The following is a 440,293-nucleotide window of genomic DNA, read 5'->3' as shown; positions in this document are numbered from 1 at the left end:
GACGCTCACCACTCCGGCGTCGTCGGTGAGCGCGACGCAGGGCGCGGCCCGGCGGACGAGCGGGGCGCAGTCGCCGAACGCGGACTCGGCGGTCGAAGGGAGCGAGCGGTCGTCGGTGACCGCGGCGGTGAGCGCGCCCTCCGCGTCGGTCGAAAGCGAGTCCAGCCGGGACAGCACCTCGCGGAGGCGGTCGCCGCGGAGGTCCTCGGTCCCGTGGAAGTCCAGCGAGTCGTCGTCGCCCGAGAGGCGCTCGACGCGGTCTTCGAGTTCGGTGATGCGGTCTTCGAGGCGGTTGACCTCCGCCTCGGCTTCCTGTCGCGCGCGGGCCGCCTCCGCTCGCCGCTCGGACTCGCCCTCCAGACGCCCGGCTAACGCGTCGCGTTCGTCTTCCAACTCGGCGATGCGCGCTTTGAGTTCGGCTCGACCCAACAACTCGTCCAGCATACACGGACGCGTGCGGGCCGACCACTTGAGCGTTCGGACGCGGGGACGAGGCGCGCGGCGGGCGTTCCGCCAGCGCGACGACGGCGGCGGGGCGACTCAGGCCAGCCTGTCGTCGGGTCGGTCGGGGCCGGAGCCGCCGGGGCCGCCGGGTGCGAGGTCGTCGGGGTCGTAGCCGGCGTACCGGAGCAACTCGGCGGCTCGCGGGGCGTCGGCGAGAAGCACCGGTCGGTCGTCCGGGAGCGCGTCGGAGTCCACGGCGTCTCGGGGGAGCGCGAGCGTCCCCGAGGGAACGCCGTCGTCGCCGACGACCGGGAAGTGGGCCGTGTCGAGTTTCATCACGAGCGGGTAGTCGACTCGCTCGACGCCGCGGCCGTCCGTGTAGACGCACTCGTTGAGTCGCTCGTGTTCCGTTCGGTGAATCGCCGCCTCGGCCCCGTCGTACGGTTCGACGTACAACCGGCCGAGGAAGTAACTGCTGGAGAAGCGTTCGAACATCTGTGCGTGTGAATGTCAACCACAAGCAGTGATAAGCCTTGTCGGAACCATTTATATCGACACGCAATTCCACCGTCGAGAATCGGAGACAGAAGCCGGCACCGGCAGACGAGAACGCGGCGCTAGTGGGGGAGAATCGGTCGTGAAAACGGGCCGGTTACGGACGGTTCAGTCGTCGCCGCGAGTCGCCGCGGTCATCGACCAGACGGCGACGAGGCCGAGCGCGAGCGCCGGGAGCATCGGCAGGGCCAGCATGGCCGCGAGGTACGGCAGGCCGGCCATCGCCGGCAGCGACGGTACGAGGTACACCGCGCCGGGGATGACGAGGAAACAGAGCGCGACGACGCCGACGAGCACCCAGCCGCGACTGCCGAAGCCGGTCGCCTCCGGTTCCGAGTCAGAACCGGAGCCGCCGACCGCGACGCCGTCGGGTCGGTGGACGTAGGTGTCGGACTCGGCGGTCGCGTCCTCCCGAGCCGTGGTGTCAGAGCTCACTATCGGGGATTACGACCACCTTGCCAAAGCCCTGTCGCTCCTCGATGAGCTCGTGCGCGCGGTCGATTTCGCTCATGGGGAGCGTCTCGCGGATGCGGGGTTCGAAGGTGCCGTCCCAGACGAGGTCGAGCACCTCGTCGGCCTCGCCGGGCGTCGCCATCGTCGAGCCGATGACCGAAAGCTGGTTCCAGAAGATGTAGTTGAGGCCCGCACCAGGGTCGGGGCCGGTGGTCGCTCCGCAGGTGACGACCCGGCCGCCCTTGACGAGGCTCTTGAGCGACTGCTTGTAGGTCGCCTCGCCGATGTGGTCGACGACCATGTCGACGCCGCGGCCGTCCGTGAGCTTCTGAATCTCCTTCGAGAAGTCGTCTTCCTCGTAGTTGATGACGTGGTCCGCGCCGCACTCCTCGGCGTACTCCAGTTTCTCGTCGGTGGAGGCGGTCGCGTACACCTCAGCGCCCGCGTAGTCGGCGATTTGGACGGCAGCGTGGCCGACGCCGCCGGACGCGCCGAGGACGAGCACTTTCTCGCCGGGGCGGAGTTCGCCGCGGTCGACGAGCATCCGCCACGCGGTCTGGAAGACGAGCGACGCGGAGCCGGCGACCTCCCACGGCACGCCCTCGGGGACGGGCACGAGGTTCTCCTCGGGAATCGCCGCGAACTCGGCGTGGACGCCGCGGACGTGTTCACCGATGATGTGGAAGTCCGGCGCGAGCGTCGGGTCGCCCTTCCGGGAGAACTCGTCGCCGCCGCCGGCGACCCCCGCGATGAGCGCGACGCGGTCGCCCGCCTCGAACCGAGTCACGCGCTCGCCGACCTCGGTGACGACGCCGGCCATGTCGCTGCCGGGGATGTGCGGCATCTCCAACTCGACGCCCGGAAGGCCGCGCCGCGTCCAGATGTCGAGGTGGTTGAGCGACGCCGCCTTCACGTCGACGAGGACCTCGTCGGGACCGACTTCCGGGTCCGGGAAGTCGCCGTATTCGAGGACGTCTCGGTCGCCGTGTTCCGTGAATTGGACCGCTTTCATCTCGGCCCGACCGACGATGGGCAGGAACTAAAGTGTGTTTTTACGCCGATTGTCTTTCCTATTTTTCGACAGCCAACGAATATCGTGGATTCAAATCATATCGGTGCGAAGATATATACGACGCAGCGTTCCCAACACAGTCGGGTTTGGAAGCCGCACCCGCCGACGGGTCTCGGCGGGCCGAACAGCGGAATCGGCAGGCGTCCGGGGCCGTTCGAAGGAGTACCAGGTACGTGAACGGAGACGAGACTTCAGCACAGCTTTCGCACCTCCTTGTGAGGCGGTCGTCGTTCATCCGGGCGCTCGCGGAGCGACCGCGAGACAAGCGCGGCCTCGCGGACGACCTCGACACCTCGCGGTCGACGGTCGACCGCGTCGTCCGCGAACTGCTCGACGCCGGCCTCGCCGAGCGCGCCGAGGGTCGGTATCGGCTGACCTGCGTCGGCCGGTGCGCGCTCGGCGCGTACGACGAGTGTCTCGACTCGCTCCGCGGCGTCCGCGCGGCTCGGGACCTCCTGTCGATGCTGCCGGCCGACGCGCCGCTCGACCCCGCGTTTCTGACGGGCGCGACGGTCCACACGTCGACGCCGGACATCCCGGACAGCGCGATTCAGGAGCTGTTTTCGAGCGTCGAGGACGCGGAGCGAGTCTACGGCGTCGCCCCGGTCGCGCTCGTCGGCCAGCTTCGCCCGTTCTACGAGACCGCCACCGAGGGCGGGACGGTCGTCGAGATGGTTATCGCCGACGAGCTGTTCGACCGACTCGCCGCCGCCCCGGACTCGCACGCGGTCATCGCCGACCAGCTCCGACACGACTCGGTGACGCTCTACCGCGGGGAAGTCCCGTTCCGGTTCGGTCTCTGGGTGACCGAAGCGGAGGCGGGACTCGTCGTCTACACCGACACGGGCGTCGGCGGGGTCGCCCGCAACGACACCGAAGCCGCCGTCCAGTGGGCCACAGCGCAGTTCGAAGCGCTCCGCGAGAACGCGGACCGCCTGACGCTCGACTCGCTCGACGAAGTCACAGACGACGGGTGAGCCGCGCCCTCCGAAGCGGAGTGTCCGTGAACCGGCAGCCGCAGACCGACGAGCGCCCGGCGACGCGGGAATTTTATCGCCAGACGACGAAGCTGCGGCCGTGAGCGACCACGACCAGCACCACGGGGCCGACGACCACGGCCGCGACCAGCACCACGGCGAGGGGGACGGCGACGACGACCACGACCATCACCACCACGACGACGACCACAGCCACAGCCGCGACCATCACCACCACGACGTCGACGACCTCGAAGCGGCGGTGCTGACGATTTCCTCGACCCGCGACGTCGACGACGACCCCGCGGGCGACGCGATAGCGGAACTGCTCCACGAGGCGGGCCACTCGGTGTCGGTCCGTCGGGTCGTCGACGACGACTACGACGAGATACAGACCGCGGTCGCGCGGATGGCCGACCGCGGCGACGTCGACGTGACGGTCACAACCGGCGGAACGGGCGTCACGCCCGACGACCGAACCGTCGAGGCGGCGACGCAGTTGTTCGAGAAGACGCTTCCCGGCTTCGGTGAACTGTTCCGGCGGCTCTCGTACGACGACATCGGCACCAAGGTCGTCGGCACCCGAGCCACCGCGGGCGTCGTCGACGGGATGCCGACGTTCTGTCTGCCGGGGAGCGAGAACGCCGCCCGACTCGGGACCGCGGAGATAATCGTCCCGGAAGCGCCGCATCTCACCGGACTGGCGCGGCGCGACGCGGAGTAGGAAAACGCCCACAGAATCGGGGGTCGTCGGGCGAATCCGACTGCAACGTCTGCCCAGTCGCGGCCATTTAAGTTCGCGCACGCGCTCCGAAGAGGTATGAGCCAGCAGTCCCCACGCGAGGAGGACCCGGACGACGTGTTCTCCAGCGGTAAGGACCCGAACCTCCGCAGCACGGAGGTCACTGAGGGTCCCGACAAGGCCCCGCACCGTGCGATGTTCCGCGCCATGGGCTTCGACGACGAGGACTTCTCGTCGCCGATGGTCGGCGTGCCGAACCCCGCCGCCGACATCACCCCGTGTAACGTCCACCTCGACGACGTTGCCGACGCGGCAATCGAGGGCATCGACGCCGCGGGCGGGATGCCCATCGAGTTCGGGACCGTCACCATCTCCGACGCCATCTCCATGGGGACGGAAGGCATGAAGGCCTCGCTCATCTCCCGCGAGGTCATCGCCGACTCCGTCGAACTCGTCTCCTTCGGCGAGCGCATGGACGCGCTCGTCACCGTCGCCGGCTGCGACAAGAACCTCCCCGGGATGATGATGGCCGCCATCCGAACGGACCTTCCCTCCGTCTTCCTTTACGGCGGCTCCATCATGCCCGGCCAGCACGAGGGCCGCGAAGTGACCGTCCAGAACGTCTTCGAGGGCGTCGGCACCTACGCCGAAGGCGACATGAGCGCCGACGAACTCGACGACCTCGAACGCCACGCCTGCCCCGGCGCGGGCTCCTGCGGCGGGATGTTCACCGCCAACACGATGGCCTCCATCTCCGAGGCGCTCGGGATGGCCCCCCTCGGGTCGGCCTCCGCGCCCGCCGAGTCCGACGAGCGCTACGAGAACGCCCGCCGCGCCGGCGAGGTCGTCCTCGACTGCGTGGAGAACGACCGCCGCCCCTCCGACATCCTCTCGAAGAAGTCCTTCGAGAACGCCATCACCCTGCAGGTCGCCACCGGCGGGTCAACCAACGCCGTGCTCCACCTGCTCGCGCTGGCCGCCGAGGCCGGCGTCGACCTCGATATCGAGGAGTTCAACGAGATTTCCCGGCGCACGCCGAAAATCGCCAACCTCCAGCCCGGCGGCACGCGCGTCATGAACGACCTCCACGAAATCGGCGGCATCCCGGTCGTCATCCGCCGCCTCGTCGAGGCCGGCCTGTTCCACGGCGACGCGATGACCGTCACCGGCCGCACCATCGCCGAGGAGCTCGACCACCTCGACCTCCCGGACGTCGACGACCTCGAAGCGGACTTCCTCTACACGGTCGACGAGCCGTATCAGGACGAGGGCGCAATCAAGATTCTCACCGGCAACCTCGCGCCCGACGGCGCGGTGCTGAAGGTGACCGGCGACGACGCCTTTCACCACACCGGTCCCGCCCGCGTCTTCGAGAACGAGGAGGACGCGATGCGCTACGTGCAGGAGGGTCACATCGAGGAAGGCGACGTCATCGCCATCCGAAACGAGGGACCGCGCGGCGGCCCCGGCATGCGCGAGATGCTCGGCGTCACCGCCGCCGTGGTCGGACAGGGCCACGAGGACGACGTGGCGCTTCTCACCGACGGCCGGTTCTCCGGCGCGACGCGCGGCCCGATGGTGGGCCACGTCGCCCCCGAGGCGGCCGAGGGCGGCCCCATCGGCCTCCTCGAAGACGGCGACGAGGTGACCGTCGACATCCCGAACCGCGAACTCTCCGTGGACCTCACAGACGAGGAACTCGAAGCGCGGAAAGAAGACTGGGAACCCAAGCCGCCGGCGTACACCTCCGGCGTGCTGGCGAAGTACGCCCGCGACTTCGGTTCCGCCGCGAACGGCGCGGTGACGAACCCGGCGCTCACGCGCGACGAATAACGGCGAGTCGCCGCGGCGACTCCCGCGACGCGGACGCCGCCGTCCGGCGTCAGAACAGGTGCACGCCGGACGCCCGGAACAAGGCGAGGAGTCCGATTCCGAGCGCGGTTCCGACCGGAACCATCGCAATCACTTTTCGCGGCTGTTCGGTGAACCCGTAGACGCACAGGCCGAACGGGACGGACCGAAGCACGTCTATCGTCCACGCCGGGAGGGCGGGCGAAAGCGCCGGCCACGGGGCGAACACGAGGAGTCCGAGACCGCCGAAGAAGGCGAGAATTCGGTTCCACCGCCACGAGGAGAACTGCACGGCGCAGTCGACAGCAGCTATCGAGTTGACAGTTTCGGTGCGGAATCCGGTCGCGGCGTCACCGACTCCGCATCTGCGATGTCACCGACTCCGCGCCCGCGGGGTCGCCGGCGTAGTTCTGCTCGACTTAGGCCACGCGGTTCCGCAGGTCGTCGTCGCCGGCGTCCAGTTTGTCGAGGTTCTCGGCGATGATGTCGGCCATGCGCTCCCAGTACTTCGGGGTGTGGCCGGCGTTGTGGGGCGTGATGAGGACGTTTTCGAACTCCCAAAGCGGGTGGTCCGCGGGGAGCGGTTCGGGGTCGGTCACGTCGAGGGCGGCCCCGCGGATGCCGTTGCTCCGGAGTTGGGAGACGAGTGCGTCGGTATCGACGACCGGGCCGCGGCCGACGTTGACGAGGACCGTGTCGGGAGCCATCGACGCGAACGCGTCGGTGTCGACGAGGCCGCGAGTGGCGTCGGTCAGCGGGCACGCGATGACGACGTAGTCGGCGCGGGCGAAGGCGTCGTGGAGGCCCTGTTCGTCGTCGAAGCCGACGACCTCGTCGGTCGGGCCGCCCTTCTCCGGCGAGTAGCGCACGCCGACGGTCTCGACGCCGAACGGGTCGAGCCGGTCGACGACGGCCTCACCGAGCGCGCCGAGGCCGACGACGGCGACCGTCGAGCCTTGCAGTTCGACCGTCGGGTACGACTGCCAGACGTTCGCCTCCTTCTGTCGCTCCGCGACGTGGAAGCGGCGGGCGAAGTAGAGGAGGCTGCCGAGAACCTGCTCGGCGATGTTCGGGCCGTGGACGCCGGAGGCGTTGGTGACGGCCACGTCGCGGGCCTCGAACGCCTCGATGGGGAGGTGACCCGTGCCGGCGAACACGCAGGCGAACAGGTCGAGGTTCTCGGCGGCGTCGAGGTCGGCTTCGCCCACGTCGAACCCGGTCGCGACTTGGACGCGAGAGAGGAGGTCACGCTCCTCGGCGGGCGTCGTTGCGAGGGCGACCTCGCGGTCGGGGAGGCGCTCGCGGAGCGTTTCGGCGTACGCCTCGGCAGATAGGCCGTGAATCTTCTGCCGAAGCACCGCGATATCTGGATCGGACATGCTCGATGATTCTCGAAGGCGGTGATGAATCTGTCCGATTCGGGCGGGGCAAAGCGGGGCGGGGGGCCGCTCACTCGATGGGCTCGCGCCGCCGCGGGCGACGTTTCGAAATCGTTCGGGTGACCGCGACCGCATCGACCGTCGGGTCGACGACGAACCGAGAACCGTCTTCACCGAGTTTCCACGCAACGGGCGCATACCCCTGTGGGGCGGGGCCGCCGTCGACGAAGACGAGGTCGCCCGTCTCGTCGCGGAACACGACGGGCTCTCGCGGTTCGTCCGGCTCGTCTGCGGTCATTGACTCGGAGCTACCGCGGTCTCCGCTATAAACCTCCGTCTCTAGTTATCAGACGCGGTATTTAGTTGGTATTCTCCGACAAAACCGATAGCAACTACTGAGATGTTTGTTTTCTCGAAATTATCTCTGCTCGTATCATCGGGCGCGATGCGGAGGCCGTCGGGGCGTCGTCCTCGGAGCGTGGCTGAGCGGCGGCGCGTCGGTGTCGCGGTCGCGCCACGCGCCGGAAAACGGGGCGAACGGCTCTCAGGCGCGCGGTCTCGAAATCGTTGGACGCCGCGTCGGTTCAGGGGGTTTAATACCCGAGCAAAGTGCTGTAACGGTATGGAACGCGTAGATGTCGCCATCATCGGCGGCGGTCCGGCCGGCACGTCGGCGGCACACGCCGCGGCCTCGGCCGGGGCCTCCGCCGTGGTCCTCGAAAAGGGTGTCCCCCGAGCAGACCGACCGGGCCTCGGGCCCGATTCGACGGACGCGGCCGGTATCCTCGACTACTGGGTGGACATCATGGGCATCCACCCCGACGAGTTCCCCGACGACATCGTGCTCGATATCCTCGACCGCGCGGAGTTCATCGGGCCGAACGAGTCGCTGACGCTTCGAAGCACCGGTATCGACTCCTCGTACGACGAGTTCGGCTACACCTTCCACCGCGCGAAGTTCGACGACTGGCTCCGCAGTCGCGCCGAAGACGCCGGCGCGGAGTACCGCGTGAAAGCCTCCGTGCGCGACGTGGAGACCGACCTCGACGCCGGCGACGACCCCCGCCACGTCGTCCGCCTCGCCAACGGCGAGGACGTGGGCGCGGAGTTCGTCGTCCTCGCCGACGGCCCCCAGCGGACGGTCACGAACAAGGTGCTCGACGACCTGCTTCCGTTCCCCATCACGGACCGGCTGTCGTCCACCGAGGCGAACCACATCGCCTATCAGGAGCACCGCGAGTTCCCGCCGGAACTGTTCGACGAGGTCGACGGCGCGATCAAGTTCTGGTGGGGCTACATGCCCGGCCACACGGCGTACCCGTGGGTGTTCCCGAACGACAACAACGTCTGCCGGGTCGGTCTCACGATGCCCATCGGCCTCGATATCGACGAGGTCGACGACCGCGATGCGTACGCGCTCCTCCGCGAGGACGACGAGCGCATCCCGCAGGGCCGGGAGTACGTCCGCCGCCTCCTCGAACAGGAGTACGGCGACGAGTACGACATCGACGAGGACTTCCCGCTTGTCGAGGACCGCGGGAAGACGAAGGGAACCGAGACGTACGCCATCTCCTCGACGCGACCCATCGACTCGCCCGCGAAAGCCGGCATCGCCGTCACGGGCGGCGCGATGGGCGCGACCTCCGCCTTCCACGAGGGCGGCGACCACGTCGCCGTCCGGACGGGGGCCATCGCCGGCGAACTCGCCGCCGAGGGCGACCTGAGCGACTACAACGAGCGCTGGAAGGACGCCATCGGCGACGAGATTCTCCGCAACGTCGCCATGGCCGAAATCGTCCACGACTACGGCCCCGCCCAGTGGGACAAGACGTTCAAGGCGGCCCGGAAACTCCTCGAAAAGGACGAGGGCTACAAGGCGTTCGGGGCCTCGAAGCTCAGCGCCGGGTTCAGCGCCGCCAAACTCGCCACGCAGTACAAGCGAACGAAGATGAAGTACCGCAAGGGCAAGTACGTCCAACTGCGCGAAGACGAGTACGCGTTGTAGCCGACCGAAGAGTTATCGGTTTCTCCGAATCTCTGTTAGTCGATGGCCGGTCGACCCTCTCGGCGTCAGCTGCTCCGCCGCGGAGCCGTCGCCGTCGGCGTCGGACTGACCGGCGCGCTCGCGGGCTGTTCGTCGCTTCGAGGCTGTTCGTCGGCCGAAATCTTCCTCCGGGCGGAACTGGTCGGAACGGCACCCGAGGAGGCGACCGTCGTCGACGCCGCCGACCCGCGGGTCGCAAACAGCCCGTGGGTGCTGAAGGTGGTCGAGGCGGCCGCCGAGGGCCACCCGCGCGAGTCCAGCGTCACGGACTGTCTGAGCGACTACGACGCCCTCCGCGCGGACCTCGACGCGCTCCCGTCGGTCGACAAGTCGGAGGACCGCCGCTACTACGTCCGCGTCGACGGGCAGGTCGTCCGACTTCGAGCCGTCTTCTTCGCCGGCGACGACGCCCGCCGGTCGGAACTCGTTTTACCCCCGGCGCGCTAGGGTCGGGTGCGTACCTCAAGTCCCCGGCCGAGTGTTCCCGCTTCGGGAGCGATGACAGCACGGCGAACCCGGGTGCGCAACAGCTACTGGCCGGCTGACGCCGGCGTACTTCGGAACGTCCGCGCCCGAAAGACGGACCGCCCGGCACGAGGGTTTCCCGGTCGACGCGGCACGCCGCCTCGGGATGAGACCGGCCGTTAGTGTTCTGGGCGACACCTTCTCTCGGCCAGCGACTGCTTCGACGCTCGCCAGTCGCCAGTCGTCGGTTCGACCCGCGAGTGTGACGAATCAGAACCCCCGCGAGCGACCGCTATCGGTCCCCGAACGTACCGGACCGTCCACCGAGAGCCACGAGTATCGCCCGGCGGTAGCGGGCGGCCAACGCCGTCACCACGAGTCGGTCACGGTCGTTGACGCCGAGGGCGACGAGCGCGCCCACGTACGTCACCAGGCCCAGCGCCGCGCCGGCGACGACGACGAGTCCGCCGGTCCCGGCTCCGACCAGCGTCTCGCGGACGAGGAGCATGACGCCGGCCGCGGCGACGCCCGCGCCGAGGGGTTTGAGAAACGTCGCGTCGAAGGGCCACAGCCCCTCGAAGCGCCGCAGGAGAACGACCTGAACCGAGTTCTGGACGGCGATGGCGACGGCCGTGCCCAGCGCCGCGCCGGCGAGGCCGAACGCCCGGACGAACGCGAACGTGAGGAGCGTATTGAGGACGGCCAGAAGCCAGTCGAGCGCCATCCGGGCGTACTGGTGGTCGGTCATCATGAGCAGCCACCCCGTCGCGCCGACGGCGCTGCCGACCAGCACGCCGCCGAGGTAGACCACGAGCGGAACGTAGCCCGCGGTGAAGTTCGGGCCGAACACGGAGAGAATCGACCGCCCGTACACCGCGAGCACGGCGAGAATCGGAACGACGCAGGTGACGATAAGCCGCGTCACCGCCGAGTACACCGCGTTGAGCGTCTCCATCTCGTCGTCGGCGTAGAGCCCCGACGCGACCGGCGGCAGGAGCATATTGAACGAGAGCAGCGGAATCCACGCCAGCGTCACCAACACGAGCACGACGTTGTAGACGCCCGCCGCCGTCGCGGTCAGGAGGAAGCCGACGAGCATCACGTCGACGCGGTTCTGGAACACCTTGCCGAGGCTGCTCAGCGCGATGGGCGCGGAGTGGTTGTAGAACCGCCGGGCCTCGGAGCGCAGGCCGCCGACGGACGGTCGGATGCCGCTCGCCGAGACGACCATCGGAAAGCCGAGTACCGCGAGTCCGGCCATGCCGACGACGAACGCGGCGGCGACGCCGACCAGCGAGTACCCGAGCGCCATCGCACCCGCGGCACCGACCAGTTTGACCGCCGGGCGGAGGACGCGATTGAAAAGCGCCTCGCCGCGGGCCGACTGCACGGCTCTGAGGACGCCGGCGTGAATCCGCACCACGCCGACGAGGACGACCAGCGCCGCGAACAGGTGTATCGTCGACGGGAAGTCGGGGTGCGAGACCGTCGCGTCGTTGAGCCGCCCGCTCGTGAGCACCAATCCGCCGGCGAGTCCGAGCCCGACCGCGAGAGTCGTGAGATACGCCAGTGCCACCACTCGCCCCCGTCGCTCGGGGTCGTCGTCGTCCGCGGAGAGATACCGCTGGAGCGTTCCGACCGACCCGAAGTTCACGAGGCGAAACAGGAGTTGCGAGATGCGCCACGCGAACGCGTAGACGCCGTAGGTGACCGGGCCGAGGCCCTGCGCGAGCGCGTACTCGGTCGCCGTCGTCAGCGCCCGCTGGAGCGATTGCCCGCCGGAGGCGACGACCGCGCCGTGACCGATGGTCAACAGCGCCTCGCGCTCGTCGTTGGGGATGTCGGTGTCGGGGGCGGCGTCGGGGATGTCGGTGTCGGAGGCGGTGTCGGGGATGTCAGCGTCGGGGGCGGCGTCGGGACTCCGGTCGTCGGAACCGTCGGCGTCGGGTGTATCGGAGGGCACGGTCGCGTCTCTGTCGCTTGTCGAGGTCGAAAATAAGTCGCCTGATTCGCCCGCGAGTCACCACCGCGCGGGACCGCGGTCAGTCCCGACGCGAGGCGAGCGCGAGCCAGCCACCGCCGGCGACGATGCCGAGGATGCCGACCAGTCCGAGCGGCCCGGAGGCCCCGAACAGCGTCGCCGCGAGGCGGTACGAGCCGGCGGCCCGGAGGGCGACGCCGGCGGCCGCGACGCCGAACGCCGAGAGCCAGAGCGCGCCGCCCAGCCGAGCCAGCCGACTGCGCCACAGGCGCTTTGCGAGGCTCGTGAGCGGCCGTCGGGGGAGGTCGTCGGTGGGGTCGGCTGCCGGGGCAGAGTCGTCTCCGCGGTCGTCGTCGGGTGGGGCCTCGCGGGGGGAGAGGAACGCGGTCCCGACGCCGACGACGAAGCCCGCGAGGCCGACGGCGAGCGAGTGCGGGGCCGCGGTCCCGTTGAGCGCAGCGGCTATCGCCACGAGGCCGACGAGCTTCGAGCCGGCGTCGACGAGGCGGAACGCGCGGGGCGAGAGTGGAACGTTCATAATCGAAGTCGGGGTCGGCGGGTCGCGAGCCTGTGCGTCAGCCGGCGGTGCCGAGTCGGCGCTTGCGGCGTTTGAGGAGCCAGTAGACGACGGCGAAGTCGAAAAGCGGCATCCCCACGGTCAGCGCGACGAGCCACGGGTAGAGGACGGCGTCGGAGACGCCCAACACGGCGGCGACGGTGGCCCGCATCCCGTCGATAGAGAGGACGATGATGAGCATGACGGCCGCGACGCCGAGGGCCGTCTGGAGCGGTCGGTCGAGCGGGTCGGCGGTGAAGTGGACCGGGTGTTCGGGGTTATCGAGGAGCGGCCAAATCATCATCACGCCGATGATGAGCGAGGGAACGACGACGCCGCCGGCGAACCGGCCCCACTCGCCGAGCCACGAGGGCATCATCTTCAGCGAGCCGAACACCCACATGAAGAACCAGTCCGGGCCGACGTGCGAGGGCGTCGATGTGGGCGTCGCCGGGCCGATGGCGGCGATGCGCTGAACCGGGAAGAAGCCCGCGAGGAAGGCGACGGTCGCGGCCGTCAGGAGGAAGACGATAGTCGAAACGAGGAACTGCTGGGGGAAAAGCGGCATGCCGACGACGACGCTGTCGTCATCGTCGTCGGGGCGGCCCTCGCCGCGGGAGCTCGGCGCGTGTTCGGTGTGTTTCTGCCGCATCAACACGGCCATGTGGAGGACGATAGCGCCGACCAGCGCGGCCGGGATGAGAAAGACGTGGAGGAAGAACATCCGCGGGATGACCTGGTCGGCTCCCGCCGGGAACGCCCCGCCGAAGACGAGCGACTGCAGGAACGACCCGACGACCGGAATCGTGCCGGTCATCTGGAAGCCGATGGTCGTCGCGGTCTTGCTGAAGTTGTCGTAGGGGAGCGCGTAGCCGAAAAAGCCCTCCACGAGGGCGAACAGGAGGAGGGTGCTCCCGATGAACCAGTTCGGCTCGTGGGGGTTGCGGTACGCGCCCGTGAAGAAGACGCGGAACATGTGCAGGGCGATTGCGGCGATAAAGAGGTACGCCGCCCAGTGGTGCATCATGCGCGCGAACATCCCGAAGGTGGTGTCGTAGGTGATGTGCAGGACGCTCGCGAACGCCGCGGGGACCTCCGTGCCGGCGTACTGGAGCGCGTTGCCCTCGTAGGTGACGCTGTTGACCGCCGGATTGTACAGGAGGCCGAGGAACGTCCCCGTCAGGCCGAGGATGACGAAGGTGAAAAGCGCGATTTCGCCGAGGAGGAACGAGCCGTAGTTGTCCTCCGGGAACGCCTTGCCGAGGAGCGTGTGGTCCAGTTCGAGCCGCTGGTCCAGCCAGTCGAACAGGGCGTTTCTGGGGTACGCCTCGTGGGTCCGGACCGTCAGGTCGGTCTGCGGGAGGTCGCCGCCCGCCTCGCCGCCGTCCGGCCGCGCGTCGGGTCGGTCGTCGCCGGAGCCGTCGTTCGGTGCTGTCCCCGTCATCTCATTCCTCCGTCCCGATCGGTCCCTCGAACGGCCCCGTTGCGAGCAGGAGCGTCCCGTCCTCGTCGTCGGCGATGCCGAGGGGAAGCTGCGGGAGCGACCGCGAGGCCGGGCCGCCGGTCACGGACGCGCCCTTCGTTGGGTCGTAGAGGCTCCCGTGACAGGGACACCGAAGCTCGGACCCCTGGTCGCCAGCGACGAGACAGCCCTCGTGGGTACAGACCTTCGAGTAGGCCACGTAGCCCTTGGCCGTCCCCTCGATGTTCGTGGGCGCTTCGTACTCGTCTTCGGGGAAGCGAAGCAGGAGCGTGGTCGCGCGCTTGGTGACGAGCGCGCCGCCGCCTTCCTTCTCCGGGAAGACGTCCATCTTGTCGAACTCGTCGGTCGAGAGCGCGTCGGCGGCGGTCAGGGGGTTGCCGTCCCTGTCGACGAGGCGGGTTCCCTCGACGTAGAGCGTCTCGCTCCCGGTGTCGAGGCTACCGGGAAGCCCGGCCGCGTAGTCGACGCCGAAGCTTCCGATGGCGGCCGCGCCGCCGATGCCGGCGAGGAGCTTCGCCATGTTTCGCCGCGTCAGTTCGTCGTCTGTCTGCGGGATGTCCGGGGCGTCTGTGTCGGTGTCGGTCTCAGTGTCGGTGTCGGTGTCGGTGGTGCGTTTGCTCATGTCCGTGCGGATGGTCAGTGGTCTCTGGTCTCTGCGACGGTGATGGTCGGGACGAAGTACGCCGTGTACGCGAGGACGGTCAGCGCGAGCGAGAGGAACAGCATCCCGGCGTAGGTTCCGAGGAACTGCGTCCGCGCCGGGCCGAGCCCCTCCAGCGCGAGGAGGGCGGCGAACGACACGTCCACCCAGGAGAGGAGCGCCACGACGAGCAGCCCCGTCCGCGACGATACGGCCGGGACGTAGTCGAGGATGCGTCTGGACTCGGTCTCCATGTACGGCGGGACGGAGACGGTCGCGCGGCCGCCGTCGGCGACGACGGAGTCGCCGAGGTGGCTGATGCGGTCGAGGAAGCGCTTCGTCCCGACCATCACGCCGACCATCCCGAGGAGCGCGACCCACGCGACGACGCCGGCCTGATTGACGCCGACTTCGACCGGGCCGGGGAGGTAGCCGCTCGCGGGCTGGAGGTCGGACGAGGTGTTGACGGCGACCGGTTCCGCGCCGGTGCCGACGCCGATACCGCCGCCTTCGGTCCCGCTCGTCAGCGCGACGTACCACATCGGGAGCAGTACGACCGCGATGAGGAGCAGGATGACTGCGGTCTCACGCCGCATCGGTTCTCACCGCCGAACGTCGGGTCGGGTTCACCACGAATTTCATGAATGTACCAATAGTTTTACCTAATCGTTACTGCCGGATTAGCGCTCCCACGACTGTGGGTCGACCGCGGATTCGCGGGAGCGACGATGCCACGTAAGCGTTCAGACGAGCGGTTATCTGTTTTTCTGTTTCGGAATGTTCGAGAACCAACAGAACTACAAGATAGTAGACGAACGGTCAGGTAGTAGGCAGTATCAGCGGTAATACGAACTCGAACACCATTATGAACAGACGAACGTTCATGAAAAATATCGCGGGTGGAGTCGCCGTCCTCGGGGCGTCGACGGGCGTCACCGGGGCGTCGAACGAGAACTCGACCGCCGAGTCCGGCGGCAGTACAGACGCCGGCGGCGGTTCGGGCGGCGGCGGTTCGACCACCCATACTATCCAGATGGTGACAGAAGACGGGGAGTACTATTTCGACCCCGTCGGACTGCACGTCGACCCCGGCGACACCGTCGAGTGGGTCCTCGAAAGCGGGGACCACTCCGCGACGGCCTACGCCGAGTCGAATCAGGCCGAACAGCGCATCCCGGCGGACGCGTCCGGCTTCGACAGCGGCCTCTTGGAAGAGACCGGTGCGAGCTTCTCGTACACGTTCGAAGTCGAGGGCACCTACGACTACTTTTGTAGCCCGCACAAGCAGCTCGGGATGGTCGGTCGGGTCGTCTGCGGCGACCCCGGCGGGCCGGCCGAGGAGGGCGCGATTCCGAACGAGCCGGGGTCCGGTCTCATGCCCGGGTCGGGAGACATCGTCGAGGCGGGGTCGCTGTCGTACCCCTACGTCCCGAGCGGCGGGTCCTCGGGGTCGCTCCCGTGGCAGTTCTGGGCCGCGACGGGCGGGCTCGGGACCGCCGTCGTCGCGATGGCCTCCAAGTACGACCGGGCGTCGGGCCGTTACAGCGAGTGAGCCGGGTCGCCCGCGGTTCGGGTCAGGCCGCGGTCGGTCGCCCGACCGTCTCGCGGACGAACTTCCCGAGCAGGCCGAGCGTCGCCGCCCCCATCGCCGCGGCGAAGACGACGACGAAGACGGAAAGCGGGTCGCCGAGGTCGGAAAGCGCCCGCGAGCGGACGAAGTTCGCGGCGAGAACCGTCGTGACCGCGAACAGGACGACGCCGCCGAGGTTCGCCAGCGTCGAGTTCGGCTCCGAGACCGCGTCGCCGTTGAGTAAGACGAGCACGACGGCGATGGCGAACGGCGTGCCGACGAGGCCGAACGCCAGCACCAACACGAGAAGCGGGAAGAAGGCCCCGCCGAGGAACGCGCCGACGCCGGAGAACAGCGCCACGCCGGCGAGGAGCGCGCGGTAGCGGCCGTCCGAGAGGTCCGTCCCCCAGCCGAGTTTGTCGGCGACGAGGAACGGCGGGACGACGGTGTTGCCGCCGAGCGTGGAGACGGCCGCGCCCAAGAGGCCGAGCAGGAACAGCCACTTGGCGTTCGCGCCCGCAATCGGGCCGAGCGCCTGCGCGGCCGCCACCGCCGTGAGGTCGCCCGCGGCCACCTCGGGGCTGTGGAGGACGCTCGCGGCGACGAGGAAGATGGCGAGGCTGTAAACGCCGAAGGCGACGAGCATCGACGCGCCCACGTCGAACGTCGCCAGCCCGTAGTCGCGGGTCGTCCAGCCGCGGGCGCGCATCGTGTACGAGTGCATCGTGATGAGCGTGATGTGGACCGCGCCGCCGAGGATGCCGGCGGCGACGAGCGCGCCGTCGACGCCGGACGGGATGCGAGGGACGAGCCCGCCGGCCGCGGCCGCCGGGTCGATGGGAACCAACACCAGCGACGCGAGAAACGCGACGACGACGGCCGCCACGAGTCCCTTCGCGAGGAGTTCGACGAAGCGGTAGCCGCGCCCGGCGAGGCCGGCGGCGAGGACGACCGCCCACACGACGCCCCAGACGCGGGCGTCGACGCCGGTTATCGTCGCGCTCACGTTCGCGAGGCCCTGCATGATGACCAACTGAGCCAGCCCCGCGGCCAGCACCGCGTCGGCGACGAGCACCCACGCCCAGCCGTCGCCCAACTCGCGTTCCACGACCGAGACGATGCCGTCCTCCGTGAGCAGGCCGAGCCGCATCGAGAGATACTGTGCCGACGCCCCGAGCACCGCCGAGAGCACGACGACCCACAGCATCGCGTAGCCGAACGTCGCGCCGGCCGTGAGCACGGTCGCCATCGTCGCCGGCCCCGCCGCCACGGCACCGGCGACCCACGACGGCCCCATCTCCGAGAGATATCCCCGCCAGTCGCCGCCCGTCACCGCCGATACGTCGAGTCTGGGTTCGTTCATGCCGTCGTGGTCTCGGCGGTCGTCACAAAAGTGTTGCTACTGGGTGTTACAACCGAGTAATTCCCCGCGTCGCGGGGGGTGGCACGCGATGTTTTATCCGATGTTCGCGACAAACATAGATAATGAACGATGGTGTCGGCACAATGAGACTCCTCATCGCCGCTGACTCGGGCGTCGCGGCGGCGGTCACCGAGGCCGTCCGTCGGCGGCTACCACGGGTCGACATCGAGGAGGTTCGAACCGCGGCTGCGGGGCTGACACTGCTCGACGACGCCGATGCCGACGCCGGTTTCGACTGCGTCGTCTCGGCGGACGACGTGGGATCGACCGACGCGCTCGACTTCCTCGCCGCGGTTCGGAAGCGAGACGCCGCGCTGCCGTTTCTCGTCGTCGCCGGCGGGGACTGCGAGGTGACGGCGAGCGACGCCCTCGACGCCGGCGTCACCGACTACGTCCGGGTCCGAGGGCCGGAGGGGTACGACGAGGTGGCCGCCCGAGTCGAGCGGGCGGTCGCGGCGTCCGGCCGGCGACCGGTCGATCCGTCGGTCGTCTACGAACGCGTCTTCGAACAGATACTCGAGGGGGCGTGCCTGTACGACCGCGATGGGCGGTTCATACTCGTGAGCGACTTCTTCGCCGGACTCTACGGGGCGACGCCCGCCGAACTCGAAGGCGAGCGGAGCCGCCTCGTCGAGACGATTCGCGAGGAACGCCCGGGCGACCCGTATCAGCGGCTCTTGGACGGCGAGATAGACTCCCTCGAAGGCGAGACCGAACTCGTCACGCCGGACGGCGAATCGCGGATACTGAGCTATCGCTTCGCGCCGCTTCAGATGGCCGGTGAGGTCGTCGGCGTCATCGGCGTATCGAGGGACGTCACCGAACGACAGGAGCGAGAGCAGAAACTGAAGCGCGCCCGCGAGGAGTACCAAGAGCTCATCGACGGGATGAACGACACCGTCTGGGTCATCGACATCGACAGCCACATCCTCGCGGTGAACGAGACCGCGGTGGAGCTGCTGGGCTACTCGCGGGACGAACTCCTCTCGATGACGGTCCACGACATCGACGCGGGGCTCAGCGACGACGAGGCGTCGGCGCTCGTCACCCAGATGCCGACCGACGGGACGCAGGTGTTCGAAACGGTCCACCGGGCGAAAGACGGTCGAGAGATACCCGTCGAAATCAGTTCGAGCCTCGTGACCTACCGGGGGGAGACGGTCGTGTTGAGCGTCGCCCGCGACATCACGACGCGGAAGCGCTACGAAGCGGAGCTCCGCGAACAGAATCGCCTCCTCGAAACGCAGCGCGACGAGCTCGGGGTCCTGAATCAGGTCGTCCGCCACGACGTTCGCAACGACCTGCAGTTAGTGACCGCCTACGCGGAACTGCTCGCCGAGTACGTCGACGACGACGCGCGGGAGTACGTCGAAATCGTCCGGAAGCGTGCGAACCACGCGGTCGAACTGACGAAGACGGCCCGCGACATGGCCGAGATGATGAGCACCCGAGGGGTCGAGACCAAGCCGGTTCCCCTCCGGGGGGTGCTGGACGCGGAGCTCGCGTCGGTCCGCGACATGGCACCGGACGCGAACGTGGCGGTCGACGGCGAGGTGCCCCCGGTCACGGTGCTCGCCGACGACATGCTCGGCTCCGTCTTCCGAAATCTCCTGATGAACGCCATCCAGCACACCGACGAAGACGAGCCGACTGTCGACGTGTCCGTCACGCACGACGAGCGCGAAGACCGCGTCGTCGTCCGCGTCGCCGACGACGGCCGCGGCGTCCCGGACGAGCGGAAAGACGCCATCTTCGCCAAGGACGAAAAGGGGCTGGAGAGTCGGGGGACCGGGCTCGGACTGTACCTCGTGCAGTCGCTCGTCGAGAAGTACGGCGGCGACGTGTGGGTCGAGGACAACGACCCCAGCGGGTCCGTCTTCGCGGTCGAACTCCGACTCGTCGACGGCGGTCAGTCCGACTCGGACCAGTCGTCCCCGACGCGGTCGTAACCCATCATCTGGCTCCCCTCGTGTTCGGTGAAGACGACCTTCTGGTTCGACTCCGGCACGCCGAACCGCTCGGTGACGGCCTCGATGACCGCGAGGGCGAGGTCGCGCTTCCGGGTCGCCGTCCGGCCCGCCCGGATGTCGGCCTGCAAGACGACGGTCTTGTCTCCGGTCGCCCGGCCGAGATGAATCGCCCGGGCTTCGCGGACGCTGACGGCGGCGTAGTCGGTGTCGGCGTCCATCCATTCGGCGTACAACTCGGCCATCTCGGTCGCGAACTGGTCCGCCTCGCGCGCCGTGACCTCGAAGTCGAGGTCGAACTGGAGATGCGGCATCTGCGGCGGGGCTCCCCTACAGGTCCGCCACGTCTTCGATGGCGTCGGTCAGCGCCTTGATGGACTCCACGTCGTGTTCGCCCATGTGGCCGATGCGGAACGTCTTCTCCCCGAGCGCGGAGCCGTAGCCGTTCGAGAACGCCATGTCGTACTTCTCGTTGACCTCCTCGATGGTGGCGGCGACGTCGATACCCTGCGTGTTCTCGATGCAGGCGACGGTCTGGGACTCGTAGCCCTCCTCGGGGAACATATCGAAGTGCTCGTAGGCCCACTCGCGGGTGTACTCGGCCATCTCGCGGTGGCGCTTGTCGCGGCCCTCGTGGCCCTCGTCGAGCATGTGCTTCATCTGCTTGCGGTACGCGAGCATGATGGGAATCGCGGGCGTCGAGTGGGTCTGGCCCTTGCGGTCGTAGTAGTCGAGGGCGCGCTGGAAACCGCCGTACCACGACGCGGAGTCCTTCGACAGTTCGCGCTCGTAAGCCTCGTCGCTGACGGTGCAGATGGCCAGCCCCGGGGGCATGGCGAACGCCTTCTGCGACGAGGCGAAGATGACGTCGATGTTGTGCTCGTCGATGTCGACGTAGTCGCCGCCGAGGGCGGACACCGCGTCGACGACGAAGTAGGTGTCGGGGTACTCGGCGACCACGTCGCCGATCTCCTCGATGGGGTTGCGGACGCCGGTCGAACTCTCGTTCATCACGGTGGCGACCACGTCGTACTGCTTGTCGCTGGACTCCAGCGCCTCGCGGATGTCCTCGGGCTTGATGGCCTGGCCCCACTCGTACTCGATGCGGTCGACGTTCTTGCCGAGTCGCTCCGCGACGTTCGCGTGGCGCTCGCTGAAGCTCCCGCAGGTCGGCACGAGGATGTTCTCGTCGACGAGGTTGAGCGTCGAGGACTCCCAGATTTCGGTGCCCGACCCCGTGAGAATCATCACGTCGTTGTCCGTGCCGAGGAACTCCTTCGTGTCCTCGACGATGGTCGTATAGAGGTCGGTCATGCGGTCCATGCGGTGGCCGAACATCGGCTGGCACATCTCCGCGATGACGTCCTCGCGCACCTCGGTCGGACCGGGGATGTACAGCGTCTTGTCCTGATAGTCGTCCGTGTATTCGCGTTTTTCCGTCACGTCATCCACCTGAATACGGGTCACTGCGTCGTGGGCGATCATGGTACTTGTGATTGCGACACTCGTCGCAGTTGCTCAGGTGGTGTTAACACGGGACAAAACGGGGCGTCCACCGGGCGGGAACGGTGCCGGACCGGTTCGGGGTCGGGAGTCAGTCGTCGGCCTCGGCGGCCTCGGCCCGCGGCACCGTCACGTCGGTCAGGCCGGCCTCTATCTGCTCGCGCCGACCTTCGAACTCGCCGGGGAGGACGAGGCGGCCGCCGAGGTCGTCGAGGGGTTCGTCGGCGGTGTAGCCCGGGTCGCTCGTGGCGAGTTCGAACAGCACGCCGCCGAACTCGCGGAAGTAGACCGACCGGAACCAGTGGCGGTTGATTTGGGCCGTCGGGCGCAGGCCCTTCGACTGGACGGCCTTGCGCATCGCCTCTTGGTCCTCGTCGGTCGGCGTCTGGAAGGCGACGTGATGGACCGTGCCGAGGCCCTGTCGGCTGCTCTCGATGGTCGGCAGCACGTCAACGTACGTCCCGACGCTCCCGGTCGCGGCGAACCGCGTCCGCTCGTCGCCGGGGGTGTCGCCCTGCGCTTCCTCGGTGCCGACGCGCTCGAAGCCCATCGTTTCGAGGAGGTCTTCGGTGGGTTGGGGGTCGGCCAGCCAGAGCGTTACGGAGTGGAAGCCGCGAATCGCAACGTCTTCTGGGACGAACTCGGTCCACGGGACGGTCGGGTCGTCGTCGGGAATCTCGACTTCGACCAGTTCGACCGGGAGACCGTCGGGGTCGCTGAAGGGGAGGACCGTTTCACCGAATCGCTCGACTCGCTCGTCGTAGTCGACGCCGTACTCGTCGAATCGGTCCTCCCAGTAGTCGAGGCTCCCCTCGGGCACGCGGAACGCGGTCCGCGAGACCTGTCCGGTGCCGACCTTCCCCCGCGAGAGGTTCTCCCACGGGAAGAACGTCATGCTCGTGCCGGGGGTCCCCTCCGCGTCCGTGAAGAAGAAGTGGTACGTGCTGGGGTCGTCCTGATTGATGGAGCGCTTGGCGAGGCGGAGTCCGAGCGTCTCGACCCAGAAGTCGAGGTTCTCCTGCGGGTCGCCCGCGATGCAGGTGACGTGGTGGATGCCGGGTGTGGGCGTGATGTCTACCATGGCCGGTCCTACGGGCCGCAAGGACTTGAGTATCCGCTGACGCGAGTGTTACCGGGTCGCGGCGGCGTCATCGCCGCTCGCACGGACCCGGCAGTCGAATCGGTGAGACACACGTTTTTGCCCATCGACGATGACAGTCGAGATATGCAAACCCGCGCACTCGGCGACACCGGCCACGAGAGTAGCATCGCGACGTTCGGCGCTATCGCGCTCAACTGGCTCGAACAGGAGGGCGCGAACCAGATGGTCGAACACGTCCTCTCGAAGGGCGTCAACCACTTCGACGTGGCCCCGACCTACGGCGACGCGGAGCTCAAACTGGGGCCGAAGCTCCGCCAGCACCGCGAGGACATCTTCCTCGGCTGTAAGACCCAAGAGCGAGGGTACGAGGGCGCGAAACGGAAGCTCGACCGCTCGTTCGACCGCCTCGGCGTCGATTACATCGACCTCTATCAGGTCCACGGCCTCGAATACGAGTCCGAACTGGACGAAATCACGGCCGACGACGGCGCGCTCGCGGCCTTCCGCGAGGCGAAAAACGAGGGAAAAATCGGCCACATCGGCCTGACGAGCCACGGGAATCCGGGACTCATCCGCGACGCCATCGACCGCATCGACGATCTCGAAACGCTGATGTTTCCGCTGAACCCCGTCGTCGTCGGCAAGGGCGACGAGGAACACGACTACGAGGGCGTGTTCGAGGCGGCCGAAGAGGCCGGTATCGGCACGCTCGGCATCAAGGCGTTCGCCCGCGGCCCGTGGCCCGACACCGACGAACTGCCCGAGGCCGACCGACCGTTCCCCAACTGGTACGAGCCGGTCGACACCCCGAACGAAATCGCGGAGCGGTTCGACTTCGCGGCCGCGCAGGGCCTCACGAGCGTCGTCACGCCGGGCGACCCGAAGCTCGTCGCGATGGTTCTCGACGCCGCGACGCGGTACAACGGCATGGACGAGACGGCCCAGCGGTCGCTCGTCGAGCGCCTCCGCCACGACGAGAGCCCGGTGCCGGAGCAACTGCACCACTAGCGAGGCGAGACGACCCCCGCCTCGGGTTCCATCCGCCGCCAATGGACGTTCCAACGACCGTCACGGCCGCCCTCGACGACCGACCGGTCCGGGGCGCGGTCTGTCTGGAGGCCGGCGCGGGGACCGGAAACGCCACCGCCGGACTCCTCGACGCGGGCGCAAAACAGGTCTACGCCGTCACCAATGACCCCGAGCACGCGACAATCGTCCGCGACCGCGTGGCCCCGTCGCCGACGGAGCGAGCGAGGACCGCGGTGCTGGAGGCGGATGTTCGAAGCCTCCCGCTGGCGGACGACTCGGTCGATATCGTCACCGCCCACGGGCTGTTCAACCTCGTCGGTCCAGAGTCGGTCGCCGCCGTCGCGCGCGAGCTGACGCGGGTCGCCGCGCCCGGCTGTCACCTCGTCGTCGACGACTACGAACCGCTCCCCGACGACGCCGCGGTTCGGGAGCTGTTCGCGCTCGAAAACGCGGCGAGCCAGGTGGCCCGCGGGCGGCCCGCGCTGACGTTCTACCCGGCCGACGCGCTCGAGGCGCTGTTTTCGGGATACGGCTGGCGCGTCGACCGCGAGCTGACCCTGCTCGACCCGGTGCCGTGGTCCGAAAGCCACGTCGAGGCACACGCGTCGGTGGCGACATCGTTCGCGGCCGACGTTCCCGACCCGATGGGCGGGACGCTCGCCGCCGAGGCCGAGCGCGTCGCCGACGCGGTTGAATCGGAGTCCGCGGGCGAGATGTACAGCGTGGCGATGCGGCTGTCCGACTCGGCGGCGGCGGACGCTCCCGAATAGGCGGCCGCTACTCCCCGCGGTCGACTGCTGCGTCGTCGAGCCAGCCGTCGACGACGCCCTTGAGCACGCCGGTAGTACTGCCGAGATTGATGAGTTGATAGCCGTTTTCCGCCTTCTCGTTCACGTCGTCCATGCCGAACCCGAGACCGCCGACGGAGACGCCCGCATCGACCGCGGCCGAGCGGATGCGCTCGACCACCTCCTGCACGTCCGGGTGGTCTATCTCGCCGGGGTGGCCGAGCGCCACCGAGAGGTCGAACGGCCCGATGAAGACGAAGCCCAGTTCGGGCACGTCGAGAATCGCGTCGAGGTCCGCGAGCGACTCGGCGGTCTCGATAGTCACGCCGACGAGCGTCTCGCGGTCCTCGGCGGCCACGTAGTCGTCGGCGAGGCCCCACCGGCGAGCGCGGGGCGACGCGAGGCCGCGGTCGCCGGGGCCGTCGCCGTAGGTGAAGCGGGCCGACCGAACCGCCTCGCGGACCTCGTCGGCCGACTCCACGCGCGGGAGGAAGACGTTCCTGACGCCGAGGTCGAGGGCCTTGCGGACGAACTCGGGGTCGGTCGTCGGGAGTCGAACCAGCGGCTCGATGCCGGTTCGTTCCGCCGCGCGGAGGAGGTCTTCCATCGCGCCCGAGTCGAGCGGGCTGGGTCCGCCGTGTTCGAGGTCGAGCCACACGAAGTCGAGACCGAGTTCGCCGTAGAACTCCACGAGCGTCGGGCTGTAGGTGTTGTCGAGGACGCCGAGCGCGACGCCGCCGCTCTCGATTCGGGCGCGGAGCGCGTTCGATGATGGTGTCGCTACCATGTTCGTGATACGACACGTAGCCGGAAAAGGGGCGTGACGAGCGTCGGAGAGCCGCGTCGCCGGGTCGTTGGTCGTCCCTTACGACTCGTCGGGCGTCCAGCCGTCGCCGACGCCGACGAGATGGTTCACGCTCCCCGCGCCCTCGCCCACGTCGGCGGGTTCAGCGAGGGTCGCACGCGTGAACTCGATGCCGTGCCGAACCGCGTCTGTGAGGTCGTCGCCGCGGGCGAGACGGGCGGCGACGGCGCTCGAAAGCGTACACCCGGAGCCGTGGGTCGCAGCCGAGTCGATGCGCGGGTTGACGAACGTCGTCGTCTCCGTCGGCGTGACGAGCGTGTCGACCACGGTGTCGCCGTCGGTGGCGACGTGGCCGCCCTTCAGGAGCACGGCGTCGGCACCCCGGTCGAAGAACCAGTTGGCGGCCTCGGAGACGGCCGCCGGGGAGTCGGGGAACACGCCCGTCAGCGCCTCGGCCTCGTCGGCGTTCGGCGTGACGAGCGTCGCGCGCGCGAACAGGGCGTCGTAGGCGTCGACGGCGTCCTCGGCCAGCAGTCGGTCGCCGGAGGTGGCGACCATCACGGGGTCGAGAACGACCGGGCCGTCGTAGTCAGCGAGGCAGCCGGCGACCGTCTCGACGGCCTCGGCCGTCGCCAGCATCCCGAGTTTCACGGCGGCGATGTCGAAGTCGCCGGCGACGGCCTCGTACTGGGCGCGAATCGACTCGGTCGGGAAGACGTGCGACCCCTCGACACCGCGGGTGTTCTGGGCGGTCGCGGCCACGATAACCGACCCGCCGTAGACGCCGAGTCGGGTCATCGACTTCAGGTCGGCCTGGATACCCGCGCCGCCGCCGGAGTCGCTGGAGGCGATGGTGAGGGCGTACGGCGGCGTCTGCGGGTCGGGCGCGGTTCCCGGCATCTACCGCACCTCGATTCGGTCGATTCGGTCGGCGATGTCTGGCGTCGAGGCGTCCGCGAGTCCCGCGACCGCGTCGAGGAAGGCGATTTTGTAGCTCGCCGGGCCGCGGTAGTCCCCGAACGCGCCCTCGGCGGCGAGTTCGCCCGCGAGTCCGTACGCCGCGGTCCCGGAGAGCACCGCCGCAAGCGGGTCGTCGAGGGCGGCCCCGAACACGGCGAGCGTCGCGCCGAGCATACAGCCGGTGCCGACGACCGCGCCCATCATCGAGTGGCCGGTGTCGACCTCGAAAGCTGCCTCCTCGGTGGCGACGATGTCGGTCTCGCCGGAGGCGACGACGACCGCGCCGGTCTTCCGGGCGCACTCGACGGCCGCGGCGGCGATTTCGGCGTACTCCCCGACCGACTCGACGCCGCGGACCTCGGCGTCGTCGCCGGCGAGCGCGGATATCTCCCCGTAGTTGCCGTTGAGCACGTCCACGTCGAGGTCGGTGACGAGGCGGTCCGCGACCCGGTCGCGCGTCGGGGTCGCGCCGACGCCCACGGGGTCGACCACGAGGGGGACGCCGCGCTCGTTGGCGGCGCGACCGGCGGTCAGCATCGTCTCCTCGCCGGACTCGCTCACGGTCCCCATGTTGAGCAGACAGCCGTCCGCAATTCCGACCATGTCGCCGACCTCGCGCTCGTCGTCGGACATGACCGGCAGGCCGCCCCAGTAGAGCGTGACGTTCGCCACGTCGTTGACCGTCACGTCGTTCGTGACCGAGTTGATGAGCGGTTGCTCGCCCGCGACCGCGGCGAGCGCCTCGTCCAGCGCCACGTCGGGGACGCCGCCCGCACCGGTCGCGTCGTCCGAGCCGCCCGACCCACCCGCGCCGTCCGAGCCGTCGCGTCCGCTCATCGGCGGTTCCTCCCGGCGGCGACCGAATCAGCGAGGTAGCGGGTCGCGTCGGCGGGGTCGTCAGCGGCGGTGATGGCTGACACGACCGCGACGCCGTCGGCTCCGGCGGCGACCACGTCGGCGGCGTTGTCGGGCGTGACGCCGCCGATACCGACGAACGGAATCGAGACGGCGTCCGCGATGGCGGAGACGCGCTCGGTCCCGATTTCGGACTGCTCCGGGTTCGTCTCCTTCGTATCGGTGGCGAACACCGCGCCGACGCCGAGGTAGTCCGCACCGGCCTCCTCGGCGGCTCTCGCGCCCGCGACGGTCGAGACCGACCGGCCGACGATTGCGCCCTCGCCGAGCTGTTCGCGCGCGACCGAGACGGGCACGTCGTCGTCGCCGAGGTGGACGCCGTCGGCGTCGATGGCGGCCGCGATATCGACCCGGTCGTTGACGACGAGCGGGACGCCCGCGTCGGCCGTCACGGCGCGAACCTCGCGGCCGACCTCGTAGCGGTCGCGGGCGCTCGCGTGCTTCTCGCGGAGTTGAACGACGTCGACGCCGCCGTCGACCGCGGCCCGCACCACGTCCGGCGTCGACCGCCCGCCGGAGCGGTTCGACTGCGTGACCAGATAGGTTCCCATCGAGGTATTCATGAGTTGTATTTTGGAGTGATGCGGCGACGGGGAAAACAGTTCCTCCTCCGGGCGTCGTCCGGCCGGATTCCCGGCGGCTGAGAGCTGCCGGCTGCCGTTATGGTGTGAGAGAGCTAACAGGAACGCGGTGAGCTGTATGGGGACGATACTCGTCGCGTACGGGAGCAAGGAGGGACAGACCGAGAAGATAGCCGGGCGCATCGCGGTGGCGCTGGCGGCCCACGGACACGACGTGCGGACCGAATCGGTCGACGACGCCGCCGCCGCCGAGGCGCTCGCCGCCGCCGACGCGGTGCTCGTCGGGTCGTCGATTCATCTCGGCGCGCACTCGAAGTCGGTGTACGGGTTCGTCCGCGAGCACCGCGACGACATCGAGGCGCGGCCCAACGGCTTCTTCCAAGTGTCGCTGTCGTCGGCGCTCGACGACGCGGACGCCCGCGCCGAAGTCGCGACGTACATCGACGAGTTCATCGAAGAGAGCGGCTGGCACCCCGAGCGGATGGCCGCGTTCGGCGGGGCGCTTCGGTACTCCGAGTACGGCTTTCTCACCCGGCTGGTGATGAAGCGCATCGCCACGGACGCGACCGGCGACACGGACACGTCTCGGGACTACGAGTACACCGACTGGGACGAAGTCGAGTCGTTCGCCGCCGACTTCGCCGAGTACGTGGAATCGACCGCCGGCACCGCCGCGGGCGGCGCGGCGGTCTGAGCGGGCGCGGCGACCCGGGGGAGACGAACCCGACCCGCCGCGACCGACTACCGCTTCGGGCAAACGTGGCGAGCCACACACAGGTTTTTGCTATCTTGCACGATTATAGATGATAATGTCTGGTGACGGCCCTTCACGGGCGACACGAATCACGGCGGAGACGGACGGCGAGAGACGGGGCGACTTCCGGCGATTTCAGGAGTCGCGCGACTACGATGTGGCGGACGTAGCCGAACACGCCGACCTCGCCGCCGACCTCCGGGACGTCGTCTCCGGCGAGGTGCGATTCGACGAGTACGCGCAGGTGCTGTACGCGACCGACGGCTCGATTTACCGGGCGCGCCCGGCGGGCGTGGTCGTCCCCCGCGACGAGGACGACGTTCGCGCCGCGGTGCGGACGGCGGCCGAACACGACGTGCCCGTGCTCCCGCGCGGGGCGGGGTCGTCGCTGGCGGGACAGACCGTCGGCCCCGGCTGCGTCGTCGTCGACTGCTCGAAGTACATGGACGAAATCGTCCGCGTGGACCCCGACGCGCGGCGGGCGCGGGTCCAACCCGGCGTGGTGCAGGACGACCTCGACGACCGCCTCGCGGACCACGGCCTGAAGTTCGCGCCGGACCCCGCCTCCTCGAACCGAGCGACCGTGGGCGGCGGCATTGGCAACAACTCCACGGGCGCGCACTCGGTCCGCTACGGCATCACCGACGCTTACACCGAGGAGTTGCGGGTCGTCCTCGCGGACGGGTCGGTCGTCCACACCCGCGACGTGGTCGTCGGGAGCGACGAGTGGGACCGCATCGTCGGCAAGGACGACCGCGAGGCCGCCCTCTACCGGACCGTGCTGGGTCTCGTCGAGGACCACGAGGCGGAAATCGAGCGGCGGTATCCGAGCCTCAAGCGGTCGGTGTCGGGCTACAACCTCCACAAAGTCGTCTCCGAGACCGACGACGGCGAGACGGTGGTCAACCTCTCGAAACTGTTCGTCGGCGCGGAGGGCACCCTCGGCGTCGTCGTCGAGGCCACCGTGTCGCTCGTGACGGTCCCCGAGGAGACGGCGCTCGTCCTCTACGCCTACGACGACCTCGTGGAGGCGATGGCCGCGGTCCCCGACGCGCTCGACTTCGACGCCAGCGCGGTCGAACTCATGGACGACGAGGTGTTGCGGATGGCCGCCGAGTCCAGCGAGTACGCCCAGTACGTCGAGGAGATTCCCGACGGGACGGCGGCGACGCTGATGCTGGAGTTCGATTCGGAACTGCACGACGACTTCGAGGCCGTGATTCGCGAGGCGAACGACCACTTCCTGCGAGACGGCGACGCCGGGTCGGCGGCGGGTGACGTGCCGGCGGCGGGCGACGACACCGACGACGCCGACGACACCGACGCCGACGACGGCGGCGCGTTCGAGGCCATCGAGGCGTACACGCCCGCGGCGCAGGCCGACCTCTGGAAACTTCGCAAGGCGGCGATACCGCTTCTCATGTCACTGCCGGGCGACCCGAAGCCCTACCCGTTCATCGAGGACGCGAGCGTCCCACCCGAGGAGTTGGCGGAGTACGTCCAGTCGTTCGAAGACGTGTTAGAGGACCACGGCACGTCGGCCGCGTACTTCGCCCACGCCGGCGCGGGAACGCTCCACATCCGCCCCATCCTGAATCTGAAAGACGGCGGGGGCATCGAGACGATGCGCGCCATCACCGACGACGTGACCGACCTCGTGTTGGACCACCGCGGGGCCTTTTCTGGCGAGCACGGCGACGGAATGGCCCGGACCGAGTGGAACCCCAAGATGTACGGTCCGGAACTCTGGGGCGCGTTCAAGGAACTGAAGACGGCGTTCGACCCCGACTGGCGCATGAACCCCGGCAACGTCGTCTACCGCGACGGCCCCGGCGACCCCGGCCCGGACGGCGACCGCGGCGTCGGCGCGGACATGCGCGAGCACCTCCGGTACGGCGCGGCCTACCAGTCCATCGAGCCCGCGACGACGCTCGACTTCTCGGACGAAAACGGCTTCTCGCACCTCGTCGAACTCTGTAACGGCTGCGGTACCTGCCGACAGACCGGGTCGGAGACGATGTGTCCGACCTACCGCGCCTCGAAGGACGAAGCCGAGACGACCCGCGGGCGGGCGAACATGCTTCGGGCGGCCATCTCGGGCGACCTCCCGGAGGACGAGATTCACTCGGACCGCTTCCAAGAGGAGGTCCTCGGGCTCTGCGTCGGCTGTAAGGGCTGTCAGAACGACTGCCCGACCGGCGTCGATTTGGCGAAGCTCAAAGCCGAGGTGAAACACGCCCACCACGCCGAGGAAGGCGCGTCGCTTCGCGAGCGCCTGTTCGCCAACATCGACCGACTGGCCGGCGTCGGCAGCGCCCTCGCGCCCGTCTCGAACTGGGCGGCCGAACTCCCGGGCGCGCGGGCCGCGATGGAGCGACTCGCGGGCGTCGCTTCCGACCGGTCGCTCCCGTCGTTCACCCGCGACACGCTCGAATCGTGGATGGACGGGCGACGGCCCCGCGTCCCGGCGAGCGAGGCCGACCACCGCGTCCTCCTGTTTCCCGACACCTACACGAACTACGTCACGCCCGAGATTGGCAAGGCGGCGGTTCGCGTGCTGGAGGCCGCCGGCGTCCACGTCCGCCTCGCGGAGGGCGTCGAACCGAGCGGTCGCGCCGCCTACTCCGGCGGCTTCCTCGACCTCGCGCGGCGGCGCGCGGGTCACAACGTCGAGACGCTCCGCCCGTCGGTGGAAAACGGCTGGTCGGTCGTCTTCGTCGAGCCCTCCGACGCGGTGATGTTCCAAGACGAGTACGCCGACCTCCTGCCGGACGACGCGGTCGCCCCGGTCGCCGCGGCCGCCTACGGCGTCATGGAGTTCCTCGACACCTACCGGCTGGACGAGGCCCTCCCGATTCGCGGGCGCTCGGCCGACGGCGACGACGCGGCCGGACCCGTCGCCTCCGCGGTCGCTGACGGCGGTACGCTCGGCTCGCTCACCTATCACGGCCACTGCAACCAGAAGGCGCTGAACAGGGACCACCACGCGGTGGGCGTCCTCCGGCGGGTCGGCTACGAGGTCGACCCGCTGGATTCGAGCTGCTGCGGCATGGCCGGGAGCTTCGGCTACGAGGCCGAACACTACGACCTCTCGAAGGCCATGGGAGACATCCTGTTCGAGCAGGTCGACGACAGCCCGGGAGACGAGGTGGTCGCCCCCGGCGCGTCGTGTCGGACGCAACTCGAAGACAGGGACGACGCGGCGCGGCGACCGCCGCACCCGATAGAGAAGGTCGCGCAGGCGCTGTCGGGCTGAGCGGGCGCGTCGGCGCAGTCGTCGGGTTCCCGCAGGTCGGGACGGTATCCGTCTCGCGGCGTTCCGCAATCACATCCCTTTTGCCGGTTTGCGTGGCAGGTGAAGGCAGACCATGTCCGATGCACCCGATGTCGGCGAACTCACCCCGCCGAATCGCACGCTGATGGGCCCCGGCCCGAGCGACGTTCACCCGCGCGTCCTCCGCGCGATGTCCACGCCGCTCGTCGGCCACCTCGACCCGTCGTTTATCGAGGTCATGAACGAGGTGCAGGAGCTCCTGCGCTACGCGTTCCGCACCGACAACAAGTGGACGATTCCGGTCTCGGGGACCGGGTCGGCGTCGATGGAGGCGGCCATCGGCAACCTCGTCGAACCGGGTGACACGATGCTCGTCCCGACGAACGGCTACTTCGGCGGGCGCATGGAGTCGATGGCCGAGCGCGCCGGCGGCGAGGTCGTCCACGTGGACGCACCGTGGGGCGAGCCGCTCGACTCCGCGGACGTACAGGACGCCTTCGACGAGCACCAGCCGGACGTGTTCGGGTTCGTCCACGCCGAGACCTCGACGGGCGTGAAACAGCCGAGCGTGCCCGAACTGACGAGCATCGCCCACGACCACGACGCGCTCGTCGTCGCCGACACCGTCACCTCGCTCGGCGGGGTCGAACTCGAAGTCGACGACTGGGGCATCGACGTGGCCTACTCCGGCCCCCAGAAGTGTCTGTCGTGCCCGCCGGGCGCGAGCCCGCTGACGCTCAACGACCGCGCGATGGACAAGGTGCTCTCGCGGGAGGAGCCGCCCCGCTCGTGGTACCTCGACCTGTCGCTGTTGGAGGGCTACTGGGGCGACGACCGCTCGTACCACCACACCGCGCCCATCACCAACGTCTACGCCATCCGCGAGGCGCTCCGACTGGTCGCGGAGGAAGGCATCGAAGCGCGGTGGGCGCGCCACCGCCGGGTCGCGGGCGCGCTGAAAGCCGGCGTCGAGGCGATGGGGCTCGGTCTTAACCCCGAAGACGAGTACTGGCTGCCGAGCCTCAACGCGGTGCTCGTCCCCGACGGCGTGGACGCCGGCGCGGCAATCGACTACGTGCTCGACCACTACGACCTCGAAATCGCCGGCGGCCTCGGCGCGCTCGCGGGCGACATCTTCCGCGTCGGCTGTATGGGCCACTCGGCCCGGCCGGAGAACGTCTCGTTCCTCCTGACCGCCCTCGGTGAGGCGCTCGAAGCGCAGGGCGCGGACGTGGACCCGGAAGCCGGCTTCGCCGCCATGCGCGAAGCGCTGAACCAGTAACGACTCCGAACCGGCGGCAATTCGCCGTGAACCGCGTCGAAACTCAGCGAAACCGAGGCAAAACGCCCACCACGGTGTCCGCTTTTCATGAGCATCGACCAGCGAGTGGCGACCGGAGCGACTCAGCATGAACCGACGCAGACTCACCCTCGCCGGCATCGCGCTCGCCGTCCTCGTCGTGACTGCGGGCGTCGCCGCCGCCGCACCGTCCGAGAACGCACGCGAACCGGCTCCCGTCTCCGAGGCTAGCCAGCAGGGGCCGCCCGGCGAACTCCCCGGTCCGGTCCCGGAGTTCGTCACGGATATTCACGACCTCGTGAGCGACTTCCTGAACGGGGCCCTCGACGGGTCGCTCGGGGACTCGCTGAGCGACCGCGCGAACGACGTTTCGGGTGCGTAACTAAGTGTGACCCGACGCTATCGAGCAACGTGGCACATGACAGCCGCCCAATATGAAGTCCCAACTCAGTTATGAGACGCACAGTTTTCGTCGCCGCGACAGTGCTGGTCCTGCTCACGGCCGGTGTCGTCGCCGCGTTCCTTGCGGGAATCGGACCGTTCGCTGACACTACCTCCGCCGACGGCCCCGACGGAGCGTTCCCCACGCAGACGACCGCGTCGCCCGACGGCGGGGGAAACAGCAGTGACACCGGCGGGAGCGACACCGGGAGCAACGACAGCGATGGCGACGGCGATAGCGGCGACGGTGACGCGACCGAGACCCAATCGAGGCCGCCGTTCGGCGTCGTCGTCGACGACATCGAGGAGTGCGGACAGACCTGCCGCGACGTGACGAGCACGATAACGAACCGACAGGACACCGACAGCTCCGGCGTCACCGTTTACAGTCGCATCTTCGTCGGCAACGACACCGACCCGGACGACGAGGTCTGGCGCGGGACCCAAGCGGTCGGTGACCTCGCGGCCGGCGAGTCGTACACGACGACGAAGCGCGTCGAACTGTCGTACTCGGAGGCGTTCGCGGTCCAGCAGGCGGACGGCTGGATTACGGTCCAGACGACCATCGAGACGGACAACCAGACGCTGACGTACACTGAACAGCGCGACGTGGCGTAGTCGGAGAGGACGCGGCGGGGGACTGAGCCCCCATCGCGCGATAGTTTTCGGTCACTGGTGGGACAACCGTCACGCTTCCGACTGACACCGTGACTGTGGTTCGCGTCTGAAACGACCGATAGCAGTTTTACACGACAGGTGAAATTATTATTTAGACATGGCAAATACAGACGTTTGCGTACGTGAACAACCGAGGTGTCGGTAGGGGATGCGCCCCTCGCTCCGCGAACTGCTCTCGTACCTCGGCCCCGGCTTTATCATCAGCGTCGCCTACATGGACCCCGGTAACTGGGCGACAAACATCTCGGGCGGCGCGAAGTTCGGTCCCGCCCTGCTGTGGGTCATCGTCCTCGCCAGCGTCATGGCGATGGGGATTCAGGTGCTCGCCGCCAAACTCGGCATCGCCACCGGGAAGGGCGTGGCACAGCTCTGCCGGGAGCGCTTTTCAGGTCCCGTCGTCGTGGTCCTGTGGGCCGCCGCGGAACTGGCGATGGTCGCCACCGACATGGCCGAAATCATCGGGGCCGCCATCGGGTTCAGCCTCGTCTTCTCCTTGCCGCTGTGGGCCGGAGCCGTCCTCGCGGCGGTGAGTTCGTTCGCCCTGCTCGGCGTTCGGACCGCACACAAACGGGGGTTCCGCTGGGTCGAACTCACCATCATGTCGCTCGTCGGCGTCATCGCCCTCGCGTTCGTCTTCGAGATGGCGTTGGCGAGACCGACCGCTTCGACCGTCGCCTCCGGCCTCGTCCCGACCGTGCCGAACGCCTCGGCGCTGTACGTCGCCATCGGCATCCTCGGCGCGACCGTGATGCCGCACAGCGTCTATCTCCACCCGTACATCGTACAGGACCGCCGCGACCGGCTCATCGAGTCCGACGGCGACACCGAGGCCGTCCACCGCCGCCACTTCCGGCTGGAGCGCCTCGATACCGTCGTCGCGCTCTTCGGCGCGATGTTCGTGAACGCCGCGATGCTCATCGTCGCCGCCGCCGCACTTCAGGGGACGGGCATCGAGACGCTCGAAGAGGCGTACGTCACCCTCAGCGGCGTCTTCGGGGCGAACGCGAGCCTCGCGTTCGGCGTCGCGCTCATCGCCGCCGGGCTTTCGTCGTCGCTCGTGGCGACGATGGCCGGCCAGACCGTCATGGACGGCTTTCTGGACCTCAACATCAACGTCTGGCTCCGGCGGTCGGTCACGCTCGTGCCGAGTCTCCTCATCGTCGCCGCGGGCTTCGACCCCACGTCAGTGCTCGTCGCCTCGCAGGTCGCGCTGAGCTTCGAGCTCCCGTTCGTCCTGATTCCGCTCCTCTGGTTCACCCACGAGGCGTCGCTGATGGGAAACTTCCGCAACCGGGCGACCACGACCGGCGTCCTCGGCGTCGTCATCGCCGTTATCGTGGCCCTGAACGGCTGGCTCCTGTACTCGACGCTCCTCGGGTGACCGGGCGGGGGTGGGGGCGGCCGAACGTCGGATTAGCTCCGTGACTGTCCGGAGGACCGGACGGCCGCCGACGGCCCGCCCCACCGCTTCCGCAACGACTTTTCGCACCGGCCGCAAAGCCGGGGTATGAACATCGAGGTTCGCGAACTGGCCGACCTCGGCACCGACGCCCGCCGCGCCTTCTTCGAGCGGGACGCCGGCGTCGGGGAGGTCCGGTCCGACGTGCGCGACATCGTCGAGCGCGTCCGCCGCGAGGGCGACGTTGCGGTCCGGGAGTTCTCAAACGAGTTCGACGGCGTCCAGGTCGGCAACATCGACGTGACCGACGCCGCCGAGCGCGCCTACGACGAACTCGACGACGACGTGCGCGAGGCCATCGAGGCCGCCGCGGCGAACGTCCGCGCGTTCCACGAAAAACAGGTCCCCGAGGACTGGCGCGAGGAGTTCGGCGACGACGGCACCCGCGAACTCGGGCGTCGCTACCGGCCGCTCGACCGGGTGGGCGTCTACGCCCCCGGCGGCACCGCCGCCTACCCGTCGAGCGTCCTGATGGGCGTCATCCCCGCGAAGGTCGCGGGCGTCGAACACGTCGCGGTCGCCACGCCGCCCGCGGAGCCGATGAACCCCGTCACGCTCGCCGCGATGCACGTCGCGGGCGCGGACGCGGTCTACTCGGTCGGCGGCGCGCAGGGCATCGCCGCGCTCGCCTACGGCACGGAGACGGTGAAGGCCGTCCAGAAGGTCGTCGGACCGGGCAACAAGTGGGTCACGGCGGCGAAAGCCGAGGTCCGCGGCGACGTTGACATCGACTTCCTCGCCGGCCCCTCCGAGGTGCTCGTCGTCGCCGACGAGACCGCCGAAGCACGGTTCGTCGCCGCCGACCTCGTCGCGCAGGCCGAACACGACCCGAACGCGTCTGTCGTCGCCGTCACCGACGACGCCGACCTCGCCGCGGACATCGTCGCGGAGGTCGAGCGGCAAGCGGGCGAGCGCGAGCGCACGGAGACTATCGAGGCCGCGCTCGAAAGCGACGCCTCGGGCGTCCTCCTCGCGCGGTCGATGTCCGAGGCGGTGCTGTTCGCCGAGGAGTACGCCGCCGAGCACCTGACGATTCAGGCCGACGACGACGAGGCGCTGTTGGACCGCATCGACTCCGCTGGGAGCGTCTTCCTCGGCCCGTACACGCCCGTCGCGGCCGGCGACTACGCCTCCGGGACGAACCACGTCCTCCCGACCGGCGGCGGCGCGAAGCGACAGGGCGGGCTCTCGGTGGACCACTTCGTCCGCTCGACGACGGTCCAGCGTCTCGACCGCGACGGGCTGTCGGGGCTTTCCGAGACGATTACGACGCTCGCGGAGGCGGAGGGTCTCGACGCCCACGCCCAGAGCGTCCGCGAGCGGTTCGAAGAGTGAACTGAGGCGTTCCACCGAGGAGCCACAGCCTACCGGGGCGGCGCGCGAAGTTCCGCCTGCGCCACAGTTATCCGTTCCCACAGTATAGTGGGACGTATGAGCACGGAATCCGCGAGTGGCGGCGGCGATGTGGCGGTCACGGTCACGCCCGCGGCCGCGGACGAAGCCGTCTCCCTCCTCGAAGGCGAGTCGATGGACACCGACGTGGCCGGACTTCGGCTGTTCGTCCAGCAGGGCGGCTGCGCCGGACTGTCCTACGGGATGCGCTTCGACAACGAACCGGAAGACGACGACACCGTCGTTGAACAGCACGGCCTCCGCGTGTTCGTCGACCCCGCGAGCATGAACTACATCGGCGGTTCGACCCTCGACTTCGAGGGCGGCCTGCAAGGCGCGGGCTTCCACGTCAACAACCCGAACGCCGAGAGCAGCTGCGGCTGCGGCGAGTCGTTCCGGACGTAGGGACCAATTTCTTAAGCCACCCGCGCGCGAATCGGTGGCATGGCCGAACTCCAGACCCAGACCGTATCGAGCGGTAAGACCGTCTTCGTCGCCACCGACGAGCCCGAACGCGGCTCGAAGGGACCGTTCTACGTCGTCTATTCGACCGAGGACGCCGAGAACCGATGGGGCTATCTCTGCGGCAACTGCGACTCGTTCGACACCGCGATGGACACGATGGCCCGCATCGAGTGCAACAACTGCGGGAACGTCCGCAAACCCGAGGAGTGGGACGCCGCTCACGAGTAGCCGGGCGTCTCGGCGCGACCGCTCGCCAGTTATTGGTATGGTATAGCGTGACAATCTTTATCAGGAGTGCGGGTGTACGTAGACGTGCATGGCCCAGGCTTCGACGCCTCCCGTTCAGGAGGCTCGGTCGATATTCGGCCGGCTCGGCTACTCCGTCTCGGGGGACGGACCCGATATGCTGGCCGAACGCAAGTGGCGTACGGTCCACGTGACCGCACTGAGTTCGCGCGAAGCGACCGAATGCCGTCCGGTGCTCGCAGACGGCGGCACCGAGACACCGTATCGGTTCCGCTGCTTCGTGACGTGGGACGACCACATCAGCGCGCTTCGAGAGCGGCTTCGCGGTATCGACCTTCCATACGAGTGGGCAATCATCGGCGTGTCGAACGGTGGTGGGAACGACTACGAGGTCGTTCACGGCACGAACACGTAATCGAAACGGGGCGGTTTCGCCCAAACGTTTTCTCAGCCCGTCGCTAACGGACGAGCATGTCGCAGGCCGCACAGACGGAGCTGGCGCGATTCGTCCGGAGCAGACGGCTCAACGCGGCGCTCGCGTGGCTGTTCGTTGGCTTCCTCGTCGCCGTCGCCGTCGGGAGCGTCGTCACCGGCGGCGACCTCGTTTGGGGCGGCTTCGCGGCCGTCGTGGCCGCGGTCACCGTCGTCCCGGCCGTCGCCTTCCGCGAACCGCGAGCGATGCTGCCGTGGGAGGTCGTCGCGCTCGCCTCGCTCCCGCTCGTCGCCCGCGTGCTCGTCCGGGGCCAGACTATCGGCGGCGTGACGTTCACCGGGCGCGTGTCGACGTACCTCGCGGTGGCCGCCATCGCGCTCATCGTCGCCGTTGAACTCGACGTGTTCACGCCGGTCCGGATGAACCACTCCTTTGCCGTCTTCTTCGTCGTCATCGCCACGATGGCCGCCGCGGGCGTCTGGGCGGTCGTCCAGTGGCTCTCGGACCTCTACCTCGGGACGCGCCTGCTGTTGAACGGGCGGCCCGAGCACGTCGTCGAGGCGGGACTGATGTGGGACTTCGTCGCCGCCACCGTCGCCGGACTCGTCGCCGGATTGCTGTTCGAGTACTACTTCCGCCGCCGGGCCGGGTCGCGCGAGCGACTCCCCGAGGAGGTGGCGGAGATGGCCGAGGAGTCGGAGGAGGCGGAGGTAGCCGGGCTGTCGGACGCGGCGGGGGCGGACCGCGATTCCCGCGCGCCGGAGGGAGGTGGGTCGCCGTGAAGATTCGCTCGCACCTCCGTATCGACGAGCGGCGGCAGTCCCAACTCTCGCGGGCGATGCAGGTCGTCCTCGTCGGTCTCGTCTTCATCGGCCTCGACCGCGGGAACCTCGGCATCGTCGTCAACGCGCTCGTCGGTCTCGGCGTGACCTATCTGCCGGCGATACTCGAACGCGACTACCGCATCCCGATGGACGCCGGGCTGACGCTCTGGATATCCTCCGCGGCGTTCCTCCACGCGGTCGGGACGGTCGGCTTCCCCGGTTCGGAGACCAGTTTCTACGCGGGCGTCTGGTGGTGGGACCATCTCACGCACGCGCTGTCGTCGTCGGTCGTCGCGGCCGCCGGTTACGCGACCGTCCGCGCGGTCGACGAGCACACGGCGGACATCTACCTGCCGCCGCGGTTCATGTTCGTCTTCATCCTGCTTTTCGTCCTCGCGTTCGGCGTCTTCTGGGAGGTCATCGAGTTCGCCATCTCCGGGGTCGCCTCGCTCGCCGGCACCGCGTCGGTGCTGACGCAGTACGGTCTCGACGACACGCTCCTGGACCTCGTGTTCGACGCCGTCGGCGGCGTCATCGTCGCCATCTGGGGCACCGCGCATCTCTCGGACGTGGTCGGCGCGTTGCAGCGGCGGTTCGAAACGGCATCTCGCTGACACGAACCGGCGGAGACTAGGCTGTCAGAATCAGCCGACAGCAGGCGATTTCTCTCGAATCCCGATATACATTTGTGCACGGACTGAGACGTTCACACCGATGTCGAGTTGGATCGGTGACGGAGACGAGGACGCCGCCGACGCGTTCGAAACGGTCGGCCGTCGCCGGCAGATTCTCCAAGCGCTCTCGACGGAGTCACTTTCGAAGGCCGAACTGGTCCGCACGCTCTCGGTCTCTCGGTCCACCGTGGACCGCGGCGTCGAGCGACTCGTCGGGCTCGGTCTCGTCGAACGGTCGAACGGCAGGTTCGTCGCCACGAGCGCGGGTCGAGTCGCGCTGGAGACACACGACGAAGCGATTCGGGCGATGGCGAACGTGCTCGGCGCGGTACCCGTGCTCGACCACCTCCCCGAGTCGGTCGAGCCGCCACCCTCGCTGTTCCGCGAGGCGGTCGTCTGTACCGGCGACCTCTCGGAGATAGAACGGCGCGCACCGCTCGATTTCGATATCAACGAGGTGACGGAGCTCGCCGGCTTCAACGGCCCGTTTCTGTTCAGTAACTGGCCCGAGGCGCGCGAGCAGCTCACCCGGCTCGGTGACAGCGTCACGCTCGTCCTCTCCGCGGAGTCGCTCGACTGGCTCTCGAACCGCTATCCCGACGACCTCGACGCCATGGTCGACGCGGGCGTCCGCGTGGCCGCGGTCGACGAGGACCCGACGTTCGGCGTCGTGGTCGTGGACCGACCGACGACGGCCTCCGTCACGCTCGTCGTCTACGACCACATGGGCGCTCCGGAGGCGCTAGTCGTGAGTTACGATCCCTCGGCCGTGGCGTGGGCTCGCAGACTCGTCGCGGCGCGCGCCGAGACCGCACGCGCGTATCGGCCCGACGAGTGAGCCCGCGACAGCGCGATGTGGGATGAGCCGCCCGCCCACCGCCGTCGAATCAGGGACGATTATTTGTGATAGTATGACGAAGGGTCCGACGAGATGGTGTTCAAGAAAATCACCCTCGTCGGTCGGAGTGCAGAGAGTTTCGACGCCGCCGTCGACGACGCGATTAACCGCGCGGAGGAGACGCTCGCAGGCGTCCACTGGGTCGAAGTAAAGGAACTCGGCGTCGAACTCGCGTCCGTCGAGACACGGGAGTACCAAGCCGAAGTCGAAGTCGCGTTCGAACTCGAAGGAGAAGACGACGAGTAGCGGCGAACTCGCCCGCGTCGAGGCGCTGGCGGCTGCCCCGGTTCGCGCCGGTTCCGCGCCGTCTCGCCCGCCCGCGGGTCGTCCCGACGGCTTCTTATCCGCCCGCGCCGCCACATTCGAGAAGCGAATGCCTCGGCTCCTCCACTACTCCGACATCGAGAACGTCTTCGACGACACCGAGCGCGCCGGCCGCCTCGCGGGCTGTGTCCGCGCCCTCGACGGCGACGACACCCTCGTGGTCGGCTCCGGCGACAACACCGCGCCGGGCGTCCTCTCGCTCGTCGAGCGCGGCGGGCAGGCGCTCGACTTCTACGACGCCGTGGACGCCGACCTCGAAACGTTCGGCAACCACGACTTCGACTACGGTGCGACCCGGACCCGCGAACTCGTCGCCGCGAGCCGGCCGACGTGGGTCACGAGCAACGTCCGCGGCGAGGACGGCGGTCGGTTCGCCGCCGCCGAGGGAACCGTCCCGCGAACGACCCGCGAGGTGGACGGACTGACGCTCGGATTCTTCGGCGTCACCGACCCCGCGACCGGCACCATCAACCCCGAGGCGACCGACCTCGACTTCGCGGACCCCTACCCGGCCGCCTCGGTCGCGGCCGACGCCCTCAGGGACGACGGCGCGGACCTCGTCGTCGCGCTCTCGCACCTCGGGAGCGGCGACGACGAACTGGTCGCCCGGTGCGACGTGGACCTCGTCCTCGGCGGCCACGTCCACGCCGAGCGCGACGACGTGGTCGACGGCGTGCCAATCGTCCGCCCCGGCGCGAACGGCCACGTCATCTGGGAGGTCCGCGTCGCCGCCGACCGAATCGAGACGGTCCGTCACCGGACCGCCGAGTACCGACCCGACGCGGAACTCGTCGCGGCGCTGGAGGGCCGGGTCGACGCCGCCGGCCTCGACGAGGTGCTCTGCCGCATCGACCGCCCGATGGACCGCGCCGAGGAGACCGTCGCGGCCGGCGAGTGTCGCGTCGGCAACGCCATCGCTGACGCCTACCGCTGGGCGACCGGCGCGGACGTGGGACTCCAGAACAGCGGCGGTATCCGCTCCGGCCCGCCCGTCGGCCCCGAGATAACCCACGCCGACCTCGTGAGCCTCGTTCCCTTCGAGGAGCACCTCGTCGTCGCCGACGTGACCGGCACGGAGCTCTTAGCGGCGTTCGGGGCCGCCCGCGGTGCCGAGATGGGTTTCGGGGAACCGGACTGGTGGCACGCCCACGTCAGCGGCGCGCGCATCGTCTGGGACGACGACCGAAACGAGGTCGTCGAGGCGTTCGTCGGCGGCGAGCCACTCGACCCGGAGGCGCGCTACACCGTCGCCACGAGCGACTACCTGCTCCACAGCACACAGGAGTTCCCGGCCATCACGCAGGCCCACCGGGGCGGCGAGTTCGAGATTCAACACGACGCGCTGGCGCGCTACGCCCGCGAGGTCGGCTTCGACGCCGCCGTCGAGGGGCGCATCGAGCGCCGGTCGGCCAGCCGCGCCGACGACTGAAGCGGAGACGGAAAGAGCGTGAGCAACGGCGACGCGGCCGTCGGAGAGGGAAAGGTTCACGCACGCCCGGCGAGTGGTCTCGGAGTATGACACGGGTCGTGGTCCCGGTTCGGTACCCGCTCTCGAAGCACTCCCGGGCGACGCTCGAAGAGGCCGTCCGCGTCTCGCGCGAGCGCGACGCCGAACTGACGGTCCTCCACGTCGACCTCTACCAGTCGAACCGCGGCGTGACGCGGACCGAACTCAAGCAGGCGGTCGAAGCCGAGTTCGGGCCGCTCGTCCGCGCGCGCTACGTCGTCCGCCGAGGCTTCCTCGTCGAGGAGACGATTCTCGAAGAGGTCGCCGCCGAGGAGGCCGACATCGTCGTCATCGGGTCGAAACAGGCGAGCCGCTGGCGGCGGATGCTCCGGCGGTTCCTCGACGACCCCGACATCGACGTGTTCCTCCGCGAAAAGCTCGACTGCACGGTTATCACCGTCCGCGCCGACGACTGAGCCGGCGGCGCTCGGGTTCGGGTTCGGGTTCGGACTCGGATTCGAGTTCGGTTCCCCGTTTTCGGTGCGACCAGTTTCGACTGCGTTCGCCGTCCCCCGTCAGTTCTCGGCGGTATCCGCTGACTCCGCGTCCGCCGAGTCCGGTGCGTCGGTCGCGTCGGCCGAATCAGCCGCATCGACCGGGGCTTCGTCGCCCTCCCCGGAGACCGGGTGGGTAGGCGCTCCCGGTGCCGGCGACGCGGTGGCGTGACGCCGGTTCGCGGCCTCGTCGCCGGTGACGTGGAGGCTCCCGCTGGTCTCGTCGAAGACGAGGTGCGTGTGCGGGTAGGCGAACTCGACGGTCGCCTCTGACTCCTCGACGTGCGTCCAGAGCCGCGTCTGGACCTCCGACTGGATGCGACCGATTTTGTACGGTTTCAGCGCCCAGTAGCGGAGACGCAGGAGGACGCCGTTGTCGGCGTAGGAGTTGATGTAGGCGGTCGGCTTCGCCGGGTAGCGGGCGCTCCCGATGCGGATGTCCGGCCCGCCTTCGACCACCGCGTCGCAGTCGCGGGCGGCGCGCTCGACGAGGTCGCGGGCGGCGTCGATGTCCGACTCGTAGGTGACGAGCACGTCGAGCGACAGGCGAGTCCGCTCGTCTTCCGCGGAGTAGTTGATGACGTCGCGGTCGCGGATGTTCGAGTTCGACATCACGAGAAAGGTGTTGTCGAGGGTGAATATCTTCGTGTAGCTCAGGGTAATCTCGTCGATGAAGCCCTTCGTGCCGTCGTCGAGTTCTATCATGTCGCCGATTTCGAACGGCTGGTCCGAGAGGACGAACACCCCGTTGATGATGCTCCCGACGATGGGCGCGAGGACGATACCGAGCACCGCCGAGAACACCGTCACCGAGAGGACGATGTCGCCGAGTTCGAGGCCGAGCACGTTCGCGCCGACGCCGACGCCGACGAGAACGATGGCGAGACGAACGATTCGCAGGATGGTCTGGGCGACGCTCTGGCGGCGGAACTGCCGGGCGACCGGTCGGCCGAGCAGGCGGACAGCGTACTTCGAGAACCCGACTGACAGGGCGACGATGACGAGGGCGACGGCGATTCGCCACCCCGGAAACAGGAGGTACTCCGGGACGAACGCCGGCGGCGTGAGCGCCGTCGACTGGAGCGGGGCGACCGCGAGGTGGCTCCGCGCAGTCGATACCCCGCCGACCGCGGCCGACGCGTCGACAGCCCCCTCGACTCCGTGCATGGAACCCGCAACGGGGAGCGGCGAAAAAAGGGTTGTTACTCCGGGGGGTTCGGTCGCGGTGAACGGCTACGTGTCGGGCCGTCGCAGTATCCGCATGGCCGACGCGACGACCGGGTGAACATGAGCGTGCCGCCTCACCTCACCCCGCCCGCCGTCCCGCGACGTTCGACGGCCGCCCTGCTACCGTTTGTGCCACTTGTTTTCGGAATTTCGTGCTACTCGGATTTCAGTAAATGATTTAGGTGATGCCGTACACGTCACGAGCATGGCTGACGAACTGCGGCTCACCATGGAGCGAGTCGGTGAGCGCTTCAACCTCGGCGAGTACGAAATCGACGCGTATCTGGCCGTCCTCGAACACGGACAGTTGACGGCGAGCGAAATCGCCGACCGAACCAGCATCCCCCAGCCGCGGGTGTACGACACGGTCCGGAGCCTGTCGGACCGCGGCCTCGTCGAGCTCCGCGAGTCGCGCCCGATGAAAATCGTCGCGGTCGACCCCGACGACGCCTTCGCGAACGTCAAGACCTCGCTGGAGGAACTCATCGAGGAGCTGGAGGCGCGCTACACCGCCCCCGCCCGCGACACCGAGGCCGTCTCGCTCGTCAAGTCGCGGTCGACCATCCTCCGCTACATCGAGGAGATTATCGAGGCCGCGGAGTACGAACTCGTGCTCTCGTTGACGCCCGACCTGCTCCGTCGCTTCCGCGACGACCTCGCGGCGGCCATCGACAGCGGCGTCAGCATCGACCTGCTCGTGACGCCCGCCTCCCGCGCGCCCGACCCCGAGGAGTTCAACTACCTCGACGTGGCGACCATCGCCCGCGCCCGCCGCGGCATCACCTCGCCCGTCCTCGCGGTCGCTGACGGCGAGTACTCCATCTACGCGACCCAAGACGCCCTCCGCGACGACCGCGACCGCTACGGCGTCATCTTCAACCGCTCCGCGCTCGGCTTCCTCGTCAGCGGTTTCTTCGGGACCGTCCTCTGGAGTACCGCCGAAACCATCGTCGCCAACGGCAAGCGCCGGCCGTTCCCGCGCCGCTACGCCTCCATCCGCCGGGCCGTCAAGGACATCCGCGAGATAGACGGCGACTTCTACGCCTCCGTCTCCGGCCGCGACATCGAGACGGGCGACCCCATCGTTGTCGAAGGCCGCGTCATCGAGACGGCGTTCGAGGACACGGAGGAGGTCGCGTCGCTCCACATCGAGACCGAGGAGGGCGTCGTCGAGGTCGGCGGACTGGTCGCCGCGCTCGAAGACGTGGAGGGACAGGAGATTCTGCTCGGCCGCGACGAGGTTCCGAACCGCGACGAAATCGTCTGAACTCGCAGCGTCAGTTTTCGCTCGCGTCTTTCCCGCTCGACCGCACCCCGCCAGCGACGGCTACTCGTCGGGGAACTCGTAGACGACCGCGCCGCAGTCCGCACAGCCGAGCACCTCGTGGTCCGGCGAGTCGTACAGCCCCGCGGTGCCGCCGCAGCAGTTGCGCGTCGTCGTCTCCTCGACCGGGCCGCCGCAGTCCGGACAGACCTCGGTGAACATCCGCATCGGCTCCGTGGCCGCGAGCGCGACCATCGGGTCGACGTCGCGCTCGACGACCGCGTAGAGGGTCGCCACGTCCGCGATGGCCTGCGGCCGGGAAATCCACACGGACATCGAGGGACCGTCCAGCGAGATGCCGTCGAACTCGGCGTCGACGGTCGCCTCGAACGGGACCGCGTTAGCGACCGCCTCGGCGAGTTCCTCGTCGGTGGTCTTGCGGAGCGTCGCCATCGTCGACTCCCACTCCTCGCGGGCGTCGTCAGTGAGGAACAAGCCGTCTTCTTCTTCGACCAGCACCCCGGCGGTCAGAAGCGCCGACAGCATCGCGTCGGGGTCGACGTTGGCGTCGAGCGATTCCGAGCGGCGGTCCGGACCGCCGTCGTCGCCGTGGTCGAAGACGCCGGCGAGACCGACCGCGGCGACCAACTGCGGCGCGAACGAGGGCGTGCCGGGGACGACGTAGCCCCGGAGGTACACCGACAGCGCGCCGCCGACGAGGACGACGAGACCGGCGACCGGCGAGAGCACGCTGACCGCGAGGCCGACGACGACGACGAGTGCGACGTTGACGGCGGCACACGGGAGACAGCGGTTCTCGCCGGTGTGTTCCGGTCGTCTGAGTGAGTCGATGACGGACATGGTGTGAGAAGTGGGGCTGTGAGGGGTGTGCGTTCGCGGTGGTCAGTTCGCCGGGGGCGTCTCGGTCTCGGTCTCGGCCGCGTCGAGGCGAATCGCCTCGCCCGTCTCCGACGAGCGGTAGATGGCGTCGATGACGCGCTGGACGGCGAGGCCCTGTTCGACCGTGTTGCGGCCGGGGTGTTCGCCCTCGGCGACGGCCGCGAGGAACGCCTCCTGTTCGGTCTTGTGAGTGTCGTTGTCCTGCGTCTCCACGTCCGCGGTCGAGAGGTGGTTGCCGCCGCCGACGCCGTCCTCGTAGAACTGGAGGTCGTGGCTCGCGCGGTCGAAGCGGACGCCGCCCTCCGTGCCGCGGAGGAAGAACTCGTCGTTGGTCGGGCGGTTCGTCGCCCACGCGACTTCGAGGGAGATGGTCGTCCCCTCGTCGGTGCGGATGAAGGCGCTCGCGGAGTCGTCCACGTCGAAGGCCTCCGGGCCCACGTCCTCGCCCCACATCTCGACGAAGGTGTAGTCGTCGCGGTCACCGAACTCCGAGCGGGTGACGCCGGAGACCTCGACGACCTCGGGGAAGTCGAGGAAGTAAAGCGCGAGGTCGATGGCGTGGACGCCGATGTCGATGAGCGACCCGCCGCCGGCGACCTCCTTCGAGGTGAACCACGACCCGCGCCCGGGGATGCCGCGGCGGCGGACGTAGTTGGCCTCGACGTGGGTCACGTCCCCGAAGCGGCCCTCCTCGTAGTGGTGGCGGACGACCTCGACGGGGTTGGCAAAGCGGTTGTTGAAGCCGACCATGCAGAAGCCGTCGGCGTCTTCGGCCGCCGCGGCGATTCGCTCGGCCGATTCGAGCGAGTGCGCCAGCGGCTTTTCGAGCAGCACGTCGAGGCCGGCGTCGAGCGCGGCGACGGCGTACTCCTCGTGGAAGCGGTTCGGCGTGGTGATGATGACCGCGTCGACCTCCTCGAACAGTTCCGACTTCTCCTCGTAGGTGTTCACGTCGTACTTCTCCGCGAAGCGGCGACGGGCGTCCGCCTGAATGTCGAGGCCGCCGACGAGGGTCGCGCCGAGGTCGACGAGTCGGTCTGCGTGGTGGTGTCCGATGTTGCCGAGGCCGACGATGCCGACCCGGACGGATGATTCGGTACTCATGATTCGATGATTAACTACTGGTGGTGTTAAGTTTCACGTTCTTTGGGCTGATTTGCCAGAATCGACCGCGAGACCCCGGTCAGAGAGCGTTTTCACTGTGACGGGTGGCACGCAATAGAGGCGGGGTGCGGCGAGCGACACGGGTCGATTCGGGTCAGTAGAGCTGTTCTTCTCGCTCCTTGCGTTCTTCCTCGCGGCGTTTTTCTTCCTTGAGGCGGCGTCGCCCGCGGAGGTACTGCTTGCCCTTCGGGATGAACTTGTTCTTCAGGTCGAGCAGGAACGAGACGATGCCGTAGGCCCAGAAGAAAAACAGGACGGTCATCCCGCCGAGGTAGAACAGGCCGAGTTCGTTGACCATTGTGTGGGTGGGTGTGCTGTGGGTTGGTTCGGTGCGCGTTGTGCGGGCTGTGCGAGTCGGAGGCGGGACGGCGACGAACCAGCGGCGGCCGCGTTACGGCCGCGTCAGTCGTCGCTTTCGGCTTCCGTGCCGGGCGCGCCGCTCGTCTGGACGGGCGTCTCGATGCCGTGGCTGATGGCCTCGCCCGTCGCCGTGTCGAAGAGGTGGACGCGCGAGCGGTCGAGGACGACCGTCACGTCTTCGTCCTCCGCGATGTCGGTGTCGGGGGCGACGCTCATCAGCAGTTGGTCGTTGGCGACGCCGCTCGTGTCTTCGAGGTCCGTCTCGGCCGACTCCGAGAGCTTCAGGTAGACGAATATTTCGTCGCCCATCGGTTCGAGCACGTCGGTCACGGCGTCGATGCGGTGGCTCGGGTTCGACACGAGCGACTCCTCGTCGACGAGGTAGACGTCTTCCGGGCGGATGCCCATCGTGACGTCCGTCCCCGGTTCGACGCCGAGGTCCGCGGGGTCGAACTCCACGTCGATGTTGGTCGACGTGAAACCGTCGGCCGCGACCTCGCCGTCGAGGAAGTTCATCGAGGGCGAGCCGATGAAGCCGGCGACGAACAGGTTCGACGGCTCGTTGTAACAGACGAGCGGCGGGTCGATTTGCTGGAGTTGGCCGGAGTCGATGACGGCGATGCGGTCGGACATCGTCATCGCCTCCGCCTGGTCGTGGGTGACGTAGATGATGGTCGTGTCCAGCTCCTTGTGGAGGCGCTGGAGTTCGGTCCGCATGTGGACACGGAGCTTCGCGTCGAGGTTCGCGAGCGGTTCGTCCATCAGGAAGACGCCGGGGTTCCGGACGATGGCGCGGGCGATGGCGACGCGCTGTCGCTGTCCGCCGGACATCTCGTCGGGCATGCGTTCGAGCATGCCCTGCAACTGGACGATTTCGGCGGCGCGTTCGACGCGGCGCTCGATTTCCTCCTTGTCGTAGTTGCGGAGGCGGAGCCCGAAGGAGATGTTGTCGTAGACGTCCATGTGAGGGAACAGCGCGATGTTCTGGAACACCATCGCGACCCCGCGGTCCTTCGGCGGGAGGTTCGTCACCTCGCGGTCCCCGATGAACACCTTCCCCTCCGAGGGGATGGTCAGCCCCGCGATCATCTCCATGGTCGTCGACTTGCCGCACCCCGACGGACCGACGAGACAGATGAATTCTCCGTCGTCGATGTCGAGGTTCATGTCGTCGACCGCCGTTACGTCGTCGTAGTGCTTGCTTACGTGTTCGAGTGTTACGTCTCCCATGATTACTCCTTCAGCGCTCCTGCGGTCAGTCCACTCACGATGCGTTCCTGCGCGATAATGACAAGGATAGCCACGGGTAAGACCCCCACGATAGAGGCGGCGGCCATCAGGTTGTACGGGGTGTCGAACTGCCCTTGATACTTCAGGATACCCGCGACGATGGGCGCCCACGAGTCGGCCTCGCCGTTGTTCATCAGGAACGAGAAGAAGAACTCGTTGTAGACGCTGATGAACGTGAGGACGCCCGCGGTCGCCACGCCGGGTGCCGAAAGCGGCACGATGACGCGGAACAGCGCGCCCAGTCGGGTCGTTCCCTCCACCCGCGCCGCGTCCTCCAACCCGTCGGGAATCTGCCCGTAGAAGGTCGTGAGGATGAATATCGACAGCGGGAGGAACAGCGCGCTGAACGGGAACACCATCGGTGCCGGCGTGTTGAACAGGTCCGGCGTCGATATCGTCACCATCCCGATGCTAATCGCCGTGTTCCCGGTGAACAGCTCGAAAAGCGGGATGAGGAACGCCGCCGGCGGGAAGTAGCTGATGGCGAGGATGCCGAGCATCAGCACGCCCTTCCCGGGGAACCGGAGGCGGCCGAAGACGTACCCCGCGAGGCTGGCGATGAGCAACACGAGCACGGTGGTCGTGATGCCCAGCACGAAGCTGTTGAACATGTAGAGGTGGAACGGCACCCGTTCGAACATCGCGACGAACACCTGCGGGTTGAACCCGTTCGGGACGAGCCCCATGTTGGCGATGAGGTTGTTCGGCGTGAGCGCGAGCACCAGCAGCCAGTAGAACGGGAACAGCGTCGTGACGAGGAAGAACAGCATCGCCACGTAGAACATCGCGCGGTAGACCCGGTCGGGGTTCTTGATGGCCGAGTCGACCCAGCGGCCGAGCGGCCCGCGCTTCGTCTCGGGGTCGTCGGAGCCGATGCCGGCTCCCGGAGTTTCACTAGCCATCTCAGATTCCCTCGCTGGCGAAGTTCACGATGTACACCGAGACCACGACGGCGATGATGCCCGCGGTGACGAACGCCACGGTCGCCGAGGTCCCGTACAGCGGCGTGTTGAACGTCGTGACGACGAGACACGACAACGACGGGACCGTCTGACAGCCGGCCATGGTCTGGATGATGCCGTAGACGCGCATCGCGTCGATGGTGCGGAACAGCATCGCCACGAGCACCGTCGGCAGGATGAGCGGGAAGGTGATGAGCTTGAACTGCTGCCAGCGCGACGCGCCGGCGACCTTCGCCACGTCGTACAACGACCGGTCGATGCTCTGCATCCCCGCGAGGATGAGAAGCGCCATGAACGCCGAGGTCTTCCACACGTCGGCCACGATGATGAGGAACAGCGCGTCGGCGGTGTTCCGAAGCGGCGTCGTGCCGATGAGCCCGAGTTGGTTCAACAGCGCCGGGTTCTCGCTCGTGCCGACGAGGAAGCCGATGTTCGGCTGGAACATCAGATACCAGATCATCCCCTGGATGACGATGGGCACGGCCCACGGGATGATGATGGCGACGCGGACCCACCGCCGACCGCGGAAGTCCTGGTCTAAGATGAGCGCCTGACCGAAGCCGATGAGCGTTTCGAACAGCACGCTGAACACGGTGAAGATGAGCGTCACCGCGAGCGCGCTGGCGTAGATGTTCGTGACGAAGGGGAACTCCGAGGTGAACGTCGGGAGGAACTGCGACGGCAGCGCGTAGTTTCGCGCGCCGGAGAACAGGTCGACGTAGTTCTGCAGTCCGACGAACTCGCCGAGCCGCGCGCTCCCGGTCAACTGGTCTGCGAACAGCGACATGCTGAACGTCGAGACCAGCGGGTAGACGGCGATAACCCCCAAGAGGACGAGCGCGGGCGTCAAAAGCAGGTACGCGAACTGCGTCTCGGAAAGCGACTCCATCCAGTTGACGGCCGAGGCGTACGGGCCGCTTCTCCGGGTGTCGGAAAGTGTCTCCCCTGATTGTTGTTCGGTAGCCATGTCAAATGATAACGTGTATATTTGTTACGTCTCGGTAAAGACGTTGCTCTACGCGTTCTGCTCGATCTGTTCGAGCTGTGATGCGAGGTCGGACATCGCCTGTTCGGGGGATTTCTCCTGGGCGAACGTGGCGTTGACCTCCTGAGCGATGCGGCCGGACTGCTGCGGCCAGACGACGGAGACCGGGCGCGGAATCGCGTTCTCGCCGGCGACCTTCAGGGCGTCGAGGTAGCGGCCGATGATGGGCACCTCGGCGGCCTGGTCGGAGTCGAGAAGCGACGGGCGCGGCGGAATCCAGCCGATGATGCGGAACATATCGAGCTGGAACTGCTCGGTCTGCATCGTCCGAAGCACCTGCACCGCGGCCTGCTTCTGTTCGTCCGAAGAGTTGGGGTTCATCGTCATGTGCCAGCCGCCGAGGGCGGCGACGGGGCCGCCGGTGCCCTCGTACTGGGCCTCGTCGGCGGTGACGCCGTACGGAATCGGCATGACGCCGAGGTCCTCGCCGAAGCCGGTCTGGTCGTTTTCGTCCGAGGGCTCCGCGCCGTTGATGACGATGGAGTACGGCCAGTTGCGGTGCATGACCGCGTTGCCCGTCGTGAAGGGCTGGCGGGACGGGTCTTCGGTCCACTGGAGGACCGCCTCGGGCGAGATACCGCCCGTGATGCCGTCGAGGGCGTACTCGTCGTCCTCGCCGTGGATGAGCGTCCGGACCATCCGAATCGCGTTGATGACCGGCTCTTCTTCGACCGTGATGGGGCGGTCGCCGATGGGGCCGAACAGGTTCTCGCGGCCGCCGAAGTACGCGCCGCCGTACGAGGTCATGAACTCGTTGAAGTCACAACACGACAGGCCCTCGTAGACGTCCGCCTGGAACGTAAAGCCGTTCTCGATGTCCTCGTTGGCGTCGAGCGCCTCCCGCGTGATTCGCGAGAACTCCTCCCACGACATCGATTCGGTCGCCCACGTCGAGAAGTCGTCGTCGGTGTAGCCGGCGTTTCGAAGCAGGTCCTTTCGGTACTGAATCGTCGGGAAGTCGGGGAACAGCGGCTGTCCGTAGAGGTCGCCGTTCGGTCCCGTCGCCGTCGAGACGCTGGCCTCGAAGTACTCCTCTTCGATGGTCGAAGTCAGTTCCGACGGAAGCGACTGCGAGAGGTTCTGCAGTTGGTTGCGGGCGATGAAAGGAATCGTCCACCCGCTGTCCATCATGAGCAGCGTCGGCTCCGAGCGACCGCCGGAGAGCCACTGCTGGTACTGCGCCTGCCGGTTGTCCGTCACCTGCGACCCCGCGAGGATGTCGATGGAGATGTTCTCCGGGAGGCCGGCGTCCCGAAGGGCCTGCACGACTTCCGCTTCCGCTTCCGCGACGCGGGTGTCGGCGGCCCACTGAAGCGTGATCTCTTCTGTGGTCTCCTCGGTGTTAATCGGCGTGTCGGTGTCGGCATCGGTCTCGCCGTTCCCGCCGCCGTTGTCGTCACCGCCACCCGTACTGACGCAGCCTGCCAGCCCGACGGCGACGCCCGATGCGCCGGCCGCCTTCACAAAACTACGTCGAGAGACGCCAGTACGCTTGCCCTTGCGTGAGTCAGCATCAACCATTACAGTCTGTATTCTACAATTAGTGATTATTTATAGTTTTGGTGCTGGCCACTACCGGTGTTGTAGTAAACTACTTGATAATAGTATCTGCACCCCGAAATTCAATCAATCCAATAATTGTAACAATCATATATTATGATTATGGGCTGAAAACTTAGTCCTTTCCCGGCGCGGGCCACCGCGGCGTCTTCTGGGCCTCGATTCGCTCGATATCGTCGTCGCTCAGGGCCACGTCGAGCGCGCCGACGTTCTCTTCGAGGTGGTCGAGTCGCCGCGGGCCGATGATGGGCGCGTCCACGACGGGCTTGTGGAGCAGCCACGCGAGCGACACCTGCGCGGGCGTCGCCCCCTTTTCGTCGGCGATAGCGCGAATCGCGTCGAGGACGGCCCAGTTCTCGTCGGTAAAGCGGTTCGACGTGTACTCGTCCGAGTTCGCGCGCGTGTCCGCTGGCACCTCGGCGTCGCGCTCGTACTTGCCCGTGAGGAAGCCGCCCGCGAGCGGCGACCACGGGACGACGCCGACGCCTTCGCCCTCGCACACCGGAAGCAGGTTCGCCTCCTCGTGGCGGTCGACCGCGTTGTACTCCGGTTGCATGCAGGCGAAGCGTTCGAGGTTCTCCACGTCGGCGGTGTACAGCGCCTTCGTGAACTGGTACGACGACATCGTGGACGCGCCGACGTAGCGGACCAGCCCCTCCTCGACGAGATGGTCGAGCGCCGACAGCGTCTCCTCGATGGGGACGCCGTCGTCCCAGCGGTGAATCTGGTAGAGGTCGATGTAGTCGGTGCCGAGGCGGTCGAGGCTCGCGTGCGCCTGGTCGATGATGTGCTTGCGCGAGAGCCCCGATTTGTTCGGCCCGTCGCCCATCGGGAAGTAGACCTTCGTCGCGATGGCGAGTTCCTCCCGGTCGCGCTCGGCGATGGCCTCACCGACGATTTCCTCCGACTCCCCGTGAGAGTAGGCGTTCGCCGTGTCGAGGAAGTTGATACCCGCGTCGAGCGCGCTGTCGAGGAGGTCGAGGCTCGCTTGCCTGTCGTTCATCATCCACTCCGCGCTGGAGCCGAAGTTCATACAGCCGAGACAGAGCCGCGAGACTTCGAGGCCGGTGTCGCCCAGATAGGTGTATTCCATATCGGTCACACCAGTTCATACACGAACGTCAATGATAAGCATGGGCACACCACGGACGTGAGAGAAACGACCACGGAGGCGCGGAGACGTAATCGCTTTACCCGCGCCTCCGGAACCCGAGGTGTATGGACGGGCGCACACGCGAGTACCTCGAAGGTCGCTTCGGTGACTACTACCGGAGCACCGACGTTCCGCTTCCGCCCGCGCCGGGCGAGCGAGAGTGGGGCGTTATCCCGTGGTCGGCCGGCGGCACGCGGATGCACCGCCACCAGTCGCTGCTCGACCTCGGGGACCTCTCGGACTACCTCGCCCGCAGCGCCCCTCGACACGTCTACTTCTCGTCGGCCCGGTTTGCGGACCCCGGTGCGGGGTCGATGGACGACAAGGGCTGGCGCGAGGCGGACCTCGTCTTCGACATCGACGCGGACCATCTCCCCGGCGTCGACCCCGAGACGACGGGGTACGCCGATATGCTCGACGCCGGAAAAGACGCCCTGTTGGACCTCCTCGACCTCCTCGAAGACGACTTCGACTTCGAGGAGATGCAGGCGGTGTTCTCCGGCGGCCGCGGCTACCACGTCCACGTGCGCGACGAGTCGGTCCGCGGCCTCGACAGCGAGGCCCGCCGCGAAATCGTGGACTACATCCGCGCCATCGACCTCGACTTCGACGCGCTCATCGAGACGCGACAGCACGGAACGACGACCCAGCGCGTCCTCCGAACCGAAGGCGGGTGGGGTCGGCGGACCCACCGGCGACTCCTCGACTTCGTGGACGCGCTGTTGGAGATGGAAGAAGACGCCGCGCTCTCGCGGTTGAAGGAACTCGACGGCATCGGCGACGGGCGCGCGAAGACGATTCTCGGCGCGTTCCGCAACAACCCCGACGCCGTCCGCGAGGGCAACGTCGAGGCCGGCGGCCCGGGCGTCCGGACGCTGGTCGAAGCGCTCGCACACGAGACCGTCGAGGACCAGACCTCACCGATAGACGAGCCGGTGACGACCGACACGAAGCGGCTGATTCGCCTCCCCAAGAGCCTCCACGGCGGGTCGGGGCTCGTCGTCGAACCGCTCGACCGCGACGAAATCGACAGCTTCGACCCCCTCTCGGACGCGGTCCCGGACCGCTTCCGCGGCCGCGACATCAGCGTGAACGTGACCGACCCCGGCGCGGTCGAGTTCGACGGCGATAGCTTTACACTCGACTCCGGCGTGCAGTCGGTAGACGAGAGCCTCGGCGTGTTTCTCATGACCCGCGGCCGAGCCGAGAAGGTGACAGAATGAACGTGGACGACCTCAGGAGCGTGCTTCGGACGGAGCGACAGAAAGATAGCTTACAGCACCTCCGCGAGTCGTTCTACGAGGACGTCGCGGAGTTCATCGCCGAGCAGAAGGCCGAACGCGAGCAGAAGGCCGAACAGCTCGGCACCCACTACTCGCCGGAGATTCGGCGGCTCACTGACGAAATCGAGACGGCCGAGGAGGTCGTCACCTCCATCTACGAGCGCCGCGTCGGCAAAGTCGTCAAGGCCGCGAGCTTCGCGGCCGCGGGGATGTCCTCCGAGACGGACGGGCTGACCCGCGAGGAAAAGCGGCTGTTCGACGACCTCGTCGCCCGCATCGAGGAGAACCGCGGGACGGTGCTGTCCGCGCTCGAAGACGTGTCGGCCGCCGACTCCCCGCGGGGAGACGTTGCGGCGACCGACGTGACGACCGCGGAACCGGACGCGGCCGGGGATTCCGGGCCCGCGATTCCGCCGGACGACCCCGACCCGGAGACCGCGCCGACCGCCCCCGGAACCGACGCCAGCGCTCCCGAGGCCGTCACCGGCGACTCGGCCGCGGGCGACGTGCTCGCGGACGCGATGGGCGGCGGAACCGGCGGCGACACCTCGAACGCGCAATCGACGCCCCAACCGGACGCCGACCGACCGGCCACCGAGGCCGCCGCGGTCTCCGGTGAGTCCGGGTCTTCGGACTCCGACGCTGCGAACTCCGACTCTGCGGACTCCGACGCTGCGAACTCCGGCTCTGCGGACTCCGACCCCGCGACTCCGCCGAACGAACCAGCCCCGGAGACCGCGGCTCCGTCGGCGGGCGACACCGACACGGTGGAACCCTCGGCCGACGACCCGCTTTCCGGCCTCGCCGACGAGCGCGAGACGGTGCGTATCACCGCCGACGTGGGGACCATCCTCGGCGTCGACGAGCGCGAGTACGACCTCGCCACCGAGGACGTGGTGACGCTCCCGGCGGCCAACGCCGACCCGCTGGTCGAGCGCGGCGCGGCCGAGCGACTCGACTGAGAAAGACCCTTCTTTCCGCCGCCTGAACAGGTGGCCATGCTCGAACCCGGCGACGACGCCCCCGACTTCGAACTGCCCGACCAGCACGGCGACCTCGTCTCGCTGTCCGACTTCCGCGGCGAGCACGTCGTGGTCTACTTCTACCCGCGCGCCGACACGCCGGGCTGTACCACCGAGGCCTGTGGCTTCCGCGACTCGTGGGACGAGTTCGAGGAGCGCGACGCGACGGTCATCGGCATCAGCGACGACCCCGTCTCGGACCTCGATTCGTTCGCCGAGAAGTACGACCTCCCCTTCACGCTCCTGTCGGACGAAGACGGCAGCGTCTCCGCGACGTACGACTCCTACGGCGAAAAGAACATGTTCGGCAAGACGTTCGACGGCGTGTTCCGCAACTCCTACCTCGTCGGCCCCGACGGGACCGTCGAACGGGTCTACGAGGGCGTCTCGCCCGACGGCCACGCCGACGAAATCCTCGCAGACCTCGACGGCTGAGCGGGCGGCCGGCCACTCCGCGCTCCCTCGCGTCGAACTGACAACTACCGACCGAGTACATTCTTTACAAACGACGGGTGACACACCGCATTTCCGGTGAAACAAACGTAGAACTCGTTGATTATTTCGTATCCCGAGAACCGCGTACCACTACGTAGCAGTTGGGAGTGATATGAACGTGACGGTCGCGCCGTCGCGTCGGGGTCTCCGAGACGGAAGATAGCGCCGTCGCTCGGTGGCAGAGGCGCACTCGAAAAATACGTCTGGGCGGGCGCTACGAGGCGCTTACTGGAAGGTGCGACCGACTTCCGTCTCGCGGTCGCGTTCGACCTCGCTCTTCTGGAAGCGCTCTTCGATTTCCTCGTAGCGGCGGCGCACGTCGTCGGTGACGCTCGCGCCGATTTCGTCGAGGGCGTCCTCGAAGTGGTCCATCGTCACGCGGACGTTGCCGACGCTCTCGCCGATTTCCTCTTTCTCGACGCTCCGGATGAACTCGCGGGAGGCGTTCATCGACGCCTCGCGGGCGAGCGCTTCGAGGTCGGCACCGACGTAGCCGTCGGTCTTGGACGCGATTTTATCGAGGTTCACGTCGTCCGCGAGCGGCTTGTTGCGCGTGTGTACGTCGAGGATGGCGCGGCGGGCGTCCTCGTCGGGGACGGGCACGTGGACGTGACGGTCGAGGCGACCGGGGCGCAGGAGTGCCGAGTCGATGAGGTCCGGCCGGTTGGTTGTCGCGATGACGACCACGTCTTCGAGCGCTTCGAGACCGTCGAGTTCGGTGAGCAGTTGGGAGACGACGCGCTCGGTGACGCCCGAACTCGACGAGTCGCGGCCGCGCTCGGTCGCGATGGAGTCGATTTCGTCGAAGAACACCACCGTCGGGGCGTTCCCGCGGGCCTTCTTGAACACCTCGCGGACGCCCTTTTCCGACTCACCGACGAACTTGTTCAGCAGTTCGGGGCCCTTGATGGAGATGAAGTTCGACTCCGCCTCGTTGGCGACGGCCTTCGCCAAGAGGGTCTTGCCGGTCCCCGGCGGGCCGTACATCAGGACGCCCTTGGCGGCGTCCATGTCCATCTGCTGGAACACCTCGGGGTATTCGAGGGGCCACTGGATGGTCTCGCGGAGGCGCTCTTTCGTGGGTTCGAGTCCGCCAACGTCCTCCCACGTCACGTCGGGCACCTCGACGAACACCTCGCGGAGCGCGGAGGGTTCGATGCTCTTGAGCGCCTGTTTGAAGTCGTCTTCCGTGACTTTGAGGCCTTCGAGCACCTCGGCGTCTATCTCCTCGGCGTCGAGGTCGAGTTGCGGGCGGATGCGCCGCAGGGCGTGCATCGCTGACTCCTTGGCCAGCGATTCGAGGTCCGCCCCGACGAAGCCGTGGGTGCTGTCGGCGTATTCGTCGAGGTCCACGTCGTCGGTCAGCGGCATGTTCCGCGTGTGGACCTGCATGATTTCCTTGCGGCCGTCGCGGTCCGGCACGCCGATTTCGATTTCGCGGTCGAAGCGGCCGCCGCGGCGGAGCGCGTTGTCGATGGCGTCCACGCGGTTGGTCGCGCCGATGACGACGACCTCGCCGCGCTCGTCGAGGCCGTCCATGAGCGACAGCAGTTGGGCGACGACGCGGCGTTCCACGTCACCGCCGGCCTCGCTGCGCTTGGGCGCGATGGAGTCTATCTCGTCGATGAAGACGATGGCCGGCGAGTTCTCCGTGGCCTCCTCGAAGATTTCGCGGAGCTGTTCTTCGGACTCCCCGTAGTACTTCGACATAATCTCCGGGCCGGAGATGGTGTGGAACGAGGCGTCGATCTCGTTGGCGACGGCCTTGGCGATGAGAGTTTTCCCCGTGCCCGGCGGGCCGTGGAGGAGCACCCCTTTCGGCGGCTCGATACCGAGGCGCTTGAACAGCTCGGGGTGGCGCATCGGGAGTTCTATCATCTCCCGGACCTGTTCGAGCTCCTTGTCGAGGCCGCCGATGTCCTCGTAGGTGACCGAGGGACCGTCGCCGTCGCTCGGGGAGGCGTCAGAAATCTGTTCGGCGGGCTTCTGGCTCACCTGGAACTCGGTGTTGTCGGTGACGACGACGGTCCCGTCCGGGTCGGTCGACGCGATTTTGATGGGGACCGACTGGTTCGACGCGCTCATGAAGCCGAAGCCCAGCGGAAGCTGGACGCTCTGTCCCTGCGCGACCGGCTGACCGGAGAGCTTGTCGCGGATGTACGTCCCGATGTTGCCGCCGATGCGGAGGTTCTGCGGGAGCGCGATGGTGACGCGCTGTGCGGGCTTCACGTCCGCTTTCTCCACGTCCACGCGCTCGTCGATGCCGACGCCGGCCTGCTGGCGGAGGCGGCCGTCGATGCGGATGATGCCCGTCCCCTGGTCTTCGGGGTAGCCGGGCCAGACGCGGGCGATGGCGGTCCCGTCGTTCGGACCGTCGATGCGGATGAAATCCCCGCCTTCGAGGTCGAGTTCCGCGGCCGCGGCTCGGTCGATGGCGGCGAGCCCGCGGCCGGCGTCCTTCTGTTTGAGGGGTTTGACGATGAGTTTCATTTACTTGGTGAGGGTGATGGTGAGCACGCCGTTTCGAACCGCCACGTCGGCGTCGCCGCCGGCGGGGAGCTCGAACTCAGTCTCGGTCACGCGGTCGCCGGTGTCGGCCACGACGATGGCCGTCGACCCGACGATGTCCACGTCGACCTCGTCTTCCGAGAGACCCACGTCGGCCGCGATGACCCAGCTGTCTTCGTATTCGTACCGGCGAATGAACCGCTCGTTCCCGCCGGCGAACTGTTGCATGCTCATGGTAAGTCTAACCCAAGGTTAGCGTTTTGAATATATAAGCCTTTCTCCGACGAATCGGGTGACGACACCGATATGACGAATTTCGGTTGAATTGCGGTTCACAGTCGCCACGCCTCACCGAGTAGTTCGCGGCGGAGTAACGTCAAACTAGTGGCCTCGGCAGAGGGCCGCCCGGTCGACCGACTCGCTCCGCCGCCGAAACTCGGTGCCTGCGTGGGGGTTTATTGGCTCGCGGCGACCAGTTTCGAGGTATGGAGACGGCTTCGGCGGACCACCACGGACGGGAGACAGCCTATCGACACCGCGACGCGGGGGGCGAGGGACCGACGCTCCTCTGCGTCCACGGCAGCGGCGGCGCACACGGCGTCTGGCGCGGCCAGTTCCGCCTCGCGAGCGACTACCCGGTCGCCGCGCTGGACCTGAGCGGCCACGGCGACAGCGACGACGTGGACGCCGACGCCGGCTACGAGACGCTGTCGGCCTACGTCGACGACGTGGTCGCCGTGGCCGAGGAGACCGATGCGAGCGTCCTCGTCGGCAACTCGCTCGGCGGCGCGGTCGCGCTGATGCTCGCGCTCGAACGCGACCTCGACCTCGACGCGCTCGTCCTCACGGGCACGGGCGCGAAACTCGCTGTGCTCTCGGACCTGTTGGACTGGCTCGAAAACGACTTCGACCGCGCCGTCTCGTTCCTCCACGGCGAGGACAAACTGTTCCACACCGACGACGAGCGCCTCGTCGAGGGCTCCAAAGAAGCGATGTACGACGCCGGACAGGCGGTCACCTACCGCGACTTTCTGTCGTGTCACACGTTCGACGTGCGCGACGAGGTGAGCGAGATTTCGGTGCCGACGCTCGCGCTCGTCGGTGAGTACGACCGCCTCACGCCGCCGTCGTACCACGAGTACCTCGCGGAGACGATGCCCGACTGCGAACTCGGGACGGTCGAAGACGCCGCGCATCTGGCGATGCTCGAACGGCCGGCGGCGTTCAACGAGGCCGTGAAAACGTTCCTCGACCGCCGCGTCGCGTAGGTCGTCGCAACCGGGTGTGAGCGCGGGTCTCGGGGGCGCGCGCTCAGTACAGTTCGTCGAGGTCGTCTTCGACGTGGCTGTGTTCGTCGGCCGGGAACTCGCCGGCCTCGACGGCGTCCCGGTACGCGCCGACCGCCCGCTCCATCTCCGATTTCACGTCGCCGAACTGGGTCGCGAAGGGCGGGGTGCGGTCGCTCATCCCGACCACGTCGTCGACGACGAGCACCTGCCCGTCGCAGTCGGGGCCCGCGCCGATGCCGATTGTCGGGATGTCGATGGCCGCCGTGACCTGTTTCGCGAGGTTCGCCGGGACGTGTTCGAGGACGAGCGAGAACGCGCCCGCCTCGGCGTGGGCCTTCGCGAGGTCGAGAATCTCCTGTGCGTCGTCGCGGTCGGTGCCCTGCCTGCCGTAGCCGACTTCCTTGACGCGCTGGGGGGTCAGCCCGAGGTGGGCCATCACGGGGATGCCGAGTCGGACGAGATGTTCGGTCAACTCGACGGTGTGGGGACCGCACTCCAGTTTGACCGCGTCGGCGTCGGCCTCCTTGAGCATCCGGCCGCAGTGCTCGACGCTCGACGCCTCGTCCACGCCGACCGAGAGGAAGGGCATATCAGCGACGACGAGGGCGTCGTCGGTTGCGCGCGCCACCGCGGCGGTTCGGCTCGCCACGTCCTCGACGGTCACCGGGAGCGTCGAGTCGTAGCCGAGCGCCGTGTTGCCCATGCTGTCGCCCACGAGGACGATGTCGATGCCCGCCTCGTCGACGACGCTCGCGGTCGGCGCGTCGTACGCCGTGAGCATCGTGATGGGCTCGCTACCAGCCTTCGCCCGAATGGACCGTACCGTGACCATGCGTGCCGTTCGCGCGTCCGGGTTATCAGCGTCACCCTTGCGCGCCGCCGACCGCGAGTCGCCGGGAGTCGCGTCGACCCGCGCCGTCCCGCGCCGGTCGCCCCGACCTGCGATTGAAGTAACACTTTACTTAGGAGAGCGCGCCTGTCCGAACGACGCATGCCCGCTTTATCATCCTCCGAGCGCCGCTCGTCCCGCGGCATCTCCCCGGTCGTCGGCGTCTCGCTTCTCGTCGTCATCGTCGTCCTCCTCGCCGCGATGGTCGGCGTGATGGTGATGGGGTTCGAAGACGTGCTCTCCGAGCCCCAACCGCAGGTGTCGTTCGACGTGGACTACCACCCCGACGGCGTCGACAACGGCGCGAACGGCGCGTACATCAACGTCACCCACGAGTTCGGCAGCATCGAAGACGGCAGTCAGGTGTTCGTCGTCGACGACGCCAACAACCGCATCGCGTGGGAGGACGTGTGGACCGGCGGCGAGCAGGTCGGTCCCGCCGGCGAGTACGCCCACATCGACGGAGCCGGCTCCGACAGCGCGCTCCGGCCCATCTGCGAGGCGGGCCAACACTACCGTGTTGTCATCGAACACGAGGACGGGTCGTCGAGCGTCCTCGTCGACTACGAGATTCCGACCGAGCCGACCGCGACGAACGCCGCCTGCTGAGCGCTTGGGGTCGCGAGTCGGGCGCGCGCCGCGAGCGGGAACCGGCACGCATTAGCCGTCGCCGTGATACTGCTACCCGTGCAACCAGTCGAGCGCTCGAATCCGGACGGCGTCGATTACGGGTGGGTCATGCAGATGACGTTCGTCACGACGATTCTCGTCGGCTCGCCCATCGTCGCGGTCCTCTCGATTAACGCCGGCCTCCAGACGTGGGGCGCGCGAGCCGAGTTCGCGGTTCGCGTCGGCGCAGTTATCTGGTTCCTGACCGCCGTCGCCCTGTTCATCTACGCCAAGCGGACCAACGCGGGCGACGGCGGGACGCCCCCCGAAGCGGAGTTGGACACCGACATCGACGCGGAAGACTGAGGCCGAGCAGCTGGCGAATTCGGGCGAGTGCGGGCAGACGAGGGGCCGCGCCCACGATGGCGACGGCGACCGCGGCGGCGCTCGCTCCCGGAAACTCTTTCACACGATACGGCGACGTTCTCGTATGATAGACGAGACCATCGAGGAGATTCGCGAGATGCAGACGCACAGCTCCTCGGTCGTCGCCGTCAAGGCCACGCGGGCGCTCGCGGAACTGACCGAGCGCGACTACGCGACCGTCGAGGAGTTCGAACGCGACCTCGAACGCAACGTCGGCGCGCTCAAGCGGGCGAACCCGTCGCACGCGTCGCTGTACAACGCCCTCCAGGACGTGCTTCACAGCGTCCAAGGCGAGGCGGACGACCTCGACGAGGCGCAGGAACTCACCCTCGCGACCATCGACCGCGTGGTCGAGACCGTCGAGACGGGCAAGCGCCACGCCGCCCAACAGGCGGCCGCGACCATCGAGGACGGCCAGACGTTCCTCACGCACGACTACTCCTCGACGGTCATGGAGGCCGTCGAACTCGCCGTCGCCGACGGCGCGGAGCTCACCGCCTACGTGACGGAGGCCCGCCCGCGCTTCCTCGGCCGGAAGTTCGCGCGCGAACTCGCCGCCATCGACGACGTCGAGCCGCACCTGATGGTCGACGGCGCGTCCGGGATGTTCCTCCCGAAGTGCGACCGCGTCATCATCGGCATGGACTGCATCGTCGAGGAGACGCTCTACAACCGCATCGGGACGTTCCCGCTCGTCGCCGCCGCCAACGAGGTCGGCGTGCCGGTGACGGTCGTCGGTTCGGGCGCGAAAGTCGTCGACGGCGGCTTCCGCTTCGAAAACGAGATTCGCTCGCCCAGCGAGGTCATGCTCGAACCCGTCGAGGGCATCGAGTTGGAGAACCCCGCCTACGACGCCACGCCGGTCGACCTCATCGACGAGGTCATCACCGACGAGGGCGTCATCGAGTTCTGAGCGGGCGGCGCGTCGCCCGCGGTCCGATTCAGTCGCGTTCCGTTCGCCCCGTCAGCCGAGGCTGACCCACTCGCCGGCCTCGTCGGAGCGCTCGATGGCGTCGAGAATCGCCTGCACTTCGTAGCCGTCCTCGAACGACGGCGAGAAGTCGCCGCCCTCGGCGACCGCCGACAGGAACTCGTAGTTCTCGTGGACGAACGTGTGTTCCCAGCCGAGGACGTGGCCCGGCGGCCACCAGTGGTCGAGGTAGGGGTCCGTCTCGTCGGTGACGAGCACCGTCTCGTAACCGCGGGCGTCGCCGGTTTTTACCTCCAGTTCGTTGAGGCGTTCGAGCGAGAACTGTAGGCTCCCCTCGGAGCCGTGAATCTCGATGGTGTGGTCGTTCTTGTGGCCGTCGGCGAAGCGCGAGGCCTCGAAGCTCCCGACCGCGCCGTTTTCGAACTCCGCCTGCGCGGTGTAGGCGTCGTCGACGGTCACGGGCCTGTACTCGTCCTCGCCGGGCACGGGTCGCTCGTCGACGAACGTCTGGAGATGCCCCGAGAGGCGTTCGATGTCGCCAGCGCGGTCGCTGACGAGGAACCGAACGAGGTCGACGGTGTGCGCGCCGAGGTCGCCGAGCGCGCCGGAGCCGGCGGCGTCTTCGTCCATGCGCCACGTCCACGGCGCGTCGGAATCGACGAGCCAATCCTGCAAGTAGCGCCCGCGGACGTGTCGAATCTCGCCGAGTTCGCCGGTCTCGATGAGTCGCTTGGCGTACCGGATGGCGGGCACGAATCGGTAGTTGAACGCGCAGCCGGCGACGCCGTCGGCCGCGCGGGCGGCGTCGCGCATCGCCTCGGCCTCGTCGAGGGTCGGCGCGAGCGGCTTCTCGCAGAAGACGCTGGCACCGGCTTCGAGCGCGGCGATGGAGGGTTCGGCGTGGAGGTGGTTCGGCCCGAGGTTGTAGAACACGTCCACGTCGTCGACCACGTCGCGCCAGTCGGTCGCGGTCGATTCGAAGCCGAAGCGGTCTGCGGCGTCGGAAAGCGCCTCCTCGTCGCGGCCGACGATGACGGAGCGCTCCACGTCGGGCGCGTCGGGGAAGAACATCGGCAGGCGGGCGAGCGCGTTGGAGTGCGCCTTCCCCATGAAGCGGTAGCCGAGGACGCCGATAGAGAGTGGTTCAGTCATTGGATTACTCCGCCCAGTAGGCGTCGCCGGGTTGCGTCTCGAAGACGGCGCGCGAGAGCACGTCGACGGCCTTTTCGAGGCCCTCCTTGGACGACGTGAGCGCGTCCTCGTGTTCGATGGAGAGCGCGCCCTCGTAGCCGACCATCCGGAGCGTCGACACCACGTCCTTCCAGTGGCCCTCGTCGTGGCCGTAGCCGATAGACCGGAACAGCCACGAGCGGTCGGCGGTGTCGGCGTAGGAGGTCGTGTCGAGGACGCCCTTGATGCGCGACTCGGACTCGTAGACCTTCGTGTCCTTCGCGTGGAAGTGGTGGATGGCGTCCTCCTCGCCGAGGAACCGAATCGCGTCGGTGATGGAGATGTCCTGCCAGTAGAGGTGCGAGGGGTCGAAGTTCGCGCCGATGCGGTCGTTGGTCGCCTCGCGGAGCTTCAGCATCCCCGTCGGCTCGTAGACGAGCATGTTCGGGTGCATCTCGATGGCGATGTCGACACCGTGGTCGTCCGCGAACGCGGCGAGGTCGGACCAGTAGTCGACGGCGACCTCCCACTGGTAGTCGTGGGCGTCGGCGTGCTCGGTCGGCCACGGCGCGGTAATCCAGTTCGGAACCTCGTCGTTCGGGCCGCCGGCGGGGAGCCCCGAGAAACAGGTGACGGTGTTCGCGTCGAGGGCGTCCGCGAGTTCGATTGCCTCGCGGAGTTCGGTGTCGGCCTCGGCGGCCGTCTCCTCGACGGGATGCAGCGGGTTGTTGTGCGTCGCGAGCGCGCTGATTTGCAGGTCCCGACTTTCGACCGAATCGAGGAGGTCGACCTGCGCGTCGTCGTCCGCGAGGACGGCGCTCCGGTCGACGTGGTCCTCGCCGGGCCAGCCACCGACGGCGAGTTCGACGCCGTCGACGCCGATGCCCGACAGATAGTCGAGCGCGTCGTCGAGGGGTTCGTCTCCGAGCGGGACGGTGAGCACTCCGATGTACATATCAACCATATATACTAGGAAGTGAATAAAAATTAAGGATACGCGCAAGGGGAGCGAGGAGGGCGCTGACGCTCTCGAATCAGCGTCGAACGCGACGATGTCGGTCGGTTACCGGCGGAGGAACTCCGAGAGCTTCTCTCTGAGGCCTGCTTCCTCGCCGAGTCGGAGGTAGAACGCGGCCCCGCCGTCCTCGTAGTAGTTCTCGATGCGGCGGCGGACCTCGAAGCCCATCCGCTCGTAGAAATCGAGGGCGTTCGTGTTCGTCGTCCGGGCGTGGCAGGTCACGACCGGGTGTTCGTCCGCGACCTCGGCGACGAGGCGCTTGCCGTAGCCCTCGCCGCGGGCGTCGGGCGAGACCGCCAGAAAGAGGATGTAGCCGTCGCGCCGCGTGGAGGCGAACGCGACGAGCGCGTCGTTCTCGTAGAGGAGATACGTGTTCGACCGCCGGTAGGCGTCCATGAAAAAGCCCCGTCGCTGCTTGAGGAGGCCCTCCTCGACCCGAATCCGCTCTTTCAGGTCCCAGGCCGCCTCGGCGTACTCGCGCTGGCCGGGGGCGTCGACCCGCATCTCCACGTTGACGCTCACGTCCCGTCGTAGCCGGAGCGAGAATATAACTCCACCGTCCGTCAGAACGCCTGGTTGAGGCCGCCGCCGCCAGATTGGATAGTCGTTCGACACGAATCGCCCGCGGACGACGGCGTGCGAGGCGCGCGCCCGCCGCCGACCGAAAGGACGAGGGTCGGCCGCGTCCGTCCCTTCGGTATGGGATTCACGCTCCGCGACCACACCGCCGACGTGGCCGTCGCGGCCGACGGCGAGAGCCTCGGTGCCGTCTTCGCCGCCGTCGCCGACGGCCTCACCGCCGCGATGTGCGACGACCCCGCCGAGACGGGCGACCGCTTTTCGGTTTCCGTCCGCGCGGAGGGACGCGAGGCGCTGTTGTTCGACTACCTCGACCAACTCATCTACGAGCGCGACGTGCGGGGCGTCCTCCCCGCGGCCCACGAGGCGACCGTCCGGCGGGATGGCGACGAGTGGGCCGTCGAGGCGTCTGCACGGGGCGTCCCCTTCGCTGACGTGGACGCCCGCGACGTGAAAGCAGTCACCTACTCCGAGATGCGACTGGAAGCGACCGACGCCGGCTGGGAGGCGTACGTCGTCTTCGACGTGTGAGCCGTCGGCGCGACGGTCGCGTGTCGCGCCGCGGGCGCTCGCGGCGTGACGGAATCCTATTGAGTCGCCGCGTCGATTGTCCCGGTATGGAAACGCGCGAGTTCGGCGACGTCGAACTGCGACGAGTTCGCGAGCACGTCTGGGAGATTCCGCAGGAGGGCGAGATGAACGCCCCCGCACGGGTGCTGGCCTCCGAGGCGCTGCTCGACCACATCGGCGACGACAAGACGCTCGAACAGCTGCGGAACGCGACGCACCTGCCGGGTATCACCAACCACGCCATCTGCATGCCCGACGGCCACCAAGGCTACGGATTCCCGGTCGGCGGCGTCGGCGCGACCGACGCCACGGACGGCTGTATCTCCCCCGGCGCGGTCGGCTACGACATCAACTGCGGCGTCCGCATGATGACGACGAACCTCACCTACGAGGACCTCAAGGGCCACGAGGAGGAACTCGTCGACGCCCTGTTCGAGGCCGTCCCCTCGGGACTCGGCGGCGGCGGCGTCGTCAAGGGCGACGCCGAGACCATCGAGGACATCCTCGCCCGCGGGATGCGCTGGGCGGTCGACGCCGGTTACGCCACGGCGGACGACCTCGCCCACTGCGAGGACGAAGGCTTCCGCGACGACGCCCGCCCCGAGTTCGTCTCGCAAAAGGCGAAAGACCGCGGCCGCAACCAAATCGGCAGTCTCGGCTCCGGAAATCACTTCCTCGAAGTCCAGCGCGTCACGGACGTCTACCGCGACGACGTGGCCGAGTCGTTCGGCCTCGAAGCCGACCAAATCGTCGTGCTCATCCACTGCGGCTCCCGCGGTCTCGGCCACCAGACCTGCACCGACTACCTCCGGCGCATCGAGAAGGAACACGCCGACCTGCTCGACGACCTGCCGGACAAGGAGCTCGCGGCCGCGCCCGCCGGCTCCGAACTCGCAGAAGAGTACTACGGCGCGATGTGCGCCGCCATCAACTTCGCGTGGGTGAACCGACAGCTCATCATGCACCGCACGCGCGAGGTGTTCGCGGACGTGTTCGACCGCGACTGGCGCGACATGGAGATGCGCCTGTTGTACGACGTGGCGCACAACATCGCCAAGAAGGAGGTCCACGAGGTCGACGGCGAGGAACGCGAACTCTACGTCCACCGGAAGGGCGCGACGCGGGCGTTCCCCGCGGGCCGGCCCGAACTCCCGCCCGCCTACGCCGACGTGGGTCAGCCGGTCATCATCCCCGGGAGCATGGGTGCGGGGAGCTACGTCCTCCGCGGCGGCGACCGGTCGCTCGACCTCACCTTCGGCTCGACGGCCCACGGTGCGGGCCGGCTCATGAGCCGAACGAAGGCGAAACAGGAGTACTGGGGCGAGACGGTGCAGGACGAGCTCCGCGAGCAGGAGAAGATATACGTGAAAGCCCAGTCGGGCGCGACGGTCGCCGAAGAAGCGCCGGGCGTCTACAAGGACGTCGACGAGGTCGTCCGCGTCTCCGACGAGTTGGGCATCGGCGACAAGGTCGCGCGGACGTTCCCCGTCTGCAACATCAAAGGCTGAGTTCCCGACCGCGTTTCGCGGCTCAGGCGACGGTCGTCCCGACCGCGCGACGCTTGTAGAAGTAGTACGCGAGCGCCGCGAGACCGACGAACACCGCGGTCACGCCGTCACCGACCGCGCCGCCCGAGAGGAGCGCCGAGACGACGCTCCCGAGACCGACGGCGAGGACGAGCAGGCCGCCGCCGAGAATCCACGCCCGCGAGTCGCGGTCGCCCTCGTCGTAGTGGCCGCGCTCGATGAGCGCCATCTCTTTTCTGTGTTCGAGGTAGACAACCGCGCCGGCGAACGCGAAGATGACGACGGCGAGGGCGACGAACGGCGCGAAGAACAGCGCGTCGCCGAGACCGAACGAGGACTGAACGGGAACCATGGTGGATAATCGGCGCGTGAGCTATTGAATACGAGCTGATGCGTGCTCGCACGAGGTGAGCGGTGTCGTCGTTGCGCCAACGAGCGTGCGAGTCGCGGACGAGGGCTCAGAACCCGCCGGGACCGCGCGGCCCCGCATCCGGTCCTCGCGGGCCGGACGGCCCCGAGGGGCCGCGTCCGCCGATGACGACGTAGTCGCTCTCGGGCACCGCCTCGACCTCGCGGCCGTCTTCGTACCTGACGAACGAGAGGTAGAACTCGCGGCCGCAGGGCGACGCCAATCCGGGCTGTTCGACGTCGTCGGCGTCGACCACGTCGCCGGGCCACGACAGGGGTGAGTCGCCCTCACTCGCACCCGCGTTCTCATCCGCGCCCTCGCCGCAGACGAACCGGACGCCCTCGGCGTCTTCGAAGTCGTCGGTCGGGTCGGCGTACGCCCAGCCTTCGAGGGGGTACGGCGTCACCGACTTGTCGGCCAGATAGCCGTCGCGTTCGAGTTCGACGACCGCGCCGCAGTGCGGACAGTAGTACGAGACGGGGAATCCCATGGATGAGCGTAGGACTCTGCGGGCTTAACGTCCGCGCCGGTGCGGAGATTTATCACGTATTCCGCGGCCAGCGCCCCCGTGCGTTGAGCATCGCCGCCGGGCGGGACGCGGGAGCGCGGCACGCCGCCCGGCGGACGACCGTGCCGCCTGTTTGCTCCCGTCGTAGCTTCTGGTCTGTCCAGTCCAGTCCAGTTCCCTCGACCCTCGCTCAAACGCCGGTGGGACCGCCATCGACGTATCTGAAGGCGACGCCGGCGCGGTCGGCCGTCACCTCGTCGCGGGCCGAGTCGCCGACGAACACGGCCGAGTCGGGGTCGACCGCCATGCGTTCGAGCGTCGTGAGCAACGGCTCCGGGTCGGGCTTGCGCGTCTCCACGCTGTCGCGGCCGACGACGGCGTCGACGTGGTTCGAAAGGTCGTGCACGTCGAGCGCGACCCGGCAGGCGTCCTCGGCGTTGAGCGAGCAGACGCCGGAGGGGACGCCGTCCCCGGCGAGATGGTCCGCGAGGGGAAGGCGGTCGGAGAGCCACGCGCCCTCCCGTTCGTGGGCCGCGAGCGCTCGCTCTAGTTCGTCGCGGACGCCGGCGTCGTCGGCCGCGTCGAGCATCTTCCAGAGGTCCAGCGAGTCGGCGTCGACGCCGGCGTTCCGTAGGACGGCCGCGGCGTCGCTGGCGGCGTCGTTCCAGTCGACGCGGAGGTCGACGAGCGTCCCGTCGAGGTCGTAGACGACCGCGTCGAACGCCGAGAGGTCGGGGAGCGTCATTGCCCGCAGTAGGGCACCGCGGGGAAAAGACGCTTCGGGCGAAGGCCTATACGAGACCCCGGCGTCGCTTCCCGCATGGCATCCGCGCTCCGCGACCGCCTCGCTCCGGTCCTCCCGTCGCTCGTCGTCGCGGCCGGCGTCTTCCTCCCGTGGATACAGGTCGACCCGGCCCACGAGGGGCCGGTCATAGACGTCTACTACGGCGGCATGGGAAACGGGCTGGAACTCGTCCACGGTATCGTCCTCCTCCCGACCGTCGTCCTGCTCTCCGTAGCCGCGCTCGCAGGACGGCGCTCCCGACGCGCGGAACTCGTCGTCGGCGTCGTCGGTACCGTCGCAGTCCTGCGGTTCATCCAACTGTGGGACGAGACGTTCGTCTCGGCGGCCGGCGCGTGGGTGACGCTCGTCGGCTGTCTCCTCCTCGCGGGCGTCGCCGCCGTCGACGTGGTCCGCGAGCGAGGACTGCCGACGCTCGCCCGGAGCCCGTGAGCGACTCGACTGACTGAAAAAGAAGCCGGCTCGCCCAGACTCAGTCGAGGAGCGACCGCGCGATAATCTCTTTTTGAATCTCGCTGGTTCCCTCGTAGATGGTCGTAATCTTCGAGTCGCGGTAGTACCGCTCCACGTCGAAATCGGTGGTGTAGCCGTAGCCGCCGTGGACCTGGACGGCCTCGTTGGTCACGTCGACCGCGGCCTCGCTGGCGAAGTACTTCGCGATAGACGCCGCAGTCCGCGGGTCGTCGCCGGCGTCGGCGACGCGGGCGGCCTCGCGGACGAGCATCCGCGAAGCGTGGACCTGCGTTCCCATGTCCGCGATTTTGTGGCGAATCGCCTGAATCTTCGAGATGGGCTTGTCGAACTGCTCGCGCTCGTTCGCGTAGTCGATAGCGTCGTCGAGCGCGGCCTGCGCGAGTCCCACGGCCTGCGAGGCGATGCCGATGCGACCGCCGGTCAGAATGCGGAAGGCCGCAGAGAGGCCCTTGCCCTCCTCAGTAAGCCGGTTCTCGGCGGGGATGCGCACGTCGTCGAAGAGCAGCGCCGTCGTGTCGGACGCGCGGAGGCCGAGTTTCTCTTCTTTCTTGCCGACCTCGTAGCCGGCCGACTCCGGGACGAGGAACTGCGTGACCGACGAGGGGTCGTCGGGGTCGGTCTTGGCGAAGAGGATGCAGACGCCGCCGCGCTGGCCGTTCGTTATCCACTGCTTTTTGCCGTTGATGACGTACTCGTCGCCCTCGCGCCGGGCGACCGTCGACATCTCCGCGGGGTTCGACCCGGCGTCGGGTTCGGAGAGGCCGAACATACCGACCGGTCGGCCGCGGGCCATCTCGGGGAGCCACGTCTCCTTCTGCTCGTCGGTGGCGAACTCGGCGATACACTCGGTGGCGAGGCAGTGCACGGAGAGCGCCGTGGCGACGGCGAGTTGGCCGTAGGCGACCTCCTCGTTGACGACGGCGTAAGTGGCTCGGTCGGCACCGAACCCGCCGTACTCCTCGGGGACGGTCAGGCCGGTCAGGTCGAGGTCCGCGAGGCCGTCCCACACGTCCTCGGGGAACGTCTCCGTCTCGTCGGCCTCGCGCGCGGTCGGGCGAATCTCCTCGACGGCGAACTCGTGGACCACGTCGCGGATGGCCCGTTGCTCGTCGGTCAGACCCGTGGCAGACCCTACGGTTTCCATGGTGGTGAGTACGGACCATCATTGAAAAAGATGATTGAACCGCGAGTCGTCCGTCGGGCGTCAGCACGCCACAGTCTCGGCCGTTCGGCGGGGGCGTCGCTCAGTCGCGTACGTACGCCAGCACGTCGTCGGCCGGCGCGCCGAGACCGCCGCCCTGCGCGAACGTCGGCCCACCGCCGCCACCGCCGCCGAACTCGTCTGTCACCTCAGCGACGACCTCCCCAGCGGCCGCGTCGCCGGCGCTGGCGACGACGACGAACGGCGCGTCCGACTCGCCGACGGCGACGAACACGTCTACGGCCGCTCCGTCGCGGGCCTCTTTGGCGGCCTCCCCGACCTCGTTCGCGTCGAAGCCCGAGACTGCACCGACTTTCCACGTCAGCCCGTCGCGTTCGACCGTCTCGAAGTCCGCGAGTCGGGAGCGCAGTACCTCGGACTTGAGGTCTGCGAGTTCGGACTCCAGTTCTTCGCGGGCGGCGGCGGTGTTGGCGGCCGACTCACCCAGTGCATCGAGATTCGTGCCGAGCGCTCGGGCGGCCTCGTAGGCGGACCCGCGGACCGCGGCGCGCCGGTCGATGGCCGAGGCGCCGACCGCGAACTCGACGCGAGTGAGCCCTTCTCCGGGGTTCGACCGGTCGAGCACCTCGACCGGCCCGATTTCGACGGTGTTCGAGACGTGCGTGCCGCCGCAGGCCGCCCAGTCCCAGCCGTCGATAGAGACGACTCGGACGGTTTCGGACTCGGAGAAGACGCCTTCCTCGGTCTTGACGTTGAACGCGATTTCCTCGCGGTCGCCGGCCTCCGCGACGGGAATCTCCTCCCACGACACCTCGCGGCTGTCCCACACCGCCCGGTTGACGAGGCGCTCCAGTTCGACGAGCGCGTCGTCGTCGACCTCGGTCGAGGTCTCGAAGTCGACGCGGACCTTTTCGGGGGAGATGTCGAACCCCCCGTAGCCGAGGTCGTCGAAGATGCGGCGACCCGCGCCGTAGAGGACGTGACTGGCAGTGTGCGCCCGCATGCAGTACGTCCGGAAGTCGTCGTCGACGACGCCAGTCACCTCGTCGCCAGCGGCGAAGTCGGGGTCGGCCGCGAGGTCGTGGACGACCGCGCCGTCGGCGTCCGTGCGGACGTGTTCGACGTCGACGCCGCCGAGAACGCCCCGGTCGGCGGGCTGGCCGCCGCCTTCTGGGTAGAAGTACGTCTCGTCGAGGACGACCGACCGACCGTCGACGCGCGTCACCGTCGCGTCGAACGCCCGGACCGTCGGGGAGTCGGGTGCGAGTGAGTCGGACATATGCGCGTCGAGACGCCCGACCGAGAAAAATCGTGCTACTCGTCGACGAGGGTCACGTCGAGGCGCTCTTCGAGGGCGCGGATGGCCGACCCCCCGACGTTCGCCCGCGTGGCGCGGCCCTGCTCGATGGCGAGCAGTTGCTTCTCGTCGAGGTCGAGTTCGTCCGCGAGTTCGGCGAGCTGGAGCCCGGCGTCCTGCCGGGCGGATTCGACGACGCCGCCGTAGCCGGAGACGAGGTAGGGGAGTCGGTCTTTCTCGTAGTTCGTCCCTTTTTCCTCCCAGTGTTTGGAGTCGCCTTTCGCGCTGTCGTACAGTTTGGCGGTGCGCTGGGCGGCGCGCTTCTTGCGGTTCCCCGAAGAACCGTCGCGAGAGGCGTCGCTCGACCCGCTTTTTCGGTCCGCGTGGCGGTTCTCGCCGTGCGGCGCGCAGTCCGGACAGACCAACAGGTCCGCGCCGGCCACGTTCGCACGCCGGAGCTTCGCGGTGCTTCGGCCGCAGAGTTCGCAACTGTCGCCGTCGCCGCCGCCACCGCCCCGGTTCGTCGAGTACTTGGCCATGCCGCGTGTTACTCGTTCGACCCTTTTAAACTCGCGGCACGGGGATGCGGCCGAGACCGAGGTCGACGGTTGCACGGCTGCTGGCCGGTGAACACCGAAAAAACCCAGAGAGACGAACCTCTCTGGGATGTAGTTTCGTGGAAGGATTGTGCGTGGGTGATGTCCGTGTAGGGACGTCACCTGCATCATTCGGCGGCTTCGCCGCCTCATTGCGGACTGTGAGTCCGCACATGCGATGCGTGGGACCGGATTTGAACCGGCGGACCTCTACAGGACAGCGCCCTCAACGCTGCGCCGTTGGCCTGGCTTGGCTACCCACGCTCGCTGTGTCTTGCTGCACTCTCCGTTACCCCGCGGTAATTTAAATGACTTTCCTTTCGCCTCGGCAATGTCGGGCGTTTGCAGGCGTCGCACCGCGGTCGGGCGACCGAACGATTTTGGCCTCGCGGCCCCGGAGTACGCCCATGGAGTTCCGAGCACGCGACCACGTCCGCGGACTGACCGCTCTCCTCTCGGTGCTGTCGCTCGCGCTCGTCTTCGGCGCGGCGCTCGGGGCGATTCCCCGCGCCGCGATTCCGACCGCGCCGGCGGCCGCGCTGAACGCGATTCCACACGTCAACGCGGTCATCAGCACCGTCGCCATCGTCACCATCCTCGCCGGCGTCCGGTTCGTCCGGCGCGGCGACATCAAGCGCCACCGGCGCATGATGCTCGCCTCGTTCCTCCTGTTTGCGACGTTCCTCGTCCTCTATCTCTACAAGGTCGTCGTTCAGGGGACCGCCGAGTTCCCCGGCCCCGACGCAGTCTACCAGTTCGTCTACCTCCCGACGCTGGCGGTTCACATCCTCCTGGCCGTCGTCTGCGTCCCGGTCGTCTACTACGCCCTGCTGTTGGCGCTGACGCGACCGATAACCGAAGTTTTCGGCACCGAACACGCCCGGTTCGGCCGCGTCGCCGCGTCGCTGTGGCTCGTCTCGTTCGTCCTCGGAAACGTCGTCTACGTCCTCCTCTACGTCATCTACTGAGGAGGGACGCGAGCGCCGTCGCTCGGGCGTTCGAAGGGAGTACCCGTCCGACGCCCGCTGCGGGGCGCGCGGCCCGAGTGCCGCTGGTTCGGACGGGCGGTAGTACGTGGTGCGACCGGCAGGTCACAGAGACGGGGCGTGCGAGCCCTCCCGCGGCGTCCGCCCCGTCGATTCGCACTCCGTACTCCGCTCGCATCCCGGTCCTCGGCGAGTCGGAGTACGGTTCGAACGACGGGCACGAGAGAAAAGAAAGGCCGCGTTGATTATGCTATCGCGGCTCTCGGTGACTGTCTTCTGTGGCGATAGGTCAGCTGGGTCGGACGGGAGTCGGTGAGACTCAGTCGCTCAGCGGCGCTTCGGCGCCGACGACGGGGCGGCTCACGTCGCGGTCGGTCTCCTCGCCGTCGATGTCGTAGGGGTACTCGCCGGTGACACAGCCGAGACAGAGGTCGCTTTGGGACTTTTCGAGCACTTCGGCCACGGAGTCGATAGAGAGGTAGCCGAGGCTGTCGGCGTCGATGGTGTCGCGGACCTCCTCGACTGACTTGTCCGAGGCGATAAGCTCCTCGCGGGTGGCCATGTTGATGCCCATGTAACAGGGCGCGACGATGGGCGGCGCGCCGATTCGCATGTGGACCTCGGTCGCGCCGGCGTCGTACAAGAGTTGCACGAGCTGGTTCGAGGTCGTCCCGCGGACGATGCTGTCGTCGATGAGCGTCACGGACTTCCCCTCGACGGTGCTCTTGATGGGGTTGAGCTTCAGGCGCACGGCGCGCTCGCGCTCGTCTTGGGTCGGCATGATGAACGTCCGGCCGACGTAGCGGTTCTTCATCAGCCCCTCGGCGAACTCGACGGTCGCGTCGTCTTCCTGTGCGGCCTCGGCGTAGCCGGAGGCGAAGGCGCGACCCGAGTCGGGCACGGGCATGACCACGTCGGTGTCGACGCCGTTTTCGTCCCAGAGCTTCCGGCCGAGTCCCCGGCGGGCCTCGTAGACGAGCGTGTCGTTCATCACGGAGTCCGGGCGGGCGAAGTAGATGTGCTCGAAAAAGCAGTGGGCCGTGTTGTCGCGTTCGACCAGTTGATACGAGTCGAAGCCGGAGCCGTCGGGTTCGAGGACGACGAGTTCGCCCGGTTTCACGTCGCGGACGAGTTCGCCGTCGAGCGTGTCGATGGCGGCAGACTCGGAGGCGAGCACGTAGCCGTCGTCGACTTTCCCGATGCAGAGCGGGCGGTTCCCCTCGGGGTCGCGCACGCCGAGGACCGTCTCGTCGTGCATGATTGTGAGCGCGTACGAGCCGTGAATGCGCTCCATCGTTCGCTTGACGGCGCGGACGAGGTCCTCCTCGAGGAGGTTGCGCGCGAGGTCGTGGGCGATGACCTCGGTGTCGCCGGTGGAGGTGAAGGCGTGGCCGAAGTTCTCCAGTTCGTCGCGGAGTTCGTCGGCGTTGACGAGGTTGCCGTTGTGCGCGAGGCCGAGCGACCCCGACTTGAACGAGACGGCGAACGGCTGGGCACACGACTTCGACACGTCGCCCGCAGTGGGGTAGCGGACGTGGCCGATGCCCGCCTCGCCCTTCAGACCGTCGAGGTCGTCGGCACCGAACGCGTCGCCGACGAGCCCCATCTGGACGTGACTGTGCTGTTGGAACCCGTCGTGGGTGACGATGCCTGCGGACTCTTGGCCCCGGTGCTGGAGGGCGTACAGCGAGTAGTACAGGGGTCGTGCGGCGTCTCGACCGCCGAGTGCGACGCCGACGACACCGCACTTCTCGGTCGGTCCGCCGATGTGGTGGTGGGAGTCGTCCCGCCCAGTTACCATGGAAGATGATAGAGAGTCGAGGGGGTAAAAAACCCGTCCTTATGCAGTAACCACGGGGTCTCAAACCGATAAATACCCACGTTAGTGCATATGTTTGCGGAGAGGGGCGGCGACTACGAGCCGGCGCGTAACCCGACGAGAACGGAAGCGGCGCACCCGTGGCTGGCCTCGTCGGCCGCGGCGACAGCGTCGGCTCGGGGCGGTAGCGGTTGTCAGGGAAGTGGTGAGAACTGCACGCAGGTCGGGAGTGGGACGCCGTACTCGGTGCTAGCGAGTGTCACGGAGTCGGAAACGAACCGGGAGTCAGGAACGCGGGTTCGTTCTCGCCGCAGACGGCGAGAGAGAAGACAGAGACGGTCGGAGACCGTCGAGAGTCGTTAGTTGTCGCCGGACTTCGACTGCCAGGCGTAGCTCCGACGCTTCTTCGACTTACCGAAGCCGCAAGACGAGCAGACCTTCTTCTTCACGTGGTAGGACTTCTCGCCGCAGCGACGGCACTTGACGTGCGTCGTCTTGTTCTTCTTTCCTTGGCTGGGGGTTCCTGCACCCGTCATGCTTTGATGGTGACGACGTTATCGCCGCGTATAATGGTTGTGTCTTGGACTTGCTCGAGTTCGATATCCCCGGGCACGGTGTCTTCGTCCAGCGCTTCTTCGAGTACGACGTTCATGTGCTGGTCGTAACCAGCGAGGACGCCGAAGTACGCGTTTCCGTCCTTGAGGAGAACCGTCACCGGCTCGTCGAGTGACGCTTCGAGGACGTCGAGAGGTCGGCCGCTCATGCATCAAATCCGTCTCGTAGTTGTCTTAAATGTGCCGGACCGACAGTGCGGAGTCGCGTCGAATCCGACCGTCCGGGTCGAAATCGTCGTCGAACGGGGAGAATCCTCGCCTCACGTGAGATGTTCTCTCACGACCTCGGGCGTGCGGGCGCGATGAACCCACGTAGTTTTTAGTACCCCCGTGAGTAGAACTCAGTACCAGAAACCCGCGGGTAAGTGCGGGCGCGCCCAAATCGACCGGTTCGGGCCGTCTCGTACGCGGGGTCATTCGACCGACGAGCTGCAAGACGCCGGGGCCGGTGGCCCCCAGACACCCGTCTTTCCGTGAGCACCTTCGCCACATCGTGGCTTTCGATGCTCGGAATATCGAGACACACAAACCATGGAAATCGAAATCGCAACCATAGGCGGATACGAAGAAGTCGGCCGTCAGATGACGGCTGTCCGTGCCGGAGACGATGTCGTCGTCTTCGACATGGGTCTCAACCTGTCGCAGGTCCTCATCCACGACAACGTCGAGACCGAAAAGATGCACAGCCTCGACCTCATCGACATGGGCGCTATCCCGGACGACCGGGTCATGAGCGACCTCGAAGGAGACGTGCAGGCCATCGTCCCCACGCACGGCCACCTCGACCACATCGGGGCCATCTCCAAGCTCGCCCACCGCTACGACGCCCCCGTCGTCGCCACGCCCTTCACTATCGAGCTGGTGAAACAGCAGATTGAGGGCGAGAACAAGTTCAACGTCAACAACGACCTCGTCAAGATGGAAGCCGGGTCGACGATGTCCATCGGTGACTCCGGACAGGTCGAACTCGAGTTCGTCCACGTCACTCACTCCATCATCGACGCCATCAACCCGGTCATCCACACGCCCGAGGGCGCAATCGTCTACGGCCTCGACAAGCGCATGGACCACTCGCCGGTCCTCGAAGACCCCATCGACATGAAGCGCTTCCGCGAAATCGGCCGCGAGGGTAACGGCGTGCTCGCGTACATCGAAGACTGTACGAACGCCGGCCGGAAGGGCCGAACGCCCTCCGAGTCCGTCGCGCGCCGCCACCTCAAAGACGTGATGACCTCCGTCGAGGACTACGACGGCGGCATCGTCGCGACGACGTTCTCGTCGCACATCTCCCGGGTCTCCTCGCTCGTCGAGTTCGCCAAGGACATCGGCCGCCAGCCGGTCCTCCTCGGCCGCTCGATGGAGAAGTACTCCGGCACGGCCGAGCGCCTCGGCTTCGTCGACCTCCCCGACGACCTCGGGATGTACGGCCACCGCAAGTCCGTCGACCGCACCTTCAAGCGAATCATGAAGGAGGGCAAGGAGAACTACCTGCCCATCGTCACGGGCCACCAGGGCGAGCCGCGCGCGATGCTCACCCGCATGGGTCGCGGCGAGACGCCGTACGAGATTGACGACGGCGACAAGGTCATCTTCTCGGCGCGGGTCATCCCGGAGCCGACGAACGAGGGCCAGCGCTACCAGTCCGAACGCCTCCTGCGCATGCAGGGCGCCCGCATCTACGACGAGATTCACGTCTCCGGCCACCTCCGAGAGGAGGGCCACTACGAGATGCTCCAGGCGCTCCAGCCCCAGCACGTCATCCCGGCTCACCAGAACCTGAAAGGCTTCGCTCCGTACGTGGACCTCGCGGAGAGTCAGGGCTACGCCCTCGGTCGCGACCTCCACGTCACGCGGAACGGCAACATGATTCAGCTGGTGGAGTGATGACTCCCGACGCGACGGAAAAGCGGGTGCTCGAGGCGATTCGCGAGCGGCGCGAACTCGTCAACGACGCGCTCGACGAGGACGTACCGATGGCCGAGCCCGAACGGCTCTACGAGGCCTCACGGTACCTCCTGAAAGCCGGCGGCAAACGCCTCCGGCCGACCGTCTCCCTCCTGACCGCGGAGTCCCTCGCGGACGTCGAACCGATGTCGGAGGACTACCGGGCGTTCCCGACGCTCGCGGGCGACCCCATCGACGTGATGGTCGCCGCCGTGAGCATCGAGGTCATCCAGTCGTTCACGCTCATCCACGACGACATCATGGACGACGACGACCTCCGTCGCGGCGTCCCGGCGGTCCACAAGGAGTACGACAACTCGACCGCCATCCTCGCCGGCGACACGCTGTACGCCAAGGCGTTCGAACTCCTGACGAAGACGGGCGCGGACCCCGCCGACGGCCTCGAAGCCGTCCGCCGGCTCGCGACCACCTGCACGCAGATTTGCGAGGGGCAGGCGCTCGACATCGAGTTCGAGCGCCGCACCGAGGTGCTCCCCGACGAGTACCTCCAGATGGTCGAACTGAAGACGGCGGTGCTCTACGGGACCGCGGCCGCCGTTCCGGCGGTCGTCATGGGCGCTGACGACGAGGTCGTCGAGGCGCTCTACCAGTACGGCATCGCGTCCGGCAGCGCGTTCCAGATTCAAGACGACGTGCTCGACTTGACCGTGCCGTCGGACCAGCTCGGCAAACAGCGCGGCTCGGACCTCGTGGAGAACAAAGAGACCATCATCTCGCTTCACGCCCGCCAGCAGGGCATCGACGTGGACGACCTCGTCGACGCCGAGACGGCCGAGGAACTCACCGAAGACGCCGTCGAAGCCGCCGTCGCCGAACTGAACGAGGCGGGCAGCATCGACTACGCCCGCGAGATGGCCGAAGACCTCACCGAACAGGCCAAGTCGCGGCTCGATGTCCTCCCGGACAACGAGGCCCGCGACCTGCTGTGCGACATCGCGGACTACCTCATCACCCGCGGCTACTGAGCGCGCGGCGCACCCCGCGCCCACCGCGAGCCGCAGTCGTGCGGCTTTTCTTTCGACCGTCCGCCACCGAGCCCCGCCGCAACTCATATCTACTCTGAAATGCTAACATATACCGTACCCCTGCCCGCGCGAGGACCCTTCCCCGCAATCCGGGCCTGTTTTTAGGCGCGCCGCGGAAGCGAACGGTAATGGACGACGAGCTTCGAGAACGCATCGAGCGAGAGGCCGAGAAGCACGCGCTTCTCAACGCGGTGAAACACGACAGCGACGCCGACGTGGGCGCGATTATGGGCCCGCTGATGGGCGAGAACCCCGACTTCCGCCAGCACGGCGGCGAGATTCCGGGCCTTATCGGCCCCGTCGTCGCCGAGGTCAACCGGCTGTCGGCGGGCGAAAAGCGCGAGCGACTCGAAGACCTCGCGCCCGAGGAACTCGCCGAGATGGAAGCCGAGGAGGAAGCGGACGACTCGCTGCTCCCCGACCTTCCGAACGTCGAGGCGTACGACGAGGTCCGCATGCGCGCCGCGCCGAACCCCAACGGCCCGTGGCATCTCGGCCACGCCCGCATGCCCGCGGTCATCGGGACGTACAAGGAGATGTACGACGGCTCCTTTATCGTCCGGTTCGACGACACCGACCCGGAAACGAAGCGACCGGACCTGACGGCGTACGACGCCATCCTCGACGATATCGACTACCTCGGGTTCGAGCCCGACGACGTGATTCGCGCCTCCGACCGGGTGGAGACGTACTACGATTACGCCCGCGAACTCATCGAGATGGGCGGCGCGTACACCTGCTCGTGTTCGGGCGAGACGTTCTCGAACCTGAAGAACGACGGGAAGCCGTGTCCGCACCGCGACAAGGACCCCGAGACGACCCGCGAGGAGTTCGAGGACATGGTCGCAGGCGAGTACAGTTCGGGCGAGATGGTCCTCCGCGTCAAGACCGACATCGAACACAAGAACCCCGCGCTGCGCGACTGGGTCGCCTTCCGCATGATAGACACGCCGCACCCCCGCGAGGAGGCGGCCGACTACCGCGCGTGGCCGATGCTCGACTTCCAGTCCGGCGTCGACGACCACCTCACGGGCGTCACCCACATCATCCGCGGTATCGACCTCCAAGACTCCGCGAAGCGCCAGCAGTTCGTCTACGACTACTTCGGCTGGGACTACCCCGAAGTCGTCCACTGGGGCCACGTGCAGGTCGACGCCTACGACGTGAAGATGTCCACGTCGAGCATCAAGGAGCTCATCGACGCGGGCGAGGTCGAAGGCTGGGACGACCCGCGCGTGCCGACCATCAAGAGCCTCCGCCGCCGCGGCATCCGCGGGCAGGCCATCGTGGACGCGATGGTCGGCCTCGGCACCTCCACCTCGAACGTCGACCTCTCGATGTCGACGGTGTACGCGAACAACCGCGACCTCGTCGACGACGACACGGACCGGTACTTCCTCGTTCGGGACGGGGAGGCGTTCGCCGTCGAGGGCGGCCCCGACAGCGCCCACCCGCCGCTCCACCCGAGTTTCGAGGAGCGCGGCACCCGCGACATCCCCGTCGGCGGCAGCGTCCTCGTCGAATCGGGCGACGTGCCCGCCGAGGGCGAGCGCGTCTGGCTGAAGGGCTTCGGCGCGGTCCGCCGCGAGGGCGACTCGCTCGTCGCCACCGGCGACGACCTCGACGTGGTCCGCGAGGGCGACGTGGCCGTGATTCACTGGGCACCGACCGACGGCGTCCCGGTCCGCATGCGCACCATGGACGGCGACGTGACGGGCGTCGCTGAACCCGACTTCGGTGACGTGCCCGAAGACGAACTCGTCCAGTTCGAGCGCGTCGGCTTCGTCCGCGTGGACGACCGCGGCGACGACGAGACGGTCGTCTACTTCGCGCACAAGTAGGTCGAGCGACGGACAGTCGCTTTCGACACGAACACTCGTTTTACCCACCCCCGCCTAAGGAGCCGTATGACCCTCCTCGACCTCACCCGCCGCGTCGAAACAGGGATGCCGACGTACCCCGGCGACCCGCCGGTCGCAGTCGAGTCGCACGCCGACTTCGAGGCCGACGGCTACCGCGTCTCGCGGCTCGAACTCGGGACGCACACCGGAACCCACGTCGATGCGCCCGCGCACACCGAACCGGACGGCGCGACGCTCGACGACTTCCCGGTCGACGACCTCCGGTTCACCGCTCGCGCAATCGACTGTCGAGACGCGGGGCCCCGCGGTCGAATCGGCCCGGGCGCGATTCCCGAACGCCTCGAACCGCGCGTGGACTTTCTCGTGTTCCGAACCGGCTGGGAGGACGAATGGGGGACCGAACGCATGACCGACCACCCGGCGCTCGCGCCCGAGACGGCGCGCGCCTGCGCGGACCGGGGGCTCTCTGTCGGCATCGACGCGCTCAGTCCGGACCCGTCCGGTGGCGACGGCGTGCCTGCCCACCACGCGATTCTCGGGACGGGGCTCCTCATCGTCGAGAACCTTTGCGGGTTGGACGCGCTCCCGACCGACCGGACGTTCGACCTGTACGTCATGCCGCTTCGGGTGGACGCCGACGGCGCGCCCGCCCGGGTCGTCGCCGACGCGGAGACGGGGCTGATTCGGCGGCGAGACGAGCGGTGAGTTGTCGGGAACGCGAAACCGGTCTGCGCTCAGAGCACCACAGTCAGGACGAACCCGACGAGCATCGAGAACGTCAACAGCGCCTGCACCGCCGCGGTGGCGAGGACGCCGACGGTGGCGACGAGGGCGCGCCGACCGCTTTCTTCCGCGTCCTGATGGTCGAGGTATTCGAGGGCGAAGACGGTGCCCGCGACGCCGACGAAGATGCCGAGCGGGCCGATGAGGAACATGAGCAGGAAGCCGACGACGCCGGCGACGATCGAGGTTCGGGTCGACGCGCCGCCGAACCGCGCGGCGACCATCCCGCCGGCGTAGTCGGTGACGAGCGCGACGAGGCCGACGAGAGTGAGCCCGACGAACGCGATGGGACCGGGCTCCGAGAAGCCGGTCGACACCCAGTAGACGACCACGCCGACTACGGAGAGGAGCGCGCCGGGGAGAAGCGGAAGCACGCTCCCGACGACGCCGAGGACCAAGAGGGCGAGCGCGACCCAGAGGAACACGTCCATACCGGGGTGGTTCGGGCCGGGGGCTATTCACCCCACCGAGTGGGCGCGTGAGGACGTGGGGGTAGGTCGAGGCCGCGGGGCGTGAGTAGAGGGCGGTTCGCGCGCCGCGCCGCCGGAGCGCCGCCCGTTCGGGGGATAGTTTATTGCCTCTACCGGAATATGTCACTAGGAGTCATGGCTATCGACCCGCAGTTCGAGACAAACAGGGAGAAGGTCGGCGAGGAAAACGGCGTGGCCGTCTGGGGGCCGGTCGACCCGCCGGAGAAACACGGTATCCACGGCACGCACGTCGCGGTGGACTTCGACATCTGTCTCGCCGACGGGGCCTGTCTGGAGGACTGCCCCGTCGACGTGTTCACGTGGGTCGACACGCCGGGGCACCCGGAGTCCGACATCAAGGCCGAACCGACCCACGAAGACCAGTGTATCGACTGCATGCTCTGTGTCGACGTCTGCCCGGTCGACGCCATCGACGTCGACCCCGGGCGAGCGGGACGTATCTGAGGGAAGAAACCCCGGTTTTTTGCGGGCGGTGACGCCGACAGCGACCTCCGTGAGCGGCGCAGACGTTCCAATCACCTAGCACAAAAGATTATTATGAATATGAGCTAGCATTAACTGGAGAGTGTTCTCAATGCACATGGTGGTACTTACCAAAGGCGTGCCCGACTTCCGGGAGGGCCAGGTATCGTTCGACGAGGACGGGCATCTCGAACGGGGGAAGACGCCCACAGTGATGAATCCGAACGACCGCTTCGCGCTGGAGGCGGCGCTCCAGACGCGGGTTCGACACGGCGGGCGAGTGAGCGTGATGAGCATGGGGCCGCCGGGGTACAAGGAGGTGTTACGGGAGGCGATGGAGACGGTGTACGCCGACGACCTCCACCTCGTCTCGGACCGCGAGATGGCGGCCGCCGACACGTGGGCGACGGCCATCACGCTCAGCGCGGGCATCGAGACGCTCGGCGAGCCGGACGTGGTGTTCGCCGGGTTCAAGACCGCGGACGGGGAGACGGGCCACACCGGCCCGCAGACGAACTGGTGTCTCGACATGCCGCTCGTCACGCACGTCATCTCCCTCGATATCGACGAGGAGGCGGGGACCCTGCGCGCCAAGCGGCTGGTCGAAGGCGACATCGAGGAGATAGAGACCGTCGAGACGGAGCTTCCGGCGTTCGTCGTCGCGGACCCCGAGTTCGAGCCGTCGTATCGGACGGCGGGCGAGCGCCTGACGCTGAAGGACCTGCGCGAGGAGACCCGAGCGCGCGCCGAGAACTACGAGGAGCACCTGACGGTGCGGGACCACGCCGACATCAACGTCGACCCGGACTACATCGGCCTCGACGGCTCGCCGACCATCGTCTCGTCGGTGGACCCGATTCCGAAAGCGCCGGCCGAGCGGGAGGCCACGATGGTCGACCCCGACGACGCGGGTGCCATGCAGGACGTGCTGACCGCGATGCAGTCGGCGGTGGGTGACGGCGACGGGGACGCCGCGGCCGCGGGGGGTGACTGAGCGTGACCGACTTCGACCCCGGCGACTACGAGATTTCGGAGCTCGGCCCGGCCATCAAGGACATCGACGACCTCGGCGAGTTAGAGGAGATTCTGCAGGCCGAACACCGCGGGCAGAACCGCGCGCCGGCCGTCGCGCTCATCGAGAGCCGCATCGAGAAGTTCTCCGAGGACGACGAAGAGCCGGCCGACGCCGACGGACTGGACCTCGCGTCGATGAGCACCGCGGAGGTCGGAAACGCCCTCCAGAGCGTCGAGGAGGTCTCGGAGCTCGAATCGCTCCTCGAACGCGAGGAGGCGGGCGAGAACCGCGACCCGGTGAAGCGACTCATCAGAAACCGCATCGACTCGGTGAAGGGAAGCGACGAGGAGGACACGGAAATCGAGGTTGACGACCGGACGCCCGAAGAGCGCCACCCGGACCTCGACCACCCGACCCGCGACAAGCGTCACGTCCGGTCGCTCCACGGGGGAACCTACCGCGACATGTGGGTCTACTGCGAGACGCAGGCGGGCGAACTCGTGGACGTATCCAAGGAGATGCTCGGGAAGGCCCGCGAACTGATGGACACCTACAACGACGACTACACTACCGACGAGCGGGTCGTCGCGGTGCTCATCGGCGCCGACGTGTCGAAGCACGTCGAGGACGTCATCGCCTACGGCGCGGACGTGGTCGTCGTCCGCGAGGACGCCCGACTCGAACGCTTCCAGCACAAGCCGTACACCGAGATATTCTGCGACATGGCCCGCGCGGGAGCCACCCACCAGAACTTCGAGGTCACGGACGGCCGCGACGAGCCGTGGCGCGACTACGACAAGCCGCGGTACGTGCTGTTCCCGGCGACCAACAACGGCCGGGACCTCTCGGCGCTCGTACAGGCCGAACTCGACTCCGGCCTCGCCAGCGACTGCTCGGGGCTCTACATCACGGAGGAGGTCATCTCGAACCCGGTCAAGACCGGCGTCGCCGGCGAGAAAAAGGAGTTCCAGCGCGTCCTGCACATGAAGCGCCCGGACTTCTCCGGCTTCGAGTACTCGACCATCCTCTGTATCGACAACCCGACGCGGGAGTTCCACCCGCAGGGCGCGTCGGTCATCCCGGGGAGCTTCGACGTGCCCGAACCGGACCACGAGCGCGAGGGTCTCGTGGTCGAACACGACGCCCCGCTCGACGACGACTGGTTCCGCGTCACCGTCACCGACTACGACCGACTGGACGAGGGTATCGACCTGACCGGCCACGAGGTCATCGTCGCGGTCGGCCGCGGCATCGGTGACGACCCGACGAAGGGCATCGAACTCGCCTTGGACCTCGCCGACCAGTTCGAGGACGCCGAAGTGGGGGTCACCCGCGGCATCGTCACGGGGTCGTTCAACTTCGACGGCCACGTCGAACAGTACACCCACGAGGACAGACAGATAGGCGAGACGGGACAGGTCGTCGCGCCGAAACTCTACGTCGCGGCGGGCATCTCCGGGGCGGTCCAGCACAAGGTCGGTATGGACGAGTCCGACACCATCGTCGCCGTCAACACCGACCCCGACGCCCGCATCCGCGACTTCTCGGACTACTTCATCGAGGGCGACCTGTTCGAGGTGTTGCCGAGGCTGACGACGGCACTCAAGGAGGGCCGGTTCGAGGCGGCGGTGGCGAGCGACGGGGGGCGCGCGGCATCGACGCCGCCGGCCGGAACGCCCGACGATGGCGCTGGCGCTGGCGCGGCCGCGGACGACCGGGGTGAGTCGCGATGAGCGACTACGAACACTACGAGGCGCTCGTCGTCGGGGCGGGACCCGGCGGCGCGGCGGCGGCCGCGACGTTCGCCAACTACGGCATCGAGACGCTCGTCCTCGAACGCGGCGTCGAGGCCGGGTCGAAGAACGTCTCGGGCGGGCTCATCTACGCCGAGGAGTCCGCGCCGTACACCATCGACGACCTCTTTCCGGGCTTCCGCGAGGCGGCCGCCGAGCGGCCCATCACGAAGTACCGCATCCACAACATCGCCGGCGACAAGGTGGAGTCGTTCGACCTCACGGACCTCCACGAACACGACACCGAGTGGTCCGACTCGGTCCTCCGGGGGAAGATGGACTCGTGGCTCGAAGCCCGCGTCCACGAGCGGACCCGCGAGACCGGCGGCGGCCTCCTGACGGGCGTCCACGTCAACGGCCTGCTCCGCGAGGAGGGCCGCATCGTCGGCGTCACGCTGGACGAACTCGACCCGATAACCGCCGATATCATCGTCGCGGCCGACGGGGTGAACTCCGAACTCGCCCGCGACGCGGGCCTGATGGACTGGGACGAACCCGACGAGTGGTTCCAAGGCGTCAAGGCCGTCGTCGACATGCCGGAAGACGCCATCGCCGACCGGTTCGACGTGGCCGACGACGAGGGCGCGGCCCACCTGTTCTCGGGCGACCTGTTCGAGGGCGTCCGCGGCGGCGGCTTCCTCTACACGAACCGCGACACGCTGTCGCTCGGGACGGTGTTCCACCTCGACAGCCTCGTCGCGGAACAGGCCGAACCGCACGAGCTACTGGACGGGCTCTTGACCCATCCGTTGCTCGCGCAGTGGCTCGGGGACGACTACACCGAACTGGAGTACAGCGCGAAGCTCGTGCCCGACTCGAAGAAGGTCGCCCTGCGCGAACCGCACTTCGGCCGCCTGCTCCTCGTCGGCGACGCGGCCGGCCAGATGCAGGCGCAGGGGCCCATCATCAAGGGCATGAACCACGCCGTCACCGCCGGGGCGCTCGCGGCGGAGTCGTACGCGCAGGCCAAGTCGCGCAACGAACCGGAGAAGGCGGGGACGCGCTACGCCCGCAAACTCCGGAGCGAGGGCGTGATGAAGAAGCTCCGGCCTCGCGGCTACGAACTGCTCCGCGGCGTCGCCGAGGACGACGGCGTGACCGACGTGGTCGACACCGTGCTCACCTCGGCGGTCGGACGCGCCGGCATCCGTGCGCTTTCGGGGCGGCTCGAACGCCTCTACAACGTCCCGACGCTGTCGGCGCTGATGCCGGACACGCGGACGCCCTACGTCACGCTCCCGACGGTCATCGCCGAGGAGTTGGGGACGCGGGTCCGCGAGACGAGTTCGGTGACGCCGCCGGACCTCGAAGCCCGCATCGGCGGGCTGACCTACGACACCGACATCGGCAGCCCGCACATCACGCTTCGCGACGAGTCCTACGAGGCGAGCGGGGCCGCGGTGGCGGCCTGCCCGGTCTCGGCGGTCGATTTCGGCGGCGGCTGTTACCGCGAGGAGGTCGTCCGCACCAACGGCTCCGAGGAGCGCGTCGTCAGCCTCGACACCCAACCCTGCGTCGAGTGCGGCACCTGCGCCGTCGTCGCCGACACCGACTGGAGCCACCCGCGCGGCGACAAGGGCGTCGAGTTCAAGTGGGGGTGACGGGGGTGCGAAGATGAGCGGCGACGCGGCCCACCCTGAATCCCGCCCCGGCTCCCGCCCCGTCGCTGACGGCCGCGGGGCCGCGGAGCGCCACCCCGAAGACGTTCGATTCGGCGAGCGCGCCAGAGCCCTCGCCGCCGAGGCGCGGGAGGCGCGAGAGTCGTTCGACCCCCCGCCGTCGTCGGCCGCGGACCGGTGCGCGCTCGAATGCGCCCGCGACGGCGTCGGCCCGGCGGTCTCGCTCTACATCCGCGCGCGGACGGGCGACCGGCAGGTCTCGTTTACCGGCGAGGAGTTCGAACTGCTCCACCGGGCGATGAACGACTGGCTCGCCATGTACGCGCGATGCTACGGCGTCGACCTCGACGCGGACTTCACGGTTCGGGAGGCCGCCGAAGTCCTGCTCCGAACCCACGACGTGGTCGACACCGCCCAACTGCTGACCTGCGTCCCCGAGCGGCGCTGAGGGGACCCACAGCTCCCTCACCCTACCCGTTGGCGGGGCCGACTGTCGTCAGGTCCGGCACGAACAACAATTATAAATCATGAGTGTGATTGTGTACCATGGAAGTAACTGACAGTCTCAACTTCGGACACAAAGACCGCAAAGACATCTACGAGTACATCGAGCGTCACGGGACCGTCCGCGAGGACGAGGTGCGGCGGGCGCTCAACTTCGAGCCGGCGGCGCTGGGGGCGCACTTGACCGTCCTGCGGCGGGACGGCTACATCCGAAAGGTCGGCAACCACGTCGAGGTGGCCTACGCGCCCGGCGAGGCGGAGACGGTCGAACTCGGTGACCTCGACGTGACGATTCGGATGGCCCAGAACGTCGACTTAGAGAGCCTCGTCGACGCCATTCACGAGGTCGCAGACGAGGGCCGGTACATCGAGGCCGAGACGGTCGCGGACCTGCTGGACCACGAGGAAGTCGTCCTCCGACACAACGAGGTCAGTTCCCGGATGGTGTTCGTCGCCACGGTCGGCGACGAACTCGCCGGTTGGGTCCACCTCGACCTGCCCGAGGCGGAGAAACTGAGCCACACCGCCGTCCTGACCGTCGGCACGCGCCCGGAGTTCCGCGGCCACGGCATCGGGAGCAAACTCCTCGACCGCGGCGTCGACTGGGCGCGCGAGCGCGGCTTCGAGAAGCTCTACAACAGCGTCCCGGCGACCAACGAGGAGGCAATCGCGTTCCTCGAAGGCCACGGCTGGGAGACCGAAGCCGTCCGCGACGCCCACTACAAGATAGACGGCGACTACGTCGACGAAGTGATGATGGCCGTCTCGCTCCGGTGAGCGCGGATTCGCTCCGTCTCCGACCCTGATTTTCTGCGCGTCGTCGCGCTTGCCAGCGACGCGTCGGCTTCGCGGGTCTCGCCCACGACCGGTCGCGCCACGGCCCGTCGCGCTACGACCAGTCGTCTTCGGCCCCGTCGAGGGGTTCGGCGACGACGCCGTCCTGCTGAACGAGCGCCCTCGCGTGGGCCGTACAGACGTTCCTGTCGGCGTCCCACGGCACGTAGAGCCTGACCGCCGCGACGTTCTCGCAGTCGGGTTCGCTGCACTCGGCCATACGGAGAGCGTCGGCACCGGCGACTATCGGTGTGTCGGCGGGCAAGCGACTGAGACTCGGCCGCTCCCCCGGGCGGGTCTCACCGGAATCGCTCGCGTTCCTCGCGGGCCGCGTCGGTGCCGTACTCGTCCACGAGCGGTTCGTAGGCGTCGCCGAGCGCGCGCATCGCGCCCGCGGTCGAGTGAAAGTCGAGCTCGTCCGCGACGGCGTCCCACGGATGCGTCTGGAGGACCTTGCGGACCACCAGTCGCTCCTCTCGGGGCGTGAGCGACGCGCGTTCGGGAGTCGTGAGGTGCGCGAGTCCGAGACGGCGGAACGCGCCGGGCGCGGTCGTGTAGAGCCCCGGGCCGTACGACGCGCCGACGACGACGCGCCACTCGTACTCGGAGAGGTCCGGCGAGAGGGAGCTATCGACGGCGGCGAGGGCGGCCCGCGCCACGTCGGCGTCGAGGTCCGAGAGGGCGTCTCCGAGCACGTCGCCGACGCGGCCGAGGAACCAGTTCGCGTGGCGGTCGCGGAGGTCGCGGCCGGCGGGCGACAGGGGGCGCATCATGAGTGCCGAGTACTCGCCGCTGGTGTCGTTTCTGGTGGTCGAGAGGTGGACCGTGCCGTAGCCGTTGTCGCGCCAAAACGAGAGGAGTTCCGGGGTCGCGCCGAAGCCGACGCCGAGGTAGTCCGCGTCGCTCGCGAACTCGTCGCGTAGCTCCGTGAGGAGCCGCGAACCGAGGCCGGACGACCGGACCGCGTGGTGGGTGGCGATGCGCATCACGCGGTAGCCGACGGGGACGCCCGCCTCCTCGTCGCGGAGTTGGCTCGTGAACACGTCGGGGAGCATGTTCCCGCGGATGCGGCCGCCGTCGTACATCTGCCGGCGGGTGTCGGGGTCGAGACCGCCCTCGCGGGCGAGGAGCGCGACCGAGACGACCCGGCCCTCGTGGGTGAGCGCCCGGAGCGTCAGGTTCGGGGCGTCGAGGAGGCGGGCGAGGTCGTCCGGTTCGGTCCGGTAGTGCGCGAGGACGAGCAGGCCGAACGCCTCGCGGAGCAGGTGTTCGTCAGCCAGCAGGCCGTCGGGCGAAAGCGCCCGGTAAGAGACGGTATCGGGCGTCGCGTCCACGACGAGTTGGTCGACCGGCGGCCGAGCGTCGAGGAGGAGCGCGCGGAACGTCCACGACTCGACGGGGTCGCCGGCGGCGTAGCGAATCGGGTCGTCGAGGCGCGCGTCGGTCACCTCGCGGTCCGCGTCGTCGAGGCGGTCGCGGAAGCGGACGGCGAACCCGCGGCCCGCGCCCTCGTAGCCGCGGACGGTCGTACAGAAGGCGACCGCGGGCGCGGCGAGGAACGATTCGAGGAGCCTGACGGGCAGGGCGGCGGCCTCGTCCACGACGAGCGCGTCGGCGTCGGCCGCCGACGCGCCGGCCTCGGTCGGCGGGACGTAGCGGACGCGACCCCCGTTCTCGGCCGCGATGTCGAAGTCGTCCGCGCCGCCGCCGCGAAGCGCGCCGAGTTCGGAGAGGAGTCGCTCCGCGCGGGCGAACACCTCGGCGGCGTTTCGCTTCCCGGGCGCGGTCACGACCACGTCCGCGCCCTCCGCGGCGAGGCTGCCGGCTGCGAGGCCCGCGGCGCTCGACTTCCCGCGGCCGCGGTCGGCCTCCACGACGACGGCGGTCCCCGGTTCCGTCAGGGCTTCGAGCGCGGCGAGCGCGTCCGACTGGTCGGCGGTGAGGCAGTCCTCGTAGGCGCGCCGCGGGAATCGGCGGTCTTTCTCCGTCGGCACCCGCGGTGGAGCGGCGTCGAAGCTGATTCCCTGTCGGTACGCGCCGTCGCGCTCGACGGTCCCCGAATCGAGGTCGACGAGCGCGACGCCGGGATGGTCCCGGAGCGTCGAGACGAGCCGGCCGCGGAAGCGACCGGTCACGTCCGCGACGGAAAAGGGCGGGACGGCCAGTCGCTCGTCGAACGAGTCGCGGCGGGTCGGCCAGTCGTCGAGAGAGGGGGTAAGCAGGACGAGTAGGCCGCCGCCGTCGACAGCGCCGGCGACGCGGCCGAGCGCGTTCGCCGAGAACTCCTCGTGGGCGTCGAGGACGACGAGCGTCCGGGTCGTCCCGAGGAGCGACGAGGCGCGCTTCGGTTCGACGCGGTGGAAGCGAAACCCCTCCCGGGCGGTGACGAACGTCACCTCGTCGTCGGGCACGTCGGCCCCGCGGACCGCGTCGAAGGCGGCGTCGATGCCGGCGTCCCGGTCGCCGGCGAGGACGAGGAGGCGTCGCTGGTTCGTCGCCAGCGCCTCCTCGCGGCGGGCGGCGGCGAGCGCCTCGACGTCTGGGTCGTCGCCGAGTTCGGTCATGGGGAGGATACGTCGGCGCGGCTATTCACCTCCTTCGGTCGGGTGCGAGCGACCTCGTCCGCCGGTCGGTGAAGCGGCGGTTCCAGTCGGGCGTCACGCCCAGCACATGATGGGTCGAGTGACTAATCAACACGGGTATTTCGACAGTCCCGTCGCCGAGAAATCGGGCGATTCGCGGGTCGTGCGGACGCGTCGCACGGCGCTACGATTTTGAAAGCGCTTTTATGGGGGCCGGAGCAAAGGATGGTTACAGCCTGTCCGGGGTTGATGAACCTCCTCGCCGTAGGGATATCGTTGACCGGTCGCGACCGACCGACCGGTGTGATACCGGCGAGGGAGTCGAGCCCGCGAGCAGGATATAGGTGAACAACAATGGCTGTCTACGTAGACTTCGACGTACCGGCCGACCTCGCTGACAGCGCCGTCGAGGCGCTCGAGGTCGCCCGAGATACTGGTATCGTGAAGAAAGGAACCAACGAAACGACCAAGTCCATCGAGCGGGGCAACGCCCAGCTCGTCCTCATCGCGGAAGACGTTTCCCCCGAGGAAATCGTCATGCACCTGCCCGAACTCGCCGACGAGAAGGGCATTCCGTTCATCTTCGTCGAGACGCAGGACGACATCGGCCACGCCGCCGGCCTCGAAGTCGGCAGTGCCGCGGCCGCCATCGTCGACGCCGGCGACGCGTCCGACGATGTCGAGGACATCGCGACTAAGGTCGAGGACCTTCGATAACCGACCATGAGCGCGGACGAACAAGCCAGCGACTCGACGCCTGCCGAAGTCATCGAAGTCGTTGGAAAGACTGGGATGCACGGCGAGGCCATGCAGGTCAAGTGCCGCATCCGCGAAGGCTCCAACCAGGGCCGTATCATCACGCGAAACGTGCTGGGTCCCGTCCGCGAGGGCGACATCCTCCAGCTCCGCGAGACCCAGCGTGACGCCGACTCCATCGGAGGGCAGTAACAATGGTCGAAAAGCGCACGTGCGACTACAGCGGTGAGGAAATCGAGCCCGGCACGGGCACGATGTACGTCAAGACCGACGGCACCATCCTCCACTTCAAGGACTCGAAGGCCGAGAAGAACTACTTCCTCGGCCGCGAGGCCCGCGACCTCGAGTGGACGGAGGCCGGCCGCCGCGCGAGCGGCAAGTCGGAGGACAACTGATGTCCGACGCTGAGCGCACCTTCGTGATGGTCAAGCCCGACGGCGTCCAGCGCGGCCTCATCGGAGACATCGTCTCCCGCTTCGAGGACCGCGGTCTCAAGATGGTCGCCGGTAAGTTCATGCAAATCGACGAGGAACTCGCCCACGACCACTACGGCGAGCACGAGGGCAAGCCCTTCTTCGAGGGTCTCGTCGACTTCATCACGTCCGGTCCCGTCTTCGCGATGGTCTGGGAAGGTCAGGACGCGACGCGACAGGTCCGCCGCATGATGGGCGAGACGGACCCCGCAGAGTCCGCTCCCGGCACCATCCGCGGCGACTACGGTCTCGACCTCGGCCGGAACGTCATCCACGGCTCCGACCACGAGGACGAGGGCGCGAACGAGCGCGAAATCGCGCTCTTCTTCGACGAGGACGAACTCGTCGACTACGAGCGCGTCGACGAGACCTGGCTCTACGAGTAAGTCTCGTCTCGCGGTTCTCACGCTTTCTTCCGAGAGGAGCGACGGCCACGTCTCCCCTCTCGTCCGCGCTCCAGCCGTCCGACATCGCGTCGTCTGCGACGGGGTGTGCGGAATACTACCAGCAACCACGCGAGGCCAGTCAAGGCCGACCCTCACCGCGGCCTGACCGTCCACCGCGCGGCGAACGACGGTTTTCTCGCCGCCCGGCGAATCGCGTGTCACATGGTCGAGATGGAACTCGTGGCCCTCGCGCTCGCGGCGGCGTTCGCCGTCCGCTGGGGCGCGACCGAACGCGGTGAAGGCCCGCGGCTCTGGGGTCGCGGGTCGTGACGGACGAAAAAGAACGAACGCGAACGCGGCGGTGGGGGCTCAGTCGGCCTGCGGGACGGGCGCGTCGAGGTCGATTTCGCCGGCGTCGAGTTCGGCTTCGACCTCGCGGGCGGCTTTGACCATGTTCTCCATCTTCTGGTAGGCGACCTCGCGGGGGAGGAGCTTCACGCCGCAGTCGGGCGAGACGGTGAGCTTCTCCGGCGGGACGACTTTCAGGCCCTGCTTGATGTTCTCCTTAATCTCCTCGACGCTCTCGACTTCGGCGGTGTGCACGTCCACGACGCCGAGCGCGAGGTCCGGCTCGAACTCGGGGTCGGTGAACACGTCAATCTGCTCGTAGCCGCCGTTGCAGAGTTCCACGTCGAACTCGTCGATGGGGTAGTCGTTGAGTTCGGGGTAGATGCGCGAGTAGTCGCCGTAACAGACGTGGAGGCCGATGCGGACCTCGTCGGGGACGCCCGCGACGATGCGTTCGAGACACTCGCCGACGATGGCGTGGTCGTCCGGCGTCGTCGCCAGCGCGGGCTCGTCGATCTGGATGTAGGTCGCGCCCGCCTCGACGAGCTGTTCGATTTCCTCGTTGACGAGGTCGGCCAGCGCGTACGCGAGGTCGGCCTCTGAGTCGTAGTGCTCGTTGAACGACCAGCTCGCCAGCGTGTACGGGCCCGTGATGGGCACCTTGACGGGCTTGGAAGCCACGTCGCTCGTGAACTCGAACTCGTCGACCAGCCACGGCTCGTCGTACTCGACCTCGCCGACGACCGAGGGCTTGTCGAAGTAGTTGTGGCCCCACACCTTCACCGGGCCGTTGAACTCGTAGCCGGGGATGCGGTGGGCGAAGTACTCGACCATCTCCTCGCGGCGCATCTCGCCGTCGACGACGGTGTCGAGGCCGGAGCGCTCGTGTTCGCGGGTGATGACGCGACAGGCGTCGTCGTGAGCCTCGTGGAGGTGCTCCTGCGTGAACTTGGAGTCGGGGTCCTCCGCGAGGTCGTTGGCGCGGTTGAGCCACTTGGGCTTCGGGTAGGAGCCGACGACGGTGGTGAGCAGGAAGTGCTTGGTGTCGTGGGCTTCGGGGCGGAACTGCTCGCGGTTCTCGGCGTCGCGGCTCATGCTTCCACCTCCAGTTCGTCCTCGGTGGCGGCCGCGAGGGCGGCGAGTTTCTCCGTCGCGCGGTTCTCCGGCAGGTAGAACAGTTCGGTGTTGGAGGTCACGTAGGCGGTGTCGAACGTCTGGCTCTGGACGTTGTCGAGGGTCCACTCGACGCGCTCGCGGACCGTCTCGGGGTCTTCGACCAGCGTGTTCTGGCCGTCGACGAGGCCCAGGGCGATGTCGTCTTTCGTGCCGTACTCGTTGATGTTGTAGAGCGTCTGGTCGCGGTCGCCGGCGACGAAGTCGAAGCCGATGGCGTCGACGTCGGCGTCCATGAGGTGCGCGTAGACCTTCTCGTCGAGCGCGCCCCAGTAGGTGTGGACGACCACGTCGGCGTCGGTCGCGTCGGAGACGGCGGAGATGGCCTCGGGAACGCGCTCGTCGATGTCCTCGCCCGGCGGCGAGAACACGAGCGAGGGTTCGAGGAGGAACAGCGTCTCGTGGTCGGGGAAGGCGTCGACCTCGCCCGCGAGGAGCTCGCTGACGGCGTCGAGGAACTCCGCCTCGTCGCCGTAGTGCTCGTCGGTGGCGAGGTCCGAAAGCGAGTACGGGCCGGGGAGGACCGCCTGCAGCGACTCGTCGCCACCGAGGAGGTCGGCGGTGGCGTCGAGTTCGGCCGCGACGTCGCCGGAGAAGGTGAGTTCGCCGCTGACCTGCGGGTCGCGGTAGAAGTTGTTGTTGTCGTAGTAGCGGACGATGCCGCCGGTCTCGACGTTCTCGTGGACCGTCAGCGGGTGCGCGAGCATGTCGTCCCAGCGGAGTTGCCCCTCGACGACGCGGTCGAGGCCGGCGTCGGTCTGTTCGGAGACGACTTCCTCGCGGGCGCGGTCGTACGCGCCCACGATGTCGCCGCCCTCGTTACCGGAGATGAGGTCGTGTTTTTGGTGGCCCTTGAGGTCCGAAAGCTCCTGTTTCGCCCAATCCGGGAGGGGATACAGTCCCGGTGTCGTCGAGACGAGTTCAGTCATCATCTCTCGCTAAGAAATGACGGTGTATAATATTTCCTGTATCAACATATGCGCATTAGTTATTCCATCGCGAGCACCGTGAGCGTCTCGTAGGGGTACGACTCTTGGACGACGACCTCGTGACCGAAGCCGTTGGCCTCGGCGCGGGCGAGCACCTCGTCGTAGCCGGTGAAGCTACTCACGAGGAGGAAGACCGTGCCGCCGGGTTTGAGCACGCGCCCGACGGTGTCGAGGAAGGGGTCGATGATTTCGCGGCCGTCCTCGCCGCCGGTGAGCGCGACCTCCATCCAGTCGTCGCGCGCGGCTTCGAGGTCCTCGGGGAGGTACGGCGGGTTGAACGCCACCGCGTCGAAGGCGTCGTCGCGGAACGGTTCGACGAGGCTCCCGCGGACGACCTCGAAGCCGCGGTGGCCCTCCTCGCGGAGGGCGGCGGCGCGCTCGGCCGCCTGCCGGCAAGCGTGGGGGTTGAGGTCGCTCGCGACCACGTCCGCGTCGGTCTTCGTCGCGAGCCGTTCTGCGACCCAGCCTGAACCGGTCCCGACTTCGAGGACGCACCCCGAGACGCGCCCGACCGCGGCCTGCGCGAGTAGCCCGGAGTCCTCCGCGGGCTGGTAGACCGAGGTGTTCATCCCGCGGCGCTCGGCGAGGTCGGTCATTCGTCGCCTCCCTCGACGCCGCCGTCGGCCTCGGGGCTCGCCTCGGGTCGCTGGTCCGTGAGCGAAATCGGACCCGAAGGGTCGCGCTCGGACAGCGCGCGCTGCGGGAACGGGATCGCGATTCCCTCCTCGTCGAACGCCTCGCTGACGGCCGAGATGGTCGCGGTGCGCGCGCGCCACCACCGCCGGGCGCTCGGGCGGTCTATCCACGGGCGCACCCCGAGGACGACCGCCGAGTCACCGAACCGCTTTGCGACGACCTGCGGCTTCGGCACCGACAGCACCTCGTCGAGGTCTTCGACGGCCGCCTGCGCCACCTCTGCGGCGCGGTCGATGTCGGCGTCGTAGTCGACGCCAACCTCGATGTCGAGGCGGAGCCGCCCCTTTCGGCTCCGGTTGACGAGGCTCTCCGAACTCACCACGTCGTTTGGAATCATCACGAACTCGCCGTCGAACGTCTGGATACGCGTGTTCACGACCGTGATTTCGGTGACGATACCCTCGTGGTCGCCGACTTCGACCCAGTCACCGATTTCGAACGGCCGAGAGAACATGATGACGAAGCCCGCGATGAGCGACCCGAGGGTCTGTCTCGCGGCCATACCGACCACGATGCCGAGGAAGCCAGCGCCGACGAGGAAGCCGCCGAGGTCCGCCCGCCAGATACCGAGGATGACCGCGAGCGTGGTGAGGTAGGTCGTCACCTGCGCGATGCGGTAGATGATTTCGCGCTGGTGGTCCGAAATCTCCGGGCGCGTACTCGCGATTTCACCGATGAACCGGCCGAGGACGCTCGTGAGAACGTACGCGCCGACGACGAACGCCGCCGACAGCGCGATGCGGACGAACGTCTCTCTGCCGAGGTCGTACTGCGCCGAAATCGTGCCGATGTCGCCCGACAGCGACCAGAGCGCGAAGACGAACCCCCCGCCGCCGGCGACGACGACGAGTCGAAGCACGGTCACCGAGAGATGCCACACCGGCATCGAGACGGCCTCAAATTCCTTGTCGTGGAGTCGAGCGCCGAGCCGCCAGACGGCGACGACCGCGACGGTCACGAGGACGCTCGCGGCGACGCGGAGTTCGAACGTCGGGAACAGCGACGCGATGTCGAGAACCGTACCGCTCTGGAGGGGGGTTGCCGTCGAGGCGAGGCGGAAGAGCACCGCGGCGAGTGCGGGGAGCGTCATGGATTATAGGCCGACCGACGCGGCGAGTTGCGCGAGTTCGGCGAACTCGGCGGGTGCCATGTTGCCGGCGCGCTTTCGGAGCACGTCCTCGTCGGCGGCCTCGACGACCGCTTCGGGGTCCGACAGCCCGGAGATGTGCGCCGTGTTGCGGATGCCGTTTCTGATGGTCTTTCGCCGCTGGGTGAACAGCGCCTTCACGAAGTCGAGGAAGAACGCCTCGTCGTCGACCTCGTACTCCGGCTCGCGCGGCGTGATTCGGACGACGACACTCTGGACCGCGGGCTTGGGGTCGAACGCCTCGCGGGGGACGTGCTCGCAGAGTTCGACCTCACCGTAGTGCTGGGTGCTCACCGAGAGGCGACCGTACTCCGAGGTGCCCGCCTCGGCGGCCATCCGCTCGCCGAACTCCTTTTGGAACATCAACACGAGCGGCTTGCCGCGGGGGAGCAGCCGGAACGAGATCTCCGAGGAGATGCCGTACGGGAGGTTCGAAACGCACGCGGTGAACTCGGGCAGGTCGACCTCGAGCGCGTCGCCCTCGACGACGGTGAGCCGTCCCGATTCGACTTCGTCAGCGAACTCGCGGCGCAGGTGCGCGGCGAACGTCCGGTCCTGTTCGACGACGGTCACGCGGTCGGCCACGCCGAGCAGTCGGTCCGTGAGGACGCCCGGCCCGCCGCCGATTTCGAGGACGTGCGAGCGGTCCGCGTCCTCGGGGAGATACGTCGGGATTCGGTCGACGACGCGGTCGTCGACGAGGAAGTGCTGGTCGTGGTCCGGGTTCCCGCGAGCGCCCGCCCGCCGGATGAGGGCGTCCGGGTCGCGCGCGGCGGCCTCGCGGACCTGTTCGCTGCCGTCGCTCGTCATTGGGAGAGGTATCGTGCGGGAGCGGGTAAAAGTCCCGTTCCGCTACCGCCCGTCGCGTCCGACGAACGTCTTGTACTTCACGTCGTTGTCGCGGAGTTCGTCGAGGATGCGCTCGACGATGACCTCCTTCGGGCGGTGGAGCCCCGAGACGCGCGCTTCGAGGTCCTCGAACGACTCGAACGGCCCCTGTCGCTTGCGCGATTCGAGAATCTTGTCGCGGAGCTTCTTGCCGATGCCGGGCAGCAAGTTGAGCTGGTGGAGCCGCAGCGTGATGGGCTGTGCGTCGTTGTAGAAGTCGACGAACCGCCGTTCGTCGGCCTCGACGATGTCCTCGACGACGTAGTCGACTTCGGCCGTCGCCGTGTTCGAGAGGTCGCCGTACGAGAGTTCTTCGACGGACTGAATCAGCTCGCGGTCGGCGACCGGGGAGACGACGAGTCGGTCGCCGATGCTCACGTCGGCGTCTTCGACGAGGGTCAGCTCGAGGAGACGGAAGTCGGACTCTCCGAGCGCGTACGCGATGGGTGCCGCGTCGAAGCGCCGTCGGTCGTCTCCTTGACGCCCGTGGCGGAGTACGTCGAGTACGACGACGTACTCGGTCGTGGCGTCGGCGTCACCGCTCTCCGTACGTGTCATACCAGTAGTTACGGCGAGCCGATATTTAAATAGTTGGCCGCGCTGTCACGCGGTCAGACGTACTTCGCGACGACGTTGAGGATTTCGTCGAGTTCGTCGCCCGAGAGCGCGTAGCGCTGCTGGGCGAACACCGCGCGGAGTTCGTCGCGCGACTGCGGGAGGAGGTCCGCGATTTTGATGGCGGTCGGACCGTCGACCTTCTCGAGCTCGGCGAGCTCCTCGACGAGTTCGCGAGATTCCTCGGGGTCGAGGTGGGCGAACCGGTTGACGTGTTCTATCGCACGGGCCAGTTCGTAGCGCATCTCGCGCTCTTCGTCGGCGGCGCGTTCCGCCTCAACCTCGGCGAGCAGTTCCTTGACCTCGGAGGTCGTCAGATACTCCTCGTCGAGCTTTTCTTTGAAGATGGTCATCGCTTACTGCTGGGCGCGCAGGTGAGCGGGACGGACGATGACCGTCTTCTCTTTGCCGCCGTCGTTGATCTGGACCTTGAACGCACGGCCCTGCTTCCCGGTGACTTCACCGGTGAGACCGTTGAAGCGCGGGTGGAAGCGACCCTCGCGAACGCTCGGGTCGATGTTGAGGTGGACCTTCTGGCCCTCCTCGAATTCCGCGATGGCGCGCTGCGGCGGCGAAGTGCCGCGCTCGCGCGGCTTGTTCGAGAGCTTTCCTCGCGTCCCCTTCATCGGACCGTTGGAGCTCGGCATAGTCGTGAGAACGAATACTTGCGTCGCCATTATAAATTGCACGTTACGAACCGCGCGTGTGTGTCTCCCGCGTGGTCGCGCGGGAGGGACGGACTTAACCCGAGTCGGCGCGGCGCTTCTCGTATGTCCGAAGACGAGCGGCGCATCGAGACGCGCGCCATCCACGCGGGACAGGAGCCCGACGAGGAGACAGGGGCGCTCATGACGCCCATCTACGCGAACTCGACGTACGCCCAAGACGGGCCGGGCGACCACCGCGGCTACGAGTACTCTCGCACCGGGAACCCGACGCGAACCGACCTCGAATCGAACCTCGCGGCGCTCGAACACGGCTCGTACGGCCGCGCCTTCGCCTCGGGGATGGGCTCGATAAACACCGTGCTCAACCTCCTCGAGGCGGGTGACCACGTCGTCGCCGGCAACGACGTCTACGGCGGCACCCACCGCATCTTCACGCAGGTGTACGAGAAGTACGACCTCGAGTTCGACTTCGTCGACACCACCGACCACGACGCCGTCCGCGACGCCGTCCGCGACGAGACCGAACTGGTGTGGGTCGAGACGCCGACGAACCCCCTCATGCGCGTCAACGACATCGGCGCGCTCGCCGACATCGCCCACGAGGTCGACGCGCTGTGCGCCGTCGACAACACCTTCGCCACGCCGTACCTCCAGCGCCCCCTCGACCACGGCGCGGACATCGTCTCGCACTCGCTGACGAAGTATCTCGGCGGCCACTCCGACGTTGTCGGCGGCGCGCTCGTCACCGACGACGAGGAACTCGACGAGGAACTCGGCTTCTACCAGAACTCCGTCGGCGCGACGCCCTCGCCGTTCGACTGCTTCCTCGTCCTTCGCGGGACGAAGACGCTCCCGGTCCGGATGGACCGCCACTGCGACAACGCCCGCGACCTCGCCGCGTGGCTCGACGACCACGAGGCGGTCTCCGAGGTGTTCTATCCCGGCCTCGACTCCCACCCGCAACACGACCTCGCGGCCGAGCAGATGGACGATTTCGGCGGGATGCTCTCGTTCGAACTCGACGGCTCGCTCGAACAGGCCTCGACCGTCGTCGAGGAAACCGAGGTGTTCACGCTCGCCGAGAGTCTCGGCGGCGTCGAGAGCCTCATCGAACAGCCCGCGGCGATGACTCATGCGGCCATCCCCCGCGAGGAGCGACTCGAAGCGGGCCTCACCGACGGCCTCATTCGCGTTTCGGTCGGCATCGAGCACATCGACGACATGAAAGCCGACCTCGAGCGGGCGTTCGACGCGGCGTTCTGAGGCTCGGACCCCGCGACTCGTCCGCACGCGCCCGTCCTCGAGCGCCCTCGCGCACCGGTGGTCGACCAGTCGTTGCCGCGAGTTGGGAACGCGAGTAAGGGTTATTGAATAGCACGATGAATAGTGAGGTATGTCCCAGGAGTCAGTCTCCCTGAGCGCGGAGTCCGTACAGCGACAGAGCTACACCGAACCCGCAGACCGCGCGATGGTCGATTCCGACGACCACGAGGGGTCGAGCCACAGCGCCGAGCAGTTCGGTATCGGGCTGTCTCTCGGGTTCCTCCTCGGCGGCGTCGCGGGCGTCATCGGCAACTCGCTACCCATCGGCGTGATGCTCGGGCTCACGTTCGGCGTCGTCCTCGGCGTCTACTTCATGGAGCGCCGCTGACGACGGGCGACGGGCGACGCGGTCGCTCCGGGACTTGCCTGCGAAAAAGGTCGGTCGTCAGTTCAGATACGGCCGACGTTCTCGACGGAGACGCTCTCGACGCCTTCGACTTCGATGAACGCTTCCTCGACGGCCTCGGTGCCGCCGGCGTCGTCGGGGACGATGACGGTCGGCAGGAGGGCGACGAGTCCGAACGCGACGTCGTCGCGTTCGAAGCCCTTGATTTTCGCACCCTCGGGCAGGGAGTCTTCGAGCGCGTCCTCGAGGCTGTCGAGGTCGAGTTCGGGGCTGTTCGGCATGACCTTGATTTTAGCAGCTACTTTTCCCATGATTATGGACCCATGAAGCCGCAGTCGGGACACTCGTAGAGGTTGCTCTGCTTGCGGCACTTGGAACAACGCGAAATCTCCTGGCCGCAGTCGGGGCACTTGAACGTCGCCGCGCTCATGCCGGCGATGTTGATGCCACAGGACACACACTGGTGCGCGTGTCGCTGTTCGGACTCGCTCATACGCTCATAAACCGGCGCGCGACTTTTAACCGTTGTCTTTCCGGGTTCCTGCGGGGGAAATCCGTGGCCCGCGTGGACACGACTCATCCGAGCGCCAACGGTCCCATGAGGACGCACATCAGGTGGACGCGCCGACAGCCGAACCGGACGGGGAGGTGCCCGATGACCGCGGCGACGATGAGGACGGCGACGCCGCCGCCCCCCGCGAACGCCCACGAGAGCGCGACGAGCAGGGCGCAGACGGCGGCGACGAGTCGGCGCTGGTCGAGCCGTCCGACAACCGCGAGCGCCCGGTCGCCGACGACCGGAACCAACACCGCCCCGCAGAGCCCCGAGACGACCGTCACCGGCACCGCGAGGCCGAGTCCCGTCGGGAGTTCCGCCTCCGTGAGCGCGACGAGCGCGCCCGTTCTGGGCGTCCCCAACCCGGCCAGCGCGAACAGCGCGAACACCGTCGTCGCCGTCGTGGCCGCGCTGGTCGCGGTGACGTAGGCCCGCGTCGATTTGTCGGGGTCGGTCCTGGGGAGCGCGGCGAGCGCGAGCGTCCCGGCGACGCCGGCGGAGACGCCCGGGAGGTAGCCGACGAACGCCCCGCCGCCGGTCCCCGCGGCGACGCTCCGCGCGACCGACCCCGGCGACGTTGCGAGCGCGGCGTCGCCCTGCGGCGGCACGCCGGAGCCCCGCCGCGCCGCCAAGAGGACCGGGACGCCGAACAGCCCGGCCAAAAGCGGGGCCAACACGCCGCCGACGGGGAGCGGCCCCCCGAACGGCCGGTCGAGGACGGCGAGGCCCAGCCCCGTCGAGGCGGCGATGGTCACGCAGGCCGCCAGCTTCGCCCGTCGACTCGGTTCGGTCCAGACGAGCGCGGCGGCGACGCTGACGAGGACAAGCCACAGGTGGTCGCGGACGACGGGGTAGCCCTCGACCAGCACCTCCGTGAGCGGCACCGCGACCGGAACCGCCAGACAGAGCGCTGCACCGCTGCCGAGCGCCGATAGCCGAAGCGCCTCCCGCCCGCGCCCGCCGAGGACGAGTTTGTGCGCCGGCAACGCGCCCGGCGCGAGCGCGGCGTCGGGCACGCCGAGCGTCAACGCCGGCACCACGTCGAGGAACGTGTGGACGGTCGAGGCGGCGAGGACGGCCGCCGCGACGGCGACCGGCGGGCCGGGGAACCCCGAGGCGACTCCGGCGAGAAGCAGGGCAAAGGCGTTGGCGTGGAGACCGGGGACCAGCCCCGAGCAGGTTCCGAGACAGACGCCGGCGACCACGCCGAGGAGGACCGCGGTCGTCGGGTCGGCCGCGACGGACGACGCGAGCGTCGCCACTCGGCCGAGGTGGGTGACGGCCGCGCCGCCGGTGAGGAGCATCGAGGCGGAGTGGCCGCGGCTTCGGGTATGAAGCTACGCGCGCCGCAGCGCGCTCTCACCGCCACCGACGCCGACGGCGATGCTGGCGCTGCCAGCGCGGTCAGTATCCGAGTCGGGAGACGGACGGAGCCGCCGCTTGCGGATTGCGTCGAAAGAAATCGGTGTTTCGAACCGAGCGTCGCCGCGGATGCGGCGGGGTCTCGCGGAAGTTTAGCCGAAGAGCGCGCCGAGGCCCTCGCCGTCGGCTTCTTCGTCGTCGTCGCCGTCGTCGTCGCCGCCTTCGTCAGCGGCCTCTTCTTCGGCGTCTTCCTCGTCGTCGTCGTCAGCGGCCTCGACCTCGCCACCGGCGGAACCGCCCGCAGCGGGCGCGGGGGCGGCGGCGGCCGTCTCGATGGCCTCTTCGATGTCGACGTCCTCGAGCGCGGCGACGAGCGCCTTGACGCGGGATTCTTCGACATCGACACCGGCGGCCTCGAGGACCGCGGTGATGTTCTCTTCGTTGACCTCTTCGTCCGACTCGTTCAGGATGAGCGCAGCGTAGACGTATTCCATTGTTGTGTACCTTGTGTGTTGTTAGAACAGGGAGCCGAGGGCGTCGCCAGCGTCTTCGTCGTCGCCGTCGTCGTCGGCGGCGTCTTCGTCGGCGGCGGCGTCTGCCTCGTCGGCGTCCGCTGCTTCTTCGTCAGTCGATTCTTCTTCCTCGGCGGCACCCGTGTCAGCCGCGGACACGCCGCGGAGTTCCTCGGGAAGCGCCTCTTCGTCGTCGATGTTCGCCGCGAGCGCCCGAAGCTGGGCGTCCGCCTTCGAGATGAGCTCGGGCATGAAGTCCGGGCTCTCGATGTTGGCGAACAGACCGACGGCCTTGGCCTCGCTCGTCGCCTTGGCGATGAGCGTCGGCGCGGTCTGGGCGGTCGGGTAGACCGCGTTGACAGAGAGGTTCGTCGCGGCGGAGACGGCCGACTGGATGTCGGCGCGGTACTCGTCCACGTCGATGGCGAGTTCGTCGGGCTCGAACAGGACGCCTTCGGAGAAGACGCCGCGGAGGTCGAGACCGACCTCCTTGGGCTCGATGCCGAGTTCCGCCAGGACGTTCGCGAGTTCCTCGGAGACTTCCTCGCCCTCGGAGAGGACGTTGGAGTCTTCCGTCACCTTGATCGAGCCGTCCATGATGCGGGCGGACGCCCCGACCTGCTGGAGTTCGCCGACGAACGGACCCGGGTCGACACCGGTGTCACCCTCGGGGATGACGATGTCGTTCGGGGCGACTTCACCGGCGTTGATGGGCGCGGGCGTCTTCGACGCCTCGAGCTCCTTGAACAGGGCGAACGGGTTGTCGTTCGTGCCGATGAGGGCGACCTGCCCGGCGATGTACTCCTTGAGCTCCTCGAAGCCGTCGTTGACTTCGTCGAGCGCGCGGTTCACGAGCGTGTTCCGGCTCATGCGCACGGCGGCCGAGCCGTGAAGCTCGCGGCGCATGGACTGAAGCTGGCGGCTCGGAATGCCCGCGACGCCGACGACGCCGACGGATTCGTAGGATTCGATGAAGTCGACGAGCTCGTCGACCTCTTCACGCTTCCACTGCGGGATGACCTCGGTCTGCCGAACCTCGGATTCGCTCATGCGGGCACCTCCACGGACGGCCCCATCGTCGTCTTCACGTAGACGGAATCGATGTTGAGCGGGCCCTTTTCGAGCGTCGCTTCGAGACGACGGACGATGACGTCGATGTTCTCCGCGATTTCGTCGGGCGTCATGTCGTCTGCGCCGACGCGCGTGTGGAACGTCCGACGGTCGCGCGAGCGGAGCTGCACCGTGTTCTTCATCCGGTTCACCGTCTCGACGACGTCGTCGTCGGGCTGAAGCGGGGTCGGCATCTTACCACGGGGACCGAGCACGGTACCGAGGTAGCGACCGATGTCCTGCATCAGTCCAGCCTCGGCAACGAAGAAGTCGGTCTCGTCGGCAAGGTCTTTCGCCGCATCGGTGTCGTCGCCGAAGTCTTCGAGCTCGTCGGGCCCGAGAACTTCGTCGGCGGCATCCTCTGCGCGGAGCGCGGTTTCACCGGTCGCGAACACCACAATCTGGGTGTCCTGGCCGGTGCCAGACGGGAGCACGATGCTCTCGTCGACACGCTTCGACGGGTCGTTAAGATCTAAGTCTCGCAAGTTCACGGCGAGGTCAACCGTTTCGCGGAAGTTCCGCCCGGGTGCCTCGTCGAGAGCGCGAGAGACTGCGTCAACTATTGTGTCTGCCATTATTCACCTCCGTAGTACGCAGGATTGCTCCTACGGGTCAGTGAAACAGGCTACTGCCTGCCTCGTCCGGCAGGACGAGTAGGCTCAACTTAAGTCCGTCGAACTACGGGAGCCGAAACCCCCGAATTCGGGGGTTTCGCGTGCCACAGCCACACATGCGGGCTGGCGAGCACGCGAGCGATGTGAGGTCGTCGACGGTCGGGCCGCTCCGGGTCGAATCGGGTCGGTGGAGAGAAGAAAGCGGGCCGAGTCGACTCGACCCGACGGAAAGGGCGGTTCGAACCGCCGAGACGGTTCCGAGACGATTACTCGTCGTCGAAGTAGTCGTCGAAGTCGCCGCCGTCGATGCGCTGTTTGAACGTGCGGGCGTCTTCGCCCTCGATGGTGACGCCGAGGGACGCACACGTCCCGGCGACTTCCTTCGAGGCGTTCTTGAGGTCGTACGAGAGCAGGTCAGAGGACTTCTGCTCTGCGACCTTCTTCAGCTGTTCGATGGACATGTCGGCGACGAAGTTCTCCTGGGGTTCGCCGCTGCCGGTGTCGAATCCGACTTCGTCCTTGATGAGCGCCGCCGTCGGCGGGACGCCGACTTCGATGCTGAACGAGCCGTCGTCGTCGTATTCGACGGTGACGGGGACTTCCATGCCGTCGAAGGCAGCCGTCTGGTCGTTGATGTCGTTGACGACGTCCTGCACGTCGACGGGGGTCGGGCCGAGTTCCGGGCCGAGCGGCGGACCGGGGTTCGCCTTCCCGCCGGGAACGAGTACTTCGATAGTTCCAGCCATACGTGGAAACACCGTGTGGCGACTTTTAACGGTTTTCTTTCGGCCGGAGGCGTGTGCGACAACTACGCACAGATGGCGGAGTCACCGCCCGCCAGCCGACGGGTCGACGGGAACGCTCACAGTTCGACGCCGAACGACTCCACGTCGCCCGCGAGCGCGGCCATCGACCCGAGGAGTTCGGCCACGTCGTCGAGGTCGCTCGTGGAGACGACTTCCACGGGCGTGTGCATGTAGCGGTTCGGGATGCCGATGTTGAGCGAGGGGATGCCGGAGCGACTCGTGTAGAAGGCGTCCGCGTCGGTTCCCGTGCGGATGCCGGCGGCCTGCAACTGCACGCCGATGTCGGCCTCTCCGGCCGCGTCGCGGGCGAGCGCGACGACGTTCGGGTGGTTCGCGCTCCCGCGGGAGACGACCGGTCCCTCACCGAGTTCGACTGGCCCTTTGCGCTTGCCGGGCACGTCGGGGTTGTCCGTGGCGTGGGTCACGTCGACGGCGACCATCGCGTCGGGGTCGAGGTCGTAGCCGACCATCTTCGCGCCCTGCACGCCGACTTCCTCCTGGACGGTGCTGACGGCGTACACCGTCGCGTCCACGTCGGCCTCGACGGCGGCGCGCAGCCCCTCGGCGGCCGACCACGTGCCGACGCGGTTGTCCATCCCGTTGGCCGCGACGCGGTCGCTCGCGAGGTCGCGGACCCGCGCTTCGACCGTCACGGGGTCGCCCACTTCGACGTGGTCCTTCGCGTCGCCCTTGCTCGTCGCGCCGATATCGACGAACTGCTCTTCGAGGTCGTCGTACTCCTCGCTGCCCACGTCGCGGAGGTGGATGGCGGTCTGGCCGATGACGCCCGCCACGTCGCCGTCGTCGCCGTGGACCGTCACGTGCTGGCCCTTCGAGACGGTGCGGTCCGCGCCGCCGATGGGGCCGATACGGACGAAACCGTCGTCGTCGATGTCGCGGACGATGTAGCCGATTTGGTCCGCGTGGCCGGTGAAGGCGATTTCCGGGCCCTCGCCGGTTCCCTCGTGGACCGCGACGGCGTTGCCGTAGTCGTCGACCGTCACGTCGTCGGCGAACTGCGAGACGTAGTCCACCCACACGCGCTGGCCGGCGACCTCGTAGCCGGACGGACTGGGTGTGGTGAGCAGGTCTTCGAGGAAGGTGCGTCGGTCGTCGTCCATACGGGACGCTCGGGGGCGGCGAAACAAGAACACAGCGACTCCAGCACACCACACCGGAAGCCGAGCGGGGCGTCGTGGCTCGCAGCGTCCCGCGGCGGCCCAAGACGGCCCGAGACGGCCCGCATCAGTCCGTCGCCACAAGGCATATCCATCTTGTGAGCGTACTGATTGGTATGGCCGACTTCACACTCTTCGAGGTCCACCTGCACGACGGCTTCGAGTTCAGCCCGACCAACAGCGCACCGCTCCTCTCCAAGGGGCGCGACGGGGACGCGCTCGAAGCCGACGACGAATCGTACGACGACTACGACGCCGAGTTCGACGCCGACGAAGGCGACGAGGCCGACGAATCCGAGTCGAGTGGCGGCCCCGGTATGGCACTGCTCGTCGGGTTCATCCTCCTCGTCGGCATCGCGGCGGCGGTCCGCTACATCCGCGGCGACGCCGACGACCTCGACGAACTGACCGACCTCGACGACGACGCCGAGCGCGACGAAGTCGAAATCGACGCCTGAACCGGCGGCTCCGAACACCGTTTTTCTACGACCGTTCCCGCCGACGACCACCCCCGCGAGCGGCCCCGTGTTCGACCGCAGTCGGATACCCTTAAGCGAATCCCGTAGCAACTCCGGGGTATGACCGTTTCGAGCGCTCCCGGCAAGGTGTATCTGTTCGGGGAGCACGCAGTCGTCTACGGCGAGCCGGCGGTCCCCTGCGCGGTCGAGCGCCGGGCGACCGTCACCGTCTCCGCCCGCGACGACGACCACGTCCGCGTCCGCGCCGAGGACCTGAGTCTCAACGGCTTCACCGTCGAGTACCGCGGTTCGACCGGCGACCGGCCCGACGTGGACGTTCCGGCACCGCTCGTGGAGGCCGCGATGGGCTACATCGACGCCGCGGTCGACCAGGCCCGGGCCGCCGCCGACGCGCCCGACGCCGGCTTCGACATCACGGTTGAAAGCGACATCCCGCTCGGGGCCGGCCTCGGCTCTTCGGCGGCGGTCGTCGTCGCCGGCATCGACGCCGCGACCCGCGAACTCGGCGTCGAACTCGCGCCCCGCGAACTCGCGGAACGCGCCTACCAGGCCGAACACGAGGTCCAAGACGGACAGGCCTCCCGAGCCGACACTTTCTGCTCCGCGATGGGCGGGGCCGTCCGCGTCGAGGGCGACGACTGCCGGACCATCGACGCGCCGCCGCTCCCGTTCGTCATCGGCTTCGACGGCGGCGCGGGCGACACCGGCGCGCTCGTCTCCGGCGTCCGCGCGCTCCGCGAGGAGTACGACTTCGCCGCCGACACCGTCTCGACCGTCGGTGACATCGTCCGCCGGGGCGAGGAACTGCTGGCCGAGGCGGACCCCGACGCCGACGACCCGCCCGAAGAACTCCTCTCCGAACTCGGCCGCTTTATGAACTTCAACCACGGCCTGCTCGAAGCCCTCGGCGTCTCCTCGCGCTCGCTCGATTCGATGGTGTGGGCCGCCCGCGAGGCCGGCGCGTACGGCGCGAAACTGACCGGCGCGGGCGGCGGCGGCTGTATCGTCTCTCTGGACCCGACGCCCGAGACGCAGACCGCGCTCCGGTTCACCCCCGGCTGCGAGGACGCCTTCCGCGCCGAACTCGCCACCGAGGGCGTCAGAGTCGAGGTGCCGCCGGACGCGGACGCCGAGGGCGAGGCTGAGCGCGAGCGCGCCCCCGACGACGGGAACGGGACGGAGACGGGGGCGGACTCGGCGTGAGCCTCGTCGTCCTCAAACTCGGCGGGAGCGTCGTCACCGACAAGGACGAACCGGAGACGGTCGACGAGGCGGGACTGGCGGCCGCCGCAGACGCGGTCGCGACCCTCGCTGAATCGGGCCGCGTCGTCGTCGTCCACGGCGGCGGGAGCTTCGGCCACCACCACGCCGCCGAACACGGCGTCTCCTCGGAGACCGGCAGTCACGACGCCCGCGGCGTCCGCGCCATCCACGACGCGATGAAGCGCCTCAACGACGCCGTCCTCGACGCCCTCGAAGAGCGCGGCGTCGCGGCCCTGCCGGTCCACCCGCTTTCGGTCGGCGCGCGCGAGACCGACGGCTCGCTGGCACTTCCACTCGCGGCGACCGAGACGATGCTCGACGAGGGCTTCGTCCCGGTCCTCCACGGAGATGTCATCGCGCACGCGGGCAAGGGCGCGACCATCGTCAGCGGCGACGACCTCGTGGTGTCGCTCGCGTCGGGGCTCGGCGCGGACCGCGTCGGCCTCTGTTCGACCGTCCCCGGCGTGCTCGACGCCGACGGCGACGTGATTCCCGAGATTACGGCGTTCGAGGACGCGGCGGACGCGCTCGGCGGGTCGGACTCCACCGACGTGACCGGCGGCATGGCCGCGAAAGTGCGAAAACTGCTCGCGCTCGGCGCGCCGGCGCACGTCTTCGGCCCCGAGGGACTGTCGGCGTTCGTCGCCGGCGAGTCGCCGGGAACCGTCATCCGCGGAGAGTGAGAGGAGTCGGCTTCGGACCCGGACTCGGACCCTGATGCGGACTCAGAGTTCGACGACCAGCCCGTCTTCTGCGACCCGAACCTCGCCGTCGAACCGTTCGCTCACGCTCGCCCGGAGGTCGTCGGTGACGCGGTCGGCGTGCGGGTAGAGATGCGTCAGGTAGACCGAGTCGATGTCCCACCCGGCGAGCGCCTCGCCCACCTGCGACGGCGTTGGGTGGTTCGACACGTCCACGTCGTCCGGGAACGAGCAGTCGTGCGCGAGGACGCTCGCGCCGTCGGCGAAGTCGCCGAGGGCGGAGAACGCCTCGGTGTCCCCCGAGAAGACGAAGTCGGCCTCGCCGCGCTCGTTGCTGAAGCGGTAGGCGAGCGTCGGCATGGAGTGGCGGACTTCGAACCCCATCACGTCGAAGCCGGCGATGCCGAATTCGGTCGGGCCGACCTCCCGAACCTGGATGTCGAGGCGGCCCCGCAGGTAGTCGTGGACGTCGAACAGCCCCTCGACCAGTTTCTCGGTCCCCTCCGGCCCGACGATTTCGAGGCTGTCAGCGCCGGCGAGCCACCGGGCTTTCACGAGCGCCATGAGGTCCGAGACGTGGTCGAGGTGGTGGTGCGTGAGGAGGACCGACGAGACACCCTCGTAGCCGACTTCCGTCTCGGCGAGTCGACCGAGGACGCCCGACCCGCAGTCCACGAGGAGGGCGTTGCCGTCCGATTCGAGGAGGAGTCCGGTCTGGGCGCGGCCGGTGACGGGCATCGCACTGCCGGTGCCGAGGAACGTGACGCGCATGCGCAGAGCTACCACGGCGGCGGCGTTAGTCCTTGTGCTCGTCAGGTCGGCCGCCGCGGGCACAGGCACAACCCTCATACCCGCGCAGGCTAACCCCGAGGTAATGACCCGGCGCGGCCGCTCGCTTCTCGCGTCGAGAGGCGGCGACTACGAGTTCGACCCCGAGTCGGTGTCGGTCGCCGACGAGGACGTGCTCGACCTGCTGGAGCCCGCCGTCCAGGAGTGGTGGGTCGACCGATTCGGTGAGTTCGTCCCCGGCAACGGCGGCTTTTTCACTCCACCCCAGCGCGGAGCTATCCCCCGCATCCACGACGGCGACAACGCTCTCATCTGCGCGCCGACGGGGTCCGGCAAGACGCTTGCCTCCTTCACCGCCATCATCAACGAGCTGTTCCGCCGCGAGCGCGAATCCCCCGACGGCCTCGACAACTCGGTGTACTGTCTCTACGTCTCGCCGCTGAAATCGCTCGCCAACGACATCCACCGGAACCTGACCGAGCCGCTGTCGGGCATCGCCGACATCGCCGCCGACCGCGGCGAGACGGTGGACATCAGACACGCCATCCGCCACGGCGACACCTCCTCGGCGGACCGCCAGAAGATGCTGTCGGAGACGCCGCACATCCTCAACACGACGCCCGAGACGCTGGCGATTCTGCTCAACTCGCCGAAGTTCAAAGAGAAGCTCCGAACCGTCGAGTACGTCGTCGTCGACGAGATTCACAGCCTCGCGGAGAACAAACGCGGCACGCATCTGTCGGTGTCGTTAGAGCGACTGGAAGACCTCGCCGAGTCGTCGCCGACGCGCATCGGCTGTTCGGCCACCGTCGAACCGCTCGACACGGTCGCGGAGTTCCTCGTCGGCTGCGAGGACGGCGAACCCCGCGACTACGAACTCGTGGACACGCGGTTCGTCCGCGACTTCGACGTGCAACTGGAGTGTCCGACAGACGACCTCATTCGGACGCCCCGAAGCGAGGTCCAGAGCCGGTTTTACGACCGCCTGCACGACCTCGTCGCCTCGCACACGAACACGCTCGTGTTCACCAACACGCGGTCGGGCGCGGAGCGCGTCCTCCACAACCTCCGCGAGGAGTTCGACGACATCGACGGGTCGAACTCCGGCTGCCACCACGGGAGCCTCTCGAAAGAGCGCAGACAGGAGATAGAATCGAAGCTGAAGGCGGGCGAGTTACGCGTCGTCACCACCTCCACGAGCCTCGAACTCGGCATCGACATGCCCCACATCGACCTCGTGGTGCAGGTCGGCTCACCCAAGTCGGTCGCCGCGCTCCTCCAGCGGGTCGGCCGTGCGGGCCACCAACTCGGCCAGACGGTCGAGGGCCGCGTCATCGCCCTCGACAGGGACGAGCTCGTCGAGTGCGCGGTGATGCTCTCGAAGGCCGAAGCCGGCTTCGTCGACCGGGTGTTCATCCCCGAGAACGCCTTCGACGTGGCCGCCCAGCAGGTGTACGGGATGGCAATCAACGCGATTCGCCCCGAGTCGGAACTCCGCGAGACGCTCCGGCGGGCCTACCCGTACCGGAACTTCTCGGACGACGACTTCGAGCGCCTGTTCCGCTATCTCACCGCCGACTACGACGGCCTCGAAGACAAGAACGTCTACGCGAAAATCTGGCGCGACACCAACGACCCGCCGGACGGCGAACACCACTACGAGGAGTTCCCCGTGGGCGAACCCCTCATCGGCAAGCGCGGCCGGATGGCCCGCGTCATCTACATGACCAACATCGGCACGATTCCCGACTCCTTCACCTGCGACGTGCTGGTCCGCGGGGCCGACCAGTGGGTCGGCACGCTCGACGAGGGCTACCTCGACACGCTGGAGAAAGGCGACGTGTTCGTCCTCGGCGGCGACCACTTCGCCTACCGCTACCGCCGCGGGTCGAAAGTGTACGTCGACCGCACCGCACAGCGCCCGACGGTTCCCTCGTGGTTCTCCGAGCGCCTGCCGCTTTCGTACGACCTCGGCCGCGAACTCGCAGCGTTTCAGGCCGCCCTCGTGGACCGACTCGACGCGGGCGGCGCGCCCGCCGTCAGGTCGTGGCTCCGGGAGTTCCCGCTCGACGAAAACAGCGTCCGCGCCGTCACGCGGATGTTCGACGAGCAGGTCAGATACGCCGGCCCAGAGAGCGTGGCGACCCCCGACAGACTCGTCGTGGAGACCGAACTCGACCGCGACGCCTACCGCCGGCATTTCTACGTCCACTGCACCTACGGCCGGCGGTTCAACGACGGCCTCTCGCGGCTCCTCGCGTACCACGCGGCCCGCCGGACGAACGCGAACGTGCAGGTCGCCGTCGCCGACAACGGCTTTTCGCTGTCGATGCCGCTCAACCGCAAAGTCGACCTCGCGGGCGTCCTCCGCGACCTCGACCCCGAGACGGTCGAGGACGACCTCCGGGCCGCCCTCGACGGGACCGACCTCCTGAAGCGCTACTTCCGCATCAACGCGACGCGCTCGCTCATGATTCTCAAGCGCTACAAAGGCTACGAGAAGTCCGCCGCCCAACAGCAGGTCTCCTCCGAGATGCTGCTGTCGTTCGCCCAGGACCTCGACGAGTTCGCCGTGATGGAGGAGACCTACCGCGAGATTCTCGAAGACAAACTGAACCTCGCCGCCATCGAGGACGCGATAGCGGCGATTCGGGCGGGCGACGTGGACGTGGTCGGCCAGCAGGTCTCGTCACCGACGCCGCGGGCGTTCGGCCTCGCCACGCTGACCGCGAGCGACGTGGTCCTCGCCGAAGACGAGAGCGCGGCGCTCCGGGAGTTCCACGAGCGCGTCAAAGCCGAAATCAACGACGACGAATCCGACCTCGGCATCGACGTGAACTGACGGGTCGGCGGGCCGGCGGGCCGGCGGTTCGCGGCCGAGGAGCCGCGGAGACGCCTACCGCCGCGCCCACGCGAGCATCCGGTCGTAGAACGGGTCGGATTCGAGCGCGTCGGCGTCGCCGACGAGACACAGCGCCTTCTTCGCCCGCGTCAGCGCGACGTTGATGCGGCGGTGGTCCTCGAACAGCGGGCCGTCCAACTCGCCGGTGGCGACAAAGGAGACGACGATGACCTCCTTCGAGGAGCCCTGGAACCGGTCGACCGTGTCGACGGTGGCATCGGTTCGTCGGGAGATTTCCGCGACCTGCGCTCGGAAGGGGGCGATGACGCCGATGTCGTCGGTGTCGACGCCGGCGGCCTCGTAGGCGGCGACGACCTCCGCGACGCGGTCGGCTTCGACGGGGTTCGTGTTGCCGACGCGCCGACCGTCGGGGTCGACGAAGGCGACTTGGTCCGCGAGTTCGGCGGGGAGGTCCGCGGTGTCGACGCCGAGGTCCCGGAGGTGCTGGGCGGCGACAGCGCCCGTGGCCGGGCGGAGCGCGCCGTCGTAGAACTCCTTCGAGGCGAACGCCTGAATCCGCTGGGACATGCGGTACTGGCGGTCGAGCATGACCGAGGCGTCGGGGTACGTCTCGATGAGTCGCTGGAACAGCGATGTCTGGAGGTCGTTTTCGGCGCGGACGACCGGCGGCAGCTGTTTGTGGTCGCCGACGAGGACGAACCGGTCTGCGAGGTTGACGGCGGCGAGCGTCCCGGGTTCGGTTATCTGCGACGCCTCGTCGACGAGCGCGGCGTCGAACGACTGCTCGCGCATCACGCGCGACCCGCAGGAGGCGGTGGTCGCGGCGACGACCGGCGCGTCGCGGAGGGCGGCGGCGAGCGCGTTCGGGTCGCCGCTACGGGAGAGGCGCACGTCTTGCATGTCCTCGCGGACGCCCGATTCGGTGCCGACGCGGACGATATCGTCGAACCCCTGGTCGCGCAGGGCTTCCAGCGCGTTGTCGACCGCGCGGTTCGTGAAGGCCGAAAGCAAGACGCGGTTGCCGTCTTCGACGAGCGCGCGGATGGTCCGGGCGATGGTGTAGGTCTTGCCCGTCCCCGGCGGCCCGTGGATGAGCGCGAGGTCGTCGGCGTCGACCGCGAGACTGACCGCCTCGTCTTGTTTCTCGTTGTTGTCGATGAACGTGCGACCCACAGAGCGGTCCGCAAACTCGGGGTCGCGGCGGCCGAACAGCACGTCTTTCCGGTCGGGCGAGCCCTTGAGCACCGCGTCGTGGAGCGCGGTGAGCAGGCGGTCCACGGTGAGTTCCGAGGGGTACACGTCGAGGCGGCGGAGCGGCACGGGTTCGTCGGTCGTGACGACGATTTCGTCGCCGAGTTCGACGATGCGCGCGAGTTCGGCGTGCCCCTCGACGGGGTGGCCGTCGCTGGCGAGCGCCACGTCGCCGGCGCGGAGTTTCGACACCGCGTCGTCGGTCTGCTTCGCCCGGAGTTCCCACGTGCCGTCGGGGCGCTCGGTCTGGCCGAGGGGTTCGAGGCCGATGAGCGCCCGGTCGTCGTCGGCACGTTCCTCGGCGTTCTGGTCCCAGAGCTTGCGGTACTCCTTGTGGACCGCCCGGCGCTCCTCTTCGACGGCGCGGTAGAAGCGGTCGAAGTAGTCGCGTTCGTCCTCGGGGACCGGCGTGCCGATTGCGCCGGCTTTCGATTCCTGGTCGAGCCTCCCGGAGACGACCATACAGGTGTCTTTCTCGAAGCAGTACTCGCACTTCGAGTTCACCTCGTAGCCGGTCGGCACCGACGCGTCGTGTTCCATCGCCGCGATTTCGTTGCGGGTGCGGACGACGAACTCGAGGAGGCCGCGGCCGATGGAGAAGTCCTTCGCCGGCGAGAGGTCGCCGGACTCCTCGGTGCGGTCGAGCGTCGTGTTCTTCGTGTAGAGGAGCGTCCCCGTATCGACCGGCACGCCCCGCTCTTCGAGGATGAGCGCGTAGGAGGCGGCCTGAATCTTGTCCTGAAACCGCGGGTCGCGGTTGAGGTTCTTGCCGGTCTTGAGTTCGACGGGCGACCCCCGGCGGAGGGCGTCGGCGCGGCCTTTGATGCCGAACGTCGGTGAGATGAGGGTGTACTCCGAGCGCCACTCGTCTTCGTCCGTGAGGACGCCCTGCGAGAGCCAGCCCTCGATGGCGGCGGCGTTGCGGCGCACCTCGTCCGCGACCTCGTCGACCTCGCGGCCGAGCAAGCCGAGTTCGAGGCCGCGCTCGTCGATGCGCTCGTCGATGGACGAGTCGAGGTCGCGGCCGCGGAGGAGGTCGCCGAACACGTCGTGGACGATGGTCCCTTTCACTACCGGGTAGTTCAGCGGGATGCCCGAGAGCTTGTTCAGGTAGTACATCCGCGAGCACTGCACCCACGAGCGGATGTCGGTCACGTCCACGAGGAAGTCGGGTTCGACGACGACGAACGACTCGGAACCCGTCGAGTACGTCGTCTCGCCGCGGTACTCCGACTCCTCGGCGTCGGTGACGAGGATGTCCATGCCCGGTTCGGCGTGTTCGGCGGCGTGGGTCCACTTCCCCCAAAGGGTGACGGTTACGGGCTCGCCCGTGCCGCGTTCGGGGCGGAGCGTCACCTCCGCCAGCGAGCGCTCGCCGTACTTCGTTTCGACGTCGCGCGGCTCGCCGACCTCGACGAGCGGACCGCGAAGGTTCACGTCGAAACCGTCGGTGAGGCGCGGGCAAATAGCCGTCGGTGGAACCCGGGGATCGGACGTGCGCCCGCGACGGGGCGCACCCGAACCCCCGCGACCGTCACGCTCTTTCTCTCCCGCGCGGTACGCACACCCATGCGCGTCAGAGATTGGCAGGACACCCTCTCGGAGGTCGTCGACGCGGGCCGCGACCGCGACCCCGACGCGTGGCGGGCCGTCGCGGGGAGTCGCCGCCGGAGCCTCGGCGAGGACCTCTTTCTCGCCCATCCCGACGCCGGCGTCTACCAGCTGAAGACGTACGCGAAGACCCCCTACGAGGTCCGCGGCGTCGGCGCTCGCGTCGCCCGCCGCATCGACGACGACCTCGACCCGCTGTTCCCGCGTCGGCGCGACGACGGCGACGGCGAGGCCACCCCCGGCCGGTTCGCCGTCCAGAACCCGCCCGAAGACGAGTCGCAGGCCGAGTCGATGGCGCGGCGGCTCGAAGAGACCGTGAAGGTCCACGCCGACGCGCCGACCACCGCCGACGACTTCTTCACCGACGTGATGGAGGCGCTCGACAGTCCGGCGTTCGGCCCGATGGACTACGAGTTCGACGCCCGGCCAGACCGCCTCGACGACCTCGCGGAGGAGTTCACGGACGCCGACGAACTGCTCTCGTCGGACCTCGACGACCTCATCGAGTCCGACGGCGTCGACCGCGGCTTCCAGTGAGAACCTCGGTTTCAAACCCTCGGCATCCAATACACGGATATGGACGATAGGCTCGGCGGGCGGTCGCGGAACCCCCCGCACGGCGCGACTTCGGAGGGACGATGGTCGGTTCGAGCATGAGCGACGAGGAGACGCGACTCGCCAACAACCGACTCAAAATCGGCTTCATCCTGCTGGTCGGCGCGTCGGCCGCGCTCGTCGCCGTGCAGGCGGGGGCGACGCTCGTTCAGGCCGCAGTCGCGCTGCTCTGTGGGGTGGTCATCGGGGGGCTCCTCACGTGGTATCTGCGGCGGTGGAGCCGCGAGTTCACCGCGGTGAACCGCCGGTAGCGACGCCTCCCTCAGGGCGACACCCGGGCGACCCATCGCTCGGGCGCGTCCAGTTCCGCGTCGGTCGGTAAGTTCTCCGGATGGTCCCACACCCGCGACGCGGCGGCGACGCCGCGCTCGTCGGCGACGTGCTCGAAGAAGCGAGCGCCGCGTTCGTACTGCCGGCGCTTGAGGCCGAGTCCGAGGAGCCGACGCGCGAGTTTGGCGACCGGGCCGCCGCCCTGCCGACGCTCGTCGAGCTTCCGGCGGAGGTCCTCGTAGTCGTCGTCGAACGCCCGGTCCATCAGCAGTTCCGCGTAGCCCTCGACGGCGGTCATCGCCGTGTCGAGTTCGCGGAAGGCGTCGCGGTCGAGGTCGCCGTCGACGAGGGCGTCGACCCCGCGTTGCATCCGCGATTCGAGGTGCGTCGAGAGCCACGGGGCCGCGCCGAACTCCGCGGCGTGCGACACCTCGTGGAAGGCTATCCAGCGGCGGAACCGCGGGTAGTCCACGTCGAGGCTGTCGGCAACCCGGCGGATGTTCGGGTGGACGAAGTACAGGCCGTGGTCGTCGTCGCCGTCGGCGAGGAGCAGCGGGTCGTACTGCCCGAGGACGTTGTTGCCGAGAAACGAGAGGACGAACGCGAACGAACCGGTGTTGACGGCGCGCGTGAACCCGGGGAGCACGGTGGGGCCGTGTTCCTCGAACGGGACCATCACCCGGCGGAACGTCGCCACGTTCGCGTCTATCCAGTGGTGGCGGTTCTGGACTTCGACGACTTCGGGCACGTCGAACTCGACCTCGGCGACGGCCGCGAGGCGGTCGCGCGCGTCGCGAACGTCTGCCGCGTAGCCCGCGCGCTCGGCGTCCGTGAGGTCGAGCGAGCCGGGGTCGGTCGCGGACTTCGCGGCCTCGGCGACGGCGTCCCAGTCGATGGTGCCGGAGCCGGTTGCCGAAGCGTCCGCGACCGCTCTGACGCTCCGAAAGAGGTTCATACCGTATCGTGGTGGGCCGGACGCAAAACGCTTCGGTCGGGGAAGTCTGACTCGCTAACTCGCAGACAGGACCGCCCCCCAAGCACTATACCGAGTCGGACGTGGAAGGCGTATGGACCGAACCATCGACCACGTCGCGTTCGGTGGGACCGAACTGTACGAACTCCGGGCGGCCGCGAACGAGGTCGGACTGACGCCGACGTACGGCGGCGAACACGGGACCGGGACGACCCACATGGCCGTCGTGCCGTTCCCCGACGGGTCGTACCTCGAACTCATCGCGCCGACGCTCGGGACCGACGCCACGGACGCCGGCTTCTGGCCCGACTACCTCGCTGCCGACGCCGGCCCCGCGGCGTGGTGTCTGGAGACCGACGACGCCGCCGCCAGCGCCAAGACCGCCATCGACGCCGGCCTCCCCGTCGACGGCCCGCACGAGGCCTCCCGCGCCCGACCGGATGGCCGCCTCGTCGAGTGGGACATGTGTTTCGAGGGGTCGGACCAGCGACTCCCCTTTTTCATTCACGACCGCACCCCGCGGGGCTACCGCGTCCCGGAGGCCGCGCCGGACGCTTCGCTTCGCGGCCTCCAGACCGTCGTCGTCGCCACCCGCGACCGCGAGGCGACCGCGGCGCTGTTCGCCCGGCGACACCGGTACCCCTCGCCGGTCGATATCAACGGCCCGTTTCCCGAGTTCGCCACGCTTCCGGGCACGCCGCTCGCCCTGTGCGAACCCGGCGACGGCGCGCTCGACGCGCGCATCGACGAGGTCGGTGAGGGGCCGTGTGCGTTCCTCGTCGGCGTCACCGACCTCGACCGCGCGCGCACCGCGCTGTCGCTCGGTCCCGAGATTCGATACAGCGACCGGCGCATGGCGTGGTTCGACCACGACCTGTTCGACGGTCGGTTAGGCGCGGTCGAACTGTCCTGAACCGACCGATACCGCCCTGAAAAGCCTCGAATCACCGACCGATGCCGGACGGTCGGCTCAGGCGGCGCAGTTGTTCGGTCCGAGTTCGAGTTCAGTCGCCTCCTCCTCGCCGCCGACCGAGGCCCGCCCGGTATTGATGTCGATGACGCGCTCGTAGTTCGCGGGCTTCTCGGGCGTGTCCTCGGTGACGCGGGCGACGAACGCCGACTCATCCATCGACAGCAAGTCGAGTCCCTCGCGCAGGTCGCCGAGCGTCGCGCTCACGAGTTCGCCCGGCGCGGCGACGCCGTAGCGCCCGTCCGCCCCGACGGAGACGTGGCCGGGGAGGACGCGCGTCTCGTCGGGCAGCGACAACAGCGTGTCGTGAAGCGTCTCGTAGAGGAGTTCCGCCCCCGTCGCGGCGTCCGAATCACCGAACTGGAGCTCCGTCCGGCCGACCGACTCGACGAACAGCGTGTCGCCGGTGAGGAGGAACCGACCGTCGACGAGGTAGTTCGTCATGTCCGATGTGTGCCCCGGCGCGTGCATCGCCTCGATATCGTAGTCGCCGACGGCCAGCGTCTCGCCGTCGTCCAGCGCGGTGAACTCGTAGGCTACGTCGCGGTTGGTCGCCTCCGCCCCGAGGTAGTACGGCACGCCGAGGCGGTCGGCAAGCGCCCGTCCCCCGGAGACGTGGTCGGCGTGGACGTGCGTGTCGAGCACACCAGCGACCGTCATCCCGGCGTCGGCGGCGACGAGTTCGAACTCGTGAATCTGCCGGGTGGCGTCCACGACGACCGCCTCGCGGGCCGACCGCGAGCCGACGACGTAGCCGAGACAGCCCTTCGCGCGGCGCTGGACCTGCGCGACGAACAAATCGTCGTCGCCGGTGTCGAGTTCGACTACCTCGTACAGCTTGCTCCAGTCTTCCATGCCGCCTTTGACGACCTCCACGTCGTCGTAGCCGCGTTCGGCCAGTTCGAACCCGAACGACGTCGAAGACAACCCTTTCCCGCAGATGGCGACGACCGGCCCCTCACCGACGAGGTCGCCGACGCGGTCCCAGTCCCAGTCGCCGCCGAGACCGTCGACGGGGTGGAAGGGGACGTTGACCGCGCCCTCGATGTGCCACGACTCGAAGCTCTCGGGCGGCCGCGTGTCGACCACGGTGAACGACTCTCCCGCGTCTAACCGGTCCGCGAGTTCGCTCACAGTGAGCTGATGGAGGAGTTTGCTCATGTGTTTATCTATGGGAACAACGCACAAAGCCGTTTGTGGCGGACGCGGAGCCGCGGTCTCGCGTGGCGTCGACTCGACTCGCGTCGGTGGCGTCGTGGCTGCACCGAGCTGAGCGACGGCGCCGCCGCTCACTGGGCGAGTGTCAGAAAAGTCGAATCGGAAGGTCGTCCCGGACTACAGTTCGGCCTCGAAGTCTTCGAGGGCGTAGACGGTGTCGGAGCCGCGGCGGTCGAGCGTCTCGTTGGCCAGCAGCCAGTAGACGACCGACAGCGCGCGTCGACCCTTGTTGTTCGTCGGGACGACGAGGTCGACGTTCGACGTCTGGTTGTTGGAGTCGCACATCGCGATGACCGGGATGCCGACCGTGATGGCCTCCTTGACGGCCTGTGCGTCACCAATCGGGTCGGTGACGACGACCACGTCGGGTTCGATGTAGCCGGCGTAGTCCGGGTTCGTCAGGGTACCCGGGATGAAGCGGCCCGTGCGGGCGCGAGCGCCGACGGCGTCGGCGAACTTCTCGGCCGGGAAGCGACCGTACTGGCGGGAGGACGTGACCAGAATCTGCTCCGGACTGTAATTCGCGAGGAAGTCCGCGGCGGTGCGGATTCGCGAGTCAGTTTGGCTGACGTCGAGCACGTAGAGCCCGTCGTCGCGGACACGGTGGATGAACCGGACCATGTCCTTGGTCTTCTGCTGGGTACCGATGTGGACACCGGCGGCCAGGTAGTCCTCGACCGGGATGAGCAGGTCGGCGTCTTCGTCGGGCATGACGTCCTCGTCGAAGGCCGGTTCCGGCTCTGCTTCTTCGGCCTCGGCGGCGTCGTCGGCCGCCTCGGCGGTCTCTGCTGTCTCGTCTTCGGTGGCGGCCTCGGCGGGTTCCGTCTCGGCGACCGCTTCGGTCTCCGTCTCGGGTTCCTCGTCGGCGACCTCCACCGCGTCGTTTTCGTTGTCGCTCATACTGCGTCGTCCGCGATGCGGATGAGTTCGTTCAGTTTGGCGGTTCGCTCGCCCTGCACCGTGCCAGTCTTGATGAACGGCGCGTCGGTTGCGACGGCGAGGTGTGCGATGGTCGCGTCTTCGGTCTCACCGGAGCGGTGAGAGATGACGGCGTCCATCCCGTTTCGGGAGGCCAGTTCGACGGCGTCGAACGCGTCGGTCAGCGTCCCGATCTGGTTCGGCTTGATGAGAATGGAGTTCGCGGCGCCCACGTCGATGCCGTCCTGCAGACGGTCGACGTTGGTGACGAACAGGTCGTCACCGCAGATGAGCGTGCGGTCGCCCACGCGCTCTGTGAGTTCCGCGAAGCCCTCGTAGTCGTTCTCGTCGAGGGGGTCTTCGACGTAGACGAGGTCGTACTCGTCGACCATCTCGGCGACGTAGTCGATCTGCTCGTCGGTCGTCTTCGTCTCGTCACCGTAGTGGTAGACGCCGTCTTCGAACATCTCCGAGGCGGCGATGTCGAGACCGAAGCCGATCTCGAAGCCGAGTTCGTCCTCGACGTCGGAGACCGCTTCGCCCATGATTTCGAACGCCTCGGCGTCCGATACCGGCGGTGCCCACGCACCCTCGTCGCCCTTCGCGGCGGGCACGCCGCGCTCGTCGAGAATCTCGGACGCGCGGGCGTGGACCTTCGCGTTGGCGAAGACGGCTTCGGAGACGCTCGGCGCGCCGACCGGCGCGGCGAGGAACTCCTGGATGTTCGTCGCTTCCTTGGCGTGTTCACCGCCTCCGATGACGTTCCCGAGCGGCGTCGGGAAGTTGTCGCCGCGGAACGCGCCGCCGAGATGCTGGTACAGGGGCGCACCGAGCACGTCGGCACCGGCCTTGGCCGCCGCCATCGAGATGGCGACCGCGCTGTTGGCGCCGATTTCCGAGAAGTTCTCGGAACCGTCGGCGGCGCGGAGCGTCGCGTCGACCTCGCGCTGGTTGCCCGCGTGGACCTCGTCCACGAGTCGGGGAACGGCGTGTCGCCGCGCGGCGGCGATTGCTTCGGTCGGCGGCAGTTCGATTGCCTCGTACTCGCCGGTGGATGCCCCGCTGGGGGCCGCAGCGCGACCGAACCCACCGGATTCGGTGAGTACGTCGGCTTCGACCGTCGGGTTTCCACGGGAGTCGAGCACGCGGCGCAGAGCTACGGATGTGATTCGAGTCATGTTGTCACTTACCCTCTCGTTTGACGGTGAACGGAAGTACACCTGCGTCGTACTCCTCAGCGGCGATTAATATCGGTTCTGTCTGTTCCGAATCGACGAGAACCGGTGCCCCGTAGGAGACCTGCAGCGCTCGTGCGCCGAGGATGCGTGCCTTCTCGTATCGGTTGTACCGTTGCATCATTGGTAGGGGGATACGACGTCCACGAGGTCCTTGTGCGACACCATCATCCGCCGGCAGCAGGCACGCGTGACCCCGAGGTCGTCGAGGACGTCAGCGGGGTCCTCGTCTCCCTCGCGAGCACGGGCTTTGAACTCGTCCCAGTGTTCGCCGATCACTGTGCCGCAGGTGAAACACCGGACGGGAATCATCATGGTTAGATCACCTCAGCGGTAGGACTTCTGGTAACGAGCGCGTGCGCCCGGTCCGCCCCACTTCTTGGGTTCGGACTGGCGAACGTCGTTGACCAGAAGCGAGCGGTCGAACTCCATGTACGCGTCGCGAAGCTCCGCGTCGTTCAGGTACTGCACCAGCCCACGAGCGAGCGCGGTGCGGACTGCGTCGGCCTGACCGGCCACGCCGCCGCCGTTGACGCGCACGTCGATGTCGACCTGCGAGCGGAGGTCCTCGCCTGCGATGCGGAACGGCTCCAGCATCTTGAGGCGGGCCATCTCCGGCTCGACCAGCTCGACCGGCTGGGAGTTGATTCGGACTCGACCCTCGCCTTCGCGCACGGTGGCGCGGGCGATTGCGGTCTTCTTCTTACCGGACGTGTTCGTTACCATGTGACGTTAGCACCCAGCTTCTCGGAGACCTCTCCGAGCGAGATGAACTTGATGTTCGAAAGGCGGTCCAGCGAGGTGTCTTCGAGCATCTCGCCGTCTTCGTCGTACGGATTGCCGACGTAGACGCGGACGTTCGAGAGCGCCTCGCGGCCGCGGGGCTTCTTGTACGGAAGCATACCGCGGATGGCACGCTTGAAGATGCGGTCGGGACGCTTCGGGTAGTACGGACCCTGGTCCGAACCGACTTCGACGCGCTTTCTGTACTTGGCCATCACGTCCTCTTCCGAGCCCGTGATGACGGCGTCTTCCGCGTTGACGACGGCGACCGTCTCGCCCGCGAGGGCGCGCTGTGCGACCTCCGAGGCGACGCGACCGACGATGCAGTTTCGAGCGTCGACGACGACGTCTGCGTCGAATTCTGCGAGGCTCATCGGATCACCCGTACGTTGGACCCGTCGGGGTTCTGTTCAGCGAGTTGTTCTAGCGTCACGGTGTCGCCGACCTGCTCGATCTTCTTTCGAGCGGTGGACGAGAAGTCCACGGCCGCGACTGTGACGTTCTTCTGCAGCACACCGCTACCCAGCACCTTGCCGGGCACGACGACGGTCTCGTCTTCCTGAGCGTATCGTTCGATACGACCAAGGTTGACTTCCGCGTGGGTGCGCCGTGGCTTTTCGAGACGGTCCGCGACATCCTGCCAGACGTTGGCACCGGACTCACGCGAGACCGCCTTCAGCTCGGCGATGAGACTGTTGAGTCTCGGGTTCGTCTTACTCATTGTCTACCTCCAGAGAGAAAGCGGAGTGCAGGGAGCAGGATTTGAACCTGCGGACTCCTATGAGACAGCGCCCTGAACGCTGCGCCGTTGGCCAGACTTGGCTATCCCTGCAAGCATTCCGCTGTACTTCATGCCCCGTAAAAACACCTTCGGTCCGACCCGCCGCCGTGAGGGAGTCACACGCCACACTATCGGTGGTTGTGACCCCTCGCGGGGCGGGCGAACGCCGGTGTTGAGACGGGGCAGTGTTCATTCTTACAGTGCGACCTTCTCTTCGAGTTCGGCCGCGCGGTCACCCAAGGAGGCGACGGCGCGCGTCACGAGCTCGTCGACGTCGAACGAACCGTCCGTCTCCACACTGAAGACGAACGCTCCGGGCACGTCGTGTACTTCGACCTCTTTTCCGGGGTACCGCTCCGTCAGGTCGTTGCCGAACGTCTCCGTCGCGACGAGGTCGCCGTCTGCGGCGTCCCCCTCGGCGTGCTCCGCCGCGGCCTCTTCGATGACGCCGCGGAGGATGTTCGGCTCCTGTTCATCGAACTCGCCGGCGTCGCCGACGACCTCCACGCGCTGGAGGTGTCGGTAGCCGACGGCGACCCCGCCTTGGTTCTTGGCGTGGTCCTTTCCGTAGCCGAGGACGGCGTCGGCCTCGAACTCGAGGCGCTGGCCCTCCTTCAGCTCGATGATGGGGATGTTCTCGTCCGCCGGGACGACCATGTCGTCCGCGGATTCGATGTCCCCGGAGTAGGCGGTTGCCGGCCCGTCGACTTCGAGCGCGACGGTGACGGTGTCACCGGGTTCGAAGTCGTCGAGAGGCGTGGTCAACGGAACCAGACCGAGACGAAGCCCGATCATCTCGTCGAACATGACCGAGGTGTTCTCCACGAACCGAACGGTGTCGATGGAGAACGTCGGCACGTCGGCGACCATCGCCCGGCGAATGCCGTTGGCTAGCGCCGGGGTCAGACCGCGCGCGACGAAACGGGCGCGTCGGTCTTCGCGTTCGATGAACTCGACCTGGAAGTCGTTTACCATGGTGTGTTAGAGTCGGCTGTTTTTCGGCGCGCGAGTTCCGTCGTGCGGAATCGGCGTCACGTCCTCGATGCGACCGATTTCGAGACCGGCGCGAGCGAGGGCGCGAATCGTTGCCTGTGCGCCGGGTCCGGGGCTCTTGTTACCGTTGCCACCGGGACCGCGAACGCGGACGTGCAGACCGGCAATGCCCGCCGCCTTAATCTGGTCGGCGACGCTCTCTGCCATCTGCATGGCCGCGTACGGAGATGCCTCGTCACGGTTCTGCTTGACGACGGAACCACCGGACGATTTGACAATCGTCTCGGCGCCCGTGATGTCGGTCACCGTGATGAGCGTGTTGTTGAACGATGCGTGAACGTGGGCGATGCCCCACTTGTCACCGGTTTCGGATTCGCTCATTCTTGGGCCTCCGCGCGCTCAGGGTGCAGTTCGTCCGCGAGCTTCGACGTTTCGTCGAACGCCACGGTGTCCTCTTCGTCGACCTCGACCTTGCGGGAGGGGACGGTCGTCCGCGCACCGCCGACGGTCACGTGACCGTGGACGATGAACTGACGGGCCTGCTGGGGCGTCTGTGCGAGCCCCTTGCGGTAAGCGACCGTCTGGAACCGACGTTCGAGGATGTCGGTCACGTCGAGACGCAGCGTCTGGGAGATGTCGTCCTCCGCAGAGAGGATGCCGTAGCGGCGCATGCGCGCCATGAACTCGGCACCGAGCGACTCGGCTTCTTCGACGTCACCCTGGGCCTCGCCGAGGAGGCGTCGCGCCTCGCGGCGGAGGTTGCGCAGTTCGGACTGCGCGCGCCAGAGTTCTTCCTTGTTCTTGAGACCGTACCGAGAGAGGAGGTCCGATTCCTGCGCGATGCGCTCGCCCTGGAACGGGTGGTTCGGGGTCTCGTAGAACTTGGTGTTGTTACCCGTCGTCATTCTTCAGCCTGCGCCTCCTTGATCTCCTCGACGTTGACACCGATGGTGCCTTCGGTACGTCCAGTGGACTTCGTCCGCTGGCCGCGAACCTTCTGGCCGCGCTGGTGTCGAACGCCCTTGTAGGAGCTGATCATTTTCATGCGGTTGATATCATGCCGCCGCTTCTCTTCGAGGTCCGAACCCGTGATGTGGTCGGTGTCACCGGAGAAGAAGTCCTTCCGTCGGTTTGCCATCCACTCGGGGGCGTGGTCCTCAAAGTTCTCGACGACATCGACAACGGCGTCGATCTCGCCTTCGGGGAGCTTACCGAACAGCGCCGTTCGGTCCACTTCCGCGGCGTCGGCGATGATGCGCGCTGTGCGCTTGCCGATACCCTTCATATCCGACAGACTGCGCTCTACCGTCTTCGTTCCGTCAAGGTCGGTCTGACCAATTCGGATGAAGTAACGGAGGTCCTCTTCCTCCTCCGGAGAGCCGTCCTGTGGTTCTTCTGCACTCATGACTTTGGAAGTCGTGTTGTGAGCGTTGCGGCGGGGATTCGAACCCCGGGGGCTTGACGCCACTGAGTTAGCAACCCAGCGCCTTGGGCCAGGCTTGGCTACCGCAACACTTCGGTCGTGTTAGTTTCGCCCTTCCGGACTCGGGGACGACATTCCCCTACATCGATTGCATCCGTTACGAGACGGGGGCATTACTTAAACATCACGAAAGGAACCTCGCGTGACAGCCCGATTCACCGCCGCTCGCCGCCGAATCGTGGTATGGTACACCACCTCTCCAAAATCATAAGAACGACGGTTACGTATCCCCGGCAATGAGTTCGACAGAGCCCGCGACCGCGCCGACGAAGCCCGTTCGAATCGACACCGTCGAGGAACTCGACGCCCTCGTGGCCGAACACGACCGCGTCCTCCTCGACATCTACACGAAGGGCTGTACGCTGTGTCAGAGCATCGAACCCGTCCTCGGGAACGTCTCGAAAGCAACCGACGTGGTCGTCGCGATGCTGAACCCGCAGACGGATATGTCGGTCGCAGAGCGGTACACGATTCGGAGCGTCCCGACGCTCCTCCTGTTCGAGGACGGCGAACTCGTCGACCGCCTCGCCGACGGATTTCAGGGCGCGCAGGCGGTCGTCGACTTCGTCGAGAAAGAGCGGTAAGGTCGGGTCGCGTCAGTTCGGCGTGGACTCCGTCGGGGGTGCGGATGGGGGCACTCTTTCGACCCCACGGTGGCATCTCAGCGGTCGGTCGGGTCGTCGAGAGGAGTCGTACACCAGTGACAGAAGTCGATGTCGGCGTCGACCTCGCGGCCGCATTCGGGGCACGTAACGGTGTCCGCGTCGGGGTCGGCGACGGGGTCGGTGACGGTGGCCGCCGACTCCTCGGCATCTTCGACGGCGGGGCGGTCCGCCCGCGCCGCGGCCTGCCGCAAGCCGAGGAAGAAGGCGTCGAGGACGCTCGCGAAACTCACCACGAGGATGGGAACCAGTTCCCTGAGCACCGCGGCGAACTCCGACGGCGGGATGACCGCACCGCCGGTCAGCGGGTCGAACGCCTCCGCCGGAACGAACAGCGCGGACACCGCGAACGTGAGAAGCACCCAGAACGCGGCCCGCCGCCAGCGTCGCAGGTACAGATGCCCGAGGCCCGTGATGACGAGGCCGAGTATCGCGGCGAGCCAGGGGCGGAGTTTCGTGAGTGCGGACATACGTAGACTCGATTGGGATTCGCTCATGAGAGTTCCGTTCGTAAAGCGTCGGTGGAGTCGTGGTCGGGGTCGGAAGCCGGAGCCAGTTCGCGTGCGATACAGCGGCCGGGGAGCGGTAAACGGATGCGACGGTTCGGGTTGTGGAGGTTCGGGCGGTCCGTTGCGACCGCCCGCACGCCCGAGCAACACGCGACGGTTTGTGGTGAGCACGTATAAATCAAACAGAACTACAAACGGATTCGGCGTTTCATCGTCGCCCGCGCGGCCCGGAAGTCTCGCCGTCGCCCGCGCTCGGTGGGACGACGAGTGTCGGAACCTCGGCGTGGCGGACGACGCGACTGACGACGGTTCCGGCGGCACGGTACCCCGCAAGCCGAGCCTCGTCGTCCCCACCGACGCCGAGGACGACCGCGTCGGCTCCCGTCCGTTTGACGTGCGCCAGCAGTTCGGCCGCGGGGACGCCGGTTCGGACGGTTCCGCCTGACTCGACGGCGTCTCTCGCGGCCGCGGCGGCGACGGCGTTCACGCGGGCTCTCGCCTCGGTTTCGAGCGTCCGACGCGCCTCGCGTGACGCGGTTTCGGCACCGCGCTCGTCGACGACCGCGAGCGGTTCGAGAACCCCGCGAGTCGCCGCGGCGATGCGACGAGCCAGCGTCTCGGCCGACGCGGACGGCGCTCCGTCGGCGGCGAGGAGCGCCACCCGCCGGTACGTCGGCCGGGGTGACGCCGACGGGACGACGAGCGTCGGAACCGGCGGCGCGTCGAGGACGCGCTCCGCGACCGACCCGACGAGGAACCGACCGGGACCCGAGCGGCCGTGGCGGCCGAGAACGAGGAGGTCGCCGTCACCGACGACGCGTTCGACCGCTGTCGCGACCGGTCCACCGACGACTTCCGAAGTCAGACGAACGCCCGCGAGGAGCGCCCGACGCGTGACCGCGCCGACGGCTTCCTCCGCTTCGAAGGCGGCGCTGGCGGACGCTCCGGCGGTTTCGGTTTCGGTCGTCTCGGTCGCGGAGGACTGTGGCGTGCCGGTCGCGGAGACGGCGTGGAGCGACGCGTCGAGGACGCGGGCGAGAAACAGCGCGTGGGCCGCGGCGGTCGCCGCGGAGGCGCTTCCGTCCGTCGCGAGAACCACTCGCTCGACGGTGACAGTCATGCGCCCCGAGAGGTCCCCGGAGGAGAAAAACTCGCGCGTCGGAGGGGCGTGCTCAGGCTCCGATGTACTCTTCGTTTATCGTCCAGCCGTCGTCGCCGTCGCGGACGAGGTACTCGCCGTAGTACGGCACGCGGTTTTCGACGACCGCTTCGAACGTCTTGCGGATGTCCTCGCGGGTCATCTCGCCCATCGGGCGCAGGTCGTCGTTGCGGTTGAGACAGCCCTTCAGGTATCCTTCGTGCGTCACGCGCACGCGATGGCAGTTGGCGCAGAACTCGGGGTTCTCGACGGGGTCGACGATTTCGACCATGCCCTTGCCGACGTAGTAGCGGCGGCGGTGGTGCATATCGCGGACCTCCACCTCGTCGGCGAGGTCGGTCAGCCACCGGTGGACGCGCTCGATGTCGATGTTCCACTCCGGCTTGCCCGTCAGTTCGGGCATATACTGGATGAGTTGGAGCTGTAACCCCGGGTTTTCTGCGACGTACTCGACCATCTCCTCGACGTGACCCGCGGTCTTCGTGAACACGACCATGTTGAGCTTCACGGGCGTGAGGCCGGCGTCGACGGCGGCCTTGACGCCCTCCATCACCTTGTCGTACGCGCCGGACTTCGTGATTTGAGCGAACGCCTCGGGGTCGAGGGCGTCCTGCGAGACGTTCACGCGGTCGAGGCCGGCCGCGACGAGGTCCTCGGCGCGGTCACCGAGGAACGTCCCGTTGGTGGTGAGCGACGTCTCCATCGAGTCCGGCGTCCGCCGGATTATCTCTTCGAGGTCCGCGCGGAGCATCGGCTCGCCGCCGGTGAACTTCACCTTCTCGACGCCGTACTCCTCGACGACTTCGAGAAATCTGACCACGTCGTCGGCGCTCATCTCCTCGTCCGAGGCGTCCATCGGCCCGCGGGTGTCGCCCAGCCCCTCGTTGTGGCAGTAGACGCAGTCGAAGTTACACCGGTCGGTCAGAGAGATTCGAACGCCGGTTACCTCGCGGCCGAAGTCGTCCACCAGCACCATATACCGAATCCTGGGAGCGTACGTTGATAAATTCGCTGTCGATGACCGTGGCGTGGTAACTGGAATCCGTTACGCTCTCGGCGTCTCGAAGCCGGTGTCGGTCGGGTCGTCGCCTGCGACCGTCACCGCGCGACGAGACCTTACAAAACCCTTATCGGCCGCACCGCCGGAGTGACGGACATGGACGAAGCCGACGTACGCGACCGCTTGCGCGCGGTCGAGGACCCCGACCTCGGAGACGACGTCGTCTCGCTCGGACTGGTGAACGCCGTCGAGGTGGACGGCGACACCGTCCGTATCTCGCTCGCGCTCGGTGCGCCGTACTCCCCGGCGGAGACGGATATCGGCCGCCGAATCCGCGAGGTACTCGCGGAGGACGGGCTGGAGGTCGACCTCACCGCCAAAGTGCCGACCGACCGCGACCCCGACGAGGAGGTGCTTCCCGGCGTGAAGAACATCATCGCCGTCGCGTCCGGGAAGGGCGGCGTCGGCAAATCGACGGTCGCCGTGAACCTCGCGGCGGGGCTCTCGAAGCTCGGCGCGCGCGTCGGCCTGTTCGACGCCGACATCTACGGGCCGAACGTCCCGCGGATGGTCGCCGCCGAGGAAGCGCCGCAGGCGACCCAAGACCAGACCATCGTCCCGCCCGAGAAGTACGGGATGAAGCTCATGTCGATGGCGTTCCTCGTCGGCGACGACGACCCGGTCATCTGGCGCGGCCCGATGGTCCACCAACTGCTCACGCAACTCGTCGAAGACGTGGAGTGGGGCAGTCTCGACTACCTCGTGCTCGACCTGCCGCCGGGCACGGGCGACACCCAGCTATCAATCCTCCAGACGCTCCCGCTCACGGGCGCGGTCATCGTCACGACCCCGCAGAACGTCGCCCTCGACGACGCCAACAAGGGCCTCCGGATGTTCGGCAAGCACGACACGAACGTCCTCGGCATCGTCGAGAACATGAGCACGTTCCGGTGTCCCGACTGCGGCAACCGCCACGACATCTTCGGCGCGGGCGGCGGCCGCGAGTTCGCCGCCTCGAACGACCTGCCGTTCCTCGGGGCGCTCCCGCTCGACCCGGCCGTCCGCGAGGGCGGCGACGGCGGCAAGCCCATCGTCCTCGAAGACGACGACGAGACGGCCGACGCGTTCCGCGTGATGACCGAGAACATCGCCGACATGGTCGGTATCGTCCAGCGGCGGAGCGTCAGCGAGCGATGAGCGACGACGGGCGACCCGACGCTGACGCGGACGTGGACACCGACGCTGACGCCGGGGCGGACACCGACGGCGATGCCGAGGAGGTCGACTGGGAGATGGCCCCGGACTCCGACGCCGACTTCCCCGCGGACCCCGAGCGCGTCGCGTTCCTCCGCGAAATCGCCGACGACATCTACGGCGAGTCCTCCGAGAGCCGGCAGGTGTCGGCCATCCTCTACCGCGTCAGCGACCTCTACGACCCCGACGGCGACACCTCGCCCGAGGAGATTTACCTGAACGTCCGCCACATCATGGACATCAAGGCGCAGGGCGGCATCGACCGCTGAACCGCTCTGACCACCGAACTGCCGCCGACCGACTCGCGTTCGCCTCCGCTCGGTTCACTTCCGCTTTTCCCGATTCCGCGATTCGAGCGACAGCGTCGTCTTCACCCACGAGTCCGCCTGTTCGTCCCGCGTTCACTTTCACCACGCACCACCGCCGGCTCGGCCGAAGCCCGTCAGCGAGAGGTGGACGGACGGTGCAGGGGCGGGGTCGAGAGTGATGGACTATCTGCACGGACCGGGCGGGTTTTGGTCCCGGAGCCGAATTCGAGGGTGTGGACGCACACCAACGCCAGTTCCGGAACCCCTTCTCGATGGACACCGACTGCACGAACTGCTCGGGGCTCTGCGAGACGCGCGAGCAGGTCGTCCACGGCTACGGCGACGTGGGCGCGGAGTTCCTGTTCGTCGGCGAGGCCCCGACCGCGGCCGCGGAGCGGACCGGCGTGCCCTTTACCGGCGACGAGGCCGGAAAGCGCGTCCAGCGCATCCTCGGCGACCTCGGGTTCGTGCGGTCCGACCCGGACGCCGACGAGCCGGACGTACAGAACGTCTTTTTCACGTATCTCACGCGCTGTCGACACCCCGACCGCGGGCCGACTGACGACGAAGTGGCGACCTGCGAGCCGTACCTGAACGCGGAGATTCGGATGATAAACCCGCACATCATCGTCCCCGTCGGACAGGCCGCGCTGGAGGCACTCGCGTTCGATTACACCACGCGCGCGGCCGACAGCTTCGACGTCGACGCGGAGCACGCGACGACCATCCGCGGCCGCGGCTTCGAACTCGTCCCGATGAAGGAGCCGGAGCGCCTGACCGACGCCGACGCCGAGGCGTTCGTCGAACACGTCCGCGAGTCCGTGTTCGGCCGGGACTACCGGCAGACGAAGGGACGGCAGAGTCGCTGAGTCGGGCGGACGATTCCCGTCGCGTCCGGGGCCGCGTCCCGCAAGCGGCGGGTTCAAGGGTTCCCCGGCGCGAGGGGAGGGTATGACGGTCATCGCCGTACTCGCCGAACCGCCGCGGCCGGGACTGGTGCTTTCGGAACTCGCGGAGACGAGTCCGCTCTCGGAGGCCGAAGCCGCGGACCTCTACGCCGCGATGCTCAAAGACGTCTGTATCGCCGTCGAGCGGTCGGGCGGCGACCTCCTCGTCAACTACCGCGCCGAGGACGACCTCCCCGACGAGTTCGCCGGGGACCACGACTCGGAAGCCGAGATTCGGAGCGTCGTCGCCGACGCCCTCGGCGGCACCGACGACGCGCGGTTCGAACCGCAGGTCGGCTCGACGTTCTCCGCCCGCGCGGGTAACACCGTCTCGCATCTGCTCAACGAGGAGGAGGTCCACTCGGCGGCAGTCGTTCGACCCATCGCGCCGCTGCTCGGCCGCACGCACCTCGACAGCGCGGCGATGAAGCTCCGGAGCACGCCGGTCGTCCTCGGCCCCTCGACGGAGGGGCGCGTCTACTTCTCGGGCTTCCTCGACCCCATCGACTTCACCGACGCCTACGCGGAGCCGGAAGTCGAGACGCTCGCTCGCCACGCCGACGACGCGGGTCACGGCCTCGACTACGTCCCGATGCTTCCGGTCCTCGAAACGGGTGCGGACCTCGCCACGGTCGTGCCGATGCTCCGCTCGCGGGTCGAATCCGAGCGCCTCGTCCCCGAGCACACGACGACGTTCGTCTTCGAGAAGGGGCTTCGGGTCGAACCGACCGACGGCGTGTTGGAACTCGTCCGCGACTGAGCGAAGCGACAACTCTTAGGTATCCGACTCAAAATCCCCGTGTGAAGGTGGGATGGCGGAGTGGCCTAACGCGCCTGCCTTGAAAGCAGGTTTCCTCACGGAATCCTGGGTTCAAATCCCAGTCCCACCGCATTCTGACGCGAACAACTCGGCGAGCACCGCGTAGCGCGTGCTCGCCGGCGTGAGCGTCGATTCGGTCAACTTGGATTTGAAGCAGGGAGCGGAGCGAACGACGTGAGCGGAGCGAGTGGGGTTCAAATCCCAGTTCCACCGCATTCTCAGAGAACCGAGACGCGCAGGTTTAGCCGCGCGTCTCCGGTGAACGCGTGACCGGAGACGGAGCGGGATTTGAACGAGACGAGTCGCAGTCCGAGCGGAGCGAGGGACCGTCTCGGCGTTGTTCAACTCCCAGTCCCACCGCATCCGCTCCAAACCACACCAACGACCCCACAAAAAGCGACCACAGTCCCCGACTAGTTCAGAACCGATACGCCATCATCACCTCGTCGACGTGTTCGTCACCGATGGTGTAGTGGTCTCTGCGAATCGCCTCGGTCTCCCAGTCGTGGTCGCCGAGGAACTCCAGCGCGCGGTCGTTCGTCATCGGAACGCTGTTGTACACTTTCCGGAAGCCGTTGGCTTCGGCCCAGTCGAGGCCGCGGCGCAACAGGAGACTGCCGATGCTCGCCCCGCGGTAGTCCTCCTTGACGCCGACGGTCTGCTGGGCGGTCTCGCGGATGCGCGACACCTGCGGGAGGTCGAGGTGCGTCCAGCCGACGACCTCCTCGCCGAGCGTCGCGACGAAGAACACCCGGGACTCGACGCGGTTGTGGCGCGTGACCGCCTCGTCGTAGAGGAGTTGTTCGGCGATGGTTTCGGCGACGACGTACGTCTCCTCGGAGGTCACGTCTCGAATCGCGTCGATGAGGCCCTCGAAGTCGCGCTGACGGCCGGGCCGGATAGTGACGATGCCGGCGTCGGTGTCGTGTTCCTCGATGGTGCCTACGTCGAGCGCCAACTGGAGCGTGCCGCCGTCTTCTTCGAGGTAGCCGCGCGATTTCAGCCGGTCGAGTTCAGTTCGGAACTCGTCGGACGGCACGGGCGCGACGTCGAGGAGGACGTTTCGCTTGGCGGTGCCGTGCCGCTCGACGTACTCGTAGATAACCTTGCTCGCCTCGGATTCGAACGTCGGGCGCTCGGTCGCTCGCATGACTCCAAGAACGATGGCGTGCCACGCCTATATTTCTTGTTCATCGATAGCAAACACCATGACCACGCGGCGTTCCGCATGACAGATATCAACAGATGCGTAACGGCTTTGAATCGGCCTGCCAACACTCGGGTATGGATTGGCCACACGACCCGGACGGCGAAGAGGGGAGCGAAGGCGGACGCAAGTACGGCCAGGCGGTCATCGCGAAGAAGGTCGACGAAGACGAGGACTTCCCGCTGAACAAAGCGGCGTTCGTCGAGGAGTACGGCGACCACCCCATCCGACTCGACTCCGAGCGCGTCGTCTCGCTTTCGGACATCTTCGAACACGTCGAAGGCGAGGAGTTCGACGACTTCGTCGAACTACACAAGGCCGTCGGCAAGGCGATGCGCGAAAACGACTTCTGGTTCTACGAGGGCGCAGCGCAGTTCGTCACCGGTAAGAAGGCGTAAGTTTCGAGATTGTTTTCGGCCCGCGACGGCGAGTTAGTTTCCGGACCCGCGGGACGAGGTCCGCTCTTGGACCTCCCGTTCGATGGCGTCGCGCTCCCAGGTGCGCGTCTCGTCGCCCTCGACTTCGGCCTGAACCTTCTCTTCGAGCAGCGTGACGGCGACGCTGTTTGCCCCTTCGGGGATGATGAGGTCGGCGTGTTTCTTCGTCGGTTCGATGAACTGCTCGTGCATCGGCTTGACCGTCGAGAGGTACTGGTCGATGACGCCCTGGAGGTCGCGCCCGCGGTCGATGGCGTCGCGCTGGATGCGCCGGAGGATGCGAACGTCGGCGTCGGTCTCGACGTAGAGCCGAAGGTCGAGCATCTCGTTTACGTCCTCGTCGTAGAGCGCGAGAATCCCTTCGAGAATGATGACGTCGGTCGGCTCGACGGTCTCACGCTCGGGCTTCCGGTTGTGAATCTCGAAGTCGTACTGCGGCATCTCGACCGCCCGTCCCTCCATGAGCTCCGAGAGCTGTTCGTACAGCAGGTCCCACTCGAACGCGGAGGGGTGGTCGTAGTTCAACTGCTCGCGTTCGGCCATATCGAGGTGACTCTGGTCTTTGTAGTAGTTGTCAATCGGAATCCGGGTCACGGACTCACCGACGTTCTCCGTGATGAGTCGAGCCACGGTCGTCTTTCCGGCACCGCTGCCCCCGGCGATACCGATGACGAACGACGGGATGGTCATTGTCCCAAAGACGCCCGCGAACGGGTTTGAACGCAGCGGTTCGCCGGCTTCGACTGACGAGTATATAAAACACATTGGCAGGCAGTTTCACACAAGCGATTCTCGCGCCGCCGTCGGTCACAATTATCATGGCTTTTCAAACGTAGGGAGTAAGTTTTATAACCGGGAGTTGCCATTGGCTTTCACATGGTACGTGATATCGTACGCCGCGACTTCCTCAAGGGAGTGGGAGCCGCGGGCGCGGCAGGCTTGACTGGCTTATCCGGATGTATCGGTGGCGGCGGTGGCGGTGGCGGCGGCCCCGAAGGGCTCGTCGTCATCGGCTACCCCGAAAGCGGTATTCAGTTGTTCCGCGACTATTACAGTGCGTCCGACGGAAGCGAGGAGATACTCGTTCCCGACGGGATGCGCTCCGGGTCGATGCCCGGGCAGGTCGGCAACGACATGGCGAACGTGACCGGGACGGCACCCGCAGCGGGCGGCCCGAACCAAGACACGTTCAATCAGCTGTTCGAAGACGAGTACGACGCTGCGCCGGGCGTCTTCACGTCGCAGACGTACGACTCGGTCGCGATTCAGCTTCTCGCGAACGCCGCCGCGGGGGAAAACTCCGGGCCGGCCATCAAAGACCAGATGCGGCGGATGGCGAACCCCGGCGGGATGACCGTCGGCCCCGACAACCTCGTCGAGGGCGTCGAGGCCGCCGCGAACGGCGAAGACATCGACTACCAGGGCGCGTCGTCGTCCGTCAACTTCGACGAGAACGGCGACCCGGCGGAAGCCGCGTACGCCATCTGGACGTTCGACGCCGACAACAACGCGACGAGCCAAGAGGACGTCCAGAGCTTCGAAGGCGACAGTCCTGACGGCTCCGGACCGGCGGCCGACAGCGGCCCCGGCGGTTCCGACCGCGAGATGTCGATCGGTATCCTCCTGCCCGAAACCGGCGACCTCGCGGCCGTCGGTGCGCCGATGATTCAGGCCGGTCAGATTCCGGTCATGCAGGTCAACGACGCCAACCCGGCCGGACTCTCCGTCAACGCGCAAATCGAAGACACCCAAACGTCCCCGGACGCCGGTGTCTCCGCCGCGCAGTCGCTCGTCTCCGCGGGCGTTCCGTCCGTCTGTGGGTCCGCGTCGTCCGGCGTGAACGTCCCCGTCTCGCAGCAGGCGTTCATCCCGAACGAAATCGTCGGCTGCTCGCCGTCCTCGACGGCGCTATCCGTCTCGAACCTCGAAGACAACGACTTCATCTTCCGGACCGCGCCCTCGGACTTCCTGCAGGGCCGCGTCATGGCGCAGGTCATGGCCGAGCGCCTCGAAGCCAGTTCGGTCTCGACGCTGTACGTCAACAACGACTACGGCCAGCAGCTCTCGGAGCGCTTCGCGAGCGTGTTCAGCGACTCGTTCGACGGCGAAGTGTACAACCAGGTCGCGTTCAACATCGGCGAGTCGTCGTACTCCTCCGTCATCGAGACGGCGCTCTCCGGCCCGGATAGCTAAGACCGACCCGACAGACCCGGTTTTTTCTTCGTCGCCGCCGACGCGAGCGGCCGCGCTCGGCTGTCTCGCACGACTCGGCCGACACAAGACACTCATACGACCGCTGACAGCTATGCGTCGATGAAGCGCCGCGCCCTCCTCTCGACGGTCGCCTGTTCGGCACTCGGGCTCGCAGCCGGCTGTCTCACCGACTCGAACGAGTCAGTCGAGACCCCAACGAACCCACAGACGACCACGACAACGACCGACTCGACGGCCGATTCGACGACTGAGACGAACACGTCGGACCCGGAGGCCGACCCCGGCGTCGGCCTCTCAGTCGTCAACGAGGACGACGAACCGCACACGCTGTCGGTCCGAGTGACCGACGGCGGCGGGACACGCGTGGACAGTTCGATCGACGTCGGGGCCGGGCCCGGCTACGGGCGGAACGTTGCGAACGACCTCGTCGGCGACGGCAGCTACCGCGTCGTCGCGGAACTCGACACGGGCGCGACGCTCGACTACGAGTGGACGGTCACGAACGAGGCGCGCCGCCTCGAACTCGTCGTCACGTCCGACGCCGACCTCGAAGCGCGGCAGCGCGTGACGCCGGTACTTGACGACGCCGACCTCCCGTACACCGTTCCGGGCGCGAAAGACATCTTCGCGCCGCCGGGGGCGACGATTCGGAACCGGAGCGACGCCGACGCTCGGCTCACCGTCGCCATCGACCACGACGGGAGCCGCGTTTTCGAACGCACCTTCGACGCGGCGACCGACCGCGAGGTTTCGACGCCGCCGCTCGTGGCGTCCCACGGGAGCTACGAGGTCGTCGTGGAGACCGAAGACGGCCGCACCGCGACCCACGTGTGGGACATTCCGGAGAGATGGGGGTGGCCAACCCTCGCGGTGCTCGTCGCGGCAGATGGCTCGCTCCGAGTCGGCTCCGGCTGGCCCAAGACGGCCTCGGTTCACGTCGAAAACGAGAGCGAGGCGGAGCGCGACCTGACGCTGACGCTCGCGGTGTCCGACGGCGCGGACGCCGACAGTGACGGCGTGGGTGGGACTAGCTCTGGTGACGCGGTCGTCTCGGAGACGACCCGGACTGTCCCGCCCGGCGAGTCGACCGTCGGATTCGGGGTCCCTATCGGCGACGTGTACGAACTCACTATCGAAACGGCCACGGCGTCCGAAACAGTCGCCTACGCGGCGTGCTACTGCTGGAACACGAACACGACGGTGACGCTCAGTGGGAGTTCAGGCGGCGACGCCGGCGACGAAGGCGGCAACGGTGACGGTGGAGACTCCGGTCTCTCAGTCAAGTCGTTCCAGTACGTCTGCGAATGAGCGCCGAAAAAGAGCGTGGCCCGCCGAGACGGACTAGCCGCCGAGGAAGTCCTGTCGGACCTGTTCGTCGTCGAGGAGCGCCGTGCCGGTGTCCATGTAGCGGTTCTGTCCGTTGGCGAGGACGTAGCCGCGATCACAGCGTCGGAGCGCCTCCTTCGCGTTCTGTTCGACCATCAGGATGGCCGTGCCGGCCTCGTTGATTTCGTCGATTTTGTCGAACATCTCCTCGACGAGGTCGGGCGCGAGGCCCGCTGAGGGCTCGTCTAAGAGCAGGAGGTCGGGGTCGAGCATGAGCGCGCGGCCCATCGCGAGCATCTGCTGTTGGCCGCCGGACATGGTGCCGGCCTTCTGGTCTTTCCGCTCTCTGAGGATGGGGAACCGCTCGTAGACCGCCTCCATGGCGTCCTGCGGCACCTCGTCGAGGATGTACGCGCCCATCTCGAGGTTCTCTTCGACCGTCAGCGTCGGGAAGATGTTGTCGTTCTGCGGGACGTAGCCGATGCCGACGTGGATGATGTCTTCGGGTCGGCGGCCGGTGATGTCCTCGTCTTTGAACCGGACGGTGCCGCCCATGTGGGCGGTCAGGCCGAAGACGGACTTCATCGTCGTCGATTTGCCGGCCCCGTTCGGCCCGACGATGGTGACGTACTCGCCGTCGAACACGTCCATGTCGACGTCGGTGAGAATCTGGAGGTCGCCGTAGCCGGCGTCGAGGTCGCGGACGCGCAAGAGCACGTCGTCGCGGCTCTCGACGCCCGCGCCGCTCGTCGCGTCGGTGTTGGCGTCGACGCTCATACGTTGCCTCCGAGGTAGGCCTCGATGACCTCTTCGTTGCTCCGAATCTCGTCGGGCGTCCCCTCCGTGAGCACCGAGCCCTGGTGGAGGACGATGACGTGTTCACAGTTTTCCATGATGAGGTCCATGTCGTGTTCGACGAGCAGGAACGTGTAGCCCTGCTCGCGGAGTTCGTGGACGTGTTCGAGCAGTTTCTTCTCCAGCGTCGGGTTGACCCCGGCGAACGGCTCGTCCAAAAGCAGCATATCGGGGTCGGTCAGGAGCGCCCGCGCCATCTCGAGGAGTTTGCGCTGGCCGCCCGAGAGGTTGCCCGCGTACTCCTCCGCGATGTGGGCGATGTCAAAGAAGTCGAGCACCTCCCAGACGCGTTCGAGCAGTTCCGCTTCCTGTTCGCGGACGTCGTCGCGGACGCCCGGCATGACCGAGCGCCACAGCGCCTCGCCGCGCTGGTGTTTCGGCGCGAGCATCATGTTTTCGAGGACGGTCATCTCGCTCAGTTCGCGGGCGATTTGGAACGTCCGGACCATCCCGCGGTTGGCGATTTGGTGGGGCTCCTCGCCGGTGATGTCCTCGCCGTTGAACGTGACCGTGCCGGCGTCGGGCTTGAGCATGCCCGTGATGAGGTTGAACGTCGTCGACTTGCCGGCCCCGTTCGGGCCGATGAGTCCGGTGAGCGTCCCGGATTCGACCTCGAAGGTCGCGCCATCGACGGCGGTGATGCCGCCGAAGGACTTCTCCAGTCCCTCGACCTGAAGCGGGTAGTCGACCGACGTGTCGACGCCGGAGGCGAACGCGCCGAGCGCGCCCTCGTCGACCTTGTTCGCCACGTCTTCGACGGGTTGGTCGGCGGCGTCACTCATCGGTCTCACCTCCCTGAGCCGCGGCGTCGACGCCGCCGTCGGTGCGGACCGAGTCGTCGTCGCCGCCGTCCGCGGCCGTCGACTGCGGCCGCGACAGCGGGATAACCGACGCCGTCTCCTTGCGGTAGCCGAGCATCCCCTCCGGCCGGTTGTGCATCAGCCAGATGAGCACGAGGCCCATCACGACCAGTTGGAGCTGCCGGATGCTGTCGACCGTGTACAGGAGGAACGGCACGGGGTCGAACTGCGAGATGAGCGGCGAGATAGCTTGTCCGAAGCCGGACGGCGAGTCGAGGTTGGGGAACACCGCCGTCACGAGGTTCTGGAAGTACCGCGGTCCCTGGTAGAGCACCGCGGCGAAGACGGCCCCGCCGAGGACGCTCCCGGTGTTCGAGCCGGCCCCGCCGATGATGAGGGCAATCCAGACGAAGAACGTCACGCGCGGCCGGAAGAAGTTCGGCGTCACCGCGCCCTGCGGGACGAGCCAGAGGATGCCGGCGAGTCCCATGAGCGCGCAACCGAGCATGAACGACTTGATTTTGAACCGGTCGGTGTTCTTGCCGAGGGCGTTGGCCACGTCCTCGTCCTCGCGGATGGCCTTCAGCACGCGACCGAACGGCGACTCGCCGGTGCGCTTGAGAAGCCAGTAGAACGCCGCGACGAACCCGAGCAGCAACAGCCCGTAGACGAGACCGTCGACGACGGGTTTGGGGTTCGTCGGAATCAGCACTTGTGAGGCGTCGACGAAGCCGAGATAGGCGTTCCAGAGGCCGAGGCCGCGAAGCAGCGCCTCCAGCGGCGGGGCGAAGTCGAGGATGAGCCCCGACCCGCCGCCGAAGCCGACGCGGTTGCCGAACAGCTGGAACTGCTGGAGTTCGCCCGAGAGGAAGCTGAACCGGACGATTTCCGACATGGCGATGGTGACGATGGCCAAGTAGTCGGCCCGCAACCGGAGCGCCGGGAGCGCGACCACGAGCCCCAAGAGCGCGGCCGCGAGCATCCCGGCGAGGATGCCGACCCAAAGCGGTAGGCCGAGGCCGCCGACCTGCGCCGCGCCGCCGGCGACGTACGTCGGCTTCGTCACGATCGCCGTGACGTAGACGCCGACGGCCATGAAGCCGACAATGCCGATGTTGAACAGCCCGGTGTACCCCCAATGGAGGTTGAGCGCGAGCGACAGCATGGCGAAGACGCCGATGTAGAACGTCAGCGTCGCGATGGAGTTGAGCTGTCCGCGGAGCGTGTACCCGAGGACGAGCCCCGCAAGGACGTACGCGAGGTACGTCCCGAGGAGAATCAACACGATGAGACCCGCGTCGCCGCCCGGGATGCGGGCGGTGAAGTCGTCGCGGACGCTCATGCGGTCGCCCTCCCGCTGAACAGCCCGGACGGTTTCACGAGGAGAATGACGATCATGACGACGAAGGCGGCGGCCCGCGAGAACGCCGAGGGAATCCACAGCACCGACATCGACGCCGTCAGCCCGATGACGAGGCCGCCGGCGATGGCCCCGTAGATGGAGCCGATGCCGCCGAGGATGACCGCGGCGAAGATGAGAAGCAACAGCAGCCACCCGTCGTTGAACCCGAGGGTTCCCTTCCAGAGAATGAACATGTACCCGGCGACGCCGGTCAGCCCGCCGCCGATAATCCACGTCGCGCGGACGACGCGCTCGGTCGAGATGCCGGTGATGAGCGCGAGGTCCTTGTTGTCGGCCATCGCGCGCATCGCCTTGCCGAGTTTCGTCCGCTGTAAGAGCACGTGGACGCCGAGCATCAGCCCCGACGCGACCACGAGGAGCGTGATGTCGTGGGCGTTGATGAACACCGTGCCGTCGATGAAGTACAGCGACAGCGAGGGCGGTTGGGCGGTCGTGCCGCGCACGTCGGAGCCGAAGACGAACTGCATCAGGTAGCGGAGCGCGAACGCGACCCCGATACTCGTGATGAGGAGCGTGATGCCGTCCTCGTTTCGAATCGGTTTGAAGATGGTGCGGTCGACCGCGAGCGACAGCGCGATGGCGAAGCCGCCGGAGACGACGATGCCGGCGACGACCGCGAGCGGCGTCGAGAGCATCCCGATACCGAGCGTCCCGCCGTAGACCGACCCCCCGGCCCCGACGAGCAGGAGCGCGCCGATATCGGCGCGTCCCAACCCGGCGATGAGGTACGTCGTCGCCCACCCCGAGAACGCCCCGGCCGTGATGTAGTCGCCGTGGGAGAAGTTAGCGAAGTTTAGAATACTGTACGTCATCGACAACCCGATGCCCGCGAGGCCGATTACGAGCCCCCGCATCAGACCATCCCAGACGAGCGTGCCAATGTCGGCAAACTGCGTCTGCCCCGTTGCTAACCCGCGAAGTAAGTCACCGAGTAGTACGACTACGATGACCGCCAAGACGAGCGCGAACGGACGTTCGATGGCGAACCGCCTTCCACGGGAGTAGGTTTCGGCAATACCCATTGATAACTATCCTCATGATATGTGCGGACGATAAACATAGATAAATCTTTCTCCATCGGTCGTCTTTACTGACCCCGCTTGACACCCCGCAGGACCTCGATTACTCGAATTCGGTCCGAATCGTCGACACTTAAAAGCGGGTAGAGTCCCGACAGGGACCATGCGCGTCAGTTCGGCGGCGTTTTCGGAGCTCGACGACCTCGTCGAGCTGTGGGTCGAACTCGCCGCGGACCAGCGGGCGTCCGGCTCGCACCTCCGAGCCGAGGCCAACCGAACACCGATACGGGAGGCGCTGGCCCGACACGTCGCCGCCGACGGCGTCCTCGTCGCCCGCGAGGGCGATGTGAGCACTGGCGGCACGGAGGGCGGAAGCAGCACAGAGGGCGCGGACGCCGACGGCCTCGTCGGGTTCGTCATGTTCGACATCGAGGCGGGAGCGTACGAACAGGACGCGACTCGCGGAATGGTTCGGAATCTGTTCGTCCGCCCGGCGTACCGAGACGACGGCGTCGGAACGCGGTTGCTGGCGGCGGCGGAGGACGCGCTGGCCGACGCCGGCGTCGACGCCGTCGCGCTGGACGTGCTGGCGGACAACGAGGCCGCCCGTCGGTTCTACCGGCGACACGGCTATCGACCCCACCGCGTCGAACTGGAGAAATCGATGCGAAGCGATACACACTCAAAGGAGGACGGGTAATCGACAGACGCGCCAGGAGAGCATGGGCGGTTCATGCACTCGACTTGTAATCGAGACTTCGTGGGTTCAAATCCCACTCCTGGCTTCTCTCGCCGCTTCACTCACGTTTTCCGGACCATCGTCAGTTCCGTCGAGTAGGGGACCGAACTCGGATGAGGAGCAACGACCCCGGAACGCCGAGGACGAGCGCGCGGAACGGGTTATGCTTGATGATAACGTCGGGGTCGAGCGGCTCCGACTGGAGGTCGGTAATGCGGATACACGAGTAGTAGACCGTGACGTGAGTCAGCACGTACGCGAACGCCGCGGGGACGACGACCGGATACCGAATCCCGCCCATCGCCAGCCCCTCGAACGCGAGGGCCGTGAGCGCCGAGATGAAAAGCAGATTGCCCAGTTGGAGCGTGACGCCGGTCAGCGCCGTGATCGCGGTGTCGAACAGCGACGCGCCGTAGGGCGTGTACGTGAGCGCAGTGACGACTGCCACCGCTCCGAGAAAGAGCCCGGCGAACAACCCAGACAGCGCGTACACGAACTCCATTGGGGGGGACCGTTAGGGGACCGACGGGTGCGAGGAATTTAGTTCTACCCCCCTCGTTATCGCGGCCGAAAATTAGACAACACCGCCGAGAGCGACGGACCGCGGCGTCGGGACGGAATTTTATCTTTATCGGGAACGTCATGTTCGGTATGAACGGCTCCGACCAATTCATGCTCGCCGTGTCGCTTCTCATCTTCGCGCTCCTCATCGCCGGCCTGCTTCTCGCACTCGTATAGGGAGAAAACTTATGTGATATTCATGGAGGATACTAGCTACCATGCCGGAATGTCAGAACTGTGGTTCGTTCGTGACGCCCGCATACGCCCGAGTATTCACGCCCGATGGCATGGAGAACCCGCGCGTTTGCCCGAACTGCGAGGATATGGTTCGCGACGGCGCGCAGGTGCGGGCGGCGCGCTCACCGAGAAATCACTGACTCACCGGGCCGTCACTGAGCGACGTGGTAGTGTTCGGCGTCCTGTCGGACGAAGCCGCGCTTCGAGAGCGTGCTGAGAATGCTGTAAAGGGCGATTTTCTTCATCTCCAACCCGTTCTGCAAGTCGGAGATGGACGCGCCGTCGTGCGTGGTGAGATAGAGGTACACGAGCTTGGCCGAGGGCGATTCGAGTTCGCCGGGGACTTCGATGGTCGGAACCGTCTGTTGCATGGTCGTTGTCATCCTCTTTGCTTCGACGATAATAAAACTCTCTTACAACAATCGTCGAAGTCCGATGGTCGGGAGTGAGACCGCGAACGTCACGAATTCGGGAGAATCGTCGCATCCCTCACGAACGTACATCTGATTCGCTGCGGCGTTCGACGGCGCTAACTTCGACTGTCGTCGAAGGACGCGGGTCTCGGGTTCTCGGAGGACGCCGTCCCGAAGCGACGGAAGGGGCGGGAGTCGAACCACGCGAAGCCATTGAAAACCACCGGACCGACCGCGGGGGCCTGTGCCGGTGTGCTCTACCACTGAGCCACCCTTCCGGTCGCGCGTAGGGGTCGAGCGGGCAAATAGGCGTTGGTGACCTCGGCCGAAGCCCTCGGCTGTGGCGCGTTGGGTTCCATGCGATGCCCGCTCGAAGGCGGCGACGAAAGAAATTGGTCGGCCGCGACTCGGACGGGGCGCAGTCGGGTCAGTAGCTCCGCGTCTTCGGCTCGTACGTCTTGTTCTCGCCTTCGAGGATGACCGGCTTGTACCAGAGTTCCGGGCGGCCGTCGTTCCACGAGAGCATCGTGTGCTTGAGCCACTCCTCGTCGCGGCGCTCTTGGTACTCCTTGCGCCAGTGGGCTCCGCGGAACTCGTTTCGCGCGAGTGCGCCGAGCGTGATGGCTTCCGCGATGTCGAGGATGTTGCGCATCTCCAGCGTCTGGAGGAGGTCCGTGTTGAACGTCCGCGACTTGTCGCCCACGAACACCTGCTGGTAGAGTTCGCGCGCCTCGCGGATGTCGCGGAGCGCGTCCTTGAGGGCCGACTCCTCGCGGAAGACGTTCACGTTTCGCGTCATCGACTTCTGGACGCGCTCGCGAATCTCGGCCTGCTGGATGCCGTCTTCGCGCTCCAGGAGGGTGTCGATGGTCTCGCGCTCGTCTTCGACGGCGCGCTGGACGAGGTCAGCTCCGGAGACGGACGCGCCGGCGTCCGCCGCCGTCCCGCCGTCCGCGACGGCGTCTTCACCGATACCGGCTTCACCGAGTTCGACCGGCGAATCGACTTCACCGAGTTCGTACTCGCCTTCCTTACCGGTCGTGATTCGGGCCTCCTCCATGTCCTTGCCCGCGGCGTGGTGGCCGGCGCGCTTGCCGAAGACGATGAGTTCGGGGAGCGCGTTGCCGCCGAGGCGGTTGCCGCCGTGGACGGAGGCGCAGGCGCACTCGCCGGCCGCATACAGGCCGGAGATGCACGTCTCGCCGTTCTCGTCGGTCTCGATGCCACCCATCGCGTAGTGCTGGCCGGGCTTGACCGGCATCGGCGCTTCGAGGGGGTTGACGCCCTCGAAGTCCTCCGAGAGGTGGACGATGTTTTCGAGGCGGTCGATGATGCGCTCCTCGCCGAGGTGGCGCATATCGAGGTGGACGTACTCGTCTTCGATGCCGCGGCCCTCGTTGACCTCCGTCAGTTCGGCCCGGGAGACCACGTCGCGGGAGGCGAGTTCGCCGAGGTTGTTCGCGTAGCCGTACTCGAACATGAAGCGCTCGCCGTTTTCGTTGTAGAGGATGCCGCCCTCGCCGCGGACGCCCTCGGTGATGAGGACGCCCGTCGAGGGGAGCGTCGTCGGGTGGAACTGGATGAACTCCATGTCCTCCATCGGCGCTCCCGCGCGGTAGGCCATCGCGACGCCGTCGCCGGTGTTGGCGACCGCGTTCGTCGTGTGGTCGTAGACCTGCCCGAGCCCGCCGGTGGCGAGGATGACGCCGTTGCGGGCGCGGAAGCCCTCGACCTGGCCGGTCTGGACGTCGTAGGCGACGATGCCGTGACAGTGTCGATCCTCCGGCTTCTCCTCGTCGGTGACGGCCAGTCGGGTGACGTGCCACTCGTCGTACACCTTGATGCCGCGCTTGACGAGCTGCTCGTACATCGTGTGGAGCAGCTGGTGGCCCGTCTCCGCGCCCGCGTAGGTGGTCCGCGGGAACGAGAGCCCGCCGAACGGTCGCTGACTGACGCGGCCGTCGTCGTCCCGGGAGAACGCCATCCCCCAGTGTTCGAGCTGGATGGTCTCTTTCGGGCTGTCCTTACAGAGGGTCTCGGCCGCCGGCGCGTCGGCCAGATAGTCCGAGCCCTTCATCGTGTCGTACGCGTGGTCCTCCCACGAGTCGCCTTCGCGGAGCGCGGCGTTGATGCCGCCCTCCGCCGCGCCCGTGTGACTTCGGACCGGATGGAGCTTCGACACGATGGCCACGTCGGCCCCTTCCTCGTGTGCCGCAATCGCCGCGCGCAGGCCCGCCCCGCCCGCGCCGACTACGATAACGTCGTGTTCGTACATGGTGTGTTTGGGTGTGTCGTAGGGTTGGTCGAACTTCAGGGTTTCACCGGGAAGTTCACCAGAACTTCAGGTTGTTCTTGATCGCCTCGCGCTTGAGTTCCTGGATGTGCTCCGTGAGGGGGATGTCCTTCGGGCACACCTCGGTACAGGAGAACTGGGTCTGACAGCGCCAGACGCCGTGTTCCTGTTCGAGGATTTCGAGGCGGCGCTGCTTCATGTCCTCGCCTTCGCGTTCGTCCATGGCGAAGCGGTAGGCCTTGTTGATGGCCGCGGGACCGAGATACTCGTTGTCGCCGGCGGCGATGTTACACGAGGACATGCACGCGCTACACCAGATGCAGCGAGTGGACATCTTGACCTTCTCGCGGTTCTCGCGCGTCTGGCGCTGCTCGTCGAGTTCACCGTCGGGAAGCGAGTTCGTCTGGAAGTACGGCTCGACCGACTCCATCTGGTCGTAGAAGTGCTCCATGTCGACGACGAGGTCTTTGACCACGTCGGAGTGCGGGAGCGGTTCGACCCGAATCGGCTCCGAGAGGTCCGACAGCTGGGTCTTGCAGCCGAGTCGCTGCGACCCGTTGACGAACAGCGCGTCGGAGCCGCAGATAGCCTGCCGGCAAGAGTGCCGGAAGGTAAGCGAGGAGTCGTAGTGGTCCCGCGCCCACATGAGGGCGTCGAGAATCGTCATCCCCTGCTTGTACGGGACGTGGAAATCGTCGAAGCGAGGTTCCTGTTTCTCCGGCACCTCGGGGTCGTAGCGGAAGACCTTGAGGTGGTAGGTGTCGTCCGCGGAGCGCGCTTTCTCGGCCGCCTCGGCCTCGCGCTGTTCTTGGACGCGCTCGGCGCGCTCGCGCTTTTTCGCGTCGCGCTTCTGCTTGCCGGCGGACGCCGTCTCCGTGACCGATTCCTCTTCGACTGATTCGGGAACTTGCGTGCTCATTAGATGGGAACACCTCCGGCCCACGCGAGGGCCGTGCGGACGCCCTGCACGATGAGCAGGACGCTCGCGAGACCGAGAATCGCCTTGACCGCCGTCTTCCGGGTGCCGGAAAGGCCCTGGTTGACGAGGGCGTTGTAGACGCCGTTGACCCCGTGGAACGTCGCGGTGACGAGGAACAGGATCATCAGCGAGAAGTACGTCAGCTGCTCCATGCGCGCCTGCGAGAGGGCGAACGTCACTTCGTCGGCGTGGTTGACGAAGTGTAGCAGGAAGAAGTGGAACGCCAGCACCACGACGAGGAAGGCGGCGGTCAGCCGCTGCCAGAGCCACCGCCGGCCGCCGGGCTCGAAGGACGTGTAGCGCTCCGCCATCAGAGGCTCACCCCCGAGAGGAACGTGGGGACGCTCGCGACGACGATGACACCCGTGAGGATGAGCGACGCGTAGAAGCTCTTGTCCTGTGCTTCCAGCCCGACGCCCAGGTCGACGAACAGCAGCCGCAGCCCATTGAGGATGTGAAACACCGCCACCGCGAGCAGCCCGACTTCGAGAATACGCACGACCAGGAGGCTCTCCAGCGCCTGAATCGTGTTCGTGTACGCCGTCGCGCCCGAGAGGGCCGTCGACAACACGGCGATGTGGGTGAAGAGATAGCCCACAAGCACCCAGCCGGTGAACTTGTGGAATATCCAGGCCCACATGCCGGCCGAGAACTCCCGCCATCTGCTGAAGTCCTCGATGAGGCCCCGATTGTAAGACTGACTCATGCTCTTGTGAGTGTCGGGAAGGGGAGGGTATAGAACTTACGTGTATGGAGTTTCGTGAAGGTCGGAAAAAATCGCCGCCCCCGAGCGTCCCGAGTCGCGCCGGACGGCCTCAGCGCGTCGTTTCGGGGGAGCCGGACTGCTCGCGCTCGACGACGCGCCGCACCTTGTCCTTGAGTTCGACGAGGTGGCAAAGCGGGTTACCGGGGTAGACGACCGGGTTTTCGAGGACGCCGACGAGCAGGCCCGTGAAGGGGGCGACGACGGTCACGTTGTCGTCCTTGAACGGGTTCGTAATCGTGCAGATGCGGTCGCCCTCGTGGACGAGCGCGCCGCGGTCGTGGTGCATGTCGACGATGCCGCCCGCGTCGGCGCGGAGCCACGTCTTCTCGTTTTCGTCCGAGATGACGGTCCGCCAGCCCGGCCAGTTGACCGTCGAGGTCCCACGGAGGCCGTACTCGGCGAAAACGCTCTCGACGCCCGCGAGCGCCTCGTCGATGAGTTCGCGCTGGAAGCGGTGGGCCTCGCCCATCTCGACGGTTATCGCCGGCGTCCCGTTCTCCGACGACTCGGTTCGGAGCATCCCGCTGGACCCGGAACTGTCGATGATGACGTGCGAGCCGAAGGCGTTGGCGAGGCGCGCGACGGCGGGGTCTGACATGTCCGCGCGGACGTGGAGCATGTTAGTTCGCCCCCGCGTCGAGGTGTGGAAGTCGATGCCGAGGTCGCAGGGTGCGATGAAGTTCTGGTAGATGCGGTGGGCCATCCGCTTGGCCCCCGTCGAGGTCTCGGAGCCCGGAAACGACCGGTTCAGGTCGCGGTCGTAGATGGGGAGGTACCGCTGTTGGGCGAGAAAGGCGGGGACGTTCATCACCGGCATACAGACGAGCGTGCCCGCGAGGTCCGCGAGGTCCCACTCGTAGGCCACCTCGCGGACGACCTCGATACCGTTCAGTTCGTCGCCGTGGGCGGCGGCGGAGAGGAACACGGTCGGTCCCGCCCGCTCCCCGTTGATGATGGTGACGGGGATGCGAACCGGGTCCCCGAGATACGTCTCGGAGATGCCGTACCGGATGTCCTGTGTCTCGCCCGGCTCGACCTTCCCGCCGTTGTAGGTGAAGGCCTCGTTGTCGGCCATGTGATGCGATGGGAGGGCCGGGGTTATAAACGGTCGCGACGGACCGCCCGACGCCGTCCTCGCGGCTGCGAATCGCGGGCGGCCGGCTCTCGACCGTCATGTCTTTGAAACCGGGAGGATATCAACTGAGTATGTCCACCACAGACGACGCCGTGCGTGTCGGCGTGCTTTCTCTGCACAACAGCAAGGAGACGAAGGCAATCCTCAACGCGGTCGAAGACCTCGGTCACGAGCCGGTGTGGCTCCGTCGGGAGAACGCGGCGGTCAGCATCGAAGACGGCGAGGTGACAGTCGAGCCTGAGGTGGACATCATCGCGAACCGACTGCTCCTGTCGAACACCGAGGAACCCGCCGAACTGCTCGGATTGGCGACGACGTTCAACCGCATCCGACCGATGCTCAACGAGCCGGACGCGGTTCTCGCGGCCATCCACAAGTTCGCCACGGCCGCGACGCTCGCCAACTGGAACATCCAGGTGCCCGACGCGCTCCTCGCGCTCTCGAACGACCGGCTGAACAAGGGCCGCGAGCGCTTCGGCGACGTGGGCGTCTACAAGTCCGCCATCGGTACCCACGGCGGCGGGACGTGGAAGGTCGACCTGACCGAGCCCGTCAACCCGAAGGTCGGAAACCGGCAGGCGTTCCTCCAGAAGCTCATCGACCGCGACGGCGACCGCCACCGCGACCTGCGCGTCTACATCGTCGACGGCGAAATCATCGGCGCGATGTACCGCTACGCACCGGACGGCGACTGGCGGACCAACGTCGCCCTCGGCGGCGACGTGCTCGACGCGACCGACGAGATGCCCGAGGAAGCGCGGGAAACTGCGCTCTACACGGCCGAAGTGATGGAGATGGACTACGTCGGCGTCGACCTCGTCGAGGGCGACGACGGCTGGTTCGTCCTCGAAGCCAACCCGACGGCCGGCTTCAAGGGCCTCTATCAGGCGACGGGCAAGAGCCCCGCGCCGCACATCGCGAAGCTCGCAATCGAGCGCGCGGGCGGCGAGGTCGACGAGACGCGCGTCGAGGAACTGTCGGCGACGCTCGACGACTCCGTCCCCTCGTGTGCCCCCAACGAGTCGCCCATCATCGACGGCGAAGCGCCCCTCATCGGCTACATCGAGGAGGTCGTCGTCAACGGGACCAGCGGCTCCCAGCAGACCCTCGCGAAGTCCGACACCGGCGCGACCCGGACGAGCATCGACACGAGCCTCGCCGCCGAAATCGGCGCGGGGCCGATTAAGAGCATGACGCGCGTGAAGTCCGGGAGCCTCAAGAGCGGGAAGGCCCGCCCCGTGGTCGACCTCGTCATCGGTATCGGCGGCACCCAGCACACCGTGACCGCCAGCGTCGAGGACCGCTCGCACATGGACTACCCGCTGCTGCTCGGCCGCGACATCCTCGAACACTACCGCGTCGACGTGCGCCGCCGCGCCAACGCCGACCGAAACGACAGCGACGACGAGGAAGAAGAACTCCTCGAAGAGTAAGTCGGCTCGCCACACCGGGCCACCAGCGCGGTCACCCCCGTCGAACGACGGGCGACCGCATCCGAGCACCCGAGACACGCGCACTTTTCTCCCCGACGACTCAACCACGAGTCGATGAGCGACGACGCCTACCGCGAACTCCGGGCGGACCCGCACCTCGGTGACGTGGTCGACGAACACGGCCCGCTCTCGCTCGACCCCGCCGACGACCCCTTCGAGCGACTGGTCGTCTCGATTGTCAACCAACAGCTCTCGACGACCGCGGCGGCGACGATTCGAGACCGCCTGTTCGACCGCGTCGAGATTACCCCCGAGGGGATACTGGCCGCCGACGAGGCCGTTCTGCGCGATTGCGGCCTCTCGAACCAGAAAGTTGGCTACGTCCGCAACGTCGCCGACGCGTTCCGAGACGGCCTGTCGGCCGAGTCGCTACGAGAGATGGACGACGGCGAGGTCGTCGCGGCGCTCACCGAGATTCGCGGCGTCGGTGACTGGACCGCCAAGATGTTCCTCATCTTCGTGCTCGCCCGCGAGGACGTGTTCCCGGTCGAAGACCTCGGGATTCGGCGCGGCATGGAACACGTCTTCGGGTTCGAGCGCGACGCCGTCTCCCGCGGCGAGATGCGCGAGCGCGCCGAGCGATGGGCACCCTATCGGAGCTACGCCAGCCGGTATCTCTGGCGGTGCGTGGACTAACTTCGACTGGGTGGAAACGGAGTCTAGTCCGAGTAATCGATAGACTGCACCCACGTAGACCGTTAATCGAATAAACACAATCTGAGTTTACATTTCACGCGAGGGAAACGTTGAAACCGCGACGCAGTGTAACGTTCTTCCATGAACGTAGCTGACGTCGACAGTATCACCGTGCTCGGAGCGGGCAACATGGGCCACGGCATCGCGGAGGTCGCGGCCCTCGCCGGCTACGACGTCGTCCTGCGCGACATCGAAGACGAGTTCGTCCAGCAGGGCTACGACCAAATCGAGTGGTCGCTGAACAAACTCGCCGAGAAGGACCGACTGTCGCAAGACGACGCCGACGCCGCGCTCGCCCGCGTCTCGACCGCGGTGGACCTCGACGAGGCCGTCGCCGACGCCGACGTGGTCATCGAGGCCGTCCCCGAGAAGATGGCCATCAAAAAGGAGGTGTACGCCGAGTTGGAGGAGTACGCCCCCGACCACGCGGTGTTCGCCACCAACACCTCCAGTCTCTCTATCACCGAACTCTCCGAGGTCACGGAGCGCCCCGAGCGCTTCTGCGGGATGCACTTTTTCAACCCGCCGGTCCGCATGGACCTCGTCGAGGTCATCTCCGGCGCGCACACCGCCGACGAGACGCTCGACCTCGTCGAAGACCTCGCCGAGTCGATGGGCAAGACGCCCGTCCGCGTCCGCAAGGACAGCCCCGGCTTCATCGTGAACCGTATCCTCGTCCCGCTGATGAACGAGGCGGCGTGGATTGTCCACGCGGGCGACGCGACGATGGCCGAAGTGGACGCCACGACGAAGTACGACATGGGCCTCCCGATGGGGAGTTTCGAACTCGCTGACTACGTCGGCATCGACGTGGGCTACCACGTCCTCGAATATATGCACGAGGTGCTCGGCGACGCCTACGAACCGTGTCCGCTCCTCTCGGAGAAGGTCGAAGAAGGCGACCTCGGCCAGAAGACCGGTGCGGGCTTCTACGACTACGAGGACGGCGCGGGCGCTGAAATCCCCCACGACGAGGGGAGCGAAGCGGTCAAGAACCGACTCCTCGGCGTCATGGCGAACGAGGTCGCCGGTCTCGTCGGCAACGACGTGGCCGACCCGGCCGCCATCGACCGCGCGGTCAAACTCGGCGGGCGCTTCCCCGACGGCCCGGCGAAGATGGCCGACAGCGCCGGCATCGCCACCCTCGTCGACGCCCTCGACGAACTCCACGACGAGACCGGCGAAGCGCGCTACGAAGCCGTCGACTACCTCCGCGACCTCGCCCAGTCGGGCGGAGGGTTCTACGGCGACGGCGGCGAGGACGAATCCGGCGACGCTCCCGCGTTCGACGCCATCGCCGTCGAGGTGCGCGACGGTGTCGGCCACATCACTCTCGACCGGCCGCACCGACTCAACACCATCAGCGTCGAACTGATGGACGAACTCTCCGAGGCGCTCGACACCCTCGCCGACGACGACGAGGTCCGCGCCGTGCTTCTCACGGGGGCCGGCGACCGCGCGTTCTCCGCCGGTGCCGACGTGACCAGCATCGCCGCGGGCGGCGGCGACCCCGTCGAGGGCGTCGAAATCTCGCGGAAGGGCCAACAGACGTTCGGAAAGCTTGAGGAGCTCGACAAGCCGGTCGTCGCCGGCATCGACGGCTTCTGTCTCGGCGGCGGGATGGAACTCGCCATGTGCGCCGACCTCCGCATCGCCACGGAGCGCTCCGAACTCGGCCAGCCAGAACACAACCTCGGGCTCCTCCCCGGCTGGGGCGGCACGGTCCGCCTCCAGCGCATCGTCGGCACCGGCCGCGCGAAGGAGATTATCTTCAGCGCCGACCGCTACGACGCCGAGACGATGGCCGACTACGGCTTCATCAACGAGGTCGTCGAGAACGACGACGACTTCGAAGAACGGGCCTTCGAGTACGCGAAGCGGTTCGCACAGGGTCCGCCGGTCGCCCAGCGCTACACCAAGCGCGCCATGCACAACGGCTGGGAAGACACTGATTCGGGACTGGAAGTCGAAGCGCAGGCGTTCGGCCTGCTGTTTACCACCTCGGACCTGATGGAGGGCGTCGCCGCCTTCACGAGCGACCGCGACCCCGAGTTCACGGGCGAGTAATCGGCCGTCGTGGGTGGGTTCCTCTCACTCACCCACGATGGAACGCAACGCTTAAAATAGTCCAACGACCACTCGTGAATGCAGACGCTCGGTTGGTGTAGTCCGGCCAATCATCTTGGCCTTTCGAGCCGAGGACCAGGGTTCAAATCCCTGACCGAGCACTTCTCTGAGGAACAACGTGACGAAGAGGGAGCGGAGGGTAGGGGATTTGAAACAGGGAGCGGCTTGCTGCGACTGAGGTTCAAATCCCTGACCGAGCACTTCTGTCGGACACAGGCCTCTGAGTGGTTTCTGTGTCTCTCGATTCTGTGAAACCGAATGCGGCGACACAGGAGATGTTGAACTAGCGAGCAACGTGTTGCGAGGGGAGTTCAAATCACCGACCGAGCAGTTCCCTGCTGAACTACCTTCGAAGTGCGAGCGACTACGATTCACGTCTTGGCCGACCCGTTCGCCGCAGACCGACTCGATTAGCTTGCACGTTTTTAACGATAGCAATTAAACTACACACGATAGCATGGGACACGGAGATGCGGAGGCTCGGTGATGGTCGAAGAGTTCACCTCGCAGGTCAACCCCGTCATCGTCCGCCTGTTCGTCGCGGCGGCGTTAGGGATGTTCCTCGGCTTAGAGCGCGAGCGGTCGAAAAAGAGCGCCGGCGTTCGAACGTTCACCCTGACGAGCCTCCTCGGCGGCATCGCCGTCGCAGTCGGGAGCGACATCCTCCTCGCGGTCGGAGGTCTGTTGGTGGTCGTCCAGGCGGTGTTGCTCGGGAGTCGCGGGCTGTTCGACCGCGGGCCGAACGGGCGGGGCGACGGAGCCGACTCGCAGGACGACGCCGACGCCGACACCGGCGACGAGTCCGATGCCCGCCGCGACGACGACAGCACCGCTGACAGCGCCGCTCGATTAGACGACCTCGGCGTGAGCCTCTCGCTCACCACGTCCACGTCGCTTCTGGTCGCCTACGCGGTCGGCGCGGCGGTCGTCAGCGGCTTCGTCATCGAGGGGGTCGTCGTCGCGCTCACCTCGTCGCTCCTGTTAGTTCTGCGGCGCGAACTCCACGGGTTCGCGCGGCGACTGACGACCGACGAGGTCCGAAGCGCCGTCGAGTTCGCCATCATCGCGTTCGTCGTCTACCCGTTGCTCCCCGAAGGACAGGTCGGTCCGTGGGACGCCGTCAACCCCCGGACCGTCTGGCTGCTCGTCGTCGCGGTGAGCGCAATCGGCTTCGTCAACTACGTCATCATCCGCCGGTACGGCGAGCGCGGCATCGCCATCACGGGCTTTTTCGGCGGGCTGGTGAACTCGACGGCCGTCATCGGTGAGATAGCCGGGCGGACCAGTCGAAACCCGTCGATTCGGCCGCTCGCGGCCGCCGCGATTCTGATGGCCGACGCGGCGATGGCGCTTCGGAACCTCTCGCTCGTCGCCGTGTTCGTCCCGGAACTCGCGGTCGAGGTGGGGATTCCCCTCGGACTCGTCGCGCTCGTGGGTGTGAGCTACGCGCTGCACTCCCGCGAGTGGGGCGTCGACCTCGACGTGGCGTTCGAGTCGCCGTTCAGCCTCGAAAGCGCCCTCCGATTCGGCGTCTTCTTCCTCCTCGTGTTGCTCGCCTCCGCGGCGGCACAGGAGTACTTCGGCGCGACCGGGTTCGTCGTGACGAGCTTCCTCGGCGGGCTCGTGTCGAGCGGGTCGGTCGTTACGACCGCCGTCACGCTCTACGACGGCGGCACTATCGGCGGAACGACCGCGGTCGTCGGCGTCCTCGCCGGCACCGCCGCGAGCATCGCGGTCAAGGTCGCGCTCGCGGCGAGCGTCGACCGGGAGCTCCTCGGGCCGGTGGCCCGGCGAAGCGCGCTCCTCGTGGTCGCCGGCGTCGTCGGCGTGATTATCGTCACTACCGTCGGCTTTCAGCCGTGAGCGGGACTGGCGGCCTCAACGCGAGCAGCCAGCGACCACCGCGGGCGTGCGACCGGAGCGACGACGGCTCGCCGGGCGAGCCGATGGCTTGAGGTACGCCGAGGGCTATCGTCGCGCCACGACCAACGAGCGATGATACGCAACTCGACTCGACGAGACCGTGGCGAACCGCCCGAGGAGCGACACCAGTCGGCTCCGAAGCCGAACGGACCGAGCGGAGCGAGGCGCGCGCCTCGTCGCGGGAGCGCCTGACCGTGTCGGACGCGACGCGCGCCACGCTCGCCGCGGGAACGCTCGTCGCGCTCGCCGCGACGAGCGGGAGCCTCTACTTCAGCCTCGGCCTCGGACTGACGCCCTGCGACCTCTGTTGGTACCAGCGCATCCTGATGTACCCGCTCGTCGTGGTGCTCGGGGTCGCCGCGGTCGAGGACCGACCCGGCGTCTGGAAGACGGTGCTCCCCCTCTCGCTCGGCGGCCTCGCGCTTTCGGGCTACCATTCGTACCTGCAAGTCGCGCCCGGAGCGACCTGTACGGTCGGCGGCCCGTGTACGTCCATCCAGTATTCGATGCTCGGCGGCCTCCTGACGATTCCGCGACTCGCGTTCATCGGGTTCGCGCTCGTGACGGTTCTCGCGGTCGCCGTGGTCCGTGTCGGCGTCGAGACCGACGACGCGTGGGGCATCTAATCGGAGAAATCGACCATCGGTTCGGGGTAGTCCACGCCCAACTCGACGCCGTAGGACGCCTGTTCGGCCTCGCTGAGTTGCCACGGCTCGTGGGCGTACTCGGCGGGTAAGGCGTCGAGTTCGGGGAGCCACGTCTTCACGTACTCGGCGTCCTCGTCGTAGCGCGTCGCCTGCCAGCGCACGTCGAACGAGCGGTCCCGCGAGTCGTTTCCGACGCCCGCGATGTAGGCCCAGTTGCCGTAGTTCGACGCGGGGTCGTAGTCGACGAGCCGCGTCTCGAAGTACGCCGCGCCGCGTCGCCAGTCCAGTCTGAGGTCGTTGGCGAGGAACGACGCCGCGTTCTGCCGCCCGCGGTTCGACATGTAACCCGTCGCGTTCAGTTCTCGCATGTTCGCGTCGACGAAGGGGATACCCGTTTTCCCCGCCGCCCAGCGCTCGAACTGCGCGTCGTCGCGTCGCCAGTCGATATCGGTTCGGTCGCGGATGCCCTCGCGGCGGAAGAAGTCGCTCCCGTGTTTGGCGAACTGGAACTGGAAGAAGTCGCGCCAACGGAGTTCGAAGACGAGCCAGTACGTCGAGTCGTTTTCGACTCGGCGGGCCTCGTAGCGGTCCACCTCGGCCTTGACGTACCGCGGCGAGAGACAGCCCTCGTTCAGCCACGGCGAGAACTTCGAGGAGTAGTCGGCTCCGAGCAGCCCGTTTCGCGTCTCTTTGTACTCCCGGAGGTGGTCGCCCGTCCAGACGTACGACTCAACGCGGTCGAGCGCGGCCGTCTCGCCGCCGTCGAAAGGGAGGACGCCGCGGTCGTCGGGAGCGCGGTCGGCGTTCGCGTCCGCGGTTCCGACGAGGTCGGAGACCGCAGGGAGGTCGCCCGCGTCGGGCGCGTCGTCGGGAAGCGGCGGGACGGTCACGTCGGAACGCGGGTCGCGACCACCGGGGTCGCCGTCGCTCGCGTGCTCGTCGCCGGCTGCCGCATCGCCCGTCCCGGCGTCTTCGGCGGCCGATTCGACCGCCTTCCGAAACGTCGTGTACGTGTCCGGGAGGTCGGAAAGCGCCATCGGGAGGTCGTCGAGGTGAGTGAGCGTGTGCCCCCAGAAGCGCCGGAGTTCGACGCCGTCGCCTCGAAGCGCCCGCTCGACCGCCGTTTCGACGCGCGACTCCTCGGGCGTCGGGCGCGTGTGGACCGTCACGAAGTCGGCGTCGACGGCGGCGGCCACCTCGGGGAGAACGGACTCGGGTCGACCCTCGCGGACGACGAGGTCGCTTCCGCGGTCGCGGAGCGACGCCCGCAGGTCGGCCAGCGATTCGAGGCGGAAGCGGGCGCGGTGCGCGCCGGTCTTCTCGAAGTCGAAGGAGTCGGGCCCGCCGAACGGTCGGTCGCCGTACTCGCGCGGGTCCACGCAGTAGACGGGAACCACTCGGCCGGCGCCGCAGGCGGCCGCGAACGCCGCGTTGTCGTGCAGACGGAGGTCGCGGCGGAACCACGCGAGCGAAGTTGACTCGGACATCGTCGGCGGCGCTTAGGATGGGGGTGACTTGAGTCAAACGGCGGATTCGGGACTGGTGAAATAGGACGGACTGCGGCCGTGTCTCCGAGCTACGTTCGGCTTCGCGTCCACAATCCGAGTTCCGCGCCGGCGACGACGGCGACGGCGGTGAGCGCGAGTGCGGCGACGAGCCGCGGGTCCACGCGGTCGATGACGGGGACGCCCATCCAGCCGGCGACGAGGAGCGCGAGTCCAGCCAGACAGGTCGCGAGCGACAGGAGCGCGAAGGGAGCTTGCGTCGGCTCCGCGTCGTCCAGGAAGTAGTCGAGCTCCGCCGCGCTCGACCCCAGCGAGACGGTCTTCGCCCGCGAGTCGTACGCGACGATGCGGAGCGAATCGAGTTTTGGCAGGTGAGTCTGATGCAGCGATATGTAGACGCTCTGGCGAACGTTCTTCGGGGGCGGCGACTCGCCGGACTCTATCTCGGCGATGTGCTCCGCGAGGTCACCGACCGACTCCGGCCCGTCACCGTCGCGCAACTGTTCGAGCGCGAGCCGTCGCCGCTCGTTTCTGAGCACGTCGTGGATGTCGGCCTCGTCGAGCGAGCCGTCCGCCTGTTCTTCGTCTCCGGGCGGAGTCGACGAGTCAGCGTCGTCCATCGCCCCGCTCAGAGCCAGTCATCGGGCTTCGTGTCGTAGTCGACCTCGCCGGCGGCGATGCGCGCTTCCAGTTCGGCGTCGAGGTCGTGTTCCTCGAACGACTCGCCGTCGTACCGAATCCGGATAGCTCGCTCTTCTGGCGTCGGCTCGCGCCCCCGTCGCCGGGCGACTTCGACCTCGTGTTCGTCGAACTCCTTCGTGATGGTCATCAGGTTCACCGGGCGACCCCAGAGGTGGTAGACGCGCTCTAAGACCCCCTTCGCCTGCTTCATGTCGAGGATGACGCCGTTGTACTGGTGGCCCAAGAGGAGCTCCCCGCGGTTGTCGAAGTTGCCGTCGTACACCGCGATAGTCGGCTTTCCGAAGTTGGTGAACTGGAACAGGAGCTTCTTTTTCACGTCGCGGTACTCCGACGACGAGACGCGGAACTGCTGGGACGACTGGGAGTACTCGTAGGCGAAGTAGTGGTTCGCGCGGACGAACTCCTCGGAGAGGAACGCGTCGAGGAACGTCACGTCGTTGTGGCTCTCGCGAATCTCGCGCATCCGGTCCCAGCCGGCGGTCTTGTCCACGTCGGCGAGGGCGTCTTCGACGCTGTCGTACACCTCGTCGTCGAACATATACCGCGAGAGCTGTTCGAGTTCGGAGCGCCGAATCCGGCTGAGGAACCCGCGGTTCTGCGACTTGACGAGCGAGTAGTGTCGCTCCGCGAGCCCCTCGTAGGTGAGGAGCTTCCACGGGTAGGCACCGAGGTCGAGCGAGTCGTCGCCCGACAGCGCCCTGTCGAGAGTCTCGTGGTCGACTCTCGGGTCGTCGGGGCCGAGTTCGGACAGTTCGTCGAGGGAGTCGGCGCTGACGCCGTCGATAGCTGGGTCCGCCCGGAGCAGTTCCTGTACCTCGTCGAAGTCGACCGTCTCGTGGAAGTTGCGCCACGTGACGCCCGTCACGCGCAGGAGTTTGTCTGCGACCTCCGCGCGGTTCGTCGAGTTCTCGATGTACTCCCACAGCTCCTTGCCGAGCTTGTAGGGGTTGAGTCCGGGCGAGCCGAGGACGCGCGACTGGTGGTCGGCGTAGGTGATGAACTCGTCCGTGCCCGCGAAGCGCTCGTCGCCCATCATGAGCGACTCCCAGTAGGCCGCCCAGCCCTCGTTCATCACCTTCGTCATCTTCTGGGCGGCGAAGTAGTACGCCTCCTCGCGGAGCATGTCGAGGACGTCTTTCTGCCACGGCTCCATCTCCTCGGCTTTGCCCGTCTCCTCGTCGTACCGCATGCCGTGTTCGCGGACGTACGCGAGCACGTCCTTCCGGGGGTCGGTGAGCTTCGCGGCCTCGCGTTCGGCTTCTTCGACCCCTTCGAGCCACGCGTCGTCGAACACCTCGCGGCGCACGTCGTCGGAGATGTCGAGGCTGTCCAACTGCGCGCGGATGTCCTCGGGGATGCGGCCGTCCTCGTCGGCGGCGGCCTCGCGGATGGTTCGGTGCTGGTCGATGGTGTCTTCCAGACAGAGCACGGCGTCGATGAACTTCTCCACGTCGTCGCGGCTGATGTCGGGGTTCTGGACGTACCGCTCGATGGTCTGGGCGTGGCGTTCGAGCATCGCGGCCGCGGCGAACTGCCCCTCGTCGGAGAACAGTCCGAACCACTGGTTGTTCTTGAAGAAGTCCGAGTGCGCCTCGACGTGGGTGATGACGGCCTTCTGGTCGGCCAGCGAGTTCGACTCCTGGAGGAAGGCGTTCGCCGGGTCGTCGTTGTTGACGATTTCGAACGCCTTGCCCATGCCGAACTGGTCGGTCTTCCGCTGGCGGTCGTAGGTCATCCCCCACCGCCAGTGCGGATACCGCTCTTGGAACCCGCCGTAGGCGATGAGCTGGTTCATCTCGTCGTAGTTGACCACCCAGTAGTTCACCGGGTAGGGGTCGAGTCCGAGCTTCTTGGCGAGCGCGCCGGCCTCCCGGACGGGCTCGTCGAGTCTGGCGGCCTCGCGCTGTGCGTCTCTGCGGTGTCGTCTGAAACTCATTCTGCTGTCGCCTCCGTGCTGAGGATGGTGTAGATGGCGTCGATGACGTCGTCGGGCTCCGAGACGTACGCGACCACGACGTTACCCTGCTCTCCGAGGCTCCGTTCGACCTCTTCCGCGTGGGTTGCGTTGATTGCGGTCCCGCCGGGCTGGGTCTCCACGTAGGCGTGGAGGTTCGCGTCTATCTCCTGCATGAGCGGGACGACTCGCTCTTTCGTGTCGTTCGAGGAGTTCTCGGAGTCGCCCGCGGCGAAGACGTAGCGGTTCCACTCGCGCCACGGGTAGCGCTCGTCTAAGACCGCCTTCGCCAACTCGTAGGCCGACGAGATGCGCGTCCCGCCGCCCGAGCGGATGCCGAAGAACTCGTCGCGTTCGACCTCCCACGCCTCGGCGTCGTGGGCGATGTAGACGAACTCGGCGTGGTCGTACTTACCCGTGAGATACCAGTCCAGCGGGGTGAACGTGCGCTCGACGAGTTCGCGCTTCGTCTCCCGCATCGACCCCGACACGTCGCGGATGTTGACGACCACGACGTTCGACTGCTTCTTCTCGATGACCTCGGGGTGGCGGTAGCGCTCGTCCTCGCGGCGGAACGGAATCTCGCGGAGCCCTTCCCGGCGGATGCGCTGGATGGCCGTCGTCCGCTCGACGTTCTCCTCCATCTCCGCGAAGGTGGCCCACGTCCCGCGTTCGTCGTCCGGGATGCGGCTCCACTCGTCTTCTATCCACGCCATCGAGACGAGGATGTTGTTCTCGCGGCACCACTCGAACACCTCGCGGGCGGTGGTGCCCTCGACTTTCATCGCCTCGCGGACGAACTCCTCGTCGAAGTCCATCGCCAGCTTGCGCTTCAGGCCCTCCTTGAACAGGCGCTCGAAGTCGAGGGTGCTGTGGGGGCCGCTCCGGGTGATGTCGGTGAAGTCGCCTTCGACCTCCTCTACGACCTCCTTGCCCTTCGGTTCGAGTTCGAGGCCGAGTTCCTCGTCCAACGCCTCTGCGAACTGCTCGGGGTCCATCTCGTAGTACTCGTGTTCGGCCCCCTCCTCGCCGGGGTCGCCGTCTTCGCCGTCGCCGTCGCCGGGCTCGGGCTGGCCGAGCGGCTGGCCCACGTCGGGCGTGCCGCCTTTCCCCTGCCCGACGCCGCCCATGTCGAGGCGGTCGTACTTGAACTCCGGCAGGTCCACGACCTTGATTGGAATCTTGATGTCTTTCGACCCGGACGCACCGAGGTCGCCGTAGGAGATGAACTCCTTGAGGTCTTCGCGGCGCTCTTCGCCCACTTCGCGGAATCGTTCGAGGTCGTCTCTCAGTCCCATGTGTGGCTCACCTCCTTCATCACGGCACGGCTGGTCAGTTCGGCCGACGCGGCGGTGTAGCCGCGGTCGACCAGTTCGTCGATGGTGCGGGCTTTCACCCGCGCCGTCTCGGTGTTCGCCGGCGGGTCGTCCCACTGACGGGGGTCGAGGTCGGAAAACAGTCGGCGCACGTCCTCCCAGTCGTGGGTTTCGAGCACCGTCCGGATGACCGGAATCTCGGTGAGGTCCACGTCGGAGACGGTAAAGCCCTCGTCGCGGTTCTCCCACGCGTAGCGGTTGAGCGCGGTGATGACCTTCTCGTTGCGGAACTCCTCGACCGACTCGGAGGGCTCGTTGCCCTCGTAGTCGTCCGGCGAGAAGCGCCCGAGGTGCTCGGTCTCGAACAGTTTCATCAGAAGCGGGTCGGGGTCGACCGGCCCGCGTTCGGTCTCTATCTGTCCGTCGGACGCCCACGCGTAGACGTGTTCGACGTACTCCTCGACCGTCTCGCGCTCGACCCCTTTGTCCGCGAGGAGCGCGTCGAGCACGTCGGCCTCCTGCTGGTCGAAGATGTACGATTTGACGGCCGCGATGCGGCCCTCGTACTCCGAGGACTCCGCCCGCGAGAACACGGGCGCGTCCGAGAGTTCTGCGACCATCTCGTCGAGCACGTCGGTCGGCATCACCACCGACGACACGTCGAGGTCGGGGTGTCTGCGGTCGATGCGGTCGTGGAGCAAGTCAGCGATGACATCGCGGGTGAACGTCACGGGAATCCCGTGGGTCCCCTCGGCGTCACCGACGAACTCGAACGCGGACACCTCGCGGCGCTGGTCACCGACTTGCAGGTAGCCGCGGTCGAACAACAGCGCCTTGTCCACGAGGTCGAATTCGAGGTCCGGGTCGCGCGGCACGTCGTCGTCGTCGAGGCGGGTTACGACGCTGTATAGCGCGGCGGCCTCGACGGTGTGGGGCGCGAGTTCGCGGGTGCGGACCTCGCCCGGTCCCTCGCGGACGTCCAATGCGACGGCCTCGGCGACGCGGTCGGCCATCGCCTCGGGGTCGTCGGTCCAGACGCTCGTCTCGTTGGTCAGTTCGCGGCGGATGAGTTCGGCCTCCAGCGAGAGGTTCGTCAGGTAGCGGAACTCGTGTTTGTTGAGCCGGCGCTTGAGCGCCTTCAGCGGGTCGCGGCCGTTCCTGTCGGCGTACTTGTCGAGTTCGGCGTCGAGGTCCGGATTCGAGATGATGACGAGCTGGGTGTCGATGTCCATCCCGATACCCTTGTCCAGTTTGACGTGCCCCTCGTCGGGGACGTTCAGGAGCTTCTGGAGCAGGTCGGCGTGCTGGGTGGCGTCCTCGACGATGGTGAGGAGGCCGTTGCCCTGCGAGAGCACGCCGTCGTAGCTGAACGCCTGCGGGTTCTTGCGCCCGCGGGAGTTCAGTTCGCGGAGCATGCTCGGCATCCACGACCCCACCAGTCGCTCCTTGGGCGAGCCGTCGTCCTCCGAGTGGAGGACGCCGACGCCGCGGCCGACATCGACGACGTAGTTCTTCACCCGGAGGTGTTTCGGGTCGGTGACGGCGCTGAAGAGGTCGGGTTTCCCCGCCCGGCGGAACTCCTCTTCGAGGTAGGTGTACGCCTCCAGACAGAACGGGTCGAGGTCCTCGTCCACGTCCACGGGGATGTGGTCGCCGTTCCTGCTGTTGAGGTCGGACAGCAGTCGCTTGCGCACGTCGGCGGGGAACACCGAAAGCGGGTGCGACTGGACCGGGCTCTCGTACCAGTCCTCGTCGTCGGCGTCGACCTCGCCGCCGTAGGACAGCCCGCGGGTGTCGTCGGCGTTGGCGACGTTCCACTCGACGGTGTAGCGCCGCCCCGCGTCGGTCTTCGAGTACTCCCGAAGCCCGTTGATGAGACAGCGTTTCAACTCCGATTTCCCCGTGGCCGTCGGGCCGTCGAACCAGACGATTTTCTCGGCTTTGCCGCGGTCGGCGGCGATGGTCCGCAGGTCGTCGACGAAGGCGTTGAGCACCTCCGTGTTGCCGAGGACCGCGTGCTCGCCGTCGTTGGCGGGGTCGTCGAAAAAGCGGTAGCGCTGTTTTTCCTCGCCCTGTTCGACCACCTGTCTGGTCCCCATCGACTCGATGGCTTCCAAGAGATACTTCGACGCGTGCGAGGCGATAGACGGCGACTCGAACGCGGCGTCGACGTACTCGCCGAGGCTCATCGGCTCCTCGTAGGTGCCGCGGAGCGCCTCGTCCGCCTCGCGGATGTAGTCTCGCATGGTCACCCTTCGAGTTCGGTCTTCGCCACCTCCGCACCGGCGAACTCGAGCACCTCCCGTGCGCCGTCGCGCGAGTAGCCCTGGTCGACGAGCGCGTCGATCCACGCGTTGCGCTCGTCGTCGTCCAGCTCGTTCGCGCTCACGAGCGCCGAGAAGTTGATGTTGTGCTTCTTGTCCTCCCAGAGCTTGCGTTCGAGGGCGCGGCGGAGGCGGTCGTTGTCCTGCGGGTTGAACGACGTGCCTTCGCGGGCGCGCCGGGAGACCCAGTTGGAGACCTCCTGTCGGAAGTCGTCCTTGCGGTCCTCGGGGATGTTGAGCTTCTCTTCGACGGCGCGGAGGAACTTCTCGTCGGGGTCTTGGTCGCGACCCGTCAGTTCGTCTTCGACCGTCGCGTCGTCGATGTACGCCATGACGTGGTCCATGTACTTCTCGCCCTGCCGGCGAATCTCGTCGATGTCGTAGGCGAGGGCGTGGCGCACGTCCTCGATGGCGCGCTCTTTGTACTCCTCGCGGACCATCTCGAGGTAGCGGTGGTAGCGTTCGAGGTTCTCCTCGGGAATCGACCCGTGGTTTTCGAGGTTCTCTTCGAGGTGGGTGAACGAGGACAGCGGCGAGAGGTAGCCGCGGCCGCGGTGGGTCGCGTCCATGATGGCCTCGGCGATTTCGTCACCGATGAACCGGGCGGAGACGCCGTCCATCCCCTCTGCGATGTCGGCTTTCTTCTCGCCCTCCTCGCGGAGTTTGCGCACGTCCACGTCGTCGCCGTCGTCCAACTCGCCGTTGTAGGCCTTCGCCTTCTGAACGAGCGAGATGGTGTCGGAGTCGGGTTCGACGATGCGCGTCAGGACGCCGAAGAGGCCGGACATCTCCAGCGTGTGCGGCTCGACGTGGATGTCGGGCACGTCGGCGTTCCGGAGCATCTTCCGGTAGATTTCGGCCTCCTGTTCGTATTCGAGGACGTACGGGAAGTCGATGCGCTTGGTCCGGTCGTTGAACGCCTCCATCTTCTCGTCGCCTTTCTTCTCTCTGTACTCCGGCATGTTCGTCCGCCCGACGATGACCTGGTCGATGTCGATTCGGGGGTTGTTCTTCGGCTTGATGGTCTGTTCCTGCGAGGCGTGCAGGAAGTCGTAGAGGAACTCCCGCTGGAGCTTCAGCAGTTCCTCGCCGGAGAAGATGCCACGGTTGGCGTTGCAGAACGCGCCGGCGTAGTCGAACGCCCGCGGGTCGGACTCGCCGTACACCGCGAGCTTCGAGTAGTTGACGTCGCCGGTGAGTTCGGTCTCGTCTTGGTTCTTCTTGTCCTTCGGCTCGAACGTCTCGATGCACTGGCGTTTGTTCTCGGAGGCGACGAGCCGGACGATTTCGATGTGGTTCTCGACGACCTCCTCTAAGTCGTCGTCGTAGTGGGCGAGCAGTCGGTCCATGTAGAACTCCGAGGCGGGGTCCAGCGCCTGGTCGTTCCGGATGGTGTACGGCGCGTCGAGGTTCTCGTTCAACTGCTCGATGACCACGTCGCGCTGTTCCTGCGGGAGCAACACGAGCGGGTCCTGGTTCATCGGCGACGTGACCACGTCGTCGGAGGGGTCCTGGTCGCGGATGACATCGCCGAGGTTCGTCCACCTGAAGGTGTACATCCGCCCCTCGTCGGACATGGTGTAGTCCTCGAAGTAGCGGCGGGCAATCCAGTCGAAGTGCGACTTCCCGGAGCCGACGGGGCCCAAGAGGAGTTTGATGCGTTTTTCGGGGCCGAGGCCGCGGGCACCCGATTTCACCTTGTTGACGAACTCGTGTATCGACTCGTGCACTTCGCGGCCGTAGAAGACGTTCTCCCCGTCGTGAAGGGGGTCTTCGGAGGCCATGAGGTACTCCACGACGCCCGCGTCCTCGTCGTAACGGGTGCCGTAGAAGTCGAACATGTCCGCCACGCGCTGGTGGGCGTTGCGAGCGATCTTTGGGTGGGCGTAGACCTCTTCCAAGTACCACTCGAAACTCTTTGCCTCGCGGAGGTCCGCGGGCACGGAGTCTTTGTAGTGCTTGCTCAGGTCTGCGAGTGTTTCAATTTCGCCGGTCATTGTTCGTGGAGCCTCGTCGGACCAGCCGTCCGGAGACGACCGAGGGCGACGCGCCCGCGTTCGCGGGTCGCAGACGACACACCGCGAGCCACGGACCCGCGGCGACAGACCGCGGGCGGTGAATCGAAGTGCGTCGCCGCCGCTGCGCGCTCACGACGGGTCGGCGACGGGCGACAGAATCGGCAATTTGCAGGCGATGCGCGACGGCTCGCTCGGCCCGGGGACCGAGACTACCAATCAATGAGAGACGTTAACATATAACGCTTTCTGTGAAAGTAGTCAACTGATTGTCTCGAACGCCGACCAATCCAGATACGTACCACATCGGGTGACCCTCCAACTGGTCAACGTATGTCGATTTAATCAGCGATTCAGTCCGTTGGCGGTCCCGTTAATCGGGTCGGCTGGGATTCATGTCGTCGACACCCGGTCACGTTCGAGAGGTGAGCCACAGTCGTCGAGCCGGCGTCGCGGCGACCGGCTCGACCGACTCGTCGAGCCCGAGCGGCGGTGGCGACGGAAGCGGGAAGGCTTAGGACGCGCGGCGGACTAGCACGCCCATGACCGACCTGCCCGACGGGTGGACGCTCTGGAACGACGAACCCGAGGGGCGGCGCATCCTCGCGTTTCGCCCGGACGTGTTCAACGAGAGCGCCTTTCCCGCCGAGTGTATGCCGACCGTGTTCGTGTGGAACGGGTCGCGGGCGAACCGCCCGGGCGCGACGCAGATACGAACCGAGACGTGGCACGCGGTGCTCTATCTCGAACCCGAAATCGAGGCCGTCGTCGAGGAGTTCGACTCCCGCGAGGCGGCCGTCGACGGCGCGACCGACATCGCCGGGCGGTTTTCCGACGGCGAGATAGACTACCGGAGCGCCTACCAGGTCCCCCGCGAGGAGTACTTCAAGAAGCTCGACGAACTGACCGGGCGGGAGCCTTAACCGCCTCGCAGGAGAATCCCCGCTATGACCTCCGTCACTCTCGTCGGTGCCCGCCTGACCGACCCCGGCACCGAGTTCGTCTACCACGGTGAATCGAGCGCCTGCGAGGGCTGTCCGTATCGCCGCCAGTGTCTCAACCTCACCGAGGGCGTCCGCTACCGCGTCCTCGACGTGCGCGAGAACACGCAGGTCCTCGACTGCGCCGTCCACGACGAGGGCGTCCGCGCCGTCGAAGTCGAGCCGGCCCCGGTCACGGCGAACGTCCCCTCGAAAGGCGCGTACGCCGGGAGCAAGGCCAGCCTGCAAGGTCCCTGCCCGCACACCGAGTGCCCGAGCCACGAGTACTGCGTCCCCGAGGGGGCGGAGTTCGACCAAGAGTACCGCATCCACGACGTGCTGGGCGACCCCCCGCACGACCACTGCCACCTCGACCGGAACCTGACGCTCGTCGAGTTCGAACCCGCCGACGAGTAGGCGTTTTTTGCGGTTCGCGCCACCGACGCGGTCGCTGATTCGTGGGGAGGGGCGACGAACAGGCGGGAGCAACGAGAGAACCGACCGACTACGGGAGCGTGCCGACTTTCTCGCCGGCGTAGCCGAAGATGTCCGCGTAGCCGTACGCCGAAAGGAGAATGGGGTAGAAATCGCGGTCGGCGACGAACTGCTCGGCGTCGGCGCGGGCGAACGTCTCGCCGGCGACGACGGGTTCGAAGTTGGTCGCGTGGACCTCGTACTGGTCGGCCGGCGGCTTGGGAAGCCGTTCGAGCAGGCGGAACACGTCGAGGCTGTTCTCCTCGGGGATGCCGAGTTTCAGGCGGTCGTCTTCGGTCTGCGACGCGGTGTCGTCGGGTGCGCCGCCCTCGCGTCCCCCGTCGCTCGCAACCGCGGGCGCGGGGAGGACGTTGGTCGCGGTGAGGAACGCCCGGATGAGCCAGTAGGCGTTGTCGGCGGCCTCGTCGGACTTCTGGAGGCCGGCTTCGACCTCGATGGTGTGGGCGTGCTCGATGAGGCGGCCCTCCGCGAAGTGGTTCGTCTCGACGGCCACGTCGACCGGGAGGCGAGGGAGAATCGACCGGGAGATGGCGTCGACGGCGTCCACGATGGCGAACGGCTCGGCGTACGACTGGGTGGAGTGAATCGAGAAGGCCGTGGTGCCGCGGACCTCGCGGCCGAGGTCGTGGGCGAGGCGTCGTTCGTGGCTCTCGGCGTTGGGGTCGCCGGGGAACGACCGGTTGAGGTCATCGTCGAGGTAGCGCTCGTCGGCCGCCAGCGCCTCTTCGTTGGCGACGATGAGCTTCACCGGCCGTTCGACGTCGGGGTCCTCCGCGACGAATCGCTCGATGGCACGAGCACCACAGGGCTCGTCGCCGTGGATGGACCCGACGACGGAGACTTCCGGCGTGCCGTCACCGAGTTCGTAGATTCGCATTGCCGGTTCCTAGAACTGGACGCTAATGGACCTTTAGATTCTCCCGGTTCGCGCCGCTTTCGCGGACGTGTCAGCCGAGACGGTCGCCTCGGAACTGCGGTACCCCCGGTCTGACGCGATTAGTGGTCGAGCCCCTCGACGTAGTCGTAGTCGGCGGGGTAGGCGGTCGCGCGGTGTCCGTCAAGGGCTATCTGCCAGCCGTGGAGCGCCGTCGGGTCGTCCAGCGCCGCCCGGAGGGTCGCGCGCACGTCGTCCACGTCGACGCCGTAGAAGTCGCTCGGGACGCCGCTGAGATACTCCAGCGCCGTCTCGAACAGCGACCGCATCCCGGCGTCGTTCTCGAAGTCGAAGTGTTTGTACGCGCCGGCGGCGACCTGCACCATTCCGTGGAGGAAGGCGCTTTCGGCGGTCCCCGCGCCGTAGTTGTACCACTCGTCTTCGAAGCAGTCGTGGCTCTCGTGGAAGTCACCGGTGTTGAACAGGCGGACGCCGTGTTCGACCGCCCGCCGGAGCGTCGCGTGCTCCCACATCCGCAGGTCGTCGTCCCACCCCGTCGGATTGCCGAGCGGCGGGGCGACGCTCGGGTCGCGGGTGTGTTCGTCCATGTGAGTCAAGGCGACCGGAAGGCCGGTAACTCCATCGGTGGCGACACCACGGACTCGTCGTCGAGCAGTTCGGCGGCCTCGTCTGACGTTTCGCAACGTTTTAGCGGTCCCCCTGTCGTACTTGAGTACGCGCGAGGGTAGCTAAGTCAGGAAAAAGCGGCGGACTCAAGATCCGCTCCCGTAGGGGTCCGTGGGTTCAAATCCCTCCCCTCGCACTTCTGTCGAAACACGACGCGATGAGCGGTGGGTGCGTCCCGCGGGATTCGAATCCGGGCGTGTAAGCGGCCGCCGTGGAGTCGCGGCCCACTCTCCACGGGCGAGCGCACGAACGCCGAGGTGGGTCGCCGTTCCATATAAACCCGGCCGGGCGACCGCCGACGCCGTCTTTTCTACTCCGGTGAGTTGCTCGGCCACGCCGTCGCGACAGGGACGCCACGCGTCTCCAGAGACATCCCGAACAATTCATCATGAACAGACCACGTTTCCGGTGAAAATGGCCGGGAGAGGCCCGACCGATGTCGACATTCGACGGCGGCTTCAACTGACCTATCGGACGGTCTGACTATCGGCGTTCCCTGACTATTCAGAAAATGTCAGAAACATTCATTATGTTATCGAACCTACGATAGTGTTGCCGGAAGCGCAAGGGCGCACCGGACGACCAAACCGAATCCGTCGGGCGACGTGAAAGGCGTCGACGATGGTACGCATCGCAAGGTGCGGAGGAATGGAATCGACACGAACACCGAGTCTTTCGTAACAGGAAGACGAGGTCAAAGTGCCGAAGAGGAACCGAAACAGCCCCGTAACCGCTCTGCGAGCGAGCGGCGGGAAGACCAAGTACCGGACCACGAGGAATCGGAGTTCGGGAAGTCGGCGCAAGCCGAATACGGTCGTGAGGGCTGTGGAAAACGTCTTCCGTCCGGGTTCTAATTGCGGATTCTGGCTTTTCCGTTGTTCGCCCTTCGAGCGGGCGAGCCGTCCCGCGCGGCGGCGCAGTTTACGACAACGACGACGCGACGCGTCGGGTCGGCGTTACGGGAGCGACGTTCCGCCCTGATTACGGCTGCACCAACTGACTCATCAGCCGGAGATACTCCGAGGCGACGAGCGGTTCGTCGGCCGCGGTCCGCTCGACGGCCGCCACGCCGTGTTTCAGTTTCTCCTTGAGCGGGCTCGGCGGCACCTTGTGGCCGAGCACCCGAGACGCTTCCTCGACGTGGTCCAGCGCGGTTTCGGCGTCACCGGCTCTGACCGCCGCTCTGGCGTCGTCGAACGAGTCCGCGAGCGACTCGCGGACCCGCGCCGGGAGGTCGATAGCGTCTGACACGCCACGAGCTAAACCGCCCATCGACATAAGCCACCGGGCCGCGTCGCCTCCGGGTCGGTGGATATAGGCACCTGCCGGTCCTGTCACGCCCATGAACGAACTCGACGCCCGGGCGGACCGGGCACAGCGCGCGGCCCGCGACGGCGGCGCAGTCGCGCGGCGCGCCTTCAGAACCGGCATCGCCGTCGAGACGAAAGGCGGGAAGACGGACGTGGTCACGCAGGCCGACAAGGACGCCCAGCGCCGCGTCGTCGAGCGAATCCGCGGCGCGTTCCCCGACGAACCCATCGTCGGCGAGGAGGAAGACGAACGCAAATCGGTTCCCGAGTCGGGCCCGGCGTGGGTCGTCGACCCCATCGACGGCACGAACAACTTCGTCCGCAACGTGCCGGTCTGGGCGACCGCGGTCGCCGCCGTCCGCGACGGCGATCCCGTCGCGGCGGCCAACTACCTGCCCGCGCTCGACGACTGCTACGCGGCCGACGACGAGACGGCCTCCCGAAACGGCGAGGAAATCTCGGTGAGCCAGCGCGACGACCCCGAGACGTGTACCGTCTGTCCGACGTTCTGGTGGGACTACAACGACCGCGACGAGTACGCCGCCGCGGCCCGCGCCATCGTCACGCGCTTCGGCGACCTCCGTCGCTACGGGAGCATGCAGGTCGTGCTCTCGTACGTTGCCGACGGCTCGCTCGACGGCGTCATCACGAACAAGCGGGCGAATCCGTGGGACTCGGTCGCCGGCGTACACCTCATTCGGATGGCTGGAGGGACGGTCACAGACCTCGACGGCAACGAGTGGCGACACGACTCGGAGGGTCTCGTCGCCTCGAACGGCCGCGTCCACGACGCGGTGCTGGAGGCGGCCCGCGAAATCGACGGGCGGTAGCACCGGCGCGAAGCGGGCGGCCGATTCCGGCGAGCCGAGGCCGTCGAACGTCGCCGCCGACGCGGGCGGATTGCCATCCGCAAGTGCGAAGTTACCCCCCATCAGAAAGGATAGCATGGACCTCGACGCGACGGACCGGGCGATTCTCCGGATTCTGATGGAGGACGCGCGGACCCCGTTCAGCGAAATCGCCCGCAGAATCGACATGTCGAGCGCGACGGTTCACGACCGGGTCGGTCGGATGGAAGACGCCGGCGTCATCGAGGGCTACCACGCCCACGTCGACCCGCGGCAGGTCGGACTGGGCACCTCCGCGCTGGTCGGCTTCCGGGTGAAACAGGGCCGCGAGAAGGAGGCGCTCCAGCAGCTCCGCGACATCGACGGCGTCCAAGAGATTAACCTCACCACCGGCGAGTGGGACGTGATGCTCCGGGTGTACGCCGAGGACACCGACGCCCTGCGCGAGCTCATGTTCGACCACATCGCCGAACTCGACGGCTTCTCGCGGTCCCAGACGATGGTCATCCTCGGGACCGAGTACGACGACCCGGTGTTGCCGATTCGCGAGCCGGACGACGAGGACTGAACCCCACCGCGGGGCCGACTCGCAGCGACGGGAACTGACTCACCCCGCCGAGGCGTGCGCCGGGAGTGCGAGAGACCGGAACCCTCAACAGGCCCGCCGTCGGGGTATCGGCTATGGCAACGGTAGCAGAGCGAATGGGTCTCGACTCCGAGCGCCTCTGGGGGCTCGGCGTCGCGGCCATCCTCGTCGCCCTCGTCGGCGGGTCGCTCGCGTTCCCTCGCGTCGTCTACGACGGCTTCATCTGGCACTACTTCTGGGGACCCGTCCAAGCCGACGCGAACTCGGCCGTCTGCGCGGTTCGCGCGGGCGGCGTCACCCAGTACCTCGACACGGCGTCGGCGTGCGCCGCCGCGGCCGAACCCGTCGCGTACCCCGGCTACACGCTCGTCTCCGAGATCGGCTACATGGTCACGCTCGTCATCGCCCTCTCGGGCGTCGTGTTCCTCCTCCGCCGCCTCGACATCGGCGAGCGCCCGCGGTTCTTCTACGCGCTCTTTCCGTTCATGCTGTTCGGCGGCGCGTTCCGCGTGGTCGAGGACGCCAACGACGCCCCCGGCGTCGCCGACGCCCTCATCACCTACCCGCTGAACACGCTCGTCATCAGTCCGGTCATCTACGTGACCGTCTTCGCAATCACCCTCGTCGCCGTCGTCGGGAGCGTCCTCGCCGAGCGACAGGGCCTCGTCGACGACTACGTGAAGCCGCTGTTCGGAGCCGGCCTCGCCGTGCTCGCGGTCACGCTCGGCTACCTCCTGTGGGCCGGCCTCACCGGCGCGCAGGGCGCGACGTTCTATCCGCAGGTGCTCATCGTCATCCTCGTCGGCGCGACGCTCACCGCCGCGGCGACGTGGTGGCTCGTCGAGCGCTTCGCCCCCGAAGTCAATGAGGGGACGGGATACATCGGCCTCGTAGTCATCTGGGGCCACGCCATCGACGGCGTGGCGAACGTCATCGGCCTCGACTGGATGACCGACCTCGGCGCGGGGAACAACCTCGTCCCGAAGCACCCGGTGAACCAGGCGGTCGTCGACTTCACCTCCTCCACGCTCCCCGAGTCGGTGCTGGCCGTCACGGGCGACGCGTGGCCGTTCCTGCTCGTCAAGCTCGTGGCCGCGACGGCCGTCGTCTGGGTGTTCGACGAGCAGATATTCGAGGATAGCCCGCGCTACGCAATCTTGCTTCTCATCGCCGTCCTCGCTGTCGGGCTCGGGCCGGGGAGCCGCGACATGCTCCGCGCGACGTTCGGCGTCTAATCGACCCGCCGTCTCCTCTGTTCCGGCCGCTCGTTCCCGCGCTCCGACCCCTCGTCCCCCTCCCGACGAAGCTTCAAGTACCGAGCCGCGACCAGCACCGCTGTATGCTGTGACGCAGGCCGCGCGGCGGCTCGCGGGTGTTCGGCACACCGCCGCGCGGAGACGATTCAGTCGCCTCCCACGTGACCCCACCAGTGCCGACTGTCAGCCACGAACCCCACGAGACGCGCGACTCGCCGGCTACGGGAACGGGTGGAACTCGCGGTCCAGTCGCGGTTCGAAGCCGAGATCTCGCGGCACCGACTCGGCGCGGTCAGCGAAGTACGGCTCACCGATAAACAGCGGTTGCGCCGCCGGCACGACCACGCGGACCGCCTCGAAGCCGAGTCGCGCCACGTCGAGCGGGGTGGTCCGCGCCGCGTAGGCGTCGAGACCGGCGTCTGTGACCGCCGAGACGACCGTGTCGAGTTCGGCCGCGCCTTCGGGGAGTTCGTCGGGACCGACCGAGTCCGCGGGGATGGTCGCGTCCGGCGAGACGAACGTCCGTGCCGGCTTCGGGAAGTCGGCGTAGGTCGCAATCGCGCCGCCCTGCGTCGCTGCCTGCTCCGGCCCCATGCCGCGCAGTTCGGTCCAGTTCTGAAGCGCCTCCGCCAGCGCCGACCGAGCGGCGCGGTTCGCGTCGAGGGCCGCGCCGGAGCCCATGGCGAACTTCGGCCACTCGCCGTCGCGGTGGACCGCCACCGCCACGACCGGCACGTCCACGTCCTGCGTCACGAGGAGCGCAGTCACCTCTAGGGACTCAGAGCGGGCGCGGGCCGCCAGCGTCTCGAACGTCCCGTCCGTCACGTCCAGCCCGAGCGGGTCGAACGTCGAGTACCACGCGAGCATCGTCGCGTCGCGCTCGACGACCTCGTAGAGCCCCGAGAGAATCGCCTCGGTTCCGGAGTTACCGAGGCCGAGACCGGTCGTAATCGACGGCTTGTGTCGCTCCGACGGCGGCGGGTAGTGGACGAACTCCGCCGGGAGCGAGACGGTCGCCCCGGTCGCGAGGTCCTCGCCTTCGACCCATCGAATCGGTTCGTCGGGATCAGGGTCGCGGAACGAGTCGGGTCTGACGAAGCGACTCGGCGGCACCGCGGCCGGCCGGGACGCCGCGGGCGCGACGGCGAACTCGCTCGCGCGGTAGACGCCCGCCGAGTAGCGTTCGAGTGCCTCGCCGAGCGCCTTCATGTAGGCCTCGTCCCAGCCGGCGGCCGCGCCGCCGGCGAGTTCGGCCGCCCGAGCGTCGGCGTACACCGTCGTGTCCGCCGTCTGCGCAACGTAGTACGGAAGCGGGAACGACTCGCGCTCCCCGACCTGCCTGACGATGCCGACGCGGTCGTCCACCGCTGACTCGGCCCTCGCGAGCGCGTCGTCTAACTCGACGGCGCGGAAGTCGCGGTCGAGGGTTCGGTCCCGCTCCGTCGGCGACGGAGTCGGGAGAAACGACCGCTCGGGACCGGGGATTTCGACGACGGTTCCGGCCACGCCGTCACCCGAGAGGAGCGCGATGCCACGTCGCCCGGCCACCGCGCCGGCGAGTCGAACGGCCGCGCGGTCGCCACCGGGGCGACCCTCAGACTCCGTGGTAGACGCGACGCGCGCCCGGAGGTCAGCGAAGTCGGCGCTTTCGGAGTCGAACGCCGAGACGGCCGCGTCGAGGTTGGGGACGGCGTGTCCGCCGACGCCGCCGATTTCGACCGCGAGCCAGCGCGAAGCGGATTCGTCGGCCGCGTCGAAGGCGTCGCTTCCGGCCGCGGCGACGACGAAGCCGAGGTCGAACGAACCGAGCGAGTCGGGGGTCGTCTCCGCGACCGTCGCGTCGATGTCGGCGCACGCCGCGCGAATCGACTCGGCGGCGGGACCGCTCCCGACGAGTCCGATGTTCATGCGCGCGACGAGGAGAGACGGAGGGAAAAAGCGAGGGGGTCGCGGTCGGCTACGCGTCGAGCAGTTTCTGGGCCTCGTCGGCCAGTTCGTCCGCGCCGGCGGCGACGAGTTCGTCCGCGCCGAGCTTCAGGCGGAGTCGCGGGCGGCCGACGTCGATAGGAACTTTCTCGGTGTCGATGAGGCCGAGCTCTTCGAGCTTCGTCTTCGTCCGGGAGAACGTCGCCTTGCTGGCGATGCCCACGTCCTCGCCCCACTTCGAGATGTCGTAGAGGAGGACCTCGTTGCGGGCGGCGACGAGCAGCGAAATGGTCACCTCGTCGAGGCCGTCGCCGTCGCCGCGGGCCGACGACAGCGAGCCGAGCACGGCGTCGAAGTCGGCGAGCGTCTCTTCGCTGATGTCCTCACCGAGCGTCTCGCGAACGCGCGCGAGCGGCGGCGTCCGGAGCTTGAACTCGGGGGCGTCCTCCCAGTGGGCCTGATGGGCTTCGAACGCCGTCTCGACGAACGCCTCGTCGTCGGTGACGAGACCGGCGACCTTGTCCCCGGCGGCGACGAGCGCGACGACCGAGTTCGGCGTGACGAACAGCGTGTTCTCGACTTCGTCGGCGGCGGTTCGCATCGAGAGCGCGCCGTCGGCGACGAGGTTCGCGGCGTTCGAGGCGACGATGAAGTCGTCGAGCACGTCCTTCAGGACGCCCTCGTCGGCGACGAGCCGAATCTCCGGGAGGTCGCCGTCGATGTCTGTCGCCACGGCGACGAGCCCCTCGATGACCTCGGCGGTCGGGTTCGCGACCAACACCTCGTCTTCCGACGAGGAGAGGACGGACTGGATGATGTCTTCTACCCCCTCAGCGAGTAGATTAGAACGAATAGCCATAGCTTGAATATCGCCGGTAATATATTTAATATTAACGCAAGACGACCGGCAGAACGTATTCGAAATCGAGTTGTACCAACGCTGTATCGAGCGAATTGAGCTGCTAGTTTCAGAAATTTTACGTCTATCGAGGAGTGGGAAAATCGGTTTCGAACCGGGGGACTCGGTCGGAGCATCGTCGTCGCCCGCGGCGTCTGACCCGAGTCGTCTGTTCGGCCCGGAGACACGACGACAGAGGCGGGTCTCGCGCGTTCGTGTATCTGTTCACGGTAGCACGCCACAGAATATACACGGGTGTGCAACACAACACCGGCAGGCGTAGCCAAATGGGACACATTTATGCCGTAATTGGACCGGATACTACGTATGGACTACAGCCACGTCCGCGACGTCGACCCCGCCGTGGCAGACGCCCTCGACGGCGAGGTCGAACGCCAGCGCGACACGCTCGCGATGATCGCCTCGGAGAACCACGTCAGCGAAGCGGTCCTCGAAGCACAAGGGAGCGCGCTGACGAACAAGTACGCCGAGGGCTATCCCGGCAAGCGCTACTACGCTGGCTGTGAGTACGCCGACGACGTGGAGACCCTCGCCGTCGAGCGCGCGAAGGAACTCTGGGGCGCAGAGCACGTCAACGTGCAACCGCACTCCGGCACGCAGGCCAACATGGGCGTCTACCTCGCCATGCTCGACCCCGGCGACAAGATTCTCTCCTTGGACCTGACCCACGGCGGCCACCTGAGCCACGGCCACCCCGCGAACTTCACGGGCAAACTCTACGACGTCGAACAGTACGAAGTCGACGCCGAGACGGGCTACATCGACTACGACCAGCTCGCGGAGAAGGCCGCGTCGTTCGAGCCGGACATCATCGTCTCCGGCTACTCCGCGTACCCGCGCGCCGTCGAGTGGGAGACGATTCAGGAGGTCGCCGACGACGTTGACGCGCTCCACCTCGCCGACATCGCCCACATCACGGGCCTCGTCGCGGCCGGCGTCCACCCCTCGCCGGTCGGCGTCGCCGACTTCGTCACCGGCTCGACCCACAAGACCATCCGCGCCGGTCGCGGCGGCATCATCATGTGCGACGAGGAGTACGCCTCCGACATCGACAGCGCCGTCTTCCCCGGCGGCCAGGGCGGTCCCCTCATGCACAACATCGCCGGCAAGGCGGTCGGCTTCAAAGAGGCGCTCGAACCCGACTTCGAGGAGTACGCCCAGCAGGTCGTCGACAACGCGAAGGCCCTCTCCGAGACGTTCGAAGACCACGGCCTCAGCGTCGTCTCCGGCGGCACCGACACGCACCTCGTGCTCGTCGACCTCCGCGACTCGCACCCCGACCTCACCGGCGGCACCGCCGAGGAGGCGCTCGAATCGACGGGCATCGTGCTGAACGCGAACACCGTCCCCGGCGAGACGCGCTCGGCGTTCAACCCCAGCGGCATCCGCGCCGGCACGCCCGCGCTCACCACTCGCGGCTTCGGTGAAGACGAGATTCGCGAGGTCGGCGAACTCATCGTGAAGGTCGTCGACGCCCCCGAGGACGACGATGTGCTCGCGGAAGTCTCCGAGCGCGTGCAGGAACTCTGCGACGCCAACCCGCTGTACGAGTAAGCGACGCCCGCGGGCGACCGCCGCGGTCCGGCGCGTTCGGTTTTTCAAACCCCTCTCCCGAGTAACACTATTACCCGCGCCGCCGTATCGCCACTCGATATGGCTCCGATTCGTCGGCTCGTTCTCGACGTGTTGAAACCGCACAGCCCCTCGACGGTGGCGGTCGCCCGCGAGGTCGCGGACGCGGCCGGCGTGGCCGGCGTGAACGCGACGCTCCTCGAAACCGACCGCGAGGTGCAGAACCTCAGGCTCGTCGTGGAGGGCGAGGCCGTCGACGCCGACGAGGTCGAGCGCCGCGTCCGCGACCTCGGCGGGACGGTCCACTCGGTCGACGAGGTGGTCGCGGGCGAGACGCTGGTGGAGTACCGAAACCAGCCGCAGGACCCGTCGCCGTCGTGATGTTCGGTCGGCTCGGCGCGCTCCTGCGCGACGACCGCGTCCGCGCCATCTCCCGGCGGTACTTCGTCTCGAACGGCTTCGACGGCGCGCTGACCTGCATCGGCCTCGTCATCGGCGCGTACCTCACCGGCGTCACGGACGGGGTGACGGTCGTGGAAATCGGCGTCGGCGCGGCGGTGGGGCTGACGACCTCCGGCGTCTGGAGCGTCTGGGAGATAGAACGCGCCGAGAAGCGGGCCGAACTCGGGCGCATCGAAGACGCCATGCTGACCGACCTCGGCGGGACCGCGGTCGAACGCGACCAGGTCGCGGCGCGAGGAATCAACGCGGCCGCAAGCGGACTCGGCCCGCTCGTCGGCATCGTCGTCCCGCTGCTCCCGTTTCTCGCGGTCGGCACGCTACTGACGATGACCTGGGCAACGCTCGCCTCGGTCGGCCTCGGAACGGGCATCCTCTTTGCGTTCGGCGCGTACATGGGGTCGATATCGGAACAGCGGTGGTACGTCGCCGGCCTGCGGATGGCGCTGGCGGGCGTCGCGGTGGCCGCCGTGAATCTGCTGTTCGGGTGACCGAACATAACCATAGACGTGTATATTTTGCTTCGCTCGTCTCCAATAATACGCACAAATTCGAATCTTTGAAATGCCCGGAGCGCGCTGTCTGAGACAATGACGACCATCATCGACGGCAACGCCGTCGCCGAGGAGATTCGCGACGGGCTGGCCGACGCCATCGACGCGCTCGACGAGGCCGGCGTGAAGCCGGGGCTCGCCACCGTGCTGATGAGCGACGACGCCGCCAGCGAGACGTACGTCTCGATGAAACAGCGCGACTGCGAGGAGGTCGGCATCGAGGCGTTCGACTACGAACTCGACCCCGAGACGCCCGCCGACGAGCTGTACTCGCTCGTCGACGACCTCAACGACGACGACGAGGTCCACGGCATTCTCGTCCAGATGCCCGTCCCCGACCACGTCGACGACCGGACGGTCCTCCGCCGCATCGACCCCGCCAAGGACGTCGACGGCTTCCATCCCGAAAACGTGGGCCGTCTCGTCGCCGGAGACGCCCGCTTCAAGCCCTGTACGCCCCACGGCGTCCAGAAGCTCCTCGCCGCTGCCGACGTGGAGACCGAGGGCGCGGACGTGGTCGTCGTCGGCCGCTCGGACATCGTCGGCAAGCCGATGGCGAACCTGCTCATCCAGAAGGCCGAGGGCGGCAACGCCACGGTCACGGTCTGCCACTCGCGCACGGACGACCTCGCCGCGAAGACCCGCGAGGCCGACATCGTCGTCGCGGCCGCGGGCGTCCCCGAACTCGTCACCGGCGACATGCTCTCCGAGGGCGTCGTCGTCATCGACGTGGGCGTCAACCGCGTCGACGCGGACAACGAGAAGGGCTACGAGCTCGTCGGCGACGTGGAGTTCGACTCCGCGAAGGAGAAAGCCAGCGCCATCACGCCGGTCCCCGGCGGCGTCGGCCCGATGACCCGCGCGATGCTCCTCTGGAACACCGTAAAGGCCGCCGCCGAGGCCGAGGGCGTCGACGTCGACCTCCCCTGAGTTCGGAGCGGAACGCGAGCCCGCGCCCGCAGGCTGATTCGGCTCCCGGTTGGGCGCTGACGCCCGCCCAACCGATTTTTCTCACTCGTGGGTCGCCACGAGCAGTCTGTCGCCGTCCCGCCGGACGCAGAACCGGGTGCCGGCGTCCACGTCGAAGCTGTGGGCCTCGCGGTCGGAAATGAGCAGTTGCGAGAAGTCGTCGCCGCAGGCCGGACAGGCCACGCCGTCGCGGTTCTCGACGAGCATCGTGTCGCCGTCGTCGCGAAGCAGTTTCACCCGGTGGCGCACCTCGTGGACGTCGAATCCGCCAGTCATCGTCTGCGAAGGGTCGCCGCGGGGCAAAAACGTTCGGTGAACGCGGTGGTCGGCGGCCTCAGAACAGCGCCGCGAGCGTGTCTCGGGCCGACGCGAGCGCGTCGAGGTCGTCGTCGACGAGGGCGGTGTGAAGCTCGCGGGCGGCCTCGACGAGCGCCTCGGACTCCGACAGCGAGACGGCTCCGTCGAGCGCCTCGACGCGTTTGCGGTGGTTCGAGAGGGTTTCGAGCGTCGTCCTGACCTCGGGGTTCGGGTTGTCGTCGAGCCACGTCGAGAGGTCGCGACAGTAGGCGTCGATGGCCTCGGCGTAGGCGAGACCGCGGGCGTCGGTCATCGAGTCGGGCACGGCGTCCGGCGCGAGGCGTTCGCCCTCGTCGGCGCGTTGGAGCAGGCTGATGACGTAAAGCTGTTCGTCGTCCGTGGGTCGGTTCGACCGGGCGACCACGTCGACCGCGTGGAGGAGTTCGTGGGCCGCGAGCGGGGTGTCTCCGAGGGGGAGCAGTTCGCCCCCGCGGATGTAGCCCGTCTGCCGGACGTAGTCGCGGAGGTCGGATTTCAACGCCGGCGCGGCGTCTCGAATCGACCCGTCGCCGACGGCGGAGCGGTGCGCCGAGAGGTCGAGGTCGGTCTGCGTGGCGGTGTGGCGCTCCCTGCCGCCGACGCCGACGCTCCGGAGGCTCCCGCACTGCGGGCACGATACGCTTCCCGTCTCGTAGTACGACCATCGGTGGTCGCACTCCTTGCACTCGCGCTCGCCGCGTATCTCCATGCGACCGGGTTGGCTCCGACGGCGCAAAAGCACGGCGACCCGACGCGAGGCTGGTCGACCCGAAGCGGGACGGGTCGCACGACCGCGGGGTCGCCACCCGAGAGACCGCCGGGCTACATACGTCCGGCTGCCCACCGTCTGCGTATGCGAAGCGAATCCGAAGTTCGAGAGCAGTACGAGTTCCTGAAGGACGAACTCGACTCCGAGGAGATGCGGCACGAAGGAGTCAGAAAGCTCATGACGCACTACAAGCGGGCGCTCGGCTGGGTGTTGGAAGAAGAGCATATGTGACTAACCAAACATAACTCTTCGAACGGAACGAAATCGACGAACTCCGGAATTCGGCGCGTACGTACCACTCAGGTGGACAGTTAGCATCGTTGTCAACGCTTGGCATGCGTCGTTATCTTTAAGTGAAACCGAACAGTAGCCGTAAGTGACGCTTCGCTTTGGAGGGCCGAAGCGTCAGCGGGGACCAATTCAGGGCGGCATGCCGTGCCGGAGATTTCCGGCACGGCTTGCTTTCCTTCTGCGCGAAACTACGACCTGAGACCGGTAGGTCCGTCTCACTCGCCGTCCGAGTTCCTGATTCCGAGTCGGCCGACCGTCTCCCCGGAACTGTCGAGGATTCCCTCGACCGGCGGGGTTTTCGTTCCGAACAGCCATATCATGTTCATTGATAACAATCAACAATATTGTCGCGCAAATCACGAGAGTCGTCCAGCTGTGGACATATCCAGTCCTCGAAACGGACACTCCGGGATATTAGTAAGATGAATAACATAATCGCGTCCAGAAGATTTCGGAGACTGGCGCGGTTTCGAGGGTGAATCGTCGGTCGAGGCCGATATGCTTATCTGAATTAGACAGTAACATACGAGTCGAATTTACCGATGTACGACCTGACAGGATTCCAGCGAGACCTGCTGTACGTCATCGCTGGTCTCGAAGAGCCGCACGGACTCGCCATCAAAGAAGAACTCGAAGCCTACTACGAAAAGGAGATTCACCACGGGCGGCTCTATCCCAACCTCGACACGCTCGTCGAGAAGGGGTTGGTCGACAAGGGCCAGCGCGACCGCCGAACCAACTACTACACGCTTACCCGCCGCGGTCGCCGCGAGATTAAGGCCCGCGACGAGTGGGAAGCGGAGTACGTCCCCGAAGACTTCGAGGCGTGAGCGAACGACCCGGGCTACCCGTCGACGCCGGCGTCGGACGGCGACCGCGAGTCTCGGCCTGACCTCGTCTCGTCCCGGTCGGTAAACGTCTCCGGAACGTCCGACTCGCCCTCCGACGACCGTTCGGTTTCGGCTGGCTCTCGCTGCGTGTCGTCCGCCTCGTCAGCGGTTAGCTCCTCGACCGGCGGGCCGTCGACCAGGTGTCCCGGGTCGACCATGTACGGTCGAATCGGCTTTCCGGCCAGTAGCTCCGGCAGGACGAGTCGGACGAAGTTCACGAACAACACGAGTATCATCGGCATGAGGAAGATGCCGTACCAGCCGAAAAGCAGCGGGCCGAACGTGTACGCGAGCATCACGGCTCCGACGTGGAGGCTCCGGCCGGAGACGTACGGCCGGAGCACGAGGTCCGGAATCGTGTCCACGATGACGAACGAGACGGCGGCGAAAAGCAGGACGAACCAGAGTCCGGGCGGGTTCGCAATCGCCGCTTCGAGTCCCATGTAGCCCGCGATGGGGACGTAGACGAGCTTCATGCCGACGACGGGGATGAGGCTCGCCACGCCCGCGAGCAGCCCGATGAGCGCCGGCGCGGGGATGCGGACGCCCGTCGGCGCGAGGACGTTCAAAAGCGAGTACGCGATGACGCCGATGGTGCCCGTGAGGATGGCGTTGAGGATGTTACCGAAGAAGATGCTGTTGAAGTCGCGGTCCACGCCGCGCATGTAGGCTTCGAGGATACCGTGGTCGTCGGCGAACATCGACTGGCCCCACCGTCGCAGGCGGTGGCCGTCGCGGAGGAGGTAGAACGCGAACGCAATCATGACGAACAGGTGAATCGCACCGACGCCGAGGAAAGCGAACGTGTTGGCGGCGACGCTCAGCGAGTCGAACACCGAGCCGAGCGCCTCGGGCGTCAGCACCGACCGGAAGTCGTACTCCAACAGCGCCTGCGGGCTGGCGATTCCTTCCAACAGCGTCGGGTCGATGCCGTAGGCTTCGAGGTCGATAGGCACCTCGTCGGTCGAAAGGCGGTCGGCGTACCGCAGGAACTCGCGGAGCGCGATGGTCGCGGCGTAGACGACGAGGCCGAGCACGGGAAGTGCGAGGGCGAAAAGCGCCACGGCGGCCGCCAGACTCGGGGGTTTCACCCGGCGACGAATCCGCCGGTAGATGGGCCGCGTGGCGTAGTAGATGAAGAGCCCGAAGACGAACGTCCCGATAAAAGAGTAGACGACGTAGGTGAGCGCACCCGCGAGGACCAACGCGAGCGACCACCACATCGCGCGGGAGCGCTGGATGTCAGGGAGAGCCATACCCAACCACGGACGCGGAGGCATCAAAAGCCTATCGCGGGAGCGACAGGTCACGACGGAACGCCGTCACGACCGGCCGCCGAAGCCGTCAGTTCGCGCGGCGAAACCGACCGACTCGACCGAGGGGCGGCCGATATTGCATCAATAATAACGAACATCTTAACATATGTGTCGCCGTACCGAGTCGCATGGACCGAGAGACGGCGGTGCCACGCGTCGATTCGATGCCCGGCGAGAAAGCGCGCGAGTGGGTCGCGTACCACCACGAACACGCCGCGCCGAGCACGTACGTCTACGACTTCGTCTGGGACATCACCGCGGAGTCGGAAGGCCCCTTCTGCACCGACGTCGACGGCAACGTCCTCCTCGATTTCACGAGCCACGTCGCGGCCGCGCCGCTCGGCTACAACAACCCGAAGCTCATGGACCGCATGGCCGAGTTCGACCTCGTCGACCCGACGAAAATCGCGGGTCAGGACTTCTACGTCAGCGACGGCTCCGCGCCCGGCGAGGAGCGACTCCCCGGCCCCGCCGCGCTCATGGACAGACTGACCGACCTCACGAGCCACTACGGCATGGACACGGTGTTCCTGTCGAACTCCGGGGCCGAGGCCGTCGAGAACGCCATCAAAATCGCCTACGACCACGCCGACGGCGCGAAGTACGGCATCACCTTCGAGGGCGCGTTCCACGGCCGCACCCTCGGCGCGCTCTCGCTCAACCGCTCCAAGTCGGTCTACCGCCGCACGTTCCCCGAGATTTCGGGCGTCCTCGACGTGCCGTTCTGCGACGACCGGACCTGCTCGCCCGAGACGTGTTCCTGCGGCTTCTTCCCCGACGCCGACAGTGCCGTCTCCAAACTCCGGCAGAAGCTTCACCCGAAGAAAGGTCACATCGACGCCGACGAGGTCGCCTACGTCATCGTCGAACCGATACAGGGAGAGGGCGGCTACCGCTTCCCCTCCGACGCCTTCGCCGAGGAACTCGCCGCCGTCGTCGACGACTACGACCTGACGCTCATCGCCGACGAGATTCAGACCGGCGTCGGCCGCACCGGCGAGATGTGGGGCTCTGACCACTACCCGCTGGAGCCCGACATCATCACCGGCGCGAAGGGCCTCCGCGTCGGCGCGACGATTTCGAACGACGAGCTATTCCCCGACGAGACCTCGCGACTCTCCTCGACGTGGGGCGCGGGCGACATCGTCTCCTCGATGCAGGGCGTGTTCACCCTCGAAGCAATCGAAGAGTACGACCTGCTCGACAACGCCGTCGCCCGCGGCCGACAGTTCATCGAGCGGATGCGCGACGACGCACCCGAAACCGTCGTCGACGTGCGCGGCAAGGGCCTGCTTCTCGCCGTCGAGTTCGACACCAACGCACGCCGCGACGCCGTGCAGGAAGCCGCCCTCAAGCGCGGCCTCCTCACTCTCTCGTGCGGCTACAAAGTGCTTCGAATCCTCCCGCCGCTCGACGTGACCGCCCGCGAAATCGACCTCGGCGCGACGATGCTGGTAGACGCCATCGAGGACGTGTCGTAACGGGGTCGGTCAGGTCGCGTCGCGGTTGACGACTGGTTCGACCACGTTCCCGAGTTCGCGCATCATCCCGGCACCGACGAGATAGTACACCGCCGATTCGACGCGCTCTTTCCACGCGGGACCGTCACCCATTTCGAGACTCACGTCGCCGGCGCGGATAATGCTCGCCGCCTCGCTGGCGACGACGCCCGCGATGGGTGAGTCGTACTCGTTGCGGACGCGCCGGAACTCGCGCATTGCTCGGCGTTTCGCTCGGAACGACCGGCCGGAGTCGTAGTCGGTGTCGCCGGGTTCCACGTCGAGGGCGTCGAGCGCGAAGTCGTGGGCACGCCGCGCGAGCAGTGTGCGAGCGGTGTCGACGTACTGCTTCGCGGTCAGTCCGCGTTCGTAGTCGCCGGCGTATCTGGCGTCGTTGTCGAAGCAGAGCGTGAACAACTCCCACCGGGCGGCCCCGTAGGGCGTAGATTGGTCCAGGTCGCGTTCTTCTTCGATTGTGGTCCGAATCTCGCTCCGACGCGGGTACTCGTCGATTCGAGTCCAGAACGTGTCGATGGCGTCAGCGAGTCGGTCTCGGTACGGGGTCGCGTCGTCTCCGAGATTCGCTCGGTACTGCTCGCGATGATGGCGGGCGGTCCGGAGGCGCTGTTGTGCCTGCAACTGCGAGCCCCACTCGCCGGCGAAGTCGTGTGCCGAGTAGTCTATCGACTCGCCGCCGTCGTCTAAATCGTCCCAGCTTATCTCGATGCGCGCGAACGAGAGGAGTCGCTCGATTGAGTAGAGATACGCGAGGTCGCGGCCGGGGGCGGAAACGCGGTACTCGGAGACTGACGCGGCGAAGTCGTCAATCTCCTGTTCCAGTTCGCGGCCGCGCTCGACGAGGAACTCGGGGTCGTCGTCTCCGAGCGCGACGGTCGCGTAGCCGACCGTCTCACCGGCGTACTGAAGCCCGGAAGTCGCAGACCGGAGTCGGTCTCGGGCGCTTCCCAAGTCCTTCGCAGATTCGAGGTGACCGCCCGCCGGCGACCCGCGAAGGTGAAACCGCATCTCCTCGTCCACCGAATCGAGGTCGATGCGCGAGCGGAGTTGCTTCGCCTGCTCGACGGTCTCTTCGAGTCGCCGCACCGCCGCGTCGGCGTGCTCGTCGCTCACCGGCGGCCGCCAGACGTAGTTGCTCGGCAGGTCGGGGTACACCGTCGTCAGCCAGTCCGTAATCGGGTCGGGGAGCCACGTCGGCCTGAACCAGCCGATACCGCCGACCGCGCCCGCGCCGCCGACGAGGCCGAGCAGTTGGCGGCGCGAGAGCGAAGAGCGGTCGTCGGAGTGGGGCGCGTCGGAAGAGGAGGCGGAATCGGTGTCGGCGTCGTCGCGGGCGCGGACGGCCTCGGAATCGTCGTCTGTGGAAGGGGCGTCGGAGGGGGACACACGCCGGAGTTCCGAACCGGCCCGTGTAAACGTGTCGGCGGACTGTCGGCTCGGCGCGAACGCGGCCTACGTCCAGCGGTCGAGGCCGGTCTGCGTGACCGACTCCTCGATGCGCTCGAAGCCGCGGCGGACCTCCTCGGGGTCGACCTCCCACGTCTCGGTGACGAACTCGCGGGCGGCGGCCACGTCCGGGTCGATGTCGGTGTCGTAGCCGTAGTCGTCGGTGACCGGCGGGTCCAAGAAGAACTCGCGCACCCGGTCGGCGTTGGGGATGGTGTCGCCGCGGGCTTCGAGGACCGACCAGAGGTCGCCGTGTTCCGTGACGGCTTTCACGGCCGTCTTCGGTCCGATTCCCGTGATACCCTCGTTGAAGTCGGTCCCGCAGAGCATGGCGATATCGACGAGTTGCTCGTGGGTGATGCCGTGTTTGTCGAGCGTCGCGTCGAGGTCCATCAGCTCGGGGTTCCCCTTGCTCGTCAGTTGTCGGAGCGTGTAGGGCGCGCCGAACAGGAGCGTGTCGTAGTCCTCGCTGCCCACGTAGTCGGCGTCGCCCTTACGGGCCATGTAGGACGCCTGCGCCTCGCCCTCGGCGGGCGCTTCGACCACGGGCACGTCCAGAAGCGAGAGGAGTTCGCGACTAGTGTCCTGAATCGTCTCGGTGAGCCGCTGGGTCCGGGCTTCCATCCGGGCGGCCTCGACCGCGTCGCCCGCCTCACGCGCCGCTTCGAGCCGTTCCTCGGCCTTCTCGCGCTGTTCGCGGCGTTTCGCCACCTCGTCGTCTTTCATCTCGGTGACGCCGCCGTCGAAGACGAAGACGGGCGTCAGGTCGTGTTCGAAGAACTTGGGGAGCCCTTGGACGATGCCGACGAGGTTGGCGACCTCTTCTCCCGCGTCGGTGGTGTACTTCTCCGAACTCGTCCACTTGACCGTCGTCGTGAGATAGCGGTACAGCCAGTTGTGGGCGTCGACGGCGACGACGCTCCCGGACACCTCGTCGAACGACACCTCGGAGAGCGCGGCGAGCGTCCGCAGGTCTGCGTTTCCCATTTGCTCGGCCTTCGGGGGCCGAGGGTTTCAATCGTCCGAGTGAAGGCGGTCGGTTTCGGGGGGTCCCACGCCCTCTCGCTCTGCGAGAAACGCCCGCTCCGGGTCGTCGAGGTCGCGGGCGCGATAGCGGTCGAGTCCGGACTGGTACGCCTCGCGAGAGACCGCCGCGGGCGCGCCGGCGGGGCGCTCCAGCACCAACTCGGCGAAGCCCGTTTCGCGGCCCGTGAAGCCGAACCCGGCCTTGTGGCACGCCTCGTAGGCGAAGGGGTTGTTCGCGGCGATGCGGACCGTCTCGTAGCCGCGGTCGGCGGCGGCGTCGCAGGTCCGGCGGAGAAGGTCGGGGCCGAGTCCGTCCCCCCGGCGGTCCCGTCGGACCGTGACGTACCGGAACCAGAGCGTCGTCGGGTCCGTCCGGTCCTCGTTGAACGCGACCGCGGCGACCACGTCCTCGGCCAGCGGCGGCAGGGAATCGGGACCGCCGGTCGGCGCGGGTCGGTCGTCGTCGAGGGGCGGCAGGGAGTCGTCGGGGTCGCGGAGCACCGTCTTTCCCGTCGCCGCGGTGACGAACTTCCCCGCGTAGGCGAACCGCCGGTAGTCGAGGCGGAGTCGCGGCCCGTCTTCGGGCCACCCGAGCAGGTCGAACTCCATGGCCGAACTGGGGTCGCCGCGCGCAAGAACCTTCCCCGGCGGAGCCGTGGCGTCTGCCATGCACGGCGCTGGCGACGTTCGGTTCTTCGACCGCTTCGCACCCGTCTACGACCTCGTGATGCCGCCGGCCGACCCCGGCGCGCTCGGCACCGCGCTCGACCGCGCCGACCGGGATGTCGAGCGCGTCGTCGACATCGGCGGCGGTTCCGGGCGGGCGACCCTCGCGCTCGACGTTCCCGAGCGAATCGTCCTCGACCGCTCGGCCGGGATGCTCCGCCGGGCGCGCCAGCGGGGTCTCGACTGCGTCCGCGGCGACGCACGGGAACTCCCCTTCGCTGACGACGCCCTCGACGCCGTGACCGTCGTGGACGCCTTCCACCACATGCCGAACCAGCGGAGCGTCGCCGAGGAGGTCTTCCGCGTGCTCGCGCCCGGCGGGGTGTTCGCCGTCAACGAGTTCGACCCCGAGACGCTCCTCGGCCGGGGCCTGGTCGCCGCCGAGCGCGTCGTCGGCTTCGGGTCGGCGTTCGCCGCGCCCGACGAACTCGTGCGCTTTCTCGAACGCGTCGGCTTCGAGGCCGAGGTGGTCGAACGCGGCTTCGAGTACACGGTGGTCGGAAAAAAACGGGAAAGCCATTAGGGGGGCGACGAATCCACGCCTATGGCAACCTCGACGTCGTTCTTAGAGGAGCGACTCGATGCCGGGGCGTTACCCATCGCCGTGGGCGACGTGCTCGCCATCTTCCTCCTCGTCACCGTCGGCGTGATTCAGCACAACGGAGTGTCGTACCTCTCGGCCGACCCGGTCGGCTGGGTGCTTACCGCGGTCCCGTTCCTCATCGGGTGGCTCGTCACCGCTCCGCTGTTGGGCGCGTACTCACCAGGCGCGGCGGAATCAGCGAAATCGGCCGTCCCGCTCGGCGTCCGCTCGTGGCTCGCGGCGACCGTCGTCGGCATGGCGATTCGCTGGACGCCGCTTTTCGAAGGCGGCGTCGAACTCACGTTCGTCGCGGTCATGCTGGTGCTCGGCTCCGTCGCCCTCGGCGTCTGGCGGACGCTGTACTTCAAGCTCGTCTGAGCGTCGAACGCCGAGCGCCGAGTTCGGACCTCCCGAACCGCACCGGGGAACCGACCGAAACCGTATTTTCTGCCGGCCGTCCCGCCCGACCCGGAGGGCCTCCCGCTCGACCCGGAGTTAGGCGGGCGTCGGCCGCCGTCGCAACAGCGTCACGCCGAGGAGCGTCGCGGCCGCCGCGAACCCCGCGAGGACCGCGAACAGCGCCGTCGAATCAGCGACCGTGAGGATGTAACCGGCGATAGCGCCGCCGAGCGCACCGACGCCGAACACGCCGAGGTAGGTAAAGCCGTAGGAGAGCCCTCGAAGCCCGGCGGGCGTGTACTCCGCGACGGTGGCTTGGTAGAACGGCTGGACCATGAACAGGAAGAAACCGAGCAGTGCACAGACGGCGAGGAGCGGGCCGACGCCGAGACTCGCCACGGGGAGGAAGGCGACGGCGATGACGGCGAGCGCGCCGAAGCCGGCGACGATGCCGCGCTCGGTCCTGATGCGGTCGGTGAGCTTGCCGCCGACGTACTGCCCGAAGACGCCGACCGTCAGGAGGCCGGCGTAGACGAACAGTTCCACGTCGAGCGTCGGCGCGCGGCCGGCCGACCCGGAGACGAGGCCGGCGGGCAGGAGCGCCGACACCGGAATCGGCTCGATGCCGATGACCGAGCCGAGGAGGTCCGGCAGGAACGTCGTGACGCCGCGGTAGTAGAGCCCCGAGAACATCACGAGCGCGAAGACGAGCGCGAAGCCGCCGGCGAAGAGGTGCTTCGACTGCGAGACCAGTTCCGCGAACGACTCGACGCCCGCGCCGGCTTTGCCGTCGCCGCCGGTGTCGCCATCGCCGGGGTCACCGCCCTCACCGCCGTCGGCCGCGGCGACCGCGGCCTGTTCTTCGAAGTTGGCGCGGGTGGCGAGCGCGGCGGCCGCGAGCGCCGGGAGCGCGAGCACGCCGGCGACGAGATGCCAGTCGAAAAACAGCAAGAGGAGCGCGGTGAGAAACGGACCGAAGCCGATGCCGATGTTGCCGGCGATGCCGTGGTAGGCGAACCCGGTCCCGCGTTCCTCGACGCCGGTGCTGATGAGGCGGAGTCCGGCGGGGTGGTAGACGCTGGCCGCCGCGCCCCAGACGAGGAGCGCGAGCGCGACGACGACGAGGTTCGGTGACAGCGCGAGCAGGACGAACGACCCGGCCATCCCGAGGAGGCAGGCGACGATGAGACGCTTGGAGCCGACGCGGTCGACGAGGATGCCGCCGGGGAGCGCCCCGAGCCCGAACAGCGCGAAGCCGAGTCCCGTCATCACGCCCAGCGAGGCGGTCGTGACTGGCACCGTCGCGAGACCGAGGTCGATGCTCGCGAACTCCCCGAGCCAGATGGCTACGAAGATGGGGATGGACAGTTCGTACGTGTGGACCATCCCGTGGGCGAGCATCACCAACGCGACGATGGAGCGGTCGTTACGGTTCACGTCTCCGGCCACGGTACCGACTCCCATAACCGTGTGGAGTTCCGGCAGCCGACGCGAGTCCCGGACCGACTGTTCGGGCGAGAGGCACAATCCACAGTATCGAATCTGTGATGTTATTTGTAGCGTTCAACCCCGTCGCCGTCGTTCGATTATTCGCTCATAAGTTATGAGAAAGCTACTCAGTGGTCACAAAAACAGTATCAGTCATCTATGGGAAAGAATTATACCACTTACGTCCGTAGTATAGTATATATTATGACCGGATATTACGACTACATTCTTGGGCTCATCCCGCTCGCACTCCTCGGCATCACCGGCACGCTTACCGTCGCCGGGTTGCAGTTGACCACGGCAGTGCCGATGGCTGCGGGCGTGGCCGCGCTCCTCACCGGCCACGCGCTCTTCGTGAACGGGCCCTCGTCGCCGTCTCCGTCCCGCCTCAACGAACACGCCGGTCCCAACGCCGCTGACGCGCCTTCTCCGTCGGTCCTCGACGCCGACTAATCCCTATCGCACGCCCGCCCGGCTGGTTCGCCGGCCCGCAGGGTTTTGACCGCAGGTCTCGTTTTTCCGACCATGACAGCGACGTTGTTCCTCACGAGCGACGAGATTAGCGGACTGGCGACGCCGGCCGAGTACGTCGAGGCCGTCCGCGGGGGCTACCGACAGCGCGGCGAGGGCGCGCCGGCCGAGCCGCGGACGAAGCTGTTCAACCGGGAGCCGCCGGGCATGCTCACCTCCTACGCGGCCGTGTTGCCCGAGACGGGCGCGATGGGCGGTTACATGTACTCCGCCGGCTTCGGCGCGGAGGACGCGTGGTTCATGACGCCGCTTTTCGACGCGGAGAGCGGCGAGCCGCTGGCGCTCCTCGACGGCGCGAGCATGAACCCCTTCAAGACCGGCGCGGCCGGCGGCGTCGCCATCGACGCCCTCGCCCGCGACGACGCCTCGACGCTCGCGCTCATCGGGAGCGGCGCGCAGGCCCGCGGACAGCTTCGGGCCGCCGCAGCCGTCCGTGACCTCGACAGCGTCTGGGTCTACTCGCCGACGAAGGAGAGCCGCGAGTCGTTCGCGGGCGAGATGGACCGCACGCTCGACGCCAGCGTCGCGGCCGTCGCCTCCAGCGCCGCGGCCGTCGAGGGCGCGGACATCGTCGTCACGGCCACGACCGCCACGGACCCGGTGTTCGACGGCGACCTGCTCGAACCCGGCACGCACGTCACCGCGATGGGTCAGTACCACCCCGAAAAGCGCGAACTCGACGAGACGACCATCGAGCGCGCGACGTACGTCCCCGACCTCCGCGAGCGCGCCACGATGGACGCCGGGTCGTTCCTCGCCGCCGTCGAGGCCGGCGTCGTCGACGAAGACCACATCCACGCCGAACTCGGCGAGGTCGTCGCGGGCGTCGCCGCCGGCCGCGAGGACAGAGAAGAGATAACTGTCTTCGACAGCGGCGGCACGGGCATCGAGACGGTCGCCGCGGCGCACATGCTCTACGAGAAGGCGCGCGACGAGGGACTCGGGACGACCATCGACTTCTCGCCGGCGAGTGAGTCGCTCACCGGGCAGTAAGCGTCGGCGGGCCGGTCACACCGTCAGGCGTGCGACCCGCTCGGTCCCGGCGAGGACGACCGGGACGAACGCCAGCGCGCCGACGCCGACGACCGCCGGGACGACGACACCCGGCCAGAACGCGCCCAGTTCGGTCTGCGCGAACGCGCCGAGCAGGGCCGTGCCACCGACGACGAGGCTGTAGTACGCCGAGCGAATCGGGAGCGTCGGCAGGTGACCGGGGCGCGGCCACGACCCGGTTCTGACGTAGCCGCCGCGGAAGGTGCCGACGGCGACGGCGCTCGCCGCGAGGGCGGTGAGGCCGGACAGCGACACCGCGGCTCTAGGCGTCGCGAAAAGCAGAATCCAGAGGGTCGGAATCGCCAGTACCGACACCTCCCACGCGGCGAAAAACACCCGGTCGAGCCAGCGGTCGACCCGCTTCGTCGCCTCCGAGAGCCCCCTCCGCATCACGACTAGACGTTGGTTTCCCGCGGCTAAACGGTTTCTCCGGCGGTGGCGGCGGAGGCGGGCTACTGGAGCCGGTACCGGAGGACTGCGGCGATGCCGCCGAGGTTCTTCAACTGCTCGCCGGGCTGGAACTCCGCGGAGAACACGGTGACCTCGCCGCCCTTCTGTTCGACCGAGTCGATGATGTCGTTCACGTCCACGTCCCAGTCGCCGTCGCCCTGTCGCTCCGCGCGGAGCCGGGAGTCGAGGAGGAGCAGGTGCTCGACCGCGCCGAAATCCGCGGCCTCCGCGACCTGTTCGACGCCGTAGGCCGCCTTCGCGCCCGTCGAGATGTTCTCCATCAGTTCGTCGATGAGGTTGGCCTCCTCGGCGATGCGGGTCTGTTTCTGCACGTCGTCGACCGCGCCGCGCTTGAGCACCTCGTGGACGCCGCGGTCGCCGACGCCGGCGGTGTCGACGGTCGTGACGATGGTCTCCGCGACTTCGGGGAAGTCGTTCTCGAAGTAGTCCATCGCGTCGTTCTTCGTGAAGCCCGGCCCGGCGAGGATGATGGCGTCCACCTCGAGGTGCGACAGCGCGGACCCGAGTTCGTCGAACAGTTCGGACCGCGGGCGGGCGTACTCGCCTTTCCCCGTCGGCTTCGTGAGCGAGGCGTACTCCTCGGTGCCGTACTGGGCGACGGTGTGGATGTAGGCCGCGCCCTCCTCGACGGTCGCGATGGCCACGTCGGGGTTCTCGGCGGCCTGTTCGGCCGTCTCGATGCGGTCTATCTGGTCTGCTTTGAACTGTTTCTCGATGGTTATCTCGGCGCGCTCCTCGACGTTGAGCGTGTGGTGGTGGCCGAGCTGGTCCTCGCGGGAGCAGGAGACGATGACGCCGCCGACGCGGAGTCGGTTGGCGAAGCGGGCGAACTCCACGTCGTCGACCTCGATGGTGACGTTGAGGTGCTCGCGCTCGCCGCCGGTGTCCCGCATCTGCTCGTCGTCGCGCTGGATGCGGCGGGTGGTGTCGCCGGAGACGAGGTCACCCGGTTCGAGGACGTACGAGAGGTGCCAGAGGTCGTCGACGTTCTCGGGGACGAGCGTGATTCGCTCGCGCCCCTCCTCGCCGCGACCGCGGCTCGAAATGCGCATACACGTCCGGTCGTCGGGGAACGGAAAAGAGTCCTGCTATCGCGGGCCCCCGCAATCGCTACCGAGCTACCCTACCATCCGGTCGACTGTCGGCCCTTGCCGGTGGCGTCGGCGAAGCCGCGCGCCCACAGGTAGTACGTCATCACCTGCACGTAGAACAGGACGAAGAAGCCGACGACGATGGCCGAGAGGAGACCACCGATGAAGCCGAGCACGACCGTGACGACGAGCGCGAGCAACCACGCGACGGCGTACTCGCCGGTGAACGCGCCGGAGAGGATAGTGCGCACGTCGAAGCCGGCCCCGAGGTTGCCTTCGATGGCGAAGTTCGCTCCGGCGGCCGGCCCGATGTAGGCCGCGAGGAGTCCGAGCACGAACACGAGGAGGCCGAGGACGAGCGAGGCGATACCGAGCCCGACGCCGCCCGCGGAAGACGCCGCCGCACTCCCCGTCGCCGCCTCGGAGACCGTGAACGTGCCGATGCCGATGATGACCGAGAGGAGTATCGCCGGGACGATAGCCACTAACGCCCAGACGAACGTCACCACGAACAGCTTCAGGCCGTCGACGAACAGTTCGCCCCAGTCCGTGAATGAGGGCGCGGCCTGCTCGCCGTTCGCGGCCGCCCGCATCGCCCTGACGAAGTAGCCTTGGAGGATAATCCCTGGGAATATCAACACAGAGAGCAGCCAGAGAACCCCGCCGATAATGGTCGTCGCAACCCAGTCGTCGCTTCGTTTGAGAAACCACAGCGCGTCGGAGAGCATACCGTTGGGGTGTCGCGGCGCTATCGGCTTAGATATTCCGTCGAAAATTCGAATTCTCGCTGATAGTTCAGACGGCGGGCTGTTCGCCCGGCGTCTCGCCTTCGTCCATCATCTCGACCTCGTGGAGTTCGCCCCACGTCTGGCCGATGATGTAGTAGGCGGCGACGGCCGCGTAGAACGCGACGAACGGGCCGAGGACGAAGCTGAGCAGTTGCCCCAACAGCGGAATGACGTTGAGCAGGCTGAGGACGACCGACACGGCGAACAGCACCACGAAGGCGGTGAGCCACGCGGTGGCGTACTTGCCCGAGGTGAGCACGGGTCTGAGCGCGCCGACGTCGAAGGCGGACCCGAGTCGGTCGGTCTCAGCGTAGTTGGCCAGTGCCGCCGGGACGACGTAGGCGGCGAGCAGGCCGAGCACCAGCGAGACGAGGAGCCCGACGAGAGTCACGATGCCGCCGAAGATGCCCGCGGTGTCGGAGCCACCGCCGACAAAGATGCCGATGATGGCCGACCCGACGAACACGCTCATGATGATGAGCGGGAGGACACTGTAGACGAACGCGATGGCGAAGCCTTTCACGCCGTCGACGGCCATGTCACCCCAGTCGTCGAACACCGGCGGTTGCTCGTCGCCCTTCATCGTCGCGCGGACGACGCGGAGCAGATAGCCAATGACGAGGAACGTCGGTACGATGAGGAACCCAAGGAAACTGAGCACCCCACCGATGAGGACTGTCTTGAGCCAATTCTCGTCGTTGCGAGGATACGAAAGTGATTCTGAAATCATGATGTTTCACCGAGCGCCACCACCCACCCACCGGCCGTTCGGCCGCGTGAGAACCGCGGGTTGACACGCGCGCTCGAAGCAACATTACGACGAGAAAGTATATAATCTTGTACCCGACGTGACCGAATAATTGAACATTAAGCCGTCTAGCTCCCGATTACCGACGGACGGCGGTGACGTTCACTCGTCCGCGATATCGCTCCCGCCCGGCGGGAGGAACTCCTGAATCTGGTCGGGTGACGCGATTTTTCTGACGAACGACTTATCTGCGAAGCGCTCGCGGAGCCGACGATAACACAGTTTCGCGGCGTCGTTCTGGGCGTACTGCCCCGGGGTGAGCGTCAGCGTCGTCTCCGCGCGCGTCTCGATTGCCGACGGCGGGCCGCCGATGACCCGCGTCTCGTCTTCGCACTGGATGCCGACCGCGACCTTCGCGGGCACGTCCTCGAAGTACTCGCGGTCGCCGCGGATGACGAAGCTCCCCTTTTCGATGTACTCGCCGGACTCCGGCGTCTTCGACACCTGCGAGGGCTCGACCATGTAGGCGTCGTCTGCGAAGCGACCCTCCTTCCAGATGGAGGAGTACGAGACGGCGAACTGCGCGGCCTCGCGGAGCGTCTCGTCGGAGAAGTCGGCCGCCTGCGCGGGTTCGCTCGGTCCCGTGGCCTTCAGGAGCGTGACCGGCCCCCCGTGGGCCTGCGTGTGGAAAAAGCGGTCGTGCTTGCTCATGTACTTCTTCACTAACTCCTCGTTTTGGTCGGCGTTGCGGCCGCCGACGACGAGGTAGCCCGTGGAGGTGTGGAACCAGCGGAACCGCTCGAACCAGTGTTCCGTGGATTTGACGGGAACCGAGTCGAGCGCGAGCCAGTCGGTCTCCTCGGGTTCTTCGTCCTCGTCTTCCTCGTCGTCGCCGTCGTCGGCCTCCCACTCGTCGCGGCGCTTCTTTACGGCCTCCAGTTCCTCGCGGGTGTCCTCGATGGCCGCCAGCGCGCCCTCCTTTTTCTCCTCGATGCGCTTTGCCTCGGTGTAGAGGCGGTCGGCGTTCTTCTCGACGCCCATCGACACGTCGAGGGTGACGGTCGCGTCGTCGAGGTCGACGGTGACCGTGCCGTTCGCGCCGTCGACGTTCGTGACGGCTTCGGCCTCGGGGATGCCCTGTTCGGCTCCCTCCTCCAGCGTCGCGCCGATGTCGTCCCACGGGACGCCCTCCTCGCGCGCGCCGCGGACGGTCGACAGCACGTCGTCGACGAGGTCGTAGTTGGCGTACAGCAGTTCGGCGCGCTCGCGCTCGTCTTGGGCCTGCTGTTCGAAGCCCTCGATTGCGCCCTCCTGTTGGTCGATGATGCGCTGCTGTTTGGCGATTTGCTCCTCGAAGTCCGGGCGGTCGGAGGTCGCCTCCTGCTCGTCGGCGGTCAAATCGAGCCGGAAGAAGTACTCGTCGAGCGCGTCGTTGAACGTGTCGTAGGCCTCCTCGTCGAGCCCGGCGTTCTGGTGTTCGCGCAGCGGGAAGGGCGTCACGTCCACGACTTCGCCGTCGTCGTCGAGGTAGAGCCGCGGGTCGAACTCCCCGGCGCGCACCTGCTCGCGGAGGTCGACGATGGCGTCGTAGATGTCGTCGTAGTCGTCGTCGGTGGCGTCAGCGATATCGAGGGTCTTCTCCACGCCGGCGCGGGTGCACAGTTCCTCGGCGTAGAGGCCGCCGAGGTTCAACTGCGTCGCGAGCGTCCGCACCACGTCGGTGTCGGACTGCTCCATGTTCCGGCCGAGGGCGTCGCGGCTGACGGTGAGGGGGTCGAGCCGCGAGGCGGGGTACTCGTACTGCGACCCCGGTGCGACCGTCCGCGACTTGAGTCGCACCGTCTCCAGACTGCGGACGACTTCGCCCGTCTCGTCGAGCACCGCGATGTTGCCCTGTCCGAACAGCTCGACGACGATTTTCGTGTTCTCGTCGCCCCGCTCGAACGTGAACGTGAAGATGCGGTCGAACTCGTACTGCTCGACGCCCGCGAAGTCGGCCCCGCTGAGCCGGTTTCTGAGCATCATCGCGAAGTTCGGCGGCCGACCGGGAGCGTCCGGTACGTGCTCCTGTGCGGCGAGGTGCGCGCGCTTTATCTCGCCCACTTCGAGGAGGAGTTCGAGCCGACCGCGGTCGAAGTCCCGCATCTTGAGGCGAAGCAGGTCGTCGCCGTAGAGGTACGCCTTGTCGACCTTCGCGCCCTCGTACCGGTTCAACTCGGTGACGAGGGCCGCGAGGTCGACGCTCGTGAGTTCCCGCTTCGGATCCATGGACTCGCTTTTTGGCGGCGAACGAAAAGGGGTGTCGTTTCCGCGAATGCGACGCCTCCCCGACTCGGGGAGAAGATACTTATCAATAAGCCTGAATGTTATCGGTGAATGCGCTCTCGCACCCTCGCGCTCGTCACCCTCGCGCTCCTCGTCGCGCTGGCCGGACTCCCGGTCGGAAGCGCCCCGGCCGAAGCGCGACCCCCACCAGAGGCCGTCTGCGGCGTCTGCGGCGAGACGTTCGAGGAGACGGCCGACGCCGCCGGCGTCCCGCTCACCGTCGAATCGAGCACGCTCCGAGTCCGCGTCAACGACGACCGGAGCGGGACGTGGACCGCCCGTGTCGACCTCGACGACGAGTCGGCCGCGACGTTCCGCGAGAACCCCGAACTGCTCGACCGCGTCGTCCGCCGGACCTTCGAAGACCACCGCGTGTTCACCGACGATCGCAGACGCCTCGAAGCCCGGATGGACGGCGACACCGCGGTCGTGACGTTCGAGGTCCCCGGGATGGCGTCCCGCGGCTACGGCGACGTGCTGGTCGTGGACTACTTCCACGACGACGGGGTCAGGGGCACCGTCTACGTCGATGCCGACCGATTCGTCGTCACCGGCCCCGAGGGGTCGGCGCTCCTCACCGCGCCCGCCGAGACGCGGACCAACGGGACGGCCGCCGTCTGGAGCGCCGCCGACGAGGGCGCGTCGAGCATCGGAAGCCAGACGTACCTCACGTTCGGCCCCGACGCGGGGCTTGCCACCGCGGCCGCGGCCTACGCCAGCCTCGCCGCCGACTCCGGCCCCGGTGTCCTCACGAACCTCGCGTGGGTCGCGGTCGTCCCGACGCTCGTGCTCATCGTCGGCGTGCTCCTCGTCCGGCAGTTCGACCGCCGGTTCGACGACGAGCGCGGCGCGCGGCGCTTCGGACTCCCCGTTGCGGCACTCGGCGTCCTGTGGGGCCTCTGTCTCCTCGCCGTCCGGGCGTTCTCCGGGAGCGTCGCCGCGATGGCGTGGCTCCTCGCACTCCAACTCGTCGCGTTCGGCGTCGTCTCGGCGGCCCGGCCCGGGGCGCTCGGGTTCCGCCGTCTCGTCGCCGCGACCGTCGGGCCGCAAATCGCGCTCGCGGTCGCAACCGCGATTGCGATGCCGGGGCCGAACCCGTGGTTCTCGGTCAGCGCGCTCGCGTTAGAGGCCGCCGTCGTGCTGTTTCTGCCCCTCGGCTACGCGGCCCGACGTGACGGGAGCACGCGTTTGCTGTCGCTCGCCATCGTCGCCGCACCCACGGCGTTCGCGCTTCCGATGGTCCCCGTCGGCGGCTACGGCGTCCTCTTTCTCGGGATTCTGCTCGTCGTCTGGGCGCTGGTGACGCTCGCAACCGGGTCGCTCGTCTACCGACTCGGCTGGGCGCTCGGCGGACAGGCAGACAGCCATCGGCCGTCCGACGGGACCGCCGACGCGGCCGCGTGACAGGCGGCGTGGCACGGTCGGACGGAGGTTGGTACTGCGTACCCGACAGCGAATCGCCGTTCGAAGCAGCAAATTTTGTCCATAGCTACGAAGTGTAGTCGTCTCCGAGACCGACGGCGGGGGCGTCACTGCGAGCCGAGCTGACGCCGAATCCCCCGTCTATCGGCCGTTTCGACCGTTACATGTCAGTCGACGGCTATCACGCGGCGGTACGTAACTGTTGTAGATAGGCGCAGGAGCGGTGGGGAGAACTGCCCTTTTGAAAGGGGACGCCGTTGCTGGGGTATGCTCGGGACAGTACGAACCGCGTGGGACGAGTATCGCTCGGTCCCGCTCATCTATCGTATCTTCGTCGCGTTCGTCGCCGGTTCGGCGGCGGGTATCCTCTTCGGGGAACGGATGGCCGTGGTCAGCCCGTTAGGCGAGCTGTTCATCCGGTTGCTCAACATGCTCATCATCCCCATCATCGTCTTCACACTTCTCTCGGGGATTCGCCAACTTTCGCCCGCTCAGCTGGGGAAAATCGGCGGCTCGACGGTCGGGCTCTACGCGGTGACGACGACCATCGCCGGTCTCATCGGCCTCGCCGTCGCGAACATCCTGCAACCGGGGCGAGGAGTCGAGTTTCTCGACGCGGAAGCCAAATCGCAAGCGCCGCCGTCGCTGACGGACGTTCTCCTGGGAATCGTCCCCAGTAACCCCGTGACTGCGCTGGCCGAGGGGAACCTGTTGGCGACAGTCTTCTTCGTCATCACCTTCGGCATCGCGCTCACGTACGTCCGAGCACGGCAGGACGACCTCGCTGAGACTGTCGATTCGATTTTCGCTGCCTTCGAAGTCGGCACGGAAGCGCTGTTCGTCATCGTCCGTGGTGTCCTCGAATACGGTGTCGTCGGTATCTTCGCGCTGATGGCGTCCGGTATCGGCACCGAAGGTATCGGCGTGTTCTCCTCGCTCGGTGAGTTGGTGCTGGCCGTCGCTGTCGCCGTCGTCGCGCACATCGTCATCACGTATCTGTTCTTGCTGATGGGACTGGTGATGAACGTCTCGCCGGTCGCGTTCCTCGCGGGCGCGAAAGACGCGATGGTGACGGCGTTCGCCACCCGCTCGTCCAGCGGGACGCTCCCCGTGACGATGCAGAACGCAGAAGAGGACCTTCGAATCGACGAGCGTGTCTACTCGTTTGCGCTCCCGGTCGGAGCAACCGCAAATATGGACGGGGCTGCGATTCGACAGGCGATAACCGTCGTGTTCGCCGCAAACGTCGTCGGACAACCGCTCGTGCTCTCCGAGCAGGTGCTCGTCCTTCTGGTGGCGGTGTTGATTAGCATCGGGACCGCGGGCGTCCCCGGTGCGGGGCTCGTGATGTTGACTGTCGTCCTCACGCAGGTGGGGCTGCCGCTGGAGGTCGTCGGGTTCGTCGCCGGTGTCGACCCGATTCTCGGCCGAATCGCGACGATGAACAACGTCACCGGCGATTTGGCCGTTTCGAGCGTCGTCGCGAAGTGGAACGACGCAGTCGACTTCGACGACGGGGTGTGGGCACGGTCGGCAGACGGGCTCCGGGATATCGTGTCGTCGGCAGACTGACCGTCCCAGTGTGACGCACCCCGGTCGGGGTCAGCTCGCGCGGCCGCTCCGAAATCGTCAGGTAGCGCCCCACGAAACGTCCGGCGATGACCAACAGTGAGGTTCGCGTCGCCGCCAACGACGCAGAACGCGACGACGCCTTCGCCGTCCGCAAGGCCGTCTTCGTGGACGAACAGGGCGTCGACGAGGAACTGGAGTGGGACGAACACGACGACCCCGACGCCGAGGCGGTCCACTTCGTCGCCTCCCGCGGCGGCGACGCGGTCGGCGCGGCCCGACTGCGCGAGTACGAACCCGGCGTCGGCAAAGTCGAGCGCGTCGCCGTCCTCGAATCGGCCCGCGGCGAGGGCTGGGGGCGGCGACTCATGGAGGCGCTCGAAGCCGAGGCGCGCGAGCGCGGCTTCGACTCGCTTCTCCTCCACGGCCAGACGACCGCCGAGGGGTTCTATCGCGGTCTCGGCTACGAGACGACGAGCGACGAGTTCGACGAGGCCGGGATTCCGCACGTCGAGATGCGGAAGTCGCTGTAACGACGCCTAGTCCTCCGAAACCGACGTCTCGACCGGCCGACTGCGGCGGTCCTCCCGTAACTGGAAGCCGTCGGCCTCCTCGCGGGCGAGCAGTTCGCGCTGCGGGTAGGGTATCTTGATTCCCTCACGGTCAAAGGCGAGTTTCACGCTCCGAAGCACCTCGGCTTTCGCCTGCGCACGGCGCGGAGCCGAGGGGTTCGTAATCCAAAAACGCAGTTGGAGGCCGATGGCGGAGTCACCGAACGTCGTCGGCATCACCTGCGGCTTCGGCACCCCCTCGACGAACTTGAGGTCGGAAAGCGCCTCCTCGGCCACCGACTCGGCGCGTTCGATGTCGGCCTCGTAGTCGATGCCCACGTCGAGGCGGAGCCGGAGGCGGTTGCGCTTCGTCCGGTTCGTTATCTTCGCGTTGGTCACGCGGTCGTTTGGGAAGACGACCGTCTCGCCGTCGGCGTTGCTCAGGCGGGTGTTGATGATGGTGATGTCGGTGACGATGCCCTCGGCGTCGTCGATTTCGACCCAGTCTCCCAGTTCGAACGGCCGGGAGAACATGAGCACGAAGCCCGCGATGAGCGACCCGAGGGTCTGTCTCGCGGCCATCCCGACCACGATACCGAGGAAGCCAGCACCGACGAGCAGGCCGCCGATTCTGACCTGCCAGACCGTGAGCGCCGCCATCCCGACAGCGAGGAGGACAACCAGTTGGAGGACGCGGAAGACGATGCCCTGCTGGTGGGCGTTGATGTTGTCGGAGGCCGTCGCGTACGAGTCCAATTTCTCTTCGAGGACGTTCGTCCCGACGAGCGCCCCGGCGAACAGCGCGACCGTCAGCCCGAGTTTGGCGGCGTTCGGCACCGCGACGGCGAGCAGTTCGGTGAGGTCCGCGGCGAGGCCGGTGTAGCCCCAGAGGAGCAACAGCGAGAGCGCCGCGCCGACGAACACCGCGAGTTGGAGCGTCCGGACGACGACCGTCGCGGGAAACAGCCACGCCGCGTCGGTGACGGCGTCCGGGACTCGCGGATGGGCCAACACCCGCGTCCGGAGTTCGGCGGTCGCCCGCGAGACGAGCCGCGGCGCGAGAAAGACCGCGATACCGAGCGCGAGCGCCACGAGCGCCGCCGAGATACCGAGTCGCTCTTCTGTCGAAACGAACTGTGCGAGCGTCGAGCGGAGGTCCTGAAGCCACGTCGCCGCCTGCCCCGAACCCGCCGCACCCCCCTGTGGTGCCATCTTACCGTGTGCGATGGGTCAGACAGTAAAAGCGTGACGGAGCGACACTCAGGAATGAGAATCGGCAGGAGAGCGCTCGTCGGCTACAACCGCTTCGACACGTACGGCCCGTCCTGATGGTAGCCGAGTTTCTGCTTGTAGTACTGCCGGACGCCGATGCCCGAGATGACCGAAATCTTGTCGTAGCCGGCCTCGCGGGACAGTTCCTCGGCGTGGGCGAGGAGCTTCTTCCCGTAGCCCTTGTGCTGCCAGTCGCCGTCGGCACCGATGCCCGCCTCGGAGCCGTAGACGTGGAGTTCGCGGACGAGCGCCGCGTCCTGAAGCTCGCGGCGGACCGGATTGCCGGGGAATCGGAGGCGGCAGAAGCCGACGAGCAGGTCCTCGACGGGGTCTTCGAACGAGATGAAGTGCTCGGTCCCGCCGGCGACCTCGTAGGTCATCACGTCGAGTTCGATGCGCTCGGGGTCCGGGTCGGCCTCGTTCATCCCGACCTCGCGGGCGCGGATGTCCCGCTGGACGATACCGCGCTCCTCGGCGCGCTGGGCGGCCAGTTGCCGGAGGTTGGACTTCCAGACGCCGGCGTCGATGAAGTCCGCGGGGATGTCCCGCTGGACGCGCTGGAGGCGGGTGTACTTCGGAATCATGCCCATGACCTCCGCGACGATGTCGGCTGCCTCCTCGTTGTTCAGCGGCTCGTACTCGTCGCGCCGCCACATGTCGTAGGTGATGGTGTCGCGGACGATAAGCGTCGGATAGATTTTGAGGTAGTCGGGGCGCCAGTCGCTGTTTTCGAACAGCTGGCGGAAGTCCTCCAGACACATCTCCTTGGTCATCCCCGGCTGGCCGGGCATCATGTGGAAGCCGACCTTGAACGCCGAGTCGCGGAGGCGGCGGTTGGCGTCGATGGAGGCCTGCACGCCGTGGCCGCGGTGCATCTCGCGGTTGATGCGCTCGTAGGTCGTCTGGACGCCGACTTCGACCTTCGTCGCGCCCAAATCGAGCATCCGGTCGATCTGCTCGGGGTCGCACCAGTCCGGTTTCGTCTCGAACGTCGTCCCGATGTTGCGGATGTCGTTCGTCTCGTTTTCCGCGATGACGTCCTCGATGTACTTGAACTCGACATCCTCGGGGTCGGGCTTGAACGACCGGTCTTCGGCCGGTTCGGGCTCCTTGTCGAGGTCGTAGTCGTTCATCGCTTCGAGCGCCCGCTTGACGAACCACTCCTGGTAGTCGTGGCTCCGGGCGGTCATCGTCCCGCCCATCAGGATGAGTTCGACCTTGTCCACGGGGTGGCCGATGTGCCGAAGCTGTTCGAGGCGGAGCGTGACCTGCCCGTAGGGGTCGTAGTCGTTCTGGACGCCGCGGGCGGCCGCGGGCTCGTGGCCCGTGTACGACTGCGACGAGGAGAACTCGCTGGCGGGTCCGCCGGGACAGTAGAGGCACTTCCCGTGGGGGCACATGTGCGGCGAGGTCATGATAGCGACCGGCGAGACGCCGGAGGCGGTGCGCACGGGCTTGCGCTGGACGACCTCTTTGACCTCCTCGCGGCGGTCTTCCGGGGCGTACTGCAGAATCTCGGCGTTCTTCGGAACCTTCGGCGAGGAGTGTTCCGAACAGGCGTCGAGCTTTGCGGATTCGAGGTCGTCGCGGTCGACGTCGCCCGCGAGGATGCGCTCGACGAGCGCCTCGCAGGTCCGCTCGAACGCCTCGGACTCCGTCTCGGTCTCGGCGCTCACGGACACACCTCCCGTTCAGCGACGTGGTGACGGTTCATGGGCGCGAATCGGGTCGTTTCGTGGATAAGCGTGTCGCTCGGGAGGCTAGAATAGGGCCCTCCGTCGAACCGCGCGAGGAGGAGTCTGGATTGCGGCTTAGAACTGCTCGGCGGCGGCGTCGAGGACGGCTTCGAGCGCCTCGTCGCGCGCGCCGGTCAGGAACTCGATGCGGCCTTCGCGGATGCCCGCGGCGGCGAGGCCGGCGGCGGGCGCTTTTTCGGCGGCCGACTCGACGACCGCGCGGAGGTCGAGGTCGCCCGTGGCGCGGAGGTAGAGCTCGTCCATGCCGAGCGCGACGGTCACGAAGGCGTCGCCCTCACGGGTGCGGCGGTGGAGTTCGTCCACGAGCAGGCCCGTCGGCGGGAAGTCGAAGCGGTGACTGTAAGCGTCGGAGTCGAGGACGGCCGCGGAGATGGCACCGACCTCGCGACGTTCGAGGTTCGCCTGCGCCGTCTCGATTTCGTCTTCGAGCTTGATGCGGAACTGCTCGGAGACGTGGCCGGCGAGGCCCTCGTCGGCGTCGAACAGCAGGTCTGCGATGAGTTCGCGCTTGTCCTGATACGACTGGTAGTAGGCTTCCAGCGCGACGGCCTCGCGGAGTTCGCGGACGCGGTCGGCGTCGAAGCCGTGCGATTCCGCGAGGTCGAGATACTGCTGCGGGCAGTTCTCCCAGTAGCTGACCGCGGGGAGGTGCGACACGTCGTCGCGCACGTCGTCGTTGACGGCGACGGAAAGCGTGGAGGCGAGCGCGCCGACCGAGAGGTCGCGGGCGTCGGCCCCCTCGCGGGCGGGGTTGACGAGCACGTCGACTTCCGCGGCGACCTCGTCGTCGGCGGGCGCGGCGTCGACGACGACGCGCTCGGAGCCGTAGACGCCGAGCAGGCCGAGACCGTCGAGCGATTCGGCGGTCGAACCGGCACCGAGGAGAAGCACGAGCGGGAGCTTCTCGTCGTGGCGGTCGCGGTCTTCGAGCATCCGCGTCACGTCGTTCGTGGCGGCGTCCATGCCGTAGACGGCCTCTTCGAGCGGGCGACGGGTGAAGTAGTGGTACTCGGCGTCGTCGCGGGGGTGCTCCTCGCGGATGAGCGGGAGCACGGCGCGCTCGACGGCGGCGCCGGCGACGTAGCCGTCGGCGGTGGCCGTGTGGCGGACGACGATGGGGCGCGATTCGAGGACGGCGCGGCGGATGGCCTCCGCGGCGTCGAGCAGCGACTTGCCGACGGCGGCAACCGGTTCGTGGGCCGCGAGGGGCGCGACGGCGTCCGGGCGGGCCTCGTCCGAAAGGGCGTCCGCGAGGCGCTGGGCCACGGTGTCGGCCTCGTCGCCGTCGAGAATCGTCAGCTCCTCGGTCTCGATTTGGAGTTCGCCGCGGCGGCGCTCGACCTCGCCGTCGATGCGGACGTAATCGCCCACTTCGACTTCGGGGTACGCGCGGACGCCGGCCTCGACGAACGCCGCGCAGTCTGCGATGGCCGTCTCGTCGCGGAGTTCGAACACCGTCGGGCCGCCGGTCTGGCGGACGCTGGCGATTTCGCCCTCGACGCGAATCACGTCGCCGACGCGGTCGTCGATGCTGGCGAGCGTCACGCGCTCCGCCTCGTCGGCGGCGTCGTCAGCGTCGGGCTCGGTTTCGACTTCCTGTTCGGGTTCGGCGTCCTGTTCGGGCTCCGAGTCGCTCTCGGGCTCCGGCTCCGCGTCGGCTTCCTGCTCGGACTCGCCGTTTGCGGCGATGTCGTCAACCACGTCGCCGGCGGTCGGCGCGCGGTCCTCGTCTCCGGCGTCGGACGTGGACTCGGGCGCGTCGTCCTGCTCGGGTTCGGGTTCGGGTTCGGGTTCGGCGTCCTGTTCGGACTCCGCGTCGGCGTCGGACGCAGACTCGTCTTCGACCGTCTCGGACGACGTGCTCACGCCGGCGGGCTTCGTCGTCTTGCCCGTCTTCGGGCGCGTCTTGACGGTCGTCGGACCGCTGCTCTCGGCTTCCTGCTCGACGGGCTGGCCGTCGGCGTCGCCGTCGGGGTCGTGGATGCGAGCGCCGCGGAACTCGGAGTCGGACTGGCGAATCGACCAGCCGAGGTCGATGTTGCCGTTGTCGCGGACGTTCTTCACCTGAACGAACACCTCGTCGCCCGGCTCCCAGTCGAGGGATTCGAGGCGGCGGTCGAGTTCGCTGCGGTGCAGTAAGCCGGTCACGTTCGAAGCGAGGTCGACGAAGACACCGAAGTCGGCGTAGCCGTCGACGGTGCCTTTGTAAAATCGGCCGGGGACGAGCTGGTGGGGGCTATTGCCCCGGAATTCGAACCAGACGTCCTCCTCGTGCGTAATCCAATCCATTGCGTTGAGCAAACAACCCCTAACTAAAACGATTGTCGAAAAACGCTCAGGGAAGATTCGCGCGTTCGCGGGCGAGAAATCGGCGCTCGGTCGGTCGAAACGGGCGAAATACGGGGGAGAATGGTTCAGACGAGAGCGAGCGCGGCGGCGAGTTCCGAGAGGGCGCGGAAGCCGCCGAAGGCGTAACCGAACACCACGCCGGCGGGGACGGCCGCCGCGACCGCGGCTTTCGGCACCGTCGTCTGGTGGACCTCGCTGATGCCGACGACGAGGAGTACCGCCCCGTAAACCGCACAGAGGGCGCGAACGCCGGGAATCGGAAGGCTGGCGAAGGCACAGGGCGCGGCGGCGTAGGCGATGACCTGCACCGTCTCGCTTACTCCCGCGCGGCGGGACAGAAGCGGGATGAGAAGCGCCGTCTGCATGGCCGCCGTCAGGTGGAGTAACGCCGGCGCGACGAACAGCGCGACGACGAGCAGGGCGACGAGCGCCGAGACGACCGGGCCGCCCTCGATGGCCGGAATCGTCGCCGGCGCGAGGGCGTACCCGAGGCCCTGATAGACGAGCGCCACCGCGATGGCGAACACCAGCCCGGGCGCTTGGTCGCCGGGGGCGACGCCGTCGCGGAAGAACTGGCGGGGGCGAGCGACCACGGCGACCCACGCGCGGAGGAGGCCGGCCAGCCCGCGGTCGCGGCCCTCCCGTGGGGTTTCGACCCAAGTAGTCACGCTAGCCTCTAGTCGCGCCGGAGGGTATGACAGTTCCGGCACCGCGCCTCGTAGGACTCCTCCGCGCCGACGAGGATGGTCGGGTCGTCGACGTGCGCGGGCTCGCCGTCGATGAGCCGCTGGTTCCGGGTCGCCGGCTCGCCGCAGACGGTGCAGATGGCCTGAAGCTTGTCGACGTACTCGGCGAGCGCCATCAGTTGCGGAAGCGGGTCGAACGGCTCGGCGCGGAACGTCTGGTCGGTCCCCGAGACGACGACGCGCTTGCCGTCGGCGGCCAGCGCCTCGCACACGTCGACCAGTTCGGCCGAGAAGAAGTTCGCCTCGTCGATGGCGACCACGTCCTCGCCGTTGAGTTCGTCGGCGATTTGCCAGACGCCCTCGCCCTCGGAGGGGACGACGCTCGCCTCCCACGACCGGCCGGCGTGCGAGCCGACGGTCGTCTCGCCGTAGCGGTCGTCGAGTTGGGGCTTGAACACCGAAATCTCCTGCCCGGCGATTTCGGCCCGGCGGAGGCGTCGGAGGAGTTCCTCCGTCTTCCCCGAGAACATAGAGCCGGAGATGACCTCTATCCATCCGCTCTGCGTGATGGCGTGCATATCCTGACTGGGGGACGAGGAGGGTCAAAACGATTGTTCATCTGCGGCGACCGTCGGGCGTCGAGACGGGTCGGCTCCGCGGTTCGACGCCCGATGGCAGATGGGTGGACGGATAGCTCGTGACGGCGATTCAGTCGTCAGCGCCGGCGTTTTCGCCGCTTTCGAACGTCGGCGGCTCCGGCTCGATGTTGGCGTAGACGACCGCGTCTCGGCCGAGTCGTTCGACCCGCTCGCGGAGGTCCTCGTTCGTGATGTCGTCGCCGTCGAACGACGAGGAGACGCGGGGAATCGCGACCTGATGGGGAAGCACCCACGAGTTCAGCGACCGACAGACTGACCGGAGGTGGTCGAGGGCGGTCACGGGGAACGACCCACCGGCGACGGCGAGTAGGCCGACGGTCTTCTCTCCGAACTCGTCGAAGCCGCAGTAGTCGAGGGCGTTCTTGAGGATTCCGGAGTACGAGCCGTGGTAGACCGGCGTCCCGAGGATGACCGCGTCCGCGCCGTCGACGACGCGGACGAGTTCGGCCGAGCCGCCCCGCTCGTCGAAGTCGGCGTCGAGCGGCGGGAGGTCGTACTCGCGGAGGTCCACGAGTTCCGTCGTTCCGCCGGCGGCGGACGCGCCTGCGAGGACGTGTTCGAGCGCCAATCGGGTGTAGCTGTGGTCGCGGAGGCTGCCGCAGACGGCGACCACGTGTGGCTGCGTCATATCCTGTGTCTCCGTGACTGCGTGAAAACCCCGTCGGCCGCATCTGGGCGTGTCGGACGGGCGCAACACACAGGAACCCGGACCGCAAAAACCAACCGTGAACGTCGTCTTCCACGTCTCCAGCGCCGACCTCGGTGACTGGCGGCACGCCATCCGCAACGTCCGAAACCTGCTCGACGACGAGACGGTCGAGGCGGGCGCGGTCACGCTCCTTGCCAACGGCGACGCGGCGCTCCTGTTTCTCGACGACTCGCCCGTCCGCGACCGCCTCGACCCGCTTTTCGAGGCCGGCATCCGCTGTTGCGTCTGTCGGAACTCCCTCGACGGCCGCGGCGTCGACACCGACCGCCTAGCCGACGGCGTCGAGGTGGTCCCCTCGGGCGTCGGTGAACTCGTGACGCGACAGGCCGCCGGCGACGCCTATCTGAAAGTGCCGTAGGAGAGGAATCGCCCGGAGGGCGGCGCTACTTCGCCAGCGAGACGCGGACGCCGTCGTCGCCCTCCGCGACATCCACGAGGCCGTCGGATTCGAGGTCGTCCACGAGGCCGCGGAGCCACTCCGCACCCGTGTCGCCGCCGTAGTCGACGCGGACCCGCGGCCCCAACTCCGAGAGGCCGAGGTCGTCGTACTCACCGAGAACTCTGACGACCCGCCCGCGGAACTGCCGCCTGCTCCCCTCGAAACTCGGCTGGGTCGGCACGTCGGGCGCGGTGAAGTCGCCGGTCTCGTAGGCGTGGCAGAACCGCCGCCACGGACAGCCGGACTCGTCGCAGGTGGGTGTCTTCCCGCAGGCCACGCCCCCCAATTCCATGATGGCGTTGTTCCAGACGCGGGACTCGCCGTCGGGCATGAGTTCCGAGGCGGCGGCTTCGAACGCCGCGTCGTCGTCGGGGACCGCGAAGGCGCGGTGCAGCACCCGCTTGACGTTGGTGTCGACCACCGCGTCGCCGTTGTTGAAGGCGAACGAGGCGACCGCGTTGGCGGTGTAGGGGCCGACCCCCATCAGCTCCGAGAGGCCGTCGGGCGTCCGGGGGAACTCGCCGCCGTGGTCCTCTTCGACCTGCCGGGCGGCCTCGTGAAGGTACTTCGCGCGGTTGTTGTAGCCCAGTCGGTGGTCCGTCCAGAAGCCGACCACGTCGGCGCGGTCGGCCGCCGCGAGGTCGACCGTCGTCGGCCACTCGTCGAGGAACGCCTCCCACGCCTCGACCACGCGGCCGAGTTGGGTCTGCTGGCTCATCACCTCGGAGACGAGAATCTCGTAGGGGTCGTCGGTGCGCCGCCACGGGAAGTCCCGGTGGTCGGCCTCGTACCACTCGGTGAGCGCGGACTGGACTGCTTCGCGGTCGAGGTCGGCGGGGAGTTCGGACGACGCGTCGCTCATCGCCCCGGCTTGGGACGGCCGGCGTTTAGCCGTGGCGATGCCGGAGCGCGGTCCTTCCCGCGCGGTCGAAACGCGTATCCCCGTGACGGCCCCATCGCCGGGCGATGACGCTCGACGAACTCACAGACGACGTTGACGCGGCTTACGGAGACCTCGACGACAGCCTCGACGTGTCGCTCGACCGCGAGACGCGACACGAACTCGCCATGCTCGTCGCCCTGTTCGACCCCGACGACGCGGACGAACTCGTCCGCCGGGCGGTCCACGCGCTGTTCCAGTCGGAACTCGACCGCGGCCAACTCGACTTCCACCTCCGGCAGGGCTACGACGTGACCTACGACGAGTACCTCGCGGGGATGACCTACGACGAGATGACCGGGCAGTCGCAGGCCCCGCCGCGGGACGACGTGCGCCGCTACCAGATGTAATCGCGGGCGAGAGCGACCCGCCCCGCTCCGACCAGACCAGACCAGACTCAGACGATTTCGGCTTCGATTTCGACGCCGTCGATGCGGCGGTAGCGGTGGGGTTCACTGTCGCCGCCGTCGCCGTGACCGTTGCCGCCACCGTCGCCGTCACGGTCAACCTCGAACGTCCGGAGGAGCACCACCAGTCGGCCGTCGCCGAGGTTGGCGCGGAGGACGACCCCCTCGCCGGAGACGACCACGTAGGGCGGGGCTGCGACGGGCGGCGCGGCCATCGGTCGGCCGGTAGCCGTCACCGCATCCGCGAGCGCCCGCGGCAGGCGAGACAGCGCGCCGGAGCCGTCGAGCGCGCGCCTGAACGGGGGCACGACGCGCTCGCGGTCCGTCACGGAATCGCCGTCCCACTCCGCGGTGACGGCGGTGGCGCACTGGTCGACGACGGTCAGCAGTCGCTCGTGGTCGTCGCGGAGCACGCGGACGGCCTCCTCGGGTCCGGCGGTGGGTGTCGCGTCAGTCACGACCCGAGGTGCGTCGTCCCGCGATAAAAACCTCCGCGAGCGCGGTCGCCACCTCCCGGACGCTTTTTCCCGGCGCGGGCCGCCAGTACGCACATGGAACTCGCCGCCATCGAGGACCTCATCGAATCGCACATCGAGGACGCCGACGCGACGGTCTCGCGGCCGCGAACGGTCGACCAGGACCACGAGGACGACCACTACGCCGCCGTCGTCGTCTCGCCCGCCTTCGAGGGGAAGTCGCTCGTCCAACAGCACCAGCTCGTCTACGACGCCCTCGGCGACCACATGACGACGGACATCCACGCGATGGAGCTGAAGACGTACACGCCCGAGGAGTACGCGGCGCGCGAGGAGTGACCGAACCGTCGCGGCCGCCGCGGTCGCCGCGGTTGGCATGTCGGCCGACGCGCCGACTGACGCGCCGCGCGACCGCCGACGGTCGCGGCTGTCAGTGAGGCGCACGGACCAATGGATTTTACCTCCTGCCAAAACGACCCCCGAATCATGGGCGACGATGATTATCGAATCGAGCGGGACAGTCTCGGCGAGATGGAAGTGCCTGTCGACGCCTACTGGGGCGCACAGACCCAGCGGGCGGTCGAGAACTTCCCTATCTCCGGCATCACCTTCGGGCGGCGGTTCGTCCGTGCGCTCGGCGTGGTGAAGAAGGCCGCCGCGCAGGCCAACCGCGACCTCGGCATGATAGACGAGGACGTCGCGGCCGCCATCGTCGAGGCCGCCGACGAGGTCATCGCCGGCGAACTCGACGACCAGTTCCCCGTCGACGTGTTCCAGACCGGTTCGGGCACGTCCTCGAACATGAACGCCAACGAGGTCATCGCCAACCGCGCCGCGGAGATTATGGGCGAGGGCATCGGTGACCGCGTCGTCCACCCGAACGACCACGTCAACTTCGGCCAGTCTTCCAACGACGTGATTCCGACGGCCATGCACGTCGCCTCCCTCGAAGCCGTCGAGAAGGACCTGCTTCCCGCGCTGGAGACGCTCGCCGCGGCGCTCGGCGACAAGGAAGCCGAGTTCGACGGCGTCGTCAAGACCGGCCGAACCCACTTGCAGGACGCCACGCCCGTCCGCCTCGGACAGGAGTTCGGCGGCTACCGCACGCAGGTCGAAAAGGGTATCCGCCGCGTCGAGAACGTCCGCGAGCACCTCGGCGAACTCGCGCTCGGCGGCACCGCGGTCGGTACGGGACTGAACACCCACCCCGAGTTCCCGGCGAAGGCCGCCGAGTACATGACCGAGGAGACCGGCGTCGAGTTCCGCGAGGCCGACAACCACTTCGAGGCGCAGGCGGCCCACGACGCGATGAGCGAGGCCCACGGCGCGCTCCGCACGGTCGCCGGCTCCCTCAACAAAATCGCCAACGACCTCCGGCTCTTGGCGTCCGGCCCGCGCAACGGCCTCGGCGAACTCGAACAGCCGGAGAACCAGCCCGGCTCGTCCATCATGCCCGGGAAAATCAACCCGGTCGTCGCGGAGGCGGTCAACCAGGTCCACAAGCAGGTCGTCGGCAACGACGCCGCCGTCTCCGCCGGCGCGGCGGAGGGCCAAATCGACCTCAACCTCTACAAGCCCGTTCTCGCGCACAACTTCCTCGAATCAGCGAAGCTGCTGGCGAACTCCTCCGAGGTGTTCGCCGAGCGGTTCGTCGCCAAACTCGAAGCCAACGAGGAACACTGCGAGACGCGGGTCGAACAGTCGATGGCGCTGGCGACGGCGCTCAACCCCGCAATCGGCTACGACAAGGCCTCGAAGGTCGCGAAAAAGGCGCTCGCTGAGGACAAGAGCGTCCGACAGGTCGCCGTCGACGAGGGCTACCTCACCGAGGCGGAAGCCGACGAGGTGCTCGACCCCGAGAAGATGACCCACCGCGGCATCCTCGGCGACGACTGAGCCCGCCCGAAAAGCAGTCTAATTTTTGACACTTCGGTGCGGGCGGGCGAGTGCACCGATTCGAGGCGCGCGCTCGACGAATTCGGTCAGTTCAGCCCGAGAGGCGGTTATATTTACTCGGGTCGCGGTAGCAATCGCACCCCCGCGACGCCGTGACAGTCACTCGCGAGCGAAGAACTGTCACGAAAGCTCGAAAACCGGTATTTTGAAGCTTGATTTTGACGATTATACCAGTATGGCCGGACTGCAACAGCAGCGGGCCCGCGGGCGAGACATGTTGGAGTGTCGAGGTTGTGGGGCCGTATTCCCGGAGGGACGAGCGACGAACGACGGGTGGACGTACGTCTGTCCCGAGTGTGAACAGGTGGAAGGTATCGGCGAGGGTCTGCGCCGTCTCTGACGGCAGACTGAATCCTTTTTTACTCCCCCCGAACGCAGGGAGTACCAATGACCGAGTACGACTACGACTACGAGGACCTCGGCCTCGTGGCTGGGCTGGAGATTCACCAGCAACTCGACACCGAGACGAAGCTGTTCTGCGGGTGTCCGACCGACCTCCGCGAGCCCGACGAGGCGGCGCGCACGTTCACGCGCTTCCTCCATCCGACCAAGAGCGAACTGGGCGAACTCGACGACGCCGCGCTCGAAGAGAGCCGCGTCGAACGCGAGTTCGAGTATCTCGCGTACGACTCGACCTGTCTGGTCGAAGAGGACGACGAGCCGCCGCACGAACTCGACCACGAGGCGCGGACGGTCGCCATGCAGATTGCCGAACTGCTCGACATGAACGTCGTCGACGAGGCGCACGTCATGCGCAAACTCGTCATCGACGGCTCGAACACCTCGGGGTTCCAGCGCTCCTCGCTCATCGCGCAGGAAGGCGAGATTCAGACCAGCGAGGGCCCCGTCTCCGTCGTGGACCTCATGCTCGAAGAGGAGTCCGCCCAGCGCGTCGAAGAGCGAGACGACGGCGTCCTATACAGTCTCGACCGCCTCGGCATCCCGCTCGTCGAAATCGGGACCGGCCCGGACATCTCCTCGCCCGAGCAGGCCCGGGATGCGGCCCAGACCATCGGGATGCTCCTGCGCTCGACCGGCAAGGTCAAACGCGGTCTCGGCACCATCCGGCAGGACGTAAACGTCTCCATCGCCGACGGCGCGCGCGTCGAAATCAAGGGCGTGCAGGCGCTCGACCAAATCGACGAAATCGTCCGCTTCGAGGTCGGCCGACAGGCGGAACTCGTCGAGATTCGTGACGAACTCCAGTCGCGCGACGCCTCCGTCGGCGACGTGGCCGACGTGACCGACGTGTTCGAGGACTCGGACTCCGGCGTCATCCGCGGCGCGCTCGACGCCGGCGGGAAGGTCACGGCCGTCCCCCTGTACGGCTTCGACGGCCTCGTCGGCCGCGAACTCCAGCCCGACCGCCGCCTCGGCACCGAACTCTCCGACCACGCCAAGCGCCACGGCGCGGGCGGCATCTTCCACACCGACGAACTCCCGGCCTACGGCGTCACCGAGGCCGAGGTCGAGGCGCTCCGCGAGGCGGTCGATGCCGGCCCCGAGGACGCGGTCGCCATCGTCGCCGACGACCCCGAGACGGCCGACCTCGCCATCGACGCGGTCGCAGAACGCGCCGCGGTCGCCATCGAGGAGGTCCCCGAGGAGACCCGCGGGGCCAACGACGACGGCACGACGCGCTACCTCCGCCCGCTCCCCGGCGCGGCCCGGATGTACCCCGAGACGGACGTTCCCCCCGTCGACCTCGACCCGAGCGACGTGGAGACGCCCGAACTCCTGACCGAGAAGGTCGACCGCTACCAAGCCGAGTTCGGCCTCGACGCCGGCCTCGCGGAGCAGGTCGCCTACGGCCGGACGATGCCGCTGTTCGAGGAGGCCGTGAACGCCGGCATCGACGCGACGTTCGCGGCGGGGCTGCTCGAATCGACGCTGACCGAACTCCGCCGCGACGACGTGGCCGTCTCCGAACTCACCGACGACCACCTGCTCGCGGTCATGCGCCTCGTCGAGGACGGCGACCTCGCCAAGGAGGGCGTCAACGACGTGCTCGCCACCATCGCCGCGGACCCGAGCCTCACGGCCGAGGAGGCCGTCGAGGAAGCCGGCCTCTCCGGCGTCTCCGAGGACGAGGTCCGCGAGGCCATCGCCGGGGTCGTCGAGCGCAACGCCGACCAGGTCGAAGAGCAAGGTATGGGCGCGTTCTCCGCGCTCATGGGCGAGGCGATGGGCGCGCTCCGCGGCAAAGCCGACGGCGAAGTCGTCAGCGACGTGCTCCGCGAGGAGATTCAAAAGCGCGCCTGAGGTAGTCCGAACCGGTCTCGCCGGCCGTCTCTTCTCCCCGTTCTCACGACGCCGAGTGCCCGCTACCGCGGACGAACCGCCGCCAGCCCCACCGCCCCGCGAACTCGACGCCGGCCGCGACGACGAGAAGCACCAACAGCACCGGCCCGAAGATGAGGAACATCCCGAGCGCATCGGTCTCGCCGCGGACGTGGAGGAACGCCCACCAGACGAGTTCCGTGACGCCGAACAGGCCGACGAGTGGCGCGACCAGCCCCCGGCGGGCGAACAACAGGGCCGAAACGACGACGAACCCGGCGAGCAGGAGGAACGAAACGCCGAGGAAGCCCGCCGCGGTCAGCGGGTCTTCGACCAGCCCCGAGGGGACCGCGTCGGTGGCGAGTCGGGCCGCGGTCCAGACGGCGAGCGTGGCGAGGGCGTAGCCGCCGCCGAGGGCCGCGGGCGTCAGGAAGCTTCGGGCGCTCCGGGCGCGGGTCGCGTAGACGACGGCGACGGTGCCGAGCGCGGCGGCGACGGCGACGACGTGGGTGAGGAGCCAGTTGCCGAGCACCGGGTCGGGCGAGCCGGGCATCTCAGCGCACCTCGATTCGCGTCATCGACTCGTCGGCCATCGCGGCCAGTCGCTCCACGCGCTCGTCGGTCGAGGGGTGGGTCGAAAGCAGGTCCGACACCGAGTCTTCGACCTCGACCTCGCCGTACACCCACAGCGGCGACAGGCCGTGTTGCGGCCGGGAGGCCCGCTCTAACTTCCGCAGGGCCGACGCGAGCGCCATCGGCTTGTCCGTCACCTCGGCGGCCCGCGCGTCGGCGGCGAACTCCCGCTTTCTCGACTGCGACCGGACGAACACGGTGAGGCCGAAGCCGAACAGGCCGACGAACTCGTCCAGTCGGAGGCGAATCCGCCCGGCGAGCGTCTCGGTCCACGACCCCGGCCGGCCGCGCATCCACGCCGAGCCGAGGGCGACGCCCGTCGTCAGGAACGTCACCGGCGAGACGAACAGGTAGCCGACGCCGACGACCGTCTGGAGGACGCTCGCCACGAGCGACTGGACCAGCCCGTCTTTCCGTTCGAGGTGCGCGAGTTCGTGCGCGAGCAGCGCCTCGAACTCGTCGGCGTCGAGGAGGCGGAACAGCGAGGCGTCGAGGACGACCACGTCGCGGCCCATCGGGTCGAGCGCCAGCGCGTTCGGCGCGGCAAAGCGCGCGAGCTTCAGCGTCGGCGGGTCGAGGTCCATCCGCTCGGCGAGGCGGTCGCGGAGGCGGTGGACCGACGGCGACTCCGCGGGCGACATATCCCGCGCGTCGAGTTGGCTGAGCAGGCGTACCGTGCCGAAGCGGAAGCTCAGATAGCCGAGGACGACGGCGACTGCGACGCCGACGACGGCGGCGGTTACGGGGTCGGGGCGAAGCCGCCAGAGCGTCACCACCGCGAACGCGCTGAGCGCGCTGAGCGAGAGGTAGAACGCGAGGACGACGACGCCGACGACGACCATCGGGAGGCGAGAGCGGCGCGGGGACGTTGCCATCTCGCGTGGGGATACGGGGTCGGACCGCAAAAGCTGTCTGGCGCTCAGGGGTGGGGGAACGAAAACGGGGGTGCGGTCGGCCGCGTGCGCCGCCCGGACCGCCGACACCGCTACCTTCTCCACGGGGCCGGCCGAAGGGCAGTCATGCAGTTCTTCGAGGATTTCGCGGCCGGCGACACCCACGAGTTCGGCGCGTACGACGTGACCGAATCGGAGGTGCTGGAGTTCGCTGAACAGTACGACCCGCAGTGGTTCCACACCGACCCGGAGCGCGCCGAGTCCGAGTCGATGTACGGCGGCGTCATCGCCAGCGGTTGGCACACCACGGCGATGACGATGCGCCTGCTCGTGGACGGCTTCCTCGGTGACTCGGCCGCCCTCGGCGCGAAAGGCGTCGACGAGCTTCGCTGGTGGAAACCGGTGTATCCGGGGGACACGCTCGTCGTGGAAAACGAGGTGCTGGAGACGACCGTCGAGACCGACAGCCGCGGCCTCGTGGAGATTCGGACGACGACCCGCGCGGAGCGCGAGTCGGGCGAGGTCGAGAAAGTCTGTTCGTTCGTGAGCTACGTGATGTTCGCCCGCCGGGACGACGACGCGGAGTAGCGCGGACGCGTCAGCTCTCGTCGTCGCCGTCGCGGAAGCGGTCCGGGTCGCGGACGGCCTCGGCGGCCCGGCGGAACACGCCCGTCAGCGTCGCGGCCTCGCGCTCTGTCGGGTGGGCGCGGCCGAGCAGTCGGCGCATCATCCGCGAGGTCTTGGTTCGCTTGTGTTCGCGGTAGTCCACGGCGTCGAGCAACTCGTCGAAAAAGCGGTAGACGACCTCGATTTCCGCCTCGGAGGCGCGCTCGCGCTCCACATCCGGTAGCTGCGTCTCCTCGACCGTAAACCGGCGAAGTTCGTACATGAGAAGCGTCGCCGCCTGCCCGAGGTTGAGCACGGGGTAGCGGTCGTCGGCGGGGATACAACAGACCTCGTCGAGCATCGCCAACTCCTCGTTGTCGAGGCCGGTTCCCTCGCGGCCGAAGACGAGTGCGGTCTTCGTCTCCACCGACTCCAGCGAGTCAGCGATTTCGACCGGCGTCTTGAACGGGTAGCGGACGTGCCGGGTGGAGTCCTCGTGGGAGACCGCGGTCGTCCCGACGGTGTGGAACTCCTCGACGACCTCCTCTAGGGTCGTCTCGGTGGCGTTCGGAAGCACGTCCTCGCGGGCGTGGCCGGCGAAGCCGTAGGCCTCGCCGTCGGGGTCCAGTTCCGGTGGGTCGACGAGGCGGAGGTCGTAGATGCCGAAGTTCTTCATCGCCCGCGCGATGGTCCCTACGTTGCCGGGCGTCTCGGGTTCGACGACGACGACGACGAACTCGCGGTCCCCGGCGTCACCGGTGGCGGCGTTGGCGGTATCGGCGGTATCGGCGGCGTCGGCAACATCGGCGGCCCCGTCGTCTGGGTCGTCGCTCATTTCGTCGGGTAGTCCGTGTCGAGGTCGACGCCGTCGAGGTCGTCTTCGGTCAGGGGCGTCCCGTCCTCGTCGTCCGCGCCGGGGCCGTAGTCGCGGAGGTTGATACGCTCGCCCTCGACGAAGTTCTCCTCCAGCCGGCGCTGTATCTCGTTGGCGTCCGGCGGCGACGGGAGTTCGTCGGGTTCGGTGTCGACGTACTCCAGCCCGCCGTAGCCGTCGGGCGCGCGGCCGCCGGCGGCGAACCACTCGTGGAAGGCGTCGGCGAACACCGCGTCGCCGACGAGGTCGCGGCCGTCCTCCTCGCGGAACCAGTAGAGGAAGTCCGGCTCGTGGTGCTCGCAGAGAAGCACCTCCTCGCGGGGCTCGCCGTAGACGATGGCGGCCTGTCGGCACTGCTGTATCTCCTCGTCGCCGTGGATTAGATAGCAGGCGTCGCACGGCTCCTCGACGAGCGAGACGAGGCGCATGAGACGCTCCCGTGGGTCCTCGGGAATCTCGTCGAGCGGTTTGAACTCGCCCTCGTCGGTGAATATCTCGGACTCTTCGAAGCGCCATCCGCGGAGTCCGACGCTGACCTTCGCCATGGTCCGAGGTAGCCGAGCGGCGGATAAAAGTGGCGTGATGCCGGTCAGTCGTCCGCGAGCGACGGCGAACGAGCGCCGCAGGGCTGGCTGCCCGCCTTCCGCGACCGGTCGGCATATAGTCGTGTGGTCCAACCGACGGGTATGCGCACCGTCGATGCGGCAGGACTCGAAATCGGCGACGACCACCCGCCCCGAATCATGGGCGTGCTGAACGTCTCCAAGGAGTCCCCGTACAAGCCGAGCGTGTTCAACGACCCGAGCGAGGCCGCCGAGTACGTCGACCGCGAACTCATCGACGAGGGGGCCGACATCGTCGATATCGGCCTCGAATCCGCGAACAAGCGCCTCGACGTGCTGTCGGCCGAAGACGAACTCGACCGCCTCGATACGGCGCTTTCGGTCCTCGACAGCGTCTCCGGCGACGCCGTCTTCTCCATCGAGACGCGCTACCACGAGGTCGCGGAGGCGGCGCTCGACGGCGGCTTCGACATGGTCAACGACATCTGCGGCTTCGCCGACCCGGAGATGCCCCGCGTCTGCGAGGAGTTCGACGCCGCCGTCGCCAAGATGGCGAGCCCCCCGGACCTCACCCGCCCCGGCGCAATCGAGGAGGTCGACGACATCTACGACGCTCTCGAACTGAACGGCTTCACCGACAAGACCATTCTCGACCCCGCTTTCGGCGGCTGGTCGGAGGCGAAGACGCTCGAACACGACCGCGAGACGTTCGACCGCCTGCGGGAGTTCCGCGGCTACGGCCACCCCCTCTTGGTCTCCATCAACCGCAAGAACTTCCTCCGCGACGTGGCCGACCGCTCGACCGAGGAAGCCCTGCCCGTCAGCCTCGCCGCCACGTCGATGGCGGTCGAGCGCGGTGCCCACGTCGTCCGGACCCACGACGTGAAAGAGACCCGCGACGCCGCCCTCATCGGCCACGAGTTCACGCGCCGTCGCGTCCGCGACCCCGGCGACGTGTCGGTCGAGGAACTCGACGTGACGACGACCGGCGAGGCCGCCAGACACCTCGACCGCGTCGGCGCGAACCGCGAGGTCGCCGCCGAGAGCGTCACGCGCGTCTTCGAACTGGAAGGACTCGGCGCCGACGACCGGGAGGCCCTCGAAGCCGCCGCCGGTGATGCGGGAGCCGTCTTGGCCGCCGGCGACACCGGGGCGCTCTTGGTCGGGACGCCCGCCGCGCTCGCCCGGCTTTCGACGCTCGTCACGGACGCCTCCGACGCCCTCGAAGCCGCCCTCGAAACGGTCGAGCGGGCGACGCGATAACTGGTGCGTGAACCCCTCACAGACCCGTCTCGCCGTCTGACGTTCGGCAGACGTTGACCGTTCTACTAAGAGAAAACTTATACCATCCGACTCTAAAACGGTCCTGTGGACGCCGGAAGGGCACGCGGGTAGGGGTACACGAGTGCCGTTCCGGCCCATACAGTTACATTCTGAGCGACAGCTACACCATGGATTTCACCACGTGGGAACCCGTCTACGGGCGGATTCTCGACGACTTCGGCTTCGACCGAACCGGCGACGAGCGCGCCAGAGACGCGCTCGCGGACCTCGTGGAACCGTTCGACCGCGACCGACTGGACTGGGCGGGCGCGACCGTCGCCGTCTGCGGGGCGGCCCCGACGCTCGACGCCGAACTCGGCCGACTCGACGACCTCGACGCGGACGTCGTCGTCGCCGCCTCCACCGCCGCCGACGCGGTCCGCGACGCCGGGTTCGACCTCGATTTGATGGTGACCGACCTCGACAAGAACCCCGAGACGGCGGCCGAACTGACCGAATCGGGCGTGCCCGTCGCGGCTCACGCCCACGGCGATAACCTCCCCGCGGTCCGCGAGTGGGTGCCGCGGTTCGACGGCGACCACGTCCTCGGGACGACGCAGGCGGCTCCCGTCGGTCCCGTCGTCAACTGGGGCGGCTTCACCGACGGCGACCGGGCGGCCTTCATCGCCGACGAACTCGGGGCGAAGCGGCTCGTCTTCGCCGGCTGGGACTTCGACGACCCGACCGTGGACGCGATGAAAGCGCAGAAACTTCGGTGGGCAGAGCGCCTGCTCCGGTGGCTCGAACGACGCCGCGGCGAGCGCTTTTCGGTGCTCGACGGGCGGCGCGACGGCATCGACTCGCTCCCCTGAGAGGCCCGCGCTCGCGCCGGCCCGTCGGCGTCGTCGGGCGCGGCGTGCCTCGCGCTTGCGCCCCGCTCACCGCGTGTTCTGCGGGTGCACGCCGGCACCCTCGTCGGACCCGGACGGCTCGCCGGCCGACTGCTCGACCACGCCGTCGAACAGCGTCGCGTCACAGTCCCGGCAGACGGCCGAGACGTGCCGTTTCGTCCCGTCGGGGGTCCGCACCCGTTCGGTTTCGACCGCGACCGCGCCGTCACAGGTCGGGCACGTCCGGAGACACAGCCGAAGCGCCCCGAGGACGCGGTTCCGGTCGGCCGTCGAGAGCCGCCACCACTCGGGGTAGTACCGGCGGAACGTCGCGACCGCCGTGCGGTCGGCGACGAACGCGGCGCGGGAGGACCACCGACCGACGGTTCCGTGGTCGAGTCGCGCGAACAGCCCCCGCTCGTTCCACCCCATCTCGATTCTGTCCGAGTTGACGCCGAGAAGCGCCGCGAGCGCCTCGCGGTCGCCATCTCGCCCGTCGGCTTCGAGCATTCGGGCGCGCCAGTCGTCGGCGAACTGCGGCGACAGCGAGAGGCTGTCGTCCGCGTCGGCCGAAAAGACGCCCGCGACGTGTAGGGCGGCCGCGAGGTCGACCCGGCCGTCGAGCGAGAGCGGCGGTGACGGCCGCGCCGACGGGAGTTGCGGGGGCGACGGCGAGGCCGACGAGAGTTCGACGAACGCGAAGCCGAAGACGACGACGGGGGGGAGCACGCCGAGGAACGCGCCGTAGGGGACCCAGACGAGCCACCCGAGCGTCCCGCAGACGAACGTCAAGAGGAGGAGCGGAAACACGAGCGGAGACCGGAGACGCGGCTGTCGGACCCCGGAGTCAGGAAGGCAGCGATGCCCGGACATACCAGAACCGTGGGTACGACGCCGTATAGGTATGAACCGGGTACACCAGATAGCAAGAACGTAAACGTGCTCCCGTCCCGGAATTCGGTCGATAACATCACATTACCCGCGACAGTCGCGCCGCCGCGAGTGTCGACCATCGTACCACATCCATGCCAACGGGTGTCCGAAAACGAGCGACTGCCGCCGCGAGACGCGGTAGGACACCGTTTCCAGCGACAGCGAGCGATTAAGTTCAGTCGAACGAGCCGGTCGGCCGATTTTTCGGCCCGTTGGCGTCCGACTGCCGCTACATTCACATAGCCGCCGTCCTGAGGCGCGCACATGCAACTGCACTGGCACCGCCGGGACCTGCGCGTCGCGGACAATCGCGGCCTCACGACGGCCGCGGAGGCGGGCCCCGTCGCCCCGCTTTTCGTCTTCGACCGGGACGTGCTCGACCACGCCGGCGCGCCCCGCGTCAGGTACCTGCTCGACGCGCTTTCCGAGCTCCGCGACGCCTACCGAGAGCGCGGGAGCGACCTGCTCGTCGCCCGCGGCGACCCCCGGACGGTCGTGCCGGCGGTCGCGGCGGCACTCGACGCGGAACGGGCCGTGTGGGGTATCGACTACTCCGGGCTCGCCCGCGAGCGCGACGCGGACGTGCGACTCGCCCTCGACGAGGCCGGTGTCGCCCGCGAACCGGTCCACGACGCCATTTTCCACCCGCCGGGGAGCATCACGACGAACGCGGGCGACACGTACTCCGTCTACACCTACTTCTGGAAGAAGTGGCGCGACCGCGACAAACCCGACCCGTACCCGGAACCGGACGCCGACGACCTCGCCGACGCTGCGACGCTCGAAACCGCCGCAGGGAGCCTCTCCGACGCCGACGCCGAGTTCGACATCGCCGTCGGCGGCCTCCCGACCATCTCGGACCTCGGCTTCGAGGAGCCGTCGGCATCGGTCCAGTCGGCGGGGACCGAGGCGGCCCGCGAGCGCCTGTCGGCGTTCTGTGCGGACGCAATCTACCGCTACGGCGACGACCGCGACTACCCGACGCGGGACGCCACGTCGCGGCTCTCGACGGACCTCAAGTTCGGGACCATCGGCATCCGCGAGGTGTACGCGGCGACCGCCGCGGCCCGCGAGGGCGTCGGCGGCGAGAGAGACGAGTCGGTCGAGGAGTTCCAGTCGCAGTTGGCGTGGCGGGAGTTCTACGCCCACGTCCTCCGAGAGCATCCGAACGTCGTCACGGAGAACTACAAGGAGTACGAGGAGGACATCGCGTGGCGCGACGACGCCGAGGAGCTCGCGGCGTGGAAAGAGGGGAAGACCGGCTACCCCATCGTCGACGCCGGGATGCGACAGCTTCGCGAGGAGGCGTACATGCACAACCGCGTCCGGATGATCGTTGCGTCGTTCCTCACAAAGGACCTGCTGTGCGACTGGCGACACGGCTACGCGCACTTCCGCGAGCACCTCGCGGACCACGACACCGCCAACGACAACGGCGGCTGGCAGTGGGCCGCCTCGACGGGAACCGACGCCCAGCCGTACTTCCGCATCTTCAACCCGATGACGCAGGGCGAGCGCTACGACCCCGACGGCGAGTACATCAAGCGGTACGTCCCCGAGCTCTCGGACGTGACGGCCAACACTATCCACGAGTGGCACGAACTGAGCGACCTCGAACGCGAGCGGCTCGCACCCGACTACCCGGAGCCCATCGTGGACCACGCCGAGCGCCGCGAGCGCGCGATTTCGATGTTCGAGGCCGCCCGCGGCGACGACTGAGCGACGACTGACCCCGCCTGCTGTTTTTTGCCCTCGGTCGCCGCGGCACGAACGACTTTGTCCTCGGGACCCGACTCCGAGTTCATGCACGTCGCTATCATCCTCTACGACGGCTTCGACGAACTCGACGCCGTCGCGCCGTTCGAGGTGTTCCAGAACGCCGGCGCGGCCGGGGCCGACTGCGAGGCCGAACTCGTCGCACTCGACGACCGCGAGTTCGTGACCGCGAGCCACGGGATGCGCGTCGGCGTCGACGGCGTTCTCGACCCCGAGACCGACCGCCCGGACCTGCTCGTCGTCCCCGGCGGCGGCTGGAACTCCCGCGCCGACCAGAGCGCGTGGGCCGAAGCCGAGAAAGGCGAGATTCCCGACGCCATCGCCGCGCTCCACGAGGCCGGAACGACCGTCGCCGGCGTCTGTACCGGCGGGATGCTCCTCGCCCGCGCCGGCATCCTCGACGGTCGCCCCGCGGTCACCCACGGCGGCGCGCTCTCCGACCTCCACGAGACGGCCGCCGAAGTCGTCGAAGCGCGCGTCGTCGACGACGGCGACGTGCTCACCGCGGGCGGCGTCACCTCCGGCCTCGACCTCTCGTTACATCTCGTCGAACGCGAGTTCGGAGCCGAAATCGCTGACGCCGTCTCGACGGAAATCGAGTACGAGCGCCGGACGAAGCCGTTCGACGGCTGACACGCTCGCCCGAACCGAAGTTTCTCGAAGCGGAGAAATCGACCGATAGCGACCCGCACATTGTGGTTTGTGCTAGCATACCCCTCCTCAAGTTTTAACAGGATTCCGCCCGACGCATGATACGGAGGTTACACATTATGAGCTACGAACTCGACCCGCTTCCGTACGAGTACGACGCCCTCGAACCGCACATCTCCGAGCAGGTGCTGACGTGGCATCACGACACCCACCACCAGGGCTACGTCAACGGCTGGAACGCGGCCGAAGAAACCCTCGCAGAGAACCGCGAAGCAGGCGAGTTCGGCTCGTCCGCCGGCGCGCTCCGCAACGTCACCCACAACGGCTCGGGACACATTCTGCACGACCTGTTCTGGCAGAACATGTCGCCGGAAGGCGGCGACGAGCCTTCGGGCGCGCTCGCAGAGCGCATCGCGGAGGACTTCGGTTCCTACGAGGCGTGGAAGGGTGAATTCGAAGCGGCGGCCGGCGCAGCCGGCGGCTGGGCGCTCCTCGTGTACGATTCGTTCTCGAACCAGCTTCGGAACGTCGTCGTCGACAAGCACGACCAGGGCGCGCTCTGGGGCTCCCACCCGATTCTCGCGCTGGACGTCTGGGAGCACTCGTACTACCACGACTACGGCCCGGCCCGCGGGGACTTCGTCTCCGCGTTCTTCGAGGTCGTCGACTGGGACGAACCCGCCGCCCGCTACGACCAGGCCGTCGAACTCTTCGAGTAAACCCGGTACATCCCGACTTTTCTTTCGGACGCAACGCCGTCAGCGGCGGCGCTGTCCGCGAATCGAATCGAATTAAATCAGTCCGCGGGTGCGCTCCGCTCGTCCTCAGGGCTGTCGGTCGCGGGCGGTCGGGTCGCTGAACAGGTCCGCCCCGTCGAACTCGTCGTTCAGCGCGCAGACGCGGTCGTGCAGGGCGGCGAAGTCGCGGCCAACCCCGCGGTCGAAGCCGGCGAGGATTCCGGTGGGGCGGTCGCCGACGAAGGTCCGAAACTGCTCGAACGAGTCGAACCCGCGGACGGTGTAGCCGTAGTCCGCGTAGTACAGCGTCTCGTAGGTGTCTCTCGTGACGTATCCGAACCGCTCGTTGTCGATAAACTGCGAGATGTCGAGACATTCGAGCGCATCGGACACGTCCTCTCTGACGTAGAGGTGTTCGTACCCGTGGTGGTCGAAGACCCAGAGGTCGCGGAGGTCGTCCCCGCCGAAGCTACGGAAGGCCTCGACGAGTCGTGCGGCGGCGTCGCTCATCGTTTCGGGTCTGGCGTCACGGCTGATAAGCCTACTTATGGGGTCGTCGAGGGCTGTAAGGGAGCGATGGGCACGCTCGTCAGTCGCACTGCCGTCGCCGCCGATGCTCGTCACCCGCCGCCCGCGGTCGTCGGGGTTTTGCCCGTCGGCCGAGAAGCGCACGCATGCCCAAGCCGAAAGACGACTTCGACACCCTCTACGGATACCTCCTGTACGAACCCGCCGACATCCTCGACCCCGACTACATGTACACCGTGGGCGAAATCGCCCGCCTGATGCAGGGGCTGTCGCCGCAGGACGACCTCGCCGAGGAGACCGAAGACCGCATCATCCAGTGGACGATTCCGTGGATCGTCGCCAACCAAGAGGACTTCGTCATCAACGACCCGCGGAGCGACGAACCGGGTTACTTCGGCCTCCATCCCGATGCGGTCCCCGAGGAAGACGAGGAATAACGACCGCACTCACACCGCGTGGCTCGGCGTTCCCGATATTCTTCCGACGCGAGAGTCGCACAAACGGTTATCTGTCAGGTAGTTGTGTTCTCTATCGTACGATGACTCAGTTCGACACCGAGGTCGCGGTCGTGACCGGCGCTAGCTCTGGAATCGGTCGCGCGACGGCGGAGGCGTTCGCCGCGGCGGGCGCGCGCGTCGTCGTCTCCGACGTGAACGTCGAGGGCGGCGAGGAGACCGTCGCACGCATCGAAAAAGCCGGCGGGACGGCGATATTCGTCGAGACGGACGTGACGGACGACGACGCCGTCGCCGCGCTGGTCGACACGGCTGTCTCCGAGTACGGCCGACTCGACTTCGCCTGCAACAACGCGGGCATCGGCGGTCCGCAGAAACCGACCGCCGACCTCTCGGCCGACGAGTGGCAAGGGGTCGTCGACGTGAACCTCAACGGCGTCTGGCGGTCGATGCGGCACGAGATTCCCGCGATGCTCGACGGCGACGGCGGCGTCATCGTCAACATGGCGTCGATTCTCGGGAAAGTCGGCTTCGCGAACGCGGCCCCGTACGTCGCCGCGAAGCACGGCGTCCTCGGGCTAACGAAGACCGCGGCCATCGAGTACGCAGAACAGGGCGTCCGCGTCAACGCGGTGTGTCCGGGCTTCGTCGACACGCCGCTGCTCGGGGAAGGCGGCCTCGACGACCCCGAAGCGCGGCAGGGAATCGAGTCGCTCCACCCGATGAACCGCCTCGGCGACGTGGACGAAATCGCCTCCGCGGTCGTCTGGCTCTGTTCGGACGGCGCGTCGTTCACGACCGGCGAGGCGCTCACCGTCGACGGCGGCTACACGAGTCGCTAGCGCGAGGTGACGCGGCGAGGCGACGGTTCACCTCGTCCGCGCCGCCTTCGCCGCGAGTTCGAGGTCCTCGCTCGGGCGAGTCGTGACGCTCGGTCCGTGGCCGGTGTGGAGTTCGATCAGGTCGCCGCCGACGACCTCGCGCAGGCGGTCGATGCTCTCGACGAGCGCGCCGCGGTCGCCCTCGGGGAGGTCGGTCCGACCGAACCCGCCGTCGGCGAAGACGAGGTCGCCCGCGAAGCAGACGCCCGACCCGCGGGAGAAAAAGCAGAGGTGGTCGTCCTTGTGGCCCGGCGTGTGGACCGCCTCGAACACGTCGTCACCGATTTGGACGCGCTCGCCGTCGTCGATGCGCCTGTCTACGGCGAGGTTGCTGGTGTCGTAGCCCCACGTCTGCACGTCGAACGCCTCGCGGACGGCGTCGACGTTGCCGATGTGGTCGGGGTGCGTGTGGGTGAGGTACACCGCGTCGAGCGAGTCGGTGACCTCGCGGACCGTCGGCACCACGTCGAAGTTCGCCCCGGTGTCCACGAGCGCGGTGGTCTCGCCGTCGACGAGAAAGACGTTGCTCGTGAAGGCACGGATGTCTCCTGCGAGATTGCGAATCATGGTCACGGGTACGAAAAGCGGGGTATTCGGTGTTGTGGGCGCTGCGGAAATCCGGGCCGAGGACGGTAGGATTTAGAGGGACCGACGACGACCAACACCCAACCAGGGCACCCCTCATGCGCCAATATCTCGACCTCGTCACGGACGTTCTCGGCACCGGGCAGCACAAACCGAATCGAACCGGAGTGGACACCATCTCGGGCTTCTCGAAGCACTACACTGTCGACTTACAGGAGGGCTTTCCGCTGCTCACGACGAAGGACCTCTCGGGCTTCCGCTGGAACTCCCTCATCCACGAACTGCTGTGGTATCTCTCCGGCGAGGAGCACATCCGCACCCTCCGCGAGGAGACGGGCATCTGGGACGCGTGGGCCGACGACGAAGGTCACCTCGACACGGCCTACGGCCGGTTCTGGCGTCGCTACCCGGTCCCCGAGGAGGGGCTTGCGGGCGAGGCGTGGCCCGACGACGGCCACCGCTGGATGAACGACGAGGGGACGTTCGACCAGCTCGCGTACGTCCTCGACACGCTCGACGAGAACCCGAACTCGCGCCGGCTGGTTATCAACGCGTGGCACCCCGCCAACGCCGCCGTCTCGACGCTCCCGCCCTGCCATTACACGTTCGTCTTCAACGTGCAGGGCGACGAACTCAACCTCCATCTGACCCAGCGCTCCGGCGATATCGCGCTCGGCGTCCCGTTCAACCTCGCGGCGTACGCCATCCTCGCGCAGGTCGTCGCCCAGCGCGCCGGCTTCGAACTCGGGTCGTTCGCCCACACTATCGTCGACGCCCACGTCTACTGCGGGGCCGGCGAGCGCGGCGCGTGGTACGGCGACCACCTCGACGAACTCCAGTCCCGCCTCGACGACGTGGAGTCGCCCGAAGGATACCTCGACGTGCGCGAGTGGCTCCTCGACGCGGCCCCCGAGGAGGCCGACGGCGAGGAGGACTACGACCACGTCCCCGGACTGCTCTTGCAGGCCTCGCGCGAACCGCGCGAGCGCCCCGCGCTCGACGTGGCCGACGTGCCGCTCGAAGAACTGTCGTTCGAGGATATCGTCCTCCGCGACTACGACCCGGCCGACGGGATTCGCTTCGCGGTGGCCGAATGAGCGGCGAGGTGCCTGCTGGGTCCGAAACCGAGGGCGACGCAGCGGTCCGGTTCGTCCTCGTCGCCGCCATCGCCGACAACCGCGTCATCGGCCGCGACGGCGACATGCCGTGGCACCTCCCCGAGGACCTCAAACAGTTCAAGCGGACGACGACCGGTCACCCGGTCGTGATGGGTCGCAAGACCTACGAGAGCATCGCCCGCCAGCTCGGCGGCCCGCTTTCGGACCGTCACAGCGTCGTGCTGACGACCCGCGACCTCGACCTCCCCGAGGGCGCTGAAGCGGTCGATTCGGTCGAGTCGGCGGTCGCCGCCGCCGAGGACGCGGCCGACGAGATGGGCGTCGAGACGGTGTACGTCGTCGGCGGTGCGACCGTCTACGAGCAGTTCCTCGACCGCGCCGCGGGGCTGGTGCTCACCGAACTCGACGCGGCCCACGAAGGCGACACGCGGTTCCCCGAGTGGGACCGCGGGAAGTGGGTCGAGACCGACCGCGACGACCGCGACGGCTTTTCGTTCGTCACGTACGAGCGCCGGGAACAGGGCCACCGAGAACCCGCCGCGACTGACCGCGGCGCGGAGGAATCCGATGACTAACACGGGCGAGTGGGAGTACAAAATCGTCCGCACGGCCGACGGCGGCCTGTTCAGCGGCGACACGTCCCCGATGGAAGACGCGCTCAACTCCCTCGGCGGCGACGGCTGGGAGCTCGTGGACACGATTTCCGACTCGCGCGGCGCTGGCGCGAACAGCGGGCAGACGGCGCTCGTGTTCAAGCGGCCGAAGCGCTGAGACGCCGGGCGTCATCTCACGGGGCGCTCGTGAACGACCCGTGTTTCTCGTGACGCACCACGAGTAGCTTTATTGACGCGAACGACCTCGTAAGAGGGAACGAAGCTTCCCCTCGCTATGACCGCCTCGACACTCGCAGACCGACTCCGACAACCCGAGTACACCGGCGAGAACCGGTGTACGCCCTGTACCGTCGTGAACGTCGTCATCGCCGCCGCGTTGAGTCTGTTGCTCGGCGTCGCGTGGCCGCCGCTCGGGTTCGTCTCGTTCGCCCTCTTCGCGGGCGCGATTTACTTCCGCGGCTACCTGATTCCCGGCACGCCGACGCTCACGAAAACGTACTTCCCCGACCGGGTCCTCCGCTGGTTCGACAAGGAGCCGACGCAGACTCGCGTCGGGGCCACCGCATCCGCTCCTGGGTCGGCCACCGATGACGACGTTGACGCCGAATCGTCGGGCGAGGAGGTCGAATCGGGGCAGTTAGACGGCGACGGCTCGTCAGTCGCGGCGTTCGACGTGGAGGCGACCTTGATGGACGCCGGCGCGTTGGAGTTGGACGAGAGCGGCGACGAACTCCGCCTCGCACCGGCGTTCGAATCGGCGTGGGACGACGAAATCGCGCGCACCGACGAGACGGTCGCTCGACGGTGGCTCGCCCGCTTGACCGGGGTCGACGAGGCCGATGTCACGCTAGAGTCTCGCGCTCGGAGCCGGTGGCTCGTGGCGATGGCCGACGGGACCACCCTCGGCACCTGGGAGTCGAACGGCGCGCTCGTCGCGGACGTGGCTGCCGACGCCGCGCTCGACGGTCGCCTCGACGACCGGGACCAGCTGACGGCCGAACAGCGGAGCGCGCTGGCGCGGGGGCTCCGCATCTACCTCAACAGCTGTCCGACCTGCGGCGGCGGCGTCCGGTTCGGCTCGGAGACCGCCGAATCGTGCTGCCGGTCGTGGGAGGTGTTCGTCGTCCGCTGTGAGGACTGCGAGACGCGACTGCTGGAAGTCGACGCCGAGGCGCTCGAACCCGAAGCCGCCTGAGCCGCCGGACTGGCGCGTCGGCCGCGACGCTCCGCCGGCGAATACATTTTTGTCGGTTGACAACAGTTTCTCCGTATGAGCAAGGCGCACTTCGAGGTGTTCGTCGACGCGGCCGACAAGTACCGCTGGCGACTCGTCCACGACAACGGAAACATCCTCGCCGACTCGGGCGAGGGCTACGCGTCGAAACAGAAGGCGAAACAGGGCATCGAGAGCGTCAAGCGAAACGCGCCCGACGCGGACGTTATCGAAGCGTAGTTCCGCGGTTCGAGCCTCGGTTCGCCTGAAATCGGCAGATATCCGCCGGTTCGAGTACGAACCCCACACCGATGCCGGGTGTGGAGGCTTTTTCCGCCTCCGGGACTGACCGGAGAGTAATGACGAACGTCGCCGACGCGAGCGAGGAGGTCGCACGATGAACCGAAACGACAAGCAGGCCTACGACCGCGGAACGTCGCTTTTCTCCCCCGACGGACGCATCTATCAGGTCGAGTACGCCCGCGAGGCCGTCAAGCGCGGCGCGCCGGTTCTCGGCGTCCGCACCGCCGACGGCGTCGTGCTGGCGGCGCTCCGGTCGACCCCGTCGGACCTCATGGAAGCCGAAAGCATCGAGAAACTGCACAAGCTCGACGACGCGCTCGGCGCGGCCACGGCCGGCCACGTCGCTGACGCGCGGAAGCTCGTGGACTTCGCGCGGACGACCGCCCAGCGCGAGCACCTGCGCTACGGCGAGCCAATCGGCGTCGAGACGCTCACGAAAACCATCACCGACAACATCCAAGAGAGCACGCAGTCCGGCGGCACCCGCCCGTACGGCGCGTCGCTCCTCATCGGCGGCGTCGAAAACGGCTCGGGTCGCCTGTTTGCGACCGACCCCTCGGGGACGCCCCAGGAGTGGAAGGCGGTCGCCATCGGCGGCCACCGCGAGGACGTCCAGGCCGCCCTCGAAGACGGCTACGCCGAGGACCTGTCGCTCGAAGACGGCCTCGCGCTCGCCGTCGAGGCGCTCGTCGCGGCCGACGAGGAAATCGAGAGCGACGAACTGAATCTCGTCACCGTCTCCGAGGCGGGCTACGACATCGTCGACGAGGAGACCATCGCCGAACTGTTCGCGGACGCGACCGAGGACGACGAAGACGACGAGTCCGGCGAGACGGACGAAAGCGAGGAGTAGATGACAGACGGGAGCCCGACCGACGGCAACACCTCGGCGGCCGAGGCGGAGACGACAGCGGCCGCGGCCACGGATGCGGAAGCGGGCGCGACCGCCGGCGCGGCGGCCGTGACGCTCGACCGCATCGCGGTGTATCCGGTGAAGTCGCTCGACGCCGAGTTCGTCGACGCCGCCGATATCGTCGAGAACGGCGGGCTCCGCGGCGACCGCGAGTACGCCATCTTCGACGAGGACGACGAGTACGTCAACGGAAAGCGCGAGCGGGCGGTCCACCGAATCCGGAGTTCCGTCTCGCTCGCCGACGGAACGGTCGAACTGTCGGCCCCCGAGATGGACGATTACGACGGCCCGATAGCCGAGGCCGACGGTTGGCTCTCGGCGTACTTCGGCTACCCGGTCGAACTCCGGCGCGACCCCGCCGGCGGGTTCCCCGACGACACCGAAGCCAGCGGGCCGACGGTCATCTCGACCGGGACGCTCGACGCGGTCGCCTCGTGGTTCGACGGCGTCGACGCCGACGAGATGCGCCGTCGCCTCCGGCCGAACCTCGTCTTCGACGCGAGCGAGCCGTTCTGGGAGGACCACCTGTTCGACCGGCGCGGGACGGTCGTCGAGTTCAGCGTCGGCGGGGTCGCCTTCGAGGGCGTCAACCCCTGCCAGCGCTGTGTCGTCCCGAGCCGCGACCCGGACACGGGCGCGGAGACGGCAGACTTCCGGACGACGTTCATGACGAAGCGCCGCGAGACGCTCCCCGAGTGGTCCGGCGGCGACTGGTTCGACCACGACTTCCGGCTCATGGTCAACACCGCGGTGCCGGAATCGTCGTGGGGCGAGACGCTGTCGGTCGGTGACGCGGTCACCGTCGGTGACATCGTCCCCGAGTGAGGGTCGGGTTTCGTCGCGTTCGAACGCCTCGCGGTCGGTCGGTTGTTCTTACACCCGCGGCTTTAGGTCACCTGCCCGGGTTGACACAGATATGTTCACGCTAACCGGCGTGCGGGTCGTCGACGCCGACGGGACCCGCGAGGCGAACGTGGTGATAGACGAGTCGACCGGACGCATCGCGTCCGTCAGCGACGAGACCGAAGGCGAGACGCGACACTGCTCGGGTGCGGTGGTCGCGCCGGGACTCGTCGACGCCCACGTTCACCTCATGATGGGCGGTCGCCCCGACGTGGCTGCCTATCGGTCCGAGCCGGTCGAACGCGCCTGCTATCGGGCCGCGGCCAACCTCCAGAAGACGCTGGAAGCGGGCGTCACGACCGTCCGCGACCTCGGTTCGCCCGGCGACCTCGCGACGAGCGCGAAGGCGGCGGTCACCGACGGCGACCTCGACGGGCCGCGCGTCCTCGCCGCCGGGGAACCCATCACCATGACCGGCGGCCACGCCCACTGGTTGGGTCGGGAGGCCGACGGTCCGGACGAGGTTCGCAAGGCCGCCCGAGAGCAACTGAAGCGCGGCGCTGACGTGGTGAAATGCATCGCGACCGGCGGCGTCCTCACGACCGGCGCGGTCACGGGCGCACCCGAACTCACGGAAGCGGAGATTCGCGCCCTCGCGGAGGCCGCGAGCGCGAAGGGCGTCCCGACCGCGGCCCACGCCCACGGCGAGGACGGTATCAAAAACGCCGCCCGCGCGGGGGTTTCGAGCGTCGAACACGGGATGTTCATGGACGAGGAGGCCGCCGACCTCATGGTCGACAACGGTACGTACTGGGTGCCGACGGCCTCGGCCGTCCGCGAAATCGTCGAGGCGGGCGTCGAGGCCGGCATCCCGCCGGAGGCCGTCTCGAAGGCCGAAGACGCCGCCGAGCGCTTCGAAGGCGCGTGGTCCCACGCGCTCGAGGCCGGCGTGAACATCGCCATGGGCACCGACGCGGGCACGCCGTTCAACGACCACGGCGAGAACGCGCTCCGCGAGATGGAACTGCTCGTCGAGTACGGCCTGTCGCCCGCCGAAGCGCTCGAAGCCGCGACCGTCGGCGGCGCGGACCTCCTCGGGTTAGACGACGTGGGGAAGGTCGCCGAGGGCTACGTCGCGGACCTCGTCGTCCTCGACGCCGACCCGAGCGAGGACGCCGGCGCGTGGCGGACGGTCCGGCAGGTGTATCGAGAGGGCGAACGGGTCGTCTAATCGCAACACGGCAGTCGGTATCACACCCGATTTGAAGCGACAACCTTTTACAACCGCGAGCAATATCTGGTGATGTACCAACGTGCTCTGTTGGTGTAGTCCGGCCAATCATATCACCCTCTCACGGTGATGACCAGGGTTCGAATCCCTGACGGAGCACTTCTCTCACTCTTGAACCGCGAGCGATAGCGAGCGTGTTCGGTTCCGAAATGCGACGAAGGGTTCGAGCAGCGAGCAACGCAACGCGTTGCGAGTGAGTTCGAATCCCTGACGGAGCACTTCTCTCAATCCCCGAACTGCGAGCGACAGCGAGCGTGTGCTTTTACGTGGCACGATTTCGCACTGCACCTACAAGTCGGGGTCACCGAGTTTCGACATCACGAGGTCCTCGGCGGTTCGCAGTCGGTACTGAACCGTCGAACGTGGCACGTCGAGCACGTCGCTGAGGTCTTCGACGGTCACCTTTCGCGGGCGCTCGTAGTAGCCGTGTTCGACGGCGGTTTCGAGCGCCTCCCAGTGAGCCGACGAGAGGTCGGCCGCGATGCGCGATTCGGCGTCCCAGTTACCGGCGCTCGTGAGGTGTTCGACGTCCAGTTGCAGTCCCTCCCGGAGCTGCGCCTCGATGGTCTCGTACAGTTCGCCGAGCGGGTGGTCGCCGGGATAGAGAATGCGCCAGCGGTACGCGCCCGCGCGGCGGGACGACTCGAAGATGACCCCCGGCCCGACGTGTTCGAGGACGTAGCGCGGAATCGAGTGGCAGTTGCTCACCTCCTCGCGGTAGGTGTAGACGGTCATCGAGTTGTCCGAGCGGTCGAGGACGTGGTAGTTGCGATGGGTGTGGCAGTCGGGCGCGTCGAGACACTCGTTACACCGCGTCTCGTCGAGGAACACCTCCTCGAACGCCGACAACGCCTCCGGCGTGCCGACGACGTGGTCGACCCGCCACATCACGTCCGTGGTGGACGAACAGACCGACGACCGGGACCGCAGGCTCGGGTACTCGTAAAACAGGTCCATTAGCTCGTCGGTGCCCTCCGAGAAGCGAACGACGAATTCGAACTCGCGCATTCGGTTTCCGCTCTGTCGCGGAGCGACTTAGCAGGTACTAATCAGACACCGACCGCGTTCTACCTTCGTTCCGATTCAGACTCGGCTTCGGGGCACACCACTCACTGAAGTTAGCAGATACCAACAGAACTGAGAGGACACCTGAGCACGGAGTAGCGACCACGACGAACGGACACCGAACGCCGCGCGTCAGGCGTGGTTTCCACCCGCTCTTTCGGACGCGCGCTCGCGTCCCGCTGGTTCGTTCGTCCGCGGGGACCGGTTCCGACCGTCCCCACCCCCACCACCGACTGCACTCGAACGCTCCAACCAACCTCGGACGACGGCCGGGTCACCACCTATTTTACGCCCGGTCGTCTACCCGCACGAGGATGTTACTCGCGGGAACGGTGGTCGTCGACGCGTCCACCATCATCGAAGAGGGTGCCGTCGTCGTCGACGGCGACCGAATCGTCGCGGTCGGAGCGCACGCGGACCTCACAGACCGGTATCCTAACCACGAGCGACGCGAGTTCGGCATCGTCGCGCCGGGACTGGTCGGCGGGCACGTCCACTCGGTGCAGTCGCTCGGAAGGGGCATCGCCGACGACACCGAACTCTTGGATTGGCTCTTCGACCACGTACTCCCGATGGAGGCCGGCCTCGACGCGGAGGGGATGCGCGTCGCCGCCGAACTCGGCTACCTCGAATGCATCGAGTCCGGCACGACGACGGTCGTCGACCACCTCTCGGTCAATCACGCCGAGCAGGCGTTCGAAGCCGCGGGCGAGATGGGTATCCGCGGACGCATCGGGAAGGTTCTCATGGACACGAACGCTCCCGAGGGACTCCAAGAAGACACCGACGCGGGCCTCGCCGAGTCCGAGCGCCTCATCGAGCGCTATCACGACAGTTTCGACGGGCGCATCCGGTACGCCGTCACGCCGCGGTTCGCCGTCACCTGCTCGGAGGCGTGTCTGCGGGGCGTCCGCGACCTCGCGGACCGCTACGACGGCGTCCGCATCCACACCCACGCGAGCGAGAACCGAAGCGAAATCGAGACGGTCGAAGACGAGACGGGAATGCGCAACATCCACTGGCTCGACGAAGTCGGTCTCACCGGCGACGACGTCGTTCTCGCACACTGCGTCCACACCGACGACTCCGAGCGCGAAGTGCTCGCAGAGACCGGCACGCACGTCACCTACTGCCCGTCATCGAACATGAAGCTCGCGTCGGGTATCGCGCCGGTTCCCGACTACCTCGACCGCGGCATCAACGTCGCACTCGGCAACGACGGCCCGCCGTGTAACAACACGCTCGACCCCTTCACCGAGATGCGACAGGCCAGTCTCCTCCAGAAAGTCGATGCGCTCGACCCGACGAGCACGCCCGCCGCGACGGTTTTCGAGATGGCGACCCGCAACGGCGCGAAAGCCGCCGGCTTCGACCGCGTCGGCGAACTCCGCGAGGGGTGGAAGGCCGATATCGTCGGTATCGACGCCGACCGCACGCGAGCGACGCCGCTCCACGACGTGCTGTCTCATCTCGTCTTTGCCGCCCACGGCGACGACGTGGTGTTCACCATGGTCGACGGCGACGTGCTCTACGACGAGGGCGAACACGTTCGCGCGGACGCCGACGACATCCGAAAACGGGCTCGGGCGGTCGCCGACAGTCTCGACTCAGCGCCGACGAGCGACTGAACAGCGTCTCCGCCTGCGAGACCACCTCGCACGCGAGACCGGCCGGCCGCACCCGCGAGGCCCGCCGCCATCGTCGCCTCTTTCTCTCCGCGCGACGCCACCCGAGTTATGACCGTCCGACTCCGCGCGGCGACGCCGTCCGACCTCCCCGCAATTCGAGAGATTTACGCGCCGTTCGTCGAAGACACCGCGATTTCGTTCGCCTACGACCCGCCGAGCGTCGCGGACCTCGAAACGAAACTGGAGCAGAAGACCGACTACCCGTGGCTCGTCTGCGAACTCGACGGCGAGGTGGCCGGCTACGCCTACGCCGGCGCGATTCGAGAGCGCATCGCCTACCAGTGGGCCGTCGAGACATCGATTTACGTCCGCCCTGAGTTCCAGCGCCGCGGCGTCGCCCGCGGCCTCTACACGGCGCTTTTGGACCTGCTCGAACGGCAAGGCTACGCCTCGGCCGTCGCCGTCATCACGACGCCGAACCCCGCGAGCATCGCCTTCCACGAGTCGTTCGGCTTCGAGCGCGTCGGCCGTTTCGAGCGCGTCGGCTACAAACACGACGCGTGGCACGACGTGGAGTGGTGGAGCCTCGACCTCGGCGACCGCCCCGACGACCCCGACCCGCCGCTGTCCGTCGCCGACGCTCGCGACCGTGACTGGTGGGACGACGCGCTCACCCGCGGTGCGGCGCTCGTCGAAAACAGCGCATAACGGTTCCACCCGAACCGAGTCAACTCCCGTCGTCCGACTCGGTCGCGTTCAGACGCCGGCTTCGAGGGAGTCTTCAGTCTCGGCGTCCGCCGAGTCGCCTTCCTCGGCCGCCTCGACTTCGTCTGCCGCGTCGGCGGCTGCTTCGCCCGTCGCTCCCTGTTCGAGTACGTAGCGCTCGACGCCGGCGGAAAGCATTCCCTGCCAGTCGTCGAACTCGGTGTTCGCGTCGACGTACCGGTCCAACTCGTGGGTCGGTATCGACTCGAAAGAATCCTGATCCGCGACCGCGAATCCGCTTTCTTCGAGGAATTCACTAATCGATGCCGCCTCACAATGTGACTCGACCCACGGCGACGGGAACAAGTCGGCCAGCGTTACCTCGCCGCCGAGACCCCCAATCTCGACGTCGAGTGTCGCGGCCGTCGTTTCGGCCTCACCCATACCCGGGTCCTACGTCCACGGATATAACGGTGTTGCGGTTGGCGTCCGAGAGAGTCAGTTGGTCGAGACGATTTCGACCACGTCGCGGTGCGAAAGCTCGTGGTCAGACCCGATTTGGCGCTTCGAGTGACAGTCGATGCCGTGGAGGAGGCCGTCGCCGATGTCCGAATGCAGATGGTACGCGAAGTCCTCGGTCGTCGAACCCTCGGGCAGGATAAAGCAGTCGCGGAAGACGCCCTGCGAGTCGCTCTTGCCGTTGGCGCTGCCGGGGAAGATGGCAATCGCTCCCATCACGTCGAACAGCGCGTTTTCGAGCGACTGCTGGACGCCCGTGCCGCCGAACTCGGTGACGAACTCGCGAATCTGTTCGAGGCCCGCCTCCTGTTCGTCGCTCACGTCGCCGACGATGTCGAAGTCGTCGTCGCCGGGGCGGTAATCGACGACGCCGCCCTCGTCGGCCTTCTTCAGCGCCTTTTCGGCGTGTGCCGAGGTCGGGACGAACGTCAGGTGTTCGTAGTCCGAATCGGCCGTGATTTCCTCGTAGTTCTCCTGGGAAACCGGCTTGTCCATCTTGTTCGCCGCGATGATGATCGGCTTCGTGCGCTTTCGAATCTCGCGGGCGAGCGACTCCTTGTCCGCGTCGTCCCATTCGTCGGGGTCGAGTTCCAAGCCGAGAGAAAGGATTATCTGCTTGATTTCGTCCTTGTTCGTCTTGAACGCGGACATCTGCTCCGCGAGGTCGACTTCGATATCTTTGTCCTCGCCGTGATAGCCCGAGCGGTAGCGGTCGATACCTTTCTCTAAGACATCGAGGTACCACATGTCCAGTTCGTTTTCGAGGAAGTCGATGTCCTCGCGGGGGTCGTGGCCCTCCGTCGCCTCGCCTTCGATGTCCGTCTCACCGGAGAAGTCGACGACGTGGACGAGCACGTCCGCCTCGTTGAGGTCGGTGAGGAACTGGTTTCCGAGGCCCTTTCCCTCGTGCGCACCGGGGATGAGCCCCGCCACGTCCACGAGTTTGACGGGGACGAACCGCATTCCGTGGTCGCAGTAGCCGACCGAGGGCGTACACGACTCGTCGAACTCCGGGGCCGCACACTCGACGCGGACGTACGCCTCGCCGATGGAGGGGTCGATAGTCGTAAACGGATACGCGCCCTCGGGTACGTCGTTCATCGTCGCCGCGTTGAAGAAACTCGACTTCCCGACGGACGGTTTTCCGACGAGACCGATCTTGTAACTCATTCGTTGGTCGGACTGGTGTCTCGAACGCTAATAACCGTTCGACGTTCGCCTCGCCGTGCGTGAAATTCACACGCTACCGGGGCCGAGGAGGGTGATTCTCCGCGCCCGACTCCCGGGTTCGAGCACCGGAGAGGTGACGCCGTCGTCGGGTTCGGAGCGGACAGCAGCTGGGTCCGGTTCGGTGTCGGAGGTCTCCTCGTCACCATCCGATGAGTCGACGCGACGACGCCGTCCGGTGCATCTTTGTCTTCACGTCCCCGACTGCCGGGCATGACCGACCCCGACGAGACGGCGAGCGAACCCGCATCCGCGTCGACTGCGGACTCCGGCGCGGCGACCACCGACTCCTCGTCGGACGGCGCGACCGACGCGGACACGTTCCGCGTCGGTATCCACGTCACGGAGACCGAACTCCGGTTCGTGGTCAACGTCCCGTCCGACATCGATTCGGGGTGGACCGACCCCGACGCGTTCCAGCGACTCGTCGAACGCGTCACCTGGGAGCAACTCGACCAGCGGACGACGCTCCAGACCGTCGCGACCAACGCCGCCGAGGGCGAGACGGTGTTTCTCGGTACGGTGACGCTCCGACCGGACGAGACCGTCGTCGACCACACCCTCCGCGTGCCGCCGCTCGACGGCGCGTGACCCGACTCGGCGTCACCGATGACCGACCCCACGACTGAGACCGCGATTCGCGAGATGCAAGACGCCGCGCTCAGTCGCGCGCTCACCGACGACGACCACGCGAGACAGTCCCTCGCCGTCGCGGGCGCGCTCGAAACGGCCAGAACGGAAGCGACCGACGTAGCGTTCGACGGTGGCGGCGTCACGCTCGCGGCGTCGCTCGCGTTCGTCTCGACGCTGTTCGCGCACCGGCGCCTCCGCGAGTCGCTCCGGGCGAGCGTCCGCGCATCCGACGATTCGGCGTGGTATCCCAGCGGCGCTCCCGCCCGCGTCGACGACGACCTCGTGGTCGCGGGCGCGCGGCTCGCGGTTCGACGGTTCGACGCCGACCCGGCGCTCGTCGCCGCGCTCGGTGACGTTTCGATAGAAAGAGTCGCGTCGGGCGAGTGAGTAGCCCGACCGTCAGCCTCTGACAACGACGGTCGGGGGCGTAGCGGGATGGGGTGCCTCTGATCCACAGTACCCGCCCGGACGCGGAAGGCTGAAGCCCGAACCCCACGCTCGCTGCGTGGGGAACGTATATTAGTTAGTTGTTGGCGTGGTCCGGCGGGCCACCGCCGTTACCGTTGCCGTTCGATTCGTCATCGCCCGAGTCGTCGTCATCCGACTCGTCCGAGGAGTCATCGTCCGACTCGTCGTCAGCGTCGTCCGCAGTCTCAGACTCCTCGTCGTCGGCCTGCTCGGTTTCGTCGGTCTCTTCGTCTTCCTCGTCGTTCGCCTTATCGTTGTTCGCGTGCTCCGGCGGGCCGGCGTTACCGTTCCGGGCGTTGCCGGAGTTACCGGGCGCGTCCTCGTCGCCGTCAGCGTCGTCGCCGTCCTGCGGACCGGCGTGGTCCGGACGCTTGTCGTCCGCGTTACCCGGGTTGTTCTCGGTCACGAAATCGGAGACGGCCTGCCCGAGCGGGCCGTCGCTACCCGTGTCCTTGAGACGCTCGACGAAGCTGCTGACGAGCTGTCCGAACGGGTCCTCGGCGGCGACCTCACCCTGCAGGGTGACGGTCGTCTCGGCGGTGAGGCCGTCGTGCTCGGCTGCCACGTCGACCGTGACGGTCTGCAACGGCGAGATAAGGTCAACCGTACCGTCCGCGTCCGTCTCGTACTCGCCCGCGTCCGTGTAGTTCCCGTCGACCGCGACCGAGGCGTTCTCGACTGGGTCACCGTCTTCGGTCACGGTGATGGTGACCGACTCGTTTTCGTCCTGCGAGACGGCGATGTTGAGGTCGTCAGCCTCGACTTCGACCGTCGTCTCCGCGGTGAGACCGTCGGCGGTCGCAACGAACGTCAGGTTCGTCGTGGTCGTCGGCTCGGCAACCTCGACGGTTCCGTTTGCGTCCGTCTCGTACGTACCGTTGCCCGCGTAGTCCGTCCCGTTGACCTGAACCGAGGCGTTCTCGACGGGGTCGCCGGCCTGCGTGACGGTCGCGATGACCGTGTCGTTGGCGTCGTCAACCTCGGCGGAGACCGAGAGGTCGTCGCCCTCGACCGCGACCGTCGTCTCGGCGGTGAGGTCGCCGTCCATCGCAACGAACGTCAGGTTCGTCGTGGTGGTCGGCTCTGCAACCTCGACGGTTCCGTCTGCGTCCGTCTCGTACGTGCCGTTGCCGGCGTAGTCCGTCCCGTTAACCATGACTGACGCGCCTTCGACGGCGTCACCGTACTGGGTGACGGTGGCGACGATCGTGTCGTTAGCGTCGTCAACCTCGACGGAGACATCGAGAGACTCGTCGACCGGGACGAGGACGACGGACGAGGTGGTCGTGTTGCTCCCCTCAGTAACGGTGACCGTCGCGTTCACGCGTTCCTGCGGATTGGGGAGGTCGACGGTGCCGTTCGTCCCCGTCGCGTACGTTCCGTTTCCGGCGTAGTTACCGCTCGATTCGACGACGACCGTCGCGTTCTCGACGGCCGTCTCGTTCCGCGTCACGGTCACTGTCGCGTCGCCCGTGTCGGCGTCCTGCGTGACGCCGACCTGGAGGGCATCGGAGCTCGCTGCTCCGACGGCCCCGGGGACCATCGCGACGGCGAGCATCGCAACGACCATGACTACGGTGAAGTGTTTGCTGCCGCGCATGCAACCCTTCCTTCTAACCCTGATACGGTAAAAGGGGAGAATCGTAACCCCGGTTTTCGCTGAATTTCACCCCAATCAACGCGTTCGAAATCGGGGCGTCGTCTATCGATTTCGTCGAGTTTCACACTGAACGACTGACTGGTCGGCGTCGAAATGCTCTCGTGGTCGGATGCAAGCGGATGCCGCCCGCTTTGCGAGAGCGTTGCCACTCTTGAACGACGGAAAGACGCGACCGAACGCGGTCGCTCTGTATCTATCTGCGAGCGACTGTGCGTGCCGCTCTGCATAAAATGAACAAAGCCCACTGGACACGATGTCCAGTGGGCTTTGTGAAGTATGAGTAGGGGCGGCGAACTGGATTTCCCAGAGGATCGCTCACTCCAGTACTGACCAGAACGCAGGTGAGCTTAACTTCCGTGTTCGGGATGGGTACGGGTGGAACCTCACCGCTCTGGCCGCCTTAATACCGATCAACGGAATCGAACCGTTGCCATACCAATATCGGTCGGGCCGTCTTACCAATGTGTTCGTGCAATCCAGTTTGCGCCTGGACCCGTTCTCGGGTCTCAGTGCGTATGAATGTGGCTTGGACTGTTAGTGCTCGCGGGCTTAACAACTCGTTGCCTCGTTGCGTACACCCCGAGTCTATCGAACTCGTCTTCTACGAGTGTCCTCAGTGGAACTTCTTTTCCGTGTGGGTTTCGAGCTTAGATGCGTTCAGCTCTTACCCCGTGGTGCGTAGCTGCCCGGCATCTGCCCTCTCGGACAACCGGTACACCAGTGGCACCCATTCGTAGTTCCTCTCGTACTATACGAACGTTCACGTCAAGTTCCTTAACACCCCCAATAGATAGCAGCCGACCTGTCTCACGACGGTCTAAACCCAGCTCACGACCTCCTTTAATAGGCGAACAACCTCACCCTTGCCTGCTTCTGCACAGGCAGGATGGAGGGAACCGACATCGAGGTAGCAAGCCACCGGGTCGATATGTGCTCTTGCCGGTGACGACTCTGTTATCCCTAAGGTAGCTTTTCTGTCATCTACGGGTCCCATGAATGAACCTCGTAGGTTCGCTAGACCACGCTTTCGCGTCAGCGACACTCGTTGGGAATGTCACTGTCAGACTTCCGTTTGCTCTTGCGCTCTTCCACGAGTTCCCGACTCGCGTGAGGAAATCTTTGGGCGCGCTCGATATCTTTTCGAGCGCGTACCGCCCCAGTCAAACTGCCCGGCTACCGGTGTCCTCCGCCAGGAGTGAGAGTCGCAGTCACTAACGGGTAGTATTTCAATGCTGCCTCGGTGGCCCGCTGGCGCGGGTACCTGTGTAACGGCTCCTACCTATGCTGCACATTAGCGACCACGTCTCAGCGACAGCCTGCAGTAAAGCTCTATAGGGTCTTCGCTTCCCCTTGGGGGTCTCCAGACTCCGCACTGGAACGTACTGTTCACCGGGCCCAACGTTGGGACAGTGACGCTCTCGTTGATCCATTCATGCAAGCCGCTACTGAAGCGGCAAGGTACTACGCTACCTTAAGAGGGTCATAGTTACCCCCGCCGTTGACGGGTCCTTCGTCCTATTGTACTAGGTGTTCAGATACCCGCACTGGGCAGGATTCAGTGACCGTACGAGTCCTTGCGGATTTGCGGTCACCTATGTTGTTACTAGACAGTCGGAGCGTCCGAGTCACTGCGACCTGCTCGGTCAAGAGCAGGCATCCCTTATCGCGAACTTACGGGACTAACTTGCCGAATTCCCTAACGTCGGTTGATCCCGACAGGCCTTGGCTTGCTCTGCCAGCGCACCTGTGTCGGATCTCGGTACGAGCTTCTTGCTTGTCTTTTCACGGGCTCTAGGTACCGCCGAGTTTCCCTATCTCACCATTCGTTCGCTTCGTGCCGTTACGGCTTCCACGAATTTCGGTGATTTGACGGGGCGAAGGCCCCGCTCGGTGTTTCCTAAAGCGTCGACGTTTGGTGCAAGAAGGTACTGGAATATTAACCAGTTTCCCTTTCATCTAATTCGAATTACGGTTAGACTTAGGATCGACTAACCCTCGGCTGATTGACAGTGCCGAGGAACCCTTGCGCGTAAGGCCGTCGGGGTTCACACCCGACTCTCGCTGCTACTGAGACCATGATTTTCGTTGCTGCACGGTCCACACGAGATCTCTCCCGTGCTTCCACCCATGCAGTATGCCAACCTACGGAATCGTGTCATACGACACGCCGCCAGGTCTCGGAGGTGGATTTGAGTCCCGATCATTTTCGACGCCTCGAACCTCGGCCGGTAAGCTGTTACGCTATTCTTAGAGGGTAGCTGCTTCTAAGCTCACCTCCCGGCTGTTTAGGGCTCGAGACAATCTTCAATCACACTTAATCCACACTTTGGGTCCTTAACCTGGCTCTGGGTTGTCTCCCTCACGGTGCACAAGCTTACCCCGCACACCGGACTCCCTGAGTCTACGACGTTCGTAAGTTCGGAGTTTGACAGGGAAGCGAACTCCTCTCGGAGTCCGGATTCCCAATCGGTCGCTCTACCTCACGAACTATCTCATCAGAGGTCATGCTTCGACATGTTTCGGTTGGAACCAGCTGTTGCCAAGTTCGATGGGCCTTTCACCCCTACACCAGAGTCACGAGAGGGTATTGTAGGACACCAACTCTAACGGGCCTCCACGCAGCTTTCGCCACGCTTCGCCCTGCTCCGGCGTAGATCACTTGGTTTCGGGTCGCATCCGGTTGGCTCCCCGCCCTTGAAGACGGTGGCCCTGGTCAAAGACTGCGGCCGTATCGGTTTCCCTATGCCTCCGGGGGTTCTCCCCTTAGACTCGCCAGTCAGATGCACTCCATGGTTCGTTTTTCAAAACGCACGACGTAACATCGGCTTCACTCGAGTCATACTACGGGATCGCTCCCAGTTCTTTCGTCGAGTGACCTTGTATGCCACGTCGCTCTATCGCCAACTGATTTCAAGCCCTATTGCACCGCCCTGTTCGGGGTGCTTTTCAGCGTTCGCTCACGCTACTTGTTCGCTATCGGTCTCGAGGAGTGTTTAGTCTTCGCAGTTGATGCCTGCGAAATTCACGAGGGATATCCAACCCCCGCTATTCTGGAACAACCCCGGGATCTAGTTCTTATGTTACGGGGTTTTCACCCTGTATCACGCTCCGTTCCAGGAGACTTCACATAAGATCCAGGTCCGTTATGGGTAGTCCGTACACCACATTGCCCGAAGGCTTCGGTTTGGACTGTATCGCGTTCACTCGCCGTTACTAACGACATCGCGGATTGCTTTCTTTTCCTGTTCCTACTAAGATGTTTCAATTCGGAACGTTCCCCATTGCGCGAGGCAATTGCGTGGGGATTCCCATTCGGAGATCCTCAGTTCTTTCCCTCCATGCGGGTCCCTGAGGCTTATCGCAGCTTGGCACGTCCGTCATCGGCTCTCGAGCCGAGCTATCCACCAGCTGGCACAGTAGCCAGTTGATATAGTCACTGTGACCCGGAGAACGGGTCCAGTGGACGCCTGGATTGCACGTACACACGGTTTCATCAAATCCCCTCGGTGACGACCCGAGGCGAATTTTCGACCCTTCCCAACCTCGCTTGCGCGGGATGGTGCATCTGTCGTCAGTATCCATTCATCCGAAACGTCTTGCCACACTTAAGGGGCACGATCGTTTCGGAGTGGAGTACTGCTTACCATGGACCCACAGGGATTCGAACCCTGGGCATCCTCCTTGCAAAGGAGGCACTCTACCACTGAGCTATGGGCCCGTGTTAGCCCTAGTAGTTCTAAGGTGTCCGAACGGGTGTCATTGGTGAACTCGGAAGATCGCGTGTGAGCCACCCCGTCGGGGTGGTCTCGGTTGTTAGGAGGTGATCCAGCCGCAGATTCCCCTACGGCTACCTTGTTACGACTTAAGCCCCCTTGCGAAGCCCAGATTCGACCACCGTGTGGTGGCCTCATCCGGACCTCACTCGGGTGCTTTGACGGGCGGTGTGTGCAAGGAGCAGGGACGTATTCACCGCACTCTATTGAAATGCGATTACTACCGAATCCAGCTTCATGAGGGCGAGTTTCAGCCCTCAATCCGAACTACGATCGAGTTTAGGAGATTAGCGTTCTCTTTCGAGATAGCAACCCATTGTCTCGACCATTGTAGCCCGCGTGTAGCCCAGCTCATTCGGGGCATACTGACCTACCGTTGCCCGTTCCTTCCTCCGCTTTAGCAGCGGCAGTCCTTCTAATGTACCCAGCCAGTCGAAACTGCTGCTGGCAATTAGAAGTGCGGGTCTCGCTCGTTGCCTGACTTAACAGGACGCCTCACGGTACGAGCTGACGGCGGCCATGCACCTCCTCTCTACAGCGTCGTGATAAGGTCATCAACCTGATCGTCATCACTGTAGTCGGAGCTGGTGAGATGTCCGGCGTTGAGTCCAATTAAACCGCAGGCTCCTCCGGTTGTAGTGCTCCCCCGCCAATTCCTTTAAGTTTCATCCTTGCGGACGTACTTCCCAGGCGGCTCGCTTCTCGGCTTCCCTACGGCACAACACAGGCTCGTAGCCTGTGTCACACCTAGCGAGCATCGTTTACAGCTAGGACTACCCGGGTATCTAATCCGGTTCGAGACCCTAGCTTTCGTCCCTCACCGTCGGATCCGTCTTCTCGAGGTGCTTTCGCCATCGGTGGTCCGTCCAGGATTACGGGATTTCACTCCTACCCCGGACGTACCCCTCGAGCCTTCCGGTCCCAAGCCACGTGGTTTTCACCGGACGCCCGCCAGTTGAGCTGGCGGATTTCCCGATGAACCTTCGTGGCCGGCTACGGACGCTTTAGGCCCAATAATATCGGTCATCACTTGAGCTGCCGGTATTACCGCGGCGGCTGGCACCGGTCTTGCCCAGCTCTTATTCCTCGACCGCCTTACAGTCGAGAAAAGCGAGGACTATATGCCCTCGCACTTGGGGTCCCCTTATCGCACTTGCGTGCAGTGTAAAGGTTTCGCGCCTGCTGCGCCCCGTAGGGCCCGGAATCTTGTCTCAGATTCCGTCTCCGGGCTCTTGCTCTCACAACCCGTACCGATTATCGGCACGGTGGGCCGTTACCCCACCGTCTACCTAATCGGCCGCAGACACATCCTACGGCGCCGGAGCGTTTGGGGGAGTCGGCATTTCCAGCGCGACTCCCCTATGAACTATTAGCCTCAGTTTCCCGAGGTTATCGTTCTCCGTAGGGTAGTTTGTCCACGTGTTACTGAGCTTTCCGCAACGAGTCTAAACTCGTGCAACTAGCATGGCTAAATCGGACCCCAATAGCAATGACCTCCGGCAGGATCAACCGGAATGGGTCGCGACCATTTAAACCTGGTCGCGGGGTGTTGGCGGGTGAATGGCAGCGGTATGCTGTCAAATCACCGTTCAAAGGTCCGAGTTCGCGTGACATCCGTTCGGATGTCACCGAACTACTAGGGCTAACATCAGATACCGTCTTGCGGCGTACCGCAGGGGCGGAATCCTCATTTCCTTCGGACCTGAATCGAAGTGATTCGAGGGTATAAACCCTTCGAACCTCGTTCGGTTCGGGTCCGGTGAGGCAGGACGCGTTGAATCGCCCTGCAATCGCGGTGTGTCGTTCGCATTCATCCGAAATGCCTTGGACCACTTAAGGCCGTCGTATCGTGGCGACCCCCGGGACGGTGTGTCATCCCGGTGGGCGCCTGACGACCTTGGGGTCAGGGGCGTTCGGTGGAAGCCGTCGGGGGGAGTACCCCCGTGCGCTTCTTCGCATTAATCCGAATGCCCGGGATACATTTAACCTCATTGATTTAGTAGCTCTGTGAGAAAAATAGACACGAGGCGTGCCATAACTTCACGCGCGGACAGTTGTGACATCAATTCGGTCAAGCGAGAAATCAATGTATTAGTTTCGCGTGCGTGCGAGCGCTGACAGAATCGACCCGTTGAAGTCGGTTTATAACGGGTCGCTTTATAAGGCCGGAGGTACGATTCACGTGCGAGCAATGAGTGGGCCGGCAGACTCCATCGAGATTCAGAACGTAGTCGCATCGACCGGGATCGGTCAGGAGCTCGACCTCGAAGCCCTCGCCGACGACCTCCCCGGTGCAGATTTCAACCCGGACAACTTCCCGGGCCTCGTCTATCGCACCCAGGACCCGAAAGCCGCTGCGCTCATCTTCCGGTCGGGGAAGATCGTGTGCACGGGCGCGAAAAGTATCGACGACGTGCACGACGCACTCGGGATTATCTTCGATAAGCTCCGTGAGCTGAAGATTCCCGTCGACGACGAGCCAGAGATAACTGTCCAGAACATCGTTTCCAGCGCGGACCTCGGACACAACCTGAACCTGAACGCGCTGGCCATCGGGCTCGGTCTCGAAGACGTCGAGTACGAGCCGGAGCAGTTCCCGGGCCTCGTCTATCGGATGGACGAGCCGAAAGTCGTTATCCTCCTCTTCGGTTCCGGGAAAATCGTCATCACCGGAGGAAAGCGGACGGACGACGCGGAAACCGCCGTCGAGGAAATCGTCGAGCGCATCGACGCGCTTGGACTGCTCGGCTAGGCGTTCCCGAACTATCCGATTTTTCGCCGTGCTAAGTGTCTGAACACCCATAAGTGTGAAATGGCGAACAGTGTAACAGAGGTACATGAGTGCGCGGGAGGACGTAGCGTTTCTCGTTGGGTCACAGAGTCGAGAGGCGATTCTCCGGGCGTTGGCGGTCGAACCACGCCGACCGACAGCGCTCGCGGAACACTGTGACTGCGCCCGGGAGACGGCACAGCGGACACTCGCAGGGTTCTGTGACCGAGGATGGGCGAAAAAGAAATCCGACGGACTGTATCACCTTACGCCGGGCGGAACGATGGTCCACGAACAGTACGAGCGGTTCATCGAGACGGTCGAATGCGCCGACCGAATGAGCGAGTTCCTGGCGAACGCCGCAGACATCTGTGAGAACGCCCCGCCCGGTGTCCTCGGTCAGATGAACATCACGACCGCCGCGGACAACGACCCGCACGCGCCGCTTAACAGGTACTTGACTATCGTCGGAAGCGAGCCAGTCGACCGCTTCCGCGGAGTCACGCCCATCGTGAGTCGTGTGTTCAACGAATCGGCCGAAGCGGTGCTGGGGGAAGATACCCGGATGGAACTCATCGTCGACCGCGGCGTCCTCGAGCGTTCGATAGACGCCTACCCGGACTCCTTCGAGCGTGCGCGGGACCTTGACCAGTTCGAACTTCGAGTCACCGAGGAGAACCTCGATTTCGGCCTGCTCGTAGTCGACGGCCACGGCCTCGTCTCCGCCTACGACGAACACAACAACCTGACGGCCCTCGTGGACGGCGACGCGTCGGAAGTCGTTTCGTGGGTCGAAAACCTGTACGAGTCGGTCCGCTCGAAATCAGTGCCGATTGACCGCCTCGAAACGTGAGTCGGTGCCGACAACCGGCGTGACCGGGTCGGTCACGCGTGAATATTCCAATCACATGATGCTGCAATAAACTATAAGAGGCCACTCTACGGAGGTACGCCTGCGGTAGTACGGCGTTCCCGCTAGCCGGTTCGGCCCTCACACGCCCCGATCGAGAGTTCGATTCTCCACTCAGGAGTCCGTATTCTCGATGAGGACGTCCCTCACCACGTCCGGATCCTCGAGCAGTTGGTGCTTGGTGTAGCTTCCTTCCGCGCTCCCGCCGCTGTGTTTCGACTGCTCGATGATGTCGAGAAAGGCGTGCTCTTTCAGGAGGTCTCGAACCCGCCGCAGCGACAGGCTATCGGAGCCCTGCTGTCGGCAGATGTTCTCGTAGACCTCGTAGACGCGGCTCGTTCGGAAGCCGTCTTGTTTTTCGTTCGAAAGCGAGAGGATGGCGAGCGCCTGCAACACGTAGCGAGAGTGCGGTGTCGACCCGCGAATCAGCTCGCGGAAGCGGTCGGTCTCCGCGCGCTGGCGCGCCTGCGTGACGAAGTTCTCCTTGACGGTACTTGCCCCCATGGACTGTGCGATTTCTCCCGCGTACCGCAGGATGTCGATTGCTTTCCGGGCGTCCCCGTGTTCGCGGGCGGCGAGCGCCGCGGCTCTCGGAATCGTCGATGGGTCCAACACACCGTCGCGGAAGGCGTCGCTCCGGGCGTCCATGATGTCGCGAAGCTGGTTCGCGTCGTACGGTGGAAAGACGAACTCGCGCTCGCAGAGGCTTGATTTCACCCGCTCGTCCATCCGGTCTTTGTACTGAATCTTGTTGCTGATACCGATGACGCCGAGCTTACAGCCGGCAATCTTCCCCGCCTCACCGGCTCGCGAGAGCTGCATGAGGATGTCGTCGTCGCTCAGTTTGTCGATTTCGTCGAGGATGATGAGAACTACGTCGTACAGCGAGTCGAGGATGCGCCACAGGCGTTTGTAGTACGTCGATGTCGAAAGTCCCTTATCGGGGACTTTTATCCCGGTAATCGAGGTGTCGTTGACGCTGTCGGCGATGGTCTGGACGGCCTGCGTCTCGGTCGTGTCCTGCGCGCAGTCCACGTAGGCGAACGTCGCTTTCACGCCCTCCTCTTCGGCCGTCTCGACGAGGCGCTGGGAGACGTACTTCGCACAGAGCGACTTCCCCGTCCCAGTTTTCCCGTAGATGAGGACGTTGCTCGGGCTCTGTCCGAAGATGGCGGGGTTCACCGCGGTCGCGAGATCCGAGATCTCGTCGTCGCGACCGACGATGCGACCCTCGCCCGGGAGGTGGTTAATCTCCAACAACTCCTTGTTGGCGAAGATGGGGTCCTCCCGGGTGAAGAGGTCGTCGCTGGCGTTAGGCATGTTCGCAACACACCACGTTTCCGGTGAAAGGACTTACCATTCGACTCAGCACACACACACCACGTTTCCGGTGAACGCTCACGAACCCCGGTTTCCCGTCCACACGAAACGGAGGTATTGATTCACCGGAAACACGGTGTGGGGGAGTCTACCTGACCCCACGAAGCCGGCTACTCTCACTTCGCGTCCCGCCTGAGGACGGAGAACGCGCACGAAGCCGACGAGTTACGTCGGCACCGACGCCGTGTGTGCGCTGTTGCTGGAAGCGGTCTGTGACGAGAGTCGGCTGTGAAGTTCCGTCTCGCCATGAATCGCTCAGATTCACGGGAGTTCGCGAGACCTCGTAGAACCTTCCAGAACGGACCGAAATCACGGACTGGGCTGACTCGCAAACTCCGGAAAACACGCGTCTAAGACGAACGGTTCGATTCGAACAGTACTCGAGTTACGAGTATTTCTTTACTTCACGAGTGTATCAATGGACGTTAACACAGATATACTATTTAATTATTGCTACTCGTACTACATCGGAATCCCGACGCGAGTCGAGTGACTGCCGGACCGCGCCTGATGGGCTCGCCTGGTTGACTCACCGGAAACGTGGTGTCCCATCTCGGTCTCCCGCAGTGTCTCTGCTCTCCAGATAGAACTCTTATTGCAGGTGTTTTCACCGGAAATCCGGTGTGTTCAATATAAGTGGTTCGATTCGGGTGGCCCCGAAAATGAGGGGAAAGATACGAACGCGCACACCCGTGTTTCCATGCGTTTTCCGCTGCCAGGCGCGTGGTTCGGTTCACCGGAAACGTGGTGTGCGCGTGACTTCGCTCTCGTGACTCATCGGCTGTTCGACCGCTCTCCGACCCCCGCGGGACTCGCCTGCCCTGCATGGTATTTCACCGGAAACACGGTGTCTGTCAGCGTTGCTACGTTCTCCGCCGAGCCGGACGAAGCTGGCGACGGAGAGCTGGCCGGTGGGCGACCGTCTGTCGTTCCCGTCCTTACGGCTCGTGGTATCCCGGCTCTGTGACCGGGTTTCCGGTTCTCTATCTTCCCCTCATTCACCGGAAACGTGGTGTCTCTGCCCGTCTCACCCGGTCTCGGGATTCACCGGAAGCGAGGTGTGGGGTGTCGCGAACACGATGTGGTGAGTCGTCGACGACGACCGACCGGACCCGGCCGAGCCGTCACCCGCCGACACCGACGTCTACACCGGTCTTGGACCGGACTTAGTTCTCACTCGTTCACCGGAAACGTGGTGTGCATGCGACTCTCGTGCATCCGTGCGTAGCCTCCCGGAACGAGCCTCGAAACGTTCTCCCCTGGCGGACTGTGTCGTTCCCGTGGCGTCAATGCAATTACCCAGGGGGACGAATCGGTAACGTATGCGTGCGCTCAGTCGCTTGTGGGTGCGCCTCGGCGAGGTCGTGTTTAATCGCGACGACGACGGAGCGTGGTCTCTCGAACGCTCCCGTTCGACGGAGACGCGGTGGTCGCGCCCGGGGGAGCGAGTCGATTGCTTCCGGTTCGACGACGGCTACGTGACCACCGTCCACTACGAAGACCGAGAGGTCACGTGGCAGTTGACTCCCGGTCAGGTCCCGCTCGCGAGCGCGCTCGCGATGGCGAAGCTCTACCTCGAACACGAACTGACGCCGCAGACCGACCCGGAGGGACGGCCGTTCGTCGGTCTCGCTGAACGGGGACCGGTTCAGGTCTTCGAGGAGATTCCCCCCGAGCCGGTCGAGTACGTCTATCTCGACGGCGTCCGGACGCTCGAAGAGTTCCCCGAGTTCCTCACCGTCGACGGCGACTTTCGGGCCGTGTTCGACCGGATGGCTCCCGCGCGGTCGAGCACATCCCGATAGTATCGCCTCCGTTCCGATAACGTGTTTCAACGGGGGACCGCTTCGACGAAGCCGAGTCGCTTCTGTCTTCTCGCTCTCTCCTCTCTCCTCGCTCTCTTCGTTCCTTCCGCCTCCGCTCCCCCTGAACCCTCGCGTGCAGCGAGTTCCCTCGCTCGCGTCACGGGCCCCGGTGTCGCAAGCCGTTTCCCCGTCGCGACCGTATTCGGCTTCGATGACTGCCGAGGACGAGGACCAAAGTCCTCCCGACGGAGACGGCGACATCGACGGGGCCGGCGCGTCCCGAGACGTACTCGACCGATTGGCCGACGTAACCGAGGTATCCGACGTGCCCGACGCGTCCACCGTCGACGCGGACCAACCGAGCGAAACTGACGACGGCGTCTCGCTCGCAGCGTTCTACGAGGCGCTCGAATCCGAGGGCCGGCCCGTGGTGACCGCCCAGCAGGTCGCTCGCCGCCTCGGCGTCTCGCAGGCGGACGCGATGGACGGACTCGACGCGCTCGCCGGTGCGGGGCGAGTCCAGCGGGTGAACGTCGAGACCGACCCGGTCGTCTGGTATCCGACCGAGTGGGGCGACCTCGCCTCGCGCGAGCGGGTCGTCCTCTTTCCGAAGCGCCGCGAAATCGTCGTCGACAACCCGACCCAGTACACCCGAGCGCGACTCTCGCAGTTTGCGCACCTCGCGGACACCACCGGCGACCGCGAGGGGCGCGGCCGCGGTTACCTCTACCGCATCCGGCAGGAAGACGTGTGGCAGGCACCCTTCGACGACGTCGACTCGCTCCTCTCGATGCTTCGGTCGGTCCTCCCTGAGCGGTCGCCGCACCTCGAAGCGTGGGTCGAAGACCAGTGGAAGCGCGCCCACCAGTTCCGCCTCTACTCTCACGAGGAGGGGTACACCGTCCTCGAAGCCGCCACCGAGAGCCTCATGGGCAACGTCGCGCTCCAGAAACTCGACGACGACCACGTCTACGCCCCCATCTCGGACACCGAGGCGTGGGTCAGAGACGAGGAAATCGCGGCCATAAAGCGCATCCTCTACGACGCGGGCTACCCCGTCGAGGACGACCGCGACCTCGAAGAGGGCGAGGAACTCGACGTCACGCTCGGCGTCGACCTCCGCGACTACCAGCGAGACTGGGTCGACCGATTCGTCGACCAGCGCGCCGGCGTCCTCGTCGGGCCGCCCGGCGCGGGGAAGACCATCGCCGGCATCGGCGCGCTCGCCGCGGTCGGTGGCGAGACGCTGATTCTCGTGCCGAGCCGCGAACTCGCCCGCCAGTGGCGCGAGGAACTCCGCTCGACGACGGACCTCGACGACGACCAAATCGGTGAGTATCACGGCGGCGCGAAAGAGATTCGCCCGGTCACAATCGCCACCTACCAGACGGCCGGGATGGACCGCCATCGCTCGCTTTTCGACTCGCGGCGTTGGGGGCTCATCATCTACGACGAGGCCCACCACATCCCGAGTCGCGTCTTCCAGCGGAGCGCCGACCTCCAGTCCAAACACCGCCTCGGACTGTCGGCGACGCCCATCCGCGAGGACGACAAGGAAGCCGAGATTTTCACGCTCATCGGCCCGCCCATCGGCACCGACTGGGGGAAGCTCTTCGACGCCGGCTACGTCCAAGAGCCCGAAGTCGAGATTCGCTACGTGGGCTGGGGCGACGACATGGCCAGAAACGAATGGGCCTCCAGCGACGGCCGCGAGCGACATATGCTCGCCGCGATGAACCCCGGGAAGATATTCGAGATTCGTCGGCTCCGCGCCCGCCACGCCGACTCGAAGGCGCTCGTCTTCGTCGACTATCTCGACCAGGGCGAGGCGATTGCCGAGGCGCTCGACGTGCCGTTCGTCAGCGGCGAGACCCGCCACCACCGCCGCGAGGCGTACTTCGAGGCGTTCCGCGACGGCGACCTCGACACGCTCGTCATCTCCCGCATCGGCGACGAGGGCATCGACCTACCGAACGCCGGACTCGCAATCGTCGCCTCCGGCCTCGGCGGGTCTCGCCGGCAGGGTTCCCAGCGCGCCGGCCGAACCATGCGCCCGACGGGGAGCGCGCTCGTCTACGTGCTCGCCACTCGCGGCACCAGCGAGGAGGACTTCGCCCAGCGCCAGATGCAACACCTCGCCGGGAAGGGTATCCGCGTCCGGGAGACGAGCGCAGACGACCTCGACACCGAGTCGGACGGCGGTGACACCGACGCCGACACTGACACCGAAGACGACGAGTCGGACGGTGCTGAGTCGGCGTCTGCGAACGGGGCTGAGTCAGCGACGACCGACGAGTAATCACCCGTCGTCGGGCGCTTCGCCGCCCGGAATGAGAATTCTTAAGTCTACCCGTGGATTGAGATTCTCTTGACCGCTCTTAGCTCAGCCTGGCAGAGCAGCCGACTGTAGATCGGCTTGTCCCCCGTTCAAATCGGGGAGAGCGGATTTTGCTTGTAACATCCGGTCGAGCCGGTTTGAGCAGGTCAGTCGCAGCGCATGAACGAAGTGAACGCGTCGTCTGACTGGGTTCAAATCGGGGAGAGCGGACCGTCTTCTCTCGTACCGGCCGGTTCACACGGCTACTCCCGACCGCCCCACACCATCTTTTCGACCAGTTCGACAGTCAGCGGCCCGTCGACGCGAAGCTGACACGAGAGCCGCGGGTAGCCGAACCGCGCCGCGAGGTCGTCGTGCCAGTGGTCGGGCGTCTGCTCGCCCGAGCGAACCCGGACGCCGCACGTCGCACAGAGGCCGCGCCCGCCGCAGTTCACTCGCTTCGTGAGCCGCGCGTACGGTGAAATACCCGCGTCGAGTAATGCGTCGCGGAGCACGGTCCCGCGTTCGACTTCGAGGTCGGTGACGCGGTCGCCGTCGGTGTCGCGGACACGAACCGTGACAGCCGAGTCAGCCGGGTCGCACTCGGTTCGAGCCCGAGGCTCGCGGTCGCTCATCGGTCGGTTGTTCGGGCCGACGCGACATGGGCGTACCCTTCGGACCGGCCCCTCGTTCAGTCACCTCGCCCACCCCTCCCGCTCGCGGCTCTCCCGCTATCTATGTAGAATCCATACCCGAAGATATCAGTATTATAACGGCTTATGACGGGCGGATTCGTAAGTGAGTGTGATGGTGACCCTCGCGTCCGCGCCGGTGTTGGTGAACGTCCGCGTCGAGATGAACGACCACGAGACGATGACGGTCGAACTGCACGAGACGAACGAAACGCGCCACCTTGTGGCCTACGAGTCCGAGCGCATCCGCGACACGCTCGCGTCGCTCCCTGAAGGCGCTCGCGTGCCCGTCGAGATGGTCCGCGCCGGCTCGCGCTCGAACGTCTGGAAGGCCGTCGCACTGCACGGCCGACAGACGCCCCCCGCCGACCAGTCGGCGCGCACGGCGAACTGAGTCGTCCGCGACCCCGTCTTTCGCCCGTCGTTCGTTCCCGCGTCGTCGGCTTATCGCACCGGCTTCACCGGAGGCAAACCGTCGGTGCTATACTCCTCGCCCGTGTCGCGCACCGCAATGAGCTTCGTCGCCGAGGTGGAAGTCCGGTTCCGCGACCACGACTCGTTCGGCCATGTGAACAACGCGGTCTACGCGACCTACTGCGAACAGGCCCGCGTGCGCTTCTTCGAGGAGGTGTTGGACACCCCGCTTTCCGACCCGCACATCGTCGTCGCGCACCTCGAACTCGACTACCGCGCGCCAATCGAGGGCGTCGGCACCGTCGAGGTGGAAGTCGAGGCCGGCGAGCCCGGCGGAAAGAGTTTCCCCATCTACTACACGCTCTCCTACGAGGGCGAGGTCGTCGCCACCGGCGAGACGGTTCAGGTCGCGATGGACGACGAGGGCCGCCCGACCCGCGTTCCCGACCAGTGGCGCGAGGCAATCGCCGACCAACCGTAGCGTCCGGCCGCCGCTCGCACCGCGTTGTCTCTTGGAGCGGTCCAGAACGACATCGGTTATTCGACCGACGGAGCCGAGACAGGAGAATTAAATACTCTCGTAATAATCCCCAGGTATGCCTCGGGGAACACTAGAACGCGCACAGTCGGCGGACGCCGACGACGAGACCCCGCTGTCCCGAGCAGGCGAACGCGTCCTCCACATCGGACGCGACCGGCCGATTCGCATCAGCGCCGGCCATCGTCTCCTCCACCACGACGGCAAGTGTAGCCGCCCGCACGGGCACAACTACGAGATTTCGGTCCGCGTCGTCGGCGGCCTGACCGACGAGGGCTGGGTCGTCGACAAGGGCGTCGTGACCGACGTCATCGACGAGTGGGACCACCGCTTTCTCGTCGAATCGGGCGACCCGCTGGTCGAGGCGTTCGAGCGCTCCGGCGACGCCGACGGAACGGTCGTCCTCGACGCGCCGCCGACGGCCGAGGTGATGGCCGTCGTGCTCGAAGAGAAACTGCTGGCGGCGCTCCCCGACACCGTCTCCGAGGTCTCGGTCTCGGTCAGCGAAACGTCGGAGCTCTGCGCCGGCTTCTGATGCCCGTCTCCGACACCGTCGCCCGCGACGATACCGACGCCGAGGGCGACCGCCTCCCGATAAACGAGCTGTTCGCGTCGCTTCAGGGCGAGGGCAAACTCGCCGGCGTCCCGAGCACGTTCGTCCGCACCAGCGGCTGTAACCTCCGCTGTTGGTTCTGCGACTCCTTTCACACCTCGTGGGAGCCGACTCACGCGTGGCTGAGCCTCGACGAAATCGTCGCCGAGGTCGAGTCGCTGTCCCCCGAGCACGTCGTCGTCACCGGCGGCGAACCGCTCGTCCACGACGAGACCGACGCGCTCCTGTCGGCGCTCGCTGACGACTACCACTTGACCGTCGAGACGAACGGGACGCTCGAAACCGACGCGCCGGTCGACCTCGCCAGTATCAGCCCCAAACTCGCGTCGTCGACGCCGACGCCCGACAACGCCCCGGACGACGTCGACCCCGGCGTCTGGACCGAGCGACACGAGAACGCCCGCATCGACCTCGACGCGCTCGCCTCGCTGGTCGAAGACGCGGCGGAGTTCCAACTGAAGTTCGTCGTCACCGGCCGCGACGACCTCGACGAAATCGAGTCGCTCGTCGACGACGTGCGCGGCGTCGCCGCCCGCGAAATCCGCGACAGCGACGTGTTGCTCATGCCCGAGGGACAGACCCGCGAGCAACTCGCCCGCACCCGGACCGAGGTCGCAGACCTCGCGGCGTCGTTCGGCTACCGCTACACGCCGCGACTCCACGTCGACCTCTGGAACGACGCGCCCGAGACCTGAATCCCCTCGAACGGCCGTCGAACACCCTCCGAACACCCGCTAAACGAGCCTCGAACGCACCACGAATATTCCACGATAACGATGACCTCCGATACCGACACCACGTCCGACGAAAAGCGCGCCGTCATCCTCCTCTCCGGCGGCATGGACAGCGCGACGACCGCCTACGAGGCCAAGGAACGCGGCTACGAACTCTACGCGCTTCACACCTCGTACGGCCAGAAAACCGAGTCGAAGGAGTACGACTGCGCCCGTGCGCTCGCCGCCGAACTCGACGCGCAGGATTTCCTCCACATCGAGACGAGCCACCTGAAGCAAATCGGCGCGTCGTCGCTCACCGACGACTCGATGATCGTCGCCGACGCCGACATGGACGCCGACGAGATTCCGACCTCGTACGTCCCCTTCCGAAACGCCAACCTCCTGTCGATGGCCGTCTCGTACGCCGAGGCGAACGACTGCGACGCCGTCTTCGTCGGCGCGCACTCCGAGGACTACTCGGGCTACCCCGACTGCCGGCCCGAGTTCTTCGACGCCTTCGAGGCCATGGTCGACGTCGGCACGAAACCCGACACGACCATCTCGCTCGAAGTCCCGTTCGTCCACGACTCGAAGACCGACATCGCCCGCCGGGGCCTCGAACTCGGCGTCCCCTTCGAACACACGTGGTCCTGCTACCGCGCCGAGGAACCGGCCTGCGGCACCTGCGACTCCTGTGCGTTCCGCTTACAGGCGTTCCAGAACCTCGGCGAGCGCGACCCGATTCCGTACGCCGAGCGCCCTGACTACGCGGACGGCGACGCCGGCCCCGACGCGGCGTAGCGTCGCCCCGCACGCTGACCACTCCGCGCTCCGTGCGCCGACGAGACGGAGAGAGTTCGCCCGCGTCCCGACCTGTCTCCTCGCGCCCCTTTTTCACCGACCTGCGCGAATCCCGCGTCATGAGCGACGAGAAACGCCGAACCGCCGCCCAGTTCGGGAGCGCCGCCGAGTCGTACTTCGACAGCGAGGTCCACCGCCTCGGCGCGGACCGCGAGACGCTCGCGTCGTGGTGCCGCGGCGCGACCCGCGCGCTCGACGTGGCGACCGGGGCCGGCCACACCGCGGGCGCGATAGCCGATGCCGGCGTCTCCTCGGTCGTCGCGGCCGACGCCGCCCCCGAGATGGTCGCCACCGCGGTTCGCGAGTACCCCGTCGCGGGCGTCGTCGCCGACGCCGAGCGCCTTCCCTTCGCGGACGATGTCTTCGACGCGGCCGCCTGCCGTATCGCCGCGCATCACTTCCCCGACCCCGAGGCGTTCGTCGCCGAGGTCGCGCGCGTCCTCGAACCGGGCGGCGTCTTCGCCTTCGAGGACAACGTCGCGCCCGAGGACGCCGCCCTCGCCGCGTTCCTCAACGGCGTCGAGGTCCTCCGCGACCCGACTCACGTCGAACTCCACCCGGTTTCGCGGTGGCGCGAGTGGTTCGCGGCCGCGGGCCTGTCGGTCGAGACGGTCGAGACCGCGGCGATACGCCTCCAGTTCGACCCGTGGACCGAGCGGACGAACGTCTCGCCCGCCGACCGAGACGAACTCGAACGTCGGTTCCGCGAAGCGCCCGAGGAGGCGAAAGAACTGTTCGACGTGGAGTTTGACGGCGACTCCGTCGTCTCCTTTGCCAACCCGAAGGCGCTGATTCGGGCCCGAACGGAGTAGGTGAGCAGATTCGCCGCCTCGAATCCGCGACCCGCCGAGACCCACAAACGGTAAGCGGACCCCCCGCGACGTGGAGGTGTGTCAACGCCCGACTCCGACGCCCCCATCTCGCCGCTCGCGGGCCTCGGCATCGCCGTCCTCGCGGTGAGCACGAGCGCTATCCTCGTCCGCTGGAGCGCCGCGCCGAGCCTGATAAAGGCGTTCTATCGGGTCCTGTTCACCGTGGCGCTGCTCGCGCCGGTCGCGCTCGTCCGCCACCGCGACGCGCTGGCGACCATCTCGGGGCGGGACCTGCTGGCGGCCGGGGGTGCGGGCGTCGCGCTCGCGGCCCACTTCGCGTCGTGGTTCGAGAGCCTCAACCACACGACGGTCGCCGCGAGCGTCACGCTCGTGCAGTCCCAACCGCTTTTCGTCGCCGTCGGCGCGTGGGCCGTCCTCGACGAGCGCGTGAGCCGCCGCACCGCAATCGGCATCGGCGTCGCGCTCGCGGGCATGGCGCTCATGTCCGTCTCCGACTTCCTCACCGCCGGCGGCGCGCCGCGGCCACTCCTCGGAAACGGACTGGCGGTCGTGGGTGCCGTGACGGCGGCCGCCTACGTCCTCACCGGCCGGAGCGTCCGCAGCAGGGTTTCCCTCGTCCCCTACGTGGTCGTCGTCTACTCGGTCTGTGCCGCCGCGCTCCTCGTCGTCGCGGTCGGCCGCGGCGACCCGCTGACGGGCTATCCGCCCCGCGAGTGGCTCCTGTTTCTCGGGATGGCCGTCGGCCCGGGCGTCTTCGGTCACACCGTCATCAACTGGGCGCTCGCCCACCTCGAATCGAGCGTCGTCTCCGTCTCCCTCCTCGGTGAACCCGTCGGCAGCACGATTCTCGCCCTCTTTCTCCTCGGTGAGATTCCCACGCTCCCGACCGTCCTCGGCGGGGCGGTCGTCCTCGGCGGCATCTACGTCAGCGCGTCCTGACCTGTCCCGGCCGATGCGGGCGGTTCCGAACCCGGACACTCGTCCGAAGACGCGTCGATTCGTCTCCCGCTCCGAATCCGTTATCGGCCCTGATAACCGCGTCACAACGCTCATTACGGTGAGCGGTCGCTACATCGTATGGACGACGGGCCGGGGGCAGACGTACGCGTTCTCCACGTCGATGACGAGCCCAGTCTGACGGACCTCGTGTCGATTTACCTCGAACGCGAGGCGGGCGACGTGGACCTGTCGGTCTCGACGTCGAACTCGGGGGCGGATGCCCTCGAACGACTCCGACAGGAACGGGTCGACTGCGTCGTGTCGGACTACGATATGCCCGACATCGACGGGCTGGAGTTCCTCCGCGCGGTCCGTTCGGAACACCCCGACCTCCCTTTCATCCTCTTTACCGGCAAAGGCTCCGAGGAGGTCGCTCGCGACGCCTTCCGCGTCGGCGCGACCGACTACATGCAGAAAGACACCGGCACCGACCAGTACACGGTGCTCGCCAACCGGGTCGTCAACGCCGTCTCGCAGTACCGCGCGAAGGCGGCCTCCGAGCGGTACGGCACTGCCATCGAGGTGCTCGACAGCGGCGTCTACTCGCTCGACTCGGCGGGGCGCTTTACCTCCGCCGACGGCGTCTTCTGCGAACTCACCGGCTACGACCGCGAGGCGATTATCGGCCGCGAGTTCGCTGACCTCGCCGCGGAGGCCGCCGACGAGATTCTGTCCGCCTTCGAGCGGGTCGTCTCCCCGAACGCCCCCGACACGGAGCGCTTCGAGACGGTGCTGTCGCCCGGCCCTGCGTACCCGCACGACGACGACCTCCTCTGTGAGGGCCACCTCGCGCTCCGTCCCACCGAAGACGACGAACCCGCCGTCATCGGGACGTTGCAGGACGTGACCGAGCGCCGCCGCCGCCGGAACCGACTGCGCTACGAGACGCGCCTGAAAGACGCCGTGTTGGACACCTCCACGTCGCTGATGAGCGCCGAGACCGACGAAATCGGCACGAAAATCGAGTGGACGCTCCAGTCGGTCGGCGAGGTGGCCGACCTCGACCGCTGTTCGGTCTATCTCTACGACGACGAGACGACCGTCGCCGCCCGGATGCACGACTGGCGCGGCGGCGGCCGACGCGAGCACCCCGAGCGCGTCGCCCTCGAAGACGCCCGCTGGCTGCTCGAACGACTCCACCGCTTCGAGAACGTCCGCCTCCATCGCGTCTCGGACCTTCCGCCCGAGGCGTCGGACACGAAGCGCGTGCTCACCGACGCCGGGACCGGCGGCTTCGTCGCCGTGCCGATGGTGTCGAAATGGGCGCTCGTCGGCTTCGTCGTCTTCGACGTGGTCGAGACGAGTCGCTCGTGGACTGACACCGAAGTCGACCTCCTGCGCTCTGTCGGCAACAACGTCACGCACACGCTGGCCCGCCAGCGACGCGAGCGCGAACTTCAGCGGCAGAACGACCGCCTCGAAGAGTTCGCGTCGGTCGTCTCTCACGACCTGCGGAACCCCCTCAACGTCGCCAAGGGGTTCGTCGAACTCGCCCGCGAGGAAGACGACGTGACCTACCTCGACCGCGCGCTCGACGGCGTCACCCGAATGGACACGCTCCTCAACGACGTGCTCACGCTGGCCAGACAGGGCCGCAAAGTCGGTGAGACGCGCTCTGTCGCCATCGAGAACGTCGCTGAGCGGGCGTGGAAGGCGGTCGACACCGGCGACGACGCGGTGCTCGTCGTCGAGGACGGACTCGGGACCACGCAGGCCGACCAAGGCCGGTTCCAACAGGCGTTCGAGAACCTGTTTCGGAACGCGGTCGAGCACGGCGGCTCCTGCTGTGACTCCGATGACGACGCGCCCGCCGACGAGACGGCGTCCGCCGAGTCGCCGCCGACGGACGCGACCGACGAGCTGACCGTCCGCGTCGGTCCCACCGAGACCGGCTTCTACGTCGCCGACAACGGTCCCGGCATCCCGGCCGACGAGCGCGACACCGTCTTCGAACACGGTCACACCACGTCCGACTCCGGCACGGGCTTCGGGCTCTCAATCGTCGAGAGCATCATCGAGGCCCACGGCTGGGATATCGAGGTGACCGCCCCGGAGGCCGACCTCGGCGGCGCGCGCTTCGAGTTCGATATCGGCGGCGTCCGCTCCGAGGTCGAACCGCGGTTCTCGCTCAGCGACGACTGAGCCGTCGACGCTCCGGCTCGATTCGATTCGACTCCCGCGCTACCGGTTACTGTTCTTCGAGCAGTCGCTTCGTCTCGGCGTGTCGCGCGCGGAACATCCCCTCGAAGCCGACGCCGCCGAAGACGCCCGCGAGGTCACCGAGGGGACCGAACGGCAGTTCGTACTCCACGCGGTCTTCGACTATCGTCTCGTCGCCGTCGGCGACGAACCGGTGGGTGTGGACCCATCGCGAGAAGGGGCCGCCGACCATATCGTCGCGGAACCACGCCGTCGTCTCCCCGGCCTCGCGGTCGAGGATGCGCGAGGTCCATCGCTGGCGGGGACCGACCCCGAACGGTCGCATCGACATCTCGATTTCCGTCCCGGCGACGAGTTCGTCGGGGTCGTCGTCGCCGTCGGGGCCGCGGACCGACTCGATGTCGAGGCGCATCCACGCCGGGGTGAGCGCCTCCAGTCCGGACACGTCGGAGTGGAACTCCCAGACGCGTTCGAGCGGGGCGGCGATACGGGTTCGACGCTGGTAGACCGGCATACCCGACCGTTAGGCCGGAGACGCAAAAGCGGTGCTGGCGGAACGGGTCGAAAGAAGTCGTCGAAGCGCCGCCCGCGAGGTCGGGGTCGGGGACGGTGACGGGAACGGCAGTCGGCCGGTCGCGCCGCCTCAGAGCGTGAAGCGCGAGACGGTCGTGCCGGCTTTCGTCAGGTCCTCGTGGGTCGCGGCGGCGACGGTCACTTGGTTTTCGCCGTACTCGATGGCGACTTCGACCTCGAACGCCCCGTCTTCGGGCTCGACGAGTCGGGTCTCGCCGGGCGTCTTCACCGCGGCGACGGGAGCGTCGGTCTGCCCCGAGACGACGAGCTTGTCGCCCTTGAAGCGCGTGCTCACGCGGAGCGAGGGCCCGGTCGGGCGGTCGGACTCGACGTACCGCTCGCGGAGGAACGCGGGCGTCTCGACGGGTTCGCCCGCGTCGACGCCGTGGGCGAGGCGGACGTACTGGGCCATCGACCACGCCAGCGGCGTCGCGCTGCCGGTGCCCTCACCGAACTCCCAGTTGAAGTCGGTCGCGTGTTCGCGGTCCCAGACCTGCTCTGCGAGCATCCGGCCGGAGTTGGCGAAGGCGGCCATCGTCCGCAGTAGGTTGTCCGGTGCGAGGTCGCCGTCTTCGGTTCCCGCGAGCAGTTCGTACTCGCCGCGTTCGCCGGTGAAGATGGGCCACAGCCGGCCTTTCCCCTTGGCGTCGACGGACCACGGCGCGCCCTCTTCGTCGCGTTCGCGCTCGCCGTAGCCGTCGCCGTTGTACCGGTAGAACGCCGGACCGTGCGGCGTGTCGACGCGGATGGTCTCGTCGACCTCTTTCAGCGAGTTGCGGATTATCTCGTCGTCGGCGGGCTTGATGCCGAGGCGGGTGAGTTCGAGGAAGCCGGCGTCGATGATTTCGCGCTCGTCGAGCGTCGGCCCGTTGTTCGCCAGCGTCCGCAGGTGTCCGGCGTCGGGTTCGCCGTCGCGGGTGATGCGGACGTAGTACGGCGTGTGCGTGTTGCGGTCGGTGCCGGTCCGCGTGGCGGTCCAGTCGTCGACGCGCTCGGCCCAGTCGTCGGCCAGCGCCAGCCAGACGAGCGCGTCCTCGGTGTGGCCCTCGTCGAGCGCGATGGCCGCCGCGCAGCCGAGACCGGCGATTTCGGCCGCGATGGACGACGGCGAGTAGCCGGCCTCCTCCTCCCAGCGCTCCTGTGCGGTCGGCGGCCCGTTCCGCGCGACGTAGTCCGCGGAGTACTTGACGTTCTCGTAGCCGTAGGCCACGTCGTCGAAGGTGACGCCGCGCTCGTGGAGCATGTACGCCATCACCTGCGGGAACGAGATGTTGTCCATCTGCTCGCCGCCCCAGCGGGTCCGCCCGTTGAGGTAGGTGTTCTGCGGGATGAAGCCGCGGTCGTCCTGCTGGTAGGTGTAGATGTACTCCAGCGCGTCGATGGCCGTCTCCACGTCGCCGACGGCCTCGAAGACGGTGAAGACCTGATAGAGGTCGCGCGACCAGACGAAGTTGTAGCCGTAGCCCTTCGCCTCCTCGGCGGGGACGGCCTCGCCCCACGGCACCGACGGCGAGGCGAGCCCCGCGCCGAGGTAGGTCTTGTCCTCGACCGCCCGCAGGCTCATGAGCGCGGTCTTGTACTGCGCGGCGAGGTCGTCGTCGCCGGCGACGGAGCCGGGGAGTTCCTTGTCGGCGAGGAAGTCGGCCCACGAGTCGACGTACGCCGCCCGCGCCGTCTCGTAGCCGCGGGTGAGCGCGCCGGCCGCCTCGCCCAGCGCGGCGGCGGTGTCGGCGTGTTCAGCGAAGCCGAGCGCCAGCGTCTCACCGAGTTCGTCGCCCGTGCCGATGCGCCCGACGAGGACGACGTTCTCGTCGTCGATGCGCTCTTGGGCGCTCGGGAGTTCGCCCTTCGAGAAGAAGTCCGCGAGGTACCGCGAGCCGGCGACGCCGACGGTCGCCCACTCGAATCGCCCGGCGGCGGTGAGCGCGATTGCGACGCTGTACTCCCTGCCGTCCTGGTCGATGAGGAGCGGTTCGTGGCCGTCGCCGGCGTCGAACGCGCCCGCGTCGCGGGCGACGAGGTGGTAGCTCCCGAGCTGGCCGAGGCGGATGCCGCGGTCTTTCGTCCCGGTGTTCGCCAGCGCCGTGTCGGCGATGGTGTACAGTTCGTACTCGTCGCCGTCGATGGACTCGAACTGCACGTCCGCGAGCATCGCGTCGTGTTCGGGGTCGAGGACGTACTCGACGGTGAGTTCCCACTCGTGGCCGCGGCCGTCGCCCGTCTCGGTGACGACGTGGCGGAAGACGAGCGCGTCGTCGTCGATGATTTCGGCCCGGCGCTCGACCGTGTCCGCGTGGTCGTCGCGGCGGGTCTCGTTGTGGGTCCGCGCCGTGTACTCGTCGTCCGGGTCGGCGTCGACGACGAGGAAGTCGAGCGTCCGGAGGTTCATCAGGTCGACCCGCGGGAAGCGGACCTCGGTCAGCGCGCCCTCGGTCAGGGTGAACCAGACGCGCGAGGGGTCCTCGGCGTAGTGGTCCGCGACGGTGCCGATGCCGTATTTCTCGCCGGTCGTCCACCGCGGCCGGTTCTCCGGGCCGGTCGGCGCGGGCTTCGGGGCCGGCAGCGCGTCGATATCTGCGAGGATGGCGGTCGTCTCCATGCGGATTGCGTGGGGCCACCCCAGCGGCGTCGCGCTGTCGAAGCGCCCGTCGTCGAACACCTGTTCCGCGAGGTAGCCCGCGTCGGTCGTGAAGGGGCCGTCGGGCTGGAGCAGTTCGTAGAGGTTCGTCGCGCGCTCGACGAAGCGGCGGCCGTCCTTGCCGAGGCGGTCACAGAGGACGCCGAACTTCGCGGCGGCGTTCGCGCCCCACGCGGTCGAGACGGACCACACTTTCTCGCCGTCCTGCCCGTCGGCGCGCCAGTAGTCGTCTTCGAATCGGACCAACCCGGCCACGTCGCCGCGGGGGTTCCGGTAGAGCCCCTTCAGCGTCGCGGCCATGTGTTTGACGAGCCGGTTCGCAGTCTTCGATTCGACCTCCTCGATGTCCGCGTAGGCGTCGACGGCGTCGACGAGGGCGAACGTGGCCGAATCGAGGCGGTCGTCGAGTTCGCCGTTTCGGTCGATTCGGAGGGCGTAGACCTCGCGCTCCTCGGACCAGAGTTCGTCGAGTCCTTCGTACACCGCGGTCGCCTGCTCGGCGGCGTGCTCCCGGAGGTCGTCGTTCACGGGCGCGGTGGCGACCGTGGCGTACGCCTGAAGGAACGTCGCGGCCGTGTGCGTGAACCGGCCGCTCATGTTCTCCCACGCGTTCTGACAGGGTTTCGGGAGTCCGTCGGATTCGAGGCTGCTGTCGAGGCCGGAGACGCCCGCCGCGACGGTCGAGCGGAGCCGCCCGACGAGTTCGTCGTCGAGTTCGTCGCGGCGCTCGGCGAGGAGCGACGCGAGCGCGGCGACGACGCTCGCGGTCTGGTCGGCCTGGTACTCCTCGTCGCCGGTGCCCTCGACGCGGCCGTGTGCCCAGCCGGGGGCGACGCTCCCGTCGACGGCCCAGACCCGGTGGGGCCACGTACCGTCTTCGAGTTGGGTTTGACAGTAGAACTCGGCGCTCGTGGCGAGGCGGTCACCGAGGTCGAGACCGAAGGCGTCGTCGGCGTGCGCGAGCGCCTGCGTGACCTCGGCGTCGTCGCGGAACCAGGTGTAGCCGTAGCCGCCGGAGTGGGCGTAGAACGGGTCGAACTCGGGTCCGGCGATGCGCGCGCCGCTGGGGGCGGTCAGAAGCGACAGCGCTCGGAGGTCGGCGCGGACGATTCGCTCGCGCGGCGTCCCGTCGGGGACGAACACCTCGGCCTGCTCGCGGGCGGCATCGCGGAGCGCGTCGGCGGTGGCGTGCTGGACCGAACAGTGTCGGAGGTCGGCGAGGGCGTCGGTCCGCGCCATCTCGTTGTGGTCCGAAAGCTGGGTGACGAGGGTGGTCCGCGCGGCGCGGCCCTCCTGTTCGAGCGGGGCGCTGACGACCACGTCGCCCGAGAGATGGGTGTCCTCGTAGCGGTCGAGGACGGCCTCCCGCGGGAAGTCGAAGGTGTCGTCGGAGAGAATCTCGTCGAATCGCTCGGGAATCTGGCCGCGAACGTCGGTGAGGCCGGTCGACGCGGTGACGTAGTCGTGTTCGTTTCGGTGGAACACCTCGACCGCTTGGGTGTCGTTCGGGCCGCCGGCCTCGTGGATGAGCCGGCCGACCCGCGTCTCTCGCCCCTCGGGGGCGAAGGTGAGGAAGGCGGTCAGGTGGGCGTCGGTGGGAATCGCACCGCGGAGTTCGACGTGCGTCACGTGGGCGCGACCGAGCGTCAGGTCGTACTGGTGGACGGTGTACTCCCCGGCGTCGTACTCGGTCTCGACGAGGCTCGTCTCCCGGTAGTAGTGCTGCCGCACGGACTCCAACTCGTCGAACCAGTGCGTCTCGCCGTTCGTCTCGATGCCGAACCGAGAGCGGTCGATACCGTAGAGACCCGAAAGCGGAGCGGAATAATCCCGGAGAGAGCCGTCGAGTCCGACGTAGACGAGTCGGTCCCCGTGACCCGAAAACGCGCCGTCCGAGGTCCGACACTCCTCTGGGAAGCGCCCGCCCCGGTCGCGTTTGTATTCGTTTAACGCGGTCCGAAGTCGCATAGAGGTAGACGAGGGTCCCGAACCATAAGTATTGGCCGCCCGTTTGCCATCTGTTATGCCTGTGAACCGACGAATTCGGGAGACGCCGAGGCGACTCGGTAGAACCCGTCTCTCACCGGAACGCCGGTCCCACCAGGGGTAAACTCAAAGTCACCCGGCACGTTGATTGTGAGTATGCAACACCCAGGACCGCCGCAGTTCATGGCTGTCGGCGAGTCAGTACAACTCGCGCCTCGCGACCCGGACCCCGACGCCGACTACTCGTGGCGGGTTCGGAGCGCGCCGGTCGCCAGTAGTCTCGAACTCGACGAAGACACGGCAGTCGTGCAGTTCACGCCCGACGCGGCCGGCCGGTACGTGGTCGAACTCGACGCGCCCGACGTGACGTACACGCTCACCGTCCGCGTCTTCCCCGGCTCCTACCTGCCCGCCGGCTCCGCCAGAAGCGGCGCGAGCGGGATGAGCGGAATGAGCGGGTACAGCGGACAGAGCGGCTCAGCGCGCCCGACGGGATTCAGCGGCGGCGCGTCCGGCTCCGGGAGCGCCATCGGCGACGCCGACCGGGGACGGGGAGGTCGTCCGCGCATCAGGCTCGACGCGACCGTCGAGGACGGCGTGGTCGTCGTCCGCGCCGACCCGCAACCGAACCCCGACAGCGACACCGACCGCGACGACCTCGTGGTCGAGTTCGTCGTCGACGACCGCGACGACGTGGACGACGCGGCCGTCGAGACCGACGGCTGGGAGCTCCGCGTCCCGCTTTCGGCGGTCGGCGACCGACTCCGCGTCCACGCGGTCGCCCTCGACGAGACGTACAGCGTCCCCGACACGGTGACCGTCGAGCGCGAGGCCGTCGCCGACGGCGGGTTCGCCGAGGCGGAGACCGACCCGGTACGGACCGACGTGACGAGCCACGCCGACGGCTCCGGCGCGGGGAGCGCGTCAGTCTCCCGCCCTAACGACCCGCCGCAGTGGTCTCGGGAGGTGACGCTCTACGAGATTTACGTCCGCGGCTACGCCTCGGACGACGAGGACGCCGACAACACCTTCGAGGCGCTCGAAAAACGCCTCGACTACCTCGAATCGCTCGGCATCGACTGCCTGTGGCTCACGCCCGTCCTCCAGAACGACCACGCGCCCCACGGCTACAACATCGTGGACTTCTACTCCATCGCGGAGGACCTCGGCACCCGCGAGGACTACGAGCGGTTCGTCGAGGCCGCCCACGACCGCGGCATGAAGGTGCTTTTCGACCTCGTGCTCAACCACTCCGCGCGGGACCACCCCTTCTTCGAGGACGCCTACAAGAACCCCGACTCCGAGTACTACGACTGGTACGAGTGGCGCGAAGACGGCGAGCCGGGAACGTACTTCGACTGGGAGTACATCGCCAACTTCGACCACCGGAACCTCGAAGTCCGGCGCTACCTGCTCGACGCGGTGGACATGTGGGCCGAGGTGGTCGACGGCTTTCGCTGCGACATGGCGTGGGCCGTCCCCGACACGTTCTGGCAGGAGATTCGGGACCGCGTGAAGGCGAAGGACCCCGAGTTCCTGCTTCTCGACGAGACCATCCCCTACATCGCCGACTTCCACGAGGGCATGTTCGACATGCACTTCGACACGACGCTGTACTTCACGCTTCGGCAGGTCGGCCGCGGCGACGAGCCCGCAGAACGAATCCTCGACGCCGTCGAACAGCGAACGCAGGTCGGCTTCCCCGACCACGCGGCGTTCATGCTCTACCTCGAAAACCACGACGAGACGCGCTACATCGTCGAGTGCGGCGAGGACGAGGCGCTGGCCGCCGCGGGCGCGCTGTTTACGCTCCCCGGCGTGCCGATGGTCTACGGCGGCCAGGAAATCGGCCAGCGCGGCCGCCGCGACGCCCTCGCGTGGGACCACGCCCGCGACGACATCCGCGAGCATTACGAGCGACTCATCGAGGTCCGCGACGAGACGCCCGCACTCCGGGACGGCGGGACGTTCCGCCGCATCGACTACGAGGCCGACACCGACCGCGCCATCGCCTTCGTTCGCGACCACGACGACGGCTCGTACCTCTGTGCGCTCAACTTCGCGCCCGGCGCGACCACGGTCGATGTCGGTGACCTCGCGGTCGACGCGACCGATATCGTCTCCGCCGACTCGGTCGCCGCCGAGGGCGGCATCCGCGTCGACGACGTGGTCGTCTGCCCGCTCGCCTGACGCCCGCTCGCCGCACTCCCCCCGCCCGCCGTGACTCCCCCCGCTCGCCGCAACTAACCCCGCTCGCGGTCGAACACGCCGACGAGATGGGGAAGCGTTCGCTGACGGACCGCCCCAGTCAGGGCGGCCCTCACCACCAGATTCATACGCCCCGAACACTTTTGGACGTATGTCCACCTCATAACGAGGTGTATTATCGGGTAATATCGATAATATTCTCCTTATCTAGTCCATTTCTCTAAACATTCGGTAGGTGTTTATGGCTCATTGTGGGCAGCACTTTTCTATGATAGCTCTGTGCGTTTCGCTACATGATGTCCAAACCAATGCAAGAAAATGGTAGAACTATGCACGGTTGTGCATGTTCTGCGGAGGATAGTGTATGGGACTCGTAAAGATGACCAAGTGGCGGACGCTGCTTCTCGCCACTATCGGGTTCAACTTCTCCTTCCTCATCTGGTTCTCGTTTGCACCCTTTACGGGACCGATGGCTGAGGAGTTCGGCCTTTCGCTGGCCGAAATCGGCATCCTCGCGAGCGCGGCAATCTGGCTCGCGCCCTTCGGCCGCATCCTCACCGGCTGGCTCTCAGACAAGTTCGGCGCGCCGGTGGTGTTCGCCATCGTCCTCGGCTACGTCGGGGTGTTCTCGATGGCGAGCGCCTTCGCCGAGAGCTACACCGTGTTCTTCGTCGAGCGCCTCATCGTCGCCACGGCGGGCATCACGTTCGTCATCGGTATCCAGCACGTCTCGGAGTGGTTCGAAGAGGAGAACCTCGGCATGGCCGAGGGCGTCTACGCCGGTATCGGGAACGCCGGAGCCGCCGGCGGCGCGCTCATCCTGCCCCGCGTGTTCGGGGCCGACTGGAGCGGCCCCCTGTTCCAGAGCAACTGGCGCGCGGCGTTCTTCTACACCGGCGTCGTCTCGATTCTGCTCGCAATCGCCTACTACGTCCTCGGCGAGGCGGCGTCGAGCAAGGAGCGCCGGCAGGCGACCGCCGACAACGCGACGCTCAAGCAGTGGGTCCACACCGCGACCCGGTACGGGACCGTCGCGCTCGCGCTCGCCTACGTCATGAGCTTCGGCCTCGAACTCTCGATGAACGGCTGGCTCGCCACCTACTACCGCGAGGCGTTCAACACGAACAACCTCGTTCTCGCGAGCACGTTCGCGGCCACGTTCTCCATCGCGGCCGGCCTGCTCCGGCCTATCGGCGGCTACGTCAGCGACGTGCTGGCGCGCAAGGAGATGGACATCCTGCCCGTGTTCGAGGGTCGCTACCGCGAGCAGTGGACGTTCGTGGCGCTCTCGTTCATCGTCGTCTCCATGCTCGTGATGACGCTCGCCGGCCTCTCGGGGACCGTCCTCATCGCGGTGGCCGCCGGCTTCATGGTCGGCATGGCCTGCGCGTTCGCTGAGGGCGCTATCTTCGCGCAGGTTCCCGCGATGTTCCCCAACAGTTCCGGGGCCGTCGCGGGCGTCGTCGGCGGCGTCGGCACCATCGGCGGCATCACCTACCCGCTCGTCTACTCGTCGGTGCTCCTGCCGAACCTGCACGTCGGCTACGCGCTCGTCGCGGCGACGATGGTTCCCATCGTCCTCCTGAACGCGTGGGTCTACCGCCCGCACATCGCGAAGCGCGCGACCGTCGACGGCTTCCTCGGCTCGTCGGGCTCGACCGGCCCGGCCGACGACTGAGCGGCCGACCGCGACTGCGACGTTTCATTTTTTCGACCGACCGACTGCCCGCGAGCCGCCGGCTTTCGATGCTCGCCTCAGGCGACGCGCGCGTCGGTCTCGACCGAGACGCCGTCGAGGTAGTCGCCGTCGGGGCCGACCCACTCGCGCTCGCTCCCGCAGTCGGTGGTCAGCCGGCAGACGCGGGTCTCCGGCGGCCAGACGACGCGCACCTCGTCGCCGGAGCGCTCGACCGTCGCGGTCTGTCGGTACGTAACCGTCTCACCGAAGTCACCGATATAGGTCACTACGAGGTCGACCTCGCTCGCGCCCGGCGGAACCGACAGCCGTTCTGGACCGGCAGCCAGGGGTCGATTCGTCACGGCCACGCCCGCCGACGAAACCGACCACTCGACGGTCAGGTTCTCGGCCGTCGTCGCGTCGTAGCGGGCGTAGCCCTCGTCGGTCTCGACGCGGACCGACGCCGTGTTCGTCCCCTCGGGCGCGCCGAGTGTCGTCGTCGCGTCGACCCGCTCGCCAGCGAGCACGTCGAGTCGGGTCAGTTCGGGTTCGACGGGGTCAACAGCTCCGGTCCACGTCCCCCGATAGGTGAAGCGATACGGCGTCCGGTTCGTCGTGTCGAGGACCGCGAAGTCCCGTTCGGCCCCGCCGTCGATGGCGTACATCACCGGGCCGTCGAAGCCGGGGTCGTTGCGGAGCGCTTGGAAGGGATGGGCCGACCAGTCGCCGTACGGGTCGGGGTGGAAGACGAGCGCCTTCGTCTCGTTGCCCGCCGCGGCCGAGCCACCGCCGATGCCGAGACCGTCGTCACCGCCCCCGAGACCGCCGGCGTCGACGCCCGGCACGGACGGGGTCAGCGGCGGCTGTTCGAAGCCGGCGTCGAGGAGCGGTTCGTAGGTCGCCGCGAGGTTCTCCGTTCGGAGCCGGTTTTCGTCGTAGGGGTCTTCGACCGCGCCGACCGTCACGCCGCCCGCGAACAGCGCCGACACGAGAAGCACCGAGAAGACGACGCCGCGGGCCTCCGAAGCCGAAAAGCGACGGTGGGCCAGCCGACGGAGGAGGCGAGCGCCGGCGACGACGCCGGCCGCGCCGAACACCGCGAGCGGGACGAGCGCGTCGAAGTGGTAAAACGGGCCGAGGAGGTCGATGAGGCCGTTTCGGAGGCCGTTGTGCGTTCCCCAGAAGGCGGCGTTGCCGAGGAACACCGAGGCGAACACGCCCGCGACGACGCAGGCGAGGGCGTCGTCGGAGAGTTCGGTGAACGCGCGGTCGCGGCCGCCGAGTCCGTGGTGTCGGCGTCTCGCGCTCCCGCGGAGGTTCCGGCCGGTCTTGTGATTCCACCAGCGGCGGGCGGTGACGCCGAGGCCGACCACCGCGGCGACGGTGCCGAGCCAGCCCATCGGCCCCCACTGCGTCACGAGCAGGTCGAGCGCCTCGGCGGCGGTCTCGACGCCCATCGCGGGCGTGTAGACGACTTCGTAGCCGAGGATTGCCCGCTCTCCGAAGCCGATGCCGTCCCGCGGGGCGAAGGCGATGTAGGGGAACGTGAGCGGGTCGCCCGTCACGACGGCGTTGTAGGCGAGCGTCAGGCCGACGAACGCGAGGCCGGGGAGCGCGATGGCGGCGTACCGACGGAGGACGACCCAGCCGGTCCCCGCGCGGCGGGCGGTCGCCAGCGCCCACAGCGAGTGGGCGATGAAGGGCAGCGCGAACAGGACGGCGGTGTAGGGGCGGGCGAAAAACGCCGCGCCGACGAGCGCGCCGGCGACGACGGCGTAGCCCGAGGAGTCGCGGCGGGCGGCCCGGACGTAGCAGACGGCGAAGCCGAGGTTGAGCATCGTCGTCGGCGCGTACGCGAGGAACGTCGACGACGTGAGTAGAAACAGCGGCGAGAGGCCGAGCAGGCCCGCCGCGACGACGCCGGTCGTCCGGTCGAACGTGTCGGCCGCGAGCGTGTAGACCAGCGCGGCGGATATCGCGGCGATAGCGCCCAACACGAGGTTCGGAAGCCCGACCGCGAGGCCGACCGCGAACAGCGCCGGCACCGCCGGCGAGTACTTCGAGTAGAGCTGGACGCCGCCGGGGGCGCTCGGCGTCTCCTGTACCACGAAGAACCACGGCCTGACGGCTTCGGTCAGTTCCCCGGGATAGAGAAACAGCTTGCCTTCGAGGAGCATCGCGGCCTGCGTGAGGTAGACGCCCTCGTCGTCGTTGACGGTGTGGTACGGAAAGAGGTCGACCGCGAGCCACGTCACGACGAGCCCGACCAGAAGCGAGACACAGAGCGCTGCGAGTCGCCGCTGCGTCCGGGTTCGGTCGATGTCGATAGTGACGTCGAAGTCGAACGCGAGCCCCCGGACTGCGGCTCGCACGCGTTCGCCAAGCGGGAGGGAGCTGCCCGTGTTCGAGTCTCGCCGGCCCATCCTCAGTCCGAGTAGCGGCCGCTCTCGGGGCGCTGTTCGCGCGGGAACCACGCGAGTTCGTGGCCGGCGTCGAGCGTCACCTCGACGCAGCCGTCGGTCGGGACGGTCTCGTCGTGGTTGTGCATACACAGCAGGGTGTCGCCGCCGTGGAGTTCGACCTCGTAGAGGATTGTCGGCCCGAGGTAGCGCTTGCCGACGACTTTGCCGTGGCCGTCGCCGCCGCCGTCGCAGGGATGGGCCGACACGTCGTCGGGGCGGACGAGGATGTCGATGTCCGTGTCGTCGTACTCGGGCGCGAGGCCGTGAATCTGGTCGCGGCCGACCGTCCCCAGTTCGGTCTCGACCGCGTCGCCCGCGATGCGTCCCGGCAGGAACCCGGCGTAGCCGAGGAAGCCGGCGACGAAGCGCGATTCGGGATGTTGGAACACCTGTTCCGGTTCGCCCACCTGTTCGAGGTCGCCGTCGTTCATCACGGCCACGCGGTCGGAGATGGACATCGCCTCCTCCTGGTCGTGGGTGACGGAGACGGCCGTCACGCCGGCCTCCTTGAGGATGCGGCGGACCTCCTCGCGCATCTGGACGCGGAGGTCCACGTCGAGGTTCGAGAACGGCTCGTCGAGGAGCAGAATAGCCGGCTCCGGCGCGAGCGAGCGGGCGAGGGCGACCCGCTGTTGCTGGCCGCCGGAGAGCTCGTCGGGGTAGCTGTCGCCTTGGGTCTCCAGTCCCACGAGGTCGAGGAGGTCGGCCACGCGCTCGTCGCGCTCGGACTCACTGCGGTCCTTCAGGCCGAACGCGATGTTCTCGGCCGCGGTGAGGTGCGGGAACAGCGCGAACTCCTGGAAGACGACGCCGACGCCGCGCTCTTCGGGCGCGCGGAAGGTGTCGCCGCCGGAGACGACGTTTCCGTTCAGTCGGACCTCGCCCCCGTCGGGGCGGTCGAGGCCGGCGATGAGCCGGAGCGTCGTCGTCTTCCCGCAGCCCGACGGCCCGAGCAGCGTGAGAATCTCGCCCTCCTCGACGCTGAGCGAGAGGTCGTCGATGACCGACTCGGTGCCGTAGGACTTCGAGACGCCGTCGAGTTCGAGGACGCCGCCGGCGTCCGCGTCGTCGGTCTCGGGGTCGGTGGCTTTCGCGCGGTTCGAGCGGTCGGTGGTCGAGAGTGTGCTATTTGACATCGTATCCCTCTTGCGTGATGATAACGAGCATCGAGAGCCCGGAGACGAAAAGCAGGATGAACGCGGGCACGACGGCCTGACCGAAGTAGCCCTGCTCGTAGGCCGTCCAGATGTGGGTCACGAGCGTGCTGAACCCCGAGGGGCGAAGCAGGAGCGTCGCGGGCAGTTCCTTCATCGTGGTCAGGAAGACGAGCGCCGCGCCGCCGAACAGGCCGGGCGCGACGAGCGGGAGCGTGACGTGACGGAACGCCCCCGACGGGGTCTCGCCGAGCGTCCGCGCCGCCTCCGGGAGCGCGGGGTCGACCCGGAGGAACGACGCCCGGAGCGACCCGATGGCCTGCGGGAGAAAGCGGATAACGTACGCGAACACGAGGAGATAGAGCGTTTGGTAGATGGGCGTCGCGTACGAACTGCCGAAGAAGACGAGCGCCAGCCCGAGAACGACGCCCGGCACCGCGTAGCCGACGTAGGTCGCGCGCTCGAAGACGGAACTCAGCCGCGAGGGGTGCCGGGCGGCGAGGTAGGCGACGGGGAGGCCGGCGAGCGTCGCCGCGCCAGCGGTCGCGGCCGCGACGAGGACCGAGTTAAGCGCGTACTCCGGCTGGAACGCGAGCGACCCGCTCGTCGCGGCGACGCCCTGCGCGAGCCACGTAAAGAGGATGCCGAGCGGGACGAGGAGCCCGACGGTGGCGACGAGCGCCGCGAAGCCCAGCGCCGGGTACTTCCATCGGCCGAGGGGCATCGGGGCTCCCGAGCGCCCGCCGGTCGTCGTGCGCTCGTCGCCCCGAATCTTCGATTCGAGGGTCAAGATGAGGAGCGTCACGGCGACCAGTTGGAGCGACAGGAGCGTCGCGGTGTCGCGGCCGAACGTCCCGAACTCGACGTAGATGACGCGGGTGAAGGCGTCGAACCGCATGATGGCCGGCGTGCCGAAGTCCGAGAGGACGTACAGCGCCGCCAAGAGCGAGCCGGCGGCGACCGCCGGGCGAATCTGGGGGACGGTCACCCGTTTGAACGCCTCCCAGCGGCTGTGGTTCAGGGTCCGCGCGGCGTCGATGAGCGTGGTGTCCATCGACTTCAGCGCGGCCCGGGTGGTGATGAACACGTACGGGTACGTGTAGAGCGTCAGCACCAAAACGGCACCGGGTAGCCCGTAAATCTCCGGGAGCGACTCGATACCGAGGGGAGCTAACAGTCGCTGAAACGCGCCCTGCGGGCCGAACGCCGAGACGAACGCGAACGCGCCGATGTAGCTCGGAATGACGAGCGGGAGCGAGACGACGACGGTCCAAAAGCGTCTGAACGGCAGGTCGGTCCGGACGGTAAGATACGCCAGCGGGACGCCCAGACCAATACACGCGGCGGTGACGAGCGTGACGAGGACGGCGCTGTTCAGGAACACCTCGACGGTCGCCGGCCGGGTGACGAGCGCCACCGCCTCGGCGAACCCCACGTCGAGCGCGGTCCTGACGAGCCACAACAGCGGGACGACGACGGCGGCGGCGACGGCCCCGCTCGCGACGGTCAGGCCGAGCGGTTGCTCGTCGTCTCCCCCACCGGTCCCCGTCTGCTGTTCGGTCGCCATGAGTGAGCTACCTCAGAGAACGCCCACCTCACGCAAGAGTTCCACGGTTCCTTCGAGGTCCGAAAGCTGCGTCAGGTCGAGACCCTCGGGCGGGCTGAGTTCGTCGATGCTCGGCAGTTCGCCGATGGGGTCGACGCCCGAGACCAGCGGGTACTCGAAGGTGGTCCGCGCGAAGTAGTCCTGCGCCTCGGCCGAAAGCAGGTGGCGGACGAAGTTGCTGGCCAACTCGGTGTCGTCGGCGGTGTCGAGGACGAGCGCGCCCGCGACGTTGAAAATCGAGCCGGCGTCGCCCGCGGTGAACGCGGTCGAAAGCGGCGCGTTCGGCCGCCCCGCGAGGATGCGCTGGATGTAGTAGTGGTTGGCGAAGCCCGCGTTGATTTCGCCGTCCGCGACGGCCTGCGAGACGAGGAACTCGTTGTTGTACTCCGTGACGCCGAGGTCCTGCATCCCCTGGAGCCACTCTCTCGTGGCGTCCTCGCCTTCGAGGACGCGCATCGCCGTGATGAACGCCTGGAACGAGGAGTACGTCGGTGCCCAGCCGATGTTGTCGCGGAACGCCTCCGTGTCCGGGAAGGCCATGATGTCGTCGGGGATGCCCGACTCGTCGAACTGGTCGGTGTTGAACGGGACGGTCCGGGCGCGACCGGAGGTCCCGGTCCACTGGCCGTCGGGGTCGTGGAACTCGTCGCGGACGAGGTCGAGCACCTCGCTCGGGAGGTCCTGCGTGCGACCGGCGTCCTTCAGCGCGCCGAGCGAGCCGGCGTTGACCGAGAAGAACACGTCCGCGGGGCTGTTCTGCCCCTCGGTCTGAATCTGGTTGACCAGTTCGGCCGCCGAGTTGTACCGCGGCCGGATGGTGAAGTCGTCGTAGTACTCCTCGAAGAAGGTGATAAGCTCACCGACGAGCGCCTGCCCGCGCCCGGAGTAGAGCGTGAGTTCGCCCGACAGGTCCGGCATCTCCGTGACGGACACGCCGCCGGTGATGTCGCGGTCACCGAACGGCGAGCGCCCGGACCCAATCTGCCCGACCGACTCGTTCGTACTGGATTCGGTCGTCGTTTCCGTCTCCTCGTCGCTTCCGCCGGTACACCCGGCGAGTGCGCCGACCCCGAGGGCCGCCGTCGTCGCGATGAACCGCCGACGACTGTGGCCGCGAGGCTCTCGGTCTCGTTCGTGCATATGTGAATTTAGGTCTCCCTAAACCATTTATACCTACCGATTCGTCGGGCGAAGCGGCCGAATCGCGGGCCACGGGTCAGATTTCTCCCGCGGCGGCGCGGGGTGGCGTTCGCCGTCGCTCACTCAGTCGTCGGCCGGCGCGGCGGCCCGCGGTGCGGCGAGCGCGTCGAGGCAGTCCAGCCAGTCGCGCATGTGCTCGCCGACGTAATTAAAGAAGTCGCCGTTGCGGTAGTCGGACCAGTCGCCGTCGGCGAGGGCGTCGGCCATCGCCTCGAAGACGCCGGCGTAGCTGTCGGCATCCCCGCCGACCGCGTCGACGACTCCCCAGAGGTGCTCGTTGAGTTCGAGACCCGGTACCTCGTTGTTGAGGTCGTCGAACGTCGGCCGTGCGGCCTTGTTGTGCTCGCACAGCGGGTAGCCCGTCACGATGTCTTTCCCGAGCACGTCGGCGGCGCGCTTGAGGAACACGCCCGACCAGATGTCGTCGAATCGGCCGACCTCCCACTCGTTGTCGTCCATCGGGAGCTGGTAGAACGCCGGGATGACCTCGCGCTCGAACGCGAGATTCATCGAGCAGACGGTGAGGTACTGCCCCGGTTCGGCGACGAAGTCGCCGTCGAAGTCGTCGAAGTCCGTCCGAGTCTGGGCCTGCCCTTCGAGGTCGCCGTCCATCAGGATACGGACCGCGTCGAGGTCGGGAACGTTCGTCCACAGCCCCTGCGAGGCCACCACGTCGCGGAGTTCGCGCGTCCCGGTCTCGACCGTCTCGTCCATCGCGGAGTAGGGATAGCCGCGGGGGTACAGCCCGTGTTCGTCGGCGTTCTGGTAGAGGACGTTCACCCAACGCTCGTCGCTCGACACCGACTCCACCTCGTCGGTGCGGTCGAGGTTCGCCATGTGGCGACCGAAGAAGTCCCACTCGTCGTGCGGGAGCGTGTCGTCGTCGATGAAGACGCCGTAGTCGAACTCGGAGTGCGCCCACATGTAGAGCAGGCCGAAGCTCGTCTGGGCGTGGCTCGCCGCCGGAACGAGATGCGAGTACTCCGAGATGTCGTGGTCGTCGTACCACTCCTCGCGGGCCGCCCCGTCGAAAACCGCGCCCGAAACCCCCTCGTCGTCCAGCATCGACGCCATCCCCTCGGTGTCGCAGAAGTCCTCGGTCACGAGGAGGACGAACAGCCGGTCGAGATCGAAACCGTGTGCCCGCGCGTTGTCGAAGTACGCCCGCATGCACTCGTACTCCCGGATAGTCGGGACGATAACACAGATATCCGCGTTCATTGCTCCTATGGATTTAGGCAACCCAAAAATAGCTGTTGGTTCGAAATAGCGGCCCTGAAATGCCGATATAGTGATAATTAATCCGTCGGGCCGTCGAGGGCGGGCGATTCACGCCCGACCGTCCGCTTCAGTCCCGCGTCCCCGTCAGCGACTCCAACAGCAGGACCGCCTCGGCTTTCGCCAGCGGGTCGTTCGCGTTCCCGCACTGCGGCGACTGCACGCAGGAGGGACAGCCGTCCTCGCAGTCGCAGTCCGAAATCAACTCGGCCGTCTGGCGCATCAGTCCCTCGACGATGTCGTAGCCGGCGCGCGTGATGCCGACCCCGCCGGGGTGGCCGTCGTAGATGAAGATGGTCGACTGGTCGGTGTGGGCGTGATACGGCGTCGAGAGCCCGCCGATATCGCCGCGGTCACAGAGCAGCCGGAGCGGAAACAGCGAAATCATCCCGTGTTCCGCGGCGTGGATGCCGCCGTTGAAGCCGTAGTCGCGGCCCTCCGCGCGGTCGCTCGATAGCTCGCGCATCTCCGATTCCACGTCGCCGGGCACGGTGAAATACAGCGCCTTCGTCCGCAGGCTCGTCTCCGGGAGGTCGAGCGGTTGCTGGCCGATGGTCGTCCCGCGCTTCGGGTCGCGGCGCTCGAACCCCGTTATCTGCTTTCGCATCGTCACCTCCGCGAACCGGACCTCCACGTCGGACCGCGCCGACAGCGGTTTCGACAGGATGTCCCGCTCGACCGTGATGTGTTTGTCGTGGAGGACGCGGGTGTAGTAGTCCGCCCACGTCGGCTGGAGGCGGGCCACGTCGCGGTCCAAATCCAACTCCGCGACCTCGTACGTCTGGCCCTGATGGTGGTAGACCGCGCCCGGGTGGGCGTCCCGAAGCGCGTCGTCGAACGCCAGCGTGGCGATGGTCTCGTCGTTCCGCGAGTCCATCAGTTGCACCTCGCGGTCGGTGATGGTTCGGAGGCTCATCGCGTGCTGCGGGCTCTCGCCCCCGTCGTGGGTCCACCGGAGGCCGTCGTCGGTCTCCCGACGCGCCAGCGTCCCGTCGGCTTCGAGGTCGGAGACGATACCGGGGAACGACGCGCCGAACTTCGATTCGTCTTCCGTCGAGAGCCAGTTCTCCGCGGCGGCGCAGGCGACGTGTGACGGGAGGAGATGGTCGTTTTCCGGGTCGGAGACGGCGCGTTCGGGGTCGCCGTCGAAGAACTCGGCGGGGTGGTGCATCAGGTACTGGTCGAGTTGGTCCTCGCCGCCGACGAGGACGACCAAGGCGGGTCTGTCGCCGCGGCCCGCCCGTCCGGCCTGTTGCCACGCGGACATCCGCGTGCCGGGGTAGCCGTCGATGAGCACCACGTCGAGGCCGCCCACGTCGACGCCGAGTTCGAGCGCGTTGGTGCTCCAGACGCCCGCGATGTCGCCGTCGTGGAGGCCGGCCTCTATCTCCCGTCGCCGGTCGTGGGTCAGCGAGGCCTGATACGCCGCCACCTCGCCTGCGAGCGCGTGTTCGCCGCGGCTTCTGAGGTCGCTCGCGCTCTCGGAGGCGTACCGCTCGGCGGCCTGTCGGGCGCGGGTGAACGCCAGCGTCTGGTGACCGCGCGCGACGAGGTCGACAAAGAGGTTCTTGGTCTCGACGTGGCCCGAACGCCGCCGTCCCGACCCGCCGGCGTCGGGGTTGTCGTACTCCGGTGGGTTCCAGAGGAGCCAGTTGGTCTCGCCGGTCCCGCTCGTGTCCTTGTCCACGAGCGCAAAGGAGTCCGCCCGCTCGCCGGTGATGCGCGCGGCGTGTTCCACGGGGTTGCCGATGGTGGCCGAACAGCAGACGAACTGCGGGTCGGCCCCGAACCGCTCGCAGACGCGCTTGAGCCGCCGGAGGAGCAGGGCGACGTGGCTGCCGAACACCCCGCGATAGCCGTGGACTTCGTCGATGACGACCGTCTCCAGCGAGGAGAAGAACCACTCCCACAGCCGGTGGGCGTGCGGGAGCAGCGCGTAGTGAACCATGTCGGGGTTCGAAAGCAGGACCGTCGGCATCCGCTTTCTCACCTCGCGCTTCTCGGATTTCGACAGCCGGCCGGTGTACTGGTCGACCGAGACGCGACTGCCGAAGCCGAGGCCCCGGGCGAGCTCCGACAGCGTGTCGAGTTGGTCGGCGACGAGCGCGTTCTGCGGGCCGAGATAGAGCGTCCGCCCGCCGTGGTCCATCGCCCGCTCGAACGCCGGCACGGTGTACGCGAGGCTCTTGCCGCTCGCGGTCCGCGTCGCCAACACGACGTTGTCCCCGTCGCGGACCGCCTCGACCGCCTCGGCCTGATGCCGGTAGAGTCGGTCGATGCCGCGGTCTTCGAGCGCCGACGCCAACCGCGGTTCGAGGTCCACGCCGGCGAACGCCGGCTCGCGCGCCTCGAACCGGCGGTGGGACCGAATCTGCCCCTCGTAGTACGGTCTGGTCCGAAGCCACTCGATGAGGTCGTCCACACGTCTACTGCGGACGTGGTCGCCCTAACGCTGTCGCAGGCCGTAACTGATAGCACACGCCACGCCCGCCGCGCCGTTTTTGTTCTTCGCGTCCCGACGAAAGGTATGAACGAGTCCGCGGATGCCGTGCTCATCTACGACGGCGAGTGCGCCTACTGTTCCGTCGCCGCGTCGGCGCTGAAGCGCCTCGACGAAGTGGAAGCTATCTCGTGGTACGACGACGCGGCGCAGGCGTTTCTCGACGCCCAGTTCGCGGACGTGCCGTTCGCCATGGTCCTCGTCGACCGCCGGGAGGACCGCGTCTACGCCGGCCGCGCCGCCGCCAAAGAACTCACCGACCGGGCCGGGATGCCCGGCCTTCTCGGCAGTCTCGTCCGCGACAACTACGACAGAATCGCCAAGGTCGTCGGCGTCGCCAGCGGCCGCGGCCGCGACCCCGACGACGTCCACAGCGTCTCCGACCTCGAACCCGACGCAGCCGACCTGTTTGCGCCCCTCCTCGATAACGCCGAGCCACGACCCGCCGAACTTTCGTAGTCGGGGCGACGTTCGTCACTCGATGAGCGACCCGCGGAAGCCGACCGACGAGAATCCGACAGTCCACTCGCTCGACCCCGCGGTCCTCGGCACCGACGACGACCCGCTGGCGCTCGGCTCTCGGTCGCCCGTCGGAACCTACGCGCTCGTTTTCGACGCGCCCGAGGCGACCGTCGAGGTCGGCGCGCTGGGCGAACACCGCTTTTCGGCCGGTGCGTACGTCTACGTCGGGAGCGCGTTCGGAACCGGCGGCTTACGCCGCGTCCGCCGCCACCGGCGCGTCGCGGCCGGCGACCACGACGCTCGCCACTGGCACGTCGACTACCTCGGCGGCCATCCGGCCGTCGACCTCGCGCGCGTCGTCTGCGTCACCGACCGCGATGTGGAGTGTTCGGTCGCGACCGAACTCGCGTCGTCGCTCGGGTCGACCCCAATCGACGGCTTCGGCTCGTCGGACTGTTCGTGCGACGCGCACCTCGCGCGCGGCGACTCGGTCGAGACGGTGACGCCGCTCGTCGAAGCAGCGTTTCGAAGCAAAATGTGAAGGGGAATGTCTTCCCCTTCTAATGTCCGAACCGGACCGGGCACCCCGGTTCGAACGTTAAGCCGGTTGTCAGAGGCACCCCGGCATACCTCCATACTCCGGCTACACGCTTTACTTCACCCATCGCATCACTCACTCAGTCCGTGATTTCGAGTATAAAAATAATTCGTTTATTTATATGTAGACGGCGGGGTCTCCTGTGACTTAAGTAGTGACACGTTCATGCAGTTCGACATGGTTCGGTCCGAGGTCGCCGGGGTGTTCGACGTGCTCGCGTCGCGGGCCGACGTGCTCGAGGCCGTCGTTCGACAGTCTCGAACGACCGCAGAACTCGCGAGCGACCTCCCGGTGTCGCGGTCGACCGTCGACCGCGGCCTCCGCGAGCTAGAGCGCGCGGGCTTCGTCGAGACGCGCGACGCCGTCCACTACTCGACGCTCGCCGGCCGCATGGCGCTCGAAACGTACTCGCAGTTCGTCGAGTGCTTGGACGACATCGACGCCGCCGCCGCGGTGCTCGACGCGCTCGATTCGGACGCGCCGCTCGCGCCGGTGTTCCTCGACGGCTGTGAGGTCGTCCCCGTCGCCGACGGCGGCTCCGGACGCGCGCTCTCGAAGCTCACGTCCCTCGTCGAGGAGGCGGAATCGGTCCGCGGGTGCGTCCGGGGAGCGCTCCCCTCGCAGGTCGACGCCTACTATCGGGCCGTCGTCAACGACGGCACGCCGGTCGACATCGTCGCCACCGACGACGTGGTCCAACGCCTCGTCACCGCCTATCGACCGCAGCTCGCCGAGGCGTGGTCGGTTGACTCTTTTTCCCTTCGGTCGACCGCGGCGCTTCCGTACAGCCTCGTCGTTTCGGACCTCCCGGATGGCCCCGTCGCGTTCCTGGTCGCGTACTCCGAGCGAGGTCTCGCGGGCGTCATCTACAACGACTCGCGGCCGGCGGTGTCGTGGGCCAGCCGGCGCATCGAAGACTGGCGGTCGGACGCCTCGCCGCTCCCCCGGCCGCCGGGCGACGAACCCTGACGACCCGCCGCCGGCAGCCGATGTTCCCGAGACCCCAACGACTTACGGGGGCGGCCGCGAAGGGGTCCCAATGACGACGACGTTTCCCGGAATCCCCTATCTGGAGTGGATTGTCGACCGGGTGGACGAGGCCACCCACGACCTCGCGACGAGCGACCTCGGCTCCTCCCGGCGCGGTGACGACCTCGTCCCGCCGGTTCTCGCCGGTCGCTCAGACCCCGAAGACGCGACGCTCAGCGGTCAGCTCGCGGCGCGCTACGGCGTCTCCGAGTCGTCGGTCCTCGTCACCGCGGGCGCGACGAACGCGAACTTCCTCGCCGCCTGCGCGCTTCTCGAACTTGCGTCCGGCGACGACGAAGACGGCGACGGCGGCGACGACTCCGACGCCTCGCGCCCGCAGGTACTCGTGGAAAAGCCCGGCTACCAGCCGCTCGTGGCCACGTCGGAGGCGCTCGGCGCGCGCGTCGACCGTTTCGTCCGGCCGCCGGAGTACGACTACGAACTCGAACCGCACCGCCTCGACGGGGCATCGACCGACGACTTCGCCTACGCCATCGTCACTAACCGCCACAACCCCTCGGGAAAACTCACGCCGCGCGCCGAACTCGCAGAGGTCGCGTCGGCCGCGGCCGACGCCGGCGGCTACCTCCTCGTCGACGAGGTGTACGCGCCCTTCGTCGACCCCGCCGCCGACGGTCCCTTCGGCGGCACCACGGCGTCCGGCCTCGACAACACCGTCGTCACCGGGTCGCTGACGAAGTTCTACGGCCTCGGCGGCCTCCGCGTCGGCTGGATTATCGGCCCCGAGGAGGTCGTCGAGCGCGCCCGCTCGGCGTCGATGTACCTGCCCGCGGTCGCCGAGCCGAGCACCAAACTCGCCCGGCGCGCGCTCCACCACGGCGACGAGATAGAGGCCGCCGCCCGCGAACACCTCTCGGCGAATCACGACCTGCTGGCGACGTTCGTCGCTGACCGCGACGAACTCGACGGGCGCATCCACGCCGGCGGGACGTTCGCCTTCCTCGACCACGCCTCGGCCGACGGCGACGCGGTCGTCGACGCCGCGTGGGACCGCGGCGTCCTCGTCGTTCCCGGCCGATTTTTCGACGCGCCGGAGTCGTTCCGCATCTCGCTGGGCGGCGACCCCGAGGCGATGGAAACCGGCCTCGAAGCCTTCGGCGACGCGCTCGACGACCTCGACGAGTAGCCCGCCGCACCCACCGACCACTGACTCACCGGTTTCGCTTCCTCGCTTCGCGTCCGCCTACTGTTCGGTCTTCTCGATGAGCGGGTGTTGGAGGTAGTCGTTGACCTCCACGTCAGCGAGCGACCGGAGGCCCCCGACGCGAGCCATCCGGCGCAGGCCCAACTCGTCGACCTCCTCCGGCGAGACCGTGAGCACGTGCGCGAGCATCCGGTCGATATCGAGTCGCTTCGCGGCCATCGCCCGGTGGTGACCGTCGACGAGCAGCGTCTCGGGGCCGTGCGAGACGACGATGAGCGGCTCCGCGAGGCCGTTCTGGAGTTCGTACTTCCGCCCTTCGAGTTCGTCGCCGTACACCTCCCGCTGGGTCGGAATCAGCGAGCCCACTTCGACTTCCCGCTCGCCGACGCCGATGGACGTGTCGTGGGTCCGTTCGAGCATCTCGCGGGTGCTCTGGACCTTCGAGGGCGTCGTCCGCTCGATTTGGCTCCGCACCGCGTCGCCGTTCGAAAACAGGCCGAGCAACACTCGGTCGTCGTCGACGACGGGCAGGAACTGGTGGCCGGTGCGGAAGATGACGCGCGCGGCGTTCTTCACCGTCATCTCCGGGCGGACGACCACGAGGTCGCGGCTCATCACCGACTCGACCCGCACGTCGCCGTTGACTTCCAAGAGGTCTATCGCGCCGACGAACCCGAGGAGGTGGTCTTCGTCGTCGACGACCGGGAGGCCGCCGTACTGCGGGCCGGCTTTGAGTCGGTCGACCACGTCCGTGACCCACGCGTCGGGCCCGACCGTCTCCACGCCGGTCGTCATGTACGCGTCGACGCGCACGTCGTCGAGTTCCATCGGTGTCATGGCATTCCTCGCATCTCGGTCGTCCCGCGGTTGGCCGCCGAGCGCCCTAAACGTATCTGCGACGAAAAACGAGGGAAGACTGCGACCCGTGTCGCGTCCGAGTCGGGCTCCGCAGTGCCGCGCCGTCGGAGCGTCGCCGTCGCGTCGCTTACGCGTCGATGGCGCGCGCGAGCATCTCGACGGGGTGCGGCGGGTCGTCGGTCGCGCCGTCCATGTCTTCGAGTTGCGTCCGGCAGGACGCGCCGGGGGCGACGACCACGTCGCCGGGGCTCTCGGCCACTTGGCCTTCGAGGATGTTCCCGATGGCCTTCGACATGGAGTAGTGCTCGGCCTCGTAGCCGAACGACCCGGACATCCCGCAGCACGTCGAGTCCAGCGGGTCCACCTCGAAGCCGGCGCGGCGGAGGACGCCCACCGCGTGGTGGTCCTTCTTCGTGGACTTCTGGTGGCAGTGGCCGTGGTACGTCAGGGAGTCGTCCTGCGGGCGGAACGACAGCGACTCGTCCAGCCGGAACGCGTCGACGTACTCCATGACGCCGTAGGCGTTGGCCGAAACGGCCTCCACGTCGTCGCCGGAGAGCAAGTCGAGGTAGTCCGACTGGAACATCACCGCGTCGGAGGGCTCACAGAGGACGATGTCCCACCCCTCCTCGACGTAGGGCGCGAGCACCTCGACGTTCTGCTCGGCGTCGGCGCGGGCCTTGTCGAGAAAGCCCTTCGAGTGCGGCGGCCGGCCGGAGCCGGCGACGCCCTCCGGAATCCGGACGTGGACGTTCGCGGCCTCAAGCGCCTTCACGGCTGCCTTGCCGACCTCGGGGTGGTTGTAGTTCGTGTAGGTGTCGGGGAACAACAGCGCCTTGCGGTCGGCCTCCGCCTCCGGGACGCCGGCCCCGCCGCGGCTCTCGAACCAGTCCACGAAGCTCGTCGAGTGGAACGTCGGGAGCGTGCGCTCCTTGGCGATGCCGACGGTCTTCTCCATGAGCGTCCGCGCGCCCGGCACCTTCGTCGCCGCGTTGGCGAGCGGGGCGAACGCCGACCCGAGTTTGGACAGCGAGTCGATGTTGGCGAACAGTTTGTCGCGGAGGCTGGAGCCGTTGCGCTGGTGGTACTCGTGGACGACCTCGGCTTTCATCTTCGCCATGTCGACCTCGCTGGGGCAGTCCTTCGAACAGCCCTTACAGCCGACACAGAGGTCGAGCACCTCGTCGACGAACTCGTCGGTGAACATCTCGTCTTCGGGGAGGCCGCCGCTCATCGCCTGCCGGAGCATGTTGGCGCGTCCGCGGGTCGCCTGAATCTCCTCTTCGGCGGCGCGGAACGTCGGGCACATGACGCCGCCGACCGTGGACTGCTGGCCGCGACAGCCGGCACAGCCGTGACAGAGTTCGACCATGCCCTCGAACCCGTTGTCGTTGTCCCAGTTCAGCGCCGGCTCGAAGCCGGCGTCGAACTCGTAGTCGGGCGAAAACCGGAGGTTCTCGGTCATGTCGTAATCGCCGCAGATGTTCCCCGGATTCAGGAGCCAGTCGGGGTCGAACGCGGTCTTGAGGTCGCGGAAGACGTTCCAGAGGCGGTCGCCGTACAGTTTGCGGTTCCACTGGGTCCGCGCGCGGCCGTCGCCGTGTTCGCCCGAGACGGAGCCGCCGTACTTGACGACTAGGTCCGTCACCTCGTCGGCGATGGCCTCGAACGTCTCGACGCCCTCGGCGGTCTTCGTGTTGACGAGCGGGCGGATGTGCAGGACGCCCGGTCCGGCGTGGGCGTAGTACGACGCGAAGGTGTCGTGTTCGTCGAGGATGTCCTGGAAGTCAGAGACGTACGCCGGGAGGTTCTCGGCGGGGATGGCGGTGTCTTCGATGTACGCGATGTGTTTCTCGTCGGTCGTTCGACCGAGGAGAATCGGCAGCCCCGACTTGCGCATCTTCCAGAACTTCGCGCGGGTGTCGGCGTCGTGGGCCTCCATGAAGTCGGTCGCGCGGCGCTCGTTTTCGGTCACCGAGGCCGACCCCTCGTCGGGGGCGAACTCGGTCCCGTCGGGGTCGATGACGCGGTCTTCGATGAGGTTCGCCACCTTCTGTTTCCCCGCCTCGTCGGAGTCGGCGTAGAACTCCACGAGGAGCGTCGAGTCCGTGCCCTCGGGGAGCATCCCGACCACGTCCGCGAACTCGGCGGTGTCCCGCGCGAGGTCGAGCAGCACGTCGTCCATCACCTCGACGGCGGCGGGTTCGTGTTCGAGGATGGGGGCCACGTCGTGCATCGCGTCGATGACGTCGTCGTAGGTGAGAAGCGCCACCGACGCGGTGTTCGGAATCTCCTCCAGCGAGACGGTCGCCTTCGTCACGATGCCGAGGGTGCCCTCGCTCCCGGCGACGAGCCGACCGAGGTTGACGCGGCCGGCCTCCCAGCCCTCGTCGATGCCGGCGTCGTCGGGCGTGCGGCGCTCGCCGCGCATCTCGTCGACGAGCATGTCGAGGTTGTAGCCCGAGACGTTGCGCTTCAGGTCGGGGAAGCGCTCGGAAATCTCGTCGGCCTCCTCGTCGAGTATCCGCGCGACTTCGGCGTAGACGCGCGCTTCGAGGTCGCCGTCGGGGTCGCCGGCCTCGCGGAGTTCGTCGACGCTCACCTCGCCGAACGTCGTCACCGTCCCGTCCGCGAGGACGACTTCGAGCTCCTCGATGTAGTAGTCGGTCTTGCCGTACTTCAGCGAGTGCGAGCCGGTGGAGTTGTTGCCGATTGCGCCGCCGAGCGCGGAGCGGTCGCCCCACGCCGGGTCGGGCGCGAACTTCAGGCCGTGGGGGGCGAGCTCCTCGTTGAGTTCGCCGAGGCGGACGCCCGCTTCGGCCGTGGCCGTTCGCGCCTCGGGGTCGATTTCCTCGACGCCGCCCATGTGGCGGACGAGGTCGAGGACGACGGCCTCGTTGACGGTCTGGCCGGCGAGGCTCGTGCCGCCGCCGCGGGGGAGGACGGGAATCTCGCGGTCGGCGCAGTACTCCATCACCGCCGCCACGTCGGCCGTCGAGGTCGGCATGACGACGCCGATGGGGACTTGCTCGTACGCCGACGCGTCGGTCGCGTACAGCGTTCTCGTGTAGGTGTCGAAGCGCACGTCGCCCTCGACGAGGGATTCGAGGTCTTCGACCAGCCCCGGCCGCTCGACGTCGTCGCTGACGTAGTCGTAATCGCCAGCGAGCGCGGGGTCGGTGGCCGGTTCGTGCGTGTTGGATGCCATTGATTAGCTCTGTCGTATGTCGGTTTGCGTGAACGGATAAAGACACCCGGTGGCGGGCGTCAGTTCGGGTCGCGTGCGGGTGGTTTGCGAGTCGATTCGGGTCTGGCGGGGCCGGTTCTTCGAGGCCCCGGTCAGAACACGCCCGGGAACAGCACGTAGCTGAACAGGAGCGTGAGGACGCCGGTCGCGGTCCCGTAGTACAGAAGCGGGATGAGTTCGAGGCGGATGACGCGGCCCTCCTCGCCGACGAGGCCGACGACCGCGAGCGCGGCGACGACGTTGTGGACGGCGATGAGGTTGCCGATGGCCCCGCCGACCGCCTGCGCGCCCAGCATGACGGTCTTCGGCGTGCCGATTTGGTCGGCGACGCCGTACTGGAAGGTCCCGAACAGGATGTCCGAGACGGTGTTCGACCCCGCGAGGAACGCGCCGAACGCGCCCACGAAGGCGGCGAAGAACGGGTAGACGCCGCCCGCGATGCCGGCCATCCCCTCCGAGAGGACGATGAGCATGCTGTCGGTGCCCGTGGCGTTCCCCGACTGGAGCATGATTTGGACGGTCGCGACTGCGAACAACAGCGCGACGACCGCCGGGGTGACTTTCTCGACGGTCTCCGCCCACGTCGCTTTGACCTGTTTCGCGTCCATGTCGTGGAGGCCGATGGTGACGGCGTGGACCACGAGGAACACCGCGCCGGGCAGGTAGAGCAGTTGGAAGTCGCCGGCCAACTCCGTACCCCAGATGTCGGCGTACTCGAAGACGAGATTCGACGTGAGGAAGCTCGTCAGCGGGTCGAACACGCGGGTGACGACGAGGAGCGCCGCGACGAGGACGTACGGCGTCCACGCCTTCCACAGCGACATCTGCTGGACGGCTCCGCCGTCGGCGGCGACCGCGCCGCCGCGCTGGCTCGTCTCGCCGGGTTGGATGTCACCGACCCAGTGGTCGGGCCACTCGCTCTCCGGCGCGAAGTCCCACTCCTCGTCGGGGTGGAAGAAGCCGGCTTTGAGTGCGGAGACGGTGAGCAGCAGGCCGACCATCGCGCCGACGAGGCCGGGGAACACCGGGCCGAGGAAGTAGGCCGTCAGGAAGTACGGCACCGAGAAGGACGCCCACGCGAACAGCGTGAGGGGCAGCACTTCGAGCGCCGGCTTGATGGAGCGCTCCTCGCCGAAGAAGCGCGTCATCATGGCGACGCCGATGAAGGGGAGCACGATACCGACGACGACGTGGTTCATCGCCGCGAAGACGGCGATTTCGGAGACCCACTGTTCGACGCCCATGCCCTGCGCGTCGAGCGCGTTCGTGATGACCGGCACGTCGTCGAAGATGTCTATCATCCCGATGATGAGCGGCGTGCCGACCGCGCCGAAGGTGATGGCCATGAGGTTCCCCGTCAGCGCGACCACGACGGCCGCGAGCGGCGGGAAGCCGAGGCCCACGAGGAGCGGGCCGACGATGGCCGCGGGCGTGCCGAAGCCGGCGGCCGCCTCGATGAACGAGCCCATGAGGAACACGAGCAGGACGACCTGCACGCGGCGGTCCTCGCTGATGGAGGCGAAGCCGTTGTTGATGGCGTCGAACGCGCCCGTCTGCTTGAGCGTGTACAGGAGTAGAATCGCGCCGAAGACGATGTACAGGATGTTCGAGGCGGTGATGAAGCCGTTGATGGTCGAGGCGATAATCCACTGCGGCGTCATGCCCCAGCCGAGGACGCCGGCTCCGATTGCGACGACCCACGCGACGGGCATCGCCCGCGTCGCGGGCCAGTACCGCCCGACCATCAGATAGGCGATGGTGATGAGCGGGAGCAGTGCGATGAGCGCGTTCGTCGCGCTAACCATGCCGCACACCTCCGCAGTTCGTTCCAGCCTGTGCCGTTCCAGATTCGTGCCTGATGCGGTGCATCGTGGAATCCGCTACACAACTTTTGTGATATATATCTATCGTTCGTCGCTATTCGTGACATCTCGGTTGGTGTCGTCTTACCCGAAGTACACAACCCAGTACAGTCGTAGATACTGCGCCAAATACGCGATTAAACCCCGATTTTGGGTTTCACATGGTCTATCCTGTCGATTCGCGTTCGGAGCCGATTTTGGAAAATCGATTCTCGAAATAGCCGCCACATACGTATTTCACGGCTACAACACACGAATGAACTGGTGATTCACTCGTGTACAAAGGCTTATGCAGTCGTGTGAAAAGGAATTCTCATGGGCGATGAGTCTCGCGCGCGCTCTCGAAACGAGCACGGACAGTACGTGGGACGCATCTCGCTGGATGCCGTCTTGGAGGTGTTCGAGGCGCGCGACGACGCCGCTCGCCCCCTGACCGCCACCGACGTGATGGAGGCGCTCGACTGCTCGCGGCGTACCGCGCACAACAAACTGAACGAACTCGAAGCACGCGGCGACCTCGCGACCCGGAAAGTCGGCGCTCGGAGCCGGGTGTTCTGGATTCCGATGCCCGCCCGCGGGGAGCCGACTGCGGGGCGGGCCGCCGACTCGACTGACTCGGCTTCGACCGCCGAAACCGCGGCCACGGACGAGGCCGAGGCCGACGGTTCTGACGACCTCGACCACCCGCCCGCCGTCTCGTCGGCCATCGAGCGCGCCGACCTGCCGGGGAGCGGCCCGATGCTCGACGCTCGCCGCGAGGCGCTGTCGGCGGCGTACCAGTATCTCACCGATCACCCGGAGGCGAAGAAGGCGGATTTCCTGCGGGACGTGTACCACGACTACCCCGCCGGCTTCGAGTCCGCCGAGGGCTGGTGGAACGCGATTCAGCCGGCGCTCAAGCAACTGCCCGGCGTCGACCCGCCGGAAGAGCGCGGCCACATCTGGCACTTCCTCGGCGGGTAGTCCGGTTTTCGAACGCGACAGCCACCCTACGAATTTATACACCATCGGGCCACAATTCCGGCAAACGCATCGATGTCAAGCGATTCGCCGTCCGATAGTGTCGTTCCGGGGGGTCTCGTCTCGTGAGCGACGGTCGACCCGGTTCCGACGCCGACGGGTCCGCGCGGTCGGACGCGCTCGACGACTCGGACGAGTCTAACACGCACCCTTCGGAGTCCGCGCCTTCGACGGAACCGAGCGTCGCCGGCGGCGACGACGTCTACGCCTCCGAGGTCGAGGGAAAACAGTACCGCGGGACGTGGTATCTCCCGCTTCGCTACGAGGGGTTAGAGGAGTCCGACGACTCGGACGACTACCCCGAATCGGGCGAGGGCGGGTCGTTCCGCCTCGCTGACCTCCCGCGCGTCCCGCGGGTCGGCCACGTCGTCGGCCCCTCGGCCATCATGCTCGGGGCGTCGCTCGGGAGCGGCGAGACGCTCTTTTGGCCGGTGTTGACCGCGCAGTACGGTTGGGCGGTGTTCTGGGCGTTCGTCGTCGGCGTCTTCACGCAGTTTCTCATCAACACGGAGCTTCAGCGCTGGACGCTCGCCACCGGGGAGAGCATCTTCCGCGCGTTCGCACGCGTGGGGTCGTACTGGCCGTGGGCGTTCCTCGTCGGCGGGCTCATCAGCCTCGGCTGGCCCGGGTGGGCCGCCGGCGCGGCGCAGGTCGCCACGACGGCGCTCGGACTCGACGGGACGGTGGCGCTGTTCGGCGCGTCGCTCGCGACGTGGAAACTCGTCGCCGCCGCCCTCATGGGCGTCATCTGGCTGTCGTATCAGGTGTCGTCGGTCATGTACAACGCCGTCGAGGTGTTCCAAATCGGCCTCCTGTTCGTCGCCATCGGCGCGGCCCTGCTGCTCGTCGCCGTCACCGGCTCGTGGGTCGAGTTCGCTGACCTCCCCGCGGCCGCGGGGTCGGTCGGAACGCTCCCCGAGGGCCTCGATATCGCGGTCTTCCTCGGCGGCCTCGCCTTCGCCGGCGCGGGCGGCTATCTGAACCTCTCCCAGAGCCTCTGGATGCGGGAGAAGGGCTACGGCATGGGCAACTATCAGGGGCGCGTGAAGAACCCGCTCCGCGGCGACGACCCCGAACCCATCGAGCGCGACGGCTTCGCGTTCCGCCCGACGCTGACGAACCTCCGCCGCTGGCGCGGCTGGTGGCGCGTCGTCCAACTCGAACACCTGCTCACGTTCGCGTTCGGCCTGCTCCTCGTCGCCCCCGCGCTGATGAGCGTCGCCATGCGCTACGCCTCGGGGTCGACCGCCAACGCCATCCAGATGTGGCTCGGCGATGTCGTCCCGCTTTTAGGCCCGGTCGGCTCCTTCCTCGTCTTCGCCGTCCTCTTCGTCGCGCTGTTTACCACCGAGTACGCCATCGTCGAGTCGTTCGTCCGCAACAGCGCCGACGCCCTCTACGAGTCCTACGGCCGGGAGGCCGGCTGGGACCTCCCGAAGCTGTTCTGGCGGCTCCTCACCGCCTTCTGCGTCTGGGGCGTCGTCATCATCCTCCTGTTTAGCTCGCCGTTCGAGGGCCAAGAGCCGTTTTTCTTCCTCGTCGTCGGGGCCGCGATGTCCGGCGTGATGATGTGGCCCTACACCGCGCTCGTCCTCGTGATGAACACGACGCGGCTCCCCGAACACGTCCAACCCGGCTGGGCGCGCGTCGTCGGCATGTGGTGGGCGACGGGCTTCTACGGCTACTTCAGCGTCCTCCTCATCGGGACGTGGCTCAACCGGGTCGGCCTCACGGCGTTTCGGACGGTCCCGACGATCATCGGAAGCGGGACCGGCGGCTACCTCCTCTGGGCGGGCTACTTCGCCGTGCAGGCCTACGCGGTGGCGAAGTCCGCCGCCGGCAAGCGCGAGGCGGCCGGCACGGTCGCTGACGCGGACGAGGCGGTCGGCCGGTTCTCCTGACCTCCATCCTTCATAATTAACCGACAGCGTGGTGCTCGAACCCGAAGAACGATTATGTAGAACGCGCTAGCTCAACGTATGTCAACCGGCACGGTTGCGACGTTCGAGGACTCGCTCGAACGACTCGAAGTAGGCTGGACACACGCGTCGCCCGACGGGCTGGCGGACGTACTCGAAGAACGCTGTCCGGAGCCGGCCGTCGGCGTGGAACTCCCGTACGACGGCGTCTCCCTCCCCGACTGGGTGAACACGGACCCGACCCCCGCGGACCTCCGCGAGGCGAACGCCGGCGTCACGGCCGCGGGACTGGGCATCGCGGACTACGGCAGCGTCGTCGTGCAGGGCACGCCCGACGGCGTCGAACCCGTGAGTCTGTTCGGCGACCTCCACGTCGCCGTCCTCCGGCGGTCGGACATCGTCCCCGGCATGCCCGAGGCGTTCGACTGGCTGGGCGAGGAGTTCCGCACGGGACACTCCTCGGCCATCATCGCCACCGGTCCCAGCGCCACCGCCGACATGGGCGCGCTGGTGAAAGGAGCACACGGTCCGAAGGAAGTTCACGTGGTGATTCTCGATGAGTAAGGCGCGCGAGGCCAAGGCGGCGAAGATTCGACAGCTGATGGAGACCGAGGGCGACGCCGTCGGCACGAGCACCCGCGGGTTCAACGAGGGTCGCTACGAGTCGGTCCAGACGCTCGACGACTACGAGGGGCTGAAGTCCGAAGCCCGAGCCATCAAGGAAGACGCCATCGAGCGCCTCCCCGAACTCATCGACCAACTGCGCGAGACGGTCGAATCCAACGGCGGCACGCTCTACATCGCCGACGACGCGGCCGACGCGAACCGGTACGTCCGCGAGGTCTGCGAGGACAAGGAGGCCGAGCGCGTCGTCAAGTCGAAGTCGATGACATCCGAGGAAATCGAGGTCAACGAGGACCTCGAAGCCGCCGACATCGACGTGGTCGAGACCGACCTTGGCGAGTGGGTCTTGCAGGTCGCAGACGAGTCGCCGTCGCACATCGTCGCGCCCGCCATCCACAAGTCGCGGGACGCTATCGCCGACCTGTTCAACGAGACGTTCGAGCCCGACGAACCCCTCGAAACCGCGGAGGAACTCACCATGTTCGCCCGCGAACAGCTCGGCGACCTCATCGAGGGCGCGGACGTGGGGATGACCGGCGCGAACTTCATCACCGCCGACACCGGCACGATGGCGCTTGTCACCTCCGAGGGCAACGCCCGGAAGACGGCCGTCGTCCCCGACACGCACGTCGCGGTCGCCGGCGTCGAGAAGGTCATCCCGACCGTCGAGGACCTCCGGCCCTTCGTCGAACTCATCGGCAAGTCGGGGACGGGACAGGACATCACCTCCTACATCTCGCTTCTGACGCCGCCGGTCGAGTCGCCGCCCGTCGATTTCGACGCCCCCGACACGCCGCTTTCGGAGACCGAGACGGACCGCGACTTCCACCTCGTCCTCATCGACAACGGGCGGTTCGACATGCGCGAGGACGACCAACTCCGCGAGACGCTCTACTGCATCCGGTGTTCGGCGTGTTCCAACGTCTGCGCCAACTTCCAGCACGTCGGCGGCCACGCCTTCGGCGGCGAGACCTACTCCGGCGGCATCGGCACCGGCTGGGAGGCCGGCGTCGAGGGCCTCGACAGCGCCGCCGAGTTCAACGACCTCTGTACCGGTTGTAGCCGGTGTACCACCGCCTGTCCGGTCGAAATCGATATCCCGTGGATTAACACGGTCGTCCGCGACCGGGTCAACCGCGGCGAGGTGTCCGAACTCGACTGGCTCGTCGAGGGGCTCACCCCCGACGAGGAGCCCGGCGGTGTCAGCCTCCAGAAGCGCTTCTTCGGTAACTTCGAGACGGCCGCGAAGGTCGGGAGCTTCTTCGCCCCGGTCTCCAACTGGGCCGCCGGCCTCGGCGTCTCTCGGGACCTCATGGAGCGGTTCCTCGGCATCGACGCCCGCCGAGAACTCCCCGAATTCCAGCGCGAGACGCTGAAAGACTGGTTCGAGAGCCGCACCTCGCGGGTCGACGACCCGGTCCGCACCGCCGTGCTCTACCCCGACGTGTACACGAATCACGTGCAGGTCGAACGCGGGAAGGCCGCGGTCCGCGCCCTCGAAGCGCTCGGCGTCGACGTCGTCGTCCCCGACGTTCGCTCGTCGGGTCGCGCGCCGCTCTCGCAGGGCATGATTGCGACCGCGGAGGACCACGCACACGACGTGTACGCCGGCCTCGCCGAGCACATCGACGACGGCCGCGACATCGTCGTCATCGAGCCGTCGGACCTCGCGATGTTCCGAACCGAGTACGAGAAGTTCCTCCCCGAGAAGTCCTTCGAGCGCATCTCCGAGGCCAGCTACGAGGTCATGGAGTACGTCTTCGGCCTGCTGGACAACGGCGCTGACGCCGACGCGCTGTCGGCGGGCGCGGGCGAGGAAATCGCCTACCACAGCCACTGCCAGCAGCGCACCCTCGGCCTCGAAGGCCACACCGAGGCGGTCCTGTCGGACCTCGGCTACGACGTTGCCACCTCCGACGTGGAGTGCTGCGGCATGGCCGGCTCGTTCGGCTACAAATCCGAGTACTACGAACTCAGCGTCGATGTCGGCTCCGAGCTACGGGGGCAGTTCCAGACCGACGAGAACAGAGACCGCACCGTGGTCGCCAGCGGCACCTCCTGTCTCGAACAGCTCGATTCGCTCCTCAGCCGGCCGACGCAACACCCGATTCAACTGGTCGCGCCGCGGCGGTAACGCGCCCCGTCCCGACCCCGGTCTCGGCCGTCGTCCGCGACGCCCTTGACCCCCGTATTCTCAACCGACCAACACGTCTTCGTCCGGTGATTTCTCGCCGGCGTCGGACGCCCGTCTGCCGCGCGTCTGCGCCCCGACTCGCGGGCTACGAACAATTAAGACCCGGCATCCCATGTTGGCGGATATGGACGGGACGCCCGAAGAGATTACGACGCTCGTAGGCCGAGAGGTCTACTCGAACAACGGTGTGTTCGTCGGCGAGGTCGAAGACGTCCGCCTCGACTTGGACCACGAGACGGTCACCGGCCTCGCGCTGACGGCGCTGAACGACGAACTGTTCCGTAACCAGATCGAACCCGGGAAGGGCGTTCTCATCCCGTATCGGTGGGTCCGCGCCGTCGGCGACGTCATCCTCATCAACGACGTCATCGAACGCCTGAAGAACCCAGAAGAAGACGAAGAGTCGCTGGTCGCCTGACGTTCTAACTCCCGTTTCCGCTCTCGCTGCCCTCGACGCCCATCGCACGGAAGAGCTTGCGCTTTACCGCCTCTTCGGTGAGCTGCAAGAGCGTGTCGCGGTTGTCATCGTTGGACTCGATGCCCGTGAAAATGCCGAGCGGAATCTCGACCGACCCCTGCGTGGAGTGGCCGCCGGCCTCACCGATGCCGGTGAAGGCGTCGCTCAGAATCTTCCCGATGTTCATGCGGATGTCCTTCGACCGCGCCGCGAGGTAGATGGTGTCGTCGGCGATGCCGAACACCGCCGTCGTGGTGATGCCCTCCAGATTGAGGAGGTGCTGGGCCGCCTGCGTCAGCGCGTCGCGGTCGCGGATGAACCCCGCGTTCGAGACGAGATGCGAGCCCTGTACGTCGCGGTTCTGGATGGCCTCTGCGAGCACGTCGAGCGTCTCCGGCGACATCGACGGCGACTCCACTTTCTCCAGGGTATCGTGGTCAGCGAAGGGGTAGAGGTACGCCGCCGCGGTCAGGTCGGCGGGCGTCGTGTCGCGCTTGAAGTCGAGCGTCTCGGCGCGAATCCCGTAGAGGAGCGCCGTGGCGACCGCCTGCGACGGGCTGAGGTCGAACTCCTGGATGTACTTCGTGAGAATCGTCGAGGTCGACGAGACGTTCGGTCGCACGTCGGTAAAGCGGGCGTCGATGCCGTCGTCGGGCTCGAAGTGGTCGATAAACACCGTGATGTCGGCGTCGCCGAGGTCGGGCATCCCCGACTTCATGTGGTCGACGAGCGCGACAGCGCCGTACTCTTCGAGCGGTTTCGAGTCGCTCCGCGGGGTGAGTTCGATGCCGAGGATGTTCACGAACGCCCGGTTCTCCTGGTGGCCCATGTCGCCCGAGTAGAGGATGTCGGCCTCGACGTCGTACTCGCGGGCGATGGCCTGTAAGGCGACCGCCGAGGCGAGCGAGTCGGGGTCGGGGTTGTCGTGGGTGAGGATTGCCATCCCGTGGTCGGTGTCGCGCAGGATATCGGCCAGTTGGCGGGCCTTGTATTCGAGTTCGCCGGACTCGACGCTTCGGAGCGCGGAGTCCGCGATGACCTCGGAGGGGTTAATGACCACGTCGGCACCGAGCTTCGTCAGTTCGTCCTCGGAGACGGGGTCGGAGGCGCGGACGACGATGAACTGGTCTTCGTCGCGGTCGCGGATGGTCGAGACGGCGGCCTTGTTGGCCTCGACGTCCGACGAGAGGATGAGAATCACGTCGCGTCCGACGACGGCGTCGGCGAGCTCCGGGTCGGCGATGTCCGTGGTCTGCGCGTTCAAATCCTGGTCGCGCAGGGCTTCGACGCGGCTTTCGTCCTTGTCGAGGATGAGGACGTCTTTTCCCTCGTCTGTCAGTTCCTCGGCGACCGCGTGCCCGACGCTCCCGCAGCCGAGTATCGCGTACGTAGACATCGAGGAAATGCTGACCCCTGCACTCATCGTTGCCCGCTACTCCGGTCGGCCGCCACTTAACACCCACCGTTTGTTCGTTGTTTCTTGCGTGTGCGTCCCTGCCGTCGTCGTGCAGAAAGGAAAGTCATTTTACCCACCGGCAGTTACGAGAGATTGCAAGGGCCGGTAGCTCAGTTAGGCAGAGCGTCTGACTCTTAATCAGACGGTCGCGTGTTCAAATCGCGTCCGGCCCACTACCTTTCCGATGGAACCACAGCCTCCAGAGAGCGGCTGATACGTCCAAATCTACGCAGTATATCGCCATTAGAACCTTCTGGAACACCCGAAGTTCCGGTGTTAGTTCAACACGAGACGAACGCGACTCAACGCAATCTTGCGATTAGTCGATAGTCGAAGTGGTTCGACGGTATCAGCACATAGACTCGCGCACACATGGGATGTGGCTGTCTGGGAATGTCGCTACGTTTTATATTAATTTCAGTCCCCGCGAAACCATTATTATTCTCAGCCATCATGTGTTTATCAAATGAAATTTATCCACATCGCTGTTGCTGGTGTCGTTCTTTCGTTCGTATCACTCCCACCCGGCCTGATGCTCATTCTCGTTGGCGTGTCATTGCATTTCTTTCAGAAGTACCACACTCGTCGTCTTGATGAGGCGGGTGAACGTTAGGAGAGAAGAGTTGTTGTTCAAATCGCGTCCGGTTCACTACCTTCCTGCCGGACCGACTCCGACGGCCGAGGCGCTCCGTCTACCACTCGGGCCGCTGACAGGCACGTCGCTTCCCACCCTCGGGTGTTTTATGTCCCGCTCCGAACGCTACCGACCATGAACCAGAGCGACAGGACCGAACTGGTCCTCGTCTTCATCACGCTTCTCGTCGCCGTCGTCTTCGGTCTGGCCATGGGCATCGGGGACCGCTTCGACGCCGACCGGTTCGTCGCCGCGCTCACCCCGGACTTCGGGGTATTGTTCGGGGCCGACGTCGTCGCCGGCGCGGTGCTCGTGGCGCTGTTCGGCGGCCTCGCGGTCGGCGCGAAACTGCTGTTCGACTCCTGACTACCGCCCGAGCGCGACCCACGAGTTCCCGCGCCCCGGCGACGGCGCGAGTCGAAGCGGGAACTCCGACTCGGTCGTCGCCGGGTCGAGTCGCTCCCGCAGGCCCGAACTCGCACACCCCACCACGGTTCGCAGTTCTCCGGTTTCGACCACGCGGACGGTCATCGCGCCGTGGTCGTTCATCTCCCGCTCGACGCGGACGAGGCGCGTCTCCGAACCTCTCGCCGCCGTCTCTCCACTCACCAGTTCCATGCTAACATATCTCTCTTCGTGAATGATAAAGTTCACCGCCGTTATTTCGCGGGGCTTTGGATTACCCTCGGCAACGGTCGGTTCCGGAACTTCTTTTCGCCGGTTGGCCGCACACAGCCCATGGACCGCACCCGTCTCAGATTCTGGACGTTGTATCTCACCCGGTTCGCCGGCGGTTTCGGCTTCATCACGCTCATCACCCTCCTCCCGAAGTACATCAACGAACTCGACCCGGGTGCGGTCGCCGTCCCCGAACTCGCGCTCGGCGGGCTCGCGCTCGGCGGCTTCTCCCTCTCTCGAGGCTTCGTCATCGGCATGTTCACCACCGGCTTCACGCTCGCCCAGACCGTCGCCGTCGTGCCCTTGTCGTGGGCCGGCGACCGCTACGACAAACGTCTCGTGCTCGCGGGGACGGTCGGCCTCGGTGCGGTCGTCTACGCCGCGTTCCCGTTCGTCGACTCCAGTCTCTCGTTTATTTTCGTCCGAGCCGCACAGGGCGTCGCCGTCACCGGCGCGGGGCTGATGTCGCTCGCGCTCGTCGGCGAGCTTGCCCGCGAGGGGACGCGCGCGAACCACATCGGAAAGGCGAACGCCGCCCGCTTCGCGGCCTCCATCCTCGGGAGCATCAGCGCTGGCGTCCTCTACGACCTGTTCGGCTTCACGCCCATCTTCATCGTCATCACGATTCTCCTGACCATCGCCGTCGTCGCCATCTGGGTGTTTCTCCCGCCGGACGAGACTCGCGTCCACGGTTTTCCGTTCACGGACCTCGCGCTCAACGAGCGCATCCTGACGATGGCGACCTTCCGCGTCCAGTACGCCGTCGCGGTCACGCTCGTCCGGACGTGGGTCCCCATCTACGCCGGCGTTTCCGCAGCCTCCGGCGGCCTCGAATACGGCGGCATCGCCGTCGCCGCCACCGTCGTCGCCGAGAAGTTCACCAACATGCTCTGTCAGCCGTACACCGGGCGCATCTCTGACGACTACGGACGAGCACGGTTCGTCTTCGTCGGCGGCGGCCTCTACGGCCTCATCGCGCTCGCCGTCCCCTTCTCGCCCGCGGTCGGCGAGGCGCTCGCACTCCCCGCGGTCTTCCCCGTCCTCGGTCCACTTTCGCCCGCCTTCCTCCCGCTCGTCGGTCTCGCCGGCCTCCTCGGCGTTGCTGACAGCCTCCGCGAACCAGCCAGCATGGCCCTGTTCGCCGACGAGGGCTCCGGCGGCGCGGGCGTCGCTAGCAGTTTCGGCATCCGCGAACTCCTCTGGCGGCCCGGCAGCGTCGTCGCGCCCCTCCTCGGCGGCTACCTCATGGCCGAAGTCGGCATGGAGTGGGTGTTCTTCGTCGGCGGCGCGTCGGCCATCACCGGCGTCCTCGCCTTCCTCGCGGCCCTGACGTGGTCCCACGGGACCGACGCGCTCACGGCGTGGTAGGGCTTCGCGCGTTTTGTATCGTGGTATCTGATTTATTCTGCCCCGGACGGACTTCTCCCCGCCCGTTCCCACTCCCCGACACGCGGGCCTAGGGTCATTATCGTGTCACTCGTATCACACCGTATGGACCACCTCGAAACCCCGGCGGTACACCGGTTGCTCACCTCCCCCGCCGGCCGACTGCTGACCTCGCGCCCGTTCGAGGCGTTCAAGACCCGTTCGCTCCCCCGCGAGTTCGGCGTCGTCCGCGCTCGCGCTGCGGCCGACGTGGCGCTCTCCGAGGGGCCGGAAGCGTACCTCCGTGAGCTCGGCTCGCCGCCGGCGCCGCACCTCCACGACCGAATCGAACGCGCCCTCGCGCGGTACGCCCGCCTCCGCGGCGCGTACGACGAGACGATGGAGCGCTGGGAGCGCGTCTTCTGGGGCGACGCCGAGTCGACGCCCGACGAGCGCGTCGCCGTCGAGCGCGAGCGCCGCGAAGTCTCTGAGCGGCGGGCCAAACCGACCGATATCTTCGGCTTTCTCCCGAAGGAACACCTCGTACCGCCGGTGAAGTTCGAGACGCCCTCGCCCGAGGACGCGCGGACCCGCTGGCACCACGAACTCGCCGAACCCGAGCGACTCTACGGCTTCGTCGAGTCCAGCGCGGCCGAGGAGTTCCCTCGCGTCGAGCGCTCTGCGACCGTCCGCGGGCCGGGAACCGTCGAGTACCTGCTTCGCTTCCGGTCGCCCTCTCCGCACCTCTGCGACCGGGCGACCGCGCGGGTGTACGAACCCGCTCACGCCGACGGCGACGCCGACCTGCCGACGCTCGTCTTCCACTCCGGGTGGGGGATGTTCGACGACCAGCTCACCTACTGGCCCGAAGAGGAGTACGTCGCCCGCGCGCTCGCCCCCGAGGGCTACCGGGTCGTCCTTCCCGACGCGCCGTGGCACGGCCGCCGCGAGCTACTCGGCCGGTACAGCGGTGAGCCTTACATCGCCCGCGCGCCCGTCGGCCTGTTCACGCTCTACTCGGCGGCCGCGCTGGAGACCGCCGTCCTCATCGACTGGGCGCGCACCGAGGGCGCGCCGGCTGTCGGCGTCGGCGGCGTCAGCCTCGGCGGGACCGTCGCGCTCCACGTCGGCGGCCGGTGCGGCGACTGGCCCGAGTCGATGCGCCCCGACCTGCTGTTCCCCGTGGGAATGCCCGGCGCGATCGACCAGACGCTCCTCGCTGGCGGCCTCACGAAGCTGCTCGACATCGACGACGCGCTCGACGCGGCCGGCTGGTCCGGCGCGGCGCTCCACGAGTTCGCGCCGCTGTTGAACCCGCCGAAAGACCCGTGTCTCGCGCCCGAACGCGTCTTTTCGTTCGTCGGCAGCCGCGACGAGATGGCTCCCGCCTCAACGGCCCGCGCGCTTCTCGACGAGTGGGGCGTCCCGCGGCCGAACCGCCGCGAGTGGGACTGCGGACATTTCGGCGTGCTCGCACACCTCATCAGGGACGAATCGTTCCGAACGACGGTCCGGCGGGAGTTGGACGCGGCGGCGCGGGACCGCCGAAACAGAGAATCAGTTACCGCCTGAGCCGACTGCCGGACCTCACTCCTCGTCGGCGAGGAAGTCGGGTTCGGGGCGCTTTTCGTCGTACTCGCTCCGGAGGTGGTCGCGGAACGCCTCGACGCTCACGTCCTTGGCCTCGCGTTCCTTGCGGTCGCGGACGGAGATGGTCCCGTCTTCTTCCTCGTCGCCGCCGACGATGACCATGTACGGGACGCGGTCGGTCTGAGCCTCGCGAATCTTCCGGCCGAGCGTCCACGAGCGGTCCTCGATATCGACGCGAAAGTCGTTGAGTTCGTACTGGAGCTTCTTCGCGTACCCAATCTGGTCGTCCGAGATGGGCAGGATGCGGACCTGCTCGGGCGCGAGCCAGAACGGGAACTTGCCGTTGAAGTGCTCGATGAGGACCATGAAGAAGCGCTCGTAACTGCCGTAGAGCGCGCGGTGAATCATCACCGGCTGGTGGTCCTCGTTGTCCTCACCCGTGTAGGTGAGGTCGAAGCGGTCGGGCATGTTGAAGTCGAGTTGGACCGTCGGACCGTCCCACTTGCGACCGAGGGCGTCCTTGAACGCGAAGTCGATTTTCGGCCCGTAAAACGCGCCGTCGCCGGCCTCGATGCCGTAGTCGATGCCGCTGTCGTCGAGCACGGCGCGGAGTTGCGTCTCCGCCTGCTCCCAGATTTCGTCGCTGCCGACGGATTTGTCGGGGCGCGTCGCGAGCGCGACTTCGGCGTCCAGTCCGAACGTGTCGAACACCGTCAGGATGTTGTCGATGATGAGGTTGATTTCGTCCTCAATCTGGTCGGGGCGGACGAACAGGTGGCCGTCGTCGATGGTAAAGGACCAGACCCGCGAGAGGCCCGACAGCTCGCCGCGCTGTTCCTTCCGGTAGACCTTCCCGTCCTCGAAGTAGCGCACCGGCAGGTCGCGGTACGACCACGACTGCTGGTCGAAGATGGTCGCGTGGCCGGGGCAGTTCATCGGCTTCAGGCCGTACTCCTCGTCGTTCACGTCGAGGAGGAACATATCGTCCACGTAGTTCTCGTAGTGGCCTGACTTCTTCCACAGCTCCGTGCGGAACAGGTGGGGCGTCTCGACGGGGTCGTAGCCCGCGTCGAGGTTGAGCTGTTTCGCGTAGTCCGCGAGTTCGTCGAGGATGCGCTTGCCGTTGGGCTGGTACAGCGGCAGGCCCGGCCCCGTCGTCTCGTCGATGGCGAACAGGTTCAGCTCCTGGCCGAGCTTCCGGTGGTCGCGCTCTTTGGCCTCCTCGCGCATGTCGAGGAACTCTTCGAGGTCGGACTCGGACTCGAACGCCGTGCCGTACACCCGCGTCAGCGTGTCGTTGTCCTCGTCGCCGCGCCAGTAGGCCGCGGAGATGTTGAGGAGCTTGACCGCGCCGATTTCGCCCGTCGATTCGACGTGCGGGCCCTTACAGAGGTCCTCGAACTCGCCCTGCTGGTAGAACGACAGTTCGTCGTCGCCGGCGGCCTCCTCTTCGAGGATGTCGCGCTTGTAGGGGTTGTCGGCGTACTTTTCGAGGGCCTCCTCGCGGTCCACGAGGGCGCGCTCGATGTCGAGGTCCTCCTCGATGATGTCGCGCATCTCGTCTTCGATGGCTTCGAGGTCCTCCTGTTCGAGGTCGACGCTCGTCACGTCGTAGTAGAAGCCGTCGTCCGTCCACGGGCCGATGGTTAGCTTGGCCTCGGGGTGGAGCCGCTGGAGGGCCTGCGCGAAGACGTGGGCCGCCGAGTGGCGGAGCACGTCCAGATACTCGTCGGACTGGTCGGTGACGATGACGAGGTCCGCGCCGTCGTGGAGCGGCGTCTCCTTGTCCACGAGTTCGCCATCGACGACGCCGGCGACGGTGTCCTTGCCGAGGCCGGGGCCGATTGCGAACGCGGCGTCTCGCACCGTCGCACCCTCCTCGACGGAGAGTTCCGTCCCGTCGGGGAGGATGACAGCGATTTCACTCATACGCGCACGGAACGGACGGGGGAGAATAAGTGTTGTTGAGACGGGCGCGTGCGACGCCCGCTCGCGGCCGATTTCGTGCGGTTTGCTAGCACAACTGTGGCGGCGTCGGCGGCCCGACGCGGTCCCCACCCCCGCGCTCGCGCCTCCGGCGGCGGCTCGCCGTTTCGACCCAAAGTACCAATTGGGTCGCCCGCGGACCCTGTGGGTATGCGACTTTCTCGACAGAGCGGGGTGTTCATGCACGTCACCTCGGTCCCGGGGCCCCACGGCATCGGCGACCTCGGCGACGGCGCGCGCTCCTTCGTGGACTTCCTCGCCGACGCCGAACAGTCGATGTGGCAGTTCTGCCCCCTCGGGCCGACGGAGCCGGCGATGGCGAACTCGCCGTACCAGTCGACCTCCTCGTTCGCCGGCAATCCGCTTCTCATCGACCTCACCGACCTCGTCGCGCGCGGGTGGCTCACCGACGCCGACCTCGAACCCGTCCCCGACTTCGACCCCCACGCGGTCGACTACGAGCGCGTCGGCGAGTACAAGCGCTCGCGGCTTCGCACCGCCTTCGACCGCTTCGAGGCCGAGGCCACCGAGGACGACCGCGCCGCCTTCGACGCCTTCCGCGAGCGCGAGGCCGGATGGCTCAACGACTACGCGCTGTTCGCCGCCCTGAAAGACGAGTTCCGGCGGGCGTGGATAGACTGGCCGACCGAGTTGAAGACCCGCGACCCCGACGCGCTCGCCGACGCCCGCGCCGAGTACGCCGACGAGATTCGCTACCGCGAGTTCGTCCAGTTCTGCTTCGACGAGCAGTGGCGCGCCCTCGCCGACTACGCCGACGAGAAGGACATCACCCTCGTCGGCGACCTCCCCATCTACGTCGCGCTCGACAGCGCCGACGTGTGGGCAGCCCCCGAGGCGTTCGACCTCACCGAGTCGAACGAACCCGCCGTCGTCGCCGGCGTCCCGCCGAACCCGGACGACTCCGGCCAGCGCTGGGGCAACCCGCTGTACGACTGGGAGACGCTCCGCGAGGACGGCTACGGCTGGTGGCTCGACCGCCTCCGCCGGCTGTTCGACCTCGTGGACGTGACCCGCATCGACCACTTCAAGGGCTTCGACGAGTTCTGGGCCATCGACGCCGACTCCGACGACCCCGGCGACGGCGAGTGGCGCGACGCGCCCGGTCACGACTTCTTCGAGACGGTCGAGCGCGAACTGGGCGACCTCCCCTTCATCGTCGAGGACCTCGGCTTCCTCGACGCCTCGCTCGTCGACCTCCGCGACCGGTTCGCCTTCCCCGGCATGCGCGTCCCGCAGTACGCCGACTGGTGCCGCGAGGGCGATATGTACCAGCCGATGCACTACCCGGAGAGCTCCGTCGCCTACACCTCGACTCACGACACCGACACGTTCGTCGGCTACTACCGCGACCTCGACGACCGCACCCGCGACTGCCTTCACTACAACATCGGCGCGGACGGCTCGGAGATTCACTGGTCTATCATCGACGCCGTCTGGAACTCCGCGTCCGTCCTCGCGTTCACAACCACGCAGGACCTCCTCGGCCTCGGCTCCGACGCCCGGTTCAACACCCCCGGCACGCAGACCGGTAACTGGGAGTGGCGCGTCACCCGCGAAGGCCTCGACGACGGCATCGCTGACCGCCTCGCGAGCCTCACGGACCTCCACATCCGCAACTGAAGCGGCCGGCGACTCTCGCCTCGGTTCGACTGCACCTTTTTCAATCGCCCACCCGACGGCAACGGTATGTCTCGCCGTCTCGGCCTCGGCGCGTTCGCCGCCGGGCTTCTCGCCGCGGTCCTCTCGGCGCTCGTCCGCGCGACGACCCCGCTTTCGGAGTTCGACGTACCCAACGCCGACCTGTTTCTCTCGACCGGGCTGTCGGCCGCCGCGGTCGCGCTCGTCGCCTACGGCGTCTACCGCTTTCTCACCGCGTTCCTCGTCGCGCGCATCGCGGACCGCCGCCGCGCCCACGACGTGCGGAACGTCCTCCGACTCGGGGTCGGCGGCGTCGCCCTCGTCGGCGTCCTCGGGGCGTTCACGGACCAGTGGCTCGGCGTGTTGGTCTCCTTCGGCGTCATCGGCTTCGCCGTCACCTTCGCGCTCCAACAGCCGATTCTCTCTTTTATCGGCTGGTTTTACATCCTCGTGAGCCGCCCTTACGCGGTCGGTGACCGCGTCAACATCGGCTCGGTCTCCGGCGACGTGGCCGAAATCGACTTCCTCGTCACGACGCTCTGGGAGACCGGCGGCCCCCTCGCGTCGAACCAGCCGACCGGCCGGACCGTCACCGTCCCGAACTCGCTGGTCCTCTCCTCCGAGGTCGTCAACTACGGCGCACTGTTCGACCGCGTCTGGACCGAGATACCCGTGCAGGTGTCCTACGAGACGGACCTCCCGTTCGTCCGCCGACTCCTCTTGGACGTGGCCGACGAGGAAGTCGGCGACGACATGGACGCCGCGATGGAGCGCTACCGGGACAGACTCCGCGAATCGCCGCTGGACCTCGACGTGGCCGACGGCCCGACGGTCAACGTCGCACAGGAGGAGTCGTGGGTCGTCTTCCGACTCCGCGTGCTCGTCCCGCCGACCCGCGCCCAGCGCGTCAAAAACCGACTGTACGAGCGCATCCTCGACCGGCTTGGCGACCACCCCGACCGCGTCAGCTTCCCGGTGAGTCGAAATCGCTGACGCGACGCGGCGCGCCGGCATCGAAACCCGCAAATCCCCCGCGCCCAACGTCGAAGCGATGGAGACGGGTGTCATCGACCTCGGGAGCCTCGACGGAGCGTTCGACCTCCAATCGACGCTGGAAAGCGGCCAGTCGTACCTCTGGGACCGCCCCGACGGCCGGATGTACGAGCGCGACGCGGCCCACGGCGGCGACGCGTGGTACCAGACGGTCGTCCCGCCGCTCGACGGCGTCTCCGACGAGTCGGCCGTCGTCAGGGTCCGCCAGACCGACGGCGCGCTGGAGTGGGAGTCCAACGTCGACGCCGTCCCGCTTTTGACCCACCTGCTCCGCCTCGACGACGACCTCGACGCTATCGTCTCGGAGATGCCCGACGAACCGCTCGTCCGGCGGGCCTACGAGGCGTACCCGGGCATGCGGCTCGTCCGCGACCCGCCGTTCGGCTGTCTCGTCTCCTTTATCTGCTCGGCGCAGATGCGCGTCTCGCGCATCTTCGGGATGCAGTCGCGGCTCCGCGAAACCTACGGCGAGCGCGTCGAGTTCGACGGCGAGACGTACTTCGCGTACCCGACGCCCGAGCGACTGGCCGAAGCCACCGAAGACGAACTCCGCGACCTCAGCCTCGGCTACCGCGCGCCCTACGTCCGGCGGACGGCCGAGATGGTCGCCACGGGCGAGGCGACGCCCGCCGAGGCCCGCGGCCGCGACTACGAGGACGCCCGCGAGTTCCTGACGACGTTCGTCGGCGTCGGTGACAAGGTCGCGGACTGCGTCCTGTTGTTCTCGCTCGACTACCTCGAAGCCGTCCCGCTCGACACGTGGATTCGGTCGGCCATCGAGGAGCACTACCCCGACTGCGACCGGGGGAACTACGCCGACACCTCGCGGGCCATCCGCGAGCGCCTCGGCGGTCGCTACGCCGGCTACACCCAGACGTACGTGTTTCACTACCTTCGCTCAGGCGGGGAGTGAGCGCCACGAGACGGGGTGGCAAGAAGGTTGATAGCCTTCGGCACACAACCTCTTCGTACCCATGGACTGCAGAGTCGTCGTCGAGGCCGCGGTCCCGGTGTACGACGTGGAGACCGTTGACGAGGCGATTCGTATCGCCATCTCGAAAACCGGCGAGATGCTCAACCCCGACCTGAAGTACGTCGAGATTAGCATGGGCGCGCGCACCTCGCCCGGCGGCGAGGAGCTTCCCCCCGCCTTTATCGCCGCGGACGAGGCGCTCGTCGCCCTCGAACTGGAGATGACCGTCTTCAACGTCGAACAGGAGGAACACGCCTCGCGCATCGCGCGCAAGGAAATCGGCCAACGCCTCGAAAACATCCCGCTGAAAGTGCTGTCCGTCGACCGCGTCGACGACGAGTCGGTCGAGACCGATGGCGAGGGCGACACCCGAACCGAAACCGGCGCGTCTGACCCCGACGAAACGCTCGTCGACTTCGACGACCTCGTCGACGGCCGCTGAGGCGTCGGTTCTATCGTCGTCGCTGCGGCGACGCCTCAGTCCCGTTCACAGTTTCTGCTCGCGTGCGGAACTCACTCACACTCGGCACGGCAGTCGCTCGGGAGCGTCGTCGCGCGGGAGAGCACGGCGCGGTCGCTCTCGGGTGTAGGGTCGTAGAGGAGAACGCGTTTCTTTTCTCGGTTCAGTCGGCTTGCGGTGCGAGCGGCTCTGGTTCGGCCTCGCGCATCGCTCCGGTGATTCCTTTCGCCAGTTTAAACACGGCTGCTTTGTGGTCCGTCTTGGACTTGTGGATGGATGTCGGTCGTACGCCGAGTTCGTTGTACTCGACGAGACTGATTTCCTCGTCCTCCCAGGCCTCAATCTGGGTGTGGACTTCTGCGAGCAGACCGTGCAGGTGGATGAGTTCCTGCTTCTTCATGAGCAACCACGGCTTGAGACCGGAGGGATATAGTATTATCTTGAGTCACGTTAGCATCCGACTCCCTTAAACCGCCGATTATGGGGGTCTCAGCGGAAATTTCGTGTTCGACCGTTTTCAATTGGTTTGTTGTTTCGCCCCGTCACTAGTGAACGACGGCCGAATATCACGAGTGGTTTATATAGCTATGTAGCCCGCGCGCCGAGCGACGGTCGCGCGCGGCGGGGGGTCGTGAGAATTTTACCCCGGCGCGCGCGTACTGTCGCGCATGGACTACGACGACCAACTGGACCGCGCGCTCTCGGAGTCCCCGGATGTCGCGGAAGGTGACGACCGCTTCAGCGTCCCGGAGCCGACGGTCCGCCAGGAGGGGAACGTCACGGTCTACGAGAACTTCGCGGCGACCCACGACCGGCTCGCCCGCGAGGCGACGCACGTCCTGAAGTTCTTCCAGACGGAGTTGGGCACGAGCGCCCAAATCGACGACCGCGGCCGCGCGCGCTTCACCGGCGAGTTCCGCCAGCGCCGCATCGCCGACGCGCTCGACGAGTACGTCGAGTCGTTCGTACTGTGCAGCGAGTGCGGGTCCCCCGACACGAAGCTCACCACCCAGCAGGGTGCCGATGTGCTGAAGTGCGACGCGTGCGGCGCGCTCTCAGCGATTCCCGATCTGTAAAAAACGAACGTCCGGCGGGGATAGCCCCGTCCGAGAGACGGGCGTTCTGTTCTCTCGCTACTCGAACTGCTTGAGCGTCTGGAGGTCGCGCTCCGTCCGCATGAACTCGGCCGTGCGCCGCGTCGCGCCACAGCCCTGACACGAGTAGTTGTCGCGGTGAGCGGGGAGTTCGGTCGGATTCGTCTCCCAGTCCTTTCCACATTCGGGGCACAACAGGCGGACGAACGCTTCAACCATACCCGGTATATGCTCCGGGAGCGCGGATAAATGTTGTTACGGGATAGCACGACCGAGAAAAAGCACGGCTCACGATGCGCCGCGCGCCCACCGATGGCTTACGCGAGCAGGGTGCCGTCTTGGACTTCGAGCAGCTCCTTGTACCGGTTGCGGATGGTGACCTCGGAGATGTCCGCGACCGTCGAGACCTCGCTTTGGGTTACCTTCTCGTTGGTGAGGAGGGCGGCGGCGTAGACGGCGGCGGCGGCGAGGCCGACCGGCGACTTGCCCGAGTGGATGCCGGTCTCCTTCGCGTCGCGGAGGAGCTGGCGGGCCTGTCGCTCGGCCTCGTCGGAGAGGCCGAGTTCGCTGGCGAACCGCGGGACGTACTGCTCGGGGTCGGCGGGCTTGATTTCGAGTTTCAGTTCGCGGACGATGTAGCGGTACGTCCGGGTAAGCTCCATCTTGTCGACACGGGAGACCTTCTCCAGTTCGTCGAGCGAGCGGGGCGTGCCAGCCATCCGGGCCGACGCGTACAGCGCCGAGGTGGCGACGCCCTCGATGGAACGGCCCGGGAGCAGGTCGTCGTTAAGCGCGCGGCGGTAGATGACCGAGGCGGTCTCGCGGACGTTCTCGGGGAGGCCGAGCGCCGAGGCCATGCGGTCGATTTCGCCGAGCGCCTGCTTGAGGTTGCGCTCCTTGGAGTCGCGGGTGCGGAACCGCTCGTTCCACGTGCGGAGCCGCTGCATCTGTTCGCGCTGCCGCGGCGAGAGGGACTTGCCGTAGGCGTCTTTGTTCTGCCAACCGATGTTGGTCGACAGCCCCTTGTCGTGCATCATCTTCGTCGTCGGCGCGCCGACGCGGGACTTGCTGTCGCGCTCGGCGGAGTCGAACGCGCGCCACTCGGGGCCGCGGTCGACCACGGTGTCCTCGACGACGAGGCCGCAGTCCTCGCAGATGGTCTCGCCGTGTTCCTCGTCGGTGACGAGGTGGCCGCTGCACTCGGGGCAGACCTGCGTTTCGTCCTGCTGCGTTTCGGCTCGCTCTGACTCGCGGGGACGGATGTCCCTGCTCTTTGCGTCGGTACTGTACGTTCGGGTGGTTATCGTGTCGCTCATGGTGGGGTGGAAGGCGCGGATACGTCTCGGCCGGGAAGACCTCAGAAGACGAAAGAATAATCCGGCTTGGACTGGCCTTACCAACAGTAAGTTCGAAATCCTTATAAAGTTTTCGCCACCCCGTGCGGGTGAATCGCACGATGTAGCCGCTTTGTCGTCATCTCGTCGACGGGAATCGGGGTCCCACGCGATTAATCGGATCGTATAGCTCTTTCGTCGCTCAGAGCCAGTGTTCCCGGCGGAAGTAGACGAGGAGGACCACGGAGACGAGCGCCATCCCGAGCATCGTCGCGGGGTAGCCGTAGGCCCAGCCGAGTTCGGGCATGTTGAACGCCGACGCGCCGGGGTCGAAGTTCATGCCGTAGATGCCGACGACGAGCGTGAGCGGGAGGATGATGGTCGCGACGACGGTGAGCGTCTTCATCACCTCGTTCGTCGACTGCGAGAGGGTGTTGAGGTAGATATCTCGCGCGCCGCGCGCGAGGTCGCGGTACGTCTCCGTCAGGTCGACCAACTCGACGAGGTGGTCGTACACGTCGCGGTAGTACTTCTCCGTCGCCTCGCGGACGTAGTCGGGGTCGCCGCGGGCGAGCACCCCGACGGCCTCGCGCGTCGGCCACACCGTCTTTCGGAACGACAGCAGGTCGCGCCGGACCGCGTTGAGCCCTTCGAGCACCTCCGGGTCGGGCCCCTCGAAGATGCTGTCCTCGATGACCTCGATTTCCCCGCCGACCTCGTCCAACAGCCCGAAATACTCGTCGACGATGCGGTCGATGACGCGATAGCCCACGTAGTCCGGCCCGAACCGGAGCATCCGCGGCTCTTCGCGTTCGATGGCGTTCCACACGTAGTTTATCGGTTCCAACTCCCGGCGCGTCAGCGTCACGAGCCAGTCGTCACCGAAGCAGAGCCCCACGGGTCTGGTCTGGACCTCCTCTTCGAACACCTGCTCGCCGGCGCGGAGCGTCGCCATTCGGACGAGGACGAACGTGTACTCGTCGTACTCCTCGGTCTTCGGGCGGGCGTCGTTCCGCACGTCCTCGACCGAAAGCGAGTGGATGCCGAACGCCTCGGCGACGCGGTCGAACTCCTCGCCGGTCGTCGCGCGAACCCACGTCGTCCCGTCGGCGTCGCGCGCCGCGTCTAGCGCGGTCTCCTCGTAGGCCGACGCGCCGTCGTCGCGGTAGACGAGCGCCGAAATCACCGCACGTCACCCCCGATGGCCCAGAGCGTGATGCCGACCATGACGGCCGTCACCGAGAACGCCCGCCCCGGATAGGCGACGAGGGTCCCGACGCCGTAGCCGACGACGCCGAGGGTCGTCACCGCGATACCTGCGGTCCGTACGCGAGTCATGGAACCACCGACCCGGGGCGACGAGAAAAAGGCTCCCCCGAGGCGACTTGCCCGAGCGAACTACGCTTCGGACGGGTGTTCGACCGAGCGAATCAGTTCCAAGACGTTCTCCTCCTCGCCGTCGAGCTGTTGGGGGTACAGCCCGATTGCGACGACGAAGTCCTCGTTGTGCTGGACTTTCGTCACGTGGACGTACACGTCGACTTCGTCCCCGCCGAACCGCGCGGTGGCGCTGTACTTCGTGACGTTGGCCGTCTGTCCGAGCATCTGGACGTTCCGCGAACTGACTTGGTCGACGTCGTTGAGGCCCTGATACCGGTTGTCGACGAGGCGGATGAGGTCGTCGTTCGAGTAGTCGCCGATGGGGCTCCGCGGCTGGCCGGCGACTTCGACCGCGGGCGTCGAGATGACGCTGAACGACCCGAGTTTGGCCTCACCGAAGAAGCCGAGGTCAAGCGTCTTCTCGTACGTCGTGATATGGTTGCTGGCGGCGATTTGACGCTCCTGTCCGCCGAACGAGAGCGTGCGGTTCACCGCGAACGTCTCGGTCCCGTTCGTCTCGTAGCCGGCGTTCCCGGCGACGGTCGCGTCCGCCGTGGCCGGCTCGGATTCGAACGTCAGCGTCTCCTCGCCGGTCAGAAAGCCGATACAACCGCTTGTGAGCACGAGTGCGGCGAGCGCGAGCACCGCGACTACGCGTCTGGAACTCATTGCCCCGCCATTTCCCCGCTCCCGGCATAAGTTCGGTGGCCGGACGGGTCGGTCTTCGGTGCGGTGCGCGGTGCGGCCGGCGTCGAACGCTGCGGGTTTCGCCTCAGCCGTCGAGGTCCCGCGACTCGTTCTCGCGGCGAATCACGCGGCCGCTGTGGACGTAGTAGGCGGGCGCGACGAACGGGAGCGCGAACGCCGCGCCGAACCAGAGATGACGGGATGCGCCCCAGTCGATGCCCTGTCCGCGGAGCGACCTGATATCGGCGCGAATCAGTCCCGCGTAGAAGACGTGGGTGACGAGGTAGACCGCGAACGCCGGTTCCGGCCCGATGTACAGCGAGACGGCGGTGAACATGACGAATCCGATGGCGTAGATGACCGGCAACACCCCGCGGTAGCGGCCGCGCGCCGGGCGCTGTTTCCGCTGCCGCTCGCGCTCGACCGCCGTCCCGCGGCGGTACTCGTCGGTGCTCATGTCGCTACGGTGTCCCCCGCGGGGAAAAAGTGGTTCGCTCAGCCGAGGTATTTGACCTCGACCTCGTGGGGACCGTCGTCTGTCGGGAGCGCGACCGTCTCGCGGAGGTGGTCGCGGACCGCCGAGCGCCACGCTCGAACCGCCTCCGTGTGGCGCTCGTGGTGCGCTTCGACCTCGTACGGGTCCGGTCGCGTCTCGTCGGGTTCGGGGAACGCGGGGGCGTCGTCAGCGACGAAGACCCGCGGCTGGAGGTGTACCGGCTCGGGGTCGGCGTAGTCCGAGGCCTCGCCGCCGGTGCGGTGAATGCGCGCCCGCATCCGCCCGTAGAACGGCGGCGTGACGCGGAGGACGACGTGGTCGTCGCCTCGGCGGTTCGCCTCCAGGGCGGTCACGAGGTCGTCGGTCGTGACTGCGAGCGAGCGGACGGCGGTCGGGTCGGACGACCCGCGCGCGCCGTTCAATCTCCGGCGCGCCGGCGACTCGTCATCGACGTGGGCCGCAGTTCGCCGCTGCACTCGGGGCAGGTCGAACGGTACGACGCGGCGCTCACGGTCGTTTGGCACTCACGACAGACGTACGAAGCGCGTTCCATCGACCATTCGTACGAGACATGGTTTGTTAAAACTTACCACAGAACGACCGGACGGCGGCCCGCGCCCGCGGGTCCGTGCCCTTTTACCCGAACGGGGCGCAATCCGCCAGTATGACAGACGCATGGTTCGCCGGCGCGGACCCCGACGACCCCGAATCCGGGGCGACGCGAGTCCGAACGGGCGGCGCCTCCGCCCCCGCCGACTGGCCGGCCGAGGCCGTCGACGCCGGGTTCGCCGCCGACGAAACCGATTACTACGCCAAACTCCGCTCGGCGACGCTCGCCGCCGCCAGCGAGGCCGTCGCGGAGCGCGAGCGCGACGACGACGTGCAGCTCGCCCACGCCGTGCGCGCGATGGACGACGCCGAACGGACCGCGAACGAACTCGCCGAGCGGGTCGTCGAGTGGGCCGGCACGCTCTACGAGGACGTCCCGCGCGGCCTCGACGGCGTCCGCGATATCGCCGCCCGAGACCCCAAGACCGCCGCCGAAGAGCGCGTCGTCTCCTACGCCACCCGCGCGGTGGACCTGCTCGACGAGCGCGACGACCTCCGGGCGTTCATCGAGGAGCGCGCGCCCACGACCGCGCCGAACCTCGCCGAGATGGCCGGGCCGGTCCTCGCGGCGCGGCTCATCGCGCTTGCGGGCGGTCTCGAACCCCTCGCCAAGAAGCCGAGCGGAACGGTCCAAGTGCTCGGAGCCGAAGACGCCCTGTTCGCCCACCTGAAGGGCCGCGCTACGTCGCCCAAACACGGCGTTATCTTCACCCACGAGTACGTCCGTGGGACGCGCCCGCAGGACCGCGGGTCGGCCGCCCGCGCACTCGCCGGGAAGCTCTCTATCGCCGCGCGCATCGATCACTACTCGGGTGACTACCGGCCGGACCTGCACGCCGAACTCACCGACCGGATGGAGACGATTCGCGCCCGCGCCGACGAGGAGGCCGACGAATGAGCGACGACAGTTCCGCGGCCGACGCCGGTGCCGTCCTTCCCGACGGCGTCGAACGCCGGACGTTCGGCGGCCGCGAGCGCCTCTCGACCGAGGGCGCACAGGTCTACGGCGAACCCGTCGATGCCGACGGCTGGCGCGCGTGGGACGCCGGGCGCTCGAAGCTCGGCGCGATGCTCGAACTCGGTATGGACACCGGTCTCGTCGGCGGCGAGTCGGTGCTCTACCTCGGGGCCGCCTCGGGGACGACCGTCTCGCACGTCGCTGACTTCGCCGGGCCGACTTACGCCGTGGAGTTCGCCCCGCGCCCCGTCCGCGACCTCGTCGGCGTCGCCGAGGACCGCGACAACCTCTTTCCGCTTCTGAAGGACGCGCGCGACCCCGACTCCTACGCGCACGTCGTCGAAGCCGGCATCGATTGCCTCGTCATGGACGTGGCGACCCGCGGGCAGGCGGCCGTCGCCGTCCGCAACCGACAGTTCCTCGCGGACGACGGCCGGCTCCTGATGGCCGTCAAGGCGCGCAGCGAGGACGTGACTGCGGAGCCGGACGACGTGTTCGACGACGTGGTCGCTGAACTCGACTCAGCCTACGAAATCCTCGAAACCGCCCGTCTCGACCGCTTCCACGCGGACCACCTCGGTATCGTCGCCCGGCCGAAGTAGGTCGCCGCCGCCGGCTGGCACCGCGAGTCGAGCGGGTCGCCGCCGGTGTTGGGCGTCCGCGGAACCATTCGGTCGCTGTCACGTCGTCGGATTCGACCGGCGGCGGTCGTGCGACGCGTTCGCCGGCTCCCACGGTGTTTTTAATTCGGCGCAACTTACGCCGTTGCGATGGAACTAGGGTCGGCGGATGCCTTCGACCGAATGGGGACGCTCGGCGTCGAAGAGGAATTCTACATCGTCGATGCCGACGGCCGCCCCACTTCGGGTATCGACGACTTAGTCTACGGACCGGAGCCTCCCGAACCGCTCGCGGGACGGCTCGACCACGAGCTGTTCCAGTTCACTATCGAGACGCAGACGCCGCTCATCGAGAACCCCGACGAGGCCGGCGCGGCCGTCTCGACGGTCCGCGAGGCGCTCGTCGACCACGCCGCGGACCACGGCTACCGCATCGCCGCGGCCGGGCTCCACCCCGCCGCCAAGTGGCGCGAACTCGACCACGCGACCAAACCCCGGTATCAGGCGCAACTCGACCGGATTCAGTACCCGCAACACCGGAACACGACCGCCGGCCTCCACGTCCACGTCGGCGTCGACGACGCGGACAAGGCCGTCTGGGTCGCCAACGAACTCCGCTGGTATCTCGCGCCGCTCCTCGCGCTCTCTGCGAACTCACCCTTCTGGAACGGCTTCGACACCGGCCTCGCCTCCGCCCGCGCCAAAGTGTTCGAGAACCTCCCGAACACCGGCATGCCGACCGCCTTCGACGACTTCGAGGACTTCCAGCGCTTCGAGCGCCGAATGGTCGAGTACGGCTCGATAGACGACCGGGGCGAACTCTGGTACGACGTGCGCCCCCACACCGGCCACGGGACGGTCGAAATCCGCACCCCCGACGCCCAGACCGACCCCGAACGCGTCGCCGACTTCGTCGAGTACGTCCACGCGCTCGTGTTGGACCTCGCTGACCGCTACGAGGCCGGCGAGTCGGGAACGTCGGTCCGCCGGGAACTCCTCGACGAGAACAAGTGGCGCGCGACCCGCTACGGCCGGGAGACGGACTTCATCGCCCCCGACTCCGAGGGCGTCGTGAGCCTCGATTCGTTCGTCGAAACCGAGTCCGACCGCCTCGGCGTCGACGGTCTTCGGTCGCTTCTCGACGCCGACTCCGGAACCGCCGTCCAGCGGCGGATTCACGAGGAATCCGGGCTCGACGGCCTGTGCGAACACCTGACGCTGGACTGAGTCGCACGCCGACGCGCGACAGGAAACATTTTTTAGCGCCCCAGTTTTGACCTTTGCCGTAGCACAAATGTCTGCGGACCAGAGCACAGAGGGGAGCGCGGAGTCGACGGACGAAGACCACTCGGGCGGCGCGACCGACTGCGCCGTCTCCGAGTTCGACGACGGGTTGGTGGACCTGCTCGCGTGGATTCTCGACACCGAGACCCGCGCGCGAATCTACGTCCATCTCCGACAGCACCCTCATTCGACGAGCGAGGAAGTCGCCGAGGGGACCGGCCTCTATCCGAGCACGGTTCGGGAGGCGCTGGCCGAACTCGCGGACGACGAGACGGTCGAGCGCCGCAAGCGGAAGAGTTCCGGGGCGGGTAACAACCCCTACGAGTACGTCGCCATCGCGCCGAGCGACCTCGTGAAGGGCGTCTCCGGACAGGTGCAGGCGCAGTTGAACGCCGTGTTCAACCTCGACCGACACCTCGGCACCGACCGCTCCGACGAGACCGAACCGGTCACGATTACGGTCCGCGAGGAGTAGCGCGGCGTCCCGACTGCTGCGACGATTCGCGCACCCTCGGAGCCCCCGCTGGCCGCGGGCGTTGGGCCGTTAGGCTAACCCGACCCGCTTAAGTCGCGCCGTACCCACCCCGAGAGTATGCACGTCGCGTTGGGCGGGACGTTCGACCCTGTCCACGATGGACATCTCGCGCTGTTCGAGCGGGCGTTCGAATTGGGTGCTGTCACGGTCGGACTCACGAGCGACGAACTCGCGCCGAAGACGCGACACGTCGACCGCTACGTCCGGCCCTTCGACGACCGCAAGGCCGACCTCGAAGCCGAACTCCGACCGCTCGCCGAGGAGTACGACCGCGAGTTCGAGGTCCGCGAACTCGACAAACCGACCGGCATCGCGACCGAGGAAGGCTTCGACGTGCTCATCGTCTCGCCCGAGACGCGGGGTGGCGGCGAGCGCGTCAACGAGATTCGCGAAGAAAAGGGCCTCAAACCCCTCCGTATCGAGGTCGTCGAACACGTCCCCGCCGAGGACGGCGAGCGCATCTCCTCGACGCGCATCGTCTCCGGCGAAATCGACCGCCACGGCAACCTCACGCCCGACCGCGAGGGCCGCGGTCGGACGCCTCCGGGCGACGAATAGTTTTCACTGTCACGGTCGTACGCTCTCCCATGCGACACCCGCTTTTCGCCAGCTTCGCCGTCGGCGTCGTCGCCGCGCTCGTCGTCGGTATCGCCGTCACCGAACTGGCCTCGCGGTGGATATTTTTCTCGCTTTTCGTCGGCATCCCGGCCGGCGTCGTCGCCGGCGTCGTCGCCGTCGCGGTGACCTACGCGGTCCTGACTCGTCGGATGGCTCCCGTGCGCTCCTCGGAGTGAGCGCCTCCGAACTACCAGTTCGGCGGTCGGAAGCCGGCCTCCCGGAGGAGGTCCTTCCAGCGCTGTTGGATGCTGAGCCGCGACACGTCCATCGACTCGGCGACGGCGGTCTGCGAGCGCTCCTCGCCGGCGATGAGCGCGCCGGCGTAGAGGCTGGCGGCGGCGACGGCTTGTTTGGAGCGCTCCTCGTCGGGCAACTGGGTGAGAAACATATCCGAGGCGTACGAGCGGGCCTCGCTACCGAGTTCGAGGCCGTCCGCGGCGGCGTCGATGCGAGCCAGCCACTCCTGATTGTCTCGCTGGTCTCGGGCGCTGTACATGGTCGTCGTTGCGGCCGCGGGGGCATAATCCCCGCGGCGGGCGCTCGTGACGTTTATATGGCGGTGCGGGAAATGTGCGGTCGAAGGGCGAGTGTCGCCCGATTGCGCGCGGGTAGCCAAGTGGCCAAAGGCGCAGCGCTTAGGACGCTGTGGTGTAGACCTTCGCAGGTTCGAACCCTGTCCCGCGCATACCGTCTCGAACACCGTGAGAGACGTGTATGCAAGCCGAAGGGCTCGAATCAGGGAGCAACGCGAAGCGTTGCGACCGCGGTTCGAACCCTGTCCCGCGCACTAAGCGAACGAAGTGTGCGAGGTAGCAGACAGGTTCAAACCCTACGAGACGAGCGCGGCGAGTCTCGGTTCGGTTCGAACCCTGTCCCGCGCGCTTTCTGTTGAAACTCGTCGTCGGTGATACCGTTGCGACCGCGGCGAGCGCGGAGTTCGAAAACAGCAGATAGACCGCCACTCCGGGGAGCGAGCGCTCGTCATCGAATCGTGTGCTCACGGACCTCGATACTTCCGTTTTCGAGGACGGTGAGTTCGAACGTCTCGGTGAAGACCGCTTCACCGCCGACTGCGACAGCGACGCGTCCTGTGAACCCGGCCTCTAGAAAGAGTGACAGTCGGGTCTCGGGTGTCCGGCCGGTGAGCGCTTCCGTCCGCTCGGACGTCGCGGTCGACTCGGTCGGAGACTGTGTGGTCGCCGCGGCCCCGCACTCCACGCTTAAAGACCCCGCATACGTTCGGAGGAAACCTTACCGTCGTGGTGTCCAACTCCCCGACGAATGCCTGCGCAGTCACTCTACGCTCGTATCGGCGGCCGCGAGGCCGTCGAAGCAGTCGTCTCGGACTTCTACGACCGCGTCCTTGCCGACGATTCGGTCGCCCACTACTTCGACGACATCGACATGGTCGAACAGCGCGCCCATCAGGTCAAGTTCATCAGCGCCGTCGCGGGCGGTCCCGTCGAGTACGACGGGGCCGACATGCGAGCGGCCCACGACCACCTCGACCTCTCGGGCGAGGACTTCGACGCCATCGCCGAGCACCTCGCGGCCGCGCTCGACGAAAACGGCGTCGCCCCGGAAGACGCCGACGCGATTCTCGACGAGGTCGCCGCGCTCAGAGCCCCTATTCTGGGGCAGTAGGTTCCGTTCGACCTCCTTCCGGGAGAATCAGTCGCCGGTTTCCACCGGTCGAATCGCGCACGCCACGCGTCAGACGCGACACAACCCTTTTTCTCACCCGGTGTCTCTCTCCACCAATGGCGGCGTTATCCGAATTATTGGGCGACCTCGTGGCGGACGTCGATGGGTTGTTTCTGTTCACGCCGAGCAGCTCCCACTACGAGCAGTTCGCCGAGACGGACGTTCCGACGGTGGTCATCGCGCCGGAGAACACGGTCGAAGCCGAGACGTTCGTGGAGTTGCCCCTGCAGTTCCAGAACGTCAAAGACCGCATCCGCTTCGGCGTCGAAGGCGCGATGGAACAGAGCATCGTCGAGGCCGGCGACACCATCGCCTGCAACGTCGGCATCTTCGGCGGCGACCCGGACTCGCTCGTCCGCGTCCGCGTCGAGGAGAACATGCGGTCGGGCATCTACGACCTCTTTGCGAACTCGCGGGCGGACCCCGGCGTCATCCGCGACGTGTTCGAGGTGGCCATCGAACTGGGCAAGAAAGGGCAGAAGGGCGAACCCGTCGGCGCGCTGTTCATCGTCGGTGACGCGGGCAAGGTGATGAACAAGTCGCGGCCGCTGTCGTACAACCCCTTCGAGAAATCCCACGTCTACGTCGGCGACCCCATCGTCAACGTGATGCTCAAGGAGTTCTCGCGGCTCGACGGCGCGTTCGTCATCTCCGACTCGGGGAAAATCGTCTCGGCGTACCGCTACCTCGAACCCTCGGCGGAGGGCGTCGACATCCCGAAGGGGCTGGGCGCGCGCCACATGGCCGGCGGCGCTATCACCCGCGACACCAACGCCACGGCCATCGTCCTCTCGGAGTCCGACGGGCTCGTCCGGGCGTTCAAGGGCGGCAAGATGATTCTCGAAATCGACCCGGAGGCGTACTGAGATGCCGGGGTTCGCTTCGGCGTCCCTCATCCACTCGTCGGTCGGTTCCGCGTCCACAGCCGCACTCACATCCGCATCCGCGTCCGCGTCCGCATCCGCGTCCGCATCTACCGCCCCGCTTCAGACGGTCGGCGGCGTCGTCGACGACATCGTCAGAATCGCCGGCCTCCGGTTTCTCGGCGTGCTCGCCATCCTCCTCCTCGGGCTGGTGCTCGCGTACGTCGCGGGGACGCTCGTCCATCGGCTGCTCGTCAGCGTCGGTGTCCCGGAGGCCATCGAGGGGACCGCGTTCGAGCGGACCGCCCGCGACTTCGACACCTCGACGGTCGAAATCCTGTCGTGGCTGACGCGGTATTTCGTCCTCGGCATCAGCATCTTCGCCACCCTCTCGTTCGCCGGGGTCAACTACGCCGACCGGTTTTGGGGGCTCGTCATCGCCATCCTCCCGCAGTTGTTCATCGCCATTCTGGTCCTCATCATCGGGGTCGTCGTCGGCGACAAGGTCGAACTGCTCGTCGCCGAGCGACTCCGCGCGGTCAAACTCCCGCAGGTGAACATCCTCCCGGCGCTCGCAAAATACACCGTCTTCTTTCTCGCCACGCTCGTCGCGCTCTCGCAGGTCCGCGTCGCCACGCTCGCGCTCATCGTCCTCCTCGGGGCGTACCTGCTGGGACTCATCGTGTTCGGCGTCGTCGCGTTCCGCGACCTCCTTCGCTCGGGCGCGGCGGGGACGTATCTCCTGTTCACCCAACCGTACAGCATCGGCGACGAGATAGTCGTCGGCGAGGTCCGCGGCGTCGTCCAGGAGTTCGATATGTTCGTCACCCACGTCGAATCCGAGGATACGGAGTTCGTCATTCCGAACGCGCGCGTCCTCGACAAGGGCGTCGGCCGCGTTCGGTAGGCGCTCGGAACCGGGGTCACTGTCGTCGGTCGGACCGATTCCGTGCGGTTCGGTGCCGGACCGGCGGTCGCCGCGTCTCGAACCGCCCACTACGATGACCGATTACTGCCCGTCGGTCTCGCCGCCGGACATGGGTCTCGCGGGCACGCCGGCGACCGTCTCGCCCGCGGGCACGTCGCGCGTGACGAGCGAGTTCGCCGCGACCTGCGCGCCCTCGCCGATGCGGACGCCCGGGAGAATCGTCGCCTTCGCGCCGATCATGGCGCGCTCGCCGACGACGACCTCGCCGGTTCGGTACTCGTCCTGCAAAAACTCGTGGCAGAGGATGACCGCGTCGTAGCCGATGATAGCGTCGTCTTCGATGGTGATGAGTTCCGGCCAGAACACGTCGGGTGTCGCTTCGAGGCCCCACGAGACGCCCGCCCCGACGGTGACGCCGATGCGCCGGAGTGCCCAGTTTCGCACCCTGAGCGACGGCGCGATGCGCGCCACGAGGGCGAACACGTAGTTGAGCATCACGCGCCAGACGGGTTTGGCGTCGGTCCAGTACTGCAACGAGTTCCGCGGGCCGGGCGTCGGGTGGTGCTGGATTCGGTCGTGTCGGCGGGCCTCCGCGTCCGCCGGTTCGGCATCGTCGTCGGTCACGTCCGCCGATTGGACCGCGGGGGTAAAAGCGCCCTCGGCGCGGGGGCGACGAGAGAAATCGCGAACCGGTCCCGCGGGACCGCCCCCTGTTTACTCGCCGCGGAGTTCGGCCATGTGGTCGATGCGGCGCTGGACGAGCGCCGCCGTGCCGATGTCGTGGCGGATGTGGAAGCCCTCGCCGGCGTCGGCGAGTGCGTCCTCCGCGAGTTCTTCCGCCGCGGCGATGCTGTCGGCGACGCCGACCACGGCGAACGACCGGGAGGTCGTCGTGTAGAGGCCGTCCTCGCGGTCGTCGACGCTCGCGTAGAACAGCAGCGCGCCGGCGTCCTCGTCCACTTCGACCGTGATTTCCGCGCCGGCCTCGGGGTCCGTCGGGTAGCCCTCGGGGACGGCGTACTTACACACCGTGGCGGCCTCAGCGAAGTCGAGTTCCGGCAGTGATTCGCCCTCGCGGGCGGCCGTGAGCACGTCGATGAATGGCGTTTCGAGGACCGGCAGCGTGTTCATCGCCTCGGGGTCACCGAAGCGGGCGTTGAACTCGATGACCTTCGGCCCCTCGGTCGTGAGCATGAACTGGCCGTAGAGGATGCCCTTGTACTCCGGCAGCGCCTCCACGACGGCCTCGATGACCTCGACGGCGGCCTCGTAGTCGCTGTCGGCCATGAACGGCAGGGAGGGCGATACGTCGGTGTAGCTTCCCATGCCGCCGGTGTTCGGCCCCTCGTCGCCCTCGTAGGCGCGTTTGTGGTCCTGCACGGCGGGGCTGACGCGGAACTCGCCGTCGGCGACGAACGCCTGAATCGTGAACTCCTCGCCGACGAGGCGCTCTTCGAGCACGACGCGCTCGTAGTCCGAGTCGCGGAGGTACGCCTTCGCCTCCGCGGGCGTCACCTGGTCGCCGATGACTTTCACGCCCTTGCCGCCGGTGAGGCCCGCGGGCTTGACCGCGAGGTCGCCGTCGTAGTCGTCGATGTAGTCGCAGGCGGCCTCCATGTCGTCGAAGGTGGCGAAGTCGGGGTTACCCGGAATCGCCTCGTCGCGCATGAACTGCCGCTGGAACGCCTTGTCCGTCTCGATGCGCGCCTCGGCGGCCTGCGGGCCGAAGGTGTAGATTCCCGCCTCGTCAAGGGCGTCGGCGACGCCAGCCGCGAGGCCGGACTCGGGGCCGACGACCGCGAGCGTCGCGCCGACGGACTCGGCGTAGGCGACGATGTCCTCGGCGGCGGTCTCCGAAATCGTCTCGAAGCCCTCGGCGAGGGCGGCGATGCCGGGGTTTCGGTTGCTGGCGCAGGCGTACAGGTCGCAGTCGGGGGCCAGCGCGCGGGCAATCGCGTGCTCGCGGCCGCCGCCACCGACGAGGAGGACGGTCTCGCTCATGGTCGCATACCCTGCGCACGGGAGTGTAAAGATTGCTCTTTATCTGCGACGAAATAGGCACGATTGTGGTCATAGCCGGTCGACAGCGAGGGTGACTCGCCGTCCGACCCACACCCCGCGCCACACCCCGAGTCGGCCACGACGGCCGTCTCCACGCCGCTTTAGTTCCCGGAGCGCCGACTTCGACGCATGTCCGACCCGGTGGGACGCAACCGACTCGACGAGGAGCAGAGCCCGTACCTCCGCCAGCACGCCGACAACCCGGTCAACTGGCAGCCGTGGGACGAAACGGCCCTCGAAGCGGCCCGCGAGGCGGACAAGCCCATCTTTCTTTCAATCGGCTACTCGGCGTGCCACTGGTGTCACGTCATGGCCGACGAGAGTTTCTCGGACCCCGACATCGCCGAGGTGCTCAACGAGGAGTTCGTCCCAGTGAAAGTCGACCGCGAGGAGCGCCCCGACCTCGACCGCATCTACCAGACCATCTGCCAACAGGTCACCGGCGGCGGCGGCTGGCCGCTTTCGGTCTGGCTCACGCCCGAGGGCAAGCCCTTCTTCGTCGGCACGTACTTCCCACCCGAACCCCGCCGCGGCGCGCCCGGCTTCCGCGATATCGTCGAGAGCTTCGCAGAGTCGTGGCGAACCGACCGCGACGAGATAGAAAACCGCGCCGACCAGTGGACGAGCGCCATCACCGACCGACTGGAGGAGACGCCCGACACGCCCGGCGAGGCTCCCGGCTCGGACATCCTCGACACCACCGTACAGGCCGCGCTCCGCGGCGCTGACCGCGACCACGGCGGCTTCGGCGGCGACGGACCGAAGTTCCCCCAACCCGGTCGCATCGACGCCCTGCTCCGCGGCTACGCCGTCTCCGGCCGCCGCGAGGCGCTCGACGTGGCGCGGCAGAGCCTCGACGCGATGGCCAACGGCGGCCTCCGCGACCACCTCGGCGGCGGCTTCCACCGCTACTGCGTCGACCGCGAGTGGACCGTCCCGCACTTCGAGAAGATGCTGTACGACCAGGCCGGTCTCGCCTCGCGGTATCTCGACGCCGCCCGACTCACCGGCAACGACTCGTACGCGACCGTCGCCGCCGAGACGTTCGAGTTCGTCCGCCGCGAACTCACCCACGACGACGGCGGCTTCTTCGCCACGCTCGACGCCCAGTCCGGCGGCGAGGAGGGAACCTTCTACGTCTGGACGCCCGACGACGTGCGCGACCTCATCCCCGAACTCGACGCCGACCTCTTCTGCGACCGCTACGGCGTCACGCCCGGCGGCAACTTCGAGAACAAGACGACCGTCCTGAACGTCTCGGCGACGACCGCCGAACTCGCCGACGAGTACGATCTCGACGAATCCGAGGTCGAAGACCGCCTCGAAAAGGCCCGGAAAGCCCTGTTTGCCGCCCGCGAGGGGCGCGAGCGCCCCGCCCGCGACGAGAAGGTGCTGGCCGGCTGGAACGGCCTGATGATTTCGGCGTTCGCGCAGGGGTCGGTCGTCCTCGAAGACGACTCGCTCGCTTCCGACGCCCGTCGCGCCCTCGACTTCGTTCGCGAGCGCCTCTGGGACGACGAGACCGAGACGCTCTCGCGGCGCGCCATGAACGGCGAGGTGAAAGGCGACGGCTACCTCGAAGACTACGCCTTCCTCGCGCGCGGCGCGTTCGACCTCTATCAGGCGACCGGCGACCTCGCGCCGCTCTCGTTCGCGCTCGACCTCGCGCGGGCGACCCGCCGCGAGTTCTACGACGCCGACGCGGGCACGCTCTACTTCACCCCCGAGAGCGGCGAGTCGCTCGTCACCCGCCCGCAGGAGCCGACCGACCAGTCCACGCCGTCGAGCCTCGGCGTCGCCACGTCGCTGTTCTTGGACCTCGAACAGTTCGCGCCGAACGCCGGGCTCGGCGAGGTTGCGGACGCGGTGCTCGGCTCGTTCGCCAACCGCGTTCGCGGCAGCCCGCTCGAACACGTCTCGCTCGCGCTCGCCGCCGAGAAGGCCGCCAGCGGTGTCCCCGAACTCACCGTCGCCGCCGACGAGGTTCCCGATGAGTGGCGCGCGACGCTCGCCTCGCGGTATCTCCCCGGTCTCGTCGTCTCCCGTCGCCCCGGCACCGACGCGGAACTCGACGCGTGGCTGGGCGAACTCGGACTCGAAGAGGCCCCGCCAATCTGGGCCGGCCGCGAGGCGGCCGACGGCGAACCGACCGTCTACGCCTGCGAAAACTTCACCTGCTCCGCGCCGACCCACGACCTCGACGAGGCGCTGGCGTGGTTCACGGCGGGCGACGACGTCTAACTGAAACATCGAGACGGGCCGGAACCCAATTCAGAGCTGAGAGCCGTCGTAGCGTCGTCGCAATTCTCTGACTTTCTCGGCGACTCGCTCGGCGCGCTCGCGGGTCACGCACGGGACGACGTTCTCACCCGTCGGCGTGTCGAAGACGAGCGTCGTTTCGTCGACGATGTCGAGGCTCCGCGCCGAGAGCGCGGAACAGTACGTCCGACTCGTCTTCCGGTCCAACTTCGATTGCACGATTGCCGTGGTGTCGAAGCGGTAGGCGTGGTCGTCGGTCTCCCAGCGTTCGTGGACCGTCGAAGCCACGAACAGCCCGACCCGCTCGGCGAGTAGTTCCTGAACCGACGCCACGACTCCTTCGGGGAGCGGCGGCGACTCGCCCCAAAGCATCGATTCGTGGGGAATCGTCGTGAGTAGTTCGTCGCCGCTGTCGTCGAGGAGCGCGAGGCGAAACACGAAACTCTCACCGACCATCGTCGTCGCGGCGTCGAGAAGCGCGAACAGCGCGTCCTCGCCGTCGCGGTCGAGAGAGAAGACGCGGGTTCCGTCGTCCGGGCGCTCGGGGTCGAGTGCGTCGACGGTTGTGAGCGCCTCGACACATCGTTCGATGTCGTCTGCTCCGAAATCTTCGTCGAGTGACCCTTCGTCGAGTTCGACTCGAACCGCGTGCGCGACGGGGACGGCCTCGGAGAACACCGGGAGGAGGTCGCGGCGGTAGTCGTCGCTGTCGAGGTGATAGCGCTGCGGGCCGTCCCCGCAATCCGGACTCTCACTACTATCTCCGCCACGTTCCTCACGCATCTGCGGACTCCCGCGCCACCTGCGCTCGTCGCATCGAATCGGCGTACCCGCGGGTGTCATATCACGGTTTCGGCGGGTCAAGAGAACGGAAAATTCGAACCGACGCTTAGTTCGACAGTTCGTCCGCGAGGTAGACCGCAATCGGAACGTCCTCTTCCTCCACGAAACGGGCGACCTCCTCGCCGTCGCGTTCGACGACGACCGTCGGGATGAGTTCGATGTCGTACTCGTCGACGAGCGGGCCGACCTTCGAGCCGTCGTCGGCCTTCTCGACGGGGTAGTGGTCGATTCGCTCGGCGGGGACGCCGGCGGCGTCGAGCGCCGCCGCGAAGTCGGGAAGCTGTCCGCGGCAGTCGCCGCACCAGTCGCCGCCCCAGACCTTGAACGTGTAGTCTGCGGCCGCGAGCGTGTCGACCACATCGGGGTAGGACGCCGCGTCCCACGCGGGGTTCGGTTGCATCGTTTCGAGCGTCTCGGCTTCGGCCATGGGAGGGCGTACCGGCCGCGCGGATTTAACGGGTGCGCTCGCGGCGGGCCTCGCCGGGCACGGCGCGGTGCTGTCTACCCCGAGACGGTGGCCGTATCGTCCGCCTCCGCCAGTCGTTTAGTGTCGCACCGTCAACGGAGGGTCGATGGACGACAGTATCCTCGACGCTATCGGGTCGCCGCTGGTCCGCGTCGACTCCCCCGAGGGGTCGACGGTCGCGGCGAAGATAGAGTCGAAGAACCCGGGCGGGTCAGCGAAGGACCGCCCCGCGTTGGCGATGGTCGAGGCGGCCGAGGAGGCGGGCGACATCTCGCCGGGCGACCGCCTCGTCGAACCCACGTCCGGGAACACCGGTATCGGACTCGCGGTCGTCGCGGCGGCGAAGGGCTACGACCTGACCATCGTCATGCCGGACTCGATGTCGCCCGAGCGCCGCGAAATCATGCGCGCCTACGGGGCGACCATCGAACTCGTCGACGGCGACATCTCCGCCGCGAAAGACCGCGCCGACGACCTCGAAGCCGAGGGGATGTACCAACTCCGGCAGTTCGAGAACCCGGCGAACCCGGAGGCGCACTACCGGACGACCGCCGAGGAGATTCTCGAACAGGTGGGCGACCGCCGCATCGACGCCCTCGTCGCCGGCATCGGCACCGGCGGCACGATTTCGGGCACCGGCCGCCGTCTCGTCGAGGAGTTCCCCTCGATGCGCGTCGTCGGCGTCGAACCCGCCGAGAGCGCCGTTCTCTCGGGCCACGAAGTCGGCAACAACGACTTCCAGGGGATGGGCCCGGGCTTCGTCAGCCCCAACCTCGATACCGACCTCCTCGACGACGTGGAAATCGTCGAACTCGCGGACGCCGAGGCCGAGTGTCGCCGCCTCGCCCGCGAGGAAGGCATCCTCGTCGGCCAGTCGTCCGGCGCGTCGCTCCTCGCCGCCAAGCGCGTCGCTGAGCGGCTCGCCGCCCCCGACGCCGACGAGGAAGACCAGCCGCTCGTGGTGACGGTCTTCTGGGACTCCGGCGAGCGCTACATGTCGACCGGGATGTTCGACGCCGAAGAATAGCGGTCGTCCCGGGGCGGCGCTCACCGACCGAACTCGTCTTCTCCCACTCTGACGACGAGCGTTCGCTCCACGTCTCTGAGGTCGTAATCGGGCACCGAGCCGTCGACGCGCGTCACGAACATCGGCTCGACGAGGCGGCCGTCTTCGACGCCGTAGATGGCGAGGTGGTCGCCCGTGTCCTCGGGCTGAACCTTCCCGTCTCGAATCTGTCGGGCGAGGTCGCGGGAGAGCCACTCGTCGGCCGAGACGGAGGGCTCGCGGACCAACGAGAAGTCGGCGAACCGGACGAGATACCAGTTGAGGTCGTTGAGAAGCGAGACGGCCGCGCCGAGACTCACCGTGTCGACCGAAAGCGAGTTGTCGAACGGTTCGGAGATATCGTAGGTCGAAAGCGCCGCGCGCGCGGTGTCGCGCGACAGCAGTTCGTACTGGAGGTGCACGTCCTCCGCGCCGACGATACAGACCTGCGTCACGTCGAGAGGGAGGGACCGGATTCGGTAAAGCGGTTCCGGTACTCAGGCGGTCGACTCCCACTCGGCGGCGCAGGACTCGTCGCAGAACACGACGCGCTCGCGTTCGAGCGTTATCTTACCGGGCTTGTCGATGTCTCGTTCGAGGAGGACTTGGTAGTGGGCTTCGCTCATGTCGACGCGGGCGCGGCAGGCCCCGCACCGCTCGACGGTGTCGCTCCAGTCGGTCCGCGACGCCCGGTGGCTGACGCGCCACTCGGGGCCGGGGTGTCCGCGACCGGGATGCGATGTTTTCGACATGGGAGAACCCTAGTGCTCACGGTAAATAAAGCCATTTTTGTGCAATTGTTCATTCGAAACGAATCTAAACGTTTGGAGAATCGTGTCTGTGGTGGTGGTTTGCACGGTTCGTGTGGGCGTCGGTACCGTGCCTCGGTGGAGCTGGTGGCGACTTCGCTCCGGGGTCGGAGTGCGCGCACGACCCTCACCTCGCACTCCCGCGCGCTCACTCGCCGTCGGGCGAGACGACGACTCGCTCGCGGGCGGCCGCCACCGCGAGGTCGAACAGGTCATCGGGCTCCGCGGCCTCGACGGCCGACAGCGAGGCGTTCGTCTCGGGGAAACTCGGCGCGACGCGCTCGCAGCCGACGGGGAGCGTCGAGTCGTCGTAAGTGCCGAGGTCGCGGGCGGCCGCGACGATGTCGGTCTTGTCGCGGGTCAAAAGCGGGCGGTGGACGGGGTAGTCGACCGCGGCCTCGGTGACGGCGAGGTTCTCGCCGGTCTGGCTCGACTTCTGACCGAGCGATTCGCCGGTCACGATTGAGTGGGCGTGCTCGTCGGTGGCGACCTCGGCGGCGATGGCGAGCATGGCGCGCCGAAGCGAGAGCATCCGGGTGTCATCGACGGACTCCATCAGTCGCTCGACCACGTCGCCGGCGGGAACGACGTGCATTCGCATGTCCGCGTTCGGGGCGCGACGAGCGATGGTCCGCACCGTCTCGATTGCCCGCGCGCGGTGGTCAGCGCCACCGTAGTCGCCCAAATCGACGTAGACGGGGACGATTTCGCAACCGCGGCGCATCAGTTCCCACGTCGCCACCGGCGAGTCGATGCCGCCGGAGACGAGCGAGACGGCCCGTCCCTGCGTTCCGAGCGGGAGGCCGCCGGGGCCGTCGAACCGCCGCACGGAGAGATACGCCGTCTCCTCGCGGCACTCGATGCGGTAGGTTCGGTCGGGGTTGTCGAGGTCCACGGGCGCGCCGGTCGCCTCGACGACGGCGCTCCCGGCCTCGCGTTCGAGGTCGGAACTCGTGAACGCGTGTTGGTCGGCGTCACCGACGCGGTCGGCGTCGACGGCGAACGCCGCCCCGTCGGGGTGGTCGGACGCGAGAGTTCGACAGACCGTGACGATGTCGTCGAGGACGGGGTCGCAGGCGACGCAGGGGCGCGCCCAGACGACGCCCGGCACCTCGGCGCAGGCGGCCGCGACGGCCTCGGCGTCGGCCGCGTCGCGGACGAGCAGGCGGGACCACTCCCGCTCGACGCGGCCCGGGAGCGAGCGGTCGTCGAGGACCGCCTGGAGGTTCGTCCGTAATCTGGCCTCCATCTTCGCTCGGACGCTCGAACTCTTCGTGCCCACCTCGCCGTAGCCGACGAGGACGACGTACGCCGTCTGATTCACGGTCGACGTTCTCCGCGAGCGCCCTTCAGCGTCTCGTTTCGCGGGGCATCCGCATCCGACGCGGCGAAGCTCCCTCTCGCTATTAGTGTTATATATTTGTAAATAGTACAATTTACTGAACCGTAGACAGACGGCGAAACAATATAAACCGCTTAATAGATTTCACACCGTTTCCCTCTCGTATACCCGCCGACCGACCCGCCGTCGCGCTCGCCGCCCGCCCGACGCACACCCGACGCCCACTTGACGCCCACTCGATGCCAATGACCGACGAGTTGCCAGCCGACATCGACCTCGCAGACCCCCAGTACTATCTCAACCGCGAGCTGAGCGAACTGGAGTTCCAGTCCCGCGTGCTCAACGAAGCCCTCGACGACCGGAACCCGCTTCTCGAACGGGTCCGATTTCTCTCCATCTTCACGAAGAACTTAGACGAGTTCTTCATGAAGCGCGTCGGCGGGCTGAAACAGCAGATAGACGCCGGCGTGACGGAGCGGACGACCGACGGCCGGACGCCCCTCAAGCAGTGGGAGGAGGCCATCGACAAGGCCCGGCCTATGTTCGAGCGACAGGCCGAGTGCTACCGCGAGGAGATTCGCCCGGCGCTCGCCGGGGAGGGCATCCACATCTGTGACTACGACGACCTGACGCCCGACCAACGGGCGGGGATGCGGGACTACTTCGAACTCTCGGTGCTGCCGACGCTGACGCCCCTGTCGTTCGACCCGGCCCACCCGTTCCCGTTCATCTCGAACCTCTCGCTGTCGCTCGCGGTGGTCACCCGCGACGACGACGGCGACCAGACGTTCACCCGGGTGAAGATTCCGCAGAACCGCCCGCGGCTCGTCGAGGTCGAGACCGACGGCGACGAGGTCCGATACGTCCTCTTGGAGGAGGTCATCCGCGCCAACCTCGACCTGCTGTTCCCGAACGTCGAGGTCGTCGACACCGCGGTGTTCAAGCTGACGCGAAACGCCGAGGTCCGCCGCAACGAGGAGGTCGCGGAGGACCTCATCGACATGATAGAGGAGGTGCTCGAACAGCGCCGCTTCGCCACCGTGGTCCGCCTCGAAATCGAGGCCGACGCGCCCGCGGCCGCGCGGGACCTCCTCGTCGAACAGTTGGACCTCGACGACCGCGAGGTGTTCGAACTCCGCGGGCCGCTCGACTACCGCGAACTGATGGACCTCACGGACCTCGACCGCCCGGACCTCTCGCTGGAGTCGTGGACACCCCAGCCGCACCCGCGGTTTTCGGACCTCGACACGGCCGACGCGGGGCTCGGCTCGGGCGCGTCGTCCCCCGAGGCGGCCGGCGACGACGGCGACACCATCTTCGACGAGATTCGCCGCAAAGACGTGCTGTTGCACCACCCGTACCACTCGTTCGGTGACACCGTCCAGGAGTTCCTCGACGCGGCCGCCAACGACCCCGACGTGTTGGCCATCAAGGCCGCCATCTACCGGACGGCCTCGGACTCGCAGGTCATCGAGGCGCTCATCGACGCCGCCGACAACGGCAAACAGGTCGCGGCGATGGTCGAGCTCAAAGCGCGGTTCGACGAGCAGAACAACCTCGAATGGGTCCGTCGCCTCGAAGAGGAGGGCATCCACGTCGCCTACGGCACCATCGGCCTCAAGACGCACACGAAGACGGCGCTCGTCGTCCGCGAGGAGGAAGACGGCGTCCGCCTCTACTCCCACGTCGCCACGGGGAACTACCACTCCGGGACCGCGAAGGGCTACGTCGACCTCGGCGTCCTCACCGCCGACCGCGACATCGGACAGGACCTCGTGAAGGTGTTCAACTTCTTCACCGGTCCCTCCTTGGACGAGGAGTTCCGGAAGCTCCTCATCGCGCCCGTGACGATGCGAACCGAGTTCACGAAGTGCATCCGCCGGGAGGCCGAACACGCCCGGGCCGGCCGCGACGCCCGCATCGTCGCCAAGATGAACGCGCTCGAAGACCCCGGCATCGTCGAGGAACTGTACGAGGCCTCGATGGCCAGCGTCGACATCGACCTGCTCGTCCGCGACATCTGTCGGCTCCGACCCGGACTGGAAGGCGTCTCGGAGACCGTCACGGTCCGCAGCGTCGTGGACCGCTTCCTCGAACACTCGCGCATCTTCTACTTCGAGAACGCGGGCGACCCCGACTACTACGTCGGTTCGGCGGACTGGATGACCCGCAACCTCGACAAGCGCGTGGAGGCCATCGCCCCCGTCGAAGACCCCGACATCCGCGAGCAGTTGCGGTTCATCCTCGAACTCGGCTTCGGGGACAACCGGAAGGCGTGGGAGATGAACGCCGACGGCAGCTACGACCAGCGCGACCCCGGCGACGGCCACGAGATTAGCATGCAGAAGATTCTGATGGACCAGACGCTCGCGGCGTCGAACACGCCCGGCGTCCACCGCGGCATCTCGGCGTCGCATCCCGACGTGCCCGAGACGCTCCTCGTGGAGTCCGACCCGTCCGTGATGGCCCCCCGAGACGACGGGGAGGCCGAAGCCAGTGACGGGGACGACGCCGACGACAGGGATGACGCCGACGACACCACCGACTCCGCGGTCGAAGCGGGCGCGGGCGCGCCGAAGAACGGCGACCCGCAGCACGTCCTCGACGACTTCCCCGAGAAGTGGTACGTGCCGAGCAGTCGGCACTACGAGTACGCGGTTCGGACGCCGGACGGCGACCGCGACTACCGGAAGACGGCCGAGGCGGCCGCGCGGCTGGTCGAGAAGTACTACGGCGAAGAGTAGCGTCGTCGCCCTCGCGGGCGACGCGGCGGTCGGTGTTCCGTTTTTGGTTTCGACCCGCCGCGAGGCGACGCCTCAGAACGTGCTGAGTTCGCCTTCGATGGTCCGGCGGGTGATGTCGGTCACGTTCGCGAGTTCGCGGTCGATGATGGCGATAACCTCGTCTTCGATGTCAGCGATGGTGACGCCGTCGTCCGTGATGACCTTCGCGTCGGCGACGTGGGGTTCGTCGATGGGGCGACCGATTTGCGAGAGCAGGCGGACCTGGAGGTCGCGGATGCCGTCGACCTCGTCGACGACCGTCTCGGCGATGTGGGTGGAAAGCAGGTTGTAAATCTTCCCGATGTGGTTGACGGGGTTCTTGCCGGAGGTCGCTTCCATGCTCATCGGGCGGTTCGGCGTGATGAGGCCGTTGGCGCGGTTGCCGCGGCCGACGGAGCCGTCGTCGCCCTGCTCGGCGGACGTGCCGGTCGTCGTGAGGTAGATGGAGCCTTCGTCGTAGTCGTCGGCGGTGTTGACCTCGACGTTGACCTCGCGGTCGGTGTAGTCGGTGGCGAGGTCGGAGACGAACTCGCGCACGTCGTCGACGGCGGCGACGTAGTCGTCGATGTCGTCGAGGTGTTTGTCGACCATCGCGGCGGCGACGGTCACGTCGATGACGTCGCCCTCGCGTTTGCCCATGAGCTTGATGTCCTGTCCGAGTTCGGGGTGGTCGTCGCCGTAGGCCGGGCCGTTGAGGGCGCGCTCGGCTTCGAGGACGATGCGCTCCGTCTCGGTCAGGGGGGCGTGGCCGACGCCGAAACTCGTGTCGTTGGCCATCGGGACCTGCTGGGTCTCCTCGCCGAACACGTCCTGGAGGTCGCCGGAGCCCTCGCCGAGTTTCACGTCGACGATGATGTCGGTGCCCACGTCGAGCCCGGGGATGTTCTCGTTGAGGTACTCTCGGGCGGCCCGGAGCGCCGTCGAGTCGACGGGAATCTTCTCGCCGTCGTACTCCTTCGTGGCGCGGCCGACGATGAGGAGATAGATGGGCTCGATGACCTCGCCGCCGCCGAAGGCGGGCGCGGCCGTGCCGGCGACGAGCTGGGTCTCGTCGGTGTTGTAGTGCAGCACTTTGCCGACGCGGTCGAGATAGAGGTTCGAGAGGGCGCGGGAGACGCTCTCGGCGATGCCGTCGGAGATGGAGTCGGGGTGCCCGATACCCTTTCGCTCGACGATTTCGACCTCCTGGTCCTCGACCGCGCGCTTGTCGGCGGATTCGAGGCGGATATTTCGGTCGCTCATTGGCGGGACGTACCCGGCGGGCGGTTCTATAACTTGCGGAAACCTTTGGCCACACTCGTATTACCTGAGAGTATGCTCGGGCAGTATCTGCCGAGGTTGCGGACGCCCGCGGGGGTCGATAGTCCGTCTATTCTTCGGGCGACCCGAGCAGCATCCCGAGGTAGGAGGTCCGAATCTGGTCGTCGGGGTCGAGGCCGAGGTCCCGGAGGACGGCGAACGCCCCGTCGCGGGCGTCGTCGACGCCGGACTCGACTTCGATTTCGACCTCCACGAACTCGCCGAGTCCGGACACCGAATCGAGCGAGACGGTGTAGCCGTCGAGGGCGAACCGCTCGCGCTCTTTCTCGACGGTCGCGGCGGGTTCGAAGCCGACCGCCTCGCAGATGGCGTCCATCGTTTCACCGTCTTCGACGCCGGTCTCGTACTCCCGGCGGGTCTTCGACGACTCGTCCACGAGCGGTCCCTTGTAGGTGACGACGGTCTCCTCGTCGGCGGGTTCGCCGCCCTCGTAGCGCGACTCCCGGCGGAGTCGGAGCGCCTCGTCGGTCTCTGCGAAATCCCTGTGCGGGGCGTCGTAGTAGGTGTCCGTCTGGGCGACGCGGTTGACCTGTTCGCCCCCGGCCGCGTCGAGTCGCTCGCGAACCGCGCCGTGGTCCGCGCGGACCTTGACCTCGACTTCGTACATGCACTCACGGGCGCGTCCGGAGGGCAAAAACCTCGGTGACTCGCGCCGGCGACCCCTCAACACTATGGCATTTATCACCTTTTATCATGAAAGAACCCGTAGTATGACGGGAGTATGAGTCAAGAGACGCCGAACCCGGCTACCGCGGTCGAACAGCGCGCCGGCGAGACCGCCGACTACGACATCACGGGGAACGTCATCCTCACTGCGATGGCAAGCGGCTTCGTCGGGACGGTGTTGATGCTGCCCGTCCTCGTCGGCATCCCCGAACTCCTCGGTCTGTTTACGACCGAGCCGATTACGCGGTTCGCCGGTATGGGGGCGTTCTTCGGCTACGAACCGACGCTCGCCCTCGGAGCGTTCCTCTTCGGCATCGGCGGGGTCGTCGTCCTCCCGGTGACGTTCGTCGTCGTCGGCGCGTTCCTCCCGCCGGAGTCACCGAAGTACCTCCGCGGCGTGTCGTTCGCGACGCTCTACTGGGTCGGGTTCGTGCCGGCGTTCTGGCCGCCCGCGGACGCGTTCGTCATCGCCTCGTTCCTCGTGTTCTCGCTTCTGGCTCACTGGGTGTACGGCCTCTCGCTCGGCTACCTGCTCGAACTGTTCGCGGACATCCCGCAACACGAGGTCTGAGCGTCACCGCGGCCGCAGACGCGGTCGCCGTCGTCCGCCGCCCGCCGCCCGTCCGCCATCACTCGTCGTCGCCGGCGACTTCGCTCGTTTTGCTCCCCGCTTCGCCCTGCGACCGACCGGAACCGCCCGTTCGACGCCGCTTCCGCCGATTGCTCCGAAACAATAATCATCACGAACGTTAATTATCTTATTTGGGTGGTGTTATCAATGGTCACGGAACTCGTACTGACGGCCGCGTTCCCGCTCCAGTCGGGGTTGGTTCCGCGGGGGACCCGCGCGTTCGTCTTCGAGAGCATCTTCGAGGTGTTCCTGCTCTTGGGGACGCTCGTGGGCGTCGTCGTCGTGGGGTATATGCTCTACAACGCGTACAAGTATCGCTCCGGCTCCGGAAACGGCCACATCGACGACGGGGACCGCCTCGTCCTCGGTGAACTCCCGTCGGGGAGCGGCGGGGGCCGGAAGCTGTTCACCTCGTTTTTCATGAGCATGGTCATCGTCGTCTCGCTGGTCTCGTGGACGTATCTGACGCTCCTGTACGTCGAGGAAGGCCCCGCCGACGACGAGTCGCTCGACGTGGCCGTCGAGGGCTACCAGTTCGGCTGGCGCTTTACCTACCCGAACGGCCACACCACCGACGGCGTGCTCCGGGTCCCCGCCGACCGGCCCGTCCGACTGACGATTACCACGGCGGACGTGTTCCACAACTTCGGGGTCACGGAGTTACGCGTCAAATCCGACGCCATCCCCGGTCAGGAGACGGAGACGTGGTTCACCGCCGACGAACCGGGGACGTACACCGCGCAGTGTTACGAACTCTGCGGGGCCGGCCACTCCTACATGTCCGCCGAGGTCGTCGTGATGCCGCCCGACGAGTACGAGGCGTGGTACGCGAACACGACCGCGGACAACGCGACAGCGGACAACGCGACAGCGAACGAGTCGAGCGCCGATGAATCGGTCGCCGCGCAATCGAACCTCCGACCGGCGGTGGTTCCATGACCGACGCGTCTCCCGAACGGGACGCCGCGGCCGACGGCGGCCACGAGGTCGCTCGCGGCGGCGACGACCACGGCCACGACTTCCCCGGCACGGGGAGCATCAAGCGCTGGTTCGTCACGACGAACCACAAGGACGTTGGCATCCTCTACGTCGTCACGTCGCTTTTCTTCCTCGTGCTCGGCGGCGTCCTCGCGTGGCTGATGCGCGTCCAACTGCTCGCTCCGCGCGCGCTCGGCGAGGGGATTCTCTCGCCCGTCGCGTACAATCAGGCCGTCTCGGCCCACGGGCTGTTGATGGTGTTTTGGTTCCTCTCGCCGTTCGCGTTCGGCTTCGCCAACTACGTCGTCCCGCTCCAACTCGGCGCGAAGGACCTCGCGTTCCCGCGGCTCAACGCGCTGTCGTACTGGCTCTACCTCTTTTCGGGCATCCTGTTCGGCGTCTCGTTTTTCCAAGGGGGGACGTTCTCCGGCGGGTGGACGATGTACGCCCCGCTGAACGTCCCGACGTTCACGCCGGACGTGGGGGCGTCGACGGCCGTCTTGGCGCTCGTGCTGTTCGTCGCCTCCGTCACCGTCTCGTCGGTCAACTTCCTGACGACGATGCACCGGATGCGCGCCGAGGGGCTGACGCTCCGGAACCTCCCGCTGTTCAGCTGGACGATTCTCCTGACCGCGTGGATGATGCTGTTCGCCTTCGCGGCGCTCTTGGCGGCGCTTCTGGTGCTCTCGTCGGACCGCCTGCTCGGGACGACCTACTTCGCCATGGAGTCGCCGGCGGGGGCGCTCCTGTGGACCCACCTGTTTTGGTTCTTCGGCCACCCCGAGGTGTACATCGTCTTCTTCCCGGCGCTCGGCGTCATGGCCGAGGTGTTCCAGACGTTCACCGGCCGCCGCATCGTCGGCCGCAAGTGGTTCATCCTCGCGATGGTGCTCGTCGCCATCCAGAGCTTCGCCGTCTGGATGCACCACATGTTCCTGACGAGCATCAACCTCCAGGTGAAGACGCTCTTTATGATTACCACCATCGGCATCTCCCTGCCGTTCGACCTGATGGTGTTCGCGCTCATCTACACGATGCTGAAGGGGAAGATACGCTTCACGACGCCGTTCCTGTTCGTCTTCGGGGCGCTCCTGTTGTTCATCATCGGCGGCATCACCGGCGTCTTCCTCGGCGCGGTCGTCCTCGACTACGAGTTCCGCGGCACCTACTGGGTCGTCGCCCACTTCCACTACGTGATGGTCGGCGGGGTGACGGCGCTCGTCGGCGGCCTCTACTACTGGTTCCCGAAGATGACCGGCCGGATGTACGACGAGTTCCTCGGCAAACTCCACTTCGCCGTCTACTTCGTCGGCTTCAATCTGCTGTACTTCCCGCTTTTCGTCGCGTGGGAGACGCCCCGGCGCGTGTTCGACTACGCGCCCGAACTCGCGCCGTGGCACCAGCTCGCCACCGTCGGCGGGTTCGTCCTCGGGCTGTCGTTTCTCATCATGTTCTACAACCTGTTCAAGAGCGCCTTCGCCGGCGACCCCGCGCCAGACAACCCGTGGGAGTACGCGACGACGGCCGAGTGGGCCGTCCCGTCGCCGCCGCCGCTGGAGAACTTCGACGGGACGCCGACCTACCGAAACAGACACCTCGAATTCCTCGACGCCGGCGAGGCCGCGCCGAGCGAGGACCGCTCTAGCGGGCCGACCGGCGCGGCCGTCTCCGACGGCGGCGTCACCGCGTCGGCAACGACGGCGGTCTCGTCCGCGCTCCCGACCGCCGAGGCGACCGAAGTCGAGGGACCGAGCCACGCGAGCATCTGGCCGTTCGTCCTCTCCGCCGGCGCGTTCCTCGTCCTCCTCGGCCTCTCGCCGCTTCAGGACGCCGCGTTCCCCGCGGGGATGGTCGGGGCCGCCTACGCGACGACGGCCGTCGCGGGCGGCGTCGTCACCCTGGGGTCGCTCGTCGCCATGGGGCTCGAACCGTTCCACGGCCCGGTCTTCGAGGAGGGCGAGGCGTGGCCCTTCGCCGGCATCGACAACGGCAAGGTCGGGATGTGGATATTCCTCGCGTCCGACGTGGTGCTGTTCGGGGGCTTCATCGGGGCGTACGTGTTCACCCGCGTCGCCTTCGGCTGGACCGGCTGGGAGCCGATTCCGTCCGACCCGATTCCCGGACTCGTGAACACGTACATCCTGCTCACGAGCAGTTTCACGGTCGTCCTCGCGCTCGTCGCGGCCGAGAAGCGACACAAGTGGGGCCTCGTGACGAGTCTCGGGGCGACGTTCGTCCTCGGCATCGGCTTCCTCGTCAACAAGGGGCTGGAGTGGCAGCACCTGTTCCACGAGGGGCTGTGGCTCTCGACGAACGTCCGCGCCTCGACGTTCTTCCTCACGACCGGCCTGCACGCGGCCCACGTCATCGCGGGACTCGTCATCGCGCTGTACCTGACCGCGCGCGCCTGGCGGGGCGCGTACCTCGAAGACAGCCGCTCGGTGGAGTACTTCGGCCTCTACTGGCACTTCGTCGACATCGTCTGGCTGTTCCTGTTCCCGCTGTTCTACATCCTGTGAGGTGACAAAGATGGTATCAACGAAACTCTATACGGCGATTTACGTGGTGTTGTTCGTCTCGGCGACCGTCCAGGTGCTGGTCGAGTTCGCCGGGCTGAGTTACTGGCTGGCCTTCGGCGTCATCATGGTCCTGTCGGCCGCGAAGGCGGTGCTGGTCGCGGCGTACTTCCAGCACCTCCGGTTCGAGCCGCGGTCGCTGACGTATCTGGTCGGCATCGGCCTCGCGGCCGCGCTGGCGCTCACGCTCGCGGCGTCGTACTCGCTCCTCTGACCGTGCGAGCCGACTCCCATCCCCGCTGGCGCTCCCGCGAAACCCTCGTCGCGGTCGGCTACGCGCTCCTGTTTTCGGTCCCCGTCGGCGTCGGCGTGACCGTCATGATGACCCGCGTCGCCCCCGGAAGGCTCACAGACCCGCTCGTCGTCGGTCCGGGTCTCGTGCTCGCGGTGGCCGTCTTCGCGCTCGTCGTCGCCGCCGCGACGACCGGCGAGAACGCGGCCTAACTGGAACGTTGTTCGTCCCCTTCTGAGGCCCTGTGAATCCGTTAGAAACTGACAGAACCCATGTGAGGCGGGAGGGTGTATCCAGCGAAGTATCTGGGATAACGGCGAGCGTCACGAGAGATGGTCCGGCCGGTAAGTAGGGTAGCGCCAACCCGAACGACCGGTCTCCGGTCGCGTGGAGAAGATTCATTGCTTCGTCGTCCGTGACCGCAATCTGTGTCTGAACAGCCCTCCAACACCGAACCGTCTCTTGGACTGGTCGTCCAGACCATCTTTGTTCTCGCGGTGGTAATCGGCATCCCCTCGGTGTTTGCGCTCGGCGGACGGCTCCGCTTTCTCGCCCTCGCGGCTGTCAGCATCTTGCTGCTCGCGGGCTTCCTCGTCGTCGGTTACCGTCACGCACGCCGACGGAAGTCCCTGCACCAACATGTCGCGTTCTTGGTGGTCTGGTTCGGCGGCATCGTTCTGGCGGACCGCCTTGCTCGCGTGGCGAGCGGTCGCCTCCCGGAGCCGGGTCCCTACCTCGTGGCGGTGGGCGTCACCCTCGGCGCGCTCTGGCTCGGTTCGCGACTCGCCTACGGTGGCGCACTCACGCAAGCGCTGTTTGGCTCCGACTGAGACCTCACGGTAGGCGGGTACGGGTCAGTCGAGGTGGAATCGCTCGCAACGTCTCACTTCGTGCCGTATTCGCACACTCCATTCAGTCCGACCGCAGAACCCCATCCGTAACTGAGGGCTTCAACAGCGTCTTTCTTTCCGCCGCCGCACTCGCACGTACCTTCTTTGACTTCGGTGTGGTAACAGTACGCATGAATCGGACTACTGTCGCCCTCGTGGCAGCCTTCGGGGCCGTCGTCCTCGGACTCGCGGTCCTCCTCGTCTCGGAGGCCGTCGGCGCGAGCGAATCGTTCGTCGTGGTCGGCGGCGGCGTCGCGCTGGCGGGCGTCGGCGTGCTCACCGGCGTCGTGATGCGTCTGCCGGACCCCCACGAGGGCGAACACGGCGGCGACCACGCCTGACTGACTCGCGCCGCGCTCACAGGCTGAATCCCACGACTGCGAGCAGGAACAGCGCCGTGAAGACCACCCCGAGCGCGCCCGCGACCTTCAGATGGTAGATGAATAGGTCTTCGTCCTCGGCCTCGACCGCGGCCTCGTACGCCGCCTTTTCGCCGTCACTCAGTCTCTCGTGTGCGTCACCGACGTGGAGGTCTCGGAGTCGCTCCCGGCGGAACGGGCGGTCGCAGTACGGACACGTCGCCGCCGCGGTTTCGCCGTCGAGGACGGCGGTTTCGGGAACGACAACTGATTCTTCGTGGCTCACCCCGCGACTCGCTCTGCGACTCATCCGGCGACACCTCCGACCGTCGGTTGGGCGACGACCCACAGGCTCGCCATCGTGTAGCCGACCGTGACGGCGACGAAGGGGTACTCGCTTCGGAGCGGTTGCAGACGACCCGGAAAGAGGTCGAACGCGCGGGCGTGGGCCACCCACACCGAAAGCAGGTGGCCGAGGACGACGAACGCCAACTGGAGGCCGCCGAACCACGCGGGAACGACCAGCACCGAGGGGTTCGCGGGCGGCGACAGCGGCGAGGTCGCGACCGCGACCAGCGCGGGCGCGAGTCCGACGACGTAGCCGAGGAAGTGCGCGAGGTGGTAGCCGGCGGCGATGGGGACCAACGCGGGCGCGAACCAGCCGGAGACGAAGCCGACGGTCACGTACGTGTCCGCGGTTCCGCGGGCGATTCGCGCAGCCAGCCGGTAGCCGCCGAGAAAGACGAGAAAGCCCGCGACGATTCCGACGAGGTTCGCGAGCCACGCGGGGACCGGAGCCGCGGCGTCGAGGACGCGGCCCCACGCGACGGTGACGACGAGGCCGTCGAACGTCGTCACCCAGAGGAGCGCGACGACGAAGGCCACGTCGTCGGCGCCGAGTCGCTCGCGGCTGCGTGCCAGCCCCGCGCCGGGAACCGAAATCGAGATGCCGCCGCCGTCGCCCCGCCGGACCGGCGCGAGCAGGCCGTACAGTCGGAACACCCGCGCGACGGGGTCGGCGCGGCGGAACCACGCGTCGCCGTAGACGACCGCGCCGCCGACGGTGCCGAGGCTGTACGCGACGACCACGACGGCGAGCGCCCGCGGGTTCGCCGCGAGCGGACTGACGACCTCCAGCCAGACGAGTCCGAGCAGACCGGCGACGCTGGGCCACGACCCGAGTCGGTCGGGGTAGGGGCGCGATAGCCTCCCTCCCGCCACGAATCGACCCCGAAGCGCCGCGCCGAGCGTCCGCCACGGGTTCACCAGCGGCCACGCGTTCCCGACGAGGTAGGCGACCATCGTGAACCCGGCCCACCAGCCGACCCACACGAGCAGGACGCCGAGGTTAGCGATGCCGACCGGCGGCCCGAACAGCCCGAAGGCGACGACGAGGACGAGCGCGGCGACGCCGAGGAGTTTGAGCGCGGCTTCCGCGGTTGCGACGGCTCCGGCGAGCGCTCCGATTCGGACGCCCGCGCGCTCGAAGGCGTCCAGCGTCTCGTCGTCGGTGACGAACGCCGACAGCAGAAACGAAACGCAGACGACGCCGCCGCCGGAGACGACAACGAGCCAGAACGGGGCCGGGACCGAGCGGAGCGACCCGGCCAGCGAGCCGGCGTGCGCGAGCGCCGAAGTCGAAAAAGTGACCGAGACGACCGCCAGCGCAGCGGTCCAGACGGCTCCGCGTCGAGCCGCGGCGCGGACCTTTCCTCCCTCGGCGCGTCGGCTCATCGCCGCGCCCGCGCCGCCAGCGACGGTCCGAGCGCGAGCAGGGCGACGGCGGCGACGAACACCAGCGTCGAGATGTCGACCGAGAGCGCCCGGAGCGCGCTCACGACGCCGGTGCCCCCGGCCGCGCCCGCGGTGAGGCCGCCGACGAGCGGGACGGTGCAGCCGACACAGGAGACGAGTCCGAGCGCTCCCGAGAGCGCGCGCCTCGCCGCGTCGAGGGCGGCGGCGTAGACGAGGTACGCGAGCGCGAGGTAGCCGGCGACGCGGTACGGGACGAACGTCGCGGAGACGACTTCGCCGGCGTAGCCCACTCGCGGCCCCCAGCCCGGCGCGGCGAGCGAGAACTGCCAGCCGGTCGGATAGTGCGCCGTGGCGTGCCCGTGGCTCCCGCCGAGCAGCGCGACGAAGTCCACGGACACCAACCCGGCCAGCGCCGCGAGGACGAGGAAGTACGCGGCGGCGACCGCGCCGGCGACGACTTGCGCCCGGCCGCTCGACCGCGGTGGCTCGGTCCAGAGGACGGCCGCCGCGCCGACGGTTATCCAGACGAACGGATAGAACAGGTACCGGAGGCTCTCGACGCGCTCCGGCGCGGCGGAGAGGTACGCCCCGGCGGCGAGCGCCTCGACCCAGCAGAGCGCCGCGAGCCACCACAGCCGCGACGCGTGCCGGGGGTCGAATCGCCCCGCGTACGAGGTCGCCATCTCAGAGGAGACCCACCAACCTGAGCGCGACGCCGACGACGAACAGCAGGCCGAGCACCCACGACCCGAGAAGCGCCGCCTGCGACCGCTCCAGCCCGCGCCCCCGCGCGGCGTGGTACGTCCCGTAGAACAGGTACGTGACCACGACGGTGAGCGTCCCGGCGACGAGCACCGGCCCCGCGGCGTCCGACACGCCCTCGGGGATGGTGCTGCCGCCGACGAACAGCACCGCAACCGCGCCGAAGCCGAGCGCCGCGAGGAGGAAGACGAGCGACAGCACCGTCGGGTCGTCGGCCCAGCGGCGCGCGGCGGTCCCGGTCCCGGTCCCGGTCTCGGTCCCGCTCCCGCGCTCGCTTTCGCCCGCGTTCCCCGACGATCCGCCACCGGTCGGCGTCGGAACGCTCGTGACGGAGTACTGTCGCCAACCGCGTCCGGTCAGAAACACGGTGAGCGCCAGCAGTGCGACGCCGAGGACGAACCCGAGGAACAAGCCAGTTTGTGCCATGTGAACATTCCTCGTTTTCTATAACCATCGACAATGATATAAGCGATTCGACCCCACAGCGGCCCTCGGGGCCGAGTTCCCGGTTGTCGGCCGCCTCGAACGCGTCGCGACGGCGAAACGTGATTCTTAAGGGTCGCACGAGTCACGTAGCGTGTATGAGCGACGAACAGCAGGCGGAGGCCGAGCAGGTCGATGAAGAGGTCGAGTCCGGTATTCAGGACGGCGACTTCGTCCGCCTCGCGTACACGGTGCGAACGATCGAGGACGGCGACGTCGTCGACACGACGGACAAAGAAGTGGCCGAAGAGGCCGAGATCGACGTCGAGGGCTACGAGTTCGAGCCCCGCGTCGTCATCGTCGGTGCCGGTCACGTCTTCCCCGAGGTCGACGACGCCCTCATCGGTGCCGAGGCGGGCGACGAGGACACCGTCGAGATTCCGGCGGTCGACGCCTTCGGCGAGTACGACGAGGACGAAGTGCGCACGGTCAGCGCCAACAAAATCGACGAGGACGACCGCTACCCCGGCGCGCAGGTCACCATCGACGGCGACCAGGGCCGTCTGGAGACCATCATCGGCGGTCGCGCCCGCGTCAACTTCAACCACCCCCTCGCCGGCGAGGACCTCGAATACGAGTACGAAGTGCTCGAACTCGTCGACGACCGCGAGGAGCAGGCCTCCGGCCTCCTCGGCATGTACCTCCAGCAGGCCCCCGAAGTCTGGATTCAGACGGACGAGGTCGAAGAGGAGCAGGTCGTCGAGTCCGACGACGACGAGGATGAAGACGCCGAACCCGAGACGGAGACCGTCACCGTCGAGAAGGACACGCTCTACATCGAGGCGACGCCGCAGATGACGATGAACCAGCAGTGGATGTTCTCCAAGCAGCAGATTGCGCAGGACATCATGCAGCGGCTGGACATCGACCGCGTCATCGTCCAGGAGACCATCGAGGGCGGCATGGGCGGCATGGGCGGCCTCGGCGGCATGATGGGCGGCGCGGGCGGCGCCGACATCGAAGAGGCAATCGAGGACGTCGACATCGACGCCGACGAACTCGCCGCGGAACTCGACGCCGACGAAGAGTAAGCGACTCCGCCGCCCTCGCCGTCCCGGCGAATCGGCGGCTTCTTGATACTCGCCTTCCGACCGCCTCGTAGCCATGGCTTCGCCAGACGACGCCGCGACGGACCAGTTCCGCGACCTCACAGACGTGAAAGTCGCGCTCGTCGCCGGGGTCTGCACCGTCGCACTGACGCTCTCGCTCGAATACGGCGCCGGTATCGAGGTGCCGTTCGTCTACCGCCTCTCGCCGCTCGCACCGTACTTCGCCTACGTCTTCTCCCGCGGCGCGGCGCTGTCCGCCCGAACGTGGATGGCGCTCGTTGCGGTCGTCACGCTCGGCACGTTCGGCTTCTTCGTGTTCTAACCGCCCGCCGTCCGGCCTGAGCTGACCCGACTTGACCCAACCCGACTCGCCGCCGATGCGACGCTCAGGCGATGTCGCGGCTGGTGTCGACGCTGATGCGCTCCGCGAGCCGGAGCTTGATGGTCTCGTCGAGCGCGCGGCCGCCGCGGAACTTCGGGACCGCGAGCCGATTGACGATTTCCGAGCCGTCTATCTTCGTGTCGAGGTCGAACACCACGTCGGCCATGTGTTCGGTCAGGTCGCGGTTGTCCGGGACCGATTCGCCTTTCAGCCCGTGGAGGACGGTCAGGCCGCGCGTGTTGACCATGTGGGTCTGGAGGTCGTTGAGGAACTTCCGGTAGCGGGCGCTCTCGTTGCGTTCGAGCACGTCCGCCACGTCGATGATGAGATTCGCGCCCTCCGGCAGGTCACGGACCAGGCTGTTCGCCGTGTCGAGCGGCGCGTCGCCGCCCACGTCGCGGACCGTGGGGGTTCCGGTCGGTCCGGGGTTTCGGTCGAGCGCGTCGGAGACGGCCTCGGCGGAGCGAATCGTCGTCAGCCACAGCGTCCCTCGCGTAGTCGTCAGTTCGTGTAAAAACAGCTCTGACTGGCTGGCCGGGTCGGCGGCGAGGAGGACGATGCTCCCCGCGGGAATGCCCCCACCCAGTTGGCGGTCGAGCACGTCGATTCCCGTCGCCAGTCGAGACATAACCGTGTGTAAGGGGGTCGCTCATATTACTTCTTCCCCGGTATCTTGTCGGCTATCCGACGGTACGCGGCCCGAACTGTCGGCCGAGTGAGTACTGGCGACGACTCCTCCGGAACGGTCCCGAGCACCGGCGCGCCCACGAGGTCGGACACCGCCTCGGGAGCCACTCGTGACCGAGAGATGACACATCCGACGACCGGGGTGCCGAGCGCCCGCGCCATCGCGGCCGTCTTCGCCGCATCGCGGAGCGCCGGCGCGCACAGCGGCGACACGACGACCACGCCATCGGCGACGCGGAGCGGGACGGCGGCGTCGGGGCCGGCTCCCGCGGGACAGTCGACGACCGAGCGCCGCTCGTCGCCCGCGGCGGTTCGGAGCCACCGCTCGAAGGCGTCGTCGTCGGCCCCGGCGGGTGCCGGCAGCACGGAGACGGTCGAGTCGGTCGGATGCGACCGAACCGACGGCTCCCGTACGGGTGCGCCAGAGGCGGCGTCCACCGGTCGTCCGACGCCGGCCATCGTGTGGAGGTTCGGCATGTCCCTGTCGGCGTCGACGGCGAGCACCGGGCCGTCGAGCGCGCTCGCCAGTCCGAGGGTCGTCGTGGTCTTCCCGCTGCCGCCCTTGCCGCCCGCGATTGCCAACATAGCCGAGGCTGGCCCCGGCTTGGTACTTGAACCTGCGGCGAAAACGAGTCGCGTCGAGCCGAGCTTAGTCGTTACAGCAACCGCCGGCCTCGCCGCCGAAGTCGACCGCGAGCGGCTCCGAGATGGCCTCGTTAATCTTCTCTAACTCGCCGACGAGTTCGGCCTGCGCGAGGAGGTACTCCTCCATCACGGGCTCGGAGTGGAGCTCCTCCTGTGCCGCTTGGACCTTCCGGAGCCCCTCTTGGGTCGCTTCACCCATCTGCCGGGACACGTTGAACTCCTCGCGAAGCTGGTTGAACTCCGTGATGAGTTCCTGCACGTCGTCGTCGGCTTCGACGGCGGCTTTCGCCTCCTCGTAGGCTTCGTACTTCGGATGGTCGGCGATGGCTTCGCCGAGTTCGCGCCCGAGTTCCTCGAGCCGCGTCGTCTGCGTGCTCATAGCCGCGCGTTGGGGTGCGAGCGGTTTCAACCTGCCGAACGGGGAAGGCGACGGCGCGAGCGTTTCGAGCGTCAGGCGCGCTCAGACGTGGGCGTCGACGAACGCGGCCACGTCCTGCAGTTCGTCCGGGCCGACGCCGTGGGGCGCGTTGTAGACGTTCGCCGTCACGTCAGCGCCGAGTTCGCGGAGGCGCTCGGCGGCGCGTTCGACCCGCGAGGTCGGGATGATCTGGTCCATCGACCCGCCGCCGACGAACACCGGTTTGCCCGCGATGCCGTCGGGGTCGAGGTCGGCGTGGGAGTCCGCGAGGTAGCCGTGGAGCGCGACGACCCACGCGTAGTCGTCGGGGTCGTCGAGGAGGAGCGACAGGCTGGTAATCGCGCCCTGACTGAAGCCGAGGAGGCCGATTCGGTCGGGGTCGATGTCGTACGCTTCGACCGCGCCGGCGATGGCCTCGCGGACGAGATTCCGCGAGCGTTCGAACTGCTCGGCGTGGGGCTGGCTCTCGTGGAGACCGCCCCCCGAGAGGTCGAGTTCGTACCAGGTGTAGCCGCCTTGCAGACGGTCGGGCGCGCGGAGGCTCACGACGTGGACGTGGTCGGGGAACTCCTGTGCGATAGACAGGAGGTCCTGTTCGTTCGAGCCGCGGCCGTGGAGCAAGACGACGGCGGGAGCCGGCCCGTCGCCCGGTTCCGACGGTTCGACGTGGACGTGTTCGAGGGGGATGTCCGACATGGACACCGGTAGGCCGCCGCGAGCCTTGAATCCCCGAGTGACGGGCGGGTAACCGGGTGACACCGTCGCGGGCGCCGCACCGCCGGCCGACTCGCGTGTGGGTGTGTGACGCTCGCTCGTGGGGAAGCGCGGTGGTTAAACGGCTCCGTCCGCAACGATGGGGCAATGAGCCAGGACGCCACCTCGGAGGGAGACCTTCGAAACACCGGGATGTCGCTCAAGCACGACCGGGAGTGGGACTACGAACTCGAACAGATCGTCGAAGCCATCGAGGAACGCGACGCCAAGCGCGTCGGCCTCCAGTTCCCCGAGGGGCTGAAGCGCCGCGGCCCGGCGGTTGCCGACGACCTCCGACAGCTCTGTGACGACGACGTGACGTTCATGCTCTCCGGGCAGCCGTGTTACGGCGCGTGCGACCTCGACACGTACCTCATGCGCCGGACCGACGTGTTCGTCCACTTCGGCCACTCGCCGATGAAGGAGTCGGACAAAATCATCTACGTCCCGCTGTTCTCCAACGTCGACCCCTTCCCCATCATGGAAGACGCGCTCGACGACATCGAGGGCGACGAGGTCGGTCTCGTCACCACCGCCCAGCACATGAACCGCTTCGAGGACATGTGCGACTGGCTCGAAGAGCGCGGCTACACCGTCCAGACCCGCAAGGGCGACGACCGCCTCACCTACGAGGGACAGGTTCTCGGCTGCAACTACGCCTCGGCGGACATCCCGGCCGACGACGTGCTCTACGTCGGCGGCGGCAAGTTCCACCCGCTCGGCCTCGCGATGGAACACCCCGACAAGAACGTCGTCATCGCCGACCCCGTCAACAACGTCGTCACCATCGCCGACACGCGGAAGTTCATGAAACAGCGCTACGCCTCGGTCCACAAGGCGATGGACGCCGAGAAGTGGGGCGTCATCTTCTGTACGAAAATCGGTCAGGGCCGCATGGAAATCGCCGAGAAGATTCTGGAGGACAACGAGAACGCCTACCTCATCACCATGGACGAGGTGACGCCAGACCGCCTGCGCAACTTCGACATGGACGCGTTCGTCAACACCGGCTGCCCGCGCATCACGACCGACGACGGCCCGCGCTTCCACAAGCCCATGCTCACGCCGCAGGAGTACCGCATCGCCGTCGGCGACGAGCCGCTCGACGCCCTCGAATTCGACACGTTCCACGGCACCTGGTAGCCCGAGACTCCCCGCGACACCCGGGAACCCGAAATTTCCGGTAAGCGACTCGACTCGGTGCCGCGAGAGCGACGCGCCGGCTCGGGTCCGCGTCCTTACACTCGTCTGTCGCGTCCCGCCCGAAGACGAGTCATATTTCCTGACACTCTGTCCAGAATACCTATACGGGTCGCCTGTCCACGGACACGTATGGTCCCTCCACGAACACGAACTGCCCTCCTGAGCCTGCTCGGCGTCCTCGCACTCGCGGGGACCGCGGCCGCGCAGAATTTCGAATCCGCACCGCAGCTTTCGCCGGTGTTCCGCGCCGGCGGGAATTTCCTCATCGACCTCGTCGTCGGCGGCATCCTCGTCGCCGCGGCCCCGGCGTACACCAGAGACGCCATCGCCGAGATTCGGGACGACCCCGGCGGGTCGTTCCTCTGGGGTCTGGGCGTCAGCATCGGCGGCATCATCGTCTTCGTCCTCCTCGCAATCACCATCATCGGCCTCATCGTGGCGATTCCGGGGTTCCTCGCGCTCATCCTGCTTAGTATCGTCGGCGGCGCGGTTTCGACGGTCTTCCTCGGCTCGCTCGTCACCGGCACCGCCTCCGGCGGGTCTCCCCCGCTCGGCGTCTCGGTCGCGGTCGGCGCGCTCGTCGCGGCGGTCCTGTCGCTCGTCCCCGTCCTCGGTAGCGTCATCCTGTTCGTCGTCGACATGCTCGGACTCGGCGTCGTCGGCCGCAACCTCATCCGCTCGTGGGTCTGACGCCGCGTCGGCGCGACTGACGGGCGGCTCTCACGAGCACCACAACATTCAGGGCACAGGTAGCGAATTGGTCAGACAGATGCCGACGACCCACCTCTCCGTTCTCGGACTCGACGTGCAGCGGGTCGTCACCCCGCTCGAAGCCGCTGTCGCCGACGCCGACCGGGTTCGGCTGGTCCGCGACGAGGCCGACCCCGAGCAGGGTCGCGACCCGGACGACTGCGCCCCCGGCGCGCCGCGAGCGAGCGCCCACGCCGCGAAAGCCGTCACCGAACGGCTCGCGGGCCGGAACGCGGTCGACGAAGCACGACTCCCGTTTACCGCCTCCTTCGAGGAACTGTACGCCGCGACGACCGACCTGCTCCGCGGGGCCGCCGCGGACGGCGACGTACAGGTGAACCTCGCGGGCGCGCCCCCGCAGGTCGCCGCCGCGTTCTACGCCGCGCGAACCGCCCTCGTCGACGGCGGCGAACTCGACCGCGGAACCGTCTCGCTCCTGACCATCCCCGCGACCGACCGCCTCGACCTCGCCGCTATCGACGACCTCCGGTCGCTCGTCGGTGATGTCGAGGCCGCCTCCGACGCGTTCGACGAGTTCCGCCGCGTCTCCGACGGCCCCGCGGCCGCGGCCGTCGCCCGCCCGCTCCGTATCGCCCTGTCGGACCTGCGCGACGCGCTCGCCGACGCCAGCGGGGAGTCCCGTCCGAACTCCCGCGCCGGCCGCACCGCGGGCGCTCGCGGGGCGCGCTCCGGCAGCGACTCGCCGCTCGGCGCGATGAGTTCCTACGTCGGCCGCGCCCGCGAACAGCTCGCGGACCTCGTCGAGTCCGAGGACCCCCGCCCGGACCCCGAAGACACTCGCGACCCGAACGCGGTCCTCGACGCGCTCGACGTGTGGCTCGACGGCGAGAGTCGCCTGCTCGCGTCGGTCGAAGACGACCCCCACGAACTGGTCGCCCGCTTCCGAACGAGCTGCGAGGCGCGCTTCGGGAAGTTCGAAGACCGGGCGACCGTCGAGCTGTTCGAGTCGCTCGACCGCTTCGAGGCGCACCTCGACGCCTATCTCGACGCTCGCTCGCAGCTCTCGGCGGCCGCCGGCCCGGTTGCCGAGCGGACGACCGAGCTCTCCGAGCGGGCCGCCGCGGCCGCGACGAGCCTCTCGGCCCTCGACGATTCCGGTCCCGCAACGGGCGAGTCAGCCCTCGAACTCGACGGGCACGCGCTCTCGCCGCTGGGCGACCTCGAAGCGGCGGTGCTGTCCGTCCTCGCTGCGGGGCCGCCGCGCTCTCGCCCGCGGACGCGCCGAGGGGTCGCCGCCGAACTCCGCGAGCGCGCCGAACATCACGGCATCGTCGCCGGCGCGCGCGACGAGGAGACGTGGTCGGCGTTCGATTCGTTCTGCGTGGGCGTCGCTCGCGACAGCGTGGCGGGCGACCGATTCGAAAAGCGACTCTCGAACGCGCTCGCCCCGCGACTCGACGTGGCGGTCGAGGGACTCACCGCGAACGGATTCGTCACGACGCGCGAGCGCGAACGCGGCCGCGACGCGCTCGAACCCACGGACGCGGGTCGGCTCTGGGCGTCGACGACCGACTGGGAGTCGTTCCGAGAGACCGTCATCGACGACCTGCTCCGCGACTGCGTCGAACGCGACGAGGGCGTCGCGGACGCGTAGCGCGGCGCGACCGCCCGCTCAGACCGCGTCTTCGATGAACGCGACGGCTGCTTCCGGCGAGTCGCACGGCTCGAAGCCCTCTAGCGAGCCGACCTGTTGGGTTCTGATGCCGGCCGTCGGGCGGTCGAAGACGTTGGCGTAGCCGATTTCGGAGAGCGTCCCGCCGCCGCCGTCGACGGCGATGACGGCGTCGCCGTTCATCACGACGAGCGCGTTTCTCGCGTGACCGAGACCGGTGGCGACGGCGATATCGACGTAGCAGTTCGCATCCTCGCGGTCCTCGCCCGGCAGGACGCCGATAGTCGTGCCGCCGGCGTCTTTCGCGCCGCGACAGGCCGCCTCCATGACGCCGCCGAGGCCGCCGCAGACGACCGTGTGGCCGCGCTGGGCGAGCAGGCGACCCAGGTCTTCGGCGGTGGCTTCGACCGGGTCGGGGACGACGCTCCCGCCGACGACGCTCACGCGCACGGCGCAGTCACTCCTCGGCGTGCTGCGGTGTCGCCTCGGCACTCGACGCGACCGAGACTGGCGTCTGTGTTCATGTAGTATCGGACCGCGCCGAAGATGATAAGTGCGGGGCCGCATCGCCCGACCGAAGTCGGACTGTCGCTGCTCGGTCGCGTCAGAACTCGTCCGGTCGCCGCGAGTCGTCGTCCAGCGGGGAAACCGCTTCCCACGCGCCGCACGCGCGCATCGTCCGAGCCATCGAAGAGAAGTTCGCCGTTTGTTTGTGAGCTCCTGACATGGTATCTAATAACATGAGTTGGTGCATTAAATATCTTGTCGGGGTAACACCTTATACAACACATATGTCTCTATTTTCTATTGTAGTCTACAATTTCGTCCATAAATATGCGTGTATTGTCTGCGTATTGCTAGTCGTTGTTGTCGGGCCGTCGGGACGCGTCGGACGAGAGAGCGCAACGCTTAGTCCCCCGGCGGGAGGACACGTCTCTATGACAGTCAGCGACTGGAGCGACTGGCTCCCGCGCGCGGTCGAGTCGGCCGACCCCGAGACGGTTGCCATCTGGTATCTGGGCTGCAACGGGTTCGTCATCAAGGGTAGCGAGGGGACGACGCTGTTCGTCGACCCGTACGTCGGCATCGGAGACCCGCCGCGGACGGTCCGTATGATTCCGGTCCCGTTCGACCCCGAAGACGTGACCGAGGCCGACGCGGTCCTCGCCACGCACGAGCACACGGACCACGTTCACGGCCCGAGTCAAGCGCCCATCCTCGAAAACACGGGCGCGACGTTCGTCGCCCCCGACGACTCGCTTTCGGTCGCCTACGACGACGAGGCGTGGTTCGACGACTACGACCTCTCCGAGGACCAGTTCGAGGAGGTCGCGGAGGGCGACAGCGTCGATATCGGTGAGTTCACGGTCCACGTCGAACCCGCCTACGACCCCGACGCGTCCCACCCGGTCGCCTACGTCTTCGAACACGAGTCGGGGACGTTCATCCACGGCGGCGACACCAAGCCCGCCGAGGAGTTCGTCGACATCGGGGAGCGCTACGACCTCGACCTCGGCATCCTCGCGTTCGGGACCATCGGTAACATCCCCGACAAGGAGACCGGCGAGCCGATTCGCACGAAGTGGTACAACGACGAGAACCAGATTATCGAGGCCGCGAGCGACCTCGACCTCGACCGCCTCGTCCCGACCCACTGGGACATGTGGAAGGGCATGACCGCCGACCCGAAGGTGCTGCACCACCACGCCAAGAGCTTCGAGGCCCCGCGCTCGCTCGACCTCGTCGAAATCGGTGACCGCGTCGACCTCTGAGGTCGCGTTCGAACTGCCTTTTCGGGGCGGCCGTTCCGCGCCGGTCATCGCCGGCTGACAGTCGCCGCATCGAAACCGTCGAATCGGGAGACGACGGCGAGGCGACTTCGCGGCCCCGGTTGTTTTATAATGGATGTCGGGAAAGTGGCGGCCATGAGCCGCGAGTCCGAAGGGGTTACATCGGTTTCCGACGGCGAGGTCACGGTCGACAAGACCTTCGCAGCCGACGAGTTTCCCGTTCCCGCCATCAAGTTCGTCATCAGTTCGACGCGAGACGAGGCGACCCGCATCCGAGTCATCGACCGCATCCCGGAGTCGTTTCCGATGGAGAGCGTCGGGTTCCACCCCGACTTCGAGAGCGACAACTGGACGGCCTACAAGGACCACCGCGTCGAGTATGAGCGGACGCTCGACCCCGGTGAGGAGCTCGTAACGGTCTACGGCATCCGCATCACCGACGGCCACGACCAGACGGATTTCCTCGAAGAGCCGACGCTCGAACGCATCCCGGTCGACGGCGGTATCGACCCCGACGACATCGACGACATCCTCGGCGAAGACCGCAGTCAAATCGTTCGAGACGTGCTCGCGGGCAACCGCGACCCGCCCCGCGACGAGTCGGACGCCGACGACGCGGACCCAGAGGACGAGGGGGAAGTCGTTCTCGACGCAACCGCTGACGCCGGCTCGGAGGCCGAAACAGCCGACGACGCCGAGACGGACGCGACCGCCGCAGATACCGCAGACGCCGCCGGCGACGAGCCGAGTGACGATGACCTCGCGGCCGCCTTCGCTGGCGGAGACGACGAGGAGACCGACTCCGAGGCGGCCGAGGCGCAGGCGGCCGACGACGGCGACGAGTCGGTCTCCACGCCCTCGCCCGACGACGACGTGCTCGGCGACGACGGGGAAGCCGACGACGAGTCCGCCGAATCGACCGGCCCGCGCGCGGTCGCCACCGACACCGCGCCGGCCGTGACCGCACACCTCGAACAGCCCGATGTCGATGTCGAGGCCGACGACGCCGATGCCGAGGCGGACGCCGACTCGGACGCGGATTCGGCGGTCGTCTCCGCCACCGAGCAAGACGACGATGCGACCCCGGCCGAGCGCGCGCCCGCATCTGACGCGGACGGCCTCGTCGGGGCGCTCGCCGCCGAGATTCGGTCCGGCGCGGCCGACGAGGAGGACATCGAAGTCCTGCGCGAGGCGGTCAACGCCGAGACGCGACGGAGCACCGACGTTCGCATCCGCCGCCTCCAGTCGCAGATGGAGGACCTCGCGGCGTACTCCGACGCGCTCGCGGAGTTCATCGACGAGGAGGGGACCGGGAGCGACCTCGTCTCCGAGTTCCGCGCCGAGATGACCGCGTTCCGCGAGGACCTCGACGCCCTCGACTCGATGGTCGACGGCGCGGTCGAGTCGGTCGATGACGCGACCTCACGGCTCGACGCGGCCGAAGAGACCATCGCCGCGGTCGACGACCGCTCCGACCGCGTCGCTACCCGAGTCGCGGACGCCGAGAGCCGCCTCGACGACCACGACGGCCGGCTCGAAGGCCTCGCGTCCGACCTCGACACCGCCGAAGACACCCTCGACGACTACCACGGCTGGCTCGAATCCCACAACGAGCAGTTCGAGACCGTCGACGGCCGGCTCGAGGACCACGACGAGCGGCTCGAAACCGCCTCGCGCAATATCGACGCCGGCTCCGACCGCCTCGACAGCGTCGAGGAGACGCTCGCCAAGCGCGAGGAGGAACTCGTGACGGTCCGCGAACGCCTCGACGACATCGCCGGTCGGCTCGACGAGACCGTCGACCGACTCGAAGGGGCCGAATCCAGCGCCGCCGAGGCGACAGAGCAGGCTTCGACGCTCCACGACGAAGTCGGAGACATCCGCGAGGACATCGCCGACCTCGACGGGGATATCGTGGAGACGCGGGAGGCCCTCGACGACCGCCTCGCGGAGATTCAATCGCGGGTCGAAGACGCCGCGGCCGACGAGGAAATCGAGGCGCTGCGTGACGACATCCGCGAGCTGGACGACACCGTCGCGGAACTCGAAACCTTCCGCGAGCGCCTCGCGGGAGCCTTCGGTACCGGCATGGGCGGCGGCCCGGCCGCCGGCGACGACGGCGACACCGACACCGACACCGACGAGGCGGAGTAGCCCGACCGAGCGCGCTCCCGAGAGACGTTTTCCCGAAGCGCAACCTGTTTAGCGGGCCGTCCCGACGTTCCGATGATGACAGAGACGGTGCGCGTCGCTGTTCCGCGAAAGGGTCGCCCCCTCGAAGCGGTGCTCGAACGGTTCGCCACGACCGAGAGCATCGCCGAGGTGGCGGACGAAATCACCTCGACGCTCCGATACGAGAAGTCGGTCACGAAGGGCCATACCCAGCCGGAACACGACGTGTACGAGCGACTCGCGGATTACAGCGACCTCTCGGACCCGGCCGCACCGGAGTACACGCTTCTGCGCGACGACCGAGACGGGATGCCGCGGCGCATCGTCTTCGACAGCGTCGTCCTCGAAATCGACGGGGTCGACATCCATCTCGTCGGGCGCGAGGAGCCGTTCCGCGCCCTCCGAACCCACGAGTTCGGCCTCGGCTTCGACAGCGCCGACCTCGTGCTCGAAGAGGTCGTCAAGCTTCGCCCCGAGGGCCTCGGGAGCATCGAGGACGTGAACGCCCGCATCGACCCGATGGACACCGACGTGCGGGTCGTTTCCGGCCTCGGAGACACGGTCTACCACACGCTCATGGCCGACCCCGAACTCCTCCCGCCGGGCTCCGAACTCGACCGCGACTTCGTCGCGGACTACGAGGGCGAACTGTGTATCTCGCCGCGCTACGAGCGCCTCGTTGAGGCGGTCCTCGGCACGCGGTGTCTCGACGACGTGACGTTCGCGTACCCGAACGGCGCGCCCGAAGAAGAAGCCGCTATCGCGGAGACCGGTATCGGCGTCTACCTCACGATGACCGGGTCGACCGCGCGCGAACACGGCCTCGTGCTCGGTGAACACCTGTTCCCGAGCGAGACGGTCCTGATGGAGAACGTCGCGGAGGCGACACCGGCCGCGGAGACCGTCAAGCGGGCCATCGCGTCGCCCGAGCTAGAGACCGAACTGAAGGTCTGACTATCGGCTCTACGCCGACGACTCGTTTTTCGACCCAGCGTCGCCGCAGAACAGCAGCGTCGAGACCGTCCGCGCCTCGAAGCCGCCGTCGTCGGTGAGGGAGACGGTCGTGTTCGACGCGTTGCAGTCGAACTGCGACGTTTCGACGGTGACCGCCTCGGTCGTCTCGCTCGATTCGCTCCGCCGAGCGACGCGGAGCGTAACCTCGCGGACCTCGGTCAGCGACGCGCCGACCCGAGCACCGGGTTCGAGGTGGTAGGTGCCGCCGAAGGCGACCGCCCCCGCGAGCGTCTCGTAGGCGAACTCGACGGTCTCGGCCACGTCGGTCGGGTTCGCGACGGCGAGGCCGTGGGGCTTCGTGGCCTCGGTGGGGAGCGACCCGTCGCCGAGCCCGACCGTAACCGCGTCGTCGGCGCCGACGACGTGGGAACCGCAGGCCATTCGGGTCGACCCGCCGGAGACCGAGACACCGCCGTCGCCGGGCGAGAACGCGGTCCACGAGCGGTTACAGTCGAAGTCGTCGGGGCCGACGCCGCGAGGCCGGTTCCGGTCGCGGCGAGGAGGGTTCGTCGGTGCACACCTACTCCAACGTATCGGGGTCACTTTCGCCTGTGTATGGCTCAAGCGCGCCTTTGAGTCCAGACGACGCCGAGGCTCACGAAGATGGCGAGGGCGACGCCGACGAGGAACACGAGCGCGCCGGGACCGGCGAGATACGAGGCGACGAACTCCGCGACGCCCGGGTCGGATGCGACCGGCGCGGGCGCGGCGTACCGGACCTGTGGCCGTCGCGCGGTCCACAGCGTCTGCACGGCGACGCTTCCGACTAGCGTGACACCGACGCCGGCGACGAGCGTCCGAAGCCCCGAGGAGAGCTTCGATTCGGTTCGCTCCGCGCCCGCGAAGAGAACGACGGCGGAGCGGGTCGGGCCGTAGACGGCCATCTCGCGGCCCTGCGCGGAGACCCACGTCGTCACGGGCTCTATCAACCCGGCGTCGACCAGTCGCTCGACGTGGTAGCCGACGGTCTGGAGCGTCGTGTCGAGCGCGTCGGCCAGTTCGGAGGCGGGGCGCGGGTCGTCGTAAACGGCGGCGAGGAGCCGCCTCGCGGTGGCAGACGACAGCGCCGACAGGACCTCGTCCGCGTCGTCGTCGTCGAGTTCGACGAGAAGCGGGTTCAGTCCCCGGTCTCGAACCGATGCTGCGGCGGGTTTCAACGGGAGCAACGAACTCACGGTCTCGGGCGTCGTTCTCGCCCCGCGGATAAAGAGGCCGGTATGAGTCAAGCGCCCGTTTGAGCCTCGCTCCGCCGGACACAACGAACGTCTGTGTGGATTAGTACATGCTAGCGACACGGCGATGGCCGCTCGCGGAGTAGTACGACTGTGAACCAGATTCGAACGAACCCCGCGGAGGAACAGCGATGAACGGCGATGCGGTCCGATACGAGAGCGACCACTACAAGGCGACCGCCGGCTTCGGAGCCCGGAAGCGGGACCTGCAACTCGTCTTTTTCGACGCGCAGTACCCGCAACCGGACCTGACGGCGGCCGACCGCCCGTCGGTCGAGAGCCAGACGATGAACGCGCTCGAACGCGTGGAAGCGGCTGTTGGCCGCTCGGGACTCGACTTGGACGACGTGCTCCGAACGACGGTCTACACGACGGACCTCGACCGAATCGACGCCATCGAGTCGGCCTACGACGCCTACTTCGACGACCGGCGGCCGGCGATGACCGTCGTCGGCGTCTCCGAACTCCCGAACGACGCCGCCGTCCAAATCGAGACGACGGGCGTCAAACGATAGGTCGCGCACACGCCGATTCAATATAGCGAGATACAGTTTACAAGTCGCACTCCGAACAGCGGCCACGCTTCTCAGCGGAGCGAGTAAATGTTGGATTCGTACGTTTCGCGCACTCTGTCGCCCCAGTTGTGGGTGTACGTGTCGATGATGTCGCCGGCAACGTCGCCGCGGAGGTACTTGACGATACCGCGGTCGCCGGTGCGGTCCCGGAGGTGGGTGGTGAAGAAGTGCCGGAAGTAGTGTGGCGTGACGTTCTCCTCGCGGTCGCCGCCCGCCCGGTACCAGCCGGCGTCGGCGGCGTGGGAGGTGACGACGTGGTGGACGGCGTCGGGTTCCAAGCGCCGGCCCCACCCCGAGGCGGTGCCGACGAAAAGCGGGTCAGCCGGTGACGGCGAATCCGGACGAATCGCCAGCCAGCGCAGGAGGACGGCCTCCAACTCGTCGTCGACGGGGACGACCGTCGACCGCTTTCGCTTGTTCGAGGCGGTTCGCTCCTCGCCGTTCGTAACGCTTCCGACGCTCGGGTCGGCGGCCACGTATATCGACGGCCCGCGACCGTCGAGGGCGGCGCGAGTCGGTATCTCGGAGGGCGGTGTCTCCACCGACAGCGACACGTCTCGAAGGTCGAGGTTGCACAGTTCGCCGACGCGCATCCCGGTTTTGAGGAGCGTGACCACCAGCGCGTGGTCCAGCGGATGGGCGATACCGCGGACGAACGCCCGCATCTGCGGGACCGACAGCTCCCGTCGGGCGGGGTTGGTGTCGATGCGCTCGTCCATCTCCTCCATCACGAGGCTCATCGGGTTGGAGTCGAACGCGCCGACCTGCGCCATGTAGGCGTAAAACCGGTGGAGGTAGGAAGCGTACGTCGCTACCGTGCTCGGCGCGACATCGCGGTTTCGAAGGGTGTGTATCCACGCCATGCAGTCGCGGTGAGTCGCGTCGTCGACCGACAGGGCCGTCCCGGCGGGGTTCCGCGAGGGGTCGCCGAGGAACGACTCGAACGCTCGGAGGACGCGCTCGTAGGCGTCGCGGGTCCGGTCGGTCTTCCCGTGATAGGTCATATCCTGCAGGAAATACCCGACCGGGTCCTCCGCGTCGGCGGGCCGCTCAGCGGCCATCGCGCTCCGCCAGCGTGTAGCCGCCGTGTCGCCCGCTGTACACGACTCGGCCGTTCGATTGGAGCTCCTGAAGCGTCGATTCGAGGCGGTCTTCGATGTCGTCGGTCAGCGCCGCGACGAGGTCGTCCCACGACCGGTGTGAATCGGCCGCCAGCGCCTCCACGATTCGGTCCTCGAACCGGTCGTTATTTTCACTCTCGTCACCCTGATTCGAACCGCCGTTCTGGAGGCCCGTCTTCACCCCGTCAACCCCCGGGGTCGTGGCCGCTTCATCGCCCCTCGGTGGAACGTCGAAATCGCGCCGACCTGACTGTACCATCGTTCTGACAAATTCGCTCTGGCTCATCCCAAGTCGGTCCGCGTGGTCCTTCCAGACGGCCTTCTGGTGGGCCGGGAGGTAGGTTTGCACCGTCGCGCGGTCGGCCTCGTCGCTCATGGACGGTCCGACACGGGGGTCGATATTCAATCTACCGGCACAGTCCAGAATAAGAGAAGTTATCCTGAGTGATGCATGCGGATTTTCGGCGGCGAATCCGAGTTATCCGGAATACTGCAATCGTATCTTCGGCAATTTGCATGCAGTATTCAGGATATTAGAAATCCTCGGAGAACGCCGATTTCGGCCGTTTCGAGCGAATCTGAGGCTCGGCCAATTCCTGTCGCTTTCGATAGGTCGGATGTTGCACAGATGCGTCCCATATCTGTGATCGAAACCGAATTTTGGATGGTGGCTCTCACCCTGTTTACCCCAGGAGTAACACATGGAGGAACCACTTACACGAGCTTCGTTATTTCAGATTTAATCTCACTGAATCATTATATAATCGGACCGGAACGGTTTGATCACCCTATTTTATTTCTCCTATCGGAGTGAGAATATTGTGAGTATAATTTTCAACTACTACTTCCTAAAATATACCCGCAGAACGACGTGCCATTCGTGTTCTCCCAAACGACTATATTCCACCGAGAACACAATCGTTATCTTATCTAATTAATTCATCAGTTAATCTATGAATATATGTCGGTCGGACGGTAATTCATTTCGAGATGGGTTTGTCTGTGATTATATTGGCGTCGACGCGCAGAATACCATCCGAGTGTTGTCCGATTTGAACACGCAACCACTCGGGTTAATGTCGTTCCAAACCCTCCTGAAGACGAACCCAACCGAGGTCTTTGCGAGTTTGACTCGTCTCTTTTGACGCCTTCACAGCCCTCGTCGTCGGGGTGAGCACAGTCCCCGAGCACAATCCCCGTCTCACAAGGAATCGTCGCTTGAGCGCGCTGTGGCCGCCCTGACGGACTTGTGTGACTCCGGGCTCTCGGTGGCTCGCTTTCGTCGGCTTCGACGAATCACTTCCTCGGCGGCGACGACCCTTCCGGTGAACCCCTCCCCTCAGTCGCGACTTGTTCGAGCGAATCGCCTCGAGTTCGAATGCGACGCCGCACTCCGCCTACACGACCGGGCCTGCGGCCGGGACGATTCCGTGATGGTTACCGTGATGGGTTACTCTCGACTGCGATACGAACCGCCCGAACCGCGAGTGCGACGCGGCTGTCGCTTGCGACGCTGCCGGCACAAGTACTCCCGGCCCCTGAAACTCCGATTTTCCGCGTCAGCATTGCTCAATCGCCAACTCTTCGAGGATTTCGGTCGCTCTGGTGGGCCGTTCGGTTGTCCGATTCGAGACTCGTATATTACATCTCGCTATATACAATCTCGGTTCTCGGGTTCGACCGATGTCGGGAAATTCGACGGTCCGTCGAACGCGGCCGGTTCGCGTCGATGTCGCTGAGAGTGCCGGACGCCGGCAATTCCGCCCCGACGCGCTACGCTTCGACTCGTTCTATCAGGCCGGGGCCGTCGTTGGCGGGGCTGTTCACCCGCGTCGAGACGGGGTACGCCGTGAGTTCGTCGTCGGGGTAGGTGTCGAGGAGTGCCGCCGCCTCGTCGGGGTCGCCGTGGAGCCACGTCTCCTCGTCTTCGGGGGCGAGGACGACCGCCATCCGGTGGTGGAGCTCCGAGACGAGGTCGTTCGGTTCGGTCGTGACGACGGTGAACGTCTCCAGCGGTTCCTGCTCGCGCGAGGGGCCGCCGCTCCCGAAGTCCCCGAGGCCCGTCTGTTTCGTCGGGGGCGTCCACCGCTCCCAGAGCCCGGCCATGGCGAACGGGCGGTCGTCCTCGAAGGCGACGCGATAGGGCTGTTTGTGTCCGCCGCGGTCGACCCACTCGTAGAAGCCGTCCGAGGGAACGAGACACCGGCGAGCCTCGTAGGCGTCGGCGAAACTCCGTTTTTCGCGGACGGTCTCCGCGCGGGCGTTGATGCGGTCGTTGCCGACGCTGGCGCTGTCGGCCCACGAGGGGACGAGCCCCCACTTCAGGAAGCGGAACTCCTCGGGCGCGTCGTTGGTCACGACCGGGAGTTCCTGACCGGGCGCGCAGTTGTACCGCGCCGAAAGCGGGCGTGTCGGCGTCGCGTCGAACCGCGTTTCGAGTTCCTCGGGTGGGGTAAACAGCGTGTAGCGGCCGCACATATCTCCGGCTTCGCGCTCTGCGGGTAAAACGCCCGCGGCGCGGACCCGGGAGTGCGGCCGCCGGCCCACGACGACGCATTTAGGGTCGCCGACGCCCCCCTGTCGGACATGCGAATCGAGAACAGCTTCATCCCCGTCCGCGGCGTGGGCGAGCGGACGGAGCGGAACCTCTGGCGGGCCGGTGCGACCCACTGGGACGAGTTCGACGCCTCGCTCGTCGGCGCGAAGACGGGCGACCGAATCGAGACGTTTATCGCCGACGCCGCCGCCCACCTCGACGACGGTAACTCGCGGTTCTTCGACGACTGCTTCCCCTCGGGCGAGCGCTGGCGACTCTACGAGAACTTCCGCGACGAGACGTGCTTTTTCGACATCGAGACGACCGGCCTCTCGCCCGAGCGCGACTCGGTGACGACCGTCTCGTTCTATCAGGACGGCGAGACCACGACGCTCGTCAGTGGCGAGGACCTGACCGCCGACGCCCTCCGCGAGCAGTTCGTCGACGCGAAACTCATCGCGACGTTCAACGGCGCGCGCTTCGACGTGCCCTTCCTCGAAACCTCGTTCGACGTCTCCATCGACGTGCCGCACGTCGACCTCATGTATCCCTGCCGCACGCTCGACCTCACTGGCGGGCTGAAGGAAATCGAGAAAGACGTGGGTATCGACCGCGACCGCCCCGATATCTCCGGGCGCGACGCCGTCCGCCTCTGGCGGGAGTACGAGCGCGGCGACCAGTCAGCGCTCGACACGCTCGTCTCCTACAACCGCGAGGACGCGGTCAACCTCGAACGGCTCATGGAGACCGTCACCGACCGACTCCACGACCGCGCCTGCGAGGGTCTCGACGCCGACCTCGCCTGAGTCGGGCGAGAAGTTGACGCCGCGCCCGCGCGGGCGGCCGAGCGAGCGCCGCCGACTCGTGCGGACGTGCCGGAACCCCGCGCTTTTTTCATCCCCCGAAGCGACGCGCCGCACATGACCGACGACCCCGACGCCGACCCCGAGGCGGACGGCACCGCCGCTTCGACCCCGTCGTCCGACGACGCGACCGAGGCAGCCGAGGCGACCGACGGCGACGAGCCAGTCGACGCGACCGTCGAAGCGGCGGACGGCGGCACCGACGAGCGCGACAACGGTAACGGCAACGGCGACGAGACCGTCCCGCACGTCGAACTCGACCTCTACGAACTCTCGGTCCGCGTCAGCGGGCAGTCGAGCGACGAACTCGACGACGTGGAGGCGTCGGCGACCCGCCTCATGGACTACCTCGTCGACCACGCGAAAGAGCTGGAAGACCAACCCGACAGCCGCGGACTGAGCTAACCTCGGCGCTCGCGCCCTCTCCTCGGTTTTGGCAAACCTAAAAGTTCAAGAGCGGCCGTCAATAACCCCGTCCAATGACCGAGTACACCTTCGACGACCTCGCGGTCGTGATGGGGACGTACAACGAAGAGCAGGCCATCGGGTCCGTGTTGGCCGACATCGACCGGATTACCGACGGGCGCGCCGAAGTCGTCTGCGTGGACGGCTCGGACGACCGGACGCCCGAAATCGCCCGCAAGATGGGCGCGAGCGTCATCGAACAGGAGCCGCAGGGGTACGGCGTCGCGGTCGAGGCTGCGGTGCTCGCGCCCGACCGCCCGGTCGTCGTCACCACGGACTGCGACGACACCTATCCGATGGAGTATCTCCCGAAGTTCCTCGACCTCATCAACGACGGCTACGACGTGGTCTCCGGCGACCGAATCACGAAGGGCGCGGAGACGATGCCCCGACTCAACCGCGCGGGGAACATCGCGTTCGCCCGCCTCGCCAGTTTCCTCATGGGTGCGACCGTCCACGACACGACCACCGGGATGCGGGCGTACCGCCGGGAACTCCTCCACGACATCGAGTGGACGGAGAACACCGGGCTGTCGGCCGAACTCCTCATCCGCCCCGCGATGCGCGGCTACAACATCGCCGAGGTTCCCATCCCCTACCGCGAGCGCGCCGGCGAGACGAAACTCGACCCCTTCGCCGGCGGCGCGGCCATCGGGAAATCTATCGTCAAAGTCTGTCTGGAAGAACGACTCCGACTCTGAACGGGCGGCTCGTTCGGTTTCTCCGCCGTTCTGACTCCGAACCGACGTGGCTCCCGACGGTCGTGCGCTTCGATACCATACCGCACATCGCTCATACGTGGTTCGGCCGAATATCCGGCATGGCTTCGACCACGAACCGCCGTCGCTTCCTCGCGCTCGGCGTCGGCGCTGCCATCGCCGGCTGTCTCGGAAGCGAGCCACCCGTCGCGGACGACGATGCCGCGAGAGTCGACGACGCACCAGAGTCCGCCGAGTCCACCGCCCCCGCCGACTCGACCGACGCCGCCGCGGGCGAGTATTCGGGTCCGTTCGAGCTTCCGGTCCCCGAGGACGAACTGCGTCGAGGCGCGCCGAGAGACGCCATTCCGGCCATCACCGCCCCCGTCTTCGCCGACGACTGGACCGGGTTCGACGAGGTTGACGCGACGCTCGACGACGGCGACGAGGTGGTCGGCGTCGAACTCGACGGCGTCGCCCGCGCCTACCCGCTCGCCGTCCTGAACTGGCACGAAATCGTCAACGACGAGTTCGACGGCCGGCCCGTGGTCGTTACCTACTGCCCGCTGTGCGGGAGCGCCGTCGTCGCCGACAGGCTCGCCGGCGGCGAACCGACGTACTTCGGCGTCTCGGGGCTGTTGTGGATGTCCGACCTCGTGATGTACGACGACCGGACGAACTCGCTGTGGAGCCAGGTGCTCGCGACCGCGATTCGCGGGGAGTTGACCGGCGAGACGCTGTCGCTTCTCCCCTCGACCATCTCGACGTGGGGCGAGTGGCGGGCGGCCCACCCCGACACGGAGGTGTTGGTCCCACCGCCGGTCTCCGGCACGATTCGCGGGCGACAGACCCGCCGGTACGACGTGAACCCCTACGAGAGCTATCAGCAGTCGAGCGCCATCGGCATCGGCTTCAACGACGCGGCAGACGACCGACTCCATCCGAAAGCGTCCGTCGTCGGCGTCGCCGCCAACGGGGTCGCCCGCGCCTACCCGCTCGACGCGGTCGAGTCCGCGGGCGTCGTCAACGACACGGTGGGAGACCTGCCGGTCGTCGTGGCGGCCTCCGCCGAGGGTAGCCTCGTCGCCTACGTCCGTCGGGTCGACGGCGAGACCGTCGAGTTCGACCGCGACGGGTCGGCGCTCGTCGCCGCCGGGTCGCGGTGGGACCTCCTCACCGGCCGTGCGCTCGACGGCCCACACGAGGGTGCGGTCCTGACGCGCGCGAACGACCGCTCGCCGATGTTCTGGTTCGCGTGGGCCGACTTCAACCCGGAGACGGAGATATACGAGAACTGACCGGGCGGCCGGGGCTGCGGGTTCGGAAGAGTCTGAGGGAGTCGGTCGCGCGGCGAGCGCGCGTGATTCGAGGGCGATACGCGGGGAAAACGAGGGATTCGGTCGGCGCTTCGGGCGGCGATTACGACGAGTTCAGGATGTCGCGGACGCGCCGGGGTTCGCCGGAGAGCGCGGGTTGCTTCTCGACGATTTTCAGCACCTCGTGGTCGGTCACGTCGGGGTAGGATTTCCCGATTGCCTCCTCGATGAGGGCCTTTTCGAGGCGGAACTCCGTTCCCTCGTAGACCACGTCTACGCCGTCGTCGTCGAAAGAGAGAATCGTCATACCTCTCGTTGTTTCCCGCGAGTAGTTAAATACACGTCGTCACCGGGAAACCGACTGCCCCCGTCGTGTCTGACGGTTGTCTTGCGGACGGTTTATTACGGCACGGGTGTTGGTTCGGAGCGTGTCACTGGGTACGGACCCGCTCGATGCGCTCGAAATCCCCGACGGGACGACGGTCGAGGAACACGACCTCGTCACCGACGGCGACGTCGTCGTCGGCGGGCAGAGCACCGTCGAGTTCGGCGTCCGCGGGCGGAACGTCCTCGCGGGCGAGCGCGTCACCTTCGGCGGCGATATCGAGGCCGAAGCCGACTGCCGACTCGATATGCTCGACGACGTGGCCGGCAACGTCCTCGTCGGCAACGACGCCTACCTCGGTGAGCGCGTCCACATCGCCGGCCGCCTGATGGTCTCTGGAGACCTCGACATCGGCGACGACGTCGATATCGAAGAAGGGTTCGAGGCCAACGGCTGGATTGTCATCCGCAACCCGATTCCGACGCTCGTGTTCTACTTTATCGTCCTCTCGCAACTCCTCCGACTCGGTGAGGACGAGGCGGCCGACGAACTCGCCGAGACGCTCTCGGGCGAGTCGCCGCACGACCCGCTCGTGATTCCACGGAACGCCACCGTCTCCGACGACGCGTGGCGCGTCTCGACGCCCGCGCACGTCGGCTCAGACTGCCGGATTCACGGCAACATCCGCGCGAAGTCAATCGACCTCGCAGAGGACAACAACGTCTTCGGGAGCCTCCGCGCCCGCGACGATATCGTCGTCGGGAGCGGGACGCGCATCCACGGCGACGTGACCACCCGAAACGGCGAGGTTCGAATCCACGAGGACGCGCGCGTCCTCGGCGACGTGTCCTGTAACGACCTCGTCCTCGAAGCCGACGCGCACGTCGACGGCACGATGCGCGCCCGGGGCGAGATGCGCATCCACCGCGACAACCTCCCCCGCGAGGCCGAATAACCGACATCGGGGCTCCGACACCGGGGCTGACTGACCGGCCGCGACCACCCGCGGGCCGCGATAGCAACAGTCGCCGTTTGTGCTTACCCAACGATTAATCCCTCAGGTGCAGAGTGTCGTCTATGGACAATCGACTGAAACTTCTCTCGGTCGCCCTCCTCGTCCTTCTCGCCGGGTGTACCGGCGGCGCGGCTGACGGCGGTGCCGGTAGTGCCGGCGGTGCAGAGAGCGTCTCGCTCGCCGCCGACACGGACGCCCCCTCTGAGGCCGAACAGACGGGCGGCGACGACCTCCCACAGGTCCAGCGGCGGGCGGTCATCAAGAACGGGCAGATAGAGCTGACCGTCGACGAGTTCAACGAATCGCGCGACGCGGTCGAATCGACCGCCGAGTCCTACGGCGGCTACGTCAGCGACTCCAACGAGTACGTCAACCGCCGGAGCGGCGGTACCTACCGCTCGGGCCAACTCGTCGTTCGCGTCCCCTCCGAGGACTTCTCGGCGTTTATGACCGATATGAAGGCCCTCGGTGAGGTCGAGCGCGTCGAGACGAACTCCGAGGACGTGACCGACCAACTGGTCGACATCGAAGCGCGACTGAGCAATCTCCGCGCCCAGCGCGACCGCCTGCGCGACCTCTACGAGTCGGCCAACACGACCGAGGACGTGCTCGCGGTCGAAGAGCGCCTGACGGACGTCCAGACCGAAATCGAGCGACTCGAAGCTCAGAAGCAGTCGCTCGAAGACCGGGCCGCCCTCTCGACCGTCCGGGTCTCGCTGTCCGAACGACCGCCCGGCCCGGCGCAGTGGTACGACACGCCGGTCTTACAGGCGTTCTCCGAGTCGGTCAACGGCGCGTTCGTCGCCCTCCGGGCGCTCGTCGTCGCCGTCGCCTACGCGGCTCCGTACCTCGTCGTCTTCGGCGGCCTCCTCGCGATTCTCGGGAGCGGGGTGGTGCTCGCCGGCCGCGCCGCCTTCAGGCGACTGACGGACTGACCCTCGTCTCGCCCGCCGCTCCGTCGTCGCTCGCGCTCCCTCGCACGCGAGCGTTTTTCCGCGTCCGCGACCATCGTCGAGCCATGCTCTCTCTCGCGTTAGCCGGCAAGCCGAACGCCGGCAAATCGACGTTCTACACGGCCTCGACGCTCGCCGAGGTCGACGTGGCGAACTACCCCTTCACGACCATCGACGCGAACCGCGGCGTCACGCACGCTCGCACCCGCTGTCCCTGTCTCGACCGCGACGAGCGCTGCGGCAACTGCGAGGACGGTATCCGCTACGTCGCCGTCGAACTCGTGGACGTGGCCGGGCTCGTCCCCGGCGCGCACGAGGGTCGCGGCCTCGGCAATCAGTTCCTCGACGAGCTGACGAACGCGGACGCCATCGTCAACGTCGTGGACGCCTCCGGCGGGACGAACGCCGAGGGCGAACCCGTCGAGGTAGGGAGCTTCGACCCCGTCGAGGAGGTCGACTTCATCGAGGAGGAACTCGAACAGTGGCTCGCGGGCATCGTCCACAAGAACTGGGAGTCCGTGGTCCGCAAGTCGCGGTCGCCCGACTTCGACATGGACGACGCCCTCTCGGACCTCCTGACGGGCGTCGGCGCGAGCGAGTACGACATCGCCGCCGTCCTGCGCGACCTCGACTACTCGCCGAACCCCCGAGACTGGGACGACGCCGACCGCGTCGAACTCGCCCGCGCGATTCGCCAGCGGACCAAGCCCATCGTCCTCGTCGCCAACAAGGTGGATATCGCGCCCCCGGAGAACCTCGACCGACTCGCCGAGACCGGAAAGCCCGTCATCGCCGCGACCGCGGACGGCGAACTCGCCCTTCGGCGGGCCCGCGAGGCGGGCATCATCGACTACCACCCCGGCGACGACGACTTCGAACTCGTCGGCGACGTGAGCGACGCACAGGAGCAGGGCCTCGAACGCATCCGCGACCTGATGGGCGACCACGGCGGCACCGGGACGCAGGAAGCCATCGACACCGCCGTTTACGACGTGCTCGACCGCATCACGGTCTACCCCGTCCAGAACGAGTCGAAGTGGACCGACGGCACGGGCAACGTCCTCCCCGACGCCTTCCTCCTCCCGCGGGGGTCGACGCCGCGGGACCTCGCGTACGCGGTCCACTCCGACATCGGCGACGGCTACCTCCACGCGGTCGACGCGCGAGCGAAACGCCGCATCGCCGAAGACCACGAACTCGAGGAGGGCGACGTCATCAAAATCGTCTCGACGGCGAAGTAACTGTCAGCAGTTCGTCTTTTCCGCGCGTTCTCGTTGCTTTCGATTGGTCGGGAATCCGTCCGCCATGCCACACGTAAACCAAAATTCGCTATACAGAATCAGTCATCTCACATTCTCCGAGGGACACAGAAAGCGGAGTCGCGCCGCAAGGTCGACTGTCGTGCGGCTCACGCGTCGTGATTTGCGGCGGAAAACAGCGATTCGTCGCAGGCGGCGTCAGAGGTCCTTTGCGACGCGAAGTTCCGTGTCGGTGACCGTTTCGACAGACTCGGCCGGCACCTCGATGTCGTCGCCGTCGGCGTCACCGAAGCCGAGGCCTTGCACGACTGCCTCGGCGATGTCGGGGTCGGGTTCGACGTACGCGATTTGGGCGTCCGTGTCGACTTCGGTCACGATTCCGATCTGTTCGGCCTCCTCGTCCATGAGGAACTTTCCTTCGTCGGCGGTCGAGAGAACTGACATTCGACCAATCGTTATACCGGGATGACATAATATCCTGTGGCCGGCACGAACGCTGATACGCGTTGCCCGCGTACGAGCGGCATGACAATCAGTCCACAAGTCTCCGAGGCCGGCGCTCGTCGGCTCCCGCTGTCGGAGACGCGGGTGCTTCTCGGCGTCGGGCTGGCGGTTGCCCTCGTCGCCGGCCTCGTCTTTCGCGTCGTCGGCCAACTCGTGTTGGTGCCTTCCCGGCCGCTGGTCACGGCCGCGGTGTTCGCGCTGACGGTCCCCGCGATGTGGGCGCTCGCGGTCGGAATCTTCCGGTGGCGCGGGCTGTCCAGTGGCGCACGGCGGGAGGCCGCGGTGTTGCTCGTCGTTCCGGGGATGCTCGTCGACGCGGTCTCGACGGCGCTGTTCTCGGTCGTCTACCCGAACATGGGCCTCGAAGCCGCGGGGCTCTTCGGCGGGCTGTTACTCTTGGCGTACGCGACGGTGCTGGTCGCTGGCTTCGTCAGTCGATGAAAAATCGCGGTCCGTCGGGTTTAGTCGGACGACGACCCGAACGCGTTCGGGACGCTCACGTCGGCGTGCTGGGAGAGGTAGTAGGCGGCGACGAAGAGAATGAGGACGCCGACGCCGAGGAGCGCGAGCGGTCCGACGCCGTAGCCGGAGACTGTGAGCGAGCTTACGCCGTAGCCGTCCGCGAGGAACAGTCCCGTGGCGACAGTCCCGCTGAGCAGTGCGTACGGAATCTGCGTGTTCACGTGGTCGACGTGGTCCGCGCCGGCGAACATCGACGAGAGGACCGTCGTGTCGCTGATGGGCGAACAGTGGTCACCGAACAGCGAGCCGGTGAGGATAGCGCCGATGGCTCCGGGGAGCGGCGCGCCGAGCTGGTAGGCAAGCGGCACCGCGACGGGGAACATGATACTCATCGTTCCCCACGACGTGCCTATCGAGAACGAGATGATGGCCGCGGCGAGGAAGACGACCGCGGGCAGGATTGCTGGCGTGATGACGCCCTGGGCGACGCTGACGACGAACGCACCGACGCCGAGCGCCTGGCTGACGCTCCCGATGGTCCACGCCAGCGAGAGGACGGCCACGGGGAACATGACCATCTTGAAGCCCTCGAAGATGGCGTCGCTGACGGCTTCGAGTTCGACGCGGGCGTGGCCGACGAGGATGGCGAGCAGCAGCGCGCACGCCGAGAAGACGCCCCAGAGGATGGCGTCGGCGGTGGCCGCGTCCTTCAGCGCCTCGACGGGTGCCTGCCCGGGCCAGCCGCCGGAGTACAGCAGGCCGAAGCCGGTGACGGCGACGAGCGCGACGATGGGTGCGGCGAAGTACCACCAGCGCGAATCGACGTAGTCGGGCGTGACGATGTCCTCCTCGCGCGTCTCGATGAGAGGGTCGGCGTCGTCGCCGAGGACCTTCCCCTCCTCTTTCGCGCGGCGCTCGGCGCGTTGCATCGGCCCGAAGTCCCAGTCCATCACGACGAGGATGAACACGAGGGCGACCGCGAGCAGGCTGTAAAAGCGGAACGGGATGCTCTGGAGGAACACCACGAAGGCGCTCTGGTCGATGCCGAGCGAGGCGAACTGCTCGCGGATGAGACCGACCTCGAAGCCGACCCACGTCGAGACGACGGCGACGCTCACCACGGGCGAGGTGGTCGAGTCGAGCAGGTACGCGAGCTTCTCGCGGCTGATGTCGAACTTGTCGGTGATGGGCCGCATCACCGAGCCCGTAATCATCGTGCTCGCGTAGGAGTCGACGAAGATGAGCATCCCGAGGACGCTCGTCCCCAACGCGGCCTGTTTACGGGTCTTGATGCGGGCGATGATGCGCTGTGCGAGCGCGTTCATCCCGCCCGAGAGGAATATCATCCCGAGCATCGCGCCCGAAAGGAAGGTAAACAGGAGGAGTTTGCTGTTAAACGACTCGGTCACGTTGTTGATGACCAACTGGAGGGAGTACGCCGCCCCGCCGATTGGGTTCCATCCCACCAGGATGGTCGCACCGATCCAGATGCCGGTGAACAGTGAGAGGAGCACCTGCCGACTGGCCAGCGTCAGCACGATTGCGAAGAGCGCCGGCAGCAGGCTGATGACTCCATGCGTCTCTGCGGGCATGACAAACGTTTCGTCACCGGCTCCCGAATTTAAGGGTTTTCACTTCGAGACCTGAGAATAAGACGCATCGGATGCCGTGAGTTGTCGTAGTTCGGGCAACGAATCGACCGACTGCGGGCGTGTTGCGGGCTCAGACGACCGCGTCGTACGCCTCGCCCATTATCTCGATGGCCTCGCGGAGCGACTCGGTGTCGGTCGCGTACGACAGTCGGGCGTAGCCGTGGCCGTGTTCACCGAACGCCTCGCCCGGCACGATAATCACGCCGCGGTCGATGCACTCGTCGACGAAGCCCTCGGGCACCTCGGGCATGACGTAGAACGCGCCGCCCGGCGACGGGACGGTGAGGCCGATGTCCTCCAGTCCCTCGACGACGAGGTCGCGGCGCTCGCGGAACGTTTCGGTCATCTCCTCGATGCGGTCCTGCGGGCCGCTGAGCGCGGCCTCGGCCGCGAACTGCGCCGGCGCGGAGGCGCACGCCTGCACGTACTGGTGGACGCGGAGCATCCGTTCGACCCGGCGGGTGGAGCCGTACACCCAGCCGAGTCGCCAGCCGGTCATCGAAAACAGCTTTGAGGCCGAGTTGACGACGACGACGTTGTCCGTCTCGGCGAACTCGATTGGCGAGCGGTGTTCGCCTTCGAAGACGGTGTACTCGTACACCTCGTCGGAGATACAGAGCACGTCGTGTTCGTCGGCGATGCGGGCGAACTCCGCGATGTCGTCGAGCGGCGACACCGCGCCCGTCGGATTGCCGGGGCTGTTGACGACGAACGCCGCGGTGTCCTCGGTGATGGCGTCTTCGACCGCCGCGGGGTCGAGCGTCAGGTCGTCGCGGAGCGGGACCGGCACCGGTTCGCCGCCGGCGAGTTTCGTGAGCGCGTCGTAGGAGACGAAGCCGGGGTCGGGGATGATGACCTCGTCGCCCTCGTTCACGTGCGCCTCGATGGCGATGTGGAGCGCCTCGCTCCCGCCGGCCGTTGCGATGACGTCGTCGGGGTCGAGGTCGACGCCCTGGTCGCGGCGGTGCTTCTCGGCGATGGCCTCGCGCAGGCTCGGGAGGCCCTTGTTCCCGGTGTAGCCGTCGGCCTCGCCGGCTTCGATGGCCTCGACGGCCGCCCGTCGCGCGTGGTCCGGGGCCGGGAAGTCTGGCTGGCCCAACCCGAGGTTGATAGCGTCTTCGCCAGCCGCCTCGAACACCTTGCGAATGCCGCTGATGGAGATGCGCTCCACCCGGTCGGAGAACTGCGTCATATCCTATCCCGCGTCGCCGTTCGGGATAGTTCTTCCCACGCACGCTCGGGCCCGACCCGTTGAATCCATGACGTGAACGCCGACGTTTCCCGGATTTTTATGCCGCTATCTGGGAGTAAGAAGTTCAGAAAAACCGACCGTCCTAACTCCGTTTACGGCCATAGAACGGGAATAACCCGGTTTCACCGTGTCATCTACCGCGTCTATCGTTACCGGGTACGCGCCCCGAATAAGGCGCTGATTCGTAACGAGGACAATGACAGAGGCACCACGTTCGACGTCGATTAGCCGTAGACGATTCCTGCAAGGGTCCGGCCTCGCAGCGACCGCCGGCCTCGCGGGTTGTCTCGGCGGGTCCGGCGGAAGCGGGCTGGACGAACTCAACGTCGCCTACATGCCCATCTACCCGGATATGCAGTATTTCGTGATGGAAGAAGAGGGACTGTTCGACCAGCTTTCGGTCCCGGTCTCGGGCAAGAAGTTCTCCGACGGCCCGAGCATCGTCCAGGCGTCCGCGACGGGCGACTTCGACGTGATGATGTTCGGCATCGTCCCGGCGATGATTGTCATGGACAAGGGCATCCCCGCGAAGATTACCGCCGCGAACATCAAAAACGCGATGCAGATTCTCGCCACCGACGACTTCGCCGCCCTCTGGGAGGAACACGGCAAGGACGCCTTCGCGGAGTTCGAGGCGCAGAAGGGTCGCAAGTTCACCTTCGGCACGTTCCCGCCGGGGTCGGTCCCGGACATCCTGCTCCGCTACTGGATTGAGAACACGCTCGGGCTCGACCCCGAAGAGGACGTGAACATCAAGGGTCTCGGCGGCGCGGCCGCGGTCCAGCAGGCGCTCCTCTCGAACAACGTCGACGGCACGAGCATCATGGAGCCGGTCCCGACGGTCATCGACGCCAACGACGCGCCGTTCCAGTCCATCGCGTGGGCGGGCGACTTCATGCCCGGCCAGCCCGCGGCGGTCACGCTCATGCACGACCGCCTCCGGCAGGACAACCGCGACCTCGCCACGGAGTTCGTCGAACTCCACCGGCAGGCGACGACCTTCGTCGCCGACGACCCCGACACGGCCGCCCAGCACGCGAGCACGGTCATCGGGGAGAGCGCGCTCCCGGTCGAGACCGCCCGCGCGGCGCTCGATTCGCCCGCGTCGGACTTCATCACAGACCCCCACGACATCGAGGGCGGGGCCAAAATCTTCGCTGACTACGCCCAGACGCTCGGGAAGACGGAGGCGCAGTTGACCGTCGACGAGATGTTCGACTACGGTATCTACGACTCGCTATGAGCAACGACGAAGTCGGCAGCGGCGTCGCCCTCTCGGAGACCGAGGCGGACGACCGACTCCTCGACCGGCTCGCGGGGTTCTCCTCGGAACAGACGGGACTCGCGGTCGCCGGCTTCGCGGGCTTTCTCGCCGTCTGGCACGTCGCCGCGCTGTTCCAGCCGACGTATCTCCTCCCCTCGCCCGTCGAGGTGCTCGCGGCGTTCGTCGTCGAGCTCACCGCGCCCGCCTCGCTGTCGATTCCCTTCACCGGCGCGGAACTCCCGGCGACGCGGCTCCTCGTCAAATTAGTCCAGAGTCTCTACCACTACGTGCCGGGCCTGCTCATCGGGACCTCGCTCGGCGTCTTCGCGGGCATCGCCATGGGCTGGAACACCCGCGTCGACAGCGTCTTCACGCCCGTTACGCGCCTCCTCCGGCCGATTCCGCCGCTGGCGTGGATCGGTTTCGCCGTCATCTGGCTCGGCGTCAACCACCAGGGCGCGACGTTCATCGTGGCTATCGGCTCCTTCTGGATTAACTTTTACAGCGCCTACGGCGGCGTCGAGGGCGTCTCCGAGGACCTCAAGGAGGTCGCGGCGACCCTCGGCGTCGACGACGATTGGACGATGATTCGGAAGGTCGTCATCCCGGCGGCAAGCCCCTCGATTATGACCGGCATCCGGACGAGCATCGGCCAGTGTTGGATGATCGTCGTCGCGGCCGAACTCATCGTCGGCGTCGGCGTCGGCTACGAGATTCTCAACACGGCGCAGAACCTCGCGATGGACGTGTCGGTCGCCTACATGCTCGTTATCAGCATCGTCTTCCTCGTGAGCGACGGCCTGTTCCGCCGGGTCGAACGGCGGGTGCTGGAGTGGAGAGCATGAGCGACGACGCGAACGCGGATGCGGGTGCGGCCGGGAACGCGAGCGCAACCGCGGCCGACCCCGACGAGGCCGCGACGGTCAGCGTCGACTCGCTCGGCAAGACCTACGCGTCCGACCGGCGGACGGTCGAGGCGCTGTCGGACGTGGAGTTCGCCGTCGAGGACGGCGAGTTCGTCTGTATCGTCGGCCCCTCGGGGTGCGGCAAGACGACGCTGTTCCGCATCATCGCCGGTCTCGAAGACGCCACCTCGGGCGCGGTCACCCTCGACGGTTCGCCCGTCACCGGCCCCGGAACCGACCGCGGGATGGTGTTCCAAGAGTACGGGCTGTTCCCGTGGCGGACCGTCAGCGAGAACGTCGCCTTCGGGCTCGAAGAACAGGGCGTCGAGGAGCCGGCGCGCTCGGAACGCGTGACGGAGATGCTCGAACTCGTCGGCCTCGACGGCTTCGTTGACGCCTATCCCAAAGAGCTGTCCGGCGGGATGAAACAGCGCGTCGGCATCGCTCGCGCGCTCGCGGTCGACCCCGAACTGCTCCTCATGGACGAGCCGTTCGGCGCGGTCGACGCGCAGACCCGCGACATGCTCCACGGCGAACTGCTCGACATCTGGGCGGAGACGGACAAGACGGTGCTGTTCGTCACCCACGACGTGGAGGAGGCGGTCACGCTCGCAGACCGCGTGGTCGTCATGGCCGCGAATCCGGGTCGCGTCCGCGAAATCGTCTCGGTCGATATCGACCGCCCGCGGGAGCGGACCGAAAGCGAATTTGCGGAGTACGTCGAGCGGATTCGCGGGCTTATCGGGGAGTAATCCGGCTTCTACTCCCGCGCCGCTCGCAACTCCTCTATGTGCGCGTCGATGACCGACAGCGTCGCGTCGGCGTCGACGTAGCCCTTCTCGTACTCCTTCATCGCGCTGTTGTAGTCGCTGAGGAACTGTGCGACCGCGTCGTCGAGGTCGTCGCTCATACACGTCCGTAGCCCCGTCATCGGATTTGAACCTTCGGCCCGCGGGCGGCGGGGCCGGAAGCGCGCGGAACCCCCGCCCGGCTCGGCCCACCCGCCCACCGCGGGACCGTCGATTTATGACCGCGCCCCGCCAACGCGCCGGTAGTGACGACCCTCCGATTTGAGGACGGCACCGTCCACATCGGCACTGACGGCGACAGCGCTGCGGGCGACGACTCCGACGTTCGGGCCGCCCTTGCCGACGTGCCGAGCGTCGAAGCCGACCCCCGAAGCGGCGGCTATCGCGCCCCTGCGATGCGGTACGCCGCGGTTCGGGACGCGCTCGACGCAGCCGGCGTCGACTCCGACGACCGGGTCGCGGCCGCCCTCGACTCCCCGCTCTCGCTTTCGACGACCTACGACCTCCGCGACTACCAGCGCGCCGCCCTCGACGCGTGGCTCGATGCAGACGCAGCGGGCGTCGTGGAACTCCCGACCGGCGCGGGTAAGACGGTCCTCGCGGTCGCCGCGATGGTCGCCCGCTCCGTGCCGACGCTCGTCGTCGTGCCGACCATCGATTTACAGGACCAGTGGATACGCGAACTCGAAACCGAGTTCGACGTGCCGGTCGGTCGGTTCGGCGGCGGCGAACAGGCCCAAGAGGCCATCACGGTCTCGACGTACGACTCGGCGTACCTCCGCGCCGACGACGTGGGCGGCGACTTCGGCCTCGTCGTCTTCGACGAGGTGCACCACCTCGGCGGCGAGGGATACCGGGACATCCCGCGATTCCTCGCCGCGCCCGCCCGCCTCGGCCTGACGGCGACGTTCGAGCGACCGGACGGCGCGCACGAGCGCATCGAGGAACTCGTCGGCCCGCGGGTGTACCGCCTCGACGTGGACGATTTGGCGGGCGACCACCTCGCTGATTACGAGGTCCGCCGCATCGAGGTCGAACTGACGGCCGACGAGCGCGAGACGTACGACGAGGCACAGGAGACGTTCGTGAACTACCTGCGCACCTCGGGGCTGTCGATGCAGTCCGGAAGCGACTACCAGAAACTCGTGATGCGGTCGGGCAACGACCCGCGGGCGCGGGAGGCGCTTCTCGCCAAGCAGCGCGCCCGCGACGTGATGATGAACTCCGAGGCGAAAGTGGACAAGCTGGCGCGACTGCTCGCGCGACACCGCGAGGACCGCGTCATCGTCTTCACCGCCTCGACCGACCTCGTCTACCGCATCTCGCGGCGCTTCCTCGTCCCGCCGATAACCAACGAGACCGGGACGAAGGAGCGCCGCGAAATCCTCGGCCGCTTCCGCGACGGTACCTACGACACCGTTGTCGCGGCCAACGTACTCGACGAGGGCGTGGACGTGCCCGACGCCAACGTCGGCATCCTGCTTTCGGGGTCGGGGTCGGAACGCGAGTTCACCCAGCGACTCGGCCGTATCCTCCGGCCGAAGACCGACGGCTCGACCGCGACGCTCTACGAACTCGTGAGCGTCGAGACGGCGGAAGAACGGGTGGCGGCCCGGCGTCGGTGACGCGGAAACTCCTCTCAGACCAGCGAGACGTTCAGGTCGCCGTCTTCTCTGAAAGCGTCGTATCCGAACTCGAATTCGACCGCGAAGTCGGCGGTCCCGCCGGCCGGGACGGCGAGTTCCTGCGACCGCGTCGACCGCTCGCCGCCGACGGTGACCCGGACTTCGACCGTGGTGAGCCGCTCGGCCCCGCCGTCGTTGAGAACCGACCCGAAGACCCGGAGACGGCCGTCGTCGGTCGCCTCGTAGTCGATATCTTCGATTCGGACCGGAGAGACCTCGGGCGTGTCCCGGGGGTCGCCCGTCGGTGCCGCCGGTGGGTTTCGCGGCCCCGTCGCACCCGGTAGCGACCCCAGACAGCCCGACGACAGGCCGACCGCGACCAGTCCGAGGAGGCGTCGTCGCTCCATACGGTGGCGTCCGCCGCGGGCGCAATGAACCTTGCCGTCCGCGTCGTCGGTCGCGTCTTGTCGTCTGCGCCGTGGTCGACTCACCTCGACCGCCCGAGTCGCTTTTGTCCCGCGGCCCCCTCGTGGCGAGCGTGCTGACGAAGGACCTGCTTCGGGTGTCGCGGGCGGGCGGCGGCTACCATCCGCAGTTCGCTGACCGGGGCGACCACCCGCTGGCCGCGAAGGCCATCGGCGTCTTCCGGCGACACGTCGGCGACTCGCGGGCCGCCCTCGACGACGCCCTCGCTGACCTCGAAGCCGAGGCCGACGACTTCAAACTCGCCCGCGGGTTCGCGTCGCTGCTCGACCGCGAGGCGGTGTTCGAGACGGCGGCTCCCCTGCCGCCGGTCCGCGCCCGACGCGCCGCGTTCGAGGCCGCGATGAGCGTCGGCGGCGTGGCGACCGAGGAGGAACGGGCCGCGGCGCTCGACCGCGCGGCGTCCTCGCTCGGGTCGTCGCCGGCGGCGGTCGACGAGTCGCTCACGGCCGACCGCGAGGTCGAACAGGTGCTCTCCGAGTTCGACCCGCGGTGGACGCCCGACGAACTGCTCGCGCAGTACAACCTCTCGCTCGCCCAGACCGCCCTGTTCGACGCGACCGAGGTGCGCGTCCGAAGCTCCGACCCGAAGGCCGTCGTCTCGGCGGTCAAGCGCCTCCGCCTGATGTACGAGATTCGGAAGACCGATGCCGGCCGCGAGGTCGTCGTCACCGGTCCCGACGCGCTCTTTCAGCGAACCAGACGCTACGGAACCGCCTTCGCCCGCCTGCTCCGGTCGGTCGCCACCGCCGGCGACTGGCGCCTCGCCGCGACCATCGACGACCGCGGGACCGACCGGGAGATGACGCTCACCAGCGACGACGTGTCGGTCCCCGGCGTCGAGCCGATGGCCGAACCCGGCTTCGACAGCGGCGTGGAGGCAGACTTCGCCGCCCGCTTCCGCGGCCTCGACCTCGACTGGTCGCTGGTCCGGGAGCCCGAACCGCTCGAAACGGGGACGAGCGTGATGATTCCGGACTTCGCGTTCGACTACGCGCACGCCGACTTCCGCGTCTTCTTCGAGATTATGGGCTTTTGGACGCCCGAGTACGTCGAAAAGAAGCTGGGCCAACTCGCCGACGTGGAGGACGTGGAACTCGTCGTCGCCGTAGACGACTCGCTCGGCGTCGGGGAAGACATCGCCGCCCACGACCACCGCGCCGTCCCGTACACCGGGTCCGTGCGCGTGAAGGACGTGGTGGACGTGCTGCGCGGCTACGAGTCCGACCTCGTCGCCGACGCGGCCTCGTCGCTCCCCGCCGAACTCGCGCCCGACGACGACGTGGTGACGCTGTCGGACCTCGCGGCCGCCCGCAGCGTCTCGGTCGATGCCCTCGACGGCGTGGCCTTCCCCGAACACGAACTCGTCGGGCGGACGCTGGTCCGCCCGGCCGTTCTCGACGCGCTCGCCGGCGAAATCGAGGCTGGGATGTCGCTGTCGGCGGCCGAATCCGTCCTCGACGACCGCGGCCTCGACGACGCGAGCGCGGTCCTCTCGCGGCTCGGCTACCGGGTCGAGTGGGAGGGGCTGACCGGCGGGACGGTCAGAGAGAAGTAAACGCAGTAGCGTCGGAGGTCGGCGGGCGGCCCTGAACCGTTCAGTCGAGTTTGACGAGGTCTTCCTGCCGGCCCTTGGGGACGGTCGAGCGGAGCTCCCCGTGGAGGTAGAGGCCGACGCCGAGGGGTTCGAGTTCGCCGGCGATTTCGTGGGCGGCGGTGAGGTAGCCCCAGTCGCCCTCCCATCGATCGAGCTGTTGGTCGTGGCCGTCGACGAACGCCTGCGCCTCGCTCGGACTCAGTTCGACGACGTTCTTCGTCGCGTCGCCGCAGAAGCGCTGGACCGCGTTGGTCGAGGGCTTCCAGTGGCGCTGGCGGGTCCGCAGGATGCGCATTCCGAGCCCCTCGACTTCGATGGGGTCGACGACCTCGCCGTTGAACGCCCAAATCTTGCCCGCGCCCTTCTCCCAGAACGTGTAGCCGTCGAAGACCGCGGGGTCGACGCCGAACCGCTCGTCCCACCAGTCGATGACCTCCTCGCGGGAGGGGCGACCCTCGACGACGCGGTCGTCGGTCGTCGGCGGCAGGCGGTCGAACTGCTGGCCCCAGTTCTCGTCGGGGGCGGTGTCGTCGCTCATGCGGTCACCTCCAGTTTGGCGGTGAAGAAGCCGCCCGTGTCGTTGTGGTGCGGGTAGACGCGGCGACCCTTCGCCACCGAGGGGTCGTACTCGTCGTCCTCCCACTCGGTGATGCCGGGCGCGGTCTCGAAGCCGTCGGGTACGTCCCATTCGACCACCTCGCAGTCCTCGCGGTCGAGGACGAAGTCGAGGACGGCCTCGTTCTCCTCGGGCGCGAAGGTACAGGTGGAGTAGACGACGGTGCCGCCGGCTTTCGTCACCTGCACGGCGCGCCGGAGGATTCCCTTCTGGATGCCGGCGACGCTTTTGACGTGGTTCATCGTCCACTCGTCGAGCACGTCGGGGTTCTTTCGACAGGTCCCCTCGCAGGAACACGGCGCGTCGACGAGGACGCGGTCGAACTGCTCGAACGACCCGTCCTTCTCGGGGGTCCGCTCTCCGAAGGGTTTCATCGAGAAGTTGCGGGCGTCCTGATTCGACACGACGAGGTTCGTCACGCCGAGGCGCTCGGCGTTGTGGCGGAGCGCCGACAGCCGACCGAGGTTGTTGTCGTTGCCGACGAGGACGCCCTCGTCGTCCATCATGGCGGCTATCTGGGTCGTCTTCGACCCCGGTGCGGCGCAGGTGTCCCAGACGCGCTCGCCCGGTTGCGGGTCGAGGGCGATAGCCGGGAGCGCCGACACCTCCTCCTGGCCGTGGAGCCAGCCGTGGAAGTACGGCCAGTTCGTCCCCGGGCTGCTGTCTTCGAGTTTGAGGATGCCGGGATGCCAGTCGGTCGGTTCGTAGGCGACGCCCTCGTCGTCGAGCGCCTCGCGGGCGCGCGCCACCGTCGTCTTGATGGTGTTGACGCGGACGACGGAGGGAAGCGGCCGCTCGCAGGCCGCGAAAAAGGCCTCCTCGTCGTCCACGAGCGGCGCGTACCGCTGGAGCGGGTTCATGACACTCGATTCCGCGCGGGCGCGTTTGTCGGTTTCGGAGTCGCCGGCGGGGTCGCAGGCGTCGTCGCCGGGAGACGCCACCGGCCGAAGCAGTCGCGCCGGGCGAGGCCGGCAGCCGATGACCGCACAGTCGCCCGTCGGATTTACCTCGCCCGGGCGACCATGTTCACGTATGGCACGCATTCGCGTCCTCGCGGAGGAACTCACCGACGAACTGGAGTCGCCGACGTTGGTCGAAGGGTTGCCGGGCGTGGGGTTGGTCGGCAAAATCGCTGCCGACCACCTGGTCTCGGAGTTCGACATGACCCACTACGCCAACGTGTTCTGCGAGGGCGTCCCGAAGGTCGCGGTCTACATGGAGGACGACCCGGCGTTGCACCCGCCGGTCAGGCTCTACGCCGACGCGGAGCGGGACCTGCTCGTCCTCCAGAGCGACATCCCCATCCGGCCCGAGGCGGCGACCGAACTCGCCACCTGCCTCGGCCCGTGGTTCGAGGAACTCGACGTGCTCCCCGTGTTCCTCTCAGGCATCGCCCGCGAGAAGTCCGAGGACGTGCCCGCGCTCTACGGCGTCGGCACCGACGGCGCGGCGTCGCGGCTCGAAGCCGCCGAAATCGACCGTCCGACGGAGACCGGCCTCGTTTCGGGGCCGACGGGCGCGCTCCTGAGCAACGCCGTCTCGGTCGGCCGCCCGGCGCTCGCGTTGGTCGTCGAGTCGGACCCGCAGTTCCCGGACCCCGAGGCCGCCCGCGTCATCATCAAACACGGCATCGAGCCGCTCGTCGGTATCGAGGTGCCCGTGGACGACCTCGTGGACAGCGCCACCGAGATACGGCAGGCCAAAGAGCAGTTGGCCCGGCGGATGCAGCAGTCCGACGAAGAGAGCACGCAGGCCCGGCCGCTCGGGATGTACCAGTAAGCGGCGCTGGCTGTCGGTCCCGAGGGGTCTCGGCCCGCGCGACCGCTCCGTCCTGAGAAGCGTTTCGGCCGACCCGCAGTCTACACGTTTAAGCCGCGTCGGACACTTCTCCCGCCCATGAGCGACGACCCTGCCGAGTCGGTCACGGACGCGAACGCAGACGCCGAGACTGACGCGGCATCCGACGCAGCGGCGCAGACGGCCGAAGACGCGGCGACGGACGCCGACGGCGAGGCGTCGAGCGCCGAGTCGGCGGCCGAGCAATCCGGCGCGACGGGCGACGGGCCGACCGTCGCCGACCGCGTCGCCGAGTACGACGACGACCTCGCGGCCGAGGTCGCGGCGCTCGAAACCCGCGTCGCCGACCTCGAAGCCGAGCGCGACGAGGCAGAAGCGACGGCCGAGGAACTCCAGTCGCGTCTCAAGCGCACGCAGGCCGACTTCCAGAACTACAAGAAGCGCGCGAAGAAGCGGCAGTCCCAAATCAAAGACCGCGCCACCGAGGACTTCGTCGAGCGCGTCGTCACCGTCCGCGACAACCTCGTTCGCGCGCTCGACCAGGACGACGACGCCGACATCCGCGGCGGCCTCGAATCGACGCTCAAGGAGTTCGACCGCATCCTCGAAGACGAGAACGTCGAAGTCATCGACCCCGAACCGGGGACCGACGTGGACCCGAACCGCCACGAAGTGATGATGCGCGTCGACAGCGACCAGCCGGCGGACACCGTCGCCGACGTGTTCCAACCCGGTTACGAGATGGCCGACAAGGTCATCCGCGCCGCGCAAATCACGGTCAGTAAGGGCGAATAGCGCGCCGTCGACCGGGCGCTCGCCGTCACCGGAGGCGGTCTCGCCTCTCCGGCCCGGCGAGGACTTTTGTTCTCACCTCGCTATCACTACGCCATGCGACTTCGTTCCCGTCGGCGGCGGCCGACCGTGCGCGTCACCCAACACGGCGACCCCGGCGACGACGACCTGCTTTTCGTCCTCGGGTGGGGCAACAAGCCGGGTCACCGGAGCGTCGAGTGGCTTCTCGACCGCCTCACCTACGAGGGGTATCACGTCCACGCCGTCGAACTGCCGACGAACGGCTGGGAGTTCGAGCGCCAGTACGTGAGCCCGGTGCGGGCGTACGCGGTCGACCGCGATATCGACCTCGTGCTCAGCCACAGCACCGGCGGCCTCGTCGCCGCCCACCTCGACCTCGCGGTCCGGAACGTCTTTCTGAGCCCGTGGTGGGGGACGGCCGTCTCGGGGCTCGCCGCCCTCCTGTTTCCCCTCGTCAGTCGGCTGCCGACGACCAAACCTATCGTCCCGTCCGGCATCTCCCGCGAGGACCTCGGCGAACTGAAACTCGCCGCCGAACTGGCCGACGCTCCGGCTCACGCCTCGCCCGCCTTTCTCCGCATGATTCGCGGCGCGCAGGCGTCGCTGCCGCCGTTCCGCCCCGACGACGTGGTGTTCGCCTCGCTTTCGGACCGGGTCGTGGACGTTCGCGCAATCGGCGACCGGACGCCGGCATCGAACCTCGTCCCGTACGACGGCGGTCACGAGTTCTTCGCCAGCGAGGGCCGCGAGCGGACGCTCTCCACGGTGCTCGACGCCCTCGACGGGGTCGACGCGTCGTCGCTCCGGGCGAACGGCGCTGACGCGTCCGACTCGGCCGACGGAACCGAACGCCCGCAGCCGACGGACTGACGAGCAACGAGGTCGCACGGTCGGTCGGCCGGGGTACCGGGTCGCCGCCGGGCGACCACGCTGAGCGCCGCCGCGACGCGGCCGGCGGTTCTACATAAATCGACCGACCTCTTTCGACGCGAGAATAGAAAATCGCAAGACGGCGTCGACCTCGGTGCACGCCGTGTGTCGCAGTATCTAGTAACCTTTAACCGGCAAAAGACGGTATTTGCGGGCAAGATGGCGAGCAACAAGATTCTGGGTATCGACCTCGGCACCACGAACAGCGCGTTCGCGGTGATGGAGGGCGGCGACCCGGAGATTATCGTGAACGCAGAAGGCGACCGAACCACCCCCTCCGTCGTCGCGTTCACCGACGACGGTGAGCGGTTGGTCGGCAAGCCGGCGAAGAACCAGGCCATCCAGAACCCCGAGCGCACGATTCGGTCCATCAAGCGCCACATGGGTGAGGACGGCTACACCGTCGATATCGAGGGTGAGGAGTACACGCCGGAGCAGATTTCGGCGATGATTCTCCAGAAAATCAAGCGCGACGCCGAGGACTACCTGGGCGACGAACTGAAGAAGGCCGTCATCACCGTCCCCGCGTACTTCAACGACAAACAGCGGCAGGCGACGAAGGACGCCGGCGAAATCGCGGGTCTCGACGTCGAGCGCATCGTCAACGAGCCGACCGCCGCGTCGATGGCTTACGGCCTCGACGACGAGTCGAACCAGACCGTGCTCGTCTACGACCTCGGCGGCGGCACCTTCGACGTGTCCGTCCTCGACCTCGGCGGCGGCGTCTACGAAGTGGTCGCCACCAACGGGGACAACGACCTCGGCGGCGACGACTGGGACGAGGCCATCATCGACTGGCTCGCCACCGAGTTCAAGAACGACCACGGCATCGACCTCCGCGAGGACCGACAGGCCCTCCAGCGTCTCAAGGACGCGGCCGAGGAAGCCAAAATCGAGCTCTCCTCGCGCAAGGAGACGACCATCAACCTCCCCTTTATCACGGCGACGGACTCCGGTCCGGTCCACCTCGAATACGACCTGACCCGCGCGAAGTTCGAGTCGCTCACCGCTGACCTCATCGACCGCACGGTCGAGCCGACCGAGCAGGCGCTTGAAGACGCCGGCTACGACAAAGGCGACATCGACGACGTCATCCTCGTCGGCGGCTCCACCCGGATGCCGCAGGTCCGCGACAAGGTCGAAGAGCTGCTCGGCTCCGAGCCGAAAAAATCCGTCAACCCCGACGAGGCCGTCGCGCTCGGCGCGGCCATCCAGGGCGGCGTCCTCGGCGGCGAGGTCGACGATATCGTCCTCCTCGACGTGACGCCGCTGTCGCTCGGTATCGAGGTCAAAGGCGGCCTGTTCGAGCGCCTCATCGAGAAGAACACGACGATTCCGACCGAGGAGTCGAAGATATTCACCACCGCGGCCGACAACCAGACGACGGTGCAGGTCCGCGTCTTCCAGGGCGAACGCGAGATGGCCGAGGACAACGAACTCCTCGGCGAGTTCACGCTCTCCGGCATCCCGCCGGCCCCCGCGGGCACGCCGCAGATTGAAGTCGGCTTCAACATCGACGAAAACGGCATCGTCAACGTCTCCGCCGAGGACAAAGGCTCCGGCAACGCCGAGTCCATCACTATCGAGGGCGGGGCGGGCCTCTCCGACGAGGAAATCGATCGCATGCAGCAGGAGGCCGAACAGCACGCCGAAGAGGACAAAGAGCGCCGCCGCGCCGTCGAGGCCCGCAACGAGGCCGAGGGCGCGGTCCAGCGCGCGGAAACGCTCCTCGAAGAGAACGAGGAGAACGTCGACGACGAACTCCGCGCCGACATCGAGGCCGCCGTCGAGGACGTGGAAGCGGTGCTCGACGACGACGACGCCTCCACGGACGAACTCGAAGACGTGACCGAAGACCTCTCGAAGGAACTGCAGGAAATCGGCAAGCGCATGTACGAACAGCAGGCGCAGGCGCAGGCCGGCGGTCCCGGCGGCGCTGGCGCTGGTGCGGGCGCTGCGGGCGGGCCCGGCGGCGCTGACCCCGAGGACTTCGTCGACGCCGACGCGGACTTCGACGAGGACGACGAGGACAACTAACCACAGGTGGACGGTCGGGTCGCAGAGAGATCCGACGCCGGCGGTCGAATCCGGGCGAAACCCTCGGTTTGACCCCGTTCGCGCTCGCCGCGATACGAGAGACGGACTTTTCAAATACCTTCACCGGCTACAAGAGAGCAACTGATGAGCGAGGACTTCTACGACGTACTCGGGGTCTCGCGGGACGCCTCGAAAGACGAAATCAAGAACGCGTACCGCAAGAAGGCCGCGAAGTACCACCCCGACGTTTCCGACGAGGACGACGCCGAGGAGAAGTTCAAGAAGGTCCAGAAGGCCAAGGAGGTGCTCACGGACGACGAGAAGCGGCAGATGTACGACCAAGTCGGCCACGAGCGCTTCCAGCAGTCCCAGAAACGCGGCGGCGGTGGCGGCGGCCGCGGACAGGGCAACCCCTTCGGCGGCGGCGGCAACCCGTTCGGCGGCATGGGCGGCGGCGGTGGCGGCTTCGAGGACATCTTCAACAACCTGTTCAACGGCGGCGCGGGCGGCCAACAGCGCAACCGCCCCCAGCAGGGCCGCGACGTGGCCCAGCGCATCTCCATCGACCTCGAAGACGCCTACCACGGCGTCGAGCGCGACGTGACGATTCGCCGCCGCGAGGTCTGTCCCGAGTGCGACGGCGAGGGCCACCCCGACGACGCAGAGGTGAACACCTGTTCGGAGTGTAACGGCTCGGGCCAGCAGACGACGGTCCAGCAGACTCCCTTCGGCCGCGTCCAGCAGACGACGACCTGTCGCGCCTGCGGCGGCGAGGGCGAGACGTACAGCGAGGACTGCTCGGAGTGCCGCGGGAGCGGTCGCGTCCGCCGCACTCGCGACGTGACCATCACCATCCCCGCCGGCTTCCGCGACGGCCAGCGCCTCCGCTACCGCGGCGAGGGCGAACCCGGCGAGAACGGCGGTCCCAACGGCGACCTGTTCGTCGAGGTCAACGTCCGCGACCACGACGAGTTCGACCGCGACGGCGACGACCTCCACTATACCCATCCCATCTCCTTCCCGCAGGCCGTCTTCGGCGCGACCGTCGAGGTGCCGACGCTCGACGGCGAGGAGGAACTGAAGGTGCCCGCGGGCACCCAAAGCGGGTCGACGTTCACCGTCTCCGGCGCGGGGATGCCCCACCTCGACGGCCGGGGCCACGGCGACCTGCACGTCGAGGTCCACGTCGTCACGCCCGAGGACCTCAACAGCGAGCAGCGCGAGGCGCTCAAGGAGTTCGCCGAGGCCGGCGGCGAGGAGGTCAAAGAGGGCCTCTTCCAGAAGCTGAAGAACTCGCTGTGAGCGCTTTCCGACACCGCCACGCTCTCGTGTGTGGCGGCCGTCGATTCGGCCGATGTCCTACACGAAAGCGAACTACGAGGACGTAGACGCGGTCGGCGGCGGGCTCCACTTCCTGCGAGACGAACTCGACTGCGTCGAGCTCGGCTTCAGCGTGCTGGAGGCCGACCCCGACTGGTCCGGCAAGCCCCACGACCACGCCGAGCAGGGCCACGAGGAAGTGTACTACCTCGTCTCCGGCGGGGCCACGCTCGTCGTCGAGGACAAGAAACTCGACCTCGAACCCGGCGACGCCGTTCGCGTCTCGCCGGAGGACACGCGCGAACTCCGAAACGGGCCCGAAGAGAGCACGTTCGTCATCGCGGGCGCGCCCTGAGTCGTCGCGCCGGCGTCGTCGGCGCTGCTCGCCCGGACTCCCCTCCGCGTTCTCGAACCGCGAGCACGCCTCGGGGGCTTTTTTCGCGCCGACTCCCTACGACCGGCCATGGACGTTATCGGTGACCTCATGGCCCGCGACCGGCGGAGCGACCGACTCGCGCTCCGGGTCGACGGCCCCGGCCGGACCTACACGTACCACGACCTCATCACGACCTCGTACAAGGCCGGGAACGTCCTCCGCTACCTCGGCGTCAGCAAGGGCGCTCGCGTCGCGGTCGACCCGGTGTCGCTCCCCGAACCGTTGTTGACGTTCCTCGGGGCGGCCCAACTCGGCGCGGTGACGGCGTTCGACCCGCGGTTCGAGGCGCGGGCGACCGTCGTTCCGGTCGAACGCGAATCCGAGTTCGAAGACCTGCCGCCGGGCCAGAAACTCGCCGTCTTCGGCGGCCCGCCGAGTTCGCCCGCGACGACCCACTGGGAACAGGAAGTCTGGAGCGAGAACCCCGCGGTCCACCCCGAAATCGTCGCTTCTGACGATCCGGGACTCGCCGCTGACGACCGCGAGTTCACCCACGGCGACCTGCTCGACGCGGCCCGCGAGGTCGTCTCCGACTTCGACCTCGACGAAGACGACACGGTCGCGGTCCGGTCGTCGCTTTCCCACCCGGGAACCGTCGTCGCCGGCGTGCTCGCGCCGCTTTTGGCCGGCGGCACGATTCGGATTCCGGAGACCGACGAGGGGGTCGAGGCGGCGCTCTCGGTCGGCGACGTGGTTCCCGAGTCGGTCGCCATCGCGCCTGACGACGCGTGGTGACGACGGACGTGGCGGCGTATTGTCGGAGAGTCAACTATCCGTTCGATTCTTGAGCTTTATTCTACCCTCGGATTAAATTCCGATTCTTAACCGATACATTTATAATTTGGCTGTATGTGTGGTCCACACACGCCACATGTCACAGTCTAGCATTGTGTCTCTCTGGAACCGGTATCGCTCGGTCGGCATCGTCTACCGAATCGGGGTCGCGTTCGTCCTCGGGTCGCTCGTCGGCCTCGTCGTCGGCGAACCCGCGACGGTTCTGAAACCGGTCGGCGACCTGTTCGTCCGACTGCTGGAGATGCTCATCGTCCCCATCGTGGTGTTTACGCTCCTGATGGGCGTCAGACAGCTCTCGCCGTCGTCGCTCGGGCGCGTCGGCGCGCAGGTCGTGGGCCTGTACGCGCTCACGTCCGCGTTCGCGGTCGCCATCGGACTCGGCGTGAGTAACCTCGTCTCTCCCGGCTCTCGCGGGCTCGAAGAACTGCTCGCCGGTGCCGAGGCACAGAGCGCCGAGGCTCCCGACGCCGTCGAAGTCGTCCTCAACATTGTCCCGACGAACCCCATCGGCGCGATGGCTGAGGGCAGCGTGCTCCCGACCATCTTCTTCGTCGTCGTGTTCGGCCTCGGTCTCACGCTGGCGTGGGAGGAGACCGACGACGAGCAGGTCAAACGCGGCATCGAGGCGTTCTTCGACCTCGCCGACGCGGGCGCGGAAGCGATGTACAAGGTCGTCTGGGGGGCGATGGAGTTCGGCGTCCTCGGCGTCTTCGCGCTCATGGCGAACGTCTTCGGCACCGCCGGCGTGGACGCAATCCTCCCCTTCGCGCTCCTCATCGGAACGATGCTCCTCGCGGCCGTCGTCCACATCGGACTCGTCTATCTCGGCGCGTTCGTCGTCGGGGTCGCGGGGCGGTCGCCGGTGGCGTTCCTCTCCGGCGCGCGCGATGCGATGGTGACCGCGCTGAGCATCCGGTCGTCGTCCGGGACGCTCCCGGTCACGATGTCCGACGCGGACGAGAACCTCGGCATCGAAGAGCGCATCTACGGCTTTACGCTCCCGCTCGGCGCGACCATCAACATGGACGGAACGGCGATGTACCAGGGCGTCGCGGCCATCTTCGCGGCGAACATCGTCGGCGTGAACCTCTCTCTGGCCGACCAGTTCGCGGTCGTCGCGGTCGCCGTGCTGGCGAGCATCGGCACCGCCGGCGTGCCCGGGTCGGGGCTCATCATGCTCACGCTCGTCTTGACGCAGTTGGGACTCCCACTGGAAATCGTGGGGCTCGTCGCCGGCGTCGACCCAATCCTCGACCGGATTCGGACGATGGTGAACGTGACCGGCGACCTCGCGGTGACGACCGTCGTCGCCACGTGGAACGACGCGGTCGACTTCACCGCCGACGCGTGGAACGACGGCGTCGGCGCGGCGCTGTCCGACTGAACGAAAGCCGGAGAAACCGCTTCAGGACGCGTTCTCTATCTTCTCCAGCGCCTCGGGATTCTCGATACTGCTCATGTCGCCGAGGTCCTCGCCCGCGTAGATGGAGGCGATGGCGCGGCGGATGATTTTGCCCGACTGCGTCTTCGGGAACTCGTCGACGAACAGGATTTCCCGTGGGCGGAACGGCTTGCCCAACTCGTCGCCGACGACGCCCCGAAGCTCCTCGCGGAGGTCGTCGCTCTCGTCGATACCGTCTTCGAGGACGACGTAGGCGACGACGGCCGTCCCGGTGGTGTCGTCGGGGACGCCGACAGCGGCGGCCTGATTCACCGCGTCGTGTTCGATGAGCGCGCCTTCGACCTCGGCGGGGCCGACCTTGCGGCCGGCCACGTTGAGTGCGTCGTCAGCGCGGCCGTGGAGGAACCAAAAGCCGTCTTCGTCTTTCTGCGCCCAGTCGCCGTGGTCCCAGAGGTCGTCCCACGACGACCAGTAGGTGTCGAGGTAGCGGTCGTCGCCCTCCCAGAGGCTCTTGGTCATCGACGGGCAGGAGTCGCGGGCGACGAGGAAGCCCCGCTCGTGGCTGTCGGCGATGGACTCACCCGAGGAGTCCACGATGTCGATGTCCATCCCGAGGCCGGGGCCGCCGAGCGAGCAGGGTTTGAGCGGTTGGGTCGGCATCGGCATGAGGAAACAGCCGCAGATTTCGGTGCCGCCGGAGATGTTGATGATGGGTGCCTCGCCGCCGCCGACGTGTTCGTAGAACCACTGCCACGACTCGGGGTCCCACGGCTCGCCGGTCGACCCGAGCAGCCGGAGACTCGACAGGTCGTGTTTCTCGACCTCCTCGTCGCCGTACTTCCGCAGGGCGCGGATGGCCGTCGGCGAGATGCCGAAGGTGGTGATGCGGTGGCGCTCTATCATCTCCCAGAAGCGGTCCGGGTTCGGGTAGTCGGGCGCGCCCTCGTACATGAAGATAGTGCCGGCAAAGGTGTGGTTCCCGATGAGCGTCCACGGGCCCATCATCCACCCGATGTCGGAGACCCAAAAGAAGCGGTCTTCGGGCTTCTGGTCGAAGCCGAAGTGAATCTCCTTCGCAGTCTGCATCTGGACGCCCGCATGGGTGTGGACGATGCCTTTCGGCTTGCCGGTCGTCCCCGAGGAGTACAGGAGCATCGACTCGGCGTCCGACGGCAGGCGTTTGGTTTCGTACTCGGGGTCGGCCGCGCCGACGGTGTCGTCCCACCACTCGTCGCGGCCCCCGGTCCACGGCACGTCGGCGTCGATGTCGCCGTTTTCGTCGTCACCGGCGTCGGTCTCGCCCTCGCCACCGAACCGCCGGTAGACGACGACGTTCTCGACGCAGCCGGCCTCCGCCATCGCCTCGTCGGCGGTCGGTTTCAGTCGGACCTCTGAGCCGCGGCGGTAGAAGCCGTCGGCGGTGAAAAGCACCGAGCACTCGGGGTCTTCGAGGCGGGTCGCGGTGGCGTCGACGCCGAACCCGGAGAAGATGGGGACGGCTATCGCGCCGACCTTGAAACAGCCGTAGAGGATAGAGATGACCTCGGGGACCATCGGCATGTAGAGGCCGACGGTGTCGCCGGTCTCGACGCCGTACGATTCGAGGACGTTGGCGACGCGGTTGGCCTCGCGGTAGAGGTCGTGGTAGGTCCGTTGGACGACCTCGCCGTCTTCGCCCTCCCAGATGCAGGCGACGCGGTTCCGGTTCCCGGAGCCGACCGCGGCGTGGCGGTCGAGGGTGTTGTGGGCGACGTTTATCTCGCCGCCGGGGTACCAGCGGGAGAACTGCGGCCCCTCCGAATCGTCGCGGACCGCGTCGTACTCCTCGTAGAACTCGACGCCGAGGTAGTCGACGAGCTCGTCCCAGAACCACTCGACGCCCGAGGCACCGACGCCCGGCATCTCGGTCGTCGTCCGCTCGATGAGCTCGTCGTAGTCCTCGATGTCGTGTTCCCGCATGAAGCGGGTAACGTTGGCGTCCTCGACGAACGCCGGGTCCGGTTCGTGCACCACGGTGTCGGTGTCGGGTACGTCCATGAACCGAGCTACCGCGACCGGAACCATGAATCTTTACTGTTCTTTCGTTGAGTTCGGCGGACGCGACGGCCATCGGCGGCCCGGCCCGAGGCGTTTTTGTCGGCCGGTGTGCTAGGGGTAGACATGTACGTCCGAGACGCGAAGAACCGAGACGAGGTCTGGTTGCTCGACTCGCTGGACGAACTCGGACTCGACGACGGCTCCTTTCGGTCCCGCGATTACGTCATCGCGCTCGACGAGGAGTCCGGCGAGAAGGCGGGCTTCGGGCGCATCCGGGTCCACAAGACCGACGAGCCGTTCTGCGAACTCACCTGCGTCGGCGTCTCGGAGCGGTGGCGCGGACAGGGCGTCGGCGCGCACGTCGTCGAGCGACTGGTCGACCGCGCCGCAGCCGAGGAGTTCGATACCGTCTACGGTTTCACCTCGGACCACGGCTACTGCGCGCAGTTCGGCTTCGAGGCGGTCGACGCCGAGGACCTCCCCGAGGGGCCGCGGAAGCGACTCGACCGGGTCAGGGAAGCCGACGGCGACGCCATCGCGCTCCGACTCGACCGCGAGGCGTTTTCGATGCCCGAGCGCCTCCGCGAGCGGTTCAAGGCCGCCGCGCCCGCGAGCGCCGGGGACGCCGAACCCGAACTGACCGCAGAGGACTTCGGCTACGACGAGGAGACGCCGACGAAGTACTCGACGAATCTGCGGCGCTGAACCGAATCCCCGGCGCTGAGCCGGCTCCGACTCAGGTCCGGTCGTCGAGGAAGTCGGTGCTGAAGACGATCCAGGTCAGCACGCTACAAAACAGAATCGGTGGGAGGATGGCGAAGCCCCAGAGCGGTTCGAGCCCTTGCAGGAGGATGAGTACCACGTCGGCCAGTCCGAGGGCGAGGAACGGCGCGGTCGCCAGCGCGGCGCGCTTGCGGTTCTTGCCGCCCGTCTCTTCCGGGAGCGGGCCGGGTGAGGCGTCGCCGGCCGAGGCGTCCGAGGTCGAGGTCGACGAGGGCGCGTCCATGCGGGTCCGTCGGGGCCCGACGAGCAAAAACGGTCCGCCTTCCGGTCGGGGTTCCACGGTCGATACGCCCTCGCGTCCGCGGCGAGCGACGCCGTCTTACCGCGCGTTCTCCACGCGCGAGGCGTACTCGACGAGTCCGAACAGCACCCCGAGGAGAGCGGCCGAGAGCACCATCCCGTAGAGGCTGAAGGCGAGAGGACTGGTCGGCAGCGAGAGGACGCCGAACAGCGATATCTCGGCGGCGACTTGGCCGCCGTTCTCACCGATGAAGAGGCCGAGGATGCCCGAGATGACTACGACGCTCGCGCCGACGAGGAGCAGGATTCGTCGTCCGCCGGATGTGTCGTTCACGACGCCGCGTTAGGGCCGCGCCGTATAGTCGCTTGCGGGACGACGCGATTGGCGGTGCCCCGCGGAGCCGCCGCCAGCGTCTGCCGGCCGAGGCGACAGTCTCGGGGAGCCGAACGAACTAAGCCACCCCACGCGAATGAGCGCCCAATGCCCGAAGCACTCGTCGAACGCGCCCGCGAAGCGCTCGACAACGCCTACGTCCCCTACTCGGAGTACACCGTCGGAGCGGCGCTCAGGACCGCCGACGGCGAGGTCTACGTCGGCTGTAACATCGAGAACGCGAACTACTCCAACAGCCTCCACGCCGAGGAAGTCGCCGTCGCGGAGGCCGTGAAGAACGGCCACACCGAGTTCGACCGCCTCGTCGTCACCTCGGGGGCGCGCGACGGCGTCACCCCCTGCGGGATGTGCCGCCAGACGCTCGCGGAGTTCTGCGACGAGGACCTCCCGGTCGTCTGCGACCTCGGCGGCGACGACGTGGCCGAGTACACGCTGGGCGAACTCCTCCCGAACACCATCTCGCTGGACACGCTGGAAGCCGCCGCGGCGAAGCGCGACGCCGACGAGTAACGTGTCGCCCGCCGCCGACCGCGGAATCGCCCCGCTCGCGCTCGCGCTCGTCCTGCTCGTGGTACTCTCGGGGTGTACGTCCTCATCGCCGTCACCGCCGGTCGTAGACGCTGCTCTCGGTGCCCCGTCGGCCGACGCGAGCGACGGCGACGACGGAGCCGTCTCGGCCGCCGTCGGCGGAACCGGGTCGTCGGCGTCGGAGACGCGCCCCGCCGACACCGCCGACAACCCGTGGGGGCACGCGCCCGTCGTCGTCGGCGTCGACGCGCCCGCGGACGGCCGCGACTACGCCTCGCTCGTCGAATCGGCGGTCGACTACTGGCGGGCGAACGCGTCGGCGGTCGCCTACGACCCGGCGTTCGTCGTGAGACCGAACAGTTCGGACCCGGACGTGACCGTCTCGGTCGTCGAGCGAATCGACGGCTGCGGCGACGACGCCGGCGCGGACGCGGTCGGCTGTGCGCCCCTCTTGGACGGCGACGACCCGACCGCGCCGACGGAGCCGGTCACGGTGGTCGTCGCCGCCGGCTACGACGACGAGACGACCCAGATGGTTCTGAAACACGAGTTCGGCCACCTACTCGGGCTGACCCACGACGACGCCGACGCGTTTCCCGTGCTGTCCGAGCGCGTCGAGACGACGCGACTGCCGGAACCGGACGCCGCCGAGCGGGAGTCGCCCTTCCGCGAGCGAACCGTCGCGGTCCACGTCGACCTCTCGAACGTCTCGCCCGGCGAGCGGGCGACCCACGAGGCCGAAATCGACCACGCGCTGTCGTACTACGAGGGCGGAGCCGACGGCGTCGCGCCCGCGGACCTCTCGTTCGAACGCGTCTCCGCCCCCGGGATGGCGGACGTGACGCTCTCGGTGTCGGCGTTCCGCGACGGCGGCTCTGGCGTGCGCTGGCGGCGGACCGGCGTCGACGCCGACGACGACGCGGCGCTGGAGTGGTACACCGGCGGCGACCTCGTCGTGGACGCCGACCTCGCCCCGTCGCTGGTCGACTGGTACGTCGGCGCGGGACTCGGCTACCTGTTTGCGGCCGACGAGAGAGCCGACCTCCCGCCGCCGTTCCGCGAGGGCGACCCCGCCGACGACCGGGCGTGGCGCGGTCTCGCGGGCGAGATGGCGGGAAACGCGACGACGCCCACGGGGAGCCCCTCAGAGAACGCAAGAATTTCCATCGCCGCCGCGCGAGTACACTCATGAACGACAGTGAGGACCCGAACGACGAGGTCCAGTACCACCTCGAAGTCGGTCCCGAGGACCTCGCCGACGCGGTGTTGCTCCCCGGGAACCCCGAGCGCGTGGACAAGGTGACGGCGCTGTGGGACGACCACGAGGAGAAGGCCTCCCACCGCGAGTACCGGACGGCGACCGGGAGCTACGACGGGACGCCGATTTCGGTCACGTCCACGGGTATCGGCAGTCCCTCGGCGGCCATCGCCGTGGAGGAACTCGCCCGCGTCGGCGCGGACACCTTCATCCGCGTCGGCTCCTGCGGCGCGATTCAGCCCGGGATGGACGTGGGCGACCTCGTCATCACCTCGGGCGCGGTCCGACAGGAGGGCACCTCCAAGGAGTACGTCCGCGAGGACTACCCCGCCGTTGCCGACCACGAGGTCGTCTCGGCGCTCGTCGCGGCCGCGGAACGACTCGGCTACGACTACCACGTCGGCCTCACGATGAGCGCCGACTCCTTCTACGCGGGGCAGGGTCGCCCCGGCTTCGAGGGCTTCCGCGCCGCCGGCTCCGACTCGCTGGTCGAGGAACTCCGCGAGGCGAACGTGAAGAACATCGAGATGGAGGCCGCGGCGCTCCTGACTATCGCCAACGTCTACGGCCTCCGTGCGGGGGCCGTCTGCTCGGTGTACGCGAACCGCGTCACCGGCGAGTTCCGCACCGAAGGCGAATCGCGCGCGGCCGAGACCGCCAGCCTCGCGGTCCACCTCCTCGCGAAGATGGACGAAGTCAAGCGTGAGGCGGGCGTCGACCGCTGGCACGCGGGCCTCAGTCTCGACTAATCCGACAACCGTCGAATCCGGATTTCGACGCTCTGGGGGCGTAGCGGCCAAAATTACCCCGGCTGTGGAGACGGTTTCAAAGCCCCTTTATCGGATGACTGCGCATCCGACGACATGAGCACGCAGGTCGTCGTTCTCGGCTCGGGGTACGCCGGGGCCGGCGCGGTTACAACCCTCGAAGAAGAGCTCGGTCCGGACGCGCAACTCACGTGGGTCGCCGAACACGACTACCACCTCGTCCTCCACGAGGTCCACCGGTGCATCCGCGACCCGAGCGTCGAGTCCAGCATCACCATCCCGGTCGACGACATCAAAGACGACTCGACGGAGTTCGTCAAGGGTCGCGCGACCGACGTGGACGTCGACGAGCGCGCAGTCGAACTCGAAGGCGGCGACACCGTCGACTACGACTATCTGCTCGTCGCCATCGGCTCTTCGACCGCCTTCTTCGGCATCGAGGGCCTCGAAGAGTTCGCCCACCAGCTCAAAGGTCTCGACGACGCTCGCGAGATTCACCAGGACATCAAGGAGGCGGCCGCTGACGCCTCCCGCGACGACCCCGCGCAGGTCGTCATCGGCGGTGCGGGTCTCTCCGGCATCCAGACGGCCGCCGAGGTCGCGGAGTACCGCGACACGAACCGCGCGCCCATCGACATCAAGCTCGTCGAGGGGATGGACGAAATCTTCCCCGGCAACGACCCCGAACTGCAGGGCGCGCTCCGGCGTCGCGTCGAAGACCTCGACATCGACATCCTCACCGGCGACTTCATCTCGAAGGTCGACGAGGAGACCGTCTTCATCGGCGGCGGCGAGGACGAAGCGCCCGAGGAACTCGACTACGACGTGCTCGTCTGGACCGGCGGCATCACCGGCCAGCCCGAGGCGTCCGACGTGGAGCTCGAACAGGACGAGCGCTCGCATCGCTTCTTCGCTGAGGAGGACTTCCAGACCAGCGACGACCGCGTCTTCGCGGTCGGTGACTGCGCCCTCGTCGAGCAGGGGCCCGACAACGTCGCGCCGCCGACGGCGCAGGCCGCCTGGGACGCCGCTGACGTGGCCGGCGAGAACATCGCCCGCGCCATCGCCGGCAAGCCGCTCAAGCGCTGGACGTTCACCGACAAGGGGACGGTCATCTCCATCGGCCACGACGCCGTCGCCCACGGCGTGAAGTTCCCCGTCTTCGGAGAGTTCCCCGTCAACGTCTTCGGCGGCCCGCTCGCGCGGACGCTGAAGAAGGGCATCGCCGCGAACTGGATTGCGGACGTCACGTCGCCGAAGCGCGCGCTCTCCGCCTGGAACGACCTCTAACTCGGAACACGCGCCCCGACCGCCGGGTGATGCGACGCCCGCCGCCCGACGCTCGTCGACTCGGTTTCGATTTCTTCGGCTCTGTTTTGATTTTTGAGCACTACTAAGCCGCGAGCGTCGCGCCACACAGCGGCCGCGAGCGAGCCACGGACGCGACGTTCCGCGGTCCGCCAGACTGCGCAGGGAGGGCCGTATGTCAGTTGAGGAGAAGTTTATTATTCGACGAACGCGGACGGGACGTATGCCCCACAGAGCGTATCACTTCGGTCTGCTGATCGTCGTATTCGGCGGCTTTCTCCTGCTCGGTCGCGGACTGTTCGCGGCGGATTCCAACGCGTTCGGCACGATCGGCCTCGTTATCATGGCTCTCGGGCTAGCGGCCGGAGTCGCGGGTCTCATCGACGAGTCGGCGTAAGTGGGACCGCCCGCCCACCGAACGCCGGACCTGCCGGTCGGAGTGCGCGGAGAGTGCCCGGAAAAAGACGGAAAGTAAAGCGTGGTTAGTGCTGGGGTTCGCCGACGGGTGCCTGCATGTCGTCGATGCGGAGGATGAGGATGTTGCTCGTGTCGTCCTTGCCGTCGAGCGTGCCGTCGATGACGAGCTTCGAGAGGGGCGTCGGACCGACGCGAATCTTGTCGCCCTCGTGGAACTCGCGGACGGAGCCCTGCACGTGAATCTCGGCGCGGCACAGCTCGGGGTGGTGGACGCTGGAGAGGTCGATTTCGTCGACGTTGACGCCTTCGACTTCCTCGTCGTTGTGGAACAGGGGGACGAACGCGGGCTCGTCCATCTTGTCTACGTCGAGCGCCTCGTAGGCGTTCGCGGTCGGCTTGTAACCGCCCTTCGGGCCGGGGACGCCCTCGACCAGTTGGAGCGCTTTCAGGCTCTGCATCTGGTTTCGGATGGTGCCGGGGTTTCGGTTGACCTCGGTCGCGATATCCTCACCTTTTACGGCGTCTTCGGAGTCCCGATAGAGGTTGATGAGTGCAGTCAAGATAGTTTTCTGACTCGACGTGAGCTCGATTGATGACATGGAGAATGGTTCGCTACATACGTCCTTAAATCCGATGGATGACGCCTCGAATCTGCCGTTCGTCTACTTTGTAACCGTATCACACTCATGAATGTTCATTTCGAACCTCGATTCGGCCTCGATGCTGTCGATAGCACTATACGGCTCACGAGACTTCGGTAGCACATGAACGGGAAACGAGTCCTCGTGACCGGCGGTGCCGGCTTCATCGGTTCGAATCTCGCGAACCACCTCGCCGACGAAAACGAGGTCGTCGCCGTCGACGACCTCTATCTCGGCACGCCCGAGAACCTCGACGACGCCGTGGAGTTCCACGACGCGAGCGTGCTCGACGACGACCTCCCGACCGACGACGTGGACGTGGTGTTCCATCTGGCGGCGCTGTCGTCGTACAAGATGCACGAGGAGAACCCGACGAAGGGCGCGCGCGTCAACGTCGAAGGCTTCGTGAACACGGTCGAGCAGGCGCGAAACGACGGCTGTGGCACCGTCGTCTACGCCTCGACCTCCTCGATTTACGGCTCGCGGACCGAGCCCTCGCCGGAAGAGATGCCGGTCGAGGCGCGCACGGGCTACGAAGCGTCGAAACTCGCCCGGGAGCGCTACGCGGAGTACTTCCACCACCACTACGATATGCGGACGGCCGGGCTCCGGTTTTTCTCGGTGTATCAGGGTTTCGGCGGCGCGGAGGAACACAAAGGCGAGTTCGCCAACACGGTCGCGCAGTTCACCGACAAAATCGCGGCCGGCGAGTCGCCGGAGCTGTTCGGAGACGGCACCCAGACCCGCGATTTCACCCACGTCGACGACATCGTTCGCGGCATCGAACTCGCCGCCGACCACCGGCTACAAGGCATCTACAACCTCGGTACCGGCGAGAGCTACTCGTTCAACGAGATGGTCGACATGATAAACGAGGCGCTCGGCACCGACGTCGAACCCGAATACATCGAAAACCCCCTCGACGTGTACGTCCACGACACGAAAGCCGACTGCACGAAGATTCGTGAGGCGACCGGCTGGGAACCCAAAATCACCTTCGAGGAGGGCGTCCGGCGCGTCTGCGAACCGTATCTCGACGAGTAGCACTTGCGTTCCGCCGGACGACGGCCTCCCGGGAGGCGACAGATAGCATTATCAATAAGGGTGTTTTTCCGATGCCACTAAACGGCCCGAACGAGTGGGTCATCTATGGAACGGAACGTCAGAATTCTGGGTGCACCGACGGACTACGGTGCCAATCGACGCGGGGTGGACATGGGCCCCTCCGCGATTCGATACGCTGGACTCGCGGGGGAACTGGAGTCCGCGGGCGTCTCGCCGACTGACGCCGGCGACCTCGCGGTCCCGCACCACGCGACGCGGGACGCCGACGCCGGGGCGACGAACGCGAAGCACGTCAAGGAAGTCGAAGAGGTGACGCGGAGCCTCGCCGACGCCGTCTCGACCGCGCTCGCCGAGGGGGCGACCCCGCTCGCGCTCGGCGGCGACCACTCCATCGCCATCGGCTCGCTGGTCGGTAGCGCCCGCGACGCCGACATCGGCGTCATCTGGTTCGACGCTCACGGCGACTTCAACACGCCGAGCACCTCGCCGTCCGGCAACGTCCACGGCATGCCGCTGGCCGCCGCGCTCGGCATCGGTGACTTCGCGGGCGTCGAGTGGGCGAACGCCGCCGGCCTCAAAGAGGAGAACGTCGCTATCGTCGGCCTGCGCTCCGTCGACGACGCGGAGGCCGAGGCGATTCGTGACAGCGACGTGACGGTGTACACGATGTCGGATATCGACGAGCGGGGCGTCACCGCGGTGACGAACGACGCCCTCGACGTGGCGACCGACGGCACCGACGGCGTCCACATCAGCCTCGACCTCGACTGGCTCGACCCCCGCGAGGCCCCCGGCGTCGGGACACCCGTCCGCGGCGGCGTGACTTACCGCGAGGCCCACGCGGCGATGGAACTCGTCGCCCGCTCGGAAGCCATGCGCTCGTTCGAACTCGTGGAGGTCAACCCCATCCTCGACGAGCACAACGAGACCGCGACGCTCGCGACCGAACTCGCCGCAAGCGCCTTCGGCAAGCGCATCCTCTGATGTCGACGCCGAGAGAAGCCCCCGCGCCGCACGACCTCGCCGCCGGCGTCGTCGTCCTCCGGGAGAACTCGGTGCTCGCGGTCTACGAGAAGGACCGCTGGGGACTGCCGAAAGGCGGCTCAGAGCCCGGGGAGTTCTTCTTCGAGACCGCCGCCCGCGAGGCCGCAGAGGAGACCGGCGTCGAAGTCGAAATCCAGTCGCTCGCGTTCACGAGCGAGATTCGCGCCCCGGACCGCCGCATCTACCTCCAGCGGTTCTACCACGCGACGCCCGTCGCCGACGACCCCACCCCGTCGCCGAGCGACCCGGACGACGAAATCGAGGCGGCGAAGTTCCTCCCGCTCACCGCGCTCGGGTCGACGCTCACCTACCGGCCGCGGGTCGAACCGCTCCGCGACTGGCTTCGGGACCGCAAGCCGCGACACTACACCTACGACCTGACGCGAGAACCCTCGGACGTCGAGAAATAGCCGACTACGGGGTTCGCCCGGTGGCTGTCCCGATTTTCCGCGCGATTCGAACGACGTACCCGACGGCCGTTCCGAGACCGCCGAGCACGAGTGCAAGCATCGCACCGCCGACGAGCGGATACGCGACCCACAGCGGCGACTCGGTCGCTGCAGTCGGTACGAATAGGTTGCTCGCGAATCCGAGGCACGGCCCAAAGGCGAGCACGACACCCTCGCCGGCGCGCGTGCTGACATTCTCACCTCTGGCGACGTGAGCCGCGACGCCGGCGACGACCAGCACCGCGCCCGCGTCGACGACGAGCGACTGCACGGGCGTCGGTGGGGCGAGGTTCCACGCCCGAAGCGCGGTCAGGCCGCCGAGGACGACGACGAACGCGAGCGCCGAGACGCCGACAATTCTCGACCGCGGTCGCACTCTCATACCGGGACGACCCCTCGGCGGAAGTAAATGTCTTCGGGGAGCGACGGTCGAAGCCGCGGCTCTCCGGTGGGGTCCTGTAAAAAGAAATCCGCCGGCGCGAGGAGCCGACTTACTCGTCGTCCGGGTCGGCTTCCGAGTCGCCTTCCACGTCGTCGAGTTCTTCGTCTTCGGTCGTCATCGCGGCCGGAATCACGTCGACGGAGGCCACGTCGTCGCCGTCGTCGAGGTCCATCACGATGACGCCCATCGTGTTGCGGCCGACCGTCGAGATGTCCTCGACGGGCGTCCGGAGAATCTGGCCCTCGTCGGACATGACGACGAGATGGTCGCCCTCGCCGACGGTGTTGATGGCGCAGACCGGGCCGTTCCGCTCGTTTGCCTTGATGTCGATGAGCCCCTTGCCGTTTCGGGACTGCTTGCGGTAGGCGTCGAGGTCCGTGCGCTTCCCGTAGCCGTTCTCGGTGACTGTGAGAATCCAGCTGTGGTGGTCCTCGTCGATGGCGGCCACGCCGGCGACCACGTCGTCGCCTTCGAGGTTGATGCCGCGGACGCCGCGGGCCGAGCGACCCATCGCGCGCACTTCGTCCTCGTCGAAGCGGATGGACATCCCCCGTTCGGTGCCGATGACGAGGTCGCTTTCGCCGTCGGTGACCTCCACGTCGACGAGTTCGTCGCCCTCGTCGAGTTTGGTGGCGATGATGCCCGTCGAGAGGATGTTCTGGAACCGGTCGGTGCCGGTCCGCTTGATGTAGCCGTTCCGGGTCACCATCGTCAGATACCCCTCGATATCTTCGAGGTCGTCGCAGTTGACGACGGCCGTAATCTCCTCGCCGTCGTCGAAGTCGAGCAGATTGACCGCCGACTTCCCGCGGGCGGTCCGCGACATCTCGGGCACCTGGTAGGCCTTCAGTTGGTAGACCTGTCCGTGGTTGGTGAAACAGAGCAGGTCGTCGTGGGTGTTCGTGACGAACACCGACGAGACGTTGTCGCCTTCCTTGAGGTCCGTCCCGATGATGCCCTTGCCGCCGCGGTGCTGGGCGCGGAACCGGGAGACCGGCATCCGCTTGATGTAGTCGTCCTCGCTGACGACGACGACCACGTCCTCCTCGGGGATGAGGTCGGCGCGGGTGACTTCGCCGGTGTTGGCGACGAAGGAGGTCCGCCGGTCGTCGGCGTACTCGTCTTTGATGTCGAGCAGTTCGGACTCGATGACGGCGTCGAGTTCCGACTGGTCACCGAGGATGGTTTCGAGGCGCTCGATGGTCGCCTGCACGTCCTCGTACTCGGCTTCGATTTCGGCCGCCTCCATCGAGGTGAGCGAGCCGAGCTGCATCGAGACGATGTGGTTCGCTTGGTCTTCGGAGAAGTCGAACGCCGGCAGCGGTTCGCCGTTGACTTCGACCGTGACCTCGCCGCGGAGCGCGGCCTTCGCGTCGTCGCGGCTCTCGGAGTTGCGGATAGTCTCGACCACGTCGTCGATGTGGTCGAGGGCCTTCAGGCGGCCGTCGAGGATGTGCGCGCGGTCTTCGGCCTCGGCGAGTTCGTACTCGGAGCGCCGGCGGACCACGTCGCGGCGGTGGTCGAGGTAGTGTTCGAGCGTCTCCTTGAGCGTCAGCACCTGCGGCTGGCCGTCGACGAGCGCGAGGTTGATGACGCCGAACGTGGATTCGAGGTGGTTGTCGAGCAGCTGGTTCTTGACGACCTCGGCCATCGCGCCGCGCTTGAGTTCGATGACGACGCGGATGCCGTCGCGGTCGGACTCGTCGCGGATGTCGCGGATGCCCTCGATTTTGCCCTCGTTCACGTCGTCGGCGATGCGCTCGATGAGGCGGGCCTTGTTCTCCTGGTACGGGAGTTCGTTGATGACGATGCGGCCTTCCTCTTCGAACACGTCGTAGTCGGCGCGGACGCGGACGCGACCGCGACCCGTCTTGTACGCCTTGTGGACCGCGTTGCGGCCGACGATGTTCGCGCCGGTCGGGAAGTCCGGCCCCTTGATGTGTTCCATCAGGTCCGCGACGGTCGCGTCGGGGTTCTCGATGAGTTCGACGGTAGCGTCCACGACCTCACCGAGGTTGTGCGGCGGGATGTTCGTGGACATCCCGACCGCGATGCCGGACGACCCGTTGACCAGTAGGTTCGGGAACGACGACGGCAGCACCGTCGGCTCCTGCTTGCGGTCGTCGTAGTTCGACTGGAAGTCGACGGTGTCCTTGTCGATGTCGTCGAGGAGTTCCTCGGCGATGGAGGACATCCGCGCCTCCGTGTAGCGCATCGCGGCCGGCGGGTCGCCGTCGACGGAGCCGAAGTTACCCTGGCCGTCGACGAGCGGGTAGCGCATGGAGAAGTCCTGCGCCATGCGCGCGAGGGTGTCGTAGATGGCGGAGTCGCCGTGGGGGTGGTAGTCACCCATCGTCTCGCCCACGATGGACGAGGACTTGCGGTGCGACGAGTTGGAAGTCACGCCGGCCTGATGCATCGCATACAGGATGCGCCGGTGGACCGGCTTCAGGCCGTCGCGTACGTCGGGCAGGGCCCGCCCCGCGATGACCGACATCGCGTAGTCGATGTACGACTGCTCCATCTCGTCTTCGATGCGCGCGTTCTTGACTTCGGCCGCGATACCCGCGCCCGGTTCGAAAGAATCTGGTGCGTCAGAACTCATATTAAATGTCTACCCATTCGGCGTCGTTCGCGTGGTCCTTGATGAACTGCTTTCGCGGCCCGACGGCGTCACCCATCAGGATGTTGAACATCCGGTCGGCGGCGGCGGCGTCCTCGACGGTGATGCGCTTGAGGACGCGGTTTTCGGGGTTCATCGTCGTGTCCCACAACTGGTCGGGGTTCATCTCGCCGAGTCCCTTGAACCGCTGGACCTGCGTGGGGTTGCCGTTGCACTCTTCTTCGATGATGCGGTCCCGCTCGGCCTCGTCCATCGCGTCGTAGGTGTTGCCGCGGTAGCGGACGCGGTACAGCGGCGGTTGGGCCGCGTACACGTAGCCGGCCTCGATGAGCGGGCGCATATGCCGGTACAGAAGCGTAAGCAGCAGCGTCCGGATGTGCGCGCCGTCGACGTCGGCGTCGGTCATCAGGATGAGCCGCTGGTAGCGCGCCTTCTCGATGTCGAACTCGTCGCCGACGCCGCCGCCGATAGCGGTGATGAGCGCCCGTATCTCGTCGTTTTCGAGGATGCGGTCGAGGCGGTGTTTTTCGACGTTCAGAATCTTCCCCTTGAGGGGTAAAATCGCCTGGAACTTGCGGTCGCGGCCCTGCTTGGCCGAGCCGCCCGCGGAGTCGCCCTCCACGATGAACAGTTCGGACTCCGAGGGGTCGCGGCTCTGACAGTCCGCGAGCTTCCCCGGGAGCGAGGTGGATTCGAGCGCGGATTTGCGGCGGGTGAGCTCCTCGGCCTGCTTCGCGGCCTTGCGGGCGCGGGCGGCCTCGACGGCCTTCGAGATGATGGCCGTCGCGGTGTCCGGGTTCTCCTCGAAGAACGTCCCGAGCTGTTGGTGGGTGACGCTCTCGACGATGCCGCGGACCTCGGAATTCCCGAGCTTGGTCTTCGTCTGGCCCTCGAACTGCGGGTCGGGGTGCTTGATTGAGATGACTGCGGTGAGCCCCTCGCGGACGTCCTCGCCGCGGAGGTTGTCGCCGTCGAGGTCGTCGAGCATGTCGTGGCTGTTCGCGTAGTCGTTGACGACGCGGGTGAGCGCCGTCTTGAACCCGGTCAGATGCGTGCCGCCCTCGCGGGTGTTGATGTTGTTGGCGAAGGCGTGAATCGACCCCTGGAGCTCGTCGGTCGCCTGCATAGCGATTTCGACCTCGATGCCCTCCGACTCGTCGTCGTAGTAGATGACGTTGTCGTGGAGCGCCGTCTTGGTCTCGTTGAGGTACTCGACGAACTCGCGGATGCCGCCCTCGAAGAGGAACGTGCTGGACTCGTCGGTCCGCTCGTCGGTGAGCGAAATCTCGACCCCGGAGTTGAGGAACGCGAGTTCTCGCAGGCGGTTTTCGAGCGTCTTGAAGTCGAACTCGGTCGTCTCGAAGATACCGTCGTCCGGCCAAAAGCGGATGGTCGTCCCGGTGTCTTCGCCGGGTTCGAGGTCGCGTACGCGCTCGAACTCCTCGACCTGCGGCTCTCCGAGTTCGAAGCGGTGTGTCCACACCGCGCCGTCGCGTTTGACCTCGACTTCGAGTTCGCTCGACAGCGCGTTGACGACGGAGACGCCGACGCCGTGGAGGCCGCCGGAGACCTGGTAGGACTTGTTGTCGAACTTCCCGCCGGCGTGGAGGACGGTCATGATGACCTCCAGCGCGGGTCGGTCGTACTGTTCGTGCGTATCTACCGGAATCCCGCGGCCGTTGTCGGTGACGCTGACAGAGCCGTCCTCGTGGAGGGCGACCTCGATGGCGTCGCAGTGGCCCGCTAGCGCCTCGTCGATGGAGTTGTCGACGACTTCGTAGACGAGGTGGTGGAGTCCGCGAGAATCGGTGGACCCGATGTACATCGCCGGACGTTTTCGAACGGCTTCGAGCCCTTCGAGGACCTGAATCTGTCCGGCCCCGTACTCGTTATCCTGAGACATCTGAACAGGCCTAGGATAGCCCGTCCCTTAAAGGCTCGCACGCGCGGGCGCGTACTACTTACTGGAGTCCCGCGTAGCGGTTTCCGCGTCCGGGGATCTCGCCCTGTTAACCCGCGTTTCGTGAGAGACTCTGTGTAACATAATTCGTCGTTCCGGCGCGAACGGCCCTCGAAGCGCGTCAACCTCCCGTGTTCACTTTCACTCCGTTGCCGGTGAGTACTTAACGCGGGACTGGGTAGATGCGCATCAGGAAATGACCTCGTTCCAGTCGACACTCGGTGACGAGCCGGGGATCGCAGAGGAGCTGGCGAAGGGCCAGCGGGAGATCTCCATCGCCGAGTTCTTCGAGAAGAACAAGCACATGTTGGGCTTCGACAGCGGAGCCCGCGGGTTGGTCACCGCCGTCAAGGAGGCGGTGGACAACGCGCTCGACGCCACGGAGGAGGCGGGCATCCAGCCCGACATCTACGTGGAGATAGCCGAGGCGGGCGACTACTACCGCCTCGTTATCGAGGACAACGGGCCGGGCATCACGAAAGAGCAGGTGCCCAAAGTGTTCGGGAAGCTCCTCTACGGCTCTCGCTTCCACGCGCGCGAACAGTCCCGCGGGCAGCAGGGTATCGGTATCTCCGCGGCGGTCCTCTACTCGCAGCTGACGAGCGGCAAGCCCGCCAAGGTGACGAGCCGGACGCAGGGCTCGGAGGACGCCGAGTACTTCGAACTCGTCATCAACACGGACCAGAACGAACCCGAGATTCGCACCGAGAAGACGACCTCGTGGGACCGCCCCCACGGCACGCGCATCGAGTTGGAGATGGAAGCCAACATGCGCGCCCGCCAGCAGCTCCACGACTACATCCTCCACACGGCGGTCGTCAACCCCCACGCCCGCATCGAACTCCGGGAACCCGGCCTCGACGAGCCGATGAAGTTCGAGCGGGCGACCGACCAGCTTCCGAAGCAGACGAAGGAGATTCGCCCGCACCCCCACGGCGTCGAACTCGGGACGCTCCTGAAGATGCTTTCTGCGACCGAGTCGTACTCCGTGTCCGGCTTCCTCCAAGAGGAGTTCACCCGCGTCGGCGCGAAGACCTCCGACAAGGTTCACGACGCTTTCCGCGACCGGCACTTCGGCCGCGAGATGACGTGGCGGACGCCCGACGCGTCCGAGGCCGACGACCTCGTCGCCGTCGTCGAGGACGCCGTCGCCAACAAGGGTAAGGAGGCGACCGCGGCGTTCGCGGACGAACTGGTCGATATCGTCGTCGGCAAGGACCGCATCGCCCACGGCGAACTCGTCACCATCGTCGAAAACGCCGCCGAGACGGTCGGCGAGGACACCGACACCTCGTTCGGTGAGACGGTCCGCGAGAACGTCGTCGAGGCGCTGTGGCCCGCCCTCACCGACGACCGCGAGGGCGACGCGTACGCCATCGTCGACGACGTGACGACCACGCAGAAAGACGACGCCGGCAAGCTGTCGATGGCGCGCTCCATCGCCACGCAGTTCGCCGAGACGACCGGCCCGGCCGACCGCGCCACCCGCGACGACGTGGCGGAGTTCGTCGCGTGGGCCGCCGAGCGAACCAAAGAACGCGAGGACGAGACCTACGGCGAGACGGCACAGGAGAACATCGCAGACGCCGTCTGGTCGCGGATGCGAACCGTCTCCGACGAGGTGCCGAAGGTCCGCGAGGTCGCCGACGACCGCGACGTGGCCCGCGACCTGCTCGACGCGATGCGCGAGACGGACATCCTCGCGCCGCCGACGGACTGTCTGTCTCCCATCTCGGCGGAACTCGTCGAAGCCGGCCTGAAAAAGGAGTTCGACGCCGACTTCTACGCCGCGGCGACCCGCGACGCCGAGGTCCACGGCGGCGACCCCTTTATCGTCGAAGCCGGCATCGCCTACGGCGGCGAACTGAAGTCCGAGGGGAAAATCGACCTGCTCCGCTTCGCCAACCGCGTCCCGCTCGTCTACCAGCAGGGCGCGTGTACCATCACCCACGTCGTCAAGGACATCGGCTGGCGGAACTACGGCCTCGACCAGCCGGGCGGCAGCGGCATGCCGAACGGCCCCGCGGTTCTGATGGTCCACGTCGCCTCCACGAACGTCCCCTTCACGAGCGAGTCGAAGGACGCGCTCGCGGACGTGCCGGCGATTCAAGACGAGGTCGAACTCGCCATCCGCGAGGCGGCCCGCGACCTCAAATCCTACCTGTCGAAGCGGCGGTCGCTCCAGAAGCGCCGCGAGAAACAGGACGTGCTCGGCCGCATCCTCCCGCAGATGGCGACGAAGCTCTCGGAGGTCACCGGGCGACCGGAGCCCAACATCGACGGCGCGCTCGGCCGCATCATGAACAACCTCACCGTCGAGCGGACCGTCGACGACGGCGAAGTGACGCTCACGGTGACGAACCACTCCAACACGAACGAGTCGCCGGACATCACGGACATCGTCTCGGCGGAGCCGGGCGGTCTCGACGGCGAGGCGACGGTCGTCGACCTCGACGGGGAGTGGTTCGTCAAGTGGAACCCCGAGGTGTCGTCCGGTGAGACGGCGACGCTCACGTACTCGGTCGCACAGGACGCGTCGTTCGACATCAACGTCGACGGCGTCGAGACGGAGAAACTCACGGTGAACGTATAATGGCATCCGACCAGCAGACATCCGAGAAACGCGCCCGCGAGCGTCTCATCGACCTCGCGGCGGAGTTCTACGACCAGTTCGACGCGGGGGAGATTCCGCACATGACGCTCCCGACGCGGACGAAAAGCAACATCGAGTACGACGAGGACGCCAACGTCTGGGTGTACGGCGACCGGACCTCGAAGCGCTCTGCGAACAGCGTTCGGGGGGCGCGAAAGCTCCTGAAGGCCGCCTACACCATCGAGTTCCTCGCGCGCCAACTCGACGAGGACCGCTCGTCAACCCTGCGTGAGCTGTACTACATCTCCGAGTCGTGGGACAACGAGGAGGCGCACTTCTCCGACCAGGACGAGTCCAACAAGCTCATCGAGGACTTGGAAATCGTCAGCGAAGTCAAGCGCGAGGACTTCCACATGCGCCCGGAGGAGTCCGGCGCGAAGCTCATGGGCCCCCTCAAAATCCGCGAGCAGACGAACCGCGGCGACCGCGAGATTCACTGCCAGTTGGACGTGGGACAGGGCGGCTACCAGATTCCGAACAACCCCGACACCATCGAGTTCCTCGAACACGACATCGACTTCGTCATGTGCGTCGAGACCGGCGGGATGCGCGACCGACTCGTCGAAAACGGCTTCGACGACGACTACAACGCGCTCGTCGTCCACCTCGGCGGCCAGCCGGCGCGCGCCACCCGGCGCATCACGAAGCGCCTGCACGACGAACTCGACCTGCCGGTCGTGGTCTTCACCGACGGCGACCCGTGGTCCTACCGCATCTTCGGCTCGGTCGCCTACGGCTCTATCAAATCCGCGCACCTCTCGGAGTACCTCGCCACACCCGACGCGAAGTTCGTCGGCATCCAGCCGCAGGACATCGTTGACTACGACCTCCCGACTGACCCGCTCGCGGACTCCGACATCAACGCGCTCCAGTCCGAACTGGAGGACCCGCGGTTCATGGGCGACTACTGGACCGAGCAGATAGAGCTCCAACTCGACATCGGCAAGAAGGCAGAACAGCAGGCGCTTGCCTCCCGCGGCCTCGACTTCGTGACCGACGAGTACCTGCCGACGCGCCTCGACGAGATGGGTATCATCTAACCCCGCTCACTCCCGGTCGCCGTTTTTCTGCCGCTCCGCTCCGGACCGATCGAACAGCGCCACGATAGTGAACCCGCCGTAGAAGCCGAGGGTGTGAATCGCCAGCTCGGTCGCGAACTCCGCGATGGTTTGGATGGGTTTGATGTGAAGCAACAGCGCGTCGGTCGTCAGGACGATGAGCGTGGCGGCGAGACAGATGAAGAGCCGACGAACACTGAAAAGCGGGCTCGACCGGAGGGCGTCGCGCATGGCGGTTCGACGGTCGCCCGCTGTATGAGCCTGTTGCCGCGCGGAGGGTTCGGGTTCGGTGGCGTCGCGGCTCGCGGTTCGCGCTTACGGATACAGCCCGTCGCCGCGGAATCCGTCGAAATAGCGTCTGACCACGCCGTTCATCGTTCGCGGCTCGCTCGTGGCGAGGTTGTGGCCCGCCCCGGAGAACAGCGCGAGCGTTGCGTCCGCGACGCCGTCTTTGAGTTCTCGAATCCGCGGTTCGGGGAACAGTCGGTCTGCCTTCCCGGCGGCGACGAGCGTCGGCGCGTCGATGTCACCGAGTATCTCTCGGGAGTCGTGTTCGAGACAGGCCGTACAGGAGACGACCGCGTCGGCGGGGACGGCGGGCCGGAAGTCGACGACCCGGCCGGCCGCCTCGATGAGCGCCGGGGCGACCGTCGCTTCGAGGCCGGTCGCGGACTCCCGCTCCGTGTCCGCGACGACCTCGGCCCACCGGCTCTTGCCCGCCAGCGAGCGCCAGCGCGTCACGACGTTCTCGCCGTGGCCGCCGAGTCGCGTTCCGGCGGCGACGACCGCCAGCGAGTCCACGTAGTCGCCGTAGTCGGCAGCGAGATACTGGGCGACGAGGCCGCCCATCGAGACGCCGATAACGTCCGCCGGCCAGAGGTCCTGTTCGTCGATGACGCCCGCGTAGCCCGCGGCCATATCGCGCGTGGTCGACCCGACCGGGAGGTGTCGCGGGCGGCCGACCACCCACACGTCGCGGTCGTCGAACTCGCGGAACAGGCCGGCGAGCGCCGCCGCGGTTCCGCGGTTCGGGTCGATGCGCTGGAAGGCGTCGGAGAGGCCGGGAAGCACCACGAGCGGGTCGGCGTCGGCGTCACCGAAGCGGTAGTAGGGCCGCCGGCCGCCGAGCATGCCGTAGTCGAGGTCCATACGCGAACCGACGGCCCGGCGCGGCAAAATCGTTCGGTCCATTCGCCAGTCCGTCTGGTCGTCCGTTTGTCTGCCCGGCTGTCCGTCCCGCCGTCGCCGCCTCAGACCTGGTCGGGGTCGTCGAGGACGACCGGGATGCCGCGGTTCGCCACGTCCACGACGAAGGCGTCCGGGTCGGTTTCGAGAAGCGGAATCGTGTCGTAGTGAATCGGGAGCACGAGGTCGGGGTCGAGCGTCTCCGCGAGGTCGGCGGCCTCGCGGCGGTCCATCACGACCGAACCGCCGATGTTGGCGAGAAACAGCGACACTTCGAGATGCTTGTGGCCTTCGAGCACGTCGGAGTCGCCGGGCCAGAAGACGGTTCGGTCGGCAATCGAGATGTGGAAGCCGCAGCCGAACCCCTGCGGGTGAACCACGTCGCCGTCGCGGAGGTGCGGGCCGTCGGGGTCGTTGAACGCCGGGAGCGACCACACGTCGACCTCACCGACGGTGAGGTGGGCCTCCTCGTCCACGCGGACCGTCTCGTAGGGGAGGTCCTCGACCGGCACCACGTCGCGGTCGATAGTCGCCGCGTCGACCCCCTCGAACGCGACGACGGTCGCGTCGGCGTCTGCGACCTGCTCGATGGCGTCCGAGTCGTAGTGGTGGTTGTGCGTGACCAAAATCAGATCGCCGTCGCGGGCGTAGTAGTCGTCGAGGACACCGTAGCGCCCGGGGTCGAAGTAGACGACGAAGCCGTCGGGCGACTCGATTCTGACGGTCGCGTAGCCGAGCCACGACACGTCGAGGCCGTCGTGTTTGATGGTCATACGCGATACCTCGAACCGCGGGGTCAAAAGCGCGGCTCTCGGGGCGAGTCGGCCGGGACGGGCGAGTGGCGGGTAGCGGGTGGCGGATTCGCGGAGTCCCGCTCAGACGAGCGTGTCGCGCAGGACGCCGAACACGACGAGGCTCCACAGGAACACGCCGGCCCCGTAGCACAGGAGGGCGAGTCGGAGCGAGGTGTCCGTCTCGACGGGCGACCACAGCCCCGCGTTCGAGACGACCCGATTCGTCCCGCCCTTCTCGCCCGCGTGTTCGACGTTGCTGGGGCCCATCTGACTCACGGCCCCGCCGCCGAGCACGACGAGCAGCACGCCGACCCCCGTTAACGCGAGCATATACATCCCCGAGTGCGTGGCTAGATACACCGCTCCGACCGTGAGAAGACCGAGGAGGCCCGTATAGAGGAGAAACGGCTTCAGGAGGGCGTCAAGATTCATGGGGAACCACCGTCCAAAGCTGTCTGGACACGAACAATAAAGCTCTTCGGGCGCGAATCGCCTCGAACGCCGCCTACTGCGCCTCGGCCAGTCGCTCGACGCGGTCCAGCGAGTCGGCCGTCTCGGCGGTCTTGTCCTCGCGGACGGTGACGAACCGCGGGAACCGAAGCGCGTAGCCCGAGGAGTACGTCGGCGACGCCTGAATCTCCTCGTAGCCGACTTCGAAGACGACCGAGGGGCGGATGTCCACTTCCTTGCCGGACTCCCGCTCGATTTCGGGTTCGAGTAGGTCGGTCAACTCGGCCAACTCCTCGTCGGTGATGCCCGTGGCGACCTTGCCGATGGTCTCGAAGGCGTCGTCCCCGGACTCGGCTTCGACGCGGGCCGAAAGCAGGAACGTCCCGAGGAACTCCGCGCGGCGACCCTCGCCCCACTCCGCGCCGGTGACGACGAGGTCCAGCGTCTCCACGTCGGGCTTGCGCTTCAGCCAGTTCTTCCCGCGGTCGCCCGGCGAGTACGGCGCGTCGGGGTTCTTCAGCATGATACCCTCGTGGCCGGCGTCGAGGGCGTCGGCCTCGTAGGCGGCGATTTCGTCGGGGTCGTCCGAGAGGAGCAGGTCCGAGACGGCCGGTGAATCGTCACCGAGGAGCGCGGTCAGTCGGTCGTGGCGGGCGGCAAGCGGGTCGGCCAGGAGGTCGTCGCCGGCGGCGTGCAGGCAGTCGAACGCCCGGAGTTCGACCCGGACCTCCTCGCGCATCCATCCCACGTCGTGTTTTCGGCGGAAGCGACGGAGAATCTCCTGAAACGGCAGGGGCTCGCCGCCGTCGTCCATCGCCACGACCTCGCCGTCGAGGATGACGGGGTCGTCGACCGCGCCGGCGACGAACTCGACCACCTCGGGGAGCGCGTCGGTCACGTCCTCCATGTTGCGCGAAAACAGCGACACCTCGCCGTCGGCGTCGCGGTGGACCTGCACGCGCGCGCCGTCGAACTTGGTCTCGACCGCGGCGGTTCCCCACTCGTCGAGCGCGTCGGCGGCGGTGCCGGCCTGTGCCAGCATCGCTTGCACGGGGCGGCCCACTTCGAGGCGAACCCCGTCGAGCCCGGCTTCGCCCTCGTCGCGGGCGAGTCCGGCGACCATGCCGTAGTCGTTCGACACCTGCAAGGCGCGGGCGACGGCGGCGATGGCCTCGTTTCTGCGCTCGCGGGCGGCGGCTTCGGTCTCCGCGTCGGCGTCGTCGTCGCGGATGGCGGCGGCGTCCGCGGGGGCGACCAGGAACGCCTCCGCGACGGCGTCGCGGACGGTTCCCTCGCCGACGCCGATGCGCATCTCGGAGAGGACGAGCCGCGCGAGGAAGCGCGCCTCGTCGGGGTCGGTCCGGTTGAACAGGCCGTAGAGCGTCTTGAGCTTCGTCTCCTCGCTGCCGGAGCCGGAGGCGGCCGCGAGGGCGCGGAGCTCCGAATCGACTTCGGCGACGGTCAGGCCGTCCTGTTCGCCCGAGCCGAAGGCGGCGAGGCCGCGCTGGCCGCCGAAGTCGTAGCTCGCGGCGACCGCGCCGATTTCGCCGCGGTCGGCGAGGCGGTCCTCCACGTCGTCGGCCGAGACGTTCGGGCCGGCGGCGCGGGCGATGGCCTCGTGGCAGAGCCGCGGGCCGATGTCGAGCGTGGTCGAGTCCCACGCCGGGAAGACGCGACCTTGGACGAACCGGGCGACCGTCGGGAGGTCGTCGCCGGCGTCGGAAAAGAGGTCTGAGAGGAGCGAGACGACCGCGAGGTCCGCTGGCTCGGCTTCTATCTCGGCGGCGCGGGCGGCGAACTCGGCGAACTGCATCGTCCGTGGGTATCGCCGCGCGGGGCAAAAGCGTCTCGACAGTCGTCGGGAATGTGATTCGCTGTCGAACGTCCGGAGTGCCGGGAACTTGAAGGCATTTGACGCCAGAACGCCGGGTATGAGCGACGACCTCGCAGAGCGCGTCGAAGACGTGCTCGCGGTCGACGCGGCCGAGTTCGAAGCGCAAGCGAAAGCCGACGCCGAGGTGCTCAAGCGCGAACTGCGCGAGGGGACCTTCGACAACCACCAGTCAATCGTCGGCTTGGAGTACGAGTTCTACGCCGTCTCCGACGGTCGTTGGTCCGCGAGCGAAGACGACGTGCACGCGCTCATGCGGGTCCCGCGCCGCCTGCTCGGCCTCATGGGCTTCGAGAAGGAACTCGGACTCCACAACGCCGAGATGACCACGAGCCCCCAGCCGCTGAACCCCCACGGACTCCGCGCGCAGGAGTCCGAGGTCCGCGCCCGACTCGACGCCGCGCTCGATTGCGCCGCCGCCGAGGGGATGCGCCTCGTCTCCGACGGGATGTGGAGCATCCCGCCGGCCGGCGAGAGCGCCCGCGAGTATCTGACCGACTCCGTCACCGACGGGGGCGTCCGCCTCGCGACGAACATGAGCAACTCCGTGCGCTACCACGCGATGGCGAACGGGCCGACCGCCCCGGCGTCGTTCACGCTCGACGCGCCGCACGTCTCGCTAAAAGCGGACACCGTGATGCCCGAGGCGCTCATCACGTCCATCCAGCCGCACTATCAGGTCCCGCACGCCGACGACCTGCCGTACCACTTCAACTACGCGCTGCGGGTCGCCGGACCGCTGCTCGCGCTCGGCGTTAACTCCCCATTTTTCCCCGCAGACCTCTACGACGAGGACGCGACGGCCGACGAAATTCTCGACGACGGGTGGGACGAAAACCGCATCGCGGTGTTCGAGTCGGTGCTCAACTCCGGCGACCACGAGAAGGTCGCCTTCCCCGGCGACCTCGACACCGTCGAAGACGCCGTCGACCGCGTCGTCGAGGACTCCACGATGGTTCCGATGTCGGTCGAGCGCGGCGACCGCTTCGACGACGACTTCGCCACGCTCCGCCGCAAACACGGCACCTACTGGCGGTGGGTCCGCCCGGTGTTCGACGGCGCGTCCCGGTCGTCGGCCAACGCCCGCATCGAGTTCCGACCCATCGCGGGCCAGCCGACCGTCCGCGATTCGGTGGCGTTCCAGGCGGCCTTCGCCGGACTCATGGAGCGGCTCCCCCGACTCGACCACCCCGTCATCGGCCTCGACTGGGAGACCGCCGAAGAGAACTTCTACACCGCGATGCGCGAGGGGCCGCACGGCGACCTACGGTGGATAGATGTCGACGGCGACGACGTGACCGGCGCGGCGCTCTACGAGGACCTGCTCGTCCACGCTCGCGACGGGCTTCGGCTCGCGGGCTGTTCCGAGGAGGAGGCCAACTACTACCTCGAACCCCTGCGCAAGCGCGTCGAGACGGGCGTCACGCCGGCGGACTGGAAGCGCGCCCGCGTCCGCGACGCCCTCAACGACGGCGGCGACTTCGGGCCGGCGCTCCGCGAGATGCAACGCGAGTACGTCGAACGGCAGTCCGAATCGCTGCTCGAAGGCGCGTTCTCGGACTGGTTCTGACGACGCTCGCGGCCGTTCTCGCCGGCCGCCGACGCTCTCACGTTTTGTCGGAGAAATAACTATTACTGCGTCCCGCGAAGACCGCGTATGGTCTCCCGCCGGACGAGAGCGGTCTTCGAATTCGGTATCGCAGTTCTCACCGCGCTCTGGATGGTGTCGATGCGCCGTCTGCTCCGCTCCAGCGACGACGAGTCCCACGAGCCGACGCCGCTGTCGCCGGGCGGTATCGCCGTCGGCGGAGCGTGGGGAATCGGACAGGTGTGGGCGTACGACCGCGATTGCTGGAAGGTTCGGTCGAATCGGCGTCGCGGGCTGGTCGTCAGCCTCGTCGGTATCGCGGTCGAGCGCCGACTGCTTCCCCGCACCGAGTCGTTCACGTACAGCCTCGGCTTCGGACGGGTCCTCGGCGTGGTCGTCTACCGGGCGTGGTACGGGCTCTTGCGGCCGCTTCCGGGCGGCAACTGAGCGAGGGGTACGACGTGGGGATTTCGTCGCGGGCTCCGTTACGGCGGTTTCGTCGCGGGGCTCCCACCGCGGGAGTCCGGCCAGTCCCGCCGGTCACGAATCGCGAAAACGGAGAGAAACCGCCGACTGCGGGCGACTTATTCGAGGCCTTCGAAGTCTTGGTGGCGCTGGATGTCGACGCCGTCCTCGGTGACGACGGCGATGTTGATGCCGTTACCCGAGGCGAGGTCGCGCTCGACCGCCGAGCGGATGGCTTTCGTGGCGACTCCCTTCGCCTCCTCGATGCTGAGGCCGTCTTCGAACTCCTGTTCGAGCACACCGAGGGCGTACTGGCTGCCGGAGCCGGTGACGGTGTACTCCTCTTCGAGGATGGAGCCGGCGGGGTCGATGCTGTAAATGTGCGGGCCGGTCTCGTCGACGCCGCCGAGGATGGGCTGGACGACGTAGAACCCGCCCGAGCGGAGGAAGTTGCCGACGAGCGTCGACAGCGCCTGCATGCTCATGTCCTCGCCGCGGCGGGCCTCGTACAGGCGGACCTCGGCGCGGAGAGAGCTGATGAGCGACTGGGCGGCCGAGACGGAGCCGGCGATGGTCAGCGCGCCCGTCGGGTGAATCTCTTCGACCTTCTGGACGTCCTTCGAGGAGACCATGTAGCCCATGCTCGCGCGCATGTCGGTCGCGAGGACGACGCCCTCTTCGGTCTTGATACCGACGGTGGTCGTTCCGGTCTTCGTCTCTTTGTCACCGAGTTCGTCGGCGCGGCGGTCGGCGTTCGAGAACTCGCCGAGCTCGGGGCCGAACACGTTCGAGCGGTCGCCGTTCAGCGAGTCGAGACGGCCGGAGAACTCGTCGTGAGTCGGGGTACGCATTGTCAGCGATTGCACTTCGGCGCTGATAAATGCAACCCTTCACCTCTCCGTTGCCGGTGCCAAAGCGTCAGACGCGCGTCGGCGGCGGCCGCGCGAGGCGGTCGCTCGCGGTGAGCGGCGTCGGAAGGAGGGGGTTGCGCGAGTCGGGTTAGCGAGCCGCAGCGCGTTCGTAGGCGGTTCCGGTCGTCTCCACGAGCCGGCGAATCGGCAGGGTCACGCCCATCCGACGGGCGGCGAGCGCGACGGGGAGCAGCGCGATGCCCATCGCGACCGATAGCTGGTAGGCGGCGAACAGGACGTACTTCGTTAAGCGGGGTATCATCACCGTGTCCTCAGTCGAGGCTCGGGGGGTGCCGGTATATAAATCTTCTCTCAGCCGCCCGCCCTCTACCCCGACGCTGTCTGCCGATTAAAGCGCACTTGTCTCTACTCCAACTAGACCGACTATTCGGCGTGGGTCGCGCGTGACCCGCGGAGTACTTTTCTATAAGTTATAGCGATAATCACCGTGGCATGCGCGGGTCGTGCGCGCCCCGGTCGGGCGGCGGGAGTGTCGCGAATTCGGACGCGTCGCGGTCGGTGCGCGCGTCGGGCGTGTGAATCCCACGCGCCCCGACACTCGAACCACAAGACACGAAACCCCACCGGCGCGTAACGTGTGTATGAGCAACTATCTCGTCGCGATGGAGGCGGCCTGGTTGGTCCGGGACGTAGAAGACATCGACGACGCCATCGGCGTCGCGGTCAGCGAGGCCGGAAAGCGACTCAACCAGAAGGACAAGGAGTACGTCGAGGTCGAAGTCGGCGCGACGCCCTGTCCCGCCTGTGGCGAACCGTTCGACTCCGCGTTCATCGCGGCCAACACCGCGCTCGTCGGCCTGCTCCTCGAAATCAAGATTTTCAACGCGGACGGCGAGAAGCACGCCTCTCGCATCGCGAAAAGCGAGGTCGGCGGCGCGCTCCGCGACGTTCCCCTCGACGTCATCGACATCCGCGAGTTCGACTCCGACGAAGAGCAGTAACGCCGCGACTCCCGACTCCGGTGAGCGACCGGAACACTTTTTCATAACTGGAGGTTATCACTCCGGCATGGAACTCCCCACGCCGCAGGACCTCAGGGAACGGCGGAACTCCCTGGAGTTGACGCAGAGCAAACTCGCCGACATGGCCGGTGTCTCCCAGCCGCTCATCGCTCGCATCGAGGGCGGCGACGTCGACCCGCGCCTCTCGACGCTCCGGCGCATCGTCGAGGCGCTGGACGAGGCCGAGGGTCGCATCGTGCGCGCGGAAGACATCATGAACACGACCGTCCGGAGCGTCGCCCCCGACAACTCCGTCCGCGAGGCGCGCGACATCATGCTCGACGCCGGCTTTTCCCAACTTCCGGTCATCGAGAACGGCCGCCCGCTCGGCATCATCTCGAACGCCGACATCCGCCACGTCCAGGAGGACGACGTCACCGACCGCCCCGTCAACGAGGTCATGTCCGAGGGCGTCACGACCGTCGAACCCGAGACGACGCTGGACGAAATCGGCGTCTACCTCGACCACAACTCGGCCATCATCGTCGTCGAGAGCGGCGAGACGGTCGGTATCATCACCGAGGCCGACATCGCGGCCCACATCTGAGGCGGCCCCGAACCGACGGTCGGTCCCCGACAGCCCGCCACTGCGGACTCACCGCCGCCGGACGACGAGCGGCGTTTCTCCCTTCGGCTGGGTCGTCATTTCGGGCGTGATTTCCAGTTCTCCGTCGCCGTCCCAGTCGAGGTCGAAGTCCCGGAGGACGGTTGCGAGCACGATTTTCGCCTCCGTGAGCGCGAACGCCCGCCCGAGACAGCTCCGCGGGCCGGCCCCGAAGGGGAGATAGGCGTAGGCGGGCCGGTCGGTCTCGTCGTCCCATCGCTCGGGCCGGAACGCGAGGGGGTCGTCGTACCACCGCTCGTCGCGGTGGATGCGGATGATAGAGAGGTGGATGTCCGTGCCCGCCGGGATGACCCGGTCGCCGGTCGGAAACGGTTTCGCCGTCTCTCGCGGGAGCGTGTGGACCGGTGGATAGAGCCGAATCGTCTCCTTGATGACGCGTTCGAGCACCGGAAGCTCCCGGGTCGCCTCGGCGGTCACGGGGCCGTCGCCCACGACGCGGTCGACCTCTGCGGCGGCGCGCTCGCGGGTCTCGGGGTGCGTCGCGAGCAGGTACAGCGCGTAGGTGAGCGCGAGCGCGGTCGTCTCGTGGCCGGCGAAAATCATGCCCACGAGCTGGTTCTCCAGCGACTCGACGGTCGCCGGGTAGTCGGCGTCGGTCCCGAGCGCGTCGGCGAGCCGGCGCGTGAGGCTCTCGTCGTCGGCGGTTTCGACCAGCTTCCGAACCTCCTCGCGGAGGACGCGGTCGGCGCGGTCGAACCGGCGTCGACTCGGCGTCGGCACCCACGAGGGCAACACCCACGACGCGGGCGCGAAGCGGCCGTTGAGACCGTCTGCGGCCGCCCGAATCCGCTCGTCGCCGTCGCGGTCGAGTTCCCGGCCGAGGATGGTGGCGAAGATGATGTCCAAGGTGACCGCTTTCATCTCGGATTCGAGCGACAGCGTTCCCGCGTCGGGCCACGTCCGCAGGCGGCGCTCGACCTGTCGGCGCATCACGGACGCGTAGTCGTCGACCCGGTCCCAGCGGAAGAAGGGGTCTAGCTCGTCGCGCTGTCGCCGCCACTCGTCGCCTTCGGCGGCGATGACGGCGTCGCCGAAGGCGGCCTCGAACTCGCCGCCCTTGACGATTGAGTCGCGGTCGGTTACGAACGCCCGCTCGAAGTGGTCGGGGTGGGCGAGGACGTACAACTCGTCCATCCCCACTACGTCGAGTCCGACCGCGTCCTCGACGCCGTGGTCCGCGAGGAGGTCAGCGACGAAGCCGAACGGGTCGGCCGCGAAGCCGACGGTGTGGCCCACGAGCGGGAGGCCGCTCGGAGTCGGTGGCGGTGAAGTCACACCACCACTATGGCGAACGTCGGTAAAATACTGCTTCTCACCGAATAGTTCGATTCGGCGCTCGGTCCGGCCTCAGAGGTCGAGGCCGCGAATCGAGACGCCCTCGCCCGCTTCGACGCGCCCGATGACGCGGCCGTCGGTCGCCTCGACGAGCGCCTCGGCGTTCTCCTCGGGGACGGCCGCGACGAAGCCGGTGCCCATGTTGAACGTCGTGTGCATCTCCTCGTCGGAGACGCCGCCGCGTTCTTGGACGAACTCGAACACCGGCTGGGGGTCGAACGCGTCGTCGACGACGTAGCGGAACTCGCCCATGCGTTCGAGGTTGGTCCACCCGCCGCCGGTGACGTGGGCCGCGGCGTTGGTTCCGGCGGCGCGCAGGTCGTCGAGCAGGTAGGTGTAGAGCCGCGTCGGTTCGAGGAGCGCCTCGCCGACGGTGTCGTAGTCGTCGCCGTCCCACGCGTCGTCGTAGTCGCCGTCGGCCGTCGCGGCCTTGCGGGCGAGCGTGAGGCCGTTCGAGTGGATGCCCGACGACGGGAAGCCGACGAGCGCGTCGCCTTCCTCGGCCTCGCCGGGGAAGATGGCGTCTTTCTTCGCCAGTCCCGCGCAGGTGCCCGCGAGGTCGAGACCGTTGATGACCTCGGGCATGACGGCGGTTTCGCCGCCGACGAGTTCGATGTCGGCCTCCTCTGCGCCCGCGGCGAGGCCCCGTCCGACCTGCTCGGCGAACGTCTCGTCGGGGGCGTCGACCGCGAGGTAGTCCACGAACGCGACGGGCCGAACGCCGGCCGCGACGAGGTCGTTGGCGTTCATGGCGATGCAGTCGATGCCGACCGTCGAGTAGTCGTCGAGCGCCTCGGCGACGAGCAGTTTGGTGCCGACGCCGTCGGTGGCGAGTCCGAGGTAGCGGTCGCCGATGTCGAGCAGGCCGGCGTAGTCGCCCGACCCGCCGCCGACCTGTGCGACGAGCGCGGCGGTCGCGGCCTCGCTCGCTTCGATGTCGACGCCCGCGTCGGCGTAGGTCATCCCGTCGGAGTCGTCGTTCGTCATGTTCGTGTACGAGATAGGCCGAAATATAAAATCACAGGGTACGAATCATACACGTTCTCGCATAGATGAGCGTTCGCCGGCGACCCGGCCGACGACGGATAGACGATGGGCCGGCGTCGCTCCCTTCGGTTACCCACTTCCTGCCGAGCGTGCGCGCTCCGAGACACCCCCGCTACGACCCTCCTAATCGCCGGGTTCCGAGCCAATATTGTTGAATAATCAACAGCTATTGCAATATTTGCGAAAAAGCACGAAACGAGCGAATGAATATTCTCGAGCGATTTGAGACGTTTATAAAACGTTACGAAAAGAGAATGTCTTCCGTAACTCGTCCCTGAACGGTCGAAAAAGGTCCCGAATTCACGGTAACGCTCGGCCCCTTATATTATGGTCCCTGTCGTATGCAGAAGTGACGATGTCCGGAATCCCCTCCACGAACGACTCGATCGCGCTCGACTTCGCATCGACCGTCGGTCGCCTCGCGTACGCCCCCCTCGAAACCGTCGCCTTTTGGTCGGCAGTCGCGTTGCCCCTCGCGTACCTGCCCGTCCTCAGCGGCGGCCTTTCGACCGGCGAACTCCCCCTCTTCGCCGGCCTCATCGCCCTCCACGCCGTCGCGCTCGTCCTCGGGCGCGACCACGGCCAGCAGTAACCGCGGTCCTCGACGCGGACGACCAACCCGGATTCGTCTCGGTTCCCTGCCGACGCAGGCCCCTCTCACGGCGCGCGTCTGCCCCTGCCCGACCGCGAACCGCCCGCAAACCAGCCCACCTGCCCGACTCCGACCCGAACACCGACCTCAGCCCATCTCAGCCCACCCCAACTCACCCCTGCCAACCTCAGCCAACCTCTGCCCACATCCGACACAGCCCAATCCAACCCCGCGTCCCGAACTGCACTCCACGGCCGCGAGCGTCCCCGAATCTCGACCTCGACGGCAACCAGTCCCCGCTTGCACTCGTGCGGCCCCCTTCTCCCTCATTCACCCCTGAGTGCTCCGTGTATCGTCTGTGCATTCCGTGCCCTCTGAGTGCTCCGACCCTTCCGAGTACTCTCCGCCCCGCGTCGCGACCGTCGCGGTCGCTCGCGACTTCGAGAACGAGACGAACTGGAAATCGAGCGTTCGGAGGTCGTCCGAAACTCCCGTCGGCTCAGAACCCGACGAACAGGAACAGGCCGACGGTGAGGAGAATCGACAGGACGAGGACGCCGGCGAACACCGGCGTGCTCCACGACTGGACCGTCTTGCCGTCCAAGGAGCCGAAGGGAAGCATGTTGAACGCCGCGAGGAAGGCGTTGATGATGAGCCCGCGCGAGCCGACGAGCTGGATTACGTCGGAGCCGACGAGGACGCCGACGACGAGCACCGGCGCGAAGGCGACGAGGAGCAACAGGTTCGTCACCGGTCCCGCGAGGGCGATGAGGCCGTGTTCGCGCTCCGTGAGCACGCCGCGGTGGTAGACCGCGCCGGGCGCGGCGAAGATGAACCCGACGAGCGCGCTCATGATGGCGACCGCGAGCATGCCGTAGTCGGCGCGGAACTCGGCCACCTGATTGAACCTGACGGCGACGACCTTGTGGGCGACCTCGTGGAGGAGAAAGCCCACGCCGGCCGTCAGGAGACTCACGACGAGCGCGAGACCGAACGACCCGTTCGTCAGCAGTTGGATGGTGCGGTTGCCGCCGCCGGCGAAGAAGATGGCGAAGGCGAGGCCGAGGGCGACCCACGCGACGAGCAGGTCGCGGAGCTCGCGCGAGGAAAACGAGACGTTCACGTCAGGGACCTCCAGATGAGGTCGGCGCTGTTGCGCGCGCCCTCGAACATCAGGTTCGTCACGCCCGCGACGCCGCCGAGGTCGGAGGCGATGACGGGGATGACGTAGGTGACGAAGAGGAAGCTCGCGACGATGCTCCCGATGTTCGTCATGGCGACGACCATGATGAGCTTGAACAGCGGCACGTCGAACATCTGGCCGACGAGTTCGACGATGGGCGTCTCCTCGTCGTCGAGCAGTTCGTTCAGCGTGCCGATGTCACCGACGTTGACCGGCGTGTGGCGGAGTTCGACGTAGCCGGTGAACCAGCCGGGCGCGAGAAGCGGGTTGATGGAGGTCATCCACGCGACGAGGCCGCCGACGAGGGCGGAAGTCCACCGCGCGCCGGCGACCTTGGCGAGTGCGGCGGCGAACACGCCGTTGATGAGGAACCACGCGCCGAAGATGGTCAGGAGTCGTTCGTTGCCGACGCCGGCCATCGCGAGGAGGACGAAGAAGGCGACGAACACGGCGGTAACGCCGAATCCGAGCAGTTTGCCCCACGGGAAGCCGTCCTTCTCCGCGACGCCGACGAGCGACTCCATCGGCGGGAGCGTCTCGGGGTGTTCGAGGTAGTTCTCGATGCCCTCGCGGTGGCCCGCGCCGACGACGGCGACGACGTGCCGGCCGGACTGCCGGAGCGCGACGAGCTGGTGGGCGATGTAGGCGTCGCGCTCGTCGATGAGCGCCTCCGCGCCGCCGGGGCTGAACCGGCGGAACTCCTCCATCATCGCCGAAACCACGTCGCCGTCGGTCAGTTCGGCCATGTCGAACTCCTCGTGGTCGGCGTCGCCCTCGACGGGTGCGAACAGGCCGAAGGCGTTCAGGACCGCGCCGACGGTGACGCCCGCGACGACGCCCGCGAGGACGCCGATGACGAGGCTGCCGACGATGGCGGTGCCGAGGCTCCCGAGGAGTCCGGAGACGAGGCCGGTGCCGACTCCGAGGCCGAAGCCGGCGACGATACCGATTGCCGCGCCGCCGCCGAGGCCCGCGAGAATCGCGTCGTCGCCGTCGAGAGAGAACGAGGCGACGGTGTAGAGCAGGTACGCGGCAACGCCACCGAACACTGCGGCCGTGGCCGTGCGCGTCAACAGGAGGTCGGTGACGCCGACCGCGCCCCCGAACAGGCCGACGAGCGGCCCGAGGACGACGCCGACGGCGATGCCGAACACCGCGCCGACCCCGCGGGCGTCGGCGACCCCGAACAGGAGGTCGCCGGCCATGCGCATCTTTTCGAGCGTACCCATCCGCTGCCAGAAGCGCTGGATGGTCACCTGGATGTCGCGGTCGACGAGCGCCACGTCGAGACCCTCTTCCTCGGCGGTCTCGACCGCCGCGAGCATGTCCGCGCCGGGCTTCACGTCGAACTTGTCTCCCATCCGCGACTGGACGTACGACAGCATCCAGTAGGCGATAAACTGGAAGACGGTGTTGCCGCGGAGCAGGTCGCGCGCTTCGATGTCGTCGGGCGTTCCGCCCTTCAGCTGTCGGTAGCGCCCCTCGTCGAGTTCGACCGCGACGACGTCGGGACGGTCTTCCCTGACGGTCTCTTCGACCTCTCTGACGCTGTCGGCCGAGACGTGGGCCGTGCCGACGACGCGGACGTGGCCCTCGCCGGGCGACGAATCGTTCATCGCCGGGTGTACCGCCCCACGGTTTTTATCCGTGTCGGCATCTCCCACGAACTATGCAGGAGTTCGACGCGCGAACCCCGACGCCCGCCCACGAGACGGCCATCGACTGCCTCCGCGCCGGCGTCGAGGCCGTGCTTCCCGACCGCGTCGTCCGCGAGTCGGTGTCGCTCGACGGCGACACGCTGACCGTCGCGGACGCCACGTACGACCTGACCGCCTACGACCGCATCCTCGTCGTCGGCGGGGGCAAAGCCGGAAACGGCGTCGCAGACGCCCTCGAAGCCGTCCTCGGCGACCGCATCGACGACGGCGTCGTCGTGACCCCCGACCCGACGCCGAGCCTCGACGGACGCATCGAGCGACTCCCCGGCGACCACCCGGTCCCCTCCGCGCGCGGCGTCGAGAGCACCCGGCGACTCGTGGACCTCCTTTCGGACCTCGACGACCGGACGCTCGTCCTCGCGGCCATCACGGGCGGCGCGAGCGCGGTTCTCCCGGCCCCCGCCGAAGACATCTCGCTGGCCGAGTTGCAGGAGACGACCGACAGACTGCTCGAAAGCGGCGCGGAGATTCACGACCTCAACGCGGTCAGAAAGCACGTCTCGACGCTGAAAGGCGGCGGCCTCGCGCGCCTCGCCGCGCCCGCGACGGTCGTCGGCCTCGTCCTCTCGGACGTGGTCGGAAACGACCTCGGCGTCATCGCCTCCGGCCCGACCGCGCCCGACGAGACGACCTACGACGACGCCCTCGACGTGCTGGACCGCTTCGACCTCGACGTGCCGACATCGGTCCGCACGCGCCTCGCCCGCGGTTCGGCGGGCGACATCCCGGAGACGCCGAAGCCCGGCGACCCGGTGTTCGACCGCGTGACGAACCACGTCCTCGCGGACACGTTCACCGCGCTCGACGCCGCCCGCGAGATGGCCGACGACCGCGGGTACGAGTCGCTCATCCTCTCCTCTCGCGTGCGCGGCGAGGCGCGCGAGGCCGCGAAGACCCACGTCGCCGTCGCGGAGGAGTCGCTGGCGACCGGGAACCCGATTACCGCGCCCGCGGTGGTCCTCTCGGGCGGCGAGTGCACCGTGACGGTCCGCGGCGACGGCGACGGCGGGCCGAACCTCGAATTCTGCCTCGCGGCCGCCGCGGAACTCCCCGACGGGACCGTCCTCGCCAGCATCGACAGCGACGGAAAAGACGGCGGGACCGAGGTGGCGGGCGCGGTCGTTGACGCCTCGTCGGTCGCCGCCGGCGACGCCCACGCCGCGCTGGCGAGAAACGACGCGCTCCCGGTGCTCCGGGAGGCCGGCGCGCTCGTCGAGTCCGGCGCGACGGGGACGAACGTCAACGACCTGCGCGTCCTCGTGGTCAGCGAGGGCGTCTGAGCGCCGGCGGTTCTTCGGCTGGCGGGACAACAGGTTTGTATCCTCCGGCGGAGTACTCCACGCCATGGCCGGTTTGTTGCCCTCCACTCCCGACACCTCCGCCGCGGACGAGTCCTCCCCGCGGGTCATCGGACTCGAAGACGACGAGGCGTCGGACCTCCTGTCGGCGCTCTCGTCGGGGACGGCCCGCCGCGTGCTCGCCGCGCTCCACGAGGAGCCGACGAACGCCGCGGAGCTCGCGGAACGCGTCGACACGTCGCTCCAGAACGTCCAGTACCACCTCCGAAAGCTCGACGACGCGGGCCTCGTCGAGGTAGTCGACACCGTCTACTCCGAGAAGGGCCGCGAGATGAAGGTGTACGCGCCCGCCGACAGGCCGCTTGTCGTCGTCGCCGCCGGCGAGGAGACGCGGACGGGCCTCGCGTCCATGCTGACGAGCCTGCTCGGCGGCGTCGCCGTGTTGGCGCTGCTGTCGGCGCTCGTCCAGTGGGTCGCCACGCGCGGGGTCGGCGTCCTCGGCGGCGGTGGCGGTGCCGCGGAGTCCGCCGACGCCGGGGCGGTCTCGACGATGGCCGCGGAGGCCGCGCCCGCGGCGGCGCAGGTCGTCCCGCCGGGGCTCGCCTTCTTCGCCGGCGGCCTCGTCATCCTGCTCGTCGTCGCGGCCGTCCAGTTCGCCCGACGGTGAGGCTCCGCGGGGGCCGACGGCGACCGGGCCGGCGATTCGCGCTGGGGTAACTATTCGTACTCCCCCCAACTACAACGTAGCATGAAACACCGTGCCGTGGTCCGCGGTATCGGGGTCGGCGTCGGCGAAGACGGTTCGAACGTGCCGGCGGTCGTCCTCGAAGCGCGCGACGAGTTCCTGCCCATCGTCATCACGTCGGACCAGGCTCAGGCCATCCAACTCGGTCTCTCCGGCGAGCAGTTCGAGCGCCCGCTGACCCACGACCTCCTGGTCGAGATGGTGACGGAGTTCGGGGGGGCAATCGACAGCATCCGCATCGACGACCTCTCGAACGGCACGTTCCTCGCCAAGGTCGACGCCGAGCGCTACCACGACGGCGAGGCGCGGTCGGTCGTCTTCGACGCGCGCCCGAGCGACGCCATCGCCCTCGCCATTCGCGTCGACTGCCCGATTCTCGTCTCCGACGAAGTGCTCGACGCCGCCGGCCAATCGCCCGAGGCGTTCGACGCCGATTTCGACGAGTGACCCGGGGCCGTCGCCGCCGCGCCCCACGATTTCAAGCCCCCTCGGCGTGACCCTGCTCGCATGAGCGAACCCACCGCGACGCTCGACGAGTCGCGCACCGAGATGACCGAACTCCTCCTGCCGAACGACACCAACAACCTCGGGCGAGCCCTCGGTGGCGCGGTCCTCCACTGGATGGACATCTGCGGGGCCATCGCGGCGATGCGCTTTTCGAACCGCCAGTGCGTCACCGCGTCGATGGACCACGTCGACTTCATCAGCCCCATCGACCTCGGTGAGGTGGCCGTCATGGAGGCGTACGTGTTCAACGTCGGTCGGACCAGCGTGGACGTGAAAGTCGACGTGCACGCCGAGAACCCGAAGACCGACGAGCGACGGAAGACGACCACGTCGTTCCTGACGTTCGTCGCGCTCGACGACGACGGGAAGCCGACGCCCGTACCCCGACTCGTCTGCGAGACCGACGAGGAAGAGGAACTCCGCGCCGAGGCGGTCGCCGCCCGCGCCGACCAGCTCGAATCCGTCATCGAGCGCATGGAGTAAGGCGGAAGTTCCCGCCGACGACAGCGCCGAACTCTTTTCCCCGGCGGCGACCGACTGGCGACCATGCTCGACGTTCCCGTCCCGGCCCCGCCGTCGCTCCCGACGGTGGACCCGAACCAGTACGACGACGCGCAGGTGGCGGCCGACGCCGACTTCAAGCGCGCCGAGTTGGAGGAGTTCCTCGAAGCCGGCGCGTGGGCCGACGCCTTCGAGGCGTGGGCCGCGGAGACGCCCGTCACCGAGGCGCAGTGGGAGGTCGTCCTCGACCTTGACCTCCTCTCCCACTTCGACTTCTTCTGGGACGACTTCGCGGACCGCGTCGGCTACCACGCTCCCGGCATCCCCGAGGACTGGAAGGAGCGCGAACTCCACCCCGAACTCACCTCGTGGGGCGAGGTGTCGTCTATCAACGCCGGCCTCACCGAACTCGGACAGGACGTGTGCGACGTGCTCAAAGACGACTACATCGACTGGGAGTCCGAGTACGAAGCGCCTGACGACCTGCCGGACTTCTGAGGCCGTCGCCTCCGAATCTCGACCGTCGTTCACGCCGAGTCCCGACTCCCCACGAGTTACGCCGCGCGATACGCTCCACGAGTAGGATTCAAAAATAGAAAATACATTCTATAATCCGTGTATTTCTCGGGGAAATGACTTATTTCTGGAAACATTGTGGCCGAATTTGGGAAAACGGTGATATTCCAATCGCCGCTCTCATCTCTCGTCGCTATGACGAACATGAAACGCCGCGACGTACTCCGTGGATTCGGTGGCGTCGCCATCGCGGGCGGACTCGCAGGTTGTATGGGCGGCGATGGGGCCGACGATGAGACGGAGACGGAGACGACCACGACGGCGACGCCGACACCCACGCCCACGCCGGAACCCGAGACGGCGATGCTCCGCGTGGCGCACCTCTCACCGGACGCGCCGAACGTCGACGTGTACGTCGACGGTTCGGCCGCGCTCTCTGACGTGCCGTTCGGCGCGGTCAGCGACTACCTCTCGGTTCCCGTCGGGACTCGGACGGTGAAGGTGACCGCCGCCGGCGACGAGTCCACGGTCGCCTTCGAGGGCGACCTCGACGTCGCCGAGGCGACCTACACCGTCGCCGCAGTCGGCGAACTCACCGAGGAGACGTTCGAACCGCTCGTCCTCGAAGACGACGTGTCGCTCCCGGCCGACGATACGGCCCGGGTCCGCGTAGTCCACGCCTCGCCCGACGCGCCCGCGGTCGACGTGACCGCCGGCGACACGGTGCTCTTCGACGGCGTCTCGTTCACCCAGTCCGGTAGCGTCGAAGTGCCGGCCGACACCTACGCGCTTCAGGTCCGGGGCGACACGGAGTCGAACGACGGCGACGCGGTCGCGGAGTTCGACGTGGAACTCGTCGGCGGCACCGTCTACACGGTGTTCGCGGCGGGCTACTTGACGCCCGACGACGAGCCGACCGACGAGGCGTTCCGGCCCGTCGCGGTCGTCGACGCCGGGTCCGGCGGCGGCGGACTCGTCCAGCGCGACGTGTCCCTCCGCGCCGCGCACCTCTCGCCGGACGCGCCCAACGTCGACGTGCTCGTCGACGGCGCGGTCGCGCTCTCGGACGTGCCGTTCGGCGCGGTCAGCGACTACCTCGCGCTGACCGCCGGGTCGCACCAGGTGACGATTCGCGCGACCGACGCGCCCGACACGGTCGTCTTCGACGAAACGCTCGACCTCGCGGCCGGTGCGTACACCGCCGCGGCGCTCGGCGAACTCGACTCGGCGGCCGAAAACGGCTTCGCCGTCTCCCTCCTCGAAGACGACCGCTCGGCCCCCGCCGACGACACGGCCCGCGTCCGCGTGGTCCACGCCTCGCCGGACGCCCCCGCGGTCGACGTGACCGTCGCGGACTCGGGTGATGCCCTCGTGGACGGCGCGGCCTTCGGCGACGCCGCGACCGTCGAAGTCCCCGCGGGCGAGTACACGCTCCAGATTCGGGGCGACACGGAGTCGAACGACGGCGACGTGGTCGCCGAGTTCGACATCTCGGTCGAGGGCGGTCGCGCCTACACCGCAATCGCGCTCGGCTACCTGACGCCCGACGACGAACCGGCCGACGCCGGCTTCGACCTCAGCGTCGTCGCGGACAACTGACTCGGAGCGGGTCGCCCGCTCGCTCGGCGGTCGCTCTCGCTCAGCCCCTCGCTTCCCTTCCGAGCGACTCCTCACCCGAACGAATGACGCCGATACGAATCCAACGACGTGAACCGTCCCGCGGCCAGCGGCGGCCATGAGCGTCTGGGTCGCCGCCGCGCGACTCTCGCTCGGCGCGAGCGTCGTGTTCCTCGTCGTCATGCTCGCCGTCTGGGGTCGCAACTACCTGCTGTTCCGGTCGAAGCACGCGCTCGGTCTCGTCGTCTTCGGCGTCTTTCTCCTCGCACAGAGCCTCTTTGCGCTCTACTACTATCTGGTCGACCCGACGCTGTCGGTCTGGTTCGCTACGGCCGTCCCCGCCGCGGCGTGGCGGGTATTGATGGGCGTCCACGTCCTCCAAGCGGTCGCGCTGGCGGTCCTCCTGTGGGTCACGTGGGATTAAACGTTAACCCGGAGGCCCCCGAGCCTGCTTGTATGCACCGCCGAGCCCTCCTTTCGAGCGCGGCCGCCGTCTCGCTGGCCGGCCTCTCGGGCTGTCTCGCTGACGCCCGACGAACCACCAGCGGTCGAATCCGCGCCGACACCGGCCACTCGAAACTCCACCCGGCAGACGAGCGGTACGTGACCGGGTCGTTCCCCGACGACGCCGATTTCCGCGGGTGGCTCTTTTCGGACCCGCCGGCCGACCAGCGGGACGTGTTCACCGACCGCGCGATGCAGGGGCAGTACTCCAACGACCTGCTGGGAGCCGACGGCGACTCGTTCGTCCTCCTGTTCGAGGTCCGGATGCCCCGCGAGGACGCCGCGTTCTACAACACCGCGCTTTCGCCGTCGTGGACCGGGTGGCGCGACGCCGACATCCCGATTCGGCGGTCGCCGCCGGCCGACCCCGAGGTGTTCGAGGTGGACGCCGACACGCTCGTCTGCACCCACCTCTCGACGTTCGACGTTGCGAGGGGGGCGGCCCCGACGAACGCCACGCTCCGGGTGTTCGAGCGCGACGACGAGTCCGGTACGACCCACGGGTCGACCCCGAACGGACTGTGGCAACCCACCGCGTCGGTCGCTGGGCGGACCGATAGCGTCGCCGTCGCGGTCGGCGTCGCCGTCGCAGTCGGGGTCGCCGGCGTCGCAGTCGGCCGCGGAGTGAGCGTGATACTCCTCGCGGGACTGCTTTCGGATACCGTGCGACGACGCCGAACTATCTCCCGCCCGCCCGCGGTCGTCCAGTTCCGACGCTCGGTCGTCGCCCCGCCGCCCAGTATTGCGGGGCGGTAGCCTCGCACATCTCTCATCCTCGACTCCCGTCCGTACCGACTTCCGAGCGACAGCGGTCTCTCGTCCGGTGTGACACGACCACCGGAACCCCGCATGGAACGACACACGACTCACACCCGACAGGCGTCTCGACAGCGACCAACAGGCCATCGACAGCGACCAGCAACCCGGCGACCGCGCCCGCGAGCGCGGACGGTCGTCACCCGACGGCGAGGGGTCTCCGTGTCTGAGTCGGACCCGGCGGAACGGCCGACCGACGCGGACCAGACCCGCCGTTTTGATATATATCCGCGAGAAGGACGGGGTATGGAAGACATCGCAGACCAGTACACGCCGTCGGACGTAGAGTCCGTCGTCGGCGAGTACTGGGACGAGAACGACGCCTACGAGGCGACGAAGGAGGCACACGCCGACGACCCGTCGTTCTTCTTCGTCGACGGCCCGCCGTACACCTCCGGCCAGATGCACCTCGGCACGGCGTGGAACAAGACGCTGAAAGACGCCGTCATCCGGCACAAGCGCATGACGGGGCATCAGGTCACGGACCGCCCCGGCTACGACATGCACGGCCTCCCCATCGAGGTCAAAGTCGAGGAGGAACTCGGCTTCACCTCGAAACGCGACATCGAGGAGTTCGGCATGGAGCAGTTCATCCAGAAGTGCAAGGAGTTCGCCGTCCGCAACCGCGAGGCGATGGACGAGGACTTCCAGTCCATCGGCGCGTGGATGGACTGGGACAACCCCTACCAGACGCTGTCGCCCGAGTACATGGAGTCCGCGTGGTGGGCCTTCTCGAAGGTCGCCGAAAACGGACTGGTCGAACAGGGCAAGCGCAGCGTCAACTACTGCCCGCGCTGTCAGACCGCCATCGCGGCCAACGAGGTCGAGTACGACGAAATCACGTCGCCCTCTATCTACGTCAAGTTCCCGCTGAAGGGCCGCGAGGGCAACCTCGTCATCTGGACGACGACGCCGTGGACCATCCCCGCGAACACGTTCGTCGCCGTCGACGGCGAGATGACGTATCAGGAGGTCCGCGCCGAGAAGGACGGCGAGAGCGAAGTGCTGTATCTTGCCGAGCCCTGCGTCGAGGAGGTCCTAAAGAAGGGTCGCTACGAGGACTACGAGGTGCTCTCGGAGGTCACGGGCGAGGAGATGGTCGGCTGGGAGTACGACCACCCGCTCGACGGCGTGGTCGACGAGTACGCCGACTTCGAGGGCGCGAGACAGGTGTACACCGCCGACTACGTCGAGGCCGACCGCACGGGCCTCGTCCACTCCGCGCCCGGCCACGGGCAGGAGGACTTCGCCCGCGGACAGGAACTCGGCCTCGACGTGTTCGTCCCCGTAGACGACAAAGGCGAGTTCACCGAGCAGGGCGGCGACTACGCGGGCACCTTCGTCCGCGACGCCAACCCGGAGGTCATCGAGGACCTCGACGAACTCGGCCACCTGCTTCACGCCGGCGAGCACGACCACCGATACGGTCACTGTTGGCGCTGTGACACGGACATCATCTTCCTCGCCACCGACCAGTGGTTCATCACGGTCACGGACGTGAAAGACCAGCTTCTCGACAACATCGAGGAGTCCGAGTGGCATCCCCAGTGGGCCCGCGACAACCGCTTCCGCGACTTCGTGAGCGACGCGCCCGACTGGAACGTCTCCCGGCAGCGCTACTGGGGCATCCCGCTTCCCATCTGGGTCCCGCAGGACGCCGACGCCGAGGGCGCACAGGAAATGATTGTCGTCGGCACGCGCGAGGAACTGGCCGAGCGCGCCGACCAGGATATCGACCCCGAGACGGTCGACCTCCACCGGCCCTCGGTCGACCCCATCACCATCACCGAAGACGGCGTCACCTACGAGCGCGTCCCCGACGTGTTCGACGTGTGGATCGACTCCTCGGTCGCCACGTGGGGCACGCTCGACTTCCCCGGCGAGACGGACGCCTACGACGAACTGTGGCCCGCCGACCTCATCATCGAGGCGCACGACCAGACCCGCGGCTGGTTCTGGTCGCAGCTCGGCATGGGCACCGCCGCGACCGGCGAATCGCCGTACAAGGAGGTCATCATGCACGGCTTCGCCAACGACAAGGACGGCCGCAAGATGTCGAAGTCCGTCGGCAACATCGTCACGCCCGAGGAGGCTATCGACCGCGCCGGCCGCGACCCGCTTCGCGCCTACCTCCTCAGCCACGACCAGCAGGGCGTCGACCTCTCGTTCGAGTGGGATGGCCTCGCGGACACCCAATCGACGCTCAACATCTTCTGGAACGTCTTCCGCTTCCCGCTTCCGTACATGGACCTCGACGGCTACGACCCCGCCGAGGCCGACCTCTCGGAGGGCGAACTCACCGTCGTCGACGAGTGGGTGCTCTCGCGGCTCCAGACCGTCGAGGCCGAGATGGCCGACGCGTGGGACGATTACGAGGTCTCCACCGCGCTCAACACGCTCCTCGACTTCATCACGAAAGACGTGTCGCGCTTCTACGTGAAGGCCATCCGCGAGCGCATGTGGGACGAGGAGGACTCGGCGTCGAAGCTCGGCGCGTACGCCACGCTCTCGACGGTGCTCTCGGAGTCCATCCGACTCATCGCGCCCTACGCGCCCTACATGGCCGAGCGGATGTACCAGCGGCTCGACGGCTCGGAGACGACCGTCCACATGCTGTCGTACCCCGAGGCCGACGAGGAGCTCCGAAACGAGGAACTGGAGGCCAACATGGCCGTCCTCCGCGACGTGGAGGAGGCCGCGGCGCACGCCCGCCAACTCGGCGGCCGCAAGCTCCGCTGGCCCGTCTCGCGAATCATCGTCGAGTCCGACGAGGACAGCGTCGCTGAGGCGGTCGACGCCCTTTCGGACCTCCTCGCGGAGCGCGTGAACACCCGCGACGTGCAGGTCGTCGAGGTCTTCGACGAACTCGTCGAGACGGCCGAGCCGCAGATGAGCGTCATCGGGCCGGAGTTCGGCGCTGAGGCCCAGCAGATAATGGAGGCCGTCGAAGGGCTCTCGCGCGCCGCGGTCGAATCGGGCGTCGAGGTCGACGGCGAGACGTACGACCTCACCGACGAGATGGTCTCGTACCGCGCGGAACCGCCGGAACACGTCAGCGGTGCCGACTTCGAGGGCGGCACGGTGTACGTCGACACCGAACTCACCGACGACATCGAGTCCGAGGGCTACGCCCGCGACGTCATCCGCCGGATTCAGGAGATGCGCAAACAGCTCGACCTCGACGTCGAGGCCGAAATCGACGTGTCGCTCGCGGTCGACGACGAGCGCGTCGCCGGCTTCGTCGCGGAGAACAGCGACCTCATCGCCGAGGAGGTCCGCGCCCGCGAGTTCGACCTCGGAAGCGCCGAGGGCGAGACGGTCGAGACGTGGGACGTCGAGGACGTGTCGGTGACTATCGCGGTCACGCAACTCGACTGAGGCGGTCGCGCGCTTCCGTCCCTCCCCCGGTCGCCGCCGGCGTTCGGTCGCCGCCGCGGCCCGCAAAATGGAGGTGCTTACCACCGATTTTTCGCAGACGGCGACAGCCTCGACTTCCGACTGACCAACACTTTTGGCCTCATCGAACGTGAGGGACGGTGAGTCATGAAGAAACTCATCAACGAACCCGGAGCGGTCGTAGACGAGATGCTCGACGGGATGGTCGCGGCGCACCCCGAACTGCGCCGGCTCGACGGCACGAACGTTCTCGTCCGCGACGACGCGCCGGTCGAGGGGAAGGTCGCGGTCGTCTCCGGCGGCGGGTCGGGCCACGAGCCGACGCACGCGGGCTATCTCGGCGAAGGAATGCTCGACGGCGCGGCGGCCGGTGAGGTCTTTACCTCCCCGACGGCTGACCAGTTGAACGAGATGATTCAGGCGACGGACGCGGGCGAGGGCGTCCTCTGCGTCGTCAAGAACTACGAGGGCGACGTGATGAACTTCGACACCGCCGCCGAAATGGCCGGCATGGAGGGCGTCGACGTCGAGCAGGTCGTCGTCAACGACGACGTGGCCGTCGAGGACTCGCTGTACACCTCGGGTCGCCGCGGCGTCGCGGGCACCATCTTCGTCCACAAGTGCGCCGGTGCGAAGGCCGCCGCGGGGGGCGACCTCAGCGAGGTCAAAGCGGTCGCGGAGAAGGTCGTCGACAACGTGCGGACGATGGGGATGGCGCTCACCTCCTGTGTCACGCCGGAGAAGGGCGAGCCGACGTTCGACCTCGGCGAGGACGAAATCGAACTCGGCATCGGCATCCACGGCGAGCCGGGCACCGAGCGCGCCGACGTCATGAGCGCCGACGAGATTACCGAACACCTGACCGAGAACGTCCTCGACGACCTCGAACTCGACGAGGGCGAGGAGGTCGTGACGATGGTCAACGGCATGGGCGGCACGCCGCTGTCGGAGCTGTACATCGTCAACCGCAAGCTCCAGTCCATCCTCGACGACCGCGGCGTCGAGACGTGGGACGCGTGGGTCGGCGACTACATGACCTCGCTCGACATGATGGGCTGTTCGGTCTCCGTGCTCCGCGTCGACGACGAACTCAAGGAACTGCTCGGCGCGCCCGCGGAGACGCCCGGACTGACGGTCACCGAGTAAGTCGGACTCACCGCCGCCGAGTACGCGACGACCGCCGCCGCGAACTCCCGGCGGCGACCCCCGACTCGTCACCGATTTTTCGCGGCAGAACAGTCCCGCGGGACAAGGGATTAACCCCCCGGCCGACGAAGGTCAGCCATGGCTGACGCAGAGACACAACGCGAAGCGGTGCTGGACGCGCTCGACAACGTCGCCGAGCGCCTCGCCGAGGAGAAGGAGTATCTCACGGACCTCGACTCCGCCATCGGCGACGCCGACCACGGCGCGAACATGGAACGCGGCTTCGGCAAGGCCGCCGACAAGCGCGAGGAGTTCGTCGAGATGGAGCCGAACGAGGTCGTCAAAAACGTCGGGACGACGCTCATCTCGAACGTCGGCGGGGCCTCCGGCCCCCTCTACGGCGGCTCTATCATGTTCGCTAGCCAAGAGCTCGAAGACGGCATCACCGCCGAGTCGTCGGTGGCGTTCGCGGAGGCGTACCTCGACAAGGTCAAGGACCGCGGCGGCGCGCAGGTCGGCGCGAAGACGATGGTCGACGCGCTCGTGCCCGCCGTCCACACCTACAAGAAGTCTATCGAGCAGGACGACCTCCCGCCGCTGGAAGCCCTCGCCAAGGCCGTCGACGCGGCCGAGCGCGGCGTCGCCTTCACGGTCCCCATCAAGGCGATGAAGGGCCGCGCGTCGTTCCTCGACTGGCGCTCGGTCGGCCATCAGGACCCCGGCGCGACTAGCACGCTGTTCATCCTCGAAGAGCTACTGGCGACCGCCGAGGAGTACCTCGACGGCGAGGTCGACCGCGACGCGCGGGCCGACGACGCCGTCGGGAGGGGCGAATGATTGGCCTCGTCGTCGTCTCGCACAGCGCGAAGGCGGCCGAGGGAATCGCGGAGGTCGCGGCGCAGATGGGCGGCGGCAACGCCCGCATCGTCCCCGCCGGCGGCGACGAAGACGGCATCGGAACCTCGCCGGACCGCATCCGCGAGGGCATCGAGGAGGCGGACGACGGCGACGGCGTCGTCGTCCTCGTGGACCTCGGAAGCGCCGTGATGAACGCGGAACTCGCCATCGAGATGGCGATGGACTCCGAGGCGGTCATCGCGGACGCGCCGGTGCTGGAGGGGACGCTCAACGCGGCCGTCGAGACGACGAGCAAGAAGGCGACGCTCGACTCGGTCGTCGAGCGCGCCGAGGACGCCCGCGACTATCGGAAGCTGAACTGACCCGACCGGGACGACCCAGGCGTCCGGGCCATCGACCGACCGGAAAAGAGACCGCCGCGGGAGCGGCGGGCCGCCGGTTCTTATTCTTATTCTTCGTCGCCGGCTTCGGGCGTCGAGAGCACTTCTTCGAGCGCGTCGAGCGCGGCCTCCGCGTCGTCGCCCTCGGCGACGAGGCGAATCTCCTCGCCGTGGCCGACGCCGAGGCCGGTGACGGCGAGCATACTGGCGGCGGGGACGAGGTCGTCCTCGTCGGCCCGGCCGAGTTGAATGTCGGCGTCGAAGGAGTTCGCGGTCTCGACGAACTGGGAGGCGGGACGTGCGTGCAGGCCGTCTTTCGGGACGACGGTGACGATGCGTTCCATACGTCGGGTATCGACTGCGGAGCGTTATCGCTACCGATTGCGGAACGCGGCGAAGAAAAATCGTGAACGACGTGTGCGGGGCCGGAGGCGTCCGGGTTTAGAGCCCGAGGTACGCCGAGTTCGGGATGACCCCGAGCAGGAACAGCACGCCGATGAGCAGCGAGTAGATGGTAATCGACATCGCCGGCGGGTCCACGTGCGTCCCGGAGTGCGCGTAGGCGATACGCTGGGTGAGTTCCCCGAGGAGCGCACCGATGACGCCACCGACCGCGGCGGCGACGATGATGAGCGGTTCGCTCCCGCCGACCATCGGCGCGGCGACGGCTCCGAACGCCGACCCACCGAGGGTGATGTGGTGAGTGACGGGAATCTTCTCGACGCCGAGGTTCAAGAACAGCAGGCTGGCCGCCGAGATACCGTAGCCGAGGAAGAAGCTCCCCGTGATGAGCCACGCCCAGCCACCGAGGATACCGGCGGCGAGGCCGATGACGACGATGTTGACCCACTTGTACTGGTGAGGGAGCCACGGCTCGGTCGCGGGCCGACCGCTACCGTCGCCGCGCATCTCGTCCTTCTCGAACGGCGACATGTCGAGGAGGCCGCTGCCGGCGGGCGAGCCGATGAGCGGGTAGCCGAAGGCGATTCGTGCGATGAACGCCGTCGTCATGACGGACAGCGCGACGCTGTCGAGCGGGAGGCCGATACCTCCCGCGACGCGGGAGATGAGGAGCCCGAGGACGCCGAACAGGCCGCCGACGGCGAGGATGTCGGGCTTCGTACCGAACGCGTACGTGATGTCCTTCCCGAAGTGGTAGCCGCCTTCACTGGGGTTCATGTCGGCGTACCGCTTGCCCGCGTAGGCGCTGGCGGCGACACCGCCGGCGAAGGCGATGTGCGGGCCGACGAACGGACCGAACCCGATACTGCCGGTGATACCCGTGCCGAGTTCGCCGGCGGTGACGAGGTCGGCACCCTCGAACTGTCGGATGACGATGCCCGCCGTCTCGCCGAGCAGCACGACGAAGCCGGTGAAGATGAACGACGGCAGCGCGCCGAGCGCCGCGCCGAACATCCCGCCCGCGAACGCCGCGAGCAGGAGGACGACGAACCGTTCCGTGCTGACGCCGATGACCGGAATCTGGAGTGCGAATGCTTCGAACACGTGTTATTCCTCCCGTGCCCAGTCGAGCGAGCGGTCGACGGCCTCTTTCCAGCGGCCGTAGCGGTGCTCGACGTTCTGTGGGTCTTTCGGCTCGAACTCGCGGTCAACCTGCCAGTTGTCGCGGAGTTCGTCGAGCGTCTCCCAGTAGCCGACGGCGAGGCCGGCGGCGTACGCCGACCCGAGCGCGGTCGTCTCGTCGACCTGCGGGCGGACGATTTCCGTGTCGAGGATGTTCGACTGGAGCTGACAGAGGAAGTTGTTCTTGACAGCGCCGCCGTCGACGCGGAGACTGGAGAGGTCGATGTCACTGTCGGACTCCATCGCCTCGGCCACGTCGCGCGTCTGGAACGCGATGGATTCGAGCGTCGCGCGGACGATGTGCTCGCGGCGGGTGCCGCGGGTCATGCCGACGATGGTGCCGCGGGCGCGCTGGTCCCAGTGGGGCGCGCCGAGGCCCGTGAACGCGGGGACGAAGTAGACGCCGTCGGTGGACTCGACCGACCGAGCGAGCTTCTCGGACTCGGCGGCGTTGTCGATGAGCGTCATGTCTTCGAGCCACTCGATTGCCGCGCCCGTGATGAAGATGGAGCCTTCGAGGGCGTACTGGACCGGCTCACCGGAGCGCTGGAAGCCGACGGTGGTGAGGAGGCCGTGTTCGGACATGACCGCCTCGTCGCCGGTGTTCATCAGCATGAACGAGCCGGTGCCGTAGGTGTTCTTCGCGTCGCCGGCGTCGAAACAGGTCTGGCCGAACAGCGCGGCCTGCTGGTCACCGAGCGCTCCGGCGACGGGGACTTCCGCGCCGAGGAAGCCGTTCGCGTCGGTCGTGCCGTAGTAGTCGTCGTCGGACGACGGGCGGACCTCGGGGAGGAGTTCGCGCGGGACGTTGAACTCGTCGAGGAGTTCGTCGTCCCACTCCATGTCGTGGATGTTGAACAGCATGGTCCGCGACGCGTTCGTCACGTCCGTGATGTGGTTCCCCGTCAGGTTGTAGATGAGCCACGTGTCGATGGTCCCGAAGGCGAGTTCGCCGTCGGCGGCGCGGTCTCGGATATCTTCGGGCCGGGAGCGCTGGAGCTTGATGGGGTCGGAGTTGTCCAGCAGCCACTCGGCTTTCGTCGCAGAGAAGTACGCGTCGGGTTCGAGCCCCGTCTTCGCGCGCACGTCGTCGGTCTTGCCCTCCGCTTCGAGTGTCTCGATGCGGTCGGTCGTCCGACGGTCCTGCCAGACGATGGCGTTGTGGATCGGCTGTCCGGTCTCACGGTCCCAGACGAGCGTCGTCTCGCGCTGGTTCGTGATGCCGATGGCTTCTAACTGCTCGGCGTCGAGCCCGGCGCTCGAAAGCGCCGCGTCGATGACCTGCTTCGTGTTGTCCCAAATCTCGTTTGCGTCGTGTTCGACCCAACCGGGCTCTGGGTAGATCTGTTCGTGCTTCTCGTAGGCGTTGGCGACCACCTTGCCGTCGTGGTCGAACACCATGAACCGCGTGCCTGTGGTACCTTGGTCGATGGCACCGACGTAAGTTTCTCCTGACATTTCTAACCAACCTCGATACGAACTCTCGGTGTGAGAGTCCTACCACTACAAACGTGTACAAATTATATGATAAATGTTTCTTTACTACTGCCCCGCATACTGTGGCGTTTGTACTCGGGTTAAGGGGCTTGTAACCGCTGTATTCAGGAGTTTTATTCCACACGGGCGCTTTTTTCGACCGTTTTAACCAGCGGGTCGGTCTGGCGAACAGAACGACCGCGTCCGCCGATTAACAGGAAAAAACGGCGACCAACCGGCAACAACATCCTCTAATCCGCCGCCGAATCGGCGCGCGCGCCGAGCGCGACGCCGTTCGGGTGGTCCGGCGCTCGAACGAAGACGGCCGTCAGCCGTGCGCGCGAGTCAGACCAGCGCCTCTTCGAGGAGCTGGAGCGGGTGCTTGATGTCGTAGCCCGTGCCGTGTTCCATCTGCATCGAGCAGGTGGGACACTCGGTCATGCCGACGCTCCCCTGGGCGTGCTCCATGTGGTCGAACATGTCCGCGCCGATCTGCATCGACTTGTCGTACTTCTCTTCCTTCCAGCCGTAGGTTCCCGAGATGCCGGAACAGGAGTCGCCCACGTCCTCGATTTCGACGCCGTCGAGCTGGCGGAACAGCTCGACCGCCTGCCGGTCGAGGCCCTGATTGCGGCCGTGACACGGCGCGTGGTACGCGAAGGCTTGGTCGTCGACCGAGGCTTCCCGAACCGCGCCTTCGAGGTCCTCGTGGATGCGCAGGTACTCCAGCGCCTCGTAGGTGTGCGCCGAGAGGTCCTCGATGCCGTCGATGTCGAACAGTTCTGGGTACTCCTGGCGGAGCGACATCGAACAGGAGGTACACGACGCGATGAT

The 440,293-nt window shown here is 67.3% G+C and carries 443 protein-coding genes, 13 tRNA genes, 3 rRNA genes and 2 pseudogenes (2 of these 461 running past the window's edge); 237 read left to right on the top strand and 224 right to left on the bottom strand.

Going from position 1 to position 440,293, the window contains the following annotated elements:
* The 4 genes from ACSR87_RS02585 to ACSR87_RS02570 all read right to left on the bottom strand — a co-directional run.
* Positions 1-444: the beginning of a Vms1/Ankzf1 family peptidyl-tRNA hydrolase gene (locus tag ACSR87_RS02585; RefSeq protein WP_498529387.1), read on the bottom strand. 486 nt of this gene lie to the left of the window's left edge; 444 of the gene's 930 nt are visible here — the first part of the coding sequence; its start codon is at positions 442-444; the stop codon falls past the left edge of the window.
* 96 nt (positions 445-540) lie between these two features.
* Complete coding sequence (locus ACSR87_RS02580) at positions 541-939, bottom strand: DUF5802 family protein (protein WP_004062338.1); 399 nt, start codon at positions 937-939, stop codon at positions 541-543.
* A gap of 168 nt (positions 940-1,107) precedes the next feature.
* A complete protein-coding gene (locus ACSR87_RS02575) occupies positions 1,108-1,434 on the bottom strand; it encodes a DUF7977 family protein (RefSeq protein ID WP_498529386.1) in 327 nt (108 codons plus the stop codon).
* Complete coding sequence (locus ACSR87_RS02570) at positions 1,424-2,464, bottom strand: zinc-binding dehydrogenase (RefSeq protein WP_498529385.1); 1,041 nt, start codon at positions 2,462-2,464, stop codon at positions 1,424-1,426. Before ACSR87_RS02570 ends, ACSR87_RS02575 begins: the two co-directional genes overlap by 11 nt.
* Before the next feature lie 233 nt (positions 2,465-2,697).
* On the opposite strand from ACSR87_RS02570, the gene ACSR87_RS02565 reads away from it, so the two are divergent.
* From ACSR87_RS02565 to ilvD, 3 genes are all read left to right on the top strand, one after another.
* Entirely contained in the window at positions 2,698-3,501 is an 804-nt protein-coding gene (locus ACSR87_RS02565; RefSeq protein ID WP_115802840.1) for a helix-turn-helix transcriptional regulator, read from the top strand.
* A 100-nt stretch (positions 3,502-3,601) separates the two neighbouring features.
* Entirely contained in the window at positions 3,602-4,225 is a 624-nt protein-coding gene (locus ACSR87_RS02560) for a MogA/MoaB family molybdenum cofactor biosynthesis protein (RefSeq protein WP_498529384.1), read from the top strand.
* A gap of 96 nt (positions 4,226-4,321) precedes the next feature.
* On the top strand, positions 4,322-6,076 hold the full coding sequence (ilvD, locus tag ACSR87_RS02555) for a dihydroxy-acid dehydratase (RefSeq protein WP_498529383.1): 1,755 nt from the start codon (positions 4,322-4,324) through the stop codon (positions 6,074-6,076).
* A 49-nt stretch (positions 6,077-6,125) separates the two neighbouring features.
* Here the strand turns inward: ilvD and ACSR87_RS02550 are convergent, their stop codons facing one another.
* From ACSR87_RS02550 to ACSR87_RS02540, 3 genes are all read right to left on the bottom strand, one after another.
* Complete coding sequence (locus ACSR87_RS02550) at positions 6,126-6,386, bottom strand: hypothetical protein (RefSeq protein ID WP_498529382.1); 261 nt, start codon at positions 6,384-6,386, stop codon at positions 6,126-6,128.
* A gap of 127 nt (positions 6,387-6,513) precedes the next feature.
* On the bottom strand, positions 6,514-7,473 hold the full coding sequence (locus ACSR87_RS02545) for a D-2-hydroxyacid dehydrogenase (protein WP_498529381.1): 960 nt from the start codon (positions 7,471-7,473) through the stop codon (positions 6,514-6,516).
* 70 nt (positions 7,474-7,543) lie between these two features.
* Positions 7,544-7,771: a hypothetical protein gene (locus ACSR87_RS02540; RefSeq protein ID WP_004042773.1), complete on the bottom strand. Its 228-nt coding sequence runs from the start codon at positions 7,769-7,771 to the stop codon at positions 7,544-7,546.
* Between the two features lie 324 nt (positions 7,772-8,095).
* Here ACSR87_RS02540 and ACSR87_RS02535 point away from each other — a divergent pair, with 324 nt between their 5' ends.
* Entirely contained in the window at positions 8,096-9,478 is a 1,383-nt protein-coding gene (locus ACSR87_RS02535; protein ID WP_498529380.1) for an NAD(P)/FAD-dependent oxidoreductase, read from the top strand.
* 42 nt (positions 9,479-9,520) lie between these two features.
* Complete coding sequence (locus ACSR87_RS02530) at positions 9,521-9,964, top strand: Tat pathway signal protein (RefSeq protein ID WP_498529379.1); 444 nt, start codon at positions 9,521-9,523, stop codon at positions 9,962-9,964.
* Between the two features lie 310 nt (positions 9,965-10,274).
* Here the strand turns inward: ACSR87_RS02530 and ACSR87_RS02525 are convergent, their stop codons facing one another.
* The 5 genes from ACSR87_RS02525 to ACSR87_RS02505 all read right to left on the bottom strand — a co-directional run bounded on the left by ACSR87_RS02525 (position 10,275) and on the right by ACSR87_RS02505 (position 15,238).
* Positions 10,275-11,945 (bottom strand): lipopolysaccharide biosynthesis protein, encoded by a 1,671-nt coding sequence (locus tag ACSR87_RS02525; RefSeq protein WP_498529378.1) that lies wholly within the window; start codon positions 11,943-11,945, stop codon positions 10,275-10,277.
* A 79-nt stretch (positions 11,946-12,024) separates the two neighbouring features.
* A complete protein-coding gene (locus ACSR87_RS02520; protein ID WP_498529377.1) occupies positions 12,025-12,501 on the bottom strand; it encodes a DUF8120 family protein in 477 nt (158 codons plus the stop codon).
* Between the two features lie 37 nt (positions 12,502-12,538).
* Positions 12,539-13,963 carry a cytochrome b gene (locus ACSR87_RS02515; RefSeq protein WP_498529376.1) on the bottom strand — a complete coding sequence of 475 codons (1,425 nt, stop codon included), beginning with the start codon at positions 13,961-13,963 and terminating at the stop codon, positions 12,539-12,541.
* 1 nt (position 13,964) lies between these two features.
* Positions 13,965-14,624: a QcrA and Rieske domain-containing protein gene (locus tag ACSR87_RS02510; protein ID WP_498529375.1), complete on the bottom strand. Its 660-nt coding sequence runs from the start codon at positions 14,622-14,624 to the stop codon at positions 13,965-13,967.
* Between the two features lie 14 nt (positions 14,625-14,638).
* A complete protein-coding gene (locus tag ACSR87_RS02505) occupies positions 14,639-15,238 on the bottom strand; it encodes a hypothetical protein (RefSeq protein ID WP_498529374.1) in 600 nt (199 codons plus the stop codon).
* A gap of 269 nt (positions 15,239-15,507) precedes the next feature.
* On the opposite strand from ACSR87_RS02505, the gene ACSR87_RS02500 reads away from it, so the two are divergent.
* Positions 15,508-16,194, top strand: coding sequence for a plastocyanin/azurin family copper-binding protein (locus ACSR87_RS02500; protein WP_405310691.1), 687 nt, complete (start codon positions 15,508-15,510; stop codon positions 16,192-16,194).
* Between the two features lie 22 nt (positions 16,195-16,216).
* On the opposite strand, the gene ACSR87_RS02495 is transcribed toward ACSR87_RS02500, so the two are convergent.
* Positions 16,217-17,575 (bottom strand): NRAMP family divalent metal transporter, encoded by a 1,359-nt coding sequence (locus ACSR87_RS02495; RefSeq protein ID WP_498529373.1) that lies wholly within the window; start codon positions 17,573-17,575, stop codon positions 16,217-16,219.
* 143 nt (positions 17,576-17,718) lie between these two features.
* Between ACSR87_RS02495 and ACSR87_RS02490 the strand changes: the two genes are divergently transcribed.
* On the top strand, positions 17,719-19,584 hold the full coding sequence (locus ACSR87_RS02490) for a PAS domain S-box protein (RefSeq protein WP_498529372.1): 1,866 nt from the start codon (positions 17,719-17,721) through the stop codon (positions 19,582-19,584).
* On the opposite strand, the gene ACSR87_RS02485 is transcribed toward ACSR87_RS02490, so the two are convergent.
* The 3 genes from ACSR87_RS02485 to ACSR87_RS02475 all read right to left on the bottom strand — a co-directional run bounded on the left by ACSR87_RS02485 (position 19,545) and on the right by ACSR87_RS02475 (position 22,186).
* Positions 19,545-19,916, bottom strand: coding sequence for a tautomerase family protein (locus ACSR87_RS02485; protein WP_498529371.1), 372 nt, complete (start codon positions 19,914-19,916; stop codon positions 19,545-19,547). The two genes, ACSR87_RS02490 and ACSR87_RS02485, sit on opposite strands and share 40 nt — an antisense overlap.
* A 16-nt stretch (positions 19,917-19,932) precedes the next feature.
* Positions 19,933-21,045 carry a pyridoxal-phosphate-dependent aminotransferase family protein gene (locus ACSR87_RS02480; RefSeq protein ID WP_498529370.1) on the bottom strand — a complete coding sequence of 371 codons (1,113 nt, stop codon included), beginning with the start codon at positions 21,043-21,045 and terminating at the stop codon, positions 19,933-19,935.
* 151 nt (positions 21,046-21,196) lie between these two features.
* Positions 21,197-22,186 (bottom strand): ring-cleaving dioxygenase, encoded by a 990-nt coding sequence (locus ACSR87_RS02475; RefSeq protein WP_008576012.1) that lies wholly within the window; start codon positions 22,184-22,186, stop codon positions 21,197-21,199.
* A 144-nt stretch (positions 22,187-22,330) separates the two neighbouring features.
* On the opposite strand from ACSR87_RS02475, the gene ACSR87_RS02470 reads away from it, so the two are divergent.
* Together ACSR87_RS02470 and ACSR87_RS02465 are read left to right on the top strand one after the other, a co-directional pair.
* The gene (locus tag ACSR87_RS02470; RefSeq protein WP_008576013.1) at positions 22,331-23,215 is read left to right on the top strand and encodes an aldo/keto reductase; all 885 of its coding nucleotides are present in this window, start codon (positions 22,331-22,333) and stop codon (positions 23,213-23,215) included.
* Positions 23,216-23,256: 41 nt separating this feature from the next.
* Entirely contained in the window at positions 23,257-24,006 is a 750-nt protein-coding gene (locus tag ACSR87_RS02465; protein WP_498529369.1) for a class I SAM-dependent methyltransferase, read from the top strand.
* A 7-nt stretch (positions 24,007-24,013) separates the two neighbouring features.
* Here ACSR87_RS02465 and ACSR87_RS02460 read toward each other — a convergent pair whose 3' ends face one another.
* The 4 genes from ACSR87_RS02460 to thiE all read right to left on the bottom strand — a co-directional run bounded on the left by ACSR87_RS02460 (position 24,014) and on the right by thiE (position 27,255).
* Positions 24,014-24,811 (bottom strand): HpcH/HpaI aldolase family protein, encoded by a 798-nt coding sequence (locus ACSR87_RS02460; protein ID WP_498529368.1) that lies wholly within the window; start codon positions 24,809-24,811, stop codon positions 24,014-24,016.
* Between the two features lie 78 nt (positions 24,812-24,889).
* Positions 24,890-25,729, bottom strand: a complete 840-nt coding sequence (gene thiD / locus ACSR87_RS02455; protein WP_498529367.1) for a bifunctional hydroxymethylpyrimidine kinase/phosphomethylpyrimidine kinase — start codon at positions 25,727-25,729, stop codon at positions 24,890-24,892.
* Positions 25,730-26,626, bottom strand: a complete 897-nt coding sequence (thiM, locus tag ACSR87_RS02450) for a hydroxyethylthiazole kinase (protein ID WP_008576017.1) — start codon at positions 26,624-26,626, stop codon at positions 25,730-25,732.
* Positions 26,623-27,255 (bottom strand): thiamine phosphate synthase, encoded by a 633-nt coding sequence (gene thiE, locus ACSR87_RS02445; RefSeq protein WP_498531022.1) that lies wholly within the window; start codon positions 27,253-27,255, stop codon positions 26,623-26,625. Before thiE ends, thiM begins: the two co-directional genes overlap by 4 nt.
* A 148-nt stretch (positions 27,256-27,403) precedes the next feature.
* Between thiE and ACSR87_RS02440 the strand changes: the two genes are divergently transcribed.
* The 16 genes from ACSR87_RS02440 (at position 27,404) to ACSR87_RS02365 (ending at position 42,370) form a co-directional block, all read left to right on the top strand.
* Positions 27,404-27,979 (top strand): flavodoxin domain-containing protein, encoded by a 576-nt coding sequence (locus ACSR87_RS02440; protein ID WP_498529366.1) that lies wholly within the window; start codon positions 27,404-27,406, stop codon positions 27,977-27,979.
* A gap of 115 nt (positions 27,980-28,094) precedes the next feature.
* Positions 28,095-31,295: an FAD-binding and (Fe-S)-binding domain-containing protein gene (locus tag ACSR87_RS02435; RefSeq protein WP_498529365.1), complete on the top strand. Its 3,201-nt coding sequence runs from the start codon at positions 28,095-28,097 to the stop codon at positions 31,293-31,295.
* Between the two features lie 163 nt (positions 31,296-31,458).
* Positions 31,459-32,595, top strand: coding sequence for a pyridoxal-phosphate-dependent aminotransferase family protein (locus ACSR87_RS02430; protein WP_498531021.1), 1,137 nt, complete (start codon positions 31,459-31,461; stop codon positions 32,593-32,595).
* 127 nt (positions 32,596-32,722) lie between these two features.
* Entirely contained in the window at positions 32,723-32,995 is a 273-nt protein-coding gene (locus ACSR87_RS02425; RefSeq protein WP_498529364.1) for a hypothetical protein, read from the top strand.
* Positions 32,996-33,066: 71 nt separating this feature from the next.
* Positions 33,067-33,672, top strand: coding sequence for a hypothetical protein (locus ACSR87_RS02420; RefSeq protein WP_498529363.1), 606 nt, complete (start codon positions 33,067-33,069; stop codon positions 33,670-33,672).
* A gap of 208 nt (positions 33,673-33,880) precedes the next feature.
* On the top strand, positions 33,881-35,113 hold the full coding sequence (locus ACSR87_RS02415) for an Nramp family divalent metal transporter (RefSeq protein ID WP_008576024.1): 1,233 nt from the start codon (positions 33,881-33,883) through the stop codon (positions 35,111-35,113).
* 132 nt (positions 35,114-35,245) lie between these two features.
* Positions 35,246-36,526, top strand: coding sequence for a histidinol dehydrogenase (gene hisD / locus ACSR87_RS02410; RefSeq protein WP_498531020.1), 1,281 nt, complete (start codon positions 35,246-35,248; stop codon positions 36,524-36,526).
* Between the two features lie 96 nt (positions 36,527-36,622).
* Positions 36,623-36,988, top strand: a complete 366-nt coding sequence (locus ACSR87_RS02405; protein WP_004062279.1) for a HesB/IscA family protein — start codon at positions 36,623-36,625, stop codon at positions 36,986-36,988.
* A 39-nt stretch (positions 36,989-37,027) separates the two neighbouring features.
* Positions 37,028-37,276 carry a DUF5816 domain-containing protein gene (locus ACSR87_RS02400; protein ID WP_004042840.1) on the top strand — a complete coding sequence of 83 codons (249 nt, stop codon included), beginning with the start codon at positions 37,028-37,030 and terminating at the stop codon, positions 37,274-37,276.
* Between the two features lie 88 nt (positions 37,277-37,364).
* Complete coding sequence (locus tag ACSR87_RS02395) at positions 37,365-37,709, top strand: DUF7116 family protein (protein WP_498529362.1); 345 nt, start codon at positions 37,365-37,367, stop codon at positions 37,707-37,709.
* Between the two features lie 56 nt (positions 37,710-37,765).
* Positions 37,766-38,509 (top strand): hypothetical protein, encoded by a 744-nt coding sequence (locus ACSR87_RS02390; protein WP_498529361.1) that lies wholly within the window; start codon positions 37,766-37,768, stop codon positions 38,507-38,509.
* Positions 38,506-39,165 (top strand): DUF2238 domain-containing protein, encoded by a 660-nt coding sequence (locus tag ACSR87_RS02385; protein ID WP_498529360.1) that lies wholly within the window; start codon positions 38,506-38,508, stop codon positions 39,163-39,165. The genes ACSR87_RS02390 and ACSR87_RS02385 overlap by 4 nt, the downstream gene beginning before the upstream one ends.
* A 100-nt stretch (positions 39,166-39,265) precedes the next feature.
* Entirely contained in the window at positions 39,266-40,063 is a 798-nt protein-coding gene (locus ACSR87_RS02380) for a helix-turn-helix transcriptional regulator (RefSeq protein ID WP_498529359.1), read from the top strand.
* Between the two features lie 93 nt (positions 40,064-40,156).
* On the top strand, positions 40,157-40,369 hold the full coding sequence (locus ACSR87_RS02375; RefSeq protein ID WP_008576032.1) for a dodecin: 213 nt from the start codon (positions 40,157-40,159) through the stop codon (positions 40,367-40,369).
* Between the two features lie 127 nt (positions 40,370-40,496).
* On the top strand, positions 40,497-41,876 hold the full coding sequence (locus ACSR87_RS02370) for a bifunctional metallophosphatase/5'-nucleotidase (RefSeq protein ID WP_498529358.1): 1,380 nt from the start codon (positions 40,497-40,499) through the stop codon (positions 41,874-41,876).
* A gap of 86 nt (positions 41,877-41,962) precedes the next feature.
* Positions 41,963-42,370 (top strand): universal stress protein, encoded by a 408-nt coding sequence (locus ACSR87_RS02365; RefSeq protein WP_008576034.1) that lies wholly within the window; start codon positions 41,963-41,965, stop codon positions 42,368-42,370.
* Positions 42,371-42,469: 99 nt separating this feature from the next.
* Here the strand turns inward: ACSR87_RS02365 and ACSR87_RS02360 are convergent, their stop codons facing one another.
* Entirely contained in the window at positions 42,470-43,615 is a 1,146-nt protein-coding gene (locus ACSR87_RS02360; RefSeq protein WP_498529357.1) for a mechanosensitive ion channel family protein, read from the bottom strand.
* A 265-nt stretch (positions 43,616-43,880) separates the two neighbouring features.
* On the opposite strand from ACSR87_RS02360, the gene trmB reads away from it, so the two are divergent.
* Positions 43,881-44,942: an HTH-type sugar sensing transcriptional regulator TrmB gene (trmB, locus tag ACSR87_RS02355; RefSeq protein WP_004062257.1), complete on the top strand. Its 1,062-nt coding sequence runs from the start codon at positions 43,881-43,883 to the stop codon at positions 44,940-44,942.
* A 60-nt stretch (positions 44,943-45,002) separates the two neighbouring features.
* Here the strand turns inward: trmB and ACSR87_RS02350 are convergent, their stop codons facing one another.
* From ACSR87_RS02350 to ACSR87_RS02315, 8 genes are all read right to left on the bottom strand, one after another.
* The gene (locus tag ACSR87_RS02350) at positions 45,003-45,800 is read right to left on the bottom strand and encodes a DUF8054 domain-containing protein (protein ID WP_498529356.1); all 798 of its coding nucleotides are present in this window, start codon (positions 45,798-45,800) and stop codon (positions 45,003-45,005) included.
* Between the two features lie 42 nt (positions 45,801-45,842).
* On the bottom strand, positions 45,843-46,943 hold the full coding sequence (locus ACSR87_RS02345; RefSeq protein ID WP_498529355.1) for a Gfo/Idh/MocA family protein: 1,101 nt from the start codon (positions 46,941-46,943) through the stop codon (positions 45,843-45,845).
* A 154-nt stretch (positions 46,944-47,097) separates the two neighbouring features.
* Positions 47,098-47,301, bottom strand: a complete 204-nt coding sequence (locus tag ACSR87_RS02340) for a DUF8005 family protein (protein ID WP_004042869.1) — start codon at positions 47,299-47,301, stop codon at positions 47,098-47,100.
* 104 nt (positions 47,302-47,405) lie between these two features.
* The gene (locus tag ACSR87_RS02335) at positions 47,406-48,593 is read right to left on the bottom strand and encodes an ABC transporter ATP-binding protein (protein WP_498529354.1); all 1,188 of its coding nucleotides are present in this window, start codon (positions 48,591-48,593) and stop codon (positions 47,406-47,408) included.
* Positions 48,594-48,595: 2 nt separating this feature from the next.
* Positions 48,596-49,555, bottom strand: a complete 960-nt coding sequence (locus ACSR87_RS02330; protein ID WP_498529353.1) for a carbohydrate ABC transporter permease — start codon at positions 49,553-49,555, stop codon at positions 48,596-48,598.
* Between the two features lies 1 nt (position 49,556).
* Positions 49,557-50,504, bottom strand: a complete 948-nt coding sequence (locus ACSR87_RS02325; protein ID WP_004061442.1) for a carbohydrate ABC transporter permease — start codon at positions 50,502-50,504, stop codon at positions 49,557-49,559.
* A 126-nt stretch (positions 50,505-50,630) separates the two neighbouring features.
* A complete protein-coding gene (locus ACSR87_RS02320; RefSeq protein ID WP_115802824.1) occupies positions 50,631-52,181 on the bottom strand; it encodes a substrate-binding domain-containing protein in 1,551 nt (516 codons plus the stop codon).
* A 154-nt stretch (positions 52,182-52,335) separates the two neighbouring features.
* The gene (locus ACSR87_RS02315) at positions 52,336-53,313 is read right to left on the bottom strand and encodes an aldo/keto reductase (protein ID WP_498531019.1); all 978 of its coding nucleotides are present in this window, start codon (positions 53,311-53,313) and stop codon (positions 52,336-52,338) included.
* A 125-nt stretch (positions 53,314-53,438) separates the two neighbouring features.
* On the opposite strand from ACSR87_RS02315, the gene priS reads away from it, so the two are divergent.
* From priS to bcp, 3 genes are read left to right on the top strand one after another with little or no spacing between them, the layout of a single operon-like run.
* Entirely contained in the window at positions 53,439-54,596 is a 1,158-nt protein-coding gene (gene priS / locus ACSR87_RS02310) for a DNA primase small subunit PriS (RefSeq protein WP_498529352.1), read from the top strand.
* Positions 54,593-55,618, top strand: a complete 1,026-nt coding sequence (locus tag ACSR87_RS02305; protein ID WP_498529351.1) for a DNA replication protein — start codon at positions 54,593-54,595, stop codon at positions 55,616-55,618. The genes priS and ACSR87_RS02305 overlap by 4 nt, the downstream gene beginning before the upstream one ends.
* A gap of 36 nt (positions 55,619-55,654) precedes the next feature.
* Complete coding sequence (gene bcp / locus ACSR87_RS02300) at positions 55,655-56,113, top strand: thioredoxin-dependent thiol peroxidase (RefSeq protein ID WP_008576053.1); 459 nt, start codon at positions 55,655-55,657, stop codon at positions 56,111-56,113.
* A 285-nt stretch (positions 56,114-56,398) separates the two neighbouring features.
* On the opposite strand, the gene ACSR87_RS02295 is transcribed toward bcp, so the two are convergent.
* Together ACSR87_RS02295 and ACSR87_RS02290 are read right to left on the bottom strand one after the other, a co-directional pair.
* Positions 56,399-58,663 (bottom strand): CDC48 family AAA ATPase, encoded by a 2,265-nt coding sequence (locus ACSR87_RS02295; RefSeq protein ID WP_498529350.1) that lies wholly within the window; start codon positions 58,661-58,663, stop codon positions 56,399-56,401.
* Positions 58,664-58,915, bottom strand: a complete 252-nt coding sequence (locus tag ACSR87_RS02290) for an Hsp20/alpha crystallin family protein (RefSeq protein ID WP_004042888.1) — start codon at positions 58,913-58,915, stop codon at positions 58,664-58,666.
* Between the two features lie 251 nt (positions 58,916-59,166).
* Between ACSR87_RS02290 and ACSR87_RS02285 the strand changes: the two genes are divergently transcribed.
* Complete coding sequence (locus ACSR87_RS02285) at positions 59,167-59,949, top strand: alpha/beta fold hydrolase (RefSeq protein ID WP_498529349.1); 783 nt, start codon at positions 59,167-59,169, stop codon at positions 59,947-59,949.
* A gap of 43 nt (positions 59,950-59,992) precedes the next feature.
* Here the strand turns inward: ACSR87_RS02285 and panB are convergent, their stop codons facing one another.
* Positions 59,993-60,802 carry a 3-methyl-2-oxobutanoate hydroxymethyltransferase gene (panB, locus tag ACSR87_RS02280; protein WP_498529348.1) on the bottom strand — a complete coding sequence of 270 codons (810 nt, stop codon included), beginning with the start codon at positions 60,800-60,802 and terminating at the stop codon, positions 59,993-59,995.
* A gap of 159 nt (positions 60,803-60,961) precedes the next feature.
* Here panB and ACSR87_RS02275 point away from each other — a divergent pair, with 159 nt between their 5' ends.
* The 3 genes from ACSR87_RS02275 to ACSR87_RS02265 all read left to right on the top strand — a co-directional run bounded on the left by ACSR87_RS02275 (position 60,962) and on the right by ACSR87_RS02265 (position 62,807).
* The gene (locus ACSR87_RS02275; protein WP_498529347.1) at positions 60,962-61,468 is read left to right on the top strand and encodes a type IV pilin domain-containing protein; all 507 of its coding nucleotides are present in this window, start codon (positions 60,962-60,964) and stop codon (positions 61,466-61,468) included.
* A gap of 129 nt (positions 61,469-61,597) precedes the next feature.
* Complete coding sequence (locus ACSR87_RS02270; RefSeq protein WP_008580359.1) at positions 61,598-61,834, top strand: DUF5822 domain-containing protein; 237 nt, start codon at positions 61,598-61,600, stop codon at positions 61,832-61,834.
* Between the two features lie 124 nt (positions 61,835-61,958).
* Positions 61,959-62,807 (top strand): eIF2B alpha/beta/delta subunit family protein, encoded by an 849-nt coding sequence (locus ACSR87_RS02265; protein ID WP_498529346.1) that lies wholly within the window; start codon positions 61,959-61,961, stop codon positions 62,805-62,807.
* 51 nt (positions 62,808-62,858) lie between these two features.
* Here ACSR87_RS02265 and ACSR87_RS02260 read toward each other — a convergent pair whose 3' ends face one another.
* The 3 genes from ACSR87_RS02260 to ACSR87_RS02250 form a co-directional block, all read right to left on the bottom strand.
* A complete protein-coding gene (locus ACSR87_RS02260; RefSeq protein ID WP_498529345.1) occupies positions 62,859-63,977 on the bottom strand; it encodes a Gfo/Idh/MocA family protein in 1,119 nt (372 codons plus the stop codon).
* Between the two features lie 4 nt (positions 63,978-63,981).
* Positions 63,982-64,950 (bottom strand): sugar phosphate isomerase/epimerase family protein, encoded by a 969-nt coding sequence (locus tag ACSR87_RS02255; RefSeq protein WP_498529344.1) that lies wholly within the window; start codon positions 64,948-64,950, stop codon positions 63,982-63,984.
* A 108-nt stretch (positions 64,951-65,058) separates the two neighbouring features.
* Complete coding sequence (locus ACSR87_RS02250) at positions 65,059-65,535, bottom strand: GNAT family N-acetyltransferase (RefSeq protein ID WP_004061415.1); 477 nt, start codon at positions 65,533-65,535, stop codon at positions 65,059-65,061.
* A 177-nt stretch (positions 65,536-65,712) separates the two neighbouring features.
* Here ACSR87_RS02250 and ACSR87_RS02245 point away from each other — a divergent pair, with 177 nt between their 5' ends.
* Together ACSR87_RS02245 and ACSR87_RS02240 are read left to right on the top strand one after the other, a co-directional pair.
* Positions 65,713-66,123, top strand: a complete 411-nt coding sequence (locus ACSR87_RS02245; protein ID WP_498529343.1) for an archease — start codon at positions 65,713-65,715, stop codon at positions 66,121-66,123.
* 86 nt (positions 66,124-66,209) lie between these two features.
* The gene (locus tag ACSR87_RS02240; RefSeq protein ID WP_498529342.1) at positions 66,210-67,670 is read left to right on the top strand and encodes an RtcB family protein; all 1,461 of its coding nucleotides are present in this window, start codon (positions 66,210-66,212) and stop codon (positions 67,668-67,670) included.
* Positions 67,671-67,692: 22 nt separating this feature from the next.
* Here ACSR87_RS02240 and ACSR87_RS02235 read toward each other — a convergent pair whose 3' ends face one another.
* From ACSR87_RS02235 to ACSR87_RS02225, 3 genes are all read right to left on the bottom strand, one after another.
* On the bottom strand, positions 67,693-68,040 hold the full coding sequence (locus tag ACSR87_RS02235) for a hypothetical protein (RefSeq protein WP_498529341.1): 348 nt from the start codon (positions 68,038-68,040) through the stop codon (positions 67,693-67,695).
* Between the two features lie 106 nt (positions 68,041-68,146).
* A complete protein-coding gene (locus ACSR87_RS02230; RefSeq protein WP_498529340.1) occupies positions 68,147-68,587 on the bottom strand; it encodes a DUF7969 family protein in 441 nt (146 codons plus the stop codon).
* Between the two features lie 208 nt (positions 68,588-68,795).
* Positions 68,796-69,350 carry an HAD family hydrolase gene (locus ACSR87_RS02225; RefSeq protein WP_498529339.1) on the bottom strand — a complete coding sequence of 185 codons (555 nt, stop codon included), beginning with the start codon at positions 69,348-69,350 and terminating at the stop codon, positions 68,796-68,798.
* A 75-nt stretch (positions 69,351-69,425) separates the two neighbouring features.
* Here ACSR87_RS02225 and ACSR87_RS02220 point away from each other — a divergent pair, with 75 nt between their 5' ends.
* A complete protein-coding gene (locus ACSR87_RS02220) occupies positions 69,426-69,839 on the top strand; it encodes a hypothetical protein (protein WP_498529338.1) in 414 nt (137 codons plus the stop codon).
* 40 nt (positions 69,840-69,879) lie between these two features.
* Here the strand turns inward: ACSR87_RS02220 and ACSR87_RS02215 are convergent, their stop codons facing one another.
* From ACSR87_RS02215 to ACSR87_RS02200, 4 genes are all read right to left on the bottom strand, one after another.
* On the bottom strand, positions 69,880-71,025 hold the full coding sequence (locus tag ACSR87_RS02215) for an acyl-CoA dehydrogenase family protein (RefSeq protein WP_498529337.1): 1,146 nt from the start codon (positions 71,023-71,025) through the stop codon (positions 69,880-69,882).
* 100 nt (positions 71,026-71,125) lie between these two features.
* Entirely contained in the window at positions 71,126-72,322 is a 1,197-nt protein-coding gene (locus tag ACSR87_RS02210) for an alanyl-tRNA editing protein (RefSeq protein ID WP_498529336.1), read from the bottom strand.
* A 35-nt stretch (positions 72,323-72,357) separates the two neighbouring features.
* The gene (locus ACSR87_RS02205) at positions 72,358-72,879 is read right to left on the bottom strand and encodes a helix-turn-helix domain-containing protein (protein ID WP_004042922.1); all 522 of its coding nucleotides are present in this window, start codon (positions 72,877-72,879) and stop codon (positions 72,358-72,360) included.
* 236 nt (positions 72,880-73,115) lie between these two features.
* Positions 73,116-73,200 (bottom strand) — tRNA-Leu (locus tag ACSR87_RS02200).
* Positions 73,201-73,343: 143 nt separating this feature from the next.
* Here ACSR87_RS02200 and ACSR87_RS02195 point away from each other — a divergent pair.
* Complete coding sequence (locus ACSR87_RS02195) at positions 73,344-73,904, top strand: DUF420 domain-containing protein (protein WP_498529335.1); 561 nt, start codon at positions 73,344-73,346, stop codon at positions 73,902-73,904.
* Positions 73,905-74,241: 337 nt separating this feature from the next.
* Here the strand turns inward: ACSR87_RS02195 and purF are convergent, their stop codons facing one another.
* The 3 genes from purF to ACSR87_RS02180 form a co-directional block, all read right to left on the bottom strand.
* Positions 74,242-75,723, bottom strand: a complete 1,482-nt coding sequence (purF, locus tag ACSR87_RS02190) for an amidophosphoribosyltransferase (RefSeq protein ID WP_004061396.1) — start codon at positions 75,721-75,723, stop codon at positions 74,242-74,244.
* Between the two features lie 377 nt (positions 75,724-76,100).
* Entirely contained in the window at positions 76,101-76,277 is a 177-nt protein-coding gene (locus ACSR87_RS02185; RefSeq protein ID WP_004042936.1) for a 50S ribosomal protein L37e, read from the bottom strand.
* Positions 76,274-76,504, bottom strand: a complete 231-nt coding sequence (locus ACSR87_RS02180) for an LSM domain-containing protein (protein ID WP_004042938.1) — start codon at positions 76,502-76,504, stop codon at positions 76,274-76,276. Before ACSR87_RS02180 ends, ACSR87_RS02185 begins: the two co-directional genes overlap by 4 nt.
* A 382-nt stretch (positions 76,505-76,886) precedes the next feature.
* Between ACSR87_RS02180 and ACSR87_RS02175 the strand changes: the two genes are divergently transcribed.
* From ACSR87_RS02175 to ACSR87_RS02160, 4 genes are all read left to right on the top strand, one after another.
* Entirely contained in the window at positions 76,887-78,239 is a 1,353-nt protein-coding gene (locus ACSR87_RS02175; RefSeq protein WP_004061394.1) for a ribonuclease J, read from the top strand.
* Entirely contained in the window at positions 78,239-79,285 is a 1,047-nt protein-coding gene (gene idsA3, locus ACSR87_RS02170) for a geranylfarnesyl diphosphate synthase (RefSeq protein WP_004042941.1), read from the top strand. The genes ACSR87_RS02175 and idsA3 overlap by 1 nt, the downstream gene beginning before the upstream one ends.
* Before the next feature lie 188 nt (positions 79,286-79,473).
* Entirely contained in the window at positions 79,474-81,186 is a 1,713-nt protein-coding gene (locus ACSR87_RS02165; protein ID WP_498529334.1) for a glutamate--tRNA ligase, read from the top strand.
* A 66-nt stretch (positions 81,187-81,252) separates the two neighbouring features.
* The gene (locus ACSR87_RS02160; protein WP_498529333.1) at positions 81,253-81,912 is read left to right on the top strand and encodes a cyclase family protein; all 660 of its coding nucleotides are present in this window, start codon (positions 81,253-81,255) and stop codon (positions 81,910-81,912) included.
* 29 nt (positions 81,913-81,941) lie between these two features.
* Here the strand turns inward: ACSR87_RS02160 and ACSR87_RS02155 are convergent, their stop codons facing one another.
* Positions 81,942-82,421: a DUF456 family protein gene (locus tag ACSR87_RS02155; protein WP_498529332.1), complete on the bottom strand. Its 480-nt coding sequence runs from the start codon at positions 82,419-82,421 to the stop codon at positions 81,942-81,944.
* 174 nt (positions 82,422-82,595) lie between these two features.
* Here ACSR87_RS02155 and ACSR87_RS02150 point away from each other — a divergent pair, with 174 nt between their 5' ends.
* From ACSR87_RS02150 to ACSR87_RS02125, 6 genes are all read left to right on the top strand, one after another.
* The gene (locus ACSR87_RS02150; RefSeq protein ID WP_004974610.1) at positions 82,596-82,925 is read left to right on the top strand and encodes a 4Fe-4S dicluster domain-containing protein; all 330 of its coding nucleotides are present in this window, start codon (positions 82,596-82,598) and stop codon (positions 82,923-82,925) included.
* Between the two features lie 130 nt (positions 82,926-83,055).
* Positions 83,056-83,937 carry an electron transfer flavoprotein subunit beta/FixA family protein gene (locus tag ACSR87_RS02145; RefSeq protein ID WP_498529331.1) on the top strand — a complete coding sequence of 294 codons (882 nt, stop codon included), beginning with the start codon at positions 83,056-83,058 and terminating at the stop codon, positions 83,935-83,937.
* A 2-nt stretch (positions 83,938-83,939) separates the two neighbouring features.
* Positions 83,940-85,691 carry an electron transfer flavoprotein subunit alpha/FixB family protein gene (locus ACSR87_RS02140; RefSeq protein ID WP_498529330.1) on the top strand — a complete coding sequence of 584 codons (1,752 nt, stop codon included), beginning with the start codon at positions 83,940-83,942 and terminating at the stop codon, positions 85,689-85,691.
* A complete protein-coding gene (locus ACSR87_RS02135; protein WP_498529329.1) occupies positions 85,688-87,352 on the top strand; it encodes an FAD-dependent monooxygenase in 1,665 nt (554 codons plus the stop codon). Before ACSR87_RS02140 ends, ACSR87_RS02135 begins: the two co-directional genes overlap by 4 nt.
* A gap of 13 nt (positions 87,353-87,365) precedes the next feature.
* Positions 87,366-87,818: a DUF8055 family protein gene (locus ACSR87_RS02130; protein WP_498529328.1), complete on the top strand. Its 453-nt coding sequence runs from the start codon at positions 87,366-87,368 to the stop codon at positions 87,816-87,818.
* A gap of 98 nt (positions 87,819-87,916) precedes the next feature.
* Positions 87,917-88,651 (top strand): GNAT family N-acetyltransferase, encoded by a 735-nt coding sequence (locus tag ACSR87_RS02125; protein WP_008095021.1) that lies wholly within the window; start codon positions 87,917-87,919, stop codon positions 88,649-88,651.
* A 112-nt stretch (positions 88,652-88,763) separates the two neighbouring features.
* Here the strand turns inward: ACSR87_RS02125 and ACSR87_RS02120 are convergent, their stop codons facing one another.
* Together ACSR87_RS02120 and tmcA are read right to left on the bottom strand one after the other, a co-directional pair.
* A complete protein-coding gene (locus ACSR87_RS02120) occupies positions 88,764-88,928 on the bottom strand; it encodes a DUF8014 family protein (protein ID WP_172795821.1) in 165 nt (54 codons plus the stop codon).
* Positions 88,929-89,007: 79 nt separating this feature from the next.
* A complete protein-coding gene (gene tmcA, locus ACSR87_RS02115) occupies positions 89,008-91,272 on the bottom strand; it encodes a tRNA(Met) cytidine acetyltransferase TmcA (RefSeq protein ID WP_498529327.1) in 2,265 nt (754 codons plus the stop codon).
* A gap of 372 nt (positions 91,273-91,644) precedes the next feature.
* Between tmcA and rpl7ae the strand changes: the two genes are divergently transcribed.
* The 5 genes from rpl7ae to ACSR87_RS02090 all read left to right on the top strand — a co-directional run bounded on the left by rpl7ae (position 91,645) and on the right by ACSR87_RS02090 (position 93,235).
* Entirely contained in the window at positions 91,645-92,007 is a 363-nt protein-coding gene (rpl7ae, locus tag ACSR87_RS02110) for a 50S ribosomal protein L7Ae (RefSeq protein ID WP_004042964.1), read from the top strand.
* A gap of 6 nt (positions 92,008-92,013) precedes the next feature.
* Positions 92,014-92,238: a 30S ribosomal protein S28e gene (locus tag ACSR87_RS02105; protein ID WP_004042966.1), complete on the top strand. Its 225-nt coding sequence runs from the start codon at positions 92,014-92,016 to the stop codon at positions 92,236-92,238.
* Positions 92,239-92,240: 2 nt separating this feature from the next.
* Positions 92,241-92,441, top strand: coding sequence for a 50S ribosomal protein L24e (locus ACSR87_RS02100; RefSeq protein ID WP_004974594.1), 201 nt, complete (start codon positions 92,241-92,243; stop codon positions 92,439-92,441).
* Entirely contained in the window at positions 92,441-92,905 is a 465-nt protein-coding gene (gene ndk, locus ACSR87_RS02095) for a nucleoside-diphosphate kinase (RefSeq protein ID WP_004042970.1), read from the top strand. The genes ACSR87_RS02100 and ndk overlap by 1 nt, the downstream gene beginning before the upstream one ends.
* 105 nt (positions 92,906-93,010) lie before the next feature.
* A complete protein-coding gene (locus ACSR87_RS02090; protein WP_498529326.1) occupies positions 93,011-93,235 on the top strand; it encodes a hypothetical protein in 225 nt (74 codons plus the stop codon).
* Positions 93,236-93,274: 39 nt separating this feature from the next.
* Here ACSR87_RS02090 and ACSR87_RS02085 read toward each other — a convergent pair whose 3' ends face one another.
* From ACSR87_RS02085 to ACSR87_RS02050, 8 genes are read right to left on the bottom strand one after another with little or no spacing between them, the layout of a single operon-like run.
* Positions 93,275-94,348 (bottom strand): methionine synthase, encoded by a 1,074-nt coding sequence (locus ACSR87_RS02085; protein WP_498529325.1) that lies wholly within the window; start codon positions 94,346-94,348, stop codon positions 93,275-93,277.
* A complete protein-coding gene (locus ACSR87_RS02080; RefSeq protein WP_498529324.1) occupies positions 94,345-95,355 on the bottom strand; it encodes a 5-methyltetrahydropteroyltriglutamate--homocysteine methyltransferase in 1,011 nt (336 codons plus the stop codon). The genes ACSR87_RS02085 and ACSR87_RS02080 overlap by 4 nt, the downstream gene beginning before the upstream one ends.
* Positions 95,356-95,414: 59 nt before the next feature.
* Complete coding sequence (locus ACSR87_RS02075; protein ID WP_498529323.1) at positions 95,415-96,011, bottom strand: HemK2/MTQ2 family protein methyltransferase; 597 nt, start codon at positions 96,009-96,011, stop codon at positions 95,415-95,417.
* Positions 96,008-97,201 carry a mechanosensitive ion channel family protein gene (locus tag ACSR87_RS02070; RefSeq protein ID WP_498529322.1) on the bottom strand — a complete coding sequence of 398 codons (1,194 nt, stop codon included), beginning with the start codon at positions 97,199-97,201 and terminating at the stop codon, positions 96,008-96,010. The genes ACSR87_RS02075 and ACSR87_RS02070 overlap by 4 nt, the downstream gene beginning before the upstream one ends.
* A gap of 3 nt (positions 97,202-97,204) precedes the next feature.
* Positions 97,205-98,068, bottom strand: a complete 864-nt coding sequence (locus ACSR87_RS02065; RefSeq protein WP_498529321.1) for a 16S ribosomal RNA methyltransferase A — start codon at positions 98,066-98,068, stop codon at positions 97,205-97,207.
* Between the two features lie 42 nt (positions 98,069-98,110).
* On the bottom strand, positions 98,111-98,704 hold the full coding sequence (locus tag ACSR87_RS02060; protein ID WP_498529320.1) for a DUF655 domain-containing protein: 594 nt from the start codon (positions 98,702-98,704) through the stop codon (positions 98,111-98,113).
* Between the two features lie 53 nt (positions 98,705-98,757).
* The gene (locus ACSR87_RS02055) at positions 98,758-99,114 is read right to left on the bottom strand and encodes an RNA polymerase Rpb4 family protein (RefSeq protein ID WP_004042989.1); all 357 of its coding nucleotides are present in this window, start codon (positions 99,112-99,114) and stop codon (positions 98,758-98,760) included.
* A gap of 3 nt (positions 99,115-99,117) precedes the next feature.
* Positions 99,118-99,408: a 50S ribosomal protein L21e gene (locus ACSR87_RS02050; RefSeq protein ID WP_004061361.1), complete on the bottom strand. Its 291-nt coding sequence runs from the start codon at positions 99,406-99,408 to the stop codon at positions 99,118-99,120.
* Positions 99,409-99,531: 123 nt separating this feature from the next.
* On the opposite strand from ACSR87_RS02050, the gene ACSR87_RS02045 reads away from it, so the two are divergent.
* Together ACSR87_RS02045 and ACSR87_RS02040 are read left to right on the top strand one after the other, a co-directional pair.
* Positions 99,532-100,692 carry a cystathionine gamma-synthase gene (locus ACSR87_RS02045; protein WP_498529319.1) on the top strand — a complete coding sequence of 387 codons (1,161 nt, stop codon included), beginning with the start codon at positions 99,532-99,534 and terminating at the stop codon, positions 100,690-100,692.
* A 130-nt stretch (positions 100,693-100,822) separates the two neighbouring features.
* A complete protein-coding gene (locus ACSR87_RS02040) occupies positions 100,823-101,080 on the top strand; it encodes a glycine zipper domain-containing protein (RefSeq protein WP_498529318.1) in 258 nt (85 codons plus the stop codon).
* Positions 101,081-101,142: 62 nt separating this feature from the next.
* On the opposite strand, the gene ACSR87_RS02035 is transcribed toward ACSR87_RS02040, so the two are convergent.
* From ACSR87_RS02035 to ACSR87_RS02000, 8 genes are all read right to left on the bottom strand, one after another.
* Positions 101,143-101,409: an elongation factor 1-beta gene (locus ACSR87_RS02035; protein ID WP_004042995.1), complete on the bottom strand. Its 267-nt coding sequence runs from the start codon at positions 101,407-101,409 to the stop codon at positions 101,143-101,145.
* Between the two features lie 2 nt (positions 101,410-101,411).
* Positions 101,412-101,591, bottom strand: coding sequence for an HVO_2753 family zinc finger protein (locus tag ACSR87_RS02030; protein WP_004042997.1), 180 nt, complete (start codon positions 101,589-101,591; stop codon positions 101,412-101,414).
* Between the two features lie 83 nt (positions 101,592-101,674).
* Positions 101,675-102,958 (bottom strand): tripartite tricarboxylate transporter permease, encoded by a 1,284-nt coding sequence (locus ACSR87_RS02025; protein WP_498529317.1) that lies wholly within the window; start codon positions 102,956-102,958, stop codon positions 101,675-101,677.
* Between the two features lie 210 nt (positions 102,959-103,168).
* The gene (rpl12p, locus tag ACSR87_RS02020) at positions 103,169-103,510 is read right to left on the bottom strand and encodes a 50S ribosomal protein P1 (protein ID WP_004043001.1); all 342 of its coding nucleotides are present in this window, start codon (positions 103,508-103,510) and stop codon (positions 103,169-103,171) included.
* 21 nt (positions 103,511-103,531) lie between these two features.
* Complete coding sequence (locus tag ACSR87_RS02015; protein ID WP_498529316.1) at positions 103,532-104,578, bottom strand: 50S ribosomal protein L10; 1,047 nt, start codon at positions 104,576-104,578, stop codon at positions 103,532-103,534.
* Complete coding sequence (locus ACSR87_RS02010) at positions 104,575-105,213, bottom strand: 50S ribosomal protein L1 (protein ID WP_004043003.1); 639 nt, start codon at positions 105,211-105,213, stop codon at positions 104,575-104,577. The genes ACSR87_RS02015 and ACSR87_RS02010 overlap by 4 nt, the downstream gene beginning before the upstream one ends.
* A gap of 305 nt (positions 105,214-105,518) precedes the next feature.
* Positions 105,519-105,998: a 50S ribosomal protein L11 gene (locus ACSR87_RS02005; RefSeq protein ID WP_004043005.1), complete on the bottom strand. Its 480-nt coding sequence runs from the start codon at positions 105,996-105,998 to the stop codon at positions 105,519-105,521.
* Between the two features lie 116 nt (positions 105,999-106,114).
* Positions 106,115-107,179 (bottom strand): zinc-binding metallopeptidase family protein, encoded by a 1,065-nt coding sequence (locus ACSR87_RS02000; RefSeq protein ID WP_498529315.1) that lies wholly within the window; start codon positions 107,177-107,179, stop codon positions 106,115-106,117.
* Between the two features lie 173 nt (positions 107,180-107,352).
* On the opposite strand from ACSR87_RS02000, the gene ACSR87_RS01995 reads away from it, so the two are divergent.
* From ACSR87_RS01995 to ACSR87_RS01985, 3 genes are all read left to right on the top strand, one after another.
* On the top strand, positions 107,353-107,694 hold the full coding sequence (locus ACSR87_RS01995; RefSeq protein WP_498529314.1) for a hypothetical protein: 342 nt from the start codon (positions 107,353-107,355) through the stop codon (positions 107,692-107,694).
* Between the two features lie 120 nt (positions 107,695-107,814).
* Positions 107,815-108,918, top strand: coding sequence for a mevalonate kinase (mvk, locus tag ACSR87_RS01990; RefSeq protein ID WP_498529313.1), 1,104 nt, complete (start codon positions 107,815-107,817; stop codon positions 108,916-108,918).
* Complete coding sequence (locus ACSR87_RS01985; protein WP_498529312.1) at positions 108,915-109,661, top strand: isopentenyl phosphate kinase; 747 nt, start codon at positions 108,915-108,917, stop codon at positions 109,659-109,661. Before mvk ends, ACSR87_RS01985 begins: the two co-directional genes overlap by 4 nt.
* 42 nt (positions 109,662-109,703) lie before the next feature.
* Here ACSR87_RS01985 and ACSR87_RS01980 read toward each other — a convergent pair whose 3' ends face one another.
* On the bottom strand, positions 109,704-110,450 hold the full coding sequence (locus tag ACSR87_RS01980) for an MBL fold metallo-hydrolase (protein ID WP_498529311.1): 747 nt from the start codon (positions 110,448-110,450) through the stop codon (positions 109,704-109,706).
* Positions 110,451-110,553: 103 nt separating this feature from the next.
* Between ACSR87_RS01980 and ACSR87_RS01975 the strand changes: the two genes are divergently transcribed.
* On the top strand, positions 110,554-113,310 hold the full coding sequence (locus tag ACSR87_RS01975) for an ATP-dependent helicase (RefSeq protein ID WP_498529310.1): 2,757 nt from the start codon (positions 110,554-110,556) through the stop codon (positions 113,308-113,310).
* Between the two features lie 54 nt (positions 113,311-113,364).
* Here ACSR87_RS01975 and ACSR87_RS01970 read toward each other — a convergent pair whose 3' ends face one another.
* A complete protein-coding gene (locus ACSR87_RS01970) occupies positions 113,365-116,019 on the bottom strand; it encodes an AAA domain-containing protein (protein WP_498529309.1) in 2,655 nt (884 codons plus the stop codon).
* Positions 116,020-116,151: 132 nt separating this feature from the next.
* On the opposite strand from ACSR87_RS01970, the gene ACSR87_RS01965 reads away from it, so the two are divergent.
* Complete coding sequence (locus tag ACSR87_RS01965) at positions 116,152-116,730, top strand: hypothetical protein (protein WP_498529308.1); 579 nt, start codon at positions 116,152-116,154, stop codon at positions 116,728-116,730.
* A 101-nt stretch (positions 116,731-116,831) separates the two neighbouring features.
* Positions 116,832-117,059: a DUF8527 family protein gene (locus ACSR87_RS01960; protein WP_004043015.1), complete on the top strand. Its 228-nt coding sequence runs from the start codon at positions 116,832-116,834 to the stop codon at positions 117,057-117,059.
* 11 nt (positions 117,060-117,070) lie between these two features.
* Here ACSR87_RS01960 and ACSR87_RS01955 read toward each other — a convergent pair whose 3' ends face one another.
* Positions 117,071-118,033 (bottom strand): zinc-dependent metalloprotease, encoded by a 963-nt coding sequence (locus ACSR87_RS01955; RefSeq protein ID WP_004061336.1) that lies wholly within the window; start codon positions 118,031-118,033, stop codon positions 117,071-117,073.
* Positions 118,034-118,145: 112 nt separating this feature from the next.
* Between ACSR87_RS01955 and ACSR87_RS01950 the strand changes: the two genes are divergently transcribed.
* The gene (locus tag ACSR87_RS01950; protein WP_498529307.1) at positions 118,146-118,964 is read left to right on the top strand and encodes a VOC family protein; all 819 of its coding nucleotides are present in this window, start codon (positions 118,146-118,148) and stop codon (positions 118,962-118,964) included.
* A 57-nt stretch (positions 118,965-119,021) separates the two neighbouring features.
* Here ACSR87_RS01950 and ACSR87_RS01945 read toward each other — a convergent pair whose 3' ends face one another.
* The 14 genes from ACSR87_RS01945 to ACSR87_RS01880 form a co-directional block, all read right to left on the bottom strand.
* On the bottom strand, positions 119,022-120,182 hold the full coding sequence (locus ACSR87_RS01945; protein WP_498529306.1) for an MBL fold metallo-hydrolase: 1,161 nt from the start codon (positions 120,180-120,182) through the stop codon (positions 119,022-119,024).
* 174 nt (positions 120,183-120,356) lie between these two features.
* The gene (rpsB, locus tag ACSR87_RS01940; RefSeq protein WP_004043019.1) at positions 120,357-121,139 is read right to left on the bottom strand and encodes a 30S ribosomal protein S2; all 783 of its coding nucleotides are present in this window, start codon (positions 121,137-121,139) and stop codon (positions 120,357-120,359) included.
* Positions 121,136-122,335, bottom strand: coding sequence for a phosphopyruvate hydratase (gene eno / locus ACSR87_RS01935; protein WP_004043020.1), 1,200 nt, complete (start codon positions 122,333-122,335; stop codon positions 121,136-121,138). Before eno ends, rpsB begins: the two co-directional genes overlap by 4 nt.
* Positions 122,336-122,339: 4 nt before the next feature.
* Positions 122,340-122,516: a DNA-directed RNA polymerase subunit K gene (locus ACSR87_RS01930; protein ID WP_004043021.1), complete on the bottom strand. Its 177-nt coding sequence runs from the start codon at positions 122,514-122,516 to the stop codon at positions 122,340-122,342.
* A complete protein-coding gene (locus ACSR87_RS01925; RefSeq protein WP_004061330.1) occupies positions 122,513-122,707 on the bottom strand; it encodes a DNA-directed RNA polymerase subunit N in 195 nt (64 codons plus the stop codon). Before ACSR87_RS01925 ends, ACSR87_RS01930 begins: the two co-directional genes overlap by 4 nt.
* 12 nt (positions 122,708-122,719) lie before the next feature.
* Positions 122,720-123,118, bottom strand: a complete 399-nt coding sequence (locus ACSR87_RS01920) for a 30S ribosomal protein S9 (protein WP_004043023.1) — start codon at positions 123,116-123,118, stop codon at positions 122,720-122,722.
* Complete coding sequence (locus ACSR87_RS01915; RefSeq protein ID WP_004061328.1) at positions 123,112-123,549, bottom strand: 50S ribosomal protein L13; 438 nt, start codon at positions 123,547-123,549, stop codon at positions 123,112-123,114. Before ACSR87_RS01915 ends, ACSR87_RS01920 begins: the two co-directional genes overlap by 7 nt.
* A complete protein-coding gene (locus ACSR87_RS01910) occupies positions 123,546-123,896 on the bottom strand; it encodes a 50S ribosomal protein L18e (protein ID WP_004043025.1) in 351 nt (116 codons plus the stop codon). Before ACSR87_RS01910 ends, ACSR87_RS01915 begins: the two co-directional genes overlap by 4 nt.
* A gap of 26 nt (positions 123,897-123,922) precedes the next feature.
* Positions 123,923-124,007 (bottom strand) — tRNA-Leu (locus ACSR87_RS01905).
* Between the two features lie 144 nt (positions 124,008-124,151).
* Positions 124,152-124,931, bottom strand: a complete 780-nt coding sequence (locus ACSR87_RS01900) for a DNA-directed RNA polymerase subunit D (RefSeq protein WP_089777465.1) — start codon at positions 124,929-124,931, stop codon at positions 124,152-124,154.
* A 6-nt stretch (positions 124,932-124,937) separates the two neighbouring features.
* Positions 124,938-125,330, bottom strand: a complete 393-nt coding sequence (locus tag ACSR87_RS01895; RefSeq protein ID WP_004043027.1) for a 30S ribosomal protein S11 — start codon at positions 125,328-125,330, stop codon at positions 124,938-124,940.
* Positions 125,327-125,854, bottom strand: coding sequence for a 30S ribosomal protein S4 (locus ACSR87_RS01890; RefSeq protein ID WP_008094949.1), 528 nt, complete (start codon positions 125,852-125,854; stop codon positions 125,327-125,329). Before ACSR87_RS01890 ends, ACSR87_RS01895 begins: the two co-directional genes overlap by 4 nt.
* The gene (locus ACSR87_RS01885) at positions 125,851-126,354 is read right to left on the bottom strand and encodes a 30S ribosomal protein S13 (protein ID WP_498529305.1); all 504 of its coding nucleotides are present in this window, start codon (positions 126,352-126,354) and stop codon (positions 125,851-125,853) included. The genes ACSR87_RS01890 and ACSR87_RS01885 overlap by 4 nt, the downstream gene beginning before the upstream one ends.
* Positions 126,355-126,377: 23 nt before the next feature.
* Positions 126,378-126,462, bottom strand: a tRNA-Ser gene (locus ACSR87_RS01880).
* A 206-nt stretch (positions 126,463-126,668) separates the two neighbouring features.
* On the opposite strand from ACSR87_RS01880, the gene ACSR87_RS01875 reads away from it, so the two are divergent.
* The gene (locus tag ACSR87_RS01875; RefSeq protein ID WP_008576160.1) at positions 126,669-127,016 is read left to right on the top strand and encodes a thioredoxin family protein; all 348 of its coding nucleotides are present in this window, start codon (positions 126,669-126,671) and stop codon (positions 127,014-127,016) included.
* Between the two features lie 77 nt (positions 127,017-127,093).
* Here the strand turns inward: ACSR87_RS01875 and ACSR87_RS01870 are convergent, their stop codons facing one another.
* From ACSR87_RS01870 to moaA, 3 genes are all read right to left on the bottom strand, one after another.
* Positions 127,094-127,564 carry a DUF7575 domain-containing protein gene (locus tag ACSR87_RS01870; protein WP_498529304.1) on the bottom strand — a complete coding sequence of 157 codons (471 nt, stop codon included), beginning with the start codon at positions 127,562-127,564 and terminating at the stop codon, positions 127,094-127,096.
* Positions 127,565-127,811: 247 nt separating this feature from the next.
* Complete coding sequence (locus tag ACSR87_RS01865; protein WP_498529303.1) at positions 127,812-128,723, bottom strand: universal stress protein; 912 nt, start codon at positions 128,721-128,723, stop codon at positions 127,812-127,814.
* Positions 128,724-128,775: 52 nt separating this feature from the next.
* Positions 128,776-129,738, bottom strand: a complete 963-nt coding sequence (gene moaA / locus ACSR87_RS01860; protein WP_498529302.1) for a GTP 3',8-cyclase MoaA — start codon at positions 129,736-129,738, stop codon at positions 128,776-128,778.
* 180 nt (positions 129,739-129,918) lie between these two features.
* Between moaA and ACSR87_RS01855 the strand changes: the two genes are divergently transcribed.
* From ACSR87_RS01855 to ACSR87_RS01835, 5 genes are all read left to right on the top strand, one after another.
* Positions 129,919-130,959 (top strand): Mrp/NBP35 family ATP-binding protein, encoded by a 1,041-nt coding sequence (locus ACSR87_RS01855; RefSeq protein ID WP_004043034.1) that lies wholly within the window; start codon positions 129,919-129,921, stop codon positions 130,957-130,959.
* Positions 130,956-131,285 carry a DUF7976 family protein gene (locus tag ACSR87_RS01850; protein ID WP_004043035.1) on the top strand — a complete coding sequence of 110 codons (330 nt, stop codon included), beginning with the start codon at positions 130,956-130,958 and terminating at the stop codon, positions 131,283-131,285. The genes ACSR87_RS01855 and ACSR87_RS01850 overlap by 4 nt, the downstream gene beginning before the upstream one ends.
* A 272-nt stretch (positions 131,286-131,557) precedes the next feature.
* Positions 131,558-132,193, top strand: a complete 636-nt coding sequence (locus ACSR87_RS01845) for a uracil-DNA glycosylase (protein WP_115861710.1) — start codon at positions 131,558-131,560, stop codon at positions 132,191-132,193.
* Between the two features lie 82 nt (positions 132,194-132,275).
* Positions 132,276-133,031 carry a hypothetical protein gene (locus tag ACSR87_RS01840; RefSeq protein ID WP_498529301.1) on the top strand — a complete coding sequence of 252 codons (756 nt, stop codon included), beginning with the start codon at positions 132,276-132,278 and terminating at the stop codon, positions 133,029-133,031.
* Between the two features lie 46 nt (positions 133,032-133,077).
* Positions 133,078-133,161 (top strand) — tRNA-Ser (locus tag ACSR87_RS01835).
* A 348-nt stretch (positions 133,162-133,509) separates the two neighbouring features.
* Here ACSR87_RS01835 and ACSR87_RS01830 read toward each other — a convergent pair.
* Positions 133,510-134,241, bottom strand: coding sequence for a GNAT family N-acetyltransferase (locus tag ACSR87_RS01830; protein WP_498529300.1), 732 nt, complete (start codon positions 134,239-134,241; stop codon positions 133,510-133,512).
* A 134-nt stretch (positions 134,242-134,375) separates the two neighbouring features.
* Here ACSR87_RS01830 and ACSR87_RS01825 point away from each other — a divergent pair, with 134 nt between their 5' ends.
* Positions 134,376-134,696, top strand: a complete 321-nt coding sequence (locus ACSR87_RS01825; protein ID WP_004043039.1) for a DUF5785 family protein — start codon at positions 134,376-134,378, stop codon at positions 134,694-134,696.
* A gap of 33 nt (positions 134,697-134,729) precedes the next feature.
* Here ACSR87_RS01825 and udk read toward each other — a convergent pair whose 3' ends face one another.
* Positions 134,730-135,425, bottom strand: coding sequence for a uridine kinase (udk, locus tag ACSR87_RS01820; protein WP_498529299.1), 696 nt, complete (start codon positions 135,423-135,425; stop codon positions 134,730-134,732).
* Positions 135,426-135,611: 186 nt separating this feature from the next.
* Here udk and ACSR87_RS01815 point away from each other — a divergent pair, with 186 nt between their 5' ends.
* Entirely contained in the window at positions 135,612-136,928 is a 1,317-nt protein-coding gene (locus ACSR87_RS01815; protein WP_049896881.1) for an ABC transporter substrate-binding protein, read from the top strand.
* A 120-nt stretch (positions 136,929-137,048) separates the two neighbouring features.
* Positions 137,049-138,257: an Ig-like domain-containing protein gene (locus tag ACSR87_RS01810; protein ID WP_498529298.1), complete on the top strand. Its 1,209-nt coding sequence runs from the start codon at positions 137,049-137,051 to the stop codon at positions 138,255-138,257.
* A 33-nt stretch (positions 138,258-138,290) separates the two neighbouring features.
* Here the strand turns inward: ACSR87_RS01810 and ACSR87_RS01805 are convergent, their stop codons facing one another.
* The 4 genes from ACSR87_RS01805 to ACSR87_RS01790 are packed head-to-tail and all read right to left on the bottom strand — an operon-like array spanning position 138,291 to position 142,207.
* Positions 138,291-139,052: an ABC transporter ATP-binding protein gene (locus ACSR87_RS01805; protein WP_498529297.1), complete on the bottom strand. Its 762-nt coding sequence runs from the start codon at positions 139,050-139,052 to the stop codon at positions 138,291-138,293.
* Positions 139,049-139,912 carry an ABC transporter ATP-binding protein gene (locus tag ACSR87_RS01800; protein ID WP_275879550.1) on the bottom strand — a complete coding sequence of 288 codons (864 nt, stop codon included), beginning with the start codon at positions 139,910-139,912 and terminating at the stop codon, positions 139,049-139,051. Before ACSR87_RS01800 ends, ACSR87_RS01805 begins: the two co-directional genes overlap by 4 nt.
* A complete protein-coding gene (locus ACSR87_RS01795; protein ID WP_498529296.1) occupies positions 139,905-141,272 on the bottom strand; it encodes a branched-chain amino acid ABC transporter permease in 1,368 nt (455 codons plus the stop codon). Before ACSR87_RS01795 ends, ACSR87_RS01800 begins: the two co-directional genes overlap by 8 nt.
* A complete protein-coding gene (locus tag ACSR87_RS01790) occupies positions 141,269-142,207 on the bottom strand; it encodes a branched-chain amino acid ABC transporter permease (protein ID WP_498531018.1) in 939 nt (312 codons plus the stop codon). The genes ACSR87_RS01795 and ACSR87_RS01790 overlap by 4 nt, the downstream gene beginning before the upstream one ends.
* Positions 142,208-142,535: 328 nt before the next feature.
* On the opposite strand from ACSR87_RS01790, the gene ACSR87_RS01785 reads away from it, so the two are divergent.
* Together ACSR87_RS01785 and ACSR87_RS01780 are read left to right on the top strand one after the other, a co-directional pair.
* Positions 142,536-143,072, top strand: a complete 537-nt coding sequence (locus ACSR87_RS01785; protein ID WP_498529295.1) for a GNAT family N-acetyltransferase — start codon at positions 142,536-142,538, stop codon at positions 143,070-143,072.
* An 11-nt stretch (positions 143,073-143,083) separates the two neighbouring features.
* Positions 143,084-143,157, top strand: a tRNA-Thr gene (locus ACSR87_RS01780).
* 36 nt (positions 143,158-143,193) lie between these two features.
* Here ACSR87_RS01780 and ACSR87_RS01775 read toward each other — a convergent pair.
* Positions 143,194-143,613, bottom strand: coding sequence for a DUF8133 family membrane protein (locus tag ACSR87_RS01775; protein WP_004061307.1), 420 nt, complete (start codon positions 143,611-143,613; stop codon positions 143,194-143,196).
* A 277-nt stretch (positions 143,614-143,890) separates the two neighbouring features.
* On the opposite strand from ACSR87_RS01775, the gene ACSR87_RS01770 reads away from it, so the two are divergent.
* On the top strand, positions 143,891-144,049 hold the full coding sequence (locus ACSR87_RS01770) for a DUF7563 family protein (RefSeq protein WP_013035319.1): 159 nt from the start codon (positions 143,891-143,893) through the stop codon (positions 144,047-144,049).
* Between the two features lie 12 nt (positions 144,050-144,061).
* On the opposite strand, the gene ACSR87_RS01765 is transcribed toward ACSR87_RS01770, so the two are convergent.
* The 7 genes from ACSR87_RS01765 to ACSR87_RS01735 all read right to left on the bottom strand — a co-directional run bounded on the left by ACSR87_RS01765 (position 144,062) and on the right by ACSR87_RS01735 (position 149,435).
* Entirely contained in the window at positions 144,062-144,280 is a 219-nt protein-coding gene (locus tag ACSR87_RS01765; protein WP_004043049.1) for a helix-turn-helix domain-containing protein, read from the bottom strand.
* Between the two features lie 222 nt (positions 144,281-144,502).
* Positions 144,503-144,600: transfer RNA gene (locus ACSR87_RS01760), tRNA-OTHER, on the bottom strand.
* A gap of 149 nt (positions 144,601-144,749) precedes the next feature.
* A complete protein-coding gene (locus ACSR87_RS01755) occupies positions 144,750-146,597 on the bottom strand; it encodes an FAD-binding protein (protein WP_498529294.1) in 1,848 nt (615 codons plus the stop codon).
* 55 nt (positions 146,598-146,652) lie between these two features.
* Positions 146,653-147,534 carry a succinate dehydrogenase/fumarate reductase iron-sulfur subunit gene (locus tag ACSR87_RS01750; RefSeq protein WP_008576189.1) on the bottom strand — a complete coding sequence of 294 codons (882 nt, stop codon included), beginning with the start codon at positions 147,532-147,534 and terminating at the stop codon, positions 146,653-146,655.
* Positions 147,534-147,905 carry a succinate dehydrogenase hydrophobic membrane anchor subunit gene (locus ACSR87_RS01745; RefSeq protein ID WP_008094908.1) on the bottom strand — a complete coding sequence of 124 codons (372 nt, stop codon included), beginning with the start codon at positions 147,903-147,905 and terminating at the stop codon, positions 147,534-147,536. The genes ACSR87_RS01750 and ACSR87_RS01745 overlap by 1 nt, the downstream gene beginning before the upstream one ends.
* Positions 147,905-148,300: a succinate dehydrogenase, cytochrome b556 subunit gene (gene sdhC / locus ACSR87_RS01740; protein WP_008576191.1), complete on the bottom strand. Its 396-nt coding sequence runs from the start codon at positions 148,298-148,300 to the stop codon at positions 147,905-147,907. The genes ACSR87_RS01745 and sdhC overlap by 1 nt, the downstream gene beginning before the upstream one ends.
* Positions 148,301-148,409: 109 nt before the next feature.
* Entirely contained in the window at positions 148,410-149,435 is a 1,026-nt protein-coding gene (locus ACSR87_RS01735; protein ID WP_008576193.1) for a succinylglutamate desuccinylase/aspartoacylase family protein, read from the bottom strand.
* A gap of 131 nt (positions 149,436-149,566) precedes the next feature.
* Between ACSR87_RS01735 and ACSR87_RS01730 the strand changes: the two genes are divergently transcribed.
* From ACSR87_RS01730 to ACSR87_RS01705, 6 genes are all read left to right on the top strand, one after another.
* Entirely contained in the window at positions 149,567-150,928 is a 1,362-nt protein-coding gene (locus tag ACSR87_RS01730) for a putative ATP-dependent zinc protease (protein ID WP_498529293.1), read from the top strand.
* Between the two features lie 114 nt (positions 150,929-151,042).
* Complete coding sequence (locus ACSR87_RS01725) at positions 151,043-151,624, top strand: DNA-3-methyladenine glycosylase family protein (RefSeq protein WP_498529292.1); 582 nt, start codon at positions 151,043-151,045, stop codon at positions 151,622-151,624.
* 141 nt (positions 151,625-151,765) lie between these two features.
* Positions 151,766-153,751, top strand: a complete 1,986-nt coding sequence (locus ACSR87_RS01720) for a 3-hydroxyacyl-CoA dehydrogenase/enoyl-CoA hydratase family protein (protein ID WP_498529291.1) — start codon at positions 151,766-151,768, stop codon at positions 153,749-153,751.
* Between the two features lie 86 nt (positions 153,752-153,837).
* A tRNA-Glu gene (locus ACSR87_RS01715) sits at positions 153,838-153,912 on the top strand.
* Positions 153,913-154,297: 385 nt separating this feature from the next.
* A complete protein-coding gene (locus tag ACSR87_RS01710; RefSeq protein ID WP_498529290.1) occupies positions 154,298-155,674 on the top strand; it encodes an MgtC/SapB family protein in 1,377 nt (458 codons plus the stop codon).
* 254 nt (positions 155,675-155,928) lie between these two features.
* Positions 155,929-156,360, top strand: a complete 432-nt coding sequence (locus ACSR87_RS01705) for a disulfide bond formation protein B (protein WP_498529289.1) — start codon at positions 155,929-155,931, stop codon at positions 156,358-156,360.
* Here ACSR87_RS01705 and ACSR87_RS01700 read toward each other — a convergent pair.
* The 6 genes from ACSR87_RS01700 to ACSR87_RS01675 all read right to left on the bottom strand — a co-directional run bounded on the left by ACSR87_RS01700 (position 156,357) and on the right by ACSR87_RS01675 (position 166,179).
* The gene (locus tag ACSR87_RS01700) at positions 156,357-157,868 is read right to left on the bottom strand and encodes a DASH family cryptochrome (RefSeq protein ID WP_498529288.1); all 1,512 of its coding nucleotides are present in this window, start codon (positions 157,866-157,868) and stop codon (positions 156,357-156,359) included. The genes ACSR87_RS01705 and ACSR87_RS01700 overlap by 4 nt on opposite strands.
* 89 nt (positions 157,869-157,957) lie before the next feature.
* Positions 157,958-158,506, bottom strand: coding sequence for a DUF7344 domain-containing protein (locus ACSR87_RS01695; protein ID WP_498529287.1), 549 nt, complete (start codon positions 158,504-158,506; stop codon positions 157,958-157,960).
* Between the two features lie 8 nt (positions 158,507-158,514).
* The gene (locus ACSR87_RS01690; RefSeq protein ID WP_498529286.1) at positions 158,515-160,524 is read right to left on the bottom strand and encodes a SpoVR family protein; all 2,010 of its coding nucleotides are present in this window, start codon (positions 160,522-160,524) and stop codon (positions 158,515-158,517) included.
* Positions 160,521-161,840, bottom strand: coding sequence for a YeaH/YhbH family protein (locus tag ACSR87_RS01685; RefSeq protein WP_498529285.1), 1,320 nt, complete (start codon positions 161,838-161,840; stop codon positions 160,521-160,523). The genes ACSR87_RS01690 and ACSR87_RS01685 overlap by 4 nt, the downstream gene beginning before the upstream one ends.
* On the bottom strand, positions 161,831-164,104 hold the full coding sequence (locus ACSR87_RS01680) for a PrkA family serine protein kinase (RefSeq protein WP_498529284.1): 2,274 nt from the start codon (positions 164,102-164,104) through the stop codon (positions 161,831-161,833). The genes ACSR87_RS01685 and ACSR87_RS01680 overlap by 10 nt, the downstream gene beginning before the upstream one ends.
* Positions 164,105-164,106: 2 nt before the next feature.
* Complete coding sequence (locus ACSR87_RS01675) at positions 164,107-166,179, bottom strand: PrkA family serine protein kinase (RefSeq protein WP_498529283.1); 2,073 nt, start codon at positions 166,177-166,179, stop codon at positions 164,107-164,109.
* A gap of 560 nt (positions 166,180-166,739) precedes the next feature.
* Between ACSR87_RS01675 and ACSR87_RS01670 the strand changes: the two genes are divergently transcribed.
* The gene (locus ACSR87_RS01670) at positions 166,740-167,120 is read left to right on the top strand and encodes a DUF5820 family protein (RefSeq protein WP_498529282.1); all 381 of its coding nucleotides are present in this window, start codon (positions 166,740-166,742) and stop codon (positions 167,118-167,120) included.
* Positions 167,121-167,144: 24 nt separating this feature from the next.
* Complete coding sequence (locus ACSR87_RS01665; protein WP_004061267.1) at positions 167,145-167,594, top strand: UPF0179 family protein; 450 nt, start codon at positions 167,145-167,147, stop codon at positions 167,592-167,594.
* A gap of 88 nt (positions 167,595-167,682) precedes the next feature.
* On the opposite strand, the gene ACSR87_RS01660 is transcribed toward ACSR87_RS01665, so the two are convergent.
* Both ACSR87_RS01660 and ACSR87_RS01655 read right to left on the bottom strand, forming a co-directional pair.
* Positions 167,683-168,549 carry a M14 family metallopeptidase gene (locus ACSR87_RS01660; protein ID WP_498529281.1) on the bottom strand — a complete coding sequence of 289 codons (867 nt, stop codon included), beginning with the start codon at positions 168,547-168,549 and terminating at the stop codon, positions 167,683-167,685.
* A gap of 119 nt (positions 168,550-168,668) precedes the next feature.
* On the bottom strand, positions 168,669-169,154 hold the full coding sequence (locus ACSR87_RS01655) for a DUF309 domain-containing protein (protein WP_498529280.1): 486 nt from the start codon (positions 169,152-169,154) through the stop codon (positions 168,669-168,671).
* Between the two features lie 131 nt (positions 169,155-169,285).
* Between ACSR87_RS01655 and ACSR87_RS01650 the strand changes: the two genes are divergently transcribed.
* A tRNA-Leu gene (locus tag ACSR87_RS01650) sits at positions 169,286-169,369 on the top strand.
* Positions 169,370-170,214: 845 nt separating this feature from the next.
* Here ACSR87_RS01650 and ACSR87_RS01645 read toward each other — a convergent pair.
* Positions 170,215-170,484 carry a DUF8101 family protein gene (locus ACSR87_RS01645; protein WP_498529279.1) on the bottom strand — a complete coding sequence of 90 codons (270 nt, stop codon included), beginning with the start codon at positions 170,482-170,484 and terminating at the stop codon, positions 170,215-170,217.
* 91 nt (positions 170,485-170,575) lie between these two features.
* Here ACSR87_RS01645 and ACSR87_RS01640 point away from each other — a divergent pair, with 91 nt between their 5' ends.
* From ACSR87_RS01640 to ACSR87_RS01630, 3 genes are all read left to right on the top strand, one after another.
* A complete protein-coding gene (locus ACSR87_RS01640; RefSeq protein WP_498529278.1) occupies positions 170,576-171,373 on the top strand; it encodes an inositol monophosphatase family protein in 798 nt (265 codons plus the stop codon).
* A 115-nt stretch (positions 171,374-171,488) separates the two neighbouring features.
* Entirely contained in the window at positions 171,489-171,959 is a 471-nt protein-coding gene (locus ACSR87_RS01635; protein ID WP_004044674.1) for an Lrp/AsnC family transcriptional regulator, read from the top strand.
* A gap of 134 nt (positions 171,960-172,093) precedes the next feature.
* The gene (locus tag ACSR87_RS01630) at positions 172,094-173,212 is read left to right on the top strand and encodes a DUF63 family protein (protein ID WP_498531017.1); all 1,119 of its coding nucleotides are present in this window, start codon (positions 172,094-172,096) and stop codon (positions 173,210-173,212) included.
* Positions 173,213-173,452: 240 nt separating this feature from the next.
* On the opposite strand, the gene ACSR87_RS01625 is transcribed toward ACSR87_RS01630, so the two are convergent.
* Both ACSR87_RS01625 and tbsP read right to left on the bottom strand, forming a co-directional pair.
* Positions 173,453-175,141, bottom strand: a complete 1,689-nt coding sequence (locus tag ACSR87_RS01625; protein WP_498529277.1) for a YcaO-like family protein — start codon at positions 175,139-175,141, stop codon at positions 173,453-173,455.
* 49 nt (positions 175,142-175,190) lie between these two features.
* Positions 175,191-176,018: a transcriptional regulator TbsP gene (gene tbsP / locus ACSR87_RS01620; protein WP_004061260.1), complete on the bottom strand. Its 828-nt coding sequence runs from the start codon at positions 176,016-176,018 to the stop codon at positions 175,191-175,193.
* Positions 176,019-176,384: 366 nt separating this feature from the next.
* On the opposite strand from tbsP, the gene glyA reads away from it, so the two are divergent.
* The 4 genes from glyA (at position 176,385) to ACSR87_RS01600 (ending at position 179,593) form a co-directional block, all read left to right on the top strand.
* Positions 176,385-177,632 (top strand): serine hydroxymethyltransferase, encoded by a 1,248-nt coding sequence (gene glyA, locus ACSR87_RS01615; RefSeq protein WP_498529276.1) that lies wholly within the window; start codon positions 176,385-176,387, stop codon positions 177,630-177,632.
* 99 nt (positions 177,633-177,731) lie between these two features.
* Positions 177,732-178,031, top strand: coding sequence for a DUF211 domain-containing protein (locus ACSR87_RS01610; RefSeq protein WP_498529275.1), 300 nt, complete (start codon positions 177,732-177,734; stop codon positions 178,029-178,031).
* A complete protein-coding gene (locus tag ACSR87_RS01605; RefSeq protein ID WP_498529274.1) occupies positions 178,031-178,600 on the top strand; it encodes a VIT1/CCC1 transporter family protein in 570 nt (189 codons plus the stop codon). Before ACSR87_RS01610 ends, ACSR87_RS01605 begins: the two co-directional genes overlap by 1 nt.
* A gap of 99 nt (positions 178,601-178,699) precedes the next feature.
* A complete protein-coding gene (locus tag ACSR87_RS01600; RefSeq protein WP_498529273.1) occupies positions 178,700-179,593 on the top strand; it encodes a bifunctional methylenetetrahydrofolate dehydrogenase/methenyltetrahydrofolate cyclohydrolase in 894 nt (297 codons plus the stop codon).
* A gap of 81 nt (positions 179,594-179,674) precedes the next feature.
* Here the strand turns inward: ACSR87_RS01600 and ACSR87_RS01595 are convergent, their stop codons facing one another.
* Together ACSR87_RS01595 and ACSR87_RS01590 are read right to left on the bottom strand one after the other, a co-directional pair.
* The gene (locus ACSR87_RS01595) at positions 179,675-179,908 is read right to left on the bottom strand and encodes a DUF7385 family protein (RefSeq protein ID WP_498529272.1); all 234 of its coding nucleotides are present in this window, start codon (positions 179,906-179,908) and stop codon (positions 179,675-179,677) included.
* 58 nt (positions 179,909-179,966) lie between these two features.
* Positions 179,967-180,677 (bottom strand): DUF7117 family protein, encoded by a 711-nt coding sequence (locus ACSR87_RS01590; protein WP_498529271.1) that lies wholly within the window; start codon positions 180,675-180,677, stop codon positions 179,967-179,969.
* Between the two features lie 144 nt (positions 180,678-180,821).
* On the opposite strand from ACSR87_RS01590, the gene ACSR87_RS01585 reads away from it, so the two are divergent.
* A complete protein-coding gene (locus ACSR87_RS01585) occupies positions 180,822-180,968 on the top strand; it encodes a DUF8555 family protein (protein WP_004061251.1) in 147 nt (48 codons plus the stop codon).
* Between the two features lie 602 nt (positions 180,969-181,570).
* Positions 181,571-181,858, top strand: coding sequence for a PadR family transcriptional regulator (locus ACSR87_RS01580; protein ID WP_004044685.1), 288 nt, complete (start codon positions 181,571-181,573; stop codon positions 181,856-181,858).
* A 14-nt stretch (positions 181,859-181,872) separates the two neighbouring features.
* On the opposite strand, the gene ACSR87_RS01575 is transcribed toward ACSR87_RS01580, so the two are convergent.
* The gene (locus tag ACSR87_RS01575) at positions 181,873-183,141 is read right to left on the bottom strand and encodes an AI-2E family transporter (protein ID WP_498531016.1); all 1,269 of its coding nucleotides are present in this window, start codon (positions 183,139-183,141) and stop codon (positions 181,873-181,875) included.
* A 221-nt stretch (positions 183,142-183,362) separates the two neighbouring features.
* Between ACSR87_RS01575 and ACSR87_RS01570 the strand changes: the two genes are divergently transcribed.
* Complete coding sequence (locus tag ACSR87_RS01570; protein WP_498529270.1) at positions 183,363-184,715, top strand: class-III pyridoxal-phosphate-dependent aminotransferase; 1,353 nt, start codon at positions 183,363-183,365, stop codon at positions 184,713-184,715.
* Positions 184,716-184,724: 9 nt separating this feature from the next.
* On the opposite strand, the gene ACSR87_RS01565 is transcribed toward ACSR87_RS01570, so the two are convergent.
* The 3 genes from ACSR87_RS01565 to ACSR87_RS01555 all read right to left on the bottom strand — a co-directional run bounded on the left by ACSR87_RS01565 (position 184,725) and on the right by ACSR87_RS01555 (position 187,832).
* Complete coding sequence (locus tag ACSR87_RS01565; protein WP_498529269.1) at positions 184,725-186,137, bottom strand: transcriptional initiation protein Tat; 1,413 nt, start codon at positions 186,135-186,137, stop codon at positions 184,725-184,727.
* A 66-nt stretch (positions 186,138-186,203) separates the two neighbouring features.
* Positions 186,204-187,184, bottom strand: a complete 981-nt coding sequence (fen, locus tag ACSR87_RS01560) for a flap endonuclease-1 (protein ID WP_498529268.1) — start codon at positions 187,182-187,184, stop codon at positions 186,204-186,206.
* Between the two features lie 27 nt (positions 187,185-187,211).
* Complete coding sequence (locus ACSR87_RS01555; RefSeq protein ID WP_498531015.1) at positions 187,212-187,832, bottom strand: GNAT family N-acetyltransferase; 621 nt, start codon at positions 187,830-187,832, stop codon at positions 187,212-187,214.
* A 58-nt stretch (positions 187,833-187,890) separates the two neighbouring features.
* Between ACSR87_RS01555 and ACSR87_RS01550 the strand changes: the two genes are divergently transcribed.
* Positions 187,891-188,472, top strand: coding sequence for a class I SAM-dependent methyltransferase (locus ACSR87_RS01550; protein WP_498529267.1), 582 nt, complete (start codon positions 187,891-187,893; stop codon positions 188,470-188,472).
* Positions 188,473-188,493: 21 nt separating this feature from the next.
* Positions 188,494-188,910: a DUF3054 domain-containing protein gene (locus ACSR87_RS01545; RefSeq protein ID WP_004061238.1), complete on the top strand. Its 417-nt coding sequence runs from the start codon at positions 188,494-188,496 to the stop codon at positions 188,908-188,910.
* Between the two features lie 117 nt (positions 188,911-189,027).
* Here the strand turns inward: ACSR87_RS01545 and ACSR87_RS01540 are convergent, their stop codons facing one another.
* The gene (locus ACSR87_RS01540) at positions 189,028-190,395 is read right to left on the bottom strand and encodes an MFS transporter (RefSeq protein ID WP_498529266.1); all 1,368 of its coding nucleotides are present in this window, start codon (positions 190,393-190,395) and stop codon (positions 189,028-189,030) included.
* A 228-nt stretch (positions 190,396-190,623) separates the two neighbouring features.
* On the opposite strand from ACSR87_RS01540, the gene ACSR87_RS01535 reads away from it, so the two are divergent.
* Both ACSR87_RS01535 and ACSR87_RS01530 read left to right on the top strand, forming a co-directional pair.
* Positions 190,624-190,872 (top strand): DUF8015 family protein, encoded by a 249-nt coding sequence (locus ACSR87_RS01535; RefSeq protein WP_004044694.1) that lies wholly within the window; start codon positions 190,624-190,626, stop codon positions 190,870-190,872.
* Between the two features lie 72 nt (positions 190,873-190,944).
* A complete protein-coding gene (locus ACSR87_RS01530; RefSeq protein ID WP_498529265.1) occupies positions 190,945-191,943 on the top strand; it encodes an ornithine cyclodeaminase family protein in 999 nt (332 codons plus the stop codon).
* Positions 191,944-191,958: 15 nt separating this feature from the next.
* On the opposite strand, the gene ACSR87_RS01525 is transcribed toward ACSR87_RS01530, so the two are convergent.
* From ACSR87_RS01525 to rqcH, 5 genes are all read right to left on the bottom strand, one after another.
* Positions 191,959-192,393: a DUF8215 family protein gene (locus ACSR87_RS01525; protein ID WP_498529264.1), complete on the bottom strand. Its 435-nt coding sequence runs from the start codon at positions 192,391-192,393 to the stop codon at positions 191,959-191,961.
* A 62-nt stretch (positions 192,394-192,455) separates the two neighbouring features.
* A complete protein-coding gene (locus tag ACSR87_RS01520) occupies positions 192,456-193,526 on the bottom strand; it encodes an mRNA surveillance protein pelota (protein WP_498529263.1) in 1,071 nt (356 codons plus the stop codon).
* Between the two features lie 71 nt (positions 193,527-193,597).
* A complete protein-coding gene (locus ACSR87_RS01515) occupies positions 193,598-194,293 on the bottom strand; it encodes a DUF4013 domain-containing protein (RefSeq protein ID WP_008578115.1) in 696 nt (231 codons plus the stop codon).
* 67 nt (positions 194,294-194,360) lie between these two features.
* Positions 194,361-195,083: a DUF4013 domain-containing protein gene (locus tag ACSR87_RS01510; RefSeq protein ID WP_498529262.1), complete on the bottom strand. Its 723-nt coding sequence runs from the start codon at positions 195,081-195,083 to the stop codon at positions 194,361-194,363.
* A 180-nt stretch (positions 195,084-195,263) separates the two neighbouring features.
* Positions 195,264-197,369, bottom strand: a complete 2,106-nt coding sequence (gene rqcH / locus ACSR87_RS01505) for a ribosome rescue protein RqcH (protein WP_498529261.1) — start codon at positions 197,367-197,369, stop codon at positions 195,264-195,266.
* 108 nt (positions 197,370-197,477) lie between these two features.
* On the opposite strand from rqcH, the gene ACSR87_RS01500 reads away from it, so the two are divergent.
* The 3 genes from ACSR87_RS01500 (at position 197,478) to ACSR87_RS01490 (ending at position 200,950) form a co-directional block, all read left to right on the top strand.
* Positions 197,478-198,830, top strand: coding sequence for a hypothetical protein (locus tag ACSR87_RS01500; protein ID WP_498529260.1), 1,353 nt, complete (start codon positions 197,478-197,480; stop codon positions 198,828-198,830).
* Positions 198,831-199,115: 285 nt separating this feature from the next.
* A complete protein-coding gene (locus ACSR87_RS01495; RefSeq protein WP_405310755.1) occupies positions 199,116-200,420 on the top strand; it encodes a dicarboxylate/amino acid:cation symporter in 1,305 nt (434 codons plus the stop codon).
* A gap of 86 nt (positions 200,421-200,506) precedes the next feature.
* Entirely contained in the window at positions 200,507-200,950 is a 444-nt protein-coding gene (locus tag ACSR87_RS01490) for a GNAT family N-acetyltransferase (RefSeq protein WP_498529259.1), read from the top strand.
* A gap of 6 nt (positions 200,951-200,956) precedes the next feature.
* Here the strand turns inward: ACSR87_RS01490 and ACSR87_RS01485 are convergent, their stop codons facing one another.
* From ACSR87_RS01485 to ACSR87_RS01460, 6 genes are all read right to left on the bottom strand, one after another.
* A complete protein-coding gene (locus ACSR87_RS01485; RefSeq protein ID WP_498529258.1) occupies positions 200,957-202,180 on the bottom strand; it encodes a mechanosensitive ion channel family protein in 1,224 nt (407 codons plus the stop codon).
* 83 nt (positions 202,181-202,263) lie between these two features.
* The gene (locus tag ACSR87_RS01480) at positions 202,264-203,922 is read right to left on the bottom strand and encodes a tRNA uridine(34) 5-carboxymethylaminomethyl modification radical SAM/GNAT enzyme Elp3 (protein WP_498529257.1); all 1,659 of its coding nucleotides are present in this window, start codon (positions 203,920-203,922) and stop codon (positions 202,264-202,266) included.
* Between the two features lie 129 nt (positions 203,923-204,051).
* Entirely contained in the window at positions 204,052-206,286 is a 2,235-nt protein-coding gene (gene recJ4, locus ACSR87_RS01475) for an exonuclease RecJ4 (RefSeq protein ID WP_498529256.1), read from the bottom strand.
* 125 nt (positions 206,287-206,411) lie between these two features.
* A complete protein-coding gene (locus ACSR87_RS01470) occupies positions 206,412-206,939 on the bottom strand; it encodes a YIP1 family protein (protein ID WP_498531014.1) in 528 nt (175 codons plus the stop codon).
* Between the two features lie 83 nt (positions 206,940-207,022).
* Positions 207,023-207,610 (bottom strand): thymidine kinase, encoded by a 588-nt coding sequence (locus ACSR87_RS01465; protein WP_498529255.1) that lies wholly within the window; start codon positions 207,608-207,610, stop codon positions 207,023-207,025.
* A gap of 130 nt (positions 207,611-207,740) precedes the next feature.
* The gene (locus ACSR87_RS01460; protein WP_498529254.1) at positions 207,741-208,319 is read right to left on the bottom strand and encodes an NADPH-dependent FMN reductase; all 579 of its coding nucleotides are present in this window, start codon (positions 208,317-208,319) and stop codon (positions 207,741-207,743) included.
* A 97-nt stretch (positions 208,320-208,416) separates the two neighbouring features.
* On the opposite strand from ACSR87_RS01460, the gene ACSR87_RS01455 reads away from it, so the two are divergent.
* Entirely contained in the window at positions 208,417-208,758 is a 342-nt protein-coding gene (locus ACSR87_RS01455; RefSeq protein ID WP_498529253.1) for a DsrE family protein, read from the top strand.
* 25 nt (positions 208,759-208,783) lie between these two features.
* Here ACSR87_RS01455 and ACSR87_RS01450 read toward each other — a convergent pair whose 3' ends face one another.
* Positions 208,784-209,701 (bottom strand): HhH-GPD family protein, encoded by a 918-nt coding sequence (locus ACSR87_RS01450; RefSeq protein ID WP_498529252.1) that lies wholly within the window; start codon positions 209,699-209,701, stop codon positions 208,784-208,786.
* Between the two features lie 104 nt (positions 209,702-209,805).
* Between ACSR87_RS01450 and ACSR87_RS01445 the strand changes: the two genes are divergently transcribed.
* A complete protein-coding gene (locus tag ACSR87_RS01445) occupies positions 209,806-210,129 on the top strand; it encodes a ribbon-helix-helix protein (RefSeq protein ID WP_498529251.1) in 324 nt (107 codons plus the stop codon).
* A gap of 47 nt (positions 210,130-210,176) precedes the next feature.
* Here the strand turns inward: ACSR87_RS01445 and ACSR87_RS01440 are convergent, their stop codons facing one another.
* On the bottom strand, positions 210,177-210,644 hold the full coding sequence (locus ACSR87_RS01440; protein WP_498529250.1) for a DUF7988 family protein: 468 nt from the start codon (positions 210,642-210,644) through the stop codon (positions 210,177-210,179).
* 93 nt (positions 210,645-210,737) lie between these two features.
* Between ACSR87_RS01440 and ACSR87_RS01435 the strand changes: the two genes are divergently transcribed.
* The 4 genes from ACSR87_RS01435 (at position 210,738) to gatE (ending at position 214,880) form a co-directional block, all read left to right on the top strand.
* Positions 210,738-211,001 (top strand): BolA family protein, encoded by a 264-nt coding sequence (locus ACSR87_RS01435; RefSeq protein WP_004044717.1) that lies wholly within the window; start codon positions 210,738-210,740, stop codon positions 210,999-211,001.
* A 147-nt stretch (positions 211,002-211,148) separates the two neighbouring features.
* Complete coding sequence (locus ACSR87_RS01430; RefSeq protein WP_006601578.1) at positions 211,149-212,558, top strand: class II fumarate hydratase; 1,410 nt, start codon at positions 211,149-211,151, stop codon at positions 212,556-212,558.
* A gap of 235 nt (positions 212,559-212,793) precedes the next feature.
* Positions 212,794-212,958, top strand: a complete 165-nt coding sequence (locus ACSR87_RS01425) for an HVO_2901 family zinc finger protein (RefSeq protein ID WP_013035362.1) — start codon at positions 212,794-212,796, stop codon at positions 212,956-212,958.
* Positions 212,959-213,005: 47 nt separating this feature from the next.
* The gene (gene gatE / locus ACSR87_RS01420; RefSeq protein WP_498529249.1) at positions 213,006-214,880 is read left to right on the top strand and encodes a Glu-tRNA(Gln) amidotransferase subunit GatE; all 1,875 of its coding nucleotides are present in this window, start codon (positions 213,006-213,008) and stop codon (positions 214,878-214,880) included.
* Positions 214,881-214,923: 43 nt separating this feature from the next.
* Here gatE and ACSR87_RS01415 read toward each other — a convergent pair whose 3' ends face one another.
* Together ACSR87_RS01415 and ACSR87_RS01410 are read right to left on the bottom strand one after the other, a co-directional pair.
* A complete protein-coding gene (locus tag ACSR87_RS01415) occupies positions 214,924-215,451 on the bottom strand; it encodes a hypothetical protein (RefSeq protein ID WP_498529248.1) in 528 nt (175 codons plus the stop codon).
* Position 215,452: 1 nt separating this feature from the next.
* Positions 215,453-216,373, bottom strand: coding sequence for a M48 family metallopeptidase (locus tag ACSR87_RS01410; protein WP_498531013.1), 921 nt, complete (start codon positions 216,371-216,373; stop codon positions 215,453-215,455).
* 177 nt (positions 216,374-216,550) lie between these two features.
* Between ACSR87_RS01410 and ACSR87_RS01405 the strand changes: the two genes are divergently transcribed.
* Complete coding sequence (locus tag ACSR87_RS01405) at positions 216,551-217,012, top strand: MaoC family dehydratase (protein ID WP_008576333.1); 462 nt, start codon at positions 216,551-216,553, stop codon at positions 217,010-217,012.
* 10 nt (positions 217,013-217,022) lie between these two features.
* Here the strand turns inward: ACSR87_RS01405 and ACSR87_RS01400 are convergent, their stop codons facing one another.
* The gene (locus tag ACSR87_RS01400) at positions 217,023-217,865 is read right to left on the bottom strand and encodes an RNA methyltransferase (protein WP_498529247.1); all 843 of its coding nucleotides are present in this window, start codon (positions 217,863-217,865) and stop codon (positions 217,023-217,025) included.
* Positions 217,862-218,449, bottom strand: a complete 588-nt coding sequence (locus tag ACSR87_RS01395) for a DUF8114 family protein (RefSeq protein ID WP_004044724.1) — start codon at positions 218,447-218,449, stop codon at positions 217,862-217,864. Before ACSR87_RS01395 ends, ACSR87_RS01400 begins: the two co-directional genes overlap by 4 nt.
* Before the next feature lie 141 nt (positions 218,450-218,590).
* On the opposite strand from ACSR87_RS01395, the gene ACSR87_RS01390 reads away from it, so the two are divergent.
* Together ACSR87_RS01390 and ACSR87_RS01385 are read left to right on the top strand one after the other, a co-directional pair.
* Positions 218,591-219,730, top strand: a complete 1,140-nt coding sequence (locus ACSR87_RS01390; RefSeq protein ID WP_498529246.1) for a dihydropteroate synthase — start codon at positions 218,591-218,593, stop codon at positions 219,728-219,730.
* Positions 219,731-219,918: 188 nt separating this feature from the next.
* Positions 219,919-220,602 (top strand): 6-hydroxymethylpterin diphosphokinase MptE-like protein, encoded by a 684-nt coding sequence (locus tag ACSR87_RS01385; RefSeq protein WP_498529245.1) that lies wholly within the window; start codon positions 219,919-219,921, stop codon positions 220,600-220,602.
* 66 nt (positions 220,603-220,668) lie between these two features.
* On the opposite strand, the gene ACSR87_RS01380 is transcribed toward ACSR87_RS01385, so the two are convergent.
* Positions 220,669-221,430: a DUF8054 domain-containing protein gene (locus ACSR87_RS01380; RefSeq protein ID WP_498531012.1), complete on the bottom strand. Its 762-nt coding sequence runs from the start codon at positions 221,428-221,430 to the stop codon at positions 220,669-220,671.
* A 387-nt stretch (positions 221,431-221,817) separates the two neighbouring features.
* Between ACSR87_RS01380 and ACSR87_RS01375 the strand changes: the two genes are divergently transcribed.
* From ACSR87_RS01375 to sod, 3 genes are all read left to right on the top strand, one after another.
* On the top strand, positions 221,818-223,272 hold the full coding sequence (locus ACSR87_RS01375) for a cryptochrome/photolyase family protein (RefSeq protein WP_498529244.1): 1,455 nt from the start codon (positions 221,818-221,820) through the stop codon (positions 223,270-223,272).
* An 84-nt stretch (positions 223,273-223,356) separates the two neighbouring features.
* Positions 223,357-223,962, top strand: a complete 606-nt coding sequence (locus ACSR87_RS01370; protein WP_498529243.1) for a DJ-1/PfpI family protein — start codon at positions 223,357-223,359, stop codon at positions 223,960-223,962.
* A gap of 137 nt (positions 223,963-224,099) precedes the next feature.
* Complete coding sequence (sod, locus tag ACSR87_RS01365) at positions 224,100-224,699, top strand: superoxide dismutase [Mn] (protein ID WP_405310764.1); 600 nt, start codon at positions 224,100-224,102, stop codon at positions 224,697-224,699.
* 105 nt (positions 224,700-224,804) lie between these two features.
* Here sod and ACSR87_RS01360 read toward each other — a convergent pair whose 3' ends face one another.
* A complete protein-coding gene (locus ACSR87_RS01360; RefSeq protein ID WP_498529242.1) occupies positions 224,805-225,227 on the bottom strand; it encodes a DUF7522 family protein in 423 nt (140 codons plus the stop codon).
* Positions 225,228-225,391: 164 nt separating this feature from the next.
* Between ACSR87_RS01360 and ACSR87_RS01355 the strand changes: the two genes are divergently transcribed.
* Together ACSR87_RS01355 and ACSR87_RS01350 are read left to right on the top strand one after the other, a co-directional pair.
* A complete protein-coding gene (locus ACSR87_RS01355; protein WP_008576357.1) occupies positions 225,392-225,682 on the top strand; it encodes a DUF5827 family protein in 291 nt (96 codons plus the stop codon).
* A gap of 101 nt (positions 225,683-225,783) precedes the next feature.
* Positions 225,784-226,542 carry an SDR family oxidoreductase gene (locus tag ACSR87_RS01350; protein ID WP_498529241.1) on the top strand — a complete coding sequence of 253 codons (759 nt, stop codon included), beginning with the start codon at positions 225,784-225,786 and terminating at the stop codon, positions 226,540-226,542.
* Between the two features lie 27 nt (positions 226,543-226,569).
* Here the strand turns inward: ACSR87_RS01350 and ACSR87_RS01345 are convergent, their stop codons facing one another.
* Positions 226,570-227,148, bottom strand: coding sequence for an MBL fold metallo-hydrolase (locus tag ACSR87_RS01345; RefSeq protein ID WP_498529240.1), 579 nt, complete (start codon positions 227,146-227,148; stop codon positions 226,570-226,572).
* A 116-nt stretch (positions 227,149-227,264) separates the two neighbouring features.
* Here ACSR87_RS01345 and thyA point away from each other — a divergent pair, with 116 nt between their 5' ends.
* The 9 genes from thyA to ACSR87_RS01300 all read left to right on the top strand — a co-directional run bounded on the left by thyA (position 227,265) and on the right by ACSR87_RS01300 (position 233,560).
* Positions 227,265-228,263 (top strand): thymidylate synthase, encoded by a 999-nt coding sequence (gene thyA / locus ACSR87_RS01340; protein ID WP_498529239.1) that lies wholly within the window; start codon positions 227,265-227,267, stop codon positions 228,261-228,263.
* On the top strand, positions 228,260-228,859 hold the full coding sequence (locus ACSR87_RS01335) for a dihydrofolate reductase (RefSeq protein ID WP_498529238.1): 600 nt from the start codon (positions 228,260-228,262) through the stop codon (positions 228,857-228,859). Before thyA ends, ACSR87_RS01335 begins: the two co-directional genes overlap by 4 nt.
* Positions 228,852-229,055: a DUF4177 domain-containing protein gene (locus tag ACSR87_RS01330; RefSeq protein ID WP_008576362.1), complete on the top strand. Its 204-nt coding sequence runs from the start codon at positions 228,852-228,854 to the stop codon at positions 229,053-229,055. The genes ACSR87_RS01335 and ACSR87_RS01330 overlap by 8 nt, the downstream gene beginning before the upstream one ends.
* A gap of 117 nt (positions 229,056-229,172) precedes the next feature.
* Positions 229,173-230,093: a DUF8054 domain-containing protein gene (locus ACSR87_RS01325; RefSeq protein ID WP_498529237.1), complete on the top strand. Its 921-nt coding sequence runs from the start codon at positions 229,173-229,175 to the stop codon at positions 230,091-230,093.
* A 75-nt stretch (positions 230,094-230,168) separates the two neighbouring features.
* Positions 230,169-230,351, top strand: a complete 183-nt coding sequence (locus ACSR87_RS01320; RefSeq protein WP_004061144.1) for an HVO_2922 family protein — start codon at positions 230,169-230,171, stop codon at positions 230,349-230,351.
* Positions 230,352-230,508: 157 nt separating this feature from the next.
* Positions 230,509-231,267: a proteasome subunit alpha gene (gene psmA2 / locus ACSR87_RS01315; protein ID WP_498529236.1), complete on the top strand. Its 759-nt coding sequence runs from the start codon at positions 230,509-230,511 to the stop codon at positions 231,265-231,267.
* Positions 231,268-232,152 carry an MOSC domain-containing protein gene (locus ACSR87_RS01310; protein ID WP_498529235.1) on the top strand — a complete coding sequence of 295 codons (885 nt, stop codon included), beginning with the start codon at positions 231,268-231,270 and terminating at the stop codon, positions 232,150-232,152.
* Positions 232,153-232,243: 91 nt separating this feature from the next.
* Positions 232,244-233,401 carry a metal-dependent hydrolase family protein gene (locus tag ACSR87_RS01305; RefSeq protein ID WP_498529234.1) on the top strand — a complete coding sequence of 386 codons (1,158 nt, stop codon included), beginning with the start codon at positions 232,244-232,246 and terminating at the stop codon, positions 233,399-233,401.
* Positions 233,402-233,485: 84 nt separating this feature from the next.
* Positions 233,486-233,560 (top strand) — tRNA-Glu (locus tag ACSR87_RS01300).
* A gap of 189 nt (positions 233,561-233,749) precedes the next feature.
* Here the strand turns inward: ACSR87_RS01300 and ACSR87_RS01295 are convergent.
* The gene (locus tag ACSR87_RS01295; protein ID WP_498529233.1) at positions 233,750-234,469 is read right to left on the bottom strand and encodes a helix-turn-helix domain-containing protein; all 720 of its coding nucleotides are present in this window, start codon (positions 234,467-234,469) and stop codon (positions 233,750-233,752) included.
* 371 nt (positions 234,470-234,840) lie between these two features.
* On the opposite strand from ACSR87_RS01295, the gene ACSR87_RS01290 reads away from it, so the two are divergent.
* Both ACSR87_RS01290 and ACSR87_RS01285 read left to right on the top strand, forming a co-directional pair.
* Positions 234,841-236,154: a 5'-deoxyadenosine deaminase gene (locus ACSR87_RS01290; protein WP_498529232.1), complete on the top strand. Its 1,314-nt coding sequence runs from the start codon at positions 234,841-234,843 to the stop codon at positions 236,152-236,154.
* 108 nt (positions 236,155-236,262) lie between these two features.
* Entirely contained in the window at positions 236,263-236,862 is a 600-nt protein-coding gene (locus ACSR87_RS01285; RefSeq protein ID WP_498529231.1) for a GNAT family N-acetyltransferase, read from the top strand.
* A 48-nt stretch (positions 236,863-236,910) separates the two neighbouring features.
* Here ACSR87_RS01285 and ACSR87_RS01280 read toward each other — a convergent pair whose 3' ends face one another.
* Together ACSR87_RS01280 and ACSR87_RS01275 are read right to left on the bottom strand one after the other, a co-directional pair.
* The gene (locus tag ACSR87_RS01280) at positions 236,911-237,303 is read right to left on the bottom strand and encodes a hypothetical protein (protein ID WP_008576374.1); all 393 of its coding nucleotides are present in this window, start codon (positions 237,301-237,303) and stop codon (positions 236,911-236,913) included.
* A 54-nt stretch (positions 237,304-237,357) separates the two neighbouring features.
* Entirely contained in the window at positions 237,358-238,548 is a 1,191-nt protein-coding gene (locus ACSR87_RS01275; protein ID WP_498529230.1) for a redox-regulated ATPase YchF, read from the bottom strand.
* Between the two features lie 270 nt (positions 238,549-238,818).
* On the opposite strand from ACSR87_RS01275, the gene ACSR87_RS01270 reads away from it, so the two are divergent.
* Together ACSR87_RS01270 and ACSR87_RS01265 are read left to right on the top strand one after the other, a co-directional pair.
* On the top strand, positions 238,819-239,196 hold the full coding sequence (locus tag ACSR87_RS01270; protein ID WP_498529229.1) for a DUF8124 family protein: 378 nt from the start codon (positions 238,819-238,821) through the stop codon (positions 239,194-239,196).
* A gap of 18 nt (positions 239,197-239,214) precedes the next feature.
* Entirely contained in the window at positions 239,215-239,625 is a 411-nt protein-coding gene (locus tag ACSR87_RS01265; protein WP_498529228.1) for a hypothetical protein, read from the top strand.
* A gap of 136 nt (positions 239,626-239,761) precedes the next feature.
* Here ACSR87_RS01265 and ACSR87_RS01260 read toward each other — a convergent pair whose 3' ends face one another.
* The 5 genes from ACSR87_RS01260 to ACSR87_RS01240 all read right to left on the bottom strand — a co-directional run bounded on the left by ACSR87_RS01260 (position 239,762) and on the right by ACSR87_RS01240 (position 246,655).
* Entirely contained in the window at positions 239,762-241,306 is a 1,545-nt protein-coding gene (locus tag ACSR87_RS01260) for a hypothetical protein (RefSeq protein ID WP_498529227.1), read from the bottom strand.
* A gap of 341 nt (positions 241,307-241,647) precedes the next feature.
* Positions 241,648-241,769 (bottom strand): 5S ribosomal RNA (gene rrf, locus ACSR87_RS01255).
* Between the two features lie 113 nt (positions 241,770-241,882).
* Positions 241,883-244,795 (bottom strand): 23S ribosomal RNA (locus ACSR87_RS01250).
* Positions 244,796-245,012: 217 nt separating this feature from the next.
* Positions 245,013-245,084: transfer RNA gene (locus ACSR87_RS01245), tRNA-Ala, on the bottom strand.
* Between the two features lie 97 nt (positions 245,085-245,181).
* Positions 245,182-246,655 (bottom strand): 16S ribosomal RNA (locus ACSR87_RS01240).
* Together the 16S, 23S and 5S rRNA genes with 1 tRNA gene alongside form the textbook arrangement of a ribosomal RNA operon.
* A gap of 675 nt (positions 246,656-247,330) precedes the next feature.
* Between ACSR87_RS01240 and ACSR87_RS01235 the strand changes: the two genes are divergently transcribed.
* Positions 247,331-247,891, top strand: coding sequence for a TATA-box-binding protein (locus ACSR87_RS01235; RefSeq protein WP_004041616.1), 561 nt, complete (start codon positions 247,331-247,333; stop codon positions 247,889-247,891).
* Between the two features lie 85 nt (positions 247,892-247,976).
* A complete protein-coding gene (locus ACSR87_RS01230) occupies positions 247,977-248,762 on the top strand; it encodes a helix-turn-helix transcriptional regulator (RefSeq protein WP_498529226.1) in 786 nt (261 codons plus the stop codon).
* Between the two features lie 171 nt (positions 248,763-248,933).
* On the opposite strand, the gene ACSR87_RS01225 is transcribed toward ACSR87_RS01230, so the two are convergent.
* Positions 248,934-250,139, bottom strand: a complete 1,206-nt coding sequence (locus ACSR87_RS01225; RefSeq protein WP_004063115.1) for a Cdc6/Cdc18 family protein — start codon at positions 250,137-250,139, stop codon at positions 248,934-248,936.
* Positions 250,140-251,521: 1,382 nt separating this feature from the next.
* On the opposite strand from ACSR87_RS01225, the gene ACSR87_RS01220 reads away from it, so the two are divergent.
* The 3 genes from ACSR87_RS01220 to ACSR87_RS01210 all read left to right on the top strand — a co-directional run bounded on the left by ACSR87_RS01220 (position 251,522) and on the right by ACSR87_RS01210 (position 254,450).
* Positions 251,522-252,004 carry a hypothetical protein gene (locus ACSR87_RS01220; RefSeq protein WP_498529225.1) on the top strand — a complete coding sequence of 161 codons (483 nt, stop codon included), beginning with the start codon at positions 251,522-251,524 and terminating at the stop codon, positions 252,002-252,004.
* A gap of 211 nt (positions 252,005-252,215) precedes the next feature.
* Positions 252,216-254,303: a DEAD/DEAH box helicase gene (locus ACSR87_RS01215; RefSeq protein WP_498529224.1), complete on the top strand. Its 2,088-nt coding sequence runs from the start codon at positions 252,216-252,218 to the stop codon at positions 254,301-254,303.
* Positions 254,304-254,376: 73 nt separating this feature from the next.
* Positions 254,377-254,450: transfer RNA gene (locus tag ACSR87_RS01210), tRNA-Tyr, on the top strand.
* 134 nt (positions 254,451-254,584) lie between these two features.
* Here ACSR87_RS01210 and ACSR87_RS01205 read toward each other — a convergent pair.
* On the bottom strand, positions 254,585-254,956 hold the full coding sequence (locus tag ACSR87_RS01205) for a 2Fe-2S iron-sulfur cluster-binding protein (protein WP_498529223.1): 372 nt from the start codon (positions 254,954-254,956) through the stop codon (positions 254,585-254,587).
* Positions 254,957-255,128: 172 nt separating this feature from the next.
* Here ACSR87_RS01205 and ACSR87_RS01200 point away from each other — a divergent pair, with 172 nt between their 5' ends.
* The 8 genes from ACSR87_RS01200 (at position 255,129) to ACSR87_RS01165 (ending at position 262,129) form a co-directional block, all read left to right on the top strand.
* Entirely contained in the window at positions 255,129-255,407 is a 279-nt protein-coding gene (locus tag ACSR87_RS01200) for a DUF7999 family protein (RefSeq protein WP_008574599.1), read from the top strand.
* Positions 255,408-255,524: 117 nt separating this feature from the next.
* Positions 255,525-255,908, top strand: a complete 384-nt coding sequence (locus ACSR87_RS01195; protein ID WP_004063118.1) for an acyl-CoA thioesterase — start codon at positions 255,525-255,527, stop codon at positions 255,906-255,908.
* Between the two features lie 115 nt (positions 255,909-256,023).
* Positions 256,024-256,500, top strand: coding sequence for a 6-pyruvoyl trahydropterin synthase family protein (locus ACSR87_RS01190; protein ID WP_405310476.1), 477 nt, complete (start codon positions 256,024-256,026; stop codon positions 256,498-256,500).
* On the top strand, positions 256,500-257,273 hold the full coding sequence (locus tag ACSR87_RS01185; protein ID WP_498529222.1) for a 7-carboxy-7-deazaguanine synthase QueE: 774 nt from the start codon (positions 256,500-256,502) through the stop codon (positions 257,271-257,273). Before ACSR87_RS01190 ends, ACSR87_RS01185 begins: the two co-directional genes overlap by 1 nt.
* 81 nt (positions 257,274-257,354) lie before the next feature.
* Positions 257,355-258,095 (top strand): 7-cyano-7-deazaguanine synthase QueC, encoded by a 741-nt coding sequence (gene queC, locus ACSR87_RS01180; RefSeq protein ID WP_498529221.1) that lies wholly within the window; start codon positions 257,355-257,357, stop codon positions 258,093-258,095.
* A 119-nt stretch (positions 258,096-258,214) separates the two neighbouring features.
* Entirely contained in the window at positions 258,215-258,967 is a 753-nt protein-coding gene (locus tag ACSR87_RS01175; RefSeq protein ID WP_405001405.1) for a class I SAM-dependent methyltransferase, read from the top strand.
* Positions 258,968-259,045: 78 nt separating this feature from the next.
* Positions 259,046-259,927, top strand: a complete 882-nt coding sequence (locus tag ACSR87_RS01170; RefSeq protein WP_498529220.1) for a DMT family transporter — start codon at positions 259,046-259,048, stop codon at positions 259,925-259,927.
* A 138-nt stretch (positions 259,928-260,065) separates the two neighbouring features.
* Positions 260,066-262,129 carry a response regulator gene (locus tag ACSR87_RS01165; protein WP_498529219.1) on the top strand — a complete coding sequence of 688 codons (2,064 nt, stop codon included), beginning with the start codon at positions 260,066-260,068 and terminating at the stop codon, positions 262,127-262,129.
* A gap of 46 nt (positions 262,130-262,175) precedes the next feature.
* Here the strand turns inward: ACSR87_RS01165 and ACSR87_RS01160 are convergent, their stop codons facing one another.
* Complete coding sequence (locus tag ACSR87_RS01160; protein ID WP_004041602.1) at positions 262,176-262,661, bottom strand: SRPBCC family protein; 486 nt, start codon at positions 262,659-262,661, stop codon at positions 262,176-262,178.
* Positions 262,662-262,790: 129 nt separating this feature from the next.
* A complete protein-coding gene (locus tag ACSR87_RS01155) occupies positions 262,791-267,326 on the bottom strand; it encodes a DUF7997 domain-containing protein (protein ID WP_498529218.1) in 4,536 nt (1,511 codons plus the stop codon).
* A 174-nt stretch (positions 267,327-267,500) separates the two neighbouring features.
* Between ACSR87_RS01155 and malA the strand changes: the two genes are divergently transcribed.
* A complete protein-coding gene (malA, locus tag ACSR87_RS01150; RefSeq protein ID WP_498529217.1) occupies positions 267,501-269,534 on the top strand; it encodes an alpha-amylase MalA in 2,034 nt (677 codons plus the stop codon).
* Positions 269,535-269,931: 397 nt separating this feature from the next.
* Entirely contained in the window at positions 269,932-271,230 is a 1,299-nt protein-coding gene (locus ACSR87_RS01145) for an MFS transporter (protein WP_008574575.1), read from the top strand.
* Positions 271,231-271,307: 77 nt separating this feature from the next.
* On the opposite strand, the gene ACSR87_RS01140 is transcribed toward ACSR87_RS01145, so the two are convergent.
* The 6 genes from ACSR87_RS01140 to ACSR87_RS01115 form a co-directional block, all read right to left on the bottom strand.
* Entirely contained in the window at positions 271,308-273,653 is a 2,346-nt protein-coding gene (locus ACSR87_RS01140) for a DUF7846 domain-containing protein (protein ID WP_498529216.1), read from the bottom strand.
* A gap of 2 nt (positions 273,654-273,655) precedes the next feature.
* Positions 273,656-274,828 carry an ABC transporter ATP-binding protein gene (locus tag ACSR87_RS01135; RefSeq protein ID WP_498529215.1) on the bottom strand — a complete coding sequence of 391 codons (1,173 nt, stop codon included), beginning with the start codon at positions 274,826-274,828 and terminating at the stop codon, positions 273,656-273,658.
* On the bottom strand, positions 274,818-276,413 hold the full coding sequence (locus tag ACSR87_RS01130; RefSeq protein WP_498529214.1) for an ABC transporter permease: 1,596 nt from the start codon (positions 276,411-276,413) through the stop codon (positions 274,818-274,820). The genes ACSR87_RS01135 and ACSR87_RS01130 overlap by 11 nt, the downstream gene beginning before the upstream one ends.
* Positions 276,414-276,425: 12 nt before the next feature.
* Positions 276,426-277,592, bottom strand: coding sequence for an iron ABC transporter substrate-binding protein (locus ACSR87_RS01125; protein WP_004063130.1), 1,167 nt, complete (start codon positions 277,590-277,592; stop codon positions 276,426-276,428).
* Between the two features lie 123 nt (positions 277,593-277,715).
* The gene (locus ACSR87_RS01120) at positions 277,716-278,873 is read right to left on the bottom strand and encodes an alpha-1 4-glucan-protein synthase (protein WP_498529213.1); all 1,158 of its coding nucleotides are present in this window, start codon (positions 278,871-278,873) and stop codon (positions 277,716-277,718) included.
* Between the two features lie 127 nt (positions 278,874-279,000).
* Positions 279,001-281,352, bottom strand: coding sequence for a DEAD/DEAH box helicase (locus tag ACSR87_RS01115; RefSeq protein ID WP_498529212.1), 2,352 nt, complete (start codon positions 281,350-281,352; stop codon positions 279,001-279,003).
* A 105-nt stretch (positions 281,353-281,457) separates the two neighbouring features.
* Here ACSR87_RS01115 and ACSR87_RS01110 point away from each other — a divergent pair, with 105 nt between their 5' ends.
* From ACSR87_RS01110 to ACSR87_RS01095, 4 genes are all read left to right on the top strand, one after another.
* On the top strand, positions 281,458-281,889 hold the full coding sequence (locus ACSR87_RS01110; protein WP_498529211.1) for a DCC1-like thiol-disulfide oxidoreductase family protein: 432 nt from the start codon (positions 281,458-281,460) through the stop codon (positions 281,887-281,889).
* A 22-nt stretch (positions 281,890-281,911) separates the two neighbouring features.
* On the top strand, positions 281,912-282,433 hold the full coding sequence (locus ACSR87_RS01105; protein WP_498529210.1) for a GIY-YIG nuclease family protein: 522 nt from the start codon (positions 281,912-281,914) through the stop codon (positions 282,431-282,433).
* A gap of 222 nt (positions 282,434-282,655) precedes the next feature.
* Positions 282,656-283,459 (top strand): helix-turn-helix transcriptional regulator, encoded by an 804-nt coding sequence (locus tag ACSR87_RS01100; protein WP_498529209.1) that lies wholly within the window; start codon positions 282,656-282,658, stop codon positions 283,457-283,459.
* Positions 283,460-283,529: 70 nt separating this feature from the next.
* Positions 283,530-284,666, top strand: a complete 1,137-nt coding sequence (locus ACSR87_RS01095) for a pyridoxal phosphate-dependent aminotransferase (RefSeq protein WP_498529208.1) — start codon at positions 283,530-283,532, stop codon at positions 284,664-284,666.
* A 57-nt stretch (positions 284,667-284,723) separates the two neighbouring features.
* On the opposite strand, the gene ACSR87_RS01090 is transcribed toward ACSR87_RS01095, so the two are convergent.
* The 3 genes from ACSR87_RS01090 to ACSR87_RS01080 form a co-directional block, all read right to left on the bottom strand.
* Positions 284,724-285,512: a CBS domain-containing protein gene (locus ACSR87_RS01090; protein ID WP_498531011.1), complete on the bottom strand. Its 789-nt coding sequence runs from the start codon at positions 285,510-285,512 to the stop codon at positions 284,724-284,726.
* Between the two features lie 157 nt (positions 285,513-285,669).
* Positions 285,670-288,750: an FAD-binding and (Fe-S)-binding domain-containing protein gene (locus ACSR87_RS01085; RefSeq protein ID WP_498529207.1), complete on the bottom strand. Its 3,081-nt coding sequence runs from the start codon at positions 288,748-288,750 to the stop codon at positions 285,670-285,672.
* A gap of 131 nt (positions 288,751-288,881) precedes the next feature.
* Positions 288,882-290,594, bottom strand: a complete 1,713-nt coding sequence (locus tag ACSR87_RS01080; RefSeq protein WP_498529206.1) for an L-lactate permease — start codon at positions 290,592-290,594, stop codon at positions 288,882-288,884.
* Positions 290,595-290,966: 372 nt separating this feature from the next.
* Here ACSR87_RS01080 and ACSR87_RS01075 point away from each other — a divergent pair, with 372 nt between their 5' ends.
* The 5 genes from ACSR87_RS01075 (at position 290,967) to ACSR87_RS01055 (ending at position 296,826) form a co-directional block, all read left to right on the top strand.
* Positions 290,967-291,614, top strand: a complete 648-nt coding sequence (locus ACSR87_RS01075) for a helix-turn-helix domain-containing protein (RefSeq protein WP_008578178.1) — start codon at positions 290,967-290,969, stop codon at positions 291,612-291,614.
* Positions 291,615-291,736: 122 nt separating this feature from the next.
* A complete protein-coding gene (locus tag ACSR87_RS01070) occupies positions 291,737-293,572 on the top strand; it encodes an Nramp family divalent metal transporter (RefSeq protein ID WP_498529205.1) in 1,836 nt (611 codons plus the stop codon).
* A gap of 78 nt (positions 293,573-293,650) precedes the next feature.
* Entirely contained in the window at positions 293,651-294,154 is a 504-nt protein-coding gene (locus tag ACSR87_RS01065; protein ID WP_498529204.1) for a LutC/YkgG family protein, read from the top strand.
* Positions 294,147-296,348, top strand: coding sequence for an LUD domain-containing protein (locus ACSR87_RS01060; RefSeq protein ID WP_498529203.1), 2,202 nt, complete (start codon positions 294,147-294,149; stop codon positions 296,346-296,348). The genes ACSR87_RS01065 and ACSR87_RS01060 overlap by 8 nt, the downstream gene beginning before the upstream one ends.
* 184 nt (positions 296,349-296,532) lie before the next feature.
* Positions 296,533-296,826 (top strand): PRC-barrel domain-containing protein, encoded by a 294-nt coding sequence (locus tag ACSR87_RS01055; RefSeq protein ID WP_004041580.1) that lies wholly within the window; start codon positions 296,533-296,535, stop codon positions 296,824-296,826.
* A 4-nt stretch (positions 296,827-296,830) separates the two neighbouring features.
* Here the strand turns inward: ACSR87_RS01055 and ACSR87_RS01050 are convergent, their stop codons facing one another.
* A complete protein-coding gene (locus tag ACSR87_RS01050; protein WP_498529202.1) occupies positions 296,831-298,288 on the bottom strand; it encodes a DHH family phosphoesterase in 1,458 nt (485 codons plus the stop codon).
* A 132-nt stretch (positions 298,289-298,420) separates the two neighbouring features.
* On the opposite strand from ACSR87_RS01050, the gene ACSR87_RS01045 reads away from it, so the two are divergent.
* Together ACSR87_RS01045 and ACSR87_RS01040 are read left to right on the top strand one after the other, a co-directional pair.
* A tRNA-Lys gene (locus tag ACSR87_RS01045) sits at positions 298,421-298,494 on the top strand.
* A 596-nt stretch (positions 298,495-299,090) separates the two neighbouring features.
* Positions 299,091-299,321: a hypothetical protein gene (locus tag ACSR87_RS01040; protein ID WP_498529201.1), complete on the top strand. Its 231-nt coding sequence runs from the start codon at positions 299,091-299,093 to the stop codon at positions 299,319-299,321.
* On the opposite strand, the gene ACSR87_RS01035 is transcribed toward ACSR87_RS01040, so the two are convergent.
* Positions 299,322-299,573, bottom strand: a complete 252-nt coding sequence (locus ACSR87_RS01035; protein ID WP_498529200.1) for a DUF7999 family protein — start codon at positions 299,571-299,573, stop codon at positions 299,322-299,324.
* A 120-nt stretch (positions 299,574-299,693) separates the two neighbouring features.
* On the opposite strand from ACSR87_RS01035, the gene ACSR87_RS01030 reads away from it, so the two are divergent.
* Positions 299,694-301,001, top strand: a complete 1,308-nt coding sequence (locus ACSR87_RS01030) for an MFS transporter (protein ID WP_498529199.1) — start codon at positions 299,694-299,696, stop codon at positions 300,999-301,001.
* A gap of 123 nt (positions 301,002-301,124) precedes the next feature.
* Entirely contained in the window at positions 301,125-302,570 is a 1,446-nt protein-coding gene (locus ACSR87_RS01025; RefSeq protein ID WP_498529198.1) for an alpha/beta hydrolase family protein, read from the top strand.
* A 15-nt stretch (positions 302,571-302,585) separates the two neighbouring features.
* Here the strand turns inward: ACSR87_RS01025 and thrS are convergent, their stop codons facing one another.
* On the bottom strand, positions 302,586-304,517 hold the full coding sequence (gene thrS / locus ACSR87_RS01020; protein ID WP_008574535.1) for a threonine--tRNA ligase: 1,932 nt from the start codon (positions 304,515-304,517) through the stop codon (positions 302,586-302,588).
* 207 nt (positions 304,518-304,724) lie between these two features.
* On the opposite strand from thrS, the gene malQ reads away from it, so the two are divergent.
* From malQ to ACSR87_RS01000, 4 genes are all read left to right on the top strand, one after another.
* Positions 304,725-306,215 (top strand): 4-alpha-glucanotransferase, encoded by a 1,491-nt coding sequence (gene malQ / locus ACSR87_RS01015; RefSeq protein ID WP_498529197.1) that lies wholly within the window; start codon positions 304,725-304,727, stop codon positions 306,213-306,215.
* A 66-nt stretch (positions 306,216-306,281) separates the two neighbouring features.
* Positions 306,282-307,226 carry a mechanosensitive ion channel family protein gene (locus tag ACSR87_RS01010; protein ID WP_498529196.1) on the top strand — a complete coding sequence of 315 codons (945 nt, stop codon included), beginning with the start codon at positions 306,282-306,284 and terminating at the stop codon, positions 307,224-307,226.
* A 58-nt stretch (positions 307,227-307,284) separates the two neighbouring features.
* Positions 307,285-308,199, top strand: a complete 915-nt coding sequence (locus ACSR87_RS01005) for a DNA-3-methyladenine glycosylase family protein (protein ID WP_004041571.1) — start codon at positions 307,285-307,287, stop codon at positions 308,197-308,199.
* A gap of 61 nt (positions 308,200-308,260) precedes the next feature.
* Positions 308,261-308,701 carry a DUF555 domain-containing protein gene (locus ACSR87_RS01000; RefSeq protein WP_498529195.1) on the top strand — a complete coding sequence of 147 codons (441 nt, stop codon included), beginning with the start codon at positions 308,261-308,263 and terminating at the stop codon, positions 308,699-308,701.
* Between the two features lie 181 nt (positions 308,702-308,882).
* On the opposite strand, the gene ACSR87_RS00995 is transcribed toward ACSR87_RS01000, so the two are convergent.
* Positions 308,883-309,119 carry a UPF0058 family protein gene (locus tag ACSR87_RS00995; RefSeq protein WP_004041569.1) on the bottom strand — a complete coding sequence of 79 codons (237 nt, stop codon included), beginning with the start codon at positions 309,117-309,119 and terminating at the stop codon, positions 308,883-308,885.
* A gap of 268 nt (positions 309,120-309,387) precedes the next feature.
* Between ACSR87_RS00995 and ACSR87_RS00990 the strand changes: the two genes are divergently transcribed.
* Positions 309,388-309,795 carry a translation initiation factor IF-2 subunit beta gene (locus ACSR87_RS00990; protein ID WP_498529194.1) on the top strand — a complete coding sequence of 136 codons (408 nt, stop codon included), beginning with the start codon at positions 309,388-309,390 and terminating at the stop codon, positions 309,793-309,795.
* Positions 309,796-309,852: 57 nt separating this feature from the next.
* On the opposite strand, the gene ACSR87_RS00985 is transcribed toward ACSR87_RS00990, so the two are convergent.
* From ACSR87_RS00985 to ACSR87_RS00950, 8 genes are all read right to left on the bottom strand, one after another.
* A complete protein-coding gene (locus ACSR87_RS00985) occupies positions 309,853-310,032 on the bottom strand; it encodes a DUF7836 family putative zinc-binding protein (RefSeq protein ID WP_008574529.1) in 180 nt (59 codons plus the stop codon).
* A 98-nt stretch (positions 310,033-310,130) separates the two neighbouring features.
* Positions 310,131-311,129, bottom strand: a complete 999-nt coding sequence (locus tag ACSR87_RS00980; protein WP_498529193.1) for a transcription initiation factor IIB — start codon at positions 311,127-311,129, stop codon at positions 310,131-310,133.
* 220 nt (positions 311,130-311,349) lie between these two features.
* A complete protein-coding gene (corA, locus tag ACSR87_RS00975; RefSeq protein WP_498529192.1) occupies positions 311,350-312,333 on the bottom strand; it encodes a magnesium/cobalt transporter CorA in 984 nt (327 codons plus the stop codon).
* Positions 312,330-312,485, bottom strand: coding sequence for a hypothetical protein (locus ACSR87_RS00970; RefSeq protein WP_498529191.1), 156 nt, complete (start codon positions 312,483-312,485; stop codon positions 312,330-312,332). The genes corA and ACSR87_RS00970 overlap by 4 nt, the downstream gene beginning before the upstream one ends.
* Positions 312,486-312,545: 60 nt before the next feature.
* Complete coding sequence (locus tag ACSR87_RS00965; protein ID WP_498531010.1) at positions 312,546-313,172, bottom strand: DUF6517 family protein; 627 nt, start codon at positions 313,170-313,172, stop codon at positions 312,546-312,548.
* 127 nt (positions 313,173-313,299) lie between these two features.
* On the bottom strand, positions 313,300-313,671 hold the full coding sequence (locus ACSR87_RS00960; RefSeq protein ID WP_498529190.1) for a hypothetical protein: 372 nt from the start codon (positions 313,669-313,671) through the stop codon (positions 313,300-313,302).
* A gap of 38 nt (positions 313,672-313,709) precedes the next feature.
* Positions 313,710-314,132: a DUF8009 family protein gene (locus tag ACSR87_RS00955; RefSeq protein ID WP_498529189.1), complete on the bottom strand. Its 423-nt coding sequence runs from the start codon at positions 314,130-314,132 to the stop codon at positions 313,710-313,712.
* Positions 314,129-314,263 (bottom strand): rubrerythrin-like domain-containing protein, encoded by a 135-nt coding sequence (locus ACSR87_RS00950; protein ID WP_115802679.1) that lies wholly within the window; start codon positions 314,261-314,263, stop codon positions 314,129-314,131. Before ACSR87_RS00950 ends, ACSR87_RS00955 begins: the two co-directional genes overlap by 4 nt.
* 111 nt (positions 314,264-314,374) lie before the next feature.
* On the opposite strand from ACSR87_RS00950, the gene ACSR87_RS00945 reads away from it, so the two are divergent.
* From ACSR87_RS00945 to ACSR87_RS00920, 6 genes are all read left to right on the top strand, one after another.
* The gene (locus ACSR87_RS00945; protein ID WP_498529188.1) at positions 314,375-315,217 is read left to right on the top strand and encodes an NOP5/NOP56 family protein; all 843 of its coding nucleotides are present in this window, start codon (positions 314,375-314,377) and stop codon (positions 315,215-315,217) included.
* The gene (locus ACSR87_RS00940; protein ID WP_498529187.1) at positions 315,214-315,879 is read left to right on the top strand and encodes a fibrillarin-like rRNA/tRNA 2'-O-methyltransferase; all 666 of its coding nucleotides are present in this window, start codon (positions 315,214-315,216) and stop codon (positions 315,877-315,879) included. Before ACSR87_RS00945 ends, ACSR87_RS00940 begins: the two co-directional genes overlap by 4 nt.
* Before the next feature lie 168 nt (positions 315,880-316,047).
* Complete coding sequence (locus ACSR87_RS00935) at positions 316,048-317,124, top strand: glutamate--cysteine ligase (protein WP_498529186.1); 1,077 nt, start codon at positions 316,048-316,050, stop codon at positions 317,122-317,124.
* A gap of 67 nt (positions 317,125-317,191) precedes the next feature.
* Entirely contained in the window at positions 317,192-317,656 is a 465-nt protein-coding gene (locus ACSR87_RS00930) for a helix-turn-helix domain-containing protein (protein WP_498529185.1), read from the top strand.
* A 117-nt stretch (positions 317,657-317,773) separates the two neighbouring features.
* On the top strand, positions 317,774-318,274 hold the full coding sequence (locus tag ACSR87_RS00925; RefSeq protein ID WP_498529184.1) for a phosphopantetheine adenylyltransferase: 501 nt from the start codon (positions 317,774-317,776) through the stop codon (positions 318,272-318,274).
* Positions 318,275-318,303: 29 nt separating this feature from the next.
* Positions 318,304-318,510: a DUF8147 domain-containing protein gene (locus tag ACSR87_RS00920; RefSeq protein WP_498529183.1), complete on the top strand. Its 207-nt coding sequence runs from the start codon at positions 318,304-318,306 to the stop codon at positions 318,508-318,510.
* Between the two features lie 11 nt (positions 318,511-318,521).
* On the opposite strand, the gene ACSR87_RS00915 is transcribed toward ACSR87_RS00920, so the two are convergent.
* Positions 318,522-318,830, bottom strand: a complete 309-nt coding sequence (locus tag ACSR87_RS00915) for a cyclin family protein (protein WP_498529182.1) — start codon at positions 318,828-318,830, stop codon at positions 318,522-318,524.
* 106 nt (positions 318,831-318,936) lie between these two features.
* On the opposite strand from ACSR87_RS00915, the gene ACSR87_RS00910 reads away from it, so the two are divergent.
* The 4 genes from ACSR87_RS00910 (at position 318,937) to ACSR87_RS00895 (ending at position 321,808) form a co-directional block, all read left to right on the top strand.
* Positions 318,937-319,019, top strand: a tRNA-Leu gene (locus ACSR87_RS00910).
* 596 nt (positions 319,020-319,615) lie between these two features.
* On the top strand, positions 319,616-319,978 hold the full coding sequence (locus ACSR87_RS00905; protein WP_004063165.1) for a group I truncated hemoglobin: 363 nt from the start codon (positions 319,616-319,618) through the stop codon (positions 319,976-319,978).
* A 116-nt stretch (positions 319,979-320,094) separates the two neighbouring features.
* Entirely contained in the window at positions 320,095-320,904 is an 810-nt protein-coding gene (gene dacZ, locus ACSR87_RS00900) for a diadenylate cyclase (protein WP_004063166.1), read from the top strand.
* Between the two features lies 1 nt (position 320,905).
* Positions 320,906-321,808 carry a mechanosensitive ion channel domain-containing protein gene (locus ACSR87_RS00895; RefSeq protein ID WP_498529181.1) on the top strand — a complete coding sequence of 301 codons (903 nt, stop codon included), beginning with the start codon at positions 320,906-320,908 and terminating at the stop codon, positions 321,806-321,808.
* Between the two features lie 102 nt (positions 321,809-321,910).
* Here ACSR87_RS00895 and ACSR87_RS00890 read toward each other — a convergent pair whose 3' ends face one another.
* Both ACSR87_RS00890 and purD read right to left on the bottom strand, forming a co-directional pair.
* Entirely contained in the window at positions 321,911-322,453 is a 543-nt protein-coding gene (locus ACSR87_RS00890; RefSeq protein WP_498529180.1) for an acyltransferase, read from the bottom strand.
* Between the two features lie 90 nt (positions 322,454-322,543).
* Entirely contained in the window at positions 322,544-323,830 is a 1,287-nt protein-coding gene (purD, locus tag ACSR87_RS00885) for a phosphoribosylamine--glycine ligase (protein WP_498529179.1), read from the bottom strand.
* 189 nt (positions 323,831-324,019) lie between these two features.
* Between purD and ACSR87_RS00880 the strand changes: the two genes are divergently transcribed.
* Positions 324,020-326,131 (top strand): thioredoxin domain-containing protein, encoded by a 2,112-nt coding sequence (locus ACSR87_RS00880; protein ID WP_498529178.1) that lies wholly within the window; start codon positions 324,020-324,022, stop codon positions 326,129-326,131.
* Positions 326,132-326,161: 30 nt separating this feature from the next.
* Here ACSR87_RS00880 and ACSR87_RS00875 read toward each other — a convergent pair whose 3' ends face one another.
* Both ACSR87_RS00875 and ACSR87_RS00870 read right to left on the bottom strand, forming a co-directional pair.
* The gene (locus ACSR87_RS00875; protein WP_498529177.1) at positions 326,162-326,932 is read right to left on the bottom strand and encodes a hypothetical protein; all 771 of its coding nucleotides are present in this window, start codon (positions 326,930-326,932) and stop codon (positions 326,162-326,164) included.
* A gap of 106 nt (positions 326,933-327,038) precedes the next feature.
* Positions 327,039-327,419 (bottom strand): thioredoxin family protein, encoded by a 381-nt coding sequence (locus tag ACSR87_RS00870; protein WP_498529176.1) that lies wholly within the window; start codon positions 327,417-327,419, stop codon positions 327,039-327,041.
* 145 nt (positions 327,420-327,564) lie between these two features.
* On the opposite strand from ACSR87_RS00870, the gene ACSR87_RS00865 reads away from it, so the two are divergent.
* Positions 327,565-328,485 carry a PLP-dependent cysteine synthase family protein gene (locus tag ACSR87_RS00865; RefSeq protein ID WP_498529175.1) on the top strand — a complete coding sequence of 307 codons (921 nt, stop codon included), beginning with the start codon at positions 327,565-327,567 and terminating at the stop codon, positions 328,483-328,485.
* A gap of 20 nt (positions 328,486-328,505) precedes the next feature.
* On the opposite strand, the gene ACSR87_RS00860 is transcribed toward ACSR87_RS00865, so the two are convergent.
* The 3 genes from ACSR87_RS00860 to thiI form a co-directional block, all read right to left on the bottom strand.
* A complete protein-coding gene (locus tag ACSR87_RS00860) occupies positions 328,506-328,958 on the bottom strand; it encodes a DUF5804 family protein (protein ID WP_498529174.1) in 453 nt (150 codons plus the stop codon).
* A 42-nt stretch (positions 328,959-329,000) separates the two neighbouring features.
* Positions 329,001-329,255, bottom strand: a complete 255-nt coding sequence (locus ACSR87_RS00855) for a hypothetical protein (RefSeq protein ID WP_498529173.1) — start codon at positions 329,253-329,255, stop codon at positions 329,001-329,003.
* A gap of 205 nt (positions 329,256-329,460) precedes the next feature.
* Positions 329,461-330,636: a tRNA uracil 4-sulfurtransferase ThiI gene (thiI, locus tag ACSR87_RS00850; RefSeq protein ID WP_498529172.1), complete on the bottom strand. Its 1,176-nt coding sequence runs from the start codon at positions 330,634-330,636 to the stop codon at positions 329,461-329,463.
* Positions 330,637-330,899: 263 nt separating this feature from the next.
* On the opposite strand from thiI, the gene ppk1 reads away from it, so the two are divergent.
* Entirely contained in the window at positions 330,900-333,398 is a 2,499-nt protein-coding gene (gene ppk1 / locus ACSR87_RS00845; protein ID WP_498531009.1) for a polyphosphate kinase 1, read from the top strand.
* A gap of 72 nt (positions 333,399-333,470) precedes the next feature.
* Here the strand turns inward: ppk1 and ACSR87_RS00840 are convergent, their stop codons facing one another.
* Together ACSR87_RS00840 and cyaB are read right to left on the bottom strand one after the other, a co-directional pair.
* Positions 333,471-334,679: a methionine adenosyltransferase gene (locus ACSR87_RS00840; RefSeq protein ID WP_004041540.1), complete on the bottom strand. Its 1,209-nt coding sequence runs from the start codon at positions 334,677-334,679 to the stop codon at positions 333,471-333,473.
* Between the two features lie 127 nt (positions 334,680-334,806).
* A complete protein-coding gene (gene cyaB, locus ACSR87_RS00835; RefSeq protein WP_275879481.1) occupies positions 334,807-335,364 on the bottom strand; it encodes a class IV adenylate cyclase in 558 nt (185 codons plus the stop codon).
* A gap of 114 nt (positions 335,365-335,478) precedes the next feature.
* On the opposite strand from cyaB, the gene ACSR87_RS00830 reads away from it, so the two are divergent.
* The 7 genes from ACSR87_RS00830 to ACSR87_RS00800 all read left to right on the top strand — a co-directional run bounded on the left by ACSR87_RS00830 (position 335,479) and on the right by ACSR87_RS00800 (position 341,071).
* Positions 335,479-335,994, top strand: coding sequence for a DUF6789 family protein (locus ACSR87_RS00830; RefSeq protein ID WP_004063179.1), 516 nt, complete (start codon positions 335,479-335,481; stop codon positions 335,992-335,994).
* Positions 335,995-336,201: 207 nt separating this feature from the next.
* On the top strand, positions 336,202-336,993 hold the full coding sequence (gene coxB / locus ACSR87_RS00825; RefSeq protein ID WP_115859788.1) for a cytochrome c oxidase subunit II: 792 nt from the start codon (positions 336,202-336,204) through the stop codon (positions 336,991-336,993).
* The gene (locus ACSR87_RS00820) at positions 336,990-339,551 is read left to right on the top strand and encodes a cbb3-type cytochrome c oxidase subunit I (RefSeq protein WP_498529171.1); all 2,562 of its coding nucleotides are present in this window, start codon (positions 336,990-336,992) and stop codon (positions 339,549-339,551) included. Before coxB ends, ACSR87_RS00820 begins: the two co-directional genes overlap by 4 nt.
* Before the next feature lie 10 nt (positions 339,552-339,561).
* Entirely contained in the window at positions 339,562-339,822 is a 261-nt protein-coding gene (locus tag ACSR87_RS00815; protein WP_049913451.1) for a cytochrome C oxidase subunit IV family protein, read from the top strand.
* The gene (locus ACSR87_RS00810) at positions 339,819-340,052 is read left to right on the top strand and encodes a hypothetical protein (protein ID WP_049896063.1); all 234 of its coding nucleotides are present in this window, start codon (positions 339,819-339,821) and stop codon (positions 340,050-340,052) included. Before ACSR87_RS00815 ends, ACSR87_RS00810 begins: the two co-directional genes overlap by 4 nt.
* A 216-nt stretch (positions 340,053-340,268) precedes the next feature.
* On the top strand, positions 340,269-340,670 hold the full coding sequence (locus ACSR87_RS00805) for a hypothetical protein (RefSeq protein ID WP_004041533.1): 402 nt from the start codon (positions 340,269-340,271) through the stop codon (positions 340,668-340,670).
* A gap of 191 nt (positions 340,671-340,861) precedes the next feature.
* The gene (locus ACSR87_RS00800) at positions 340,862-341,071 is read left to right on the top strand and encodes a hypothetical protein (RefSeq protein ID WP_498529170.1); all 210 of its coding nucleotides are present in this window, start codon (positions 340,862-340,864) and stop codon (positions 341,069-341,071) included.
* Positions 341,072-341,087: 16 nt separating this feature from the next.
* Here the strand turns inward: ACSR87_RS00800 and ACSR87_RS00795 are convergent, their stop codons facing one another.
* The 4 genes from ACSR87_RS00795 to ACSR87_RS00780 are packed head-to-tail and all read right to left on the bottom strand — an operon-like array spanning position 341,088 to position 344,032.
* Positions 341,088-341,375, bottom strand: a complete 288-nt coding sequence (locus ACSR87_RS00795) for a DUF7410 domain-containing protein (protein ID WP_498531008.1) — start codon at positions 341,373-341,375, stop codon at positions 341,088-341,090.
* A gap of 20 nt (positions 341,376-341,395) precedes the next feature.
* Entirely contained in the window at positions 341,396-342,823 is a 1,428-nt protein-coding gene (locus tag ACSR87_RS00790; RefSeq protein ID WP_498529169.1) for a hypothetical protein, read from the bottom strand.
* The gene (locus ACSR87_RS00785; protein WP_498529168.1) at positions 342,820-343,527 is read right to left on the bottom strand and encodes a DUF7546 family protein; all 708 of its coding nucleotides are present in this window, start codon (positions 343,525-343,527) and stop codon (positions 342,820-342,822) included. Before ACSR87_RS00785 ends, ACSR87_RS00790 begins: the two co-directional genes overlap by 4 nt.
* A 1-nt stretch (position 343,528) precedes the next feature.
* Positions 343,529-344,032 (bottom strand): hypothetical protein, encoded by a 504-nt coding sequence (locus tag ACSR87_RS00780; RefSeq protein ID WP_498529167.1) that lies wholly within the window; start codon positions 344,030-344,032, stop codon positions 343,529-343,531.
* Positions 344,033-344,187: 155 nt separating this feature from the next.
* Here ACSR87_RS00780 and ACSR87_RS00775 point away from each other — a divergent pair, with 155 nt between their 5' ends.
* Together ACSR87_RS00775 and ACSR87_RS00770 are read left to right on the top strand one after the other, a co-directional pair.
* On the top strand, positions 344,188-345,120 hold the full coding sequence (locus ACSR87_RS00775) for an FKBP-type peptidyl-prolyl cis-trans isomerase (protein WP_498529166.1): 933 nt from the start codon (positions 344,188-344,190) through the stop codon (positions 345,118-345,120).
* Positions 345,121-345,193: 73 nt separating this feature from the next.
* Positions 345,194-345,460: a DUF8049 family protein gene (locus ACSR87_RS00770; protein WP_498529165.1), complete on the top strand. Its 267-nt coding sequence runs from the start codon at positions 345,194-345,196 to the stop codon at positions 345,458-345,460.
* 64 nt (positions 345,461-345,524) lie between these two features.
* Here the strand turns inward: ACSR87_RS00770 and ACSR87_RS00765 are convergent, their stop codons facing one another.
* The 4 genes from ACSR87_RS00765 to ACSR87_RS00750 all read right to left on the bottom strand — a co-directional run bounded on the left by ACSR87_RS00765 (position 345,525) and on the right by ACSR87_RS00750 (position 347,966).
* Complete coding sequence (locus ACSR87_RS00765; RefSeq protein WP_498529164.1) at positions 345,525-346,148, bottom strand: RAD55 family ATPase; 624 nt, start codon at positions 346,146-346,148, stop codon at positions 345,525-345,527.
* Positions 346,149-346,174: 26 nt separating this feature from the next.
* Positions 346,175-346,792, bottom strand: coding sequence for a MinD/ParA family ATP-binding protein (locus ACSR87_RS00760; RefSeq protein WP_008574458.1), 618 nt, complete (start codon positions 346,790-346,792; stop codon positions 346,175-346,177).
* Positions 346,793-346,856: 64 nt separating this feature from the next.
* Entirely contained in the window at positions 346,857-347,231 is a 375-nt protein-coding gene (locus ACSR87_RS00755) for a YlbF/YmcA family competence regulator (RefSeq protein ID WP_004041523.1), read from the bottom strand.
* Between the two features lie 81 nt (positions 347,232-347,312).
* On the bottom strand, positions 347,313-347,966 hold the full coding sequence (locus tag ACSR87_RS00750) for an alpha/beta hydrolase (protein ID WP_115802657.1): 654 nt from the start codon (positions 347,964-347,966) through the stop codon (positions 347,313-347,315).
* 165 nt (positions 347,967-348,131) lie between these two features.
* Between ACSR87_RS00750 and dph2 the strand changes: the two genes are divergently transcribed.
* The 3 genes from dph2 to ACSR87_RS00735 all read left to right on the top strand — a co-directional run bounded on the left by dph2 (position 348,132) and on the right by ACSR87_RS00735 (position 351,591).
* The gene (gene dph2, locus ACSR87_RS00745; protein ID WP_004041521.1) at positions 348,132-349,166 is read left to right on the top strand and encodes a diphthamide biosynthesis enzyme Dph2; all 1,035 of its coding nucleotides are present in this window, start codon (positions 348,132-348,134) and stop codon (positions 349,164-349,166) included.
* Positions 349,167-349,355: 189 nt separating this feature from the next.
* Positions 349,356-349,916 carry a DUF8173 domain-containing protein gene (locus tag ACSR87_RS00740; protein ID WP_498529163.1) on the top strand — a complete coding sequence of 187 codons (561 nt, stop codon included), beginning with the start codon at positions 349,356-349,358 and terminating at the stop codon, positions 349,914-349,916.
* A 79-nt stretch (positions 349,917-349,995) separates the two neighbouring features.
* Positions 349,996-351,591: a hypothetical protein gene (locus ACSR87_RS00735; protein WP_498529162.1), complete on the top strand. Its 1,596-nt coding sequence runs from the start codon at positions 349,996-349,998 to the stop codon at positions 351,589-351,591.
* 18 nt (positions 351,592-351,609) lie between these two features.
* On the opposite strand, the gene ACSR87_RS00730 is transcribed toward ACSR87_RS00735, so the two are convergent.
* Together ACSR87_RS00730 and ACSR87_RS00725 are read right to left on the bottom strand one after the other, a co-directional pair.
* Positions 351,610-352,059, bottom strand: a complete 450-nt coding sequence (locus ACSR87_RS00730; RefSeq protein ID WP_498529161.1) for a TIGR00725 family protein — start codon at positions 352,057-352,059, stop codon at positions 351,610-351,612.
* Positions 352,060-352,213: 154 nt separating this feature from the next.
* Positions 352,214-352,336: a hypothetical protein gene (locus tag ACSR87_RS00725; protein WP_498529160.1), complete on the bottom strand. Its 123-nt coding sequence runs from the start codon at positions 352,334-352,336 to the stop codon at positions 352,214-352,216.
* Positions 352,337-352,547: 211 nt separating this feature from the next.
* On the opposite strand from ACSR87_RS00725, the gene ACSR87_RS00720 reads away from it, so the two are divergent.
* From ACSR87_RS00720 to ACSR87_RS00710, 3 genes are all read left to right on the top strand, one after another.
* Entirely contained in the window at positions 352,548-353,381 is an 834-nt protein-coding gene (locus ACSR87_RS00720; protein WP_498529159.1) for an MBL fold metallo-hydrolase, read from the top strand.
* Between the two features lie 153 nt (positions 353,382-353,534).
* Positions 353,535-355,553: a hypothetical protein gene (locus ACSR87_RS00715; RefSeq protein WP_498529158.1), complete on the top strand. Its 2,019-nt coding sequence runs from the start codon at positions 353,535-353,537 to the stop codon at positions 355,551-355,553.
* Positions 355,554-355,628: 75 nt separating this feature from the next.
* Positions 355,629-356,525 carry a phosphoribosyltransferase HisG-related protein gene (locus tag ACSR87_RS00710; protein WP_193492265.1) on the top strand — a complete coding sequence of 299 codons (897 nt, stop codon included), beginning with the start codon at positions 355,629-355,631 and terminating at the stop codon, positions 356,523-356,525.
* 9 nt (positions 356,526-356,534) lie between these two features.
* Here ACSR87_RS00710 and ACSR87_RS00705 read toward each other — a convergent pair.
* Positions 356,535-357,056, bottom strand: a pseudogene (locus ACSR87_RS00705) (hypothetical protein); the annotation flags it as partial.
* 89 nt (positions 357,057-357,145) lie between these two features.
* Positions 357,146-357,760, bottom strand: coding sequence for an ArsR/SmtB family transcription factor (locus ACSR87_RS00700; RefSeq protein ID WP_498529157.1), 615 nt, complete (start codon positions 357,758-357,760; stop codon positions 357,146-357,148).
* A 188-nt stretch (positions 357,761-357,948) separates the two neighbouring features.
* On the opposite strand from ACSR87_RS00700, the gene ACSR87_RS00695 reads away from it, so the two are divergent.
* Positions 357,949-358,332, top strand: coding sequence for a RidA family protein (locus tag ACSR87_RS00695; RefSeq protein ID WP_498529156.1), 384 nt, complete (start codon positions 357,949-357,951; stop codon positions 358,330-358,332).
* Between the two features lie 71 nt (positions 358,333-358,403).
* On the opposite strand, the gene ACSR87_RS00690 is transcribed toward ACSR87_RS00695, so the two are convergent.
* The 3 genes from ACSR87_RS00690 to ACSR87_RS00680 all read right to left on the bottom strand — a co-directional run bounded on the left by ACSR87_RS00690 (position 358,404) and on the right by ACSR87_RS00680 (position 361,991).
* Positions 358,404-359,453, bottom strand: a complete 1,050-nt coding sequence (locus ACSR87_RS00690; RefSeq protein ID WP_498529155.1) for a tyrosine-type recombinase/integrase — start codon at positions 359,451-359,453, stop codon at positions 358,404-358,406.
* Positions 359,443-359,889 carry a DUF5805 domain-containing protein gene (locus ACSR87_RS00685; RefSeq protein WP_498529154.1) on the bottom strand — a complete coding sequence of 149 codons (447 nt, stop codon included), beginning with the start codon at positions 359,887-359,889 and terminating at the stop codon, positions 359,443-359,445. Before ACSR87_RS00685 ends, ACSR87_RS00690 begins: the two co-directional genes overlap by 11 nt.
* Before the next feature lie 1,397 nt (positions 359,890-361,286).
* Positions 361,287-361,991 carry an SOS response-associated peptidase gene (locus ACSR87_RS00680; protein ID WP_008574434.1) on the bottom strand — a complete coding sequence of 235 codons (705 nt, stop codon included), beginning with the start codon at positions 361,989-361,991 and terminating at the stop codon, positions 361,287-361,289.
* A 108-nt stretch (positions 361,992-362,099) separates the two neighbouring features.
* Here ACSR87_RS00680 and ACSR87_RS00675 point away from each other — a divergent pair, with 108 nt between their 5' ends.
* The 4 genes from ACSR87_RS00675 to ACSR87_RS00660 all read left to right on the top strand — a co-directional run bounded on the left by ACSR87_RS00675 (position 362,100) and on the right by ACSR87_RS00660 (position 365,373).
* Positions 362,100-362,855, top strand: coding sequence for a ribonuclease H-like domain-containing protein (locus tag ACSR87_RS00675; RefSeq protein WP_498529153.1), 756 nt, complete (start codon positions 362,100-362,102; stop codon positions 362,853-362,855).
* Positions 362,856-362,969: 114 nt separating this feature from the next.
* Positions 362,970-363,317: a DUF8002 family protein gene (locus ACSR87_RS00670; protein WP_498529152.1), complete on the top strand. Its 348-nt coding sequence runs from the start codon at positions 362,970-362,972 to the stop codon at positions 363,315-363,317.
* Between the two features lie 74 nt (positions 363,318-363,391).
* Positions 363,392-364,078: a dolichyl-phosphate hexose transferase gene (locus ACSR87_RS00665; protein ID WP_498529151.1), complete on the top strand. Its 687-nt coding sequence runs from the start codon at positions 363,392-363,394 to the stop codon at positions 364,076-364,078.
* 119 nt (positions 364,079-364,197) lie between these two features.
* The gene (locus tag ACSR87_RS00660; protein WP_498529150.1) at positions 364,198-365,373 is read left to right on the top strand and encodes a DUF3179 domain-containing protein; all 1,176 of its coding nucleotides are present in this window, start codon (positions 364,198-364,200) and stop codon (positions 365,371-365,373) included.
* 121 nt (positions 365,374-365,494) lie between these two features.
* Here the strand turns inward: ACSR87_RS00660 and ACSR87_RS00655 are convergent, their stop codons facing one another.
* Entirely contained in the window at positions 365,495-365,698 is a 204-nt protein-coding gene (locus tag ACSR87_RS00655; RefSeq protein ID WP_004041503.1) for a DUF5800 family protein, read from the bottom strand.
* Between the two features lie 121 nt (positions 365,699-365,819).
* Between ACSR87_RS00655 and ACSR87_RS00650 the strand changes: the two genes are divergently transcribed.
* The 3 genes from ACSR87_RS00650 to ACSR87_RS00640 all read left to right on the top strand — a co-directional run bounded on the left by ACSR87_RS00650 (position 365,820) and on the right by ACSR87_RS00640 (position 368,925).
* A complete protein-coding gene (locus ACSR87_RS00650) occupies positions 365,820-366,671 on the top strand; it encodes a polymer-forming cytoskeletal protein (RefSeq protein WP_498529149.1) in 852 nt (283 codons plus the stop codon).
* A 122-nt stretch (positions 366,672-366,793) separates the two neighbouring features.
* On the top strand, positions 366,794-367,666 hold the full coding sequence (locus ACSR87_RS00645; RefSeq protein WP_498529148.1) for a DUF4349 domain-containing protein: 873 nt from the start codon (positions 366,794-366,796) through the stop codon (positions 367,664-367,666).
* An 83-nt stretch (positions 367,667-367,749) separates the two neighbouring features.
* On the top strand, positions 367,750-368,925 hold the full coding sequence (locus ACSR87_RS00640) for a redox-regulated ATPase YchF (RefSeq protein ID WP_498529147.1): 1,176 nt from the start codon (positions 367,750-367,752) through the stop codon (positions 368,923-368,925).
* A gap of 216 nt (positions 368,926-369,141) precedes the next feature.
* On the opposite strand, the gene ACSR87_RS00635 is transcribed toward ACSR87_RS00640, so the two are convergent.
* Positions 369,142-369,387 (bottom strand): DUF8593 domain-containing protein, encoded by a 246-nt coding sequence (locus ACSR87_RS00635; RefSeq protein WP_008574424.1) that lies wholly within the window; start codon positions 369,385-369,387, stop codon positions 369,142-369,144.
* Positions 369,388-369,468: 81 nt separating this feature from the next.
* Here ACSR87_RS00635 and ACSR87_RS00630 point away from each other — a divergent pair, with 81 nt between their 5' ends.
* On the top strand, positions 369,469-369,888 hold the full coding sequence (locus ACSR87_RS00630) for a DUF5367 family protein (RefSeq protein ID WP_498529146.1): 420 nt from the start codon (positions 369,469-369,471) through the stop codon (positions 369,886-369,888).
* Positions 369,889-369,908: 20 nt separating this feature from the next.
* On the opposite strand, the gene ACSR87_RS00625 is transcribed toward ACSR87_RS00630, so the two are convergent.
* Positions 369,909-371,501 carry a Na+/H+ antiporter NhaC family protein gene (locus tag ACSR87_RS00625; protein WP_498529145.1) on the bottom strand — a complete coding sequence of 531 codons (1,593 nt, stop codon included), beginning with the start codon at positions 371,499-371,501 and terminating at the stop codon, positions 369,909-369,911.
* A 130-nt stretch (positions 371,502-371,631) separates the two neighbouring features.
* The gene (locus ACSR87_RS00620; RefSeq protein WP_498529144.1) at positions 371,632-372,753 is read right to left on the bottom strand and encodes a pyridoxal phosphate-dependent aminotransferase; all 1,122 of its coding nucleotides are present in this window, start codon (positions 372,751-372,753) and stop codon (positions 371,632-371,634) included.
* Between the two features lie 256 nt (positions 372,754-373,009).
* Between ACSR87_RS00620 and ACSR87_RS00615 the strand changes: the two genes are divergently transcribed.
* The 3 genes from ACSR87_RS00615 to ACSR87_RS00605 are packed head-to-tail and all read left to right on the top strand — an operon-like array spanning position 373,010 to position 375,734.
* Entirely contained in the window at positions 373,010-374,056 is a 1,047-nt protein-coding gene (locus ACSR87_RS00615; protein WP_498529143.1) for an ABC transporter substrate-binding protein, read from the top strand.
* The gene (locus ACSR87_RS00610; protein WP_498529142.1) at positions 374,053-374,922 is read left to right on the top strand and encodes an ABC transporter permease; all 870 of its coding nucleotides are present in this window, start codon (positions 374,053-374,055) and stop codon (positions 374,920-374,922) included. Before ACSR87_RS00615 ends, ACSR87_RS00610 begins: the two co-directional genes overlap by 4 nt.
* Positions 374,910-375,734, top strand: a complete 825-nt coding sequence (locus ACSR87_RS00605; protein ID WP_498529141.1) for an ABC transporter ATP-binding protein — start codon at positions 374,910-374,912, stop codon at positions 375,732-375,734. Before ACSR87_RS00610 ends, ACSR87_RS00605 begins: the two co-directional genes overlap by 13 nt.
* Positions 375,735-375,742: 8 nt before the next feature.
* Here ACSR87_RS00605 and ACSR87_RS00600 read toward each other — a convergent pair whose 3' ends face one another.
* A complete protein-coding gene (locus tag ACSR87_RS00600; RefSeq protein ID WP_498529140.1) occupies positions 375,743-375,892 on the bottom strand; it encodes a hypothetical protein in 150 nt (49 codons plus the stop codon).
* 144 nt (positions 375,893-376,036) lie between these two features.
* On the opposite strand from ACSR87_RS00600, the gene ACSR87_RS00595 reads away from it, so the two are divergent.
* Positions 376,037-377,416 carry a DEAD/DEAH box helicase family protein gene (locus tag ACSR87_RS00595; protein ID WP_498529139.1) on the top strand — a complete coding sequence of 460 codons (1,380 nt, stop codon included), beginning with the start codon at positions 376,037-376,039 and terminating at the stop codon, positions 377,414-377,416.
* 14 nt (positions 377,417-377,430) lie between these two features.
* Here ACSR87_RS00595 and ACSR87_RS00590 read toward each other — a convergent pair whose 3' ends face one another.
* Entirely contained in the window at positions 377,431-377,823 is a 393-nt protein-coding gene (locus tag ACSR87_RS00590) for a transcriptional initiation protein Tat (protein ID WP_498529138.1), read from the bottom strand.
* Between the two features lie 131 nt (positions 377,824-377,954).
* Here ACSR87_RS00590 and ACSR87_RS00585 point away from each other — a divergent pair, with 131 nt between their 5' ends.
* Positions 377,955-379,457: a DUF790 family protein gene (locus ACSR87_RS00585; protein WP_498529137.1), complete on the top strand. Its 1,503-nt coding sequence runs from the start codon at positions 377,955-377,957 to the stop codon at positions 379,455-379,457.
* Between the two features lie 40 nt (positions 379,458-379,497).
* On the opposite strand, the gene ACSR87_RS00580 is transcribed toward ACSR87_RS00585, so the two are convergent.
* Both ACSR87_RS00580 and ACSR87_RS00575 read right to left on the bottom strand, forming a co-directional pair.
* The gene (locus ACSR87_RS00580; protein ID WP_498529136.1) at positions 379,498-380,034 is read right to left on the bottom strand and encodes a DUF7122 family protein; all 537 of its coding nucleotides are present in this window, start codon (positions 380,032-380,034) and stop codon (positions 379,498-379,500) included.
* Positions 380,031-380,972 carry an RsmB/NOP family class I SAM-dependent RNA methyltransferase gene (locus ACSR87_RS00575; RefSeq protein WP_498531007.1) on the bottom strand — a complete coding sequence of 314 codons (942 nt, stop codon included), beginning with the start codon at positions 380,970-380,972 and terminating at the stop codon, positions 380,031-380,033. Before ACSR87_RS00575 ends, ACSR87_RS00580 begins: the two co-directional genes overlap by 4 nt.
* A 172-nt stretch (positions 380,973-381,144) precedes the next feature.
* Here ACSR87_RS00575 and ACSR87_RS00570 point away from each other — a divergent pair, with 172 nt between their 5' ends.
* The 8 genes from ACSR87_RS00570 to ACSR87_RS00535 all read left to right on the top strand — a co-directional run bounded on the left by ACSR87_RS00570 (position 381,145) and on the right by ACSR87_RS00535 (position 389,624).
* On the top strand, positions 381,145-381,891 hold the full coding sequence (locus ACSR87_RS00570) for a proteasome assembly chaperone family protein (protein WP_498529135.1): 747 nt from the start codon (positions 381,145-381,147) through the stop codon (positions 381,889-381,891).
* Positions 381,892-382,008: 117 nt separating this feature from the next.
* Positions 382,009-382,704, top strand: coding sequence for a nucleotide exchange factor GrpE (locus ACSR87_RS00565; protein WP_498529134.1), 696 nt, complete (start codon positions 382,009-382,011; stop codon positions 382,702-382,704).
* Positions 382,705-382,830: 126 nt separating this feature from the next.
* A complete protein-coding gene (locus tag ACSR87_RS00560) occupies positions 382,831-383,592 on the top strand; it encodes an alpha/beta fold hydrolase (RefSeq protein WP_498531006.1) in 762 nt (253 codons plus the stop codon).
* Positions 383,593-383,811: 219 nt separating this feature from the next.
* Positions 383,812-385,689 carry a molecular chaperone DnaK gene (dnaK, locus tag ACSR87_RS00555; protein ID WP_498529133.1) on the top strand — a complete coding sequence of 626 codons (1,878 nt, stop codon included), beginning with the start codon at positions 383,812-383,814 and terminating at the stop codon, positions 385,687-385,689.
* Between the two features lie 144 nt (positions 385,690-385,833).
* Positions 385,834-386,991 carry a molecular chaperone DnaJ gene (gene dnaJ / locus ACSR87_RS00550; protein WP_498529132.1) on the top strand — a complete coding sequence of 386 codons (1,158 nt, stop codon included), beginning with the start codon at positions 385,834-385,836 and terminating at the stop codon, positions 386,989-386,991.
* A 52-nt stretch (positions 386,992-387,043) separates the two neighbouring features.
* On the top strand, positions 387,044-387,364 hold the full coding sequence (locus ACSR87_RS00545) for a cupin domain-containing protein (RefSeq protein ID WP_008574393.1): 321 nt from the start codon (positions 387,044-387,046) through the stop codon (positions 387,362-387,364).
* A gap of 108 nt (positions 387,365-387,472) precedes the next feature.
* On the top strand, positions 387,473-388,180 hold the full coding sequence (locus tag ACSR87_RS00540; protein WP_498529131.1) for an AMP-binding protein: 708 nt from the start codon (positions 387,473-387,475) through the stop codon (positions 388,178-388,180).
* Between the two features lie 136 nt (positions 388,181-388,316).
* The gene (locus ACSR87_RS00535) at positions 388,317-389,624 is read left to right on the top strand and encodes a dicarboxylate/amino acid:cation symporter (protein WP_498529130.1); all 1,308 of its coding nucleotides are present in this window, start codon (positions 388,317-388,319) and stop codon (positions 389,622-389,624) included.
* Between the two features lie 21 nt (positions 389,625-389,645).
* On the opposite strand, the gene ACSR87_RS00530 is transcribed toward ACSR87_RS00535, so the two are convergent.
* Positions 389,646-391,679, bottom strand: coding sequence for an AMP-binding protein (locus ACSR87_RS00530; RefSeq protein WP_498529129.1), 2,034 nt, complete (start codon positions 391,677-391,679; stop codon positions 389,646-389,648).
* A gap of 123 nt (positions 391,680-391,802) precedes the next feature.
* Between ACSR87_RS00530 and ACSR87_RS00525 the strand changes: the two genes are divergently transcribed.
* The gene (locus ACSR87_RS00525; protein ID WP_498529128.1) at positions 391,803-392,384 is read left to right on the top strand and encodes a GNAT family N-acetyltransferase; all 582 of its coding nucleotides are present in this window, start codon (positions 391,803-391,805) and stop codon (positions 392,382-392,384) included.
* A 31-nt stretch (positions 392,385-392,415) separates the two neighbouring features.
* Here the strand turns inward: ACSR87_RS00525 and ACSR87_RS00520 are convergent, their stop codons facing one another.
* The gene (locus tag ACSR87_RS00520; protein ID WP_004063229.1) at positions 392,416-392,685 is read right to left on the bottom strand and encodes a DUF8142 family protein; all 270 of its coding nucleotides are present in this window, start codon (positions 392,683-392,685) and stop codon (positions 392,416-392,418) included.
* Positions 392,686-392,781: 96 nt separating this feature from the next.
* Positions 392,782-393,036 carry a DUF7520 family protein gene (locus tag ACSR87_RS00515; RefSeq protein WP_004041464.1) on the bottom strand — a complete coding sequence of 85 codons (255 nt, stop codon included), beginning with the start codon at positions 393,034-393,036 and terminating at the stop codon, positions 392,782-392,784.
* 147 nt (positions 393,037-393,183) lie between these two features.
* Between ACSR87_RS00515 and cdd the strand changes: the two genes are divergently transcribed.
* The 5 genes from cdd (at position 393,184) to ACSR87_RS00490 (ending at position 397,354) form a co-directional block, all read left to right on the top strand.
* Positions 393,184-393,606, top strand: coding sequence for a cytidine deaminase (cdd, locus tag ACSR87_RS00510; RefSeq protein WP_004041462.1), 423 nt, complete (start codon positions 393,184-393,186; stop codon positions 393,604-393,606).
* 1 nt (position 393,607) lies between these two features.
* Entirely contained in the window at positions 393,608-394,816 is a 1,209-nt protein-coding gene (locus tag ACSR87_RS00505) for a hypothetical protein (RefSeq protein ID WP_498529127.1), read from the top strand.
* Positions 394,813-395,631 (top strand): nucleoside phosphorylase, encoded by an 819-nt coding sequence (locus tag ACSR87_RS00500; protein WP_498529126.1) that lies wholly within the window; start codon positions 394,813-394,815, stop codon positions 395,629-395,631. The genes ACSR87_RS00505 and ACSR87_RS00500 overlap by 4 nt, the downstream gene beginning before the upstream one ends.
* A gap of 114 nt (positions 395,632-395,745) precedes the next feature.
* Positions 395,746-396,939, top strand: a complete 1,194-nt coding sequence (locus tag ACSR87_RS00495) for an NAD(P)/FAD-dependent oxidoreductase (protein ID WP_004063232.1) — start codon at positions 395,746-395,748, stop codon at positions 396,937-396,939.
* Positions 396,940-397,180: 241 nt separating this feature from the next.
* Positions 397,181-397,354, top strand: a complete 174-nt coding sequence (locus tag ACSR87_RS00490; RefSeq protein ID WP_498529125.1) for a hypothetical protein — start codon at positions 397,181-397,183, stop codon at positions 397,352-397,354.
* Positions 397,355-397,439: 85 nt separating this feature from the next.
* On the opposite strand, the gene ACSR87_RS00485 is transcribed toward ACSR87_RS00490, so the two are convergent.
* A complete protein-coding gene (locus tag ACSR87_RS00485) occupies positions 397,440-397,973 on the bottom strand; it encodes an Rrf2 family transcriptional regulator (RefSeq protein ID WP_004063234.1) in 534 nt (177 codons plus the stop codon).
* A 165-nt stretch (positions 397,974-398,138) separates the two neighbouring features.
* Between ACSR87_RS00485 and ACSR87_RS00480 the strand changes: the two genes are divergently transcribed.
* The 3 genes from ACSR87_RS00480 to ACSR87_RS00470 all read left to right on the top strand — a co-directional run bounded on the left by ACSR87_RS00480 (position 398,139) and on the right by ACSR87_RS00470 (position 400,534).
* Complete coding sequence (locus ACSR87_RS00480; protein WP_498529124.1) at positions 398,139-399,059, top strand: NAD-dependent epimerase/dehydratase family protein; 921 nt, start codon at positions 398,139-398,141, stop codon at positions 399,057-399,059.
* Positions 399,060-399,164: 105 nt separating this feature from the next.
* A complete protein-coding gene (gene rocF / locus ACSR87_RS00475; protein ID WP_498529123.1) occupies positions 399,165-400,064 on the top strand; it encodes an arginase in 900 nt (299 codons plus the stop codon).
* Complete coding sequence (locus ACSR87_RS00470; protein WP_498529122.1) at positions 400,064-400,534, top strand: NUDIX domain-containing protein; 471 nt, start codon at positions 400,064-400,066, stop codon at positions 400,532-400,534. The genes rocF and ACSR87_RS00470 overlap by 1 nt, the downstream gene beginning before the upstream one ends.
* A gap of 4 nt (positions 400,535-400,538) precedes the next feature.
* On the opposite strand, the gene ACSR87_RS00465 is transcribed toward ACSR87_RS00470, so the two are convergent.
* The 3 genes from ACSR87_RS00465 to gyrB all read right to left on the bottom strand — a co-directional run bounded on the left by ACSR87_RS00465 (position 400,539) and on the right by gyrB (position 405,541).
* Positions 400,539-400,955, bottom strand: coding sequence for a hypothetical protein (locus tag ACSR87_RS00465; RefSeq protein ID WP_498529121.1), 417 nt, complete (start codon positions 400,953-400,955; stop codon positions 400,539-400,541).
* Between the two features lie 109 nt (positions 400,956-401,064).
* Positions 401,065-403,620 (bottom strand): DNA gyrase subunit A, encoded by a 2,556-nt coding sequence (gene gyrA, locus ACSR87_RS00460; protein WP_498529120.1) that lies wholly within the window; start codon positions 403,618-403,620, stop codon positions 401,065-401,067.
* A 1-nt stretch (position 403,621) separates the two neighbouring features.
* Positions 403,622-405,541 carry a DNA topoisomerase (ATP-hydrolyzing) subunit B gene (gyrB, locus tag ACSR87_RS00455; protein WP_498529119.1) on the bottom strand — a complete coding sequence of 640 codons (1,920 nt, stop codon included), beginning with the start codon at positions 405,539-405,541 and terminating at the stop codon, positions 403,622-403,624.
* Between the two features lie 253 nt (positions 405,542-405,794).
* On the opposite strand from gyrB, the gene ACSR87_RS00450 reads away from it, so the two are divergent.
* Complete coding sequence (locus ACSR87_RS00450) at positions 405,795-408,191, top strand: DNA topoisomerase VI subunit B (protein ID WP_498529118.1); 2,397 nt, start codon at positions 405,795-405,797, stop codon at positions 408,189-408,191.
* The gene (locus ACSR87_RS00445; protein ID WP_008574357.1) at positions 408,191-409,291 is read left to right on the top strand and encodes a DNA topoisomerase IV subunit A; all 1,101 of its coding nucleotides are present in this window, start codon (positions 408,191-408,193) and stop codon (positions 409,289-409,291) included. Before ACSR87_RS00450 ends, ACSR87_RS00445 begins: the two co-directional genes overlap by 1 nt.
* 6 nt (positions 409,292-409,297) lie before the next feature.
* Here the strand turns inward: ACSR87_RS00445 and ACSR87_RS00440 are convergent, their stop codons facing one another.
* From ACSR87_RS00440 to ligA, 5 genes are all read right to left on the bottom strand, one after another.
* Positions 409,298-409,540: a hypothetical protein gene (locus tag ACSR87_RS00440; RefSeq protein WP_498529117.1), complete on the bottom strand. Its 243-nt coding sequence runs from the start codon at positions 409,538-409,540 to the stop codon at positions 409,298-409,300.
* A gap of 84 nt (positions 409,541-409,624) precedes the next feature.
* A complete protein-coding gene (locus ACSR87_RS00435; RefSeq protein ID WP_498529116.1) occupies positions 409,625-410,458 on the bottom strand; it encodes an alpha/beta fold hydrolase in 834 nt (277 codons plus the stop codon).
* Between the two features lie 101 nt (positions 410,459-410,559).
* Positions 410,560-411,267: an MBL fold metallo-hydrolase gene (locus tag ACSR87_RS00430; RefSeq protein ID WP_004063244.1), complete on the bottom strand. Its 708-nt coding sequence runs from the start codon at positions 411,265-411,267 to the stop codon at positions 410,560-410,562.
* Between the two features lie 102 nt (positions 411,268-411,369).
* Positions 411,370-411,720: a DUF8070 family membrane protein gene (locus tag ACSR87_RS00425; protein ID WP_498529115.1), complete on the bottom strand. Its 351-nt coding sequence runs from the start codon at positions 411,718-411,720 to the stop codon at positions 411,370-411,372.
* A 73-nt stretch (positions 411,721-411,793) separates the two neighbouring features.
* Entirely contained in the window at positions 411,794-413,551 is a 1,758-nt protein-coding gene (gene ligA / locus ACSR87_RS00420; RefSeq protein ID WP_498529114.1) for an ATP-dependent DNA ligase LigA, read from the bottom strand.
* A 118-nt stretch (positions 413,552-413,669) separates the two neighbouring features.
* Between ligA and ACSR87_RS00415 the strand changes: the two genes are divergently transcribed.
* A complete protein-coding gene (locus ACSR87_RS00415; protein WP_498529113.1) occupies positions 413,670-415,199 on the top strand; it encodes a glutamate-cysteine ligase family protein in 1,530 nt (509 codons plus the stop codon).
* A gap of 87 nt (positions 415,200-415,286) precedes the next feature.
* On the top strand, positions 415,287-415,664 hold the full coding sequence (locus ACSR87_RS00410) for a DUF8097 family protein (protein WP_498529112.1): 378 nt from the start codon (positions 415,287-415,289) through the stop codon (positions 415,662-415,664).
* Between the two features lie 137 nt (positions 415,665-415,801).
* On the opposite strand, the gene psmB is transcribed toward ACSR87_RS00410, so the two are convergent.
* Positions 415,802-416,533, bottom strand: a complete 732-nt coding sequence (gene psmB, locus ACSR87_RS00405) for a proteasome endopeptidase complex subunit beta (protein ID WP_008574332.1) — start codon at positions 416,531-416,533, stop codon at positions 415,802-415,804.
* A gap of 148 nt (positions 416,534-416,681) precedes the next feature.
* Entirely contained in the window at positions 416,682-416,855 is a 174-nt protein-coding gene (locus ACSR87_RS00400; RefSeq protein ID WP_004063248.1) for a hypothetical protein, read from the bottom strand.
* 340 nt (positions 416,856-417,195) lie between these two features.
* Between ACSR87_RS00400 and ACSR87_RS00395 the strand changes: the two genes are divergently transcribed.
* Both ACSR87_RS00395 and ACSR87_RS00390 read left to right on the top strand, forming a co-directional pair.
* Positions 417,196-417,555: a DUF555 domain-containing protein gene (locus tag ACSR87_RS00395; protein WP_004041438.1), complete on the top strand. Its 360-nt coding sequence runs from the start codon at positions 417,196-417,198 to the stop codon at positions 417,553-417,555.
* A gap of 67 nt (positions 417,556-417,622) precedes the next feature.
* Positions 417,623-418,162, top strand: coding sequence for a CBS domain-containing protein (locus tag ACSR87_RS00390; RefSeq protein WP_004041437.1), 540 nt, complete (start codon positions 417,623-417,625; stop codon positions 418,160-418,162).
* Between the two features lie 48 nt (positions 418,163-418,210).
* Here the strand turns inward: ACSR87_RS00390 and ACSR87_RS00385 are convergent, their stop codons facing one another.
* Both ACSR87_RS00385 and purM read right to left on the bottom strand, forming a co-directional pair.
* Positions 418,211-419,515, bottom strand: coding sequence for a cytochrome P450 (locus ACSR87_RS00385; RefSeq protein WP_498529111.1), 1,305 nt, complete (start codon positions 419,513-419,515; stop codon positions 418,211-418,213).
* Between the two features lie 72 nt (positions 419,516-419,587).
* Complete coding sequence (purM, locus tag ACSR87_RS00380) at positions 419,588-420,562, bottom strand: phosphoribosylformylglycinamidine cyclo-ligase (RefSeq protein ID WP_498529110.1); 975 nt, start codon at positions 420,560-420,562, stop codon at positions 419,588-419,590.
* A 415-nt stretch (positions 420,563-420,977) separates the two neighbouring features.
* Here purM and ACSR87_RS00375 point away from each other — a divergent pair, with 415 nt between their 5' ends.
* Complete coding sequence (locus ACSR87_RS00375) at positions 420,978-421,214, top strand: DUF8028 family protein (RefSeq protein ID WP_004063251.1); 237 nt, start codon at positions 420,978-420,980, stop codon at positions 421,212-421,214.
* A 499-nt stretch (positions 421,215-421,713) separates the two neighbouring features.
* Here the strand turns inward: ACSR87_RS00375 and ACSR87_RS00370 are convergent, their stop codons facing one another.
* Both ACSR87_RS00370 and ACSR87_RS00365 read right to left on the bottom strand, forming a co-directional pair.
* Complete coding sequence (locus ACSR87_RS00370) at positions 421,714-422,337, bottom strand: zinc metalloprotease (RefSeq protein ID WP_498529109.1); 624 nt, start codon at positions 422,335-422,337, stop codon at positions 421,714-421,716.
* Positions 422,334-424,013, bottom strand: a complete 1,680-nt coding sequence (locus ACSR87_RS00365; protein WP_498529108.1) for a TraB/GumN family protein — start codon at positions 424,011-424,013, stop codon at positions 422,334-422,336. Before ACSR87_RS00365 ends, ACSR87_RS00370 begins: the two co-directional genes overlap by 4 nt.
* A 53-nt stretch (positions 424,014-424,066) precedes the next feature.
* Here ACSR87_RS00365 and ACSR87_RS00360 point away from each other — a divergent pair, with 53 nt between their 5' ends.
* The 12 genes and pseudogenes from ACSR87_RS00360 to dhaM all read left to right on the top strand — a co-directional run bounded on the left by ACSR87_RS00360 (position 424,067) and on the right by dhaM (position 436,381).
* Positions 424,067-425,395: a glycerate kinase type-2 family protein gene (locus ACSR87_RS00360; RefSeq protein ID WP_498529107.1), complete on the top strand. Its 1,329-nt coding sequence runs from the start codon at positions 424,067-424,069 to the stop codon at positions 425,393-425,395.
* Positions 425,396-425,459: 64 nt separating this feature from the next.
* Positions 425,460-426,080, top strand: a complete 621-nt coding sequence (locus ACSR87_RS00355; RefSeq protein ID WP_115802611.1) for an ArsR/SmtB family transcription factor — start codon at positions 425,460-425,462, stop codon at positions 426,078-426,080.
* Between the two features lie 81 nt (positions 426,081-426,161).
* Complete coding sequence (locus tag ACSR87_RS00350; RefSeq protein ID WP_004041429.1) at positions 426,162-426,605, top strand: bifunctional nuclease family protein; 444 nt, start codon at positions 426,162-426,164, stop codon at positions 426,603-426,605.
* A 60-nt stretch (positions 426,606-426,665) separates the two neighbouring features.
* Positions 426,666-427,148: an acyl-CoA thioesterase gene (locus ACSR87_RS00345; protein ID WP_004063256.1), complete on the top strand. Its 483-nt coding sequence runs from the start codon at positions 426,666-426,668 to the stop codon at positions 427,146-427,148.
* Positions 427,149-427,211: 63 nt separating this feature from the next.
* Positions 427,212-427,664: a DUF7992 family protein gene (locus tag ACSR87_RS00340; RefSeq protein WP_498529106.1), complete on the top strand. Its 453-nt coding sequence runs from the start codon at positions 427,212-427,214 to the stop codon at positions 427,662-427,664.
* Positions 427,665-427,877: 213 nt separating this feature from the next.
* Positions 427,878-429,281 (top strand): DUF4397 domain-containing protein, encoded by a 1,404-nt coding sequence (locus tag ACSR87_RS00335; RefSeq protein WP_498529105.1) that lies wholly within the window; start codon positions 427,878-427,880, stop codon positions 429,279-429,281.
* 136 nt (positions 429,282-429,417) lie between these two features.
* Complete coding sequence (locus tag ACSR87_RS00330) at positions 429,418-429,723, top strand: DUF8036 family membrane protein (protein ID WP_498529104.1); 306 nt, start codon at positions 429,418-429,420, stop codon at positions 429,721-429,723.
* A gap of 32 nt (positions 429,724-429,755) precedes the next feature.
* Positions 429,756-430,363, top strand: a pseudogene (locus ACSR87_RS00325) (hypothetical protein).
* Positions 430,364-430,865: 502 nt separating this feature from the next.
* Positions 430,866-433,997 (top strand): isoleucine--tRNA ligase, encoded by a 3,132-nt coding sequence (gene ileS, locus ACSR87_RS00320; RefSeq protein WP_498529103.1) that lies wholly within the window; start codon positions 430,866-430,868, stop codon positions 433,995-433,997.
* Positions 433,998-434,162: 165 nt separating this feature from the next.
* A complete protein-coding gene (gene dhaK / locus ACSR87_RS00315; protein WP_498529102.1) occupies positions 434,163-435,161 on the top strand; it encodes a dihydroxyacetone kinase subunit DhaK in 999 nt (332 codons plus the stop codon).
* 138 nt (positions 435,162-435,299) lie between these two features.
* Positions 435,300-435,998, top strand: a complete 699-nt coding sequence (dhaL, locus tag ACSR87_RS00310; protein ID WP_498529101.1) for a dihydroxyacetone kinase subunit DhaL — start codon at positions 435,300-435,302, stop codon at positions 435,996-435,998.
* Positions 435,995-436,381, top strand: coding sequence for a dihydroxyacetone kinase phosphoryl donor subunit DhaM (gene dhaM / locus ACSR87_RS00305; RefSeq protein ID WP_004063261.1), 387 nt, complete (start codon positions 435,995-435,997; stop codon positions 436,379-436,381). The genes dhaL and dhaM overlap by 4 nt, the downstream gene beginning before the upstream one ends.
* Before the next feature lie 86 nt (positions 436,382-436,467).
* Here the strand turns inward: dhaM and ptsH1 are convergent, their stop codons facing one another.
* The 4 genes from ptsH1 to ACSR87_RS00285 form a co-directional block, all read right to left on the bottom strand.
* Positions 436,468-436,743, bottom strand: a complete 276-nt coding sequence (ptsH1, locus tag ACSR87_RS00300; protein WP_498529100.1) for a phosphocarrier protein HPr — start codon at positions 436,741-436,743, stop codon at positions 436,468-436,470.
* A 97-nt stretch (positions 436,744-436,840) separates the two neighbouring features.
* A complete protein-coding gene (locus ACSR87_RS00295; protein ID WP_498529099.1) occupies positions 436,841-437,905 on the bottom strand; it encodes a DUF7973 family transport facilitator in 1,065 nt (354 codons plus the stop codon).
* 3 nt (positions 437,906-437,908) lie between these two features.
* Positions 437,909-439,441: a glycerol kinase GlpK gene (gene glpK / locus ACSR87_RS00290; RefSeq protein WP_498529098.1), complete on the bottom strand. Its 1,533-nt coding sequence runs from the start codon at positions 439,439-439,441 to the stop codon at positions 437,909-437,911.
* A gap of 363 nt (positions 439,442-439,804) precedes the next feature.
* A protein-coding gene (locus ACSR87_RS00285; protein WP_498529097.1) for an anaerobic glycerol-3-phosphate dehydrogenase subunit C crosses the window boundary here: on the bottom strand, positions 439,805-440,293 show its end. It continues 822 nt past the right edge of the window; only the last 489 of its 1,311 coding nucleotides appear in the window; its start codon lies beyond the right edge, outside the window; the stop codon is at positions 439,805-439,807.

It is taken from the genome of Haloferax sp. SDI50 (assembly GCF_059802635.1).
Note: the sequence above shows the minus strand (reverse complement) of the source record. Positions and strands in the feature narration are given on the sequence as shown.

Bases quoted from the DNA above. Each gene is read 5' to 3' on its own strand.
- ACSR87_RS00675 (WP_498529153.1), top strand. From the start codon at position 362,100: ATGCGAATCGAGAACAGCTTCATCCCCGTCCGCGGCGTGGGCGAGCGG.
- ACSR87_RS00640 (WP_498529147.1), top strand. From the start codon at position 367,750: ATGCTCTCTCTCGCGTTAGCCGGCAAGCCGAACGCCGGCAAATCGACG.
- ACSR87_RS01215 (WP_498529224.1), top strand. From the start codon at position 252,216: ATGACTGCCGAGGACGAGGACCAAAGTCCTCCCGACGGAGACGGCGAC.
- ACSR87_RS02215 (WP_498529337.1), bottom strand. From the start codon at position 71,025: ATGGAAACCGTAGGGTCTGCCACGGGTCTGACCGACGAGCAACGGGCC.
- ACSR87_RS01825 (WP_004043039.1), top strand. From the start codon at position 134,376: ATGGATTGGCCACACGACCCGGACGGCGAAGAGGGGAGCGAAGGCGGA.
- ACSR87_RS00525 (WP_498529128.1), top strand. From the start codon at position 391,803: ATGTACGTCCGAGACGCGAAGAACCGAGACGAGGTCTGGTTGCTCGAC.
- ACSR87_RS00840 (WP_004041540.1), bottom strand. From the start codon at position 334,679: ATGAGCGACCGAAATATCCGCCTCGAATCCGCCGACAAGCGCGCGGTC.
- ACSR87_RS00635 (WP_008574424.1), bottom strand. From the start codon at position 369,387: ATGTCAGTTCTCTCGACCGCCGACGAAGGAAAGTTCCTCATGGACGAG.
- ACSR87_RS02485 (WP_498529371.1), bottom strand. From the start codon at position 19,916: ATGCCGCATCTCCAGTTCGACCTCGACTTCGAGGTCACGGCGCGCGAG.
- bcp (WP_008576053.1), top strand. From the start codon at position 55,655: ATGCTCGAACCCGGCGACGACGCCCCCGACTTCGAACTGCCCGACCAG.
- ACSR87_RS00340 (WP_498529106.1), top strand. From the start codon at position 427,212: ATGCTCGACGTTCCCGTCCCGGCCCCGCCGTCGCTCCCGACGGTGGAC.
- ACSR87_RS00490 (WP_498529125.1), top strand. From the start codon at position 397,181: ATGCCCCACAGAGCGTATCACTTCGGTCTGCTGATCGTCGTATTCGGC.
- ACSR87_RS01000 (WP_498529195.1), top strand. From the start codon at position 308,261: ATGGACTGCAGAGTCGTCGTCGAGGCCGCGGTCCCGGTGTACGACGTG.
- ACSR87_RS01680 (WP_498529284.1), bottom strand. From the start codon at position 164,104: ATGCGAGACTACATCCGCGAGGCGGACGAGGCGCTCCGCGGCACCTAC.
- ACSR87_RS02320 (WP_115802824.1), bottom strand. From the start codon at position 52,181: ATGGTTGATGCTGACTCACGCAAGGGCAAGCGTACTGGCGTCTCTCGA.
- ACSR87_RS02440 (WP_498529366.1), top strand. From the start codon at position 27,404: ATGGGGACGATACTCGTCGCGTACGGGAGCAAGGAGGGACAGACCGAG.
- sod (WP_405310764.1), top strand. From the start codon at position 224,100: ATGAGCTACGAACTCGACCCGCTTCCGTACGAGTACGACGCCCTCGAA.
- ACSR87_RS01220 (WP_498529225.1), top strand. From the start codon at position 251,522: ATGCGTGCGCTCAGTCGCTTGTGGGTGCGCCTCGGCGAGGTCGTGTTT.
- ACSR87_RS02535 (WP_498529380.1), top strand. From the start codon at position 8,096: ATGGAACGCGTAGATGTCGCCATCATCGGCGGCGGTCCGGCCGGCACG.
- ACSR87_RS01775 (WP_004061307.1), bottom strand. From the start codon at position 143,613: ATGGAGTTCGTGTACGCGCTGTCTGGGTTGTTCGCCGGGCTCTTTCTC.
- ACSR87_RS02070 (WP_498529322.1), bottom strand. From the start codon at position 97,201: ATGACGCTCCCCGCACTCGCCGCGGTGCTCTTCCGCCTCGCCTCGACG.
- ACSR87_RS00725 (WP_498529160.1), bottom strand. From the start codon at position 352,336: ATGTCAGGAGCTCACAAACAAACGGCGAACTTCTCTTCGATGGCTCGG.
- ACSR87_RS02370 (WP_498529358.1), top strand. From the start codon at position 40,497: ATGCCTCGGCTCCTCCACTACTCCGACATCGAGAACGTCTTCGACGAC.
- ACSR87_RS00630 (WP_498529146.1), top strand. From the start codon at position 369,469: ATGACAATCAGTCCACAAGTCTCCGAGGCCGGCGCTCGTCGGCTCCCG.
- ACSR87_RS02500 (WP_405310691.1), top strand. From the start codon at position 15,508: ATGAACAGACGAACGTTCATGAAAAATATCGCGGGTGGAGTCGCCGTC.
- ACSR87_RS02340 (WP_004042869.1), bottom strand. From the start codon at position 47,301: ATGGTCAACGAACTCGGCCTGTTCTACCTCGGCGGGATGACCGTCCTG.
- ACSR87_RS01105 (WP_498529210.1), top strand. From the start codon at position 281,912: ATGAGCGACCCGCGGAAGCCGACCGACGAGAATCCGACAGTCCACTCG.
- ACSR87_RS02030 (WP_004042997.1), bottom strand. From the start codon at position 101,591: ATGAGCGAGTCCGAACAGCGACACGCGCACCAGTGTGTGTCCTGTGGC.
- ACSR87_RS01585 (WP_004061251.1), top strand. From the start codon at position 180,822: ATGCGAAGCGAATCCGAAGTTCGAGAGCAGTACGAGTTCCTGAAGGAC.
- ACSR87_RS02225 (WP_498529339.1), bottom strand. From the start codon at position 69,350: ATGACGCTCCCCGACCTCTCGGCGTTCGACGCGGTCGTCTACGACCTC.
- ACSR87_RS00580 (WP_498529136.1), bottom strand. From the start codon at position 380,034: ATGAGCGACGACACCGCCCCCGACGAGAACTGGGGCCAGCAGTTCGAC.
- queC (WP_498529221.1), top strand. From the start codon at position 257,355: ATGACCTCCGATACCGACACCACGTCCGACGAAAAGCGCGCCGTCATC.
- ACSR87_RS01110 (WP_498529211.1), top strand. From the start codon at position 281,458: ATGAACGAGTCCGCGGATGCCGTGCTCATCTACGACGGCGAGTGCGCC.
- ACSR87_RS01955 (WP_004061336.1), bottom strand. From the start codon at position 118,033: ATGAACCTCTTTCGGAGCGTCAGAGCGGTCGCGGACGCTTCGGCAACC.
- ACSR87_RS00685 (WP_498529154.1), bottom strand. From the start codon at position 359,889: ATGAGCGACGAGGCCGACCGCGCGACGGTGCAAACCTACCTCCCGGCC.
- ACSR87_RS00465 (WP_498529121.1), bottom strand. From the start codon at position 400,955: ATGAGAGTGCGACCGCGGTCGAGAATTGTCGGCGTCTCGGCGCTCGCG.
- ACSR87_RS00625 (WP_498529145.1), bottom strand. From the start codon at position 371,501: ATGCCCGCAGAGACGCATGGAGTCATCAGCCTGCTGCCGGCGCTCTTC.
- ACSR87_RS02045 (WP_498529319.1), top strand. From the start codon at position 99,532: ATGTCCGAAGACGAGCGGCGCATCGAGACGCGCGCCATCCACGCGGGA.
- purM (WP_498529110.1), bottom strand. From the start codon at position 420,562: ATGACGAACGACGACTCCGACGGGATGACCTACGCCGACGCGGGCGTC.
- ACSR87_RS00755 (WP_004041523.1), bottom strand. From the start codon at position 347,231: ATGAGCACGCAGACGACGCGGCTCGAGGAACTCGGGCGCGAACTCGGC.
- ACSR87_RS02515 (WP_498529376.1), bottom strand. From the start codon at position 13,963: ATGACGGGGACAGCACCGAACGACGGCTCCGGCGACGACCGACCCGAC.
- ACSR87_RS00390 (WP_004041437.1), top strand. From the start codon at position 417,623: ATGGAACTCCCCACGCCGCAGGACCTCAGGGAACGGCGGAACTCCCTG.
- ACSR87_RS02195 (WP_498529335.1), top strand. From the start codon at position 73,344: ATGGAGTTCCGAGCACGCGACCACGTCCGCGGACTGACCGCTCTCCTC.
- ACSR87_RS01160 (WP_004041602.1), bottom strand. From the start codon at position 262,661: ATGCCGGTCTACCAGCGTCGAACCCGTATCGCCGCCCCGCTCGAACGC.
- ppk1 (WP_498531009.1), top strand. From the start codon at position 330,900: ATGACCGACGAGTTGCCAGCCGACATCGACCTCGCAGACCCCCAGTAC.
- ACSR87_RS01265 (WP_498529228.1), top strand. From the start codon at position 239,215: ATGACCGACCCCACGACTGAGACCGCGATTCGCGAGATGCAAGACGCC.
- ACSR87_RS00660 (WP_498529150.1), top strand. From the start codon at position 364,198: ATGGCTTCGACCACGAACCGCCGTCGCTTCCTCGCGCTCGGCGTCGGC.
- ACSR87_RS00355 (WP_115802611.1), top strand. From the start codon at position 425,460: ATGGCCGGTTTGTTGCCCTCCACTCCCGACACCTCCGCCGCGGACGAG.
- ACSR87_RS01445 (WP_498529251.1), top strand. From the start codon at position 209,806: ATGACGCTCGACGAACTCACAGACGACGTTGACGCGGCTTACGGAGAC.
- rpl7ae (WP_004042964.1), top strand. From the start codon at position 91,645: ATGGCTGTCTACGTAGACTTCGACGTACCGGCCGACCTCGCTGACAGC.
- ACSR87_RS00990 (WP_498529194.1), top strand. From the start codon at position 309,388: ATGGACTACGACGACCAACTGGACCGCGCGCTCTCGGAGTCCCCGGAT.
- ACSR87_RS01670 (WP_498529282.1), top strand. From the start codon at position 166,740: ATGACCGACCTGCCCGACGGGTGGACGCTCTGGAACGACGAACCCGAG.
- ACSR87_RS00540 (WP_498529131.1), top strand. From the start codon at position 387,473: ATGGACGTTATCGGTGACCTCATGGCCCGCGACCGGCGGAGCGACCGA.
- ACSR87_RS01790 (WP_498531018.1), bottom strand. From the start codon at position 142,207: ATGCGGGGGCTCGTAATCGGCCTCGCGGGCATCGGGTTGTCGATGACG.
- sdhC (WP_008576191.1), bottom strand. From the start codon at position 148,300: ATGAGTCAGTCTTACAATCGGGGCCTCATCGAGGACTTCAGCAGATGG.
- priS (WP_498529352.1), top strand. From the start codon at position 53,439: ATGGACGGGCGCACACGCGAGTACCTCGAAGGTCGCTTCGGTGACTAC.
- ACSR87_RS01375 (WP_498529244.1), top strand. From the start codon at position 221,818: ATGCAACTGCACTGGCACCGCCGGGACCTGCGCGTCGCGGACAATCGC.
- ACSR87_RS01730 (WP_498529293.1), top strand. From the start codon at position 149,567: ATGTCCACCACAGACGACGCCGTGCGTGTCGGCGTGCTTTCTCTGCAC.
- ACSR87_RS01460 (WP_498529254.1), bottom strand. From the start codon at position 208,319: ATGACGCAGCCACACGTGGTCGCCGTCTGCGGCAGCCTCCGCGACCAC.
- ACSR87_RS00875 (WP_498529177.1), bottom strand. From the start codon at position 326,932: ATGCGTGAGGAACGTGGCGGAGATAGTAGTGAGAGTCCGGATTGCGGG.
- ACSR87_RS01330 (WP_008576362.1), top strand. From the start codon at position 228,852: ATGACTAACACGGGCGAGTGGGAGTACAAAATCGTCCGCACGGCCGAC.
- ACSR87_RS00785 (WP_498529168.1), bottom strand. From the start codon at position 343,527: ATGGCGACCTCGTACGCGGGGCGATTCGACCCCCGGCACGCGTCGCGG.
- ACSR87_RS01630 (WP_498531017.1), top strand. From the start codon at position 172,094: ATGGGTCTCGACTCCGAGCGCCTCTGGGGGCTCGGCGTCGCGGCCATC.
- ACSR87_RS00945 (WP_498529188.1), top strand. From the start codon at position 314,375: ATGACAGACGCATGGTTCGCCGGCGCGGACCCCGACGACCCCGAATCC.
- thrS (WP_008574535.1), bottom strand. From the start codon at position 304,517: ATGAGTGAAATCGCTGTCATCCTCCCCGACGGGACGGAACTCTCCGTC.
- ACSR87_RS01655 (WP_498529280.1), bottom strand. From the start codon at position 169,154: ATGGACGAACACACCCGCGACCCGAGCGTCGCCCCGCCGCTCGGCAAT.
- ACSR87_RS02285 (WP_498529349.1), top strand. From the start codon at position 59,167: ATGGAGACGGCTTCGGCGGACCACCACGGACGGGAGACAGCCTATCGA.
- ACSR87_RS01660 (WP_498529281.1), bottom strand. From the start codon at position 168,549: ATGCGAATCTACGAACTCGGTGACGGCACGCCGGAAGTCTCCGTCGTC.
- ACSR87_RS02405 (WP_004062279.1), top strand. From the start codon at position 36,623: ATGAGCACGGAATCCGCGAGTGGCGGCGGCGATGTGGCGGTCACGGTC.
- ACSR87_RS02470 (WP_008576013.1), top strand. From the start codon at position 22,331: ATGCAAACCCGCGCACTCGGCGACACCGGCCACGAGAGTAGCATCGCG.
- ACSR87_RS02540 (WP_004042773.1), bottom strand. From the start codon at position 7,771: ATGACCGCAGACGAGCCGGACGAACCGCGAGAGCCCGTCGTGTTCCGC.
- ACSR87_RS01145 (WP_008574575.1), top strand. From the start codon at position 269,932: ATGACCAAGTGGCGGACGCTGCTTCTCGCCACTATCGGGTTCAACTTC.
- ACSR87_RS01120 (WP_498529213.1), bottom strand. From the start codon at position 278,873: ATGAACGCGGATATCTGTGTTATCGTCCCGACTATCCGGGAGTACGAG.
- ACSR87_RS00410 (WP_498529112.1), top strand. From the start codon at position 415,287: ATGGTCTCCCGCCGGACGAGAGCGGTCTTCGAATTCGGTATCGCAGTT.
- ACSR87_RS00335 (WP_498529105.1), top strand. From the start codon at position 427,878: ATGACGAACATGAAACGCCGCGACGTACTCCGTGGATTCGGTGGCGTC.
- ACSR87_RS02035 (WP_004042995.1), bottom strand. From the start codon at position 101,409: ATGGGAAAAGTAGCTGCTAAAATCAAGGTCATGCCGAACAGCCCCGAA.
- ACSR87_RS01980 (WP_498529311.1), bottom strand. From the start codon at position 110,450: ATGCGCGTCACGTTCCTCGGCACCGGCAGTGCGATGCCCGTCACCGGC.
- ACSR87_RS02120 (WP_172795821.1), bottom strand. From the start codon at position 88,928: ATGGCCGAGTGCAGCGAACCCGACTGCGAGAACGTCGCGGCGGTCAGG.
- ileS (WP_498529103.1), top strand. From the start codon at position 430,866: ATGGAAGACATCGCAGACCAGTACACGCCGTCGGACGTAGAGTCCGTC.
- ACSR87_RS02255 (WP_498529344.1), bottom strand. From the start codon at position 64,950: ATGTACATCGGAGTGCTCACCGTCCCGCTCGGAGACGAACCCCTCGAC.
- ACSR87_RS02075 (WP_498529323.1), bottom strand. From the start codon at position 96,011: ATGACCGACCTCGCCGAGCGCCGCGGGATGAACACCTCGGTCTACCAG.
- rpsB (WP_004043019.1), bottom strand. From the start codon at position 121,139: ATGAGCGACAACGAAAACGACGCGGTGGAGGTCGCCGACGAGGAACCC.
- ACSR87_RS01350 (WP_498529241.1), top strand. From the start codon at position 225,784: ATGACTCAGTTCGACACCGAGGTCGCGGTCGTGACCGGCGCTAGCTCT.
- recJ4 (WP_498529256.1), bottom strand. From the start codon at position 206,286: ATGGATTGGATTACGCACGAGGAGGACGTCTGGTTCGAATTCCGGGGC.
- ACSR87_RS00880 (WP_498529178.1), top strand. From the start codon at position 324,020: ATGTCCGACCCGGTGGGACGCAACCGACTCGACGAGGAGCAGAGCCCG.
- purD (WP_498529179.1), bottom strand. From the start codon at position 323,830: ATGAGCGAGACCGTCCTCCTCGTCGGTGGCGGCGGCCGCGAGCACGCG.
- thiM (WP_008576017.1), bottom strand. From the start codon at position 26,626: ATGAGCGGACGCGACGGCTCGGACGGCGCGGGTGGGTCGGGCGGCTCG.
- ACSR87_RS01720 (WP_498529291.1), top strand. From the start codon at position 151,766: ATGAACGTAGCTGACGTCGACAGTATCACCGTGCTCGGAGCGGGCAAC.
- ACSR87_RS01690 (WP_498529286.1), bottom strand. From the start codon at position 160,524: ATGAGTTTCAGACGACACCGCAGAGACGCACAGCGCGAGGCCGCCAGA.
- ACSR87_RS02100 (WP_004974594.1), top strand. From the start codon at position 92,241: ATGGTCGAAAAGCGCACGTGCGACTACAGCGGTGAGGAAATCGAGCCC.
- ACSR87_RS02580 (WP_004062338.1), bottom strand. From the start codon at position 939: ATGTTCGAACGCTTCTCCAGCAGTTACTTCCTCGGCCGGTTGTACGTC.
- cyaB (WP_275879481.1), bottom strand. From the start codon at position 335,364: ATGTACGAAGTCGAGGTCAAGGTCCGCGCGGACCACGGCGCGGTTCGC.
- ACSR87_RS02325 (WP_004061442.1), bottom strand. From the start codon at position 50,504: ATGGAGTCGCTTTCCGAGACGCAGTTCGCGTACCTGCTTTTGACGCCC.
- ACSR87_RS02235 (WP_498529341.1), bottom strand. From the start codon at position 68,040: ATGGTTCCCGTTCAGTCCTCGTTCGGTCTCGGCGACGCGCTGTTCTTC.
- ACSR87_RS00695 (WP_498529156.1), top strand. From the start codon at position 357,949: ATGAACGGCGATGCGGTCCGATACGAGAGCGACCACTACAAGGCGACC.
- dacZ (WP_004063166.1), top strand. From the start codon at position 320,095: ATGGCGGCGTTATCCGAATTATTGGGCGACCTCGTGGCGGACGTCGAT.
- ACSR87_RS02040 (WP_498529318.1), top strand. From the start codon at position 100,823: ATGTCCCAGGAGTCAGTCTCCCTGAGCGCGGAGTCCGTACAGCGACAG.
- ACSR87_RS01870 (WP_498529304.1), bottom strand. From the start codon at position 127,564: ATGTCCGCACTCACGAAACTCCGCCCCTGGCTCGCCGCGATACTCGGC.
- ACSR87_RS01610 (WP_498529275.1), top strand. From the start codon at position 177,732: ATGGCTCCGATTCGTCGGCTCGTTCTCGACGTGTTGAAACCGCACAGC.
- ACSR87_RS00425 (WP_498529115.1), bottom strand. From the start codon at position 411,720: ATGAATCTTGACGCCCTCCTGAAGCCGTTTCTCCTCTATACGGGCCTC.
- ACSR87_RS01810 (WP_498529298.1), top strand. From the start codon at position 137,049: ATGAAGCGCCGCGCCCTCCTCTCGACGGTCGCCTGTTCGGCACTCGGG.
- ACSR87_RS01945 (WP_498529306.1), bottom strand. From the start codon at position 120,182: ATGAGCAAACTCCTCCATCAGCTCACTGTGAGCGAACTCGCGGACCGG.
- ACSR87_RS00750 (WP_115802657.1), bottom strand. From the start codon at position 347,966: ATGTCGGACATCCCCCTCGAACACGTCCACGTCGAACCGTCGGAACCG.
- purF (WP_004061396.1), bottom strand. From the start codon at position 75,723: ATGGTAACTGGGCGGGACGACTCCCACCACCACATCGGCGGACCGACC.
- ACSR87_RS01190 (WP_405310476.1), top strand. From the start codon at position 256,024: ATGCCTCGGGGAACACTAGAACGCGCACAGTCGGCGGACGCCGACGAC.
- ACSR87_RS02365 (WP_008576034.1), top strand. From the start codon at position 41,963: ATGACACGGGTCGTGGTCCCGGTTCGGTACCCGCTCTCGAAGCACTCC.
- ACSR87_RS00430 (WP_004063244.1), bottom strand. From the start codon at position 411,267: ATGACCATCAAACACGACGGCCTCGACGTGTCGTGGCTCGGCTACGCG.
- ACSR87_RS01155 (WP_498529218.1), bottom strand. From the start codon at position 267,326: ATGCGACTTCGGACCGCGTTAAACGAATACAAACGCGACCGGGGCGGG.
- ACSR87_RS01270 (WP_498529229.1), top strand. From the start codon at position 238,819: ATGACCGACCCCGACGAGACGGCGAGCGAACCCGCATCCGCGTCGACT.
- ACSR87_RS01400 (WP_498529247.1), bottom strand. From the start codon at position 217,865: ATGAGCGACGACCCAGACGACGGGGCCGCCGATGTTGCCGACGCCGCC.
- ACSR87_RS00645 (WP_498529148.1), top strand. From the start codon at position 366,794: ATGGACAATCGACTGAAACTTCTCTCGGTCGCCCTCCTCGTCCTTCTC.
- ACSR87_RS01875 (WP_008576160.1), top strand. From the start codon at position 126,669: ATGAGTTCGACAGAGCCCGCGACCGCGCCGACGAAGCCCGTTCGAATC.
- ACSR87_RS02245 (WP_498529343.1), top strand. From the start codon at position 65,713: ATGGGATTCACGCTCCGCGACCACACCGCCGACGTGGCCGTCGCGGCC.
- ACSR87_RS00500 (WP_498529126.1), top strand. From the start codon at position 394,813: ATGAACGACAGTGAGGACCCGAACGACGAGGTCCAGTACCACCTCGAA.
- ACSR87_RS01410 (WP_498531013.1), bottom strand. From the start codon at position 216,373: ATGGTCGTCGTCGGCGTCGTCGTCCTCGCGTTCTACCTCTCGCTCAGC.
- ACSR87_RS02220 (WP_498529338.1), top strand. From the start codon at position 69,426: ATGGCATCCGCGCTCCGCGACCGCCTCGCTCCGGTCCTCCCGTCGCTC.
- eno (WP_004043020.1), bottom strand. From the start codon at position 122,335: ATGACTCGAATCACATCCGTAGCTCTGCGCCGCGTGCTCGACTCCCGT.
- ACSR87_RS01305 (WP_498529234.1), top strand. From the start codon at position 232,244: ATGTTCACGCTAACCGGCGTGCGGGTCGTCGACGCCGACGGGACCCGC.
- ACSR87_RS02000 (WP_498529315.1), bottom strand. From the start codon at position 107,179: ATGGACGACGACCGACGCACCTTCCTCGAAGACCTGCTCACCACACCC.
- ACSR87_RS02305 (WP_498529351.1), top strand. From the start codon at position 54,593: ATGAACGTGGACGACCTCAGGAGCGTGCTTCGGACGGAGCGACAGAAA.
- ndk (WP_004042970.1), top strand. From the start codon at position 92,441: ATGTCCGACGCTGAGCGCACCTTCGTGATGGTCAAGCCCGACGGCGTC.
- ACSR87_RS02375 (WP_008576032.1), top strand. From the start codon at position 40,157: ATGGTGTTCAAGAAAATCACCCTCGTCGGTCGGAGTGCAGAGAGTTTC.
- gyrA (WP_498529120.1), bottom strand. From the start codon at position 403,620: ATGAGTTCTGACGCACCAGATTCTTTCGAACCGGGCGCGGGTATCGCG.
- ACSR87_RS02380 (WP_498529359.1), top strand. From the start codon at position 39,266: ATGTCGAGTTGGATCGGTGACGGAGACGAGGACGCCGCCGACGCGTTC.
- ACSR87_RS01510 (WP_498529262.1), bottom strand. From the start codon at position 195,083: ATGATTTCAGAATCACTTTCGTATCCTCGCAACGACGAGAATTGGCTC.
- ACSR87_RS00415 (WP_498529113.1), top strand. From the start codon at position 413,670: ATGAGCGACGACCTCGCAGAGCGCGTCGAAGACGTGCTCGCGGTCGAC.
- ACSR87_RS00935 (WP_498529186.1), top strand. From the start codon at position 316,048: ATGGAACTAGGGTCGGCGGATGCCTTCGACCGAATGGGGACGCTCGGC.
- ACSR87_RS01965 (WP_498529308.1), top strand. From the start codon at position 116,152: ATGCGCGTCAGAGATTGGCAGGACACCCTCTCGGAGGTCGTCGACGCG.
- ACSR87_RS02180 (WP_004042938.1), bottom strand. From the start codon at position 76,504: ATGAGCGGCCGACCTCTCGACGTCCTCGAAGCGTCACTCGACGAGCCG.
- ACSR87_RS00435 (WP_498529116.1), bottom strand. From the start codon at position 410,458: ATGGACCTCGACTACGGCATGCTCGGCGGCCGGCGGCCCTACTACCGC.
- ACSR87_RS00930 (WP_498529185.1), top strand. From the start codon at position 317,192: ATGTCTGCGGACCAGAGCACAGAGGGGAGCGCGGAGTCGACGGACGAA.
- ACSR87_RS00800 (WP_498529170.1), top strand. From the start codon at position 340,862: ATGAATCGGACTACTGTCGCCCTCGTGGCAGCCTTCGGGGCCGTCGTC.
- ACSR87_RS00780 (WP_498529167.1), bottom strand. From the start codon at position 344,032: ATGGCACAAACTGGCTTGTTCCTCGGGTTCGTCCTCGGCGTCGCACTG.
- ACSR87_RS01925 (WP_004061330.1), bottom strand. From the start codon at position 122,707: ATGATGATTCCCGTCCGGTGTTTCACCTGCGGCACAGTGATCGGCGAA.
- gyrB (WP_498529119.1), bottom strand. From the start codon at position 405,541: ATGTCTCAGGATAACGAGTACGGGGCCGGACAGATTCAGGTCCTCGAA.
- ACSR87_RS01140 (WP_498529216.1), bottom strand. From the start codon at position 273,653: ATGGGCCGGCGAGACTCGAACACGGGCAGCTCCCTCCCGCTTGGCGAA.
- malQ (WP_498529197.1), top strand. From the start codon at position 304,725: ATGCGACTTTCTCGACAGAGCGGGGTGTTCATGCACGTCACCTCGGTC.
- ACSR87_RS01995 (WP_498529314.1), top strand. From the start codon at position 107,353: ATGGCCGACTTCACACTCTTCGAGGTCCACCTGCACGACGGCTTCGAG.
- ACSR87_RS00980 (WP_498529193.1), bottom strand. From the start codon at position 311,129: ATGAGCGACACGATAACCACCCGAACGTACAGTACCGACGCAAAGAGC.
- ACSR87_RS00915 (WP_498529182.1), bottom strand. From the start codon at position 318,830: ATGTACAGCGCCCGAGACCAGCGAGACAATCAGGAGTGGCTGGCTCGC.
- gatE (WP_498529249.1), top strand. From the start codon at position 213,006: ATGACCGAGTACGACTACGACTACGAGGACCTCGGCCTCGTGGCTGGG.
- ACSR87_RS02420 (WP_498529363.1), top strand. From the start codon at position 33,067: ATGAGACGCACAGTTTTCGTCGCCGCGACAGTGCTGGTCCTGCTCACG.
- ACSR87_RS01405 (WP_008576333.1), top strand. From the start codon at position 216,551: ATGCAGTTCTTCGAGGATTTCGCGGCCGGCGACACCCACGAGTTCGGC.
- ACSR87_RS02015 (WP_498529316.1), bottom strand. From the start codon at position 104,578: ATGAGCGAATCCGAGGTTCGGCAGACCGAGGTCATCCCGCAGTGGAAG.
- ACSR87_RS01370 (WP_498529243.1), top strand. From the start codon at position 223,357: ATGCACGTCGCTATCATCCTCTACGACGGCTTCGACGAACTCGACGCC.
- ACSR87_RS02145 (WP_498529331.1), top strand. From the start codon at position 83,056: ATGCACATGGTGGTACTTACCAAAGGCGTGCCCGACTTCCGGGAGGGC.
- ACSR87_RS01920 (WP_004043023.1), bottom strand. From the start codon at position 123,118: ATGGTAACGAACACGTCCGGTAAGAAGAAGACCGCAATCGCCCGCGCC.
- ACSR87_RS02175 (WP_004061394.1), top strand. From the start codon at position 76,887: ATGGAAATCGAAATCGCAACCATAGGCGGATACGAAGAAGTCGGCCGT.
- ACSR87_RS00830 (WP_004063179.1), top strand. From the start codon at position 335,479: ATGAGTCAAGAGACGCCGAACCCGGCTACCGCGGTCGAACAGCGCGCC.
- ACSR87_RS01040 (WP_498529201.1), top strand. From the start codon at position 299,091: ATGAACCAGAGCGACAGGACCGAACTGGTCCTCGTCTTCATCACGCTT.
- ACSR87_RS01390 (WP_498529246.1), top strand. From the start codon at position 218,591: ATGCGCACCGTCGATGCGGCAGGACTCGAAATCGGCGACGACCACCCG.
- ACSR87_RS00495 (WP_004063232.1), top strand. From the start codon at position 395,746: ATGAGCACGCAGGTCGTCGTTCTCGGCTCGGGGTACGCCGGGGCCGGC.
- ACSR87_RS00395 (WP_004041438.1), top strand. From the start codon at position 417,196: ATGAGCAACTATCTCGTCGCGATGGAGGCGGCCTGGTTGGTCCGGGAC.
- ACSR87_RS00600 (WP_498529140.1), bottom strand. From the start codon at position 375,892: ATGAGCGACGACCTCGACGACGCGGTCGCACAGTTCCTCAGCGACTAC.
- ACSR87_RS02125 (WP_008095021.1), top strand. From the start codon at position 87,917: ATGGAAGTAACTGACAGTCTCAACTTCGGACACAAAGACCGCAAAGAC.
- ACSR87_RS01450 (WP_498529252.1), bottom strand. From the start codon at position 209,701: ATGAGCGACGCGTCGTCCGAACTCCCCGCCGACCTCGACCGCGAAGCA.
- cdd (WP_004041462.1), top strand. From the start codon at position 393,184: ATGCCCGAAGCACTCGTCGAACGCGCCCGCGAAGCGCTCGACAACGCC.
- ACSR87_RS02400 (WP_004042840.1), top strand. From the start codon at position 37,028: ATGGCCGAACTCCAGACCCAGACCGTATCGAGCGGTAAGACCGTCTTC.
- ACSR87_RS01525 (WP_498529264.1), bottom strand. From the start codon at position 192,393: ATGCGGAGGGGGCTCTCGGAGGCGACGAAGCGGGTCGACCGCTGGCTC.
- ligA (WP_498529114.1), bottom strand. From the start codon at position 413,551: ATGCAGTTCGCCGAGTTCGCCGCCCGCGCCGCCGAGATAGAAGCCGAG.
- ACSR87_RS01060 (WP_498529203.1), top strand. From the start codon at position 294,147: ATGAGTAAGGCGCGCGAGGCCAAGGCGGCGAAGATTCGACAGCTGATG.
- ACSR87_RS01165 (WP_498529219.1), top strand. From the start codon at position 260,066: ATGGACGACGGGCCGGGGGCAGACGTACGCGTTCTCCACGTCGATGAC.
- coxB (WP_115859788.1), top strand. From the start codon at position 336,202: ATGGTCACGGAACTCGTACTGACGGCCGCGTTCCCGCTCCAGTCGGGG.
- ACSR87_RS01625 (WP_498529277.1), bottom strand. From the start codon at position 175,141: ATGAACATCGGACTCGTCGGGAGCGGTCCCGCCGCCGAGTCGATTCGC.
- ACSR87_RS01710 (WP_498529290.1), top strand. From the start codon at position 154,298: ATGGTCGAAGAGTTCACCTCGCAGGTCAACCCCGTCATCGTCCGCCTG.
- ACSR87_RS02210 (WP_498529336.1), bottom strand. From the start codon at position 72,322: ATGTCCGACTCACTCGCACCCGACTCCCCGACGGTCCGGGCGTTCGAC.
- psmA2 (WP_498529236.1), top strand. From the start codon at position 230,509: ATGAACCGAAACGACAAGCAGGCCTACGACCGCGGAACGTCGCTTTTC.
- ACSR87_RS00330 (WP_498529104.1), top strand. From the start codon at position 429,418: ATGAGCGTCTGGGTCGCCGCCGCGCGACTCTCGCTCGGCGCGAGCGTC.
- ACSR87_RS01500 (WP_498529260.1), top strand. From the start codon at position 197,478: ATGCGCTCTCGCACCCTCGCGCTCGTCACCCTCGCGCTCCTCGTCGCG.
- ACSR87_RS02165 (WP_498529334.1), top strand. From the start codon at position 79,474: ATGGACGACGAGCTTCGAGAACGCATCGAGCGAGAGGCCGAGAAGCAC.
- ACSR87_RS02085 (WP_498529325.1), bottom strand. From the start codon at position 94,348: ATGAGCCGCGACGCCGAGAACCGCGAGCAGTTCCGCCCCGAAGCCCAC.
- dhaM (WP_004063261.1), top strand. From the start codon at position 435,995: ATGATTGGCCTCGTCGTCGTCTCGCACAGCGCGAAGGCGGCCGAGGGA.
- ACSR87_RS00345 (WP_004063256.1), top strand. From the start codon at position 426,666: ATGAGCGAACCCACCGCGACGCTCGACGAGTCGCGCACCGAGATGACC.
- ACSR87_RS01195 (WP_004063118.1), top strand. From the start codon at position 255,525: ATGAGCTTCGTCGCCGAGGTGGAAGTCCGGTTCCGCGACCACGACTCG.
- ACSR87_RS02520 (WP_498529377.1), bottom strand. From the start codon at position 12,501: ATGAACGTTCCACTCTCGCCCCGCGCGTTCCGCCTCGTCGACGCCGGC.
- ACSR87_RS01930 (WP_004043021.1), bottom strand. From the start codon at position 122,516: ATGATGCAACGGTACAACCGATACGAGAAGGCACGCATCCTCGGCGCA.
- idsA3 (WP_004042941.1), top strand. From the start codon at position 78,239: ATGACTCCCGACGCGACGGAAAAGCGGGTGCTCGAGGCGATTCGCGAG.
- ACSR87_RS01580 (WP_004044685.1), top strand. From the start codon at position 181,571: ATGTACGACCTGACAGGATTCCAGCGAGACCTGCTGTACGTCATCGCT.
- ACSR87_RS00535 (WP_498529130.1), top strand. From the start codon at position 388,317: ATGTCACAGTCTAGCATTGTGTCTCTCTGGAACCGGTATCGCTCGGTC.
- ACSR87_RS01890 (WP_008094949.1), bottom strand. From the start codon at position 125,854: ATGACGACGGGTAACAACACCAAGTTCTACGAGACCCCGAACCACCCG.
- ACSR87_RS02270 (WP_008580359.1), top strand. From the start codon at position 61,598: ATGCAGATGACGTTCGTCACGACGATTCTCGTCGGCTCGCCCATCGTC.
- ACSR87_RS01975 (WP_498529310.1), top strand. From the start codon at position 110,554: ATGACCCGGCGCGGCCGCTCGCTTCTCGCGTCGAGAGGCGGCGACTAC.
- ACSR87_RS01575 (WP_498531016.1), bottom strand. From the start codon at position 183,141: ATGTGGTGGTCGCTCGCGTTGGTCCTCGCGGGTGCGCTCACCTACGTC.
- ACSR87_RS00570 (WP_498529135.1), top strand. From the start codon at position 381,145: ATGGCACGCATTCGCGTCCTCGCGGAGGAACTCACCGACGAACTGGAG.
- ACSR87_RS00760 (WP_008574458.1), bottom strand. From the start codon at position 346,792: ATGTTGGCAATCGCGGGCGGCAAGGGCGGCAGCGGGAAGACCACGACG.
- rqcH (WP_498529261.1), bottom strand. From the start codon at position 197,369: ATGGATCCGAAGCGGGAACTCACGAGCGTCGACCTCGCGGCCCTCGTC.
- ACSR87_RS01050 (WP_498529202.1), bottom strand. From the start codon at position 298,288: ATGAGTGCAGGGGTCAGCATTTCCTCGATGTCTACGTACGCGATACTC.
- tmcA (WP_498529327.1), bottom strand. From the start codon at position 91,272: ATGACCGAACTCGGCGACGACCCAGACGTCGAGGCGCTCGCCGCCGCC.
- mvk (WP_498529313.1), top strand. From the start codon at position 107,815: ATGACCGTTTCGAGCGCTCCCGGCAAGGTGTATCTGTTCGGGGAGCAC.
- ACSR87_RS01100 (WP_498529209.1), top strand. From the start codon at position 282,656: ATGCAGTTCGACATGGTTCGGTCCGAGGTCGCCGGGGTGTTCGACGTG.
- dnaK (WP_498529133.1), top strand. From the start codon at position 383,812: ATGGCGAGCAACAAGATTCTGGGTATCGACCTCGGCACCACGAACAGC.
- ACSR87_RS01290 (WP_498529232.1), top strand. From the start codon at position 234,841: ATGTTACTCGCGGGAACGGTGGTCGTCGACGCGTCCACCATCATCGAA.
- ACSR87_RS01185 (WP_498529222.1), top strand. From the start codon at position 256,500: ATGCCCGTCTCCGACACCGTCGCCCGCGACGATACCGACGCCGAGGGC.
- ACSR87_RS02105 (WP_004042966.1), top strand. From the start codon at position 92,014: ATGAGCGCGGACGAACAAGCCAGCGACTCGACGCCTGCCGAAGTCATC.
- ACSR87_RS01280 (WP_008576374.1), bottom strand. From the start codon at position 237,303: ATGGGTGAGGCCGAAACGACGGCCGCGACACTCGACGTCGAGATTGGG.
- ACSR87_RS01865 (WP_498529303.1), bottom strand. From the start codon at position 128,723: ATGACTGTCACCGTCGAGCGAGTGGTTCTCGCGACGGACGGAAGCGCC.
- ACSR87_RS00940 (WP_498529187.1), top strand. From the start codon at position 315,214: ATGAGCGACGACAGTTCCGCGGCCGACGCCGGTGCCGTCCTTCCCGAC.
- ACSR87_RS00905 (WP_004063165.1), top strand. From the start codon at position 319,616: ATGCCTGCGCAGTCACTCTACGCTCGTATCGGCGGCCGCGAGGCCGTC.
- ACSR87_RS02460 (WP_498529368.1), bottom strand. From the start codon at position 24,811: ATGGTAGCGACACCATCATCGAACGCGCTCCGCGCCCGAATCGAGAGC.
- ACSR87_RS01855 (WP_004043034.1), top strand. From the start codon at position 129,919: ATGGACGAAGCCGACGTACGCGACCGCTTGCGCGCGGTCGAGGACCCC.
- ACSR87_RS01605 (WP_498529274.1), top strand. From the start codon at position 178,031: ATGTTCGGTCGGCTCGGCGCGCTCCTGCGCGACGACCGCGTCCGCGCC.
- ACSR87_RS01960 (WP_004043015.1), top strand. From the start codon at position 116,832: ATGGTCGGTTCGAGCATGAGCGACGAGGAGACGCGACTCGCCAACAAC.
- ACSR87_RS00445 (WP_008574357.1), top strand. From the start codon at position 408,191: ATGGCATCCGACCAGCAGACATCCGAGAAACGCGCCCGCGAGCGTCTC.
- ACSR87_RS00665 (WP_498529151.1), top strand. From the start codon at position 363,392: ATGACCGAGTACACCTTCGACGACCTCGCGGTCGTGATGGGGACGTAC.
- ACSR87_RS00735 (WP_498529162.1), top strand. From the start codon at position 349,996: ATGCCGACGACCCACCTCTCCGTTCTCGGACTCGACGTGCAGCGGGTC.
- ACSR87_RS00925 (WP_498529184.1), top strand. From the start codon at position 317,774: ATGCACGTCGCGTTGGGCGGGACGTTCGACCCTGTCCACGATGGACAT.
- ptsH1 (WP_498529100.1), bottom strand. From the start codon at position 436,743: ATGGAACGCATCGTCACCGTCGTCCCGAAAGACGGCCTGCACGCACGT.
- ACSR87_RS01235 (WP_004041616.1), top strand. From the start codon at position 247,331: ATGAGTGGGCCGGCAGACTCCATCGAGATTCAGAACGTAGTCGCATCG.
- ACSR87_RS01755 (WP_498529294.1), bottom strand. From the start codon at position 146,597: ATGTACGAACACGACGTTATCGTAGTCGGCGCGGGCGGGGCGGGCCTG.
- ACSR87_RS01840 (WP_498529301.1), top strand. From the start codon at position 132,276: ATGACGGTCATCGCCGTACTCGCCGAACCGCCGCGGCCGGGACTGGTG.
- ACSR87_RS00450 (WP_498529118.1), top strand. From the start codon at position 405,795: ATGACCTCGTTCCAGTCGACACTCGGTGACGAGCCGGGGATCGCAGAG.
- ACSR87_RS00865 (WP_498529175.1), top strand. From the start codon at position 327,565: ATGGACGACAGTATCCTCGACGCTATCGGGTCGCCGCTGGTCCGCGTC.
- ACSR87_RS01325 (WP_498529237.1), top strand. From the start codon at position 229,173: ATGACCGCCTCGACACTCGCAGACCGACTCCGACAACCCGAGTACACC.
- ACSR87_RS02315 (WP_498531019.1), bottom strand. From the start codon at position 53,313: ATGGAATACACCTATCTGGGCGACACCGGCCTCGAAGTCTCGCGGCTC.
- ACSR87_RS00470 (WP_498529122.1), top strand. From the start codon at position 400,064: ATGTCGACGCCGAGAGAAGCCCCCGCGCCGCACGACCTCGCCGCCGGC.
- ACSR87_RS00770 (WP_498529165.1), top strand. From the start codon at position 345,194: ATGGCTTCGCCAGACGACGCCGCGACGGACCAGTTCCGCGACCTCACA.
- ACSR87_RS01550 (WP_498529267.1), top strand. From the start codon at position 187,891: ATGCACGGCGCTGGCGACGTTCGGTTCTTCGACCGCTTCGCACCCGTC.
- ACSR87_RS01530 (WP_498529265.1), top strand. From the start codon at position 190,945: ATGACAGCGACGTTGTTCCTCACGAGCGACGAGATTAGCGGACTGGCG.
- ACSR87_RS02430 (WP_498531021.1), top strand. From the start codon at position 31,459: ATGGGCCCCGGCCCGAGCGACGTTCACCCGCGCGTCCTCCGCGCGATG.
- ACSR87_RS01490 (WP_498529259.1), top strand. From the start codon at position 200,507: ATGACCAACAGTGAGGTTCGCGTCGCCGCCAACGACGCAGAACGCGAC.
- ACSR87_RS02155 (WP_498529332.1), bottom strand. From the start codon at position 82,421: ATGGACGTGTTCCTCTGGGTCGCGCTCGCCCTCTTGGTCCTCGGCGTC.
- ACSR87_RS01230 (WP_498529226.1), top strand. From the start codon at position 247,977: ATGAGTGCGCGGGAGGACGTAGCGTTTCTCGTTGGGTCACAGAGTCGA.
- ACSR87_RS01485 (WP_498529258.1), bottom strand. From the start codon at position 202,180: ATGGCACCACAGGGGGGTGCGGCGGGTTCGGGGCAGGCGGCGACGTGG.
- ACSR87_RS01535 (WP_004044694.1), top strand. From the start codon at position 190,624: ATGACCGGATATTACGACTACATTCTTGGGCTCATCCCGCTCGCACTC.
- ACSR87_RS01130 (WP_498529214.1), bottom strand. From the start codon at position 276,413: ATGGCGACCGAACAGCAGACGGGGACCGGTGGGGGAGACGACGAGCAA.
- ACSR87_RS00590 (WP_498529138.1), bottom strand. From the start codon at position 377,823: ATGGAGCGACGACGCCTCCTCGGACTGGTCGCGGTCGGCCTGTCGTCG.
- ACSR87_RS02510 (WP_498529375.1), bottom strand. From the start codon at position 14,624: ATGAGCAAACGCACCACCGACACCGACACCGACACTGAGACCGACACC.
- ACSR87_RS02475 (WP_008576012.1), bottom strand. From the start codon at position 22,186: ATGGTAGACATCACGCCCACACCCGGCATCCACCACGTCACCTGCATC.
- ACSR87_RS00775 (WP_498529166.1), top strand. From the start codon at position 344,188: ATGAGCGACGAACAGCAGGCGGAGGCCGAGCAGGTCGATGAAGAGGTC.
- ACSR87_RS01785 (WP_498529295.1), top strand. From the start codon at position 142,536: ATGCGCGTCAGTTCGGCGGCGTTTTCGGAGCTCGACGACCTCGTCGAG.
- ACSR87_RS01665 (WP_004061267.1), top strand. From the start codon at position 167,145: ATGACCTCCGTCACTCTCGTCGGTGCCCGCCTGACCGACCCCGGCACC.
- ACSR87_RS00670 (WP_498529152.1), top strand. From the start codon at position 362,970: ATGACCGACGACCCCGACGCCGACCCCGAGGCGGACGGCACCGCCGCT.
- panB (WP_498529348.1), bottom strand. From the start codon at position 60,802: ATGGTCACGGTACGGTCCATTCGGGCGAAGGCTGGTAGCGAGCCCATC.
- ACSR87_RS01850 (WP_004043035.1), top strand. From the start codon at position 130,956: ATGAGCGACGACGGGCGACCCGACGCTGACGCGGACGTGGACACCGAC.
- ACSR87_RS01795 (WP_498529296.1), bottom strand. From the start codon at position 141,272: ATGAGCGTCCGCGACGACTTCACCGCCCGCATCCCGGGCGGCGACGCG.
- ACSR87_RS01430 (WP_006601578.1), top strand. From the start codon at position 211,149: ATGGGCGACGATGATTATCGAATCGAGCGGGACAGTCTCGGCGAGATG.
- ACSR87_RS02545 (WP_498529381.1), bottom strand. From the start codon at position 7,473: ATGTCCGATCCAGATATCGCGGTGCTTCGGCAGAAGATTCACGGCCTA.
- ACSR87_RS01395 (WP_004044724.1), bottom strand. From the start codon at position 218,449: ATGGCGAAGGTCAGCGTCGGACTCCGCGGATGGCGCTTCGAAGAGTCC.
- ACSR87_RS00400 (WP_004063248.1), bottom strand. From the start codon at position 416,855: ATGATACCCCGCTTAACGAAGTACGTCCTGTTCGCCGCCTACCAGCTA.
- ACSR87_RS01830 (WP_498529300.1), bottom strand. From the start codon at position 134,241: ATGCGAGCGACCGAGCGCCCGACGTTCGAATCCGAGGCGAGCAAGGTT.
- ACSR87_RS00655 (WP_004041503.1), bottom strand. From the start codon at position 365,698: ATGACGATTCTCTCTTTCGACGACGACGGCGTAGACGTGGTCTACGAG.
- ACSR87_RS01355 (WP_008576357.1), top strand. From the start codon at position 225,392: ATGCCCAAGCCGAAAGACGACTTCGACACCCTCTACGGATACCTCCTG.
- ACSR87_RS01360 (WP_498529242.1), bottom strand. From the start codon at position 225,227: ATGAGCGACGCCGCCGCACGACTCGTCGAGGCCTTCCGTAGCTTCGGC.
- ACSR87_RS00820 (WP_498529171.1), top strand. From the start codon at position 336,990: ATGACCGACGCGTCTCCCGAACGGGACGCCGCGGCCGACGGCGGCCAC.
- ACSR87_RS01345 (WP_498529240.1), bottom strand. From the start codon at position 227,148: ATGATTCGCAATCTCGCAGGAGACATCCGTGCCTTCACGAGCAACGTC.
- ACSR87_RS02025 (WP_498529317.1), bottom strand. From the start codon at position 102,958: ATGCTCCTCACCGGCGGCGCGGCCGTCACCCACCTCGGCCGAGTGGCG.
- dhaK (WP_498529102.1), top strand. From the start codon at position 434,163: ATGAAGAAACTCATCAACGAACCCGGAGCGGTCGTAGACGAGATGCTC.
- ACSR87_RS01545 (WP_004061238.1), top strand. From the start codon at position 188,494: ATGGCAACCTCGACGTCGTTCTTAGAGGAGCGACTCGATGCCGGGGCG.
- rocF (WP_498529123.1), top strand. From the start codon at position 399,165: ATGGAACGGAACGTCAGAATTCTGGGTGCACCGACGGACTACGGTGCC.
- ACSR87_RS00545 (WP_008574393.1), top strand. From the start codon at position 387,044: ATGTCCTACACGAAAGCGAACTACGAGGACGTAGACGCGGTCGGCGGC.
- ACSR87_RS01695 (WP_498529287.1), bottom strand. From the start codon at position 158,506: ATGGACGACGCTGACTCGTCGACTCCGCCCGGAGACGAAGAACAGGCG.
- ACSR87_RS00690 (WP_498529155.1), bottom strand. From the start codon at position 359,453: ATGGCCGCTGAGCGGCCCGCCGACGCGGAGGACCCGGTCGGGTATTTC.
- ACSR87_RS01805 (WP_498529297.1), bottom strand. From the start codon at position 139,052: ATGAGCGTCGACGCCAACACCGACGCGACGAGCGGCGCGGGCGTCGAG.
- ACSR87_RS01700 (WP_498529288.1), bottom strand. From the start codon at position 157,868: ATGTCCGAGTCAACTTCGCTCGCGTGGTTCCGCCGCGACCTCCGTCTG.
- ACSR87_RS01765 (WP_004043049.1), bottom strand. From the start codon at position 144,280: ATGCAACAGACGGTTCCGACCATCGAAGTCCCCGGCGAACTCGAATCG.
- ACSR87_RS01675 (WP_498529283.1), bottom strand. From the start codon at position 166,179: ATGACCGGCGAAATTGAAACACTCGCAGACCTGAGCAAGCACTACAAA.
- ACSR87_RS00520 (WP_004063229.1), bottom strand. From the start codon at position 392,685: ATGGACGCGCCCTCGTCGACCTCGACCTCGGACGCCTCGGCCGGCGAC.
- ACSR87_RS00985 (WP_008574529.1), bottom strand. From the start codon at position 310,032: ATGGTTGAAGCGTTCGTCCGCCTGTTGTGCCCCGAATGTGGAAAGGAC.
- ACSR87_RS02240 (WP_498529342.1), top strand. From the start codon at position 66,210: ATGGAAACGCGCGAGTTCGGCGACGTCGAACTGCGACGAGTTCGCGAG.
- ACSR87_RS02060 (WP_498529320.1), bottom strand. From the start codon at position 98,704: ATGACACGTACGGAGAGCGGTGACGCCGACGCCACGACCGAGTACGTC.
- ACSR87_RS02360 (WP_498529357.1), bottom strand. From the start codon at position 43,615: ATGCACGGAGTCGAGGGGGCTGTCGACGCGTCGGCCGCGGTCGGCGGG.
- ACSR87_RS01095 (WP_498529208.1), top strand. From the start codon at position 283,530: ATGACGACGACGTTTCCCGGAATCCCCTATCTGGAGTGGATTGTCGAC.
- ACSR87_RS01495 (WP_405310755.1), top strand. From the start codon at position 199,116: ATGCTCGGGACAGTACGAACCGCGTGGGACGAGTATCGCTCGGTCCCG.
- ACSR87_RS00970 (WP_498529191.1), bottom strand. From the start codon at position 312,485: ATGACTCGCGTACGGACCGCAGGTATCGCGGTGACGACCCTCGGCGTC.
- ACSR87_RS00765 (WP_498529164.1), bottom strand. From the start codon at position 346,148: ATGTCTCGACTGGCGACGGGAATCGACGTGCTCGACCGCCAACTGGGT.
- ACSR87_RS02530 (WP_498529379.1), top strand. From the start codon at position 9,521: ATGGCCGGTCGACCCTCTCGGCGTCAGCTGCTCCGCCGCGGAGCCGTC.
- ACSR87_RS01175 (WP_405001405.1), top strand. From the start codon at position 258,215: ATGAGCGACGAGAAACGCCGAACCGCCGCCCAGTTCGGGAGCGCCGCC.
- ACSR87_RS02055 (WP_004042989.1), bottom strand. From the start codon at position 99,114: ATGACCATCTTCAAAGAAAAGCTCGACGAGGAGTATCTGACGACCTCC.
- ACSR87_RS00360 (WP_498529107.1), top strand. From the start codon at position 424,067: ATGCAGGAGTTCGACGCGCGAACCCCGACGCCCGCCCACGAGACGGCC.
- ACSR87_RS01915 (WP_004061328.1), bottom strand. From the start codon at position 123,549: ATGAGCCTCGCAGAATTCGACGCAGACGTCGTCGTCGACGCTCGAAAC.
- ACSR87_RS02205 (WP_004042922.1), bottom strand. From the start codon at position 72,879: ATGGCCAAGTACTCGACGAACCGGGGCGGTGGCGGCGGCGACGGCGAC.
- ACSR87_RS00855 (WP_498529173.1), bottom strand. From the start codon at position 329,255: ATGTCGAAAACATCGCATCCCGGTCGCGGACACCCCGGCCCCGAGTGG.
- ACSR87_RS01285 (WP_498529231.1), top strand. From the start codon at position 236,263: ATGACCGTCCGACTCCGCGCGGCGACGCCGTCCGACCTCCCCGCAATT.
- ACSR87_RS01320 (WP_004061144.1), top strand. From the start codon at position 230,169: ATGAGCAAGGCGCACTTCGAGGTGTTCGTCGACGCGGCCGACAAGTAC.
- ACSR87_RS00485 (WP_004063234.1), bottom strand. From the start codon at position 397,973: ATGTCATCAATCGAGCTCACGTCGAGTCAGAAAACTATCTTGACTGCA.
- ACSR87_RS01260 (WP_498529227.1), bottom strand. From the start codon at position 241,306: ATGCGCGGCAGCAAACACTTCACCGTAGTCATGGTCGTTGCGATGCTC.
- ACSR87_RS01075 (WP_008578178.1), top strand. From the start codon at position 290,967: ATGGGCGATGAGTCTCGCGCGCGCTCTCGAAACGAGCACGGACAGTAC.
- ACSR87_RS01520 (WP_498529263.1), bottom strand. From the start codon at position 193,526: ATGCGCATTTCGAGCCGCGGTCGCGGCGAGGAGGGGCGCGAGCGAATC.
- ACSR87_RS01435 (WP_004044717.1), top strand. From the start codon at position 210,738: ATGGAACTCGCCGCCATCGAGGACCTCATCGAATCGCACATCGAGGAC.
- ACSR87_RS00870 (WP_498529176.1), bottom strand. From the start codon at position 327,419: ATGGCCGAAGCCGAGACGCTCGAAACGATGCAACCGAACCCCGCGTGG.
- ACSR87_RS01065 (WP_498529204.1), top strand. From the start codon at position 293,651: ATGTCAACCGGCACGGTTGCGACGTTCGAGGACTCGCTCGAACGACTC.
- ACSR87_RS02185 (WP_004042936.1), bottom strand. From the start codon at position 76,277: ATGACGGGTGCAGGAACCCCCAGCCAAGGAAAGAAGAACAAGACGACG.
- ACSR87_RS00480 (WP_498529124.1), top strand. From the start codon at position 398,139: ATGAACGGGAAACGAGTCCTCGTGACCGGCGGTGCCGGCTTCATCGGT.
- psmB (WP_008574332.1), bottom strand. From the start codon at position 416,533: ATGCGTACCCCGACTCACGACGAGTTCTCCGGCCGTCTCGACTCGCTG.
- ACSR87_RS02495 (WP_498529373.1), bottom strand. From the start codon at position 17,575: ATGAACGAACCCAGACTCGACGTATCGGCGGTGACGGGCGGCGACTGG.
- ACSR87_RS01035 (WP_498529200.1), bottom strand. From the start codon at position 299,573: ATGGAACTGGTGAGTGGAGAGACGGCGGCGAGAGGTTCGGAGACGCGC.
- ACSR87_RS02345 (WP_498529355.1), bottom strand. From the start codon at position 46,943: ATGAGTACCGAATCATCCGTCCGGGTCGGCATCGTCGGCCTCGGCAAC.
- fen (WP_498529268.1), bottom strand. From the start codon at position 187,184: ATGGGAAACGCAGACCTGCGGACGCTCGCCGCGCTCTCCGAGGTGTCG.
- ACSR87_RS01275 (WP_498529230.1), bottom strand. From the start codon at position 238,548: ATGAGTTACAAGATCGGTCTCGTCGGAAAACCGTCCGTCGGGAAGTCG.
- ACSR87_RS01415 (WP_498529248.1), bottom strand. From the start codon at position 215,451: ATGCCCGGCTCGCCCGACCCGGTGCTCGGCAACTGGCTCCTCACCCAC.
- ACSR87_RS02390 (WP_498529361.1), top strand. From the start codon at position 37,766: ATGTCGCAGGCCGCACAGACGGAGCTGGCGCGATTCGTCCGGAGCAGA.
- ACSR87_RS01800 (WP_275879550.1), bottom strand. From the start codon at position 139,912: ATGAGTGACGCCGCCGACCAACCCGTCGAAGACGTGGCGAACAAGGTC.
- ACSR87_RS01465 (WP_498529255.1), bottom strand. From the start codon at position 207,610: ATGCACGCCATCACGCAGAGCGGATGGATAGAGGTCATCTCCGGCTCT.
- ACSR87_RS02150 (WP_004974610.1), top strand. From the start codon at position 82,596: ATGGCTATCGACCCGCAGTTCGAGACAAACAGGGAGAAGGTCGGCGAG.
- ACSR87_RS01085 (WP_498529207.1), bottom strand. From the start codon at position 288,750: ATGGCATCCAACACGCACGAACCGGCCACCGACCCCGCGCTCGCTGGC.
- ACSR87_RS01540 (WP_498529266.1), bottom strand. From the start codon at position 190,395: ATGGGAGTCGGTACCGTGGCCGGAGACGTGAACCGTAACGACCGCTCC.
- ACSR87_RS02275 (WP_498529347.1), top strand. From the start codon at position 60,962: ATGCCCGCTTTATCATCCTCCGAGCGCCGCTCGTCCCGCGGCATCTCC.
- thiE (WP_498531022.1), bottom strand. From the start codon at position 27,255: ATGGGAACCTATCTGGTCACGCAGTCGAACCGCTCCGGCGGGCGGTCG.
- tbsP (WP_004061260.1), bottom strand. From the start codon at position 176,018: ATGGCTATTCGTTCTAATCTACTCGCTGAGGGGGTAGAAGACATCATC.
- ACSR87_RS00680 (WP_008574434.1), bottom strand. From the start codon at position 361,991: ATGTGCGGCCGCTACACGCTGTTTACCCCACCCGAGGAACTCGAAACG.
- ACSR87_RS01950 (WP_498529307.1), top strand. From the start codon at position 118,146: ATGGACCGAACCATCGACCACGTCGCGTTCGGTGGGACCGAACTGTAC.
- ACSR87_RS02010 (WP_004043003.1), bottom strand. From the start codon at position 105,213: ATGGCAGACACAATAGTTGACGCAGTCTCTCGCGCTCTCGACGAGGCA.
- ACSR87_RS01200 (WP_008574599.1), top strand. From the start codon at position 255,129: ATGGTGACCCTCGCGTCCGCGCCGGTGTTGGTGAACGTCCGCGTCGAG.
- udk (WP_498529299.1), bottom strand. From the start codon at position 135,425: ATGACCATCCCGTCGTTCGTCATCGGTATCGCCGGGGGCAGCGGTGCC.
- ACSR87_RS01335 (WP_498529238.1), top strand. From the start codon at position 228,260: ATGAGCGGCGAGGTGCCTGCTGGGTCCGAAACCGAGGGCGACGCAGCG.
- ACSR87_RS02135 (WP_498529329.1), top strand. From the start codon at position 85,688: ATGAGCGACTACGAACACTACGAGGCGCTCGTCGTCGGGGCGGGACCC.
- thyA (WP_498529239.1), top strand. From the start codon at position 227,265: ATGCGCCAATATCTCGACCTCGTCACGGACGTTCTCGGCACCGGGCAG.
- ACSR87_RS01385 (WP_498529245.1), top strand. From the start codon at position 219,919: ATGGATTTCACCACGTGGGAACCCGTCTACGGGCGGATTCTCGACGAC.
- ACSR87_RS01745 (WP_008094908.1), bottom strand. From the start codon at position 147,905: ATGGCGGAGCGCTACACGTCCTTCGAGCCCGGCGGCCGGCGGTGGCTC.
- ACSR87_RS00530 (WP_498529129.1), bottom strand. From the start codon at position 391,679: ATGGACGTACCCGACACCGACACCGTGGTGCACGAACCGGACCCGGCG.
- ACSR87_RS02425 (WP_498529364.1), top strand. From the start codon at position 32,723: ATGAACCGACGCAGACTCACCCTCGCCGGCATCGCGCTCGCCGTCCTC.
- ACSR87_RS00365 (WP_498529108.1), bottom strand. From the start codon at position 424,013: ATGAACGATTCGTCGCCCGGCGAGGGCCACGTCCGCGTCGTCGGCACG.
- ACSR87_RS02065 (WP_498529321.1), bottom strand. From the start codon at position 98,068: ATGACGAGCGACGGCAGCGAACAGGTCCGCGAGGCCGCCGCGCGCGAC.
- ACSR87_RS01735 (WP_008576193.1), bottom strand. From the start codon at position 149,435: ATGGCCGACAACGAGGCCTTCACCTACAACGGCGGGAAGGTCGAGCCG.
- ACSR87_RS01515 (WP_008578115.1), bottom strand. From the start codon at position 194,293: ATGCTCTCCGACGCGCTGTGGTTTCTCAAACGAAGCGACGACTGGGTT.
- ACSR87_RS01125 (WP_004063130.1), bottom strand. From the start codon at position 277,592: ATGCACGAACGAGACCGAGAGCCTCGCGGCCACAGTCGTCGGCGGTTC.
- ACSR87_RS00895 (WP_498529181.1), top strand. From the start codon at position 320,906: ATGCCGGGGTTCGCTTCGGCGTCCCTCATCCACTCGTCGGTCGGTTCC.
- ACSR87_RS01005 (WP_004041571.1), top strand. From the start codon at position 307,285: ATGGAGACGGGTGTCATCGACCTCGGGAGCCTCGACGGAGCGTTCGAC.
- ACSR87_RS02260 (WP_498529345.1), bottom strand. From the start codon at position 63,977: ATGACTGAACCACTCTCTATCGGCGTCCTCGGCTACCGCTTCATGGGG.
- ACSR87_RS01090 (WP_498531011.1), bottom strand. From the start codon at position 285,512: ATGGAACTCGACGACGTGCGCGTCGACGCGTACATGACGACCGGCGTG.
- ACSR87_RS02505 (WP_498529374.1), bottom strand. From the start codon at position 15,238: ATGCGGCGTGAGACCGCAGTCATCCTGCTCCTCATCGCGGTCGTACTG.
- ACSR87_RS02335 (WP_498529354.1), bottom strand. From the start codon at position 48,593: ATGGGAGACGTAACACTCGAACACGTAAGCAAGCACTACGACGACGTA.
- ACSR87_RS00950 (WP_115802679.1), bottom strand. From the start codon at position 314,263: ATGGAACGCGCTTCGTACGTCTGTCGTGAGTGCCAAACGACCGTGAGC.
- thiD (WP_498529367.1), bottom strand. From the start codon at position 25,729: ATGCCGGGAACCGCGCCCGACCCGCAGACGCCGCCGTACGCCCTCACC.
- ACSR87_RS02415 (WP_008576024.1), top strand. From the start codon at position 33,881: ATGCGCCCCTCGCTCCGCGAACTGCTCTCGTACCTCGGCCCCGGCTTT.
- trmB (WP_004062257.1), top strand. From the start codon at position 43,881: ATGGCTGACGAACTGCGGCTCACCATGGAGCGAGTCGGTGAGCGCTTC.
- ACSR87_RS01555 (WP_498531015.1), bottom strand. From the start codon at position 187,832: ATGGAGTTCGACCTGCTCGGGTGGCCCGAAGACGGGCCGCGACTCCGC.
- ilvD (WP_498529383.1), top strand. From the start codon at position 4,322: ATGAGCCAGCAGTCCCCACGCGAGGAGGACCCGGACGACGTGTTCTCC.
- ACSR87_RS00350 (WP_004041429.1), top strand. From the start codon at position 426,162: ATGAAACACCGTGCCGTGGTCCGCGGTATCGGGGTCGGCGTCGGCGAA.
- ACSR87_RS01310 (WP_498529235.1), top strand. From the start codon at position 231,268: ATGACAGACGGGAGCCCGACCGACGGCAACACCTCGGCGGCCGAGGCG.
- ACSR87_RS01295 (WP_498529233.1), bottom strand. From the start codon at position 234,469: ATGCGCGAGTTCGAATTCGTCGTTCGCTTCTCGGAGGGCACCGACGAG.
- moaA (WP_498529302.1), bottom strand. From the start codon at position 129,738: ATGGTGCTGGTGGACGACTTCGGCCGCGAGGTAACCGGCGTTCGAATC.
- ACSR87_RS02350 (WP_498529356.1), bottom strand. From the start codon at position 45,800: ATGTCCGTCATCGACTCACTCAGACGACCGGAACACACCGGCGAGAAC.
- ACSR87_RS00815 (WP_049913451.1), top strand. From the start codon at position 339,562: ATGGTATCAACGAAACTCTATACGGCGATTTACGTGGTGTTGTTCGTC.
- ACSR87_RS02080 (WP_498529324.1), bottom strand. From the start codon at position 95,355: ATGACTGAACTCGTCTCGACGACACCGGGACTGTATCCCCTCCCGGAT.
- ACSR87_RS01225 (WP_004063115.1), bottom strand. From the start codon at position 250,139: ATGCCTAACGCCAGCGACGACCTCTTCACCCGGGAGGACCCCATCTTC.
- ACSR87_RS02295 (WP_498529350.1), bottom strand. From the start codon at position 58,663: ATGAAACTCATCGTCAAACCCCTCAAACAGAAGGACGCCGGCCGCGGG.
- ACSR87_RS02290 (WP_004042888.1), bottom strand. From the start codon at position 58,915: ATGAGCATGCAACAGTTCGCCGGCGGGAACGAGCGGTTCATTCGCCGG.
- glpK (WP_498529098.1), bottom strand. From the start codon at position 439,441: ATGTCAGGAGAAACTTACGTCGGTGCCATCGACCAAGGTACCACAGGC.
- ACSR87_RS01030 (WP_498529199.1), top strand. From the start codon at position 299,694: ATGGACCGCACCCGTCTCAGATTCTGGACGTTGTATCTCACCCGGTTC.
- ACSR87_RS02265 (WP_498529346.1), top strand. From the start codon at position 61,959: ATGATAGACGAGACCATCGAGGAGATTCGCGAGATGCAGACGCACAGC.
- dhaL (WP_498529101.1), top strand. From the start codon at position 435,300: ATGGCTGACGCAGAGACACAACGCGAAGCGGTGCTGGACGCGCTCGAC.
- ACSR87_RS02330 (WP_498529353.1), bottom strand. From the start codon at position 49,555: ATGGCTAGTGAAACTCCGGGAGCCGGCATCGGCTCCGACGACCCCGAG.
- ACSR87_RS02230 (WP_498529340.1), bottom strand. From the start codon at position 68,587: ATGGGATTCCCCGTCTCGTACTACTGTCCGCACTGCGGCGCGGTCGTC.
- malA (WP_498529217.1), top strand. From the start codon at position 267,501: ATGCAACACCCAGGACCGCCGCAGTTCATGGCTGTCGGCGAGTCAGTA.
- glyA (WP_498529276.1), top strand. From the start codon at position 176,385: ATGGACTACAGCCACGTCCGCGACGTCGACCCCGCCGTGGCAGACGCC.
- ACSR87_RS02160 (WP_498529333.1), top strand. From the start codon at position 81,253: ATGACCCTCCTCGACCTCACCCGCCGCGTCGAAACAGGGATGCCGACG.
- ACSR87_RS01425 (WP_013035362.1), top strand. From the start codon at position 212,794: ATGGCCGGACTGCAACAGCAGCGGGCCCGCGGGCGAGACATGTTGGAG.
- ACSR87_RS01635 (WP_004044674.1), top strand. From the start codon at position 171,489: ATGGACCTCGACGCGACGGACCGGGCGATTCTCCGGATTCTGATGGAG.
- ACSR87_RS00740 (WP_498529163.1), top strand. From the start codon at position 349,356: ATGGTCCCTCCACGAACACGAACTGCCCTCCTGAGCCTGCTCGGCGTC.
- ACSR87_RS00790 (WP_498529169.1), bottom strand. From the start codon at position 342,823: ATGAGCCGACGCGCCGAGGGAGGAAAGGTCCGCGCCGCGGCTCGACGC.
- ACSR87_RS01640 (WP_498529278.1), top strand. From the start codon at position 170,576: ATGAACGAACTCGACGCCCGGGCGGACCGGGCACAGCGCGCGGCCCGC.
- ACSR87_RS00960 (WP_498529190.1), bottom strand. From the start codon at position 313,671: ATGAGCACCGACGAGTACCGCCGCGGGACGGCGGTCGAGCGCGAGCGG.
- ACSR87_RS00440 (WP_498529117.1), bottom strand. From the start codon at position 409,540: ATGCGCGACGCCCTCCGGTCGAGCCCGCTTTTCAGTGTTCGTCGGCTC.
- ACSR87_RS00720 (WP_498529159.1), top strand. From the start codon at position 352,548: ATGACAGTCAGCGACTGGAGCGACTGGCTCCCGCGCGCGGTCGAGTCG.
- ACSR87_RS01600 (WP_498529273.1), top strand. From the start codon at position 178,700: ATGACGACCATCATCGACGGCAACGCCGTCGCCGAGGAGATTCGCGAC.
- ACSR87_RS01815 (WP_049896881.1), top strand. From the start codon at position 135,612: ATGGTACGTGATATCGTACGCCGCGACTTCCTCAAGGGAGTGGGAGCC.
- ACSR87_RS00615 (WP_498529143.1), top strand. From the start codon at position 373,010: ATGACAGAGGCACCACGTTCGACGTCGATTAGCCGTAGACGATTCCTG.
- ACSR87_RS02050 (WP_004061361.1), bottom strand. From the start codon at position 99,408: ATGCCGAGCTCCAACGGTCCGATGAAGGGGACGCGAGGAAAGCTCTCG.
- ACSR87_RS01025 (WP_498529198.1), top strand. From the start codon at position 301,125: ATGGACCACCTCGAAACCCCGGCGGTACACCGGTTGCTCACCTCCCCC.
- ACSR87_RS01570 (WP_498529270.1), top strand. From the start codon at position 183,363: ATGGACCGAGAGACGGCGGTGCCACGCGTCGATTCGATGCCCGGCGAG.
- ACSR87_RS02130 (WP_498529328.1), top strand. From the start codon at position 87,366: ATGAGCGGCGACGCGGCCCACCCTGAATCCCGCCCCGGCTCCCGCCCC.
- ACSR87_RS00715 (WP_498529158.1), top strand. From the start codon at position 353,535: ATGAGCCGCGAGTCCGAAGGGGTTACATCGGTTTCCGACGGCGAGGTC.
- ACSR87_RS01895 (WP_004043027.1), bottom strand. From the start codon at position 125,330: ATGAGCGAATCCGAAACCGGTGACAAGTGGGGCATCGCCCACGTTCAC.
- ACSR87_RS00995 (WP_004041569.1), bottom strand. From the start codon at position 309,119: ATGAAGAAGCAGGAACTCATCCACCTGCACGGTCTGCTCGCAGAAGTC.
- ACSR87_RS01885 (WP_498529305.1), bottom strand. From the start codon at position 126,354: ATGAGTGCAGAAGAACCACAGGACGGCTCTCCGGAGGAGGAAGAGGAC.
- ACSR87_RS01010 (WP_498529196.1), top strand. From the start codon at position 306,282: ATGTCTCGCCGTCTCGGCCTCGGCGCGTTCGCCGCCGGGCTTCTCGCC.
- ACSR87_RS01750 (WP_008576189.1), bottom strand. From the start codon at position 147,534: ATGAGCACGCAAGTTCCCGAATCAGTCGAAGAGGAATCGGTCACGGAG.
- ACSR87_RS00575 (WP_498531007.1), bottom strand. From the start codon at position 380,972: ATGAACCCGCTCCAGCGGTACGCGCCGCTCGTGGACGACGAGGAGGCC.
- ACSR87_RS01685 (WP_498529285.1), bottom strand. From the start codon at position 161,840: ATGGGACTGAGAGACGACCTCGAACGATTCCGCGAAGTGGGCGAAGAG.
- ACSR87_RS01590 (WP_498529271.1), bottom strand. From the start codon at position 180,677: ATGGAGATACGCGGCGAGCGCGAGTGCAAGGAGTGCGACCACCGATGG.
- ACSR87_RS00620 (WP_498529144.1), bottom strand. From the start codon at position 372,753: ATGACGCAGTTCTCCGACCGGGTGGAGCGCATCTCCATCAGCGGCATT.
- ACSR87_RS01770 (WP_013035319.1), top strand. From the start codon at position 143,891: ATGCCGGAATGTCAGAACTGTGGTTCGTTCGTGACGCCCGCATACGCC.
- ACSR87_RS00375 (WP_004063251.1), top strand. From the start codon at position 420,978: ATGTCCGGAATCCCCTCCACGAACGACTCGATCGCGCTCGACTTCGCA.
- ACSR87_RS00710 (WP_193492265.1), top strand. From the start codon at position 355,629: ATGACAGAGACGGTGCGCGTCGCTGTTCCGCGAAAGGGTCGCCCCCTC.
- ACSR87_RS02395 (WP_498529362.1), top strand. From the start codon at position 37,365: ATGGCCCAGGCTTCGACGCCTCCCGTTCAGGAGGCTCGGTCGATATTC.
- ACSR87_RS02435 (WP_498529365.1), top strand. From the start codon at position 28,095: ATGTCTGGTGACGGCCCTTCACGGGCGACACGAATCACGGCGGAGACG.
- ACSR87_RS01205 (WP_498529223.1), bottom strand. From the start codon at position 254,956: ATGAGCGACCGCGAGCCTCGGGCTCGAACCGAGTGCGACCCGGCTGAC.
- ACSR87_RS00610 (WP_498529142.1), top strand. From the start codon at position 374,053: ATGAGCAACGACGAAGTCGGCAGCGGCGTCGCCCTCTCGGAGACCGAG.
- ACSR87_RS02465 (WP_498529369.1), top strand. From the start codon at position 23,257: ATGGACGTTCCAACGACCGTCACGGCCGCCCTCGACGACCGACCGGTC.
- rpl12p (WP_004043001.1), bottom strand. From the start codon at position 103,510: ATGGAATACGTCTACGCTGCGCTCATCCTGAACGAGTCGGACGAAGAG.
- ACSR87_RS01910 (WP_004043025.1), bottom strand. From the start codon at position 123,896: ATGAGTAAGACGAACCCGAGACTCAACAGTCTCATCGCCGAGCTGAAG.
- ACSR87_RS01135 (WP_498529215.1), bottom strand. From the start codon at position 274,828: ATGTCAAATAGCACACTCTCGACCACCGACCGCTCGAACCGCGCGAAA.
- dph2 (WP_004041521.1), top strand. From the start codon at position 348,132: ATGAGCCAGGACGCCACCTCGGAGGGAGACCTTCGAAACACCGGGATG.
- ACSR87_RS01595 (WP_498529272.1), bottom strand. From the start codon at position 179,908: ATGACTGGCGGATTCGACGTCCACGAGGTGCGCCACCGGGTGAAACTG.
- ACSR87_RS01725 (WP_498529292.1), top strand. From the start codon at position 151,043: ATGAGCGACGACGCCTACCGCGAACTCCGGGCGGACCCGCACCTCGGT.
- ACSR87_RS02490 (WP_498529372.1), top strand. From the start codon at position 17,719: ATGAGACTCCTCATCGCCGCTGACTCGGGCGTCGCGGCGGCGGTCACC.
- ACSR87_RS01080 (WP_498529206.1), bottom strand. From the start codon at position 290,594: ATGGTTAGCGCGACGAACGCGCTCATCGCACTGCTCCCGCTCATCACC.
- ACSR87_RS00920 (WP_498529183.1), top strand. From the start codon at position 318,304: ATGCGACACCCGCTTTTCGCCAGCTTCGCCGTCGGCGTCGTCGCCGCG.
- ACSR87_RS02570 (WP_498529385.1), bottom strand. From the start codon at position 2,464: ATGAAAGCGGTCCAATTCACGGAACACGGCGACCGAGACGTCCTCGAA.
- dnaJ (WP_498529132.1), top strand. From the start codon at position 385,834: ATGAGCGAGGACTTCTACGACGTACTCGGGGTCTCGCGGGACGCCTCG.
- ACSR87_RS00565 (WP_498529134.1), top strand. From the start codon at position 382,009: ATGAGCGACGACCCTGCCGAGTCGGTCACGGACGCGAACGCAGACGCC.
- ACSR87_RS02005 (WP_004043005.1), bottom strand. From the start codon at position 105,998: ATGGCTGGAACTATCGAAGTACTCGTTCCCGGCGGGAAGGCGAACCCC.
- ACSR87_RS01055 (WP_004041580.1), top strand. From the start codon at position 296,533: ATGGACGGGACGCCCGAAGAGATTACGACGCTCGTAGGCCGAGAGGTC.
- ACSR87_RS01900 (WP_089777465.1), bottom strand. From the start codon at position 124,931: ATGGTAAACGACTTCCAGGTCGAGTTCATCGAACGCGAAGACCGACGC.